The sequence below is a fragment of the Psychrobacter sp. 1176_08 genome (genome assembly GCF_052850615.1).
In genome coordinates this window covers 1-461,373 of record NZ_VXCU01000001.1, presented here as the reverse complement: position 1 = coordinate 461,373, position 461,373 = coordinate 1, and the positions used below count along the sequence as shown (strand labels likewise).

Annotated in this window: 358 protein-coding genes, 1 tRNA gene, 1 other RNA gene, 8 pseudogenes and 1 riboswitch (1 of these 369 only partly in view); of the genes and pseudogenes, 196 read left to right on the top strand and 172 right to left on the bottom strand. The window is 43.2% G+C overall.

What is annotated here, in order from left to right; translation table 11 throughout:
• Nucleotides 1-808: the 3' portion of a hypothetical protein gene (locus FW759_RS01840; RefSeq protein WP_131397842.1), read on the top strand. The gene continues 143 nt to the left of window position 1, outside the view; only the last 808 of its 951 coding nucleotides appear in the window; its start codon lies beyond the left edge, outside the window; the stop codon is at nucleotides 806-808.
• A gap of 97 nt (nucleotides 809-905) precedes the next feature.
• Here the strand turns inward: FW759_RS01840 and FW759_RS01835 are convergent, their stop codons facing one another.
• Entirely contained in the window at nucleotides 906-1,541 is a 636-nt protein-coding gene (locus FW759_RS01835) for a cob(I)yrinic acid a,c-diamide adenosyltransferase (protein WP_131397840.1), read from the bottom strand.
• A 272-nt stretch (nucleotides 1,542-1,813) separates the two neighbouring features.
• On the opposite strand from FW759_RS01835, the gene cysS reads away from it, so the two are divergent.
• The 5 genes from cysS (at nucleotide 1,814) to pdxH (ending at nucleotide 9,459) form a co-directional block, all read left to right on the top strand.
• Complete coding sequence (cysS, locus tag FW759_RS01830; RefSeq protein WP_446442124.1) at nucleotides 1,814-3,250, top strand: cysteine--tRNA ligase; 1,437 nt, start codon at nucleotides 1,814-1,816, stop codon at nucleotides 3,248-3,250.
• Nucleotides 3,251-3,392: 142 nt separating this feature from the next.
• Entirely contained in the window at nucleotides 3,393-5,402 is a 2,010-nt protein-coding gene (locus FW759_RS01825; RefSeq protein WP_446442000.1) for a mechanosensitive ion channel family protein, read from the top strand.
• Between the two features lie 309 nt (nucleotides 5,403-5,711).
• Nucleotides 5,712-7,184, top strand: a complete 1,473-nt coding sequence (gene guaB / locus FW759_RS01820; RefSeq protein WP_062844749.1) for an IMP dehydrogenase — start codon at nucleotides 5,712-5,714, stop codon at nucleotides 7,182-7,184.
• Between the two features lie 207 nt (nucleotides 7,185-7,391).
• Nucleotides 7,392-8,762 carry a phosphoglucosamine mutase gene (gene glmM, locus FW759_RS01815; RefSeq protein ID WP_131397836.1) on the top strand — a complete coding sequence of 457 codons (1,371 nt, stop codon included), beginning with the start codon at nucleotides 7,392-7,394 and terminating at the stop codon, nucleotides 8,760-8,762.
• A 43-nt stretch (nucleotides 8,763-8,805) separates the two neighbouring features.
• Nucleotides 8,806-9,459, top strand: coding sequence for a pyridoxamine 5'-phosphate oxidase (gene pdxH / locus FW759_RS01810; RefSeq protein ID WP_446442123.1), 654 nt, complete (start codon nucleotides 8,806-8,808; stop codon nucleotides 9,457-9,459).
• Nucleotides 9,460-9,551: 92 nt separating this feature from the next.
• Here the strand turns inward: pdxH and FW759_RS01805 are convergent, their stop codons facing one another.
• The 7 genes from FW759_RS01805 to FW759_RS01775 form a co-directional block, all read right to left on the bottom strand.
• A complete protein-coding gene (locus FW759_RS01805; protein ID WP_131397822.1) occupies nucleotides 9,552-10,844 on the bottom strand; it encodes an efflux RND transporter periplasmic adaptor subunit in 1,293 nt (430 codons plus the stop codon).
• 67 nt (nucleotides 10,845-10,911) lie between these two features.
• Nucleotides 10,912-12,600 (bottom strand): MFS transporter, encoded by a 1,689-nt coding sequence (locus FW759_RS01800; RefSeq protein WP_446441999.1) that lies wholly within the window; start codon nucleotides 12,598-12,600, stop codon nucleotides 10,912-10,914.
• 470 nt (nucleotides 12,601-13,070) lie between these two features.
• Entirely contained in the window at nucleotides 13,071-13,700 is a 630-nt protein-coding gene (locus FW759_RS01795) for a glutathione S-transferase N-terminal domain-containing protein (RefSeq protein WP_131397818.1), read from the bottom strand.
• A gap of 49 nt (nucleotides 13,701-13,749) precedes the next feature.
• The gene (locus FW759_RS01790) at nucleotides 13,750-14,427 is read right to left on the bottom strand and encodes a type 1 glutamine amidotransferase domain-containing protein (protein ID WP_131397816.1); all 678 of its coding nucleotides are present in this window, start codon (nucleotides 14,425-14,427) and stop codon (nucleotides 13,750-13,752) included.
• 258 nt (nucleotides 14,428-14,685) lie between these two features.
• Nucleotides 14,686-15,735 (bottom strand): zinc-binding dehydrogenase, encoded by a 1,050-nt coding sequence (locus FW759_RS01785; RefSeq protein WP_131397814.1) that lies wholly within the window; start codon nucleotides 15,733-15,735, stop codon nucleotides 14,686-14,688.
• A 120-nt stretch (nucleotides 15,736-15,855) separates the two neighbouring features.
• Nucleotides 15,856-17,067: an iron-containing alcohol dehydrogenase gene (locus tag FW759_RS01780; protein WP_131397812.1), complete on the bottom strand. Its 1,212-nt coding sequence runs from the start codon at nucleotides 17,065-17,067 to the stop codon at nucleotides 15,856-15,858.
• Nucleotides 17,068-17,266: 199 nt separating this feature from the next.
• A complete protein-coding gene (locus tag FW759_RS01775; protein WP_443505231.1) occupies nucleotides 17,267-17,878 on the bottom strand; it encodes a TetR/AcrR family transcriptional regulator in 612 nt (203 codons plus the stop codon).
• A 420-nt stretch (nucleotides 17,879-18,298) separates the two neighbouring features.
• On the opposite strand from FW759_RS01775, the gene FW759_RS01770 reads away from it, so the two are divergent.
• On the top strand, nucleotides 18,299-19,789 hold the full coding sequence (locus FW759_RS01770; RefSeq protein WP_446441998.1) for an aldehyde dehydrogenase family protein: 1,491 nt from the start codon (nucleotides 18,299-18,301) through the stop codon (nucleotides 19,787-19,789).
• Nucleotides 19,790-19,869: 80 nt separating this feature from the next.
• On the opposite strand, the gene FW759_RS01765 is transcribed toward FW759_RS01770, so the two are convergent.
• Entirely contained in the window at nucleotides 19,870-20,100 is a 231-nt protein-coding gene (locus tag FW759_RS01765) for a hypothetical protein (protein ID WP_062844739.1), read from the bottom strand.
• Between the two features lie 229 nt (nucleotides 20,101-20,329).
• On the opposite strand from FW759_RS01765, the gene FW759_RS01760 reads away from it, so the two are divergent.
• Nucleotides 20,330-21,673 (top strand): DASH family cryptochrome, encoded by a 1,344-nt coding sequence (locus FW759_RS01760; RefSeq protein ID WP_443505229.1) that lies wholly within the window; start codon nucleotides 20,330-20,332, stop codon nucleotides 21,671-21,673.
• A 103-nt stretch (nucleotides 21,674-21,776) separates the two neighbouring features.
• On the opposite strand, the gene FW759_RS01755 is transcribed toward FW759_RS01760, so the two are convergent.
• Nucleotides 21,777-22,523 carry a hypothetical protein gene (locus FW759_RS01755; protein WP_353669911.1) on the bottom strand — a complete coding sequence of 249 codons (747 nt, stop codon included), beginning with the start codon at nucleotides 22,521-22,523 and terminating at the stop codon, nucleotides 21,777-21,779.
• 149 nt (nucleotides 22,524-22,672) lie between these two features.
• Here FW759_RS01755 and FW759_RS01750 point away from each other — a divergent pair, with 149 nt between their 5' ends.
• Nucleotides 22,673-22,798 (top strand): hypothetical protein, encoded by a 126-nt coding sequence (locus FW759_RS01750; RefSeq protein ID WP_446441997.1) that lies wholly within the window; start codon nucleotides 22,673-22,675, stop codon nucleotides 22,796-22,798.
• Between the two features lie 2 nt (nucleotides 22,799-22,800).
• On the opposite strand, the gene FW759_RS01745 is transcribed toward FW759_RS01750, so the two are convergent.
• A complete protein-coding gene (locus FW759_RS01745) occupies nucleotides 22,801-23,358 on the bottom strand; it encodes a hypothetical protein (protein WP_446441996.1) in 558 nt (185 codons plus the stop codon).
• A 410-nt stretch (nucleotides 23,359-23,768) separates the two neighbouring features.
• On the opposite strand from FW759_RS01745, the gene FW759_RS01740 reads away from it, so the two are divergent.
• From FW759_RS01740 to mmsB, 8 genes are all read left to right on the top strand, one after another.
• Entirely contained in the window at nucleotides 23,769-24,983 is a 1,215-nt protein-coding gene (locus FW759_RS01740) for an MFS transporter (protein ID WP_095570639.1), read from the top strand.
• Nucleotides 24,984-25,219: 236 nt separating this feature from the next.
• Nucleotides 25,220-26,890 carry a fatty acid--CoA ligase gene (locus FW759_RS01735; RefSeq protein WP_095570499.1) on the top strand — a complete coding sequence of 557 codons (1,671 nt, stop codon included), beginning with the start codon at nucleotides 25,220-25,222 and terminating at the stop codon, nucleotides 26,888-26,890.
• A gap of 210 nt (nucleotides 26,891-27,100) precedes the next feature.
• The gene (locus tag FW759_RS01730; RefSeq protein WP_443505227.1) at nucleotides 27,101-29,137 is read left to right on the top strand and encodes a propionate--CoA ligase; all 2,037 of its coding nucleotides are present in this window, start codon (nucleotides 27,101-27,103) and stop codon (nucleotides 29,135-29,137) included.
• Between the two features lie 285 nt (nucleotides 29,138-29,422).
• Nucleotides 29,423-30,907 carry a CoA-acylating methylmalonate-semialdehyde dehydrogenase gene (locus FW759_RS01725; RefSeq protein WP_131397800.1) on the top strand — a complete coding sequence of 495 codons (1,485 nt, stop codon included), beginning with the start codon at nucleotides 29,423-29,425 and terminating at the stop codon, nucleotides 30,905-30,907.
• A gap of 161 nt (nucleotides 30,908-31,068) precedes the next feature.
• Nucleotides 31,069-32,229 (top strand): acyl-CoA dehydrogenase family protein, encoded by a 1,161-nt coding sequence (locus tag FW759_RS01720; protein WP_131397798.1) that lies wholly within the window; start codon nucleotides 31,069-31,071, stop codon nucleotides 32,227-32,229.
• 211 nt (nucleotides 32,230-32,440) lie between these two features.
• Entirely contained in the window at nucleotides 32,441-33,223 is a 783-nt protein-coding gene (locus FW759_RS01715; protein WP_353669907.1) for an enoyl-CoA hydratase, read from the top strand.
• 32 nt (nucleotides 33,224-33,255) lie between these two features.
• Nucleotides 33,256-34,521, top strand: coding sequence for an enoyl-CoA hydratase/isomerase family protein (locus tag FW759_RS01710; protein ID WP_446441995.1), 1,266 nt, complete (start codon nucleotides 33,256-33,258; stop codon nucleotides 34,519-34,521).
• A gap of 102 nt (nucleotides 34,522-34,623) precedes the next feature.
• Nucleotides 34,624-35,568: a 3-hydroxyisobutyrate dehydrogenase gene (gene mmsB / locus FW759_RS01705; protein ID WP_131397794.1), complete on the top strand. Its 945-nt coding sequence runs from the start codon at nucleotides 34,624-34,626 to the stop codon at nucleotides 35,566-35,568.
• A gap of 223 nt (nucleotides 35,569-35,791) precedes the next feature.
• On the opposite strand, the gene FW759_RS01700 is transcribed toward mmsB, so the two are convergent.
• Nucleotides 35,792-36,550, bottom strand: coding sequence for an IclR family transcriptional regulator (locus FW759_RS01700; RefSeq protein ID WP_062844729.1), 759 nt, complete (start codon nucleotides 36,548-36,550; stop codon nucleotides 35,792-35,794).
• A gap of 589 nt (nucleotides 36,551-37,139) precedes the next feature.
• Between FW759_RS01700 and FW759_RS01695 the strand changes: the two genes are divergently transcribed.
• The gene (locus FW759_RS01695; RefSeq protein WP_062844728.1) at nucleotides 37,140-38,054 is read left to right on the top strand and encodes a hypothetical protein; all 915 of its coding nucleotides are present in this window, start codon (nucleotides 37,140-37,142) and stop codon (nucleotides 38,052-38,054) included.
• A 102-nt stretch (nucleotides 38,055-38,156) separates the two neighbouring features.
• Here FW759_RS01695 and FW759_RS01690 read toward each other — a convergent pair whose 3' ends face one another.
• The 3 genes from FW759_RS01690 to FW759_RS01680 form a co-directional block, all read right to left on the bottom strand.
• Entirely contained in the window at nucleotides 38,157-38,930 is a 774-nt protein-coding gene (locus tag FW759_RS01690) for a 4'-phosphopantetheinyl transferase family protein (protein WP_446441994.1), read from the bottom strand.
• Between the two features lie 125 nt (nucleotides 38,931-39,055).
• Nucleotides 39,056-39,574 carry a peptidoglycan-associated lipoprotein Pal gene (gene pal / locus FW759_RS01685; protein WP_062844726.1) on the bottom strand — a complete coding sequence of 173 codons (519 nt, stop codon included), beginning with the start codon at nucleotides 39,572-39,574 and terminating at the stop codon, nucleotides 39,056-39,058.
• A 151-nt stretch (nucleotides 39,575-39,725) separates the two neighbouring features.
• The gene (locus tag FW759_RS01680; RefSeq protein WP_446441993.1) at nucleotides 39,726-40,343 is read right to left on the bottom strand and encodes a DUF6231 family protein; all 618 of its coding nucleotides are present in this window, start codon (nucleotides 40,341-40,343) and stop codon (nucleotides 39,726-39,728) included.
• Nucleotides 40,344-40,674: 331 nt separating this feature from the next.
• Between FW759_RS01680 and pepN the strand changes: the two genes are divergently transcribed.
• Nucleotides 40,675-43,317 (top strand): aminopeptidase N, encoded by a 2,643-nt coding sequence (gene pepN / locus FW759_RS01675; RefSeq protein ID WP_446441992.1) that lies wholly within the window; start codon nucleotides 40,675-40,677, stop codon nucleotides 43,315-43,317.
• Nucleotides 43,318-43,425: 108 nt separating this feature from the next.
• Here pepN and FW759_RS01670 read toward each other — a convergent pair whose 3' ends face one another.
• Nucleotides 43,426-44,508, bottom strand: coding sequence for a 3-deoxy-7-phosphoheptulonate synthase (locus FW759_RS01670; protein ID WP_446441991.1), 1,083 nt, complete (start codon nucleotides 44,506-44,508; stop codon nucleotides 43,426-43,428).
• Nucleotides 44,509-44,922: 414 nt separating this feature from the next.
• On the opposite strand from FW759_RS01670, the gene lpxB reads away from it, so the two are divergent.
• From lpxB to FW759_RS01655, 3 genes are all read left to right on the top strand, one after another.
• Nucleotides 44,923-46,230 (top strand): lipid-A-disaccharide synthase, encoded by a 1,308-nt coding sequence (gene lpxB, locus FW759_RS01665; RefSeq protein WP_446441990.1) that lies wholly within the window; start codon nucleotides 44,923-44,925, stop codon nucleotides 46,228-46,230.
• Between the two features lie 57 nt (nucleotides 46,231-46,287).
• Nucleotides 46,288-47,166, top strand: coding sequence for a ribonuclease HII (locus FW759_RS01660; RefSeq protein WP_446441989.1), 879 nt, complete (start codon nucleotides 46,288-46,290; stop codon nucleotides 47,164-47,166).
• A 142-nt stretch (nucleotides 47,167-47,308) separates the two neighbouring features.
• Nucleotides 47,309-48,505: a CAP domain-containing protein gene (locus FW759_RS01655; protein WP_446441988.1), complete on the top strand. Its 1,197-nt coding sequence runs from the start codon at nucleotides 47,309-47,311 to the stop codon at nucleotides 48,503-48,505.
• A gap of 34 nt (nucleotides 48,506-48,539) precedes the next feature.
• Here FW759_RS01655 and FW759_RS01650 read toward each other — a convergent pair whose 3' ends face one another.
• A complete protein-coding gene (locus tag FW759_RS01650; RefSeq protein WP_446442122.1) occupies nucleotides 48,540-49,136 on the bottom strand; it encodes a DUF924 family protein in 597 nt (198 codons plus the stop codon).
• A gap of 158 nt (nucleotides 49,137-49,294) precedes the next feature.
• Here FW759_RS01650 and FW759_RS01645 point away from each other — a divergent pair, with 158 nt between their 5' ends.
• Nucleotides 49,295-50,551 (top strand): carboxynorspermidine decarboxylase, encoded by a 1,257-nt coding sequence (locus FW759_RS01645; RefSeq protein ID WP_446441987.1) that lies wholly within the window; start codon nucleotides 49,295-49,297, stop codon nucleotides 50,549-50,551.
• A 233-nt stretch (nucleotides 50,552-50,784) separates the two neighbouring features.
• The gene (locus FW759_RS01640) at nucleotides 50,785-52,059 is read left to right on the top strand and encodes a saccharopine dehydrogenase C-terminal domain-containing protein (protein ID WP_131397776.1); all 1,275 of its coding nucleotides are present in this window, start codon (nucleotides 50,785-50,787) and stop codon (nucleotides 52,057-52,059) included.
• 125 nt (nucleotides 52,060-52,184) lie between these two features.
• Here FW759_RS01640 and htpX read toward each other — a convergent pair whose 3' ends face one another.
• A complete protein-coding gene (htpX, locus tag FW759_RS01635) occupies nucleotides 52,185-53,099 on the bottom strand; it encodes a protease HtpX (RefSeq protein WP_446441986.1) in 915 nt (304 codons plus the stop codon).
• Nucleotides 53,100-53,338: 239 nt separating this feature from the next.
• Here htpX and FW759_RS01630 point away from each other — a divergent pair, with 239 nt between their 5' ends.
• Entirely contained in the window at nucleotides 53,339-54,151 is an 813-nt protein-coding gene (locus FW759_RS01630; RefSeq protein WP_446441985.1) for a PhzF family phenazine biosynthesis protein, read from the top strand.
• A 6-nt stretch (nucleotides 54,152-54,157) separates the two neighbouring features.
• On the top strand, nucleotides 54,158-54,490 hold the full coding sequence (locus FW759_RS01625) for a YnfA family protein (protein ID WP_062844716.1): 333 nt from the start codon (nucleotides 54,158-54,160) through the stop codon (nucleotides 54,488-54,490).
• A 72-nt stretch (nucleotides 54,491-54,562) separates the two neighbouring features.
• Here the strand turns inward: FW759_RS01625 and FW759_RS01620 are convergent, their stop codons facing one another.
• A complete protein-coding gene (locus FW759_RS01620) occupies nucleotides 54,563-54,685 on the bottom strand; it encodes a hypothetical protein (protein WP_021815223.1) in 123 nt (40 codons plus the stop codon).
• 351 nt (nucleotides 54,686-55,036) lie between these two features.
• Here FW759_RS01620 and FW759_RS01615 point away from each other — a divergent pair, with 351 nt between their 5' ends.
• The 11 genes from FW759_RS01615 (at nucleotide 55,037) to radA (ending at nucleotide 65,957) form a co-directional block, all read left to right on the top strand.
• Nucleotides 55,037-55,639: a 6-pyruvoyl trahydropterin synthase family protein gene (locus FW759_RS01615; RefSeq protein WP_446441984.1), complete on the top strand. Its 603-nt coding sequence runs from the start codon at nucleotides 55,037-55,039 to the stop codon at nucleotides 55,637-55,639.
• Nucleotides 55,632-56,174: a tRNA (adenosine(37)-N6)-threonylcarbamoyltransferase complex ATPase subunit type 1 TsaE gene (gene tsaE / locus FW759_RS01610; protein ID WP_446441983.1), complete on the top strand. Its 543-nt coding sequence runs from the start codon at nucleotides 55,632-55,634 to the stop codon at nucleotides 56,172-56,174. The genes FW759_RS01615 and tsaE overlap by 8 nt, the downstream gene beginning before the upstream one ends.
• Before the next feature lie 70 nt (nucleotides 56,175-56,244).
• Nucleotides 56,245-58,026, top strand: a complete 1,782-nt coding sequence (mutL, locus tag FW759_RS01605; protein ID WP_446441982.1) for a DNA mismatch repair endonuclease MutL — start codon at nucleotides 56,245-56,247, stop codon at nucleotides 58,024-58,026.
• A gap of 155 nt (nucleotides 58,027-58,181) precedes the next feature.
• Nucleotides 58,182-59,357, top strand: a complete 1,176-nt coding sequence (miaA, locus tag FW759_RS01600; RefSeq protein ID WP_446441981.1) for a tRNA (adenosine(37)-N6)-dimethylallyltransferase MiaA — start codon at nucleotides 58,182-58,184, stop codon at nucleotides 59,355-59,357.
• A gap of 428 nt (nucleotides 59,358-59,785) precedes the next feature.
• On the top strand, nucleotides 59,786-60,313 hold the full coding sequence (gene hfq / locus FW759_RS01595) for an RNA chaperone Hfq (RefSeq protein WP_062844711.1): 528 nt from the start codon (nucleotides 59,786-59,788) through the stop codon (nucleotides 60,311-60,313).
• Between the two features lie 219 nt (nucleotides 60,314-60,532).
• A complete protein-coding gene (locus FW759_RS01590; RefSeq protein ID WP_353669888.1) occupies nucleotides 60,533-61,525 on the top strand; it encodes a KpsF/GutQ family sugar-phosphate isomerase in 993 nt (330 codons plus the stop codon).
• A gap of 39 nt (nucleotides 61,526-61,564) precedes the next feature.
• On the top strand, nucleotides 61,565-62,131 hold the full coding sequence (locus FW759_RS01585; RefSeq protein ID WP_446441980.1) for a KdsC family phosphatase: 567 nt from the start codon (nucleotides 61,565-61,567) through the stop codon (nucleotides 62,129-62,131).
• Nucleotides 62,128-62,712, top strand: a complete 585-nt coding sequence (gene lptC / locus FW759_RS01580) for an LPS export ABC transporter periplasmic protein LptC (RefSeq protein ID WP_446441979.1) — start codon at nucleotides 62,128-62,130, stop codon at nucleotides 62,710-62,712. Before FW759_RS01585 ends, lptC begins: the two co-directional genes overlap by 4 nt.
• A 190-nt stretch (nucleotides 62,713-62,902) precedes the next feature.
• Nucleotides 62,903-63,385 (top strand): lipopolysaccharide transport periplasmic protein LptA, encoded by a 483-nt coding sequence (lptA, locus tag FW759_RS01575; protein WP_446442121.1) that lies wholly within the window; start codon nucleotides 62,903-62,905, stop codon nucleotides 63,383-63,385.
• Between the two features lie 157 nt (nucleotides 63,386-63,542).
• Nucleotides 63,543-64,253 (top strand): LPS export ABC transporter ATP-binding protein, encoded by a 711-nt coding sequence (gene lptB / locus FW759_RS01570; protein ID WP_443505265.1) that lies wholly within the window; start codon nucleotides 63,543-63,545, stop codon nucleotides 64,251-64,253.
• Nucleotides 64,254-64,520: 267 nt separating this feature from the next.
• Nucleotides 64,521-65,957 (top strand): DNA repair protein RadA, encoded by a 1,437-nt coding sequence (radA, locus tag FW759_RS01565; RefSeq protein WP_353669885.1) that lies wholly within the window; start codon nucleotides 64,521-64,523, stop codon nucleotides 65,955-65,957.
• A gap of 289 nt (nucleotides 65,958-66,246) precedes the next feature.
• Here radA and FW759_RS01560 read toward each other — a convergent pair whose 3' ends face one another.
• On the bottom strand, nucleotides 66,247-66,861 hold the full coding sequence (locus FW759_RS01560; RefSeq protein WP_062844704.1) for a septal ring lytic transglycosylase RlpA family protein: 615 nt from the start codon (nucleotides 66,859-66,861) through the stop codon (nucleotides 66,247-66,249).
• Nucleotides 66,862-67,905: 1,044 nt separating this feature from the next.
• A complete protein-coding gene (gene rodA / locus FW759_RS01555; protein WP_062845930.1) occupies nucleotides 67,906-69,048 on the bottom strand; it encodes a rod shape-determining protein RodA in 1,143 nt (380 codons plus the stop codon).
• 258 nt (nucleotides 69,049-69,306) lie between these two features.
• On the opposite strand from rodA, the gene FW759_RS01550 reads away from it, so the two are divergent.
• Entirely contained in the window at nucleotides 69,307-70,266 is a 960-nt protein-coding gene (locus tag FW759_RS01550; protein ID WP_062844703.1) for a D-Ala-D-Ala carboxypeptidase family metallohydrolase, read from the top strand.
• Between the two features lie 231 nt (nucleotides 70,267-70,497).
• Entirely contained in the window at nucleotides 70,498-71,070 is a 573-nt protein-coding gene (locus FW759_RS01545; RefSeq protein ID WP_446441978.1) for a hypothetical protein, read from the top strand.
• 114 nt (nucleotides 71,071-71,184) lie between these two features.
• On the opposite strand, the gene FW759_RS01540 is transcribed toward FW759_RS01545, so the two are convergent.
• The 3 genes from FW759_RS01540 to FW759_RS01530 form a co-directional block, all read right to left on the bottom strand.
• Complete coding sequence (locus FW759_RS01540; protein ID WP_446441977.1) at nucleotides 71,185-72,756, bottom strand: M16 family metallopeptidase; 1,572 nt, start codon at nucleotides 72,754-72,756, stop codon at nucleotides 71,185-71,187.
• Between the two features lie 69 nt (nucleotides 72,757-72,825).
• Nucleotides 72,826-74,358: a M16 family metallopeptidase gene (locus FW759_RS01535; protein WP_446441976.1), complete on the bottom strand. Its 1,533-nt coding sequence runs from the start codon at nucleotides 74,356-74,358 to the stop codon at nucleotides 72,826-72,828.
• Between the two features lie 80 nt (nucleotides 74,359-74,438).
• Nucleotides 74,439-74,606: a hypothetical protein gene (locus FW759_RS01530; RefSeq protein ID WP_157769649.1), complete on the bottom strand. Its 168-nt coding sequence runs from the start codon at nucleotides 74,604-74,606 to the stop codon at nucleotides 74,439-74,441.
• 566 nt (nucleotides 74,607-75,172) lie between these two features.
• Here FW759_RS01530 and ftsY point away from each other — a divergent pair.
• Together ftsY and FW759_RS01520 are read left to right on the top strand one after the other, a co-directional pair.
• Nucleotides 75,173-76,348 (top strand): signal recognition particle-docking protein FtsY, encoded by a 1,176-nt coding sequence (gene ftsY, locus FW759_RS01525; RefSeq protein ID WP_446442120.1) that lies wholly within the window; start codon nucleotides 75,173-75,175, stop codon nucleotides 76,346-76,348.
• Between the two features lie 45 nt (nucleotides 76,349-76,393).
• Nucleotides 76,394-76,993 (top strand): methylated-DNA--[protein]-cysteine S-methyltransferase, encoded by a 600-nt coding sequence (locus tag FW759_RS01520; RefSeq protein WP_084387301.1) that lies wholly within the window; start codon nucleotides 76,394-76,396, stop codon nucleotides 76,991-76,993.
• A gap of 106 nt (nucleotides 76,994-77,099) precedes the next feature.
• Here FW759_RS01520 and FW759_RS01515 read toward each other — a convergent pair whose 3' ends face one another.
• Entirely contained in the window at nucleotides 77,100-77,849 is a 750-nt protein-coding gene (locus FW759_RS01515) for a YebC/PmpR family DNA-binding transcriptional regulator (protein ID WP_062844698.1), read from the bottom strand.
• A gap of 315 nt (nucleotides 77,850-78,164) precedes the next feature.
• Between FW759_RS01515 and FW759_RS01510 the strand changes: the two genes are divergently transcribed.
• Nucleotides 78,165-78,995, top strand: coding sequence for an ion transporter (locus FW759_RS01510; protein ID WP_062844697.1), 831 nt, complete (start codon nucleotides 78,165-78,167; stop codon nucleotides 78,993-78,995).
• Between the two features lie 46 nt (nucleotides 78,996-79,041).
• Here FW759_RS01510 and FW759_RS01505 read toward each other — a convergent pair whose 3' ends face one another.
• Both FW759_RS01505 and aroQ read right to left on the bottom strand, forming a co-directional pair.
• Nucleotides 79,042-80,343, bottom strand: coding sequence for an ABC1 kinase family protein (locus FW759_RS01505; protein WP_446441975.1), 1,302 nt, complete (start codon nucleotides 80,341-80,343; stop codon nucleotides 79,042-79,044).
• 124 nt (nucleotides 80,344-80,467) lie between these two features.
• A complete protein-coding gene (gene aroQ / locus FW759_RS01500) occupies nucleotides 80,468-81,034 on the bottom strand; it encodes a type II 3-dehydroquinate dehydratase (protein ID WP_446441974.1) in 567 nt (188 codons plus the stop codon).
• Nucleotides 81,035-81,471: 437 nt separating this feature from the next.
• Between aroQ and FW759_RS01495 the strand changes: the two genes are divergently transcribed.
• Together FW759_RS01495 and FW759_RS01490 are read left to right on the top strand one after the other, a co-directional pair.
• Entirely contained in the window at nucleotides 81,472-81,687 is a 216-nt protein-coding gene (locus FW759_RS01495; protein ID WP_062844694.1) for a cold-shock protein, read from the top strand.
• Between the two features lie 278 nt (nucleotides 81,688-81,965).
• Nucleotides 81,966-83,120, top strand: coding sequence for a DEAD/DEAH box helicase (locus tag FW759_RS01490; RefSeq protein WP_446441973.1), 1,155 nt, complete (start codon nucleotides 81,966-81,968; stop codon nucleotides 83,118-83,120).
• A 110-nt stretch (nucleotides 83,121-83,230) separates the two neighbouring features.
• On the opposite strand, the gene FW759_RS01485 is transcribed toward FW759_RS01490, so the two are convergent.
• The 7 genes and pseudogenes from FW759_RS01485 to FW759_RS01455 form a co-directional block, all read right to left on the bottom strand.
• Complete coding sequence (locus tag FW759_RS01485) at nucleotides 83,231-84,055, bottom strand: urease accessory protein UreH domain-containing protein (RefSeq protein ID WP_131397749.1); 825 nt, start codon at nucleotides 84,053-84,055, stop codon at nucleotides 83,231-83,233.
• Between the two features lie 97 nt (nucleotides 84,056-84,152).
• A complete protein-coding gene (ccoS, locus tag FW759_RS01480) occupies nucleotides 84,153-84,446 on the bottom strand; it encodes a cbb3-type cytochrome oxidase assembly protein CcoS (protein WP_446441972.1) in 294 nt (97 codons plus the stop codon).
• A 115-nt stretch (nucleotides 84,447-84,561) separates the two neighbouring features.
• Nucleotides 84,562-85,290 carry a YdcF family protein gene (locus FW759_RS01475; RefSeq protein WP_446441971.1) on the bottom strand — a complete coding sequence of 243 codons (729 nt, stop codon included), beginning with the start codon at nucleotides 85,288-85,290 and terminating at the stop codon, nucleotides 84,562-84,564.
• A 64-nt stretch (nucleotides 85,291-85,354) separates the two neighbouring features.
• On the bottom strand, nucleotides 85,355-86,392 hold the full coding sequence (gene murB, locus FW759_RS01470; protein WP_446442119.1) for a UDP-N-acetylmuramate dehydrogenase: 1,038 nt from the start codon (nucleotides 86,390-86,392) through the stop codon (nucleotides 85,355-85,357).
• Nucleotides 86,393-86,592: 200 nt separating this feature from the next.
• Complete coding sequence (locus FW759_RS01465) at nucleotides 86,593-87,090, bottom strand: low molecular weight protein-tyrosine-phosphatase (protein WP_062844690.1); 498 nt, start codon at nucleotides 87,088-87,090, stop codon at nucleotides 86,593-86,595.
• Between the two features lie 179 nt (nucleotides 87,091-87,269).
• On the bottom strand, nucleotides 87,270-87,692 hold the full coding sequence (locus FW759_RS01460; RefSeq protein WP_062844689.1) for an RNA-binding S4 domain-containing protein: 423 nt from the start codon (nucleotides 87,690-87,692) through the stop codon (nucleotides 87,270-87,272).
• A gap of 222 nt (nucleotides 87,693-87,914) precedes the next feature.
• Nucleotides 87,915-88,052: pseudogene (locus tag FW759_RS01455) on the bottom strand (excalibur calcium-binding domain-containing protein); the annotation flags it as partial.
• On the opposite strand from FW759_RS01455, the gene FW759_RS01450 reads away from it, so the two are divergent.
• Nucleotides 87,997-88,233, top strand: a complete 237-nt coding sequence (locus tag FW759_RS01450) for a hypothetical protein (RefSeq protein WP_062844688.1) — start codon at nucleotides 87,997-87,999, stop codon at nucleotides 88,231-88,233. The pseudogene FW759_RS01455 and the gene FW759_RS01450 sit on opposite strands and share 56 nt — an antisense overlap.
• A gap of 187 nt (nucleotides 88,234-88,420) precedes the next feature.
• Here the strand turns inward: FW759_RS01450 and ilvA are convergent, their stop codons facing one another.
• Nucleotides 88,421-89,974, bottom strand: a complete 1,554-nt coding sequence (gene ilvA / locus FW759_RS01445) for a threonine ammonia-lyase, biosynthetic (protein ID WP_062844687.1) — start codon at nucleotides 89,972-89,974, stop codon at nucleotides 88,421-88,423.
• Between the two features lie 229 nt (nucleotides 89,975-90,203).
• On the opposite strand from ilvA, the gene FW759_RS01440 reads away from it, so the two are divergent.
• The 5 genes from FW759_RS01440 (at nucleotide 90,204) to rpiA (ending at nucleotide 93,983) form a co-directional block, all read left to right on the top strand.
• Nucleotides 90,204-90,548, top strand: coding sequence for an ArsR/SmtB family transcription factor (locus tag FW759_RS01440; protein WP_228139832.1), 345 nt, complete (start codon nucleotides 90,204-90,206; stop codon nucleotides 90,546-90,548).
• A 55-nt stretch (nucleotides 90,549-90,603) separates the two neighbouring features.
• A complete protein-coding gene (gene arsC, locus FW759_RS01435) occupies nucleotides 90,604-91,011 on the top strand; it encodes an arsenate reductase (glutaredoxin) (protein ID WP_062845926.1) in 408 nt (135 codons plus the stop codon).
• The gene (gene arsH / locus FW759_RS01430; RefSeq protein ID WP_446441970.1) at nucleotides 90,998-91,789 is read left to right on the top strand and encodes an arsenical resistance protein ArsH; all 792 of its coding nucleotides are present in this window, start codon (nucleotides 90,998-91,000) and stop codon (nucleotides 91,787-91,789) included. The genes arsC and arsH overlap by 14 nt, the downstream gene beginning before the upstream one ends.
• 54 nt (nucleotides 91,790-91,843) lie before the next feature.
• Nucleotides 91,844-93,154 carry an arsenic transporter gene (locus FW759_RS01425; RefSeq protein ID WP_446441969.1) on the top strand — a complete coding sequence of 437 codons (1,311 nt, stop codon included), beginning with the start codon at nucleotides 91,844-91,846 and terminating at the stop codon, nucleotides 93,152-93,154.
• 169 nt (nucleotides 93,155-93,323) lie between these two features.
• Nucleotides 93,324-93,983 (top strand): ribose-5-phosphate isomerase RpiA, encoded by a 660-nt coding sequence (gene rpiA / locus FW759_RS01420; protein ID WP_446441968.1) that lies wholly within the window; start codon nucleotides 93,324-93,326, stop codon nucleotides 93,981-93,983.
• A gap of 119 nt (nucleotides 93,984-94,102) precedes the next feature.
• On the opposite strand, the gene argF is transcribed toward rpiA, so the two are convergent.
• The 3 genes from argF to dnaB all read right to left on the bottom strand — a co-directional run bounded on the left by argF (nucleotide 94,103) and on the right by dnaB (nucleotide 97,912).
• Nucleotides 94,103-95,023 (bottom strand): ornithine carbamoyltransferase, encoded by a 921-nt coding sequence (gene argF / locus FW759_RS01415; protein WP_062844683.1) that lies wholly within the window; start codon nucleotides 95,021-95,023, stop codon nucleotides 94,103-94,105.
• Between the two features lie 186 nt (nucleotides 95,024-95,209).
• Entirely contained in the window at nucleotides 95,210-96,319 is a 1,110-nt protein-coding gene (gene alr / locus FW759_RS01410) for an alanine racemase (protein ID WP_446441967.1), read from the bottom strand.
• 189 nt (nucleotides 96,320-96,508) lie between these two features.
• Nucleotides 96,509-97,912, bottom strand: coding sequence for a replicative DNA helicase (dnaB, locus tag FW759_RS01405; RefSeq protein WP_062844681.1), 1,404 nt, complete (start codon nucleotides 97,910-97,912; stop codon nucleotides 96,509-96,511).
• Nucleotides 97,913-98,197: 285 nt separating this feature from the next.
• Here dnaB and pdxA point away from each other — a divergent pair, with 285 nt between their 5' ends.
• Nucleotides 98,198-99,319, top strand: coding sequence for a 4-hydroxythreonine-4-phosphate dehydrogenase PdxA (pdxA, locus tag FW759_RS01400; RefSeq protein WP_446441966.1), 1,122 nt, complete (start codon nucleotides 98,198-98,200; stop codon nucleotides 99,317-99,319).
• 477 nt (nucleotides 99,320-99,796) lie between these two features.
• Here the strand turns inward: pdxA and FW759_RS01395 are convergent, their stop codons facing one another.
• The gene (locus FW759_RS01395) at nucleotides 99,797-100,678 is read right to left on the bottom strand and encodes a LysR substrate-binding domain-containing protein (protein WP_443529619.1); all 882 of its coding nucleotides are present in this window, start codon (nucleotides 100,676-100,678) and stop codon (nucleotides 99,797-99,799) included.
• Nucleotides 100,679-100,786: 108 nt separating this feature from the next.
• On the opposite strand from FW759_RS01395, the gene FW759_RS01390 reads away from it, so the two are divergent.
• Entirely contained in the window at nucleotides 100,787-101,884 is a 1,098-nt protein-coding gene (locus tag FW759_RS01390; protein ID WP_443529618.1) for an NADH:flavin oxidoreductase, read from the top strand.
• A gap of 263 nt (nucleotides 101,885-102,147) precedes the next feature.
• Here FW759_RS01390 and FW759_RS01385 read toward each other — a convergent pair whose 3' ends face one another.
• A complete protein-coding gene (locus tag FW759_RS01385; RefSeq protein ID WP_446441965.1) occupies nucleotides 102,148-102,996 on the bottom strand; it encodes an EamA family transporter in 849 nt (282 codons plus the stop codon).
• A 164-nt stretch (nucleotides 102,997-103,160) separates the two neighbouring features.
• Here FW759_RS01385 and FW759_RS01380 point away from each other — a divergent pair, with 164 nt between their 5' ends.
• Nucleotides 103,161-103,628: an Lrp/AsnC family transcriptional regulator gene (locus FW759_RS01380; protein WP_446441964.1), complete on the top strand. Its 468-nt coding sequence runs from the start codon at nucleotides 103,161-103,163 to the stop codon at nucleotides 103,626-103,628.
• 302 nt (nucleotides 103,629-103,930) lie between these two features.
• Here FW759_RS01380 and FW759_RS01375 read toward each other — a convergent pair whose 3' ends face one another.
• The 3 genes from FW759_RS01375 to FW759_RS01365 all read right to left on the bottom strand — a co-directional run bounded on the left by FW759_RS01375 (nucleotide 103,931) and on the right by FW759_RS01365 (nucleotide 106,796).
• Complete coding sequence (locus FW759_RS01375) at nucleotides 103,931-104,788, bottom strand: SMP-30/gluconolactonase/LRE family protein (RefSeq protein WP_446441963.1); 858 nt, start codon at nucleotides 104,786-104,788, stop codon at nucleotides 103,931-103,933.
• Nucleotides 104,789-104,913: 125 nt separating this feature from the next.
• Nucleotides 104,914-105,387, bottom strand: a complete 474-nt coding sequence (locus FW759_RS01370; protein ID WP_446441962.1) for a DMT family transporter — start codon at nucleotides 105,385-105,387, stop codon at nucleotides 104,914-104,916.
• Nucleotides 105,388-105,398: 11 nt separating this feature from the next.
• Nucleotides 105,399-106,796 (bottom strand): amidohydrolase family protein, encoded by a 1,398-nt coding sequence (locus FW759_RS01365; protein WP_062844674.1) that lies wholly within the window; start codon nucleotides 106,794-106,796, stop codon nucleotides 105,399-105,401.
• Between the two features lie 136 nt (nucleotides 106,797-106,932).
• Here FW759_RS01365 and FW759_RS01360 point away from each other — a divergent pair, with 136 nt between their 5' ends.
• Complete coding sequence (locus tag FW759_RS01360) at nucleotides 106,933-107,838, top strand: LysR substrate-binding domain-containing protein (RefSeq protein WP_446441961.1); 906 nt, start codon at nucleotides 106,933-106,935, stop codon at nucleotides 107,836-107,838.
• Nucleotides 107,839-108,092: 254 nt separating this feature from the next.
• Here the strand turns inward: FW759_RS01360 and FW759_RS01355 are convergent, their stop codons facing one another.
• Nucleotides 108,093-109,280 (bottom strand): MFS transporter, encoded by a 1,188-nt coding sequence (locus FW759_RS01355; RefSeq protein WP_446441960.1) that lies wholly within the window; start codon nucleotides 109,278-109,280, stop codon nucleotides 108,093-108,095.
• An 87-nt stretch (nucleotides 109,281-109,367) separates the two neighbouring features.
• Here FW759_RS01355 and FW759_RS01350 point away from each other — a divergent pair, with 87 nt between their 5' ends.
• The 3 genes from FW759_RS01350 to FW759_RS01340 all read left to right on the top strand — a co-directional run bounded on the left by FW759_RS01350 (nucleotide 109,368) and on the right by FW759_RS01340 (nucleotide 112,815).
• The gene (locus tag FW759_RS01350) at nucleotides 109,368-110,162 is read left to right on the top strand and encodes an AraC family transcriptional regulator (RefSeq protein WP_446441959.1); all 795 of its coding nucleotides are present in this window, start codon (nucleotides 109,368-109,370) and stop codon (nucleotides 110,160-110,162) included.
• Nucleotides 110,163-110,962: 800 nt separating this feature from the next.
• Complete coding sequence (rsmA, locus tag FW759_RS01345; protein ID WP_446441958.1) at nucleotides 110,963-111,826, top strand: 16S rRNA (adenine(1518)-N(6)/adenine(1519)-N(6))-dimethyltransferase RsmA; 864 nt, start codon at nucleotides 110,963-110,965, stop codon at nucleotides 111,824-111,826.
• Between the two features lie 128 nt (nucleotides 111,827-111,954).
• Entirely contained in the window at nucleotides 111,955-112,815 is an 861-nt protein-coding gene (locus tag FW759_RS01340; RefSeq protein WP_446441957.1) for a symmetrical bis(5'-nucleosyl)-tetraphosphatase, read from the top strand.
• Between the two features lie 51 nt (nucleotides 112,816-112,866).
• On the opposite strand, the gene FW759_RS01335 is transcribed toward FW759_RS01340, so the two are convergent.
• The 8 genes from FW759_RS01335 to FW759_RS01300 form a co-directional block, all read right to left on the bottom strand.
• Nucleotides 112,867-115,323: a site-specific recombinase gene (locus FW759_RS01335; protein ID WP_443527313.1), complete on the bottom strand. Its 2,457-nt coding sequence runs from the start codon at nucleotides 115,321-115,323 to the stop codon at nucleotides 112,867-112,869.
• A gap of 299 nt (nucleotides 115,324-115,622) precedes the next feature.
• Nucleotides 115,623-117,407 carry an acyl-CoA dehydrogenase C-terminal domain-containing protein gene (locus FW759_RS01330; RefSeq protein WP_095570554.1) on the bottom strand — a complete coding sequence of 595 codons (1,785 nt, stop codon included), beginning with the start codon at nucleotides 117,405-117,407 and terminating at the stop codon, nucleotides 115,623-115,625.
• Nucleotides 117,408-117,777: 370 nt separating this feature from the next.
• Entirely contained in the window at nucleotides 117,778-119,571 is a 1,794-nt protein-coding gene (locus FW759_RS01325; RefSeq protein WP_131397727.1) for an acyl-CoA dehydrogenase C-terminal domain-containing protein, read from the bottom strand.
• 397 nt (nucleotides 119,572-119,968) lie between these two features.
• Nucleotides 119,969-121,678, bottom strand: coding sequence for a putative bifunctional diguanylate cyclase/phosphodiesterase (locus FW759_RS01320; protein WP_443567105.1), 1,710 nt, complete (start codon nucleotides 121,676-121,678; stop codon nucleotides 119,969-119,971).
• Nucleotides 121,679-121,741: 63 nt separating this feature from the next.
• Complete coding sequence (locus tag FW759_RS01315) at nucleotides 121,742-122,614, bottom strand: 16S rRNA (uracil(1498)-N(3))-methyltransferase (protein WP_446441956.1); 873 nt, start codon at nucleotides 122,612-122,614, stop codon at nucleotides 121,742-121,744.
• A gap of 203 nt (nucleotides 122,615-122,817) precedes the next feature.
• Nucleotides 122,818-123,666: a methylenetetrahydrofolate reductase [NAD(P)H] gene (gene metF, locus FW759_RS01310; RefSeq protein ID WP_446441955.1), complete on the bottom strand. Its 849-nt coding sequence runs from the start codon at nucleotides 123,664-123,666 to the stop codon at nucleotides 122,818-122,820.
• A 23-nt stretch (nucleotides 123,667-123,689) separates the two neighbouring features.
• Nucleotides 123,690-125,114 carry an adenosylhomocysteinase gene (ahcY, locus tag FW759_RS01305; protein ID WP_353669855.1) on the bottom strand — a complete coding sequence of 475 codons (1,425 nt, stop codon included), beginning with the start codon at nucleotides 125,112-125,114 and terminating at the stop codon, nucleotides 123,690-123,692.
• Nucleotides 125,115-125,448: 334 nt separating this feature from the next.
• The gene (locus FW759_RS01300; RefSeq protein WP_446441954.1) at nucleotides 125,449-127,383 is read right to left on the bottom strand and encodes a TonB-dependent receptor plug domain-containing protein; all 1,935 of its coding nucleotides are present in this window, start codon (nucleotides 127,381-127,383) and stop codon (nucleotides 125,449-125,451) included.
• A 383-nt stretch (nucleotides 127,384-127,766) separates the two neighbouring features.
• Between FW759_RS01300 and FW759_RS01295 the strand changes: the two genes are divergently transcribed.
• On the top strand, nucleotides 127,767-129,743 hold the full coding sequence (locus FW759_RS01295) for a mechanosensitive ion channel family protein (RefSeq protein ID WP_446441953.1): 1,977 nt from the start codon (nucleotides 127,767-127,769) through the stop codon (nucleotides 129,741-129,743).
• 51 nt (nucleotides 129,744-129,794) lie between these two features.
• Here the strand turns inward: FW759_RS01295 and FW759_RS01290 are convergent, their stop codons facing one another.
• The 5 genes from FW759_RS01290 to FW759_RS01270 all read right to left on the bottom strand — a co-directional run bounded on the left by FW759_RS01290 (nucleotide 129,795) and on the right by FW759_RS01270 (nucleotide 134,197).
• Nucleotides 129,795-130,427 carry a DNA-3-methyladenine glycosylase family protein gene (locus tag FW759_RS01290; RefSeq protein WP_446441952.1) on the bottom strand — a complete coding sequence of 211 codons (633 nt, stop codon included), beginning with the start codon at nucleotides 130,425-130,427 and terminating at the stop codon, nucleotides 129,795-129,797.
• 147 nt (nucleotides 130,428-130,574) lie between these two features.
• Nucleotides 130,575-131,306: a Smr/MutS family protein gene (locus FW759_RS01285; RefSeq protein ID WP_062844660.1), complete on the bottom strand. Its 732-nt coding sequence runs from the start codon at nucleotides 131,304-131,306 to the stop codon at nucleotides 130,575-130,577.
• A gap of 149 nt (nucleotides 131,307-131,455) precedes the next feature.
• Complete coding sequence (gene trpC, locus FW759_RS01280) at nucleotides 131,456-132,316, bottom strand: indole-3-glycerol phosphate synthase TrpC (protein ID WP_446441951.1); 861 nt, start codon at nucleotides 132,314-132,316, stop codon at nucleotides 131,456-131,458.
• A 72-nt stretch (nucleotides 132,317-132,388) separates the two neighbouring features.
• Nucleotides 132,389-133,510: an anthranilate phosphoribosyltransferase gene (trpD, locus tag FW759_RS01275; protein WP_446441950.1), complete on the bottom strand. Its 1,122-nt coding sequence runs from the start codon at nucleotides 133,508-133,510 to the stop codon at nucleotides 132,389-132,391.
• Between the two features lie 63 nt (nucleotides 133,511-133,573).
• The gene (locus FW759_RS01270) at nucleotides 133,574-134,197 is read right to left on the bottom strand and encodes an anthranilate synthase component II (protein WP_353669849.1); all 624 of its coding nucleotides are present in this window, start codon (nucleotides 134,195-134,197) and stop codon (nucleotides 133,574-133,576) included.
• A gap of 859 nt (nucleotides 134,198-135,056) precedes the next feature.
• On the opposite strand from FW759_RS01270, the gene glnA reads away from it, so the two are divergent.
• Together glnA and FW759_RS01260 are read left to right on the top strand one after the other, a co-directional pair.
• Nucleotides 135,057-136,466 carry a type I glutamate--ammonia ligase gene (gene glnA, locus FW759_RS01265; RefSeq protein WP_062844656.1) on the top strand — a complete coding sequence of 470 codons (1,410 nt, stop codon included), beginning with the start codon at nucleotides 135,057-135,059 and terminating at the stop codon, nucleotides 136,464-136,466.
• A 353-nt stretch (nucleotides 136,467-136,819) separates the two neighbouring features.
• Complete coding sequence (locus tag FW759_RS01260; protein WP_095570566.1) at nucleotides 136,820-137,581, top strand: DUF4124 domain-containing protein; 762 nt, start codon at nucleotides 136,820-136,822, stop codon at nucleotides 137,579-137,581.
• A gap of 156 nt (nucleotides 137,582-137,737) precedes the next feature.
• On the opposite strand, the gene FW759_RS01255 is transcribed toward FW759_RS01260, so the two are convergent.
• Nucleotides 137,738-138,451, bottom strand: coding sequence for an SIMPL domain-containing protein (locus FW759_RS01255; RefSeq protein ID WP_446441949.1), 714 nt, complete (start codon nucleotides 138,449-138,451; stop codon nucleotides 137,738-137,740).
• A gap of 268 nt (nucleotides 138,452-138,719) precedes the next feature.
• On the opposite strand from FW759_RS01255, the gene ffs reads away from it, so the two are divergent.
• The 11 genes from ffs to FW759_RS01200 all read left to right on the top strand — a co-directional run bounded on the left by ffs (nucleotide 138,720) and on the right by FW759_RS01200 (nucleotide 153,347).
• An RNA gene (ffs, locus tag FW759_RS01250) (signal recognition particle sRNA small type) lies at nucleotides 138,720-138,816 on the top strand.
• Between the two features lie 194 nt (nucleotides 138,817-139,010).
• A complete protein-coding gene (locus FW759_RS01245; RefSeq protein ID WP_446441948.1) occupies nucleotides 139,011-139,607 on the top strand; it encodes a LemA family protein in 597 nt (198 codons plus the stop codon).
• Between the two features lie 39 nt (nucleotides 139,608-139,646).
• The gene (locus FW759_RS01240; RefSeq protein ID WP_446441947.1) at nucleotides 139,647-142,610 is read left to right on the top strand and encodes a M48 family metalloprotease; all 2,964 of its coding nucleotides are present in this window, start codon (nucleotides 139,647-139,649) and stop codon (nucleotides 142,608-142,610) included.
• Between the two features lie 111 nt (nucleotides 142,611-142,721).
• Nucleotides 142,722-143,618: a hypothetical protein gene (locus FW759_RS01235; protein WP_062844652.1), complete on the top strand. Its 897-nt coding sequence runs from the start codon at nucleotides 142,722-142,724 to the stop codon at nucleotides 143,616-143,618.
• 107 nt (nucleotides 143,619-143,725) lie between these two features.
• Nucleotides 143,726-144,859, top strand: coding sequence for a 3-phosphoserine/phosphohydroxythreonine transaminase (serC, locus tag FW759_RS01230; RefSeq protein WP_446442118.1), 1,134 nt, complete (start codon nucleotides 143,726-143,728; stop codon nucleotides 144,857-144,859).
• A 250-nt stretch (nucleotides 144,860-145,109) separates the two neighbouring features.
• Nucleotides 145,110-146,942: an extracellular solute-binding protein gene (locus FW759_RS01225; RefSeq protein ID WP_446442117.1), complete on the top strand. Its 1,833-nt coding sequence runs from the start codon at nucleotides 145,110-145,112 to the stop codon at nucleotides 146,940-146,942.
• A 109-nt stretch (nucleotides 146,943-147,051) separates the two neighbouring features.
• Nucleotides 147,052-147,831 carry a hydroxyacylglutathione hydrolase gene (gene gloB, locus FW759_RS01220; protein ID WP_062844651.1) on the top strand — a complete coding sequence of 260 codons (780 nt, stop codon included), beginning with the start codon at nucleotides 147,052-147,054 and terminating at the stop codon, nucleotides 147,829-147,831.
• Nucleotides 147,832-147,905: 74 nt separating this feature from the next.
• On the top strand, nucleotides 147,906-148,973 hold the full coding sequence (gene yejB, locus FW759_RS01215) for a microcin C ABC transporter permease YejB (protein ID WP_446441946.1): 1,068 nt from the start codon (nucleotides 147,906-147,908) through the stop codon (nucleotides 148,971-148,973).
• Nucleotides 148,973-150,046, top strand: a complete 1,074-nt coding sequence (locus FW759_RS01210) for an ABC transporter permease (RefSeq protein WP_446441945.1) — start codon at nucleotides 148,973-148,975, stop codon at nucleotides 150,044-150,046. Before yejB ends, FW759_RS01210 begins: the two co-directional genes overlap by 1 nt.
• Nucleotide 150,047: 1 nt before the next feature.
• A complete protein-coding gene (locus tag FW759_RS01205) occupies nucleotides 150,048-151,718 on the top strand; it encodes an ABC transporter ATP-binding protein (protein WP_446441944.1) in 1,671 nt (556 codons plus the stop codon).
• Nucleotides 151,719-152,042: 324 nt separating this feature from the next.
• Nucleotides 152,043-153,347, top strand: coding sequence for an iron-containing alcohol dehydrogenase (locus tag FW759_RS01200; RefSeq protein WP_446441943.1), 1,305 nt, complete (start codon nucleotides 152,043-152,045; stop codon nucleotides 153,345-153,347).
• Nucleotides 153,348-153,455: 108 nt separating this feature from the next.
• On the opposite strand, the gene folE is transcribed toward FW759_RS01200, so the two are convergent.
• Entirely contained in the window at nucleotides 153,456-154,052 is a 597-nt protein-coding gene (gene folE, locus FW759_RS01195; protein ID WP_179207247.1) for a GTP cyclohydrolase I FolE, read from the bottom strand.
• Between the two features lie 314 nt (nucleotides 154,053-154,366).
• Between folE and FW759_RS01190 the strand changes: the two genes are divergently transcribed.
• Both FW759_RS01190 and FW759_RS01185 read left to right on the top strand, forming a co-directional pair.
• Nucleotides 154,367-155,176: an enoyl-ACP reductase FabI gene (locus FW759_RS01190; RefSeq protein ID WP_062844645.1), complete on the top strand. Its 810-nt coding sequence runs from the start codon at nucleotides 154,367-154,369 to the stop codon at nucleotides 155,174-155,176.
• 117 nt (nucleotides 155,177-155,293) lie between these two features.
• The gene (locus FW759_RS01185; RefSeq protein WP_446441942.1) at nucleotides 155,294-155,977 is read left to right on the top strand and encodes a YoaK family protein; all 684 of its coding nucleotides are present in this window, start codon (nucleotides 155,294-155,296) and stop codon (nucleotides 155,975-155,977) included.
• Nucleotides 155,978-156,102: 125 nt separating this feature from the next.
• Here FW759_RS01185 and FW759_RS01180 read toward each other — a convergent pair whose 3' ends face one another.
• Nucleotides 156,103-156,267 (bottom strand): hypothetical protein, encoded by a 165-nt coding sequence (locus tag FW759_RS01180; RefSeq protein WP_179288405.1) that lies wholly within the window; start codon nucleotides 156,265-156,267, stop codon nucleotides 156,103-156,105.
• 384 nt (nucleotides 156,268-156,651) lie between these two features.
• Here FW759_RS01180 and FW759_RS01175 point away from each other — a divergent pair, with 384 nt between their 5' ends.
• The 5 genes from FW759_RS01175 to hrpA all read left to right on the top strand — a co-directional run bounded on the left by FW759_RS01175 (nucleotide 156,652) and on the right by hrpA (nucleotide 164,574).
• Nucleotides 156,652-158,073: an SLC13 family permease gene (locus tag FW759_RS01175; protein WP_062844644.1), complete on the top strand. Its 1,422-nt coding sequence runs from the start codon at nucleotides 156,652-156,654 to the stop codon at nucleotides 158,071-158,073.
• 134 nt (nucleotides 158,074-158,207) lie between these two features.
• Nucleotides 158,208-158,999, top strand: a complete 792-nt coding sequence (locus FW759_RS01170) for a metallophosphoesterase family protein (RefSeq protein ID WP_446442116.1) — start codon at nucleotides 158,208-158,210, stop codon at nucleotides 158,997-158,999.
• A gap of 87 nt (nucleotides 159,000-159,086) precedes the next feature.
• Entirely contained in the window at nucleotides 159,087-159,680 is a 594-nt protein-coding gene (locus tag FW759_RS01165) for a DUF1543 domain-containing protein (protein WP_446441941.1), read from the top strand.
• 1 nt (nucleotide 159,681) lies between these two features.
• Nucleotides 159,682-159,999 (top strand): hypothetical protein, encoded by a 318-nt coding sequence (locus FW759_RS01160; protein WP_446441940.1) that lies wholly within the window; start codon nucleotides 159,682-159,684, stop codon nucleotides 159,997-159,999.
• Nucleotides 160,000-160,365: 366 nt separating this feature from the next.
• The gene (gene hrpA / locus FW759_RS01155; RefSeq protein ID WP_446442115.1) at nucleotides 160,366-164,574 is read left to right on the top strand and encodes an ATP-dependent RNA helicase HrpA; all 4,209 of its coding nucleotides are present in this window, start codon (nucleotides 160,366-160,368) and stop codon (nucleotides 164,572-164,574) included.
• A 69-nt stretch (nucleotides 164,575-164,643) separates the two neighbouring features.
• Here the strand turns inward: hrpA and FW759_RS01150 are convergent, their stop codons facing one another.
• Together FW759_RS01150 and FW759_RS01145 are read right to left on the bottom strand one after the other, a co-directional pair.
• Nucleotides 164,644-164,973 (bottom strand): hypothetical protein, encoded by a 330-nt coding sequence (locus tag FW759_RS01150; protein ID WP_443571093.1) that lies wholly within the window; start codon nucleotides 164,971-164,973, stop codon nucleotides 164,644-164,646.
• A 365-nt stretch (nucleotides 164,974-165,338) separates the two neighbouring features.
• Entirely contained in the window at nucleotides 165,339-166,148 is an 810-nt protein-coding gene (locus tag FW759_RS01145) for a hypothetical protein (RefSeq protein WP_446441939.1), read from the bottom strand.
• A gap of 366 nt (nucleotides 166,149-166,514) precedes the next feature.
• Between FW759_RS01145 and FW759_RS01140 the strand changes: the two genes are divergently transcribed.
• Entirely contained in the window at nucleotides 166,515-166,916 is a 402-nt protein-coding gene (locus FW759_RS01140; protein WP_443568168.1) for a lysozyme inhibitor LprI family protein, read from the top strand.
• Nucleotides 166,917-167,107: 191 nt separating this feature from the next.
• On the opposite strand, the gene FW759_RS01135 is transcribed toward FW759_RS01140, so the two are convergent.
• Nucleotides 167,108-167,566 carry a DMT family transporter gene (locus FW759_RS01135; protein WP_062845914.1) on the bottom strand — a complete coding sequence of 153 codons (459 nt, stop codon included), beginning with the start codon at nucleotides 167,564-167,566 and terminating at the stop codon, nucleotides 167,108-167,110.
• A gap of 8 nt (nucleotides 167,567-167,574) precedes the next feature.
• Nucleotides 167,575-168,009 (bottom strand): DMT family transporter, encoded by a 435-nt coding sequence (locus FW759_RS01130; RefSeq protein WP_062844639.1) that lies wholly within the window; start codon nucleotides 168,007-168,009, stop codon nucleotides 167,575-167,577.
• Nucleotides 168,010-168,106: 97 nt separating this feature from the next.
• Between FW759_RS01130 and FW759_RS01125 the strand changes: the two genes are divergently transcribed.
• Nucleotides 168,107-169,042, top strand: a complete 936-nt coding sequence (locus tag FW759_RS01125; RefSeq protein WP_446441938.1) for a LysR substrate-binding domain-containing protein — start codon at nucleotides 168,107-168,109, stop codon at nucleotides 169,040-169,042.
• A gap of 56 nt (nucleotides 169,043-169,098) precedes the next feature.
• On the opposite strand, the gene FW759_RS01120 is transcribed toward FW759_RS01125, so the two are convergent.
• The gene (locus FW759_RS01120) at nucleotides 169,099-170,031 is read right to left on the bottom strand and encodes a DMT family transporter (protein ID WP_446441937.1); all 933 of its coding nucleotides are present in this window, start codon (nucleotides 170,029-170,031) and stop codon (nucleotides 169,099-169,101) included.
• 252 nt (nucleotides 170,032-170,283) lie between these two features.
• Between FW759_RS01120 and FW759_RS01115 the strand changes: the two genes are divergently transcribed.
• The gene (locus FW759_RS01115; protein ID WP_062844636.1) at nucleotides 170,284-170,967 is read left to right on the top strand and encodes a DUF421 domain-containing protein; all 684 of its coding nucleotides are present in this window, start codon (nucleotides 170,284-170,286) and stop codon (nucleotides 170,965-170,967) included.
• Between the two features lie 91 nt (nucleotides 170,968-171,058).
• Here FW759_RS01115 and creD read toward each other — a convergent pair whose 3' ends face one another.
• The 4 genes from creD to pnuC form a co-directional block, all read right to left on the bottom strand.
• On the bottom strand, nucleotides 171,059-172,624 hold the full coding sequence (creD, locus tag FW759_RS01110; protein ID WP_446441936.1) for a cell envelope integrity protein CreD: 1,566 nt from the start codon (nucleotides 172,622-172,624) through the stop codon (nucleotides 171,059-171,061).
• Nucleotides 172,625-172,762: 138 nt separating this feature from the next.
• Nucleotides 172,763-173,287, bottom strand: coding sequence for a TIGR00645 family protein (locus FW759_RS01105; protein WP_062844634.1), 525 nt, complete (start codon nucleotides 173,285-173,287; stop codon nucleotides 172,763-172,765).
• Between the two features lie 60 nt (nucleotides 173,288-173,347).
• A complete protein-coding gene (locus FW759_RS01100) occupies nucleotides 173,348-173,944 on the bottom strand; it encodes an AAA family ATPase (RefSeq protein ID WP_446441935.1) in 597 nt (198 codons plus the stop codon).
• Nucleotides 173,895-174,638 (bottom strand): nicotinamide riboside transporter PnuC, encoded by a 744-nt coding sequence (pnuC, locus tag FW759_RS01095; RefSeq protein WP_446441934.1) that lies wholly within the window; start codon nucleotides 174,636-174,638, stop codon nucleotides 173,895-173,897. The genes FW759_RS01100 and pnuC overlap by 50 nt, the downstream gene beginning before the upstream one ends.
• Nucleotides 174,639-174,938: 300 nt before the next feature.
• On the opposite strand from pnuC, the gene FW759_RS01090 reads away from it, so the two are divergent.
• From FW759_RS01090 to FW759_RS01065, 6 genes are all read left to right on the top strand, one after another.
• Nucleotides 174,939-176,084, top strand: a complete 1,146-nt coding sequence (locus FW759_RS01090) for a beta-ketoacyl-ACP synthase III (protein ID WP_062844631.1) — start codon at nucleotides 174,939-174,941, stop codon at nucleotides 176,082-176,084.
• A 263-nt stretch (nucleotides 176,085-176,347) separates the two neighbouring features.
• Entirely contained in the window at nucleotides 176,348-177,439 is a 1,092-nt protein-coding gene (gene prfA, locus FW759_RS01085) for a peptide chain release factor 1 (RefSeq protein ID WP_062844630.1), read from the top strand.
• A 118-nt stretch (nucleotides 177,440-177,557) separates the two neighbouring features.
• Nucleotides 177,558-177,947 carry a hypothetical protein gene (locus tag FW759_RS01080; RefSeq protein WP_095570589.1) on the top strand — a complete coding sequence of 130 codons (390 nt, stop codon included), beginning with the start codon at nucleotides 177,558-177,560 and terminating at the stop codon, nucleotides 177,945-177,947.
• A 51-nt stretch (nucleotides 177,948-177,998) separates the two neighbouring features.
• A complete protein-coding gene (gene lysS, locus FW759_RS01075) occupies nucleotides 177,999-179,531 on the top strand; it encodes a lysine--tRNA ligase (protein ID WP_131397566.1) in 1,533 nt (510 codons plus the stop codon).
• A gap of 162 nt (nucleotides 179,532-179,693) precedes the next feature.
• Nucleotides 179,694-181,547, top strand: coding sequence for a DNA polymerase III subunit gamma/tau (gene dnaX, locus FW759_RS01070; protein ID WP_446441933.1), 1,854 nt, complete (start codon nucleotides 179,694-179,696; stop codon nucleotides 181,545-181,547).
• Between the two features lie 234 nt (nucleotides 181,548-181,781).
• Entirely contained in the window at nucleotides 181,782-182,681 is a 900-nt protein-coding gene (locus FW759_RS01065; RefSeq protein WP_062844626.1) for a LysR family transcriptional regulator, read from the top strand.
• A 99-nt stretch (nucleotides 182,682-182,780) separates the two neighbouring features.
• Here the strand turns inward: FW759_RS01065 and FW759_RS01060 are convergent, their stop codons facing one another.
• Both FW759_RS01060 and FW759_RS01055 read right to left on the bottom strand, forming a co-directional pair.
• The gene (locus tag FW759_RS01060; RefSeq protein WP_446441932.1) at nucleotides 182,781-183,962 is read right to left on the bottom strand and encodes an acetylornithine transaminase; all 1,182 of its coding nucleotides are present in this window, start codon (nucleotides 183,960-183,962) and stop codon (nucleotides 182,781-182,783) included.
• A gap of 41 nt (nucleotides 183,963-184,003) precedes the next feature.
• Entirely contained in the window at nucleotides 184,004-184,195 is a 192-nt protein-coding gene (locus FW759_RS01055; protein WP_084387292.1) for a DNA gyrase inhibitor YacG, read from the bottom strand.
• A 197-nt stretch (nucleotides 184,196-184,392) separates the two neighbouring features.
• Between FW759_RS01055 and FW759_RS01050 the strand changes: the two genes are divergently transcribed.
• Nucleotides 184,393-185,070, top strand: coding sequence for an SAM-dependent methyltransferase (locus FW759_RS01050; RefSeq protein WP_446441931.1), 678 nt, complete (start codon nucleotides 184,393-184,395; stop codon nucleotides 185,068-185,070).
• A gap of 138 nt (nucleotides 185,071-185,208) precedes the next feature.
• Here FW759_RS01050 and FW759_RS01045 read toward each other — a convergent pair whose 3' ends face one another.
• Together FW759_RS01045 and purD are read right to left on the bottom strand one after the other, a co-directional pair.
• Entirely contained in the window at nucleotides 185,209-186,603 is a 1,395-nt protein-coding gene (locus FW759_RS01045; protein WP_446441930.1) for an ABC1 kinase family protein, read from the bottom strand.
• Between the two features lie 410 nt (nucleotides 186,604-187,013).
• A complete protein-coding gene (gene purD / locus FW759_RS01040) occupies nucleotides 187,014-188,336 on the bottom strand; it encodes a phosphoribosylamine--glycine ligase (protein WP_446442114.1) in 1,323 nt (440 codons plus the stop codon).
• A 476-nt stretch (nucleotides 188,337-188,812) separates the two neighbouring features.
• On the opposite strand from purD, the gene FW759_RS01035 reads away from it, so the two are divergent.
• Complete coding sequence (locus FW759_RS01035; protein ID WP_446441929.1) at nucleotides 188,813-193,648, top strand: NAD-glutamate dehydrogenase; 4,836 nt, start codon at nucleotides 188,813-188,815, stop codon at nucleotides 193,646-193,648.
• 91 nt (nucleotides 193,649-193,739) lie between these two features.
• Here FW759_RS01035 and FW759_RS01030 read toward each other — a convergent pair whose 3' ends face one another.
• The 3 genes from FW759_RS01030 to cysG form a co-directional block, all read right to left on the bottom strand.
• Entirely contained in the window at nucleotides 193,740-197,603 is a 3,864-nt protein-coding gene (locus FW759_RS01030; RefSeq protein ID WP_446441928.1) for an AAA family ATPase, read from the bottom strand.
• An 87-nt stretch (nucleotides 197,604-197,690) separates the two neighbouring features.
• Nucleotides 197,691-199,187, bottom strand: coding sequence for an exonuclease SbcCD subunit D C-terminal domain-containing protein (locus FW759_RS01025; RefSeq protein ID WP_443570376.1), 1,497 nt, complete (start codon nucleotides 199,185-199,187; stop codon nucleotides 197,691-197,693).
• 168 nt (nucleotides 199,188-199,355) lie between these two features.
• The gene (gene cysG / locus FW759_RS01020) at nucleotides 199,356-200,936 is read right to left on the bottom strand and encodes a siroheme synthase CysG (RefSeq protein ID WP_131397551.1); all 1,581 of its coding nucleotides are present in this window, start codon (nucleotides 200,934-200,936) and stop codon (nucleotides 199,356-199,358) included.
• A 284-nt stretch (nucleotides 200,937-201,220) separates the two neighbouring features.
• Between cysG and FW759_RS01015 the strand changes: the two genes are divergently transcribed.
• Nucleotides 201,221-201,961 (top strand): SDR family NAD(P)-dependent oxidoreductase, encoded by a 741-nt coding sequence (locus FW759_RS01015; RefSeq protein ID WP_062844619.1) that lies wholly within the window; start codon nucleotides 201,221-201,223, stop codon nucleotides 201,959-201,961.
• A gap of 133 nt (nucleotides 201,962-202,094) precedes the next feature.
• Here the strand turns inward: FW759_RS01015 and FW759_RS01010 are convergent, their stop codons facing one another.
• From FW759_RS01010 to FW759_RS01000, 3 genes are all read right to left on the bottom strand, one after another.
• Nucleotides 202,095-202,733, bottom strand: coding sequence for a phosphoadenosine phosphosulfate reductase domain-containing protein (locus FW759_RS01010; protein ID WP_446441927.1), 639 nt, complete (start codon nucleotides 202,731-202,733; stop codon nucleotides 202,095-202,097).
• A gap of 73 nt (nucleotides 202,734-202,806) precedes the next feature.
• Nucleotides 202,807-203,403 (bottom strand): DUF934 domain-containing protein, encoded by a 597-nt coding sequence (locus FW759_RS01005; RefSeq protein ID WP_131397547.1) that lies wholly within the window; start codon nucleotides 203,401-203,403, stop codon nucleotides 202,807-202,809.
• Complete coding sequence (locus FW759_RS01000; protein WP_446441926.1) at nucleotides 203,396-205,081, bottom strand: nitrite/sulfite reductase; 1,686 nt, start codon at nucleotides 205,079-205,081, stop codon at nucleotides 203,396-203,398. The genes FW759_RS01005 and FW759_RS01000 overlap by 8 nt, the downstream gene beginning before the upstream one ends.
• A 313-nt stretch (nucleotides 205,082-205,394) precedes the next feature.
• On the opposite strand from FW759_RS01000, the gene sat reads away from it, so the two are divergent.
• Nucleotides 205,395-206,633, top strand: coding sequence for a sulfate adenylyltransferase (sat, locus tag FW759_RS00995; protein ID WP_131397543.1), 1,239 nt, complete (start codon nucleotides 205,395-205,397; stop codon nucleotides 206,631-206,633).
• Here the strand turns inward: sat and FW759_RS00990 are convergent.
• Nucleotides 206,570-207,744, bottom strand: a pseudogene (locus FW759_RS00990) (RNA-guided endonuclease InsQ/TnpB family protein). The gene sat and the pseudogene FW759_RS00990 sit on opposite strands and share 64 nt — an antisense overlap.
• Nucleotides 207,745-207,951: 207 nt before the next feature.
• The gene (locus tag FW759_RS00985; RefSeq protein WP_443570379.1) at nucleotides 207,952-208,377 is read right to left on the bottom strand and encodes a hypothetical protein; all 426 of its coding nucleotides are present in this window, start codon (nucleotides 208,375-208,377) and stop codon (nucleotides 207,952-207,954) included.
• Between the two features lie 448 nt (nucleotides 208,378-208,825).
• On the opposite strand from FW759_RS00985, the gene FW759_RS00980 reads away from it, so the two are divergent.
• The 5 genes from FW759_RS00980 (at nucleotide 208,826) to FW759_RS00960 (ending at nucleotide 214,137) form a co-directional block, all read left to right on the top strand.
• Nucleotides 208,826-209,935: a sulfate ABC transporter substrate-binding protein gene (locus tag FW759_RS00980; RefSeq protein ID WP_443509005.1), complete on the top strand. Its 1,110-nt coding sequence runs from the start codon at nucleotides 208,826-208,828 to the stop codon at nucleotides 209,933-209,935.
• 313 nt (nucleotides 209,936-210,248) lie between these two features.
• A complete protein-coding gene (locus FW759_RS00975; protein ID WP_353671548.1) occupies nucleotides 210,249-211,289 on the top strand; it encodes a sulfate ABC transporter substrate-binding protein in 1,041 nt (346 codons plus the stop codon).
• A gap of 195 nt (nucleotides 211,290-211,484) precedes the next feature.
• Complete coding sequence (gene cysT, locus FW759_RS00970; protein WP_131397535.1) at nucleotides 211,485-212,366, top strand: sulfate ABC transporter permease subunit CysT; 882 nt, start codon at nucleotides 211,485-211,487, stop codon at nucleotides 212,364-212,366.
• Nucleotide 212,367: 1 nt separating this feature from the next.
• Nucleotides 212,368-213,300 (top strand): sulfate ABC transporter permease subunit CysW, encoded by a 933-nt coding sequence (gene cysW / locus FW759_RS00965; RefSeq protein WP_353669819.1) that lies wholly within the window; start codon nucleotides 212,368-212,370, stop codon nucleotides 213,298-213,300.
• Between the two features lie 114 nt (nucleotides 213,301-213,414).
• A complete protein-coding gene (locus tag FW759_RS00960) occupies nucleotides 213,415-214,137 on the top strand; it encodes a sulfate/molybdate ABC transporter ATP-binding protein (protein WP_084387291.1) in 723 nt (240 codons plus the stop codon).
• A 173-nt stretch (nucleotides 214,138-214,310) separates the two neighbouring features.
• On the opposite strand, the gene FW759_RS00955 is transcribed toward FW759_RS00960, so the two are convergent.
• Complete coding sequence (locus tag FW759_RS00955) at nucleotides 214,311-214,634, bottom strand: ArsR/SmtB family transcription factor (RefSeq protein WP_062844609.1); 324 nt, start codon at nucleotides 214,632-214,634, stop codon at nucleotides 214,311-214,313.
• A 393-nt stretch (nucleotides 214,635-215,027) separates the two neighbouring features.
• Here FW759_RS00955 and FW759_RS00950 point away from each other — a divergent pair, with 393 nt between their 5' ends.
• From FW759_RS00950 to bfr (FW759_RS00940), 3 genes are all read left to right on the top strand, one after another.
• Complete coding sequence (locus FW759_RS00950; RefSeq protein ID WP_062844608.1) at nucleotides 215,028-215,219, top strand: (2Fe-2S)-binding protein; 192 nt, start codon at nucleotides 215,028-215,030, stop codon at nucleotides 215,217-215,219.
• Nucleotides 215,220-215,619: 400 nt separating this feature from the next.
• Nucleotides 215,620-216,108 (top strand): bacterioferritin, encoded by a 489-nt coding sequence (bfr, locus tag FW759_RS00945; RefSeq protein WP_443568231.1) that lies wholly within the window; start codon nucleotides 215,620-215,622, stop codon nucleotides 216,106-216,108.
• Nucleotides 216,109-216,186: 78 nt separating this feature from the next.
• Nucleotides 216,187-216,669 carry a bacterioferritin gene (bfr, locus tag FW759_RS00940; protein ID WP_446441925.1) on the top strand — a complete coding sequence of 161 codons (483 nt, stop codon included), beginning with the start codon at nucleotides 216,187-216,189 and terminating at the stop codon, nucleotides 216,667-216,669.
• A 143-nt stretch (nucleotides 216,670-216,812) separates the two neighbouring features.
• On the opposite strand, the gene FW759_RS00935 is transcribed toward bfr (FW759_RS00940), so the two are convergent.
• The gene (locus FW759_RS00935; RefSeq protein WP_446441924.1) at nucleotides 216,813-218,189 is read right to left on the bottom strand and encodes a DHA2 family efflux MFS transporter permease subunit; all 1,377 of its coding nucleotides are present in this window, start codon (nucleotides 218,187-218,189) and stop codon (nucleotides 216,813-216,815) included.
• Nucleotides 218,190-218,467: 278 nt separating this feature from the next.
• Between FW759_RS00935 and yghU the strand changes: the two genes are divergently transcribed.
• The 5 genes from yghU to uvrA all read left to right on the top strand — a co-directional run bounded on the left by yghU (nucleotide 218,468) and on the right by uvrA (nucleotide 227,315).
• Nucleotides 218,468-219,322 carry a glutathione-dependent disulfide-bond oxidoreductase gene (yghU, locus tag FW759_RS00930; RefSeq protein ID WP_446441923.1) on the top strand — a complete coding sequence of 285 codons (855 nt, stop codon included), beginning with the start codon at nucleotides 218,468-218,470 and terminating at the stop codon, nucleotides 219,320-219,322.
• A gap of 364 nt (nucleotides 219,323-219,686) precedes the next feature.
• The gene (locus FW759_RS00925) at nucleotides 219,687-220,820 is read left to right on the top strand and encodes a DUF1176 domain-containing protein (protein ID WP_446441922.1); all 1,134 of its coding nucleotides are present in this window, start codon (nucleotides 219,687-219,689) and stop codon (nucleotides 220,818-220,820) included.
• Nucleotides 220,821-221,376: 556 nt separating this feature from the next.
• Nucleotides 221,377-223,047 (top strand): DEAD/DEAH box helicase, encoded by a 1,671-nt coding sequence (locus FW759_RS00920; protein WP_446441921.1) that lies wholly within the window; start codon nucleotides 221,377-221,379, stop codon nucleotides 223,045-223,047.
• Between the two features lie 218 nt (nucleotides 223,048-223,265).
• Entirely contained in the window at nucleotides 223,266-224,510 is a 1,245-nt protein-coding gene (locus FW759_RS00915; protein ID WP_095570652.1) for a DUF819 family protein, read from the top strand.
• A 240-nt stretch (nucleotides 224,511-224,750) separates the two neighbouring features.
• Nucleotides 224,751-227,315, top strand: a complete 2,565-nt coding sequence (gene uvrA, locus FW759_RS00910) for an excinuclease ABC subunit UvrA (RefSeq protein ID WP_446441920.1) — start codon at nucleotides 224,751-224,753, stop codon at nucleotides 227,313-227,315.
• A 39-nt stretch (nucleotides 227,316-227,354) separates the two neighbouring features.
• Here the strand turns inward: uvrA and FW759_RS00905 are convergent, their stop codons facing one another.
• The 3 genes from FW759_RS00905 to FW759_RS00895 are packed head-to-tail and all read right to left on the bottom strand — an operon-like array spanning nucleotide 227,355 to nucleotide 231,248.
• Nucleotides 227,355-228,095 carry a peptidase gene (locus FW759_RS00905; protein ID WP_095570610.1) on the bottom strand — a complete coding sequence of 247 codons (741 nt, stop codon included), beginning with the start codon at nucleotides 228,093-228,095 and terminating at the stop codon, nucleotides 227,355-227,357.
• Between the two features lie 36 nt (nucleotides 228,096-228,131).
• Entirely contained in the window at nucleotides 228,132-228,917 is a 786-nt protein-coding gene (locus FW759_RS00900; protein ID WP_062844599.1) for a transglutaminase family protein, read from the bottom strand.
• Between the two features lie 60 nt (nucleotides 228,918-228,977).
• Nucleotides 228,978-231,248, bottom strand: coding sequence for a circularly permuted type 2 ATP-grasp protein (locus tag FW759_RS00895; RefSeq protein ID WP_131397518.1), 2,271 nt, complete (start codon nucleotides 231,246-231,248; stop codon nucleotides 228,978-228,980).
• Nucleotides 231,249-231,476: 228 nt separating this feature from the next.
• Between FW759_RS00895 and FW759_RS00890 the strand changes: the two genes are divergently transcribed.
• Nucleotides 231,477-232,115, top strand: a complete 639-nt coding sequence (locus tag FW759_RS00890) for a GDSL-type esterase/lipase family protein (RefSeq protein ID WP_446441919.1) — start codon at nucleotides 231,477-231,479, stop codon at nucleotides 232,113-232,115.
• 124 nt (nucleotides 232,116-232,239) lie between these two features.
• Here FW759_RS00890 and FW759_RS00885 read toward each other — a convergent pair whose 3' ends face one another.
• Genes FW759_RS00885 through FW759_RS00870 form a run of 4 tightly spaced genes read right to left on the bottom strand, consistent with a single transcriptional unit; the run spans nucleotide 232,240 to nucleotide 246,965 of the window.
• A complete protein-coding gene (locus FW759_RS00885; RefSeq protein WP_446441918.1) occupies nucleotides 232,240-233,616 on the bottom strand; it encodes a reverse transcriptase family protein in 1,377 nt (458 codons plus the stop codon).
• 3 nt (nucleotides 233,617-233,619) lie between these two features.
• Nucleotides 233,620-235,773 carry a hypothetical protein gene (locus FW759_RS00880; protein WP_446441917.1) on the bottom strand — a complete coding sequence of 718 codons (2,154 nt, stop codon included), beginning with the start codon at nucleotides 235,771-235,773 and terminating at the stop codon, nucleotides 233,620-233,622.
• The gene (locus FW759_RS00875) at nucleotides 235,763-243,454 is read right to left on the bottom strand and encodes a HEAT repeat domain-containing protein (protein ID WP_446441916.1); all 7,692 of its coding nucleotides are present in this window, start codon (nucleotides 243,452-243,454) and stop codon (nucleotides 235,763-235,765) included. Before FW759_RS00875 ends, FW759_RS00880 begins: the two co-directional genes overlap by 11 nt.
• Nucleotides 243,455-243,500: 46 nt before the next feature.
• On the bottom strand, nucleotides 243,501-246,965 hold the full coding sequence (locus tag FW759_RS00870) for a BRCT domain-containing protein (protein ID WP_446441915.1): 3,465 nt from the start codon (nucleotides 246,963-246,965) through the stop codon (nucleotides 243,501-243,503).
• 692 nt (nucleotides 246,966-247,657) lie between these two features.
• Here FW759_RS00870 and rhuM point away from each other — a divergent pair.
• From rhuM to FW759_RS00855, 3 genes are all read left to right on the top strand, one after another.
• Nucleotides 247,658-248,650: a RhuM family protein gene (gene rhuM / locus FW759_RS00865; protein WP_446441914.1), complete on the top strand. Its 993-nt coding sequence runs from the start codon at nucleotides 247,658-247,660 to the stop codon at nucleotides 248,648-248,650.
• A 95-nt stretch (nucleotides 248,651-248,745) separates the two neighbouring features.
• The gene (locus FW759_RS00860) at nucleotides 248,746-250,797 is read left to right on the top strand and encodes an autotransporter domain-containing protein (protein WP_446441913.1); all 2,052 of its coding nucleotides are present in this window, start codon (nucleotides 248,746-248,748) and stop codon (nucleotides 250,795-250,797) included.
• 162 nt (nucleotides 250,798-250,959) lie between these two features.
• Nucleotides 250,960-251,715 carry a M90 family metallopeptidase gene (locus tag FW759_RS00855; protein ID WP_446441912.1) on the top strand — a complete coding sequence of 252 codons (756 nt, stop codon included), beginning with the start codon at nucleotides 250,960-250,962 and terminating at the stop codon, nucleotides 251,713-251,715.
• 117 nt (nucleotides 251,716-251,832) lie between these two features.
• On the opposite strand, the gene FW759_RS00850 is transcribed toward FW759_RS00855, so the two are convergent.
• On the bottom strand, nucleotides 251,833-252,495 hold the full coding sequence (locus tag FW759_RS00850; protein ID WP_446441911.1) for a hypothetical protein: 663 nt from the start codon (nucleotides 252,493-252,495) through the stop codon (nucleotides 251,833-251,835).
• Nucleotides 252,496-252,686: 191 nt separating this feature from the next.
• Between FW759_RS00850 and FW759_RS00845 the strand changes: the two genes are divergently transcribed.
• On the top strand, nucleotides 252,687-253,163 hold the full coding sequence (locus FW759_RS00845; protein ID WP_446441910.1) for a hypothetical protein: 477 nt from the start codon (nucleotides 252,687-252,689) through the stop codon (nucleotides 253,161-253,163).
• A 465-nt stretch (nucleotides 253,164-253,628) separates the two neighbouring features.
• Here FW759_RS00845 and FW759_RS00840 read toward each other — a convergent pair whose 3' ends face one another.
• Nucleotides 253,629-254,501: a LysR family transcriptional regulator gene (locus FW759_RS00840; RefSeq protein WP_446441909.1), complete on the bottom strand. Its 873-nt coding sequence runs from the start codon at nucleotides 254,499-254,501 to the stop codon at nucleotides 253,629-253,631.
• Nucleotides 254,502-254,663: 162 nt separating this feature from the next.
• Here FW759_RS00840 and FW759_RS00835 point away from each other — a divergent pair, with 162 nt between their 5' ends.
• Together FW759_RS00835 and purB are read left to right on the top strand one after the other, a co-directional pair.
• Nucleotides 254,664-255,962: an SLC13 family permease gene (locus FW759_RS00835; protein WP_446441908.1), complete on the top strand. Its 1,299-nt coding sequence runs from the start codon at nucleotides 254,664-254,666 to the stop codon at nucleotides 255,960-255,962.
• An 18-nt stretch (nucleotides 255,963-255,980) separates the two neighbouring features.
• The gene (purB, locus tag FW759_RS00830) at nucleotides 255,981-257,381 is read left to right on the top strand and encodes an adenylosuccinate lyase (protein WP_446441907.1); all 1,401 of its coding nucleotides are present in this window, start codon (nucleotides 255,981-255,983) and stop codon (nucleotides 257,379-257,381) included.
• Between the two features lie 1,491 nt (nucleotides 257,382-258,872).
• Here purB and FW759_RS00825 read toward each other — a convergent pair.
• From FW759_RS00825 to FW759_RS00815, 3 genes are all read right to left on the bottom strand, one after another.
• Entirely contained in the window at nucleotides 258,873-259,397 is a 525-nt protein-coding gene (locus FW759_RS00825) for a cyclophilin-like fold protein (protein ID WP_443570391.1), read from the bottom strand.
• Between the two features lie 22 nt (nucleotides 259,398-259,419).
• Nucleotides 259,420-260,601 (bottom strand): MFS transporter, encoded by a 1,182-nt coding sequence (locus FW759_RS00820; RefSeq protein WP_446441906.1) that lies wholly within the window; start codon nucleotides 260,599-260,601, stop codon nucleotides 259,420-259,422.
• Between the two features lie 109 nt (nucleotides 260,602-260,710).
• Nucleotides 260,711-261,829, bottom strand: a complete 1,119-nt coding sequence (locus FW759_RS00815; protein WP_446441905.1) for an alpha/beta hydrolase — start codon at nucleotides 261,827-261,829, stop codon at nucleotides 260,711-260,713.
• A gap of 195 nt (nucleotides 261,830-262,024) precedes the next feature.
• Between FW759_RS00815 and FW759_RS00810 the strand changes: the two genes are divergently transcribed.
• The 4 genes from FW759_RS00810 to FW759_RS00795 all read left to right on the top strand — a co-directional run bounded on the left by FW759_RS00810 (nucleotide 262,025) and on the right by FW759_RS00795 (nucleotide 265,545).
• A complete protein-coding gene (locus FW759_RS00810) occupies nucleotides 262,025-262,912 on the top strand; it encodes a LysR family transcriptional regulator (protein WP_443570394.1) in 888 nt (295 codons plus the stop codon).
• A gap of 218 nt (nucleotides 262,913-263,130) precedes the next feature.
• Nucleotides 263,131-263,583: a winged helix-turn-helix transcriptional regulator gene (locus FW759_RS00805; protein ID WP_095569471.1), complete on the top strand. Its 453-nt coding sequence runs from the start codon at nucleotides 263,131-263,133 to the stop codon at nucleotides 263,581-263,583.
• 444 nt (nucleotides 263,584-264,027) lie between these two features.
• Nucleotides 264,028-264,573, top strand: a complete 546-nt coding sequence (locus tag FW759_RS00800; protein ID WP_443570395.1) for a PaaI family thioesterase — start codon at nucleotides 264,028-264,030, stop codon at nucleotides 264,571-264,573.
• Nucleotides 264,574-264,654: 81 nt separating this feature from the next.
• Nucleotides 264,655-265,545: an alpha/beta fold hydrolase gene (locus tag FW759_RS00795; RefSeq protein ID WP_443570396.1), complete on the top strand. Its 891-nt coding sequence runs from the start codon at nucleotides 264,655-264,657 to the stop codon at nucleotides 265,543-265,545.
• A gap of 52 nt (nucleotides 265,546-265,597) precedes the next feature.
• Here FW759_RS00795 and FW759_RS00790 read toward each other — a convergent pair whose 3' ends face one another.
• Entirely contained in the window at nucleotides 265,598-266,509 is a 912-nt protein-coding gene (locus FW759_RS00790; protein WP_443570397.1) for a LysR family transcriptional regulator, read from the bottom strand.
• 201 nt (nucleotides 266,510-266,710) lie between these two features.
• Between FW759_RS00790 and FW759_RS00785 the strand changes: the two genes are divergently transcribed.
• The gene (locus FW759_RS00785; protein WP_446441904.1) at nucleotides 266,711-267,388 is read left to right on the top strand and encodes a glutathione S-transferase family protein; all 678 of its coding nucleotides are present in this window, start codon (nucleotides 266,711-266,713) and stop codon (nucleotides 267,386-267,388) included.
• Between the two features lie 77 nt (nucleotides 267,389-267,465).
• Nucleotides 267,466-268,593, top strand: a complete 1,128-nt coding sequence (locus tag FW759_RS00780; protein ID WP_446441903.1) for a zinc-binding dehydrogenase — start codon at nucleotides 267,466-267,468, stop codon at nucleotides 268,591-268,593.
• Nucleotides 268,594-268,687: 94 nt separating this feature from the next.
• Here the strand turns inward: FW759_RS00780 and FW759_RS00775 are convergent, their stop codons facing one another.
• On the bottom strand, nucleotides 268,688-269,194 hold the full coding sequence (locus FW759_RS00775) for a hypothetical protein (RefSeq protein WP_446441902.1): 507 nt from the start codon (nucleotides 269,192-269,194) through the stop codon (nucleotides 268,688-268,690).
• An 869-nt stretch (nucleotides 269,195-270,063) separates the two neighbouring features.
• Here FW759_RS00775 and FW759_RS00770 point away from each other — a divergent pair.
• On the top strand, nucleotides 270,064-271,341 hold the full coding sequence (locus FW759_RS00770; RefSeq protein ID WP_446441901.1) for a tyrosine-type recombinase/integrase: 1,278 nt from the start codon (nucleotides 270,064-270,066) through the stop codon (nucleotides 271,339-271,341).
• 58 nt (nucleotides 271,342-271,399) lie between these two features.
• Here the strand turns inward: FW759_RS00770 and FW759_RS00765 are convergent, their stop codons facing one another.
• Complete coding sequence (locus FW759_RS00765; protein ID WP_446441900.1) at nucleotides 271,400-272,800, bottom strand: aminotransferase-like domain-containing protein; 1,401 nt, start codon at nucleotides 272,798-272,800, stop codon at nucleotides 271,400-271,402.
• A 169-nt stretch (nucleotides 272,801-272,969) separates the two neighbouring features.
• On the opposite strand from FW759_RS00765, the gene FW759_RS00760 reads away from it, so the two are divergent.
• The 4 genes from FW759_RS00760 to FW759_RS00745 all read left to right on the top strand — a co-directional run bounded on the left by FW759_RS00760 (nucleotide 272,970) and on the right by FW759_RS00745 (nucleotide 277,285).
• Nucleotides 272,970-273,641, top strand: a complete 672-nt coding sequence (locus FW759_RS00760; RefSeq protein WP_446441899.1) for a LysE family translocator — start codon at nucleotides 272,970-272,972, stop codon at nucleotides 273,639-273,641.
• Between the two features lie 65 nt (nucleotides 273,642-273,706).
• Entirely contained in the window at nucleotides 273,707-274,678 is a 972-nt protein-coding gene (locus FW759_RS00755; RefSeq protein WP_446441898.1) for an EamA family transporter, read from the top strand.
• A gap of 137 nt (nucleotides 274,679-274,815) precedes the next feature.
• Nucleotides 274,816-275,760 (top strand): DMT family transporter, encoded by a 945-nt coding sequence (locus FW759_RS00750; RefSeq protein WP_446441897.1) that lies wholly within the window; start codon nucleotides 274,816-274,818, stop codon nucleotides 275,758-275,760.
• Between the two features lie 193 nt (nucleotides 275,761-275,953).
• Nucleotides 275,954-277,285 carry an NAD(P)/FAD-dependent oxidoreductase gene (locus FW759_RS00745; protein WP_446441896.1) on the top strand — a complete coding sequence of 444 codons (1,332 nt, stop codon included), beginning with the start codon at nucleotides 275,954-275,956 and terminating at the stop codon, nucleotides 277,283-277,285.
• Nucleotides 277,286-277,334: 49 nt separating this feature from the next.
• Here FW759_RS00745 and FW759_RS00740 read toward each other — a convergent pair whose 3' ends face one another.
• Nucleotides 277,335-278,330, bottom strand: a complete 996-nt coding sequence (locus tag FW759_RS00740) for a hypothetical protein (protein WP_446441895.1) — start codon at nucleotides 278,328-278,330, stop codon at nucleotides 277,335-277,337.
• A gap of 235 nt (nucleotides 278,331-278,565) precedes the next feature.
• Here FW759_RS00740 and FW759_RS00735 point away from each other — a divergent pair, with 235 nt between their 5' ends.
• The 9 genes from FW759_RS00735 (at nucleotide 278,566) to prpF (ending at nucleotide 289,124) form a co-directional block, all read left to right on the top strand.
• Nucleotides 278,566-279,588 carry a LysR family transcriptional regulator gene (locus FW759_RS00735; protein WP_446441894.1) on the top strand — a complete coding sequence of 341 codons (1,023 nt, stop codon included), beginning with the start codon at nucleotides 278,566-278,568 and terminating at the stop codon, nucleotides 279,586-279,588.
• A gap of 281 nt (nucleotides 279,589-279,869) precedes the next feature.
• Complete coding sequence (locus FW759_RS00730; RefSeq protein ID WP_443527409.1) at nucleotides 279,870-281,141, top strand: NRAMP family divalent metal transporter; 1,272 nt, start codon at nucleotides 279,870-279,872, stop codon at nucleotides 281,139-281,141.
• Nucleotides 281,142-281,485: 344 nt separating this feature from the next.
• Nucleotides 281,486-282,379, top strand: a complete 894-nt coding sequence (gene prpB / locus FW759_RS00725; RefSeq protein ID WP_062844563.1) for a methylisocitrate lyase — start codon at nucleotides 281,486-281,488, stop codon at nucleotides 282,377-282,379.
• A 62-nt stretch (nucleotides 282,380-282,441) separates the two neighbouring features.
• The gene (prpC, locus tag FW759_RS00720) at nucleotides 282,442-283,569 is read left to right on the top strand and encodes a bifunctional 2-methylcitrate synthase/citrate synthase (RefSeq protein WP_446441893.1); all 1,128 of its coding nucleotides are present in this window, start codon (nucleotides 282,442-282,444) and stop codon (nucleotides 283,567-283,569) included.
• 78 nt (nucleotides 283,570-283,647) lie between these two features.
• A complete protein-coding gene (locus tag FW759_RS00715) occupies nucleotides 283,648-284,262 on the top strand; it encodes a hypothetical protein (RefSeq protein WP_446441892.1) in 615 nt (204 codons plus the stop codon).
• 99 nt (nucleotides 284,263-284,361) lie between these two features.
• Nucleotides 284,362-286,995 (top strand): Fe/S-dependent 2-methylisocitrate dehydratase AcnD, encoded by a 2,634-nt coding sequence (gene acnD, locus FW759_RS00710; protein ID WP_446442113.1) that lies wholly within the window; start codon nucleotides 284,362-284,364, stop codon nucleotides 286,993-286,995.
• Nucleotides 286,996-287,176: 181 nt separating this feature from the next.
• Complete coding sequence (locus FW759_RS00705) at nucleotides 287,177-287,491, top strand: type II toxin-antitoxin system Phd/YefM family antitoxin (protein WP_062844561.1); 315 nt, start codon at nucleotides 287,177-287,179, stop codon at nucleotides 287,489-287,491.
• A gap of 38 nt (nucleotides 287,492-287,529) precedes the next feature.
• Nucleotides 287,530-287,790 carry a Txe/YoeB family addiction module toxin gene (locus FW759_RS00700; protein ID WP_446441891.1) on the top strand — a complete coding sequence of 87 codons (261 nt, stop codon included), beginning with the start codon at nucleotides 287,530-287,532 and terminating at the stop codon, nucleotides 287,788-287,790.
• Nucleotides 287,791-287,870: 80 nt separating this feature from the next.
• Entirely contained in the window at nucleotides 287,871-289,124 is a 1,254-nt protein-coding gene (gene prpF / locus FW759_RS00695; RefSeq protein ID WP_446441890.1) for a 2-methylaconitate cis-trans isomerase PrpF, read from the top strand.
• A gap of 6 nt (nucleotides 289,125-289,130) precedes the next feature.
• On the opposite strand, the gene FW759_RS00690 is transcribed toward prpF, so the two are convergent.
• Nucleotides 289,131-289,598 (bottom strand): DMT family transporter, encoded by a 468-nt coding sequence (locus FW759_RS00690; RefSeq protein WP_446441889.1) that lies wholly within the window; start codon nucleotides 289,596-289,598, stop codon nucleotides 289,131-289,133.
• Between the two features lie 238 nt (nucleotides 289,599-289,836).
• Here FW759_RS00690 and FW759_RS00685 point away from each other — a divergent pair, with 238 nt between their 5' ends.
• Both FW759_RS00685 and FW759_RS00680 read left to right on the top strand, forming a co-directional pair.
• On the top strand, nucleotides 289,837-291,564 hold the full coding sequence (locus FW759_RS00685; protein WP_446442112.1) for an ABC transporter ATP-binding protein: 1,728 nt from the start codon (nucleotides 289,837-289,839) through the stop codon (nucleotides 291,562-291,564).
• Between the two features lie 121 nt (nucleotides 291,565-291,685).
• Nucleotides 291,686-292,327: a GNAT family N-acetyltransferase gene (locus FW759_RS00680; protein ID WP_062844558.1), complete on the top strand. Its 642-nt coding sequence runs from the start codon at nucleotides 291,686-291,688 to the stop codon at nucleotides 292,325-292,327.
• A gap of 72 nt (nucleotides 292,328-292,399) precedes the next feature.
• Here the strand turns inward: FW759_RS00680 and FW759_RS00675 are convergent, their stop codons facing one another.
• Complete coding sequence (locus FW759_RS00675; RefSeq protein WP_446441888.1) at nucleotides 292,400-293,170, bottom strand: SDR family oxidoreductase; 771 nt, start codon at nucleotides 293,168-293,170, stop codon at nucleotides 292,400-292,402.
• Between the two features lie 207 nt (nucleotides 293,171-293,377).
• Between FW759_RS00675 and FW759_RS00670 the strand changes: the two genes are divergently transcribed.
• The 3 genes from FW759_RS00670 to FW759_RS00660 all read left to right on the top strand — a co-directional run bounded on the left by FW759_RS00670 (nucleotide 293,378) and on the right by FW759_RS00660 (nucleotide 297,673).
• Nucleotides 293,378-294,787: a DUF2868 domain-containing protein gene (locus FW759_RS00670; protein WP_446441887.1), complete on the top strand. Its 1,410-nt coding sequence runs from the start codon at nucleotides 293,378-293,380 to the stop codon at nucleotides 294,785-294,787.
• 134 nt (nucleotides 294,788-294,921) lie between these two features.
• Nucleotides 294,922-295,908, top strand: coding sequence for a sterol desaturase family protein (locus FW759_RS00665; protein ID WP_446441886.1), 987 nt, complete (start codon nucleotides 294,922-294,924; stop codon nucleotides 295,906-295,908).
• 103 nt (nucleotides 295,909-296,011) lie between these two features.
• Nucleotides 296,012-297,673, top strand: coding sequence for a DUF3482 domain-containing protein (locus FW759_RS00660; RefSeq protein WP_446441885.1), 1,662 nt, complete (start codon nucleotides 296,012-296,014; stop codon nucleotides 297,671-297,673).
• Here the strand turns inward: FW759_RS00660 and FW759_RS00655 are convergent.
• From FW759_RS00655 to FW759_RS00645, 3 genes are all read right to left on the bottom strand, one after another.
• Entirely contained in the window at nucleotides 297,654-298,685 is a 1,032-nt protein-coding gene (locus FW759_RS00655) for an ArsA family ATPase (RefSeq protein WP_446441884.1), read from the bottom strand. The genes FW759_RS00660 and FW759_RS00655 overlap by 20 nt on opposite strands.
• Nucleotides 298,686-298,729: 44 nt before the next feature.
• Nucleotides 298,730-299,023 (bottom strand): cory-CC-star protein, encoded by a 294-nt coding sequence (locus FW759_RS00650; protein ID WP_446441883.1) that lies wholly within the window; start codon nucleotides 299,021-299,023, stop codon nucleotides 298,730-298,732.
• A gap of 123 nt (nucleotides 299,024-299,146) precedes the next feature.
• Entirely contained in the window at nucleotides 299,147-300,826 is a 1,680-nt protein-coding gene (locus FW759_RS00645; RefSeq protein ID WP_446441882.1) for a carbon starvation CstA family protein, read from the bottom strand.
• Between the two features lie 301 nt (nucleotides 300,827-301,127).
• On the opposite strand from FW759_RS00645, the gene FW759_RS00640 reads away from it, so the two are divergent.
• Nucleotides 301,128-301,796, top strand: a complete 669-nt coding sequence (locus tag FW759_RS00640; protein ID WP_446441881.1) for a hypothetical protein — start codon at nucleotides 301,128-301,130, stop codon at nucleotides 301,794-301,796.
• 90 nt (nucleotides 301,797-301,886) lie between these two features.
• Complete coding sequence (locus tag FW759_RS00635; protein WP_062844549.1) at nucleotides 301,887-302,450, top strand: hypoxanthine-guanine phosphoribosyltransferase; 564 nt, start codon at nucleotides 301,887-301,889, stop codon at nucleotides 302,448-302,450.
• 78 nt (nucleotides 302,451-302,528) lie between these two features.
• On the opposite strand, the gene FW759_RS00630 is transcribed toward FW759_RS00635, so the two are convergent.
• From FW759_RS00630 to FW759_RS00615, 4 genes are all read right to left on the bottom strand, one after another.
• Nucleotides 302,529-303,047 (bottom strand): MepB family protein, encoded by a 519-nt coding sequence (locus tag FW759_RS00630; RefSeq protein ID WP_446441880.1) that lies wholly within the window; start codon nucleotides 303,045-303,047, stop codon nucleotides 302,529-302,531.
• 37 nt (nucleotides 303,048-303,084) lie between these two features.
• Entirely contained in the window at nucleotides 303,085-305,280 is a 2,196-nt protein-coding gene (gene recD / locus FW759_RS00625) for an exodeoxyribonuclease V subunit alpha (RefSeq protein WP_446441879.1), read from the bottom strand.
• A gap of 83 nt (nucleotides 305,281-305,363) precedes the next feature.
• Entirely contained in the window at nucleotides 305,364-309,809 is a 4,446-nt protein-coding gene (locus FW759_RS00620) for a UvrD-helicase domain-containing protein (RefSeq protein ID WP_446441878.1), read from the bottom strand.
• Nucleotides 309,810-309,898: 89 nt separating this feature from the next.
• A complete protein-coding gene (locus tag FW759_RS00615; protein WP_446441877.1) occupies nucleotides 309,899-314,455 on the bottom strand; it encodes an exodeoxyribonuclease V subunit gamma in 4,557 nt (1,518 codons plus the stop codon).
• Nucleotides 314,456-314,845: 390 nt separating this feature from the next.
• Between FW759_RS00615 and FW759_RS00610 the strand changes: the two genes are divergently transcribed.
• The 6 genes and pseudogenes from FW759_RS00610 to FW759_RS00585 form a co-directional block, all read left to right on the top strand.
• Complete coding sequence (locus tag FW759_RS00610; protein ID WP_446441876.1) at nucleotides 314,846-315,361, top strand: hypothetical protein; 516 nt, start codon at nucleotides 314,846-314,848, stop codon at nucleotides 315,359-315,361.
• A 66-nt stretch (nucleotides 315,362-315,427) separates the two neighbouring features.
• Nucleotides 315,428-316,243 (top strand): hypothetical protein, encoded by an 816-nt coding sequence (locus tag FW759_RS00605; RefSeq protein WP_446441875.1) that lies wholly within the window; start codon nucleotides 315,428-315,430, stop codon nucleotides 316,241-316,243.
• 70 nt (nucleotides 316,244-316,313) lie between these two features.
• A tRNA-Arg gene (locus tag FW759_RS00600) sits at nucleotides 316,314-316,389 on the top strand.
• 165 nt (nucleotides 316,390-316,554) lie between these two features.
• Nucleotides 316,555-316,764 carry an integrase arm-type DNA-binding domain-containing protein gene (locus FW759_RS00595; protein WP_446441874.1) on the top strand — a complete coding sequence of 70 codons (210 nt, stop codon included), beginning with the start codon at nucleotides 316,555-316,557 and terminating at the stop codon, nucleotides 316,762-316,764.
• 117 nt (nucleotides 316,765-316,881) lie between these two features.
• On the top strand, nucleotides 316,882-317,304 hold the full coding sequence (locus FW759_RS00590; RefSeq protein ID WP_446442111.1) for a tyrosine-type recombinase/integrase: 423 nt from the start codon (nucleotides 316,882-316,884) through the stop codon (nucleotides 317,302-317,304).
• Between the two features lie 24 nt (nucleotides 317,305-317,328).
• Nucleotides 317,329-317,766: pseudogene (locus FW759_RS00585) on the top strand (tyrosine-type recombinase/integrase); the annotation flags it as partial.
• A gap of 228 nt (nucleotides 317,767-317,994) precedes the next feature.
• Here FW759_RS00585 and FW759_RS00580 read toward each other — a convergent pair.
• Nucleotides 317,995-318,456, bottom strand: a complete 462-nt coding sequence (locus FW759_RS00580; RefSeq protein WP_446441873.1) for a GNAT family N-acetyltransferase — start codon at nucleotides 318,454-318,456, stop codon at nucleotides 317,995-317,997.
• 353 nt (nucleotides 318,457-318,809) lie between these two features.
• Here FW759_RS00580 and FW759_RS00575 point away from each other — a divergent pair, with 353 nt between their 5' ends.
• The 4 genes from FW759_RS00575 (at nucleotide 318,810) to FW759_RS00560 (ending at nucleotide 322,179) form a co-directional block, all read left to right on the top strand.
• Nucleotides 318,810-319,502, top strand: a complete 693-nt coding sequence (locus tag FW759_RS00575; protein WP_446441872.1) for a tetratricopeptide repeat protein — start codon at nucleotides 318,810-318,812, stop codon at nucleotides 319,500-319,502.
• Nucleotides 319,503-319,887: 385 nt separating this feature from the next.
• A complete protein-coding gene (locus FW759_RS00570) occupies nucleotides 319,888-320,271 on the top strand; it encodes a hypothetical protein (protein ID WP_446441871.1) in 384 nt (127 codons plus the stop codon).
• A 324-nt stretch (nucleotides 320,272-320,595) separates the two neighbouring features.
• Entirely contained in the window at nucleotides 320,596-320,901 is a 306-nt protein-coding gene (locus tag FW759_RS00565; RefSeq protein ID WP_446441870.1) for a helix-turn-helix domain-containing protein, read from the top strand.
• A gap of 18 nt (nucleotides 320,902-320,919) precedes the next feature.
• Nucleotides 320,920-322,179: a type II toxin-antitoxin system HipA family toxin gene (locus tag FW759_RS00560; protein WP_446441869.1), complete on the top strand. Its 1,260-nt coding sequence runs from the start codon at nucleotides 320,920-320,922 to the stop codon at nucleotides 322,177-322,179.
• Between the two features lie 448 nt (nucleotides 322,180-322,627).
• Here the strand turns inward: FW759_RS00560 and FW759_RS00555 are convergent, their stop codons facing one another.
• A complete protein-coding gene (locus tag FW759_RS00555; protein ID WP_446441868.1) occupies nucleotides 322,628-323,023 on the bottom strand; it encodes a hypothetical protein in 396 nt (131 codons plus the stop codon).
• 549 nt (nucleotides 323,024-323,572) lie between these two features.
• Here FW759_RS00555 and FW759_RS00550 point away from each other — a divergent pair.
• Nucleotides 323,573-324,352 carry a transglutaminase-like domain-containing protein gene (locus FW759_RS00550; protein WP_446441867.1) on the top strand — a complete coding sequence of 260 codons (780 nt, stop codon included), beginning with the start codon at nucleotides 323,573-323,575 and terminating at the stop codon, nucleotides 324,350-324,352.
• Between the two features lie 146 nt (nucleotides 324,353-324,498).
• Here the strand turns inward: FW759_RS00550 and lldD are convergent, their stop codons facing one another.
• The 3 genes from lldD to FW759_RS00535 all read right to left on the bottom strand — a co-directional run bounded on the left by lldD (nucleotide 324,499) and on the right by FW759_RS00535 (nucleotide 329,247).
• Entirely contained in the window at nucleotides 324,499-325,641 is a 1,143-nt protein-coding gene (lldD, locus tag FW759_RS00545) for an FMN-dependent L-lactate dehydrogenase LldD (protein WP_446441866.1), read from the bottom strand.
• 130 nt (nucleotides 325,642-325,771) lie between these two features.
• Nucleotides 325,772-327,544, bottom strand: a complete 1,773-nt coding sequence (gene dld, locus FW759_RS00540; protein ID WP_446441865.1) for a D-lactate dehydrogenase — start codon at nucleotides 327,542-327,544, stop codon at nucleotides 325,772-325,774.
• Nucleotides 327,541-329,247 (bottom strand): L-lactate permease, encoded by a 1,707-nt coding sequence (locus FW759_RS00535; RefSeq protein ID WP_446441864.1) that lies wholly within the window; start codon nucleotides 329,245-329,247, stop codon nucleotides 327,541-327,543. The genes dld and FW759_RS00535 overlap by 4 nt, the downstream gene beginning before the upstream one ends.
• Before the next feature lie 197 nt (nucleotides 329,248-329,444).
• Here FW759_RS00535 and FW759_RS00530 point away from each other — a divergent pair, with 197 nt between their 5' ends.
• Both FW759_RS00530 and FW759_RS00525 read left to right on the top strand, forming a co-directional pair.
• Nucleotides 329,445-330,350, top strand: coding sequence for a LysR family transcriptional regulator (locus tag FW759_RS00530; protein ID WP_062844539.1), 906 nt, complete (start codon nucleotides 329,445-329,447; stop codon nucleotides 330,348-330,350).
• A 155-nt stretch (nucleotides 330,351-330,505) separates the two neighbouring features.
• Nucleotides 330,506-331,912: an esterase-like activity of phytase family protein gene (locus FW759_RS00525; RefSeq protein ID WP_446441863.1), complete on the top strand. Its 1,407-nt coding sequence runs from the start codon at nucleotides 330,506-330,508 to the stop codon at nucleotides 331,910-331,912.
• A 797-nt stretch (nucleotides 331,913-332,709) separates the two neighbouring features.
• On the opposite strand, the gene FW759_RS00520 is transcribed toward FW759_RS00525, so the two are convergent.
• Nucleotides 332,710-333,279 (bottom strand): DMT family transporter, encoded by a 570-nt coding sequence (locus FW759_RS00520; protein WP_084387285.1) that lies wholly within the window; start codon nucleotides 333,277-333,279, stop codon nucleotides 332,710-332,712.
• Nucleotides 333,280-333,374: 95 nt separating this feature from the next.
• Here FW759_RS00520 and FW759_RS00515 point away from each other — a divergent pair, with 95 nt between their 5' ends.
• On the top strand, nucleotides 333,375-334,298 hold the full coding sequence (locus FW759_RS00515) for a LysR family transcriptional regulator (RefSeq protein WP_062844537.1): 924 nt from the start codon (nucleotides 333,375-333,377) through the stop codon (nucleotides 334,296-334,298).
• A 371-nt stretch (nucleotides 334,299-334,669) separates the two neighbouring features.
• Here the strand turns inward: FW759_RS00515 and FW759_RS00510 are convergent, their stop codons facing one another.
• Nucleotides 334,670-335,542: a LysR substrate-binding domain-containing protein gene (locus tag FW759_RS00510; RefSeq protein ID WP_446441862.1), complete on the bottom strand. Its 873-nt coding sequence runs from the start codon at nucleotides 335,540-335,542 to the stop codon at nucleotides 334,670-334,672.
• A 353-nt stretch (nucleotides 335,543-335,895) separates the two neighbouring features.
• Between FW759_RS00510 and FW759_RS00505 the strand changes: the two genes are divergently transcribed.
• The 5 genes and pseudogenes from FW759_RS00505 to FW759_RS00485 all read left to right on the top strand — a co-directional run bounded on the left by FW759_RS00505 (nucleotide 335,896) and on the right by FW759_RS00485 (nucleotide 340,142).
• Nucleotides 335,896-336,774, top strand: a complete 879-nt coding sequence (locus FW759_RS00505) for a DMT family transporter (protein WP_446441861.1) — start codon at nucleotides 335,896-335,898, stop codon at nucleotides 336,772-336,774.
• 154 nt (nucleotides 336,775-336,928) lie between these two features.
• A complete protein-coding gene (locus tag FW759_RS00500; RefSeq protein WP_062844534.1) occupies nucleotides 336,929-337,126 on the top strand; it encodes a hypothetical protein in 198 nt (65 codons plus the stop codon).
• Between the two features lie 602 nt (nucleotides 337,127-337,728).
• Nucleotides 337,729-338,733 (top strand): annotated as a pseudogene (locus FW759_RS00495) (TerC family protein).
• Nucleotides 338,734-338,879: 146 nt separating this feature from the next.
• A pseudogene (locus FW759_RS00490) lies at nucleotides 338,880-339,315 on the top strand (integrase core domain-containing protein); the annotation flags it as partial.
• Between the two features lie 197 nt (nucleotides 339,316-339,512).
• Complete coding sequence (locus tag FW759_RS00485) at nucleotides 339,513-340,142, top strand: DedA family protein (protein ID WP_443570423.1); 630 nt, start codon at nucleotides 339,513-339,515, stop codon at nucleotides 340,140-340,142.
• A 131-nt stretch (nucleotides 340,143-340,273) separates the two neighbouring features.
• On the opposite strand, the pseudogene FW759_RS00480 reads toward FW759_RS00485, so the two are convergent.
• A pseudogene (locus tag FW759_RS00480) lies at nucleotides 340,274-341,827 on the bottom strand (TerC family protein).
• A gap of 370 nt (nucleotides 341,828-342,197) precedes the next feature.
• Here FW759_RS00480 and FW759_RS00475 point away from each other — a divergent pair.
• Nucleotides 342,198-342,514, top strand: a pseudogene (locus FW759_RS00475) (hypothetical protein); the annotation flags it as partial.
• A 139-nt stretch (nucleotides 342,515-342,653) separates the two neighbouring features.
• Here FW759_RS00475 and FW759_RS00470 read toward each other — a convergent pair.
• From FW759_RS00470 to FW759_RS00450, 5 genes are all read right to left on the bottom strand, one after another.
• Nucleotides 342,654-343,130, bottom strand: a complete 477-nt coding sequence (locus tag FW759_RS00470; RefSeq protein WP_095568425.1) for an acyl-CoA thioesterase — start codon at nucleotides 343,128-343,130, stop codon at nucleotides 342,654-342,656.
• A 139-nt stretch (nucleotides 343,131-343,269) separates the two neighbouring features.
• Entirely contained in the window at nucleotides 343,270-344,994 is a 1,725-nt protein-coding gene (locus FW759_RS00465; RefSeq protein ID WP_446441860.1) for a long-chain-fatty-acid--CoA ligase, read from the bottom strand.
• Between the two features lie 65 nt (nucleotides 344,995-345,059).
• A complete protein-coding gene (locus FW759_RS00460) occupies nucleotides 345,060-346,262 on the bottom strand; it encodes a 3-oxoadipyl-CoA thiolase (RefSeq protein WP_446441859.1) in 1,203 nt (400 codons plus the stop codon).
• A gap of 136 nt (nucleotides 346,263-346,398) precedes the next feature.
• Nucleotides 346,399-347,994 carry a 3-hydroxyacyl-CoA dehydrogenase gene (locus tag FW759_RS00455; RefSeq protein WP_446441858.1) on the bottom strand — a complete coding sequence of 532 codons (1,596 nt, stop codon included), beginning with the start codon at nucleotides 347,992-347,994 and terminating at the stop codon, nucleotides 346,399-346,401.
• 75 nt (nucleotides 347,995-348,069) lie between these two features.
• Complete coding sequence (locus tag FW759_RS00450; protein ID WP_446441857.1) at nucleotides 348,070-348,846, bottom strand: enoyl-CoA hydratase; 777 nt, start codon at nucleotides 348,844-348,846, stop codon at nucleotides 348,070-348,072.
• A gap of 294 nt (nucleotides 348,847-349,140) precedes the next feature.
• Between FW759_RS00450 and FW759_RS00445 the strand changes: the two genes are divergently transcribed.
• The 4 genes from FW759_RS00445 (at nucleotide 349,141) to FW759_RS00430 (ending at nucleotide 354,267) form a co-directional block, all read left to right on the top strand.
• Nucleotides 349,141-350,295, top strand: coding sequence for an acyl-CoA dehydrogenase family protein (locus FW759_RS00445; protein ID WP_446441856.1), 1,155 nt, complete (start codon nucleotides 349,141-349,143; stop codon nucleotides 350,293-350,295).
• A gap of 150 nt (nucleotides 350,296-350,445) precedes the next feature.
• Nucleotides 350,446-351,711: an MFS transporter gene (locus FW759_RS00440; RefSeq protein WP_446441855.1), complete on the top strand. Its 1,266-nt coding sequence runs from the start codon at nucleotides 350,446-350,448 to the stop codon at nucleotides 351,709-351,711.
• Between the two features lie 145 nt (nucleotides 351,712-351,856).
• Complete coding sequence (locus tag FW759_RS00435; protein ID WP_446441854.1) at nucleotides 351,857-352,702, top strand: IclR family transcriptional regulator; 846 nt, start codon at nucleotides 351,857-351,859, stop codon at nucleotides 352,700-352,702.
• Between the two features lie 470 nt (nucleotides 352,703-353,172).
• Nucleotides 353,173-354,267 carry an NADH:flavin oxidoreductase/NADH oxidase gene (locus tag FW759_RS00430; protein ID WP_446441853.1) on the top strand — a complete coding sequence of 365 codons (1,095 nt, stop codon included), beginning with the start codon at nucleotides 353,173-353,175 and terminating at the stop codon, nucleotides 354,265-354,267.
• Nucleotides 354,268-354,511: 244 nt separating this feature from the next.
• Here the strand turns inward: FW759_RS00430 and FW759_RS00425 are convergent, their stop codons facing one another.
• On the bottom strand, nucleotides 354,512-355,105 hold the full coding sequence (locus FW759_RS00425; protein ID WP_446441852.1) for a hypothetical protein: 594 nt from the start codon (nucleotides 355,103-355,105) through the stop codon (nucleotides 354,512-354,514).
• 464 nt (nucleotides 355,106-355,569) lie between these two features.
• Between FW759_RS00425 and ppiC the strand changes: the two genes are divergently transcribed.
• From ppiC to FW759_RS00385, 8 genes are all read left to right on the top strand, one after another.
• On the top strand, nucleotides 355,570-355,848 hold the full coding sequence (gene ppiC, locus FW759_RS00420; protein WP_443508853.1) for a peptidylprolyl isomerase PpiC: 279 nt from the start codon (nucleotides 355,570-355,572) through the stop codon (nucleotides 355,846-355,848).
• 179 nt (nucleotides 355,849-356,027) lie between these two features.
• Complete coding sequence (gene pqqA / locus FW759_RS00415) at nucleotides 356,028-356,102, top strand: pyrroloquinoline quinone precursor peptide PqqA (RefSeq protein WP_075107140.1); 75 nt, start codon at nucleotides 356,028-356,030, stop codon at nucleotides 356,100-356,102.
• A gap of 79 nt (nucleotides 356,103-356,181) precedes the next feature.
• Nucleotides 356,182-357,093 carry a pyrroloquinoline quinone biosynthesis protein PqqB gene (pqqB, locus tag FW759_RS00410; RefSeq protein ID WP_446441851.1) on the top strand — a complete coding sequence of 304 codons (912 nt, stop codon included), beginning with the start codon at nucleotides 356,182-356,184 and terminating at the stop codon, nucleotides 357,091-357,093.
• Between the two features lie 30 nt (nucleotides 357,094-357,123).
• Complete coding sequence (gene pqqC, locus FW759_RS00405) at nucleotides 357,124-357,882, top strand: pyrroloquinoline-quinone synthase PqqC (RefSeq protein ID WP_446441850.1); 759 nt, start codon at nucleotides 357,124-357,126, stop codon at nucleotides 357,880-357,882.
• The gene (gene pqqD, locus FW759_RS00400; protein WP_095568439.1) at nucleotides 357,879-358,163 is read left to right on the top strand and encodes a pyrroloquinoline quinone biosynthesis peptide chaperone PqqD; all 285 of its coding nucleotides are present in this window, start codon (nucleotides 357,879-357,881) and stop codon (nucleotides 358,161-358,163) included. The genes pqqC and pqqD overlap by 4 nt, the downstream gene beginning before the upstream one ends.
• Nucleotides 358,160-359,356 (top strand): pyrroloquinoline quinone biosynthesis protein PqqE, encoded by a 1,197-nt coding sequence (gene pqqE / locus FW759_RS00395; RefSeq protein WP_446441849.1) that lies wholly within the window; start codon nucleotides 358,160-358,162, stop codon nucleotides 359,354-359,356. Before pqqD ends, pqqE begins: the two co-directional genes overlap by 4 nt.
• Nucleotides 359,357-359,358: 2 nt before the next feature.
• Complete coding sequence (locus FW759_RS00390; RefSeq protein ID WP_443504906.1) at nucleotides 359,359-360,408, top strand: dipeptidase; 1,050 nt, start codon at nucleotides 359,359-359,361, stop codon at nucleotides 360,406-360,408.
• A gap of 151 nt (nucleotides 360,409-360,559) precedes the next feature.
• Nucleotides 360,560-361,096 (top strand): ankyrin repeat domain-containing protein, encoded by a 537-nt coding sequence (locus FW759_RS00385; protein WP_446441848.1) that lies wholly within the window; start codon nucleotides 360,560-360,562, stop codon nucleotides 361,094-361,096.
• 128 nt (nucleotides 361,097-361,224) lie between these two features.
• Here FW759_RS00385 and FW759_RS00380 read toward each other — a convergent pair whose 3' ends face one another.
• The 10 genes from FW759_RS00380 to FW759_RS00335 all read right to left on the bottom strand — a co-directional run bounded on the left by FW759_RS00380 (nucleotide 361,225) and on the right by FW759_RS00335 (nucleotide 370,546).
• The gene (locus FW759_RS00380) at nucleotides 361,225-362,274 is read right to left on the bottom strand and encodes a zinc-binding alcohol dehydrogenase family protein (protein WP_446441847.1); all 1,050 of its coding nucleotides are present in this window, start codon (nucleotides 362,272-362,274) and stop codon (nucleotides 361,225-361,227) included.
• Nucleotides 362,275-362,365: 91 nt separating this feature from the next.
• Complete coding sequence (locus FW759_RS00375; RefSeq protein ID WP_443527450.1) at nucleotides 362,366-363,220, bottom strand: SDR family NAD(P)-dependent oxidoreductase; 855 nt, start codon at nucleotides 363,218-363,220, stop codon at nucleotides 362,366-362,368.
• A 253-nt stretch (nucleotides 363,221-363,473) separates the two neighbouring features.
• A complete protein-coding gene (locus FW759_RS00370; RefSeq protein WP_446441846.1) occupies nucleotides 363,474-363,893 on the bottom strand; it encodes an acetyl-CoA carboxylase biotin carboxyl carrier protein in 420 nt (139 codons plus the stop codon).
• A 21-nt stretch (nucleotides 363,894-363,914) separates the two neighbouring features.
• A complete protein-coding gene (locus FW759_RS00365; protein WP_062844514.1) occupies nucleotides 363,915-365,102 on the bottom strand; it encodes an NRAMP family divalent metal transporter in 1,188 nt (395 codons plus the stop codon).
• A 40-nt stretch (nucleotides 365,103-365,142) separates the two neighbouring features.
• The gene (gene pxpA / locus FW759_RS00360) at nucleotides 365,143-365,880 is read right to left on the bottom strand and encodes a 5-oxoprolinase subunit PxpA (protein WP_084387281.1); all 738 of its coding nucleotides are present in this window, start codon (nucleotides 365,878-365,880) and stop codon (nucleotides 365,143-365,145) included.
• A complete protein-coding gene (locus tag FW759_RS00355; protein WP_446441845.1) occupies nucleotides 365,870-366,793 on the bottom strand; it encodes a 5-oxoprolinase subunit C family protein in 924 nt (307 codons plus the stop codon). The genes pxpA and FW759_RS00355 overlap by 11 nt, the downstream gene beginning before the upstream one ends.
• Nucleotides 366,794-366,984: 191 nt before the next feature.
• A complete protein-coding gene (gene pxpB / locus FW759_RS00350) occupies nucleotides 366,985-367,638 on the bottom strand; it encodes a 5-oxoprolinase subunit PxpB (protein WP_446441844.1) in 654 nt (217 codons plus the stop codon).
• A 56-nt stretch (nucleotides 367,639-367,694) separates the two neighbouring features.
• Complete coding sequence (gene accC, locus FW759_RS00345) at nucleotides 367,695-369,044, bottom strand: acetyl-CoA carboxylase biotin carboxylase subunit (protein ID WP_446441843.1); 1,350 nt, start codon at nucleotides 369,042-369,044, stop codon at nucleotides 367,695-367,697.
• 72 nt (nucleotides 369,045-369,116) lie between these two features.
• Nucleotides 369,117-369,632: an acetyl-CoA carboxylase biotin carboxyl carrier protein gene (accB, locus tag FW759_RS00340; protein WP_446441842.1), complete on the bottom strand. Its 516-nt coding sequence runs from the start codon at nucleotides 369,630-369,632 to the stop codon at nucleotides 369,117-369,119.
• A gap of 122 nt (nucleotides 369,633-369,754) precedes the next feature.
• On the bottom strand, nucleotides 369,755-370,546 hold the full coding sequence (locus tag FW759_RS00335; RefSeq protein WP_446441841.1) for a putative hydro-lyase: 792 nt from the start codon (nucleotides 370,544-370,546) through the stop codon (nucleotides 369,755-369,757).
• A 515-nt stretch (nucleotides 370,547-371,061) separates the two neighbouring features.
• Here FW759_RS00335 and ppc point away from each other — a divergent pair.
• From ppc to FW759_RS00320, 3 genes are all read left to right on the top strand, one after another.
• Entirely contained in the window at nucleotides 371,062-373,848 is a 2,787-nt protein-coding gene (gene ppc / locus FW759_RS00330; protein WP_446441840.1) for a phosphoenolpyruvate carboxylase, read from the top strand.
• 323 nt (nucleotides 373,849-374,171) lie between these two features.
• The gene (gene modA / locus FW759_RS00325; protein WP_446441839.1) at nucleotides 374,172-375,017 is read left to right on the top strand and encodes a molybdate ABC transporter substrate-binding protein; all 846 of its coding nucleotides are present in this window, start codon (nucleotides 374,172-374,174) and stop codon (nucleotides 375,015-375,017) included.
• A 181-nt stretch (nucleotides 375,018-375,198) separates the two neighbouring features.
• Entirely contained in the window at nucleotides 375,199-375,477 is a 279-nt protein-coding gene (locus FW759_RS00320; RefSeq protein WP_084387388.1) for a DUF3817 domain-containing protein, read from the top strand.
• Between the two features lie 189 nt (nucleotides 375,478-375,666).
• Here the strand turns inward: FW759_RS00320 and FW759_RS00315 are convergent, their stop codons facing one another.
• Nucleotides 375,667-376,275, bottom strand: coding sequence for a manganese efflux pump MntP (locus FW759_RS00315; protein WP_443570444.1), 609 nt, complete (start codon nucleotides 376,273-376,275; stop codon nucleotides 375,667-375,669).
• Nucleotides 376,248-376,414, bottom strand: a riboswitch (yybP-ykoY riboswitch). Its footprint overlaps the gene before it by 28 nt.
• 162 nt (nucleotides 376,415-376,576) lie before the next feature.
• On the opposite strand from FW759_RS00315, the gene FW759_RS00310 reads away from it, so the two are divergent.
• The gene (locus tag FW759_RS00310) at nucleotides 376,577-377,437 is read left to right on the top strand and encodes a hypothetical protein (protein WP_443570445.1); all 861 of its coding nucleotides are present in this window, start codon (nucleotides 376,577-376,579) and stop codon (nucleotides 377,435-377,437) included.
• Between the two features lie 140 nt (nucleotides 377,438-377,577).
• Here the strand turns inward: FW759_RS00310 and ampC are convergent, their stop codons facing one another.
• Complete coding sequence (gene ampC / locus FW759_RS00305) at nucleotides 377,578-378,753, bottom strand: class C beta-lactamase (RefSeq protein ID WP_446441838.1); 1,176 nt, start codon at nucleotides 378,751-378,753, stop codon at nucleotides 377,578-377,580.
• A 354-nt stretch (nucleotides 378,754-379,107) separates the two neighbouring features.
• Between ampC and FW759_RS00300 the strand changes: the two genes are divergently transcribed.
• Nucleotides 379,108-380,103, top strand: a complete 996-nt coding sequence (locus FW759_RS00300; protein WP_446441837.1) for a phosphatase PAP2 family protein — start codon at nucleotides 379,108-379,110, stop codon at nucleotides 380,101-380,103.
• A gap of 364 nt (nucleotides 380,104-380,467) precedes the next feature.
• Here the strand turns inward: FW759_RS00300 and FW759_RS00295 are convergent, their stop codons facing one another.
• On the bottom strand, nucleotides 380,468-381,532 hold the full coding sequence (locus tag FW759_RS00295) for a 2,3-butanediol dehydrogenase (RefSeq protein ID WP_443570448.1): 1,065 nt from the start codon (nucleotides 381,530-381,532) through the stop codon (nucleotides 380,468-380,470).
• A gap of 428 nt (nucleotides 381,533-381,960) precedes the next feature.
• Here FW759_RS00295 and FW759_RS00290 point away from each other — a divergent pair, with 428 nt between their 5' ends.
• On the top strand, nucleotides 381,961-382,872 hold the full coding sequence (locus tag FW759_RS00290) for a homocysteine S-methyltransferase family protein (protein ID WP_446442110.1): 912 nt from the start codon (nucleotides 381,961-381,963) through the stop codon (nucleotides 382,870-382,872).
• Between the two features lie 10 nt (nucleotides 382,873-382,882).
• Complete coding sequence (locus FW759_RS00285) at nucleotides 382,883-384,208, top strand: basic amino acid/polyamine antiporter (protein ID WP_443567849.1); 1,326 nt, start codon at nucleotides 382,883-382,885, stop codon at nucleotides 384,206-384,208.
• Between the two features lie 147 nt (nucleotides 384,209-384,355).
• On the opposite strand, the gene FW759_RS00280 is transcribed toward FW759_RS00285, so the two are convergent.
• The gene (locus tag FW759_RS00280) at nucleotides 384,356-384,766 is read right to left on the bottom strand and encodes an Rrf2 family transcriptional regulator (protein WP_443567847.1); all 411 of its coding nucleotides are present in this window, start codon (nucleotides 384,764-384,766) and stop codon (nucleotides 384,356-384,358) included.
• A gap of 114 nt (nucleotides 384,767-384,880) precedes the next feature.
• Between FW759_RS00280 and FW759_RS00275 the strand changes: the two genes are divergently transcribed.
• A complete protein-coding gene (locus tag FW759_RS00275; protein WP_446441836.1) occupies nucleotides 384,881-385,780 on the top strand; it encodes an NAD(P)/FAD-dependent oxidoreductase in 900 nt (299 codons plus the stop codon).
• Nucleotides 385,781-385,909: 129 nt separating this feature from the next.
• Here the strand turns inward: FW759_RS00275 and FW759_RS00270 are convergent, their stop codons facing one another.
• The 7 genes from FW759_RS00270 to FW759_RS00240 all read right to left on the bottom strand — a co-directional run bounded on the left by FW759_RS00270 (nucleotide 385,910) and on the right by FW759_RS00240 (nucleotide 393,912).
• Nucleotides 385,910-387,364, bottom strand: a complete 1,455-nt coding sequence (locus FW759_RS00270) for an ABC transporter ATP-binding protein (protein ID WP_446441835.1) — start codon at nucleotides 387,362-387,364, stop codon at nucleotides 385,910-385,912.
• Nucleotides 387,361-388,164, bottom strand: coding sequence for an ABC transporter permease (locus FW759_RS00265; protein WP_443508828.1), 804 nt, complete (start codon nucleotides 388,162-388,164; stop codon nucleotides 387,361-387,363). Before FW759_RS00265 ends, FW759_RS00270 begins: the two co-directional genes overlap by 4 nt.
• 41 nt (nucleotides 388,165-388,205) lie before the next feature.
• Nucleotides 388,206-389,144 carry an ABC transporter permease gene (locus tag FW759_RS00260; RefSeq protein WP_062844498.1) on the bottom strand — a complete coding sequence of 313 codons (939 nt, stop codon included), beginning with the start codon at nucleotides 389,142-389,144 and terminating at the stop codon, nucleotides 388,206-388,208.
• A 52-nt stretch (nucleotides 389,145-389,196) separates the two neighbouring features.
• A complete protein-coding gene (locus FW759_RS00255) occupies nucleotides 389,197-390,765 on the bottom strand; it encodes an ABC transporter substrate-binding protein (protein ID WP_446441834.1) in 1,569 nt (522 codons plus the stop codon).
• Between the two features lie 221 nt (nucleotides 390,766-390,986).
• Complete coding sequence (locus tag FW759_RS00250; RefSeq protein ID WP_446441833.1) at nucleotides 390,987-391,316, bottom strand: hypothetical protein; 330 nt, start codon at nucleotides 391,314-391,316, stop codon at nucleotides 390,987-390,989.
• 178 nt (nucleotides 391,317-391,494) lie between these two features.
• Nucleotides 391,495-392,625: an NAD(P)-dependent alcohol dehydrogenase gene (locus tag FW759_RS00245; protein WP_446441832.1), complete on the bottom strand. Its 1,131-nt coding sequence runs from the start codon at nucleotides 392,623-392,625 to the stop codon at nucleotides 391,495-391,497.
• A gap of 393 nt (nucleotides 392,626-393,018) precedes the next feature.
• Entirely contained in the window at nucleotides 393,019-393,912 is an 894-nt protein-coding gene (locus FW759_RS00240; protein ID WP_446441831.1) for a LysR family transcriptional regulator, read from the bottom strand.
• A 145-nt stretch (nucleotides 393,913-394,057) separates the two neighbouring features.
• On the opposite strand from FW759_RS00240, the gene FW759_RS00235 reads away from it, so the two are divergent.
• Nucleotides 394,058-394,933: an MBL fold metallo-hydrolase gene (locus FW759_RS00235; RefSeq protein ID WP_446441830.1), complete on the top strand. Its 876-nt coding sequence runs from the start codon at nucleotides 394,058-394,060 to the stop codon at nucleotides 394,931-394,933.
• A gap of 168 nt (nucleotides 394,934-395,101) precedes the next feature.
• Nucleotides 395,102-395,731 carry a GNAT family N-acetyltransferase gene (locus tag FW759_RS00230; protein ID WP_446441829.1) on the top strand — a complete coding sequence of 210 codons (630 nt, stop codon included), beginning with the start codon at nucleotides 395,102-395,104 and terminating at the stop codon, nucleotides 395,729-395,731.
• A gap of 97 nt (nucleotides 395,732-395,828) precedes the next feature.
• Here the strand turns inward: FW759_RS00230 and FW759_RS00225 are convergent, their stop codons facing one another.
• Complete coding sequence (locus FW759_RS00225; protein ID WP_446441828.1) at nucleotides 395,829-398,195, bottom strand: FepA family TonB-dependent siderophore receptor; 2,367 nt, start codon at nucleotides 398,193-398,195, stop codon at nucleotides 395,829-395,831.
• A gap of 616 nt (nucleotides 398,196-398,811) precedes the next feature.
• Nucleotides 398,812-399,252: a DoxX family protein gene (locus FW759_RS00220; protein WP_062844490.1), complete on the bottom strand. Its 441-nt coding sequence runs from the start codon at nucleotides 399,250-399,252 to the stop codon at nucleotides 398,812-398,814.
• Nucleotides 399,253-399,416: 164 nt separating this feature from the next.
• On the opposite strand from FW759_RS00220, the gene FW759_RS00215 reads away from it, so the two are divergent.
• Nucleotides 399,417-400,334 carry a LysR substrate-binding domain-containing protein gene (locus FW759_RS00215; protein WP_446441827.1) on the top strand — a complete coding sequence of 306 codons (918 nt, stop codon included), beginning with the start codon at nucleotides 399,417-399,419 and terminating at the stop codon, nucleotides 400,332-400,334.
• Between the two features lie 133 nt (nucleotides 400,335-400,467).
• On the opposite strand, the gene FW759_RS00210 is transcribed toward FW759_RS00215, so the two are convergent.
• From FW759_RS00210 to FW759_RS00200, 3 genes are read right to left on the bottom strand one after another with little or no spacing between them, the layout of a single operon-like run.
• A complete protein-coding gene (locus FW759_RS00210) occupies nucleotides 400,468-401,919 on the bottom strand; it encodes an NAD-dependent succinate-semialdehyde dehydrogenase (RefSeq protein ID WP_446441826.1) in 1,452 nt (483 codons plus the stop codon).
• Between the two features lie 18 nt (nucleotides 401,920-401,937).
• Nucleotides 401,938-402,324: a carboxymuconolactone decarboxylase family protein gene (locus FW759_RS00205; RefSeq protein ID WP_062844487.1), complete on the bottom strand. Its 387-nt coding sequence runs from the start codon at nucleotides 402,322-402,324 to the stop codon at nucleotides 401,938-401,940.
• Between the two features lie 16 nt (nucleotides 402,325-402,340).
• Entirely contained in the window at nucleotides 402,341-402,994 is a 654-nt protein-coding gene (locus FW759_RS00200) for a GntR family transcriptional regulator (RefSeq protein ID WP_062844486.1), read from the bottom strand.
• 200 nt (nucleotides 402,995-403,194) lie between these two features.
• On the opposite strand from FW759_RS00200, the gene FW759_RS00195 reads away from it, so the two are divergent.
• The 6 genes from FW759_RS00195 to FW759_RS00170 all read left to right on the top strand — a co-directional run bounded on the left by FW759_RS00195 (nucleotide 403,195) and on the right by FW759_RS00170 (nucleotide 410,051).
• Complete coding sequence (locus tag FW759_RS00195) at nucleotides 403,195-403,797, top strand: amino acid synthesis family protein (protein ID WP_446441825.1); 603 nt, start codon at nucleotides 403,195-403,197, stop codon at nucleotides 403,795-403,797.
• A 13-nt stretch (nucleotides 403,798-403,810) separates the two neighbouring features.
• Entirely contained in the window at nucleotides 403,811-404,650 is an 840-nt protein-coding gene (locus tag FW759_RS00190; protein ID WP_446441824.1) for an alpha/beta fold hydrolase, read from the top strand.
• Between the two features lie 34 nt (nucleotides 404,651-404,684).
• On the top strand, nucleotides 404,685-405,596 hold the full coding sequence (locus FW759_RS00185; RefSeq protein ID WP_095568470.1) for a flavin reductase family protein: 912 nt from the start codon (nucleotides 404,685-404,687) through the stop codon (nucleotides 405,594-405,596).
• A 79-nt stretch (nucleotides 405,597-405,675) separates the two neighbouring features.
• Nucleotides 405,676-406,713: an LLM class flavin-dependent oxidoreductase gene (locus FW759_RS00180; protein WP_095568471.1), complete on the top strand. Its 1,038-nt coding sequence runs from the start codon at nucleotides 405,676-405,678 to the stop codon at nucleotides 406,711-406,713.
• A 64-nt stretch (nucleotides 406,714-406,777) separates the two neighbouring features.
• Nucleotides 406,778-408,265, top strand: a complete 1,488-nt coding sequence (locus FW759_RS00175) for an aldehyde dehydrogenase (protein WP_446441823.1) — start codon at nucleotides 406,778-406,780, stop codon at nucleotides 408,263-408,265.
• Between the two features lie 43 nt (nucleotides 408,266-408,308).
• Nucleotides 408,309-410,051: a BCCT family transporter gene (locus tag FW759_RS00170; protein WP_446441822.1), complete on the top strand. Its 1,743-nt coding sequence runs from the start codon at nucleotides 408,309-408,311 to the stop codon at nucleotides 410,049-410,051.
• Nucleotides 410,052-410,234: 183 nt separating this feature from the next.
• Here the strand turns inward: FW759_RS00170 and FW759_RS00165 are convergent, their stop codons facing one another.
• From FW759_RS00165 to FW759_RS00105, 13 genes are all read right to left on the bottom strand, one after another.
• Nucleotides 410,235-412,565 carry a TonB-dependent receptor gene (locus tag FW759_RS00165; RefSeq protein ID WP_446441821.1) on the bottom strand — a complete coding sequence of 777 codons (2,331 nt, stop codon included), beginning with the start codon at nucleotides 412,563-412,565 and terminating at the stop codon, nucleotides 410,235-410,237.
• 261 nt (nucleotides 412,566-412,826) lie between these two features.
• The gene (locus FW759_RS00160) at nucleotides 412,827-413,468 is read right to left on the bottom strand and encodes an RraA family protein (protein ID WP_446441820.1); all 642 of its coding nucleotides are present in this window, start codon (nucleotides 413,466-413,468) and stop codon (nucleotides 412,827-412,829) included.
• Nucleotides 413,449-415,701: an IucA/IucC family protein gene (locus FW759_RS00155; RefSeq protein ID WP_446441819.1), complete on the bottom strand. Its 2,253-nt coding sequence runs from the start codon at nucleotides 415,699-415,701 to the stop codon at nucleotides 413,449-413,451. Before FW759_RS00155 ends, FW759_RS00160 begins: the two co-directional genes overlap by 20 nt.
• Nucleotides 415,695-417,626, bottom strand: a complete 1,932-nt coding sequence (locus FW759_RS00150; protein WP_446441818.1) for an IucA/IucC family protein — start codon at nucleotides 417,624-417,626, stop codon at nucleotides 415,695-415,697. Before FW759_RS00150 ends, FW759_RS00155 begins: the two co-directional genes overlap by 7 nt.
• Before the next feature lie 181 nt (nucleotides 417,627-417,807).
• Nucleotides 417,808-419,241, bottom strand: a complete 1,434-nt coding sequence (locus tag FW759_RS00145; protein ID WP_446441817.1) for an MFS transporter — start codon at nucleotides 419,239-419,241, stop codon at nucleotides 417,808-417,810.
• 68 nt (nucleotides 419,242-419,309) lie between these two features.
• On the bottom strand, nucleotides 419,310-419,915 hold the full coding sequence (locus FW759_RS00140) for a GNAT family N-acetyltransferase (protein WP_446441816.1): 606 nt from the start codon (nucleotides 419,913-419,915) through the stop codon (nucleotides 419,310-419,312).
• 122 nt (nucleotides 419,916-420,037) lie between these two features.
• Entirely contained in the window at nucleotides 420,038-421,465 is a 1,428-nt protein-coding gene (locus FW759_RS00135) for a lysine N(6)-hydroxylase/L-ornithine N(5)-oxygenase family protein (protein WP_446441815.1), read from the bottom strand.
• A gap of 204 nt (nucleotides 421,466-421,669) precedes the next feature.
• Nucleotides 421,670-423,481, bottom strand: coding sequence for an IucA/IucC family protein (locus FW759_RS00130; protein ID WP_446441814.1), 1,812 nt, complete (start codon nucleotides 423,479-423,481; stop codon nucleotides 421,670-421,672).
• The gene (locus tag FW759_RS00125) at nucleotides 423,468-424,997 is read right to left on the bottom strand and encodes a pyridoxal phosphate-dependent decarboxylase family protein (RefSeq protein WP_446441813.1); all 1,530 of its coding nucleotides are present in this window, start codon (nucleotides 424,995-424,997) and stop codon (nucleotides 423,468-423,470) included. Before FW759_RS00125 ends, FW759_RS00130 begins: the two co-directional genes overlap by 14 nt.
• A 108-nt stretch (nucleotides 424,998-425,105) precedes the next feature.
• Nucleotides 425,106-426,455 (bottom strand): diaminobutyrate--2-oxoglutarate transaminase family protein, encoded by a 1,350-nt coding sequence (locus FW759_RS00120; RefSeq protein ID WP_062844470.1) that lies wholly within the window; start codon nucleotides 426,453-426,455, stop codon nucleotides 425,106-425,108.
• A 386-nt stretch (nucleotides 426,456-426,841) separates the two neighbouring features.
• A complete protein-coding gene (gene fhuB, locus FW759_RS00115; RefSeq protein ID WP_446441812.1) occupies nucleotides 426,842-429,067 on the bottom strand; it encodes a Fe(3+)-hydroxamate ABC transporter permease FhuB in 2,226 nt (741 codons plus the stop codon).
• Nucleotides 429,064-430,074, bottom strand: coding sequence for an ABC transporter substrate-binding protein (locus tag FW759_RS00110; protein WP_443508804.1), 1,011 nt, complete (start codon nucleotides 430,072-430,074; stop codon nucleotides 429,064-429,066). The genes fhuB and FW759_RS00110 overlap by 4 nt, the downstream gene beginning before the upstream one ends.
• Nucleotides 430,075-430,129: 55 nt before the next feature.
• Nucleotides 430,130-430,894 (bottom strand): ABC transporter ATP-binding protein, encoded by a 765-nt coding sequence (locus tag FW759_RS00105; protein WP_443531302.1) that lies wholly within the window; start codon nucleotides 430,892-430,894, stop codon nucleotides 430,130-430,132.
• Nucleotides 430,895-431,038: 144 nt separating this feature from the next.
• Between FW759_RS00105 and FW759_RS00100 the strand changes: the two genes are divergently transcribed.
• Entirely contained in the window at nucleotides 431,039-432,190 is a 1,152-nt protein-coding gene (locus FW759_RS00100; RefSeq protein WP_446441811.1) for a siderophore-interacting protein, read from the top strand.
• Nucleotides 432,191-432,249: 59 nt separating this feature from the next.
• On the opposite strand, the gene cobA is transcribed toward FW759_RS00100, so the two are convergent.
• The 5 genes from cobA to FW759_RS00075 all read right to left on the bottom strand — a co-directional run bounded on the left by cobA (nucleotide 432,250) and on the right by FW759_RS00075 (nucleotide 441,964).
• Nucleotides 432,250-433,125: a uroporphyrinogen-III C-methyltransferase gene (cobA, locus tag FW759_RS00095; protein WP_446441810.1), complete on the bottom strand. Its 876-nt coding sequence runs from the start codon at nucleotides 433,123-433,125 to the stop codon at nucleotides 432,250-432,252.
• 177 nt (nucleotides 433,126-433,302) lie between these two features.
• On the bottom strand, nucleotides 433,303-436,557 hold the full coding sequence (locus FW759_RS00090) for a molybdopterin-dependent oxidoreductase (RefSeq protein ID WP_446441809.1): 3,255 nt from the start codon (nucleotides 436,555-436,557) through the stop codon (nucleotides 433,303-433,305).
• Nucleotides 436,554-438,188 carry an NAD(P)/FAD-dependent oxidoreductase gene (locus FW759_RS00085; protein WP_446441808.1) on the bottom strand — a complete coding sequence of 545 codons (1,635 nt, stop codon included), beginning with the start codon at nucleotides 438,186-438,188 and terminating at the stop codon, nucleotides 436,554-436,556. Before FW759_RS00085 ends, FW759_RS00090 begins: the two co-directional genes overlap by 4 nt.
• 69 nt (nucleotides 438,189-438,257) lie before the next feature.
• The gene (locus FW759_RS00080) at nucleotides 438,258-440,306 is read right to left on the bottom strand and encodes a protein kinase domain-containing protein (RefSeq protein ID WP_446442109.1); all 2,049 of its coding nucleotides are present in this window, start codon (nucleotides 440,304-440,306) and stop codon (nucleotides 438,258-438,260) included.
• Between the two features lie 143 nt (nucleotides 440,307-440,449).
• A complete protein-coding gene (locus tag FW759_RS00075) occupies nucleotides 440,450-441,964 on the bottom strand; it encodes a NarK family nitrate/nitrite MFS transporter (RefSeq protein WP_446441807.1) in 1,515 nt (504 codons plus the stop codon).
• Between the two features lie 638 nt (nucleotides 441,965-442,602).
• Between FW759_RS00075 and nirB the strand changes: the two genes are divergently transcribed.
• Both nirB and nirD read left to right on the top strand, forming a co-directional pair.
• On the top strand, nucleotides 442,603-445,191 hold the full coding sequence (gene nirB / locus FW759_RS00070; protein ID WP_446442108.1) for a nitrite reductase large subunit NirB: 2,589 nt from the start codon (nucleotides 442,603-442,605) through the stop codon (nucleotides 445,189-445,191).
• A 106-nt stretch (nucleotides 445,192-445,297) separates the two neighbouring features.
• On the top strand, nucleotides 445,298-445,648 hold the full coding sequence (gene nirD, locus FW759_RS00065) for a nitrite reductase small subunit NirD (protein WP_446441806.1): 351 nt from the start codon (nucleotides 445,298-445,300) through the stop codon (nucleotides 445,646-445,648).
• A 111-nt stretch (nucleotides 445,649-445,759) separates the two neighbouring features.
• Here nirD and nhaC read toward each other — a convergent pair whose 3' ends face one another.
• From nhaC to hppD, 4 genes are all read right to left on the bottom strand, one after another.
• Nucleotides 445,760-447,166, bottom strand: coding sequence for a Na+/H+ antiporter NhaC (gene nhaC, locus FW759_RS00060; protein WP_443508796.1), 1,407 nt, complete (start codon nucleotides 447,164-447,166; stop codon nucleotides 445,760-445,762).
• A gap of 104 nt (nucleotides 447,167-447,270) precedes the next feature.
• Nucleotides 447,271-447,612 (bottom strand): 4a-hydroxytetrahydrobiopterin dehydratase, encoded by a 342-nt coding sequence (locus FW759_RS00055; protein WP_062844461.1) that lies wholly within the window; start codon nucleotides 447,610-447,612, stop codon nucleotides 447,271-447,273.
• A 137-nt stretch (nucleotides 447,613-447,749) separates the two neighbouring features.
• Nucleotides 447,750-448,685 (bottom strand): phenylalanine 4-monooxygenase, encoded by a 936-nt coding sequence (phhA, locus tag FW759_RS00050; protein ID WP_446441805.1) that lies wholly within the window; start codon nucleotides 448,683-448,685, stop codon nucleotides 447,750-447,752.
• Between the two features lie 173 nt (nucleotides 448,686-448,858).
• Nucleotides 448,859-449,959: a 4-hydroxyphenylpyruvate dioxygenase gene (gene hppD, locus FW759_RS00045; RefSeq protein WP_062844459.1), complete on the bottom strand. Its 1,101-nt coding sequence runs from the start codon at nucleotides 449,957-449,959 to the stop codon at nucleotides 448,859-448,861.
• 144 nt (nucleotides 449,960-450,103) lie between these two features.
• Between hppD and FW759_RS00040 the strand changes: the two genes are divergently transcribed.
• The 5 genes from FW759_RS00040 to FW759_RS00020 all read left to right on the top strand — a co-directional run bounded on the left by FW759_RS00040 (nucleotide 450,104) and on the right by FW759_RS00020 (nucleotide 455,957).
• Entirely contained in the window at nucleotides 450,104-451,033 is a 930-nt protein-coding gene (locus FW759_RS00040) for a LysR family transcriptional regulator (protein ID WP_062844458.1), read from the top strand.
• 164 nt (nucleotides 451,034-451,197) lie between these two features.
• Nucleotides 451,198-452,394, top strand: a complete 1,197-nt coding sequence (locus tag FW759_RS00035; protein WP_446441804.1) for an amino acid aminotransferase — start codon at nucleotides 451,198-451,200, stop codon at nucleotides 452,392-452,394.
• Nucleotides 452,395-452,774: 380 nt separating this feature from the next.
• Complete coding sequence (gene fahA / locus FW759_RS00030) at nucleotides 452,775-454,064, top strand: fumarylacetoacetase (protein ID WP_443527489.1); 1,290 nt, start codon at nucleotides 452,775-452,777, stop codon at nucleotides 454,062-454,064.
• A gap of 110 nt (nucleotides 454,065-454,174) precedes the next feature.
• Entirely contained in the window at nucleotides 454,175-454,750 is a 576-nt protein-coding gene (locus FW759_RS00025) for a VOC family protein (protein WP_446441803.1), read from the top strand.
• Nucleotides 454,751-454,904: 154 nt separating this feature from the next.
• Nucleotides 454,905-455,957: a TRAP transporter substrate-binding protein gene (locus FW759_RS00020; protein ID WP_446441802.1), complete on the top strand. Its 1,053-nt coding sequence runs from the start codon at nucleotides 454,905-454,907 to the stop codon at nucleotides 455,955-455,957.
• Between the two features lie 54 nt (nucleotides 455,958-456,011).
• On the opposite strand, the gene FW759_RS00015 is transcribed toward FW759_RS00020, so the two are convergent.
• Entirely contained in the window at nucleotides 456,012-456,890 is an 879-nt protein-coding gene (locus FW759_RS00015; protein WP_443566710.1) for an IclR family transcriptional regulator, read from the bottom strand.
• A gap of 186 nt (nucleotides 456,891-457,076) precedes the next feature.
• Here FW759_RS00015 and maiA point away from each other — a divergent pair, with 186 nt between their 5' ends.
• A complete protein-coding gene (maiA, locus tag FW759_RS00010; protein WP_446442107.1) occupies nucleotides 457,077-457,715 on the top strand; it encodes a maleylacetoacetate isomerase in 639 nt (212 codons plus the stop codon).
• 254 nt (nucleotides 457,716-457,969) lie between these two features.
• Here maiA and FW759_RS00005 read toward each other — a convergent pair.
• Nucleotides 457,970-461,373 (bottom strand): annotated as a pseudogene (locus tag FW759_RS00005) (YadA-like family protein); the annotation flags it as partial.

Genomic DNA, 461,373 nt, shown 5'->3' with positions numbered 1-461,373 from the left:
AATTGAAGAAAATACAGTTGCTAATGCCGTTAATTGTGATGATCCGATGGTACAAGATCGTCTTAAAGCCGCTTTAAAAAACACACTCAATCAACAAGCACAGACACTGGCTGCTAACTACGCAAACGACTCAGGAATTAGTCTGGACAATGGCGTCGTCACCAATAAAACCAATGGCATTATGATAGACGTACAAAATGCAGCTGTCATACAAGAAGCCAATAGTAATGGCATGACCACTTGTCAAGCAAGCGTTAGCATGACGCTGCCAAGCGAAGACTTATATCAAGCAAGTCAAGTGCAAGCGGCCAACAATCAGCCAAGCTTACAGTCACGTTTAGCGCAAAACAATATTCGTATTAATAATAATATGCTGGTTGATGATGCCTTTACCTATGTTGTTGGCACCCAAGGTGGCCAGGTGCGCACACGTATTGCTGGGCAACCAGCTTTGCTGACTGTAGTAGCCGATGTGATGGCAGGTTCTGTATACAAATCAGCGATGGACAATGAGCGTGCACAACGCGCCGCTGCTCAGAGAAATGACAGCAGTAACGATAACCAACCAGCGCCTGCTCGTCAGCCTAGACCAATAACGCCAGTGAAACCAACTCGTCCTGCTGAGCCTACTACGCCACCAACGGTCAATCGTCCAAGTAGCAGTCAAAACAATGCGACAGAAAATAGCGCAGCAACTGCACCGTCTTCTGAAACCAAAAACTCTACAACACCCGCTTCACCAAAATTAGTACCTAAAGATGAGAGTATCGATATGGTTATTATCGAAGACGAAAGTGCGACTTACTAATTCGTCAAATTGGCATTGCTATTAAATGTCGGTATCCATGAATTGATTTCAAAAAAAGCCCGCAAAATTTACATTGCGGGCTTTTTGTTTTATATCATTATTGCTCTTTAGCAAAGACTTGTAATACTTGATTGTCCCACAGTACTTCAGAAATTTGGTTAGGATCGGTGCAAAAGCGAGCAGCGACAAATAGCCAATCTGATAAACGGTTAATAAGGCTCACTGCTGTAGGACGAATCGCCTTTGGGCGTTGCTCCTGTAATGAAACCGCTTGACGCTCAGCACGGCGACAAACACAGCGTGCGATATGCAATTGACTGACCAAGATCGAACCCGTTGGCAAAATAAAATCTTTTAGTGGGGGCAGGCTTGTATTCATGGTATCAATTTGCTGCTCTAACCAGTCAATATGAGTGGCATTGATGCCTTCGTATTCTGGCATGGCAAGCTCACCGCCGATATTGAACAATAAATGCTGGATGATGACCAGTGCTTGCTCAAAGTCTACTGCTTGTTGTGGCGAGACATGGACAAGTAGCGGCTGACCTAATTCCTGATTGTTGGCTGGTTGAGCCAAGTGTGCGCGTATAAGACCAATGTGTGAATTGAGCTCATCGACATCACCCATGACATTGAATAAGTGGTCCGCTTTGCTAACGCGACTACCATCTGCCATGCCTGTACTGCCATCATCTCCCGTGCGTGTATATATTTTGCTTAAGCGATTACCCATGTTGATACCCTTAGTTGTTTTTATGGTCGAATAATATTAGTTGCGCGCTCATTGTAGTATTTTATGGCTGTTTTCGCTAAGATAATGGGTTAAGTTTTATATGACCAGCGTTTTCTGATACTAGAATACTTGCAGTATCATCTGTGTTTATTGATTCTACGTTTTACTCATGGCTTCGACCTGTCATATTTTACTTATATTGTTATCTTATTCTCTATACTTTTAATAAATAAAAAGGCTTTTCTCCTATGACCACACCACTTGCAGACGCTATGTCTCAGCTTGCAATCTACGACTCACTCACTGGGCGCAAGCAGTCATTTAAACCGCTTGTTGAAGGCAAGGTCGGCATGTATGTGTGCGGTATGACCGTCTATGATTATTGTCACATTGGTCACGCTCGGGTGATAGTTGGGTTTGATATGGCGGTACGCTGGCTTAAGCAATTGGGCTATGACGTTAATTATGTACGCAATATCACAGACATTGATGACAAGATCATTGCTCGTGCTGCCGAAAATGGTGAAGAGATTGGTGCATTGACCGAGCGATTTATCAAAGCGATGCATGAAGATGCCACTGCGCTTGGCTGTGAGAGACCTGATCTTGAACCACGTGCGACAGCGCATATCGATGAGATGCAACAAATGATTGAGACCCTTGTCACAGGTAACTACGCGTATGCAGGTGACAATGGTGATGTCTATTATGCCGTCGATAGTTTTGCTGATTATGGTAAATTATCGAAGCGTAATCTAGATGATATGCAGGCAGGCGCACGAGTCGATGTCGAAAACGATAAACGTAATCCCTTTGATTTTGTATTATGGAAAGCGGCAAAACCTGATGAACCGCAGTGGGCATCACCATGGGGACAAGGGCGTCCTGGCTGGCATATTGAGTGCTCGGCTATGTCAACCAAGTGCCTAGGTCATACCTTTGATATTCATGGCGGTGGCCATGACTTACAGTTCCCGCATCACGAAAACGAGATAGCCCAATCAGAAGCAGCAACTGGTTGTGAGTATGCGCGTAACTGGATGCACGTTGGTTTTATCAACGTCGATGGCGAAAAAATGTCTAAATCATTGGACAACTTTTTTACCATTCGGGATGTCATTGCCAAGTATTTGCCTGAAACGGTACGGTTTTTCTTACTATCGAGCCACTATCGTAGCCAAGTGAACTTTTCAGATAGCGCCTTAGATGAAGCTCATAATAGCCTAAGCAGGTTATATAATGCCCTAAAATTAGCAGAACAACAAAAACAACAGACATTGAACATTGACGACGCTTTGGTCAATAAGGCCTACAGTAGCGAGACTGGACAAAGCTTCATCAAAGCCATGAATGATGACTTCAATAGTTCTACAGCGATTAGTGTGTTATTTGGGCTGGCACGTGATATCAATAAGGCGATTAAGGCGGAAGACGTAGAGACGGCTTGGCAATTGGCTCAGCAGCTCAAAGCGCTGGCGCAAGTGCTAAACATTTTACAACAACCCGTGCAGCAGTTTTTGCAAGCCGTGGTAGGTGATACCACTGAAAACAGCTTAACAGATGCGATGATCGACGGTCTTATTGTTGAGCGTGCAGAGGCCAAGACCAACAAAAATTTTGCGCGTGCGGATGCCATACGTGAGCAATTAAAAGAGGCGGGTATTGAGCTTGAAGACAGCCGTGCTGGTACAACGTGGCGCCGTGCATAAGGTAAAAATTACAAAACATATCCAGTTATAGTAATAAAATGAGTCAGCTATATGCTGGCTTTTTTTAAACTGCATTAATTATTAATTTAGACGATACATTTTTTGCGTCCAAACCTTATATGAACTGATGGCTTTTAAAGATATGAATACTCTAAAGGACCGCTCTACAGCAGTCAATAATATGGCAGCTAAGGTTAATGATAGCCAGTTGAACGGTAATCAATACGTACGTAAATATGGCGAAGTACGGCGCTATCATGGCCTTCAGTTACTGCTGGTTTCTTTGTGCATGGTGATAAGCGCTATTTTTATGCCAGTTGTCTCTGCGCAGGCAGCAAGCAATGATGATACACAAAACAGTAGTGAGCAAAGCACAAGTGCGCCAGATACACTAACTGAGTATGCGTCGCAAAAGATTGATACGATTAAAAGTCATAAGATAAAACTTTCTGATGTTTCAGAAGAGATGTTTGATCCGACCGAGCGAAACGCTGTAGAGCAAGCAGGGACACTGCAAGGCGATGCTGGGCTCACGGGCGAATATAATGAGAGCTATTATGAATTAAATAAGCTCAATGCGGGATTACCGCCATTGTCTGTGCCACCGAACCTGACAACCCCGCTTGCAACCTTGGAGTTTTTTCAATCAGCGGTAATGAAGCAGCAATATGACTTGGCAGCTTACGCCCTTAATATGAATTTGATTGATGAGAAGGTTCAGCGCAGCCGTGCTATTGAGCTTGCAAAACGTCTTGATTTTTTGTTATCTGAAAAAAAGCTTTATGTCTTTGATGATTTGCCAGATCGGCCAGATCGGCCAGATGGTTTGATGGAGCCATTATTGGGTAACGAAAGTAGTGTAACGGGTATTGTTAGGCGTTCTATACAACTTGGCTATATTGATTATCGTGAACGCCGTGTTCCTATTTATTTACAGCGAGTACGAATAGAAGACAGTGCCCCTGTTTGGGTTTTTTCTGAGCAAACAGTGGGCAATATCGACAACCTTTATGAGCAGTATCACCCATCAGAGTTTGAACGCTATTTACCTGAATGGTTAAAACTCAAATTTTTCGGTATTGCTCTGTGGGAATTTATCGCGCTAACGACTTTTCTCTTACTTACGATGGGGCTTGGCTGGCTATTGAGTAAAGGCACAGAAAAGCTTATCAGTCGCTATATCGATGCCGAAAAGTACAGCATGTATGTAGGCAGTAGTAACGGTGTTGCTGATTTGGTCAGTAAATTGACGGTGCCTTTGACTTTTACCATCAGCTTTCTATTGGTTTTTACGTTAGTTTCAGGCGGCTTTCCTTATTTAGATGCGGTTGCCTCATCTATTCGTCCACTGATCTGGATCGTTTTGGTTTTTAGTGCCATGTGGCTGGGTATTCGTGTCATCAACTTCTTTGCCAATCGCTATCAAAGTATGCAGATTGAAAATCTAGGAGAAGAGCAGTTCGATAAAGTGCGACGTCGGCGCACCTATGTGTCAATCTTTCGCCGCGTGTTTATCTTTTTTATGATTCTCGGTAGCATTTGGATTGGACTCAGTGAGTTTACCAATATCGAGGGTCTTGGTAGGACATTGTTGACCTCAGCTGGTATTGCCAGTGTGGTCATCGGTATCGCAGCGCAACCAATATTGGGCAATATCATCGCAGGTGTGCAAGTGGCAGTGACACAGCCTGTAAGGATTGGTGATAGTGTAATTATAAAAGGTAACTTTAGTACGGTTGAAGACTTACGGTACACTTATGCTGTTCTAAAAACATGGGATGAACGACGATTGATCGTACCGATGCGTGAGTTGATTACTGAAATGGTAGAGAACTGGTCACATACGGAAGTACATCAGACCTGTCCTGTATTTTTATATATCGATTATGGAGCAGACATTGATGCCATTCGCCAACATTTTATATCCGTGACTAAAGAAAATGAGCTTTGGGACAATAAAACTGAACCTGAAGTGTTCGTCGTTGAGGTGACTGAAAAAACGATTCAACTGCGTGGCGCTGTGTCCGGAGTAGGGCCTATCGAGGCATGGACACTCGCTTGCGAAGTACGTGAAAAAATGCTTGGCTACTTACATGAACAGCAGCATCAGTACTTACCCACAGAGCGTTTTACTTTGGGCGAAAGTAATTAGTAATGAATCATAGCCGCTAGCAATGAAAAAAAGTGACTAATGGTGTGGAGTGGGCTCGTGATTAAACAAAGACGTGCTTCTCTAAAATAAGCTGACAAATAAGCATGCGCTCTGCCTGCTTATTTGTTATAATATGGCGTTATTTTTAAGGGATAAATGAGCCGTCAAGAATAAGACAGCGCTATATTTGCGTATACTTATGATTGATGAATCAATGGCAATTTTCGAGTGCGATAGTTAGCTGGTCTATTGTTGATTGTTTTAGTGCAAAAATCCCACCCATCAAAATAACCACCACTAGGGGTCTGTATGTTGCGAATTGTCGATGAAGCCTTAACCTTTGATGACGTTTTATTATTGCCAGCCTATTCTGAAGTCTTGCCAAAAACTGCCGATCTGTCTACTCGTTTGACCAAAAACATCACCTTGAATCTACCGCTAATCTCTGCGGCTATGGATACAGTGACTGAGTCTGAAATGGCCATCACGATGGCTCAATTAGGTGGTATGGGTATCTTGCACAAGAGCATGGATATCGTACAACAGGCTACTCAAGTACGCCGTGTCAAAAAATTTGAAGCAGGTACGGTCGTGGATCCAATCACCGTGCATCCAGAGATGACGATTGGTGAATTGCTACGTTTGACTCAAGATAATAATATCTCAGGCGTACCTGTGGTTGAAAAAGGCACAGACAATGTTGTGGGTATCGTAACTCATAGAGACTGGCGTTTTGAAACCAACTTATCAATGCCGGTCAGTCAGATCATGACGCCAAAAGACCAATTGGTGACTGTGCATGAAGGCGAAAGCAACGAGAACATCAAAAGATTGCTGCATGAGCATCGCATCGAAAAAGTTATCGTTATTGATGACAAGTTTCGTTTGCGTGGTTTGATTACCGTTAATGACTTTGCGAAAGCTGAAAACAATCCAAATGCTTGTAAAGATGAGAAAGGTCGTCTTCGAGTGGGTGCAGCGGTTGGGACAGGTGCAGACACGCAAGCACGCGTTGAAGCGCTGATTGGTGCTGATGTAGATATTATTGTTGTAGACACCGCGCACGGCCATTCAAAGGGCGTGATCGACAAGGTTTCTTGGATCAAGAAAAACTATCCAAACGTTCAAGTCATTGGTGGTAACATTGCAACAGGTGATGCAGCTAAGGCATTGCGTGATGCAGGCGCTGACGCTGTAAAAGTTGGTATCGGTCCAGGATCTATCTGTACCACTCGTATTATCGCTGGTATTGGTGTGCCGCAAATCTCAGCCATTGATAATGTCGCCAGTGCTTTGCAAGATAGCATTCCATTGATCGCTGATGGTGGTATTCGTTATTCTGGCGATATGGCAAAAGCCATTGCTGCTGGTGCGTCGTGCATCATGGTAGGTTCATTGATGGCAGGTACGGAAGAAGCCCCAGGTGAAGTAGAATTGTTCCAAGGTCGCTATTATAAAGCCTACCGCGGTATGGGTAGTCTTGGCGCGATGTCAGGATCAAATGGTTCATCAGACCGTTATTTCCAAGATGCCAAAGATGGCGTAGAGAAGCTTGTACCAGAAGGTATTGAAGGCCGTGTTCCTTATAAGGGACCAGTAGCTGGTATTGTCAACCAGTTGGTGGGTGGTTTGCGTTCTTCTATGGGCTACACAGGCTCTGCGACTATTGAAGACATGCGCAAAAATCCGCAGTTTATCAAGGTGACGTCAGCTGGTATGAAAGAGTCACATGTTCATGATGTTCAAATCACTAAAGAAGCACCAAACTACCGTGTGAATTAGACATCAACTTATAATCCTGTGTTATATTGACAATAGCGTTTTTGCAGGATTGTAGTGACTTTGATATACAAACGGCCAACAATGCTTTGTTATTGTTGGCCGTTTTTTTTGTAAAATACATAACGGATTACTATAACAATATCAGTGCCTGCGTATACGTTTGGCCTTTTACTTTTAGACTTAGTTTACAATTAGGGAACACACATAATGAGCTACTTTGGCACCGATGGTATTCGCGGCAAATTTGGTCAGTTACCGATTACGCCTGATTTTATTTTAAAATTGGGTTATGTTACGGGTCAAGTATTGATGGAAAACAATGATAATCCTGCCCGTAAACCGAGTGTGGTCATTGGTAAAGATACTCGCTTGTCAGGTTACGTTATTGAAGGGGCTCTACAAGCGGGTTTTAATGCCGCTGGTGTTGATGTCCATATGCTTGGCCCATTGCCAACACCTGCCATCGCACATTTGACCCGCAGTTTTAATGCGGATGCTGGCGTGGTTATTTCAGCCTCTCATAATCCGTACTATGATAACGGTATCAAGTTTTTTTCGGGTGATGGTAAAAAATTAACCGATGACATGCAAACTGCTATTAATGACAAATTAAAGGCAGTGATGAGTCAGTCAGAAGCTGGCGATGCCGTCATCATGCCAATTCTTGATCCTGCCAATCTCGGTAAGAACAACCGAATCAATGATGCCAAAGGTCGTTATATCGAATTTTGTAAAGGCAGTTTCCCTTATCAATACGATTTGAGCCATTTGACTATTGTAGTCGATTGTGCAAATGGCGCAGGTTATAGTGTGGCGCCAAGAGTCATGCGTGAGCTTGGTGCCAATGTGATTGCAATCAACAATGAGCCTGACGGTATCAATATCAATGATGACTGTGGTTCTACACATCCAGAAGGTCTGCAACAAGCAGTGCTGGATCACGAAGCAGATGTTGGTATTGCCTTAGATGGTGACGGCGATCGTATCGTAATGGTCGATGAAACTGGTCAACTAATTGATGGCGACGGTATTTTATACCTACTGGCTACCAAAGGTTCTACCAAAGCTAAAGGCGTGGTAGGGACACTCATGAGCAACATGGGGTTAGAGCTGGCACTCAAGGATGCTGGTATTGACTTTATGCGTGCAAAAGTAGGGGATCGCTACGTCATGCAGACGCTTGAAACCAATGGCTGGATATTGGGTGGAGAGCCCTCTGGACACATCCTATGCTTGGATAAGAGTCGCACAGGCGATGCCATCATCGCAGGCTTACAGGTGTTGGCTGTGATGCAAGCTCAAGGGCGCGCACTGAGTGATCTTATTGAAGGGTTCGAAGTACTGCCACAAAAACTGGTCAATGTACGTTTGGCTAAGATGCAAGACCCTTATGATCATGATGAGCTGGTTGTCGCCTTTGAAAAAGCACAGTCTACATTGGAAGGACGTGGTCGTCTCTTGATTCGCCAATCAGGTACAGAGCCAATGATACGCGTCATGGTCGAGTCGGATGACATCATAGAATGTGATGTCATGGCAAATGACTTAGCTGATCTTATCAAATCTGTATTAGAATAACCGCCCTTGAACGAATAAGACAAAACGAGGAATGACCATGAGCATGGACTTCACTGACCAACGCCTGTCATACGAAAAAGGCACACTGGATCAAACATCAATACCAGAGTCACCATTTGAGCTTTTACATGCTTGGATGAGTGAGGCCATAGAGCAAAGCGTTCAAGAACCCTATGCCATGAATTTGGCGACTTGCGGTGCAGACAATAAACCCAGCGTACGTATTGTATTGCTACGTGAGATCACAGCAACGGGTATTGTTTTTTATACCAATTACGAAAGTGCAAAAGGACAGGATATTGCAGAAAATCCCAATGCCGAAGCCCTGTTTTTTTGGCATGAGCTTGAGCGCCAAATTCGTATCAGTGGAAAAATTGCCAAAATTGATGCAAAAAAATCTGCAGCATATTTTCAAAAACGTCCCCATGACAGTCAAGTTGGGGCATGGGTAAGCCAACCGCAAAGTGGTGAAGTGGCTAACCGTGAGGTTATGGAAGAAAAATTTGCACAATTGCAGGCCGATTATCCAGAAAACCTGGCCGTACCTACGCCAGAGTTTTGGGGCGGTTATGAGATTACGGTTGAAAAAATCGAGTTTTGGCAAGGACGTGCTAACCGCATGCATGATCGCCTCGTTTATATGCAAGATAATAACGAGGGAGCCTCTACTTGGACAACGAAACGCTTATTGCCATAATGGTAAAGGCGGGTTGTTAAAAGTATTTGATAGATAGTTTAAAAGCCATTCTAAATCCACTAATCAAGGAATTTAGAATGGCTTTTTTTGTACTACTTTTTGACTTTGTGATCGGTGTCTATATCGACCGAAACTGACATGCCAGGACGTAAACGCGCAAGCTCTGGCTGACCCTTATCTAAGTCAATCCGTACAGGAATGCGCTGAGCAATTTTGATGTAGTTGCCAGTCGCAGGATTGGCAGCGCCAGCACTAAATTCACTACCAGTTGCTGGTGATATATTACTGACATGACCAGTGAACTCTGTTCCTCCAAGTGCGTCCACCCGAATGGTTGCAGGTTCACCTATCGCCATATTTGCCACTTGAGTTTCTTTGAAGTTTGCAATAATCCATACGCCTTCAGGTACGATATACATCAACTGTGTACCTGCGCTGACATACTGCCCTTCTTTAACACTCACTTGACTGAGCTGACCAGATTCTGGCGCCGTGATGATAGTATTGTCTAGATTAATCTGTGCTTGCTTTACACCAGCTTCAGCGCTTTTTATGTTCGCGTCCAGTGAGGAGCGGCTACCGCTGGTTTTATCACGGTTTTGACGAGCGGCTTGCAAATTGGCTTCCGCCTGTTGCACACTTGCCTGCGCCTGAGCGAGTTGGGCTTTGATATGAGCCACTTCCGCTTTTGAGACAGCACCAATAGCATCTAAACCTTGATAGCGATTCACGTCCTCACGCGCGCTTTCCACGTTGATTTTGGCACTGTATAGATCCGCTTCTCGTGCTTCGATTTGTGCTTGGCTACTTTGCGTATCTTGAGTATTACTAGAACGATTGGTGAGTGCTACCTCTGTATCGGCCTGTGCTTGATCAAGCTGTTGCTGAAAGGTACGATCGTCTATTTTTATGAGTAAATCACCTTCTTTTACAGTGGCAAAATCTTGTACAGCTACTTCGGTCACATAACCTGACACTTGCGGACTGATAATGGTCGTTTGACCTTTCACAAAGGCGTTGTTTGTCTGCTGTATTGTCGGTGTAAAAGGAGGTAATTTCCACGCATACAAAATCAAGGTCACACCAATAATAATTAGTAGTATCAATAACCCCAAATTTAAATACGATTTTTTCTTGGGCGACCAGCCAGTTGAGTCAGGAATAGGCTCTTTGGGTGGCATGGGAGGCTCATTACCAGTTGGCGTATCATCCACATCAGATTTGTCCTGACTGCTAGAGCTTGGAGTTGGTTCTTGGTTGTTCTGAATGGAGTCCGTCGCAGTTTGCGTTGTACTAGTATCGGATTCTGTCTGCGATTTCACTGCTGGAGCGCCATCTGACGTTTGAGCTTTTTGAGTCAGATCATTGGATTTTTCTTGGCTCATGACGCTCTCCTGATTTTATTAAACATAGGCTTACAAGTTTTTAGTGCTGTAGAGTGAATAGATTGGGTCATTTGTTTTCACGCATTTTGGCAATCACCGCCAGTTCTTTGGCCAGTGGGTTACGTTTATGATAGCGATAATAGAAATAATTTATCAATAGAATAATGGTAGTGATAGTAGCAATGCTTGCCATCAAAAAGAATAGGTCATTGTATGCCGCGACAGTCGCCTGTTTTTGTATACCTTGTAAGACTTGGCTCATGGCTGCTACGTTGACTTGAGTGGCATCTGTTATTTGACTCGATAAAGTACGACTGGCACCAGCGACTTGTCCCATCAAAGCCGGGTCGCCCAAATTAAGTGAGCCGACCATATCTGCATAATGCGCTTGCGTACGAATCGTTGTGAAGGCTTGAATAGCGGCAGCACCTGCAAGCCCGCCGACCGTTTGAGATATCCCAAAAATAACAGAAAAACTAATAATATAGGCAGGGCCACTAGCGATAGCGCGTAAAAACCCTTCAAAAACCAGCGGTCCCATGAAGTATATAGCCGCAAATGCAATCAAAGACTGACTAAGATAAAACATATAAGGCGCTGAATTAATAGACACACTTGTATCCATCCAGGACCCTATAGCAATTAATGCCACTGCAAAGATAACGGGACGGCGTAAATCCATCGCATCAGTGCTAAAAATACTAATGATTAATGCCAAGGCACTGGCGGATAGTATGACCGCATAAAACGTAATCAGCTGATCGTTACCATAACCAAGACTGGCAAGCAATCCTGCCGCGCCGACATTCTGCTCAGACAGCAAAATACGCATCACAGCACCAGTAATCATAAAAGCAATGATGTTGCGACTACGCATCCAGCGAACTTGCAACATAGGGTTTTTGCGATGCGTTTCAATCCACAGTGCTATGCTAATATTGACGGCGGCAATAATGAGTGAATAAATTAGCCAAGGCGTTGTCCACCACTGAATGCGGCCCTGTACTAAGAATACAGCCAACGCAGCAAGACCACTGGCAAAAAAAGCAAAGCTTAAAAAATCGAGTTTTTCGAAGACTTTTTCGGTATTACCAGGTGGCAATTCTAAAATATTAATTAACCCAAAACAGATCAATGCCAAACCAAATTGAAATAAGAATAAGTTTTCAAGCTGACCGTCGATAGCGAGATAGGGCGAGATAATTCGTGATAATGGGATACCAAATTGCACCAAGCCAAAACCCAATATCAAACCGCTGGTGCGTTTGACCGTAGGCATGCCTTGCAAACAATAGAATAAACCTAGGATGGTCATACCACTAGCGACCATACCACTTAACCCTCTAGCAATAATCTCTAGATAGTAAGCATCAATTTGAATGTTAATCGCATCCAAGAAGTGACTGTTGACGAACCACTGTAAGCTTGTGGCTGCTAATAGAAAAAACAGGGTGATTTTGCTAAAGAGCGACATGCCAAACTGCTGGCGAATTTTATATAACAAAACAGTGATACAAGCATTCGTCATATTATAACTGACAGATATCCAACCACCTTCGACCGGCGTTAGACCCATTTCCCCTTGGATTTGCGTCAAATTCGCCACCAATAAACCGTTCTGAAAGCTGGCAGTCAGACCAATAAAAATTCCGATAAGTAGATAGAATAATTTACGGCGTGCAGGATGGTCAGGATTGGCTGGAGAGCCAACCATCAATGGTTGTTCATGCGGCTTAAATTGATATTCAGTATTCATGAGCGTACGACGATGTTTGTAAGAGAGTAAATGACATGGGGCAGCGCCCAGACAAAAACTGTACCTATTGGATGGGTATTAATTGAGATACACGCTATAGTTAATCCTGAATAAAAAGAACACAGACATTACAGCGTGCTACAGGTATAAATTTTTCTTGCGTGCTGCTATTACAGAGACTGCGCAAAATTCATCCCAGTCGCACTGTATTTATTTTATAGTGGATCGACAATATTCAATATATAAGACAAAAATATAACTTAAAAATAGCGGGCAAGATTTTATCATAACTTCTATCAGGCGTTTGTCATATACACGTAACGCGCTATGCTGTTTTTAACTTATGTTCAAATATTACCGTACGCCCATTTATAGATAATGGACATACAGTTGAATCAAAAATAAGAACAGCTCTTTACAGAACTGTTCTTATGTCATAAAAAATTAAGTAATGGCGTTAAAACAGTCTGTTAGATCGACTCATCATAATTTGCTTCCAAACGCATGGTACGCTGATAGCTATCAAGGCTAGCCAGTTGTAAGGCATATTGTTTTATAGACGGGTAGTCTTCTAACATCTCGCGCTTGGCAAGCATAATCAAGTCAAAAGACAACATAAAGTCAGCCCCACTTAATCTATTGCCAACGATAAAGGCCTTATCAGCCACTTCATCATTCAAATAGCTTAGCAGTTTGTGTTTCTCTTCGGCAATATAATTATCCAAAAACTCATTATCGTTAATACCTGCCTTTTTGGTAAATAGTTCAAGTAATAACGGCAACATAAGCGAGCTTTCTGCAAAATGAATCCACTGCAAATAAGTCCCATAATCTGTACTATCTATAGAAGGACGCAAATGCTCTGGCGCAAATCGTTCAATTAATAGCTCAGTAATAGCCCCTGACTCAGTATAAAGTTGGCCATCCATTTCAATAACCGGAGACTTACCAAGTGGATGTACCGCTTTTAGACTCTCTGGTGCCAAATGGGTTTTAGCATCGCGTTGATGACTAATGACCGTATAAGACACGCCAAGTTCTTCTAGAAGCCATAGGATGCGTAACGAGCGTGATTGATTGAGATGATGTAAGCGAATCATGGTAGTGGCCTTTTTGTGTGGTTTATTATGTTCACCTTAGAGCTTTATATTAGCCCTTCAATTTGGCCATCAATCGCTTGGCTGTTTCTTCTGATGACGCTGGGTTTTGCCCTGTAATCAACAAGCCATCTTCGACAACAAATGATTCCCAATCCGCAGCTTTTTCATAGTGACCGCCATTGTCTTTTAAAGCATCTTCTACTAAGAAGGGTACGACATCTGTCAGACTAACGGCTTCTTCTTCTGAGTTAGAAAACCCAGTGACTGTTTTGCCTTTAACCAGATACTCACCATCAATCTTGACATTTTTTAGAGCAGCAGGAGAGTGGCAAACAAAAGCCACTGGCTTGTCTTGCGTCACAAACGTTTCAATCAAATTGATGGAGTTTTTATCGACGGCTAAATCCCATAATGGGCCATGACCGCCTGGATAAAAGACAGAATCAAAATCTTCTGCTTTCATATCAGCAAGTTTTTCAGTATTCGCAAGATGTTCTTGTGCTTTTGCGTCTTCTTTAAAACGTTTGGTATCTTTTGTCTGTGCATCCGCTGTATCGCTACTAGGATCAAGTGGTGGCTGACCACCTGCAGGAGAGGCTAGCGTTACGTTCACACCAGCGTCAATAAAAGCATAGTAAGGAGCGGCAAATTCTTCTAACCAAAAACCCGTTTTCTTACCTGTGTCACCCAGACGATCGTGTGAAGTTAGTACCATTAAAATGTTCATAAGTATCCTTAGTTATTATTGATGTTTGATCGAGGTTCATAGTTAACCAAGCACTAATTGCTATACTGTTTAAAGGTATAATGATTAGTACTTAGTTATTGAATGAATCGTTATCCAGTTACTTGTCTATTTGTCATTGCTTATCTATTTATCATTCATAGTATTCATGCAACGTAGACATTTTGCAGTAGCAATATGAGTAAACTATGTTGTTAAGTGGTTATTACTACTCATCTAATGTTAACTAATAAAAGAGTATTAGTTGACGTCAGCGACTTTAACCACTGTTTTGCCAAAGTTGTCACCGTTTAGCATGCGGACGAAAGCATCAGGTGCATGGTCTAAGCCTTCAGCGATATACTCTTTGGTTTTGACATCACCTGATTTTACCCATTTGCTCATGGTTTCTAAGAATTCAGGATAGTGATCTCCATATTCTTCAAAAATAATAAACCCTTTAATCGTTAAGCGACGACTCAGGATAAGTCCTGTCAACATGCTCAAACGATCTTTACCTTCAGGCAAGTCCGTCGCATTGTATTGAGCGACTAGACCACAGACTGGAATACGAGCATGAGCATTCAAGAGGGGCATTACGGCATCAAACACATGACCGCCGACATTTTCGTAGTAGATATCGATACCATCTGGACACGCCGCTTTTAGTTGCTCAGCAAAATCATCAGCTTTGTGGTCGATACAGATATCAAAACCAAGCTCATTAACTGCGAAATCACACTTTTCTTTACCGCCAGCGACACCCACTGTACGCGTGCCGTATTGTTTACCCACTTGCCCGACAGTAGCGCCAACTGGACCAGTTGCGGCTGCAACCACCAACGTTTCGCCTTTTTGTGGTTTACCGATATCAGTCAAACCCATATAACCCGTAAACCCTGGCATACCTAATACGCCCAAGCCATAAGAGGGGTTTTTCATATCTTTATCAAGCTTTAGGACACCTTCGCCATTGCTAACGCTATAATCTTGCCAGCCTGAGTTTGAGACCACCAAGTCACCGACAGCGAATTTATCTATATTAGATTCAACGACTTGGGCAACCGTTCCACCCATAATGACATCACCCACTGCTAAGGGATCTGCATAGCTTTTTGCATCGCTCATACGTCCACGCATATACGGATCTAATGATAAATAAACGGTGCGTAATAGCATCTCATTGTCGTTAGGCGAGGGAATATCGCTAGTCACTAAATCAAAGTTTTCAGCCTTCGGCTCACCTTGAGGGCGGCTGGCAAGTTTGATTTGACGATTTGTATTTTGGTTTTGTTGCTTATCAAAGCTCATTTTAATAATCCTTTTTTTATTTATAAATATTAGTGTTCGTTGTTAAAGGAGTAACTACTCAGTGCTGAGTAGTTACTTTAAAATCAAAAAGATATATTTTTATTATTATGGTATTTCTAATTAAGACGCTTTACTAGTAACCGCACGTTGCAAAATACGGCGTGAGACATCTAAGTCATTCTTGCCATGCTCACCCAGTTTTACCATTTTATGCGCTTCAAGCTGTTTAACGATTGGGTCGATTGCTTCTTCTGTTAAATCAACATCTTCTAAGCTGACTGGTAAACCAAGATCGCGGAAGAAGTTTTCGGTATAAACAATGGCCGTCTCAATGATAGTGTCATCATTTTGATCTGTATCGGTAATGTCCCATACGTTACGGGCATACTGAAGCAGCTTTTCTTTTTTGCTTTCTTTAAGCTCACGCATGACGGATGGCAGCACGATGGTCAAGGTACGAGCATGATCAATGCTATGCAATGAGGTCAGTTCGTGGCCAATCATATGGGTTGTCCAATCTTGTGGAACACCTGTACCGATGAGGCCGTTCAGTGCCATCGTAGCTGTCCACATGATGTTCTTACGAGTCTCTAGGTTATTTGGCTCTTGCTTCACCACCAAACCTTCTGCAATAAGAATTTTAAGTAAGCTCTCAGCAAATGCGTCTTGAACCTTAGCGTTCACTGGATACGTTAAGTATTGCTCCATTACATGAACAAAAGCATCAGCAACACCGTTCATGACTTGACGCTCAGGTAGAGTCAATGTCTTGATAGGGTCTAAAATCGAAAATTTAGGAAAGGCCAATGGATTGCCAAATGGCAGTTTTGCTTGGCGTTCACTATAGTTGATAACGCCACCTGAGTTCATTTCAGAGCCAGTCGCTGGTATCGTCAAAACCGCGCCCAGATCAATAGCAGAATCAAGATTTTTGCAATAGCTGATTAAGGCATCCCACGCTTGGTCACGTGAAACAGTGCCGTCTTCTTCAGTTAAAGAGGCAACCAAGGCAACAAACTTACTACCGTCAAGTACTGAACCGCCACCGACTGCCAAGATAAAGTCGATGTTATGCTCATTCACCATGTCTGCTGCTTTTAGTAGTGTCGTAAATTCTGGGTTGGCTTCGATACCACCAAACTCAAATATGTCACGTGACCCACTTGCTGCCAAAGCTTCTTTTACTTCATCCAGCGTACCAGTACGCTGCGCTGAACCACCACCATAAGTGATTAGTACACGTGCATCTGTAGGTACTAATTCTGATAACTGAGTGATTTGACCTTCACCAAAGACGATACGGACGGGATTGTAATATTGAAAGTTGTTCATAAAATTCCTAAACGTTATTAGATATTTATTAAATATAAATTGTATAAAGATGACGGTAGCTTATTTGCCAATCCGTTTATTGCATCTGCGGCCATTGTACATTAATTAGACCGGTCGTCTAGTAAATTTACAAAACTCTCTAATAATGCAAATCTTCTGCCAAAGGATATTTTTATAGACGTGGTCTAAAATGACAGAATCAACGGCCCATTTGTGTGGTCGTCATCTGCCAAACTTCTGCGAGTGGGGTGTTAGTCTGACTGGTTTTAGCAATTAGGCTGGCACCTAACCAAGCAAAATACCAGCGTTTGGCCATACTCTCAGCAGCCACATTATCAAAACGGGGGACTGAGTTATCAGCCCATCCAGCTTTGATCTGTTCGGCCAGCCAATTGATGATTTGTTGATAACCAGCATTTAGGGCGAGACGCATAGACTCAGACATGTCTGCTACCTCAGCACTGAGCTTAACGACCAAGCATTTTCCATGATCACAGCCGTTTTGCTGAGTGTCATACCAGTTCTGAAAATAGTTGTATAGCTTCTGCTGAGCGCTAACATCTTGATCTGCGATGGTATCTAAGCGCTCTTTATAATGCACAAAATAATTACTGATAATGGCTTCACCAAAAGTCTCCTTTGAGGCAAAGTAATGATAGAACGAGCCTTTAGGAATGCCTGCTGTGTCTAGTATCTGCTTGATACCAACAGCGGTAAATCCTTTTTTAGCAATAAGTTGATAGCCTATATCTAACAAATGGGTTTTGGTGTCTGGCGGGGTATTCGTCGAGTTAACAGACATAATAGTCATGTGCTCCTAAGATTAAATAAGTGGTATGAATGGATAAGTGTCATCAGTAAAAGTTAAACGAGGTTAAATAGGGCAGTACGCTTCACTTGTTTTTATCGAACGTTATGTTGTGAAGTTACGTTTTTTCAACAAGACTTAATGACCACATATGCTCATTCTTATTAAGTTTATGGTAGCATTAGACCAGTCGTCTAGCAAGTATATGTTTTAAAGAACGTTGCTAGATGTTACTCACTGTTATAAGTTTGCTGCGAGTGTAGAGCATTATTGATAAATGAGCACCCATAAATAAATAATCACTTATACACAAGAATAATGTGGCGCTGGAATGATGTATTGTAAACCTGTCGCCAACTATTTTTACTCCAGTAGATGTTACTCAATATGACAACCACAACTATAAAATACCTAGGATAAATTATGTCAACCGATACCAATAATACCCAACCTAATGTCTATCAAGATTTTCATTTGCAATATATCGCAGGCGAATGGCAAAGCGGACAAGACGATAGTGTCAACACCAATACCAATCCCTATAATGGCGACACGCTAGTAGAAATCCAGCAAGCGACAAGCGAGCAGCTTGATGAAGCCTATCAAGCAGCCACTCTGGCTCAAAAAGAGTGGGCGCAAACAACCCCAGCTGAGCGTTCTGCTGTTCTGTATAAAGTCGTCAGTATCTTTGATCAGCGCCAAGACGAGATCGTTGATTGGCTCATTAGAGAATCGGGTAGTACTCGTATTAAAGCCATGGTAGAGTTCAGTAGTGCACGAGCCATTACGCTTGAAGCAGCCAGTTTTCCAAGCCGTGTACATGGTGAGATTCGCCCTTCTAATACAGCAGGTAAAGAAAACTTTATTTATCGTGAGCCAATTGGGGTAGTGGCTGTGATTAGCCCGTGGAATTTCCCATTGCATCTGACACAGCGCTCTATCGCACCAGCGTTGGCCCTTGGTAATGCTGTGGTATTAAAGCCTGCAAGTGATACACCCATTACAGGCGGTTTATTATTGGCAAAAATATTTGAAGAGGCGGGTCTGCCTAAAGGGCTGCTGAATGTTGTGGTTGGCGCGGGTAGTGAAATTGGTGATGCTATTGTTACGCATGATATTCCAAGCTTTGTCTCATTCACAGGTTCTACCTCAGTCGGTAAACACATTGGCGAGCTTGCAAGCGGCGGCGACTATATCAAGCAAGTGGCGCTTGAGCTGGGTGGCAATAGTCCATTTGTTGTCCTAAAAGATGCCGATATTGAGCAAGCAGTCAAAGCTGCCGCTTTTGGTAAATTCTTGCATCAAGGTCAAATCTGTATCGCTATTAACCGTATTATCGTAGAAGACGACATTTATGACGAGTTTGTAGAGCGCTTTTTGGCTCATGTAAAGACACTGAATGTTGGCGATCCTAGCAAACAGAACACGGCAGTCGGTCCAATTATTAATGAAAAACAAGTCAAATCACTCACAGATAAAATTGCTAAAGCTCAAGAAGAGGGGGCTACGATGTTATTGAGTGGTGAGATTAAAGGTCAAGTGGTACCGCCACATATATTCACAGAAGTGACGCGCGAGATGGACTTGTCATGCAACGAAGTGTTTGGACCATTGGTCGGTATCATTCGTGCCAAAGATGAAGAGGATGCGTTGTCGATAGCCAATGACTCAATGTATGGCTTGTCTAGTGCCGTCTTTACTACAGACATGCAAAAAGGATTGCGTTTTGCCCGTGGTATCAGAGCAGGTATGACTCATATCAATGATATTTCAGTAAATGATGAAAGCAATGTACCATTTGGTGGTGAAAAGAACTCAGGTATTGGTCGCTTCAATGGTGAGTGGGTACTAGAAGAGTTTACTCGAACGCATTGGATATCAATGCAGCACAAACCACGTGATTATGCATTTTAATAACGGATGACTCTGCTAAGCATCAAGCCAGACACAAAAAAGACCGCCTTAGTAGCGGTCTTTTTTTATGGGGAAAATTATTACCTAGCATGGAAACCAAGCAAGCCCTCAATTTCTTCCATGCTCATTCGTCTAACCAGCGCTTGCTCCTCTACAGATAAGCGATTGGTATGCTCTTTAATCATTTTATAGAGACTACGAGCAATTTCGGAGGTTGAGGCATAATACATTTGCGGTTGCTCTTTTGTCAGTATGATCAAGAAGCGGTTGATAAGCTGACGTTTTTCGTCTGAGGCATTTTTTTCAGTCATACCATATTCTCCTAGGGGTTAACTATTTAAGCAGTCATGCTCATGAGAGTCAATGCACATAAGTGGTTTTTAAAATTCTGGGTCTTATCCAATTAATATTTTGAGCACACCGTATTCGAATATCAAACATGACATTGACAGTATATGATATTTTGAAGCTTTAAAAATACTGTTGAAAATGAAGGATTGTGATTTATTCATCATATCTAAATACTAAGAGGCTTAACACATGCCAAATCAGTCATTGACGTCAAATATTACGCTGGTTTTATTTCATAATGACCTGCGAGTTACAGACAATGCCACGTTATCAAAAGCGGCTCATCTGTCCAGTAACGGACAGTTATTGCTCGTTTATGCACCATCATTGACCGATACATTGGACAAAAAAGTTAGCCAGCAGGTTTATCACTATGACTCTATGGGTCAGGCGCGCCAGCGATTTTTGTCTGAGAGTTTGGCAGCTTTAGATGCGTCACTCATGCAACTTGGCAATAAATTGCTGTATTTGCAAAACAACGTGGCGACATCAGACACGTTTACCCAGTTGAATGAGCTTATTCAGCAGCAAAGTGTCACAGATATCTGTGTCAGTCAAACGGCAGATTATAACCAAAACCAAGTCTACAAATGCTTGCAGGAGCAAAACCCACAAGTATGCTGGCATGTACAAACCACTGCCACGTTGTTTGATAAATTGCCACTCGATGAGTTGCCCAAAAGCTTTACCGCCTTTCGCAAAAAAATTGAATCAAATTATGATTTATTGCAGGTAAAAGAAGATATTGTGACTTGTCCAACGCCCAAGTCCCTGTCGCCAATGCCTGAAAATTTGCGAGACAGCCATGGATACTTTTTTGCAGCACAAGCGTTCAATGAGCCATCACAGCAACCACCTGATTGGAAAGGTGGAGAGAAGAGCGGTTTAGAGCATCTAGATGCTTATTTTGATTCCGATGCGCCGAGTATTTACAAAACCACGCGAAATGCGCTTGATGACTGGACGCATTCCACCAAGCTTTCGGCATGGTTGGCCAATGGCTCACTGTCTGTAAACATGGTATTGAATCGTCTGCGTCGTTATGAGCGCGATACCATTGCGAATGAGTCTACTTATTGGATATGGTTTGAGCTGCTGTGGCGTGAGTATTTTTATTGGTATGCTATTGCCCATCAACAAAAGCTGTTTTGGTTTAAAGGCATTGCGCAACACTTACCACCGACCCAGTTTGATCACAAGCGTTTGGCGCAGTGGAGAAATGGAACCACGCAATATCCTATCGTCAATGCGTGTATGAATCAGCTAAAAAGTACAGGATACATCTCGAACCGCGGTAGACAGTTAGTGGCTAGCTGTTTGATTCATGAGCTGGGTTTAGACTGGCGTTACGGTGCGATTTACTTTGAACAACAGCTGATCGATTATGATGTCGCCAGCAATTGGGGTAATTGGCAGTACTTGGCTGGGGTTGGCGCTGATCCGAGAGGATGCAGGCAATTTAATCTCAACAAACAGACCCAGCAATATGATCCAAATGGCGAGTTTATTCGTAAATGGCAAGGTGAGGTGTAGTCAATTTACCATGCCATGAATACAAGACAGTATTTTATAAAAATAGGGCAACCATATTGGCAACCCTTTTATATATTTCTACACGTTCAAGACAGATTGCTAACTAAATATTTTCTAACTTTGGACGTGCTTTATTGATAGCCTTTAATAAAGATTTTTTAAACTCGCCCTTATGAAAGGTCACCAAATGTGAATGTGCGGCGCAAAAATGACGAACATCTTGCCACTCATGGGCCAAATTAGTCGCCCAATCGCAATACTGCTGACCAGCGTTTGGTTTGTCTTTTAACGCTTTTTTGGTCGTAGGATGCAGCATTAATTCAGGCAATATGGCCTCTAAGGCTTTGATCGGTGGGCTTATAAAAGTGTCATCGACATGTAAGCTTTTGCTGGCAGGATGGTAGGCCAACAAAGAGCCTGCATGAATCATCTCATTGGACGAGATATAATCAATACCTCTTACTATCGAGAACTCAAGCTCGGGGTAGCGCTGAGCCACTGCCTCACTTTCGACCAAATCTTCGGCCCATTGGACTTCAGGTACTTTTGTATGATGACGACTACTGCCATAGAAGATGGCTTGCGGAAAATCCTTTGCCATTTGTGCACAGTACACCGTATGAAAGGGATGTAAATTGAGCACCGCTTCCACTTTTTGACCGTTATCAGTCAGTGCCATGACCTTATCTCGAACGTCACCAGTGAGCGTATAACTGTCTAAAAAGATAAAGTGCCCTGATGCTAATTGAATAAGTGAGCATTGCGCGCCAATATTTAAGATACCACCAACGCGAAACGATCCACGTATATTCCAAAACCCTGCATCTAAATCGTATATTTTGTCTGACATTGTTGTTTCTTCTTAGGTAATGTTTGAAAAGAGTTGCTTAAAGTATGAGTAAGTCTCAATAGACAATAAATATCGTTCTTACCTTAAGTGTTATTTTATAATCTATCGTGATTGAAGCTCAGAACGAGCCGCGTTAATAGCAGACAGCAGTGCTGATTCAAATCTACCTTCGCCAAACTCCACCAGACCCGAGTGTGCACCGCAAAAGTATCGAGCGTCACGCCATGCGTGCGCAAGGTTCGTTGCCCAATCGCAATATTGCTCGCTTGCCGTAGCTTCATCGATTAGCGCTTGCTTGGTTGTGGGATGTAAACCCAAACTGAAACAATTTAGAAGGTGGAATCTCAAAGGTGTCATTAATATAGAGACTTTGGCTGGCGGGATGATAGACCAATAAAGAGCTTGCATGAACGTTTTCATTAGGCGAAATGTAATAGATGCCTTTAGGAAGTGAGAATTCAAGTTCGGTATAGCGTGTTGTCACAGTATCGCTTTCGACTAAATCCTCAGACCAGCTCACATCTGGTACTTGCTTATGATGACGACTACTGCCATAAAAGATGGCTTGCGGAAAGTCTTTAGCCATTTGCGCGCAGTAGATGGTATGAAACGGATGAACGTTTAACACCGCCTCAACATCTCGTCCATCGTTGGTCAGTGCCATGACTTGCTGTCGAACCTCACCCGTTAGCGTATAACTGTCCAAAAAAATAAATCTTCCTGAGGCCAGTTTTATCAGAGCAGATTGCACCCCGATGTCCATTATGCCGTTTTTAATAAAGGATCCTCGTATGCTCCAAAATCCTTGGCCTAAATCATAAATTTCATCGGTCATAAAACTGGTTCCTCAATACTGGGTTTCTCAAATTATTCATTATTGTCGTTATAAATATTATGGTTACGAAATTGTAGCTATGAACACTGCTGAGAGTGTTTAAGACTCTACGAGTATGATTTTTTAAAGACGCAATGTCTGTAATAAAAAAGATAGAAACAATGTAGATGTGTAAAAACAAAACGAACGATATACTGAACCTTGCGCTTATTATTCGCTATGATAGTCAAAATTAGCTGGACTTTGCCACTGTACGATTGCTACAAGTCTTACTCTTATTGTCTCATTTCTATTACCCACGTCTCTCTAGCCTTTGCTAAAAGGCGTCTAATACAGTCAGCCCTATTTTGAATAATCATATACAAAACCATGTGACAGATCACAGTCAGCCAAACCAAAAGATTGATGCGATGAATAAAAAAACACCTACCATACCTGCCAGTCAGCTACCATTTAATTCGCCCTCGTGGGTCTTAAAATTGACGATTGGTCTGATTGGGATGTTTGCTTTTTTACAAGTTTATTCTATTCAGGCTATTTTGCCGGTATTGATGATGGATTTGTCAGCAAGTGAAGTGCAGGCAGGAATGGTGGTCGGCGCAACCGTGCTAGCGATTGCTATTATGTCACCGTTTTTGGGTATGCTCTCTGATGCGGTAGGGCGCAAATCATTTATCGTCGGTGCGTTATTATTTTTAGCCATACCGACGGCTTTGATTGCGCAAAGTCCTAGTATCGGTTGGATGGGTATGTGGCGTTTTTTGCAAGGCTTGTCCGTACCAGGTATTACAGTTGTGACCATTGCTTATATTGGTGAGGAGTTTGAGGGACGGGCTCTGACAGAGTTGATGTCATTTTATGTGTCAGGATCAGTGCTTGGTGGCTTTATGGGCCGGTTTTTACTTGGGCACTTGCACGAGATGATCGGCTGGCGCTATGGCTATTATGTGATGGCTGGTATGACGCTGATAGGTGCCTTGTGGGTTATTAAGATGTTGCCATCGTCTCGTCGTTTTGTGGCCAATCCAAACTTTCGCTCAGCCATACAGACATTAGGCGAGCATGTGACCAATCGCTATGTTGTGACTGCCTGCTTGCTGGGTGCTTGTGTCTTATTTTCTCTTGTAGGGTGTTTTACTTTTATCAATCTGCATCTTGCCAAATCACCTTATGAGTTGAGCACGGGCGCGCTTGCCAACATCTTTGCGGTATATCTGATAGGCGTGATTATCACACCGTTGTCAACCAAGCTACTCAGGCGGTTTGGTTCAGCAAGGACAGTCAGAGTTGCTGTTCTGGTGTCGATGGCTGGCGTGTTGTTGACGCTTGTTACGCCTTTGTGGGGTATCATTATAGGGCTGGCTGTGATGTCGTCGGGGGTATTTATCACGCAGTCAGCGACTATTAGCTACATCGCTGTCAATGTCAAAAAGGGACGCTCATTAGCATCGGGCCTATATTATATGGGGTACTACGCGGGCGGAACGTTAGGTGCTTGGCTGGGCGGTCTGGTTTATGCACGAGGGCAGTGGTCACTCACGGTATGTCTGCTGCTGTTCGTGCAAGTGTTGGCATTGCTTATGGCAAGTTTTGGTATGATCAAAACCAAGTCACCTGCTCCTTAAATGCCTACCTTAATAGAAACTGGCCCGTTCTACATTGGCTTTGTGATACTTACTCAAGGTTGCTTTACATAACGCTGATTTTTTCTTATTATCGATAGAGATACGATTAATTTTATTGATAGTTCAAGCAGCTATTGTCAAAAAAGACTTGCTTTTTAAAACAATGATCGTTGTATTGCTGTTCGGATTTATACTTATAATAATTTATACATATGACCAACAAGGAAGTCAGATTTATGTCAAATATTTACCAGAGTGCACCGTCTGCCTATGATTATCCATTATTGGTAAAACAACTATTAAACCGCGCCAAAACGGTATCGCAAGAGCAAGAAATTATTTATGCAGACAAAAAGCGCTTTACTTATAAAGACTTGTTTAGTCGTATCAACCGTTTAGCCAATGTATTGGCTGGGCTGAATCTTGATGCAGGTGACGTAATCGCTGTCATGGATTGGGACAGTCACCGCTACCTTGAGTCCTACTTTGCTGTGCCTATGTCACAGTATATCTTGCAGACGGTTAACATACGTCTATCACCAGAAAAAGTCCTCTATACCATCAATCATGCTAAGCCCAAGGTATTGCTGCTCAATTCTGAGTTTGCACCATTAGTCAAAGATTATCAGTTCGAAAATTCTAGCATTGAGCATATTATTTGGTTAGATGATAATGGGGTAACGTTTGAAGGGGTTTTTGGCGGCAACCAAAATCGAGTTATAGGTGAGTATGAATCATTAATAGACGCCGCTGATAGTGATTTTGATTTTCCAGATTTTGATGAAAACACCATCGCAACCACCTTTTATACCTCAGGTACGACAGGAGATCCAAAAGGGGTGTTTTTTAGTCATCGTCAATTGGTATTGCATAGCTTAGCTGAAGCAGCAACGCTTGGTATGCTGCCCAACAAACAAGGTGTCAGCTATGGGGATGTTTACATGCCACTGACACCGATGTTTCATGTACATGCATGGGGCTTTCCATTTACAGCCACGATGGTTGGGCTAAAGCAAGTCTATCCGGGGCGTTATGCGCCTGATGCTCTAATGGACTTAATTATTAATGAAAAGGTAAGTATTACCCATTGCGTACCGACGATCTTACAGATGATACTCAAAGAAGCGCAGGATCGTAATGCCAGTTTTAATGGTCTTAAGATGATCATTGGTGGGTCAAGATTGACAGAAGGCTTGGCAAAAACTGCTATGGCACAAGGTATCGAGGTGTATACAGGCTACGGTATGTCAGAGACAGCGCCGCTCATTAGTTTGACAGAGTTCAGTTTAAATGAACCTGAGATGACAGAAGAAGAGGATATTGCTCGTCGCTGTATGACAGGTAAGCCTGTTTTGATGGTTGATGCTCAGGTATGGGGTGAGAACAACCAATCGGTAGGCGTGGGTAAGGACAACACTGGTGAGCTTGTATTACGTGCCCCTTGGCTGACTCAAAGCTATTTAAAAAATGAAGATGCAGGTAAAGAGCTGTGGGAAAATGGCTATATGCATACCCAAGACATCGCCTACATACGACCAGACGGTTATATGAGAATCACTGATCGTTTAAAAGATGTGATCAAATCAGGCGGTGAGTGGATTTCATCGCTTGAGATTGAAACGATTTTATCCCTTCATCCAGCGGTCGGTGATGTGTCTGTCATTGGGATTCCCGATAAGCAGTGGGGTGAGCGTCCATTGGCGTTAATTGTACTTAAGCCTGCGTGCCAAGATACCAGTGCTGAAGATATTAGAGCGATTGCTGAGAAAGCGGTTGAGCGTGGCATGATCCCTAAATACGGCGTACCAAATCAGTTCAAATTTGTGGATGAATTGCCAAAAACCTCAGTAGGCAAACATGACAAGAAGGTCATGCGTGAGATGTACACAAAACCCGTTGAAAAATAATGATCTTAAATTGTCTACTGCTCAGACGTTTGCTCTTATTAATATAGACTAAAGTACACGCTTAACAGTTGACCTTTACAAATTGCTCTGTTACATTTTAAACCGATACATATTGTATCGGTTTTTTATTTTGGCAAGGAAAGCCAGTTTTATATTATATTGTTATCTAATAAAATCGCATTACTATCGTTTATGCTAAGGACAGCCATTATGAGCGAGCACGCCACCAATCCAAATATTAATCATATTTCTCAAGCATCATCCACTACTATCTCAACCTTTACTGACATATATCAGGCCTCAATCAGTGATCGTGAGCAATTTTGGGCTAAGCAAGCAGAGCGCATTTATTGGCATAAAGAACCTGAGCAGATTTTGGATGATAGTAAGTTGCCCTTTGCCAAATGGTTTGTCGGTGGTGAAACCAATCTTTGTTATAACTGCGTGGATCGTCATCTGGAACAACGCGCAGAACAAGATGCCTTCATTTGGCTATCGTCAGAGATCAATCAAGAATTGATAGAAACCTTTCCAGGCGTTGTCAACGCCTTCAAAGACTTGGGCAATAATGTAGAGTTTTATACTGACTATACCAAGCGTCGCCTGACCTATAATGATTTGTATAAAGAAGTCAATTATTTCGCTGATGTGCTACAGCGTTATGGTATTGAGAAAGGCGATCGTGTCATCATTTACATGCCGATGATTTTGGAAGCCGCTTACGCCATGCTGGCGTGCGCTCGTATCGGTGCGGTGCATTCGGTCGTATTTGGGGGATTTGCCGCCCATAATTTGGCGATACGCATGAATGATGCTGACGCAAAAATGGTCATCACAGTAGATGCAGGCTTGCGCGGTGGTAAGGTCATCAATTATAAAAACTTGGTCAATCAAGGGGTTGAGCAAGCAACCAAAAAACCTGAGCATGTGCTAGTGGTAAATCGAGGCGTGTTGCCTTTTCAGCCGCAAGACATCGATGTGGATTATGCGACGGAACGTCGCTATAGTTGTGAGGCAAATGCAATAGTAGCACCTGTCTGGCTTGAGTCAAACACGCCATCGTATTTGCTGTACACCTCTGGCACCACGGGTACGCCCAAAGGTGTGCAGCGTGATACAGGCGGTCATGCCGTCGCACTCACTACCTCAATAGATTATATCTACGATGGCAAAGCGGGCGAAACCTTTTGGGCGATATCGGATATCGGCTGGGCGGTTGGACACTCTTATACGATATATGCACCATTGCTTGCGGGTATGACTAGTATTATGTATGAAGGCTTACCACATCGCCCAAACCCGGGTATTTGGTGGCGTATTGTCGAGGCCAACAAGGTCAATATTTTGTTTACTGCGCCCACAGGGGTGCGTATGCTCAAAAAACAAGATGAAACGTGGATGACTCGCTATGATGTATCAAGTGTCAAATCATTCTTTTTGGCAGGCGAGCCACTTGATGAATCTACCGCCAATTGGCTCAGCAAGCATTTGGGTGTCCCTATTTTAGACCATTACTGGCAGACAGAGTCGGGTTGGCCAATCTTGAGCAATACGCCCAAATTCGATGATAAGCAGCACAAACAAGGCTCACCTGGTTATCCAATGTATGGATATGATGCGCAAGTTATTAATGAAGAAACAGGGAAACCTTGCGCGGCGGGTGAAAAAGGCCTGTTAGCCATTAAAGCGCCTTTGCCACCAGGTTGTCTCACAACGGTATGGGGCAATGATGAGCGTTTTATCAGTAGCTATTTTGGCTTATTTGACGGCCAGCAATACTCTACCTCAGACTATGCGGTCACGGATGAAGATGGTTATTTCTATATTCTAGGACGTACTGATGATGTGATTAACGTAGCAGGTCACCGTATAGGCACGCAAGAAATTGAGGAAGCCATTAGTAGTCATCCTGAAATGGCAGAGTGCGCCGTCGTGGGCATCCAAGATCAATTGAAGGGTGAGTTGCCTATTGCGTTTTGTGTACTAAAAGATCACGAGCAAGTAGCAACCACTGAAAATCGGTTTCGCCTTGAGCAACAAGTGATCGGTGCGGTTATCAAGTCATTGGGCGGTATCGCGCGTCCAGCAGCAATTTATTTTCCGCAAGCCCTACCAAAGACCCGTTCTGGCAAAATATTACGCCGAGCTATTCGGGCATTAGCAGAAAACAAGGACACAGGAGACATGTCAACGCTTGATAATCCAGCAGCGATTGATGCCATCAAACAATCTATGAAAGAATACTAGCGCTCTCATTCAGACAAGATTTATGACAGAGTATGGATGTAAAATTACAGGCTCATGAAAAATCATGGGCTTTTTTATTGCTTATCTTCTCAAACAAGCTAAAAATTCAACAAAGCGCTTGACCCTAAAATTGTTTTATTGTTATAGTCAATAACGATACAAAATAAATCATTTTAAATTATAGCTATTAAAAATTATCTCTTTTAGCGCTCTTTATAGATATAAAGACACCATAAATATAGCGACACTGTCGCAGTAGTCACATAAACAAGATAAGGATATCTTATGCACCACGTTCAGCAACTCATTAATGGTCAATTTACACAGTCTACTACTGATGAATGGATTGATATTACCGACCCCGCCACTCAAGAAGTCATCGCAAAAGTGCCACAATCCACAGATGATGAAATCAATCAGGCCGTTGCCGCTGCTCAAACAGCCTTTCAAACTTGGCGTAAAACACCGATTACCTCCCGCGCTCGTATCTTCTTAAAATATCAATCACTGATTCGTGAGCATATGGATGAGCTTGCAGAGATTTTAACCGCAGAACAAGGGAAAACTATTGCTGATGCCCGTGGCGATGTATTTCGTGGCTTAGAAGTGGTCGAACACGCAGCAGGTATTGCCAATTTGCAGATTGGTGATTTCGTCGAAAATGTCGCCTCTGGCGTAGACACTTATAGCATTTGGCAGCCGCTTGGCGTATGTGCGGGGATTACACCCTTTAACTTTCCTGCCATGATTCCGCTATGGATGTTTCCAATGGCGATTGCGACAGGTAATACCTTTATCCTAAAACCCTCTGAACAAGATCCGATGGTCACCATGCGCCTGATTGAACTTGCTGTAGAAGCGGGCGTCCCTGAAGGTGTGTTGAATGTGGTTCACGGTGGTAAAGCGACGGTTGATGCTATTTGCGATCACCCAGATATCAAAGCGGTGTCTTTTGTGGGTTCTACCAGCGTTGGTAAACATGTCTATGAGCGCGCGAGTAAATCAGGTAAGCGTGCGCAGTGTATGATGGGTGCTAAAAACCACGGGGTAATTTTACCTGACGCTAATAAAGAACAAACGCTCAATCAATTGGCAGGTGCTGCCTTTGGTGCTGCTGGTCAACGCTGCATGGCGTTGTCAGTGGTCGTGCTGGTTGGCGCAGCAGGTGAGTGGATTGATGATATCAAAGCCAAAGCGGAAGCCTTGGTCGTATCGGCTGGCAAGAATGATAAAGATTTAGGGCCTCTGATTTCACCTGCTGCAAAAGCGCGTGTTGAGCATTTGATTGGTACTGGTGTCGAAGAAGGCGCTAGCTTAATTCTTGATGGTCGCGGCATTACCGTTGAAGGGTTTGAAAAAGGCAACTTTGTCGGACCGACTATTTTTGACAATGTCACAAGCGATATGCAAATTTATCAGCAAGAAATTTTTGGTCCTGTACTGTGTATCATGCGTGCTGCTAGTTTGGATGAGGCGATAGAGCTGCTCAATGCCAATCCGCATGGCAATGGTACGGCCATCTTTACCCAGTCAGGTGCCGCCGCGCACAAATTTCAGCAAGACATCATGGTCGGTCAAATTGGTATTAACTTACCGATTCCTGTGCCACTACCCATGTTCTCATTCTCAGGTTCACGTGCAAGTAAGCTTGGCGATCTTGGTCCTTATGGTAAGCAAGCCGTACAGTTCTATACTCAGACGAAAACGGTGACGGCGCGATGGTTTGATGACGAAGCGAGTCGCGGTGTTAATACGACTATTTCGATATAGTCATTCACTATCGCTGCGGTGTGTTCATTGTTCTGCTTGTGGTTTTGCAGTAGCATACTTTTATCGCCATACTGCGTTTTTAATGAAATAATAAAACAAGAAGACAATGACACACTTAGCCTCATTCACCATATTTGCTATACATGCACAAGGATGACCATATGGATTTTTCACTCACTGATGATCAGATTGCCTTTCGCCAAACTGCGAGACAGTTTGCTCAAAAAGAGCTTAAGCCAAACGCAGCAGAATGGGATCGTACATCACATTTTCCTATTGATGTTATCAAAAAGTCAGGTGAGCTTGGCTTTTTGGGACTGTATACCAATCCAGAGTACGATGGTTTGGGATTGCCACGACTGGATTCTGCCATGGTTTTTGAAGAACTGGCGTGGGGCGATACGGCAGTTGCGGCTTATATGAGTATTCATAATATGGCGAGCTGGATGATTGGTGAGTATGGCAATGACGCTTTATGTAAGAAATATCTTCCCAATATGGTCAGCGGTGAGTGGCTTGGTAGCTACTGCTTGACAGAACCGAATGCGGGTTCTGATGCCGCCTCACTCCGTACCAAAGCTGATAAGCAAGGCGATCACTATATTCTGAATGGAGAAAAAACCTTTATATCAGGCGCAGGATCGACCGATATATTGGTAGTCATGGCACGTACGGGCGGTGCAGGACCAAAAGGCGTGTCAGCATTTGTGGTCGAAGCCGATAGTGCTGGCATCGAATACGGCAAAAATGAGCATAAGATGGGCTGGAAAGCACAGCCAACACGAACGATCAGTTTTAAAGACGTCAAGGTGCCTGTAGAAAACTTAATAGGTGAGGAAGGTCAAGGCTTTCGTATTGCTATGAAAGGCTTGGATGGTGGACGTATTAATATTGGCATATGTGCGGTTGGTACGGCACAGTCCGCGTTAGAGACCGCAACCAATTATGTCCAAGAGCGTAGTCAATTTGGTAGTCCGATTGCCAGCTTACAGTCCGTACAATTTAAACTGGCAGATATGCTGACCCAAACGATTACGGCACGGCAGATGCTGTATTTAGCGGCGAACAAGGTTGATAATGAGGATTCGCAGGCCTCCGTATACTGTGCAATGGCAAAACGCTTATCGACCGATCTTTGTTTCGACGTCGCTAATGAAGCATTACAGTTACACGGTGGCTATGGCTATCTGAATGAATACCCACTAGAGCGCCATGTTCGAGACTTACGTGTCCATCAGATATTAGAAGGCACCAATGAAATCATGCGAGTCATTGTCTCGCGTCAGCTATTGCAGGACGATGCGCTGAGTCAATTACGCTAATACATTGGTATGGTTCTTTATCCATATAGTCAAGTTAATTTAAAAATGGTACAGCGAGATTAAAGGCTATTTTTTGCAGCCTCTGGAGACGAAGTGACAGCAAGCAAGAAAAATAGCCTTTAATCGAGCATGTGTCTCATGCTATATCAATTTTATTTAGGCTCTACTATAAAGTGCATGTAGTAAAACCATGTTAAAACAAGGATGTTTTATGACAGATTATACCAATCTCAAACTATCAATTGATCATCATACGGCGATTGTCACACTGAATAATCCGCCCGCCCACACGTGGACGATGGACAGCTTGCAAGCGCTCAAACAACTGATTGCTGACTTGAATGCAAAGGATGATGTCTATGCTTTGATCATTCATGGAGACGGCGAGAAGTTCTTTTCAGCAGGCGCGGATCTGAATAATTTTGCAGATGGAGACAAAGGTCATGCAATTAGCATGGCTATCGCTTTTGGCGAAGCTTTTGAAGCTTTATCCGCTTATCGTGGCGTGAGTATCGCTGTTATCAACGGCTATGCAATGGGCGGTGGTCTTGAGTGTGCACTTGCTTGTGATATTCGTATCGCAGAAGAACACGCACAGATGGCATTGCCAGAAACGAGCGTAGGCTTACTGCCTTGCGCGGGCGGTACACAAAATCTGCCTTGGCTTGTGGGTGAGGGCTGGGCAAAACGCATGATATTGTGCGGCGAGCGTGTCGATGCAAATACGGCTCTGCGAATTGGTTTGGTCGAGGAAATCACGGCCAAAGGCGAGGGTCTAACGGCAGCACAAGCATTGGCGCAAAAGGTTGCCAAACAGTCACCAGTTGCTGTCAGCTATTCTAAAACGCTTATCCAAGCGGCTAGAGACACACCGCCTGCACAGAACCTTATTCTTGAGCGTGAGGCCTTTGTTAAGTTGTTTGATACCAAAGATCAGCGCGAAGGTGTTCAAGCATTTTTGGAAAAGCGTAAACCAAATTGGCAAAATAAATAAATTAAATTTTCTAATTCTTGTAGGTGATTTTGATGGCAGCAGCGATGACAGCGATAGACGATGGTGATAATCAAAAAACGATAGAGCAGAACGCGTCTGTACTTTTCGAGACTGAGCTGACCGATTGCGGTCATCTGATCGGAATAATGACCTTAAACACGCCCAAATCTTTGAACGCTCTGAGCGTCGATATGTGCCAGTTGTTATCAGCACAATTAGAGCAGTGGCAAAATGAGGATCAGGTGGTTGCTTTGGTACTAAAAGGCTCAGGCGACAAAGCATTTTGTGCAGGCGGTGATATTCGTAAACTATACGATAGTATGTCTGCGAATGCGCCAATGCCCAACCCTTATGCCACAGAGTTTTTCAGTCATGAATATCGTCTCTATCGCCAGATGCATTTTTATTCAAAACCATTAATACTGTGGGGCGATGGGATTATCATGGGCGGCGGCATGGGGCTGATGGCAGGTTGCAGTCACCGCATCGTTACTGAACGTACGCGTTTTGCCATGCCTGAGGTAACTATTGGCTTGTTTCCTGATGCCTCTGGTAGCTGGTTTTTGCAACGCATGCCAGCCAAGACAGGGTTGTTTTTGGGGCTGACGGGTGCGATGTGCAATGGCAACGACGCTCTCTTCGCCAATCTTGCAGAGTATGCCGTCTCAAGCGACAATTATGATGCCATTATCCAGCGTTTAAAACAGAGCAATTGGCAGGCGGCGACTGAATCTAATGATACTAAGAGCCTTTATAACAATAGTGCTTATAGTATCGTCAGCCGTGCACTGGCCGCACAGTCCACTGCTGACCTACCTCCTAGTAAGTTGGCTGCATACTGGTATCCAATTCAGAAACTGATGAATAGTGGCGGTTTGGGCGATATTGATGCACTGTTACAAAGTGATGAAGCGCTTGCACAGCTAGGAGCAGACTTTTTTGAGGACAGTTGGACACAGCGAGCAGTAGCAACTTATCGTCATGGCTGTCCTACGACGACTGCACTGACGTATGTGTTGTATCATAAGGTTACCGACTTATCGATAGAGCAAGTTCTGTATCTAGAAACCAATGTGGCCGTGCATTGTGCTGCCAATCCAGACTTTAAGGAAGGCGTACGAGCATTACTGATTGACAAAGATCGCAATCCGCAGTGGTCACGTTCGTTGGCTGATTGTTTGAGTGAAGAAGGACAAGCATACATTCAGCAGCATCTCGTCAATCCTTATTCTAAAGGTGAACATCCTTTAGAGCATTGGCTGAGTGATCATGCTTTAGGCAATGAGCTTGTACGCTAAAGGTTGGAGCATCAGAATAATTACTAAGTATAAATAAGACTTAAAAACAGTAAATACCATATGTAGCAATGTCTGCATAAGCAATCATCAAGGAGCGATGAGATGGATATCAACGATACAAATGCGACCGATAAAGACGGCAATAAGCCAAAGATAGCCTTTATCGGATTGGGTAACATGGGCGCCCCCATGGCAGAGAATTTATTAAAAGCAGGCTATGCCTTGTCTGTCTACGATTTGTCGCAAGCTGCAACAGAGCGTCTACAGCAGGCAGGGGCAAGCGTTGCATCTAGTCCTATTGAAGCTGCGCGTAACGCCCAGGTCGTTATCAGTATGTTGCCTGCTGGCAAGCATGTTCATTCTGTTTATTTGGGTGAAAATGGCTCTAATGGATTACTGACAGCGTTACCTAAAGGCACGCTCGTGATCGATAGTAGTACGATAGCGGCTGCAGATGCCATAAAAGTCGCTGCGGCAGCAAGTCAGCTTGGTATCGACTTCTTAGATGCGCCCGTATCTGGTGGGACAGGCGGTGCAATTGCTGGTAGCTTAACTTTTATTGTTGGGGGTAGTGATGAAGCCTTTGCTAAAGCGGAACCAATACTAGCCGTCATGGGCAAAAACATTTTTCATGCAGGTGATCAAGGCGCAGGGCAAGTCGCAAAAATATGCAACAACATGCTGCTGGGGATTTTGATGGCGGGAACAGCAGAAGCCATTAATTTAGGGGTCAAGAATGGACTGGACCCCAAAGTATTATCAGATATTATGCTACAAAGCTCAGGTCGAAACTGGACATTGGAGGTCTATAATCCTTATCCTCAAGTGATGGAAAACGTGCCCTCTAGCAATGGCTATCAAGGCGGCTTTATGAGTAAATTAATGCAAAAAGACCTCAATCTTGCCATGCAAACCGCTCAGGATACCAATGTCGAAACGCCAATGGGCGCTAAAGCCGCAGAGCTTTATGAAGCACACACCGTAGAGAATGGCGATAAGGATTTTTCAAGTATCATGGGTCGTCATGACCACTCAGTACTGTTTTAATATATCAAACCGATACATTGAGGGACACGTGCGACTGATATATATTTTTCTTACTTGCTGCGAACACAGAGGTCACGAAAAATCCATCCCAGTCGCACGGTCTTGTTTTTAAAGTAAATCGACCGTATCTTTGATGGTTTATATAAAACGAATAAGCAAATAAAAAAGGGCCTGCATAGCTATATATAGTGCAGACCCTTTTTTATTTTATATGATTGATATGTTAGCTTTGCAGGTCATACACAAGGGCTTGAATATCCTGCGCAGCTTTTTGTAGACGTGGGACATGAACCAATAGTTCATCTAGTGATACACGTATGGTGGGCGCATGCAGGTATAACGAGGCCAGATAGCGTGACTTTTTATCTAATATAGGTACAGCCACTGCTACCATTTCAGAAATAAACTCTTCATTGTCTATCCCAATACCTGTTTCAGCAATACGATCAAGCTCAGCGTTCAATGCATCAATATCAGTAATAGTATTTTTAGTGAACTTATCGAGCGGCAGACCTTGGAGTATCTTATGGCGACTGGTAGCGGATAATTGGCTCAAGTAGAGCTTACCTGTTGCAGTACACCACATTGGCGATTTTGCGCCGACTGGTAAGTAAATTTGTAGTGGTAGGGTCGTCTGAGCACGGTTGGTATAAATCATATTCATATGATAAGGAACCCCAATGCCACAGGTTTCTTTTAGCTCATCAACCAGCTTTTGCAGAATCATTTGTCGTTCATTAAAGAATAGTCTTTGCTGCCAAAGCTCAACACTCAGATTACGTACGCGCTTTCCAGGGATAATACCGCCACCAATATCGACAGTCAAAAACCCTTCATCAACCAAGTTTTGGATCAGTCTATGAATGGTCGGCTTGGGAATATCTAACTCTTGCGATAGCTCAAGTGGAGACAAAGGTTTAGAAGCGTAAGATGCCGCTTCTATAATCTCTAGCACACGGGTAATTGACGATACTTTAGGCATATAGAGGGCTCAACAGTGGTAAAAAGAACAAACAAAGACCATTACAACCAGTCACAAAGCAAATAAACAGAGACAAATACTATGGGTTCCGTTCTCTTGATTTTTTCTTTCGATTCAGTGCAGTACTGAACGCATAGGACATTTCTTATCATTATATAGAAACATTGGTCTTACGTGGGCATCTGTCTCAAATTTATATAAAGGTAATAATAGATACGTGAACTCACAAAACACAACAAACTGTAGTATTAAGCTATATAACTGTTATTGAGTTAAATAATAAAGTAAGCGATGATAATGACATATTTTGTAATATCCTCACATGAACATTAAGCATCCAATGTTCATGTCTGGGTCATTTAGTTGGTTTGAGAGTATTGTGTAACAGAAAGTCGAAGTTTTACGGGTTAGTGTAGTAATTATTACAATATCTATGCAATCTTTACATAACGGTAAATAAAAAGCGCATCTGTAGGGGTGACTTTTTGAGCCAAAATTGTTTTAATCTGCTCAACAAAATGATCGATTTAAAAAAAGCTAAGTTGTCATTTTTTTTGGGCGAGTTATTCCACACTTTAGGAGAGTATTTATGAAACTTATTAAATTAACAGCAATTTCTGCTGCCGTTTTAGCGTCAACTGCTGCACTAGCAGCTGAACCTGTTATTGTTGTTGATAATAACGATGCAATGGCTTATGAAGCACAACCAGTTGCAGTAGCTTATGAAGCAGAGCCAGTTGCAGTAGCCTATGAAGCAGAACCTGCCCCTTCTTACGCTTATAATGCTGACGCTGGTGTACTAAGCAACACTACTGGTGCTGTATTAGGTGGTACTAAGACTTTGTTCCAAACTGCTATCAACCCAGCATCTGTAAGCGCTGAAGTTGGTACTTTAGGTTATGGTGCTAACGTTGCTTGGTCAATGAACGAAAAAACTGAATTGCAAGCTGGTTGGGCAGGTGGCGATGTTGCTGACCTATTCGGCGGTGATTTTGATGCTGACGATGTTAACTATGATGTTGATTCAGACTTCAGCAACCCATATTTAGGCGTTCAATATCGTCCTGCTGCTAACTGGTTTACAATGGGTGCTGGTATTATCATTCCTGACAACGACTTTGATGTACGTGCTAATCCTGAAGGTGCAGATGATGGATATTTTGAACTTAATAATATCCAATACAATGCTACCCAAACTGGTACATTAGAAGGTACTATCGAGCATCGTAACAAGCTAGCGCCTTATGCTACTATCGGTTTCCGCCCTAACATCACTAACAACTTCGGTGTGTTCGGTGAAATTGGTGCAGCATATATGGGTAAAACTAATGCTACTGTCCGTGCTGTTGATGAAACTAGTGTAGTTAACTTCACTGATAGAGATGGTACTCCATCTACTACTACTGCGGGTGAAGTTGCTAATATCGCTGAGCAAGAGCTTGAAGATAAAGATTGGTTAGAGTGGTTCCCAATTGTTAAAGTTGGTGCAACCTACCGTTTCTAATCTAATGACAGTTTAAATACTGTTATTAAAAAAGATTAAAGTAAAAAATGACCCTTTTGAGGGTCATTTTTTTTGTTTCAAGAAATCGTAAAAATAGGTTGTTTAGAATATAACGACTGTTTGTTGATTAGGTAAAATGGCAATACGATAATGAGGTGACTGACATTGAATGACCCGTGTAACAAGGGGTCCTTCTAAGTAACAGATCAAATCAGGGATTAAATAAGCATAGTCCATACCTAGTCCCTGTGCTAAGGTATATTGATGAATTTTGATAAAGCTTTCTTTTATTTGCCATAATAATTTGGCAATGTTGTCACGTTGAATAATGGGGAGTAGCTTTAAGGCAGCAAGCTCATCGGTTGAGTAAAAACGCTGTGCGACTCGCCATTTAACATTATTACTTTCTACATCAATACCTACAGGACGATGACGAGTAATAATGACGGCAACGTGACTTTTTAGCGTCTCATTGAGTGTTAGAGCATAGCGTTCACTAACGTTATTCTTGTTAGCGCTGCTTGTATGACTAAAGCATACATAATGGCCATGATTACTGAGGCGATAAGGAAAACCTGATTCGTCTAACGAATCGCTTATGTTGAGTTCATTGAGTAATTTTTTTAATAATAACCGAACGCCCTGCCGCTGTAGTTGGCGCTGCTTGTGAGCCAGTTCCCGTACTGATAGAGTCAGGGTTGCAGAGTGATACTGCCAATTTACTTCTGTAAAGTCATAGCGAGCTATATGAGATATAAAAGCAGCTGTTTGCCATATTTTTTCTTCTTGCTGCACTTTCAAGGTTTCGCTTACTTGCGCAGTAGCACACCAGGTTGTGGCGTCAAGCTGAGTATAATGCAGCTGGGTCAGACTCAAGGTTGATATCATTGGCAGGAATCGATTGATATAAGTTCGCTTAGTAAAACATAAAAAGCCCAGCAATATAATATCGTTGGGCTTTTTACTATCAAGCAGAGTGCACCTGATGAATTGTACCAGTATTAATAAGACAATTCAGCACGGCGGTTTTGCGCATAGGCTTCTTCAGTAGTACCAGTAGCAGCAGGACGCTCTTCGCCATAGCTGATAACGCGGACGTTATTTACAGCGACACCTTGAGCTGCTAAATAGTTACGAGCAGCTTGCGCACGGCGCTCGCCCAATGCGATGTTATATTCACGACTACCACGCTCATCGGTATGACCTGCGATAACAACACCAGCGTTCGGGTTTGAGCTTAGTAAGCTTGCATGCTGATTGAGGACGTTTGCAGCTTGTGAAGTAATTTCACTGCTATCAAAAGCAAAATAGACAACCGCTTGCAAATTTTCAGCACCCGTAACCACTGCACTAGAATTATCAACGATTACAGCACCATTATATCCTGCCTGTCCACCTGGAATGCCTAGTGGCGCAACGACAACTTCAGAGGTAGCGCGCTTGGTAGCACAACCTGTGGTCAATGCAACAGCACTTGATAATACAGCGAGGACAGCGATTTTAGAAAAACTGGTTGACATAATAAGCTCCTAAAAATTTAATTAATTTTGTTTTTTTAAACTGCTTACAATAAAACTCAGGCAATTGCTATCTAGCATATACTAAATGTTACATTATGTAAGTAGTATTACTGTAAATAACTCTTGAATTTACATATAGATATCGAGCGCATTACCAACGGTTCTTGTCCCAATTTTCAGGATTGGCCCAATAATCAGCATTGAGCCAATTTGGTAATTGTTTATAGTCATATAAGTTAAATTGCCACAAGGTAGCTGAATCTGATGATACAGATTTTGCCTTATTGATAACTTTATCTTCTGAAGGCTGCTCATTTAAGACATCAAACGGTGTGAAGCCATAAGCTTTTAGATCTACAGTATCATCTAGAGAAATTAAAACGTGAGCGGCATAAAGGTCGCGATAACGCATGAGTAGTGGAATATATTGTTGTAGTAGCTCTGATGATAATGTCGGTAGCCAAAAGCAGGCGAGTGTATAACGCTCAAGTAAGGGTTGATGAAAAAGCTTTGATAATGTGGATATCTGTAGTTTTTGCATGTCTGCTGTTGATGATCTGTGGCTTTGATTAACTACATAGCTATTTAGCTGCGGCCCAATCGCTAATTGCGCGTTCTTATCCTGTAGTACCCATAGCACTTCAGCGTTATCATTAGGTTGACTAGATGTTGCGCCTACTTCTGTGGTCAGTGATGGTAGCAAGGCATCAACATAATCTATGAGAAGTGGTAGAGTAATATTCGAGTGATTGGAGCTATGTTGTGTCATGTAATAAGCCATTTATTAAATGTTAAGTATCATTGTGCTTATTAAATCATTTTAATTGTCATTATCCAATGAATAGAGTAGGTTAATTATTTCGGTATATATATTCTCTTTTTGAAAGCGGTTCTGTATTAGCAAGATATTTAAAAAACAGTTACTTTAGAGTACGCTCTTGAAATTTAGGGTTTTAGGTCAATTTAACTATCAGATCATCGAAATTAAATCGTCTTTCATCTTTGACTTTATCTGATCTATTGCACGTATGATTCAATACACATCATCGTCAAATGCTACTATCCTTACTCATATATTATAAATAATAATAGGAACTCATATGTCTATTGCTGAAACTGATGCTCAAATCATCAATCCAAATATGCCTGATGTGCCGCCAACCGCTCCAAGCAAAATCAATTTAAAAGATTATAAAAAACCAAGCTTTGATGTAGAAACCGTCAATTTGGATATCAAATTGTTTGAGGAGTATGCGCAGGTAAATAGTACTTTGAAAATGCTGCGTCAAGCCGAAGGTGATCTGGTGTTATTTGGTGAAGAGCTTGAGTTACTAACGATTCAGATAAATGGTCACCAATTGGATGAAGGAGATTATCAGCAAGAAGCAGGGACGTTAACCATTGCTAATGCGCCTGATGAAGTGACATTGGATATTCAAGTACGCATCTGCCCACAAACCAATACAGCGCTTGAAGGACTGTATATGGCGGGTAGTGGTGACGATACTATGTTTGTCACTCAGTGTGAGCCTGAAGGCTTTCGCAAGATAACTTTTTATCCAGACCGTCCTGATGTGTTAGCCATATTTACAACGCGTCTTGAAGCAGACAAGCGCTATGCCACGTTACTGGCCAATGGCAATCTGGTCGAGGCAGGTGACGTGGTAGACGAGCCAAACCGTCATTACGCGATTTGGCATGATCCAACCAATAAACCAAGTTATTTGTTTGCCTGTGTGGTGGCTGATTTGGACGTGCTGACAGATTCTTACACCACAAGCGAAGGCCGTGAAGTCACGCTTGAGCTCTATGCAAAATCTGCTGATATTGATAAATGTGATGTCGGTATGCAGGCGCTAAAAGACGCTATGGAGTGGGATGAGGTCAATTATGGCCGAGCCTATGATTTGGATCGTTATATGATCGTCGCGGTTAGTCAGTTCAACATGGGTGCGATGGAAAACAAAGGTCTTAATATTTTCAACACCGCTTGCGTATTGTCTAGCCCTGAGACCACAACCGATGCGCGTAGCTTTAGCGTCAAAGCCATTATTGCTCATGAATATTTTCATAACTGGACCGGCAACCGCATCACTTGTCGCGATTGGTTCCAGTTATGTCTAAAAGAAGGCTTTACGGTCTACCGTGATCAATCTTTTTCAGCGGATCAGCAATCAAGTGCCGTCCAGCGAATTGATGATGTGGCTACCTTGCGTGCGCACCAGTTCAGCGAAGACGCAGGGCCACTGGCGCATCCTGTGCGTCCTGAGAGCTTCGTTGAGATCAATAACTTTTATACCACAACCGTTTATGAAAAAGGTGCAGAAATCGTGCGTATGATTGCCAATACATTGGGGCCAGATGACTTTCGTAAAGGCACAGATGAGTACTTCCGGCGCTATGATGGGCAGGCGGTGACGGTTGAGGACTTTTTGTCAGCGCTGAGTATCACTGACAATAAAATTGAAAACTTCATCGATTGGTATCGTCAGCCGGGCACGCCAGTTGTTTCGGGTCACCAAAGTTATGATAGTACCGCACAGACACTCACTATTACCTTGAGTCAACAGACCCGTCACGTCAGTGGCTTTGATGCACCAAAACCTCTGCCGATTCCAGTAGCGACGGCGCTGTTTGACAAAGACTCTGGCGGCATCGTTGCTGAGCGTATGCTGCTACTCGATCAAGCCACACAAACCTTTGTGTTTGAGAACATCACTAGCGAACCTGTGGTGTCTTTATTGCGCGACTTTAGTGCGCCTGTACAGCTCAATTATGATTATCAAGATGCAGATTTGGCATTTTTGCTCAAATATGAGACCAATGGGTTTAATCGCTGGCAAGTGACTCAAATGCTCGTCAATCGCATTTTACTGCAAGGACAAAGCTCAAAAAGCAGTCCTGATATATATCTGCAAGCATTGTCACAAGCATTGCCAGTACTAGCGTCTGACGATACGATGTTGGCTGCGCGTTTGCTTGATATCCCATCAGCACAAGAACTGGCTTCGGCAATTCAAAAAGATTACGATCCGGAGTTGGTGAAAGCGCAGCGTGAAAGCTTGTATCAACAAGTGGCAGATACGTTTAAAGACCAATGGTCAGCGCTCTATAAACAGCTACCTATAGATGCCTATGAAGACAGTGCTGAAGCGCGTGGTAAACGGGCTTTGCGTAATGTGATACTCGACATGGCTTTGACTGCTGATGTCAATGATGCCGCAGAGTGGGCTGAGCAGCAGTACAATCATGCCAGCTGTATGACAGAACGCTTTGGCGCTCTAAAAGCCATGGTCAATCATCAAGTGGCGAACGCTGACAATTATTTGCAAGATTTTTATCAGCGCTTTCAAGTAGATGATTTGGTCATCGACCTATGGTTCAGTGTGCAAGCGTCTGCCAATAATGTGAGCGTCGATGTAATTGAGTCATTGCTTATGCACGAAGACTTCGATTGGAATACGCCCAATCGTGTACGCTCAGTGGTGGGGGCATTTAGCGCTCAGCCTACGGTATTGTGGACGCAAGATGGTCTTGATATGTATACGGGTGTGATTAAAAAGCTGGATGATGCCAATCCTGTATTGGCATCACGCTTGTTACAAGTATTAGCCCGCTGGAATACATTGGTTGAGCCACGTCGTCAAATGGCTCATGATAGCTTATTGGACTTGCAAAAGAATGTGACGTCGAAGCATGTGATGGAAAGTTTAGACAGTGTGTTAAATGCTGCAAACAGCTAACTATTGACATATCCTTATGTTGAAGCAAGAAAAAGCCCGTTTGACAGTAGTATTGTCAAACGGGCTTTTTTAAGGTGATGAACATCGACTCACTGATGTGCACAGTGATTAGCGATTAGGCAATACGTCTTTTACCATGTCACGTAAGTTACGTAGTGACGTGACCGTACTTTCCCAATCTAGACAGCCATCAGTAATTGACTTACCGTATTCAAGCGCATCCAAATCAGCAGTCAGTTCTTGGCGACCACCTTTGAGATGACTCTCAATCATCATACCAATAATGGATTTGTTACCGTTTTGGATCTGCTCGGCGACGTTTTGGATGACCATTGGCTGTAGGTAAGGATCTTTGCCTGAGTTGGCATGGCTTGAGTCAATCATGATCTTGCCGTTCGTCTTACCTTTCGCTAGCTCATTTTCGACTTGAGCAACGGCAGTTTCATCATAGTTAGGCTTGCCGTTACCACCGCGCAGTACCACATGGGCGTAAGGGTTGCCTTTAGATTTGATAATACAGACCTTGCCATCAGATGATAAACCCAAGAAGCTATGACCAGCTTTTACGGCTTGCATGGCGTTGACGGCAACCGTCATACCGCCGTCAGTACCATTTTTGAAGCCGACAGGGCAAGATAGGCCAGAGCTCATTTCACGGTGCGTTTGACTCTCAGTCGTACGTGCGCCAATAGCAGACCAGCTAATCAAATCCTGCATGTACTGCGGGGTATTAGGATCTAAGGCTTCGGTCGCACACGGCAAGCCTTTTTCGTTTAAGTCAAGCAATAGCTTACGTGCAGTACGTAGGCCTTTTTCGATGTCAAAGCTGTCATTCATATCAGGGTCATTGATCATACCCTTCCAGCCGACAGTGGTACGTGGTTTTTCAAAATAAACGCGCATCACAACAAAGACGCTGTCTTCGATCTCTTTTGCCAATACGGCCAAACGATCGGCATATTCGTGAGCAGCTTTGATGTCGTGGATAGAGCAAGGGCCAATGACCACAAATAGGCGCTTATCTTTACCATCCAAGATGTTTTGAATGGTGTTACGCCCTTTTAGAACCGTGTCATACGCTTTTTCTGATAAAGGCAGTTCGGTCTTTAGTTCAGCGGGAGTAATCAAAGGAATAAATTTTTCAATATTCACGTCGTCAATATCTGCATTATGGGTAACTGATGTTGTCATGGTTATATATCATCTAGCTGATTTATAGGAATATTCATTATGCGGACAAAACACTTAGTTGACAAGGGTAGTCGAGCAGTTAATTAACTGATAACTGGAATGTGGAAACCAAAACTTAGTTATACTTACACTCACTTAGGCTTGTATTTGACGTCGCAAATGCATGTTTGGTATTTCATTTTTCTGTCTATTAATAAGTGTTGATAAATATTGGATGCTCAACGCTCAGTTTTTATGGGTGAGTTTCGCTATTTTTGCTATCGTCACGTATGATGGCGACTTACACAATGTGATTGAGATGCCCTAAATAATAAAGGTGCTTAGTGGCTTTAGTATTTTATCTCTGTTTTCTTGTGCTATATTTTATAATATTTCTTTTGTATCAATTGTATTTTTGAATATTGAGAGCTTGTCATGACAGATTTTGCGACGCCTAATACCTATACTGATCTAACAAATTCGACAGCGATAGATTCTCAGGTAGCTGAATTAAAAAAAGCGCCACTCATCATAGGCATCGTGGCAGGAGAGGTGTCAGGCGATAGCTTAGGAGCAGACTTTATGCAGCAAATGAACAATTTGCGTGATGATATTGTCTGGGTAGGCGTTGGTGGTAGTAAGATGCAAGCGCAGGGACTACAAAGTATTTTTCCATTGGAACGTCTGGCGGTGATGGGACTGGTGGAAGTCATGGCACAGTTGCCTGATTTGCTAAAAGCCCGCCGTGAGCTGCTGACCGCGTTTCAGGCGGCTGATATTGATTGGTTTATCGGTATTGATGCGCCAGACTTTAATCTTAGGGTCGCTAAAAAATTAAAGCCCAAAGGTATATTTTGTGTGCAGTATGTGAGCCCCTCTATTTGGGCATGGCGTGAGTCGCGTATTCATAACATCAAAGCAGCGACTGACTTGGTGCTGTGTTTGTTCCCCTTTGAGCTGCCCGTCTATGAGCGTCATAACCATCCAGCCATCTGTGTTGGTCATCCTCTGCTTCGTACCATGGATCGAACGTTGTTAGAGACGCCGATCAATCAGCGGCGTAGCGAGCTGGTTTGGCACAATGATGGTTTGCAGCAGTTTTTTATTGAGCGCTTTGATGATGTTAGTCAGCTTATTTGTGTGATGCCTGGTTCTAGGCGCAGTGAAATTACCGCTATTTTGCCATTGATGCTGGATGGTATTCAAAAGCTTTTATTGTTAGATCCTAAGCTGTGTTTTATTATTCCAACTGTCGATCAAAACCATCAATATATCGTACAAGATGTCATTGATCAGAGATCAGAGCAGCTGCGCTCTGCTATTGTGGTGGTGTATGATGACAGTCAGCCGACCTTTAGTCAGCAGGCAATGGCAGCGTCTGATATCGTCATGCTGGCCTCTGGAACAGCAACATTGGAGGCGATGCTGCTTGAGCGTCCTATGGTCGTGGTTTATCAATTAAATCAGATGACGTATCAAATTGCCAAGCGTTTGGTTAAAGTGCCTTATGTCGCATTGCCCAATATTTTGGCAGGTACAGCGATCGTTCCTGAGCTTATCCAAGAGCAGGCAAGTGGTGATAATATTTGCCGTACAGTCATGCGTCTTCTACAACCTCGCGCGTATGCTGAACAATCAAGCGATCTTTTAGCCACTAAGCAAGCGCTAGAGCAGCAAAGCAATCATGAGCCTGCCAATAGTGTGATTGAGCAATGGTTTATCAAAAATAACCAAAAACCCTGAATTGCTATCGCTCTTAATCCCCATTTATCCCATTAATAATATAGACAAAATAACACTATGAGTAACGAGCACGCTGTCGAGAATTCTGCCACACCATTTGACGTCATTATTGAACGGATTGATATTAAGGGTCAGTATATACAGCTGGCTGAACCTGTCCATTTATCCGGTCAACTCAACGTCTCTGAGCTACGTACTCAATATTCGATAAATTCAAAAGAAGATTTAGCACAGTTGGCGCTACAGATTGGCGTTGATGAGGCGGGACGCGGCCCACTCTTGGGCAGTGTCAATGTTGCGGCTGCGATATTACCTAGCGCTTGGTCAGGACTGATTGAGAATCAGCCCCTCAAAGATACGCCATTGTCGATACTGACAGACTCAAAACAATTGAGTGAAAAAAAGCGTGATGTGCTGTATCCGTTGGTACAGCAATACGCAATTGGGTATGTGGTTGCAGATGTACCAGCCGCCGTTATCGATCAGATTAATATCTTGCAAGCGACGATGCTTGGCATGCGTCTCTGTACGGAGTTATTATTAAAAATGGTCGCTCCGCACCTTATTATTGACAACGCTGATGGCGATTCGCAGTTAAGTGCTCATACGTACGTACAGGTATTATTCGATGGCAATCGATGTCCTGATTTAGACGAAGCCACACTTGATAAAATAGGTGTCAAAAAATCCGCTATCGATTGTCAGGCTTGGGTAAAAGGCGATGCGCGTCATACCAGTATTGCTGCAGCCAGTATATTGGCAAAAGTCAGTCGTGACAAAACCATGTATAAGCTTGATGCGAGACATCCAGAATACGGCATTGCCAAGCATAAAGGGTATCCAACAAAGACCCATATGGAAGCCATTGAAATGCACGGTATTTTACCGGCGCACAGGCGCAGTTTTGCACCAGTCAAAAAGATGCTTGAAAATTAAAAATAACACTCATTTATTAATAGCTTTAATTCAAATAGCCTAAGCAAGCTAATAGCATCATAGCGCTTAATAACATTCATATAGCTAATTTTAAGCTATATTAAATTCGTATATGGGCTACTACGTTATAGGATAAAAAGTGATGTCACACACCTCACATGAAAACGTTGCGACTATCCTGTTTTTAACGGTACTTTTGACGGCCTGTAATGGTGGCGGGGAAGATGCTGATAAGACTCCTGCACCGAGAGTCATTCCACCTATCGTCGAGCCAAGTGATACTTCTATAGACCAGTCAAATAATAATCTTGACGATCAGGCTGCCAATTCAATAGGGAACAATGATAACAATGCGGCGTTAATTGCCAACAATGCATTCAGCTTGGCGAGAACCAGTTGTGGTCTGAATGGTTTGTCTACTGATACGGCCTTAGAAAATATTGCCACCCAGCATGCCAATTATATCAAATACGTTTTTGCCAATAGCGCACCGACCATATTTAATGCGCATTACGAAAATGAGATTGCAGATATTGCAAACGTGACCAATACTAATAATCCGTTTTTTGGCGGGCTAGATCTGGGATCGCGATTATCAAATGCAGACTACGCCAATGCACGCTTTGATGCCGCCGAAAATATCGCACAATCGATATATTATAGTTCAGCAGGTAAGCTGTTTAGCTCAGAGGTCATGGCAAGCTCAATGGCCAAGTCATTGTTGGCTGCGCCGTATCATTTGCGGTCTCTTATGTTGCCAAGTTTATATTTGACTGGTACGGGTATGGTTACCTATAAGCCATATAATAAAGATGCTACCAATAACCAAGGTTACATATTGGTCAATAAGAGCGCTGCAACGCAAGCGACCAAAAATAAAACCGTCAGAGGCGTGTTTACTTATCCATGCCAAGGTGTCACTGATACCGTGACCGCGCTATATAATGAAACTCCCGACCCCGTCAAGCATACGGGTCGCGACTTACAAAAGGACCCAATTGGGCAGCCCATCTATATCAGTGTACCGTCAGCGCGCACGATTAACATCAGCAATGTGACATTCTATGATGTTCGGCGCAATATCAATGTACCGATTGAATTGCTAGATTATCGTCAAGATCCTTACAAAGATACAGCAAATGCACTGCCAGAAAATGAAGCGTTTATCCTACCTATTACCGACGATTTAAAAAGCTGCGAGGGTTTTAATAGTAAAAGTAAAAATTGTGGTTTGTATGGCAATAGTGAATATCGCGTGAGCTTTGATGTGTTGATAGATAGTGAAGCGATAGAACGTAAGAGCTTTGTTTTTAAGACGGGTGCCGTGAATGAAGCATAGACTGCACCCTTGCTATGGGTTTATGAATGTGAAATCAAAAAGAAGAGTTCGGCTGCTGCAAGAAGGCTTCTTCATCATCGCTTGACTCACGATCCAGCGTATCATTACGATGAGGATAACGACCAAATTGCTCAATGATGCCCTTATGACGATGTTCAAAATCCAAGGTTTCAGCATCGTTCAATTGTTCAAACAAAGGTAGATAGCGCTCATGAATCATCAAGGATTCAGAATGCATGAATGGCATAATCATAAATTTGCGCCAATCCACTGGTAACGTGTCAAAATGTGGTTGCTGAATGGCTTCTTGTGCCAAGACTACTGCCATACTATCTTGCGCAAAAGCACACGCCTGTCCGCGACACAGATTACGCGAGAATTGGTCTAAAACAATAATCTCTGCTAAGCGTCCAGCCAAGGCGGTAATGGAGCTGTTGCTATCCTTGGCAGCTTCTGCACTGCGCCACGTCACGCATTCACCTCGTTTCGCCGCCTGCCAAACCTTTCTAAACTTATCGTTTATTTGTTGGTCAAAATGATCGTTTTTTGCAAACCAATATGATTTGTTGTCCTTGTTAAACCAAAAATCTAAAACAGCTCGAGCATCAGCATCAAGGTACTCCAAATTCATGTTTTGTGGATCGAGTTGAGATAAATTGGCTTGGCTACTAGAAGTAGAATAGTCGGTTGATAGTGACATAAGATATTCTAATTATGATGAATTTAGTCTACTATAGCGCAAATATTTATATCTGTCATGACGCCAATAGCGCGATTAGGTAACCTATTATGAATTTAGAAAACTCAGTAAAACCGTCCGACGTATCACTACCACCAACGCCTTATTATTTGTTAGATGAAGCTGCAATCGTTGCCAATATGCAGATTATTGCTCGTCTGTGTGAACTGTCAGGTGCCAAAGCATTATTGGCGCTCAAATGCTTTGCAACATGGGGTGTGTTTGATGTGATGCAACCCTATTTGCATGGAACGACTTCCTCATCATTGAATGAAGTGCGGTTGGGTTACGAGACTTTTGGTAATAATACTGATGTTAATGGCAAAGATAAAAAAGAAACCCACGCCTATAGTGTGGCGTACAGCGCTGATGAAATCGACGAGGTATTGAGCTATGCTGATAAGATTATTTTTAACTCAATCTCACAGCTAACTGCGTTTAAAGATCGAGCCGCCGCAAAAAATATTCCTGTCGGGTTGCGGTTGAATCCTAAGACCAGCAATTCGTCATTTATTATTGCTGACCCAGCACGTCCTTTTAGCCGTCTTGGCGAGCATGATAAAGAAAAAATTACAGCAGTGCTTGGTGACATTACTGGTGTGATGATTCACAACAACTGTGAGAATGACAGCTTTGAGGCTTTTAGTGAGAGCTTGGCGGACATTGAGGCACGATTTGGAGATATCTTAGAGCAGCTAGAGTGGGTGAGTTTAGGCGGCGGTATTCATTTTATCGCGCCTGATTATCCGCTTGAAAAACTGGCTGAAAGATTAAAAGGTTTTAGCGAAACCTACGGTGTCCAGGTTTATCTTGAACCAGGTGAGGCAAGTATCCATGGCGCAGGTTCATTGGTCACGACTGTCTTAGATACCATGTACAATCACAAAAATCTCGCTGTCGTTGACTCTTCTATCGAAGCGCATATGCTGGATTTGTTGATCTATCGTGAGTCAGCGCCCGTTACAGCTATCAATGAAGCCACTATTCATGTCAATCCTGTCAAGTCTATTATCGATGATTCAACCATTCATGAGCCGTTGACAGCCAAGTCTGAGCAAACGACAGAAAATACGATTATTTATGGTCGTTCTTGTTTGGCGGGGGATATTTTTGGCGAGTATGAGCTATCAGACAATTTGGCAGTAGGGGATACTGTCACTTTTGGCAATGCCGCAGGTTACACCATGGTTAAGAAAAACTGGTTCAATGGTGTTAACATGCCAGCCATTGTGATTCGTCGTTTAGATGGGCGCATTGATGTGCAGCGTGAGTTTGATTATCAAGACTATAAAGCGAGTTTGTCTTAATTTTAAGTCTGCTGGTTTTTGATATATAAAACTATTGGTTATAACGATTAATTATTGCCGAAAAGCATGTAAAAATTGCTATAATCGCCACGGGCAAAAATAGCCATATTTGCCCGACGGGTGCGTGGGTTTTCCTCGGTCTTCCTTTTTAATTCACGCATATCATTCACTCGTTTCTGCTTTGCATAGCCACTATTAATGGTATCTACAGGAACACAAAGGAGGATTGTTCATTGAACACAAACCAATCAGTTAAGCCCAGCAAAAAAGACGTACTCATCATTGGAGCTGGCGGAGTCGCTCAAGTGGTTGCGCATAAATGTGCAATGCATAATGATGTATTGGGTGAGATCCATATTGCCTCGCGTACGGTAGATAAATGCATTGCAATCGCCCAAAGCGTGATAGATAAAAATAGCTTTAAAGCGCCTGCGGTACTGCACACCCACCAAGTCGATGCAATGGATACCCAAGCATTAATAGAGCTGATACAAGCCACAGGTGTACAGATTATCATTAATGTCGGATCAGCATTTGTCAATATGACGGTGCTTGAGGCTTGTATTGAAACAGGCGTGGCATATATTGATACTGCGATTCATGAAGACCCACGTAAGATTTGCGAGACGCCGCCATGGTATAACAATTATGAATGGCAACGTCGCGAGCGCTGTGCAGACAATAATGTCACCGCTATTTTAGGTGCAGGTTTTGATCCTGGAATGGTCAATGCGTATGCACGTCTTGGCTATGACATGATGGATGCAGGATCTGTTACTGATATCGACATCATTGATATCAATGCGGGTAGCCATGGCAAATATTTCGCGACAAACTTTGATCCAGAGATCAATTTCCGTGAATTTACTGGCACGGTCTACTCTTGGCAAGACAGCAAGTGGCAGTCTAACAAGATGTTTGAAGTGAAGCGTACTGATGATTTGCCAGTCGTTGGCGTGCAAAACAGCTATCTGAGTGGTCATGATGAAGTTCATTCACTGTCTGCCAACTTAGATGTACCAAACATTCGCTTTTGGATGGGCTTTGGTGAGCATTATATTAATGTATTCACTGTCCTGCAAAATCTAGGGCTATTGTCTGAGCAGCCAGTGATGACGGCCGAAGGACAAGAAGTCATTCCGTTAAAAGTGGTCAAGGCCGTACTGCCAGATCCAAGTTCACTTGCACCGAACTACACAGGCAAGACCTGTATTGGCGATAAGGTTAAAGGCAAGATTGATGGTGTTGATACCGAAGTATTTATCTATAATATCTCAGATCACAAAGACGCTTACAATGAAGTGGGTAGCCAAGGTATCTCTTATACCGCAGGCGTACCACCTGTCGCGGCCGCCATGTTGGTTGCAACTGGTGAGTGGGATGCAGGCAAAATGGTCAACGTTGAAGAGCTGGATGCCAAGCCATTTATCAATTTGTTGAATAAGATTGGCTTACCAACGCGTATTCAAGACAGTAATGGCGACAGAGCGCTTGAGTTTGATATTTAAATCTACTCTCAAAATAAGCGTTGTCATAAATCGCAAAAAGCCTATCTTTTATAGATAGGCTTTTTTTGTCAAATAGGATTGGGATATCGCACTCTAAAGAAGTAGTCAGCCCATCACGCTTCCTACTATGCTTGATTGGGATTGTACGCTCGCAACGCTTCAATACGATCATCAAGCGTCGGGTGTGAGCGGAAAAGGTTGGCAATACTAAAGCCTTGAGTCTGACCAGAAGAGATCGCAAACGCTTTCATGTTCTCAGGCATTTGATCTGGACGTTGTTCAGCCGGACGTAAGGCATTTAACGCACTGATCATTTTTTCACGGCTGGCGAGTTTAGCGCCCATTTGATCCGCACGGAATTCACGTAAACGCGAGAACCACATCACGATGGCAGATGCCAAGAAACCGAGCAAAATATCCATCACAATACTGGTGACAAAATAACCAATACCAGGCGCATCGCCTTCGTTTTTGAAAACAGTGCGGTCAACAAAGTTGCCAATGATACGAGCGAAGAACATGACAAAGGCGTTTACCACTCCCTGAATGAGTGCCAGTGTGACCATGTCACCGTTTGCCACATGACCAATCTCATGCGCCAATACCGCTTCTACTTCATCCGCTGTCATATTTTGCAATAGGCCAGACGAAACGGCAACCAATGCCTTGTTTTTATTCCAACCAGTTGCAAAGGCATTTGGCTGTGAGTTATTGAAAATTCCGACCTCAGGCATGCTAATATTCACAGCGCGTGCTTGTTTTGCCACGGTATCCACCAGCCACTGTTCTGTGGAGTTTTGCGGCGTATCAATCACAACCGTGCCCGTCGAGCGTTTTGCCATCCACTTTGAGATAAACAACGAAACCATCGAACCAATCATACCGTACAAGCCACACATAATAGCAAGACTGGTATAGTTAAGCCCGCCTGCTGCATGTACACCGCCAATACCAAAGACTCTGGATAAAATACCAAACACGATGCTAAATACGACAATCACGGCTAAGTTGGTTAATAAAAACAATCCAATACGCATCATTTCGCTAATTTCCTAATAAAAGTTTAAATGAAACTTTAGAATAAAACGCTTTAATAAGCGGTTATTTATATTTTGATGGTATGTAAATGGCGTTATTTCGGTAAATAACAATGGCATCATGGGTTTAAATTGGGCGATATTCTCAAAAATACACAGATCAGCAAACATTCATTAAAGATGCTAAAGTACGGCCGATATTGATTAATATAACGATACAAACAGTTGAAATGAGAACTAACATGCAATTAGAGATAAATATTATTGATGCTTTTACAGATACCGTGTTTAAAGGCAACTCTGCGGCAGTCATTATTACAGAGCATTGGTTATCCAATGATTTGATGCAGTCCATTGCTTTTGAGAATAATTTGTCTGAGACTGGGTTTATCGTCCCTGACGCTAACGGACTTCATCATATACGCTGGTTTTCACCATTTAAAGAGATTGCTTTTTGTGGGCATGGTACATTGGCATCTGCGTTTGTTCTATTTAAGAAAAACCCTACAGTAGAGACCATTCGGTTTTCAGCCAACGCGGTGGGCGTCTTTACGGTCATACAAACGGCTAATAATAAAATCCAGATGGATTTCCCTAATAGAATGCCTGAAAAGGTGAATGAAATACCTAATGGCTTACTAGAAGGTCTTTCTATCGCACCTACTGACGTTTATTGTAATGAAAAAGCCTATTTTGTGGTGTATAACGCTGAGTCTGACGTGCTAACTGTCGCTCGGGATAACGAGAAGTTAAAAGAGCTATTGCCATTGAATGTGGTGGTGACTTGTCAGGCTACTTCCAACGAATATAGTGATTTTGATTTTATCTCCAGATATTTTTGGTCAAACGATGGTGGCGGGGAAGATCCAGTAACAGGTTCAGTGCATACTGGGCTTGCTCCTCTGTGGGCGCAGCGTTTAGACAAAAATGAGCTGACTGCTTATCAGGCATCAAGTCGAGGTGGTGTGCTTGACTGTGTGGTTGCAGGGGAGAGAGTGCTGGTTTCTGGTAACGCCGTGCAATATCTGACAGGTTTTATTACGATTGAGGGATAACAGGTTTTGACGGAATTAAAAACAGTTGGGCTTTTTGCGCTTACTGCGCTTGCAGAAATTGTGGGGTGTTATCTACCCTATCTGTGGCTGCGAGAAGGTAAGTCGATGTGGCTTCTTATCCCTGCTGTGCTTAGTTTGGCGGCATTCGTATGGCTTTTAACATTGCATCCAACGGCAGTAGGGAGAGTGTATGCCGCTTATGGCGGTGTGTATGTCGTTATGGCAATCATTTGGCTATGGACGGTTGATGGTATTCGGCCAACCACGTGGGACATAGTAGGCTCTGCGGTTGCGCTGTGTGGGATGGCGATTATTATGTTCGCACCGCGTGGTACTTGATTTAAAAAATACTTGGTTTAAAAACGACTAATCGAACCATAGGGTTCAATTAGCGCTTTGAGACATATAATATTAGTGTTTACCTAAGATACTACCATTGTCATCTTTTTTTGCTTGTTTGGCCGCTTTTTTCTCTTTTGCAGTTAATAGAGGTTTCTTTTTAACGTTCTTTTTGCTGTCTTGACCTTTGCTCATCGTTTTTTCCTCTTGGAGTCGGGTAGGTTGTCTGGCAAGTAAGTGTCACTATACTTGAAGACAAACGCCACACGTGACGCAGACACTGCGTACTTGCTTGAGTATAGGCTTAAGATTGAGCAATAGATAGCCTTTGCACAATTCATCTACGTTTTCGCCTTTTTATGAGCCAGTCATTGTCTTATCTACCTATAGATTAATTGGCTTGTATTGATTCGTTCAATCAATACGAGTATTCATAAGTGCTTACTTACGGATACATGACGATTTGCTATAATGAGCAACAAGCCGATAACTAGAAGCGGCAAATTTCATTTAGCACGACGATGCTTACTGTTTTGGTTGATTATTATGCGTATCCGTAAACTCTTCAAATTTGAAAATGCTCATATTGTTCGCAATTGTAGTTCTGAGCGCTGCAAACACTCTATCCATGGTCATAGCTATCAGATCGAATTGATCTTAGAAGCTAAGCGCTTAGATCATGGACAAATGGTTTATGATTTTGGCTTATTAAAATCTTCGATTAAAGAGATTATTGACAGTTTTGACCATGCCATCTGCTTTTGGAGTAAAGACGATCCTGAGTATATCGCTGCCTGCAAAAAATTCAGTGCGCGCTGGATTAGTTTGCCAGTATCACCTTCCGCAGAGCAGTTTTCACGAGTCATTTTCTTTTGGGCGCAAGAGATTTTGCAACAAACTCAAATGCAAAATGGCGAGACAGATGTTAGCGTTTATTCAGTGATTGCTCACGAAACAGCGACAGGTTACGCGCAATGTTTTGCAGATGATGTCGCCAATGAACAAATGGGAAAACTCGTATTAGGTGACTTTGAATTTAGTGATCAAGTCCGCGCTGAATGGCACGACACCGATCTGTATGCCAAGCTGATTCGTGGTGAGAGCTTTGTGAATCCATCAGTGACCATGCAGGTTCAGCCCGATGCATAATTATAAAGCTCAAATTCATACCGACACAGATAGCAAAGATGTGCAGACGTTAATCTTATACTCTGAAGACGATACGCAGGCATTGGCTAAGCAATTGGCAGCGCTACCATTGACAGGGAGCGTTTGGCTGGCAGGTGATTTGGGGGCAGGCAAAACAACCTTGACGCGCTATTGGCTACAGGCTTTGGGTCACAAGGGCGCGGTAAAAAGTCCGACCTATACGTTGGTAGAGCCATACCGTATTGAGCAAGAAAACGGCATAACCAAACCTGTCTACCATGCTGATCTTTATCGTCTGCAAGACCCAGAAGAGCTGTCATTTATAGGGTTTGATGAATATCTTGACGAGCCGAATTCGCTGGTGATAATTGAATGGGCCAGTCGCGCGGATGGCTACTTACCAGTATCAGACTTATTCATCAACCTGACGCAAAGCGCAAATGGTCATGATGGTAAAGAAGCTCGTCAGGTTGAGTTGCGACTGTCCAAGACAGGACAAGCACAAGGTCTAGACTTATCAATACTTAATATTTAGGTTTTACCCCATGTATTTGCCAACATATAATCTTTCATCTTCAGCTGACTAAAATATATTATAGCTATTCATGACCAACAATCCTTCTGATACCCGTATTAAAAAACTATCGCCGCTGCTCATCAATCAATTGGCAGCTGGTGAGGTAGTGACGCGTCCTGCAGCCGTGGTCAAAGAGTTGCTTGAAAATGCCATCGATGCTGGTGCGACCCATATTGAGGTACATGTTACTCAAGGTGGTATGGGGATGATCGAAGTGGTGGATAATGGGGTTGGTATCCATCCTGATGATATGATCATGGCGATTACTCGTCATGCAACCAGCAAAGTGGCTGATGTGGCTAATCTGCACGGTATCATGACCTTAGGTTTCCGAGGAGAGGCGTTGGCCGCGACGGCGGCGGTTTCCCGTTTGACGCTGATTAGTAGTCATGATAATAGTGGTATCGGTCGTCAACTACAGGTCGCTGGGGTATTGGATGATATACCCAAACTATCGCCCGTTGTACACAATCGTGGTACGACGATTACGGTAAGAGACTTATACTTTAATGTGCCAGCACGCCGAGGCAATTTAAAATCAATGGCCATCGAGTTCGGTCATATTGAGACCGTTGTTCGCGACGTTGCATTGGCACGAGCGGATATTACTATCATTCTTTTTCACGATAAGAAAAAACGGCTGTCACTATCTGCAAGCGCTATATCTACAAATGCTATCGATAATGACAATAACCGTCTATCCGTGTCCCGTCTTGAGCAAGCCATTGGTCGTTCGTTAACGGATGATGCTATTGAAGTAGCAGTGGACTTATCGGGTTTAGTACAACAGTCGTCAGAATATAATGTCAGTCAAAATAGAAACCATGCGGCTATCACTGGTTGGTTATGGCCGATGCATGAAAAAAACGATGCATTACCAAAATTGATTTATGTGAATGGTCGACTGGTCAAAGAAGCAATAATTAGCAATCAGCTTCGACAAATCGCCCAAGAGGCACAGCTTGCAGGTATTGGCTACGCACTCTATTTTGACTTACCCACGGAATGGTTGAATATCAATGTGCATCCCTCCAAACAGCGAATTAGAATCAGCCCGTTAAATAATATTATGGCTCACTTGAGCCATGCGCTGCGCTCAAAGCTTGCAGCACATAAGGCGACCAGTAGCCTTCAACAAGACAACAGCCCGTCAAATGATGGCATTTTAAATACTGATTCTGTAAAGTCTGATTTGATCAATCAGCCATTTGAGAAAGCACTAGCTAATACGGCCTCAATCAATCCTGTTACCCAAGGCAGGCAAGTACAGTCGCCAAAAACTTCCTACCAGTTATCAGAGAATAATAAATACCCTAAGCATGTAGACTCTTTGATTGAAAAGCCTTTGATTCAAAAGACTGGTACGTCAAAGTTGTCTTCAACTGATACCGACACCATTACGATTTTGAGTCAATCTGCTGCTGATACAACCTCTTTACCCTATTGTCTAGATATTATTACCAGCATAAGTGACATAGCGCCTGAGTCTGTCATTGGTCAATATAGTCATAATAAGCCGCTACCTTGGTTACTATTTTATTATCAAAAGCAATGCATCTTGATTAGTTCGGAGGATTGGCGAGTAAAGATTGGCTTATTATTTGAATCTGCTGTATTAGATAGTCACGTATTTAAAAAAGGCGAAGGCTACGCCAGGGATGTCAATCAACAACTTGCAACCATAAGTGCTCAAATGACACAGCAGGACTTAGCCTTGTTTATAACAGATATTGAAACTTTATTAGTGAACAATGCCATCAAAGTGATTGACCGTAATCAACTGGTCACATTAATGCTCACCTCCATATAAGAGTCATTGTCAAACTGACTTTTCAATTGGATTGTGAGTAGCCCGATCATTTGCAATATATGGCTTTCAATTAGCTTTTGCCTAGACTGAGGGCGTACCTATTTCACTTCTCATATCAATTACTTACCATATAAACTACTAATAAAGGCAATTCTATGAGACAGTCGTCTGGCTTATCCAATGATCTCACGGATAACAGTGTGGTGTGCTTGATGGCACCAACAGCAAGTGGTAAAACTGCTTTGGCCTACGAGCTTTATGACACAGGGCGTTATGAGCTCATATCCGTGGATTCAGCGCTGATATATCGTGATATGAATATTGGAACAGCTAAACCAACGGCCGCTGAGCTTGCCCGTTATCCCCATCATCTGGTAGATATTGTTGACCCGATGCAAAGTTATAGTGTTGCTGAGTTTGTCGATGATGTTGCACAGTTGATTGATAACTGCCACCAGAATGGCAAGATACCTCTACTTGTAGGTGGTACCATGATGTACTACATGGCTCTGCTTGATGGCTTGTCTCCTGTGCCAGATAGCGATAATGACATTCGTACACGCGTGGAACAATGGCGACAAGATGAAGGCATTGGTGCACTATATGAGTACCTTGGTAAAGTGGATCCAGCGAGTCATAAGCGTCTCAATGCGACTGATACCCAGCGCATAACCCGTGCAGTCGAGGTTTATTTACAAACCAATATTCCAATCAGTGACTGGCAAGGTCAGCCCAAACAGGCATTGGCACAAAACCCAAATCAGCAATGGTACGCACTAGAGGTAATGCCAGATCGCCCATGGTTACACGAGCGCATCGAGCAGCGTTTAGATATTATGTGGAATGATGGGTTAGTAGCTGAGGTCATTGATTTGCTGCATAAATACCCTTTGACGCCCAATTTGCCTTCTATGCGCTGCGTGGGGTATCGGCAAGTTTTAGAGTATTTAGTACAGATTGAGCATCCAGTATTTGAGCAACCGCATTTGGACAAAGCATTGTTTTATGATGCGTTTAAAACGGATAAAGACACTACTCACAAGCAAACAAAGACGGATAATGCGCTGCAAACACTATCTCAAGCAAGTACCTCAGATGTACAGATTGAGGCACTTGCTTGTCAGCAAATGCAAAATAAGGCATTATATGCTACAAGACAGCTTGCAAAGCGTCAGTACACGTGGTTAAGAAAGGTAAGCCAGTTACCTGATGCTTCAGTAAATTCATCAATTAAAGTCAACCTAGTTGAAGATCAAAACGCTCTTATCAATCGAGGTATGAAGGTAGAGATGTTTACTACTATGGCGCAAGCGAAAGATTATTTACAGTGATGAACCATTTACTGCAATAAACAAGCGTATAAAAGTTAGACCATTTTTAAAATGTAGTTTATTAATCATATAGCTCAGTAAAAGTTGTTATAAACAAATAATACAGCAATGACAATTAGTTTCAAAATACACCTTTGATAACTGTTATAATTTAAATCAGTTGTAATAATAAGCTTGACATTGGTATTGTTCGTCTCTGATTAGTATATGTTTATATGGTTTTTTAATGAGATGAGTAGCTATTCCATTGCGCATCACATGAATATATTCACAGTAACTTAATATCAGTAAAACACGTTGAATGCTTATTTAGATACGTTTTAAAAAGAAAACTTAGTATTGTATCTACCTTTTGCCATTATAATGACAGTAACACTTAAAATAATTGGCACTTAAAATATAACTACATAATATTCAGGAGAGATTTCATGTCAAAAGGACAAACTTTACAAGATCCGTTCTTGAATTCGCTGCGCAAAGATCGCATTCCTGTTTCTATTTTTTTGGTTAATGGTATCAAGCTGCAAGGGCAGATTGAGTCTTTTGACCAGTACGTAGTATTGCTTAAGAATACTGTTAGTCAAATGGTATACAAACATGCGATTTCAACGGTTGTGCCAGCGCGTAATCCTCGTAGTGCAACTACAGGCGCTAGTAGCCAAGCTCAAGGTGTAGCACCAGCTGGCTATCAAGGTAGTGGTTTCGAGCGCAGTAATAACCCAGCCAACGCAGGCGGTTTTGAAGAACGTGGTTTTGCTGCCAATCGTAGCGGTTTCAATCGTGGTGGTTTTAGCCAAGGCCAAGATCGCGGTTTTGAACGTGGTAGTTTTGGTCAGAGTCAGGAACGTGGTTTTGAGCGTGGCGGCTTTGGTCAAGACCGTGGCTTTGAGAATTCAGTAGACAGTCCACGATTTGAAGACAAGCCAAATGACGGCTCTGATGAGAATAATGGATAGGTGTGTGCATGCATTATTAAAGATGCATTGTTGAGATATGTTTATTTGATCAAGACCTGCTTCTAATAGTGGGTTTTTTTTGTTTGAATGAATAGGTAGAAAATAACCGTTTGGCCTCATTTATGAAGATAACGGTCTTTGATTTCGTAGATTATTATTAATATGAGACATAGTATAGTAAAATACTATACTGATTCATTATAAAAATAGAGTGGATTCATGAGCAATACCCAAGTCGATTTGACCTATGAGCAATTTATAAGTACCGCTATAGAGGCGATTAATACCGAGATCTCTGCACTCTCATTGTTGACCGAGCAGATAGATGATAGGTTTGCGCAAGCTTGTGATATCATTTTGGCTTGTAAGGGCCGTGTGGTTGTTACGGGTATGGGTAAGTCAGGGCTGATTGGTCGAAAAATAGCAGCAACCTTTGCATCGACTGGTACGCCAGCTTTCTTTATGCATCCAGGCGAAGCAGGACATGGCGACTTGGGTATGCTAGTAAAGGGTGATGTATTGCTAGCCATTTCTAATTCTGGTGAGTCAGATGAAATTAAAATGCTATTGCCAGTTGTAAAGCGATTAGATATTCCGTTGATCAGTATTAGTCGTGACAAACGTGGGATGTTACCACATGCAGCCGATATTGTTTTAACGCTTGGTAAGTCGCAAGAGGCATGTCCATTGAACCTTGCGCCCACGTCAAGTACGACAGCGACGCTCGCGCTAGGAGATGCCTTGGCTGTTGCTTTGGTACACGCTCGCAATTTTACTTCAGAAGATTTTGCTTTATCGCATCCTGCAGGTGCATTAGGTCGTCAACTACTGACGCGAGTTGAAGATTTGATGCATACTAAATCTGAGGATTTGCCTCTCATCCATCAAGATGAACCATTACAAGAAGCTCTATTTACTATGTCTGCTGGTCGTTTGGGTATGACAGTAGTGACTGATGACAATGATAAGGTCGTTGGTGTATTCACAGATGGTGACTTACGTCGCGGCTTAGAAAAAGGTATTGATCTAAAGACGCCAATGCGTGAGTTGATGGTAAATAATCCACGCCATGTTAATAAGACCATGCGCGCATCCGATGCACTTAGTGTGATGAATGAAAGCGGTATTAGTCAGTTATTGATTATTGATGAAAAAAATTGCCTAGAAGCGATTATTACTGTACATGACTTGCTGCAAGCTGGTGTGAAGTGACGACTATATTAAAAAATGGCCTTTAATAAGAGATAACAAATGCAAGACTTAATCAAAAAAGCGGGACAAGTGAAGCTGTTAGTGATGGACGTCGACGGTATTTTGTCAAACGGTCAAATCATTTATGATGTCAATGGTATCGAGACCAAAGCATTCTCTGTTCAAGATGGCGTCGGTGTTAAGTCTTTAGCGCGTTATGGTATTTTGACAGCGATCATTACAGGTCGTAGTAGTGCTATGGTTGATAAGCGCGCTGCGGAAATGGGTGTCAATTATGTGGTGCAAGGCCGTGATGATAAGCTTATTGCGTTAAATGAGCTGTTGTCCACTATTGATCCTGCACTCTGCATCACCGCTGCCGACTGTGCTTATATGGGCGATGATTTGCCAGATATCAAAGCGATGCAAACCGTAGGATTTGCTGCCACAGTCCCGAATGCGCATGCAGAAGTCATTAATCGTAGCGATATGGTGACGACTCGTGCAGGTGGTACAGGTGCTGTACGAGAAATATGTGACTTGATTTTAAAAGGTCATGGTCACTATCAAGACTTTATCGCACACTATACGCTTGGTGAAGCAAAAACTCAGGATGACTTGTCGTGAATACTCGTGTTTTAATAATTCTTGCATTGATTGTGGCTGGTATTGCAGGCTGGTTTTTTCAGCAGCAAGGTGAAGTATCGCCGCCTGTCAGTATGGAAACGTCTGATGTTGATTATGAAGCAACAGAGATCAAGGCCGTGCAGACCAATGAGAAAGGCGAAACGGAATACGAGCTTACAGCTGAATCATTAACGCACAATCCACAGACCAATCTAGATGAGATGTCAGGTATCACTATGAACTGGGAGCCGTCGCCAGAGCAACGCTATCGTATTGAAGCGGGTAGTGCGGCAATCAGTCAGCAGACAGGCGATCTTAATTTATCGGGGGGGTTTACCTTAGTCAGTGAAGGCAACAAAGGTGGGTCTGAGATTGAACCGATAAAGGTAACTGGTAACACCCTTAAAGGGAACACCAAATCCGGAAAAGTATATAGTGAAGAGCCTGTTAAGATTGAACAAGGTATGAATCGATTTGAAGCATCAAGTATGACAGCAAATCTTGAAACAGGCGAGTATGAGTTTGGTCAAGTTGCTGTTGCTTTTACGCCTTCTGATCGCCAAGATAAAGCACTATTCTAATTTCAGCTGCGTTTATACTAAAAACTTATGACAAAACAGTAGTTCGCATGAAGTTTGCAAATCCTACTACCCCCTTATAAAACGAGTGATTTTTATGAAATCTAAATTTTTGCCTACTTTGCGCTCATCATTGATACGTTCTTATTCACCCACATATCGCTCGCGTCGATTGCAAGCGTTGCCAGTGGTTATGCTCTTAGCGCTACCGCTTTATAGTCATGCACTACCATCAGATGCCAATCAAGAAATCAAACTGTTGGCTGATAAAGCAACTTATAGTGAGCGTACAGGCGTTACGAGTTACTCTGGTAGTGTTATCATCACTCAGGGTACATTCAAGATGATGGCTGATAATATCACCGTCAATCTGTCTCAACAGCGCAGTATAAATTCTGCTGTAGCAACTGGACGTCCAGCGACAATGCAGCAAGTTGTCACGCAGGAGAAAGGCCTAGCAAAAGGTCAAGCCAATAAAATTGATTATAATGCGGTCACAGGTATCATTACATTGACAGGGAATGCAAAGCTGGTTCAAAACGGAGCAAGTTTTGCAGGTAACGTCATTCGCTATAGCCTAAAAGCTGGCGACGTTGAAGCGACTGCAGGCGGTAATCAGCGAGTAGAGCTTGTCTTCCCGCCAAGCGGCAATAACAGTCAAAGTGGTGTACGCTAATAAAAAACTGGGTAGTTAATCTATCGATACATAAACAAGTCCGTATGCCTCTAGCGGTGCTTGTATTTCGCCACAGTATGAGTAAGTTATGAGTGATAATAAAAATACAGATTCTTTGATAACTGATAGTAATGCAGCACCTGCTGCGCGATTAACCATGCAGAATTTGGGTAAACGCTATGGCAAACGTTGGGTGGTTAAAGACGTTTCTTTTTCTGTTGAGCAAGGTCAAGTCGTTGGGCTACTAGGCCCAAATGGCGCAGGTAAGACCACTAGCTTCTATATGGTAGTTGGTCTGGTGAATATGGATAAAGGACGTGTCACCTTAGGAAAAATGGACTTGTCTAAGTATGCGATGCATGAGCGTGCGCGCGCTGGTATTGGTTATTTGCCACAAGAAGCCTCTATTTTTCGTAAATTATCTATTGAAGACAACATTTTGGCTATTTTGCAAACTCGCAAAGAGTTAAATGTAAGTCAGCAGCGCCAAGAACTTGAAAAATTGATTGGTGAGTTCCATCTAGAGCATGTACGTAAATCGTTAGGTATGAGTGTTTCGGGTGGTGAGCGTCGTCGCTGCGAGATTGCGCGTGCTTTAGCTGCCAATCCAAAATTTATCTTATTAGATGAGCCTTTTGCAGGGGTTGATCCTATCTCTGTTGGTGATATCAAAGACGTTATTTTAACCCTAAAGAATCGGGGTATTGGTGTACTCATTACTGACCATAATGTCCGTGACACTTTGGCTATTTGTGAGAAGGCTTATATTGTGTCAGAAGGTGCGATTATTGCTGAAGGTACTTCTGATGAAGTGTTAGACAATGAGCTAGTGAAGTCGGTTTATTTGGGTAAAGATTTTCAAGTATAGTTGAATACATCAAAACATATCACAGCTTGTATCTACGTTTAATGCTGGTATCAAAATTTTAAAGTAAAATTTTGAGCCAGCGGTCATTAATCTTCTTTCTTATATTTAAATTTTTCTTATATCTTGTATTGCCTCTTCTATAAAACTAAGCCAGTTACTTCGACTATAGGCTTCCCTTAAAAACTATTCTTAAATAAACGCTCATTGAAGCGTCACGTTATTCTATTCATTACTCTCGATTGATCTTCTGAATAAGGCTGATCTGTTATGGCAAAAAGTAAAAGTAGTTATGTCTGTCAACATTGCGGAGCGCATTTTGGAAAGTGGGCTGGACAGTGCACTGACTGCGGTGAATGGAACAGTCTGGTTGAAGCGCCAAATGTCAGTATGCCACATCATAATAAAAATACGACTAAACCTAATGCTAGTCGTGCTACGCCTCGTGGCACTAGCGCGCCAGCTGGAAATTACTCTGGTACTCATAGTGCCGTCATGCCTCTCAACGCGGTCAGTGTCACGTTAGATACTCGCTTGCCAACAGGTATCAGCGAGTTTGATCGTGTGCTTGGTGGCGGTCTGGTTGCAGGTTCCGTCGTATTGATCGGGGGTGACCCTGGTATTGGTAAGTCAACAATCTTGTTACAGACAGCGACCAATATGGCGCGTGCCGATTCACTGGCAGGTAGTGCGTTATATGTCACTGGTGAAGAATCACTAGCGCAGGTTGCTATGCGGGCTAAGCGTTTAGATTTGCCTGCTGACAGATTACGAGTATTGGCTGAAACCAATGTTGAAACCATTTGCGCCGCACTGACACAAGAACAGCCTGCCATCGCTATTATTGACTCTATTCAGACTATCTATACTGACGCGATCAATTCAGCACCAGGAGGCGTCAGCCAAATTCGAGAGTCGGCTGCGATTTTGACGCGCTATGCTAAGCAAACTGGTACAGCGCTATTTTTAGTGGGTCATGTGACTAAAGAAGGTACGCTAGCAGGGCCACGCGTACTTGAGCATATGGTTGATACGGTATTGTATTTTGAAGGTCAGTCTGATTCACGCTTTCGAATGATTCGGGCGGTCAAAAACCGTTTTGGTGCAGTCAATGAGTTAGGTATCTTCGGTATGACTGACATGGGGCTCAAAGAAGTTGCCAATCCATCGGCAATATTTTTAAGCCGCTATGATAAACCTGTCGCAGGCTCTGTAGTTATGGTGAGTCGTGAAGGCACAAGACCGTTGCTGGTTGAGGTGCAGGCATTGGTCGATGATTCGCAAGGACAACCGAGACGTATGGCTCTAGGCTTAGATTTTCAGCGCTTGTCTATGCTATTGGCAGTCATGCACCGTCATGGCGGTATTCATACTAGCGGACAAGACGTATATGTCAACGTGGTTGGTGGGGTCAAAGTGATCGAGACAGGGTCAGATTTGGCGGTGTTGTTGGCTTGTGCTTCCAGTATCAAAGAGAGGGCATTGCCATCTTCGCTGGCGGTATTTGGTGAGGTGGGGTTATCTGGAGAGATTCGCCCAGTGCCCAACGGACAAGAGCGTTTAAAAGAAGCCATGAAACATGGCTTTAAACACGCAATTATTCCGAAGGCCAATGCACCTTCCAAGGATGCTCCACAATTTAAAGGTATTAATGTAATTGCTGTAGAGCGTCTGGATGATGCGATTGAAAGTGCCTTTGAGTTGTAAGCTCATCCATAGTGAGTTCAATATAAAAACGATATAGCGTGACAGGAATGCTTATCTTTAAACGAGAAGTTGTGTAGACTCTGTCTGCGAAGCCACAGAGAGCAAGAAAAGTTTATACCAGTTCAGCGTTGGCATACCCAGCATTACCATACCATGTATCTGTTTTATTTAGAGTCGACTATACTTATTTTTATGATAAGCATCAGTCATAAAAAGAGCGCCTAACTACCAAGGAAGTTAGGCGCTCTTTTTTTGCTCTGGTTTATAACCATGAACCTGAAACGATAAACTATGGACCTGAAACACGCTCGATAGCAACGTTACCAACACCTTTGCTCGTGATACCTAGACGTTTAGCAGCACCATAAGACAAATCCATTACACGGTTACCGTGAAATGGACCACGATCATTGACTTTTACCACGACGCTTTTACCATTTGTCTTATTGGTCACTTTAACGTAACAGTTAAGTGGCAATGAGCGATGAGCCGCTGTCAAAGCATTCATATCAAAGGTTTCGCCACTGGCTGTTTTACGACCATGGAATTTACGACCGTACCAAGACGCCAAGCCAGTTTGCTTAAATTTACTCACTGAGTTAGAAGCTACCGCGGTAAGACGTTCTAATACATCTTCATCATTACTGGCCAGCGTAGTATCGCTTGCTAATAGAGAGCTGTTGAGTGCTAGTGAAGTGGGTTGACGCGCTGATTTAACCAAACTTGATGCACCATCATGTTGACGGCTAAGCTCACCAAGTACACGATCAATGTGGGAGGCGTTATCTTGTGAAATCATCGCAAGAGAGGTTTTTGCTTCTACCGCATTTGCATTGGTAGCGACTGCAGAGCCAGCAAATAAAACAGCTGACATAGTAAGTAGACCAGATAAACGCTTGTTCATAGATACCTCTATAACTTATACATCAAAACCTAGCTCTAATCATTGTTAGATTGAGTGCACAAGTAATAGACCAATCTAATACTCACACAAGCTCTAAAGCCTTACCATCAATCCGCTGTTCATATAATCGTTGATGTCAAATTGCGGCTTTTATAGGTCTTAATATATGGTAATTTTCATTTCATTATAATAAGTGGATAACGGCAACATAACCGATAATACTTATAAAACGCTCAAATGATAGTTAGTAATACGGGTAAGCCCATAATTTACAATAAGAATCTGGGTGCTAATACCACTGTATGCCAAATTTACAAAATTTCTTTCTTTGCTAAATTAATATGTTTTTTTAAAAGGTATTACGTATTACTTTGTTATTAAAACGTTAATTAAGTAGTGTATTTGAAATTCATAAATCTATAAGCTGCTAACTATACGTAAGGGCTATAACCAAACTATAATTAAATGCAAAGTTTATTAGCAGCTCTGTACGGGTTATGTATCAAGCTGCAATAAAACGAGGTTAACGCAATTATTTGTAAAAAACAAGGATTAAGTTCTTTCGAACTTGAGTGTCAAACTGCCTAATTGTGAAGAAATGCTTATAAAGTACATAATAAAAGCACTAAATTCATAGTAAACAATGATAAATTTTTTGTAACTACTGCTATAAAATCAGAACGTCTGACTGTATTTAAGCTAGTTTAAGGATGTACATCACTACCAATATGACTAATTACATTTTTGGGTTAGTAAGATCAGCAACAGATGAATAGGGCGTTTATCTGCACAAAGCGATTACAACATCTCTTTGTTTAAACTAAGATAAGACGGGCGTTAGCAAGAAAGATAGAATAGGAGTGCCAGTTGAAAGGGTATAAATCGCCACGCCTACGTATCTAATAACGATTGAATAATTACTTTGCACTATATTGATTATAGCGAGGAGGCTTATGTGGTGGGTTTACTGACACATTTCAAGGGCGCAATAGGATGAAAGTGACAGCAAACCATTGATTCATATATAGTTTGGTAGTATTAAGGCTAGTTGCTTTTGTGAGTGTGAATAGACATCAGCAGTCCAAACCCAGCCATCAGGGTGACGATAGCTGTACCACCATAGCTAATGAAAGGTAAAGGTACACCCACGACAGGTAAAAGACCGCTGACCATCCCAACATTAACGAATACATAAACAAAGAAAGACATAGCAATAGCGCCTGCTAATAATCTGCTATAGACGTCAGGATGTGTAAATGCAATATACAAAGCGCGCATAAGCAAACAAGAATAAATAAACATCAAGAGCATGACGCCTAACAGACCAAACTCCTCGGAAAAAGCGGCGATGATAAAGTCAGTATGTCCTTCTGGTAAAAAGTGCAAATGAGATTGTGTGCCTTCCAAATAGCCTTTACCTGTCAGACCACCTGCGCCGATAGCTGTTTTTGACTGAATGATATTCCAGCCAGCTCCTTGTACATCGGCTTCTGGATTAAGTAGGGTCAATACACGTGTACGCTGATAGTCATGTAATAAAAAATTCCATGCAAAAGCAATAAAAGGTACAGCTAAGATGGCAGCGGCTGAAATCAATCGCCAAGATAACCCTGCTAAAAACAGTACAAATATGCCACTACCTGCTACTAGCAGCGACGTACCAAGATCAGGTTCTTTAGCAATCAGTAATACGGGAACAACGATTAAAGTTAAGGTAATCGCGATACTCGAAAAAGAAGGTGGCAGGTCACGTTTGGATAAAAACCAAGCACACATCATTGGCATACCCAGTTTCATAAATTCAGATGGTTGTACACTGCCAAATCCGGGTAAATTAATCCAGCGCTGGGCACCCATACGTACTTCGCCGATGATATCGACTAAAATTAACAGCACTAGGCCAAGCACATAAAAGATAGGCGTAAAGGTGCGATAGATACTGGGTGGTATCTGCGCCATGGTAAACATAACCGAAAAAGCCACTCCATAGCTGACCATTTGGCGTAGGACCATATTCACTTCTTGACCAGAAGCGCTGTATAAAATCGTCAGACCAATACAGCAAACCGTTAACAAGAGAAGGGTCAACCAAGGATCTATATGTATACGTTGCCATAGTGTCGGTGCATGACCTTGACCTAAGTGATGGCTTTGACGTGAAAAACGATACTGCAGGTTAGAAGACATAGGCAAAGAGTGACTAGCAATTGATGTAGGAGGAAGTTTTTGCTTAAAAAGAAGGCTTAAAATGTGACGATACTGTGTCTATTCTAATTGGATATCAACAATAAGGTAACGCGCAAGTACCAAAATCACGTAATTATAAAAACTGTGAGGATAAGTGTTAATTACGAATATCACCTCTATAATTAGAGACGATAGTTTAGCCTGCTTATCAAAAATTTGATAGTATCGATAAAACCTTTTTATTGGTAGTTTCTTGCAATGACCAACACAAAAAATTCTGCTTACAAACAGATTCAAAAACCGCTTGTTGTACTATTTATTTGTGCCAGTAGCCTCTCTGCTCATGCAGCTTTGTTGAGTGACAGCAGTGAGCGCCGTATTCAAATACGTCATGGTAATAGTGCCGATAATGGTAATGCTTATATCAGCTCTTCTACAAACGCTTCAAATCACAGTCCTGGTGTAACGATACTAAGTGGTGCAAATACTGGTGATAGTATGCAAGGATTAATTGCTCAAAAACAGCGTGATTTTACTCCCAATGCAAGCATATCGATTCAAGAGAATAAACAGGTGAATATCAATCGCCGTACGCCTGTATATAGCACCACTTATAACAAATACAGTACCGCAAATAATACTTACAACAGCACCAATAGTGACTCTAGCAATATAGGTTTTAATGCGTGGCTAAACAGCAATAGCTATCGTGCTCAGCAAGTCGCAGAGTACCAACGATATCTGACTACAAGAGTAGGGGCACGAAATGTACCACCTTTGTCTCAATTGCTTACTACAGCTCGTAGCTGGGACAAATGTGGTTATGAGCCTTATCAGTTACCCCCGCAAGAATTATGGGCAAATATAGTACCGACTTTGCGTTTGTATACTGAACTCAAAAACCAAGGCATTATTCCAGCCACCAGTGAGATACGCTCGGTATATCGTAGTCCTGGCTTAAATAATTGTGCAGGTGGTGCAGATAGTAGTAAGCACATGAATGGCAGCGCTATGGATATTTGGGTACCAGAGTACGAAGATAATTTGTGGCAACGCAGCACCATGCAAGATGGGTTGTGTCAGTTTTGGCAATACCAAGGAAAGGAGCATAATTTTGGTTTGGGATTGTATGCCACGGGTGCCATTCATTTAGATACAGATGGCTATCGCAAATGGGGCTTTAACCATGCTAGTAGTAGCTCTTCTTGCCGCTATTAACTGATCCGCTTTATAACCAATTCAATCATCAAATGAATGTTTTATTAAGCGATAGAAAGTATGTTGATAAAAATCGGTATGGAAAGTTAAATATCGTAAGTTTAAAAGGTAGACGGCTAAGTCATCATAAATTTTCTAACGCTCATAAATTGTGCTTTAATAGTAGGTTTTATTCACTTTATATTCTTTGATTTATAAAGTAAAAAACAGCACTTATTATGAGCAGGATTTATGAGAAAACGGTATTCAATAATACCCAAAGATGATGATTCTGGTAAACCAAAAAGGACTTTTCTACGACCAAACAATATAGCCGTGGCTGTGTTTGGTCTGATTTTTCTATTCTTGGTATTTGTGAGTGCTTGTAGTCCAGAGACTTCTCCTGAGGACCAATCGTTGACGGGAGATAAGTCTGCCAAGCTTGATAGAAAGGCACAAAATGCGGAAGAGGTTGAAGAGAGTATCAGAAACTCTTACGCCAGATTGGCTGCTGAACGTACCGATCTTTGTCCAAAACTGATACAAGAAGAAGTGGGCAGTCAGGTCATTGAACGTACTGAAGAAGTTATGATAGACAACTATTGCGATTATTTTTTGTATCCACGTAGCAGTCAGAGCATCTCAGTCAAAGTCAATAACAGTCAAATCGAAGCGCTATTGGTAGTACCTATGATGCATAATTTTGCCAATGGCGACTATAAAGTCGATTCTTATGACAAACATGTGATTCGGTTGGCATACAACGGGGCAACTTATAAACCTAAAAATCTTATGTATGATGTGGCGGTAACGGTTTCTGATTGATTGTTAGATTTTAGATTGGATTAAATATAAATATTAGTGGCATTTATAGTGAATAAGGGGCAATGCATAAAGCATTCCCCCTTATTTATATGTCTTTTGCAGCAGGTTTTGTGATTATGGTTTTTTAGCCTTTTTGTCCTTCCAAGGATCGTCTTGTCCAACGGTGACAATTAAGAAGTCTTCAGGCTTTAGTGTGTCGCGCATCGCTTGATTAACGCCGGCCAGCTTCACTTGATCAATACGATTGATATAATTACTTAAATAGTCACTGGGTAATTGATAAAAATTCATCATACCGAGCAAGTTATTGATGCCTGCATTGCTGGCAAAACCCATCGGAAAACTGTTTTTAAGATTGTCTGTTGTAAGACGCATCTCGCTATTGGTAATGCCTTTATCCAAAGTGTCATTGATGACCGCTAAGCTGGCATCAATAGCATCACGCGCTTTATCATTTCGGGTTGAAAAACCAATCTGATAAGGGCCTTTGGCCAACATCGGATTCATTGAGCCTGTGATTCCATAGGTATAACCAAGATTTTGCCTAACTTCAGTCATCAATCGCGCATTAAAACTGCTACCAGCCAGCACTTCATTACCCACAGCAAAATTGGTTTGTTGTTGCTGATCTTTCGGATTGGTTGCGCGTTTACTGCCCAATTGACCCATCAATATGGTGGTTTGAGTACTTGGAAACGGAATATGAATGTGTTTTGTTTGATTGAGCAGTTTTGGCTCAGGTAAGGTCGCTGCGGATTGACCAGCGGGTAATCCAGCAGTAATACCTTCTGCCAGTTTTTTCGCTTGTTCCAAGGTCAGATTACCTGTCATCGCAATAGAAGCATTGGCAGCAACCAAATAACGGTTTTTGAAGTCAATCAATTGTTGTCGGTCAATATTAGGCACAGTGTCTAAAGTGCCAGCTGATGGATGGGCATAAGGATGATCGCCATATAAGGCTTGGTTAAAAGCGTCACTTGCCAAACTGTTTGGGTCTTGCTTTTGCTGCTGCAAGCCGACCAAAAGTCGTGCTTTGTTGCGTGCTAATGTTTGATCGTCAAAATCAGGGTCATTGAGCATTTGGGTCATCAAATCGATGCCAGGTAATAAATGTTTATCATCAGATAAGCTACGCAGCGAGACGATAAACATATCCTTATAAGCACTACTATTTAGATTAATCCCCAACGTTTCACCTGCTCGGGTAAATTCATCTTCGTTGAGCTTTTTTGTGCCTTGTGTCAACATCGTCGCAGTCATATTGGCAATGCCAAAACCGTCCTTACGTATGCTGGCATCACGGGCGCTACCAGCGTTAAAACGCAAATCGATGTCGACAATTGGTAGGGTAGTTGTTTGTACAAAGAGTACGGGCACGCCAGCTTTCGTTTTAAACTGTTGAATCGTGGGTGCGGTAACCTTTAATGGCTTGGCATCGTCAATGCTCGTCAATGTTGATAAGGCAGCAATTGGCGCGTTGGTATCAACCAATGTAGCTGATCCACGAGGCTCTTCAACCCCCGCTGTGTCTGCTTGTGCGGTCACGGTCAACGTTGCAAGACCTAAGAGTACGCCAACGCTCAGACTGGACAACTTCTTGAGCGTAGACGTAGCTGCCGGTGTTGAGGAGTATGCGTTATTCAACGACTTTTTTCTGATTTGATATAAATCACTGGGTTGAGTCATGGTTTTCTTCTTATTAATGAAGCCTTTTTAGTGGGCTTTTTGATTGGATAAAGGAGTCATACGTTGTCACTATTTGTCTTTTTTAGCGGCGTTGTCAGTGGGCGGTATGATATGCATCACCGTTAAGTTATCCTTTACCAAATACTTTTTACTTGCTGTTTGGATATCAGCAATCGTTACTTTATCGAGTTTGGTTGGTAGTTCGGCAAGCAGTCTGTCATCAAGACCAATAGACTGTAGTGAACCAATCATACGTGCTTGACCCTCCATACTATCTTGAGCGTAGACAAGACCTGTTACTGTATTGGTTTTGGCACGACTGATTTCATCTGCATTGATGGGATCGGTCTTTAGTTTTTCTATTTCAGCGATAATGGCTTGTTGCGCTTGATCGAGACTGACACCTTCACGTGGTGTTGCCTGAATCAAAAATAGACCATCGCCGCGATCCAGTAAGTCGTAAGACGTACCTACTGTCGTCAAAAGGCCTTTCCCACGTATCAATCGACTCTCCAACCGTGCAGACAAACCGCCATCTAATACATCCTGAGCCAGTGACAGTGCGTAAGCTTGGTTTTCATTGCTGGCGCCTGCTGTTACTAGACTTGGTACGTTGTAACCCATCAGTAGCACTGGAACTTGTACGGCTTGCTCAGAATCAACTTGCTGATAACCACGAAAACCTTTTTGATTGACAGCAGGGCGGTTTGGCAGCTCGCTTGGAGACAACTCACCAAAGTAACGTTTGACTTGCGCCAATACCTCTGTTGGCTCCACGTCACCCACAATGACTAAGGTGGCATTGTTTGGGGCATACCATGTTTTGTACCAGTCTTTTACGTCTGAGAGCTTGATTGATTCCAGCTCATTCATAGGCCCAATGATAGACTCGCCTTTAGGACTGTTAGGTAAGGCTAGCAAACGGAAAGATTCGTAGGCTTTAGCCAATGGGTTATCATCGGTGCGCTGACGACGCTCTTCCATGACAACTTGATGCTCTTTAGCAAAAGCGTCATCATTAAACATTAAGTTTTTCATGCGATCTGCTTCAAGCTCTAACGCTAAAGGGAAGCGATTGGCAGGAAACAATTCGTAGTAGCCGGTATAGTCATAGCTGGTAAAGGCATTGTTGACGCCGCCGAATTTGGCAATCAAACGCTCATAATCATCACTTGAAACATTAGACGTGCCTTTAAACATCATATGTTCAAGCAAATGAGAAATACCGCCTTTATCAGCTGGCTCATCCGTTGAACCAACCCGATACCAAATCTGTGTCATAACCACTGGTGCGCGATGATCTTCTTTTACCACTATTTTTAGGCCATTTTCTAACTGATATTCATGTCGACCTGACGTATTCATGGTCAGCTCAGATGATATATCTGCTTGCGATTTTTTATCTTGAGCTGCTATGTTTTGACCTGAAGGGTTCTGGCTCAGGGTATTTTTATTTGAAACAGCTTGGGTGGCTTGATTGTTGTCAGTAGAAGATGAATTAGAGCCAATAGTAGTGGTTTGGCAAGCAGCAAGCGTAGCGGTTATGGCCAACGCACAGGCGATACGCAGCGAAAGAGTAGATAAAGGTAAAGACGATGACATGGTATGTTCTACTTATATAAAATGACAAGTTGTATAGGAAGGGATGGATGCACCACATCCAAATATAACCATAAGCGGTTTTATAATGATTTGTGTGCCCCAACCATTACGCTGGCAGTCGGTTTAAACTCTTGCGTGGTAGTACAACCTGAAACAGCTGATAGAGCAAATGTCGCGAATAATAAGGTGGCGCTAATGGCCGCTGTTTTTTTGCTTTGTTTTTTACAAAGAGTGGATAATGATGTCATAGGTAATTCCTATAAATTAAGTATAAAGTGACAAGAAAATGATGAAGTAAAGCTTGTTAGAGTAGGCGAAGTTCGGCTGACAACAGGTCGGATTTTTGTGTCCGAATCTTAAGCGAAACTTTCTCAAATCATCCGTTGGTCTTTTAAACTTGTAAATTTTGATGATAGTCTACGATGGTAAGGTCTGAGCACCACTCGAACTATGCTAAACTAGACTAAAAATTGTCTGTCATAAGGCAGTGCTTATGACGATATATAAATCTACTTAAAATAAACGAATAATTGATAGTGATAACTTTTAGGGCAAGCTTATGAACAATCCAAATAATAGCAATCGTGTGGTCATCAATCTTGACGGCAATCTTGATGACTTAGATGACGATGATATTACCTTACCCAGTCTGCCGACGCAATCTGTCCCCATTATTGATGAGACTGAAGATACCGTCGCAACCAAAACGCCCAATAATAAAAGCATACCAGAGCAACAAGTAAATGATACGAGCGATCAAGATATCGTCAATACGGATGAATCTAATAGTATCGCTTTGGGTACTCCCGTTGGTATGACAGAAGGACAGAATGCACCCTACAATACATTTGAAAGCTTTTCAGATACCAAGTCAAATACTCAAGAAACAAATGTAGCAGTAAACGCTAATGTTAATGCTATGCCTTCTATCCCAGCAATGCCGTTACAAGAGCAGTTAGGGGATACGCCAAGCGTTGCGCCTATGGACAACCCACCAAAAGCGCCAGAACTAGAAAACCCTGCTGTAGAATCACAAGAGACTCAAGAAAATAAAAAATCAGGCAGCTGGTTTAATCGTATGAAAACGGGGCTTAGTAAGTCACGTAAGAATTTGGCTGAAGGTATGGTCAGTATTCTTATCGGTGGTAAAGAGATCGATGATGAGCTTTTAGAAGAAGTTGAAGATCAGTTGTTGGTTGCCGATATTGGTGTCAATGCCACCAATCGCATTATCAAAAGCTTAACTGAGCAGACGGCCCGTGGCGATCTGATCTATGCCCATTCATTGTATAAAGCATTACAAAGTGAGTTGGTTGATATCTTAACCCCCAAAGTTGAGCCGCTCGTGATTGATACCAGCAAAAAACCATTTGTTATCTTGATGGTGGGGGTCAATGGGGTGGGGAAAACCACGACTATCGGCAAGCTTGCCAAGCGTTTACAAGGTGAAGGCAAATCAGTCATGCTGGCGGCAGGTGATACATTCCGCGCGGCGGCCACCGAGCAGCTACAGATTTGGGGTGAGCGCAACAACATCCCAGTTGTAGCGCAAGGTCATGGTTCTGATAGTGCTTCTGTTATCTTTGATGCCATGCAGTCTGCCAAAGCAAAGAATATCGATGTGCTAATCGCAGACACGGCAGGACGTCTGCAAAACAAAACGCATCTGATGGCTGAGCTGGAGAAAGTGGTACGAGTCATGCGTAAAGCGGATCCAAGCGCACCGCACGAAGGTATGATTGTTCTTGATGCTGGCACAGGTCAAAATGCAATTAACCAAGTTGAATTGTTTAATAAAGCGGTACCATTGACGGGTATTACCATCACCAAACTAGATGGTACGGCTAAAGGTGGGGTGGTCTTCAATATTGCTGAGACGACCGATGTACCTATTCGTTATATTGGAGTGGGCGAATCGATTGATGATTTACGTGCCTTTAGTCCAAAACAGTTCGTCGCCGCATTGTTTGAAACAGACGATAAAGAGTAATTAGCGAAACTGCCAGCAACCAAATAATAGGACAGGAGTCAGTATATGATCGTTACTAGCGTTGTATTAACCGATATCGTTCACAATAATAGCTCATCACCTAAGGCTGCTTTGTTGCTGGCAAGCCATGTCATCAACAATACGGCAAAGCTGATTTGGTGTAATTGGCTTGCGCTTGATGAGCACTGGCAAGATAAAATCAAACTCAAAGCTTTATCAAAGCATTATAAATTTGATGTCGATGAGGTGACATTTATCGCTGCTGATCAGTTAGAGTCCAATGACAAAGAACAAGAGGTATTGCTGGCAAGCATTGCTCAGATACAAAATTATATGCAAGGACAGCGTAGTGACTTTGACTTGCCAATTGATACCAGTGCGGGTACAGCATTTCAGCAGCGAGTTTGGGGTGCACTGCAAGAGATTGGATATGGCGAGACTATTAGTTATGCCACTCTTGCTCAGCGTGTAGATAATCCCAAAGGCTTTCGTGCAGTAGCGCAAGCCAATGGTAAAAATCCCTTCAGCGTGATTATTCCCTGTCATCGAGTCATCAGCAGTGATGGTAAACTTGGTGGTTATACAGGTGGACTGGATAAGAAAGAGTACTTATTAGCGCTAGAAGGAATTACCTGCAAAGTCTAGTTTGAGTTGAGTTATCACCAACAGCTATCAGTCGTAAAATACAAAGAGGCCGAACGTTTATGGCGTTTGGCCTCTTTTGTGAGTAACAACCAATGATTGAATAAACTTATTGCTCAAGCTGTGCCATTACATCAGCAGAGAAGTTAACGTTAGTATAAACTTCTTGCACATCATCAGCATCTTCTAACATATCGATCATTTTTAGGATTTTTTCGGCATCTTCCACATTGTCTATTTCAGCTGTGGTTGAGGGTGACATAGTCACTTCTGCATTGTCAGAGACAAGACCAGCAGCATTAAGCGCGTCTTGAACTTGACCAAAACTTTCCCATTCAGTGATGACCATCAATGTTTCGCCATCATTTTCGATATCGAGCGCGCCAGCCTCTAGTGCAACCAGCATGACGTCTTCTTCTAAGTTGGTATCATTAAAACTGATTTCACCACGTTTGGTAAATAGGTAAGCCACTGATCCTGATGTGCCCAAATTACCATCATTTTTTGTAAATGCATGACGTACTTCGCTAACGGTACGATTAAGATTGTCAGTCATAGTCTCAACCAATACTGCCACACCGCCAACCCCATAACCCTCATAGCTGACTTCTTCCATGTTTTCGTTATCACCGCCACCAGTACCACGATCGACAGCGCGATTGATGGTGTCTCGGGTCATATTGACTGACAATGCTTTTTCGATGACAGCACGCAAGCGTGGGTTCTTATCCGGATCAGGATCACCTTGCTTGGCAGCAGAAACAATTTCACGAATAATTTTGGTAAATATTTTACCTTTTACCGCATCCTGACGGGCTTTACGGTGTTTGATATTTGCCCATTTTGAATGGCCTGCCATATAACATCCTTAATTTTTGCGTATTATTTTTTATGCTTAAAAAACCGATTAATAACACTTATAAATACTCAAACGCGCGTTTCCTACTCGGAATATCCGTGTATTTAACGTAATAGAGCTACCTATGTGTTAACGATTTGTATGTTGTTAGAAGTGCTTTTTTGCTACACTGTGGCAACTTATAAACTATATTAACGGCGATAAGTCAGTAATATTATAAACCAGTTTCGTGTATTTTAACTAACTTGGCCTTATTCATCATATTTTAAGTCATTGCTTATTATCAAGCCATTGATTTTACGACGTACGGATTCTATGAAACAACCAACTGCTGAAGCCATCACACACTTACGTAACCGCATTCATATCATTATTGAAGGTACGGATACCCGCTTGGGCAAGCTTTTCGATATTGTGTTGCTCATTGCAATTTTGGCCAGTGTGGGCGTGGTCATGTTAGACAGTGTGTTGTTTGTACGTTTGCAATATGGGACGATATTTTTTTATGCAGAATGGTTTTTTACTATTTTGTTCACGATTGAATATATATTAAGGCTGTTTTCGGCACCCAATCGCTTTCGATACGTATTTAGTTTTTTTGGCGTTGTAGATTTACTGTCCATTTTACCCAGTTATTTGAGCCTTGTCTTTGGTGGCGTGCAGTATCTTATCGTCATACGTATTTTGCGTCTTTTACGCGTGTTTCGAGTCCTCAAACTCAAAGCTTATATGCAGCAAGCAGGTTTTTTGGCTTCAGCACTGAGAACCAGTCAGCAAAAGATAACGGTATTTTTCTTATCGCTTGTTCTCTTGGTGACTATTTATGGCTCTATCGTGTACGTGGTAGAAGGACCAGAAAACGGCTTTACAAGTATTCCAATCTCTATTTATTGGGCAGTTGTGACGTTAACCACAGTGGGATATGGTGATATTTCACCGAAAACGCCACTTGGTCAGGCCATTGCAACGATGGTCATGATTACAGGTTATGCTGTCATTGCGGTACCAACCGGTATCTTTACCTCAGAGTTGACGCGTAACATGCGTCCGCAGCTCGATCCAGTTACTTGTCCAAACTGTGGTAAGTTTGGGCATGCTATAGGGGCAGAGTTTTGTGATCGCTGTGGTCATGCATTACATGTCTAGATAGGGGCACTAGTATTCGTCTAACGTTTAGAGGCGCAATTATCGTTTATACGTCAATATACTCATCAACGAATGGCGATAGGTCAATCTTAACCCCTAGATTAACTAAGTTCCAATACTGTCCTGATATGGTGCGATCTAACATCATAGTGGTTGCAGAAGGTTGAAATTGTCCAAAGTATTTTAAAGAGGTACGCATTTGTGCAATGGCTTCGTGATGTATCTGACTGCTACCAAAATCAAAATCGCCCTCATGATAAGGCTTAATAGACAAAGGTTTTAGACCAATAGATAACCATTTTTCATAAAATTCTCCCGGTATGTTTTTATCATCATCACGGCGGATATCTAAGGCAATCAAGTCCTGCTCAAGTGCCGTTGCATCACCTTTGATGGCATGTTTGGCGAATCGACGAAACAGTTGAACTTCGCTATCACTATAGCTACGAATCCCACCAAAATCATAAGCCACGACGCTGCCATCTTCTCGAAAAGCAAAGTTACCTGGGTGTGGGTCACAATGCATACGATACAACCCAAATAGTTGCCCTGCGGTAAAGTGGAACAATCGCTCAGCTATCTTTTGTTTAATGTCGTTATTCCAAGTTGCAGCAATTGTCAGGGTTTCGCCCATCTCTTCAGTCAAAGTCAAAATGCGCTTGGATGAGTGACTGGTAATAACTTTAGGGATGATAAGTCCTTCATCATCTGCATGAAAAGCCCCAAACACTCGTAAATTATGGGCTTCTTTAATATAGTCCAACTCGTCATGCAAGCTTTGGCGAATTTCATTAAATAGTTGTTCTTGTAGCTGTTTGCTCATGTTGAGCACACCAGCGATTTTCAATGCCATACGGACTTGTTTTAGGTCGCTATCGCAGTTTTCATCCACATCAGGATACTGAACTTTTACCACCACTTTTTGTCCAGATGGCAAAATGGCTTTATGCACTTGTCCAATAGATGCGGCGGCAAAGGGCACTTCTTCAAATTCGCTGAACAGCTCTTTTATGGGTGCTTTTAGTTCCCGCTCTACTTGTACGCGTATTTGCGCATAAGGCATGGGCGGTGCATCTTTTTGCAGTTTTTCTAGTGCAGTAGCCACTTCCGGGGGGAACACATCTTTATATTGTGATGCAATTTGTCCCACCTTCATGACTGCGCCTTTCATTTCTCCCAAGGTTTCGGCTATCTGAATACCCACGTCTTGCATTAGCTCTGAGCGCGCTTGTAAGCGTTTTTCTTCGTCACTTGAGAGATGCTTAAATGAGTTTTTAGCTGCTTTACCGGCAATACTTGCTGTCATGCCAGCGAGTTTCATAAAGCGCTTTCCAGACGATTTTGCCATTCATATCACCATATAGTGGATTGTTTGCTCAGCCGTAATTCTAATACTTTAACCAGATGATTGCTGTTTAACTAATGTGCTGATAAAAAAGTTATCTAATGCAAGCTCTAATCTTTTACTGATATCAGTCGTTACGATTGAAGTTATGAGTATCTATATCGTTCATATCCACAGAGTAAAGATTATCAAGCCAATACGTTAATGCCATTTGATACCCCAAATGTCCCAAGCCGCAGATAACACCAACAGCGACATCGCTCAAATAAGAATGATGGCGAAAAGGCTCGCGCGCATGAACATTAGATAAATGTACTTCTATAAAGGGTTTTTGTGTGGCCAGCAGTGCATCGCGTAGCGCCACCGAGGTATGAGTAAAGGCGGCAGGATTAATAATCATCGCATCCACTTGCTCGGTTGCATTGGCCAGTAATCCATAATGCTGTATTTCATCAACCAGCTGGCCTTCATGATTTGATTGTATACAAATCAACTCAATACCGTACTCAGCAGCGCGAGCTATTAAACGTTTCTCAATGTCTACAAGCGTTGTATGACCATAAATCTCAGGCTCACGCTTACCCAGCAAATTCAAATTGACGCCATTAATCAGCAGCAATTTGTGGGTAAGGTGTTTAGTGATGTGTTGATCCGAGGTTTCTGTACTTGATGCAGATTGAGAAGGGGTTGTCATAATGTTCTCTATAACAGTTGCGCAGTGAGGGTAAATTATAATGCATTGTGAAATATATCGATGATAAAAAAGTAAAAAGAGGTAATTTAATAGTATGTCTCTTTATGATAGCAGCTTGCTCATAAGGTTATAAAAAAATTATGGCGTAAATAAAATAAAGAATAAAAAACAGATTAAAAGTCTTTATGTTGCTAAAAACCCGTGCTATGATATTTTTTACGCAATATTTATTGCAAGTTTGTTACTATCATTATGATGAGCTTTTGAAGAAGAGAGTTTTTGGTTATAAGAACAACTCTTTAAGACGACGGCTTTACGCAAATAATGATGGTAAAAGTAGTACTCTTAAGTTTTTGATTTTATAATCTTAGATCCCGTTTGTATGCAATGTTGCAAAGGAATTTGGGGCTAAGCGGACTTTTTTAGGAAGCAATATTATGTCAGCTCGTGAGCAAGGTATCGTTAAGTGGTTTAATGACTCAAAAGGCTTTGGTTTCATTCAACGTGACAGTGGAGAAGACATTTTTGTCCATTTCCGTGCGATTCAAGGTGATGGCTATCGTTCTTTGAAAGACGGTGAAAAGGTTGAGTTTAGCGTAGTTGAAGGCGATAAAGGCCTTCAAGCTGAAGAAGTCAGAAAAGTAGGAGAGTAATCTATTCAGTCATTACAGCGGTTTCGCTATATTGTCTGTATACACTACTGATATACTACTGAGTCAAGCCCAGCTTATCTTACCTGTGTTGAGTAAAATCAATGTACTCGGTAGAATAAGGTATTGGGTTTGACTTTTTTTATGCTCCTATGTTTGTCAATGATGTGCAGATCAAATGGCGTTTTCATCATTGTTTCTGTTGCAAAGTAAGACAACCGATTATTCAACACCTATTTATAATCAATAATAAGTAGCCATTCATTTAAAAGGATATTTTTTTGAGTAATTTTACGACCTTTACTGACTTGCCACTGTCAGCTGCAACGTTACGTGCCATCAATGACTTGGGGTTTACGGAATTGACCCCTATTCAGGCAAAAATACTGCCTCATACTTTGGCAAACCAAGATGCTATTGGGCAGGCACAGACGGGTACTGGTAAGACGGCAACGTTTTTATTGACTATCATGGAAGCACTACTTAAGCGTCCTTTTGGTAGCGATGAAGAACGCTACTTAGGAGAGCCACGTGCCGTGGTCATGGCACCCACTCGTGAACTTGCTCAGCAAATATTTGAAGATTGTCTTGCCTTGACTAAGTACACCTCACTTCATAGTGTGTGCATCATGGGTGGAACCAATTATGAAAATCAGCAGCATGAGCTTGATCGTCAATATGTTGATATTCTAGTAGCAACGCCTGGCCGTCTCATTGATCTTGCTAATAAGGGCATGGTTTTTTTAGATCGTGTGGAAGTGCTGGTATTAGATGAAGCCGATCGCATGCTTGACATGGGCTTTATCCCAGATATCAAACGCCTAGTAGGCCGAATGCCAGCTAATACGGATCGTCAAAGTTTATTATTTTCGGCGACTTTCAACCAAGACGTGATGAATTTAGCTTACCGCTGGTTACATGAACCCCAGTTTGTTGAGATTGAACCTGAGCACAAAACCAGTGAGTTGGTCGATCAGCATTTTTACTTATTAACGGAAGATCAAAAGCTAACAGCGTTGCAGCGCATTATTAATGATGCTACGGTAGAAAAAGTGATTATCTTTGCCAATCGCAAAGATCAAGTCAAACGTCTTTACCATAAACTGCGCCAAGCCCATAAAATTGTCATGTTATCGGGTGACGTCATTCAACAAAAACGTGAAAAATATCTACAGCGTTTTAAAGATGGTCATGCCTCAGTTTTAGTGGCGACGGACGTAGCAGGTCGCGGTATTCATGTCGATGATATCAGTCATGTGATCAATTATACTTTGCCTGACCAACCAGACGATTATGTGCATCGCATTGGACGTACTGGTCGCGCTGGACAAAAAGGCATTAGTATCAGCTTTGTGAGTGAAGATGATGCTTTTAATATACCAGCGTTAGAAGATCACTTAGAGACTAAGTTTGCGCTTGAGCAGTGGCAAGAGTAATTTTTATAAAATAACGGTACTCAATAAAAAAGTTCCTACTATCAGAAGCGAGAGTAGGAACTTTTTTATTATTCATAGAAAAAATTGGCGTTATAGACACTCTCTAAAAATCAATGAGCATGATGCATCGTCTCAGTGTCATCACTCATATCATGCATGCTATGATCTATCTCTGGGTTCATATCGTGATTCATTTGACTCATATCAGAATGGCTACTGTGATCCATAGTTGTATGGCTGCCACCGTGACTGTGTCCACCATGCATACTAGACATGACGATGGGCGTAAATACAACTGCTAAGCCAGATATCACTAGCACAGCACCATTGAGTTGTCTTAAACGGAAACGTCCAATTTTATCACGCAACCAGCCAACGGTTTCATGAGTGGCTACAAGCATCGGCACTGTTCCCAAACCGAAAACAAACATGAGTGCCGCACCACTTATAGGATTATGAGCAACCACAGCGATAAGTAATGCACCATATACCAAACCACAAGGTAAAAATCCCCAAAGCAGACCCGCAGTCAAAGCACGTGGAAAGGTGTTTAATGGGAATACTTTTTGACGAAGGGGGCTTAGGTACTGCCAAAAACGCATACCAAACCGTTCAAGTTTATTCAAAAACGGCGCACCAAGCATGGTGACGCCAACAAAGGCCAGTACTAAGCCCAATAAAATACGTGGCAGATTGTTACCAGTCATCAATGGCTCTAGCACAGTCGTACCAATCAAGCCTGCGATCAAACCTAAAAATGCATAACTGCCCAAACGCCCAATATGATAAGTGGCAACCAGCGCACGACGTTTGGCTGGGCTTGAATCTTTCATCGATAACCCGAATGCGGTTACAAGACCGCCGCACATACCTAGGCAATGCGGAGAGCCAAAAAACCCCATGAGTAACGCGGCAACAAGTAAAGCTGTGGTCATAGAGGGCATCTCCTAAAAAAGAAAACCTAATAATGTCTTTGAGAGTTAGTCAAAAAGTATGATAAGTAGCTCAATGAAAGAGGGGGACAGATTACAGTCAAAGTTTTGATATTTTTTCTTTATCAGCGTGATCGGCGAGTTCTGTACCGGTACTGTCTGATTCTGGGTTATTGATGTTCGTCACAGTCAGCTCGCTCTTCTGGGTAGTAGGCTCTACATGCGTATGAGCTTGCATGGTTTGCCTGCGCTCTTGGCGGTCGTCCAAGATGATACGTTGTGAGGCGTTGTCCAAATCTTCGAACTGATTTGACTTGACGGCATATCGTACGGCCCAAATAGCAACCACAAACAGCATGAGACTTAATGGAATTAGTAAAAATATACTGAGCATGGTAACTCTCTTAAATAGCGGTTTCCCTGATCATTATACACCCATTGTCAGTGTGGTGATGAATGTGAGGCAAATGAGTATTATAAAATATGCTTTTGTAGACCAACGTTTGCCACTATTCAGCCGTTGTCTTTTCAGCATCACCTCTTGGCGTTAGCAACTGTTGTGAAGTCACGTCTCTAGCCTGACGGCAATCTACCTGCGGTCGTATCACATCACGCAAATAGGCGGCAACTTCATAAACAGCACGTCTTGAATGGCTCAGGTTTTGTGCAGGTTTTATCCAATCACGATCGACAGGCAAAGGAGCACTAAGCGGCGTACTATTGATACCATTTAAAGCAAATTGTCTACGTGCGCGTGCCATATGGTAGCTATCGGTAATGAGATACACATGATGCAGAGGGATACGTTTGGCAGTAAAGCGCGCGTTTTCGCAAGTATTCATACTGGCATTTTCGCTAATCAGTCCATCGATGCCATGCTCAATAAGCCATTGACCGAGCCATGGTGCTTCAGCACCGCTCAACACAATCGGCAAAGGCAAGTCATGGTAGGCGCTGGCAGCCGTACGAGCACGATTGAGACTGTAGTTATTGAGGATGATTTGATTGTTATTATTATTGGTTAATCCTCCTCCCAATACTACGTAAGCAGTCGGTGGCGAAGTCATTGCCATGCCAGACACTTTAGGTAACGGTAGCAGAGTAAATAGATAAACAATCGTTTGAGAAAACAACGGTGTGAATAAACTGATAATCACTAAAATAACCGTCGTTGAACCAAGCACAAAAGTAATATTGATAATACGAAACAGCTTCATCATGCGTTCAGCTGAACGCAAATAATACCGCCACAGTCTTTTAGATAACGGTTGTTTAGATGACCGTCTTTTGGATCTTGACGATTTACGCCACATACTCATCATATCCAACTGAGCCATCCGTATTTACCCAAACTGGCTCACGTGATAATTGAATGGCAAATTTTTCAAAAATAACCGTGGCGATATATTTTTGAGAGGTTGCCACGTCATATTGGGTTGCTTGATAAGGCGTGTGATTAGTCAGTACTAAGGCTTGATGTTGATGAGTAACGATGGGTGCAATGCCGCCACCTTTTAATCCTGCTTGCTCAATCAGCCATCCTGCTGCAACTTTGACCATGTCATCAGGCATGGGGTAGCCAACGATAGCAGGGTAGGTGGTTTGTAATTGGGTGAATTGCTTTTGAGGTATGATAGGGTTTTGGAAAAAGCTACCGCAATTCGGTAGGTGTTTAGGGTCGGGCAGTTTTTGCTGACGGATATCTATGATAGCCTGCATCACATCTACAGGAGTCACTTGCGTACGGTCTTGCTGCTCAGCATAGCGCTGTGCAACTGTTTTTACATCTCCATAACTGGCTAAGACTTTGTTGACATCAGTATGCAATCTAAACCCAACGCAACTGATTAACCACATATTGGGTGCACGTTTAAAGATACTATCACGATAGCCGAACTCGCAATCAGCTGTGCTTAACTGATGCCATGTTTTGGTTGGTAAATGATAAGCGCGTACATACTCTAAGCAATCTTCTAGCTGAACACCATAAGCACCGATGTTCTGTACAGGAGCCGCTCCAGTAAGACCAGGTATCAGTGCAAGATTTTCCAGTCCATACCAGCCTTGGCTTACCGTATGTACCACCAAGTCATGCCAGTTTTCGCCCGCCATGACTTCAATGTCAACGTACTCATCGGTTTGCGCTACCAAAGTAATACCGCGCATTTTCGGCTGTAAGACGATTGCGTCTAGCTGCGCTGGCAATAAGACATTGCTGCCACCAGAAAGTACAAATAATGACTTCTGACTTATAATGTCTTTATAACTTGCCATAAAAACGTCAAGCTGCGATTCATCTGTTAATTCTACGACCGACCCAGCTGCACAAGCCAATGCCATTGTATTACTATGCGATAAATCCACCGATGACTCAGAAAGTAATCTGTTTGGAAAATCAATGTCTATGGTAGGCTGAGCGCTACTATCGAAATGTAAAGTTGAGGTCATAACAGAGCCTATGTGGCGAATAAATGGCAAACTATGCGGCACTTATTATAAAGGATACAAAACATAAAAGGCGCATAAATTAATACTCAAGCCTAGCAAGCTTTCCAACTCTCAATCCAAGCTTGAGCACTTGATTCAATACGTTCAATCACTTCTTCGAAGTCATCGTTATCGCCTTTATAAGGGTCTGGAACGTCGTCACCGCTATATGTAGGATCTTCTTCACTAAACAAGGCAAGCTTAGCCAAATCATCTTCTGAACCTTCCAAACGCTCTTTCATGGCTTGTAAATCAGCTAAGTTTTGCGCATCCATTGCCAAAATTAAATCAAAATTTCGAAAGTCATCATCACTTACTTGACGCGCGACCAATTTATTGATTTTATAACCGTGCGACTTTGCATGTCGTTGTGAGCGCTCGTCAGGTGCAGAGCCTACATGACCATCACTTGTGCCTGCTGAATCTACTTTAATCGATAAGCCAGCAATGGCTGCTTGCTGACGAAAAATCTCCTCAGCAGTGGGAGACCGGCAAATATTTCCTAAGCAAACCAACAGTACCGACGATGGCGTACAAGTTTTTAGCAGCATAATATGACCTTTCATAACAAAAAAAACATGCCATAAGAAACCCACGTAACGTATGTGGCCCTTATTAACATGCAATCGATTAAAAACAGCTATCAGCGTAACGTGTAATGCCTTGAATGGCAAGGGCAGAGGCTGAACAATAGGGTCATCTGATAGCGTGATGTAAGTTTTTGATGGTTTTAATCTTGCTTACTTTTAAACCGTTGAATGTCACGGCGCTCTTTTTTATTGGGTTTATTGTCGGGCCTGGCAAGGTTGGCAAGTTTGCGCTGCTCGGCATAATAAGCGCGGCGCGTTTCACTTTCCTCAGTCTCTGAGTATAAGACTTGAGCCGCATCGGCATTACCACGTTGGGCAGATAGCGCCTCAACGATGACGGTTTTTTCAGTCATCGCAGTGGCTGAACCTTGACGAATCGTTAATTCATCACCGACCGCAATCTCTTTACTGGTTTTCACCCGGCTACCACCATAGTGCACCCGTCCACTTTCGATGGCCTGTTTAGCAAGCGTACGCGTCCGATAAAAACGTGCTGCCCAAAGCCATTTATCAAGACGAATTCTAGCAAGTGCTTGATTTTTATCATCAATGTTGTTTTTCATAATAATTACTCTGTATTGATTTCTATCTCTATTTAAAACAAGACAATACTAATAATATTAGGGCGAATTTCGTATTTGCAAATGGATCTTGTCATTGAGCATAGTAAAGTTTGCATGATCATTGAAATAAAAAAAGACGTGGAAGAGGACCTTATTAAGACGATCTCTTCCTTCTGTATTCTGATAAAAAGGGTACGTTTTTAGTAGGTGCAATATGGAAAACTAGTTACACCATTGCTGCTCACAAGGCACACCGTCATGGTTACCATCCATTTTGGTATTGGGACAGTTATTACTAAAATAGGTGGCTTCTGCGCAAGAGGTCATCTGCGAGCAATGTTGTCTGCCATCACACGTAAAGCTTGGTGCAGCTGGTTTTGTACTTAATACTGGCTCTGCTATTGGGGCTGATGCTGTAGATGGGTTAGAATCAACGTACGTTGGTGGTATGTCGTTAAAATCGGTAGATGGAGAATTAGTGGCAGTTGGTATATCGATTACAGCATCAACTGTAGACCCACTTATGGATGTTTTAGGTTGAAGGGTCTTATAAGCTAAGAGCGCTAAAGTTAATAAAACTATGACCATTATTATGTTTTTCATAACTGCCCAATATCAATATGTCTAATATAAATGAGAGAGGGCTAAAAACTAGTACTCTCTATCAATTCATCAAAGTCAGTTCTTTAATCCATTAAAAAACTGACTTGCTAGATGATCGTTTGTACTTATTTCAAAAACAGCTGATATCCGATATTGTCATTTAGCATGGTACAGTCATAACCAATATCGAGTAGGGCATCTTGTAGTTGGCGCGAGTTGCTTTCAGTGGCTTGCAAGCCGACCAAAACGCGCCCTTCAGCAGCGCCATGATTGCGATAATGAAACAAGGTGATATTAAAGTCATCGCCCAATTTTTCTAAGAACGTCAGCAAAGCGCCCGGACGCTCTGGGAACTCTACTTTTAGCAGCTGTTCGTTTTCGATATGAGCATGACCACCAATCAAATGACGGATATGCGATTTGGCAATATCATCATCTGTTAAGTCATGAGCTTCATAGCCGTCAACTGCCAATTGATTACTAATGGTTTGTCGTTCTTTTTCGCCTTCTTTTAAGGCAATACCGACAAAGATTGCTGCTGGCTCCATAGAATCAGGTGATTTTTTGCTATTAGCACGGTAATTAAACTCAGTAATGTTGCGTCCATGTAGACTGCGGCAGAAGTTCAAGAAAGCACCCGTTTGTTCAGGAATGGCCACGCCAAAAATGGCTTCTTTTTTCTCGCCAATTTCGGTACGCTCAGCGATATAACGCAAACGATCGAAGTTCATATTGGCACCGCAGACGATGCCAACGCAGTTTTTGCCTTGTAGATTGTTCGCTTTGATATATTTTTTCATGCCAGCCACAGACAAGGCACCAGCAGGTTCGACAATGCTACGGTTTTCTTCAAAAATGTCTTTGACGGCGGCGCAAACTTCATCATTGGTACAAGTAACGACTTCAGGCTCGACCACAGGACCTGAGCGATCACTTTTTTGCATACGTACCACGTCAAAAGGTAGCTCGCCTATCTGCGCGACTGCCACACCATCTACAAACAATCCGACTTGCTCAAGTTTAACGCGCTCACCTGTTTCAAGTGCTGCCTTCAAGCAGGCAGATTGATCCGCTTCTACCGCAATGACTTTGACATGCGGCGCGACTTCCCCTAAGAACGCAGCAACCCCTGAGATTAGACCGCCACCGCCTACCGCTACAAAGACATAATCCATATTACGCCACTGCTGAGTCAGCTCTAAACCAATAGTGCCTTGTCCAGCAATGACCAGCTCATCGTCATAGGGCGGGATAAAAGTAAGACCTTCGCGCTCGGCACGCTCAATTGCGTAACGATTGGCTTGATCAAAACTATCGCCATGTAAATCGACATTACCGCCCAGTGCTTTCACCGCATCTACTTTGATATCTGGTGTGGTGGTTGGCATGACGATGATGTTATTAAGCGATAACTTGCGAGCAGAATAGGCGACCCCTTGCGCGTGGTTGCCAGCCGAGGCACAAATCACACCACGTGCTTTTTGCTCGTCGCTCAATTGGCTAATACGGTTATAAGCGCCGCGCAATTTGAAGGATTTTACGGGTTGCAAGTCTTCACGTTTGAAGCGAATATCGTTGGCAAAACGTTGAGTCAACTTGGGTGCCGCTTCAAGTGGTGTTTGAATAGCAACGTCATAGACGGTGGCTTGCAAAATGGCTCTTACCCAACGTGACAGCATAGTAATTCCTAAACAAAATGTAGATGAATATAAGAAGTATGAATGAATATAAAAAATGAAATAGATTAGCCTATGCTGATTTTGATTGTCTTGCAAGACACAATTGCATTTTTTGCTATGATTGACGGCTTTAAGAATGAACCAGTAAAAATGAGCGGCGCAACTTAATAAAATTCCGTGTTAGACACTTGACGTATTTCAATATGTCTGTATTATTGGACATATGGAAATGACTACTGCTATCGCCAGCTTTGCTGCGCTCTCTCAAGACACTCGTTTAAAAGCCTTTCGGTTACTTGTCAATCAAGAGCCGAGTGGCTTACCTGCGGGTGAAATAGCCCGTCAATTGGACGTGCCTCACAATACTATGTCAACGCACTTGTCTGTGCTGGCACGAGCTGGATGGGTCGTCTCAAAAAGACACAGCCGTCAAATAGTGTATCGTGCTTCTTTATCGCATATGGAAGCGGTCGTTCAGTTTTTATTGCAAGACTGCTGTGCAGGACATCCGGAATTGTGCGCATCGCTTGTCAGTAGCTTGAGTGGGTGCGAAGTGGTTAAAGCAGACCATTAAGATGATTACTGACATATATTTTGATAAATACACCCACAAACCAGATGAGGTTGCTATGAAGCCATTGATTTTTCATAATCCTAACTGCGGTACTTCACGTAATACCTTAGCTATTATCAAAGCCTCAGGTGAGGAGCCAGAAGTGGTGGAGTACCTAAAAACACCACCAACGCGTGACTACTTGGTTGAGCTTTTGGCAAAAATGAACCTTTCTCCGCGCGAGCTGCTACGTAGCAAGGAGCCAATCTGTAAGGAGCTGGGTTTAGATAATGCTAGTGTCTCTGATGATCAGTTGATTGATGCGATGATTGCTCATCCTATTTTAATCAATCGTCCTATTGTGGTTACGGATAAAGGCGCGGCATTGTGCCGCCCTTCAGAGCGAGTGTTTGGTCTATTGGACACGCCAGTGAGTAGTTTTACTAAAGAGGATGGAGAGGTTATTCATCATGGACAACCTTAATAACCAAGCAGAAAAAGCAAACCTTGGATCGGCTGACTTAGAGTCGATAGCGTTAGAGAGTATCAATTTTGACGAGTTGCCCAATATTGATCCAAATCACATACAACCGATTGATATTGAATCTTTGCTTGGTGCAAGTGATCCGCGTCATCCACCCAAGATATTAGTATTGTATGGGTCTTTACGCACACGCTCATTTTCTAAACTGGCAGCCGAAGAAGCCAGTCGTTTATTGCGTTGGTATGGCTGTGAGGTCAAAATGTTTGACCCATCAGGTTTACCATTGCCAGATGATGCAGATGCCGAGCATCCCAAGGTGCAAGAATTACGAGAGCTGGCACAGTGGTCAGAAGGCATGCTTTGGGTAAGTCCCGAACGTCACGGCAGTATGACCAGTATTATGAAAGCACAGATCGATTGGATACCATTATCACTTGGTGGCGTACGCCCGACCCAAGGAAAAACGCTGGCAGTGATGCAAGTGAGTGGTGGCAGTCAAAGCTTCAATACGGTCAATCAGCTACGGATTCTTGGTCGTTGGATGCGCATGATTACTATCCCTAATCAGTCTTCTATTCCCAAAGCTTTTTTAGAATTTAACAATGACAATCGCATGGACATGTCTCCTTTATATCTGCGTCTTGTGGATGTTTGCGAAGAATTGGTGAAGTTTACTTGGCTCACACGTGGGCGCTCAGCGTATCTAACGGATCGCTATTCAGAACGCGTAGAAAGTGCTGAGGAACTCTCACGCCGCGTGAATCAAAAATCAATTTAACCTCATTACTAAATTAACGGTTCTAAATTGAGTCTACTTAAATAAGGCTGTTCAATGCTTGCACTCATTATTTTTATTGTGACTTTGGTTTTGGTGATTTGGCAGCCTAAAGGGTTGGGCATTGGTTGGAGTGCATTAGGCGGGGCGTTGATTGCCTTGGCTTTTGGGGTGGTGCAATGGTCTGATGTGAGCGTGGTTTGGGATATTGTCTGGGATGCGACCTTTACCTTTGTAGCACTTATCATTATCTCGCTTATCTTAGATAAGGCAGGGTTTTTTGGTTGGGCAGCGCTACATGTGGCAAGATTGGGCAATGGGCAAGGGCGTTTGCTATTTCCAATGATTGTTATCTTGGGCGCGTTTATATCGGCATTTTTTGCCAATGACGGTGCAGCGTTACTCTTGACACCGATTGTTATCGCTATTCTACTACGTTTGAATTTTTCACCACCCTCTGCACTGGCTTTTATCATCGCGACGGGCTTTATTGCCGATACAGCAAGTCTGCCACTGGTGACGTCTAATTTGGTCAATATTGTCAGTGCCAATTATTTTGATATTGGTTTTGGGCGTTATGCAGCGGTTATGGTGCCCGTCAATATCGTCTCTGTGATAGCAACATTAGCAGTGTTGTGGATTGCATACTATCGCCATATTCCAACGCATTATTCAATTGCCAATCTGAGCAAGCCTGAATCCGCTATCGAAGATCCTTTAGTGTTCAAAGCCGCTTTCCCATTGCTGGCATTATTATTGATGGCTTATTTTGCAACTGAATCATTGGGATTACATATCTCACTCGTCACTGGCGCGGCGGCCTTACTCCTGATGGCAATTGCAAGTCGCTTTTGGCAAGGTGGTCGCGGGGCAGTTGTTTCCGTGCGTGATGTCGTGCGTAATGCACCTTGGCAAATTGTACTGTTTTCGATCGGCATGTATTTGGTTGTTTATGGCTTAGGAAATGCAGGACTCACCGATTATGGCGCTCAAATTTTAAGTTGGCTGGGGCAGCAGGGCGCAATTACAGCAACGTTAGGCACAGGATTTTTGTCTGCCATTGTGGCGTCTATTATGAATAATATGCCATCCACACTGGTTGGTGCATTGGCCATTGATAGCGCACAAGTACCGGCAGCGACTCGAGAGTTGATGATATATGCCAATGTGATTGGTAATGATTTGGGTCCAAAATTCACACCTATCGGTAGTCTGGCGACTTTATTATGGCTGCATGTATTGGCAGAAAAAGACTATAAGATTAGCTGGGGCCAATATATGAAAATTGGACTGCTTATCACGCCGCCTGTGTTATTAGCGACGTTACTGGCTTTAGTCTTTTGGTTGCCTTATTTGTCAAATGTTTAAACTCAATCCAAAAAAAATAGTATGAGTTAAAACTGTGGTTGGTTTAAAATTTAGAAAAAGGATTACGCTGACATTCAATAAAGTCATCGGTTATAATAGCCGCGCATTTTATCTCTTTTAGCCTTCTACTTCTTTTAAGACGATACGTTTATTTTACCAAGGATTTATGATGAGTGATCAGCAAGCACAAAAACAAGCCGCAGCCAAGGCTGCTCTAAGTTACATTGAAGACAATATGATACTTGGGGTAGGAACAGGTAGTACGGTCAACTGTTTGATTGAGCTGTTGCCGACGCTAAAGCTTGCCGGAGCTGTTGCAAGCTCGCAGGTGACGGAAGACAAATTACGTGCGCTTGGTATAGAAATCATAGATTTAAACTTTGCGGGTACGCTTGATGTTTATATTGATGGCGCTGATGAAGTCAATGAGCATCTGCAACTGATAAAGGGCGGCGGCGGTGCACTCACTCGCGAAAAAATCGTTGCGGCGGCTTCAAATAAGTTTGTATGCATGGTTGATGCGAGCAAAAGTGTCGAAACACTAGGCCGCGCGTTTCCGGTACCGATTGAAGTACTACCACAAGCACGCTCTTATGTGGCGCGCCAGTTGGCTAAATTGGGCGGTGAGCCAGTCTACCGTGAAGACTTTGTCACTGACTATGGCAATGTGATTCTTGATACGTATGATTTAGACGTCAGTGATCCAGTAGCGCTTGAAAAAGCGTTGAACAATATCGTTGGTGTCGTCTGTAACGGTATTTTTGCCGCCAATCAAGCAGATGTGCTACTCAAGGCAAGCAGTAACGGGGTTGAGACACTAATCCGTTAAACACTGCTCCGTTAATTGAGCGTTAACGCTTGGATAAACACAAAAAAGGCAGACCACTATCAAGGTGATCTGCCTTTTTTATATGCGTTATTTTATAAATGATTTGCGCAGAGGCTTTATTAAGACAGTTTGATTTTGTCTTTTAATAAAAATTCCATCAAGGCTTTTTGCGCATGTAAGCGGTTTTCTGCCTCGTCCCACACCACTGAACGAGGGTCATCAAGCATATCGTGAGAAATCTCTTCACCACGATGTGCAGGTAAGCAATGCATAAACACCACTTCAGGATCAGCTTTATCTAATAGTGAAGGCGTCACTTGATATGGTGCAAAACGGCGGGCACGGGTGTTTTGTTCAGATTCTTGTCCCATACTCGCCCATACATCGGTGACGATTAAGTGAGAATCTTTTGCCGCATCTTGTACGTTTTCGACCAAGCTCACACAATGAGAGAAGCGTTCCATCAGTTTTGGATCTGGCTCAAAGCCATAGGGCGCAGCCACTCGTAGCTCAAAGCCAAACTGATTGGCGGCTTGCATAAAGGACGAGCACATATTGTTGCCATCACCGACCCATGTCACGATTTTGTTTTCGATACTTCCGCGATGCTCATAGTAAGTCTGCATGTCAGCAAGCAACTGGCAAGGATGAAACTCATCAGTCAGTGCATTAATAATAGGCACACTAGAGTATTCAGCAAAGGTTTCGACCTTTTCGTGACCAAAGGTACGAATCATAATGATATCGACCATACTGGAGATGACACGGGCTGAATCTTCTAATGGCTCACCGCGCCCAAGTTGGGTATCGTTTGGCGATAAAAAGATAGCATTACCGCCAAATTGACCCATACCAGTCTCAAAAGATATGCGCGTGCGGGTAGAAGATTTTTCAAAAATCATACCAAGCGTACGTCCAACAAAGGGCTGATATATCTCGCCCGCATGTTGCATCTTACGCAGTTCGCTCGCGCGTTTGATCAGGGTTTCTAGTTCTTGTTTGGTTAAATCAGATAAGGTCAAAAAATGGCGCAAACTCATAGTAATCCTAGCAGTCGATCGCAGTCAGTGAAACGTTATCAGTCTTCAATAGCATCGCATTAGTGCATATGCTGGGGTGACAACAAACTTTTAGTATAGCGTAATTACTTCCAATGTAAATGTTCAATTTACGCTGAATGATAAGTCACTTAAGTAGACCATTCATTTGTCATTTCCTTGCGACCATTATACTTGTATGCGTCTTGGTCGCATTGTTACACGGCACAATAACTCATAGCTGATGGTGTCAGCATGTACGGCTACTTCATCAATGTGCGGCGCATCTCCCCACAGCAATACCTGACTATCTAACAGATGGGCGTCCTCTGGTACAGTGCTGACATCAATGACGATCATGTCCATGGCCACACGTCCAATCACAGCGCACCGGTAGCTTTGGTTATTTGTACTATCAATAACAGACACATAAGCATCGTCACTGACCACACGTGGATACCCATCTCCATAGCCCACGCTTACTAGCGCTGTTCTAGTATCTTGCTGTGCCACCCAGCGACTACCATAACCTATTGCATCATTGGCATTGACAGTTTGCAGCGCTATGATTTGAGCACTAAAACTCATAGCAGGTTGTAAGTCTAATTCTTGCGCGCTTTTATCAATGACGGGTGAGCTGCCATATAAGATGATACCCGGACGTACCCAATCATGATGATGCTCTGAAAAATTGACGGTACCAGCTGAGTTGCATAATGAGCCTTTAATATCAGCACTAATGCTCTCTCGTAAAGCATTTAGGACATCGGTAAAACGCTGTATTTGTAACGCATTTAGCGGATGGTCGCGGTTATCAGCATTGGCAAAATGCGTGGTCAATATCAGCTGGTATCCTGCTTCATGCAGACGCTTAGCTGCTGCCATAACCCCTTTGGCATTGAAACCTAAGCGGTTCATGCCAGTATTGTACTTGAGCCACACCACTCTGGTTGCGCTTTCAACTGGCGGGATATTGTCCAATGCCCATGTCAGTTGCGGTACATGATGAATCACGCAGCTGATGTCATGTTCAATCGCCTGCTGCCACTCATCGGCGGTAAACGACCCTTCTACCAAACCAATGGTTTTGTTCCAGCCCAATTGTCTCGCTTCTAACGCCTCGGTAAAGGTAGCAACGCCAATACCATCTGCTTGCGTTAACGCTGGTAGTACTGCTGCCACCCCGTGACCATAAGCGTTGGACTTGACCATCGCGAGAACTTTGGCATTTGGCGCCAGTTTTTTGACCTGATTGAGGTTGTGAGTAATGGCTTTTGGTTTGATGGTAATGGTACGCATAATCGCCTTCTTTATTAGCAAAATGTCGAAATAAGCAGAGCTATGGAATGATAGTAGGAAAGCATAAAGCCAGTGGCGCATCAATGAGGTTGATGCACCACTGGCTGTGTTTATAACTTATGTTTTACAGATGTTCTTGGCTACAATCAAACGAGAGTGTTGCCGCTGACTAGGTATATATTGAGTATATTATTCATCATTCTCAAAACTAACGCCTTGATAATATTCTGGCGTCAGATTGATGAAGCGTGTGAATTGCCCCTCAAAACCCAATCGCACGGTACCAATCGGGCCGTTACGCTGTTTACCAATGATGATTTCAGCCACCCCTTTGTGGTCGGAGTTCTCATTATAAACCTCATCACGATAGATGAACATAATCAAATCGGCATCCTGCTCAATCGCACCAGATTCTCGCAGATCCGACATGATAGGGCGTTTATTCGGACGGTTTTCTAGACTACGGTTAAGCTGAGATAGGGCGATAACGGGACATTCAAGCTCACGTGCTAGCGCTTTTAAACTACGAGAAATCTCAGAGATCTCGCCCACACGGTTGCCGTCTAGACTTGGTACTTTCATCAACTGTAGATAATCGACGACGATAGCGCCCAAACGTCCATCATGGTTTTTGGCGATACGTCGGCAGCGAGAGCGCATCTCAGATGGCGGCAGTGCCGTACTATCATCAATGTATAAATGCTTAGATTGCAAATGTTGAATGGCATTCATCATTTTTGCCCATTCATCCTCGTTCATTTGCCCAGAGCGCAGATGCGTCTGGTTAATCGCCCCCCATGAGGACAGCAAACGCATGACGATGGATTCGGCTGGCATTTCCATCGAAAATACCACGACCGGCAGATCTTCATTGAATAAAACACCTTCTGCTAAGTTCATGGCAAAAGTGGTTTTACCCATAGAAGGACGGGCAGCCACAATGATCAAATCACCTGCTTGCAAACCTTGTGTTTTGTTGTTCAACTCGACAAATGGCGTTTGTAGACCAATCATGCCATCAGGATTTGATTTTAGCTCTTGTATTTTATCAATAACGTTGGTCAGTACAGAGGTGATCCCAACAGGCCCACGCTGCTCAGCACGTTTGTTATGTTGCTCATTAATGCTAAATATCTTGCCCTCAACACTGTCTAAAATATCGCTGACGGTTTGATCTTTTGGGTTATAAGCAAGCGTTAGCATCTCATTGCCCGTAGTAATGAGCTGGCGTAGTGTTGATAGCTCACGTACGCGTTGAGCATAAGCGGTCAGGTTAAACAACGTCGCAGGACTTTGGCTCAAAATATCTGCCAAATAACTGTCACCGCCAGCACCTTTTAAGAGCTTCTGTGCTTCTAACCAGTCATGCACCATGACCGTATCATAAGGTTCATTGACGGCTGCAAGGTGAGCAATGGCATCGAAAATATACTGATGTCGCCCTGCATAAAAGTCATCTTTGGTGACGATATCGGCAATCTTGTCGTACGCCTCTTCAATACTCATCAAAGACGCAAGTAATGCCTTTTCGATATCGATATTATGTGGCGGTGTCTGATTGAGTAGTTCGTCGGTTTTTTCGGTGTCTGCCATGAGTGCCTAATGTGTTAAAAGTCGGTATAAAACAGGTTTGTGACTAGAATGGATCGATAATAGCGCACAACCCACAAGTTTGATTACTACAACAGAAGTATCAAAATGGAGTCTCAGCATGCCTGAGTAAATGCTACAATCAGAAGCGAAATTCTATCACATTATAAACATCTTGATGGTTCTGATGACAAAATTCTCTGGATTTGGTGTCGTCAAATAATGGCTCAAAGCAGTAAACATGACAATGATATTACGACTAAAAATACAATAAAATCGGTGACTTATATGAAAAAAAAACACAATGATAATCAGGAAAAACGACCGCTCTTGTTGACCACAGGTGAACCTGCTGGTATTGGTATGGATGTTGTGTTGCTACTGGCAGCTGAAAATAATTTGCAAGATTTTTTGCGTCCAATGTGGGTAACGGCTGATGCTACCGCCATGCAAACACGCGCAGATGAGCTTATTGCGGCTGGTGTATTCAAAAGCTGCCCATCTTGGCAAACCATAGATGCAAATATAGATGTTGATAGTTTAGACGCTGAATTTTTAACAAATCAGATCTCACAGCAAGCCGCTAATGCAGACAGTGCCTTTATTCTGCTAAATGTATCTTGTGCTGCACCCGTGTCTTCTGGGCAGATTGATATTAGTAACTCAGCGATGGTAGCAAAACAGTTAGAGATTGCCCATAAACTTGCGACAAATCAAACTGTGGCAGCAATTGTCACAGGACCATTACAAAAATCAGCGTTGATAGATGCGGGTATCAAACTGCCGGATGGCACGATGTTTAGCGGTCATACCGAGTTTTTTATGCAGCAAAGCGGCTGTGAAAAAGTGGTCATGATGCTGGCCAATCAAGCCATGAAAGTCGCGCTTGTGACTACCCATTTACCGCTCAAAGACATTCCTGCTGCTATCACTGCAGAAAACGTACGCCAAACGGTACAAATTGTCATCGATGACTTGCGTGAAAAATTTGGCTTGACGCAGCCACGCATTTTGGTTTGCGGTCTCAATCCACATGCAGGCGAGGGCGGTCATCTGGGGAGTGAGGAGATAGAGATTATCAATCCTGTGCTACGTGAGTTCATCAATGCTGGCGTAGATATATCAGAGGCAATGCCTGCTGATACCTTATTTACGTCCAGACACTTGGCAAACTGTGATGCAGTGATTGCTATGTATCATGATCAAGGATTGCCTGTACTCAAGTCGCATGGATTTGGCGATACGGTCAACTTAACCTTAGGTCTGCCTTATATCCGCACCTCGGTCGATCATGGCACGGCGCTTGATTTGGCAGGACGTGGCGGTGCGAGTGCCACCAGCTTATACCAAGCATTAATAATGGCAAATGAGATGGCAGACAGGTCACTTACTAATAGACCTTTTACATAAGTCGGTCGGTGCCTTAGCAAGGTTTGTTTCGCAGGATTAGACAATACTGGTATCAGCAATATCTATTTATAAATTATCAAACGTGACCTAGTATAGGTGGTTCCATTATAGCAGTCTGTTTTAAGTGGTCTGTTAATAGATTTTAAGGGCGAAATGTCTAGTTCCCTTGGGGTATACCTATGGCGAACCAGTCAGGCATTTTAACTGGTTCGGTTCCCTAGTTAGGACTTGAAATTTTTGCTATAAGTTAATGATTGCGAAGGCTTTGCTCACTGAAATAGTCAAATTGTACGAGGCGGTGTACCTGCCGTACATATTTTATTCATGACCGATGCGCTATACAGGCATCAAATTATTCATGTTGTATAAGGATTGTATGATTACTAACTCGATTAGACAGTAAGTAAAAAGTTCAGCTAATCATTCTAATCAAATTGGTACGTGCTCGTTCATCTTCTATGATTACAGTAAATGCTACTACATCTGACTCCACATCTCATGTTTAAGTGCCTCTAAAAAGACAGTAACCCTGACTGGTAAATACTTGGTTGTTGGAAAAACAGCCCAGACAGCCAGATTCTGCGGACTGACATCCTCAAGTTGTAATGATACCAGCTCTCCTGACCTTAACTCTTCACGAACATCCCACTCTGTTAGCTGTGCAAGCCCAGCGCCAGATTTACACAGCGTTCTAACACCTTCAACATGGCTACTACTAAAGCGACCATCAATAGTAACACTGGTTGGCTGGCCATCTGTCATAAAAGTCCATTGAAAAACACTCGTTAAGCGAAGGCAGCTGTGATTTGCAAGATCTGCCATACATTTTGGAGTACCACAGCGCTGTAAATATTCGGGAGAGGCACATAATACACGCTGATTATCGGATAACTTATGTGCGATAAGCCGTGAATCACGCAGTGGCGCGATGCGAATAGCCACATCAAAACCTAGTCCTACAATATCAGTGATGTTATCACTAAGATGCAGCTCAACATTCAAATCGGGATTGTCATCCAGCAGCGTAGAAAGCACTGGCATGATGGTTCGTCGCCCAAACCCTGAAGGTGACGTAATGCGAAGCTGACCTACTGCACCTTTTCTTTCTGGAGAAAATAGACTGAGTGCGCCACGTTCGGCTTCTGCCATCGCTTGAGCATACGGAAGAAACTCTTCACCTTCATCAGTCAGCGCCACTGCTCTCGTGGTGCGATGCAATAGACGTTTACCAAGCTCTTTCTCAAGAGAAGCCAAACGACGAGAAATCGTCATCGGTGTGGTATTTAGCCGTCTAGCAGTTTGAGTGAGGCTATGAGTCTGTGATGTCATCAGAAAAGCATTAATATCTTTTAAATTCATTTATAACGAAATCCGTTATACAGGCGTATCGTCTTAGCCTGTTTTTAAGCGGGTGTACACCCATTATAATCATTTTATAAACTAATAACTGAAAAAAGGATTCTTATTATGTCTGACTTACTTGCTTTTAAATCCGGTCGTATCAATCAGCTTGCCCTTGAAAATCGCCTGGTAGTTGCCCCAATGACGCGTATATCAGCTTCTAAGACTGGCGTGCCTGGTGAGAGGATGCAGCGTTATTACACGCGTTTTGCTAAAGGAGGCTTTGGCGCAGTGATTACTGAAGGTATTTATATTGACGATGAGTGGTCACAGACTTATGACTGTCAGGCTGGCCTTATCAATGATGAGCAAGTGCAAGGATGGCGTACGATCACTGAAAGCTTGCACATGAATGGAAGTAAAGTGATCGCTCAGATTCAACATTCTGGTGCACTTTCTCAAGGAAATATCTACCGTTCGCATACAGTCGCGCCTTCTGCCATTCAACCAAAAGGTAAGCAGCTAGAATTTTATCACGGTAAAGGTGATTACAATGTGCCATTAGAACTGTCAGAAGACAATATTCAGGACATTATCCGCAGTTTCGCAGTGGCGGCGTCACGCGCTGTCAATGAAGCTGGATTTGATGGCGTTGAGATTCATGGTGCCAACGGCTATCTACTTGACCAGTTCTTCACGGACTATACCAATCAACGCGGTGACCACTGGGGAGGTGATATTGCTTCACGCTTATCACTGATTCTTGAGGTCATTCATGCCGTACGTCAGTCTGTTGGACCAAGTGCTGTTGTGGGTATTCGAATTTCACAGGCAAAAGTGAATGACTTCCACCATAAATGGAAAGAAGGAAAAGAAGGCGCTGAAAAAGTATTTTCACTTTTGGCTATCTCAGGTGTGGATTATGTTCACATTACAGAGTACGAGGCTTGGCGACCGGCATTTGAAGATAGTCCGTACTCACTGGTAGAAATTGCTCGTAACGTAGCACCTAAACTGATTATTATAGCCAATGGCGGTACGGATGATGCGGAGAAGTCAGATAAGGTACTAAAACTAGGCGCAGATTATATCGCTATCGGCAAAAGCGCTCTTGCAAATCCTGACTGGCCTGAGAGAGTTAAAAGTGGCAAAACGCTACGTGAGTTTGATAGTGGTATTCTTGCACCCTTCGCTGATGTCAAAGAAAGCGAACTGGCTCAATAGAAAATAATAAGGCCCTGACGGGCCTTTCGATTTAATGAAATGGTTCTATTAGTGTATACGTTAGTTACATCATCCGCCTAAGCTTGATTAGAGGAGTTGAGTTAAAGCTGCGCGTAAGATATTGTAATGCCTTGAATTTAGAAGATCAGCATATCGTGAGTAGCTATACCGTACTATCCATGACTATAAAGACGTTGAGGAGTATGAGAGAGGTTAAAGTCAGACTTTTTGGACAGCACTTTCTTAACTGCTTTGGACGGAATCTACCCTTCAGGTAACTTTCTATAGGTCGGCTTAATTGATGTATACGCAGGTAAGGTTGCTCCAATACAAGCAATGCTAATGGCTAAAATCCCTGTCCATTGAATGGAACTTAACGCTTCACCTAGTATTATCCAACCAGCTATTGCACTAACCGCCGGCGACGCACTCATTAATATACCAAAGAGGCTTTTTGGCAGTCTTTTGAGCGCATACATATCTAGCAGAAACGGTAAAGCACTCGATAAAATCGCAATAATTAATCCTACGGCTAAAATTTCAGGCTTGAGCAGAGCTAGACCAGCCTGAGTAAAACCAATAGGGACAACAAATATAGAAGCGATACTTACCCCTATTGCTACTCCGTTGGCTCCTAAATTAGAAACTTTGCTGGCACAACTGATATAAATACCCCAGCTAATAGCCGCTAAAGCAGCATAGAAAACGCCCATCGCATTCAGGGTAAAACCAGACTGTCCGTATGGCAGCAGAAATACGCCGATTAAAGCAATTAGCACCCACATAACATCTGACTTGCGCTTTTTTGAAAGTAACGCCGCACCCAATGGACCAAGTACTTCTATCGATATCGCTATGCCAATGGGAATATAAAGAAAGGCACGGTAAATCAGAATGTTCATTATTCCAATCATTGCTCCATACATGACTATACTGGGCCAGTATGAACGTTCAACCTTCAATGACCAAGGTCGAAACATTAGGTAGAGAATCAGCGCGGTGATACCAATGCGTAATGCCGCAACACCTTCAGGGCCAACCGAAGGAAAAATAGTTTTGGCAAATGCTGCGCCAATCTGTAGAGATATTAGAGACACAAACGCTGCTGTCATGGACAATCTAGATATAGGTTGCATCGTACTGTGTAATCCTTATGAAAGTGCAAATCTTCTAAAAAGGTATTTTACAGTAAGAGCATTAACGAAATCGTTTGTTATCACTAGCATATTAGTAATATAATAGCCGTATCCGTCAATAAAATAAATAATGGTAGAGAATGAGTGCAAAGAAGCTAGATAAAATAGATAAAAAAATCCTAAAAGCGTTAGTTGAGGATGGTAGAAAATCTACCATCGAAGTGGCAGACCAAGTCGGGCTTTCTGCAACCGCTTGTGGTAGACGTATCCGTCAATTAGAAGATGATGGGTTTATCACTGGATATTCAGCAAATATTAGCCCTAAAGAATTGGGACTTAATATCTGTGTTCTTATTACCGTTAAGTTGAATAGACACACTCCTGACGGTCACGAACAATTCATTCATGAGATTGAAAATCATCCTGAAGTATCTGAGTTTTTATTGGTCGCTGGAAACTACGATTATTTGCTACGAGTGTGGGTTGAGGACACAGACGCACTAACTCTCTTTGTCGCAAACGTGCTCCAAGGGATACCATCTGTATTAGAGACATCCACGATGTTGGTTTTAAAACAAAGTGGCGATCTAGTAAATTTACCTTGGTAAGAGGATGTAGGGCAAAATGGAGATAATATCTAGTGAGTTATGTTGAAAAAATGGTATAAATTAACTTAGGACATTTTAAAAAAATCATCCATCGTGTCGGTCTTACGATCGTTAAGTCCTTACCTACCATTAGCAGTTCAATGCCTGTATAGCGCACCGAACATATCCTGATAAACTTTTTATTGAATAAACATACTATTTTGAGAATAGGTTTAGAGACTGAACTGCATTGGAATTGTCAAAGGCTTAACATATCGAGAGACTATAATAATCTCAAAATATTCGAAATGCTCGCGTTAATTTTACAATCGCCCTGCGAACTTGACTTCAGGAAGTCCTGTGTAAGCAAGTATTTCCGACTTCATTAGCGCACCATCACTATCTGTCGGTGTATCTAGGCCCACTTTAGCACTTGTGCAATAAAGCGTTTCATAACTGGGTCCTGCAAATACTGGACAGGTCATTTGAACACTGGATGACTCGATTATACGGTCAATTGTTCCATCTTGTGTATACCGAACGACTCTGCTACCGCCCCATTCTCCATTCCATAGAAATCCTTCTTCATCAATACAAGAACCATCTGGCGCACCCGGACCGTCGATTTTTGCGAATAAGCGCTGGTTCTGTAGAGAAGGGTAATCACAGCAAAAAATACATCCTTGCATTGAGTCCGCGTAGTACATGGTTGAGCCGTCCAGACTGAAACAGATACTATTGGCGATCGTCACTTCAGGAAGACCTAGTGTCTCTATCTCAAGCGTTACCGCATTGAGCCAGTGGAATCCGCCAACTGGCTGCACTGGGTCACCTGCATACATCGTGCTGAACACAAAGTTGCCCGCACGGTCGCAACGACCGTCATTGATGCGGGTACTAGTTACTCCAGGCGAGGCTGCAATTTTGGTAAAATGACCGTTGGTCAAGTTGTAGTATCCTAGACCAGAGGCCAGTCCCATTAGCAGTACATTTTTATCTGCTGTAAGGGCAAATGAGCCCAGTGGTTCAGATAGTGACCAGTGGCGAACATCACCGCTGATAGGGTCAAGAGCTCGCAACTGACAGCCTGGAATATCAGTCCAAAACAGCTGATTTGTCCTGTCACACCAGATAGGACACTCACCTAAAAGGCTGATAGTATCGTTTATAGGTTCAAACATAATCATTCCTTAAGTCTCATGGAATAAGATAAAAATATCGCATGCAAGATCATTGAAACTTGCATTCGTTTGATTAAAGACTACTATCGCAGCGTATAAGTAAGCGATGCGACTACTCGTAGCAGTTAGCTAGAGAAAAATGCTGATAATTTATCACCTAATAAAGCAACAGCTAGGCCTGCTAGCATCACTATCAAGCCACCCAGCTTGATGAGGGAGACTAGTCTCTCAGTAGCTCCCAGCAATCCGAAATGATCGATAAACAATGAGGAGATAATTTGTCCAGCAATAGCGAGCCCGAGCAGTGCTGATAAACCCACTTTGGGTGCCAGCACTACGTAACTGAGCAGTGCACCCGCCCCTAGCAGGCCACCGAGTAGACTCCACCAAGGCTGGGCAGGAATCGCTATTAGTGAAGCGACTATTCCGCCCCGCATTAAGGAATAAATACCAAGACACAGCGCACCAGCAGTAAAGGAGAACAACGCCGCTGCTACAGAATCACCTCCGACGCCTTTAGCCAGTTGGGCGTTCAGCGTGGTCTGCAAGGTAATCCCCAAACCCGCGCAGAGTGCCATGAGATAATATATTAAATTCATCTCGCGCTTCCTTACTGAGCTGATTCAAGCGGCAAAAACGCCTCAGCAAAGATGTCAGGCACGTAGCCTGCGGCAGCAAAAAGATGCTCACGAGACTCATCGATTGCCGCACGCAGACGCACATTATCCACGCCTAGCACTTTGCCACCACGTTTGACAATGCGTCCGCCAATCATGACCGTATCAATATTGCTACGGTCAGCTGCATGTACCACGGTGCTAAAGGCATTGCCTGATGGATAAAGATTCATGTCCTCAGCATTGATAAGGACAATGTCGGCCTGTTTTCCTGGTGTTAGGCTACCGATTTTATCCTGCAACCCTGCACAGACGGCACCGTCAATCGTGGCCGCTTTGAGTAGACTATTAGACTGTAACGTCAGTGGATGCTGTTCTGATCCGCAGCAATTCTTATGTTGCATGCCCGTGGCGCGCTGTGAATAAAAGGCGACTTTCATTTCCATAAACATATCGCCGCTATAGGATGTTTCATTATCCACGCTAAGCCCTGGGCTAATACCGTGGCGTAAGGCGGCCTGCATAGCAAACACGCCATCTTCGATACCGTAGTGCGCATCTGAACGTGGACATACATTCACTCGAACGCCAGCCTCACGTAAAATCTCCCAGCCAGAATCCGGAAGCGCCGTACAGTGGTTAAAGATATTATCAGGGCCCAGCAGTCCCTTTTGATGTAGTCCTTCGAGCTCATCTGCCATTTCTCCACCGAAAAACTCAGTGATAATCGGCACATTTAATCGACGAGCTTCAGCCCATAGTTCAGGTTCCAGCTGTGCCATGATCGCGAGCGAAATTAGGCTATTTTCTCCATCTTTAAAGTATTTCTCTTGAAGACGTTCAATATTACCCGGCCAATGGGCAGTGTCCCATTCTCCACTTACGGGCGCGCCAGTGGCATGGATGGAGCGAATACCTGAATCAAGTAGCGCTTCGATGGCAGCATCGGAATGTGCACCTGTACGGCTGTTGTGTGAGTTATCGATAACGGTAGTGATACCTGCATCGATGCAGCTCAGTACGGTCATTAAGTTGCCGATATACATGTCAGAGGGACGATAATATTTGGCAAAAGAAAAGTGCGTGGCATGGCTATAGTCTTCAAGCGTTTCGGCATGTGAATTGAGACGGCGCATTTGTCCTTCCCAAGAGTGGCGATGCGAATCGACCATGCCGGGCATGGCAATCATGCCAGATGCGTCAATAATATTGGCATCATCAGCCTCGATATTTTCATTGATCTGTATTATCGTGCTGCCTTCGATAAGAATATCGGCACTCACCAAATTACCGACATCATTATCCATACTAAGCACAGTAGCACCACGGATAAGCGTTCGAGTTGCCTCTGATTCGGTATTTTGTACGATATTGCGATTATAGTCAGTCATGTTAGGTTTACCTTTTTATCATGTTGTGAAGAGATGATACGCAGAGTGACACGTCTGAAAAAGAGGGTTAAACTGTTTTCATTATCCCGTAATCACGAACAATGCTGACCCATTATGTTGGCTCAAGGAAAAAAGTATGGATCGTATCCAAGCAATGCAGGTTTTTGTGCGTGTGGCAGAGGCGGGGAGTTTTATTCACGCAGCACAAACACTTTCCTTACCAGCGTCAACCGTCAGTAGCACGATCAAAAATCTTGAAAAACATTTACAGGTACGCTTGCTGAACAGAACCACGCGGCGAGTCAGTCTAACGCCAGAAGGCACGCAGTATCTGGCGCAATGTCAGGAGATACTCAAGTTGATTGAGTATACAGAGTCTAGTCTCACTGATTCAGTTAAGCGGCCGCAGGGTCGTCTGCGAGTGGATATGCCTGGAGGCATTGCACATTTTATCGTTATGCCAAATCTGAAAGATTTTTATAAGCGCTATCCAGATATTTATTTGATGATCGGCGTTAATGATCGGCAGGTTGATCTCGTTCAGGAAGGTGTAGACTGTGTCATTCGGACAGGGGAACTTACTGACTCAACGCTCGTTGCGCGTTCGCTTGGTCGGTTTCGCTGGGTAACATGTGCTTCTCCAGCGTATCTCAAAAAAAACGGTATTCCGCAGAGCTTAGAGGTATTGTCTCAGCATCGAGCTATCCATTATTTTTCAGGAAATATCAGACGAACGGGTGAGATGTACTTTGTCAAAGACAATGAAAAGGTATCAGTCCCAGTTAGTGGTACAGCCGCCGTCAATGAGACCGGACTCTACATCAAAATGTGTCTTGAAGGATTCGGGCTGGCGCAGGTTGCTGAAAACGTGGTAGCAGACCATTTAGCAGAAGGGAGACTGATTGAAGTATTGTCGGACTGGCAACCTGCGTCCGTGCCGGTTAGTTTACTCTATCCACATCAGCGTTTTCTATCACCAGCCGTTCGCGCTTTCGCTGACTGGATAACCGAGCTTGTCCGCGATGGCAACTCGGTAACCTAAGGTCAAATAGGAAGCATTACTTTTATAGCATTGCAGTAGCGGTGCAAAATACGTCTCTACAGCGGTGTCCACCATTATAATTATGAGTAAAAAGCTACAGTACTACTGCTATCAATTTTTTGTAGCCTCTGTCTGCGTAGGAACAGCAAGCAAGAAAAATTGATAGCAGCCGTGCGTAATGTGTCGATATTACTTTTTACTGACTGTAATAAGTAAAAGGTTGCCTCTCATTTATCTAAAAATGCGCGTTCAACTCAGCTATTAGTCGGTTCAAGATAAGCATTGCGCCCAGCCATCATGCCACTACAGGCACCCGCAATAGAAATCGCAGCGGTTATTAACAGTGGTACAGTCCAACCTCCGGTCCAATCGTGCAGCTGACCCAGTAGCAAAGGACCTGCTGCTGCCATTAGATAACCGACACACTGTGCCATTCCTGATAAAGCAGAGGCATCGTCGCCATTGGTTGTACGCAGACCCACAAACGTCAGACCGAGCATCATGCTAGCGCCAGAGCCAAAACCTAGGCACGCAGCCCACAACATAGCAAGGTCTGGTAAATAAATGAATCCGATCAGAGAGAGTGCAACCAACAAACTGACCGTGACGGCTGCTAATTTCTGATCTTTTAAGCGGCGAAGCGTGGCTGCCAGTATCAGCCCTGGAATGGCAGTAGCCAATTGTAACGTCCCATGCACTGATCCTGCTTGTGCAGCCGATATACCATTATCTATCAAAATAGTAGGCAAAAACCCTACAGCGACATAAAAAGGCATGGCATTTAGTCCCATAAACAGGGTGACCTGCCATGCTAAAGGTGACTTCCAAACGTTCACACTGGCCGATTGTTTGTGACTTGCCATCACCACTGGATTGTGTTTTTTCAGCTGTGGTATCCAAAGGATAAGGGCAAACAGCGGAGCTGCGATTAGCAAGTCTAAAGCAATAAGCCAATCCCAGATCTGCGCTAGGGGAGTAATTATGACAGATCCTAATGCGCCTGCTGCGCCCATCGTAATAGAATAAGCACCCGTCATAGAAGCAATGTTTGCTGAAAAATCACGCTTAATTAGGCCAGGCAATAGTACATTGCCAAAAGCAATCCCTGTACCTATTAGTACTGTACCTAGATACAGGGCACCAACACTTCCTGTAGAGCGCAGCAAAATGCCTAACGAAATAATGATTAGTGCCAAAAAAAGTGTGCGCTCTATTCCGAATCGACGGGCAAAAGAAGCGCTCAAGGGTGAAAATACAGCAAATGCAAGTAATGGCAATGAAGTCAGCAAACCCACAGAGGAGGAATTCAGACTGAAATCACTCTGAATGAGCGGCAGAACTGGTGCTATTGCGGTAAAAGCAACGCGCAGGTTTGCGGCTATAAAAAGAATTCCCACTACAAGTGCAATGGCATGCCACTTGTTTTTAATCTTATTGAACATATTCTCTAACTTACTTCAAAAAAAGAAGCACTTTAGAATATCTCATGTGTATATAATATAGATAACATGACAATTTATATCTATATTATGCCAAACACTAAAAAAACAGTATCATCACCAGAAGATTTTGATTCTGATATTTTTGAGCAGGCCGCAGTAGCTCTTCAACTTGCATCAGTAACGAATGATTCAGAAGTTCATAAACATCATCATCGCAAAGGACAGCTGATTCTATCAGTGCATGGTGCGGTCAGTTGTGAAGTACCCAATGCGCTTTGGTTAGTCCCACCTCAGCATGCGGTTTGGATCCCTAGTGGGACACCTCATAGCTGCCGTGTTACCCAAAATGCTCACACTTGTTTTTTATTTGTCGAGCCCAGTGCGGCGTCTATGCCTGAATACTGCTGCACAATTGCCATCACGCCACTCGTCCGAGAGTTGATACTGTATCTTGCTGAACAGGAACCTTCATATTCTTCTGAAAGCAAAACAGCGCGTCTGGTTACCGTGCTGCTCGAGCAGCTATCTGATGCACCGATCGAAGAGCTTCATTTGCCGATATCAGAGCATCCAAAAATTAGACATATCAGTGATACGCTTTTTGCAGACCCAAGCGACCGTACTACACTGAGACAATGGGCAGAGCAACTGGCAACGAGTGAACGAACACTGGCCAGATTGGTGAAAAACGATACAGGACTGAGCTTCGGACGCTGGCGTCAGCAGTTGCATCTGATGATTGCACTGAGCAAGCTGGCGGAAGGAGAGTCTGTGCAAAACGTAGCAGGCATGTTGGGATATGATTCTGTTAATGCATTTATCACGATGTTTAAAAAATCCTTGGGTAAATCGCCAACCCAATATTTTTCATCGCTACATTAACAATTACGTTATGATCGCTTAAATAATATTAGTTGTTAATAAAAATAAAGCATAGCCAAAGATTCAAGTTCTCACTAGGGCACCCAATTGAATTGACGGCTATTTGCGTTACCGTTAGGATTTTTCGAGTACGTAAAGCTTGATTATTCGTCTCATTTAGTATGAATGTCTAGATGGTTAGGCCATGGTAAATCACTTCTGCCGTACTCCCAGCTGCCTTGGTTACCATAGTAAACGAGGCATTTATTCTGAGGTAAAAACACAGCAAAGGTATTTTCCTCCTTGCGACTGACTAAAAACTCTAAACGAATATTGTTATCAAATATCATAGCTATGTCCAGAGTATTTACGACTGTAATGTCGATCAACCTCCCAAAACTAATTTGCTGCAGTAGGCTATCTGTCTCTTTATAGTTATCAAAGTCATTTTGGCCTTCAAGGATAATTTGATTGTCACTAAGAACTCTCCACAGTTTGTGGTAACAGCCAAAACTCCATTCACCATAGAAAGGGTCTACCATTTTAGGTTTATTGTGAAATATGCCGTATTTAGTTAAAATATGAGAAAAATCGAATATAGCTCTAAGTGCAGCCCATTGTTTCGATGACAGGCGTTATAGCAAATGGTTTAAAAACAAAAATCTGCTATGTCGGTTGCGCTAAATTGTGGATGGTTTATAGATAAAATGTCTCGAAAATACGCCCTAATTATGAGCTGTGGTATAATTCGACATTATAAAATAGCACCTTATTGCTACAGCGCTATTGCCCATTTATCCTTTATACATTAAGACTCTTTTATGTCCAACTCTACGTTCGATGCTCAATCTATTTCTAACAGCTTAAAAGCTGCCAAACACCAACCGCGTAAACGCTTTGGTCAAAACTTCTTGCATGATACCAGTGTCATTCGTCAAATTGTCGATAGTATTCGTCTAGAACGTGATGATAATTTGATCGAGATTGGACCCGGCATGGGCGCGCTGACTGAGCCACTGTTGGCAGAAGTGGATGGCATGACAGTGGTGGAACTGGATCGAGATTTGGCAGACAGCTTGCGTATTCGGATTGGTGCCAATAGTCATCCAAACTTTACCATTATCAAAGACAATGCGATGCATGTTGATTACCGTGAGCTATATAGTGAAGAGCGCGGTAAGCTTCGTGTGGTGGGTAATTTGCCTTACAATATTTCTACGCCGATCTTGTTTCATTTGCTGAGCTTCGCCGATGTGATTCAAGACATGCATTTTATGCTGCAAAAAGAAGTGGTTGAGCGTATCACGGCCGACGTTGGTAGCAAAACCTATGGTCGCTTGTCTGTCATCATGCAGTATCATTGCGATACCGATTATCTGCTGACCGTACCACGCGGCGCATTTAATCCGCCACCAAAAGTGACCAGTGCGGTTTTTCGATTGACGCCGCATATTGATAAGCCAGTCGTGGCAGAAGATGAGTATTATTTTGCCATTGTGGTACGTGAGACCTTTAACCATCGCCGCAAAACACTACGGGCAATTTTTAAAAATTCGACCTTACTGCCGACGCTGAGCGAAGAAGACTTTGCTGCTTGCGATATCAACCCACAAGCCCGTCCTGAGACCTTAAGCGTTAAAGACTTTGTGACGCTAAGCAATCGTGCAAAGCAGATAGAAGCGTAAATAGTCGTTAATAACGATAAGATGCTCCTCTTGTGAATTGTGTATTATTGCTAATCGCATCTGAGCTTAAGTTTATTGTGCTTAACTTTGACGCTCGTTTTTTATTATTTCTAAACCTGTGAGGTAGTATGAGTTTTCGACATCAGTATGTCATCGGTGACTTGCAAGGTTGCTATGCTGCCTATTGCCAATTACTTGAAACACTGGATTTTGATCCCAGTCAAGATAAGCTGTGGTTTGCTGGCGACTTGGTGGCACGCGGAGAGGACTCATTGAATACCTTGCGTGATGTTAAGGAATTATGTGAGCAAGGAGCCGCTGCAACGGTACTTGGCAATCACGATCTCAATTTGATTGCTGTGTGGCGTGGTGCGACCAAACTCAAGAAAAAAGATAAAACGGCACCGATTTTTGCGGCTGATGATTGTGATGAGCTACTTGAGTGGTTAAGACATCAGCCATTACTGGCTTATCCAGATGAGCAGACGGTATTGGTGCATGCTGGTATCCCACCCCACTGGAGTATTGAGGTTGCCGCTGGCTACGCAAAAGAGTTAGAGGCGCAGCTACAAGGCAGTTTAGAGCAGCTTGATGAATTGTTGCCCAACTTATATAGTAAAAAAGCGGATAACTGGGATTCAGGCATCACAGGTTTCACCAGAATGCGAGCCATTGCCAATTATTTTACCCGCATGCGCCTGTGCAAACAGGATGGGACGCTTGAGTTTGGCTTCTCAGGTACCTTGAGTGAACCTATGCCAGAAGATTTTTTACCGTGGTTTGAATGGCAGGTGCCGCGCTCGCGTAAGATACTGTTTGGTCACTGGGCAGCGTTGCAAGGTGAGGTTGATTTGCCTTATGCGCGAGCACTTGATGGTGGCTGCGTCTGGGGCAACTACCTATTGGCTTATAGACTGGGTGATGAAGAAGTCATAACGTCAAGTGCGCAGTGTGAAAACCATAACGGCTCATTCAAAATTAATGGCTAGATCTTTTTAAGAGCTAACCATCATTCTATGTAAACCACCAAAGCTACCCCTTTAACTGGGCAACTTTGGTGGTTTTTTAGGTTTTGGCAATGGCGTTTTGGCATCGCCTGTCGCCTTACTGTCAAGACTAGTCGGTTCTACCTCATCACCAGTCAGTTCAGGATTATTACTGTTAGAAGTGTTTAGCGTTTTGGTCGCCTGATCATACTGAATATCATCGGTATAAGGTGAGCTGTTCAATTCTTCATCTACCAAGCCGTCATCAAGATCGACGACTTTTGTGGGCGAGGTGTGCGGCTGTACAGCGTCGCCTTTGGGTTGATTGTCATAATGTATGTCTGTATTCGTCTGCGAACCTTGCGAGCTAGCTTGCTGAGACTTAGGAATGACTCTGACATCAGACAATCGTCGTACCACATAGTTACTAGGTATCGCCTTGCTACCTTTTTGTACGGCGGTACTATCATCAAATATCATATGACCTTGGCTATCAATACGCGCGTACTTCATCGGTTTGTCACGTGGCCAAAAAAAGTCAGAAGGATGACTGATAATGTGACCAAAAATGAGTTTTGTGAGGCGTCCCCATTCGAAGAAACGAACCTCTTTAGAGCGTAACGCAACAAACAGTGCCAGCGAAAAACTGACAATGAGGTTGACCATACCAATAAGCGCTACACCAAGTATCGATAATAGAATGACATTCCAGCTTACTTGATCAGCAGAAAGGTTGAATAGGCCATGTGCCAAGTTCGCTGAAGCAAATGCAATGTGGCGAATATCAATTGGTAAGCCAAATATAAAGCCAATAGTGGCGGTACTACCCAAAAATACCCCGAATAAGAAGTTGCCCATAATGGCGCCTAAGTTGGCTTCTACAAACCCACCTAAGCGTTTAAGCCATGGCTCGGGTAGTATGGCTTTAAGTAATCTGTGGCGCTGAATACGCGCACCTACATGGTTATAAACAGCCAAATTGTCATAATAACCAGCTATCAGACCAGCCAAAAATAAATACACGCCTGCAATAGCAGCATGAGGGAGCGCTAGTGAATGAAACGGGTCAAGGTCATGAAGGAGGTGTCCTGCTTTTTCGGACCCAATCATCGGCGCGCCTGTATATTGCAACCACGCAAAAGAGATGATGAGCGCGACGGGTATCGCTAGCATGACGTTACCCATAATTGCAATAAACTGAGTACGCAAAATATCGACGATTAACTCTGACAGTTTGGTCAATTGATGAGACTTCTTGCCAGAGCTTTCAGATATGGTAGAGGCAATGGCTGCTGCTGTCATCGCTGGCTGTTTGGTCGCCACCGTACCTCGAATGACATGGATAAATACGAAACCCAATCCATAAATCATACTATTAAGGAAGGCGCGACCCATGGGTGCAAGCGCCAACTGGTACGTGATGATTTTTAAGGTAGCCATAAACGCGATGACAAACCCGCCGATAGAGGCCTTTTTGAACATTTGGCGATAACCAGCTCTATCGGTACTGATATAGTGTTCACCAACGCGACTGGCATTTTCAGTGACTTTACGTGAGAGCAGTTTGGTATTGTTATCGATCAAATAGCCAATACTGTAGCGGCGATTGGAAGTCGTAATCAGGGTTTGAATCAGCTCAATCACTGCACGATCACGGTTTTGATGACTTTCTGTCAGTAGCGCCGTCAAGATGCGCATGCGTTGTAAGCTTTGATCCAATCGCAGCATCATATTAGTCAGGCGAATAGAGATGCCTGTCTTGTAGATGCGTTTTCGGACAGTGGCAACAATATCTTCACACTGCTCAACCATCACTAATAAAGGAGCAGGATCGACAGCCTGCTCAGGTGTAATATCCGTCAAGCTATCGAGTTCATGTGCTTGTCTATATTGGTTGACGAACAGCACCGCTTCTTGATTTTGAGCCACAAAAGATGCAGAGTAATTCAATATTTGCGGATAAGATTCCATCAAATCAGGATGTAAACCGATACCGCTGATTCGATAAGATAAGATAATAATCGCATTTAAAATGCTGTTTTTTGCCGTGGCAACTAAGTCTAAGTGCTTTTCTTCTACTCTGATTAATGAAACCAGCTCATCCCACTTTTCTTTCTCGATATTGGCAAGCCACTTCTCATCAGAGCGCTTATTGAACAAGTAACCGGCCAGTTCGACAACGGAGTCATCTTGAGGTAATAGCGGTAAAAATCGATGACCGATTAAACGACGTAAGCTGTTAAAAAACCCCTGATCTGACATAATGCCAGTATCAGTATAGAGTGAGATTTGACGGTATTGAATGATTAATTTTAAAACAAAACTTGATAACCCATCTCCATATTCTGGATGTTGACGAAGAATATCAATCAAAGACTGAATTTTTTCATTGGCTAACGCGGTTTCTTTTTCACTCACCCGCAGCTCATCTATTAAGCGTTTGAGTACCGCAGGATCGGGCACATCACTCAGGGCTGTAATCTGCTGTAAAATGCGTTTTAATTCTGACACGTCGCATCCTTTATTATGATTATTTCAGTAGTTTTTATAACGAAGTGTTGACCATTATATAATGTGTTGCAATGGCAAACATTGCTAAAAACTCGGTAATATTTACATTTGAACTGAACTATGTAATCTACGCGACACTTTTACTTGCGTTATTTTAATCATAACCATGCATCGATGGTTAATTATTTTGTTAGCAGTTATTTTTTCGTAACCAATCTAAAAATCCTTCTGACAAAAAAAAGGACAGTAGCGTCACTGTCCTTTTGATTAGGGTACTATAAATCGATGATAATAACTACTTAGCTAGCAGGAACATCGAAATAATCAAGATCAAAATTCATCATTGGATCACTACCAGCTTGCACCATTTTTGCATGCGCATCGATACGTGGCAAAATACGGCCAACGAAGTAATCAGCAAGTTTGGCTTTATTGGTATAAAAATCACCTTCTTTACCGTTGGCTGCCTCTACCATCAACGCAAACATGTACGAATAAGCAAGGTAACCAAAGGCATGCATATAATCAACTGCACAACCATTGATCTCGTTTTTACGTTCACCAATATTGCTAAGAACCGTTTTGGTTAGAGCTTCAATCGTATCTGCAGCCTCAAGTGTGGCTTGTTTAATACCGTGATCGGCTTGCATATTATTCACAAAATCACGAATTTCACCTAAGAAATGCATGACATATTTGCCGTTGTTTTTTGCCACTTTACGACCCAGCAAATCAAGTGCTTGGATACCGTTTGTGCCTTCATAAATCTGGGCAATGCGGGTATCACGAACGATTTGCTCCATACCCCATTCGCGTATATAGCCGTGCCCACCAAAGACTTGCTGGCAATCTACGGTGGCTTCAAGTGCTTTATCTGTTAAGAAGGCTTTAGCCACTGGTGTGAGTAGGGCAACGCGCGCAGCAGCAGCTTGAGCAGCTTCAGGGTCAGTACTAAATTTTTCTTCATCAAGGCTTTTGGCCACATACATCGCAAAACAACGTGATGCTTCGGTGTTGGCTTTAGCGTTTAATAGCATACGGCGGACGTCAGCATGATGAATAATCGCATCGGCTGGTTTTTCTGGGCTTTGTAGCTGAGTATCACTACGTCCTTGACCACGGTCATTGGCATATAAAGCTGCATTTTGATAAGCCAGTTCTGAGCCACCAAGACCTTGCAAGCCCATGGTGACACGTTCATAGTTCATCATAATGAACATTGATGACAGACCTGTGTTTTCTTCACCAACCATCCAGCCTTTAGCGTTGTCGAAGTTCATGACACACGTAGCAGAGGCTTTGATGCCCATTTTGTGCTCAATAGAACCGACGGCTAACGTATTGCGCGCGCCTAAGCTACCGTCTTCGTTTACCAAAAATTTTGGTACAACAAAAAGTGAGATGCCTTTTGAGCCTTCTGGCGCATTGGGTGTTTTTGCCAGTACCAAATGAATGATATTGTCAGTCAGATCGTGCTCACCGCCTGTGATAAAAATTTTGGTACCAGAAATATCGTAGCTACCATCATCGTTCGGGACGGCTTTGGTTTTGATGATACCTAGATCCGTACCTGCATGTGGTTCTGTCAAACACATAGTGCCAGACCATTCGCCACTGTACATTTTTTCTAGATAAGTCTGTTTTTGTTCTTCAGAAGCGGCTGCATTGAGACAAAGCGTGGCCCCAACTGTCAAGTTTGGATAAAGCGCAAACGATTGGTTGGCCGTAAATACCATCTCTTCGGTCAACATGGTGACCATTTTGGGGAAACCTTGACCGCCGTATTCAGCATTACCACTTAAACCAACCCAGCCTGATTCTGCATATTGCTTATAGGCTTCTTTAAATCCAGTAGGGGTGGTGACCACGCCATTACCTTCAAAAGTTGCGCCTTCTTCGTCGCCGCTACGATTGATAGGTAATAAAATGTTTTTTGACAGTTTTGCCATTTCTTCCAAAATCATATCGACCGTTTCCATGTCAACATGCGCTAAGTTTTCGTTGTTTTGCCAAAATTCTGGCGCTTTAAAGACGTCCTTTAACATAAAGCGCATGTCATTCAGAGGGGCATTATAAACAGCCATAAACATTCCTTTGGTTCAAATGAATAAAATTGGAGTCACTAAAGTTATCAACTGAGCTGATTATCAACTGTTTTCTTGAAGTAATCTTAGCGATTAACAATCAAAGTTTAGCAAATAAGCATGTAGGCGGGTGTATTTCTTCGTGAATTATGCGTGCACCAAAAGTTGGCAGTGGCTATTGTAGTAATAAAATATATTTTGATGAATAGAGTTACTCTCAGAAGTATTCTGCTTTTTCAAAAATAAAAATAACCAATAGAGTGAGAGACGCTAGAACTATTGCTGTTTTAAAGAGATGCCTAAAATAAATCGGCAACACACCGAAGTATGTTGCCAATAAAATATAGTATGAAAAGTATCTAACGCTTCATTAAAAAGCAAACTGATCCACGTCCATACTCATGTATGGCTCAACACCCGTACTGATACGCTGTACATGTGTTGTGGTGCGTGGCAATAACTTAGCGAAGTAGAACTGCGCTGTTTTAATCTTGGCATCATAAAATGCTTTTTCGCCAGTCCCATCTGCGATAGCCGTTTGAGCAACGAGTGCCATACGCGCCCATAGGTAAGCAAGAGTCACATAACCACTGAAGTACATATAGTCAACTGCAGCGCCGCCGACAGCGTCTGGGTTTTCAGTGGCTTGCATACTGATACGTGACGTTAGATCGCCCCATTCTTTGATATGCTTGGCAAGTGGACGAATGAATTGACCCATCTCATCATTGTCTTTGTTTTCTTGACAGAATTTTTGAATGATTTGTACAAAATTTGCGAGTAGCTTGCCTTGTGAGCCCAAGACTTTACGACCTAATAGATCCAGTGCTTGGATTTCAGTCGTACCTTCATACAGACAAGCGATGCGAGTATCACGGACGTTTTGTTCCATACCCCATTCACTGATAAACCCATGACCACCGTATACTTGCACGCCATGGTTTGCCGCTTCTAGTCCAGTTTCTGTTAAGAACGCTTTGGCAATGGGGGTTAATAATGACAACATTTGGTCAGCGAACTTAAGCGCATCGCCTTCGCCTTTTGCCACAGTATCAGCAAAGTGTGAGAGGTAATAAACCAATGCACGACCACCTTCTGCAAAGGCCTTTTCTGTCAATAGCATGTTGCGAACGGCAGGGTGAACGATGATAGGATCTGCTACTTTGTCTGGCGCTTTTGCACCTGAAAGTGAGCGCATCGCTAAGCGATCTTTTGCATAAGTCAGTGAACCTTGGAATGCATACTCTGCAGCCGTAAGACCTTGAACGGCTGTACCAATACGAGCAACGTTCATAAAGGTGAACATGCACTGTAAACCACGGTTTTCTGGTCCAATCAAATACCCCGTTGCGCCATCGAAATTCATGACACAAGTAGCAGAGGCTTTGATGCCCATTTTATGCTCAATAGAGCCACAAACCACGCTATTGTTTTCGCCTAAGCTGTTGTCTTCATTGACCATGACTTTGGGTACGATAAACAGTGAGATACCTTTTGTGCCGGCAGGTGCGCCTGGTAGACGAGCCAATACAATATGAATGATGTTGTCTGTTAAATCATGCTCACCTGCTGAAATAAAGATTTTTTGACCAGTGATGCTATAGGTACCATCTTCTTTAGGCTCAGCTTTGGTACGAATAATACCTAAGTCAGAACCTGCATGGGCTTCAGTCAAACACATGGTGCCTGACCATTCGCCAGTGACCATTTTTTCTAAATACGTTTGTTTTTGCTCGTCAGTACCATGGTGCTCGATGGTTTGAATAGCGCCATGCGATAGACCAGGGTACATAGAAAATGACCAGTTAGCGGTGCCAACCATCTCATTGATGACTGTAGATAATGAAAATGGCATGTTTTGACCACCAAATTCTTCTTCAGCAGACAAAGCTGGGAACCCAAGCTCACAAAACGCTTTATATGCTTCTTTAAAACCTTTTGGGGTAGTCACGACGCCATTGTTAAATTGACAACCTTCAGCATCACCGCTTTGGTTCAATGGTGACAGCTCGTTTTCAGCGAAGCTTGCCGCCATCTCAAATAAGCTGTCCATCAATTCACGATCAGCTTCTTGAAACGCGGGCAAGGTTTTGTAATGGCTTTCACTATCAAGTAGTTCATGCATAACGAATTGGATATCACGTAAGGGTGCTTTGTATTGCATAACTTCCTGTCCTTTTTAGAATATAACCGATACCAGTCAATAGTAGGTACATAACTGCACAATCAATTAGTACGCAGATGTTGCCCACTTCAATCTAGCGAGCCTAAATGAAAAATAGGCAGTAACGCTGATTGATGCAGTTATCAATTATTTACAGTATTTATCGAAGAGAATGGTAATTGTCAGAGTCGGCGTATGACTTGATTCAATCTAACAAATTCATCATAAAAGATAGGCTTTCATAGGCGATTATACAAGTTTGGTCACAGCACTGATAAGTCATGAACCTATCTTGCATCGATTGGGCAATCAACGGTAAGGGGGAAAATTATAGATGTATAAATGACTGAAATTATTAGAATTATTGAAAAATTATAAAGGAGATGGTGTGAATGGATTAAGAAGCGTATTGCTTAACCAGCATTTCAGTTGCCACGTTCGCCGCCACAGGTTTGCCAAACCAATAGCCTTGTCCTTGTTGACAACCCATGTCTAACAAAACATCACGCTGTTCTTCAGTCTCGATACCTTCGGCAATTACTTGCATGTCAAGGGCAGTAGCCAAGTCTAAGATGGCTTTTACAATCGCACGCTGGATATGATCAGTTGTGATATTAGAGATAAAGCTCTTATCAATTTTGATAAAATCAAATGGATATTCTTGAAGGTAGCTTAAAGAGGCGTAGCCCGTACCAAAGTCATCCAAGGCCAAAAAAACGCCCAGCTCTTTGAGCAAATTAAGTTTTTGTCTGATATTAGAGTGACGCTGAATCAAAGAGGATTCTGTGACTTCGATATGAAATTGATGAGAAGAAATGGCGTACTCTTTGAGCAAACGATTTACCATGTCAAAAAAATCAGGATGACTAAATTCGGCAGCATCAGCATTGACACAAATGTGCTGACAAAAGCCTTTTTGTCGCCAGATGGCGAGCTGTTTAGCAATTTGAATGGCCATCTGTGAGAACAGCTCAAACGACAGCCGATTATTGATAATGGCATTGATAAAATGGTGGGGTTTTAGCAGTCCACGCGTTGGATGCTGCCAACGTACAAGGGCTTCAAAACCTGTAATGATACCTGTTTTTAGTTCAAACTTTGGTTGATAATAAGGGATAAACTGACCTTCATTAAAAGCATCTCTTAGCTCTGCTTCTAGTCGTAAACTGTCATCAGTTGCCTCATTGATAGTTGCTTCATACCAGCAAATGTCATCACCACCTTGCTGTTTGACATAGTGCAACGCTTTTTCGGCTTTGGCCAGCAGCTCTTTTAAGTCGTCGCCGTTTTCAGGAAAATAACTGACTCCGACAGAAATATGACAGTAGATATTGGTATCAGTCGTAGTATTTCCGTTTAATGAAAAAGGGCGTTCACACATTTGCATTAAGCTGTCTAGCTGATGCCGTATCAAATTGGCGTCAGTACACTCAAACAATAAAGCAAAATCATCACCACCAAAGTGAGAAAAACAGTGTAAGTTGTCCAATTTAAGATCTTTGACACGACTGACAAAATCTTCAACCAGGGTGTTAATGTCATCGGGACCCAGTAAGCTGGCAAGGTTGCGATAGCGGTCGATGTTTAGACGGACAATGACCACTTCTTGATAGCTGTCTAACAATAGATCGCTGGTTTGACTCAAAAATACTTTGCGGTTTGGTAAGCCAGTAATCTGGTCATAATTGAGCAAATGTGCGACTTGTTTTCGGTCTTTAACGATTGAAGACATATCACGTACCATGCAAGCATAATACACTCTCTGCTCAATACAGATTTTACGATACGTCATATGACATTCAATGACCTGTCCGTAACGGTTTGGCATTGAGAAGTCATTTTCATAAAAACCATTGATATCTAATTGCTGGATAATGTCTTTTAAGACAACTCTTTCTTCTTCTGATAAAAATTCTGCTGCGTAAATACCCAGTGGCCGCCCTAGTATAAACGTCTCACTATAACCAATAATCATCTCATAGCTGGCATTAACGGCCAGATAACGCAAATCTGCATCTAAAATAAAAACAGCATCCTCTAGTTGCTCGCACAATGTGGCGAGTAGTTGCTGCTTGTCTGCGATAGAAATAGGCGTGAAATCAGTCATAATGGAACTCATAACGTCAAAGGTGAATCAGAAATGGATTTACATGTATGAGACGCTGGCATGTTAAAGACTTAAAGCATGCATCGTTGCAAGGGCAACGACTGGAGCTGTCTCAGTACGTAAAACTCTTGTACCAATTTGCCAAGGTTCAAAACCTTTTTCAAGAGCTTGCTTGCATTCATCATTACTAAGTCCACCCTCAGGACCAATCAATAGCTGAATATAAGACGCCTGTTGTTTCAAAATCTTAGGCAACGACTCAGGCATATCAGGTTGTCCTGCGGCAGGTACACTGAGCTGCATCCGCAAATCTGCTGAGTGTTGTAGCACTTGATAATAAGGATCTTGGCTGAGTGCAGCGACAATAGGGCTGACAGCCGACGCTAAATTCGAAGAATGGATAGATAGATTGCTCAGCCAATCCCCAATCGATAAAGGTGATATGACAAGGGGCGGACGATTGAGTCCACATTGCTCGCAAGCAGCAATCGCCACTTGTTGCCAATGCGCCAACTTTTTTTCTACTTGTGCTGGCTTGAGATTGACTTCGCCGTGATGGCTACTAAGTAGCTGAATGGCAGTAACACCAAGCTCAGTGGATTTTTGGATGGCGTAGTCCATTCTCTCACCACGACTCATGACTAAGCCGATTTGGGTCATGAGAGAGCTGCTTCGATCATCAGCCAAATGCGAAAGTAAGGTCGCAGTGGCGTGTTTTTTACTGATGGTCTGCAACTGCACCTGGTATTCACCACCAAAGCCATCAAATAGGATGCCTTGGTCGCCAACATTGGCTCTCAATACACGGCACCAGTGGTGAACAATACTGTCTGTTAATTCAATACTGGCACCTATAGATAAAGCATCCAGCCGAGAGTAGGGGGTGTCTTTATCGGTATTGATGTCATCACTAACGGCATAAAAAAAACGTCGCACAGTCACTTAGTCCTATATTTTAAATAATAGTATGCTCAAATATCTTAGCAGAATATCATTACAGAAGGTAAAGGTATTATTGTTGGTAGGTGATATCCTACATTTATTATTTTTTCTGTCGCCAATGGATAAAAATAACAACGGCAACAAAAAACTGGCGCTCCTAAGAGCGCCAGTCATTAAGGTATCAATATATTGCAAGCTTACGCAGTCAACCCCAAGGCTTCTACCAAGCGTTTATTTGGCTCAACTTTATTCATGCTATAAAAATGCATGGCTGGCACGCCTTCGCTAATCAAGCGCTCGCACAGACGGTAGACCACGTCAAAACCAAACTCACGGATGGCTTTACTGTCATCACCATAGTCAAATAACTGCTTTCGTACATAGCGAGGAATATCAGCGCCACAGCTATCAGCAAAGCGTATGAGGTTGCTAGAATTGGTGATTGGCATAATACCAGCGACCAAAGGCTGGTCAATGGTATTGATACCACGTTTTTCTAACGTATCGCGCAGATAAAGATAACTATCAGCATTATAAAAAAACTGCGTAATAGCTGCATTCGCGCCTGCTTGAAACTTATTTACTAAGTTGTCAACATCGAACTCAAAGCTTCGTGCTTGTGGATGCATTTCAGGATAAGCCGCCACTTCAATGCGAAAATGATCACCTGAATGCTCACGAATGAACTTCACTAAATCTAACGCAAACGGCAGCTCGCCCATACCAACTTGACCCGATGGCAAATCACCACGAAGTGCAACAAGGCGGTTGATACCTAAGCTTTTATAATGCTCAAGTAACTCAGCAATTTCGCTTTTATCGTCACCGATACACGACATATGCGGTGCAATATCAGTGTCACCGCGCATGCTTAGTGCTTGCACAATGTCTAAGGTGCGGCTACGAGTAGAGCCACCAGCACCATAGGTCACTGAAAAGTAAGTTGGTGACAATGTATTTAGCTCATCAAAAGTACTCAGTAATTTCTCACGTCCCTGATCAGTTTTGGCAGGGAAAAATTCAAATGAGAAAGCAGGCTTACTCATAGTCATGCTCCTCAGTACTTTGATTAGTATTTATAAGCGTCAGGTTTGAATGGACCTTCAACTGGTACACCTAAGTACTCAGCTTGTTTTTCAGTCAGCTTAGTCAGTGTACCATTGAAGCCTGCAACCATCGCTGCTGCTACTTCTTCGTCCAGCTTCTTTGGTAGTACTTTGACGTATAAGTTGTCAAAACGCTCATCAACTGGCAGCTCAGCGAATTTTTCTTCAAACAGATACATTTGTGCCAATACTTGGTTAGCAAATGAGCCGTCCATCACGCGTGATGGGTGACCGGTTGCATTACCTAAATTCACCAAACGACCTTCAGCAAGTAAAATTAGATAATCGTTTTCATCATCTGAGCGGAAGATTTGATGAACTTGCGGCTTGATCTCAACCCAGCGCCAGTTGTCACGCATAAATTGGGTGTCAATTTCGGTATCGAAGTGACCGATATTACAAACCACAGCACCAGGCTTCAATGCTGCTAGCATGTGTCTGTCGCAAACATGATAGTTACCAGTCGTCGTGACAATCATATCTGTATCTTCAAGCAGACGCTTATTGATGTTTTCTGCGCCGCCAGTATTGTCGCCATTGATGTATGGTGATAATACTTCAAAACCATCCATACAAGCCTGCATGGCACAGATAGGATCGACTTCTGACACACGTACGATCATGCCTTCTTGACGCAAGCTCTGAGTAGAACCTTTGCCCACATCGCCATAACCGATAACCAAAGCACGACGACCAGCAAGGAACATGTCGGTAGCGCGTTTGATGGCATCATTTAAGCTATGACGGCAGCCATATTTATTGTCATTTTTAGACTTTGTGACCGCGTCATTGACGTTGATAGCTGGTACTTTTAGCGTACCTTTATTCAACATATCAACCAAACGGTGAACACCAGTGGTGGTCTCTTCTGAGATACCATGGATGTTGTCAAGGAGCTCAGCATACTCATCATGAATCAGGGCGGTCAAATCGCCGCCATCATCCAAAATTAAGTTGGCATCCCAAAGCTGACCTGATGCTTCGCCGCCAACATGTACTTGCTGACGTAGGCACCACTCGTACTCTGCTTCTGTTTCGCCTTTCCAAGCATAGACAGAGATACCAGCTGCAGCAATGGCCGCCGCTGCGTGATCTTGAGTTGAGAAAATATTACATGAGGTCCAACGTACTTCAGCACCTAGCGCAACTAGCGTTTCGATAAGCACGGCAGTCTGAATCGTCATGTGGATACAGCCAGCGATTTTTGCGCCTTTGAGTGGCTGGTCTGCTTCGTAGCGACGACGCAGGCCCATTAGGGCAGGCATTTCGGCTTCAGCAAGCGTGATTTCACGGCGGCCGTAATCAGCTAAGCTAATGTCAGCGACTTTATAGTCAGTGAAAGAGGGATCGATCGTATGGGCAGATGGGGTGTTAGACACTGCGTCCATAATATGCTCCTATCAGTGGTTGATTTATGATAAAAAGAATAAAAACGCAGGTGCCGTTATTTGCGCTGTCGATGACCTAAAATAGATAACCAACAGTTAACCGAGCCTAACATAAGGGTTGAATAGCAAGTGCTTCGATATAAACACTGCCATCCATCATTATGGCGCAACACCTCTCGGAGGTCGTTATTGTAATAGATGAGGCCTAGCTTGTCACCTATTGGATAAGGTAAATGATAGGCAATAGTGGCATATGATTTTAATTATCATAAAAAAGGCCACCAATTGGTGACCTATTTATTCTTAGTGGTTTTGTGCGGTTAAGTGTTCAGGATTAGAACCAGTTATAGGTTAGTGAGGTAAAGTAGTTGATGCCATCCGTTGCATACTCTGTGCCGAACTGATTAGATAAAGTATAGTCTTCATCCGTTAAGTTATCGACACGTAAGTTAGCACGTAAGTTAGGTGCAAGATAAACACTACCACTTAAGTTCACCAGAGTGTAACTGTCTAGCTTAGTTTGATTGGCTACGTCTGAGAATCTATCATCCGTGTGCTTAGCTTCAAGGCGTACATTAAAGGTAGGCTGTTGATAGCCAATATATATTAAACCACTGTTCTGCGGGCGGTAAACAAGATTATTATTATAATTAGGGCTGCTGGCTGTTTTGTTTTTAGCATCTAAGTAGTCATATCCTAAACCAAATAAGAACGAGTCCATACGCCAGTCTGAAGTAAGGCTTATTCCCTTAATTTTTGCTTCACCTGTATTGGTATTTCCGCCAATTAAATCTTCGACATCTGTGTGATAGCCAGTAAGGCGTGAGATTTGATTTCCTTTATTGTACTCTACGAATACTTCAGTGTTTTTGCTGGTTTCAGGCTTTAAGTCGGGATTGCTATAGCCAGGGTAGTATAGGTCATTAAAAGTTGGTGCGCGAAAGCCTGTCGCATAGCTTGCGCCGATTCGCATACCGTCCAATGGACGCACAGCAGCGCCTACGTTATAAGTACTTTCATTACCATATTGAGAGTTATCATCAACGCGATAATTGGCTTGTAAATCATAATAAGTATCTGCTAATTGATAACCAACAAAAGCACTTTTAACGGTTCTATCGTCAGGGCGATAAGCAGTTTGAGCAGCAGAGCCGCTAGAAAAATCTAATACATCTGATGCATCTAGCTTTTGAGACAACCATTCAGCGCCGACAGTCACAGTTCCCGGTTGCGCATTAATCTGACTCTCTAAACGTGCTTGTTCTTGAGTGGTATCAAATTTACTGCCTTCTTGATAATTAATAGAATTATTATCGTGAGAGGTCAGTTTATCGATGCTCTGACCATAGCTAAGCTTCGTTATGGTCAGTGGCGTTTGATGTTGAATGAAAGCATTGGCACTACCATTCTTTTGATCCGAATAAGCATTTGGGAATAAAGTACCAGCAGAATCGATATCAGTTGTAGAATCAGAATATAATGCACTGAGTCCTGTGCTTAAAGAATCCGAAAGCTTATGCTGTAAGCCCAAACTGGCATTGGTAGATTCAAAACCATCATCATCAGCGTTGTAGTCAAAAGCATTACTATTAGCAATCGCGTTAAAACCATCCGTTTTATTACGGCTGACACCTAAGCTCAACGATGACGTATCGTTTTTAAGTTGCCCAGTTACACCAACTTGATAATGATTGTGACTACCATAACCAATAGTGGTAGAAACGTTAGATTGATCGACACGGCTACCCTTGGTAAAAATCTGAATAACACCGCCCATGGCATCAGAGCCATAAATGCTAGAACCTGAAGCACCGTATAAAATTTCAATACGGTCAATTTGGTCGGCCGACAATAGGTTTAATGAAGGTGTTCCTGTAGAAATAGAGCTATAGCGAATGCCATCGATTAGTACAAGGACTTGCTTACTGTCATAACCACGCATATAAAAATTGCTGATAGTCCCCATACCACCACTTTGAGAGATATTAATACCAGATTGACTTTTTAGCACGTCAACTACTGTCTGACCTTGATAGCGTTGCAACTCTTCGCTATCAATGACTCTAGTTTGGGCAATGATGTTGCTGGTTTTAGTAGGCGTACGCGTAGCAGTGACAACAATTTTATCAAGCTCGACTTTCGGTAGCTCATCATCGTTGATAACGTTTGCATCGTTGGGTGCTGCGGTGGCATTTATAGTAAGTACGCCAAGGGCACTTAAGATACATAACCGAAGATAGGCAGTAGAAGATGAGCGTGATAAAACCATTTTTAATTCCAAATTAATCAAATAAAGAAGTTACAAAAGTGAAAGTCAAGAAGGTAAAAATTACAAAAAGTAATAATTAGTTTACAGGCCGCCATTATCTACAAAACCACTTCATTTATAAACCACTTTAATCTAATATTTATTCACGCTAAGCTGAATAATTTTCAAGAGAGAGTTTTATCTGACGGTTTTGGCTTCTATTTTGTTAATTATTTAGAGGATTTTTCACATTTATGGATATAAGAAAAAGCGAATTATAGAGTAATCATATATAGAGTTATGTAAATGCGTAATCAAAAGCATTGCTGTTATAAATAATTGCTATCATAAGCAACCGTTTTATCCATTTTAGTTGTAGTGCCTATCAAGCTAAGAGGTTTGTTTTGTCTATTGAACGTAATTTGATTGTCAATACTGGGTTGTCTCTATCGTATCTGACCAAAAAAATATCCTTAGCGGTAAGTGTGTTTTTGCTTGCGATGGTGATGAGTTTATTATCGATTAGCACAGCCTTTGCTGCTGAGCCTAGCGCTCTTGGTATCAGTGGAAGTAGCAGTGAGGAGTCGTCGACGAGTACACCGCTACCAGACTCTTTTGGACGCGATACGCCACGACATGCGGTACAAGGGTTTATTAGTGCGCTGAGTGAGAATGATTATTTGCTGGCGAGTAATTATCTCAACTTGTCAAAGTCTGACAATCCAACCACGATTGTCAGACAATTTAAGCAGGCGTTAGATGCTGGCGGGCGTTTTCAGCCAGATTTACAGATTAATAATAATCCTGAAGGCAATTTAACTGACCAATTACCCCCGAGCCAAGAGAATGTCGGCGTCATCAGTGTTGGTGACAAAAGCGTTTCACTAATACTAGAGAGAGTGGTATCTAAAGAAGGTGAGCAGTATTGGCAGTTTTCGAGTGAGACTCTTAGCTCCATACCCGAAGTCATAGAAAATACTGAACCAACCTTGGTATCTCGTTATACCTTAGGGTCATTAGAAGGCAAAAAGCTTTTTGGTTATGAAATGGCTGATTTGGTTGCAGCTTTAACCATGATTGTCAGTAGTTTTGTGCTTACTTATATCCTGGTCTGGTTGTTATATCATCTATTGAGAATTGCGTATCCTCGCATACGTGGTGTACCTTTACCGCTACCTGACAAAGTGATCTTGCCAATGGCCGTGGTCACTATGGCGATGATATTGTCTGAGGTTATGGTTTACGCTGGCGTATCCGTTACGTTACGTGAGCCTATCAACCGCTTTACTCAGATTGCCTCTTGGCTTGCGCTGACTTGGTTGCTGCTTCGAGTTATCGATGCCATATTTACTCGAGCGGTGAATTTAAGTTATAAGAAAAACTATACTGAACGTGTCTCGATTTTGGGTTTACTGCGTAAAGTCGTCAAAGCGTTACTGCTGATATTCGCTGTTATCGTCATTTTTGGCAATTTAGGTTTTGATTTGACGACCGGTATTGCCGCATTAGGTGTGGGTGGTTTAGCGTTGGCACTTGGTGCACAAAAGACCATTGAAAACCTAGTTGGTAGTGTCGTTGTCGTAGCAGATTCACCCGTAAGAATAGGGGACTATTGTAAGTTTGGAACTTACGAAGGTACTGTCATTGACATTGGAATTCGATCATCGCGTGTGCGTACCTTGACACGTACGGTAGTTACTGTACCAAACGGCGACTTTTCATCAATGCAGATTGAAAATTTTACCTCACGTGATATGTTCCGCTTCTTTCATCAGCTATATATCAAGCGTACGGCCAATATCGATGTAGTCTTTAAAATGGTCAAAGAGCTAGATGAATATTTAAATGAGCATTATTTAACCAATCAAGAATGGAACCAGGTCAATATTTTAGAGTTACGACAAGACTGTTATGTCATTCAATTACAGGCTTACATTAATGCCAATGGAATTGGAGAGTTCTATGACAAGCAAAACGTTTTGTTTGTCGATCTGTTGACCCAAGTGGCCAAGTATAAAGTCGAGCATGCGCTACCAACACAGCAGCTTATTGTCAATCAAAATGAGTTTGATCCAACTTCAGAAGATGACGATATAGATGATGGTGAAGAGACAACTAATGGTAACAATATAAATGATAGCGAGGTCATTTCTACTGATGATAAGAGTGACCGTTACAACTTTGTATTGGATAAAGAGAGCGATGATACTCAAAGTAATGACAAAACTGATCAAAAAACGAAAAAATCGGAAGCTGGCAAACACAGCCATCCCTTTAGATCATTGAGAAATAAAAGCCGATTATTGAGGAAAAGCACCTTTAGACATGCCAACAAGCAAGAAAAAAGAAAATTGGGTTTTTCTATATGGAATCAGTTCTAAGCATATAGTTTGAGTAGACTTGCTAGTAATTCTGATAAAAGGATTTATGGTTTATAAGGGGATGGCGGTCTTGTTACGCAACAAGCCATAATATGACCATAGTAATAGGCTGGCTGCACTGCGATGGGGCGCCCAGTCTTGAGTCAGATTTGTTAATTGTTTCGGCGTTGGACGTTCAGACAGTTCTAGTATCTCCATTGCCGCAACTTTAATTGCCAAATCGTCTGCAGCAAGTATGTCTGCGCGTTTTAATGAAAATAGCAAGTACATCTCTGCGGTCCAGCGTCCAATGCCAGTCACAGCAGTCAATGTTTTGATGACTGATTCATCTGGCATCATCGCTAATGCCTTAAAATCAATATTATGTTCAACTAATGAGCGAACGTAGCGCGTTTTTTGTTTAGACAACCCTTGTATACGTAACGTCTCATCTGTGGCTTTATCAATTGCTTGCGGAGTCGTCAAACCTGCATCTATTAGTCGTTGCCAAATACTCGCTGCCGCTGCTACAGACAGCTGTTGACCTACCATGGCTCTCATCAGTTGCTCAAACCCACCAGCATTATGTCTTAGGCTTGGTGTACCAACTTGCCTGTAGACAGAGGCGAATTTTGGTTCAATAGCGATCAACGCTGCAATATGCTCATCTAGCGCTTGTGTATTTTCAATCGTATTTACGCTCATACTGCATGCTCCTTAACAACGAAAAAGATATCTGCATTAAGATAATATAAAACCTTGCTTAAAGGTAGGTGGTATATGATGCACGGTACTAGCGACATAAAAAAGACTGCTTATTTGCAGTCCTTTTTTATGTTTGAGTGCTATAACTTACTCGCCATCAACTTTGGGTTTTTTTAGCAATACCAATACCGCACCGTTACCACCATCTTTTGGCGGTGCTGAACAAAATGCCAATACTTCTGGCAATTGACGTAACCAACCATTGACACAAGTTTTTAGAATGGCTTCGCTACCTTTACCATGAACGATTTTTACCATGGTTTCATTGTTTTGCTTGGCTTGGCTCAATAATTGCGTCATTGCATCGCGTGCTTCTTCGATGGTGCAACCATGAATGTCGACCGCATCATACCAACGTAACTTGCCTTTTTTAAGCTGGTCAAAAATCTTGTTTTGCAAGGTTGGCTGCTTATAAGAAAGATATGCTTCACCTGCCACAGGGTTCAATAGTGCTTGCATGTCTGATAAGCCAGCGCCTAGATCGATTGTGTCACTGCCTTGCGCAGCCGCACGTTTCGACAAAGTTGCCGCATCAGGTTTGCGTGCTCTTGCCGTACTGGTAGGTGAGCGCACGTTTTTGTCTTCAAGTTGATTAACACCATGCATAGCTTGCATAAACAGCACTTTATCGTCATCGACATGCTCGCTGTCTAGCTGTTTTACGGTTTTTTTGACCTGCTTTTGGGTGAGTAATGACACAGGTTCGGTGGGCTTCTGATTTTCGCCTTCAGGAGCATTGGTATCACGCCCTTTACTCAATTGGCCTTTTAATTCTTTGAGCTGGTCTTGCATTTCTTTTGAAAATAGAGAGTTTGACATAAAAGTTAACGTATCGTTGATTGATGAATGAAGAGGCTCATACTACGTATGATAGCCAATACTGTGTAAAAATAATCGATTAGCTTTAATAAAGATTTAATCTTCTCAAAGCTTAAAATAGCTGATTCAGGTTACTTCTTACAGTCACTTTACCCGTCTGCTGCAACGCCCGCAAGTAAGGATTGTAACGCTTGGCCAGGGTGATCAGTTTTCATAAATTGCTCACCGATTAAAAAGTGCTGAATATCGTGATCTAGCATCAAGCGAATATCGTCACTGCTGTGAATGCCACTTTCTGTGACAATCAGCGGTTTTGGCGCTTTGTTATCAAGGTCTGTATTTAGCGCTTCAACCAACAAGTTTTTCAGATCAAGAGTGGTTTGTAGGCTGACATCAAAGGTATTTAAATCTCGGTTGTTAATACCATAAATATTATGCTGTGAGCGAGGTAATTGTAGGGCGCGTTCAAGTTCAGCTTGGGTGTGTACTTCTATCAGTACATCCATCCCCAGCTCAATACTCAATGCATGCAGCTCCCGTACTTGCGCGTCATCAAGGCATGCCATGATCAGCAAGATACAATCTGCTCCCATCAAGTAAGATTGGTAGATTTGATACGTATCAATCATAAAATCTTTACGTAATACCGGCAAGCTTGCAGCATTAGAGGCTTGGATGAGATAGGTATCATCACCTTGAAAGTAGTCACGATCCGTTAATACCGATAAGCAGCTGGCACCAGCGCGCTCGTACTGCTCTGCAAATAAAGCTGGTGTAAAATTGTGATTGATGATTCCTTTAGAAGGAGAGGCTTTTTTGATCTCAGCAATAATCCCAATGTCAGCAGCTCGTAGCGCGGCTGCAAAGCCTCGACGCGGCTTTGTCTCTGCTGCGACTTTCGCTTTTAAATCTTCAAGCGATAAGGCCTCACGGGCGGCTTTTACTTCTTCTACTTTGGTTGCGACAATACGCTGTAGTACGGTGGGAATATGTGTATGAGTTGTGGTCATGCTGGTATCCGAATAGTGTTAAATGTCAATAAAGAGTAAGGGCTAAGCTCACATACTGATAGCAATTCTTATTTAAGCTTTGGCTGCCAACTGCTGTGTATATGTGGCTAACGACTCAAGTTTAATCAGCGCATCACCATTTTGAATAATGCTTTGAGCTCGGCTAACGCCATTAGGATAGTTGCTGGCAAGACCGGCGGTATATATCGCTGCGCCAGCATTTAAGGCAATCATGTCACGGGCTTTTAGGACAGAGCGATCAGTGGTCTCTACTCCTGATAAAGCCGCACGAATCAGCTCAAGACTTTGTTTCGAAGAGTCAACATCGAGACCGATTAGCGTTTGTGATTCGATACCTGCATCTTCTGGCATCATCTCATAAACGCTCACTTCTCCATCTTTTAGCTCAGCGACAGTGGTAGAGGTGGCAAGGCTGATTTCATCTAGACCATCTTTCGCACCAACAACCATCACATGACGGGCGCCTAAGTTTTTCATGACTTTTGCAATGGGTTCACAAAGCTGAGCCGTGAAGACACCAATAACTAAGTTTGGCGTGCCAGCAGGGTTGGTCAATGGCCCCAAAATATTGAAAATCGTACGAGACTTTAATTCGCGACGTATTGGATTGGCATGGCGCATGGCGCTATGGTGATTGGGAGCAAACAAAAAACCAACGCCTTGGGTTTCGATACAGTCTTGGGTTTGCTCAGGCGTGAGGGTCAAACTAATACCAGCTTCCTCAAGTAGATCTGAGCTACCAGACTTGGTTGAAACACCGCGGTTACCATGTTTGGCAACTTGTGCGCCTGCCGCCGCCACCACAAAGGCCGATGCAGTGGAGACATTAAATAAGTTTGCACCATCGCCACCTGTACCTACGATATCTACCAGATAGTCACAGTTTTTTGGCGTGATGTTCGCTGCCAAATCACGCATGGCGCTGGCTGAGGCAGTGATCTCATCAATAGACTCTCCCTTCATGCGCAGACCCGTCAAAATCGCACCCATCATGGCATCGCTACATCTGCCTTGCATGATGATGAGCATCACTTGATACATCTCATCAAAAGTTAAGTCGATATGCTGAAATATTCTTGCTAATGCTGTGGTCAAAAGCTTATGAGTATCTTCATCAGACAGCTGCGCAATATCAGTCGGGCTAGTATTTTCTGTCGTTTTAGATGTATTCATTATTGTCTCTCTTACTATTTTTTATAAATGACTTTTATTATTAATACTGATTTTATTTAGTAATTAGCCAACTTGGGGCAAATCGTCTGCGGCTAATACTGCCAACTGATGGGTTTGCAAAAAGCGATTGAGCAGGTGATATCCTGATTCACTTAGGATAGACTCAGGATGGAACTGCACACCTTCGATAGCAAACGTTTTATGACGAATGCCCATGATTTCCTCAATACTGCCATCGCTGTTTTGTGTCCAAGCAGTCAGCTCTAGACAATCGGGCAGGCTGGTTTTGTCAATGACAAGGGAGTGGTAGCGAGTAGCCTGCGATGGATTTGGCAGTCCTGCAAAGATGCCTTTATTATTATGATAAATGGCTGATAAGCGTCCATGCATGACTTTACCAGCTTTAACGATCTGGGCACCAAAGGCTTGGCCAATCGCTTGGTGTCCTAAGCAAATCCCTAATATGGGTATGACGCCCTTAAAGGTTTCGATGATTTCTAAAGATATTCCCGCACGATCAGGGTCACAAGGGCCTGGGCCAATGACAATCACATCAGGTGCTAAAGCGCTCACTTGCTCGATAGTGATCTGATCGTTACGCCAAACGGTGATTTCCTGCTTTAATTCACCGAAGTACTGTACGATGTTGTACGTAAAGCTGTCGTAATTATCGATCATTAGAATCATTAGGTTTTCAACTTATAGGTAGAGACACATATTTATCTACAGAATCTTTATATTGTAGCGTCTTACCACAACCCGTACTTTACCAAAATAAGCAATACTGCTAAATCGGTTTGATAAGACGCGGTTATCTTACCACTATTTTGTTCTCTATCAAATGTGGCGTAAAGACGACTCACGATCCAGGTCATAAGCTCAAAGACATTTATTCTATGTATTTTAGGTTTGAATTGTCCAAGGCTAAAAGTTTAAATCATCATGTCGCACTAAAAACACACAAATCGCGTGATGATGGCGCTTATATATGCACCATAATTGTGCGTTAATCAGAAAGCCAGTGAGCAATTTGATATAGAAGGTGAGTAAGGACTTTTTTTAAAAAGTAAAAAAATATTTTTCAAGAATATAAATATTTGAAAAATATAGTAATAAATTTATTCTTACTCTGTTCTATTACTATCAGAAAAATATTGGCACAGCGTTTGCACCACTAATGTTATGGTGATTTATGGTTATGATGCCGCTGAAAAATGATGATTGACACGTGCCGCAAGAGTTCGGCATGATGGGTCACAGATTATTAGGATAAGATGAGAACTGATTTGGCAGGTTTTGAGAAAATTAGTAGTCTGATCATCACAATGCTCTAAATGAGTCTCTTGACTAATAATATTAATAGTGCTGATAATGACACGCATAATATTAAAGGCACCACGCTATTAAGCTGTTAAAAACACGATGTCACTTTTAATGCACACATAACCTTTATTCTTAAACCAGAAAAGTGCAGTAATGCTTTTAAACAACCAAATCTTTAAATAACTGAATCGCAATAATGTGATCTACACAACGGAGACTATTTATGTCAAACAAACTACTAGACCTTATCAAATCCTCTAATGCAAAATGGGTCGACTTCCGCTTTACTGATACACGTGGCAAAGAGCAACACATCAGTTTCCCAGCGCATAGCGTTGATGAAGAAGTCATGGAAGACGGTAAAATGTTTGACGGCTCATCTATTGCAGGCTGGAAAGGTATCGAGGCATCAGATATGATCTTGCGTCCTGATCCTGAGACTGCTTTTATTGACCCGTTCTTTGACGCTGTGACTGTAGTAGTAACTTGCGATATTATTGAACCATCAACACTGCAAGGTTATGATCGTGACCCACGCTCTATCGCGCGCCGTGCTGAAGAGTATTTGAAGTCTACTGGTATTGGCGACACTGCGTACTTTGGTCCTGAGCCTGAATTCTTTGTATTCGATGATGTAAAATGGTCAGTCGATATGTCAGGTGTAAGCCATAAGATTACCGCTGAAGAAGCCGCTTGGTCGACAGGCGAGACTTACGAGTGGGGCAACATGGCGCATCGTCCACGCGTAAAAGGCGGTTATTTCCCAGTACCACCAATCGACAGCTCACATGATATGCGTGCAGTAATGTGTGAACGTATTGAAGAAATTATTGGTGAAGGCAGCGTAGAAGTACACCATCATGAAGTGGCTTCTTGCCAGTCTGAGATTGGTGTTGCATTCAATACCATGGTTCGTAAAGCAGATGAAGTTCAGCAACTAAAATATGTTGTGCACAATGTAGCGCATCAGTTTGGTAAAACTGCAACCTTCATGCCTAAGCCAATCGTTGGTGATAATGGTTCAGGTATGCATGTGCATATGTCTATCTCAAAAGATGGCGTTAACACCTTCTCTGGTGATGAGTATGCAGGCCTTTCTGAAACAGCCTTGTACTTCATCGGCGGTGTAATCAAGCATGCTCGTGCCTTAAACGCAATTACCAATCCATCAACGAATAGCTATAAGCGTTTGGTGCCACATTACGAAGCGCCAATCAAACTGGCTTATTCAGCCTCTAACCGCTCAGCCTCTATCCGTATTCCGCATGTCAGCAGCCCTAAAGCGGTTCGTGTTGAAGCACGTTTTCCTGATCCAACAGCAAACCCATACTTAGCGTTTGCAGCGCTATTGATGGCTGGCCTTGACGGTATCCAGAACAAAATGCATCCAGGCGAAGCGGCTGATAAGAACTTGTATGACTTACCACCAGAAGAAGAAGCACAAATCCCAACGGTTGCTGAGAGCTTAGATGTAGCTCTACAAGCTTTGCGTGATGACCATGAGTTCTTGTTAAAAGGTGATGTATTCACAAAAGATATGCTAGAAGCATTTATTGCCTTGAAAGAAGAAGAGGTACAACGTCTTAATGTCACTGTGCACCCTGTTGAATTTGACATGTACTACAGCTGCTAATTTTTGGCTCAAAAGTAAAACCGACGTAATAAATAAAACCAGCTAAGTGAATCTTAGCTGGTTTTTTTATATTTTTAACCAACCATATATAGTTAGTGAAAAGTAATATCGATACATCACGCTTTGCTGATATTAATTTTTCTTGCTTGCCGTGCCTACGCAGCTCGATGCTGCAAAAATTGATATCAGTATTGCCGTAGCGTTTTTATAGTATTTTGACTGTATATTTTAAATCAATCATAGTATAAATGGACAAGAGCATTTTCTGTACATTTACTACTGATTTAACCGCAAAAGTACCGCATAATATCGGTCATGCTATTCATAACAAATATCAGTAAGGTGAACTGACCATGACTTTTTTAATAAAAAATACCGTTTTGAATAATAAATTGCCACAGATTTTATTATCCAGTTTGATGATTAGCGCCGCCAGTTTTTGTATGACCATGGCCACTGCTGCACCTATTTATAAGATTGTTGATGAAAATACAGGGCAAGTAACGTTTACTGACCGTCCGCAAAACCATGAGCAGCAAGCAGGCAAAAAAGTGACTGAGATGGCCATCACGACAGGGAGTGAGAGCAGTCGATCGAATAGTAATAATCCAAACGACAATAACACAAGTAGCAATAGTATGAGTAACGATGGCACAAGCAACAACGTTAAAAGTACTCAGCTGTCTGATACTCAGCAAGTCACTACTAAGCCGGAGGCACAAGTGAACTATCAGCTTGCCATCGCTGAACCGAGCGAAGAGCGTGCCTACCGTCGTCCAGCACAAAATATCAATGTGAATGTGCAAATCAAGCCAGCCCTACAAACAGGCGATATAGTCAGCATCTATTTTGACAATAAGGAAGTCGCTCAAGGCTTGAGTGCCTCGATTGCAACCGTCGATATTCTACCAGGTGCGCATAGTATAAAAGCGGTGGTAAAAAATCAGAAGGGTGGGATTCTCCAGCAAATAACGCGTACCGTCTACGTGATTCAAAACAATACAACATTACAAAATAATAAGAAAATTGCCAAACAGCTTCTGGCCTATCAAAACTTACCATGGCATCAAAAGGTTATGTTAAAAATGCGTCAAAAGGGAACCGCCAATCCTTAAGTTAACTGCAATTTATCTCATTTTTATCACTATTTTTAAAACGAGAACACGGTCTAGCTATATCCTGAATAAACTTAAAAAAGATAAGGCAAGCACTTTTGATAGCGCTTGCCTTTTTAGTATAAAAATCTTGGTTTACTTTAGATAAAGAGTGACTTATTTGGTCAACTCAATCGTACCATTGGCGGTCACAGAAATGGTGCTGTTACCAGACTCAAAGTTTTGTCTTGGTACAGCATCAGCAGATTCAGCTTTCATTGCCATCGCACTGTACATTGGACGTGGGTAGTTGCTACCTGTATTTAGATTGACATTGACCACGCGGTAACCGCGAGCATCCCATGCACGCGTTAGGTTTTTGGCCTGCTGTTGAAATGCGCGAGAGGCGTCAGTCATCAGTTTTTGCTCTAGAGCGTCTTTTTTAGTATCGGAAACCCCAAACGTTAAATTGTCCATGACTAGCGTTTCTTGCAAGTCTGCAATAAGTTGGCTCGTCGCTGCAAAGTCTGTGCTTTTCAAATCGATATTTGCTTGTCCTGTCCAGCCAATGATTTTGTCATTTTTGTCATAGCGAGGATAGGTACTTTGTTGACCTGTACTGACCGTAACACTAGGATAGCGTTTAGCGATTCTCATTGCGTTGTTGATGGTTGTATTGAGAGTGCTGGCTAGCGTCTTAGAATCGGTTGCTTGGGCTTTTTTGTATAAGCTCGCACGTACTTCATCATTTTGGACTTCTTCTTTTACTTCTGCTTGAAAAGTAAGCTGGTCATAACCAGTAGTTTCTGCATGCGCGCCGCCCATCATGGCAGTTAATAGAAGGGCTGTACCAGTAGTCAGTGCTGCTTGATTAAGTAAAGTTGTTTTCATAAATATCTCCTAAGTTAATATCAATATAAGTTTTAGTCACATAAAACTTATGTACCTATTGAAAGCTGTTCATTTTATTTGTTAGATGGCCATTTATTATATAGACCATGTGTGCCCAGCTTCCTGACTAAAATAACAAAATTTTAGAAGGCTGCTGTTAGAATTTTGTCACTTATGGTTACTATTTATTTTGGGTAATAGAACAAATAGTTTGGTAAAGGGGGTTGCAATGCTAAAAAATTCTTGTATAATTTGCGACTGGTGGCTCCATTGGTAGCCTCGCAACATTGTTCTATGAATCCCGCCAGGACCGGAAGGTAGCAACGGTAATAGTCACAATGTGTGCCGAGGATGTGCTGATGGAGTCGCTTTTTTTTGCCTAAAATTTGACTCCTGTGTCAAAAAATAGTTAGAAGTTCCTGTGTATTACGTTAAGCCCTTAATTATAAAGGGCTTTTTTTTGCAGAATTTTTGTCTAATTCCGAGATGATATCGATTAAGATGGGTTAAAATACAAGGTACTAACTTTTGTTAACCCTAAACGTTTCGGAATCTGACTATGAAGATGTTTGCTTGGTTGTTTATTGCCTTTGTTGTGTTGATAGTAGTGTTTGGGGTTGCGATCTTTAATAAATTGGTGCGTGCGCGCAATCAAGCAAAAAACGGTTTTGCTCAAATTGATGTTCAACTTAAACGCCGCCATGATTTGATCCCAAACTTGGTTGAGACAGCCAAACGTTATTTGACTCACGAACAAGAGACCCTTACTCGCGTCATTGCAGCGCGTAACCATGCCCAGAGTTTGCAAGCATCAAGCAAGCACCAGCCAGATTCGCTTGAGCACATGGCTTTGTTTGCCAAAGCAGAAGATATGTTGTCCAAAGCCTTGGGGCAGTTTTCTGCTGTAGTGGAAGCCTATCCTGAGCTAAAAGCTGACAGCATGATCAAAGAGCTGATGGATGAGTTGACCAATACTGAGAACCGTATTGGTTTTGCGCGTCAGCATTATAATGATAGTGTCATGTTTTATAATAATGACCGCGAGGTCTTCCCAAATAATCTAGTTAGCACAACCTTTGGGTTTCGTCCTTTGAGTCCATTGGTCTTCGAAGATAGAAAGACCATTGCTCAAGCACCAGTTGTAAATATGAGCTGATATCGAATGCATTCGGTTACTTTTAGGTCGGACAACTAGATGGATTTTTTTGGTGCCCAGCGAATACGTACTAAACGCAGCTTATTACTGTATGGGCTGTTTTTTATTATTGTGTTTGCTCATATGGCAGTAGCGCTTGCTGTTATGGTGCTACTGTTGACGCTATTTATGGATGGTATTTATCATTGGGTATTGGTGCTGGTCACGATATGGGTCTTAGGTACTTTTATTGGTGGTAGTTTTTTAGAGTATCGTCGTCTAAAAGCAGGTGGCCGCGCTATCGCTCAGAGAGTAGGGGCGGTGAGACTATTTATTGATCGTAGTCAAGATGAGTGGGAGCAAAGCCGCGGGATTGCTCATCAGCATATACCTATACAAAAAGTACGTTACAGCTCCCGTCATATAGCGGTACGAGATGAGCGCGATTTGCCATCTGTGTATCGTCGTTATTATGAGATTGCCCAGCAGTTAGCCATTGCTTCAGGTGTGCATATGCCTATCCTTTATGTACTGCCTCATGAACAAGGTATCAATGGTTTTGTCGCTGGTCGTCATCATCAGGATATGGTGCTTGTCGTGACGCAAGGGGCACTGGATAAGTTGTCTGATGAGGGGTTGTATGGACTCATTGGGCATGAATACGGTCATATACTACATGGGGATGCTGGGTTCAATCTAAAGTTAATGGTCGTGCTTGCAGGCTTACAGATATTATATGATTGGAGCGATCCTTTTGATAATACTGGTTATGGTTCTCGCAACAACCCAAGTGACTACTTTGAGAATGCAGGCAGTCGCCACATGCCTTTATCAAAAATGTCGCAAAGTACTGTGGACAGTCATGCAAGGCGTACTGAGGCGCAGACTGGCAACTTTAAGAACCATAGTGATTGGATTGCCTACTGGCAAACACAGTCACAAAGACAGCAATCACAAGCTAAAAAGCAGTCGAGGTGGTTACCCAATCGAGCGACTAGTGATTGGTCAACATCGCGCAGTGTGTGGACATTGTTATTACACACGTTTAGCTTCTCAAGTATGGCCAGTGCTCAGCTGATTAAACACAGTTTTAACCGTGAGCGTGAGCTACTGGCGGATGCAACCAGTGTGCAGCTGACGCGTTCACCTGACATTATAGAAACCTTAAAAGCCATTCACCAAGATGCAGTTGGCTCGCGTTTGACTGGCATCGGCAATCTCAATGGACTCAGTCATTTCTTCTTTGCCAGTAGCGGTGCAGACTTGGGCGATGTGTCATGGTTTGCGACTCATCCTAGTCTAGCCGAACGTATGACGGCGATCAATACCAGTGCTTACCACAGTTTTGCCATAAAAATTGCTAAAGAAAAACAGCTCAATCAGCAGAAAATAAAGCAAATATATGAACAGCGTCGATTGGGCAATTGGGAAACAACAGAAAAAAATAGTCTAAGCAGCAGCTATCAAGAAAAAACAACCTTTCGATCGCAAATATTGTCTAGTAATCAAAAAATCGAAACTTCAGCTGACGAACAATTGCTCCAAACCCCAAACAACACTAATGATAGTGGCTCAGTCATGCCTTTTGGTACTCTCATGGACAATGAGTCAGAACTTGAGTTCATCACAGAAACCGATATCATCGTCGATGGACGCTTGCAAGTAAGTACATTAGATACGGATAGCCAAAAGTTGCTAAAGCCTTGGCAAGCAAAATCGCATAGCGAATTGCCTAGTACAAAGCTGGTTATTAGTGAAGACGTAAGAAGAGCCGCGTTACCGCAATATATAATCGATCATAGTCATCATCCGCTGGGAGCGCAGGCACTGATTGAGGCGGCTATGTTGTGTCATCAGGGTCAGACGTTATCGACAGCGGTAAGCTATGACTTGACAGTGATTTGGCATAAATTACCTACGATACCTATTGCTACGGATAATAATGCTATAGAGGCGACGGTGAACGCTGCAAAAATATTACCGCATAAGATAGATAATGAGCTACTAGAAAAAATTGCCAGCCTTGATCGCCGCTTGGACAGTGCGCTGATCACATCATGTATAAAACAATTAAGCAACTACGATTTATCTAAAGCCGCCATTGACGCGCTACGATTAAAACACGAAAGCCAGCATGATGACTGTAGCTATCAGTATTATATGCAGCAAAAGAAATGTCGAACCATGCTTGAGCGTTATCAGCAGGGCATGTTAGCCTTAATCAAAAGACAACTTGTCACTGATTTGAGCGAGACATTTGCTCATCAGGTATTAAGCGATAAATCTGTTAGCGACACGCCTCAGCCAACGCGCACTTTTCCAGAAAACAATACTCCATCTATTCTATCCTTATGGCAAGCACTACATATGCAATTGTTATTGCCTGCCTTGTTTAATGTTTTAAACGATAAGCAGCCAGTGAGACAAGCGGCATGGCAACAAGAGTTGCAGGCGAGTAGAGGCAGTATTTTGACCCAGCTTGATCCTTCTGGTCAGATATTCGAGAATCTATGTATTGCTAGGCAGTCGATCTTGATATTATTGGCTTACCGCTTATCAAAAGATATCAAAGGTCAGATGATATCGGTATGGGATAGCTCGACTCTACATTTTAATCATGCCAGTGTGGCTCACTATATTGTGGATTTAAGACGTCATGCACGCTTGATTGATATTGAGCTAGCAACGGTCAGTGATGCCAATTTGCAGTGGCTGTTGTTGACAGCCCAAAGCTTAAATGGTGTACAATTATTGGCGTTGATACAGGCAGTGCCTATTTTTATAGCGCCTGTTAATGCGCGTTGGCAGTATTATAGTGACCAAGAGAAACCACAGAATGGTTATCAAATAGATTATAATGAGCATACTGATAGCACTGCTCATCCTTACGTCTACCATGATTATAGGCAGTGGCTAAGTACGTTGCATACGATGATGTTACACGATACGATAGTCAGCCAAGATGAGTACGACTGCTTGGTGTTATTATCAGAGCATTGGCTAGGCGTTCGACAGCTTTTTTGAGTGATATAGCGCATGATTGATACAATAAATGTTGAACTGCCAAAATGCTGCAAGTGTTAGATCTTCTTCGAAATAAAAACCCATTTAATATTAGCAGGATAGTAAAGACGCATGAGTGATACCCAAGACCCGCTAATTGTATTGCAACATCGTATGCAGCAGCGTCAGATTTTGGCAATGATGGGTATCAATCAATGGGTGCAATCAGGCTCAGATACTATCAATGTTGCCAATATTTCTGCACCTGTCATCGTTGATACAGTAGATCAGTCAGTATCTTCTCATACAGCCATTGAATCACTCAATGTTAAACAATCAAATATCGATGATGACGCAAATGACAATGTATCAGCTATGGATGCTGCAGAGAGCGCCGCTTTAAAGAATAGCGCTTTGAACAGTATGTCGATAAGCGATGCGCCTATTAACAGTGATTACTTTGATGATAATGACACAACGTTAAGCCCATCATCTGAACCAAATTCAGTTACGTATCGTTTTGACACGACGAACACTGATACCGTCACTCCCGATATAGTTAATCCTAATACAGCTGTCAAACCTCTTGTCGATAGGACAGAACGGCCAGCAGCCGCTTTTGATAAACAAGTCCAGTCAACTGACCGTTACTCTGACAATAGCCTCAAAGTCGCGCCATTTAATCTACAAGGTGGTCGCTATGGCAATTGGGTGGTTTTGGTTGATATTCAAGCACTGAATAAAGACACCCAAAAGCTATGGGGCAACATCACACAAGCGCTATCGATAACCTGCGAGACCACCTCATTTCCAATCTGTGAAGGTATGGACACAGCTGAGCTTGCCAATGCCAGTCTGGCAGGCTATGTCTTTAAAATAGGAAGAAGTGAGGACGTACAAGTGGCTGCATTGACTGTGCTACCTGACGGACTTGAGCATTCGAACCTGACTGCCGTGCCTACATTGGATGAAATGCTCGCTGATAGCGGTTTAAAACGTCAATTTTGGGAGCAGCTCTCTGATTCCTAATAAAAACATAAGCGCTTTTTTAAGGTAGTTTGATCATTACGTTTGAGTGCCAACCCACAACGATTAACCTTTTTATATCTAGGATGATAGCCATGTCTACAAACTCAATGCCTACGAATACAACAGCGACACCAGAAGCGGATGCTGCTCCTCATCGTGTACCTAATTTTTCTGCAGGTCCAGCCACAATGCCGACTGCAGTATTATCACGTGCCCAAAAAGAGCTGCTTGATTGGCAAGGTAGTGGCGTGTCAGTGATGGAAGTCAGTCATCGTAGCAAAGAGTACATTGAGATTACGGATAAGGCTGAAGCCAAACTGCGCTCATTGATGGACATTCCAGACAATTATAAGGTATTGTTTTTACAAGGTGGTGCCAGCTTACAGTTTTCAGCGATTCCCTTGAATTTACTAAATGGTAAGCGTGCCGACTATCTAACGACAGGAGCATGGTCAGGTAAAGCCATCAAAGAAGCCACACGTTATGCCAATCTTGGTCTTGGTGAGGTAAATCTTGTGGCAACGGGTACAGACAGCAATTTCACTGATGTGCCAGCTCAGAGTGATTGGAATCTTAGTGAAGATGCCGCTTATTTCCATTACTGTGCCAACGAAACCATTCACGGGTTACAGATATTTGAGCCACCGACAGTGGATGCGCCAATCATTGCTGATATGTCGTCTTGTATCTTGTCACAGCCGATTGATGTGTCTAAGTTTGGGATGATTTATGCGGGTGCGCAAAAGAATATTGGCCCTGCAGGATTGATCCTTGTGATTATCCGCGAAGATTTATTGGGGCAGGCAAGCGAGTGGTGCCCTATGCTGCTAAACTATGAACATCAGGCCGAAAAAGAATCCATGTCGAACACGCCAGCCACTTATTCTTGGTATTTGGCAGGATTGGTTTTCGATTGGCTAGAAGAGCAGGGCGGTGTCGCTGCTATTGGCAAAGTCAATCAACAAAAAGCAGATTTATTGTATAAAACCATCGACGACAGCAGCTTTTACAACAATCCAGTTGCCCCTCAATATCGCTCTATTATGAATGTGCCATTTACGTTGGCTGACAGCAGTCTCGATAAAGTGTTTTTGGAGGAGTCAAAGGCAGCAGGGCTACTTAATTTAAAAGGTCATCGTGATGTTGGCGGTATGCGTGCCAGCATTTACAATGCAGTGCCTCTAGAGTGGGTACAGCAATTGGTTGATTTCATGATAGCGTTTGAAAAAAAGTATGCTTAAGAATGTATAAGCCTTAAAACAAAAAAGACGCATCTCTTATGGATTGCGTCTTTTTTATTGAGTTTGCGCACATCTTTTAGAGAATTGGTGTCTTGGAGTCTACACTTAGCATGGCAAACCATTAGGTGAAAAAACCTAAGTTTGTTATGATGAATTTTTATGGTGCTGCTCTTTTTTACTCACTTTTAATAAGCTTTTAATTTTTCAATACATTCATTGGTATCGTTTGGAGGCTGGTGGTAACGCTATGATGACTAAAAATGCCCTGCTAAAAACCGCCATACTCACCATTGCGATGAGCTGGATACACATCAGTTTGGCTGCGCCAATTACCACCACCGCACTTGGGCACAATAGTCCGACTGAGTATATCAATGCGCCTTATATGCCTTATGCCAATCCGGATGCGCCAACAGGCGGTACGCTTTCATTGGATGCACGTGGTACTTTCAACAGTGCGAATAAATGGATGACCACTGGTGTGGCCATGATCGGTACGGATTATCTCTATGATACCTTAATGACTGGATCATTAAACGAAGCGTTTACCATGTATCCGCAGCTGGCAAACAAGGTAACCTATGACCCAGAAGACACCAGTTGGATTATTTATCATGTCAATCCTAAAGCGCGGTTTTGGGATGGCTCGCCTGTCACCAGTAGCGATGTCAAAGCGACTTTTGATGCATTATTAACCAAAGGGCCGATGTATATTCGAAGTTATTTGGGCGATATTCGCGATGTGCAAATTATTAATAAACAACAAGTGAAGTTTGTTTTTGCCTCAAGCGATAATAAAGAAATTCTACTCACAGTAGGACAGTTTCCTATATTTGCCAAGTCTTCTATCGATAAAGATTTTGAAAAAATAACGTTGACGCCATTAATGGGGAGTGGACCATACAAAATTGGGCGCATCGATGCAGGTCGAGCAGTCAGTTATGTGCGTGATCCTAACTACTGGGGACGAGATTTGATGGTCAATCGCGGTCGCTATAACTTTGACATGATTAAGTTTGTCTATTATCAGAGTGATGAGATCGCTTTTGAAGGGTTTAAGTCTGGTCAATATCGCTTTCGTCCTGAAAACAAAGCTTCCAACTGGGCGACAGGCTATAATTTTCCAGCAGTCGAGGCTGGCATGATTAAAAAAGAGACCATCAGCAGTGAAAATCCAGTCCCCATGCAAGCGCTGGTCATGAATATGCGTCAGCCAATTTTTCAAGACATTCGTGTGCGGCAAGCATTGAGTGCTGCGTATGATTTTGAGTGGATGAATAAGACGTTATTTCATGGTCAATATGAGCGTTTGCAAAGCTTCTTTCATGGTTCAGAGCTTGCTGCCACAGGCACACCATCGAGCGAAGAGATGAAAGTGCTCAGCCCATTATTATCTAAGCTTGAACCAATACAACGTCAGGCTGTATTAGCAAAGTGGCAGCTGCCAACCAGTAACGGTAGTGGTTTTAATCGTGAAGGGCTGCTGGCTGCGCGGCAATTGTTATTGGATGCTGGGTTTTACTATGAGGATATGAAGCTGTATCAACCAAGTGGTCAACCTGCCAAAATTGAGATCTTGATGACAGGCGAAACGATGGGGCGTGTATTGCTGCCTTACATTCGTAATTTGAAGCGTTTGGGCTTTGATGCGACGCTACGCCAAGTCGATGGCCCGCAGTACTATGAGCGTACGCGTCGTTTTGATTATGACATGATAGTTGACGTCTTCGCGCAAAGCTTGTCCCCTGGCGCAGAACAAGCTGGCTTTTGGGGTAGCGAGGCGGCTGACCAAGTAGGTAATAGTAATACAGCAGGTATCAAAAATGCAGTGATTGATACGGTTATTAAAAAACTTGGTAATGCTCATAACCGTGATGAGATTGTTCTTTATACGCATGTGCTTGATCGCCTATTAAGAGCAGGTCATTATATAGTGCCCTTATACGGCAAGTCTGGCACCAATGTCGCTTACTGGGATCAGTACCGTCATACTAAAAAGCTACCGACCAATGCGGTTGGTATTGATTACTGGTGGACGGACAAAGCTGCTGAAGCACGCGTCAACAATTACTTGAAGCAGTAAATCAGGGCTGAGCTTGAAAAGCATATCGCGTTTGACATTCAACGACTATACATAAGTGTTTGTATAAAAAAATATGAGCAATAATAATAACGACTGGTAAGGATTTAATATGAGTATCCGTATTCACCCTATTAAGGCTTTTAATGATAACTACATTTGGACCTTAATCAATGAAAACAATAAACAAGCGATCGTTATTGATCCGGGTCAAGCGGCACCTGTCATTGCTTATTTAGAAGAAAATGAGCTGGAGCTGACGTCAATTTGGACCACGCACCACCACCATGATCATATCGGCGGCGTCGCAGAGCTACAAGAGTCTTATCCTATGACTCACTTGGTTGCCCATACGGAGCACAATGTCGATGAAGACCAGACAATAAAAGATGGTAGCACGGTGAGCGCCTGGGGCTGTGCTGCTCAAGTATGGGAGGTGCCTGGTCATACCGCAAGCCACGTGGCCTATATTTTAGATATCGAAGGACGTCATTATTGCTTCTGCGGTGATACGTTATTTAGCGCTGGCTGTGGACGTGTTTTTACTGGTACGATTGAGCAATTGCATGACAGCTTTAAGCGTTTAGACAGCCTGTCAGATGAGACGCTACTATATCCAGCCCATGAGTATACTGCCAGCAACTTACGCTTTGGTTTGTCTATCGAGCCTACTAATGAGGCAATGGAGCAGGCACTGGTACAAACAGAAAATAAGACCGCTCAAGGGCTACCGAGTTTACCCGTCACATTAGAGCATGAGCGAGCGGTAAATGTGTTTTTGCGAGCACAAGAGCCGAATGTAATAGCAGGTGTGAAGTCTAAAATAGATATTGCTGATGAAAAATCTTTGACTGTATTTGCCGCCCTGCGTGAGCTTAAAAATAACTTTTAGTCGTCATACAGACTTGGTAAAAGCGAGCCACCCATTTTCTCTGTTATTGTATGTTTACTTTAGGAAGCCGCATTATGGGTCGTTATATCTTAAAAAGGTTACTGCTAATATTGCCGACGCTTTTTTTGATATTGCTGGCAAATTTTGTGATTGTGCAAGCAGCGCCTGGTGGCCCTGTAGAGCAACAACTGGCACTCATTGAGCAAAGCGGAAAAGATAGCGCTTTAAGAGGAAATATCGGTGCGGGTAGTTCAGGCAGCAACAGCACATATCAGGGCACTCGCGGCTTATCTGAAGACATGGTTGCGGCGATCAATGCACAGTATGGTTTTGACAAGTCCGCTCCTGAACGGTTTTGGCTTATGCTAAAAAACTATGCTCAGCTTGATTTTGGGGAGTCATTTTTTAAGGGACAATCTGTAACAGATCTTATTATAGAGAAGCTACCAGTCTCAATCTCGCTTGGGCTTTGGAGTACGCTGCTCATTTATATGATTGCCATTCCACTTGGTGTGTATAAAGCCATGCATCATGGTTCAGGTATTGACAAAATCACTGCTATGCTCCTCGCCATTGGTCATGCGGTTCCTGTGTTTGTATTTGCCGTTATACTCTTGGTGTTCTTTGCGGGCGGTAGTTACTGGAATATTTTTCCTCTCCAAGGGCTAACATCTGAGAATTTTGATCAATTGAGTACATTGGGTAAGATAAAAGATTATTTTTGGCATCTGGCGTTACCGCTTCTAGCAAGTACGGTCGGAGGTTTTGCAGGCTTAACTTATTTAACCAAGTTTAGCTTTTTAGAAGAATTGGGTAAGCAGTATGTGCTTACCGCTCGTGCCAAAGGCTTAAATGAGCGCCAAGTTCTCTATGGACATGTATTTCGTAATGCGATGTTGATTATTATTGCCGGTATTCCAGCCGCTATCGTTGGTATTTTCTTTGCAGGTAATTTTCTGATAGAGATTATTTTTAAACTTGATGGTTTAGGTTTGCTTGGTTTTGAAGCCATTCAGCAGCGTGATTATCCTGTGATATTTGGTACGCTGTTTATTTTTACGTTGGTGGGGCTGCTATTACAATTGATCAGTGATTTAAGCTACCATTTGATTGATCCTCGTATCGATTTTGAGGGGCGCTAATGTCAAGTCATCCGCCAACTTCAATAGCATCTTCTGTCATTACACAAAAGAAACGCCGTCTGAATCCTATCTGGCAAGCGCGTCTGAATCGCTTTCGCCGCAATCGTCTAGGAATGATATCGTTATTCGTTTTTTCACTGATATTTGTGATTTGTATGGCAGCCAATGTGATTGCCAATGACAAACCAGTATTGGTGCAATATCAAGGTGATTACTATTTCCCAATATTGAAAGCCTACCCTGAAACCACTTTTGGGGGCGTTTTTGAGACTGAAACCAACTATAAAGATCCGGCCGTACAAGCCCTGATTAATGATCAGGGTTACTATGTCATGCCGCCGATTCCCTTTGCGGATCAGACGCCAAATGTCGAGCTTGGGCTACCGTATCCAGCAGCGCCCAATAGTCAGAACTGGTTAGGTACGGATGACTTGGGGCGTGATGTACTGGCGCGGATACTTTATGGGCTGCGGGTTTCACTACTGTTTGGTTTGGCATTGACGCTTGCGGGCGCACTGATTGGTATTATCGTGGGAGCCATACAAGGGTATTACGGAGGCTGGGTAGATTTGGCGGGTCAGCGATTTATGGAAGTATGGGGCGGTATGCCTCAGCTTTTTATGATTGTTATCTTGGTCAGTTTGTTTAGCCCCAGTATCACAATGCTATTTGCCATGATGCTGTTGTTCGGTTGGATGGGCTTGGTTGGCTTGGTCAGGGCAGAGTTTTTGCGAGCGCGTAATTTCGATTATGTGCGTGCTGCCCGAAATCTTGGCGTGTCAGATAGCCAAATTATGCTAAGACATATTTTGCCAAATGCGCTGGCATCGAGCTTGTCGCAATTGCCATTTATCCTAACGGCCAATATTATTGCATTGACCGCGCTGGATTTCTTAGGATATGGGTTGCCACCTGGATCACCATCGCTCGGTGAGCTGATGGTACAAGGAAAAAACAACCTTGATGCGCCTTGGTTGGCATTTTCAGGCTTTTTTAGCTTAACTTTTATCTTATCATTGCTTATCTTCGTTGGCGAAGCGCTGCGTGATGCGTTTGATCCAAGGCGTTCTTAATATGACAACGACTACTGCAAAAAATAATAACGCTAAACAAAACCACAGCAATGAACAAAACCGGCTTGTGCTCATCGTAGACAAGCTCAGTATTGTCACGCCTACCAACGCAACGCTAGTCGATCAACTGTCTTATGAGCTCAGACAAGGACAAACCTTGGCAATCGTTGGTGAATCTGGCTCTGGTAAATCGATTGCCAGTCTTGCGTTATTAGGTTTATTGCCAGAAAATTTGACGATTCGTGGTGAAGTGCAGCTGGCAAGTTATTCAGGCATGGCTGCATTGCCGATAGCAAATAGCAGCGAGCGTAATGCCTCACTGCGTGCTATTCGTGGACAACGCATCGGCATGGTCTTTCAAGAGCCGATGACGGCATTAAATCCATTACATACCGTTGCCAAGCAAGTCGCTGAATCACTGCGATTAAGCGGTGTACCCAGAAAGTCATGGCGAGACCAAAGCATTGCTTTGTTAGATGATGTCAATATCACTGATCCTGCTGATAAACTCAAACGCTATCCACATGAGCTATCAGGCGGCCAGCGGCAACGCGTGATGATTGCCATGGCATTGGCCCAGCAGCCTGATATATTAATTGCTGATGAACCAACCACTGCGCTTGATGTTACATTGCAACATGAAATACTTGAGCTATTAGATGATCTTAAGCATCAGCATAATATGGCAATGGTGCTCATCAGTCACGATCTAAATCTGGTCAGACGTTATAGTGATGAGGTTATTGTCATGCGTCAAGGACAGACGATTGAGCAGGGGCTAACGGCCACTGTGTTTAATCAGCCTCAGGCAGAATATACGCGTACGCTTATCCAGCAAGATTTTGGGCAGGCATTGATGTTACGTACTAATGAGCAGAGCCAGCGTGCGACAGTATTGCAAGTCAATCATTTACAAGTACAGTTCCCAATCGAAAAAGGCTTGTTTGGCGGTACGAAACGCTGGTTTGATGCAGTCAAAGACGTAAATATGAGTCTAAAAAAAGGACAGGCGCTAGGTATTGTTGGTGAATCGGGCTCTGGGAAAACAACCATCGCCCTTGCACTCAGTCAGTTACTCAGTAATCAAGCACGTGTGAGCGGTCAAATACAGATTAATGGACAAGAGATTTCAACCTTGTCTAAAAAAGCGCTGCGCACCTTTCGCTCCCAGATTCAAATGGTGTTTCAAGATCCATTTGCCAGTATCAATCCTCGTATGACCGTATTGCAAATAGTCGAAGAAGGACTACTGGTCCAAGGGGTTGATAAAGCGGCTCGTCAGCAGGCGGTGATGGACAGTCTTGCCACTGTACATCTACCTGTAGAATTTGCGCAGCGGTATCCTCATGAGCTATCAGGGGGGCAGCGTCAGCGTGTGGCTTTGGCGCGAGCACTCATCATGAAGCCAAGCTTATTGATATTGGATGAACCCACGTCTGCGCTTGATAGTACAACGCAGGTGACCGTGGTCAAATTATTGCGAGAAATTCAGGAAAAATTGCATATCAGCTATGTGTTTATCAGTCATGATTTAAAGGTCGTACGTGCGTTATGTCAGCAGGTGATGGTATTAAAAGATGGTACATGCGTTGAGTCTGGCGATACCGAAAATATTTTTAATAAACCACAACACCCCTATGCAAAAAAGTTATTACAGGCAGGTATTATTTAGCCTAAGCAGAGTTTTTATCTTAATGAAAAATGTCTTAGTCAAGATGATCAGCAATGGTTGGTAAAATAGGATTGAAACATCTTTACAAATAATTTGCCTAAACCACGGATTCATAGTGAATTAGAATCTTACAAGATATCAGCACATAGCCGTTCATAATAATAGCGGCACACTCAAAATGGCGGTGGTACAATGAGTTGAAGCCGTTACTCGATTATATAGATGATTGCGCTAAAGTTATTGTTGGTTCAATCGAAAGCATAAATGGTTGATTAAACAATCGCCATTGCTATGGTTAAAATTATTAAAAAGGATTTTGTACCCATGAAAAAACAAAACAGTATGGCTAAGTTGGTAAGTATGAATGGGTTACAGCACGCTGGTTATTTGGCAGTTGCTAAGACTCGTGCCAAAGTATTAAAAGCGTTTTCTTACGTCATACCTATCAGAAGACCAATGTTATTTGTTGGCGAAACTTCTTGTGATGAGCTGTGCGATATGCTTATCAATGAAGGCAATACCCATGTCTTTATCGTCACTGATGCAGTGCTCAATAAACTGGGTGTGCCGGCGAGAGTCACTAATTATTTAGATAAACACAATATCAGTTATATAGTCTATGATGGTGTGACGCCAGACCCTACATTTAAGGTGGTTGAAGAAGGACTACGTCAATCATTAGAAGCCAAGTGTGACTCGATAATAGCTATTGGCGGTGGCTCGGTGATTGACGCGGCTAAGATGATTGCGATGGCACAAGGCAATGATTGCGCTCCTCAGAAGCTTATCGGTATTCTCAAAGCAAGAAAACCTGCGACCCCTCTATATTGCATCCCTACCACTGCGGGTACAGGCTCAGAGGCGACACTGGGCGCGGTAGTATCAGATGATGAGACTCATCAAAAAGCCCTATCTATTGACCCAAGAATGGTGCCATTAGCAGCTGCTATTGATCCTATCATTATGAAGGGCATGCCAGCACATATCACAGCAGATACTGGGATTGACGTGTTGACGCATGCATTAGAAGCGTGGATGAGCGTGAATGCGAGTGTGGAAACAGATTATTATGCCGCCTCTGCTGTCAAATCTGTGATGCACTATCTACCATTGGTTTATAAAGACGGTAGCGATTTAAAAGCCAGAGAAGAGATGGGAATAGCAGCACACTACGGTGGCATCGCATTTAACAAGGCTGGTCTTGGTTATGTACATGCCATTGCTCACCAGTTGGGCGCGCACTATAGTATTCCTCATGGTCGTGCTAACGCTATCGTGTTGCCTTATATACTTGATGTAAACCGTGATGCCAGCAAAAAGAGATTGGCGGCACTGGCCAAAAGAACCGGTATCGTTAAAGATAGTCATACGAATGATAGTAACCTAGCTGACTATCTTATCACTCAAGTACGTGATTTGATTCAAACCGTAGGGATCAATCCAACTGTCAAAGGGATGCAGGTCAGCGACTTTGATAAGATTGCTAAAGCGGCTGCTAAAGAGGTCAGTGATACCTATGCGGTTCCGACTTATATGTCGGCATCTGAGATAAAAGATATTTTAATGAAAATTAAGCAGGCGAGTGATGGGCTGGTGGATGATGAAAAGACAAGCGACAAAGTTGCTTAAGAGTAGGTAGGGATTAAAGGACATAGTATCGCTTAGATACTATGTCCTTTTTAGCAGAATAATGATTAGTTTGATTCGATTATTTTGGGCGAAATCAAACCCAGTCATTTAAAACGCTGGTTGACGTCTAGGTATCGCCGTCAAAAACTCCATTCGTGCTTGATTGTCATGAACAAATTCACCCAGCATCGAGGTGGTACGGGTAGTAGATTGTTGTTTGTTCACACCACGCATCATCATACACATATGCGAGGCATCCATCACAACAGCCACACCGCGACAACCTGTTACGTCCATAATGGTTTGCGCTATTTGATCGCTTAGGTTTTCTTGAACCTGAAGACGGCGGGCGAACATATCAACAATACGGGCAAATTTTGACAAACCCAATACCTGACCATTGGGCAAATAGCCTATATGCGCGATGCCATGAAAAGGCAACATGTGATGTTCGCATAAGGAATAGAATTCAATATTTTGTACCAATACTAACTCGCGGTTGCTCGATGGAAATAGGGCGTCATTGACAACTTCATCCAAGCTTTGATGATAGCCTTGTGTTAAGTGAGCAAAGGCTTTTGCGGCACGCATTGGCGTCTCTTCAAGACCCGGACGTTCTAAGTCCTCGCCAGTTGAGCCAATCAGTTGACGATATGATTCAACGCTTTCTTGGTAATCTGATGTTATAGTTGGGGTGTTACTCATAAGTTTGGCAGCCATCCAAAATGTGGGTGTAGCTTAACGCTAAATCCTATTATGTAAAGGATTTTTATAAAAATTGTGCAAGCTGGGGAGGGTTGTGATTATACTTGAAATCTGACTAACTTCATACTGCTGTGGTGGCAGTTAAATTTTTAATGAATATTTATCAGCTTCGTAAGTTATAATAGTTTACGAATGTACACTTAAAATATTTTATGTATAATGTAAAAGATTTTGCTTTCTTACACTGTAGCGAACTTACAGTTATATTAAAACACATTAATTAAACAACTTTTATCGACTAAAAAGGGAATACTATGTTGCTACAAGGCCAAAGATTTGTTGTGACCGGCATTGCAAGTAAACTGTCTATCGCTTGGGCTATCGCAGAAGCACTACATCGTGAAGGCGCGTCTCTTATCTTAACGTATCCAAACGACAAGATTAAAAAGCGTGTTGATATGGCAGCGGAACAATTCGAAGCAGACTTGGTATTAGAGTGTGATGTGGCATCAGATGATTCTATCGCTGCTTGCTTTGAACAAGTGAATGCGCATTGGGGCGATGGCATTGACGGTGTCGTTCATGCGATTGGTTTTGCACCCATGGATCAGCTAGACGGTGATTTTGTGAATGCGACCACTCGTGAGGGCAGTCATATTGCTCATGATATCTCAAGCTATAGCTTTGTTGCATTAGCCAAAGCAGCACGTGAGTTATTGGCAATGCGTCATGGTTCTATGTTGACGTTGACTTATGAAGGTAGTATCTCGGTGTTACCAAACTACAATGTCATGGGTATGGCAAAAGCCAGTCTTGAAGCCAGCGTTCGTTATCTTGCTACTTCTATGGGCGGCGAAGGTATTCGTGTAAATGCTATTTCAGCAGGTCCTATCCGTACGCTTGCTGCCAGCGGTATAAAGTCATTTCGTAAGATGCTCGATATCAGCGAAAAGATTGCACCATTACAACGCAATGTCACTCAGAATGAGGTAGGTAACGCTGCGCTATTTTTATTATCACCTTGGGCATCTGGGGTTACTGGTGAAATTATGTTTGTTGATGCAGGTTTTAATACTGTTGCCATCAGTGAACAATTGATGTTACTCGACGAGCCAAAACAATAACCATTTAAACCCCATTTGGTTATTGTAAATGTTTAACTTAATTTAATATAAAAGGCAACTGTGTTGCCTTTTTGGCCAAATGATAGATGGTTTGGCACTGATTTTTGGACAACAAATATGATAACTAAATTACCAAAATGGATAATGTGGGGTGGGGCGCTACTGGCATTGAGTGCAGGTTGCGTAAATACAATTGCATTAATGGGATTCACTACTTTGTCAGTCTCTCACGTGACTGGGAATGTAAGTTTATTTGCAACCGCTATTGCTTCTTTAGATATGCGCAGTATTTTGTTTATTGGTGCAACATTGCTGACTTTTTTAATAGGGGCGGTATTGAGCGGTGTGATCATTGGTCAAACGTCATTAAAGCTGGGAAAGCGCTACAGTCTTGCGCTTTGTATTGAAGCGGTATTATTGGTGCTTAGTTATTGGCTATATCAGCAGGAGAATAATATAGGGCAGCTAACGGCAGCCATGGCTTGCGGATTACAAAATGTGATGGTGGCAACCTATAGTGCATCTGCTATCAGAACTACGCATCTAACAGGTTTGACCTCAGATGTGGGTCATGCTATTGGTAACTGGATCGCTGGTCGATCTATAGATAAGCCAAAACTTACCTTTCAATTAATTATTTGGCAATGTTTTTGCGGTGGTAGTGTCTTAGGCGCACTTCTGTACAGCCAATTTCAATATAGAGCATTATTTTTGCCCATTACGATTGTATCAACAACAGCTGTCTTATATAGTGCTATGGTGCAAAAGTTACCAGAAAGAAGACAGCCAGTTAAAATATAAGAAGCGTATTTTTTCTTTAAAGGTACTCTTAATAATGCTTTTTAAAAGTGTACTATCAATTATAGAGCATTAAAACAATGTTTAATGCTCTAACTGCTTACTTGACCATTCTCTATTTACCTAAACTATTCTTTATCTTCTTGCTCATGATCTTCATGTTCGTGCATGCCTTGCATCATATCCAGCGCTGAATCATCCGTGCGTTGTTGATCTTTTTTGGCAAGGCCATCTTGATTAATATCTTTTGGCGCCATTTTGGTTGTCGAATCTGTTTTGTTAGCGTTTGGCATAAAATACTCCTAGTCATTTTTATTAGTGTTTTTGCTTAACCTTATGATTATGTGACATTGATTTTGGCTTGTATAGCGCTGAATGATGAATGTTTGAAGGCTTTATGTAATTTTGATACGTTAATCATCACAAATAAAAGTGTGAAGATAAAAAGTAGTCAGAAACAAAAATTAACACTAGTGAAATATAAAAGAGATATTTATAAAGCCAGATAGTGTGGACAATCGTACGAAATGTAATCAGAGCATATTCGACTACAAATAATTCTGATATTATGGCAACGCCCAAATAGTTACCGAGCTAATGCAACGACAGTTTATGACTGGCGCGTATTGTCGTAAGTCTCAATTTCACGACCACTCTGAATACAATAAGGACAATTCATGTCAGAGCAAAAACTAGATAGCCATCTTCCAAAAGATGGTAATGAGTATTTATTTACTGATACCTTTCCAAAGGGTACAGGCAAAGGATTGATAGTCGTTGCTATTGCAGCGATTGTTGCTATGATTATTTATAATGTACTGCCATTTGATATTAATGCCAACAAAGGCTTGGCGCTGTTATTCTTTATTGGTGCGCTTTGGCTAACGGAAGCACTACACGTTACGATTACTGCCTTGTTGGTCGTGGTGTTGGGTGCTTTGATTGGCATACCGGACTTTGATGCTGAGATTGGCTTACAGAGCTTTGCCAATCCGACTATTTATTTGTTCTTCGGAGGGTTTGCTTTAGCAGCAGCGCTACATGTGCAACAATTGGATAGAAAAATTGCGCTAAAGATTTTATCACTGTCTGGTGGCAAACTGAGTACCGCTGTATTTTTGATATTTGGTGTAACGGCGTTTCTGTCAATGTGGATATCGAATACCGCCACAGCAGCGATGATGCTGCCATTGGCACTCGGTATTTTGACGCAAGTTGACCGTGAAAAAGATCGTGGTACCTTCGTTTTCGTACTACTGGGTATTGCTTATTCAGCGAGTCTAGGTGGTTTGGGTACTATCGTTGGTTCACCGCCAAACGCGATTGCTGCAAAAGCACTCGATATTGCCTTTGTTGATTGGATGAAATTTGGTATTCCAATGATGTTGGTGCTATTGCCACTATTACTAGGTGCAATGTATTTATATCTAAAACCGAACCTGAATCGTACCATCACATTGAATGAAGACGAACCAATCGCTTGGAACAAACCTCGCATCGTGACTATCATCGTCTTTATTGTTACTGCGTTGAGTTGGATACTTTCCAAACAAATCGGAGCAGCCTTAGATATTACGGATACTGATGCGGTCGTTGCTTTATCAGCAGCCGTAGCAGTGGTCAGTCTCGGTCTGGTGTCATGGAAGCAAGTATCTGACAACACTGATTGGGGCGTTCTCATGTTGTTCGGTGGTGGTATCGCACTATCGACGATTTTGAAGGTTTCAGGCGCTTCGCTGGTGCTGGGTGAAACGGTGGCAAACGCACTGTCTTCTGCACCACTTATCGTGGTCATGATTGCCGTGTCGGCCTTTATTATCTTCTTGACAGAATTTGCCTCTAACACTGCATCGGCAGCACTACTAGTACCAGTATTTGCGGCTATTGCTGAGCAGATGGGCTTACCACATGAAGTCTTAGTATTGGTCATCGGTATTGGCGCCTCTTGTGCCTTTATGCTACCAGTTGCCACGCCTCCAAATGCTATCGTATTTGGTACTGGCCTGATAAAACAGACAGAAATGGTGCGTACAGGTGTTATTCTCAATATTATCGCGACCCTTGTTGTCGGTTTATGGGCATACTTCTTCTTAATATAGCCTAGCGATTTTCAACGCTGCAATAGTAATGAATAGAAACCCAATGTCTCCATGCTCATGGAAGATTGGGTTTTTTATTCACTTTTATTCTTAAAGGCCGTGTAAAATAATGCTTTGGAAAAAAGTTGGAAAAAGTGACTTATTTTAATAAGAATTTGAGCACAATTGCTGCCATTTCAGACATTCATAGCAATGTGTTTGCGCTTGAAGCAGTACTTGCTGATATTCAACACCGTAATGTCGATCAAATCGTCAATCTGGGTGATATCTTATACGGGCCTATTGCTCCTAAGGCGACATATGATTTACTAATGACGCATCAAAATAAGATCGTTACCATTCGTGGCAATCAAGACAGACAAATTTATGAGGCGACTGAAGCAGACATTGCTGACAATTTGACACTGGATTTTATTGTCAAAGATTTACCGAAAAAGGCGATTGAATGGATGCGCTCGTTACCATTTGACTGTCATTTAAATAAAGATATCTATCTGTGCCATGGGTCACCAACCGACGACATGATATATTTACTTGAAGATATCACCACAGGGACGCCAATGGTACGTGATGATGCAATTATTTTGTCATTGCTAAGTGACATTGAAAGCAAAATTATTGTCTGTGGTCATACCCATATCCCACGTACTGTCACATTGTCATCAGGGCAGCTTGTTATTAATACAGGTAGTGTAGGTTATCCAGCCTATGAAGATAATTTACCAATCGTTCATAAGATGCAAACTTATTCGCCTCACGCGAATTATGTACTGATCAAATGTGTTGAGACCGAGCAGAGAAAACATTGGCAGACCGAGCATATAAAGGTGGCTTATGACCACGAAGCAGCAGCAAGATTGGCTCTAAAAAATGGTCGTAAAGACTGGGCTTTTGCCTTAAAGACAGGGCGAGTATTATCAATATAATTAGATTGGTATATCGGTTGGTGTCAAACCATAAAACTATTAATAAAACATCATTCAAAAATTATTGTTTAACAAGGACTACACAACATGCTGACTCTCTATATGGTTCAACTAGGCGGTCGTCCCAAAGGGCGCTTGATTGAACAGCACGATATTTTCTTTGGCGTGGCAGGTCAGCTACCTGAGTTGATAACCGATATTAATAATCATTGGCCGGATGTAAAAAATAAATGGCATATTGACTCGTATCGTGCCATTACTAAAGTTGATAACTATACAATTAAATTGATTGAGACAAACGAGCAAGTAGAAAACAACTCTGATTTAAAGCTATTTTTTATAAACTTGGGCGGCTATCAGCAGGGGAGTTTTGAAGAGTTTCATTATAAACTACTTGTTGTAGCTGCCAGTCAAGCGGACGCAATTAAACAAGCGAAACAGAGTGAGTTTTATAAAACGTTTACCTTTAAAGATAAAAACTCATTCTTTGATGCTGCTTCGCATATTGATGATAAATTTGAGGTAGATATAGACGATATATATAACGTCGGTGATCTTGTTTCAAACATTCAGCTTTTGATTGAGCCTATCATTGAGATGGAGACGAGCAATATTGAAATTAAAGAAGATAAAGAATACGTAGGTTATTTAAGTATTAAGAATTTAAGGAAACTATCATAATATGTCTCTAGATATGTACTACAAAAGCGGTATGATCCGCAAAACGCGATGCCAAATTTCAGATGACATCTTACCCACGTTGTACCAGATCCATGTTAATGCTAACTTTCCACAATTGACGTGGTTAATTGACACTCTTTATGACAATCCGCAGATTCAACCTGAAACTGCTAAAGCTTTAGCGAATGAGATGGAGGCGCTAGAAAAATTAATACTTTCCCTACACCTGCCTTTTCCTAGGTTGCCCTTACAGCAAATACATACCTTTTTTATGGGCGCTGCTACTAATCAGCAGACAATTTATACTGTTAGTGATTAATTTTAGTATCCATACTCAATAAGTCACTCACTCATAAAGATAAGGCTCATAGGTTTGAAAAAATTGATCAAAGAATTTATTAAGTGGGTTATTGTCGGTATTTGTATTGGGATAGTACTTTTCATCGTTTTAGTGTCTATATAACGTTAGGGCAGCAAAAACACATAAGAAGCCTGGGTTAATATTGCAAAGGTATTTCTAGCTTTAACCAAACACTATGTTCAACTTGAATCACACCTAGAATACCCCCATAATCTAATCACTTCTACATAATAAATAGCCTAAGTAAATATGCCCAACACTCCAAAAAATACAACTTTAGACGCCTCTACTATAAATAATGATCAAGAAGAAAAAGAATTAGTAATGCCAAACAATGAAGATTCAACTATCGTAGATAGTAAGAAACCATCTCCAATCGTTGATAGCACTGATTTGCCAGTACTTGCCAAAGACAGCTACTATTTAAGCCGTCTAGAGCGAGAGTTGGCGCGTACGGCAGTGAACAGTAAAAAGTCCAAGAGTACGAATAACGATAAAACCGACGACGCTCTCTCTAAAAAACGTACCCAATATGACAAAATAAAAAGCCGCTCACAGCAAATGGTGCAGGCTCGTATAGACAGTATTCCTGATGATTTACCTAACAAGTTAAACCTCGATTTACCCGTTAGTCAACGGGCTGAAGATTTGGTACAAGCCATTATTGATAATCAAGTCATTATTGTGGCAGGTGAGACGGGTTCTGGTAAAACAACGCAGTTACCAAAACTTGCCATGCTGGCAGGTCGCGGTATTACAGGACAGATAGGGCACACACAGCCACGAAGATTGGCAGCCCGCAGTGTGGCAAACCGTATCGCTGAAGAATTGGGTGAGCAGTTAGGCAATACAGTCAGTTTTAAGATTCGCTTTAATGAGCAAGGCTCAGCCCAATCCGTCGTCAAGCTTATGACCGATGGTATTTTGCTTGCAGAATTGGGGCATGATCGCTTCTTAAGTAAATACGATACTATTATTATTGATGAAGCACATGAACGCAGTTTAAATATTGACTTCATTATGGGTTATCTCAAAAAGATGCTGCCCAAGCGCCCTGATTTAAAAGTCATTATCACGTCAGCAACGCTCGATACCAAACGTTTTAGTGAATATTTTAGTCACTACGATGCCAAGCTGAAGCGCCAAGTCCCTGCACCAATTTTTAATGTCGAAGGACGTAGTTTTCCAGTAGAGGTTCGTTATCGTCCGCTCACAGATGAGCCTGTTACTAGCTCTGACGATGACAGCTATGATGACTTTGAAGACAACCTGCCACGTGCTGTAGTAGCAGCGGTCGATGAGTGCTTTAGTGATGCTCAAAACAAAGGCCATGCCGATCAAGCTGATATTTTGATCTTTGCTGCCACTGAAGCTGAGATTCGTGAGTTACAAGAAGTGCTTGTACGACATGGGCCCAAACACACTGAAGTGCTGCCACTATTTGCGCGGCAAACTTATGAAGAGCAGCAGCGTATTTTTCAACCATCAGGTCGTGGTCGTCGTATCGTCATCGCCACTAACGTTGCCGAAACGGCATTGACGGTTCCCGGTATTCGTTATGTGATTGATTTGGGTTTCGCACGAATTTCGCGTTACTCGTATCGCTCGCGCGTGCAGCGTCTGCCGATTGAAGCGATTTCGCAAGCCGCTGCCAATCAGCGTAAAGGTCGCTGTGGTCGTGTTGCACCTGGTGTCTGTATCCGACTGTATAGTGAAGAAGATTTTAGTGGTCGTCCGGAGTTTACAGAGCCGGAGATTCTGCGAACCAACTTAGCATCTGTTATTTTACAGATGGCAAACCTGCGTCTGGGTAGCGTGGATGATTTTGCTTTTATCGAACCACCTGATAGTCGTCTAGTCACTGATGGTCATAAGCTACTTGATGAATTGGGTGCAATCACTGCCAAAAGTGAATCTGCTACCAATCAAACCAGTAAGCCAAAAGCCAAAAAAGGCATGGACCATCTCAATCTGACTCGTATCGGTCAGCAGATGGCACGTATGCCAATTGATCCAAGGCTAGCACGTATGTTAGTCGCTGGTTCTGATTTTGACTGTATTCGTGAGATGCTGATCGTGGTTGCCGCGCTCGCTGTACAAGATCCGCGCGAACGTCCTGCGAATAAACGCACGCAGGCTGATCAGAAGCATGCGGTTTTCCGTCAAGATGATTCTGATTTCTTGTTCTATTTGAGTCTATGGAAGGCTTTGTTTGAAAAAGATGAGGACGGCAATAAGCTGTCTGGTAATCAGCGTAAGCAATTTGCGAAGAAAAACTATCTTAGCTTCCCGCGTGTGCGCGAATGGCATCAGACGCATCGTCAATTGGTGCAAATGGTGACTGAGCTTAAGCTGACCGATGTGAGTGACGCAAAAACTGCGGATCAAAACAATGCTAAAAGCACATCAATTGAAGCTGTTACCAGTGATCCCACTGCGATTGAGGATGAAGAACTCAAAGCGGTCAAATACGCCAACTTGCACCGAGCGCTATTAACGGGCTTATTGTCCATTATCGCCCATAAAACTGAAAATCGCGGTGAGTATCTAGCGGCGCGTCAACAAAAAGCCAAAATTTTCCCAGCCAGTACTGTGTTTAAACAAGTACCACCTTGGGTTATGGCATTTGAGATGGTAGAAACCTCCCAAGTCTTTATGCGTACGGTCGCTAAAATCGAGCCTGAGTGGATTATCTCAGCGGCAGGCAACTTGTTAAAATATCACTACTTTGAGCCGCATTGGTCGAAAAAGACAGGGCGTGTCAAAGCATATGCGCAGATCAGTTTGTTTGGTCTCATTATTATCAGCAAGCAGTTGACTAATTATGAGCAAGTCAATCTGAGCGAGTCTCGAGAAATCTTTATTCGCGATGGTCTAGTAACCGGTAATTTGGGTCGCGCTGCCCCATTTTTGCAACACAATATGGATAAAATCGCAGATATCGAGCGCATTGAAGACAAGTTGCGCCGTCGTGATTTGTTGGTTGATGAAGAGTCGCTTTATCAGTTTTATGACAAAAAAATTCCAGCTCACATTGCCAGCCGTAAAGCTTTTGAAGACTGGCGTGCAGAGGTCGAAAAAACCGATAGCAAGCATCTGTTCTTCACGGATGACGACGTGCTAAATAGCCAAGCCCCAACGACGGGCGACTTTCCAGAAGTATGGAAATTGGGTGATTTAAAACTGCCACTGCGCTACGTCTTTGATCCAGCGAGCGATGACGATGGGGTCACCATTCGTGTGCCACTTGCGGCATTGCCACAGCTCGATGCTATTGAGCTACTGTGGGGTGTGCCTGGCTGGCGCTTTGAATTGGTATTGCAGTTATTGAAGTCATTACCAAAAGATATTCGCCGTCAAATTGTACCCATTCCGGATACGGCTGACAGTCTATTTGATGAGTTGCAGCCTACGGGTGGTCAAGGGCTGTTAAAGCAATTGTGCCAAGCGCTAAACCGTCGCGGCATCATGTCAGTAACGCCAGAGAGCTTCAATCCGTCGTCGATTGATCGTTATTTGCAGCCACAAATCAGTGTGGTCGATGATAAAAACCGTATCATCGAAAAGGGTCGCGATCTGCAAACGCTACAGATTCGTCATGCATCTGAGACCAGCCAAGCAGTAACCGAGCAGCAGGGCGTTCATACAGAGTTTCCGGAGCACTTTGCCTTTAGTAAGAATCATCACAGTGCAGGCGTGGTGATGAAGCAGTTTTCGGCATTGGTTGCTGATGAGGCAGGAGAAGCTGTATCCATTCATCAATATACGGACGTCAATGCAGCATTGCAGGCGCACCGCATTGGTGTTTTGACGTTAATTAAAGGTAAGCTTGGTGCAAAGAAAAAACAGCTAACCAGTCAAATAGATAAAATATTTAAACTGGCCTTTGCCCCGCTTGGCGACATGGAGAAGCTCAAAACCATCATTGTTGATGCTGCACTAGACGCCGCGCTCGAAGAACATTATGTACTATTTGATCACAGTACAGATATACCTGAAAGTGCCGATAGCATCGCTGTCGGTCTGAGTGAGGAGCTGCCGTTTACCTCCGAAGAGTATGAGAAAACGCTAGACGTGGTAACAAGTAACTTTTTATTGACGGGTCAAAGCGTGATAAAAACCCTAAAAAATGTCTATACCCGCTGGCAGCGTATCCGCCAAGGATTATTGATGCTGGATCGTGAGATATTTGGTGAGTCTATCGAAGATATTGAAGATCAGTTAGAAGATTTGCATTTGGCCGATTTTGTTTATCGAATGGATTATAGTCATTGGCAGCAATATCCGCGTTATCTTGAAGCCTTAGAGATTCGTCTTGAGCGACTCGAGCACAATCTGGATGCTGATTTGGATGGGGTTTATGCGTTGGATCTGCATATGGAGCGCTTGGCAGGACGTGCGGATAAAGAAGCTATCAGCGAATATCGCTGGATGGTGGAGGAGTATCGTATCCAGCTGTTTGCTCAGCCGATGAAAACCCGTGTAGCAGTATCGCCGAAGCGCTTGAGTAAAATGTGGGACAAGGTGGGTTAAAAGCAAAAAGTATTTCCAATGTTTATGCGGGATTAGCAATTGTTAATCCCGCCTTTTTATTTAAAAATGTTAATGCCTGATATGTTCTGTCATCACACCTATGCTATAGCATATAAATGCAATCACAGTTAGCGCCACGATGAATGGAGTAAATATCCAAATAATGATATTAAGCAACATAGAAAGTAATAAGCTGTCGAATAATACATTTTTTGATGTAAAAAAATCTGTCATCGCATCTATGGCGCGCTTAGCAATAGGAAATAGCAACGTGCTAAGCGCCAGCATATAAATATATTTGCTAAAGCTTGGGTCACTCATAACCACCATGAAGTAAAAAACTAAGAAAAAAGTGACACCTAATGCCCAGCATTTGAGAGTGTAGCTTAAATACATCATGGCGGTTCCTCCATAGTTCTTCTTATGAGCATGCATAAAGAAAAGAGTACCTCTATATATTCTAAATAATGAATATAATATATGTTTTATTATGAATTAACATATAGAGTCAATCTTTTTTGGATGGAGGATGGAAGATAGGAGATAGAAGGTAATAACGAGGCATATTGAAATAGCCTGTACCTGTTGTATTAGTGGGTTAAAAACATGTTGCATCGTTAATTGTACTTTTAATGCCAACAGGGTTTACCACTGTGATACCGATATACTTAAAAAGGACAATAAAAAATCCAGTGCTAGCGTTTTGAGTCAAACGCCTAACACTGGATTTATACACTCAAAATGTGCTTAAGGTAGGTTTCTAACTAGCTTTCTAATTGATCAATCATACCTTGGTATTTTTCTTTTTTCTCAACGATCTTCTGACGTTCTTCTTTGCTATTGGCATCTGACTGCTCAGAGTCTTCAGCTTTTTTATCGAATGCTTCCAATTCAGCATCTACACCATCTACAAGTTTATTCAGTAGCATAGCAACCGCTTTTTCAGAAACACCATATGTCATACCAGAAGCTTCAGACTTAAGATCATCTTTAAGTTTTGACGCCCATTGATAGATATTTGCGACAGTTGCACTGTACTTGTCGTCTTTATCTGATTTATCACTGTCTGATTTATTGTCTTCTGATGTGTCATCGTCTGATTTTTTGTCACTTGACTTTTTATCATCTGACTTACTTTTGTCCGACATGAAGTCATCTTTAAGCTTGGTAGCCCACTGATAAATATTAGCTATCGTTGTATTCTTATCATCTTCATTAGATGTGTCATCTTTGTTGGATGTGTCATCTTCGCTAGATTTACCATCTTCGCTAGATTTGTCATCTTCGCTAGATTTGTCATCTTTGCTAGATTTATCATCTTTGCTAGATTTATCGTCTTTGCTAGACTTATCATCTTTACTAGATTTGTCATCCTTATCAGACTTGCTGTCTTTGTTAGACGTATAATCTTTATCGAATAAATTATCTTTACTAGATTTATCGTCTTGATCAGAATGGTGGTCTTCTGAGATAACGTCGTCTCCTTTTAAAACCTCTACAGAGGTTACTGCATTGTTTGTAGGCGTATCTTCTGACTTATTCTCTACATTATTATTATGTGATTTGTTTGACATGATTTTTAGTCCTATTTATATTAATTATTGGAAGATTTGACACTTGATACTAAGCCAGTGAGTTTTTTTATTCAGTATATTAATGTAAATTTTTAGTATGAAATTTTACTTTTATTCCATAAACACTTATAAAACTGTTTCTCTAAACAACAGAATTGGCTTATAAGAAGCGTTATATCATAATTGCTAAAAACTCAGGATCCTATAATGTATAGGGGATAGCAGTAAATAATGATGGCCAATAATGCATTATAAGAGTGGCGTTTGACTCATGATAGGTGAATGACGTTTCTTAACAGGACTCAATAAAAACCCAACGTTCTCTATGCTAGTATTTTCTGATTATGAATAACAATGAGGTGCTACATGAAAAAAATAACGAGTAATTTGAGAAAGCTGTCTGGTTTAACGTTGTTATCTGTCGGTCTGTTTGCTACGGCGCAAGCATCAGCTGCTAGTGCCTGTGATAATGCCAATACTCAGGCAGATATCAATAAATGCACGGCAACTGAGTTATCAACGGAAGACAGGAAATTGAATAAATCCTATAGTGATTTACAACGTCTGTTAGACGCTAGTGAAAAAAAGCAATTAAAGACAGCGCAGCTTGCATGGATTAACTTTAGAGATAAAGCATGTAAGTTCTCAGCTCGTGGTTTTAGTGGCGGCAGTGCTTATCCAATGGCAAGCAATGGTTGCTTAGCAACTTATACGAAGCAGCGACGTGTACAGCTTGATGATGAAATTGCCAATATCAATAACAGATAATATAAACTAAAAAGGATGAACCGCAACGGCTCATCCTTTTTAGTTTGGCTATTGTCAGTATTAGCGCAAAAATCCAATAATCACAAGCAATCAATAAAAAATAATTAGAACATTATGACTCGATGTACCATGCTTTTTTTGGATTGACTATAACACCAACCATCTTATGATTAGCACTTAACAAAGGGTAACTAAGCAGCTTTAGGTTCAGACTTATTACTAGAATAAATAAAATAAAGTGCAATTGCCAAACAAACCAAAGCAGCAATTCGACTACCCGAGAGTGTGATTACTTCATTACCTAACCAACCAAAATTATCGATTAGCACGCTCATACTAAGCTGACCGAAAATGACAGCTACCGTTGCGACGGCAGTACCGATACGTTGTACTGCAACTACCATAATGACGATATAAGGCACACCGCAAAGCGCACCAAGTAACTGCCATTTGGGCACGTCCATTAACGTGACTGAGTGGTTTGGTTCAAAGAAGAAAATAAGTAAAGCAGTAACTAGCGCGCCCACAGAAAAGGTGAGAAATGCGCTTTTGAATACGCCAACATTACCACCCAGACGACCATTTAAAGCCGCTTGAACACTTAAGGCAGCCCCGCCAATTATTGCCAATACGATCATTAATATAAGCATCATCTATTTTACCCCTTAGCCATAAAGAACAGTGCAGCAATGATAAAAACCAAGGCTATGATCCTTTTATTGTCTATTTTTCTTTCTGTGGTTCCAAATAGTCCATAATGATCGATGATCAGACTTTTTGAGATTTGGCCAGCAAGTATGCCAATCATTGTCATTGCAACGCCGATGACTGGTGTGACGACGGTTAAGACCACCACGTAAATAGGACCTAAAATTCCGCCAACGAGTAACAAAGGGGGTTGCGAGAAAAATGAAGGGCTATTGCGTGGACTAAAAAATAACATAAGAAAAAAAGTCAATGCTGCACCAACACCGAAAATACTCAATGTCGCCCACAATTCACCAACTTGACCGCCTAAAGGGCCCAGTAATCCCGCTTCAACGGATAACCCCATGCCGCCTAACACAACGATAAGTATCAATAATATTTGCATGAAAAAAATCCTTAATAAGCAATGGCGGTATTCTACAGGAGCTTATATTCATGAAAAACGCTATAATGTGGAAATGACCTTTGCATAAGTTGCACAAATGAATAACGTCGACAATATCAGCATAAAGACTTTGCATTTCTATATCAGTGTCTATAACGCTCAGAGTTTTTCGGTGGTGGCTCGAAAAGAAGGGGTGTCTGCGTCTAAGGTCTCTCGTATTATCAAACAATTAGAAGATTCGTTGGGGCAACAGCTTTTTTATCGCAATACCCGTGCCGTCATTCCTACCGAAGCAGGACGCGTGTTTATGACCTACGCCCATGCTATGACAGAAAGTATGAGCATGGCACAAGAAGAGCTTCAGGATAGGACATTAGAACCAGGCGGCTTACTCAGAATCAATGCGCCAGTATTTTTTGGACAACGACACATCGCTCCTTGGTTGCCAAAATTTAGCGCTCACTATCCTAAAGTACAAATAGATCTGACGTTAACTGATGACTTTATCGATCCTCATCATTATCCAACGGACGTTATTTTTAGAATTGGGACATTAAACGATTCGACTTTTCATGCGCGGATTTTTGGTGAGCAAACATATCATCTGGCAGCCACTCCTGAGTACATAAACCAGTACGGAGAGCTGCAATCGCCAACAGATTTAATTCATCATAAGGGGTTGGTTTATAAAGGGTCGTCGGGGCCGAATCGCTGGCTTTTCAAGACCAAGGGTGAGGATTGGACTTCTTGTTTAGCACCTGCTTTACTCATGTCCAATAACGCAGAGTCCTTATTGGTAACCGCATTAAAAGGCATGGGGATCGTGCTTTTTCCTGACTGGCTGATTGGTGAGCATTTAAAGAGTGGTCAGTTGGTAAAGTTGTTGCCTGAATACACTGCTGCTGTGAAGACCACCACTCAGCACATTGCCGCTATTTATCCCAATACTCGTCATGTTTCTTTAAACGTGAGAACGTTAATCGATTACTTTGCAGAGGTCTACGGTGATCCCTTTTATTGGCAACTCAACTAATGATAAAAGTGAGTAAGTAAGCTAAAGACAAATCATGAATAGTGATATTGATGCCTTTAGCTTGATATTTTTGATGTCTTTTTACTTAAAGTAAATGTTAAAACGGCGCCTAAAATGACAGTGCTTGCTACCACGAATGGTAAGCTTAGCTGCTCAGATAAAAAGACCACACCCAGTATGGCTGCCAGTATCGGTACACATAATTGTACGATGGCTGCTTGTGTGTTTTTCAATAGTGGCATGGCTGTATACCAGATGCTATAGCCGATCCCAGATGCAATTGCGCCTGATGCGCCTGCCAGTAGTATTCCTTTGGTCGTGACATTGTTCAAATTGACAGTAGCGAGTCCCATATTGTCCAAGTAATACAGGCTTACCAATAATAGTATTGGAACCGCGATAAGGCTTCTGATGAAATTAAAACCAGTGGCTCGTAGTGGTGATACGCAAGTTTTGCCACGTATACTATATATACCCCAAGCGATACCACTGATCGTCATAAGTATGGCTGCCAATGGAGATGGTATTGCTGCTGACGGCAACATTAAATAAATAAATCCTGCTACTGCCACAATAAATGCTGTCCATTGCAATACGCTTAACTGCTCTTTTTTATAAATACCCCAACCAATCATGGTGAGCTGAACCGCTGAAAATAAAATCAGTGCGCCAGTACCTGTATCTAATTCTACATAAGCAATTGAAAAACATAACGCATAAATGACAAGGGTGAAACTGCTTAACCAGCTGCCTTTATCGCTTAACACGAGAAGTGTGCCATTAGAAGTGTCATTCATCTTACGCACTTGACGTTGTAAGTGAGAGGCGTGCAGTATCATAATGATACCCAAACAACCAGCAGCACTCACTAAACGAACGATAGTAAAGCTCCACGCATCTATATAGTCATCCGCTAACGCCATTCTACAAAACAAAGAATTCGCCGCAAATGCGATTAATGCAACAGTGGTATAAATCGTGGCTTTCAAAATAATTCCTACAATGATTAAGTTGTTTTTCTAATAAAATAGCGAGTAGAGGGCGTGGTCGCTCTGTCTTGTTTGAGCTGCGTTATTGATTGTCTCACGATCTATTTGATCTTGCGGTGCTTACTGCAAATAAGTCGCTTGAATGGTACAGGTGACTATTAAATTCATTGGCTCTATCAGTAAGTAGCTGATTGGAACTAATGACAATATTCAACTTAATGCATTAAAAAATGATAAATAGGAAAGAGATATATGGATTGGGCAAGTATTTTTATTCATGACACCACTTGGGTTTTTGCCATTGAGATTTTAATACGTGTCGTAGTGATGTTTACACTGATTATTTCGTTTTTACGATTTACAGGTAAGCGCGGTGTTCGTCAGCTCTCTATTTTTGAGTTGACCATTATTTTGTCACTTGGTTCTATTGCAGGTGATCCCATGTTTACTGAAGACTTGCCTATTATTCAAGCAGTACTGATTATGAGTACGGTTATCCTACTCTATCGCTTGTGTACTTGGGCAATGATGAAGTTTAATCCTGTTGAAAATTTTTTGGAAGGCAAATCACTTTATATTGTAGAAGATGGTGTGCTAGTACTTGATAAGATTAAGAAAGGCAAGATGTCACATGATGAGTTTTTTGCAGAAATGCGTCAGCAAGGCGTTGAGCATTTAGGGCAGGTGCGGACAGGACTGCTAGAGACAGACGGTAACTTTAGCATATTGCTATATCAGCCCGAAAAAACAAGGTATGGTATGCCGCTTTTTCCCAAAGAGTATCAAGCAGTCGAGCAAATAGAAGCAGGGACGTCTTATGCTTGTATGCATTGTGGTCATGTTGACCACATTACTGATGAAAACCAGCTGTGCGAGCGCTGTGAAAACAGTAGTAAAAACTGGGCCAAAGCTCTGAATTGCGAGATTGTTAGATAGTAACCTTATCGGGCAGTTCTAGGTGCGCTAATTGATTGACGCCAACGTAGAACTGCCCGATATGTCATTGTATTAGTATGTCCTCATTGTATTAGGCAATTTTATACCAATCGATTTTACGAGTCATTACCATCACGCAGGCAAGAATGGCAAAGCAAAAAACAGCACCCAATAGTAGATTCATATCTTCTGTGGTTAAGATGCCAAAAAACGCTGCATATAATCCTGCCAACGTCCCTGTAAATATTGCTGCTCGTTTTATACCACCTAAAACATAGTAGGTATACCAACCAATAAGCCCAACACAAGCACTAGCAGCAATGGCATAGGCTTTCCAAAATATGATTTGTTCTGCAAGTGGTAGTAGCAAGACATAAAAAACAAATAATGCGCAACCGACCAACAGATATTGGATAGGGTGAATACGGCTCGATTTGATCACTTCAAATAAGAAAAACGTGCCGAATGAGACGAGGATCAATAATAAGGCATATTTCATTGCTCGTTCTGTTTGTAAGTACACATCATTCGGCTCAGCAAAACTCACACCAAAGCTGTTTAAACTCACATCCCTAAAGCTATTAGGTACGGTGTCTGCGTCTGATATGGCAAGGTTTTCCTGCATTGTCATACTGGTACCAGGATTCATTGACGGGTAAGTACTATCAAACGTTGCCCGACTTGTAATAGTACATTGGCTATTAGCAATGCTGGCACACTGCGATAAATTTTGATTATTGGCAATAGTCAGGTACTGATTTCGCCAGCTGGCCTCAAAACCTTTGGAGGTCAGTTTTTTGGTATTTGGCAACGCTTTACCGATAAAATTTGGCGTCAGCCAGTTACTACGCATTGTCAGGCCAAAGTTCTGTCCAGTCGGCACAGTATTTAGGTTGCTTATACCCGCTAATGGAAGATCGACCATAATATCAATGATCTGATTACGCTTTTCTGTGACGCTTTTTTCTGAGCGAATCAAAACCTCTTGCGGAATAGCTACTTCCACGTAGGTTATATTTTTTATAATGGATATTTGCGGATAAGTCGCTTTGATTGGTTTTTTATCAATCGTCACTGTTGGCAAAGTAGCAAGGCCACGCAGATCTGATATGGGAATGATTAATTTTGCTTTATCCCAGTGAACCGTAGTTTTCTCTGGTTTTATTTTACTTTCAGTGTTATCAGTGCTGGTTTGATCTAATTCTTGATTGGCTACGCTTGTCGATTCGCTCAAGTTTGTGATGGCTTCATCAAAAGTATGATTTTGAAAAGTATAGTTTTGATCAAATGTCAGTGCCCCATTATAGCTGGTTGCATGATAAATACCGCGTTGGTAAGTATCCGTGCTAACGTCAAGATCTTGTGTCGCTTGGGTTTGATTAGCAAAAATGGTCTCGATCTTTGTATAAGAAGCCGCGCACTTACGATTCGTATCTGACGTTTCAGTCTGGCATTCGGGGGTGACCGTGGTAGGAATGGCAATGAATGGGGTAATGACTTCTTGCGGATTGACGTGCTGTTGCGCAATTTCTCTCACTACTGATTCTGCATAGGTTTGCCGCTCGTAAATAACGGAGCCAATCATACTAAGACCGATGGCAAAGATAAGGCAAAGCCCAGCGATAATAGCTAATTTGGTAAATAGTGTTTTTTGCATAAAAGCTCCTCATATGACTCTTTATTCCAAGACTGTCAATAAGGCAGTCGATAGGGTTAAAGAAATCATAGAGGGGCTATAAAGAAAAAAGATGTAAGAAGAGTGGAGAGTGTATGGAAAAATAAGCGCTAGTGTTTGCTAGTGCTTATTGGTATCGCCAACAATTTTGTCCATAATCGCAAACAGTAATCCGGACAAAACGAATGTCATATGAATAATGACTTTCCACATAAGCTTGTCTGCATCGCCTTCGCTCATACCACTTGTTATATCCATAAAAGATTTGAGAAGATCAATAGCAGAAATGGCGACAATAGCGCCGATGACTTTGAGCTTTAGCCCAGAAAAATCAACTTTTCCCATCCAACTAGGACGGTCATCGTGATCATTGGTATCGATTTTGGAGACAAAAATCTCATAACCGCTGAATATGATAATGAGTAATAAGCTTGCCACCAGTGAAATATCGACCAACACTAGTATGTCAACAATCACATTTGCTTCAGAAGCAACCAAAATATCTGCAAACATCCCCCAAAGCTTTTGGATGAATTTGATGAATAATAAAATAATTCCAAAAACTAAGCCTAAGTAAAAGGGTGCCAATATCCAGCGACTGTTAAAGATGGTTTTTTCTAAGTAACGTTCAATATTTTTTAGCATCGATATCTCTTAAGGTGCTTATAGATAAAATTACCAATTGTTTATGGGATAAAAAAACTTCTAATCATTGATTTCAGAAAGCCATGCTACCACTTGCCGAACTCGTTCCTCTCTATCGCCACCAATATGGCGATAGGGCTTTTGATGATGAATTAACTGATTTTCAAAAAACGTACTTATTTCTTCGCGCTGATACGGGCTATCCCGTAAGTCATCTGCTACCCACGGAACGTCCACGCTTGTGAGTAATATCAGATCATAATGATGTGCCAGTGCTGCTGTCGTTAACGCTTCAGGACAATCACCATAATACCAGTTGGAATAGACCATCAGTTCAAACAAACTGGTATCGCAAAATAAGTACCTAAGCTTGTCTGATGTGTACGCAGTTTGCTTGGCCAGTGTGTTTTCTAGTTTGATCTGACCTTGCGCAATAGGAAGCAAATCTTCCCATGTGCAAGTCAATTGCTCATCATTCCATTTTTTTTGTAGATAGGTGCGCATATACTCAGGTACCCACAGGCTACCAAAGTGCTCTGCCAAGTCACGGCATAACGTGGTCTTACCCGTACTTTCTGCCCCTAATATGGCAATGTTAATGACGGATTTAGGCGTATGCTGTGTGAGATTGCATGCGATAGCGGCGCTGCCATTCATAGTAAGCCCAGATTGCGATGAGAGTGAAAACCACGTATTGGAACGCAGTGAAAGTAAGCCCTTTATAGAAGTATAAAGGTATTGAGATAGCGTCGGCCACGATCCACAGTAACCAGTGCTCAATCTTGCGTCGTGCCATCAGCCACATCGCCATCAAAAACAGCGCAGTGGTGAGCATATCGGTATAATCGACCCACGTAAATAAATGCAAACCAAGCATGGCACCATCGAACCTAAAGCCATTATTAATGACAGGACGGAAGTAATAAACCAAAGCCACAAAAGCGATGGTAATAGTGGCTAATGCTGCCAATATAGGCACGTCTTTGATAGTTAAATGCTCGACTTGAATACTATGATTGGTATCAGTATTTTTTATTGACGCATCTTGTTGGCTCGTAGGATTGATGTGATCCTGCTTAGATTCTTTATTCTTTGTCCAATTTACCCAGCCATAAATACTCATGACGCTATAGTAAGCATTGATAAACATATCGCCAAACAACTGCCATTTCCATAACAAATAAACAAATATGGCTGTACTCACAAGACCAATAGGAAATACCAATATATTGGTTTTTCTGGCAAGTAGAACGCTTGCAATGCCGAATACAACAGCAATTAGCTCAAGCGCTATAAATACTGTAGAGTAGTCAGCATATTGACCAAATAACCAGCTTAAAAGTTCTACCATTAATCTTTCCAAAGATAAGTATCGAATGTCTTGAATCGTTTTTGATGCGGTTAAATTGCGATCAGCGTATAATCAAACGGCGCTGATTATATCGTAGCTATAATAAACTAAAAGTAATCTTTGCTTATTTTTCTCCACAACCAGATTATTTGTAACAAAGTATTAGAAATATAATAATATTCAGGCATAATAAGGGCACTGATTTTAAGTTTACATTTATTCACTGAAATCGAAAGACTGTGGTTTTTTTCACCTTTATACTTATACCAATCCCTAAAGTAGTAGACAAGGAAGCTTATCATGACGACTTGTATCACAGGCACGGGCCTGTATATTCCGCCGTATAGCATTAGCAATGAAGAGTTAGTAAATACATTTAACCAGTATGTTGATAATTATAATGCAAAGCATGCTGATGAGATAGCAGCAGAGACTGTTACAGCACTTCAGCATTCTTCAGCTGAGTTTATCGAAAAAGTATCTGGTATCAAATCGCGTTATGTGATGGAAAAAGAGGGTATTTTGAACCCTGAAATCATGGCACCAGTGATCGCTTATCGTAATTTAGGCGAAGAGTTGTCTGTGATGGCAGAAATGGGTGCGGCAGCCTTAAAAGACGCGCTTGCTGACGCTGGGTTAGAAGCGAATGACCTAGATGGTATCATCCTTGCTTGTTCGAGCTTTCAGCGCACTTATCCTGCTGTTGCCATCGAGATTCAAAATGAGATTGGTATGGTAGGCGGTTTCGCTTATGATATGAATGTGGCTTGTAGTGCTGCGACTTTTGGTCTCTCACAAGCACATGGTTCTATTGTCTCTGGTCTTGCCAAACGCGTCGCTGTGGTCAACGTTGAGATTACCTCAGCGCATTTGAACTGGCGTAACCGTGATAGCCACTTTATCTTTGGTGATGTTGCCACTGCTTCTATCGTTGAAGATTTGGATACACCGAAAGGGTATGAGATCCTTAACGCCAAGCTATTTACAGAATTCTCGACCAATATTACCAATGAATATGGTTTTATGGATCGATCAGAGTATTTGGCAGCGCAAACAGAGATGTATCCAGATATCAAAGATCCTGTAACGCCCAAGCTATTTTTGCAAAATGGTCGCAAAGTATTTCGTGAAGTCTGTCCAAAGGTTTCGGAGATTATTACTGAGCATTTAAAAGAAAACAACTTGCCAACGTCTGATGTTAAGATGATGTGGTTACATCAAGCCAATGCCAATATGCTTGATCTTATCCTGAGAACTGTGATGGGTAAAGAGGCAGACAAATCTATCGTGCCAAGCGTCATTGCTGAATTCGCCAACACCAGCTCAGCCAGTCCTATGGTTGTATTCCATCGCTATAAAGATGAATTGGCATCAGGTGATTTGGGCGTTATTTGCTCATTTGGCGCAGGTTATTCAATCGGTTCGGTATTGGTTCGTAAAGTTTAATCTGTCATTCTAAATGTTTTTCTTGATAAAAATAGCTAAGAGTGCTCTTAGCTATTTTTTTATGCCTACGTTTTTGGCTTGGTATTTTTATAAACTACAAGATCAAAAATAGCGTTAGTATTCCAGTTTTTATAAAGCCATATTGTCAATGTTACGGCAATATTGTCTAGAATAAGGCCAAGATTTCTGAGAGGTTTTAATTTACCCCAAAAAATTTGCTATAATCACGATCTTATTCCTCTCATCTAACTAAAAGTCCTTTTATGAAAGAATCCTTACGCCTGCGTTTAGACCAGATGGTAGACCGTTATGAAGAGGTCACCGCCTTATTATCAGATCCTAGCATCATCAGCGATAATAATAAGTTTCGTGAGCTATCTGTTGAGCATAGTGACTTGATGGATATCACTACTTTATGGCAAAACTATGTGCGTGCAGAAACCGATCAGGCTGACGCCGAGGCTATGCTAAAAGAAGCCTCAGATCCTGATATGAAAGAGATGATGCAAGAAGAGATCGATAGCGCACGTGAAACCATTATAGAAATGGAAGAAGCACTCAATCTGATGATGCTGCCGAAAGATCCCAATGATAAAGTGCCAGCATTCTTAGAGATTCGTGCTGGTACAGGTGGTGACGAAGCTGCTATTTTTTCTGGTGATTTGTTCCGTATGTACCAAAAATACGCACAGACGCAAGGTTGGACAGTAGAAGTATTGTCAGCCAATGAAGGCGAGCACGGTGGTTATAAAGAAATCATTACTCGTGTATCTGGCAATAGCGTTTATGGTCGTTTGAAGTTTGAGTCTGGCGCTCACCGTGTACAACGTGTACCAGAGACCGAAAGCCAAGGCCGCGTGCATACGTCAGCTTGTACCGTTGCGGTCATGCCAGAAGTTGAAATTGATGATACCGTTGATATCAATCCTGCTGATATTAAAATGGATACTTTTCGCTCAAGTGGCGCGGGTGGTCAGCACGTTAACACCACCGACTCAGCTGTACGTTTGACGCATATTCCTACCGGTACCGTGGTAGAGTGTCAACAGGAGCGTAGCCAGCACAAAAACCGTGCGCACGCGATGAAGATGCTGGTCTCTAAAATCCAGCAAGCCAAAGTTCAAGCGCAGGTCGATGTGGCGGATTCTATACGTCGTGATTTGGTCGGTAGTGGCGATCGCTCGGAGCGTATCCGTACCTATAATTTTCCACAAGGCCGTATGACGGATCATCGTATCAACTTGACCTTGTATAAGCTTGATTCGATTATGGAAGGCGATTTAGATGAAATTCTTGATGCTTTATTACGCGAGCATCAAGCGGACTTGATGGCCAGTATTGGTGGCGAGCAATAGCGTTTTATGGTCAGTTTATTTTACATAAATTTTTTAGTAGATTGCCCATAATAGTAAGCAACTATGCCAAACTTGATTTTCCTATAAACAGATCCATATTTTGAATGTGAGAAAAATTATGAATAATCGCTTAGCTTTATTTTTTATGGGTTTGTTTTCTTTATTGTTTATATCTGCTTGTCAGACACCAGCAATGACAGAAGAACAAAATAATGCCAATTCTGCATCCAAAAGCGTAGAGATGCTGGCAAAAGAATGCCTTGCAAAAGGCGGTGAGTACACCAAAGAAGGTCGCCTACAAGCATATCGCTGTGTACAGCAGTTTTCAGATGCAGGAAAATCTTGTAGCGACAGCTCTGAGTGTCAAGGCAAATGTACCAATTCGGATACTGCTATTGAGGCTGGCACGGCAAACGTAAAAGGAACATGTGCCGCCAATGATACCCCTTTTGGTTGCCGTCAAACCATTGAAGGGGGCGTTGCTAAAGGATTTTTGTGTGTAGATTAATCTTATAAATTTTTAAATATAAAAACTAACTTATCAAAATTTGAGAGTGTTATGTCAAAAGCCAATAATCAAAATCAAGACCAAACCCCAGTACAAGATACCAATGAGCTGATTGCACAGCTGCAAGCCAAGCTAGACGATATTAGCGCTTCAGGTAAACAGCCGTATCCGAATACATTTAAACGCACGGATTATGCACAAGATTTACAAACGGCTTTTGATGGTGTCTCAAAACAAGAAATCGAAGAAAAGGCTGCTAATGGCGAAAAAACACAAGTAAACGTAGCGGGTCGCGTCATGCTAAATCGTGGATCGTTTATTGTGATCCAAGACATGACGAGTCGTATTCAGCTGTACGTTGCACGTAAAGAGCTTGATGATGAAACACGTGCGAGTATCAAGTCGCTAGATTTGGGCGATATCATTGGGGTGTCAGGTTATATCGGCCGCTCAGGAAAAGGCGACCTGTATGTGCATATTGAAACGCTTGAGCTGTTGACTAAGTCATTGCGCCCGATGCCAAACAAATTTCACGGTTTAGCAGACGTAGAAGCCCGTTATCGCAATCGTCATCTTGATTTAATGACCAACGAGACAACTCGCGATACTTTTATGATTCGCAGCCAAGTCATCAGTGGCATCCGTAAGTTCATGCTGAATGAGCGATTCATGGAAGTAGAAACGCCAATGATGCATCCTATTCCAGGCGGTGCAGTGGCGCGTCCGTTCGTAACGCATCATAATGCTTTAGACATGCCACTTTACTTGCGTATCGCTCCTGAGCTGTACTTAAAACGTTTGGTTGTTGGTGGTTTTGAGAGAGTGTTTGAGATCAATCGTAGTTTCCGTAACGAGGGTGTATCTACTCGTCACAATCCTGAATTTACGATGATTGAGTTTTATCAGGCTTATGCTGACCACCATGACTTAATGGATTTGACGGAACGCTTATTTAATGAATTGGCAATAGACATCTTAGGTACGACTGAGATTACATATCAAGAAGAAGCTATCAGTCTAAAAGCACCTTTTGCGCGTCTTTCTATGCCAGACGCCATTGCAAAATACGCAGAAAATTTTGATACAGCACGCATGAGTGATCGTGAGTATCTTGCTGAATACACCTCAACGGTTTTGAAGCAGCAAGTAAAAGAAGGTTTTGGTGTAGGCAAATTGCAAACGATTATCTTTGAAGAAACGGCTGAGCATCAATTGCGTCAGCCGACTTTTATCACCCAGTACCCAGCAGAAACCTCGCCATTGGCACGCCGTAATGATGACAATCCTGAAATTACAGATCGTTTTGAGTTGTTTATCGGTGGCCGTGAATTGGCAAATGGCTTTAGTGAGCTTAATGATCCAGCTGATCAGGCAGAGCGTTTCCGCGGTCAGGTTGCTGAAAAAGACGCGGGTGATGACGAAGCTATGCATTTTGATGAAGAGTATATCGAAGCCTTGTCTTATGGTTTACCACCAACAGCAGGTGAAGGCATTGGTATTGATCGCTTGGTGATGTTACTGACAGATTCTGCCAGTATTCGCGATGTGATTTTATTCCCACATATGCGCCGCAAAGTTGATTAATAATAACTATCTTTCTTTTTAATCAAGATCGGTTATTGAACATCTGATAAGCCTTTATTGAATCAGTAAGAAGCCAGACGTATGCGCTGGCTTTTTGCTATAATGAGCATTCAAAAATACATTTAAAACAAGAACATTCACTACTTGGCACAATGGATCGCTATGTCGCAGCAATATCAAGTTTTAGCGCGCAAATACCGTCCCAAAAACTTTCATGAGTTGATTGGACAAACGCATGTATCGCAAGCATTGATCAATGCAATTGATTATAATCGTCTGCACCATGCCTACTTATTTACTGGTACACGTGGGGTGGGTAAGACGACGATTGCACGTATTTTGTCTAAATGCTTGAACTGTGATACTGGTATTACTAGTACACCTTGCGGTGTGTGTGATAATTGCGTGGCCATTGATCAAGGTCGTTTCATTGATCTTATTGAGATTGATGCCGCTTCTCGTACCAAAGTCGAAGACACTCGAGAACTATTAGACAATGTGCCTTACGCGCCAAGCCAAGGGCGTTACAAAGTTTATCTGATTGATGAAGTGCATATGCTATCGACGCATAGCTTTAATGCGTTACTGAAAACATTAGAAGAGCCGCCAGAGCATGTGAAATTTTTGCTCGCGACCACTGATCCACAAAAACTGCCAATTACGATTATCTCGCGCTGTTTGCAATTCGTGTTGCGTCCATTGCCGCAAACACTACTTAGCGAGCATCTGGCCAATATCCTTACCCAAGAGCATGTAAATTATACTCAACCGGCACTCTGGCAGCTAGCGAGTGCGGCGAAAGGGTCGGTACGTGATGCCTTATCATTGACAGATCAGGCCATTGCTTTTGGTCAAGGTGCGCTGGATGATGCTACTGTCAATGCGATGCTTGGTTTGATCGATGCCGCTGATTTGGTCAGTCTGATTACGGATATCTATAATCATGATAAGTCTGCTGTCGCCTCGCATATTGAACAGATGCGAGCACAGATGGTTGATGCTACTAGTATGTTTGATGGACTTGCAGAGTTACTCCATCAGTTGGCATTGACGCAGTTATTGCCTGAAGTTGCTCTCAACGTGAACGAAGCGCAGGCACAGGATATCACTGCGCTTGCACAACATATCAGCCCAGATGTGTTGCAACTTTATTACGAGATCGTCGTACAAGCTCGCGAAGGTGTCAAGCTTGCCAGTACACCGATGCAGGCGCTTGAAATGTGCATCTTACGTTTATTGGCTTTTCGTCCGCTACCAGTAGATGAAGTATTAAAAAATACTTACGACAATATTGACGCTGCACAAAAAACATCTGCAATAGAAAATAGCACATCTATGCAGCCTTCACAGTTGGCATCAGTACCACCCTTACAGCCTTATGATGTTGATTATCAAGAGGAAGATAACGATACCGTACAAGATATTATTTATGATGACAACGAGTGGTTAGCCAATAGCGCTGAACCTGAACCAATTGCTGAACCTGAACCAATTGCTGAGCCTGAACCAATTGCTGAGCCTGAACCAATTACTGAGCCTGAACCAATTACTGAGTCTCAAATAGTAACGCAGCCTGATGATCCTCGTACTTTGCTACGTTGTCCACCCCAAGAGTTAACAGGTGAGTGGACACCCGAAAAATGGGATTACTGGCTACAAACGGCTCGTGAAACTGAAATACTAGCTCAGGATGAGTTGGCTTTGGCTCGTCAAGGTGTAGTAACAGGGTTATGTAATGGTAAAGCAACTTTTTTGACGAGTGTTGATAGTAGACATTTACAAGCGACTTTCCAGCAGTTAGCGCAAAAATTACAACAACAATTCCCTCAATTAGAGATTGATTTACAAATTGATGGCACCATTATGCAGGCTGATGACAAAACGCCTGAACGGCGCCAACAAAAACGTTTGGTGCAAGCCAAAACAGTGGCAGAATCAAAGCTGCTCAATACGCCAGTTATGAAGTATTTAACTGAGCGTGGTGAAGGAAAAATGGGTAAAGTTCAGTTGTATTAAACAGTCTTAAAGCGTCCTATTAAAAAAATTTAAAAAGTATGTAAAGCTATTAGAAACAATTACTATATAAAATATCAAGGCGATGCTATTCTATCGCCTTGATATTTCTATTTTTATTGATTGTAAATAAAGCTGTTTAAATAAAAGTAGCGTATTTTATAACAGTAAGAAAAATTAAAATTCGTTATAATGGTTAAGTTATATTAAAAATTAAGATGCAGCTTAGGTGAGAATATGTTAGATAATTTACGCGGTATGGCTGTGTTCGCCAGTGTGGTTGGACATGGCTCTTTTAGTGGCTCAGCTCGTGAGCTTGGCATTACGACAAGTGCGGTCAGTCAACAGATCCGTTCATTAGAAAATGAGCTGGGTGTGATATTATTGCATCGCTCAACTCGTAAGCTGAGTTTAACAGAAGCGGGTGAGAGTTTTTATGAAGCGGCAAAAGACGTGGTCAGTGCGGCTGAACAAGGTAGAATTAAAGTCAATCAGTTGCGTGATGAGTTAGCGGGTAGTCTGCGTGTGGCAACCACGCCTGAACTTGGTGTTAATCATATTTTGCCTGCTCTATCTACGTGGATGGCTGCACATGATGATTTGAGCATCACATATCTGGCGGATAACCATTATATCGATATGATTGATGAGCGCATTGATATTGCCATTCGTATGAGTCCTACAATCAATGACTCTACATTGAGTAGTCATCCATTGACTGACGTGCGTCAAATGCTTGTTGCCTCTCCACAATATCTGCGTCAAAACACTAAGCTGCAAACCCCAAAAGACTTAGCTGATCATCAGCTGATTTGTATTGAAATCATGAAGGATGCCAATCAAATCGATCTGATTCAAACAGAGACTGGCAAAAAAACCCGTACAAAACTAAATTCACGCATTTATACCAATAACGTTTTCATGGCAACCACATTGGCCAAGGAAGGTCATGGCTTGGTTAGAATGATGGAGATGGATATTAAGAAGGAGCTAGAAAGTGGAGAGCTGGTCGAAGTTTTGACTGGTTATCAATTACCAAGCTTTGTACTCTATGCGGTTACCTTAAACCGTGATCAGCAACCTGCTAAAATCACTCGTTGTTTAGAAGTGTTAAAAAAGTATTTTCATGCAAATTAAATTGACATCAGAGTAAGAATTAACCACTCATAAATGTCATAAAAAATCCTATAGATATAAACTATCTATAGGATTTTTTATAATACAAACTGATGAGTTTTAAAAACTTGGCTTTAGCAGTTTAATCAAACGTTCAGCCACCTGTGTGCTCTCGTCACGATTCATATTGAGCGGCGGTAATAAACGTATAACATGACCACCAGTAACGTTAATAATCATTTTTTGCTCATCACGTGCACGATCCACTAGTTGGCTACAGTCCATATTGTCGGGCATCGAAATACCAATCATCATACCAGCACCGCGACTACTCACGCCATGTTGCCCCAATGCATCGACTACAGTCTCTCGAATGAATAGCCCCTCTTTGACAGCATTTTCCATAATGTCACTGTTTGCTAAGACTTCATAGACGCTATGTACAACGCGACTTGCCAGTGGCGTACCACCATAAGTAGACCCATGACTACCAGCACCAAACAACCCATTAGCACGGCCACGTACCATACAGGCACCAACTGGGAACCCATTACCTAAGCCTTTAGCCGTGGTTAATACATCGGGAAGCGCATTACTGTGTTGATAAGCAAAGTACTTGCCAGTACGTCCATTGCCTGTTTGAACCTCATCCAGCATAAATAACCAATTATGTGCCTCACACTCTGCTTGTAACTCTTCAAGATAAGCAAAACCATTGGCAGCTGTATTAAGACCACCTTCGCCTTGAATCGGCTCTACAAAGATGGCACAGATATCATCATGGTCTTGGGCTGCTTGTTTAATCGCATTAATGTCTCCAAATGGCACACGAATAAAGTCTTCATCTAGCGTATAAAAACCTTCACGTGCTTTTGGATTGGCTGTGGCTGACAATGACAATAGGGTACGACCGTGGAATGACTGCTCCATAACGATGACTTTAGGACGTTTAAAGCCTTGCTTGTGTGCATATAAACGAGCAAGTTTTAAGGCAGCTTCATTTGCTTCAGCGCCGCTGTTGGCAAAGAAGACGCTGTCCATTTGAGCAGCAGTACATAGGATCTCGCCTGCACGCTCCTGCCAATCGATGCCAAATAAGTTGCTAGTATGTACTAAGGTGGCAGCTTGTTGTTGGATAGCATCAGTCACCTGCGGATGGCAATGACCCAATCCGCATACAGCAATGCCCGTCAGTGCATCTAGATAAGGGGTATCATCTTTGGTATATAGCCAACTGCCTGAACCGCGAGTAAAGCTGATTGGTTGACGGTTATAAGTGGGCATCAGGTAAGTTGCAGGCATATAAAACATCCTTGAAGTAATAGAGTGATTAAAAAGACTGGTTATAATTCGTCAGAGAACGGCGTCGTTTCAGCGGGTAAAGTATAGTCTTCATTTGCCCAAGCGCCTAAGTCAATGAGCTTGCATCGACTACTACAAAACGGCTTATATTTATTGTCTTGCCATGCCGTCTGAGTGCCACAGCGTGGGCAAGGATAGGTCTTGGGTGAAGTATTGGGAGTAGAATCAGACATAATAAGAGAGAAGGTATCCTTGAGATTAATGGTGTGAGTGCAGCTATATAAAATAGGGCAACAAATATTGCCCATGCTGGTCTAAATCATATTGATAAATGGGCACACACCGTTGTTATATTACTATTCAGTTGGATTGGCTATATAATAGCATGCGACCGAATAATGGCAAAAGACAAATACTTTAAGGACAGTAGATGACTGATAATATCGAGCTTACGCATCACCAATTACGTGCATTTCAACCAGAAAAGCTCTCACCACCACGCAATTTTATCATTCCAAATATAGTCATAGAAAATAAAGACAATTTGCCCTTGCTGTTAGAGATTGGCGCAGGGAAGGGCAAGCATGCTTTGGGCTTTGTATCACAAAACCCTGATAAGCACTTGGTTGCGATTGAGCGCACACGCAACAAATTTGACGCCTTCGCTAAACTAACAGCATTGCAAAATGCCCCGAATCTAGATGCCATACATGCTGATGCGATTGCTTGGATTGTTCATGCCATCGCACCGAGTAGTGTAGCAAAAATCTTTATTCTCTATCCCAATCCTGAACAGCATAATCCCAATCAGCAGTGGCTGAACATGCCTTTTTTTGAGTTTTTATTGTCACGTTTACGAGATGATGGGGAAGTAGTGTTAGTGACCAATATCGAGTCATATATGGACAATGCTGCGCAACGAGCAACTGAGATTTGGCGCTTACCAAATAAGCGTTATCAAGTCCTCATAGACAGTCAACGCACGCATTTTGAAGTCAAGTATTTGGCAAGGGGTGAGACTTGTTGGGAGCTTAGCATGCGTAAGCCACAAGGTTATAAAACCAGATTTGATAATTGGCAAGCGGATTGTAGAGGCACTAAAAAATAGCCTAAGCAATAATATAATCAAGACTACGACAGCCAAAAATTTGAAATACATAGAAATATAAAATAGCCTAAGTAAAGATGAATAAAACAAAAAAAACCGCCACAAAAGAGGCGGTCCAAAATTCACTCTCAATTAAGATTATAAATAAGGTCTTACCAATTTATTAGAGTCAGTATAAGAATTTAACACTGTTAATAAAGTATAGGCGCCAATAAATTTCCGACTAATGAACATAAACTCTTTCGGAGGAAGATTAAATTCAAAAGATTGCATCGCACGCGTAGCAGCGGTTGATAGGCGAGAATGCAGCTTACTATTTGCCCAAATATAACGGCCTTTCTCATCTAAACGATCACTAGGAATATCAGGATTTGTTGCAGGATTACTAAAAGGTTCTGTCGCAAGCAAAAATAAAGAGGCAACATCAGAGCGTACCTTATTACTCATACTATCGAAAAAATTGTATCCCGTCATTGCTAGTACCATGGCATCATGATCATGATGATAACCAGCTTTTAATAATCCATGAGCAATGGTCAATAAATTCTCATCAAACTGACGAATAGCGCCAAAATCTAATAGCACTAATTTATCAGGCTCTCCTTCATTAGTACTGACCCGAACCAAATAGTTACCAAAATTTGGGTCTGTTTGCATCTCTCCCCAAACAAAAATTTCTTGCATCATAATTTCAATGGCAGCCTGACCAATAGCACTACGACGTTCATGCGACAATTGCTGCAAAACGTCAGATACAACTGAAACACCTGGCTCATAAGACATGCACAACAAGCGTTTTTTTGAGTATTCACGATTAATTTTCGGAACAACGTAGCGCGGATCATTGCTTAAACGATCGTAAAAACGCTCAGTCGTTACGGCTTCTGCTTCGTAATCCACTTCATGATGTAATAAGTCGCGTATTTCTTCAAACCAAGCATCTAGTGAGCGAGTCTGCGGGACGATATTGCTTACTTTTAACAGTCGTTTGAATAAAGCAAGATCTGAATTGATAGCATCTGCCACACCAGGATATTGAATTTTTAATACGACTTGCTCCCCTGTAGCAATGACAGTAGCGCGATGGACTTGGGCGAGGGAAGCAGTACCAATCGGTACAGGGTCAATATCAAGCTCATTTAATCTTTCACCCAACAAATCACGTAACGTAAGCTCAATCGTTGGCCATGACAATGTCGCTGTATCATCATTTAACGTTTGCAGAGCACGTGTAATCTCAGGCGGTAGAATATGCTCTCCATAAATGGCAAGCATTTGACCTATTTTAACAACAGAGCCTTTCAACTTACCCAGTTCAGCTGCCAAATAGTTCGCCTGCGTTTCCATAAATGCTTGGTTACGCGCTGTACGGGCTTCTTTATTTAAAAACATGCCAGACACACTATTACCCGCCCATCGACGACCAATATTTAAGGAAGTTTTGGCAATCGACATCCGACGCTCAAATCCTGAGGTTTTTAAGTTATCGATTGATTGTTTATTGCTAAAAGGTTTAGACGTATCATTTGACATAAATATAATCATTCATCCAGTTGCTATTGATGTGCGGGTTCGAAACCTACAATACAAGGGAGATGTGATGCACAGATACGAAATTGTATCATAGAAAGCCTGTGTATTTGATGAGCCTTGGTAAGGTGCTGACAGTTACTTTGTAAGCCATAGAGTATTTATAAACTTAAGTAAATAATTAAGAATTAATGGGAAGACTCAATAAAATATATCGTTAAATCTATATCGTACGATAGTATTTATCTCTCACAAAAAAGTAAGGCGGGAATGGTAAGTAGGTTAGATACATAGCAATATCAAAAAATAAGACCTAGCACTAAGCTAGGTCAAATACTACGAAAGAAAATGATTCAGACAACGACATTAAGCAAAAAAGAAGAGGTTCACTCGGTTTACTTGATCGTCAAATTTTAAGCATTTTCACGAGTAATGGCATGATGACCAATGTCACGACGATAGTGTGCACCATCAAAACTAATCGCACCTGTGACTGCCAGTGCAGCTTGTTGAGCATCAGAAATAGTATTAGCCAATGCGGTCACACATAGTACACGTCCGCCATTGGTTAACACTTCTTTCTTAGCAGCTGCTTCATCGCTATTAGAAAATGCAGTGCCAGCATGGAAGACTTTAACAGTATTGTCGTCTTCGGTGTTCAGTTCTGGCAAGCCAGCAATCACGTCACCCTTTGATGATGTTTCAGGATATCCTTTTGAGGCAACAACGATACCTAGGGCAGGGCGTGTATCCCATTTTGCTTCATTTGGTAATTGACCTTCTAATCCTTGTGCGACCAAATCTACCATCGAAGATTTCAGACGCATTAAGATTGGCTGTGTTTCTGGATCACCAAAACGGCAGTTAAATTCTATGACATAAGGATCGCCTGACTGATCAATCATGAGGCCAGCATACAAAAAACCAGTATAAGGATGACCTGCATCTTTCATCGCATCAACGACAGGTTGGATAACTTGTTTCATTACCTTATCGTGAACTTCTTGCGTTACAACTGGTGCAGGAGAATAAGCACCCATACCACCTGTGTTCGGCCCTGTATCTCCTTCAAAAGCACGTTTGTGATCTTGACTGGTTGCCATTGGCAAAATATTATCACCATCTATCATACAAATAAAGCTGGCTTCTTCACCTTGTAAAAACTGCTCAATAACCACGCGACTGCCAGCATCGCCAAATTTATTGTCTGCGAGCATATCGTCAATGGCTTCATGAGCTTGTTCAATCGTTTCTGCAACGATGACGCCTTTACCAGCCGCTAGTCCATCCGCTTTGATAACGATTGGTGCGCCTTGCTCATCGATATAAGCTTTGGCAGCGGTAGCATCGGTAAACCCTTGATAGGCCGCGGTAGGAATGTTGTTCTTTTCCATAAACTCTTTGGCAAAAGTTTTTGACCCTTCTAGCTGAGCACAATATGCCGTCGGTCCCCAAGCTTTGATACCTGCTTCACGGCAAGCATCGACGATGCCTGTGACCAAAGGTGCTTCTGGTCCAACGATGACCATATCAATGGCATTATTTTGGCAAAACTCTATAACGGCACTATGATCATTAGCGTCAGTAGATGCGAAGACAACGTTTTGGCATTTAAGTTCAAGCGCAGTACCCGCATTACCAGGTGCGACGTAGATATTTTCTACGTTCTCATCTTTGGCACACTGCCATGCTAGTGCGTGTTCACGACCACCTGAACCGATCACCAAAATATTCATCATACATCCTACCCTTAGCATCAAAGTTAATTTAGCATCAAAGTTAATAGTGAGTGAGTCACACACTCTTAAATACGCTGGTGTATTCTAACAAAAAACCCGCAACAATTACTATGAGTATCCACTTGCCAGCATGAATCATCGATAAGTCAATATCCTATCCCATGAGTAAATGTTATTGGAATGTTGCTGATTCATGAAATGATGTTGTACCCTTTAGCTAACGGCCTAGGTGCGTTAAACTTCACTAGATTAATAGTATTGAATCCGAACTGCCATATATTCTCAAAATATAAGAGTAAAAAGAGGAGAAAGACCAAAAAAATTAAGAAAAAATAGAATATGCTGCGGAAATGGATATACTACTGCGCTTCATAAAGAATAGTGCTTATATTCTTATGGTGATGGTAGTCAGTACAGATTAATAAATCAGATAAATAAATGCTAAACCAAACCTGTAAAAAAGGACGAAGGACATGCCAAACTCTCTCAGTATCGCAAAAGAGCGCATCAGCCAGATAAGCGATATTGCTACCAGTTATGTACAAAAAGACAAATCATTATTCGACCATTTTGTTCATAGTTATTATCAGCCGTTGCATCAAGAGGCAGCGAAGACTGTTAGTAATGCTGATTTGGCCGGGATGGCACTGCATCACTTTACGCTACTCAAAGCCTATGATGGCAGCAAGCCGCAACTGACTGTAATCAATCCAAAGGCAGAAGAGCAGCATTTTCATAGCTCACACACGGTTATCCAAATTGTGGCTTATGATAGACCTTTCTTAGTCGACACTATCCTAATGAGCCTTGAAGCAGAAGGCATCGATGTTCATCGTACGTACAATATTATTGTTAGCGTGCAGCGTGATGACGATGGACAAATCACTCACGTTGAAGGCGCGCATGAAAGTGCGACTTCTCATTTGTCTTTGATTCACTGTGAAATTGCTTATCAAGACAACAAAGATTTGGCCGCATTACAGCAAATGCTGTTGACCAAAATTGATACTTTGGATACTGTCGTCGGCGATTGGAAGCAAATGCGTTCGCAGCTGATGAATATCAAGGCTGAATTGGCCAACAAACCGTTGCCAGAAGTCTTTTATTCGCAGCAAGAGATACAAGCATTTTTAGATTGGATTTTGGACGATCATTTCATATTCTTAGGGTACCGTGAATACCGTTTAGAAGGTGGCCAAGCGATCGAAGTCAATTCAGAACCGAGTGACTTGGATTTGTTTGCAATCGGCAATAGCGGTCTTGGGTTATTACGCGGGGCTGAAGAAGACAAGTTGTCAGAAAGCTTTAGCCAACTGCCTAAAGTATTAAAGCAGCTACTGACGGAACCACGTGTCTTGATGTTGTCTAAATCAAGCCGTGTATCGCCTATACACCGTTCTGTATATATGGACTTTTTGGGTATCCATAAGTTTGATGACAATGGCAAGCTGGTCGGTGAATATCGCTTTGTGGGTTTATTGACGTCACAAGCCTATCAACTTACCGTACAGCAAATACCGCTATTACGTGAAAAAGCCAACAAAATCATGAAGATGGCAGAATTACCACGTGATGGACATGCACACCATAAACTGATGCACGTTATCAATACCTTGCCTCGTGATGACTTGTTTCAGGCTGGCGTTGAAGAGCTGTATCCGATTGTGTCTGGTATCAGTCAATTACAAGACAAAAAGAGTCTGCGCCTGTTCAGCCGCATCGATCATTATCAGCGCTTTGTCTCATGCTTGGTCTACATCCCACGTGATAAGTTCAACACTGAGCTGCGTATCAAAGTACAAAACGTCTTGAAAGAAGCTTACGGCGGCACATCATCGGGTTTTACCACTGAGTTCAATGAGTCTGCGCATGCCCGCGTTCATGTACACGTTCGTACCGTACCCGGTCAGGTAAATGACGTCAATACTGAAGTGCTTGAAGCCAAGCTATCTGCATTGATGCAATCATGGAGTGACAGCTATCAAAAAATGCTGCTTGATAATGTGGGCGAGCAGCAAGCCAACGCGTTGAACCGTCGCTTCTTAAACTACATACCAGCGGCTTATCAAGAGCGTTTTGATGCTCGTACTGCCGTTGAGGACACCAAACGCTTGGCAGGATTGACAGCAGAGCAGCCAATGATCTGGCATCTGTACCAATCAACGGGCGACGCAAGCAACCAGTTGCATCTAAAGCTGTATGGTCGTGAGCAACCTGTCATTTTGTCAAAAGTATTACCAATTCTTGAAAACTTCGGTGTGTCCGTCATTTCAGCACAGACTTATGAATTTGACTTACCAGAGCAGCCTATTTGGATGCAAGAATACGAGTTGACACTAGAGCACGTTGATACCGTCAACATGCAGGTGGTACGCGGTCAATTTGAAGACAGTCTCAAGCAGATTTGGGCAGGACAGGTCGAAAGCGATTCGTTTAACGAGTTGGTACTAATTACCAATCTTGATACTTATGATGTGGTCTTATTACGTGCCTTATCGCGTTACATGATGCAAGCACGCGCCCCATTCTCCAGTACTTATATTCAGCAAACGGTTGTCAAAAATAGCGACATTAGCGTGGCATTGAGCAATCTGTTTGATGCTCGTATGAATCCTAAGTATAGCAATGAGGCACGCGCAGAGAAAACCTCTCAAATTCAAGGAAAAATCAATGCAGCGCTTGCCGATGTCGATAGCTTAGATGAAGATCGCATTTTGCGTTGGTACTTAGACTTAATCAATGCGATGGTTCGTACCAACTTCTATCAAACAGATGCGGATGGTCAACGCAAAGATCGTCTGTCGTTTAAGTTCTTGGCAGCAGACATTCCAAACTTGCCTAAACCAAAGCCAATGTTTGAGATATTCGTTTACTCACCACGTGTTGAGGCGGTGCATTTACGCGGCGGAAAAGTGGCTCGCGGTGGTCTACGCTGGTCCGATCGTATGGAAGACTTCCGTACCGAAGTACTGGGTCTGGTCAAAGCACAGATGGTTAAAAACGCAGTCATTGTGCCTGTTGGCTCAAAAGGCGGCTTTATTGTCAAAACCAAAACCATGGCAGATGGCCGTGAAGCGTTTCAAGCTGAAGGTATTGCCTGCTATCAGACGTTTTTACGCGGTATGCTCGATATCACAGACAACATTGTCGATGGGCACATTGTCGCGCCAGCCAACACCGTGCGTCATGATGAAGATGACCCGTATCTGGTCGTTGCTGCGGATAAAGGGACAGCAACTTTCTCAGATATCGCTAATGCATTAGCTGCTGAATATAACTTCTGGCTTGATGATGCCTTTGCTTCTGGTGGTTCAGTAGGCTATGACCATAAAGCGATGGGTATCACTGCTCGCGGTGGTTGGGAGTCGGTCAAGCGCCACTTCCGTATGCGCGGTATGGACATTCAAAATCGTGATAACTTTACCGTCATTGGTATCGGTGATATGAGTGGAGACGTATTTGGTAATGGTATGCTATTGTCAACTCATACGAAGTTGGTGGCAGCATTTAACCACTTGCATATCTTTATTGATCCGAATCCAGACACAGCCGCTTCTTATGCAGAACGTGCTCGTCTGTTTGAGCTGCCACGCTCGTCGTGGGAAGATTATGAGCAATCATTAATCAGTCAGGGCGGTGGTATATTCTCACGTCAAGACAAAACCATCGTTATCAGTCCAGAGATGAAAGCTGTTTTTGACATCAGTGAGGACAGCCTAACGCCTAATGATTTGATCAGTGCATTACTACGAGCACCCGTTGACCTGATTTGGAACGGCGGTATCGGTACTTATGTTAAAAGCGCTAATGAAACGCATGCGGATGTTGGTGACCGTGCCAATGATGCGCTGCGTATCAATGGTAACGAGCTACGTGCTGCCATCGTTGGTGAAGGTGGCAACCTAGGTTTTACTCAGCAAGGACGTATCGAATACGCACAAACAGGTGGCCGCATTTATACCGATGCGATTGATAACTCAGGCGGTGTAAACTGCTCGGATCACGAAGTCAATATCAAAATCTTGCTCGGTAAAGTGGTTGAGCAAGGCGATATGACGTTGAAGCAACGTAATGAGCTGTTAGAAAGCATGACAGATACCGTGGCAGAGCTAGTATTGCGCCAAAATTACTTGCAGCCGCAAGCAATTGAGCTAAGTCAGCTTCAAGCATCAGCAAACTTAAGCGAACATCAACGCTTCATTCAGATGTTAGAGGGTGAAGGTCGTCTGGATCGAGCTATTGAGTATTTGCCATCGGATGAAGAAATTGCTAAGCGTCAAAAAGCAGATACTGGCCTAACCAATCCTGAGTTGGCGGTCATCATGGCTTATGGCAAAATGTGGGTTTATGACAACTTGTTATTGTCTGATTTGCCAGATGACCCGTACTTCATCAATGAGCTACGCAAGTACTTCCCTGATGAATTGGCAGAACGCTTCTTTGATGAGATGACGAAGCATCGCTTGCATCGTGAGATTATCAGTACTTATTTGACGAATAGTGTCGTCAACCGTTTGGGTATTGAAGCCTTGTTCCGTCTTTATGAGGAAACAGATCAGTCACTGGCCACCATTATTCGTGGTTATGCGATCACTCGTGATGTCTTTAATGTGTCTAAAGCATGGAAAACGCTTGAAGATCTAGACAATCAAGCGGATGCTAAATTGCTACTCACCCTTGAGCTGCGTCTGCGTGATGCGCTTGAACGCGGCGTGGTGTGGTTTATCAATGCCTTTGGTCAAGATTTGCAAGTCACAGACATGATTAGCCGCTTTAGCAATAGCGTGGAAAAACTCACCAAGTCAGGTGGCTTCATTGAGCAGCAATTTGCCCAGTATCTAGAAGAAGATACCACAAGCTTGATGCAGGATGATCTATCTAATAGCGATGCCACCTTGTTTGCCATGCTGCCATATCATGTTGATGCACTGGATGCCGCACTTTTGGCTGAACAATATGGTCGCCCTGTTGATGAGATTGCCACATTATACTTCGAAGCCTATCAAGTGTTGCAACTCGATTGGATGATGGGTAACATCGCTGATTTACCGCAGCAAGGTTATTGGGATCGCCGTGCCCGCCATGCACTAGTGAATGAGCTGACACGTAGCTTACGCTTACTGATGGATGCGGTATTGTCAAAACCAGATGCTAAGCAAGCATTTGGTGAGTGGCGCTCACGTCATTTAGACAGCTTAGCGTCTATAGAGTCAGAGATGAACAAGCTTGATAGTAATGAAGACAGCAAAGTCAGTCTATCGACGCTTTCTGTACTCATGAGCGAGATTAGTGGTTTAGTGAGCAAATAAAATAGTCGTTTCATAAAAAAACCACCGTTAGTGTTAACGGTGGTTTTTTATTGTCTGATGATTATCAGGTAGATATGATCGGTTTTAAATTTTAGTGGGCGACTCGCCGGCAACCTTGACCACTGATTTGACTAAAGCCGCCAGAGAGCTTTTCAACTTTAATCTGAGTTAAGATGCGATCTTTTAGTGCCTGCATATGAGAGATTACACCGATCAATTTGCCTTCTTGCTGTAAGCTGGTGAGGGTATCCAGTGCAATATCCAATGATTCCTCATCTAATGTGCCAAATCCTTCATCTAAAAATAGTGAGTCCACGCGGATATTTTGACTGGCCATTTGTGACAGTCCTAGCGCAAGTGCCAGACTGATAATGAACCCTTCGCCGCCTGACAGGTTTTTGGTGCTACGAATCTCACCACCTTGATAATTGTCGATGACGTTCAATTCAAGCGGGCTGTCATCATCGCGGATCAGCAGGTAACGATCACTCATTTTTTGTAGCTGAGTGTTGGCATGATTGACCATAAGATCAAAAGTGAGGCCTTGAGCAAAGGTACGATACTTTTTGCCATCGGATGAGCCAATCAATTTATGCAGTTGTTGCCAAACTTGCAACTTATCCTTTTGGGCATTGATGGCATCAATTTGTGCTTGCTGTGTGTTTTTCTTATCTTCGTTGTCTTTTAGACGCTGACTGATCGCACCAATAGACTCAATGCAGCTATTAAACTTCTCTTGGACTTGCGCTTGCTGCTGAGTAAGTGTCTCTCGATCGTCTGTTGTCAGCGGATTAGCTTGCTTATCTTCCAATGCTTTCTCGGTTTCTTTCAACAGAGACTGCGCTTGCTGGAGCGCATAATCAATACGTTCTTGCTGCTGCTTGAGCGTATTACGCTCACCAATTGGCAACCACGCATTCGTAAAATCCGTTTCATCCATAAAGTCAGAAGCAGCAAGTATCAACTTAAAGCTATCTTCTTGAGTGTTGAGCGTACTTCTCACCGTGGTTATTTGTTCAACCACATATCGCTGTTTCTCAAGTAATTGCTTAAGCGTGTACTCAGCATTGTCTAGTTGTCTTTGGGCAACGGACTGATCGGTTTTGGCTTGTTCTAACGCCTCGCGCAAACGCTGCTCTTCTGCATCAGGATCTTTGTTAGCGAATACATTTGCTCTGTTTGTTTGTAACTGCTCAAGCGCCTCTGTTTTTTCAATCACAAATTGAACCAACCTATCAAGCTCCTGTTGGTCTTTATCCAACTGGGTTTGTTTGGTATCGATCTGTATTTCTAGACGACCTAGTACTGTCGTCAGTGTTTGATGCTGCTCTTTATAGTTATTAAACTCATTTTTTACAGCCGTAAGCGCAGCGTGCTGCTGACGCAATGTATTGATATGCGTATGATAATCCGCCTCGTTTAGGATAACTTGGCTATCAATACTTTCCATCAGGGGGTGTAAAGTGGGCTGCGAGGCGCGTATCTGCGTGATTGCGTCTGACTGAAACGTGCCAGTGGCGTATCTCGATAATAGCTGCATGATGTCATTTTTAAGAGTGGTTAATTCAGAAAAATTATCGTGAATTTTTTTATCTATCGTATCCATACTCGCAGATTTTATTTTAATATCCGTCTCAATCTCATTAATATCCCTTGCCAGCTTATGCTGCTGTTGTACTAAAGCGCTAATGTCACCCCGTATAGTAGCAAGCTGCTCGCTACACGTTTCATAGTTGGACAGCGTGTCTTTAAGAGAGCTTCTACGTTCGGCAAGTTGATGCTGAGTGCTCTCTAACAACGGTAGTATATCTACCTGTGTCTCAAGTTGCTGCAATGGACGTATCGTTGCCGCGATAAATGGCGAGTAGTTTTTCTCCAGCACTAAACTCACTGACTGCTTGATATCAGCTGTTAGTTTTTGTGCTTGATCTAGTAGTCGATTTTTCTGATTTTGCTGCTGCTCAAACTGCTGTTGTTTGGTCGCCTGACTGATACGATGCGCAGATAAGGTATTTTCCAAGTCGGATATGATAGCATCTAGATCTGTTATATGTTGCTGAATCTGGTCCGCTTCAGTATCTGATACCAAATGCGGATGGCTTGCGCCATAAGGATGCTCAAGCGATCCGCACAGCGGGCAGGGATGACCGTCTTTTAGATCAGCAATGTGACTTTCTAAGGTGGCTACTTTTTGTAGTAGATACATCTGTGTTTGTTTGTCTTGCCGCTTGTCTTTAGTGGATTGGATAGTATGCGTTTTATCAGCAATGATATCAGCCAGCGCTACCAGATCGTCTTGTATTACTGGTAGCGCGGTGTCTATATCTTTGATCTGTGCGCTAATCTCATGCCACTTATCTGCTTTTAACTCTATTTGTTCAAGCTGACGATTAAGGCCATCAATCTGTTCTTGCTCTTGGCGTATATCAGACAATGATTGTACTTGGATCAAGGCGGTTTGCTGTTGTTGTAGCGCTTTGGTCTCAGCTTGCAGTGCTTTTTCTTTATTCGCTTGTTCCTCTTGTTGTTGATGCAAGGTTTTAAGACGGCTTTGATACTGGTCTATATTGCTTTTCTGACTAGTCTGGTTGATGATTAGATCAGCATTGTCTTGCAACAGTGCTCTTAAACTTGTGCAATAACTCTTAAAATTAGCAATATCGCCGTCGATGTCATTTAAATCATTTGCAGTATCAAGGTCGTGCTCGATACCTGCTAATTGAGTTTGATTGCGCGCTGCTTCTTTTTTATGATTATCTATCTCTTGACGCAAATGCTGAGTACTAATAGATAAGTCTTGTCGTCTTTGCTGAGTTTCTTCCAAAGTGCGCTTATTCTGCGCAATTTCTACATCAAGTCTGCGCACCTCTCTAATGTTAGGCGAGGCGACAGTCCATTCTTCATTAGCGGCTTGTAGATGAGCTTGTGCTGTCTCTAAGTTCGTAGTAGCCTGCTTTCGATTGTCTTCCTGCTGCGGTAATGTCTGATTTATTTTCTGCTGTTCATCTTGCAAGTGTTTTAGGCTATCACGATTGTGGGTCAGTTGACCAAATTGACTATCAATCTCCAACGCCTTATTAGCAGCGGTTAAGCGTTTAGCATTAGGAATAAAATCTTGCTGCGCTTGCTGAGCATCATCAAGATCATTTTGATAGACACTCAGCTTTTCTTTTGCCTCTGTAACACTATCTAGCCATTTAATTTTTTCGACCAAATCTTGAATGATTTGCTGCTGCGTACTTTGGGTACTTTGATGTGATTGTAATTCGGTTCTTAATTGAGCTTCTTCTTCAGTATCTAAAAGCGCCAAGCCATCTAAACCGTATTGCAGCTTACTCAATATCTCTTCTTCAGTGCGCTTTTTATTATGAACGTGTGCTGAAATGGTGGCATAAATATCAGTGCCCGTAATTTTCTCTAAAATGTCAGCACGTTCGTCGGCTTTGGCTTTCAAAAAAGCTGAAAAACTGCCTTGAGCGAGCAATATCGAGCGAGTGAATTGCTGAAAATCCATCCGAGTTAGCTCAATAATTTTGTTTTTGGTGTGCTTTAAAGTGCTCTCTAACAGCTCATCCTTTTTTGACGGATCATCAACGTGTATTTGAGCAATCTCATGAGTTGCGTCTTGCAGATTACCGTCCGCTTTATTATAAGCACGGCGCTGTCCCCAGCGACAGCGGTACTGCTCACCATTCAAATCAATCACGACCTCAGCGAAGCATTCCGCTGTTTGCCGTGTCATTACTTCATTGCTGCTTTTGCTGATACTGTTGATTCTTGGTGTTTCACCATATAATGCTAAACAGATGGCATCCAATATGGTGGTCTTGCCAGCGCCAGTCTGTCCTGTGATCGCAAAGATCCCTTCATTGGTAAAAGCGGTATCAGCGAAATCTATATGCCATTCGCCTTTTAAAGAGTTTAGGTTTTTGAGTCTGAGTTCAATGAGGCGCATGGATATATCTTATTATTAGTGATAGCAACAACTGCGAAAATTTAGAAAGATAAACAATAGAAGTGCGATAATGATTTACCATTTATATCACTCAGCCAACTTGTCCTCATGATGTAAGTGATAAAGTATCTGACCATAGGCATCGCGCAATGAGTCTTTTTGAGAATCAGCCACATCATTTATCGTCAAGCAGCGCTCAAACACTTCCATCTCATTTAGATCTTGTAGTGTCTCAGAGGTTTGCTGCTGATTAAGAATTTTATTATAAGTACGCGTGTTTTTAATTTTTAATACCTCACATGGCAAATCCTCTACCATCCCTTGTACCTGTTCACGTAAATCGCTGACAATCTCGTCACCTGTATAGACAATTTCTAACCAAATCGATTCTGTTAAGATCAGCGCTTTGATGGTATTGGCGATCATTGTTAAGTCACCAGATATTTGTGCCAGTTGTTGAAATGTTGGAACGGGTAGGGACGTGACTTGCATTTGATCTGAGTCATTATTAGGTTTGGATTTATGGTCGTGCTCTTGCTGGTTGTCAGTATCCTCTTGAATAGCTGTTGTTGCCATCTCATGATTAGCAGCTGGCGCGTCAAAGCCAAACAAGTCATCTATAAAACCAGCTTGTTCAGTTTTAACATTAGTATCTTTGCTGGCAAGCTGAGGAATGGCGTTTGGCCTTAAGCTATCATTATCAAAAGATTCAGTAGCACCAAACTGTATGAGTAAAACTTGCTTTTGCTGGCGAGCTTCACCAAACCCCATCGCAATAGGTGAGCCTGAGTAGCGAATACTTTCAAGACCACCAACGCGCTGCGGGACGTGTAAATGCCCAAGGGCGACATAGTCAAAACCCTCATCAAACATATCAGCGGAGATTTGGCCAAGTGAGCCAACATAGAGATCGCGCACGCCATCATCATCGGTTGTTTTGCCACCAGCAGCGAATAGATGACCTGTGGCAATGATAGGAATATGCCGTTGATGAATTTTTATTAATTCTGCCTGCTTTCCTTTCGCAATACTTGCTACTTCATTATAGTGGGCGCCAATACCTTTGATAACATTGGCATCTTTGCTATCTGCAGACTCGCCAGCGCTACTGCTACGCACATCACGATCACGCAAGTAGGGCACAGCTGCAATGATGCAATGAGGATTGTTATCATCATCACCTAAGACCAATACTTCGTCTTCTAAATCATCACAAGCCGTCCCAATCACATGAACATTCAAAAATTTGAGCACATTGCTTGGCGCATCCAAAAACGTTGGTGAGTCATGGTTGCCAGCGACGATAACCACATGCTGACAGCAGGATTTTGAAACCTTACCCAAAAACTCATAATAAAGCGCTTGGGCTTTATTGCTCGGAGTCATGGTATCGAAGATATCACCAGCAACGATCAAGATATCTACTTGCTGTGCGCTAATAGTGGCTTGTAACCAACTTAAAAATGCTTCAAATTCGCTATAACGCAATCGCCCATACAGCCGTCGCCCCAAATGCCAATCGGAGGTGTGCAAAATCTTTAGAGGTTTTGTGGCAGCATATTTGGGCGTGTCAGGTATGGACATAGTAGGGCTTATCATTAAACGTGCGAACATTGGATAGACAGGTTTTATTCTAGCAAGATTTGGGTAGATTTGCTCTGTTGCCTTATAGAAAAAAGCCCTACCAATTATTTGGCAGGGCTTTTGACGTTGTCAGTAGGCGTTTAATCTAGGACCTTAAATACTCTCTTGTCACTCAGCAAGATTGGCAACCATAGAAAGGGCATGTGCTTGCTGACTTGTAGATGACTTTTTGTCTTTATTCAGACTTGATATGCCTTCGCGTAACCAGTTATCCGCTGTGTCATCGCTGTTTTGATTGTACTGATTATACCAAGACAAATCATGATGTAAGCTGACCACATCGCCCATGATCAATAGGGCAGGCGTTGGTAATTGCGCGTGCGCTTGCTTGGCGACAATGGTGTCAAGTGTGCCTGTTAATACTTGCTGGTTGGGCATACTGGCATTGGATACAATAGCAATGGGTGTATCTTGGCTGCGACCGGCCTGCATCAAACCTTCAGTCAACCGTTCCAGCGAATGTAGACCCATGTAAAACACCACAGTCTCATCGGTATCCAAAAAGTTTTTAAAATTGCTATTGGGCGCGCCTGCCTTCAAAAAGCCTGTGACAAAGCGCACGGATTGCGAATGGTCACGATGGGTCAGCGGAATGCCCGCGTAGCTTGCTGCGGCATTAGCAGCTGTGATACCTGGTACAACTTGATAAGGCACACCATGAGCACGTAGGCTCTCAATCTCTTCGCCGCCACGTCCAAAGATAAAGGGATCACCACCTTTTAGACGTACCACGCGGCGACCTTGCTTGGCGCTATTGACCAATAACTCATTAATACCGAGCTGTGCCACTGCGTGATTGCTGCGTTTTTTACCCACAAATACTTTGTCCGCATCACGGCGGCACAAATCCAACACTTGCGGTGATACCAGTGCATCGTAGTAAACAATATCTGCTTGCTGCATCAAGCGCAGCGCTTTAAAGGTGAGCAGTTCTGGATCACCTGGGCCTGCGCCAACAATATAGACTTCGCCCACTGGGGTTTGAGCGTCTACTGAGTCATCTGATACGGCAGCTGCTACCGTCTGTTCTGTTGCCTTTTTCTCATCAAGTGCTTCTGCGGTACGGTCTAGGTCGGCTTTGAGTTGTGCGATGGCTTCATTTTCGTTGCCAGCAAACATCAGCTGGCTGACTTGACCTTCAAACGCACGCTCCCAAAACTGCCGCCGTCCAGTGAGCGTTGGTATTTTGGATTTTACCTCACTACGGAAATCACCTGCCAGCTTGGCCAATTTACCATAGCCTTGCGGAATTAGTGTCTCAAGGCGTGCCCGTAATAGCCGTGCCAATACGGGCGCTTTACCATTGGATGAAATCCCAATCACAATGGGGTTACGGTCAATAATCGCTGGAAAAATAAAATCACACAATGGCGGCGTATCGACCACATTGACCGGGATATTTAGCTCAGTCGCATCGGCGTGAATCTTATGGTTAAGCGTTTCATCGTCAGTCGCAGCAATGATCACGCGTGCACCTGACATATAGCGCTTATTATAATTCTCGTAGATAAATTCGTGTTTATCATCCGTTAGCAAGGCTTGTATCTCATGGCTGATATCAGGCGCAAGAATCGTAATGCACGCGCCAGCACGGCTCAGCAAGTCAGCTTTACGCAGTGCCACTTCGCCGCCGCCCACGATGAGCACTTTACGGCCTTCTAATTTGAAAAATAGCGGGAAGGTGTTCATAGCGTCACCATATATTGAGTTATTTATTATAAATAATAGAAAAGGTATGAGGGATGCCGCCATTATGAGGTATCACAGACACACTCTCACCTAGTGAATTGGCATTAGCATATTCGTTTTTGAGATAAAAAACGATATTTTTCTTGCCAATAGGAATAGATGAAATGACTTTCTCAAATCAATAAATTTTCTAACACACGCTAACATATTCCAAAATTAGGGTGTGCTAGCATGTCTTAGGATCTTCCATCGTATATCGATAATTAAAAAAGAGTAAGCATACTATGAAATTACAAGACAGAGTGGCGATTATATTTGGTGGCACTTCAGGATTGGGTGAAGCGACGGCTAAGGCATTTGCTAATGAAGGCGCTAAAGTAGTCGTCACAGGACGCGATGAGGAAGACGGTAATCGAATTGTTAAAGATATTAAAGACAGCAATCAAGACGCCATTTTTGTAAAGGCTGATGTGACGGAAAAGAGCGATATTCAAGCCGTTGTTGACAAAGCATTAACGACTTATGGTCAGATTGACATCTTATATAACGGTGCTGGTATTCATGATGCTTATGACAATGCTGTTGAGCTAGAAGAAGATTTTTACGATAAATTGATGGCGATTAATGTCAAAGCGCCTTATCTGGCTTCCAAAATGGTAATTCCGCATTTCATTAAGCAAGGCGGCGGCGCCATTATCAATGTCGGTTCGCAAGCGACACAAATGGCAGGCCCAGGCGGCTCAGCATATGTTACATCCAAGCATGCTATTTTAGGGTTTTCGAAACAGTTAGCTTTCGATTTTGGTAGTCAGGGCATCAAAGTTAATACATTGTCGCCAGGTTTTATAGAAACACCAATGACTGAAGGGATTGAGGATGAACGTCTAGCGCGTATTCCTGCTCAGCGTGCTGGTAAGCCTGAAGAGATTGCTGCACTTGCCGTATTTTTGGCATCTGATGATTCTAATTATATGCAAGGCGCTAACGTTTTGATGGATGGCGGTTGGGTGCTAGGTCGCAAATAGCTTTAGTCGTTGCCAACATAGTCGTCAACAGTATAACGAACGACTCTTACGTATATTCCCAACAATAAAAAAGCCCTCTCAAAATGAGAGGGCTTTTTTATTGTTGCGTAATGCTGTGAGTGGTTATCGAATATTATAACTGAGTATGCAGACCACACTCACGGCTTTCTTCTACTTTGGTTGGATCAAAATAATCAAACTCGTTTGGTAGGTTATGCTCATCAAGATAAACGTCTAGATCCGCATCGGTTTTCTCAAACAATGGCGCGACTTTTAACACGCCATCTTTTGATAAGCTAAGCACATCAAGACCTTGGCGGAATTCGGTCTGATCTTTACGAATGGCGTTGAACCACACGTCAGGCTTTAACTCATCCAAAGCACGGCGGAATGGCTCAAGTTTTACTTGGTCCGTAAACTCATCATGCTGTGGGTTATCGATTCCTGGGATACCGTTCATGGTTGCATCACGGTAAGCGGCTGTTTGCTTAGGAATATACGTGATGACGTTTAAGTTCAAATCACGGATAACTTTGTTGGCAAATTGATAGGTCGCATCAGTATTGTAACCTGAATCGACCCACAGTACAGTGATATTAGGACGCTGCTTAGCAACCAAATGTAAGATGGCTGATTCATAAGGGCGGAAGTTCGTTGTGATGATTGGGTTTTTTGCTTGCGTTAATGCCCATGCCACGATTTCTTCTGGTGATTTGCCTTGCAAGTCTTGGTTTGCTTGATCGATATCTAGATTTGGATGTAACTGACTCATGATACGTTCCTTAATGGTGGTTAATATAAAAGTGATTAATTAAAATTTAATAATAAAATTAGGTACCCGAGAACTAGCTGCCTGAAAACATCGGTAATGCAGCGGCATTGCGACCATCATAACTGCTGGAAAGTGCATTAAATGCTTGATTGATATCCGAGATAGATTGCATATCATGCTCATTCAGCACAAAGCTATCAACGCCAGTACGCAGCAGATAGGCAATTTGATCACGGCCAAACTGTCCTGCTATACGGATCTCCCCTTTGTAGCCGATTTGGCGTAGGGTTTGGGCGTAACTAAAACCACGTCCATCGGTGAAAGCAGGCACATGAATGACAATCAAATCTTGCTGTAATAAAAACTCTGACAAGCCAATTAGTAGATCCGTATCACTATTCGCGGTCACCCATACGCCAACACGACTGGCATGTTGGGTTACGAGGTCACTCACTTGCTCTAAGAGACCGCCAGCAAGTTTGCCTGCCGAATCCAGTAAATCAGAGAGGGGGAGTAAGACCTCAAGTTTTTCTTGTTTTTGTAGTAGCTCAAGTAATGATATATGAGACAGTGCGATACCATCTGGCAGCTCATTAGTGCTAAGCGCTAACCACGTATCGTTTTGACTGATATCAACACCTTCATGGTTTAACACATGATGATTACCCATAGACCTTCTCCTTAAAGGGCGCAATACCAACACGATCAACCAGATCGCCAAAACGTTCTACGTCTTGCTCATTGCTTACGCGCTGTTCTAGATAAACATCTAGAATTTTTTGTAGGGTAACCGCTACATCAGTTGCTGGCACAGCTTTGCCCAATATTTTACCGATTTTAGCGTCGTTACTGGAGTTGCCACCAAGGCTGATTTGATACCAGTGCTCACCTTTTTTATCAACACCCAAGATACCGATATCACCCGTATGGTGATGGGCACACGCATTCATACAGCCAGACATGTTGAGACGAATCTCACCCAAGTCATATAGGTAGTCAAGATCATCGAACTGTTTTTCGATTTGCTCAGCGATGTTGTGGGTCGTCGCATTGGCAAGCGAGCAATAATCCCAGCCTGGGCAGACGATCATATCTGTGAGTGTGTTGATATTGGCGCGAGCCAAATGCAAGGTAGATAACTGTTGCCATAACTCATACAGCTGATTGGCCTGTACATCAGCGAAGACCAAATTCTGCTGATACGTACCGCGGAGTTCACTAAAGCTATATTTATCAGCAAGATCGGCAAGGGCGTCCATTTGTGACTCGCTCACATCACCTGAAGGCACATAGCGACCATCGACCACCCCAGCTTTCAAAGAGATTACCACGGCACGATAACCCGCAACTTTATGCGCCACTGTATTTTGGTTGTACCAATTGGCAAAATCTTTATCAGCATCCAGCTGCTTTTGCAAATCAGACTGCACTTGTAGAGTATCAAAAGCCAGATAGTCAGGCTCAGTGAAAAAGCTGCTGGCAGTCGCAAAATTTTCCTCGGTCAACGTCAGCGGACCGTCTTTGGTATGCGCTTCCCACTCAGCATCGACCAATTTGGCAAAGGCAGGGCCGCCCATGCTTTCAACCAATATCTTGATACGAGCTTTGTACTTATTATCACGGCGACCATGTAAGTTATAAACGCGTAAAATTGCATCCAAATAACTGAGCAGGTGCTGGCGCGGTAAAAACTCATTGATCACTTTACCAATCACTGGTGTACGACCAAGCCCGCCGCCAACCAGCACTTCAAAACCAAGCTCACCGGCTTCATTGGTTTTTAAATGTAGTCCTACATCATGCACTTGCGTTGCTGCACGATCATTGGCAGTACCAACCACCGCAATCTTAAATTTACGCGGTAAAAACGCAAACTCAGGATGAAAGGTTGACCACTGGCGAATAATCTCACAATAAGGGCGCGGATCCGCAATCTCTTCTTGATGGATACCTGCATAAGGGTCAGTGGTGGTGTTACGAATACAGTTGCCCGACGTTTGAATCGCATGCATCTGTACTGAGGCCAGCTCTGCCAAAATATCTGGCACGTCTTCAAGTTTTGGCCAATTTAGCTGAATATTGGTACGGGTGGTGAAGTGCCCGTAGCCCTTATCATATTTACGCGTGATTTCTGCTAACTTGCGCAACTGATAAGAAGCAAAGAGCCCATAAGGAATGGCAATGCGCAACATCGGTGCATAACGCTGAATATAAAGGCCGTTTTGCAGGCGTAGTGGCAAAAACTGCTCTTCTGGCAGCTCACCTGCCAAAAAACGTTTGGTTTGGTCGCGAAACTGTTCAACTCGTTCGTCTACCAAAGTCTGGTCAGCGTAATTGTATTGATACATGACGTAATCTCAGTTTTTTTAATCTTAAAAGCAGCGATGAGGGGCGTTTTTTGTGGCTATGTGACTCGCCCAGCACTAATCGCAATATAAATAATTCAGCTTACCATCATATAAGCTTGCTTCTATAAACATAAATTCCTTTCAGACATATCCATATCCAAACACAGCATAAATTTTCATAAAGAAAGTTAGGTAGCCTATGCTTATCATATTTAACGTCTGATTATTGGCACCTGCTTCTCAGTTTTAGCTACTTCTTGCGTTATCTCTTATCTTTTTGACTACTTTTTTCATGTAAGGTTTTAATATTCCTATGACTCAGACCACATCAAAACTTGTTCCTCCTCACGGTAGCCCAGTACTTAAGCCATTATTGTTAAATGGCGATGCTCGCACCCAAGCACTGAAGCTTGCCAGCACACTACCAACAATCACTTTAAGCTCAAGAGAGCGTGGTGATTTGATTATGTTTGGTATTGGTGGCTTTACGCCATTGAATGGCTTTATGAATCAAGCTGATTGGAAAGGCGTGGTAGATGACATGCGCATGCAAAGTGGCGATAACGCTGGCTTGTTTTGGCCGATCCCCATCACTTTATCTGCGCCCAAAGAAACGGCAAACAGCTTAAACCAAGGCGATAAGGTGGCGTTGGTGGCGCAAGATGGCGAGATCATGGGTATTTTGACGGTAGAAGAAACCTATACGATTGATAAAGAATATGAGTGCCAAAAAGTATTTACCACCACAGACTCAGAGCATCCTGGGGTTCAACAAGTCTTGAACCAAGAAGCGGTCAATGTAGCAGGTAGCGTTGAGGTATTAAGTGAAGGTGAGTTCCCAACGCTATATCCAGAGATCTATAAAACACCCGCTGAGACTCGCGAAATTCTAGATGCCAAAGGCTGGAAAACAGTCGCTGCCTTCCAAACTCGCAATCCAATGCATCGCTCGCATGAGTACTTGGCCAAGATTGCTATCGAAATCTGTGATGGAGTGTTGATTCATTCCTTATTAGGCGCTCTAAAACCGGGTGACATCCCAGCAGAAGTACGCCAAGAAGCGATCAAAACCTTGATTGATAACTATTTCAGAAAAGATACCGTAATTCAAGCTGGTTATCCATTAGACATGCGCTATGCAGGACCACGTGAGGCACTATTGCATGCGGTGTTCCGTCAAAACTATGGCTGTAGCCATCTGATTGTTGGTCGTGACCATGCAGGCGTTGGTGATTACTATGGTGCTTTTGATGCGCAGACCATTTTTGAACAGGTTGGCAAAGACGACTTGATCACGCAGCCCCTAAAGATTGGTTGGACATTTTGGTGTAACGCTTGTAATGCCATGGCATCTGATAAAACGTGTCCGCATGATGCTTCTGAGCACGTCAAGGTTTCTGGTACCAAGCTGCGTAAAGCCCTATCAGAAGATGAAGATGTGCCAGAGAACTTTAGTCGTCCAGAAGTGTTAGAGATTTTGCGCAATTATTATGCTGGCATTGCGCGCGAGGAGCGTGCTGAAGTTAAGCTAACGGGCGCTTCTGCTGTTTGACTTCCTCCCCGCCCTCGAAGGACGGGGATTCCTACTAAAGACGGTCAAGCCCGACCGCGAGTATGTTTTTAGCGCCATTAACGTCGCGTTGATGGACAGTTTGACAAGAACTGCAAAACCATACTCTGACACCAAGCCCTGCTCTACCTCTCGGACTGTCTTGGCGTGAGCCGCAACACGAGCAGGTTTGGGTTGTGTACGCTTCATTGACTTCAATATAATGGCAACCTGCATTCTTGCATTTGTAATCCAGTTGCCGCTTAATTTCAAACCAACCAGCGTCATAGACGGATTTGGCGAGTTTGGTTGACGTGAATGATGTTGATTTTATCTTTCCAATAACGATTAGATTGTTGGCTTTAACAAGCTTTGATGTGAATTTATGAATCAGGTCTAATCTAGTATTTTTAATCTTGGCGTGGATCGCCTTTACTCGCTTTTTATGCTTAGCGCGTTGAGCAATCGCCAGTCTTTCAGCGTACTTATGAGTCAGCTTAGTGGTCAAAACATTACCATTACTGGTAACTGCTGACTCTTTACAGCCCAAATCAATACCAACTTGACCAGTACCACAAGCGGTTTTTGGAAATTCTTTAACGGTGACACAAGCATACCAATGACCGCTATTGTCTTGCACTAACTCGCAAGTATTGATGCTATAGAGCGAGAGGTTATAGCTGTCCCATAGGTCTATTGTGAGTTTTTTACCCTTAGCTAAGCTGAATTGCAGGGTGCTTTTCAGAGACTTTCTACCACTTTGGCGCGTACTAATATGCTTAATCGCGGTCTTTTTAAAAGGAATCCAGCCCAAACTTCTACGCTTGGCTTTCGGATTATTAGTACGCCAGTTGAGTTTGGCTTTTTTAAACTGTTTACGAGCCTTGGCATGGGTTTCGGTCACTGCTTGTAAGGTTTGGCTGTGCAGATTTAGGTATTCGCCACTGCCTTTAGTGTAAGTGGCTAAGTCATAGGCTGAAAAGAATTTGCCTGTGCGCTTAAGATGTTTAAAACTTAGCTCATTAACGTAATTCCAGACAAAGTTGACCGAACCAGCTAAGATATTTAGCTGACTCGCGTGTTTGTCTCTGATGCGTAATTTGAGCGTTTTCATGGAATAATTATGATCTCAATGGGTTTGGTTATCAAGGCAATCTCAATCCTAGATGACAACGGCTGACGCCTGATATCCACGCCCATCGATGTGACGTGGTTTTACGGCGCTGGATGATAAAGAAGGTTAAACGTTAAAGATTAAAAAAGGGAGTCAGATCATCGATCTGACTCCCTTTTTCTTGTTTGAAGTTTGCAATCAATGCGATTACATCAACTCTAACGGTGCTTTCAGTTTTTTATATTTGCCTGCCAATGAGCCACCGCCAGAACAAAAATATCTTAATGCGTCTGACTCTTGCCCATCAATGGTTAGGATGTTTTCTTTAAATTGAAAAAAGATCTGAGTGTCGTTGGCGTTGGTTTGAAAAATGATGCCATGTGCCTCGTCTTGACCCATCAATACGGCTTTACCATCAAACTGGCACGTGGGTTTTTTGAGATCGCTGCGCGCACGCACTTTAATATCAATCTGCTTATCACCTGCTGCCCGTACTATTACACCAACCCAATCATAACCTTGTGCACGGTCAGTATAGCCATCATCTGCATAGTCTCCTACCACCGCTTGCATGACAGGGTTGGGCACAGGGGCTTTGGGGTTCGTCACTTGGTTAGTGGTATTGCTGGTCATATTATGACAGCCACTTAGCGTCAACAAAACCGAAGTGGACAGGGAAGCAGCCACAAAAAAACGAGATGCATGGGAAAGATGAGTGGTCATAAGATGCCCTTAGAATCAAGTTGGAAAAACGGTAAGCAAACAAGGTGCTGGCAATAGCGCACTCAAAGCATGCACGTCATAGGAAATATTTAAAATCTTGACTACCATCTCATTCGATTGAAAATTCTCTTTACGCTTAACTGTTATGCATGGCCGAAAAATCTATCGTATGAGACACAATAATAACATTACTTATGCCAAGTTAATCACTCGATAAGCTGATTCGTCATTAAGCCTTTTTCAAACAAACTGCTAGCATATGATCATTATCCATAGAGCCGCACTTAAGTCGTTATCATCTTTATACCTGATAGCGGGATTCTAAAAAAATGGCACTAACATTTTATCGAGAATATTTATGCAATCAATAAGCAAAAAAACAATCAAATCTAACAACAAAGGCGTACAGGTGCAACTGCTTGGCATGAGTGGCGTACTAGCGATGACTTTATTGGTGGCGGGCTGCGGCTCTAACGACACGAGCGCAGCACAAGATGCGTCAAACACTGATGGTAGCTCAAAAAACGTTAGCCTATTGAATGTCTCTTATGATGTATCACGTGATTTTTATAAGGATTATAACGAACTTTTTAGCGAAAATTATCAAAAAGAGAATCCAGGTAGTAAGGTAAATATCAAACAGTCACATGGTGGTTCAAGTAAGCAGGCCCTGTCCGTTGCCAATGGTTTGCAAGCAGATGTGGTGACTTTTAACCAAGAAAGTGACATGAACTTGTTGGTTGAAAAAGGGTTGGTTGCTAGCGACTGGAAGCAGGCACTACCAAATAACGCCGTCCCTTACACCAGTACTATGGTACTGCTTGTGCGTAATGGCAACCCAAAAAATATCAAGGATTGGTCAGATTTAGCCCGTAACGATATTAAGGTCGTTATGCCAAATCCAAAGACCAGTGGTACCGCTCGCTATGCATTTTTAGGCGCTTATGGTTATGGTTTGCATCAATTCAAAGAAAGCCCAGAGACTCATGTAAAAACGGATGGTTTTATCAAAGACCTGTTGGCGAACGTGGTGACTTATGACAATGGCGCACGTGCAGCGACGACCAGCTTTACCCAGCGCGGGCTTGGTGATGTATTGATTACCACTGAGAATGAAGCCCACTTGGCAGCCAAAGATTTTGCTAAAGGACAAGTGGATATCGTTTACCCCAGTTATTCTGTACTGATCAATAACCCAGTAGCAGTGGTGACCGCTGTTACCGATAAAGCAGGTAAGACTGATGCTGCAAACACCTACCTAAAAGGTCTGTGGGAGACACCAGCTCAAGAGCTTATGGCACAGATGTATATGCGTCCTAGCAATGAGCAAGTCCTTGCAGCACACAAAGATACCTTACCTGCCATTACAACCTTTGAACCAGTGAGTGTCTTGGGGCCGTGGGAGCAAATTATGGACACATTCTTTGTGGACGGTGGGCGTTTTGATCAACTGGCACAAGTAAAGTAACCAGCAGCGGCAATATTATATTTGATTCATAGACTACCGAAAATACCAGATACTATGGTCATAGAGATAATGGTCGTAGAGGTGTTTTCGGTGGTTTTTTGGCGGCGTTGTTAAGGGTTCTAGTCAATCTCCTTATCGCACGAAAGCCAGTTTTGTGTTATTCCATTTTGGCAATAACATACGCATATTCATCATTAAACATAATAAGATGGCGCTGTTAGCATACGGGTATTATTTAACAGATACCTTTGAGGGATTTATGACATACGCCACGCGATATCAGCAGAAAAGCAAAGCATTGAACGTTTTAGGTATGGCAGGCGTTGCATTGACCTTAGGTCTTGCTGGCTGTAGTAATAATGAGCAGGCAGACACAACTGCAAGTACGGATGGGGCGACGACAGACAGTCAAACTATCGAGCTGTTAAACGTCTCTTATGATGTGGCCCGCGATTTTTATAAAGACTACAACCCGCTATTTGTTGAGCATTATAAAGCAGAAAATCCAAATGCTAATATCACCATTAATCAGTCACACGGTGGTTCGAGCAAGCAAGCGCTCTCTGTCGCCAATGGCTTGCAAGCAGATGTAGCGACCATGAACCAAGGCTCTGATATTGAGCTGCTTGAGAAAAAAGGGTTGGTTGAATCAGATTGGCAAAGCAAGTTCCCAGATAATGCTGTGCCATTCACCAGTACCATCGTGTTTTTGGTGCGTAAGGACAATCCAAAGGGCATTAACGATTGGCAGGATTTGACCAAAGAGGGCGTTGAGATTGTCATGGCCAACCCGAAAGTGACGGGCAATGGTCGCTATGCTTTCTTAGGTGCTTATGGTTATGGCCTGCATGCTTTTAATAACGATGAAACCGCTGCTAAGAACTATGTGAAAGACATGCTCAAAAATGTCAAAGTTTATGAGAATGGCGGACGTGCTGCTACGACCACGTTTGTTCAGCGCGGTATTGGTGATGTGTTGGTGACGTTTGAGAACGAAGCCAATCTTGCAGCCACTGATTTTGGAGCGGGTAAAGTGGACATCGTTTATCCAAAGTATTCTATTAAGTCAGAAAGCCCTGTAGCCGTTGTGAAGTCAGTAACGGACAAAAAAGGTACCACTGAGGCCGCAAAAGCTTATCTTGACTATCTATGGAGTGAGCCTGCTCAGCAGTTAGCAGCTGACCTTTACCTACGTCCTAGTGTCAAAAGCGTTCTTGATAAAAACAGTGACAAACTGCCACCTGTTGAAACGTTCCGCCCAAATGATGCGTTTGGCACATGGGATGACATCATGAGTACTTATTTCAGCGATGGCGGTGTCTTCGATCAATTGGCTATCAAAGCGCCAAAATAATTACCGCCTAACGGCAGCAGCGCGGTTTTGTCACGCAATGGGTATGAGTATTAAGTCATTAACAACCATAAAGGACATGGCGTTCTGCGCTATGTCCTTTATAACATAGACTCTATAAGACAGACGCACTAACCATAAACTCGATACAACATGGTCTTACGATAAGTACCATCAGATAGGCAATAGGACATCACTATGAGTGCAACATCTTCTTCTGCCAGTAAGCCGCTTAAAAAAGGTTGGCTGACACGTTTGCGTCAACGCAATGTGTTGCCAGGTTTTGGTTTAAGTATGGGCATTACTGTCTTTAGCTTATCGTTATTGGTGGTGTTACCCTTTGCCATGATGGCCTATACCACAACGCAAATGGGCTGGACTGGATTTTGGGAAACCATCAGTCAGCCGCAAGTCACTGCTGCTATTAAGCTGAGCTTATGGATGTCGTTTTTGGCCATGCTGACCAATATGGTATTTGGTACGTTGGTTGCTTGGGTGCTGGTACGTTATGAGTTTTGGGGTAAGTCACTGATCAATGCGTTGGTCGATCTGCCTTTTGCGTTGCCAACAGCAGTGACGGGGATTTCACTTGCCACGCTTTATGCCCCGAATGGGTTGATAGGGCAGTGGTTTGCAAAATTCGATATTCAGGTGGCTTTTACCCCGATAGGTATTTGGCTTGCATTGGTGGTGGTTAGTTTTCCCTTTATCGTCCGTGCTGTACAGCCTGTGCTTGCCGAGCTGTCGGTTGAGTTTGAAGAGGCCTCAGCGGTACTGGGTGCCAATCGCTTAACCACATTTCGAAAGGTTATCCTACCAGAGCTGTTGCCTGCCTTATTGATGGGCGCAGGGATGATGTTTGCACGTGCCACCGGTGAGTATGGTTCAGTTATCTTTATTGCGGGTAATATTCCGATGCAGTCTGAGATCTTGCCACTCATTATTATCAGTAAGCTTGAGCAGTTCGATGTTCAAGGTGCCTCGGCTGTTGCGCTGTTTATGCTACTGATCTCCTTTGTGATTTTATTGACAATCAACATCGTACAGTGGAAGCTGTCGCGCCGCGTAGGAGCCCGCTAACATGCAAATATCCAATAGCTACGACTACCAAAGCAATCCAGCCACCAAAGATACACCGTGGATACGTCGCACTTTTATCGTGATTGCTGTCTTATTTATGGTTGTTATGTTGGTCATACCGTTGTTGGCGGTATTTTATGAAGCCTTTAAGAGTGGTTGGCAGCTGTATATTGCCTCACTGGTTGATCCAGAAGCGTTGGAAGCCATCAAACTTACCCTCATTACTGCCGCTATTGTCTTACCGATCAATATGGTGATGGGTATCGCTATCGCTTGGTTGGTCACGCGTTATCAGTTCAAAGGTAAGCAGCTGGTCACCACGTTACTTGATTTGCCGTTCTCTGTCTCACCCGTTGTTGCCGGTTTGATGTTTGTATTGTTGTTTGGTCTAAACTCTACTCTTGGCGGCTGGCTTGAGAGTATGGGTTTCCAAGTTATTTATGCGGTTCCTGGTATTGTTTTGGCGACCTTGTTTGTGACGTTTCCCTTTGTAGCACGTGAGCTGATACCTCTGATGCAGACTCAAGGCGATAGTGAGGAGCAAGCCGCACTGACTCTAGGAGCTTCTGGTTGGCAGACTTTTTGGCATGTGACATTACCCAATATTAAGTGGGCGTTGCTATATGGTTTGATTCTGACCAATGCGCGCGCGATGGGTGAGTTTGGTGCTGTGAGCGTGGTATCAGGTCACATTCGTGGCGAAACCAATACGATGCCACTGTTGGTTGAGATTGCTTATAATGATTATAACTTTACCGCTGCGTTTGCTTTGTCGAGCTTACTTGCGGCCCTAGCGCTAATCACCTTACTGATTCAGCAGGTCATGACCAAGCTGCAAGAGCGTAAATTTGCTAAGTCTGAAAGGTTGGCAAGCGCACCCGAGCTACCAGCAAGTGCGAGTGCGACCATTCCTACCAGTCAAGATAAGCCGTAAAAATAAATGGTATTGAAGTCAGCAGTATGATTTAAACCACTGATAATTGAGACATTGGGTGTCGCCCAGATACACTGATACGATACGCCAAAAGAGACAATAAGAGATATTATTATGAGTATCGAGATTCGTAACGTTAATAAAAAGTTTGGTGATTTCGTAGCCTTAGACGATATCAACATTACCGTACCAACGGGTAAGCTAACCACGTTGCTTGGACCCTCAGGCTGTGGTAAAACCACGTTGCTGCGTATCATTGCAGGTTTGGAGTACGCGGACTCTGGACAAATACTGTTTGATGATTTGGATGTCACCAATACCCCTGTGCAAAAACGTCATATTGGTTTTATGTTTCAGCATTACGCATTGTTTCGTCATAAAAACATCGCTGATAATGTGGCGTTTGGATTGACATTATTGCCAAAAAATGAGCGACCTAACAAAGCTGAGATTAATAAGCGTGTCGCAGAACTGTTAGATTTGGTACAGTTGCCCCAAGTTGCCAATGCTTATCCGCACCAACTATCAGGCGGACAGCGTCAACGGATTGCGCTGGCACGGGCGCTTGCTGTCAAGCCAAAACTACTATTACTTGATGAGCCATTTGGCGCATTGGATGCCAAAGTACGTAAAGAGCTACGCACTTGGCTAAAAAATATTCATCATGAGCTAGGTATTACTAGTATTATGGTTACTCATGATCAAGAAGAAGCACGTGCCGTATCTGATGAGATTGTGGTTATGAACCAAGGACGTGTAGAGCAGGTGGGAACATCGGAAGAGTTGATACATCAGCCAGCCAATGCTTTCATCAGTGATTTCCTCGATCTCGTATAGAATGGTATTTTATATAACATTGAATCTTGTATAAAAACTGAGAGTACGCTATAGACTTATAGTGTTGGAACGATTAGCTTCTTAAAGGCAATAAAAAAGACCTATCTTAAATGGGTCTTTTTTATTGCCTTTAATCCGTGCTAAAAGCCAGTCTTGCTGTATACACCCTCTATCTAAGCAGGTTCTGACATATCAATGTCTTTGGTCAATATTTGCTTGTAGGTAATCTCTAGAATATGCTCACACCATTCGGGTAAATCATCAGCAACCTCATACCACATCCAAGTACCATCACGAACACAGCTCAAAATACCCAGTTTCTTTAGATGGTTCAAGTGACGAGATATGGTTGGCTGCGGCTGGTCCAATATGTCAACCAACTCACCCACACAACGTGCTTCTTTTCGGAATAATATTTGAAATATTTTTAAGCGCGTCGGATCAGATAAGACTTTAAACAACTCAATAGGTCGTATTGTAAAATTATTATCAGACATAGAATAGTTCCAATAAGGCTAGATTAATAGGCCTTCAATATAACAGCAGTTATCTACAAAATCGATTAAAAGATAAGCTAAATTACAGTTCGTCGTCAATTTACTACCTTTTATCTTGTTTAGTTACAGTAGTAACCATATTAATCTACATCAGTTAACTGACTGTAATAGAAGGCTATTTTTTTGCGCACTCAATTGTAAAATACTATTGCAAATGATAATAATTATCGTTATTATACTTAAATTGCTACGCAGAATTTTATTAGGTAGCAAATTGATAGGCAGTGAAGTGGGTGGGTGACTATCTATTGACCTATAAGATTTGTCATCAATGCCCAATATTTATAAGCAGTAAAGTAGTTACCGAATGATGGTATTCAGGAGAGCTGGTGTATGTACGTATGTATCTGTAATGACGTGAAAGAAAAACAAATCAAAGCTGCTATTGCTTCAGGTATTGATACTCTTGAAGGTCTAAAAGATACGCTTGACGTTGCAACCTGCTGTGGCTGCTGCGAGCCAATGGTAAATGATTACCTAGATGAACACCATGCGAAATTAGATATCCTAGCCTATGCTGTCTAAATATAGTGGATCTAAAAATTCTCTATTTTAAATATCTTAGATGTATTGTTATAAAACACAGTACATCTAATTTCATGTCTTTACCCTCAATATATAAAAGACACAGGGTAATTGGCAAATTTCTACAGTACTTTTCAAAAAAACAGCTATCCTTTTATTCATGTCTTTTCAACGTGATAAATGCCTGTTGCCTTTATAAACGCTAGCTAATTATGATTCTCAACTAGCATCTTATTCTTAGTTCATAATATTACATGTCATACAGCGCCTGTATGTTACTATTATTTAGATAAAGTAACAGAGCATATTATTGCATGTGATTTTTACTGACATTGCTACTATTATGTGATGAATTTTAGATATACGGTAATGTATAAATATACATAGAGGAGTATGGGTTATGATAGGTAGCCAAAAAGTCATAGATTATTTAAATTTTTTATTAGGTGGTGAGCTGGCTGCTCGTGACCAGTATTTTATACATTCAGAGATGTATGCTGAGTGGCATTACGGCAAACTGTATGACCGTATTCATCATGAGATGGAAGATGAGACCTTACACGCGCAAGCCATTATTCGCCGCATCTTGATGCTAAGTGGTACGCCGAAAATGACGGTGGATACCATTAACATTGGCGCTACTGTCCCTGAGATGCTACAACTGGATCTTGATTTAGAGTATCAAGTACAGAAGCATTTAAAAGACGGGATTGCGCTGTGTGAAGAAGAGAGAGATTACGTCACGCGTGAGATGCTCGTTGAGCAGTTAAAAGACACCGAAGAAGATCACGCTCATTGGCTGGAACAGCAGTTGCGTCTTATCGACATGATTGGTCTGCCAAATTACCTCCAAAGCCAAATGGCTGAAGTCACTCCCAATCTTATTTAATATTACGAAAGATATGAATCGTCATAAAAACTGACCCCTAGGGTCAGCTAAAACAATAAATAAGTAGGGAGAGATGTTATGAAAGGGGACAAAGAGGTCATTCGTGCTTTAAACAAAGTACTCGGGCAGTCATTGATTGCCATCAACCAGTATTTTTTGCATGCACGCATTGCCCGTCATTGGGGCTTAGAAGCGCTTAACGAAAATTTTTACAAACAATCTATCGCTGAGATGAAATGGTCAGATGATTTGATTGCACGTATTTTATTATTAGGTGGCTTACCCAATTTGCAAGATTACGGTAAGATGTTTATTGGCGAAGATGTGCCAGAGTTGATCGATTGCAATTTGCGTTTAGAAAAGCAGAAATTTGCTATCCTTACTGATGCCATCGAATTGTGTGAATCAAAAGCCGATTATGTTTCTCGTCAGTTATTGACCATTTTAAAAGATGGTAATGAGGAATATCAAGATTGGCTTGAGACTCAAGAAGACTTAATCAAAAGTATGGGTGTAGAACGATACATTCAATCACAAATCAATGATGATGACACGATCTAAGCGTTAAACCTATCATTGATTGGCGATCACGCCATATCAGATGCCAGCATGAGTTTTGGTTTATACCAACCCCATGCTGGCATTTTTATGTGTGACGTTTAACAAATCTATGGAAGCTAACACCGGTAGTCACGTTTTTACTGTCAATACAAACCACGGCCGTCTTCAGGTTTCAAGCGCATAAATACCATTGCAGAGAGAATCGTTAATACACCCATGACAAAAAATGTGGTTTGAAATGCTGTTAACGTATCCATCTGTATACGCTCACGTAATAGATTTAAAATGGCTGCACCAAAAGCAATACCAAAGCTAATGGCTAGCTGTTGATTAACGGCCATCAAGCTATTGCCGCTACTGGTCTGTGCGCCTTGGAGATCACCAATTGTAATGGTATTCATCGCGCTGAATTGTAAGGAGTTACAAGCGCCCATGATGGTCAAAATAGGAATAAACCAAAGCCACTGTGAGGCGTCATTAAACTGCGTTAAAACCAAGATAAGTGAGCCCATCACTGAGGTGTTGTAGATCAAAACTTTGCGGTAGCTGTAACGCTGAATGATCTTACTCACAAAGGGCTTGATACCGATTGCGCCTACAGCAATAGGAGCAAGGAGCCAGCCTGCCTTTGATGGAGAATATTCAAACACGACTTGCAGCAGTAATGGCAATAAAAAGGGCACCGCACTGATGCCAAGCCGTGTAAACAAGTTGCCGACAATACCTGTTCGAAAGGTACGAACATCGAACAAGGCCAATGGGAACAACGACGCAGATTGACGTTTGGCATGCCAAATATAAGCCCCTATCAATAGGCTTGCGCCAAGACTAAAGAGTAGACCATAAAGTCCATGTCCTGTTTGTGAGCCGAATTCTACAGCCAGTGTAAACCCGCAAGCCGCTGCCGCAAAGAGTAAAAACCCTGACCAGTCAAGACGTTTGGTATCTTCAAATAACGCAGGAACCAGTTTCTTCCCCATCAAAAAACCTGCTATCCCCATTGGTATATTGATCAAAAATATCCAATGCCAGCTGGCATATTGCACAATATAACCACCCAAAATTGGTCCTACCAAGGGCGCAACTAATGCCGGTATGACCGCAAAATTCATGACCGTTAATAGCTTATTACGTGGGTAAGATTTGACCAATATGAGACGAGCAACAGGCGTCATCATTGCGCCACCAATGGCTTGAATAACCCGAGAAGCAATCAAGAGATTCAGCGTTGGCGAGACGGCGCATAACAGTGAGCCAATACAAAATATAATGATTGCGGATAAAAATACGCGGCGGGTTCCATATTTGTCAGCCAAAAAACCACTAAGAGGGATAAATATGGCTAAGGTCAATGCATAACTGATCACTGCCCACTGCATTTTTAAAGGCGATTCGCCCAGTGCTTGCGCCATTTGTGGTAGTGAGGTGTTTAATATAGTGGCGTCTAATATTTGCATAAACAACGCTACTGCTAGTACATAAGGCAGATATTTATCTTGTGTTGGGGTGAGCGTTACCATGTAAATCTCATTAAATATTCTGTCATAAAACCAGACAAATAGTGTTTTTTACCACTTACCAATAAATGGTGAGTCAGCATGTAAGCCAAGTAGTATAAGAAAGACATACCGAGAATAAAAGTGACTCAAGGTAACGATTCGCAGTCAAGGCAGAAAAGTGCTAAAACAATGTACGATAACATTGCTTACAAGAGAGGACTTTAATATAAGGGCAAATTCTCGTTATAGTGGACATCCATTATAGAGATACATCAAAAAAAATAAACTGAGGATATGTTATGAGTCAGGACAACAATAATTCAAACCATCATGCCACTGAACAAACCAATACCTATGTACCGCCAAAGGTTTGGGTACAAGACAAAGAAAATGGTGGTAAATTCGCTAGTATCAATCGTCCGACAGCAGGCGCACGTTATGAAAAAGCGCTACCAGTAGGTGATGCGCCACTACAATTATATTCCTTGAATACCCCAAATGGAGTAAAGGCGAATATATTATTGGAGGAGCTGGCAGAGATTGGTGTGAAAGGCGCTGAATATGATGCTTATAAGATTGATATCTCTAAAGGCGATCAGTTCGGCTCAGGGTTTGTGGCCATCAATCCCAACTCAAAAATTCCAGCCTTAGTAGACCATTCTACTGATACAAATGGCGAACCTATCGCCATCTTTGAGTCAGGTGCCATCTTAATGTACTTGGCAGAAAAATTTGGTAAGTTCATTCCTGTATCCATAGGCAAAGCACGAGCGGATTGTCTGTCTTGGGTGATGTGGCAGATGGGTAGTGCACCTTTCTTAGGCGGTGGCTTTGGTCATTTCTATGCCTATGCACCTGAACCGTTAGAGTATCCAATCAATCGCTATACGATGGAAGTAAAGCGTCAGCTTGATGTGCTTGACACGCATCTAAAAGAAAATGAGTACCTGTGTGGCAATACTGAGGACGATTATAATATTGCGGATATGATTGTTTGGGCATGGTATGGTCAGCTGGTACTGGGTAAGCTTTATGAGGCAGCAGAATTCTTACAAGTAGATGACTATAAACATGTGAAGCGCTGGGCGCAAAAAATCGCTGAGCGTCCTGCGGTGAAACGTGCGGTTGATCTGGCATTAACGCCAATCGATTAAATAAATTAATAGCTCATTCAACACTGTATTGCCGCTAAGGCCGATAAGTACCCCGCTTATCGGCCTTAGTGCTATTTGATATATTATATTCACAGGTAAGTATATTATAATGACTATAATATTGTTTTCTTACGAAATACTACATTATCATAACAATCAGAAACACTGATAAGTTAAGATAGGTAAGCAATATTCTGACAGACAGATGTTTGTCGTCATTTTATGAGTAAAAACTGATGTGAGCTAAGACGATCAAGTGATTGTCTGTGCTACTTATTCATCGCTTAATTTTACCAAAAATTTTGGCACGGTCTTTTAAACAGATCAATCGATATATGCCAACAAATGCTTAAGGTCGTACTATATGACTTATTCTACAATCAAATCCAATCTAATAAAAAAGATGGCTTCATTGAGAATAAAAAACCACAGGCTTACTCCTGTGGTCGTTGCCATGAGCGCAGCTTTGCTTAGCAATGTCACCATGGCGCACGCAGGTGTCGAGTTTGCGAACCAAGATTGGCAAGTTGCCTGCGACAATACCATGACTTGCCGGCTTGCAGGCTATCAAGCTGAGAATAATAGTGAGCTGCCTGTTTCCGTGTTGCTTGTGCGCCGCGCAGGTGCGAATGCAACCGTAGAAGGTAAAGTGAAGCTTGGAGGCGCTAAAGAAAGCTCATCCAAAGCACTCATGCAGTTGGGTGATCGCCATCGTATCTCTTTGTTTATTAACGATAAAAACTATGGCGAAACCAAAACCTTTTCAGCCACGGCAGGTAACGCTGAGCTGACTGAAACGCAAGTAAGCGCACTTCTAGATGCGTTAACCAAATCCAGCAAAATCGAGTTGGTACTGCGTAATTCACGTTGGCAGCTTTCTGATAAAGGCGCTAGTGCCGTTATGCTAAAGGCGGACGAAGCCCAAGGTCGAGTAGGGACGTCAAACGCCTTTATTGATCGCGAAGGTGCGGCTAAGACCAATAGCAGCGTAATACCCCCAAAGGCTGTCCCAAAATTACGCTTTGTATTACCTAATTCCAAAGCGGTTTCTAATAATAATAAAAAATTTGGCATGCGCTCTTCTCAGCTAGCAACCATTATGAAAGGTACAATGAAAGAAGTAGATAGTGATTGCCCAAATCTGCCAGACAAGTCGCCATGGCGCATCAATCGTTTGAATGGTTCACAACTATTGGTGCAGCATGAATGTTGGAGAGGGGCTTACAATGTCGGTACAGGCGTGTGGGTAATGAATGACAGCAAGCCTTACAATCCGACATTAGTCACTACTAGTGCCACAGGCTACGACGAAGGCAAAATAACCTCAGTGCAGAGAGGTCGCGGTATTGGTGACTGCTTAGCCAAAAGCGAGTGGATATGGACGGGCAAATCATTTGAAAAAAGCTATGAAAGCACTACTGGGCTCTGTCGTTTGATTGCAGCTGGAGGTGCATGGGAGCTACCCACCTATGTGACTGAGGTTAGAACAGCTCAATAATAGTAGCCGATATACGTCTCAATAGGGTGTAGAAACCGCAATCCTGCGACTGCTTCTACACTAATCAAAAAAAACAGCTACAAATAGTTTTTTAATGTGATATACTGCGTCGCCACGTTAGCTTAGTCTATCGTGAATTATGAGATTGATAACATCGCCTGCGATTTTGGGTCTAGGATGACCATAAGTAATTGTTGCCGATGATTTTGTGTACTTAAATAACACTTTATATAAATAACAGTTATTTTTGACTCATATCTTATCTACTGACCCGTAAAGAGGGGTCAAATTGGTTGTTATATGCGATTATCTGCTTTGGACAAAGCATCAATAATACGTTTATATCAAGCAAGGATGAGACACTCGGCACTACCACCAAAATACGTCAGACAGCACAAACGCATTTATTATCGAGGCTTTATTGGCTTCGTTTCTTATTATCGACACTTTTATGTGCTGCGATGATACTTCAATAAAGGCTGCGTGGTGAACGGTTATCAGTGGTATGCATCAAGATTGCTGAATTTACAGCAACTTATACTTACCAAGGATTCTCATGACTGATATCTTATCTACAATCGCCGCTGAAAACGGCATCATCGAAAGCAACAACACTCCAGCAAATACTGATACTGATAATCAAGCGGCGACTACTGACGCTACTGAAGAAAATAAAGTTACCTTTACCGATCTTGGTATTGCCAAACCAATTCTTACGGCACTTGATCGTAGTGGTTACACCAACCCAACACCTATCCAAGCACAAGCCATTCCTTTTGCTCTAGAAGGTCGTGACCTATTGTTGTCAGCGCAAACAGGTAGTGGTAAGACTGCAGCATTCGTAATCCCAGTACTTGATCGTTTGAGCCGTGCAACCAGCTTTGACAAACTAACCAAAGCCCTTATCCTAACGCCAACGCGCGAACTTGCTCAGCAAGTACATGATAGTGTCCGTACTTACTCTAAAGACATGCGCGGTTTATTCTGTGTACCATTGGTTGGCGGCGCGCCATACAACGGTCAGATCACTGCTCTGAAAAAAGGCGTCCAAGTTATCGTTGCAACACCTGGTCGTTTACTTGATCATATCAATGCAGGCCGTGTTGACCTATCAAATCTAGAAGTATTGGTACTTGACGAAGCGGATCGCATGCTAGACATGGGTTTTGCTGATGACATCAGTGATATTCTTCGTGCAGCACCAGTTGATCGTCAGACGATCATGTGTTCAGCGACTTGGGATGGCCCAGTAGGTAAAATCGCAGCTAGCTTCACTAAAAACCCTGAGCGTGTATCTATCAAAGTAGAATCAGCGCACATCGAAGAAAAAGTGTACTACTGTGATGATTTTGATCACAAGAACCGCTTGCTTGACAAAATCGTTTGCCAGCAAGACATGGATCAAATCATTATCTTTGCTGCCACCAAACGTAGCACTGAAAAGCTAGCAAAACAGCTACAAGAAGCAGGTCATAAAGCCAGCTTCCTACATGGCGATTTGCCACAAAGCAAGCGTAACCGTATCGTTCAAGACTTGCGTAACGGTAAAGTCAAAATCCTAGTAGCGACTGACGTTGCTGCCCGTGGTTTAGACATACCAGCAATCTCGCACGTTATTAACTATGACTTGCCGCGTCAGACAGAAGATTACGTCCATCGTATCGGTCGTTGTGGCCGTGCTGGTCGTACTGGTATCGCAATCAGCCTATGTAGCATGGATGATCGTCCACAGCTAAACGCCATCAACCGTTATTTAGATCGCAAAATGGAAGTCTGTGTTATCGAAGGTATGGAGCCTAAGAAAACATACGTGCCTAGCGAAAACAAAGGTAATGGTCGTGGCCGTGGTCGCGGACGCTCTAACGGTGGTGGTCAAGGCCGTGGTCGTTCAGCGGGTGGCTATGCGGGTAAATCTAGTGGTGGCGGTCAAGGCCGTGGTCGCTCAAGCGACAGCGCAGCAACCAGTCAACGTGCCAGCAATGACAGCGGTTATCAAGGCAAACCACGTGATTCATCTGGTAAGCCAAATGAGCGTTCAGGTGGCAAGCCTTATCAAGGCAAGCGCACTGGTGGCCCAAGCCGCGGTGATAGCACTGGCGTTCCACGTGGTGAGCGTGCAGCAACAGGTCGCGGTCGTCCAAGTGGCAGCCAAGGTCGCCCAGCAGGTCGTTCTGACAGCCGTGGTCAAGGTCGTCCAAACGGCGGCAACCGTGGTAAAAACTCGTAATAATACGATTATTTATGGTTAACGAAGGCTTTTATAAAAGCGACTAAGTTAACGGTAAAGCTAATAAAAAAGCCAGATACTTGTTATCTGGCTTTTTTGTGTCTATTGGTTTGTGTGAGTCCAACCATTTTGAGTGGCAAGTACAAGATAGTGGCTTGCGCGTTTTTTTTGCCTTGTCTATACTGGCAGGCTTTTATCGTATGCTTTGGAGCTATTTGATGCCCGCTTTCTCAAGTTTAGCTATTGATAGTTTGCCGCTGGCGTTTGGCATCATTATGGCCATCATTGGTTTGGTTTTTTATACCCAAGGATTGCCCGGTAAGTTTTGGCGACGATTTTATGCGGTATTACCGGGTATTGTTTTGTGCTGCTTTATACCTGCAACCCTCAACAGTTTGGGCGTCTTTGCGGACGGTATTGGTTCGCAGATTTACGGTTTCACAGCAACCTATTTGTTGCCTGCAAGTTTATTATTAATGACCCTATCTATGGATGTGCCTAAGATATTGGGGTTGGGCTGGAAAGCTATTGCCATGTTCTTTGCGGCTAGTATTGCCATTATCATTAGTGGTCCTATTAGTTTAGGAATCGCCAAATGGGTATCGCCTGAAATGTTTGTCGATGATACCTTATGGCGCGGGTTTTCAGCCGTGGCTGGTAGTTGGATTGGAGGCGCCGCCAATCAGGCAGCAATGAAAGAATTGTTTGGTGTCAGCGACGATTTGTTTGGCATGATGATTTTGGTGGATGCAACCAATGCTTCATTGTGGTTGCTTGCAATTTTAGTAATGGCTAAACACAGCGAGAAAATAGACCGCTTTTTAAAAGCAGATACCAGCAGTATCGATAAAGTCATTACAGCCGTCGAAAGTTATGAGCGTGATCATGCGCGGCCTGCGACCTTAAATGATTTGATGGTGATGTTTGGGTTATGTTTTGCTATGGTAGGAGTGGCGCACTTTGCCGGCGGGCAAATTGCAGATTTTTTTGCGCCATACAAATGGGCAGTACAGTATAGCTTTGCCAGCTCGTTTTTTTGGATGGTGGTGATCATTACCTTGATCGGTGTTATTTTTTCCTTTACCAAAATTCGTCGTCTTGATCACGCTGGCGCGTCTAAAATCGGTACGGTATTTATCTTTGTGTTGATTGCCGCCATCGGAATGCAGATTAATCTGGAAGGTATTGTCTCTCAGTGGCGTCTCTTATTGATTGGCTTTTTATGGATGAGTATCCATGTTGCCATTATTTTTGTTGTCGCAAGACTCATTCGCGCGCCGTTTTTCTTTTTGGCGGTTGGCTCTAATGCCAATACAGGCGGTGCATCATCAGCGCCTATCGTGGCAACGGCATTTCATCCGTCGCTTGCACCTGTTGGGGTGTTCTTGGGTATTCTCGGTTATGCGGTGGGGACGTTTGGTGGTTATATTAGTACCCAATTGATGCGGCTTGTGGTGGGGTAATACTGACACCATCATGCTTACAACTAAAGTCTCTCTTTTACCAATTAAAAAAGCTGCATGAATGCAGCTTTTTTTTGTTATTCATGAATTGATAGATTAAGTTATCGTTTTGTCCATCTATGCTACTAATACGTAAGCTTCATCATGTCACCACCTAAGTACGTGTTAACATTTCTGCCAGTTGTACAAAAAATAGAACCTTCGGGAATAAACGACGACTCAATAGGAATGAATAGTATTATGGCAAGCCAAAAAGAATTAGAAAAAACAAATAAAACAAGTATCGTTAAAAACGCTCTATACAACCCCGACCAAGAAAACATTCAGGTAAGGGGTGCGCGCGTGCATAACCTAAAGAACGTCGATGTTGATTTACCTCGCAATGCACTGGTGGTCTTTACGGGTATATCAGGTTCAGGGAAGTCATCATTGGCGTTTGGGACGTTGTTTGCCGAGTCACAACGGCGCTATCTTGATTCGGTATCTCCTTATGCAAGACGACTGATTGATCAAGTCGATGAGCCAGATGTCGATAGCATCGAAGGATTGCCACCAGCTGTGGCACTACAACAGCAGCGCGGTACGCCCTCAGTACGCTCGTCCGTCGGTAGTGTAACCACTATATCCAACGGTTTGCGTATGCTGTATTCACGAGCAGGAGAGTATCCAGCCAACCAAGAGATGCTATATGCCGACGCGTTTTCTCCTAATACGCCAGACGGTGCTTGTCCGACTTGCTCAGGTATTGGTCGTGTGTTTGAAGTAACTGAAGCATTGTTGGTACCAGATAATACGAAGACCATCCGTGAGCGGGCGATTGCGGCATGGCCGCCAGCATGGCAAGGTCAAAATCTTAGCCGCATATTGACCACACTCGGCTATGATATCGATAAACCTTGGCACACACTGCCCAAAAAAACGCGCGACTGGATTTTGTTTACCGATGACACGCCAACCGTGCCCGTTTATCCTGAGTACAATATTGAGCAAACGCGCGAGGCGATTGAGAATGGGGAGAAGCCAAATTATATGGGCACCTTTGCCAGTGCCAAAAACTTTATTTTACATTCTTTTGCTACAACTCAAAGCCCGCGTACCAAAAAACGTGTCTCGCAGTTTATGCAAATCTCTGAGTGTCCAGAATGCCATGGCAAAAAACTCAAAAAAGAATCGCTGTCCGTCAAGTTTGCTGGATTGGATATCGGTGAGCTGTCACAGCTAACCTTAACTGAAATGGCCATTAAACTTGAGAAAACAGCGCGGACTAAAGTAGCTGATGACACACCACACCGCGAAAAAGTCATCGTTGCCCAGCGTATTGCTAACGACATCCTCTCTCGTGTTGAGGCACTGACCAGGCTTGGTTTGGGTTATCTATCGCTTGAGCGTACGACGCCAACATTATCTCCTGGTGAACTTCAGCGATTGCGACTGGCAACCCAGATTCGCTCGCAGCTTTTTGGCGTGGTTTATGTCCTTGATGAGCCGTCCGCAGGTCTTCATCCTGCCGATACGCAAGCGCTGCTCGGGGCACTGGATGAGCTCATCGCGTCTGGCAACTCTATGTTTGTCGTGGAGCATGACGTGAGTGTTATCAGACATGCCGATTGGATCGTCGATGTCGGACCAAAGGCTGGCATGCATGGCGGCGAGATTGTCTACAGTGGGCCTGTAGAGGGACTGCGTGATGTTGCACAGTCACATACGGGTCGATACCTTTTTGCTGATACAACCTCTAACGCTCAGTCTAAATCTGATACCAGAGAGCCGACAGCATGGCTTAAGCTTGCAAACATCGAGCGCAACAACATAATAGGTTTAGACGTTGCGTTTCCGCTTGGGGTAATGACGAGTGTCACTGGGGTCTCAGGCTCAGGAAAATCGAGCCTTGTCAGTCAAGCATTAGTCGAGCTCGTCAATGAGGCACTGGGACAAAAAACGGTTGCGGAGGCACCTATAGGGGAGGCAGATTTGCTTGAGCAAGAGCTTGAAGCGGTAACAGGTGGTGAAATCATATCTGGTATGGAGCATATCCGCCGTCTTATCAATATTAATCAAAAGGCGATCGGACGGACGCCGCGCTCGAATCTGGCAACCTATACTGGCTTATTTGATGATGTACGTAAGCTGTTTGCAGCGACCAAGCAAGCAAAAGCTAGTGGTTATGATGCTGGGCGTTTCTCCTTTAACACGACAAAAGGCCGCTGTCCAAATTGCGAAGGGTTGGGATTTGTCAGTGTTGAGCTGTTGTTCTTACCAAGCGTTTATGCACCTTGCCAAGTGTGTCATGGGCAGCGCTATGATAAAGAAACCTTAGCGGTCACGTATCGAGATAAGAACATTGCTGAGGTGCTGGACTTAACCGTAGAAGCGGCTCACGAGTTTTTTGTTGATGAGGTGCCTATTGTGCGGGCATTGGACGCGCTACTACAAGTTGGGCTTGGTTATTTGCGTTTGGGGCAGCCAGCGACGGAGCTATCAGGTGGGGAGGCACAGCGCATCAAGCTTGCTACTGAATTGCAACGTATACAGCGAGGCGATACCTTATACATATTAGATGAACCCACCACCGGTCTACATCCCGTTGATGTGTCCATGCTAATGACGCAGTTAAATGATCTCGTCGATGCTGGCAACACGGTCATCATGGTTGAGCATGATATGCAAGTGGCCAGCAATAGTGACTGGATTATTGATATCGGGCCAGGAGCAGGGGATGCGGGCGGGATAATTGTTGCTCAGGGCACGCCAAGGGATGTCGCCCAATCAGAAGACAGTCGCACCGCTCCGTTTTTATTGGTGTAATGACAAAGGTTTAGATTGGGTTTCATAGTATGGGATAACCTAGCCCCAATAGTTGTCTGGACATTCAGGCAATTCAATTAAGGTATTACGCAAGGCGGCTGACCACTGACGGCTAATGGTCTTGAAGTACTCATCGTCTTCTTCGATACGGCGGCCTTTTGGTAACATCAGACTGTCGTTTTCATAAATCACAAAATCAATGGGCATGCCGACGGACAAGTTGGAGTGTAGGGTGGAGTCAAAAGACAGCATCAACGCTTGAGCTGCATGATTGACATTGGTGTCATATCTGACTGAGCGATCAAGAATCGGCTTGCCATATTTGCTTTCCCCCAACTGAAAAAATGGCGTGTCTCTTGTGGCTCTAATACAGTTGCCCTCAGGGTAGATCATGTATAGCTCGGGCGGTTGCCCCTTGATTTGACCACCCAATAAAAATGAGCTGGTAAACGTGCGGCTATTGTTATCATTAGCCACTCTCTGCGCGTTTGCCATGATGTTACGCATGCATTCACCAACCATTTGCGCCCCATCAAACAGCGATGAGACAGTGTTGAGGCTACCTTCTGCACGTAAATTAATATCACTTTGCAGTTTATTAAACACAGCTTGCGACGTCGCCAAACTGCCAGCGGTTTGTAGCACCATAAAGCGCTCACCCTCAACGCCATATTGGTACAGTTTTCTAAAGGTTGAGATGTGATCAACCCCTGCATTGGTGCGAGTATCGCTGGCAAAAATCATCCCTTCTTTGAGACGAATGGCAGCACAATAAGTCATAACAAATCCTTGGTAAAAATGAGCGTAGAAAATAATTTATGATAATCTTGAAACCAGTACCTGACTGTAAAGATTTTCGTAACCACCGCCCATCCTTACACCGCGTACAGGTGCTGCATCTAAGTAGTCGCGGCCAATGGCGACGTACACATGAGAGCTTGGCTGGAACAACTGATTTGAGATATCAAATGTGTACCAGTAGCCATCTAGCCATACTTCTGCCCATGCATGACTGGCCATGTGGTTCTCGGTATTATCATAGAGATAGCCTGATACATAGCGCGCTGGAATCTGCTGATCTCGTAAGCACCCTAAAAAGATGTGGGTATGGTCTTGGCACACGCCGGCGCCAATTTCAAAAGCTTCAGCAGCCGTTGTGCCGACATGAGTGAGGTTTTTGATATAAGGCACTTTTGTGAGTAGCTCAGCGGCCATCGCCTTCAGACTGTCATGAGTCAGCGTTTTTAGATAAGGCGCTGCAAATGCCCGCATATTTTCTGAGCACGCTGTCAAAGGGCTTTGTACGGTAAATAACAGATAGGGAACATGGTCCATATCCTCTAATCGCTCTGTACTCGTGTTAATTTCGACAATACCGGACGCCTGCATTTGTAGATTGTTATGCGCCTCATTACGGCTGAGTGTCAGCCAGTCGTTGCCAAAGCCATCTTTTTGACTGGTGGCTACCTTGGGTAGCATGACGTTCCACTGATGAATGATTTGATGTGGCAGCTGCATGGGCGTCATGCGGATATATTGCACACTTCGATGTGCCAGCTCATCGTAATAATAGTTGGTTTGGTGACTGATTTGAAGTTTCATAGCATCTCCTATTGTTCTGATTGTTTCGCACTCAGGGTTTTGTTATTAAGTGATGCTGCGTTAGACCCCTTGCTGCAATATTGTGCTGCATTCTTTGCTCAAGAGCTGAAAGTCGCTAAGCTGTTGCGATTTAATCATCTGATTGGTTAGACGAATCAGCTCACGCCAGCGTGTATTTTCTGGTAGCTTATTGATCCAGTGCTTGAATTCAAGGCTGATATTGACTGAGTCCTCATTGAGAAATACCGTACGCTCCAGTTGTTCAAAATGCCGCCCCAATTGCCAAAAGCACGTGACGATAGGATGCTCTTGCGCCATCGCAGCATTACAGGCGTGTAGTTGTAGCGTCGCCGCTCGATACGTGCCCGCGCTAGACAATCTTTTAATCAGGTTATACAGCTCAGCGGTGTCTTTACCGATGACACCTTTGGCTTCTTGCACATTGGTCTCAATAGATTGAACAATATTGGGTATCTTGTCTTGTTCCAAGTCACTCAGCATCTGAGCTTTTATCGACTTTAATGGCTGGTTTGGATCAACGTTAAAACCCAAATGGTTAATCAGATGCTGCAACTGTGTTTTTTTAATATTGCCTTTCACCAACTGTTTGATGATGCTGTCATAATAGTACAATCGCTCACTGTAGCGACCGAGCCACACCAGATGATTGGCGGTAGATAGCAGCAATATCATTGGTGCATTGTCAGGATTTTCGTAGCCTGCCTCAAGCGGCTGCACAGGATCATGATAATGTGAGTGACTTGCGGTGATTGCTTCTATCGATTGTTTATCCAGTTGGTTGTCTGATTTTTTGACCATTTGCCTAGATGATGATGTCAAATTGCTGTCGTCGATAACCCACGTGTCTTTGATACCGCCGCCTTGTGACGAGTTGACTACCAAAGAGCCTTCAACCATGGCCACTCGCGTCAAACCACCAGGTACAATGTCCACTGAGCCATCACCATGGCTCAATATGAAGGGGCGCAAATCAATATGACGCGGTGCAATCCCGTCACTGACAGCTGTGGGATTGGTGGAAAGCGAGATCGTAGGCTGAGCAATAAATCCAGCTGGATTGTCTAAAAGACGCTGACGGTAATCACTGATTTCTTGCTTAGTAGAGGTGGGGCCAATAAGCATGCCATAACCACCCGAGCCTTGTGTCTCTTTGACAACCAGTTTATCTAAATTATCCAGCACGTATTTGAGTTCATCTGGTTTACGGCACTGGTATGTTTCGATATTAGGTAGGATAGGCTCTTCGCCCAAATAGAACTTAATCATATCTGGTACAAAAGGATACAAGCTTTTGTCATCGGCCACGCCAGTTCCGGGTGCATTGACGATGACCACATTGCCTGCACGGTAGGCACTCATCAGTCCTGACACTCCCAAAATAGAGTCTGAGCGAAACGCCAAAGGGTCAATATAAGGGTCATCAATGCGGCGATAAATGATATCGACCTGCACTTTACCGCGAATGCCCTGCATGTAGACTTTACTGTCTTCGACAATCAAATCGTAGCCATGTACTAAGGGTACGTTCATCTCGTGTGCCAAAAAAGCATGCTCATAATAAGCACTGTTAAAACGTCCTGGCGTTAAGATAGCTATCTGTGGGTCGTATTTACTGGTTGAGCTGGCAAGACAGGATTTGAGGCGCTGTGGATAGTCACTGACGCCCAAGATAGAGCTTTGTGAAAACTGATCAGATAATAGTGTCTCTGATATTTTTCGGCTCTCAAGCATATACGAGACGCCAGAAGGGGTGCGTAGGTTGTCCTCCAACACACAAAACCGACCCGACTCATCTCGAATAAGATCAATACCACTGATATGGGAGTAGATGGGCTTATCAAGCTCAATACCTATCATCCATGGCTCGTAACAACCACTGGCATAGACGTAGCTGGCAGGAACAATGCCAGCTTTCATAATGGCTTGGTCATGATAAATGTCATGCAAAAACGCATTGAGGGCGGTAATACGCTGCTTACATCCCGCTTCTATCTGACGCCACTCACTTGCCGCGATGATACGGGGAATAATATCAAATGGAATCATGCGCTCGATGTTTTTAGCATCACTATAGACCGTAAAGGTCACCCCTTTACGATAAAATATATCGGCAGCTTGCTCGTTGAGATGGTTCAAGGCATCAATGCTGGTATTGTCTAGCCAATTGCCGACAGAACTTGCTACCAGTCGGTATTGTCCTTTGCCGTTTTGGAGCTCATCAAAACTTTGCGGTTTTTTTAGTATGCTTTTTGGGGGTTTGTCCGCAGAGCTGGTGGTTTGACTCTGAAGCTGAGATGACTTTTGATTCATAAATACCTCACGTATCCTTGGTAAAGTTATACTTTATGATAAGTACACTGTTTGTGCTAAACAGCAGAGCACTTGTATGGTGCCCAACAGGTAGTCTATCTCCTAGATAAACTATACAACGGATACTGATCAACATACAACAAGCGTTAAATAATAGGTTTTAAGAAATCTCATCTTAATTCTGATAAATTTAACTCAATTGGTATAAAAAATAGGATTGGAGCAAGTATGGAGATACGTGGTAAGTTTTTGGCGCTGGTCAGTCTGGGATTTGCCGCTACTATCAATATAAGTGGCTGTAGCAGTAACCCTCAACAAAACACCTTGCCAGCAGACAGTACCGTTGTTGCGCTTGGGGATTCGCTAACTTATGGTTATGGCGCGGATCTGGAGATGGCTTACCCTATGGTGCTTTCTGAACTGACGACATGGACAGTCATCAATGCTGGAGTCAATGGTGATACGTCCGCAGATGTACTTGCTCGAGTAGAGGAAGTGGCCAAAAAAGCACCTGATTTAGTACTGCTGGGTGTGGGTGGTAATGATATATTACAACGTATTGAGCCCGAGACCACGCGAACTAATATTAATGCCACTATCGATACATTACAGTCTCAGGATATCGACGTCGTTCTCATTGCAGAGCCATACTTTAGCACCAGTGCATTGTTTGGTAAGGCAAGTGATAATCCGATATATAAAGAGATTGCTGACGCGAAAAAGATACCGTTATATCCAGACGGCTGGTCAGAAATATTGTCAGATGACACGCTAAAATCTGATCGCATTCACGCCAATGCAACAGGCTATCGACAATTTGCAGAAGGGCTGTACGAGTATTTAAAAGAGGAAGGTGTGGCACAATAATATGTTGACTACAATAGAGATAAGCAAAACCATTTTTTGGTTTTGCCTATCTCTAATAATGATTTTAATACCTTTAAGTGACTACGTCGGCTTTCGTATGGCTTTTCGCCTCGGACAGCTTACCTTAGTCTCGTAGCGCCTCAATTTTCTTCAAGTACCTTTGTCCCAATTCAGGCTCCGCAGAGGCAATCCAAGCGGCGTACCCTGATAAGGTTTCAAGTGTTTCGCCGTCACGTAAGAGGTGATCTGACGCTAGATTGTGCAGGGAGGCGCGCAGCATACGCTTGATTTTGCGCGGTACGCGTGGCACGCCCTCGCCATTGACCACCATGCCAGTGACAGTGTGCTGATTGCCCATACGAATAACACGTGTCTTATCATTGTTTAAGTTAAAACCTTCTTCACGCAAAACTTTATGCACAGAACCCAATAGCTGTCCAATGAGTTGATTATGATCAGCAGGCTGGACAGTGTTTTTGGTGCTATTGGAGTTGGCTGGCAAGCTAAACGTCAGATCATCGGCATAGCGGCTATAACGCAAACCCATCTTGTCCGCCAGTCCTGTTAGGCGTCGGTCAAGATTGACGCAAACGATATTGGTTAAAGCAGGGCTGGTCGGCGCGCCTTGAGGTAACGCTCTGTCACTAAGCGCCACGTAATAGGTTTTACCATTTTGTTGCACCATCTTCCTTGGCGATTCGGTACACAACAAAGCCAGCAAAGTGGCGATTTGCTCAGGATAACCTGCATGGCGAAACACACCTTTGACGCGGCGCCAGTGCACGCTCGGAAAGAAATCTTTCACATCCAGTTTGATCAGTAGGGTGCTATTAGTGTGTACCGCCGCATTGGTAATAATGGATTTGCCACGAACAAACCCGTGAGCGGCGCCATGCGTCATTAAATTATTTAGGATATTCTCCAAAATCCAGTGCTGGACGAATTTGAGTCGCGGAATGGGTGACCATATCTGCCGAGGTGTACCGTTACGCTTATTAATCGTAAAATGCGTATAAGGGATATTGGTTGCCACCTCTCTTTGATAACACAAACCTTTTAACTGTGGCACTGTCAGATTGACGGCGCTTGCCAATTGCGTATGCTTGCTGATGAGGGGCAGTTTGTTTTCAATAAGTCGATTGCTGGCATCTTTAGCATCCCATTTATCGATGCTGGTGTCATCTGACCAATAGATGTGGCGCCCCAGATAAACGATATGCTGTGCTTTGTAGGCTTGCCATGCCATTTTTTTGAGGGTTTTTTCTTCAGCGGCTTCTTTTTTAAGGGATTTTTTATAGCGTTCGCGCTCTTTTGGCGACATCGTATCTATGGGTTTGCGCTCAACCATAAACCCGTGCTGTAGCATTTGCTGCTGGATATATTGATAACGGCCACCCGCGTCTTCAATATCTTGCCACAGCTTTTGCCATTGACGCTCAGCAGGCGTCATTATTGAGGTCGGACTAATATAATCGGTTTGCTGATTGTTTGGTGTGGTCATGGGTTATACCCCTTTATTTTCGATGAAGCCTTGGGCTTCAAATCGGGCAATGTGTTGTAAAAAGGCGGCATGGGCTTGGGCAGGTTGATTAAATACAAACTGCTGACGTGTGCTGTCATCATCTATACTGTGTTCAATCAGTACTTTTTTATGATCGCACGTCACATGCACATAGCTGATCGTGTGTGCGCTATGGTTGTAAGCGACTGGCTTTGCCTGCGTATCACTTGATGGAAAACCTTGGGCGAGCGCCGATAAGTCCAGTACTTCATTGGTAGGTGATTGAGAAGCATGTTTGGTTGATACGTTATTGTTTTTAGATGCTTTTTGTTGCGGTTTGGGCACACGTTTGCTGAGGGTGCGCATGTCATGCCAGCTGTTCGTCTGTGTGTGGTCGTATTGATGATGGCTTAAGCGCAAAGCAATCAGGTGCGCGCAGACCCCTTGGCTCAGGCGATGCTGTAAATACTGCGGGCAGCTACACGCAGCGCGACTGACCAAACCCTCATCCCCCAGTTGTAGCTGGCTTTGATAAGTACGGCGATCTTCTTTGACATGAATATCGGCACTGATTGAGACGCCTTGTCCCACCACCGTTTGGACATTGAGGTTCTGTATGCCATCTTCTCGGCTAACGATGTCAAATGCCTGTTTTTCTGCCTCGTTATGATGTGCAAACTGAGCCATGTCGAGCGGCGTTTGTGTCAACGGACGATAGTAATAAGACTGGTTGGCCATATCATAACGAATCAAACCTTGCTGCGCACCCGACAGCAGCTGCTGCCGGACGTGACTGGCTGTAAGGTTATTTTCTGGCGTACTCAAACGCTCGCGCAAAGCGTCAATACGGCTTGGCTGCTCGACAAGCGCTTGCACCAAAGGTACTAAATCATCGTTATCACTGTTTGGTGTGTTTTGCTGCGGGCGCTTGGGCAATAATAAATCAAAATTGAGGGACTGCGACCAGTTGGCTTGGCTAAAGCCTGTCATGGCAAAGGTAAAATGAAAGCCTTTACCTGTGAGCGTCCAGTAGCTTGGCATCCCTTGTCCAAGCAGCGACACACTGACCGTATCGGTATGCGGTAATAAGCGCTTTAATAAACTTAAACGTCTGCGACCCCACAAGCGAATGAGCTTGGCTTTTTGTCCTTGATACAGGGTTTGCTGGCGGCTCACTTGACTGGTGACGGTAATATCAAATGGCTCTAAAATCATCACAGGCAGCTGCTGCGGTATGAGCTCAATCAATAAACCGCGGCGCTTACCTTTAATATCGGCATGCATGCGCAGCTCAAACAACACGTTGTATAACGCAATAGGATCAAGATCAATCCGTTCTTGTGCCAGTTGACCTGCTGACTGTACTTGCAATAATGCGCGTATCCAACTTTTGGGCACATTGATGCGTTTTTCGATGACTTCCTGTTTACTATCCTCATTGACCGCGCTATCCATTTCGGTCTCAGAATTATCTTTTGGCTCTGATACGTTTGAGCGCTCTAAACGTATCGCTTCTTGACCAATATCTAACGTGGTTATTTGATGATCACGGATTTGCTCAATGCCATCAAATAGGGCGCTACTGTAGTCAATGCTGGTAGTACCAAGCACGGGAGCAGATACTGTTTCAAACAAATCGTGCTGCAAAGTCAGTTGCGCATAGCAGCCTTCATCACGGCTGAACACCTCAAAACTGACGCCTGCTTGATGAACTTGAATGATAGGGTCGAGCAGACAAAAGGCCAAAGGGTCATTGTCAAACAGCCATGTAAAATAATCACGCTGCGCAGAAAATAGGTTCTTATGACGACTGGCGCGGCGCATTTGCATAAACACCGTATAGGCGGCACGGTCTTTTGGTACATAGCGGTAATCGCTACTGACCACGTCAAATAACGCCAGTAAGCTGTCCCGAAAAATCAGTGGGTCTTTGAGCTTGCCATGAAAGCTGACTGCATCACGCTCTAGCTGTGTGAACAATGCCACATGCTGGGTGTGGTCAGATTGCTGATCTGAGGATAAGCTCACATGGCTTGGCGCGGCATAATTGAGCTCCATCATCACGCCATTAGCGTGAGTCTCATCTTTGTCTGCTGGTGTTGCCTCTTGACTGATGACGGTTTGGTCAATTGAGTTGTCTATTTGTTTATTGGTCATGATAATGTCCTTCGCCCTGATTCTGTAGCTTGTCTGTCGCCTTTGTATGAATGCTTCTCATCGCTACTACAGTAGGCAGTTGCGGGCGTTTTTGCTGAGCGCGCGTCATAGCGCGTTGCCAGCGGCGCAAAACTTTGTAAGCCAGTTTTTGAATATCCATGTCATCATCAACAGGTGCTTTGCTTAAAGCATCCAGCCACGTGCCAATATTAGGATCGTGAAGATGCCCAAGTGCTTCGATGACGCGTATCCGTATTGACGTCTCAACATGGCTATCTTTTGCATAGTCATATAGCGCGGCGGCGTCTTTGGCCTTAATCGCTGCTAATAACGGCTGGCTTGAATCTGGCTGAGGCGTAGTGGTAGATGTCAGTTGAGCTTTAGCTGTTTGCGCCTCTTGCACAGTCAAGCGCTCAAGCAGGGTAGACAATAAGGCGTTGTTTTCTGCTGCCAGCGGTACTATTGGATTGTTGGCTATATTGACAAGGGTTGGTATTAGGTCAGCAAGCAGATGATCGTCGCTTGCCTGCCGTGCTAGCAGCCCTAACAAGGCTTGTTGCCAGTACGCGTTAACCGCCGTCGCCAGTGCAGCTACGCTGCTGATGGCAGGTGAGGTTAGCTGAGCGCTTAACCAGTCAAATAAAGCATTATCAGGGACGCCATAGCGACATGTGATCCACAATAAGTGAGTAATCGTGGTGGCTGTATGCTGCATTTGAGTCAACCATGTATCATGGTGTCTCATGACAGGCTGCGCTGTGACGATATCCAGTAGCGTTTGCCATCGATGCTGCGCGGTGATCAAGTACTGCTTGCAGTCTATCTGCATTTGCGTATCAAGATACTGACTAGGGTACTGCGTTATATAGCGCAAACCTATATGCTGTATCTGCGCATCAAAACTGTCGATCAAGCTGCAAAGCTGCCGCTGGCTCATGTTAGGTTTTGCCAATAGCGCATTTTGTAATATGGCAAATATCTGCGCGGGCAGCTTATTTATATGCTGAGTAATAAAGGGTGCCAGCATATCAATAGTGCTATGCGTCACGATGCGTTTTAGGCTAAGCGCTGCTAGCAAGGCAAAATCTTCATTTGGGTTTTGTATTGCCGCCCAGTCGTACGGATAGATATGATCAGTACGGTCGCCCCACAGGTTTTGCGCAGCCGTATAAGCGGTTTCTAGTATCGCTTCTTGATTGGTATATTGTCTGAGAATATCTAACAGCATCTCTTTATTCGCATCGCTATCATAATGCGATAATAAGGAGATGGCATGCTGCTGCGGTGCAAATAGGAATTGCTCATGTAACTGGCGCTGTATGTGTTTGCGGATTTGCGCCCAAGCATTGCTGGTGTTCAACCAGCGTAGCCCATTTAACCAATGAGTAATAGCCGGGTTATAGGGTTGTAATTCAGGGTCTGACAACTGCGCTGTCAATAAAGCAAAAATCTGCGCGCTGTATTCAAATGCGCCGCCCTGCGCGATATGTCCCAACGCTTCAGAGGCCACGTCTTGTAAGTAGTGCTCATCATCTTCTGCCAGTTTGATTAACTTATCATACGCCTTGTAGAGGGCATGCGTGTCTGTAGGTTGAGAATGAACCTGCATCATCTCACCAATAGCCAGCACACTACGGCGACGCATATCACCATCAGTATGGTAGTCAATACTAGCCATTAACGTGCTCAAACCCTCACTATTGCCGCAGAGCGCCAACCCTTCTGCTGCCAAAAACGGCACTGAAGCCTCTTTGTATGATAAAGCTTTTTTGAGTATGTTTTTTAGGACGTCTGCATGGTTTTTACGTTTCTTGGCACGGTAAGAGACGGCCTTGATCAGGTTTTGCATATACTTAGCAGGTAGCTGCTCATAAGACAGAGCCAAGGTTTTATCAATACGCGTGGCAATATCCTCCTCTTTACTCTGGTCTGCACCAATAACCGTATCTGACGTCCATACTAAAGGGACCCAAGCCAATGATCTTAGTAGCTGAGCGGCATGCCCATAGTCAGCATGGCGTAGGAGCAAGATAAATAAAGACAATAGCGCCTCAGGATCTCTGGGATACTGTTGTTGTAGCCAGCGCACGTCTTTATCCTCTCCCAAGTAGTCATGAATAGGCTGGTCGTAACCACTGATCATGACGAGTGTATCAAACAGCTGTTGCCGTTCTTGAGATGAATGAGCTGTTGGATGTTCGAACATTTTTTGCAGGCGGTCGCTTAAGGGAGTAGCCATGTGCGTATCGCGCAGTGCGGCAATAGATTTGTATAAGTCCGCGTTTGACAGCTTGAGAGTGGCGTTGTCTAGCAAGGATAATAGCTGCTCGCGGCTTTTTTGCGCCGCTGTTTCAACCATCTTTGTGTCCACCGCTTTATCAATATTATCAAGATGCGCTGCCGTTTGAATACGCTGGCAAGATTGCAATACTTGAGTAATGAGGGATAAAGCCTGCTCTTGCTCGTATTTGCTTGTACTGTCCATTAAAAAGACAAACAACTCATCTATCAGCTTAGTATGGTTAAATCCTGTATCGGCAAACTCTGTATCCGTAAACCATACGTCATCAAACTCGATAAGCTGCATAAAGGTTTGATAGCGTGCCTGCCAGTCGTGACAGTGACGTGCTTGTAATAAAAAGGTCAACTTGTCTTGGCGTAAGGCTTGCGCTTGGTCAGACTCGCCTGCTGTCTGAGAAGTGCGTGTTGTGATGTGACGCCATTCGCTCACCACTTGCCGTAACAGTGGTAGGCTCTCTGTATTCAGCGCCATGAGGCTGGCTGGTAAATGACCCATACGTTCTTTTAATAGTTGATAGGTCTCTTCTGCCAACAGATCATGATTGGTGAACAGTAAGTCTGTTAGTGGTTGATTGCCAGCGGCATTTATGTCCACTTTGCTATCGCTCGATACAGATGCAGTTTCAAGGCTGTTTATCAAGCAGTGCAAACCACGTTTGACCATATCGCGATACGGCGTATTCATGGCATATTCAGCCAGCTTTGATGCAGAAATAGGCAGCGTGGATAAGCAGTCCCACACCAGCTCACGCGTTTCAATGTGAGGGCGATGAAGCAGAGGCAACAGAGCACGGCTGACACTGTCCGACCAGTCGATAGCCTCGCCTTGATTGCTGGCAGCTGATGCTTTGGTTGATACCGTATCTGCACTTGGTACTAAAGCTGGTTTGGTCAGCCACATCAGCCCGCGAATCGCTTGCTCGGTGCTGCTGTTACTATGATCGTTTTCACGAATGACGCCAAGCCATGCGCCAAATGCAAGGGTTTGATACGTATCATCAATGTCAGCATTGCTCATACCTTGCTGACTAAGCTCGTCGGTATCAGCTGGGTAATGATGACGTTGAAGTAAAATCTCGATACTTTCGATGCTACGCTGCCATTCTTGTAGAGCGGCAAATACCTTGGCATCATCCTCATAAGATTGCTGCGAGAGCAGACGAGATAACTTACCCAAAACTGCCACCGCTTGAGCACGTATCAAAGGTGCCTTGTGCTGAGTTAAATATGCAAATTGCTGTAAGCCTGCAACATTGACCATACTGAGTATGTGGGCGCGTGCGTCAGTCGTGCTACGCGTGTTGGCACCGCTTGTCTCTGACGACATCGTCAGCATCTTTGGATGAGCTACCAAAATGGTATCAATCTTCTGCGACAAGTAGTCACTGAGATACTGCCAATTGGAGATCGAAGGTAGGTGAAAGCGTGCCAATACATGTGCATAAACAACCGCAGTCTCATTGTCGGCAAAGCTCAATGCCTCAATGAGGCGCTCGGGTCGAGTGAGTGGTGATACCAAAGCATTGAATATGAGCAATAATCTGGCGGCTGGCGCATACGTTTGATTATCAAATAACAGCCGTAGCTGCTGTGCTTGAGTAATACCCAAGCCTGAGCGCGCTTGTAGCCATTGAATAGGCCCAATAGAATCAACAAGATGGCGCAGGCTGTCGTTATGGCTTTTGCTAGAGGCATGAGTAGATGCGTTGCCAAAAAAATGCTGCCCGCGGCTGTCGCCCCAGACTGCCAAAGCCAAGCTGGCAGATTGACGGATGATTGGGCGCTCGTCTTGTTGCCATGTCGCCAGTATCTCGGTATCTTGAGGCGTAACAATGTACATAAGCTTGGGCGCAAGTGAGCTAAAATCGGCATCAGGATGGTGTAAGTAGCGCGCATACCAGTCTAAAGCGTGGTATTTATTAGGCTCTGAGAGCGTTGCTAACCCTATTAAGGCATCGGTGATTTGCTGATGCCACTGTTTGTAATCTTCATTGTCTTTTTTATGGCTGGCAGATATAGGCATCTCTTTATTCAGATACTGCGCAAACACGGCATAAGCGTTTGCTTCGTACTGCGTCTTTATTGGCTCAGGGTAATTGATGGACTGACTTGCTAGCAGTTTGGCGACGGTCAGTTGAATATCAGGGTAAGGACTGCTTAGTCCGGCAGTAAATAATGCTTCATGGTCGGTGTTGCCGTTGGTGGTCGAGTTGAGCGAAACTCCAATATCAGTCAAATTTAGCGCGACTGCTAATGCCTGCTGGCGCAAGTCCATACTGTCATTTGCCAACAAATTTATTAAGGCGGGCATTAACGCGCGCAGCTGCTGAGTGCTGGCTTTGGTTTGTAATTGGCTCAGCGCCAAACGTTTGATATCGAGATGAGGGCTGGCAAGCGCGTTCAACATGAGATCGGTAAATCCGAAGCGCTTGCTGTTTTTAAGCGCCGTATCAAAAGCTTGTTTACGAATATGGGCAAAGTTATCAGCAAGCAGCAAAATCAGCACCGCCTGGTACGTGTCTATACCGTCCGGTGCCGTACTTATTTTTGATGTGCTCTGTAATAAGAGTCGCTGCCATTCTTCTACTGCCACTTGATGCACATCTTCAAACAGGCTGCGTTGTAGCTGCTCAGTCATACTAATGATTGCCGTTTTGGTGTCACGTTCAAGCGTTTGATTGAGCAACACTTTTACCACTTCTAAGCGAATACTGGTAAAGGGGTTATTGAGCGCCTGCTCCAGTACTCTGCTCATATCTGCTGAGTCAGAAATTGCTTTTTTGTTATTTAGCACTTGTGTCAATAGTATCGCAAGCGCACGCTCATGAATGTCTTGATGCTTTGCGGCAAACCCAAACGCTACCCAAGATAAGTCATCGTCTAGCAGTTTTCCTAGAGCGCTCATGGCGACTTGGCGCACGCCAGCATCGGCATCATCAAGCAAGGTGGGTAAAATGCTTTTCCCATCGGCTAACTGTAGATGACCTAGGGCGGCCGCAACCCCTGCACGAATAAAGGCATCGTTATCATGATGCATAAACCGTATTAGAGTGCCAAATGCACGCGCATCCTCTAAGCAGGCAAGGGCGTAGGCGGCGCGAAAACTGATGTCTTCGTAGCGGTTGCTCAGATTTTGTAATAAAGGCTCAAGACAGGCACTACTGAGTATAGGACGTGATACTACCGTTGCCGTAGTCGCCGTTTTGGCGGTGTTTTTGCTTGCTTTTTGCGTGGATGTTTGCTCGACTTGGGTGGCAAAATCTTGCGTGTCTAATGTCAGGCTAACAGTAGCAGTAGTATCTTCTTGAGTGGTGCGCTCGGTCGCAGTTTTGGTTTGATGTTCAAGACGTGCGCCTATCGCGACATTTAATAGCTCATCATAATTGGACGTGTGCTTATCTACTTTTATATTGTCAAAGACCGTACCGCGCAGTAAGCGAAAGTCATCAAAATCAGTCAGTGTCCGTAGTAGCTGGGCGTCTTCTTTGGCAAGGGCTTGCTGCTTTAAGGTTTTGATAAGCTTGGGCTGCGCCAATAAAGCTGCATAAAAAGCGGTTTGTCTGACCTCAGCTTGATGGTGGCTTTGCAGCAACATGAGCTGGCGCGATACTTCTGGATTAGCCAATAAGCCGCGCTGATACAGTCGAATCAATCCTGCCTGAATGGTGTCAGAGTAGCGGCTATCCAACGCCATAAATGCCGCTTTTGGGCTGGCGTCTGGCAGCAAGTGTTCAAGCGATGCTAATGCTTGTCGGCGGACGCTCAGCATGGAGTGTGACAACGCTGCCTGCAAAATGGATACAACGCGAGACTGTTTGTCTGTATTCTGAGTGGCGATTGTTAGATAGCGCTGTAGCGTGGCACTAATAACGTCCTCATTCGTGGAACGTGCAAGCCCATCCTCTAAGTATGATGGTAATGCGTTGAGGTTTGTTGTAGCAGACGTCGCTAACCCATCAAATGCGGCAAGACGCACACGGCTGCCACGATTTGAATGGAGCTGCTCTTCAAGTATGGGTAAACGCGCATCAAGCGTTGTACCAGCTAGCCACTGTACCAACTGCAGAGCGCGACTGTTGCTCAAACCGTTGCTGCGATCTGCCAAGAGACGCCCAACCAGTTTTATCGTTTGATTACTCACTTGTGATTCAAGCAGCGCCATTCCCTCTAAAAATGCTGCTTCACTCTGATTACTACTGTCGGTCAATCGCTGCTGAAGCTGATGGTAGCCGTCTTCAATGACCATAGCAACCGCAAGCAACTTACTGTTTTGCGCCTCATCGATGGGCAAAAAACGAAGACTTTGATCCGACCCAACAGCCAGCAGCGCAGGTTTTTCTGCATAATTTGCGTACACCAGTTGCTGTGTTTTGCTAAGGTCGTCTTTACAGGTATTTGGTTGACCTTTATCAAATGCCCATGACTTCACACTGCTATCATCGGCGCTACTAAATAGGCGCGTGGCCGAGACACAAAGTGCAGTAATCATTTGATCATGCTGGCTTGATTTGGCTCTGTCTATCGCCTGTAGCTCACCTTGTACATGGGTGCGATAAAGGTGCTTGTCTGCGCCTGCTGAAAAAAAGTAATGACCAATAGGCTCAAAGCACAAAGCGCTCACACGGCCTTGATGCAGCAGTTTACGGCTGCTTTGTATCAGCTGACCACTACTATCGTCATCATTACTTAGCCATTGATAACTACTAACGTTACCAAGATCATCGCCTATTACCAGCCATTTACCGTCACTTGATGCGGCAAGGGAGGTGGCTTTTTGAGTCTTGCTATCCGCATAAGGTTGTACGACAACCTTTGTTGCGATTGATCTTGAAGCGTTATCATCAGTAAGCGTACAGATGACAATGTGATGGGGGTACAGTACGACGATTGCTTGATGCAGCGTAGTCATAGCAATCGCTTTTGGGTTGTTATTCTTCGATAAGGATTTATTAAAACCCTCAACGTTTATATCCGTGTCTGCGGTTTCAGTTTCAGTGCTATTGTGAGCTTCAATAATACTTGTGAATAACGACATATCACTGATTTTATGAATTTTTTCTCCTTGCCAGTCGGTCTGATACAAGTGGCCATCACAGCCAAGCAGCATAATAACGTCATCAGTTACCGTGGCAATGGCCTCCATTGCACAGAGTAATGGAGCGGCGGCTAAGCTTACTTGCTCACCCGTATTATCAAGTCGATATAAGGTAGCAGTGCTTTCATGCGCGCCTATCGGTTTTCGAGTGATAAACAAACTGCGACCCTGCGCAACTGACAACGCTACTGATTTTGTGGTTTTTTTTGTCGTATTGTCAGTATCAGGCTGTCTGCTAACCAAGCCTATAATTTGACCCCAGTAGGGCAATGTGGTTGTTTTCATGATCTAATCTCAGTTGAAATGGCGTCGTATGGTGTGATCATCTTTATTATTTGCTTGCTGCTGACTCATTTGAGCTGACAGCACTGGGCTGTAAATGCTCGGACAGCTGGGGGTAACGATGTAATAAGCGTGTGACTGCGACCAAACACGCATGACGCTCCATCTTGCCTGCAGAATGGGTAAAGGTGTATAAAAAAGGCATGATCAGCTTGGCAAAATCCTCGTCTGCCAATCCCACATCACGGAACGTCTCAATCAAGGCCAGCTTTGCTTGGCTGGCAGGTATGGGTTTGGGTGAGAGGATTTTCTCTTGGTCTGTTGCTGCTTGTGTCTTATCCATGCGCTGCGCGTGCTTTGAATGACGACCTTGCTCGTTTTTCTGCGGATTTGATCGCTCAGCGCTTTTAGAAGGACTTAATCGTCCTGGTGGCAACTCAAACAGCCCGCGCCTTAAAAGCATCAATAACTGATTCAAATCGGCAGGGGGATTGGTTGACCAGTCACTTGGCTCGGTATTTACTACGCTGTTATTTAGGGTATTTCCTGAGGTCTTATTGGTTTTATCATACTGGCTTGCTGGCTGCCATTGCGGTGAGACATGGCGCGCTTTGTACTGCTGCCAAAGCATGGTCACTGCGTCATAGCGTACTTCACGGTCAGCACTTTGACTCAATACATAAAGAGACTGCGGGTTTTGAAATTGGCGATGGCGCTGTAATAGTGCCATGCCAAGTTGTCGCGCCAGTCGTTTTTTACTGCCAATAAAGGCATTGAGCATGGATTCATTAAACTGCTCTACAGGCACATGGTAGGCGCGATTGCTTACAGAAGGTGCTGCCAGCAATGCCTGCTGTAATAACTGCGTGACCTCAAAATAAGGCGATTCTGCCATTATCAGCCACAGTGCAGGTGTTGGCGACCACTTGGCCAGCTCATACTGTGTAAGCAATAGCCCAAAGTTGCGGAGCGCTTGCTGACTGCTTTTCAATAAAGGTATGACACGCTCGGCACTGAAAAATAAAGCAGGAATGATGGCATCAGGATCGACAGGTCGGTCTGTTAATGCCATACAGATCTGCTCGTGGTGATGACTTAAATAGCTGATCGCAAGCTCACTGATAGGCGCGGTAGGATCATCAATCGCCATTGACCATAAGACCTCAGCACCTGCCATCGTATCGTCTTCGGAGGCGGCACGTGACTGTCCTGTCAACATCTGCAAAAATGCGGTTTCTGATATGATTTTAAGCGGTGCTCCTGCAGCGATCAATGCTTCTGCTTTGAGCTGTTTACTGCCTTTGCGACCATCGCCGTATAGAGGTGAGCCGTCATCACCAATGACTAAATAATCCAACTTATTATTCACGGCACTACTAATAGCACCATTTGCTGCTTTGACTAACTTTTCGGCATCGCCTCGGCTCATGCTTTGCATTTTGCCAGTGAATAAATAGCGCTGATTGTCCAAATCAACAGTGACTTCTGTCGGGTGAGTCGTATGAGCAGTATTTGTATCTTCAGGCGAACTTTCTTCTGAAGACATGTTTTGACTAGTCGCAAAATCTGCTGGCAGAAAACCTTTATTAATGCGCTCAATCGCAAATTCGCGGTACTCCGACTGCTCGCTGCGAGCGAGTGTCATTAGCCAGTCAAACCCCAGCTGAGTTGGGGCAAACCTACGAACGTCAGCCAACCAGCCGCGCACGGTATCTGCCAGATATTCATCAAAGGTTAATTCTTTTTGCCACTGTTTGACCGTATTGGTGTTTAAAGGACTATTTATCTCAGGCCCAGCATGATCAAGGCTATAACGCATAAGGTAGGGAGAAGTTTTTATCTGTACGATTTCACGACTGTTATGCCAATCAGGCTCATACGCGAGCGCATGCCAATAGGGCATCTCAATTTTACCTGCCGATAAAACATCTTCATCAATCCAATCAATGATTGTCTGCTGTGCCAATGGATGCAGCAATAGATACTGCCATACTTTGACATCTACCGCGCTCAGATCGAGGCGCTTGAGTTCTTGTAGCGCAAAATCCATGCACAGATCGCTGCTGTTGCTATTGTCACTATTTGTAGAAGTATCCAGTTGTACTGCCAGGCGGATGAAATAATCACTGCCAAGTTCTTGTGCGCTATATAGCTCAGGCAGTCTGCGTATTGCAAAACGCGTGCTATAAGGCTGGTCACTGATCAAGCGCTCAAAAAACCATTCAGCTGTTAAGTCACGGCGTGTGAAGTGCTTGCTGAGTTGTTCAGCTGCAATACGATGGTGATACGACGTATCTAACAGTTGACCCCAACCTGTCACCCCAATATCAGTGACGGGATTACGGCTTAAAATCATACTGATGGCAAAGCTGCGCACAGGCTCATGATCTGACAATGCCAGCATCATAAGCTCCGGCAGCGGTAATGCTTGGGCATAACTTTTGGCATAGCCGATGGCATACTGATAAGCGGCAGGGTAGTTCGAATGTAATAGTTTAAGGACGACTTCATGTAATCCAAGCGCTACAAATTTGGACTTCTCAAAGTGCGGGGATTGCTCAATCAGCCATACGATCATCTCATCGCGTGCCTGACTGTGTGCATAGCCTGCGGACAGGTATTGAATGGTTTTGTAGCTGACATCGCGTAGCTGGATTTTGAAGTCATGCTTTAAGCTGTCCGTCGCAAATTGCCGTATAGCTTCATTCTTTGCTGTTGCCAGCAATCTAATGAGCGGTTCAGCATCGCGTTGCCACGCTTCCTTAAACGCGCGACCTTTTGCATCAAACAATTTGCGCGGTGCATGAGCATGAAAGCGATTGACGCCATAATCAGCTGAATTATGAAAACAGATATGATTAAGCACCCAGCTATTGATTTGTGGCAACTGACCGACACTCATGGTCTCTTTATAGCTGGCAAGTACAAAAACCGCCGCCTCAATGTAGCCAACTGGCATTTGCTGACCAAGCCTGCGCAGGTAGCGCCACGCTCTAAGACTCATATAGGTTTTGGTAGCAAGACTGACCGAGTCTCTCATGCTTTGATCAAAACGATGTAAATCTATTTTGGCAGTGATAGGCGCAAAAACCTCATAATCTTGCTCATATTCTGCCACCTTATAAATATATTTTAGACCGCGCCAAACGCCGTAACTTAACGGCAACTCATCAATAGCTTGCTTTAGAATAGCTCTTGAATAGGCGCCTTTGTCTTCCCAAAGCGCGATTAAAACTAAGTAGATTTTGTAGCGATCAGGAAGAGGATATGTGCCTTCCTCCGACTCTAACGTGTTCATCATTGCCACGCGTTCTGCAAACTGTACCTCAGGGGGCTGCTCACGAAATGAGTAATGCCATATCTTATTTAAAAATCGCTCAAATGTTAGCTCGTCATCTGGTATCGGTGACTCAGGCAATGGATCAGGTTGCTTAGCAAGTAAACAGAGCTTTTCGACCAAGCTTGGATCTTGTACTTGCCAAGCGTGTTGAATTTGTTCGAACGACAGACTCATGATGGTTTGCCTTAATTATAATGTGACCAGCGAATGATATTTTGTAAGCATATAAAAGCCTATTTGAGAATAAATATCAAGAACTTTTGTTAATCAAAAAATGGGAACACGACATTAGATGACGCGTAGATAATTAGATAAATTTGTGCGACACTAGATGACGCATATGTATAAAAAACTGTCACTAATGAACAAAGATTGATTGACAGTTTGATTGAGGTTAAGGCAGAATAGGGACGTTGTGAGATTTAGCGTTTCGCCGTTTTCGGTGAAGGACGATGCTGCGTCGCCCACGAGTCAAGCCATTACATTTTACCCAAGGAAGACTGTTTCAGTCCTGCTAATACCTAGATAACACCTCTAGTGTCATTAGCTCGCTGGCGCAACCACGCAATCGTGGTTGAGCTAATGCACTAGAGGTGTTATCTAGGTGCAGTCCAGTGAGTCTTCCATGTACCAGGTTATGAGGTAGATTACACAACACCGAATGAAACATTGTTCTGATGCCATTCAAAAATATTAAACCCAAGTTGGTAATATATGCTGACTTGGGTTTTTTATTGCCTTCATTATTTCAAACGCACTTAAAAAACAGGCAGTATTGATATCGCATTGAGCACCCATTGCTCAGTAATTCATGTTATTAGTAATCATTGATTCATATATTTAATGTATGCGTAGAGGCCACCCAAATGAAAGCGATTGAAAATAATGATATCTCAACCATTGAGATATATGAGAGTGCGGATGGAAAAGCGCAGGTCAATGTGCGTTTTGAACAAGAGACGGTTTGGCTCTCACAGGCACAAATGGCAGCGCTATTTGGTCGCGATCAATCCGTGATTTCACGTCATATTACCAACGCGTTAAGTGACGAAGAAATCTCTGAAAAAAACAATATGCAAAAAATGCGGGTCGCAAATGCAGATCGTCCCGTGACTTTTTATGACTTAGATGTAGCAATTTCAGTAAGTTATCGCGTTAAATCCAAAAAAGGTATACAGTTTAGACGCTGGGCAACCCAGCGCTTGCATGAGTATTTGGTACAAGGGTATACGTTCAATCAACAGCGCTTTGATAAAAATTCTATCGAATTGCAGCAAGCATTAAACCTCATTAAAAAGACTGCCCAGAGTCCCGAGCTAAATACTGATGAAGGACGTGGCTTAATTGAGATTGTCAGTCGCTATACACAGACGTTTTTGTGGTTACAACGCTATGATGAAGGTCTATTAAATAATCCAGTAGGACAAAAAGGCGGCGTACTACCCAGTCCAACTGAAGCAATGGACGCGCTCAATAACTTAAAATCACAGCTAATCAATAGAGGTGAGGCAACGGAGTTGTTTGCTAAGCCTCGTGGTGATGGTTTAAGTAGTGTACTTGGTAATTTAGAGCAAACGGTGTTTGGCGAACCTGCTTATCCGACTATTGAGAGTAAAGCGGCGCATTTATTGTATTTTATGGTGAAAAACCATCCTTTTACTGATGGCAATAAACGCAGCGGAGCCTTCTTATTTGTAGATTTTTTACACCGTAACGGACGCTTACTCAATGATCAGGGTGAGATGGTGATCAATAACACAGGTCTTGCTGCTTTGACCTTATTGGTCGCTGAGTCTGACCCGAATCAAAAAGAGACCTTGATTAAGTTGATTATGAATATGTTGTCGCTGGAGGTTTGATTTTAAAAGATGCGTTGTTTCTTTTTCTTGTAAACCACATTTAATTGAGTTATTTTTTAGTGTCGATTACATTTCTTTAACCAAGGAGAAACAGTTTGCATAATAAATTATCACCGCTCACGATTTCAGTTGTCACTGCGCTGACACTACTTACAGGCTCACAAACATTTGCAGGAGCCCAATACGGTGATTATGGTAAAGAAACGGCGTTAACGCTTGCGCGCGACTATGCTGGTCGCTATACAGGATCTGAAAAGGAAGTTCAAGCTGCTAATTATATGCAGCAGCGTATGACCATCGATGGTAGTAACAATAAAGTCGATCGTCAGGCTTTTTATTTCGTCGCACCTCGCGGTTTATTTAGAGGTCAAACACTAACGAGTAATAACATTATCGTGACCCAAAAAGGTATTGTTGATACCAATAAAACACTATTTGTCGGCTCACATTATGATTCTGCAGTAGCCTATCCAAACTATGAAAATCTAGAGGCATTGGACGATAATGCTTCTGGGTCTGGCGTTTTGACTGAGTTGACCAATAACCTGACTGGTATTGATACAGAACATGATATTCAGTTTGTCGCATTTGGTGCAGAAGAGGGCGGCCTAAATGGTTCAAAGGCGTTTGTTGATCAGCTCACTGACACAGAAAAATCAACAGCATTAGGTATGATCAACTTAGACAGCCTGATTACAGGCGATAAGATGTATGCCAATGCAGGTCGCAATGCTTACGATAATAATGGTAACGAAGTAGCTGCCAATGTAGGGTTGCGTGAAAACGCACTTCGTATTGCAAAAGAGCTTGGTATCACACTCGACGTCAATCCGGCCATCATTGCACCTGGTGCGACAGAACCCTACGAGCCTTATGGCGTCGGCTGTTGTAGCGATCAGGAGTCTTTTGATAACGTGATGCCTGTAGTAGGATTTGAGGCAACCAACTGGGCCCTTGGACCTGATTATGATGGTTACACGCAAACAGAAAACCCGAATATCCCAGGTGGCTATACGTGGCACAATCCCGAATTAGATAATGAGGATGTGCTGACGGCGGCATTCGGAGAAGAGCGCATCGCACAAAGAATGCGTGACTATTCGCGTATCATTAGTAGATTGATTGTTGAGCAAACCAACGCTGACATCATTGCCGCAAACAAAAGCGCGCTGAATCTTCAAAATAAAATGGGCGCCGCTTTAAAGGACAGTGCCACCGATTCACACTCAGCGGCTCTTGAGCGTGCCAATGCCTTGGCTTTACCTGCCACTGATAACAATGACACCTTTGACGCTTCACGTACTCAGCTTTGGGTGGACGGTTCTCAAAGCTATGTCGATTCTGATAACCTACAAGAAGGCACTCGCGCCAATATTGGCGTATATGGCGAATACGTTGTGCAGCCTCGCTGGCGTGTTGGTGCAGGTCTCAAAGCGGCTAATCAGAATAATAAAACCATAGAAAACGGTATTAAAAAAGATACGAGCTATGGTATTCAAGCCTACTCGTTACTGGGCGGAAAAGACACCGCTTGGTGGAATACCACTTCTTTGAGCTTATCTAAACATGATTTAGATGTGAATAGAACCGTCAGACTAGATGGCAATAATGGTATCAACATTATTAATAATAGCGAACGCGGTAATGCTGATGCCGACGTATTTAGTGCTTACAATGAGCTTGGCTACAATTTTCTTATTAAGGAAAACATCGCGCATGGTGCTTTTTTAGGTTTAAATTATAGCGATGCCGATATAGACGGCTACACGAGTGGCAATGCCAACTCTCGCACAGCCCTTAAAGTTGACAGCACATCTAGTGAAGCATGGGACTCAGAGCTTGGTTACCAGCTGCAGTATGGTTTTGATTTGATGGGCACGCCTGCCAAACTTCAAAGCAAACTCGCTTACGTGCATGTTATCAAAGATGGTTTGGTGGACCGTTTATCGACAACCTCTTTCGCTGACGGGCAAAAAAGAGACATTAGTATCAACCAAGCAGACAAAGATGATGACTATGGACGTTTTGAGCTGAGTGTTAGCAATAAGGTGCATAACAATGTCTATGCTTATCTGAATGGCGATACCACCTTTGCACGTGATGATAAAGACAGCTCAGTGCAGTTAGGCTTACAATATCAATTTTAAAACGTAATATATGGACTCAAGTCTGCGCCGCTCAATAATTCATTTATGAGCGGCGTTTTTTATACATTTTAATATAGTAATTATAATAGTGTACTACTGGTTATCGCTATACTATGTGTAAAAAGGATGGCCTATATACTAAGAATAATAGGGATAAAGTGTATGTTCAACATCATAAAAGACTGGCGTGAGCAGCGTATACTGGATAGTAGTGAGTTTACTCATGAGGATTGGGCACGAGCAGCTGAGCGTATCGTGATATTAGATAGGTTAAACGAGGACGAGCTAAGCCGCTTGTTTGATTTGGCGACCCTGTTTTTGGCGGACAAATCCATTACTGGTGCGCAAGGCTTTGAGATCACAGATACGGTTAGACAGTCTATTGCTTTACAAGCTTGTCTACCTATCTTAAACCTCAGTCTCGAGTGGTACGATGGTTGGTCGTCAATCATTATTTATCAAGGTTCATATAAAAGCGACAGCACCACTGTCGATGAATTTGGCATTGTTCACGAGGGCAGTCAGCACCGTAGCGGTGAAGCATGGCAGCGGGGTCCTGTGGTTTTGTCATGGAAGGATGCCAAACACTCAGGTGAGCGCGATGGTCACAATGTCGTCATTCATGAGTTTGTCCATAAACTCGATATGATGAATGGTCGCGCCAATGGTTTTCCGCCGCTGCAACCTGATATGGATCCTACTCGGTGGACAGAAATCATGAGTCGTGATTTTGAAGATTTTCAGACCCACCGAAAATCAGGACTTGACCGTTATGGTGCAACCAATCCAGCAGAGTTTTTTGCGGTACTCAGTGAAGTGTTTTTTGAAACCCCCCAAAAGCTGGTGGACGCTTATCCTGATATTTACGACATTATGGTCAAGTTTTTTCGACAAGACACTCTTAAGGGAAATTCTTAAATATATCAAATATTGAATATATGGTATATTCTTCATAAGAAAAGGGCAGTACACCTTAATCAATGCGTTGCCCTTTTTTTATAAATAATTTGCTAAATCATATGGTTGTGATGAAAACTAAACAGTCCATTGATCGCTAATGATAGCGACCAAATATCGTTTCCCTTGATATTCATCAAACACCAGACGCAGCACTCGCCAATCCATACCCGCATATTCATCGCTGCCTTTGTGATAAAACTCAACCACATCTGAGTTTTGGTATATTTCTTTTAAGTTATTGATAGAGTTACCATTATTTTTTAGCTCATTGAGACTGATACTGGCATCATTAAACGTTGCGCCTTTCACCCAAGTATCCAAATACGTCGGCAATGGCATGATCAATAGGTCGCCCGTACCGTCTTTTTCACCCCAAGTAAACCGTATTTTTGACTGTTGCAAATATTGTGCATATTGCTCACGACTGAAAATTTTGTCCACTTCAGGGCGGACATAAGCATACATCGAAAAGCGAACGCCACGTGTCGGATGAATGTCATTGGTGATTCTAGCAAAGTCTTTGTTGGCAAGGGCGCGTTGTATACGTAAAGCTTGTTGTCTAAGGGTTTGTTGGCTCATATCTGAAGCAGCCGATGTTGACGAGTAGGCGTTTGATTGATTAGGCGCCGTCACATCAGATTCAATAGAATGGCATCCAGTTGCCAATAGTAAGAACGCCAAAAGGCCACCAGTAGCTAATTTAAAAGAATGGGTTTTAGAAGCACATGGCTTGATCATAAAATATCCTCACTGTGGTTGTTAGCGAAACAAGTATTATTATTAATATAAATAAGCAGCTCTCAAGTGAGCTAATAGATAGGGTTTTAGTATATCAACCTGAATAATACGATATTACAGCACAGTCATAATATGAGTATGATGTAATGAGAATGACACATCTTAGATGACCAAATCTTATAGAGAACGCCATGCAAACATATCATTCATTGTTGCCATTATTGACCATAGGGTTGTTTGCGACTAATCCTGTCGCTGCTAATGCAACGGAGTCATCTCGAGCGCTCGATGTCATGAAAGTTGCTACTGTTACTAAGATGTATCAGCAAGATGTTGATAACGAAGGTATGGATAATCCAGTCGTATTGGAGCAATATGCCAATCAAGATCTAAAATCAGCCATGCAGCTTGAGCGATCTTATTTTGACAAAAATCAGATGTCTTGCAATGTTGATTATGATGTGCTGTGGGATTCTCAAGATCCTGATTATACTCAAGACAAAAAGTTTTCGATGACTGATAAAGGACTGGTTCGAGTCAGCTTGGCGCAAGGTAGCGACATTTATTACGAATTATCATGTGATGAAGCTGAGTGCCGAGTGGCTGATGTAATCTTGGATGAAAGTGGAAAATCATTGCGACAGCATTTTATTGAAAATTGCCGTTAGAAAAATACTGGTAACTGATAAGATAAAAAATCTTATCTTAGTTATTATAGGATCAGAAAATTATGGATAAGAAGCACGGCATAAGTTCCTATATGTCTCACCCCTAGAACCGTTGGTTTGTTTTCGCATAATGTATATTATGTTAAACTAAGGCTACCGTACAATAAGTTCATGGGATTATGATTAACAGTAAGCTATTAGATAATTTGGTTGATAACTGCTTGACCAGAATATGTACTACCTATCAAATAAATGATGTAATCATCCCTAACGTAACTACTAACTGATATGTCTTGAAGGCTTAATACGCGAAATTATAATTGAGCTTAATGTATTAGTATTAGATCAAGTCGCTAATAACCTCTTTGCATCTATCTCATAAACCCCTTGTAGTAACTCTTTTATATATCTATACCACATTACATACCTAATCCAGTACCCTGATTAAACCATCAACAATCATCACTAAGACTTAAAAAACCTCAAAAAATCACGCACAGAATCCATTAAATATTTATCTTCCTTCCATACCAGACCTGCCCGATAGGCAATAGGTGATTTAAGCGGTCGAGTCACCAAATTGGAGGAATCCTTAATAAGCGGGTTGGAGTCATCAAGTACAAAGGAGATACCAGCACCGCATACGACTAAGTTAAGAATCGTCGCAATCTGATTAGCGGAGTGAATAATATTGGGCGTAATTGAATACTTGGCAAACTCTTGTAAAATTCTAGTACTGATAAATGTGCTAGGTTTATACATAATCAATTTTTCTTGCGCCAACCACTCAAAGGGAACTTCGCTCACCGCTTCAAATGGATGGCCTTTAGGAAGTAATAATAGCAACTCTCCCTCGGACACCACGACACTCTCTAGCCTATTTAATGAATTATCTAATACCACAAGTCCAAGATCTATATTGTCTTTAAACAACTCATCGATAATCTCATGAGTACCAAGATCCTGAACAACCAGTTCAACATCTGGATGCTGCTTAACATAATGAGTAAAAATGATCGGCAATATCCATGACCCCAAAAATGGAGGAATCCCCAATCTTAAGTGCTGTTTTTTATTTTGGCGAATATCTTTAACGAGCTGCTGCGCTTCTTTTACCTCTACCAAAATAGCCTGCGCTCGCTCTAAAAATAGCTGTCCTTGTAGCGTAAGTTTGATTCGATTATTGCTACGTTCAAACAAGGAAATGCCAAGCTCTTCTTCTAATTTTCGAACAGATACCGTGATAGAAGGCTGGGCAACATGATGCTCTTTTGCCGCTTTCGTAAAACTATTTAATCGACTAACCGCTTCAAAATACTCTAGTTGACGAATTTCCATGCTGCTATCTCTTCATGAATTCACTCCCAATGGGGAGATGTTTTTATTTTGGCTAGTATAAATCATAACTATAACCGAATAATCAGGCGCTATTGGCTGATTTATTTAGGTAAACGTATACTCAAGGAGGATTAATAATAACCATTTACAAGGAATGATAGCATGCCATTTAATGCATCAGTAACACTCATCTTGCTTTTCACTATCGTGATACTACTTATCACAAAACGATTTTCTTTGACGTTTATCGGTGTATTAATACCCATTATTTTATACCTTTCAGGCGTCATAGATAATGAAGCTGCATTTAGCAATCTCACTCATCCCATTTTGATTATGCTCATTTGCATCTTTATTCAGTCAAAAGCTATTTTCGAGGTGGGGCTGGCGTATCAAATTGGTGAGTCTTTCTCAACGTTCACGCGCAAGATAGGACAAAACAATGAGAAAATAACCATTATGCTGGTTATTGGATTTGGCGCTATCATGTCAACCGTACTTCCTAATATAGCTACAACAGCTGCACTCGTCCCCATCGTTATTGCAGTCAGCTCTTATAGTGGTATCAGTCGCAGCAAGCTTTTAATTACCTTAGCATTAGGAACAAGCATGGGCGGGACCATTACACTCATTGGCACGCCACCCAATTTTTTAGCCAAAGCGACATTAGATGCCGCTGGAATTAGCAGCTTTGGATTCTTTGACTTTGCTTGGATTGGCATACCGCTCACTTTGTTAGGCACGCTTTACTTATTAACCATAGGCTTTAAATCCCTTCCAGATCATTACGTAGAAGCAAAGCAGAGTTCTATTAAAAAGGAGCAAGAAAATAGTAGAAATGATAATAAAGCGACGAAGTTCAAACAGTGGACTGTTGCTTTAGTTTTTATTGCATTCGTCCTCTCAATTATTTTTGAAAAAGCTACAGGAATACCTAATCAATATATCGGTATTATCGGTGTCATGATCCTGGGCGGTTTGCGCATTCTTAATGAACGCCAGATATTCAATTCTATTGACTGGTCCACCACTATATTTATTGCTGGTATTTTAACGCTGGCGGCAGCATTGTCTAGCACTGGTTCGAACGATATCTTAGCTGGACTAGCGATAAGCCTAATTGGTGATACATCGAGTGCTTATGTCTTTACAGGGCTGCTATTTGCTATTTCTGCCATCCTTACACAATTTCTATCTAATACTGGAACCGCTGGTGTACTCATGCCAATTGGCTTATCAATTGCGCAGTCGATGGATGCAGACCCACGGGCAGTCGTAATGGCAATCGCATTGGGTTGTGCCGCGTCTTTTGCTACGCCAATTGCAACTCCCTCTAACATCATTGTCACAGGACCTGGACAATTAACTTTTATGGACTGGGTAAAGGTAGGCTCACCACTGGTCATTATTGGATTGGTACTCAGCTTAATTATCCTCCCTTTAGTCTTCCCGTTTTTCTGAATATAAATAGGTATCATCATGAACAATAATACTGCTGGCGTGAAAGGTCTTTTTGTTAATAAATATTGTACCGATACAATGAATGCTATCTTTAATGACAAATACTACATCCAAAAATTACTCGATGTGGAGGCAGCTTTAGCTCAGAGCCAGGCAGAGATAGGCATAATCCCTACTGATGCGGCCAAAATCATTATTAGCAAAGCAAACGTAGAATTGATAGATATGGAGCAATTATATGCGGCCTCTCAGCATACTCATCACCCTTTAATTCCCATTTTAAAGGTATTTACAGCTCTTTGTGGCGACGCTGGAAAATATGTTCACTGGGGCGTGACCACACAAGATATTCTAGACACAGCAACCGTCCTACAGGTTAGGGATGCTTTCCAAGCATTATTTGCTAAACTGATAACGTTGAATCAGGCGCTTTGCAATAATGCCCAATACCATAAAAAAACTCTAATGATGGGACGCACCAATGGACAGCAAGCCTTACCTATTACGTTGGGGTTCAAATTTGCGGTATGGGCAGCAGAAAGCCAGCGCCATATCGAGCGTTTGTTATCATGTAAGGAGCGTTTATTTGTTGGACAGTTTTCTGGCGCAGTTGGCACTCTAGCCTCATTAGAGGAACATGGTTTTGTCTTAAGAGAAAAAATATTCACTATTTTGGATCTCAAAGAAACTGCCATCACATGGAACACGTCACGCGATAATTTTGTTGAGCTGGCATCAGTGATTGGGATAATGGCGTCTACCTTGGGTAAAATAGGACAGGAAATATACGCACTACAAAAGCAAGAAATTGCTGAGCTAGAAGAATATGTTGCCCCGCATACGGCTGGCAGCTCAACCATGCCTCATAAGAAAAATCCATTTCTCTCCTTAGAAGTCGTCTCAGCTTATCGCATATTGAAAGGCGTCGTTGGCGAAGCATTTGAGTCTTTAGAAACGGAACATGAACGAGACCCAAGAAGTCTAAATATTGAGAGTGACTACTTACCCAAGCTTTTTCGACTGACCGATTACACATTAGAAAGCACTATTCATCTGGTAAACACTCTCGGTGTTAACGAGAGTAACATGGTAAAAAATCTAAACTTACTAAATGGTGTCGTACTGTCTGAAGCCGTCATGATGAAGCTGAGTGAGCATGTTGGTAAAGCAGAAGCCCATGAAATCATCTTTGATGCAGCCATGGAATCTCTTGACCAGCAACAACCTTTCAAAGACATGCTACTGAACAATAGTATTGTCAGTCAACATTTAAGTAAAGCTGACCTTGATAAACTAATCGAACCAACCAACTACCTTGGCCTTACAGAAGAGTTAATTGATTCTGTCATTAAGGAAAACCAAGCATTATGGCAATCAGCCCAGCTTGATCAGTACCTTAAATTTGATTCAAATGCTTGACTGACCAAGGTTCATGATTCATGTAAGGTTAGACATAATATATTATGAGAATACGTTCGAGGCGCTATACAGGCGTCGAACTACAGGATATGTGTGCAGTCTTTATCTTATATCAAATGTATATCGTTCTTTATCGTATGAAGCTGCATATGGCACTGCACTTCTAGAATAGGTCTTTTGGTTCTTATCAGTATAGTTAATAGATATTGAATCTTCATAACTTGTGTACTGAATAGCATAACTATAAGAAGAGTTAGGCGGCAAATCTCCTATCAAGTCTACTCTCTTGGAGCTTGTATATTTAACGCGTACATCAGAGATAGGATAAGGAGTTTCATTACTTATGATAATTTTGCCTTTATCCTTCTCGAAATATGAGCAGGATATTACAAGCATACTCATCAACCCTATTAAAATATTTTTATTAAAGATTATGCTTACCTCATTTTCACTAATGGACTAATAAAGGTATACCCCCAACGGAACCAGCTATTTTAGCCCTTAAACCTATTAATAGACCACTTAAAACAGACTGATATAATGGAACTACTTATAACAAACTGCTGAACTAGCTTATCTATTGCGTTACGGATCATAGAACTTTATTACAAAGCTAACTAATAGCTTGTACTAAAATTCCTAAAATAATTACGGGTTATTTTCTAAGCGATTGAATTTATTGAAATTAATATATGTAACATGTAAGAATAACGGACTCATTCGATTTAATATGTAATGTATATGGATGCTTTACATATTGTAGAATCTAAGACTTGAAAAGTATAGGAACTCTACGATCAATCATGTATAGAGTCTAAATCTTCTCATTGATGGTACAGTTCATTATATATTTGGCTCAATATAGCTTGTATACAAGAAAACTGAATGAAGTCCCTATAAATAGTAGGGTAAAAAGTTTTAGTCCATACCTTATTTACAGAATATCGACTATATCGAAGGTGCCGAATATCGTTAATATCTCTAACATGTAAAAATATCGGACTAACTATGAATATTCCCCATAGCACTGACTTGTCTCATCATGAGCTACCCTAATCATTAATTCAGCCTAATTGCGATGGGACTACTGCTCACTAATGTGACGATTTGTCCATTCGTAGTAGCTTGATGATTTTACTTTTAATACTAAAGCTTATAGGTGTCTCCGTTAAGAATCCCAACAGTTTAAATGAGGGTTGTTGTACTTAGGATATGTTACACATTAAGGTTCATGAACCATTTATTTTTCTCTGCACTATAGGGTATTGTTTTTACTACACAATTACCTCTTTTAACTCGTGAACTTAACTTTAGGTACGCATAAGTTAAATAGACGGTAATTGAAGGTTTGTTCTACGTGTCATTCTCAATAGCCATAACCGCTGCCTAGTAAACCAATCATATATCATGTGCTCCTTAGAGTTTCTCATGGGAATACGGAGCACTAACCTAGTGGACGTTTAAATTTTTGTTGTGGGACATTGATATTGATTAGCGTTCATCACGACTAAATTCAATTTGCACATTACCTTGTCCCAGTACATCAGCTAACTTATCAGGCTGGCTCACTCTACCAATACGCGTATAAGAATATGATGAAAGAAAACTCTTATAAAATACTACTAACGTTGATGAGCCATACAACATGACATCACCATTATGAATGGTATTTGCACTACTGGCATTCGTTGGCAGTGGATTTGGTAGCTGAGCGTGCTTCTCATTACTGTGCAAATCTTCCATATTTAACGTTAAGGGTAATTGTGCTGCAAAAGCATGCGCAGTCGCGTTGTCTTCAGCCATCACTTCAAAACGATTTCCATTAATTATTATCCACATATTCACCTGCTCCTTTTCTGATATTGTTTGTTTTGCATTATTGGGGCTTGTTTTTTGCGTCAAACTTTCATGCACAATGGACGAGTTTGATGTGGCATTTTGATCGTCAGCACAAGCACTCAATGCTGGCAAGATACCAACAGCCATCATAATGATCATGCGGTTGTTCATATTCATCTGTCAAACTCCCCTAAAGTAGTTACCGCGCGGTCAAACGCGATGTTAAGAACGCAGAAATCACTAAAACAACAGCGCTAAATATAAACGTTGCCTGAAAACCGCTATGATCCAATAAAATACCACCCAGTGTAGAACCCAAAGCAATGGCCAGCTGAACCACAGCGACCATCAAGCCGCCGCCTGCTTCAGCATCTTCTGGCAACGTCTGAGCAAGCCAGCGCCACCAACCAACAGGTAGCCCTGTCCCTAAAAGACCCCAAATTCCAAGTAATATGGCCACAACTATGGTCGATGTACCAAAAAATATCAGAGTCAATGCAATAATTGCCATTAAAATAGGACTCATAATTAGCGTCGTATAAAAACGACGATCCAAAAATATATTGATAATACACGTACCAATAAAGCCCATGACGCCAATACCAAGCAAAATCAGTGACAAGGTGGAAATATCAACTTGGGTAATGGTTTCTAGAAAAGGTCTAACGTAAGTATAAAGTGAGAATTGACCCATAAAAAACAAACTGACTGCCAACATACCAATCATGACGATAGGATTACGGAGCAACCCTAAAATAGTGGGATGTTTATCTGTTTGATCTGTGTCAATCTGCATGGAAGGTAAACTAATCCATTGCCAAATAAAGGTTACAATGGCAACAGGAACGAGACAGAAAAAAGCACCGCGCCAACCAATAATAGAGCCAAGATAACTGCCTAAAGGTGCTGCAATGACCATTGCTAATGCATTGCCACTGTTAAAAATAGCCATGGCGCGCGGTACATCTGAGGGAGGCACTAATCTCATGGCCATAGCTACCGACATTGACCAAAACCCGCCTATGACCACCCCAAGCAAAGCGCGGCCAATCATGTAAACCATATAGTTTTGCGCCAGTGCAACAATGACGCCTGACATGGCCATAATGGCGGTTAAAAGTAACAATAGTGTTTTACGATTCATATTGCCTGCTACACGAGAAATCGTCAAACTTGTGATAACCGCAAAAGCACCTGAAATAGCAATGCCTTGACCTACCATCCCCTCACTGATGCTGAGATCTACTGCAATCGGCGTGAGGAGACTCACAGGCATGAACTCTGATGCAATTAATGCAAAAACGCACAATGTCATGGCAAAAACCCCACTCCAATAGGCGGGCTGTTCTACATTTTTTTCTTTTTCTTTGGTGTTCAACATACACACTCTCGTTATTGTATTGAGAATCTATTAAAAAATGGGTTTGAAACTAAACGAAAAACCGGCCATCACGTAGCCGGTTGTTTTTATAACTCACTACCCTCTTTTTTTATTTCAAGTTTTTATTAAAAAAGTCTGTTAATTTATCAAAAGGGATTTTATCCATACGATCGTATAAATCGACATGGTTCGTATTTGGTAAAATGACCAACTCTTTTGGTTGTTTGGCTTTTTGATAAGCATCTTTACTAAAATAAAGCGAGTGGGCATCCTCGCCAGCAATGATTAAGATAGGACGCGGAGATATCTCGTCAATATAGCTCAGCAGTGGCATATTCATAAATGATAAAGGCGTCGTCGCCGTCCATGCGCCATTTGAGTTCACCGCATTTTTATGAAAACCCCGATCCGTGCGGTAGTAATCGAAAAACTCTTTTTGTACAGGGTTTGGATTGCTATCTAAAGCTTCGGGCAAAATACGATCTGCCGTGGTCACTTTGCCGTTATCGTCTACATAGAGGTCATGATTGGCTGTCGCAGGTTGTCCTTTCTCTGCGTCTACCCAGCGTTGTTGATTGAGATGTTTCAATACTGCTTGACGATCGCTCGCATCATATCGATCATCACCGTCACCTACCCCATGTCCCATCGCACGACTCATATCGTACATACTGGTCGTGGCGACTGCTTTGATTCGCGTATCCATCGCAGCGGCATTCAAACCCATACCGCCCCAACCACAGATACCAATAGCGCCAATACGATTTCTATCGACCTCAGGACGCAACCCTAAGTAATCTATCGCTGCACTAAAGTCTTCCGTATTGATATCTGGTGATGCTACATTTCTAGGCGTACCGCTGCTTTCACCCGTATACGAAGGATCAAAAGCAATAGCAACAAAGCCCTGTTCTGCCATCTTTTGCGCATATAAGCCTGATGATTGTTCTTTCACAGCGCCAAAAGGCCCGCCAACAGCCAATGCTGCTAGCTTTTTGCCGTTATAAGCTTTTGGTATATAAAGATCTGCGGCAAGCGTAATGCCATAACGGTTTTTGAATGTTACTTTTTGATGTGTGACGCTGTCACTTTTAGCAAAAGTTTTATCCCATTTTTGTACAAGTGGGACGGTAGATGTGGCTGCTTGTGCCATATGATTCGCCCCAAGGATAGTTGAGCTAACCAGTATTCCCAAGCTAAGCTTTTTGATCATTAATGGTAAGGCCATTGGTCTTCCTTTTTGATAGTAAATCATCACTTATCTGATGATTATTCATAACGTGTGAGTAGAAATAGCCGTGTTATAAACAAGACAAGATTGTTTATAATATATTCTCTAAAGTCATGAGATAATCTTATACTTCTACGATTCTAGTGATAATACCCATTTTTTAACTTTTATTTATTCACTCAGGTTATGAATATGCGACAACAAGAGAATTATAATGAGCTGCATGCTTTTTTATTGGTTGCTCAAGAGAGTAGTTTTACTAAGGCCGCTGTCAAACTTGGGATATCACAATCCGCACTGAGCCGCTCTATTAAGTTATTAGAGCAGCGCTTAGGTCTACAGTTATTCACAAGAACCACACGTAGCTTGTCTTTGACACATGCAGGCAAAGCATTGTTTGTGACCGCTGAGCAGAGTTTTAGTTTATTAGATGAGAAGTTAGATGGACTCAAGCATCTGCGCGAAACGCCTGCGGGTTTGGTACGCATTAGTGCTGGTCAGTATGCTATTGATAAAGTGCTATTACCAAAGCTGGCCAAATTCAAACAGCTATATCCTGATATTGAACTCGAGTTGATCAGCGATACTGCTTTGTCAGATATTATCAGCACACAATTTGATGCAGGGGTTCGCTTTGGTAGTTTGGTTACTGAAGGTATGATATCGGTGCGTATCGACTACGATGAGGAGATTGCTGTGGTCGGTTCACCAGACTATTTCCATGAGTTTGGCTTTCCCAAAACACCTGTAGAGTTGAACGAACACAACTGCTTGGGCTATCGATTTATGGGTGGCGGTATGTATCACTGGGATTTTATGATTGATGGTCAACCATATAAATTAAAGACGCAAGGACAATGGGTATTCTCGACTGATTATTCAGTGATTGATGCTGCAAAACGAGGACTGGGTATAGGTTATGTCCCTACCGATATGATTAAAGATGAGCTAAAAAACGGCAAGCTTATTCATATATTGAGAGAGTTCAGTCATACCTTTAGCGGCTTTCATTTATATTATCCGCATCACAATGTGTCACCTGCGCTACGAGCCGTTATTGATGCTTTGAAGCTCAAATAATATTTACTTAGGTAGCAAAGCATCAAAAATTTTCCTAAAAAAATAATTTATGAAGACATTTTCGCCTTCTAACCCTATTCAGTTTCGCGCAATATTTTGATGTCTTTTAATGGTGACTCACTAAAAAAACGGCGATACTCTCGACTGAAAGACGGTCTCTAAAGTTACGACCGTTTAAGGTATAATCATCTATAAATCAAAAATTAATGTTGATATTTATGGCCAAAGTGTCTTTAGATCGCCCCAGCCTTATTGCTTGCCCTATCGCTCACAACCTTTCGGTGTTTGGTGATCCTTGGTGCTTGCTGATCTTACGCGATGCTCATATGGGACTGACGCGATTTGATGAATTTCATAACAGTCTAGGCATTGCACCGTCGGTATTGACCAAACGTTTAATCACTCTAGTCGAGGAAGGTGTATTGACAAAACACCGCTACTCAAAACAGCCACCGCGCGAAGAGTATCTACTAACGGATGCAGGTCAAGATATACTACCGATACTATTCATGTTAAGGGAATGGGGTCTTACTCATAGGCCTTGTTCAGAATACGATCAGAGGGCTATTTTTGTAGATTCTGAGACAAGTGAAGAGATTCAACCTGTCGTCATTGACAAAGTGACTGGTGTTGAGATTGGTAAACGTGCCATCCAGAAAAAGTTTAAATAAGCTTTTTATATAGATTTTAAGAGTTAATATTTCTTGATGCTTTTTCAACCCTTATTTTGCACAATCAACTCTTTTTCATAAGCTACTGCCTGTGTTCGTGTTATTCAGCAAAAAAAATCTTGCTTAACTCGCCTTTAAATCATCCACACGTTTTGTTGCTTTAAAGAATTCTTTTAGCGATACATACTCACCAACAGCTACCATCCTCATGCATGCATATTGGCATAGATAGCCTAAAATTTTATGCTACCTGCCAGCACTTCTATTAGAAATAATGAAAGTACGATAATAAATATACATAGTAACTATCTTTTTAAGAGTTACTATCTTTTTAGTAGTAACTATATTATCTTATACTAATTCTCTGCCAAAAATCTGCTCGGCCTTTATAAGCTGCGCCCACCAAATAGAATGTATAAACAACCCATACACAAGGATTGTAAAATGGATGTTACAAAAAAAGATGTTAATAATACGCTGGCTAATTGGCAAGTTGATGATTCGCGTATACGCGCCACATTAGGCTCTGTAGGGATAACCTCGCCTAATCAACTAGCCAGCATGAGTGGTCAATCATTTTTTGATGCTATGTTTGCAGGAGAGTTGCCCTCACCACCGATTGGTGAAACGCTCGATTTTATTCCTATCCACATACAAGGCGGTAAAGCCATCTTTCAAGGTCGACCCAGTCAGCAACATTACAATCCATTAGGTAGCGTACATGGCGGTTGGTTTTGTACCATTCTTGACTCTGCTGTCGGCTGCGCTATTCATTCTACCTTGCCCGCCGGCAAAGGCTATACCACGCTCGAGATTAAAGTAAATATGATTCGAGCTTTGACCAAAGCCATTCCGCTAGTACGTGCTGAGGCTAATATTATCCATGTCGGGAGACAAACCGCAACGGCTGAAGGTCGTATCGTTGGGCCTGATGGCAAACTATATGCCCATGCCACCACAACCTGTTTGGTATTTGATATGCAGCCATGAGCATAATGATAAATTTTTACTTAATATGCTTTTGATAATTGATGAAAATTTTGATAGTTAACGAATAATAGGGGCAATACTATGCAAGCATTCGAACGAGCAATGACTCTAGATGATAAGAAAGCCCGCTATTATGACTTATCCGCTTTGGTTAATAATAATGAAAACGCCCTGTTATCTCCTGCACATTTTTATGGCGGTAATGGTTTTACTGCTGGTGTCTATCTGCCGCTATTAACCGAGCTCAGTGAGCAATTTACTATCAACAGTCTTGCCATGCGTGGTTATTGGTACGATCTACCATCCGTCAAGAAGCTCACTCGCGAGCAAGATGCTGATATATTGATTGATTTTTTAGAGAAGACACAGGATCAGCCTGTCGTAGGTATTGGCCATTCTCAAGGCGCCACTGCTACTGCTATTGCAGCTGCTAAGCGTCCAGAGCTATTTTCACAGCTATACTTAATAGAGCCCGTTACTTTTACCAAATCGCAGATGCTCATCATGAACTCAGCACCTGACGATTTAAAGATAACTCAAGAACCTTTTAAAAGCACACAAGCCAAGCAAGCACAGTGGGAAAGCGTTGAATCGTACTATAACTATCTACGGGCACATCGTGCCTTTAAGCGTATTGATGACAACAATCTCTATGTTTTTGCAAAAAATAGTCTCATCCAAAATGAGCAAGGACAATACAACTTGCTGTTTACCCCTGAGCAAGAGTTGGCAAGCTACTTCGATACCCCCTTTGTCAATGGCGCTTTAAAAGACCTTAATACTATTGGTTTGCCTTACACTATTATCGTTGGCAAACCTTCTATATTTATTAGTGATAAAGTTCGTAAAGTTTGGCAAAACCTTGTACCTAGCGAACGAATCATTGAGCTGTCGGATAATGGGCATCTGCTACCAATGGAAGCGCCTGAACAATGTGCAAACATCATTATGGAAGCGTTTAATGATAGTTAAGACATTTTTTATTAACGGTAAGGTGCAGAGGTCTATGGTATTGCTTTACTCCCTAGACCTCACCACCAACTTTTATCCTTTCTACCAAAAAATCGACCGCCGCCTTTACCTTGGGTACCAAATATCGCTGTTTTTGATACAGCAGATAAATCGCCATGTCCGCATGCTGAGTGACTGCCAGCTCATGCTCAAACGTCAGCTCTTGTAGCGCACCCGAATCAAGGTGGGATGCCAACGCCCAGCGCGTAGACATTAAAATACCGTCGCCCGCACAGGCTCTTTGTGCCAACCACGGCCCGTTGTTTGAGATCGCGACCACGGACCCTGAGACATCATGCCATTGCTCATCCACATAGCATAACCAAGGGGTTCGCCCTGATGGCGCTTTAAAATAAAGTCCCCGATGTTCCTTTAACGTCATGACATGGTCAGGTACGCCATATTTTTCCAGATAGCTGAGGGACGCCACTGGAATAAATTCATTATCCATGAGCCTTATTGCAAGCACCCGCTCGTTCGGTGCGTAGCCACCACGAATCGCAATATCGACATCATCACGTCCTAGTGTTGACAGCTCATCACTCAAACTGACATCGAGCACGATTTGCGGATACAATGCACTAAACTCATCGAGTAACGGCAGTAGTATTTTTTCACCAAAACCCACCATCGAGCTTATGCGTAGACGTCCGATCGGTGTGGTTTGATAACTGCGTACCGTTTCTTTGCTTTGCTCTAGCTGGTTCAATATGTGCTGCATATCATTATAATAAACCTGCCCTACCTCCGTCAGCTTCACGATTCGAGTGGAACGCTTTAGTAGTGTCGCGCCCAAACTCTTTTCTAAATCAGAAACTCGTCTTGATAATGAGGATGGCGGCACACCAAATACCTTCGCCGCTTTGCTAAAACTGCCTGTCTCGACCACTTTACTAAAATATCGTATCGCCCGTAGCTGATCCAAAACCTATCTCCATTCAATAAACAGTCAATTTTCCAACATATCTGTATCAATTATTACGTAATTTGACCTTATTATTGTCTTAAAGGCAATAGTGATTCGCGTTTTGCCCTATATATCACCTCATTAAAAACAGTAATAATAGGTGCAGCTTGAACATGACAACTAAAAACAATACTCACATCCATAATGGAATAATAATTTATGATTACTTTGCATGGTTTTCCCACAAGCAACTATTACAACATCGTCAAACATGCGCTGTTATACAAAGAAATACCTTTTCAAGAACATCTTATATTCACTGACAACGACAAGTTGTTGGCCGTTAGTCCTGTGGGTAAAGTGCCCGCTATCACAACAGATGAAGGCGTGACGCTATCAGAGTCGAGTGTTATTTGTGATTTTATCGAAGAGGCTTACCCTGACATCCCGTTATATCCTGAATCTGCTACTGAGCGCGCAATCGTGCGTCAAATTATGAAAATAGCAGAGCTGTATTTTGAATTACCGAGCCGCCGCCTCATTCCTTATGTGTTTTCAGGTACACAAGCTCCTGACACTCTCAAACAAGAAGTACGTCAAGTGCTCGCCCGCGGGATTCCTGCCTTAAACCAGTTGTGCCAGTTTTCACCTTGGATTGCAGGTAAAGCGCTTACGATGGCTGACATCTATATGCACTATGTAAACGTTGTCGTCATTGGTTGCGCCTCAACCCAACTTGACTGGGACGTGCTAGCAGAGATACCCGGTATGAAAGAATGGAACAAGACCATGAGTCAATCTGATATTGCCCAAAAAATAGAGGCCGATCGCATCGCCAATATGCCTGAGTTTATGACACATATAAAAGCTCAAATACAGGCAGCGCAGCCTAAATAATGGTTTTTAGCATAAAATAACACCCTTACGATAACAATAATGAGTGATGCCGCGCATCATTCAGAGGAGAAAACATTATGACCGATAAAAATAAGCAACTGGTATCTACCATCAGTGATGACAACAAGTTAACCCTGTCTTTAAAAGACATCGACATGCCGCAGCCCGGTGCTGATGAAATTGTCGTGCGCATGGAAGCCATGCCATTGAACCCCTCTGACTTTGGGGTGATGTTCAGCGCCGCTGACATGTCAACTGCCGTACAGTCAGGCACCAATGACAGCCCTGTAATTACTGCTGATGTGCCTGAGAAAGTCATGCCAGCACTCAAAACGCGGGTAAATAAAGACACGCCTGTCGGTAATGAAGGCGCCGGTACCGTCGTTGCAGCAGGCTCATCAGAAGCCGCGCAAGCACTCATGGGTAAAATGGTCGCTGTGATTGGCGGCGGTACGTACCGTCAATATCACTGTGTGAATGTGAGAAGCTGTATAGAGATGAAAGATGGCACCACAGCCACCGAGGCGGCATCATCTTTTGTCAATCCACTCACCTCACTGGCAATGGTCGAAACCATGCGCGCTGAAGGTCACAAAGCTATTATTCATGCGGCAGCGGCGTCTAGCCTCGGGCAAATGCTCAACCGAATTTGTATGGCTGATGGCATTGATCTGATCAATATCGTACGTAAAGAATCACAAGAAAAGCTACTGCGCGATATGGGCGCAAAATACGTGGTCAACTCAAGCAGTGAGACCTTTACCAATGACTTAACCGCAGCGATTATCGAAACAGGCGCAACGATTTCATTCGACCCTATTGGTGGCGGCAAGCTATCTAGCGATATTCTAAACTGTATGGAAGCGGCCATCACCCATGATGTGGAAGAATACAGCGTCTATGGCTCAGACACCTTTAAACAAGCCTATATTTATGGTGCCTTAGATCGTGGCCCAATCACCTTAAACCGTAACTTTGGTTTTGCGTGGGGCGTTAACGGATTCTTATTATTTAATGCACTTGGCAAACTAGGTAGTGAAACAGTCAAGTCGATGCGTAAGCGCGTGGCAGAAGAAATCACCACGACCTTTGCGAGCAGCTATACGCATGAAGTCACGCTAGAAGAAGCGCTGCAATTAAAATCAATCGCCGCTTATGGCAAACAAGCGACTGGTGAGAAGTACTTGATTAAGCCTCAAGGCTAATAGTTGTTTGAAGCATAATCTAGAAGTCACTTTGTAACAATAGAAAAGCAGATATCGATGATGTCTGCTTTTTTGTGCTTAATTGTTATAGGGCTTAATATACGTTCTTTGCTAACCATACTTTATGAGTCTTATTATGAGAAATCAGCCCATTACTTACAAGTCCTGTTAAACAGCCGAACCTTGAATGGCCTTCAACTAAATGCAATTTACAATCTAACTCAAGAAATATAGGTGGTCTTTTCCAAGTATGATTATGTTCCCAGTGCGCTACAGTTTGATCTGTATGACCAATTAGCTTCCAGTTTAAATCTGTCGAAACTCGATGAGACTTCTTACAACAGGTATCTACCCACTTTTGGAAGTAAGGAAAAATTGAAGCATGTGACATGTTTTCAAATGTGAGATTCACAATCTCCCAGTTTAGATTATAAATATCTAATTCAGCATATTGCTCTTGAAACTGAAAGTTACGTCCATGATCTTGATAAAATTGTTCTAAAACATCTACTGGTGTATTAGGCAAATTCAAGATCAGCTCATCAATATCTATACGTCCTACTTGGTCACCCGAAAGATTTATTAATTCTTTAAATTTCAAAATTTCCTCACAATGTAAATTTTGGAGCTTATGAATATTTTAACTTATTAAATTTATTTCTTATCTGTAATTGCATTAACACCTCAAATTGATAGTTTTCGAGAGTATAAAGGGGATTGATAATATACAGGACTAACTTTTTTGCAAAAGATATAAGATTTCGCATAGTTTTTCAGAAACAGGATAGTCTTTATACTAGATATAGTTATCAGTATTGAATCCCACAGGCTTGTATTATCGATTCAGTACAACCCTCGATCTATCTGACTATTTTTCTATACAGTAAAGAAAGTATACTGCTCGAAAATCTGTAAAAACTGACATAAGCTAACTCCGATTATAAAAAATTATTAGTTTATAAATTATCGTGTTGTCTCATAATTCCACTAAATAATTCTAAAGTAAACAATTGATTATAAGTAGTCTTGAATAATGCTTTATTTAACCATCTTATTTTTTGCACAGAACCCTACCATCACCCTGATAAGTCAATTATATGCGCGTACGCGAGCATACTTTTTATAAAAATATCTCTTAATCTATTGAATTATAAAGCGTTCAGACGATATTTAATCCAATTATCTGACCGTAAAAGTAACCACTACTCACTTTAACTCACTTATTTCTCTCAAGACCTCTCCTGATTAGCCCATTTTTCACTTAATATAGTTCTTTTTACCATTAATCATCCCCAAGTGAACCTTGGGAATGATTAATAGAAAAAACCTTTTATTTAAAAGGATTGTAAGATTGATATAATAAATACCAGTGTCCATAATGGTGTCCAGCAATCAGTGTTCAATAATGTCTTATGATATAACTGTTGCCTACGGTCACTTGTCCCTTTATAAAAACTACGGATAACTTTTATGGCTGTCGATAATGCAAATGATATTAATAAACTTGAATACCGAGATAAGGACTACTCGGTCAGCGTTTCAGGTGTCGCGGGTCTAAGTATCCGTGTCTATCCAAATGGCAAAAAAGAATACTACCTACGCTACGCTCATCCCCACATCACAGGCAAGCGGCCCAGAATGATGCTGGGTAAGGTCGAGGACATTAATCTATACGAGGTTAAGTATAAAGCGGAAACCATACTTAACATGGTCGCAAACGGCTCTGATCCCAAAGCCATACAGCAAAAAGAACAAGTCAATAAGTACACTCATCTAAAGAACGCCACTTTCGCTGAGATTGCACAAGCATGGCGCGCGCACAAAACAGCAGGTCGCCAACACAGCAAATCTAAAAAGCCTGCGTTTAGTGAATCGACGCTCAAATTTTGGGACTTATGTCTGGGCTATATGTGTCATGAGATTGGTGAGTTGAGAATGAACGATATCACCAGTGAGATGATACTCAGTGTGTGTGAGGCCATTCAAAACAACGACAATCAAGCCACCTTCGTTGGTGCAAGCACACGGCTGTATACCGAAAAAGTATTTTCTTTTGCCGTCGCGCGCGGATTATGCGATAGAAATGTGGCAATTGACACGCGTGGCGAGCTAGCACCAGCTGGCTCAGGTAATCACTTGCCAGCCATTACCAAACCCGATGAGTTTGCAACGCTTTTACAAGATATGGCCAATTTTAAAGGGGCAAGCAAGATCACCCTTGAGGCCATGAATCTACTACCCTATATATTTGTCCGTAGTATCGATTTGCGCTCTATGCGCTGGCAGGACATCGATTGGGAGAACAATATATGGGCATTCTCCCCTACTAAAGGTGAAGGTCGTGATGATATGGTCTCACATTTAGTGGTGCCATTGGCAACCCAAGTCATCGCACGTTTACGACACATTCAATCTATCAGCGGTCATAACGACTATGTCTTTGCGTCGACGCGCGCTTCAAACAATGCTTATATTAGTAAGGCTGCGCTCGTACAGGTTTTCCACCGCATGGGCTACAAAGACGTGCAATGCGCGCATGGGTTTCGGGCCTCCGCCAAAACCTTGCTCATGGAACAGCCTGATCTGCGTTACTCAGATATCGTCACAGAACTGCAGTTGGGCCATAGAATCAAAGATACTCATGGCGGCGCTTATAACAGACTCGATGAGATTGATACGAGGATACAGATGATGCAGGATTGGGCAGACTATATAGATACTCTGCGAAGCTATTCTGAACATATTTAAAAAGAAGTCAGTCCAAAAAAACTGACTTTAAACACCTGAACAAAATAGAGACTTATATTTAATTGTCTAAATACTTCCCCAACCATGCTAAAAATGCATCGCTAGTCGTCGATACGTTTAAGCGCAGATAGGTTGAGGCGCTGGCATCTGGATGAAACAATTGCCCGGGTGCCACCAGCCAGCCATCGCTATAGGCATCTAGTGCCAACTGGCTGGTATCTTGCTGTGTATCTACCCACACAAAAATGCCTGCCTGTGTATGCTCAGGATAGGCAAGTCCAATCTTTGGTAATGCTTTACGCATCCTCTCATGCGCATCATATAAGTGTTGATGGACTTTTTTAATCTGCCGACGGTACTCGCCGTGCGTCCATAGATGGTGAATGACACGCTCACCAAATTCTGGCGTATTCATATTACTCAAGGTTTTGATACGCAGCACGTCATCAATGAAATTATCTGGGCATACCAATAGGCCGACGCGCCAACCTGATGCCATCGACTTTGAAAATCCCGTCGCATAAAACACGCGCTCGAACTGATCAAGACTGGCATAACGCAAGACTTGACTGTCCGGTACAAACGCGGCGTATAAATCATCCTCAAAAATATACGCATCGTATTTATGGATAAGATTGAGCACTTGGTGCGCCCGAGCAGGATGTAGATTATAAGAGGTGGGATTGTGTAGCACGCTGTTGGTCAAATACAGCTTAGGATGATATGTCTCAAACAGCTTTTGCATCTGCTCAATGTTGGGGCCTTGATGGTCGCGCTCGACAGCGACAACATTGAGTCCTTGTTGCTGTAGGCAACTCGATAGCCAAAACCAGCCCGGCCCATCAACCACCACCGTGTCACCCACTTCGGTTAATAGCTGTACGATCATGGTGATGGCTTGCGATATGCCTGCGGTGGTAATGACATTGTCTGCATAGGTCTGCATACCAAGCACATTCAATTGCTGAACCAGCTGCTGACGCAGCGGCAGATAGCCTTGCACCTCGCCATAGTCGTAGATGAAGCTATCCGCTTGCTGAGTGACCTGCCGTATAGCCCATTCCATCTTGTCATTACGCACCCAGTCTCTGGGTAAGGTTCCCACCCCTGGTGATCGGTGATGCGGAATGTCACTAAACACCTGCTGTACCAGCCAGCGTGTGTCTATAACGGGGTACTTGGTACCAACTTTTTTATCACTATTAGGTTGAGCCAGTGTTGCTTGTACATTTACATAGTAGCCTGAACTTGGCTTAGCCACCAATACATTGGTCGCCACCAGTTGCTCATAGGCTTGCACCACCGTAAAGCTCGAGATACCCATTAATTTTGCTAATTTGCGCACCGATGGCACACGCTGATTGGGCAAGTAAATTTGCCAAGCAATACGCTGCTGTAGCCATTCAGCGACGGCAGCAGTCTTCGTCAAATTAGGATTGAGTTTGTAATTTTCGACCATAATGAGCGCACTTATCTTTGATTATAAAAATCTAAATATAAAAAACTGTCATGTTAAGTATGACTATACACTTTGTTCACCATCAGTGGAACTGTATCGGGTCTGTCATGGTCATCTAGACTATAGTTGATCTCTTCAATCACATTGAAGTTTTGAGGAGAATAGATAAATGGGCATAACGGCAGGCTTGGAAGGTAGCATCACCGCGTTGGCTATTTTCTTATTCATTAACTCCATCACACCCGGACCCAATAACTTAATGCTACTACATGGCAGTATCAAGTGCGGATTTTGGGCATGTCGCTGGCATATGCTCGGTATTACGACAGGCGTTGCTGTCATGCTTGGACTGAGCTATTGGGGTATGGCAACTTTGGTGGTTGGCTTTCCGGCGATTATGTTGACGATAAAAGCACTGGGTACGCTCTATCTGTTATGGCTTACTTATCATATGGCAAAAACGGACTTCACCGCGGTTGTCAATAAAGCACTGCAACATGAGCTGGCAAGTGAAACAAGTGGCGCAACCATCGCAAAAAACCGCGTGGGCGATTTACCACTAAGCTTTGGACAGGCATTACTATTTCAATGGCTTAATCCAAAAGCATGGACCATGACAATGGTGGCACCCAGTCTGGCCATGTTTCATACCAATAGCTCGTGGCTGGACAACCAGCTATTACTGATCATGTGTGCCATCATCAATATCTTGTCGATCAGCTGCTGGGCGGCAGGCGGGCACTGGCTGCGCAAACTGGTACATTTACCGCGTGTGATGCGGGTTATCCATACACTGATTGTATTTATGACGCTGTATTGTGCCGTCATGCTATGGCGCTAAAAAGCAAGCAAGGTGACGATTAAATCACAAACGAAAAACGCAAGATAATTACCTAGGATAATCATATGACCCCTATATACACTGCACTGGCTGTACTGGTTACCTTTATTTGGGGTGTAAATTTCACCTTTATTGCATGGGGGCTCGAGAGCTTCCCACCACTGATGCTCACTGCCCTACGTTTTTTCTTTACCGCGGTGCCGTTGGTGTTTTTTCTTAAACCCCCTACCTTTAACCGCACCTTACTGATTTATGCCATCGGTACCTTTGTGATTCAGTACGCCTTTATATTTACCGCCATGCATCTAGGCGCGTCGCCAGGGTTGACAGCACTGTTGCTGCAAATCCAGATTTTTATCACCGTGTTACTAGCGTACTTTATCCTAGGCGAAGCAGTCAGTCGCATGCAAATCATTGGTATGCTGGTCGGAGTATTGGGACTTAGCGTGATTGCACTTAATCTCGGCGGTGATATGCCTGTGGCTGGATTTGTCTGCATCTTGATTGCCGCAATGGGCTGGAGCTTTGGTAATATTGCCTCCAAGCAGGCCTCGGCACAGGCAACTCTAAGAGCAGCGCAGCAAAAAACAAGCGTGCCTGTTGTTTCCTCTGGGACTGTTTCTTCCAATACTAAAGAAAATAAGGCATCTGCTTTGTCTGCTCTCGCACTGGTGGCATGGAGCGGTCTTATCGCTTGCGTAATTTTGATCCCATGCTCTCTCCTGTTTGAGACCGATGCATGGCAACTGGCAACCTTTACCGAGGCGTCGATGAGATCGTGGCTGTCACTAGGGTTTATCATATACATCTCAACCCTAGTAGGCTTTGGACTGTGGTCGCATTTGCTCAGCAAGAACACCGCATCTAAGATGATGCCATTTGCGCTACTAATACCCATATTCGGTATGACAACGTCCGTAGTGCTCACAGAGGAAGTTGTGACATGGTGGAAGATACTGGCAATGATATTGATATTATCGGGGTTACTACTGGCAAATGTGAAATTAGGGCTAGGAAGAAGACTTGCTTATAAATAATACCAAGTATCTGACTTTCTTTAGCTTTGACTCTAAGGCGAAATGCTCTTGAGTATTGAGTTTATCGGGTCAGGATTGATATTAACTGAGCTTTTGATCGTCAATTTTTATTTAAGCGTCAGATCATGGAGATGCCAGTGCTAAATCAGCACCTTAGTAGAGCAAATATCGTTAGCATAAAGGGTGCTTTATTTGCCTTGGTAGCGGCAGCGCTCAATGCCACGATAGGCATATTCAGCGTGCTACTTATGAATACAGGGCTAAAAAGTAACGATGTTGCCTTTTTAAAAACGCTTGCTGCTTTTGTCTTGCTGTCTCTTATACTGAGAAAGACGCCGAGGCACGTTCAGTATCAACATCTCATCATGCCTGCACGTGTTACTCTTGATCATCATGCTAGCGATAAGCGTATCATGGCCGCCATTGCTGTTTGTGCCTTTTTTGGTATTTTTACGCTGTTTGTGTTTGAGACCCAAGCTTATCAGTATGGCAATCCCGCCAATGTTGTGGTGATTTTGATGGCAGCAGCAACCATATCAGCAACGCTATTTGGCGCACTACTCCTTAAAGAAAAACTATTACTTAATACTATTTTGGGCGTGTTATTAGCAATCGCTGGTATTTTTGTGATTTCTTGGACAAGCAGCGTTGATTTAACGTTGGTGTTTTTTGCAGCGCTGGCTGGTATTGGCTATGGGCTATTTTCGGTATTGATGCAACGCTTTGGCTTACAAGGCGGTATTTATTTGACCAAATACTTATTACTATTTGGCAGCCTATTGTTATTCATCCCCTTTATTATTACCTTTGAGCCTGTGCATATAGGATATAAATCCATTCTTGGGTTGCTAGGTTTGGCTATTTTTCCAACCATTTTAGGCTTTTACTGTACCACCAGTGCTTTAACGTATTTGCCTGCATCCAAGGTACAAGTGATTGAGTTATCAGAGCCATTGTTTGCGATGTTTTTTGTGTGGCTAATACTGCATGAGTCAGCAACGATGCGATTTTGGCTTGGCGCAGGCTTGGTCATACTCGGTATTTTGACCATCACGAATACGTTTAAAAAAACGCCACATTGAACTTTGCTCAATGATTTCTGCATTTAAGAAGAACTCTATCTGAATATAAATAGCCATATATTTGTGTCTAGCCAGCATAAGTTAAATACAAAACATTGGTATCAGTGCACGATTACATCAATACTTTATGATAGATTATCTCTTTATTATTTAACCAATAAAAATAACCTAGCGAATGATAGAGAACTTTTACATGCAACAGATCAAAAGATTGCCCGCCATAGATGGTCAGCTTGGCTGGTTTGAGTCCGTGTCTTTTACGCGACCCATGCCCGTACAACAAGCTGAAAAAGATGAACATTTTGATATCATCGTCGTTGGTGCAGGCTTTTCAGGTCTCGCCACAGCTGACCGATTGGCGCAGCTACGCCCAGAGGCGCGTATTGCCATTATTGATGCAATGGAAGTTGGTCAAGGTTCCTCCGGTCGTAATGCAGGATTTATCATTGATTTGCCTCACAATGTAGATCCAACAGAAACTGATACACTGGCAACAACACAAGTCCGTGATTTAAATAAGTTTGCGATTCAACGTCTAGATCTTATTCAAAAGCAGCAAGGTCTTGACGTATGCTGGCATCAGGCTGGCAAATATTTAGCCGCTCATGAAGAAAAGCATTTCTCTGGCCTGACTGATTTTATAGATACACTAGAGGCCATAGGAGAACCGTACGAGATATTAAGTGATGATGAGCTAGCGAAAAGATTGGGAACCCATTACTACAAGCGCGCCATTTATACGCCAGACAATATTTTAGTGAACCCAGCAGCGTTGGCCATTTCGGTAGCCAGCGCCCTACCTGACAATGTCACTTTGTTAGAAAACACCCCTGTACGCGAGATAGATTTTGCCAACAAAGTCATCCAAACTCCAAAAGCGCGCCTCAGTGCTGACATTATCGTACTAGCGACAAATGCTTTTACGGAACAATTTGGTGTATCCAATAATAGGATAACCCCAATATTTACTTATGCCAGTTTGACGCGCCCCTTGACCGATGAGGAAATGAGTCGGTGCAAAGGTTTTTCATTGAAAAATATAGAACCTTGGGGACTCACCTCTGCCCACCCTGCCGGCACCACAGTACGCCTGACTGATGATAAGCGAATTTTTATTCGTAATACATTGAACTATCAGCCCAATCTATCCAGCCCTCAAGCGGTAATTGATAAAGCAAAAGCCAAACACCGTAAATCGTATCTGGCACGTTTCCCGCAACTGCCCGAAGTTCCTTTTGAGTACACGTGGGGTGGTATGATTTGTGTGACGATGAACCATGAGCCTATTTTTAAAGAGCATACTGCTGGTGTGTATGTCATCGCTGCCATGAACGGCGTTGGCGTGGCAAAAGGCACTTACTTGGGTCACTATATGGCAGAATATATTTGCGGTAAAGACAGTCCAGAGCTGGATTTTATCTTAAAACATGCAACACCAAGCTGGATGCCGCCCGATCCGCTGCGTAGCGTTGGCGCGCACATGCGACTGTCCTTTGAAGAGCGTATGGCTAAGGGTGAGGTGTAGAGTCTGAATTTACGTGATAAACACTAAAATGGTTAAATGCGCAATCGCGCTAGTCATTGGACTCACGGTATAGCGTATTTTGAGACTCTTCTCTAAAGTCTTCATAAGTAATTTCGGCTTCCGCACCTAAGTCTTTAGTTTTAGTCTCTGTAGCCTCGTTATCACTAGATTCAGCAGGCAGTGCTTCGGCTGTTTTAGAGGTATCAGTTGCCTCTGGATTCTCACCAACCGCTGTGTCTTGAGTCTTAGCGACTGGTTGTTCGACAGGATTGGACGATGTTGGTGTCGTATTGACGGCTACCGCTGGCGAGTTATCTGGTGCTGCTTTGTCTGATTCACTAGCACTATTTATCTCTGTGCTATCGGGCGCCGCAGTCTGCATGGGCGTTGATAAAATTCCTGTATAAATAAGCGCTAGCACGATCATAACAATCAATAATGAGCCAAAGATCATACCGATAATAAGGGGTTTTTTGCTACTCGCCAGCCTATCTTGTGCTGGCGCTGCTTGAATGGCCGATGGTATGGATGGCTCTGGAATAACAGCCTGACTGTCATTGCGTGTATAAGCGCTGTCGTCAGTCTCAGCATACCCTGTTGGAGAAGCGTTTGTTAAAGAAGAATCTACGGCTTGACTGCTACTATCGGTATCATCATAAAAATCAAAAGTGAGTGCATCATCGTCTACCTCACTGCCAAACGCTTTATTTGCAATGTTTGCATTACTATTGGTCGGTATCTCTTGATCTGAAAAATCAAAAGTTGCATCGGTGGTGCTGGTGGCTTCAAATGGCTTTTTATCCTCTTGATTGGTAAATCGCTCAAACGTATGCGTGCTTAATGACTCATAAGCAAAAGACTGATCGGTATCATCTAACGGTCTTAAAGTTTTATTTTCACTATCATCGCCATCCTCATCACCCTGAACACGACTGATGAAGCGCTCATAAATATTATGATTGCTACGATTACGCGATTTTTTACCGACAATTTCAGCCAGTTTCTCTTCAAAACCCGTATCGATGTCGTTTTTTTCGTCGCTCATAGAATAATACCAAACCAGTTTATTCTACTGGCATTAAATGACTGCTAGAATGAAGTGATGATATTTCTTACCAAAATGTAACGTTGTCGTTAACGAACAATATAGTTGCTCCCCTCGTTATCTTCAAGCACAATTTATTTACTGGTGATAACATTTTTAAAATACGCTGCCCATCAAATCAAAAATCACGAAATCAAAGATATGAAAATAACGTCTGAATCAAAGAGTTGAGGCCATGGATTTAAAACAGCTTAATGCATTTATTGCCGTCGCAGATCTGCGTAGCTTTAGCGCGGCTGCGAGCCAAACAGGATTGTCACAGCCCAGTCTGAGTCGCCTGCTTAAACAGCTTGAGACGGACATGGGGGTGGAATTGATTGACCGCTACCATAGGCCATTAAATCTGACGGAAGCGGGCGCTTTTTTTTACGACAAAATCAGCACCGTTTTGACAGAGATTGATACGGTCACCAGTATGACCCAGCGCCTATCAGCACCCAGCAGTATCTTAAATATTGGCTTTGTTCCCTCTGTGCTGTACGGATTGCTCCCCGAAATCATCGCTGAACTAAAGCAGTCAAGCCCCGATATCGAGGTCACACTCAAAGATATCAGCTCGTATCAACAAATGGATGCGCTCAAATCGGGTGAAATAGACATCGGTTTTGGCCGCTTTGCCCACCAAGACCCTTGGATTCAGCAAATACTCCTGCGTCATGAACGTTATGTTGTCGCACTGCCCAAATCGCATCCTTTAGCACAGCTGCGTGAGCAGCGTTTGATAGATTTGGCCAACAACCGCTTAATCTTATATCACCAAACCCATCTGCCTATATCTACAGCGATCTCAAAATCAAAGTCAAAAAACACCAAACTGACCGCTCATGCAGCTATTAATACAAAAGATCGTTCAACCCGTGCACAGACATCTTTGAGTGAGCCTATCACCGAACCGTTGCTACATTTGTTTGCCCAATATGGCATTTCCCCCTTTACCACCACGACCGTGAGCGATTTACAAGTTGCTTTAGGACTGGTGGCGGCTGGTGAAGGAATTACGCTGGTACCTGCCAGCTTACAGACCGTGCGTACCGAGCAAATCAGCTATCAGCGTTTGGTGCATGAAAATGTTACCTCCCCTGTTTATTTGCATACTCTCAAAGATTTTGTGCATCCTAAGATTCCTGCTTTGCTGACTGCCATCTACCATGTCTATGAGCAACGCGGCATCACTTACCGACGTCAACAATTCACCTAGTAGCTCGCATAATTACGTAAATAGGCGCTTATCATTAAGCATTACTGTTTTTATTATGAATTTTATTAAGTTAAATTAACTATTTGAACCAGTTTATATCAATTTATGGATATAAATGAGGCAAATAAATATTATCTCGTATCATTATAGGTATGCTAAAGTCGCTACTAAACGTCTATTTTTTGTTTTTTTTCTTTCCGTTTTTTAACTCAGTGCTCTCGTTGCAGATCCCCTGTCATCTAGTGGTGATAGGGTTTTGCTTGATATAATTTGAGGTATTTATGACTACACAACAGATCAACACTGTTGATAGCGCTGCCAGCCAGGAAGGCTTTAGTTGGCGCATCTTCGGTCCAGGTATTTTGATGGCAACTGCCGCTATTGGTGGTTCTCATCTGATTTCATCAACACAAGCAGGTGCCCTATATGGTTGGCAGTTGGCCATTATGATCATTTTGGCCAACGTGTTTAAGTATCCGTTTTTTCGCTTTGCCACTGACTATGTCTATGATACGGGTGAGAGTCTGATTGCGGGCTATGCCAAACGCTCAAAGGTATACCTGTGGGTATATTTTATTCTCTCTATACTATCAGCCGTTATTAGTACGGGGGCGGTATCGCTGCTTGCTGCAGTGATCTTAGGGTTTATGCTACCGGCGTCTCTCGAGTTTTCTACCATCACCCTATCGATAATTATCGTGGCCGTCTCTTGGTTTTTTCTCATTGCTGGTCATTATAAATTACTCGATGGTGTCACCAAATGGATCATGATTGCCTTAACGGCAGCCACCGTTGCCGCCGTCGTTATTGCTGCTGGCAAACCCACAGTCATGGCTGCTGACTTTGTCGCCGCCTCGCCTTGGAACCTTGCAACCTTAGGATTTATTGTTGCACTCATGGGCTGGATGCCAGCGCCATTGGAGTTTGCCGCAATTACTTCTATGTGGACCTCAGCCAAAGTTAAAACCGATCATACGACTCATCGTCAAGGCTTACTGGATTTTAATGTTGGGTATTTAGTCTCAGCGATTCTGGCATTATTTTTCTTGGCGCTGGGTGTGTTTGTCCAGTATGGCTCAGGTCAAGAGATTGAGTTGGTTGGCGGCGCGTATATCAATCAGCTGATTAATATGTATACGGCAACCATTGGTGATTGGTCAAGACTGCTGGTCGCCTTTGTCGCCTTCATGTGTATGTTTGGCACAACCATCACCTGTGCAGATGGTTACGGTCGTGCCAATGCCGAATGCTGGCGTTTGATCAAAGGTGAGAATGAGATTAATAAAAAGCAAATCGCTTTTTGGACGACTTATGCCATCGGTGGCGGTCTGGTTATTATCACTTTTTTCACAGGTCAATTAGGCGCGATGCTTAAATTTGCCATGGTATCAGCGTTTATTTCTGCGCCTATCTTTGGTTGGTTAAACTACTCACTGGTCAAAAGCCATAAAAAGCTGTCGGCTGGCATGAATGCGTTGTCTATTGCAGGCTTAATATTCTTGGCAGGTTTTACGCTCTTATTCTTGGTCAATTTTGCTGGTGTATTTGGTTAAACAGTCTTTTAGATTTTATGATTAAAGCCCTTTTAGCCTTGCTATGAGGGCTTTTTTTGTACTCAAAATTGGCATAGCAATTTAAACATCTCTTTTCTAATTGTAATTAAATGTAAAAATCTAGCATTAGTAAAAAGCCTGGTTTTATGAATATGAATACTGATTTGCTTAAATAACTTATTTTTGGATAATGCTATTTAATAATTGAATAATATTAAATATATTAAAAATACTTTGAATTATTATTAACTAAAAATGATTAAATCAGACTTTGCCGACAGGAAAAATTGAGTATAATCGATAACAATAACGGATATATTCACTCTCCTTTTAAGGATCACGACATGACTTTAGCCTCCGCTGGCGCACGTTTTCGCAGTGCACTGAAACAAAAAAACGATAATCATCAACCGCTACAAATCACTGGTGCGATCAATGCCTACACCGCAATGATGGCAACCCAAGTCGGGCATCAAGCGTTATATCTTTCTGGTGCTGGTGTTGCCAATGCCTCGTTTGGTTTGCCTGATTTGGGCATGACCAGTCTTGATAATGTCTTAGAAGATGCTCGCCGTATCACCGATGCGGTTGATACACCCTTACTGGTCGATATCGATACAGGCTTTGGTGGCGCGTTCAACATTGCCCAAACCATCAGAAAAATGGAAAAAGCAGGTGTGGCAGCTGTCCATATCGAAGATCAAGTGGCGCAAAAGCGTTGTGGTCATCGCCCAAACAAAGAAATCGTGAGCATCTCAGAGATGGTTGATCGTTTAAAAGCCGCATTAGACGCCAAAACGGATCCTGATTTTGTGGTGATGGCACGTACGGATGCGCTGTCCGTTGAAGGCTTAGACGCTGCTGTTGAACGTGCCGTTGCTTTTCAAGAAGCGGGCGCCGACATGATATTCGCTGAAGCATTAACTGACATCGAGATGTACCGTAAGTTCACCGACGTACTCGACATTCCTGTACTTGCCAATATGACTGAATTTGGTCAGACCGATCTGTATACCACAGACCAGCTATATGGCGTGGGCGTCGATATGGTGCTATATCCGCTATCTGCTTTTCGTGCGATGAACAAAGCGGCACTCAATGTCTATCAGCATTTGTTAGATGACGGCACACAAAACAAAGTCGTTGACACCATGCAAACCCGTATGGAGCTTTATGATTTCCTAAACTATCACGAGTTTGAGCAGACCTTAGATAAGCTGTTTGCGGACAATAAATAATCATAAGAATCAGCATTTTTCACTTAATAATATAAAAAGCTACCCACAAAAGGAATGTAAACATGGCAGCACAAAAAGAACTCTCGGGCGCAGGACTTCGCGGACAAGTCGCTGGTAAGACGGCATTATCGACCGTTGGCAAATCGGGCTCTGGTCTGACCTATCGCGGTTATGACGTGTCCGAGCTGGCGAATAAATGTATTTTTGAAGAAGTGGCGTATTTACTACTTTATGGCAACTTACCTACTCAAAGTGAATTAGATGCTTATCAAACCAAGCTCAAAAGCCTGCGCGGTCTACCGCAAGCACTAAAAGACGTGCTTGAGCGTATTCCTGCCAGCGCGCATCCGATGGATGTATTGCGTACTGGTTGCTCTATGCTGGGTAACCTTGAGACCGAAACCGATTTTACACAGCAAAACGATAAGACCGATCGTATGTTAGCGCTATTTCCAGCCATCATTAATTACTGGTATCGCTTTAGCCATGACAATGTGCGTATCGAGACCGAAACAGACGATGACACCATTGGCGGTCATTTCTTACACCTACTAAAAGGTGAAAAGCCAAACGAGCTGCACACTAAGGTGATGAACGTCTCACTTATCTTGTACGCTGAGCATGAGTTTAATGCCTCGACCTTTACCGCTCGTGTGTGTGCCTCTACCTTATCTGACATCCATTCTTGTATCACTGGCGCGATTGGCTCGCTACGCGGTCATTTGCATGGCGGTGCGAATGAAGCGGCAATGGATATGATTGAGGGCTTTAGTTCAGCGGATGAAGCGGAAGCAGAGATGATGGCAATGCTGGCACGTAAAGACAAAATTATGGGCTTTGGTCATGCTATCTATAGCGAATCAGATCCGCGTAACGTCGTCATCAAACAATGGTCTGAAAAACTGGCCGCTGACGTGAATGATAACGTGTTATATCCAGTATCAGTACGCGTTGAAGACGTGATGTGGCGCGAGAAAAAACTGTTCGCCAATGCCGATTTTTTCCATGCCTCAGCCTATCACTTTATGGGCATTCCAACCAAGCTGTTCACACCAATATTTGTCTGTTCGCGCTTAACTGGCTGGGCGGCTCACGTGTTTGAGCAACGTGCCAACAACCGCATTATTCGCCCAAGTGCGGAATATATCGGTGAAGAGCTGCGTTCTGTACCAGATATGAGTGCGCGTTGATTTTTGTTGAGATAGAAACTATGTAGAGTGTACCGATTTGATGCACTCTATCATTACTTTTAAAACATTTGAAAAACTATGATATTCAACAGCACTTTCGATATTAAATCGGCATTAAAAAATGCACCCTTTTTACATACTTGGTGGTCTTTCGCTAAAGAAGGTAAAGATTCCAAGAGGACTTTTACAGACGAACTTGAAAGAGAGCTTTATATAGGTCACCCACTTTATGGGCTGGAAGTCGAAGTTCTTGCAAACGGTCAAGGGGACGATTATTTATTTAAAATAAAACAGTCAAACCAAGTCTGTGTTGTGCATCTAACTCGCAAACATGCTACTGAAATTCCCCCTTATCCTTTAACACAAATATATGAAAGCTTAGATGATTGGTATGAAGCAGATTACATACCTGATTTTTTTGAAATATTAGGCATTCCAAGCAATTTGAGCTTTTTTGAGCAAAATGTTATTGGTTACGCCATCGGTTTTATTACGAGCTTGGATTTTGAAAGCTACCTCTACACTTTAGACAGTAAAGAGTGTTTGTTGACAGACGATGAGTATCTCAGTTTTATTTCCTTAAATTTTGATAATAGGTTTGAAGTATTGATAGCTTTTAATAAGTGGTTTAGAAAAAATTTCAACGATGCCAGATATGATTTGTTAGAGATGAACAAAAGATTCAACAAGTAACTATAAACTGAATATCTATCTTATTTTTTAATAACAACATTCCTATTCCAACCAGCCAACCGCCAAAGGTGACTTATGGACAACGCCCTCGTACAACCCATGAACGATGAATTCAAAAAACCACTTCCTGATACAGACCTTTATTACTTTGACACCCGCGAAGCTGTTGAGCGTATAGAAGTTGGCGCGTATGACAAGCTGCCGTTCTGCTCAAAAGTATTGTGTGAAAACCTCGTACGCCGTTGCCCACCTGAGGATTTGACCGCTGCTTTGAAACAACACATCGAAGGCAAGCAAGACCTTGATTTTCCTTGGTACCCTGCCCGCGTAGTGTGTCATGATATCTTGGGTCAGACCGCGTTTGTTGATTTGGCGGGTCTACGTGATGCCATCGCTGAGCAAGGCGGTGATCCGTCCAAAGTAAACCCTATCGTACCCACTCAGCTGATCGTTGACCATTCATTGGCGGTTGAGCACGCAGGCTTTGAAGAAGATGCCTTTGAAAAAAACCGTGCGATTGAAGAGCGCCGTAACGACGACCGTTTCCACTTTATCAACTGGTGCCAGTATGCCTTTGACAATGTCAACGTCGTGCCACCGGGCAATGGCATCATGCATCAGATTAACCTAGAGAAGATGTCACCTGTCGTACAGGTCGTGCATAATAAAGCGGGTGAAGAAGTGGCGTTTGCCGATACCTTAGTCGGTACGGACAGCCACACGCCGATGGTTGATGCGCTAGGCGTTATCTCAATCGGTGTTGGCGGGCTTGAAGCCGAAAGTGTCATGCTAGGTAACCCATCCTATATGCGTCTGCCTGATTATGTCGGTGTCAAATTAACAGGCAAATTGCAAAAAGGCATTACTGGTACGGACTTGGTGCTTGCGATGACTGAGTTTTTGCGTGATGCAGGCGTGGTCTCTACCTATATCGAATTCTTCGGTGACGGCGCACGCCAACTGAGTGTCGGCGACCGTGCTTCTATCTCCAATATGACGCCTGAATATGGCGCAACGGCTGCCATGTTTTATATCGATGAGCAAACCATCGACTATCTACGCCTGACGGGTCGTTCTGAGGCGCAGATCAAATTGGTTGAGCAGTATGCCAAACAAACTGGCCTGTGGGCTGACGGTATGGAAAAGGCCGAATATGCCCGTGTGCTTGAGTTTGATTTGTCATCAGTCGTACGTAATATGGCAGGTCCTTCGCGTCCCCATGCACGTGTATCGACCACGGACTTGGTTGCTAAAGGTATCGCACATGGCGCTGACGAAAAATTGCCTGAACCAAAAAATGGTCTCATGCCAGATGGCGCGGTGATTATTGCTGCCATTACCAGCTGTACCAACACATCAAACCCACGCAACATGGTGGCAGCAGGCCTCGTCGCTCGTAATGCCAATGCTAAAGGCTTATTGCGTAAACCTTGGGTGAAGTCATCCTTAGCACCCGGCTCAAAAACCGTCAAAATGTACCTAGAAGAAGCAGGTCTGATGCCTGAGCTACAAGAAATCGGCTTTGATGTGGTTGGCTTTGCTTGTACGACGTGTAATGGTATGAGCGGCGCGCTCGACCCTGATATTGAACAAGAAATTATCGATCGTGATTTATTCACCACAGCAGTATTATCTGGCAATCGCAACTTTGACGGCCGTATCCATCCGTATGCCAAGCAAGCCTTTTTGGCATCGCCGCCGCTTGTTATCGCGTATGCCATCGCCGGTAACATCCGTTTTGATATCGAAAAAGACGTATTGGGTAAAGACCAAGACGGCAATGACGTCTATCTAAAAGACATCTGGTTCGATGATGATGAAGTTGACGCCATTGTCGCGGATGCCGTGAAGCCTGAGCAATTCAATGCGGTTTATATCCCCATGTTTGACGAAGCCAAAAAAGACACAGGCAAAGCCTTAAGTCCACTATATGACTGGCGTGATCAGACCACGTATATTCGCCGCCCACCGTATTGGGAAGGCAAAATGGCGAAGAAAAACAAACTGACAGGTCTGCGCCCACTCGCCGTACTGGGTGATAACATCACCACCGATCATATGTCCCCTTCCAATGCCATTTTGGGCGATTCTGCTGCTGGCGAGTATTTGGACACCATGGGCTTGCCTGCCGAGGACTATAACTCTTACGCTACCCATCGCGGCGATCATTTAACTGCTCAGCGCGCTACCTTTGCCAATCCTAAGCTGCTCAACGAGATGGTACGTGATGAGGATGGTAAAGTGATTCAAGGCTCGCTAGCCCGTGTTGAGCCAGAAGGTCAAGTCATGCGCATGTGGGAGGCGATTGAGACTTACATGAACCGTGAGCAGCCGCTTATCATCATCGCAGGTGATGGCTATGGTCAAGGTTCAAGCCGGGATTGGGCAGCAAAAGGCGTCCGTCTGGCTGGCGTAGAAGCCGTCGTCGCTGAGGACTTTGAGCGTATTCACCGTCAAAACTTAGTGGGTATGGGCGCGCTGCCGCTACAGTTCGAAAAAGGGACGACACGTGATACGTTACAGATCGATGGTACAGAAGTATTTGATGTCAAAGGTGACGTCTCTGCTGGCGGGCTGATGACACTGGTCATTCATCGTACCGATGGTAGTACCACTGAGACGCCTATTATCTGCCGCTTAGATACGGCTGATGAAGTCAAAATGTATAACGCGGGTGGCATGTTACAGCGCTTTGCCAAAGAGTTTATCGAAGGTACGCTAGATATTGCATAAGTCTCGTGTGCCCTGATTAGCCAAAGAGCCGATGTTATATAGTCTTATATGACATCGGCTTTTATTTACGACTTATACCTAAGTGTTAGGTATTAGCTAAATATTGAGTTTACTTAATTAATGGTGTAATATGTACTATATATTGTACAAGTTATACAGAATGTCATAAAAGGAGTAAGTCATGAGAGTCGTTAGTTTTTCAGAAGCCAGAAAGCATTTAAAGTCCGTCCTAGATACGGTAAACGATGATGCAAACGCCACCATTGTGACCCGCCGTGACGCTGATGATGCGGTTGTTATGTCACTTGATTATTACAATAGCCTGATGGAAACCGTTTATTTATTGAAATCTCCTGCCAATGCGGCGCATTTAGCGGAATCTATTGCCCAATACAAAGCTGGCAAGACTGTGACACGTGAGCTAATTGATACAGTAGAAGACAGTGATAAAAGTGATGACAATAAGCATACGGATAGCGATATTGAGAGTGCTTGAACTCAAAGGCTTTAATAATCAATCCAAAAGGTCTACTAATGAGTGAACAACTAGCATGGACAGATGCTGCGTGGAAGGATTATCTGTACTGGCAAACCCAAGACAAAAAAACACTCAAACGTATTAACAAACTCATCACTGAATGTAAGCGTAATCCGTTTGAAGGCATTGGCAAACCTGAACCTCTAAAAGAAAATCTATCTGGATTTTGGTCAAGACGTATCGATGACGCCAATCGATTGGTATATGCCATCGACGATAAGTATCTGATGATTATCTCTTGTCGCTATCATTATTAACGAGGGTTCTTAGTCGTTCATGTTTACTTGCTGATGGCACCATCCCCATTCTTATAACTATATAAAAAGGACTTAATACAGTGGCCCAAACCAATTCTAAATCAAAACCCGCTTTCGCCCCGCAACTCTCTATCCCCGCCACCTATATGCGCGGCGGTACCTCAAAAGGGACATTCTTTAAGTTGTCTGATTTACCTGAACGTTGCCAAGTCGCTGGCGAGGCGCGGGATAAGTTTTTGTTGCGCGTCGTTGGTAGCCCAGATCCTTATGGCAAGCAGATCGATGGTTTGGGTAATGGCAGCTCTAGCACCTCAAAAACAGTCATTTTATCGGCTTCTGATAAACCCGATCACGATGTGAATTATCTGTTCGGGCAAGTCAATATCGCCAAGCCCATGATTGACTGGGCGGGTAACTGTGGCAATTTAACCGCGGCCGTCGGTGCTTGCGCTATTAATATGGGGCTGATCGATGTCGATAAAGTAGCAAACAGCATTGCTGACAATGCAGAGAGTGGTATTTGTGAAGTAAGCATTTGGCAAGAAAACATCGGCAAAACCATTATTGCCCATGTGCCAGTCTATAAAGACGCAGCTGGCCAAGTACAGGTTCAAGAAACGGGCGACTTTGAATTGGACGGGGTGACCTTTCCAGCCGCTGAGATCAAAATCGAATTCATTGATCCGGTCGATTTCTCAAGCGACATGTTCCCGACAGGTAATTTGGTCGATGACTTTGATGTGTCAGGTTGTGGCCTAAAGACAGATAGCGTTAAAGCGACATTCATTAGCGCGGGCATTCCAACCATCTTTATAAACGCGGAAGACTTGGGATTTACCGGTAAAGAATTACAAGGCAATATCAATAGCGATGGTGACTTACTTGCCAAACTTGAGAAAATTCGTGCTAAAGGTGGGGTTGCGATGGGACTGTTTAAAGACGTCTCTGAAGCACAGTCCAGCCAACACATTCCTAAGATTGCTTGGGTGGGCGCAGCACAAAGCTATCGTGCGTCAAGTGGCAAATCGGTCGATGCAAGCGAGATTGATTTGGTGGTGCGAGCGATGAGTATGGGTCAATTGCATCATGCCATGATGGGCACAGCCGCCGTGGCGATTGCAGCTGCGGCCACCACGCAAGGGACGCTCGTCAATCAGGCAGCGGGTGCTGGCGAGTTGTCTGAGGTGCGCTTTGGTCACCCATCAGGAACCTTACTCGTCGGTGGTAAGACGGAACAAGTTGACGGTCGCTGGCAGGCTAAAAAGGTGTCGATGAGCCGCTCAGCACGCCGTATCATGGTGGGTGAAGTCTTTGTGCCAGCAGATGCGTTTTAGACTTAATTATTGACCTGCTGCTTTAGTCTCACCATATATCATGATCATGCCGCCGATAGTGATGAGTGCCAGACCTGTAATCTTGTAAACATCTATTGTTTTTACAGCCAAACCGAAAAGCCCCGTTTGGCTTAGGATGAGAGAAAAATACATTTGGCCAAGAAAAACCCAAAGCAGTGTATTACCAGCGCCTATTTTTGGGGCAGCAATGAACATGAATAAGATATAAAAACTGCCCAAAAATCCTGGTAACCACATCCACCACGTTGCATCCTGAATCGTGGGTGGCTTAATACCACCACTCATTAGATAGGATAATAAAAAGGAAGCGATTGCGCCGCCGACATACAAATAAAAAGTAGATTGTATTTGAGAGGCTTGCGTGCTTTCTCGAAACGCATTGACAATCGCCAGTTGTAGCGGAACAATGGCACCGCCCAATAGGCTAATCAGAACATAAGGAAGAATTTTCAAACAATCCTCGCTAAGATAAAAGAGATACACCTTTATGTGACATCAAACTTTATTTGAATAGCTTAACATAGCTATGATAAGCAACCTATCAAAACCAATGAGCTACGCATTTATGCCAACCCCTCCTCAAGCACGCCGTGTGCAATTAGATAAAAAGCCCCCCGCCGAGAAAAAAGAACGGCGAGCCTTACTGTGGGATATCCTCAAAAAACTGGCTGTCTTTGCCGCGCCTTATAAGATGCTTATCATCGCAACTTTGATATTGACGGTGCTTGGTTCGTTTACCGCGCAGGTCAATGCCTTTGTACTGCGTTATGCGGTCGATACCTTGACCGAAATCATTACCTTGTCTGACCCTTGGGCCGCTGGCGTGCGAATGCTGGGCATTATCAGCGCGGTGTTATTGACCAAAGAGATATTGTCGATATTCGTCTCGTTTGGTCAGCGCTTTTTTGGCGAAAAAATTCGTATCAATCTGTCGCGTGACTTGTCACAAAAAATCATCGAGCGTATTTTGACGTATCGCATGTCGTTCTATACCAGTAGCGAAAACGACAGCGGTAAGCTGCAAACCCGTATTGATTATGGGGTCAGTAGCCTGACCACTTTGGTACAGAACTTTTTTATTGATATGCTGCCGCTGTTTGCCAGCGCCATTGTCTCGCTGATCATTATGTTCTCGACCAATTTTTGGATCGGTTTGGTCGGCCTATTCATTATTCCCATTTACTTTTTTATCAGTCAAAAACAAGCAAAACGCCTACAAGGGTTTCGTCGGCAGATGCGCGGGTTTCGAGAAGCCAAAAGTGGTTTGGTGATCTCACTCATCAACTCGATCAGTGTGGTCAAGTCTTTTGTCCGTGAGTCCATAGAAGCTGAAAAGCATTTTAATATTCAAAAAGACATGACGGACAATCAGCTGCGTATCCGTAGTATTGGCTTTATTTACGATGCCATAAAGACCTTTATCGAACAAATTGGTGTAGTGGCTATTATTTTACTCACCTCTTATTTTGTTTTAAAAGGTGAGATGACCATTGGTATGATTTTGTTTCATGTCCTGCTGTTTCAAAATGTCGCGGCTCCGATTCGTCAGCTGCACCGGATTTATGATCAGATTAATAATGCATTGACCTATGCCGAAGGGTTTTTTGATATTTTGGAAGATGACGCGCAAGTTGAAAACGTCGATGGCGTAAAAAGTCGAGAACTAAAGGGTCATATCGAGCTGCAAAACGTCGATTTTACTTATCCAAATGGCACGCAAGCGTTGAAAAATGTCAGCTTTACCATCAAGCCCAATCGTATTACAGCTTTGGTTGGGTTGAGCGGTGCTGGTAAAAGCACCATTATTAGTCTGCTTGTGAAGTTCTATGAGCCAGATTCGGGTAAAATACTGTTAGATGGGCGCGATTTGGCTGAGTGTGATACTCATGAGCTGCGTCAAAATATTGGGCTGGTACTCCAAAGCAATCATATTTTTTCAGGTACGATCAGTGAAAATATTCGCTATGGTAATATTGAGGCGAGCGAGGAAGATATCATTGTAGCGGCTAAAAAAGCGTCTATTCATGAACAGATTGTCAAATTGCCAGAGGGTTATGAGAGTACGGCAAAATCTCTATCGGGCGGTCAACAGCAGCGTATCGCGCTGGCAAGAATGTTCCTAAAAGATCCGCCGATTGTGTTTTTGGATGAACCAACCGCCAGTCTTGATGCCATTGCCAGTCAACAAGTTAAAAAAAGCTTGGATTTGATCAAAAAAGACCGCACGGTAATTATGGTCTCGCACAACATCGCACAAATCATCGACGCCGACGATCTTGTGGTGATAGAAAACGGCCAAGTGGTAGAAACAGGCACACACGAAGCGCTGTATAGCAAGGGCGGTAAGTACTTTGAGATCTTTAGCGCCATGTCTGACAGCTTGAATTTGGACAAGATCAGCCAAACTATCCATGGTTGATAAGCACATATATCGTTATAATGCCATTTTGTTAGAAACCGCGCGGTATTTTGACGATATTTGCGCCCACGTTTCACCTCACTTTATATCTAATAACCGATTTGCCAAAAGCCAATTAATTATGACCTATGAATTCTCGATTAAAACCTTTGATGAGCTGACCTCAGTTGATCTGTACCATATTTTAAAAGCGCGCTCACAAGTGTTTGTGGTCGAACAAAACTGTGTCTATCAAGACATGGATGATACCGATTTTGATTGTCTGCATCTGATTGCCCATCAAAATCAAGCGTTGGCGGGGTATTGCCGTATCATTCCGCCTGAATTTAACAAGCTTAAATCCAACCTCAGCGCCAGCGTCGATGCTGCTGGTATAAAAACTGCGCACCCTCCTACCCCTATGCCTGCGATTGGTCGAGTGCTGGTATTGGCAGAGCAACGAGGAGAGGGTCTGGCACGCCAAATGATGATTCAAGCCATCGCTTGCTGCCGCAAAAAATATGGTAAAAAAACGCCCATTATTCTCTCTGCTCAAACCTATTTGCTCAGCTTTTATGAATCCTTAGGTTTTGTACCTGAAGGCGATACGTATCTTGAAGAAAATATTGAACACGTAAAAATGGTGCTGCGTGTTGCCAAAAAAACCAAAGTAAGAAAAGAGCGCGCACCAAGTGATTCGAATACCACGACCAAAGTGTTGAGCGGCTTGCTGTTTATTATGGCAGCGTTGTTTATTTTGGGTCTGCTGTATCTGATGATTTAAACTGCTGATTAGGCATACAACTCAATAGATCTGTATGCCACGCCTCTCATCTCATTTTCATGCATACTACCTTTACCAAGGTATGGACTCACCGGCCCAATCGACAAAACTTCCTGATTGCGTGGCGGTCATGCCATTTAGTACCTCTAATAAGCACTCGGCACTATAGGCTGGCGAGAACAAGTGTCCGTCAGCCACGTTTCCTTGAAAAGGCGCAGACAGCTGTGTGTTGACCGTACCCGGCTGCATGACAACGACGCACACATCTTTGAGTGATCTTGCCCACTCAATACTCAGGTTTTTCATGCCCATATTGAGCGCCGCCTTGCTCATCCGGTAGCTGTACCAACCGCCTAATTGATTGTCACTGATGCTGCCGACGCGGGCCGATATCGTTGCAAATACGGCTGGTTTGTCCGTAGTACGCTGAGCGTTGGCTAAGAAGGGCTTGAGATGTTTGGCAATCAGTAAACTTGCCAAGGCATTCACCTGCATATTTTGTACAAAAAACGCCGTCTCGATCTGCCGTAGCGCTTTTTCTGGTTGCTGCGCGTCCGTGTGTAATAGACCAGCACAATTCACCACCCAATCAATATGCGCGGTTTGCTGCTTGAGGACGTCAGCGGCTTGCTGGATACTTTGCTCGTCACAGATGTTCATGGGTATCCAGTACAGATTGTCTGCGGCAAAATCAGGGACGTTTCTATGATACGTTGCAAAAACGCGAGGCCCATCCGTTTCGCTGCTTTTTTCACTGTTGATGAGCTGCTCAACCATGGCTCTGCCAATGCCGCCCGTACCACCAATGATGAGATAGGTTTTGTCCGTCGTTGTATCTGTCATAACAATTCCTTTTTTTGATTATTTTTGTGATGCCTGTTCATGGCGTCTTATAAAACTGGTCATTCATATCGTCTTATCATGATCAATTTTGGCGCATTTTTATTGGATTTACCATGACAAAAAGGTATAAAACCGCAATTATATATAGGCTACAATATTCAAAAACTGCCTACCAAATAACCGCTTTTATACGGATGTTATCGACCTATGCTATCCCCCCAAGACCAATTGACTGAGCTGGTACGCACGCTTGAGACTGAGCAACACGTCTTTGCCACTGATCCGCTACTCATCACGGAAAAGCTAAAAAATGAAGACGGCAAGCCCCTCCAAAAGTTGCATCGCCGCGCCGCGCGTATTGATAGCAATGGTGCATTGGCACGGGTGCTCGGTAAGATTGACGGTCGTATCAAAGGTATCATGATTGTCATGAGCATCTTGTGGTGTGTTTCAGGCTTTTTAGGACTATTCACCTTATTACAGAGCAATGTGGTGAATTTCTTTTATGTGTTGGTCTGCTTGCTGGGTTTTCATACCCTGATGCTGGTCGGCTGGCTGGTAATGGCACTCATCAATCAAGGCAAACAATCCTCAAATTGGTTCGCCAATTTTGTGAGTCCCAGTTATCTTATACGCGGCAAGGATGATGTTACTATCGCCGCTGTTGATCTTTATGAGCGCCAATTGCATCACAGCGGTATGCGCTGGTATTTGGGCAAGTTCAGCCACCAGTTATGGCTCGCCACGTTAACCGGCATGCTTTTTGCGATTATATTTTTGCTGGTGGTACGTCAATATAGCTTTAGCTGGGAGTCCACCTTACTCTCTGATCAGGCGCTGATTACCTTAACGCGAGTGCTTGGCTGGTTGCCAAGTATGGTGGGATTTGAGGTTCCAGACAGTACCGCTATTGTCCAAAGCCGCTTGGTAACAGAGGCTATGCCGTTGTCTGTTGCGCGTCAATGGGCAAGTTTGCTTGTCGGTAGCTTGCTGATGTACGGTATCGTGCCGCGCGCGATTGCATGGTCATTTTGTGCGCTCATGTTCCGCCGCAAAAAAATGCGCTTGGATATCAAACTGCCCTATTATCAAAAGATTTTGAACTTTTGGCAGCGTCAGGTGGTGGATGCCGATGATTTTAAAGAAGCACCAGCGCCCATCGCGCCAACAGCAACGATCAGTGCGGGCAAAAAACTGGTTGCCTTGCTTGAATACCCATCAGATCAGGATGATTGGTGGCAATTGGGTTTGGATACTCATTTCAATGATAAATTTGAGGTCGAAAATTTTGGCATTATCGATGACCGTGATGATATGGCAAGGCTCACGTCTTATTTGGACAGGCATCCGGTACAGGTGTTATTGGGCATTCATGAAAGCGCGCTGCCCGACCGTGGTACCCTTCGCAAGCTCGATCAAATCGCCAGTCATGCGACAGAGGGGTTGATTGTACAATTACTAGGAAGTAGTCCTATTGGTGCTGACATATCCATATCACCAGACGATCCTAACAACGTGCGTTATCAGCAGTGGCAAACCGCCCTTTCTGCTCGAAAAATAGGCCTTGTCAATCCTGACAGTCACGTTGGTGGTACCGTTGTTGATCGTAACCTGTAGACAATTTTTTGATATCACCGATAAGAACTGACAGAACACCATTTTTATCCATGCTGATTCATAAGTTTAGTATCATACTGACATAACAAGGAATGTTTATAGTGCATTGACGATATAGTGGATAGGAGTCCAGCATGGCAGCAGATAACAATCTTATGACCCTAGGTCAGTACGGTCAGATATTGGATGACTATAAAAATACGTTGAACCAGCATATAGTGGCCATCTCTCCTGAATCTTGGCAGCCAATGTTGAGCAGTATTTTACCTGCGCACTGGCAAGAATGGTTACTGCCGCTCGCTGGCGGGCCCTTTTTTCTGCTGTTTTTAGCCGAGTGGTTTTATCAGTCCAAGCGTGGCAATGGCAAAAGCTTTAGCTGGCGCCGTGCGATGACCAATTTTAGTTTAGGCGGTTCTTACTTGGGTTTTGAGCTGATTATGCAAGCGCTCATCGTCTTACCTATTTGCTTGTGGTTATATCAATATCGCTTGTTTACTATTGAGGTGACCTTGCTGACCGCCATTCCGATATTCATCGCGGTTGAATTTAGCTATTACTGGTTTCACCGCGCTTCACATCGAGTCAATTGGTTTTGGTCAGCCCATGTCGTGCATCATTCTGATGACCATATGAACCTCTCTACCGCCATGCGCCAAAGCCTTTTGTATTCAGTCACCGGTTGGTGGGTATTCTTTGTACCGCTGATGATACTTGGCGTACATCCAGTATGGGTATTTTTCTTTTATGCGTTAGATCTGATTTACCAGTTTTTTATTCATACCGAAACAGTGGGCAAATTCCCAAAATGGGTTGAATATGTTTTTGACACGCCATCCAATCATCGCGCTCATCATGGTACCAATGGTGCGTACATTGATCAAAATTATGGTGGGGTACTCATTATTTTTGATCGATGGTTTGGGACGTATGTAGAGGAAGACGCGGTCAATAATCCGGTAAAATATGGTGCCGTTGGTGAAGACAGTCATGATCATATTATCGGCCTAATTTTTGGTGTGTTTTACCGGATGTGGCAACGGTTTTTTCGAGTCAAAGGCATTAAGAAAAAACTCAAAGTGCTGTTTTATCCGCCCAGTGCTGCCGCGTCTAAGACCCATTGACGATTGTGTATGAATACCGATACCGAACCTGATTTATTTACCATAAACAGCTACTATGTTTTTTATGCTTTTTGAACGTTACTCACTGATATAAGACGCTAGTATGAACCATGACAATAAACAAAATCGCGATGATAGCTATGACAATCGTGAGAATAATAAACCTGCGGGTCTCTTTGCCGACAAGGCTTATGAAACAGCGCCTATCATCAATGCTGAGTCAGCACCGCACCCACAAAACCCACAGAAATTAAGTGAAGAGCCTGACCCGAGTACTGTGCCTCTTAAGAAAACCATCGCGAGCGGTGAGTCACTAAAGCTGGCGGTCGTTGGTCACACCAACACAGGTAAAACCTCCATCCTGCGTACCCTATTACGAGACGTTTATTTTGGTGAAGTGAAAAATGAAGCGGCAACCACGCGGCATGTTGAGCGTGCCCAGCTAACCGACAGTCAAACCGGTGAAGTGCTGGTAACCTTATACGATACGCCTGGTTTAGAGGATGCCTCAGGGCTGATGGACTGGCTGGAAGAAAATACTGCCAGTCGCCGCGATGGTATCGAGCGCTTACAGCAGTTTTTGGCAGCAGATATCGCCCAAGCGTCAGATGATGGTGCGGCTTATGGTTACGACGCGCAAGGTTGTGATTATAGTCAAGAAGCCAAAGTGGTTCGGCAATTGCTGGCAAGTGATATGGCGATTTATGTCGTCGATGCCCGTGAGCCAGTGCTGGGTAAATACAAAGACGAGCTGGCGATTTTATCTTGGGCCGCCATTCCTGTTATGCCTGTATTTAACTTCACTGACAGCCAAGATGCCAATATTGATGACTGGCAAACCATGCTGGCAAGACGCAATCTGCACATCTCAACACGCTTTGATTCGGTGGCGTTTGAGTTTGAGGATGAAATGCGCTTATGGCAAAACCTCGCCACCATGCTCACTCACTCTGAGCGACTTGAGCAACTGATGGCGCGACGTGCTGAAAATTGGGCGCAACTGTATGATGAGGCCAATATTATCATTGCAGATTTTTTGTTGAATGTGGCCGCCTTTGTACGTGAGATTGGCGAAGATGACGATCCGATGCCTGTGTTGCAGCAAATGCAGGAAGCGGTGAGACAAAGCGAGCGTACCATGCAGCATAGCCTGCTCAATTTATACAAGTTTTATGACAATGCAGTAGCAGCGACCCCACTTGAATTGCAAGCGTATCAGCAAGATCCGTTTGATCCTGAACTTCTAAAAAGCTACGGCATTCGCACCACATCAGGTGCTGCTGCTGGTGCATTATTGGGATTGGGGATTGATGCTGCTGCATTGGGCACAACGCTAGGACTGGGCGCGGCAATCGGCGGTATCGCAGGCGGGTTATTGTCTAACACCAGCAGTATTGCCGACAAGATTACGGGCGTAAAACGCTTATACATCGATCCTGCAACACTGACATTGCTCGCCACGCGTGCGATAGACTTGCTCACTGCCCTACGCCATCGCGGACATGCCGCAACCGACGCGACACAGCTTTTATATAAAGGCGAGACAACCTTTGAGGCATCAGCTAACGATGATAGTACAGATGAAACAAGTCGCTCAATCACGCCATGGCCCACGCATAAATTGCCAAGTGAGTTAAAAAAAGCGCGTGGCAAACCGCAATGGTCCTCGCTTAGTAGTGGTAAATCAGAACAAGCACAGCTACTGCGATCAGATATGGCATGGTCATTGTCTGCAAAGTTACAATCTAATGAGCGCGCAAACTAGTGGTTAATAAGTTGCTCAAGGCGTCCGTACCGCGTACATCGGTTTGTTGTAGATAGATTGGATACAAGGGATATTTAGAAAAATTATTTTCGATATCTTGCATCAATTGCTGCTGACGATCAGCCCGATGACGCCAAAACGCATCAGATTGGGCTGGTGCTATGAGCTGATTGACGACGATTGCAGCTGGCGTGAGCTTACTCTCTTCCAGCTGTTCTATGGCTCGCGTGGTTTCAGCCAGTGGCAGCACATCAGCGGTCATAACCAGTACAATAGCGGTCTGCGTACGATCATGTAGCAGTACCCCTGCCTGTCGAAACAGCTGTTTGCGCTTTTCTAGCACAGAGACGGCTTGCTCCCAGCGGTCTTGTTTTTTTGGTGCAAATGGATTGGCAATCTCGTTTTTTTGCTGGAGGCTCTTTTGACCACTATTATCCAAATGTAGTGATACTGAGCGCAACTTGGATTGCCTGCGCTGCTGGGCAAGCAGTCCATCCGTCCACGCGCCCATCATCTCTGGTAATACCAGTAACCGCAGCGTATGTCCGGTCGGTGCTGTGTCAAAGATAATATGCTCATAATGTTCATCAGCTGCCGTGACCAAATGCTGACACATAGATTCAAGCATAGCCGCTTCTTGCGCGCCAGGTGCTGACTTTGACAAACGCAAATGTTCACGAATTTTTGGCATCATATCAGGATTGGCATAAGATTTTATCGTACGCTCAACTTGAGCGAAATGCGCGTCAACGATGACATCAGGATTGAGCTCAATGGCATCCAGATAAGGATTGATCGCAGTTTTTTCATTGGTTAATTGTACGTTCAGTACATCACCTAAACTGTGGGCAGGATCGGTTGAGACAATTAGTGTCTTTTGTTGTTGGCTGGCATAATAGCTGGCAAGTGCCGCAGCGGTGGTGGTTTTTCCCACACCGCCCTTTCCACCGATAAATATAATAGGCTTCGTTTTTAATTGTTCGACTAGAGTCGGTAGAGGTTGTAACGCCATACTCATTTCTCATTTTTATCAATTTACAACAGTTGTTGATGCAATTAACAGCAACCAACATGATCAAAAGGACATCTGTCCATACCCATGCGTGTATGCCATTCGTGGAAATTCTCTAAAAATAGTGGTTGCAGCTCCAAAGTATAAAAGCTGGCAGGATTATCAATCCCCAAACTCTCGGCAAACAGCAGCAGCATAAAAAAATCTTCTTCATCACGGACAGCGCGCGCCATCGTTTGGCGATAAGGGGCATGATAAAACTCATTGAGCCCAGCCACAAAGCGCTGCCACCATGGTTCTATATCTGCATAATCCTTTGGTGTATTTGTATTTTCCATAATTATCTGTTCTCTTGCATGTTTTTTACATTGACTTATCTTTAATCTATCATGCCTACACGATATAAAAAACGCCAGCAATTGCTGCTAGCGTTCTTTTGCTTCATTTACTATTTATAGAGTTTAGGTATCGCTTTTACCTTTGTGTATTGTCCATTCTTTGCGCAATACCGACAGACTCTCAAACGTCACCAAGATGGTTGCTATCAAAATAATGATATCCATAATGATGAGCAGCCAATTACCATCAGTGAAGAAAGTTTTGAGCTGAATGAGTAGTGCGAAGACCGTCATGACCAGTAAGAACGTCAATGGTGCCAAGGTATACCAGACAGGCTTGCCCTTACGTAATAAAATCACGGTGACAATCATTAGGGTCAATGCGGCCATTAATTGATTGGTTGTACCAAATAGTGGCCAAATAATCATACCGCCTGCACCATCGATACCACCTGCGCCAAACGCCAATAACAGACAGCTTCCGACTGCAAGTAACGTTGCGACAACCCCTTTGTTCAATGCTGGCAAGTTATAAAATTCTCCAAATTCTTGGAAAATATAACGCTGCAAACGTACCCCAGTGTCCATAGTAGTACCGGCAAATAGTGCTGCCATGACTGTCAGCATCGTTTGCGATAACACCAAGTCAATGCCAACCCCGGCATTTAGGATGGTAGCACCACCATCAATAAAGGCACCGATAGAACCATCGCCGAATTTTTGATAAACCGCTTGCCAATCAGCCAGTGTGGCAAAACCTGCCGTGGCAGCAAGTATGGCACCCAGCGCAAGCATACCCTCACCAAATGCACCAAAGTAACCAACGAACCGAGCATCTTCTTCTTTATCAATCTGCTTGGATGTAGTACCTGTTGCCACCAAGCCATGGAAGCCTGAAATAGCACCGCAGGCAATCGTCACAAACAATAATGGCATCAGTGACGGTGTCCCAACGGGTAATGCTGTGTTGATGGCTGGCGCGACAATGTCTGGCGTTGCAATAAAGATGGCTGCATATAATAAAATCAAACCAACAAATAACTGCAAGCCATTGATGTAATCGCGTGGTTGCAGCAGCATCCATACTGGCAATAAAGACGCAACTGCTGCATAACCAAATAGAATCAGAATCCATACGGCATTATCAGGCAAACCGAAAACAGTCTCAGGTAACACAATCGGGAACATTGGACCAAGATAAATAAGTCCGTATAGAGCCGTAACACCAATGATTGATACCCAAAGCAGATTCATCTTATAGCGATAGATGCACTGACCAATGATGAAGGCAACAACGAGTGCGCCCCACACAGGCAATACCGCTGAAGGCGTTTTTATCATCATATTAGCGATAGCAACACCAAATACGGCATTTACCATCAGTAGCAGTAAAAAAATGACAATCATCATCAAACTGCGCACACGTGTACCCATTACAGTACCAGCGATAGAACCAATCGATTGGCCTTTATTACGCATACTTGCCCAAATGGCTGACATATCGTGGACACCAGCCATAAAAATGGTGCCCAGTACTACCCAAATGATGGCTGGCACCCAGCCCCAGATCACAGCAATAGCAGGACCGATGATTGGTGCTGCCCCTGCTACTGAGGTAAAATGGTGACCCCATAATACGTATTTATTGGTGGGAACGTAATCTACGCCATCTTTCATCGTATGAGCTGGCGTGGGACGACTGTTGTCTAATGCCAAAATTTTAGTGGCGATAAACTTTGAATAAAACAAGTAGCCGCATAGCATAGCGGCAACGCCAAATAACAGTACAATAGCACTATTCATTTATCTCTCCCTAGATAAGTATTAGTTAGCCTTATAAGTTCAAGCTTTTTAAATTAGAATATAAAAAATATGCTAAATTAGTGTGCGGTGAATGGTTCGGCTCATCGGTTATTAGATAAATCGTAAAAATACCGCAATACTGGCTATATTCAACCAAGCCCTGCATTTTATAATTAAGGCACACAAGTAATTAGCATGTATTACGATGAGCCTTTGTTTGGTATTCTTTTTAAATAGTAACTGATTTGACCAAGAATGTAACGTTGGTAAGGCATTAAAAACAACAAATAAGGGAAGCATGATGGCATATTATTTTGGATTCGTACCTTCAGATAAATTAAAAGCATTAATCAGTGAGGCCGAACAAGTCGTTGCTTCAAATGAACAAGTAGATTACTACCCCTATCGTGATGCCCTTACTCATCAAACCGCGCGTGATTTGATTGACAATTTATTGGTAGGTTTGGTTGAGATTATTCCCAATCCTGAGCGTCAAGCTGCTATGCGCAAAATTGTCACTATGATTGAACGCTCAACCGATACCCTACTCAACATTTTACTGGGTAAAGAAAGCAATGAAGAAGTGATGCCAAGTTTTCACTTCTTAAGAGACAGAGCAACATTTATCGATAATGACGGCATAAAACGTGTGGGATTTAAGTTGTCTGATGTAGATGCCAAAACTGTTAATACAGGTTTCGCCGCTATCACACCTGAACACGTAGACGTGAAAGCATTTAAGACTGCGCTTGAAACGATGAATGAAGAAACGCTCACGCACTTTATCAGCCGTTATGCTGAGACTTTGAAACTGGGTATGATTAAGCGTAAGTCCGTGCCCGTTGCGAAAGCGGCTATTGATAAAGGTATGAACATGGCACTTAATAAACTTCTACCTGACTTACCAGATCGCTCTTTGAATCGTTTGGCAGACTACTACCGTCCTTTTATCATAGAAAAATCAGAATAACCGATAGGTCGTTTTTATTAGGACTGTAATGTTGGGCAAATTTACTAAAATTTGCTAAAATAGGCGGCACTTTTATCCAAGGCGCAAATCATGACCCAAATTAGTAATCAAGAAATAGAAAAAACCCTGCGTAATTCAGAGTGCCTTATTAGTAGTATCGAAGTTGCTGCTGCTTATGAGCGTCTTGCTGCTCAACTCAACCTACATTATGCGGGCTTAAACCCAATTGTAATGGTTGTAATGAATGGTGGACTTATCCCAGCTGGTCAATTATTGACTCATCTAACGTTCTACCATCGTATGCATTATATTCATGCATCGCGCTATCGCGACAACGAAGGCACTAGTGAACTCGATTGGAAATTCAAACCTGATGTCAGTATCGAAAACGAGCACGTATTGCTGATTGATGATATTTTTGATGAAGGTATTACTTTAAAAGCAGTCGTTGAAGAGCTGAGCAAAGAAAAACCTTTATCGATTGAATCTTGTGTCTTACTAAATAAAGAACACGATCGTAAAGTCGCAGATTTTGAGGTAGATTTTGTGGGTATCAATGTTGCAGACCGCTATGTTTATGGCTGTGGTATGGATTTTCATGGTTACTTGCGCCATTTGCCTGGCATCTATGCAATTAAAGAAGATAAAGTGTAACGCTTATATCTGAATTCTAAAAAAGCATCCAACTTGGATGCTTTTTTTGTTTTTTATCTTTGAGAGTGATTTATAAACTTACTTATACAGTGCTCTTATTTTTTCTATAGGCAATGCAGTTGTATCAGTGACTATGAAAAAATATTCTAACTGCCATTTTTGAGTCTTGATAGCCGTACTACTGGTTGGCGTATCCCAGCTAGGATATACTCTTATGCCCATTCTGCCATTTGTAGAATAAGTCTGAAAAATGTTATTTTTCAATAAAACGCTTTTTGGAAAAACGAACTGCCCAAATGTATAATTATCTTTGAATGTAGTGACTACCAGTAAATCTGGTGAACCATTATAATGAAAAGGTTGGTTGATACCTTTAGAATCTTTTTGCCAAAAAGTAACAAACTGCCCTATTTTTCTTGGTGTTTGTTTGGCCATTCTAAACCTAACAGTTTTAACATCTAATTTATTGAATAACTCAAATTTGCCAGCGGCATATTCTGAATTCTGCTTTTCTTCTTCAATTGAGGCTATAGTCCACTTATTAGCTTTATAAATTAGTTCATTGACATACTCTAGTGTCGTATGAAAGTTATTCATTTTAGGACCTACTTTTATCTTTGCACTTTAAAAAACCCTATTCAGTTTTAGAAAACTGTAATCCTAAACCAGTATGACGTTCAGTAGGTGTCTGAATTGCTTTTTCAAACGCGTATTTTGTACTATAGATGGTCACTTGTTTTTTAGCTCGTGTCACCGCTGTATAAATAAGCTCTTTGCTGAGCAGTCTGGCATGACTATTGTCAAAAGTAATAGCAACATGATCAAACTCAGATCCCTGTGACTTATGAATGGTCATCCCATATGCGGTCGCAATCACTTCTTCATTCAGTAGATTAACAGCGATACCTTGTGCTTTATTCTCAAAAAATACTTCTAATCGACTTCTCTCATCTCCTGTCTGCAAACAAAAACCAATATCGCCATTAAACAATCCTAACTCATAGTTATTTTGTAAAACCATAACAGGGCGACCATGGAACCATGTATTCTGACCCAGTGGTAGCTTTAGCTCTGTAAGGTGCCATTGTGTAAGGTAATTATTGATATAGTGATCACCCCATTCGCCATTATGACCCGCGCTCAAAACTCTAAATTGATTAAATACCTCTATCAGTTCTGTAACTGTAGTATTTACTGATTCTGGTATGGATTTTCTTATTGGATTTTTTAGTAGATTTTTAATCTTGGCTATGTAAGGATGGTAATTTTCTGTTATTTTTGAAATGATCTTATTTTTGCTTAGGCTATTTTTTATCTTATCGTCATTACTCTCATCTATTTGCAGGGTGTTTACGTATTGGAAGCTCAATGCGTCATCTTGTTTTAATAACTGCCAAATTTTTTGAGTGTCTACCTCTGCTTGATTGATTTGATGTGAAAGTTTACCAATACCTGATTCTGCGCTAAAACGGCGGCTTTCGAGTAGCTCAGCATGAATGGATTGTAATATTGGAATACGACACAAATCAGCCAGTACTGCGCCTGCATCCACCGCCGCCAACTGGTTGGCATCTCCTAGCAATATCAGTCTTGCACCCGGCTTTACGGCACTGACAAGATAATTGGCCAATTCAACACCAAGCATGGATGCTTCATCGACAATGATAATATCCTCACCCAGTGGATTGGTAGCATCATAACGTGGTCTACCCGTTCGACCGATTCCTAGCAAACGATGGATGGTTTTGGCCTCTTGTAATTGCATTTTCACTTCTGATGCATCTAGAGCCGCTTGCAAAGACTCTTGCATTCGCTGTGCTGCTTTACCTGTCGGCGCTGCGAGCGCCAAGCTTGCGCTATCAGTACTGAATTTAATGCTCTCTTGTTGTTCATCCCTACTCTCTGTGGCTTGTTGTAACGCAATCACTAGCTGGGCGACCGTATAGGTTTTTCCTGTACCTGGACCTCCAGTAATAATACTGAATGCGTTATTATTGGCCACATTGATGGCTTTTATTTGTTGCTCGTTCAGGTTTTTGGGTATGGATAACGCTAGAGGTGTTATGGGTTGTTCTAAAATAGTACTGATGTGTTTTGCTAAGTTGAACTCCGCTTGCCAAGAGCGATGCAGCCAAAAAGTGATGGATACTGCTGATGTTTTTTCATGCTCAATTTTTTTATAAATAATGGGTTTATTTTTGCTTAGGCTATTTTGTTTTGTGATGTCAGCGCCCACGTCTGCGAATAAAGTATGCTGAGTGACCAAGTCCATGAAAAAATCTAAATCTGTATTTTTTAGTAGTCGATATAAGCTGGCAATCGTAGTAAAGCGCTTGTTTAGCATCTTTTTTTCAGGATTACTTAGGGCAAGCTGCACCCAAAGCTGACTTTCCTTGGTAAATAAAGTATCTAGCAAGGTAAATAGTGATATTTCAGCTGTCGAATCCTCTTCCATTTGTGTACTGATTTGGGTGTCTATCAGGGCAAAGATTGGCGTTGCGAGCATTGCTAACAACGCTTTTTGCCACCCATATAGCGCAACGACTTCGTGATTGATCTGGCCTTGCAACGGTACTTCATCCTCAGCTTCCTCAATAGTTAGTACTGTGTGCCCCTCTTCTAAATGGGTCGCTAACATCACAAAAAAAGCAGTGAATAGCATACAGTCTTCTGTTTTATCGAATTGATTGCTATCAGTATTTGCTTTTGAATCTGTTGCACTATACGCTAAATGCGTTTGCTGACGGCGTAATAGAATGTAGTCACTGAGGTTACTGGCCCAGCTTTCTTGTACCCCAATCGTGGCCTTGCTATTATTGTTATTACTCATTGTCTATTTATCTCTATGTTGATCTGTTTAATCGGTATAACCTTTTTGATGGCTGACTTGTATAGCTAATTTGTATTTAGAACTCACGAATCAGGCATGCCAAACAATGTGTCTAATTCTTTAATAAAATCGATTGGAATATCCCAAGTCACTAGCCCATAGCTGTTATGGTGTGACGCGCTAGTATCAGACTCATCAGTATGAGGGAACGCATTATCGACCGCATCGGAATGTGAGCTGTATACGCCACGTAAAAATACATACTCCACAGGGCCCAGATATTTCTCTTCATTACCTGCATAGTCCTGAATTCTTATGGAAAGAAACCGATGCAATGCTACTTGATAAATGGCTGCTTGCAGCCAGTACCCTGCTTTGGACATGGCGTGCTTGAGCGTATTTTCATCATAACTGCTTAGGCTATTTCCTAAAAAGTTACTCTTATAATCCACTACGTAATACTTGCCTGCATGCTCGTACACTAGGTCAATTTCACCGCGCAGATAACGATATAAATGCATTTTATTTTGTGGAACCAGATTGACGTGTTTGTCTGTGTCATCAGGCAGATATTGTTGAAACAGCTTGTTGATATCCTGTGCTTTAAACCGCTCTGACAAACCCATATTAAACGACAATTCAGCAAACCGCTGATTGGCGCTAAGAGAACATAAGGGTTGATTGGATGCCAATAGCGGTGCTTGTATCACTTCTTCAATCCAATCAATCAATGCGTCATGCTTTGTCGTATCTATCGAGTCAGGTTCAATGAGGCCACCTGCTCCGCCCTCTTGGCCTTGTAGCTTGCGACTTTGCTGGTCGGCACTGCTATAAACCAGCGGCAACTGATAGCTACTAACGGCTCTATCAATCACCCCAGACCACTGCGGTTTATTGATGAAATCAATTTTTTCAAATATCTCATGCAAAAATGTACCCGCATTAGCGCCTTTCACAAAGGTAAAACGGATATCGTCCTCTAACTTAAGACCTAACTCGTCAGCTTTGTTAAGAGCCGCATTACTATCAAGTGATGGCTCAATCGAGTCGTTTGTCATATCAATATCTATCGCATCATCAATGCGCTCATCGACCACCGCCATTGCTTGTGTAGATTCATCCAATTGACGGGCCAATGCTGTAAAACTCGTCTTAGCCCAGCCATAAAAGTAGTTGGTTTTCATGATGTCTGAAAAAGCATCGTACTCAATAGTCTCTGTCATGGGTTTGGTCGTAGTAAGCTGAGCTGCATAATTCAAACTTGCTGAGTTAGCACTATTACCATTATGGAACTCATTGACTTTGTGACCCCTGATCATGCCTATCGTGCCTTTTAGCCTATCAGGCAATTCAAATTTTGCTTCTGGAGAAGCAAACCAATAAAACACAGGTTTTAAATCAAACCCTGTTTTATTACTAGGGTCTTGCAATACCACATAAAGCTGTTCGCTAGCGCGAGTAAATGCCACATAACCAAGCCTACGCAGCTCATCAAAACCTTCATTTGTCTCGATGTCAGTGTAGTAATTGTCGGTGGTGGCAGAGCCTTGTAGTGGTGAGAAGCGCCGCTGATTACCTATTAATTGGTTTTGTAGAGATTGCTGGACTAACGCGGATGGGGCTTGCTCGGCATTATATAAATACAATCCATAATTTTCTTTATTACCTGACTTTCTGCTGGCATCACCCATACCCAGTACATAGACAATAGGGAACTCAAGTCCTTTTGACTTATGAATGGTCATAAGCTGCACGCCAGACTCTGTCGGTAGTGGATACTGCTTGGCCCAATCACTATTGGGCGCGGCATCTATGTGCTGCCTAAACCAAGCCAATAATTCATGCTCGCCCATGCCTGTACCGTACTGCGCCAACACATCCATTAAATGGCGCAAATCCATGATATGCCGATCCCCATCAGCGTGGGCCGCCAAAGATTGCCAAACGCCTTGTGGCTGCACGGGGCTTTTGTCCAATAAGTAATGTAGCGCCGACAATATGCCAAAATGCTGCCAACGCTGCGCCCCTTCTTTTAGGTAGGTAATAAAGTCTTGATAGCTTTTTTTGTTCTCAGTCGTTGGCGTATTTTTTGAATGAGCACGTGTTGTACTATCGGCCTCAACCATACCTGACTCATGGTCTGTCATCATCGCTTTAACGTCTTTGATGCTTAGATCATAAAGATGACTGGTCAACACCCGATTGATCATGTCATGTCGATACGGATACAGCATGGCGCTAAGCAGTGCTGCCACGTCTTCCACCATGATAGTCTCAAAAATACTGACATCACTGGTGGTCAAAGTTGGCACGCCCAGCTTTACCAATTCGTCCTCAACCCGTTTTAAATCTTTTTTGGCACGTGCCAGCACGCCAATATCACTAGGCTGAATGGCCTTGCCTTTTAGTGTTTGGCCGCTACTGAGCAAAGTAGCAATATGACGCGCAGTGATTTCATGCTCATCGTATTCAAGCTCGACGTCTTTACCACTAGGCAAATGCAATACGCTCACTGGCTGAGCAGAGAGTACCTCAGTCACCAAATCGCTGTTTATCATGTCTTGATGACTAAACCAAGACAGCTGATTTTCAGGTCGTGATGCTTTGATATATTGGTAATAAATACCGCCACCCAGCTGCGACAATTTATTATTATCAGTTGTTTCGGTTGGCATACCAAACCAGCAGTTTAGTGCGTGAATCACACCAGCATTTGAGCGGCGATTGGTATCGAGTGTCCAACGACTGCTGGTACCAAACTGGGCTTTCATATAGTTGTAGTTGGCCACATCACCACCACGAAACCCATAAATAGCCTGTTTTGGGTCACCCACCAATAACAAAAACTCACGATTAGTTTTATTAGAACCTGACGGTTTGTCTTTTCCCTCTTGTGTTCGCTTGTTTTTTGGCAAGTAAATGCTTTCAATCATAATGGCTTGCTCACCATTAATGTCTTGCGACTCGTCAATTAACGCCACTGGATAATGATGACGAATGTAACGTGCCAGCTTATTTCCTTGTCGTCCTGTCAGTGCTTGGTTTAGACGTACCATTTGTAGACTGAACGTTGTTTCCCCTCGCTCTTCTAAAATCACTGGCAGCCTATCACGTACGGCAAGCACAATATGACGGTTGAGGTTGGCCAAAACAGTGTTTATGTATTCATCCAGCTTTTTACTTTGTTCAATGTATCGTTTGAAATCACGAACGACTTGCAACTCGTTAAATATTAAGTTCACTCTTTCGCCATCTTTTGGCTTATAGAATTGCTTACCTATATCGTCCGTTTTCTGAAAAGCTTCAACTAATTTACTGGTTTTCTTATTTTTATCAGATATAAACTTATAAGCAGCTGGACCAAACTCCTGCAAGTTTTGAACGATTTTTGACCAAAAATCTCGGTTATTGAGTAGCTGTCCTTTCGGAACTTCATAATATTCACCGTCAGGCTTAAAGAAAATATCAAGCTCATCGCTGTGCTCAAGAATAGTATTTATAAGCCGCTCGTAACCCTCAAACGAAAAATCACTTACCACAATCTCATCAATCGGCGCAGAAATAAAATTAAGCGAACGAGACACAAACTTTTTATGGTCGCTCACTGCTGTCAAATTGCCTTGCTGATCCATTAATGCATATAGCTTAGGCTGCTCATGATACAAACGGCTTTGAAACTGGCGCAGCTCATCATGAATGATGCTGTCGGTTACTTGCTCAATACTGCTGTCTTCAATAATCGCCATGCCTTGCTGATGACCCGTCTCGCTGCTGTATTCGGTCAACCATTTTTGCGCCAAACTATCCAGTGTGCCCACAAACAGCTTATCCAATGTCGTTAATACCAGCGCGGTACGGCGCAGCGCCTCAGCCATCGGATAGCTGTATACATGATCTAATAAATAACTCACTAAATGTAAGTTGATAGGATCTTGCATGATGTCATCTAAGCGCACGTATTTGGCTTGCTCTATCAACCAATTGTCACGCGCTTTTTTTGCCTGTGTGCGCTTCTCTTTAGCCGCCTGCTGATCTTGCTCAATATCTTGATTGAACGCATCAATGTCTGTCTGAGCGTTTGAATCGATACTTGTGTCATTATCTGCTGGTTTATTCTCATTACTGTCAGGCATTATCTGCAATATAGCGGGATATAACATAGTTATGTTATTAGCATCGGCACTTAAATTATTAACCCACTGCAATAATTGATAAAAATCTACCAAACGATCATGAATACGCTGACGCATCTCCGCCGCAGCAGCGCGCGTAAAGGTCGTGGCAATGATTTGCTCTGGTGCACGCCGTGCTTCAATCAGGAGACGCAGCACAATACCAGTTAGCGTCCACGTCTTGCCAGTCCCTGCTGAGGCTTCGATAAGATGCTTACCCGTTAACTCAACGGCCACTGCTGGTGTCACATCTGCTTTAGGCTCAGCCATCGCAGTCAAATCATCACATTCACTTGAATACTCATCAAATAAATGCGGTTGCGTAGAGATATCAGTTGTGTCACTAAAGTCTGTCATATAGGCGGATACTTTTCATTATTATCTACAAGGTCAAAATCTATGAGGTCAAAGAACTAAGTGAAAGAAACTAGGCGTTAGCCATCCTACTAATTATCTAGCCCGCTTAGTGCCGTAAACATCGGCTCATACAGTGGTTGCGCCAAGGTGGTCAACGCCCTTGATAGCGCTCTAAAAGCATCTTGATCACGCAATATGTATTGCCAAATGGCATGTTGCGCGCAAGTATCGTATACCGCGTCTGAATAATAACTGGGTCTTAACCAGTCGGAAAAATCTGATCGTTTTGGCCAATAGCGTTCAGTTGTACTCTCGCTTTCTTCAGCTTTTGCGCATTTACCAAGGTAACTGAGTGCATACTCCGGCAGTAACGTCATCGGTACTTGACCTGATAGATTGCCAAAAATCGCCCACTTAATCAGCTCAATGACAGCATCTTCATACACAATCGGGCTTAGTTTAAATGTCATCGAGTTTTTATAAGCATCCACTTGCGAGCTGGCTTTATTAAAACGCCAAATGCTGACGCCATCATTTAATACCACCTGCTGAGCGGTGGTGCGTCTGGCAACTTGCCAATACAAATGTAACAACCAAAACTTGAGTAAGTGTCTGGGACTCGCAGAGTTAGGTAAGATATTTAACCATTGCTTGGGTGATTGCTCAGCATAAGACAGACTTGATTGCTGATGAGCGTTTATATTACGGGTATCTGGCGACACTGATAACGGTGCTGATATTGGCACTAATATCGGTACTGAGCCTTTTATTTTAATAGAGGCAGGCAGCAATTTACGCCATGCTTCTGTTTTTACCTGACGGTCTGAGTCGCTGTCTGATTGATGATTGCTGGCATTTAAAACCGTTGCCACATCTCTGATTTCAATAGGTTTTTCTATCGTTGGGGTAAGCAGTTGCAAACCATTGCTATCTGAGCTATCTGATACCTCACTATAGCTACTATCCATGTCGATATCATCGAAACCATTAGCAATCAATTGCTCTTTGAACTCCATACATTGCTGTTGTAGCTTTTGCTTTTGGTTGGGTATGGTGGTTTGGCGAGCCACCCCTGCTGGTATCATTTTTTGATACATCATAGTGGCGTTGGCATTTTCAATAACTGCATTGCCATCACTTGAGGCGGTTGCATCGGCAACCAATGACTGAATCAAATGCTCTTTGATCTGATAAGTCGTCAGGTTATCCAAAAATAACGGCTCTTGGTGCGCCATCGCTGCTTCACCTTGCACCACATGGACCTTTTGAGTGCGTAAAAATGCTTTGGCAGGATGACGTACTTGATAGACCAATCCGCCTTCTATGTCTATCTCACCAATGTTAAATATGCTATCAAACACCGTTAAGTCAGGCGCTTTGGTTGTGTCATTGATATCAGGAGTACCATCTAGCGCCAACATATCAGCCAATGCAGACAATGTGTGATTGTCTATTTTTCCCAATTGACCCAAGCCTTGACCAAGCATCGTCGCGATTGCGCCGTATTGTGCGTTATTGGGTAAGCCAACCAGTGGCGCATGTTTGCTAGTGGTTCTACCGCTTAAGGTATCAAACACAGCTTGCCATAAGGGCGCGGGGGGAAATTGTTTTTTCTGTGCCAATTTGGTTTTACGCATGGCTTTATTTAATAAAGCATCTAGTTCATCAGACACTGTGACGGCGTTATTACTCTGAGCATCAACAGTGGACTGACTATCATTAACGGATACCTTGGTCTGTTTTTCCTGCTCAAAGAGAGCATTTTCCACGTCTGTCTCAAACAGACTGTGATGAAAAGGCAGTGCTGGATGCTCAGTTACCAGCCATTGTTTAATTAGCTTGGGTAAATAACGTTTAAGACTCTCAGTATTCGGATCAATATTTTCAGGCAAGGTTTCAAGCGAGTTTACCTGCCACTGTACCTCACCTTGTAAGAATTGTAGCAACTCACTGACGGGATTGGCTGGCAAGTGCTCATGCGTATCCGTCAGGCTTTGACCATTGTAGAATATCCAGCACGCGCTACGTGCACACAGCAACGCATCCAAAAATGCGCCATTGTCATCATCTTCGCTGACTCTATCACCGCGACGGGCATTGGTGGCTTTGATTAAATCATATCGGTTATCACGGTCACGCGCCGGAAACTCAGAGAGATCCATGTTAAGCATCACCACCAATTCAAAAGGCACATTTCTCAGGGCACCAAATCGACCAAAAGTAATCACACCCGTTGGCTCAGCACTGACTTGCTGACTTTCTAGCTCGTCTTCGATACTATCTAGCATAAAGCTCAGTTTTAATGGTAACTGCTCAACGCCTGCCAGCCTGTGTTCAACTTCTTTGTTGGCGCTATCACCGCTAGAGTACTGTCTATAATGACGGTTGGCGCGCAAACTTGATTTAAAGCCGTTCATGGCATTGTATATGGCGCGCATTGTACGAGTTTGATCGACATCGCCAAAGTAACGATGGATCACTTGCGTCTCGATCTGATCCAGCCAATCTTCCGCTTTCATTCTTTGGGTATGATCATCACGTCGTTCAACCAAACCTACATAAATACGGCTGAGCGCTTCAACAATCATCGCATCATCTAGGCTCACCTGTGGTAATGGCAAACTCATCTCAGGCATTGCAGTGCTTGCCCAGTCATCCTCATGCAAAGGATACAAACAATCACTCAAACTGGCCTCTGGCATCACTAATCCTAAGGCTAATCTGTCTAACGCTTGGGCAAAACTAAAGCGATAATCGTAGTCATTAACGTCTAAGGTTTGCTTGAGATGTTGCTCATCAAACCCGCGGATAAAACCCGCCTCTACCAATAAATCGCAACCACGGCTCATTTGTTCATGAGTCAGGCCAAAGCTTTCAAACAAAGGAGGCAACATTAGCCAGTCTAAGACCTCGGCTGCTTCAAAACGGGCGCTATGACTGCCTAATAATTTGTAAAACCCAATGATGGCTTCCCATAGCTGACGAATATCAGTATCGACCACCCCTGTTACTTTTGCAGGCAGGGTCAAACCATCTTGGCCTTTACCATTGACAAAAATAGAACCAATGAGTGCATGATGACGCTCAACATCAGGTAACAAAACCACAATATCGGATATATGGCGTTTTTTCTGATTAGGTTTAACAGGTTCATTGAGCCAGCGCCCAATCATGATACGCAGTACTTCAAGTTGACGTTGTAAATTGTGACACGAATGAATGCTTAGGCTATTATCTTGTGACGATATCGCCCAAAAACGCTCTTTTTCAAAGCGCTTATTTTCTAGCACTTCATCGTCGTACCAAGGCGTATCTGACGCTTCTTGCTCAAAACCTAACTCGATTTGTTGACTGACCGCTTCTGACACTTTTGCCGCTGTTGCTTGTTGTGTCGATTGCTCATCCAGCATTAACACATCGTTTTGCAAACGTCGCAATAAGCTTAGACTATTTTGCGCCCGCTGATAGGTATCATCATTATTATAGGTATTATCATCAACACCTTGACCAGTCTCATCACTAAACCACTCATCAAAATTGTCTTGCCACTCTACAAGCGCCTCTTGGTACTGCTCATTACCTGATAGGTTGGCAAGCATAGCAAAAGTATCGCGAGATTGTTTTCCCAAACGCGACAGCAAACTGTGACCATAATCACGCAAAAACACGCTTTCAGGATTAATGATCTGTTGACGCTGTAGCCATGACTTATCGACAATATCTGCCCAAAACAGCTTTGAGGGATTGTAGTGCAGTAATGTGATGTCCATGTATTGCGATAAGCGCTGCAAAAAATCAAGCTCAGTCTGAGGCAATTGCTGAATGGTAAAGATACGCAATACCTTGGGCAATTGACCCCGCTCATTTGCCTGATTGTGCTTCAAAGCTGACCAAAAATTGTCCTCAATGGTCACACGGTGCTGATGAACATCGGCAAACAACTGCGACCATAAGAATCGTTGCGCAACTTCCAGCTCCACATAATGTTCCACCAACCATTCAGGCGTACCGCGTGCATACTTATCAAAGCGCAATGACAACGCGTCTTTATCTGCTATCAGTGCATCTACGTTGAGTGGCTTGTTGTGTGACCATAATGCCAGCCAATCCTCACGATGGGTTAAGTAGCGGTTAAATACTCTGGCCAAATCACTTGCCAGCTGCCAAATACGCGCATCTTGTTGTGCTTTGTCTTGTTGTACAGCGTCTTGCTTCACGCTTTCTTGTGGCTCATCAATCAAAGACGCCAGTAATGGGTGAACGGGATGTGTCTCACTTTTGACAATCGACGCTTGATAGTAGGTGAGATATCCAAACAGTCGCCACTGCATGACTGTCGGCGATAATACAGCCACTTCAGGCACATTTAAAACGGCCGCCTCAGGATTATTTTCTAACAAATAGGCATTGTGACGCGTTAGAACGTCCTGCATCAGCGTCCACTGATACTGACCCCAAAACTTGGTACGCACCAACGTACTGATGCCAGCACGACTGGCAATCGTCTTATCCAACCAGTCACCCAATACCATTGAGGGTACAATGACAATAAAAGGCTCGAACACAGATTGGTTCTTTGACTGATATTGCACAAGCAATTGATCAACGAGTTTTTCGGTACGGTGCGACTGAATGATGGTAAACATAGCGGATAATCTGATTGGAGTAGTAGAATAATAAGATCGACGAACACAAATTAAAGCAAAAAAGACAAAAAAACCTAAGACCAAAGGCCTTGAGGGGACTAAAAATCAAGCAACAAACGGTACTCATCAATACATGTTTGGTAGTCGTTACCGTACTGCATTTCTGCTAGCATGATATTTACGAATACAAAATAATGGCAGCCTCAGTGTGCCATTGATGGTTATCGTTTACTAGTGTAGATGTCAGTATTATAATAACTTGCGACAGCGAGTGTCGTCTTATTATGCCATTCGTGGTTACTAAAAAAGAGAGTAAACTGATATCTGTTAAATTGATTTCCATGCATTACATAAACTTAACCTTTATTATTCACGGAATGAATTAATATTATGCTCTTACGCCCAATCGATGCTATTTTTGTACATCCAAAACAACGCGTATACGTGGTGTATTATCGTGGTGAGTTATGGCAACTACCACGTATGAAAATCGATGACAGATCATGGCAAAATAAGCGACTTTATACTGATGATAGCAGTGGGCTTTACCTCAGTACTCATCAAACCATTAATGACCCCGTATTATCACAGAAACTGCGAACGTTGAATTTGCCTGTAGCAGTGCATGGCAGCACGTTACCACGCTTTGAGGCATGGTGGGAGACCCATGGTTTTAAATGGCTTAAAGATAAGCTAATGAAGGGACAGTCGCCACTAGCAGGCCATCAAGCCTCTACAAAAGCGATTGACAACCACCCTACTTCCGCTTCAAACTATTCTCCCGCTGAGAGCCACAGTACGGCTCGTAACAGTGTTAATCAAGGTACAGCTCTTTCTCTAAAGAAAGACGTTTTTGCAGAGATGTTGGCAGAGTTGACAGAGGAAGTGCTGCACCAATCGCTTTAAACCAAACAATAGATTACGTGTCTTACGTAACCTTTGAATCACTCACAAACAGAAGATCGGTCATATATGAAAGACTACAAGCTACTGATAGCTGGACTAATTTTACTGTTGATACTCTGTACTGTTCTCTTTACTTGGTTATGGGTTAATAACCGCAAAAACACCAACCCATTACCTATCATAGCTGGTGAAAACGAACCTAAAGTGATCGCTGGAAACGATAGCGAAATGCCTACTTCCGATAGTACGTTACATATACAAGCAGAAAAAAGCTTACAGGTGGCTCTAGACGAGGTTATTGTCCGTTTTGAATCTCGTTATCCAAGCATAAAGGTTGAGACAAGCTATGTACCCTCTCGTACTCTGCTAACACTACCTGATAACTCTTCTAACAATGAAGAAAACTCAGATTTCATTGTCAGTACAGACATGATTATTTCAAACAGCAGCCTACCAAAAAAACGACTTGCACCATTACAAGCAGAGCTAAAAGCAGCTCAAGATAAAATCAATCAAAATGAAGCCGATACCAGTCAAACTGCTGAAAATAATAAAGACTCAATTAATGAAGATAATGCGGAAACGGAAACAGCTCAGACCACTCATACAGATACTCGCATACTGAATTCTTATAGCTATGCGCTCAAAGACGATCAGATGCTTGAAGGCGTTATTTTGACGGATAACACTGCCGCGATTAATTTTCGCAATTTTTTACTTTCTAGCGTGGGGCAAGATATATTAAAAAAACATGACTATAATAATATTGAAGGTTATAAAAACAGTGTCAATGATTTATTTAGTCCAACCACCTCATCAGAAAAACCATCAAACAGTACTTCAGTAGACGTCTCGGATGCCCTCAGCAATAGCGAGTCATAATAAATTGTCTCTATTTGGACTTTGCGGATTGCTTTTGTAACAACTTTTTCCTACAATGTCACTCCATAGTGCGCCTATAGCTCAACAGGATAGAGCAGTTGCCTCCTAAGCGACCGATCCGAGTTCGAGTCTTGGTGGGCGCACCATCAAATAGTATCTTAGCATAACAAAAACCCTCATAGTCTATATGCTGTGGGGGTTTTTTAATACTTATACTTACCGTATACTATCTTAACAAACCTTTCTATACCCTTATTTTGAGGGTATTCTAGAGGGTATCCGCTAATATCCTTAAACAGGATACCCTCATTATGGCAATACCTATCAAACCACTCACAGACTTCCAAATTAAGAATACCAAGTCGAAAGACAAGGCTTACAAGCTTGCTGACGGTGGTGGTCTGTACTTATATGTTACTAAACTAGGTGCCAAATCGTGGCGAATAAACTATATAAAACCAATTACTAAGAAGTATGCGACCATAACGCTTGGTCTTTATCCTGATATAACGCTGGCATAAGCATGTAGCCTTAGAGCTAACCTAAAAGCTGATTTAGCAGTAGGAGTTGATCCTTTTGCAAAGCGAAAGGCTGATGAACGTGAGCAACTTCTACAATCAAATAATACGTTTGCTGCAATTGGTGAAGAGTATATGAGCCGTAAGACTCATGTCGCCCCCTCTACTACTAAAAATAACTATAGACAGCTTGAACGGCTGAATACGCATCTTGGTAATATGCCTATAACAGACATCAAGTCAATGGATGTATTAGAAGCCTGTAGATCGGCTGAAGCACAAGGGCTTATTAAGACAGCGGTAGAGATGCGTACGATGGCAGGACAAGTATTTAGATGTGCTGTGCAAACTGAGCGCTGTGAGCGTGATATTACGCAAGATTTATTGGGTGCATTAAAGACACCAGTCGTACAGCATCATGCTACTATTTTAGATACTGATGAGCTTGGTAGATTACTTAATGATATTGATGATTATCAAGAGTCATTTGAAGTTAAAATCGCTATCAAGCTAATGCCTATATTGTTTGTAAGGGCTGGCTAGTTACGTTACGCTCTCTGGGATGACTTCGATCTTGATGTTGGTACCTGGACTTTTACGCCAAGAAAAGCACAGCGCAGAACGGGCTTATCTCTCATAGTCCCACTACCGACGCAAGCCATTGCTTTAATCCGTGAATTATACTTACATGCTCGTAGCAAACACCTATTCCCAGCCATTCATACGACTGTAGAACCAATGTCGGAAAACACCATGAACCAAGCTTTAAAGCGACTTGGCTACAGTGGATCAAAACAAACAGTACATGGGTTTCGAGCTACAGCAAGGACTTTGATTGTAGAGAAGCTAGGTTTTCCTGAAGCATTGGTTAAGCAACAGCTTGCTCATCGAGTAAGAGATATGCACGGCAGAGCCTACAATCGTACTGTGTTTCTACCTGAGCGTAAAGTGATGATGCAGGCATGGGCTGATTATTTAGATGAGTTGAAAGTAGCCACTGATTAATAGTCATTACTATAACAAAGAAAAAATAATTTATTATTTCATTTCTGAATTGAATTAATCTGTTATAAGTGGTTCCATTATAGCAGTCTGTTTTAAGTGGTCTGTTAATAGGTTTGAGGGGGCGAAGTAACTGGTTCCACTAGGGTATACCCTAAAATATTCGATTACTGCAGGCAAGAGGTTAAGTAAAAATGAGAAATTTTGCATTAGTGCAACTTTCAAATCTTGTTATGGATACCCTAGAGTGTCTGTTACATACATTCTCATTAACCCACCATCATCCTCTTGAACCATAGTTAGAAAGTCCCATCCACATTTTTCATAAAATATCTCATGATCAGTAATAAGATATAATTTCTTAAAATGCATTTTACTCATATCTTCTTTAGCAAAATCTAACAATTTCCTTGCAATACTCAGGTTCCTATAATCTTCTTCTACATATAAAGCACATAGATTTGGAGATAAATCTTTTCTTTCATGGAAATCATTTTCAATCACGCCAAATCCAGCAATAATACTATGGCTTTCATCTAAAGTTATATACCATTGAGGAATACTTTCTTTATGATCAATAGAGATTTGCATGCTCTCTTTATATATTTCAGTAGGGATACCCCATTTATCTGAAAACCAAACAGCAGCTCTTTCTAGGTATGCTGGAAAATTAGATAGTTTTAATATTTTCATAATTAACCTTAGTTCGGGGTAAGAAATTAAAGCAAAAAAAATCTAAATAGTCTCTTTTCATATAACCTGAATGAAGTCGAGCCGAGCCTTTATTAATGGAATATCTTACCAAAATTCTGCTTATTACTAGCGTCTTTAAAAGAATAAAGTATAAACCTTTACTGGGTTGCCAGTACTGAAACATATTTTGAATAGTTAGTAGCAAATTTACTCCGACTGTTCCTATAAAAGTACATTATGGTAAATGGGTTTTGACTAAGAAAATCACCGGCACAAGTGCTCGAAAATATTTCTGCTATCATGGCATTAACGCACAAATATATACCTAAAAGACAACCCATTAGAGATTCGCTATGACCCTCCTGAATACCTCGTTAATCAGTAAAATAACCTTATTTTTAGTCGCAGCTATGTTATCTGTGTCTGCAATGGCATTGGATTTAAGCCAAACTAAAGCATTAGCTAACCAAGGCGATGCTGAAGCTCAATATAATCTTGCAGTAATGTATGACGAAGGTCAGGATGATGCTAAAGCCATTGAGTGGTATAAAAAAGCTGCCAATCAAGGCAGTGCTAAGGCTCAATATAATCTTGCAGTGATGTATGACGATGGCGAAGGTGTTCGTGAAGATAATGCTAAAGCCATTGAGTGGTATACAAAAGCCGCTAATCAAGAATATGCGCCAGCTCAATATAATCTTGCAGTAATGTATGACGATGGCGAAGGTGTTCGTGAAGATAATGCTAAAGCCATTGAGTGGTATACAAAAGCCGCTAACCAAGAATATGCACCAGCTCAATATAATCTTGCAGTAATGTACGCCAATGGCGAAGGTACTCGCAAAAATAATACTCAAGCATTTAATTGGTATTTAAAAGCTGCTAACCAAAACAATGCTGAAGCTCAATTTAATCTTGCAATATTGTATGCTACTGGTGAGGGCGTGCGTCAAAACATGATTACAGCTAAGGAGTGGTATGGTAAATCTTGTGACAATGGAGTTCAAAGAGGCTGTAATAATTATCGAATATTAAGTCAAAAATAGAGTGCTGAGTACTAGGCTGTTATTGATGCTATTGTTAGATCAGCGCTTACGAAAAACGAAGCCCTGAGCGGTCTTATCCATGCCTTAATATATATATATGATACGGCGTAGGTATAAATTTTTAGAGTGATGTACGCCTTAAATGGTATGACTTTGAGAAGATATTGCTATTTGACGCGAAAGTACTGAAAGCGTAAACTCAAGTGCTTGCAGGCATTTAATCTAAATGGCAGTTACACAGAATCTGGGATGGGCTCTCTTACGCAGGGGACGAAATAACTAAAAATATTAATATTTATTCGTTAAGTTTCCGACAATCCCGGGACGGTTCAGTTCTTAAAATGCGGGTGTGACTCATACACCTAATCTGATATGCACCAACGCAATGGCAAACTTCCTTCTTCCTACGCTGAAAAGTCATAAGCTAGTACCCCTCCTCTATCATTTTCACCGAGATATAGCGCGTGCTCAAGCAAGAGATGCTCATGCTGCCATTGCCGATATTTACTTTGCTGAGCTGCTGCTTGGTAGTTTGATTGACTTGGCTAATAGTCAGGGTCATGAAATAAGTGATGTGAAGAGCTTATATGGATTTAGCCAGATGGCACGTGTACCCACGCATTTAAGTTTTGGCAAGCATAAAAGTGAGGCTATTGCAGATTTGGCTACCCATTCAGATGGGGCTGAATATCTGAAGTGGCTACTAAAACAAGATGCGGTTGACCCTTATTTAGCTGAAGCTTGCCAGCAAGCATTAGAGTCCGTATAAATACACTGATGTAGTCAGTTTTATAGTCGAGCTATGCTCAACATTCAAATCGATACTAGATTATAGTTTTTAAAATAGCATCAATATTTGCATATGCCATGGAACAATCTTACTCTGACAAACTGGAAAAGCTCTATATGCTATTATTTATATAGTGTAGAGGGCGGGGGTATGAAATTGAATTTTCTTAGGTGACGCTATTAATATCGGGGTTTGATTACAAATATTTTTTGCTAATTATTTATTTCAGAAAAATAAGCGTTCATATTTGAACGACTAAGTGCTAAAATGATGGTTTAACACTCTTATATGATTGATTAAATTATGAATGTAAGGTTTGATTTTTACACGCCAAGTGAGATTTCCGAGATTTTAGGTGAACGCTTAAAAACGCAGCGATTGGCATTAAACTTAACACAAGCCGCCTTAGCAGAGAAGGCATGTATTGGCGTCAGCACTGTGGCTCGCATTGAATCAGGTCAAGGCGGTACATTAGATAATATAATCAGGCTCGCTATGGGGCTTGGTATGGTCCATCACTTTGCTGAATTGTTTGATATGGCACCTACCAACATAGAAGATGTTATCGCTAAGAAAAATTCGCGCTTGCGTGCTTCAAATAAAAGCTGACATAAGGTAACCACTTCAGTGTATCAACCGATATCAATTGTCAATATTTACTACCAGGGATTCGGGGACAAACGTCTTATCGGTAAATTAACAATGGATGGACGACGCCCTACCTTTGGCTATGATGCAGCGTGGCTGGCTGATGGACTGGAGCTATCACCCATTGAGATGCCATTACGAGCAGCACCGTATTATGGTACTCATGCGTCGAGCCATTACTTATGCGGATTATTATCAGACAGCTTACCCGATGGTTGGGGAATGCTACTAATGGATAGGTTTTTTCGCAAATTTATGGACAGCTCTGCACAACAAGTGAGTGTTTTGGATCGTTTGGCTTATATTGGTGATTCTGCAATGGGCGCGCTTAGCTTTGAGCCTGAGCATGACTTATCTGACACTATTGATACAGGTAAGCTGACTTTAGCCAAACTGGCGGCTGCCAATCAATTGATTTTATCAGGTCAAGATAGTGATATATTAACTGAGCTTATCGTCATCGGTGGCTCACCACAAGGCGCAAGGCCAAAAGCACTTGTCCTATATGATGAAGCAACCGATTTTATTGCTACGGACTTAACAAGCGAACAGCCATCCGCAACGCCGTGGCTGATTAAGTTCCCTGCCCAATCTGAGCATAAAAGCGTTTGTCTATTAGAGTCACTTTATGCTGATATGGCTAAGCAAGCAGGCTTAAACATGCCTGCGCATCATTATTTTGATATCGGTGAACAACATGCTGCTTTTGGGGTTGAGCGTTTTGACCGCATGGGCAATCAACGCGTTCATACTCATACACTGGCGGGTTTGTTAGATATTGACTTTCGAATTCCTTCGATAGATTATTTGCAGTATTTGCGCTGCGTGCGTATGTTGACCCAATCACAAGTTGCTGTAGAAGAGGGTTTTAGACATGCTGTATTTAATGTCATCTTTAATAATAAAGACGATCATAGCAAAAACTTCTCTTTTATGATGGACAAGGCCGGCAGGTGGTCGTTATCGCCCGTCTATGATCTCGCCTATAACTCAGGTATGAATGGTTATCACCAAATGGATGTGGCTGGTGAAGCTCAATACCCTACACGATCTCACTTACTAAAATTGGCGAAGCAAGCTGATATTAAGCAAAACAAGGCACAAGCTATTCTTGATCAGGTAGCATCAGTTGCTGGAGATTTTTTGACTGTTATTAGGGACCACAACATCGAGAAAGAATTATCAAATCAGGTCACTCTTGATATAAAAGCCAATATCAATCGGATGGCAAATCAATAGACCTTGGGAAGTTGTTAAATTGGTTGTTAAAAATAAATACTTAACATCCTTAACCCCTAATAATAAAGGATTACGCTAAGTTAGTCGTTGCGTGGTGGGCGCACCATCAAATATAACGGTATGTATTGATAAACCCTTGTAAGCCAAGTGCTACAAGGGTTTTTTATTTTTTATTTACCGATAAACTACGTTAGCTCACGGTATCCACTGATTACAAACGATACTTTTTAAGGCATTCCTTACGGTATTGATCGAAACCTAAATTAGGATACCGTAAAGTGCCAAAAGTTAGCAAACCTCTCATTAATACATAGATCAAACAGGCCAAGGAGTCAGAGAAAACTTATAAGCCTTCTCTGACTCCTAAAAATAATTATAGACAGCTTAAACGGCTGAATACACTAGAAACTCTCTATCGGCGCATTATCAAAGCTATGACATATACAATCTATTGAGCACTTTCTGGTGGTGTTTGATTGAAACTCGTATTTTCTTCGTCTACCATTGTTGAGTCACCGATTACTGAGCCATCAGTCATTTCATCGGTTACGGTATTATCCGTCATCGTACCAGTACCTTCTGTACCAGTCGTAGTTGTGTCAGCTGGATCCATGGGGCTATCTGCATCTGCCATGCCCGTATCGTTCGTTGTTTCACCCATAGCAGTGTCTGTACCTACTTCAGTATCAGTCGGTCCTGTTTCAACAGATGAAGCTTCAGTAGTGTTCGTACTAGCTGGCTTCTCTTCCACTTCGTTACTGCAAGCACTAAGTCCCACAGCGCTGACCAATAACGCAATCCATAATTTACTTTGAAGTGAATGGTTAGAGGTAATTTTCTTCATTTTAATATCCTTAATAAGGTTAAGATAAATAGTAGCGCTAAGATAAAACATTGATTATGGTGTTAAATATTGCAACCTAACCGTCACTTTAAACGAATTCTCATATTAATATATATACCTACTAAGACGTTTTTGTTAACTTTTAATAGCTTTTAATAAATTATTAACAATAACGTTTTTGAAGGGTAAAATAGCTGGACCCCTTGGGGTATTCTTTTATAATACTGATTACTTGAAAGCATAAAACATGAGTTCAAAGTAAAATATTCCATTTCTAAATGCGGTGACTGAGTTACCTAAAAAAGCAGTGGCATGGGGTGAAAGATGTTGAAATGGGGACCCTTGTCACCCTTTGAGTTTAAAAAGCGGTATTATAATAATCTAAGCCTGTCAGGCATTTCTGACTGACTCAGGTGAACCAGTCTTTGATATAGTCGGATCAGTTCATTGACTTGATAGACCTGAGCGGCTTAGGATTCGCCTTACACCGATCAGAAACTCCCACGCGCTCGTTAGCCCGCCAGATCAATACCCTTAAGGAGCTCGAACATGATCCTGAAACTTAACGTCAAACTCCATTATCGGCTCCCCGCCCCAATGGACCTTTTGCTTCAAATCGAAGCTGCCGATCTTGCGGATCAACGGGTGCGTTCGGCCGAGATTTGGACATCAGACGTTGCGCATTTTTCACGGGTCGTCGCCGATGATGGCATAGGAGAGCGGACTTGGATCCGCGCCGACGGGGATTTTAGCTGCACTTACATCGCAGAAATTGCCGTTGACCGTCCTGCCTTGGATATATCGACACTGCCCCAAGTGCCCCTCCATCTTTTGCCCGGAGAGACAATAAAGCATTTGATGCCGTCTCGCTATTGCCCGTCAGACCAGTTCCAAGCCTTCGTGGACGCCGAGTTTGGCGATCTCGCTGGCGGCGCACGGATTACCGCAATGCGCGATTGGATCGAGTCAGCGTTTAGCTATGTGCCCGGATCGAGCCACGCTCAAACCACCGCGCTCGACAGTTTTGTTCAACGTCAGGGCGTATGCCGCGACTTCGCGCATGTTCTTGTAGCACTAGCGCGCGCGTCGTCGATACCAGCTAGGTTCGTGAGCGTTTATGCGCCCGATGTGACGCCACAGGACTTTCATGCCGTGGCCGAAGTCTATATCGGGGGGAGCTGGCACCTCATTGATCCCACTGGCATGGCAGATGCCGACACGATGGCCCGTATTGGTGTTGGATCCGACGCGTCTAGCGTCGCGTTCTTAACTGCGTTCGGATCTATGGAATTGGTCAACCAATCGGTATCCGTGACCAGACAAGTTTAGCCTCGTTTAATATAACGTTTAGATGAAATTACTTTATGACCTTTATTTAAGTGCGTATACAATTCGGAACTTTTATTCTGACCTGCACTGCTTTCTATAAATAATCGCTCATCATCACTTATACTTATAATTTTAACAGACTCAGTTTAATGATTCAGTTTTGCCAAACAGTCAGAATTAATATCAGCAATCGTTTTGGCGCCAGTTAAAGTCATCGCGACACGCATCTCTTTATCCATTAGCTCTAGCAAATTGCTTACCCCTGCACCGCCACCTGAAGCTAAAGCATATATAAATGCACGCCCTAGCATACAAACATCAGCCCCTAAAGCTAACATGCGCACAATGTCTAAGCCATTGCGTATGCCAGAGTCTGCTAAAATTTTAATCTCTCCTTTCACCGCATCGACAATAGGAGGTAGAGCACGCGCGCTTGATAAAACACCATCTAACTGTCGTCCACCATGATTAGACACGACTATGCCATCTGCCCCAAAACGCACCGCGTCTTTGGCATCTTCTGGGTCCAAAATACCTTTGATAACCATAGGCCCATCCCAGTATTCACGAATCCAATCCAAATCTTTCCAAGAGATAGAAGGGTCAAAATTATTACCCAACCAGCCTATATAGTCCTCTAGCCCTGTAGGCTTACCTAAATAAGTAGAAATATTACCTAAATCATGCGGACGGCCATTCAGTCCTACGTCCCACGCCCATTGTGGATGCGTCACAGACTGTAAGTAACGTCGCATAGCGGCATTTTTACCACTCATACCAGAGTGCGCATCGCGGTAGCGTGCCCCTGGTACTGGCATATCTACCGTAAAGACCAATGTCGAACACCCCGCAGCTTTTGCACGCTCCAGAGCATTTTTCATAAAGCCTCTATCCTTTAATACATAAAGCTGAAACCACATCGGACGGTTGATTTTAGGTGCCACTTCCTCAATCGGGCAAACAGAAACCGTCGACATTGTAAACGGAATACCTTTTTGATCGGCTGCCATAGCGGCCTGTACTTCTCCGCGGCGGGCATACATGCCTGTCAGACCGACGGGGGACAGGGCGACAGGCATAGACAGGGTTTCATTAAACAACTGCGTCTCTAAGCTCAGTTCTGACATATCATTGAGTACACGTTGCCTAAGGGCAATTTGTGATAAATCTTCAACATTACGTTTTAAGGTATATTCATCATAAGCACCGCCATCTATATAATGAAACAAAAATGGAGGCAGTCGGCGCTTGGCAGCGGCTCTGTAGTCATTTGCAGATGAAATAATCATACGTTTGCCCTTTTTATTCTGTCAGATAATTAGGTAATATTTTCGGACATCTACTTGTGCATAACTCAGTAATAATCGAGGGATACAACTGACTTATTTTTGAAGCAGCAAGCTCAGCCTCTACTCGCTACTACACACAGCACGAGCAGTTGCGTTTAGTTTTTGACATTTTACCAATGCCAGGATTAAACGTATTCGTTGGGTCTAGGCTTTTATAAAAGTTCTGTAAATCAGGTTCCGCTTCGTATAAATGTCCGACATTATGTTCAGCAGGATATTTTGCGCCGCGTTTATTCAACAGCTCTAACATCATTTTCTTGACCTTATGAGCATCACTACCCTTTTTCAAGATGTAGTCTTGATGAAACACATAACAAAAGAAATGGCCGTAATAGAGCTTTTTTTCTAGATGTTGTGCTATTTCTTCAGGTAGGGTTTCCAGCCAGTCTAATTCATTACGTGGGATGGCGATATCAAGCGCTAATATCTCACCTACCTCTTTTTCATGTATGACTTCATACCGTAATGCAGCGCCTGCTGCTGCAAAACGATTTAAAAAGGCGCTTTCTGATTCTTCTTTATTACATTCAAAATAAGTACCCGTTTCCGAAGTTTCAAAAAAAGATTTCAAGAAATCTTGTGCCTCTTTTATACCGTCATCACTCATTTTTACGATGAGATGATGCTCGTACTTATCCCGATATTCTATCATTCGCTTGGGCAAATGCTTTGGAAATATATTGCCAATAAATTGCATGACTTTATCAGTAAAATGTTTAGGCATCCACGGCCACTTATTCAACTTGGCGTCAATAGCGCCTTTGATAGAGAACAGTCTTGGCAATGCATTCGTACCTAGGTGCTTAATACTCAAGAAAGTGTCTTTGCCGTATTTAGCAGATACGTCAAATATATCACGGTGCATATACTCGCCAATTTCAGGAAGATTTTTAAAGCTTGATAATATCTGTCGTCGCAACTGTGCAAGCTCATCCACGCTATTACTGCCTATATAAAAGGTTTTCTCTCTTGCAGCGGTTGGATAGGTATCAAGGCGTACGGCAAATACAGCAAGCTTGCCTGCACAACCACTTGCTTCATACAGTCTTCGCTTGTCAGCATTAAAACGACTGGGCGTGCTTGCCTCAACATCTGTCACTCTGGCGATATACTCTTTATCCGATGCCAGCTTGCCAGTGTCAGGTAATTCTCTTTTATCAAAATTACCTGTTTGTAAGTTAGTGAGTATTTCTTCAGGGGTATTTCCTAACTCTACATCTAGGTGATTGACTAGTACCAGCTGACCGTGTTCGTTTATTTGGGCAAACAGCGCCAGCTCAGTATAAGCAGGGCCTCTTTTAACAAGAGCACCACCTGAGTTATTAGATATACCACCAATAATAGATGCACCCAATGTCGAGGAACCAATGACTGAATGCGGCGCTCTATTTACGGCATTCAGTTGGCTTTGCAACTGATGCAATGTAGCCCCAGGTAAGCTAATCACTTGCTCATTATCATTCACCAGATACAACTGGTTCATTGCAAGCGTATTGATAACAACAACTGGTCTATCATAGTCATTACCACTGGGTGTTGAGCCTTCAGTCAGGCCTGTTTTTGCTGCTTGCATAATAATGATGCAGTCGCCTTTAACGCACACTTCTAAGCTACGCCAAATATCTAATAACGTTTGCGGGAATAAAACCGCCAAGGCGTTGCCGCCACCAGAACGCCACCCCATTCTATAGTGCTCGTTTTTCTCTGGGTCTGCCTGTACATTACTGGCTCCTAATAAGCTGGTTAGTTTATCTAACACGTGCTCAGGACTGAGTAAGTCTTGAGAATCTCTATTGAATGAAGAAATATGACGCTCCTTGTATTGTAATTGCATGTCACTCATGAGGCCAAAGGCCCTTGAAAACCAAAAATATAAATGGCGGCCATGACGATTATTCCACAAAACAACACATAATATAGGGTGGGTAAAATAGTACGCCTAAGTGTGGCGCCCTCCATACCAAGCAAACCCACTGTTGCTGATGCAGCCACTACATTATGTATAGCAATCATATTACCAGCGGCTGCACCAACCGCTTGAGCTGCGATGATTAGAGAAGGTGAAATATGTAAGCTCATGGCAGCTTCATATTGGAACTGGCTGAACATCATATTAGATACGGTATTAGAGCCTGCAATAAAGGCACCTAAGGCACCAATGGTTGCACTTACTAAGGGAAAAGCATTACCAAACGTACCCGCAAACAGCTCAGCACTAGCGACTGGCATACTGGCTACATCTGTTAGATTGACGCCAGAGTTGATAAAGATTCTGACCATAGGAATGGTAAAAATTAGCACAAACCCTGCACTCAAGACAGTTTTACTGGATTCCCCAAAAGCATCGCTCAAGGCTTTGGTTGGCTTGTTGGTTTGCGCAAAAGCAGCAACCAATGCACTGATCAATAATAGTCCACCAGGCAAGTATAAGGGGCTAAAGCTGGCACTTATGTCAGCCTCACCTAAAATAGAGGTAAAGTCTAACGTCGCACTGGTGAGTAAGGTTTTAAACTCAACAAACACTCTTGAACAAACCAGCAGCAGCGCCACCAGCAAATAAGGAAACCATGCCATAACAGCGGACATTGTTTTATTTTCCAACGGGACAGTAATATCTTCCTTACTGATGACCAATTTACCCATCCACTCGCTTGGCCAGTTTTTTTGCGGTTCAAAGTCCCATATTGTTTTTGGTACCAAAAAACCTCTTTTTGCCGCGTTAATTACAATCGCAATACTGACTAATCCACCGATTAGGGCTGGAAATTCAGGTCCTAAAAAAACACCAGTTAATGTATAAGGAATCGTAAAGGCCAAACCCGCAAATATGGCAAATGGCCAAATCGCAAGACCTTCTTTCCAGCTTTTGTTTTTGCCAAAAAAGCGCGTGAGCATCATCACCATAAGCAGGGGCATAAATGTCCCAATCACACCATGAATCATAGCAACTTGGCTGGTGATTAATTGTAGAAAATCCTCCCACGCCAAGCCTTGTTGTGCCAGTTGCACACTAATGGCAGTTGTATCCAACCCTTTATTGACACCAATGACGATAGGGGTACCGACCGCACCAAACGATACGGGCGTACTTTGTATCATCATACCCATTAAAACAGCACCCAGTGCCGGAAAGCCAATAGCCATCATCAAAGGTGCGGCAATCGCGGCTGGTGTCCCAAAGCCAGATGCACCTTCAAGAAAAGTACCAAAACACCATGCAATAATAATCGCCTGCACGCGCCGATCAGGCGATACGTTTATGAACCCAGCACGAATTACGGCGATAGCGCCTGTATGTTTTAGCGTATTCAGTAAAAAAATAGCACCAAAGACGATCCATAATACCGATACGGTTATCACGCTCCCCTCAAGAATAGAGGAGAACACGCGGTTGAATGTCATATCCCAGATAAAAAGAGCAATAGCAGCGGTTACAGCCAGAACAATCGGCATCGTCCTTTTTGCTGACCATTGCAAGCCAATAAGCAGGATACCGCTCAGTACAATGGGTAATAATGCCAGCAGCCCATATATTGTTTGATTCAAAATCACAACTCCTTTGTATTGTGTGTGCTTCCTTGTACAAAATTCCTTAAGCGCTTATCGTTATGATTCAATCGCACTTAATATAGGACTAACACACTCTACTCTTTGCTAATGAAGAGATAAATGGCATCAAAAGACAATGTTATTTTCCTTTTTTGCTATAATATGAAACACATTACACCAGTTAGAGAACAGATATGGCTAAAGCTGACGATATAATTCTATTCGTTCTGGTCGTTGATGAAGGCTCATTTTCTAAGGTTGCTGAAAAACTGGCACTAACCAATTCTGTGGTCAGCAAACGTATTGCACGGCTGGAGGAAAACTTAAATGCACAGCTTTTGTACAGAACCACTCGAAAGCTCAGCCTAACCGATGCCGGAAGAACACTGTATAACAAAGCTAAAATAGCTAAATTTGCCTTTCAAGAAGCAGAAAACGCGGTAAACGGTTATGGTGATAATATGAAAGGCCATATACGTATTACTGTGCCTGTGGTGTCCGCTAATTTGATATTGAGCGCGTCAATTGCCGAATTTTGTAAAATCCATCCTGAAATATCGGTAGAATTACAAATTACCAATCGAATCGTTGATTTAATTGAAGAAGGCTATGATCTTGCGATAAGAACTGCCGAACTTGAAGACTCATCACTCATTGCAAGACGCCTTATAGATAGCCAATGGGTCATATGTGCGACATCAAACTACTTAAAGCAGCATGGCACTCCTCAAACGCCTGAACAATTACAAAACCATGAGTGCTTGATCTATAAGTTTGATAACACTTCTAACGACATATGGCCACTATATATAGACGGCACAGAACAACTACTCCCTGTACATGGTCGGTTTCATAGCAATCATCTTAGTGCCATTAAACAAGCCACTCTTAGCGATTTAGGCATTGCATTTTTACCACAAGCACTTGTTTATAATGAGCTTCAGCAAAATACGCTTACGCAGATTTTGCAACGTTTTACCCGAAAAAGAATGGGGATGTACGCTGTTTACCCTAAGGCAAAGCAACCAGATCAAAAATTAAAACTGCTCGTTGCCCATTTGCGAGAATCATTACATCAAAAACAGGCTTACTACTGTTAAGTAATAAGCCTATTTTTGATGTATATAAGATGAATGGAATCGAAAAGCTAATAAGAGGTTCTTATTATTCGCGCTATAGAGGTTACTTGTTTTATATATAGGGCGTGTCATCAACATTGAATATAATCACACATACCAACAGTGAGTTTCTTAATATGAGCAACAAGCATGAAAACAATTCTATGATGCCACCCAAAAAGATAATTCAAGGGGGCGCACTACCTCATAAGACCATACTGAGCTTACAAGGTAGTACAAACAACTCTGACAAAGTTGTTGAAGTGCGTAATGGAGGGTTTGGATCGGATTTAGCATCCCATCCTACTAATCCCAATCAGTTTTACGCTCTAACTGATAGAGGCCCTAATGCGGACTTTGAAGGCTCAGAAGGTGCAGGTAAGAAATTTTTAATAGCAGATTACACACCCCGTATTGGGCTTTTTGAGATCCAAAGTGATGGCACTATTATCAAAATAAAAGAAATCCTACTAAAAGATACCTCGAAAAACCCAATAAGTGGACTGCCAAATCCCAAGGCATTAGGGGGCACAAATGAAGTGCCCTATGATGTCAATGGTCAACTAATAACTTGTGATTCTACACGACCATTTGATGTAGTAATCAATCCAATTAAAACAGATGTATGGGGCCTTGACCCTGAAGGCTTAGTCGCTTTGATGGATGGTAGCTTTTGGGTTAGTGATGAATATGGTCCGCACATTGTGCATTTTAATGCTGAAGGTGTAGAGATTGAGCGAATCAACCCTTTTAATAATGATAAGCGTAATAATGTCATCGTGAACGGTAAAATCCTTCTACTACCCTATGAGCTGTGCAAACGTAATGCAAATAAAGGTATGGAGTCTTTGACCATTACTCCAGATCAAACAACTTTGGTTGCCATAATTGAAGCCTCTTTGAATAACCCTTCAGGGTCTGGTGCATCATGTGATCTCACCCGAATAGTGACCATTAACCTCAAAACAGGACAGATTTCTCAATACTTATATCGATTAAACAATGCACAGCAATTTACATCCGGTATTGTCGCCATAAATCATCATGAGTTTTATGTGATTGAACATGACAGGAAATTCCCATTACAGACTGGACATCCTCAAAAACATATTTACAAAATAGATGTCTCACAGGCTACTGATATTGAGAGCATTGTAAAAGCTAATGGTGATTCCAGCATAACCGATAACCCTTACCGCGAATTCGACTTAGTACAGGATGAGGATTTGGGATTACTTATTGATGGCAAAACCCTTGAACAGATTGTTGCCTCAAAAAATTTGGGATGGGAGCGTTTATTTGAGCTTGCAATTCTACCTATGAAAAAGCAGTTAGCCGTCGATGTAATGTCAGAGATTGATTATCCGCATGATAAGCTTGAAGGCATTTGGTTGAGAGAGGATGGGTCTATTGGACTCTTAAATGATGATGATTTTGGCATCACTGATGAAGATGAAAATATAGAACAAAAATATTTAGATATTAATAAAACAATCGAAGATACCAATAGGCTTTATATTATCGAACCTAAACAATGTGAATAGAAAATCGCTATATATAAGACCGATTTTAAAGTTAAAACGGTCGAAAAGATAGCCGCTAATTACGTTGGTCTCTCAGTGGCTAAAAATCAGCTTCCGGATGGTCTCAGCCGGGCTTACAAAGTATAGTAGACAAAAATAAATAGATTACCAAATTTTCAATTGATGACCGTAGATAACCAAATAATGTGTCTTTACGTGCATTGACTTCTTTTAGATTACTTGGCTCGCTACATAGCCATTAAACTGTAAGTTTTATGACTAATATTTACATTGTCTTGGTATTTTGTTGTCAGTCTTATATTTCATTCAAAGACTTAAATTTCCTTGATACTCTTGTGGTCCATCAATCGTACGCATCCATTTAACCGACATAATTTGCCAACGTGGATCCTCTGCTTTTAAAAGCTGATAAGTTCCTTTAAAGTGTTCAAAACCATACATTACATAAATCTTATTTTCGGACTGTGTGGTAATGGATTCATAAAGTTTTTTACTATAATCACGTGGTTTTTTTTCACAATGATATTTATTTACGGGCTATTTAATCCACGATTTAGATATGAGTATTTTATATATTGAAGTCGCTATAGACCTACTATCTCTTACGTGAGTTTTTTGCCACCTACATTGCTATACATTTAGAATATAGGTGGTCCTACCTCAATCTAAACTACAATCCAAATCCTTCTACACACTTACTAACTGGCTAATAGCTTTTTTCAAATTTCAAAAACAAGCTCGATAAGATCACTAAATAGCACTTAATCCCTATTGCTTACGCATTGAAACAGGCATCACTAACTTTCAAAATGAGACACAGGCTTAGCATTGCTTGTCGGCGTACTTTCTATGTCATTCAAATTGCCAGTCATGCTTGCTTTAACATCGCCTAGATTGGGAGATGAAGGAGTGAGCCACAGCACCATAATCATGCCTAGTAGAACGAAAGTAACACCTACTAAACGGCCAGCATTTATTTCTTTCATTGGTAAATTCATAAAACCGTATTGATCTAATATTAATGAAATAAGCATTTGCCCCGCTATCACGCACACGATAAAGCGAGTTGCTCCTAAACGAGGAACTAAAATTAATGCGGATGTAATATAAATGACGCCAGCTATACCACCAAGCCACACCCACATCGGTAATTGTCCCATTTGATTCAATATTGGCGCAGGGACACGCATAGCGAGAATGACAGGTATTGCTATAAGCACACTCACTAATAGCGACACTACTGTCGCCCAAAGAGGATGTCCAAGAGCACGGCCTAGCTCAGCATTACTTGCAGCTTGGAGAGGGACTAAAGCGCCGGCAACTAGGGCGATAATGGCAAAAAAGATGCCAGTCAGTGGGAAATTCATAAGTTTGCTCCAGATGTATTTAATTTTCTGGAATAATTATTTCATATTAAAAATTTGAATTGAAATTATTGTTTTTTTACTTCACTATTCGTCATATGAATAACTTAAGACGTATCGACCTTAATTTGCTCGTGACGTTGCACGCATTATTAATTGAAAAGCACGTATCACGAGCTGCTCTCCGGTTACATAAAAGTCAGCCGGCAGTTAGCCATGCGCTGGCTCATTTACGTACCATATTTGATGATCCTCTATTGGTTCGACGTTCGGGAAAGTTGGAACTGACTTCGCGAGCGAGCGAGTTAATTCTGCCCTTGACTGATGTCTTAGAGCAGCTTGGTGCGTTGATTGATACCCCAGAATTCAATCCTCTCAGTGCGAAGCGAGTATTTCGTCTGGCTATGTCTGACTATGGCGCGCGTGTATTTATGCCGAGTTTGGTGCGCTCATTAAGAATGCTTGCGCCTGGTATTGAGCTTGAGGTGAGTCAAGGAAGTCGAGAAGCGATGATGGCGGATGTGTTCGATGGTGAAACTGACATGGCTTTCGGTGTCTTTCCAGATAAAGTGCCAGAAGCGCTTCGTATGTACACCCTGTTTGTTGAGTCTTTTGCTTGTTTAGCAGACAAAAACACTTTGCCAAATAGTGGTACTCTCGACAAGAGTAGTTGGTTGGCTCGACCGCATATCCTCGTAGCCATGCAGTCAGGTGCCAACAATGAAATTGAACGTGCACTTAGTGGCACAGGATTAAGTCGTCATGTTGTAATGACTCTGCCGCACTGGGGAATTGCCAATCAATTAGTGGCCGGTACTGACCTGATCTTGACAGCGGCGCGGCGTAGCTTCGATATGACTGATAGCAACTCACAGGTTCAAATATTCGAACCGCCTTTTCCAATTGAATCATTCGATTTTAAATTGCTATGGCATCAACGCCGTGAGGGCGATGCCGCGCATAATTGGCTGAGGCAATTAATTATTAGTGTGCTTAATTCAGAGCTTAACGAAAAAAGTTAGCAGAAACGTTTAGAACAACAACTCAGTCCAACCACATATACCTATTATTAATGCTAGCCAACTAACCTTTAATATGTGTATAGCGCTTTTTGATCTATGCTGTCAAACCTGCAAATACCGACATTGATAGCTCAATGGCTCTATATCTTACTGAACCAATTTAATGAGCTAGTAATTGCTGAACTGATTCAATATAGATCGTTCCCTATACAAGCATCAAACTACTAATGTTAAATATAACTCTAATGGCTGCGAAGTCGGTAGCATGGTTAATTATCATTAAGCTGTTTGATTGAAATATCCCAAGTTGGTTCCTATAGGATAGTAAGCATAGCTCATAGTAATTTTAGTTTTAAGTAGGGCTAAGGAATTTAAATAGTTACTAAGTTTTCAATACACCAATTCCATACTGCATCCACATTCTTTCTCGATGCAGTCACTCGTTTTCGGACAAGATAATAATTTGGTTCTACGATTAGATCCGACTCACTCACTTGAATCAAGCGACCCGCCGATAAGTCCGCTTGTACAAAAGCCTGACAGGCAATCGCAACTCCCTGACCAGCCAAAGCAGCATCTAAAGCGAGCGCAGTTTGATTAAATACTGCACCCGGTAATTTACCTGTAATCCCAAAGAAACGTGGCCAATGATTGTGCGAGTCGTGCAGCAATGGCATATCACGCAAGTACTTAAGTAATATAGGAAGTGTTCTGTCACCGATAAGATGAGGGCTGGCAACTGGCACAAGTTTTTGTTTAAACAGTAGCCGCGTCTCAAACGATGTAAGGAATGGTGGATCAGTGAGACGCACAGCAATATCTACTTGATCACGATCAAAGTCTGCAATGGATTCGGTCGCTACCGTGCGCAAATCAATACCAGGCACTGCGGCCGTTAAGACAGATAGTTGAGGCAACAAGATTTTAGTTGCAAAAGCAGGTGTCACGCTAATAGTAACAGTTTCAGGCTCCTTAAGTAGTTGTACTGTTGCCTTATTTATAGTGTCAAGAGCCTGTGTGATTTCTGCAAAATATACGCTTCCTTTACTGGTAAGTGCAACGCCTCTGGGTAGCCTCTGAAATAAAGAAAAACCAATATATTCTTCTAATATACGAACTTGCTGAGCAACGGCCCCTTGTGTCACAAAAAGCTCATCAGCGGCTGCACGGAAACTTAGCTTGCGACCAGCAGCTTCAAATGCACGTAAGGCATTTAGCGGCGGCAGAGAACGATGGTTTGGCATAACACCCTTCCAAACAATAGATTATCTACAGTCTAACACCTTTTAATATCATGCAAGTTATTTACATTCACTGGCTATAATGAATAAATGATAGCTAATGAAGTAGAGAGTGACTGTAGAAAAACTCATTCCTTTTACAGCAGTAAATCAAACAGAGAGCCTACTTCAGCTCTTAAACTTCTTTAATCTGTCATAAAGCCATACTCTCATCTATAAGTTATATAAAGCATAGATTTCATTGGCTCTACGCTTATCAAGTAGATACCTATTGATGGGAGTTTGTTCTACCTCACAAGCGAGGCAAATCGCCGTCTAGCTACTTAGATGGCTTTCGAGTTTTTAAGGTGGCTTTTATGTTTAGAGTATATACAGCGCTCATTTTACTGGGTGTGATTTGGGGGTCAAATTTCATTTTTATGAAATGGGCTACAGACTTAATTTCGCCCGCTCAAACTGTATTTTTACGAGTACTATTTGGTTTTTTGCCGTTGGTACTAATCGCATGGCGTAGTAAGGTCATTACTCGTAAACAGTTGCCTCATATACCACACTTTATAGTGATGTCAGTACTCGCAACTTCTTTTTATTACTATGGGTTTGTTGCAGGCACTGCGCTATTACCCAGTAGTATTGCAGGATTATTGAGCGGTTCAATTCCCATTTTTACTTTTTTAGGTGCTGCGTTATTCTTGCCTGAAGAGCGACCAACTAAGCAAATGGCTCTAGGCGTTTTGTTAGGGTTTGCTGGTATTGCATTAAGCGCCCGACCTTGGCAAGGGGCAATGGGTGCTTCTCTCATAGGCGTATTATGGATGTTAGCAGGATCTCTGAGCGTCGGTGCATCATTTGTATATGCACGTCGTTTTTTATCTCCTTTGAAACTACCACCACTTGCGTTGGCAACTTGGCAGACGGGTATAGCCGTTATAACGCTGTCAGTACTGATTGATTTTGAGGGTATTACTAAGATAGCAACAAACACGAAGGCAATGTGGGGAACAGTACTTGGACTTGGCGTATTAGGAACAGGTGCAGCTTATCTCATCTATTATTTTATTATTGAAAAATTAGGTTCTGTGAAGGCTGCTGGTGCTACTTATATTGCGCCAATCGTTGCTGTTATTATTGGTATCATAATTGGAGAGGATATTACCAGTCTAGAGATCGTAGCTTTAGTATTGATTCTTGGTGGCGTTCTATTGATCCAAACTGGAAAAAGGGCTCCAGTTTAAGCTATATTTTTTAGGTATATCTAAGGCGAACCAATCAGGTGCTTTCACTGGTTCGGTTCGCTAGTGAGAGCTTGAACCTTTGGCTGTTACTACTCTTTTCATCCCTCAGAGTATTTTTGATACACTACCATAATTTTAATAGAGGGTTAAGCATATGACTAAACTACAAATGGTTACCTTAGGGATATGGTTACTGTCTATACCTTATTACTTTATTAGCCAGCGATTAACAGAGGATATGATCGCCCCTATCCGTATTGATCTATTGGCTATCTGTGCACTATTAGCAGCATTAACGTTAGCTACTTTGATTCAGTGGTTAATTAGGCAATATAAGTTACGGTCAACTTAGCATTACTTATAAAAAACCCGATGGTGGTCTAAAAAGTATGCTGATATGCTGGCGTTATCTATACCTAAATACTGCACAACTGAGGGACGCACTTGCTCGTTATTTAGAGTCTTACCTTCAATCTAAGAGGTTTTTAATAATCTCTAGAGTCACTGTATCTAACCGTGTCTCGACATTCAGATCAAATCCTAGCGTGAGCAGTTTTCCTAATAAACGTCCTTATAGTATTCGTACACAACTGACGAGTGGCAATAGTTTTTTGTCCGACCATTACCACTCAGTCCTGTTTGAATGCTCATGAATATAAATCATATGCTTCATATTTTCCTCAGAGATGTGCAGAGATAAAGCCATTAATCTCCTTATATTATGCGGAGATTAAGCAATAGAGACAATACATAAGATCAATGAAGTCAGTATATGTAGGATAAAATAATCCTAGGTATTTTCGTCGACCTACTTTGACATGTAGAGGTTAAGTTGAACGTTTGGGTCAATTTATATGACTGAAAGTAATATGTAAAAACAGTATTTTTAAGGTAATATTCTAATAAGAATCTGAATAGAATATTGACCCCAGTTGTCTATACTTAAGGAATATTGTGGAAACCATCGGCACACCTTGGCTATATGCCATTTTTTTTGCAATAGTCGCAGTCATGCTACTGACCGACTTTTTGGGCTTTAAGCATAAAGATCCGCTAGAGAATTCCGACGTAAACGCAGTACAAAATGAGCATCAACCTGTATCTATTAAATTGGCTGCGCTATGGAGTATTGCTTGAGTCAGTGTATCTGCTTTATTCGCAGGCGGATTATGGTGGTATCTAAATACAAATTTAGGCACGGCAGTTGCTAACCAAAAAACCTTGGAGTTTGTGACTGGTTATTTAATCGAAAAATCACTAGCGATTGATAACGTGTTTGTCTGGCTCATGATTTTTGGCGCGTTTGCTGTCCCACCTGCTTTGCAGCGTCGTATACTATTATATGGTGTAATAGGCGCTATTGTTTTACGCACTATTTTTATTCTTGCAGGCGCATGGCTAATTCAAGAGTTTTCATGGGTACTTTATATCTTTGGTGCGTTTTTGGTTTATACCGGTTATAAGTTTCTAAAAGGTGGTCACGACGAACCTGTCGACCTTGAAGAAATGAAGCTATTAAAATGGCTGCGTAGACATATGCGCATTACGCCCACGCTGCGAGGCGAAAAATTTTTAGTGCGTGAAAATGGTCTATTGTGGGCGACACCCATGTTGGTAGTGTTAATTTTAGTCGAAATCTCTGATGTTATTTTTGCGGTTGACTCTATTCCTGCCATTTTTGCCATTACCACCGACCCATTCATTGTATTGAGTGCTAATTTATTCGCTATTTTAGGTCTACGTGCTATGTTCTTCCTGTTAGCAGGCGCAGCAGCCACAATGCACTACTTACCATATGGGCTAGGCGTAATCATGACCTTTATTGGTATAAAAATGCTGCTACTTGATCTTTATCATGTTCCAATTGCCATCTCTTTAGGCTTTATTGCAGTAGTGCTCATTATTACTGGGTTGATGTCATGGCGTTATGCTAAAAATAATCCGCAGGCGCAGATATAAGCAAATATGGGACTAAACATATCTATCAAAACCTTGGTATGAAACGTGCACTGCAAGTTTCTGCAGGAACTGGTTTAACTGCGTCAAGCTCCTGTTTAATCTCCTTATCTAACACTAAAAACTTAGGTATAGTTGACTAATACACTTTGACGAATGGTCGTGCTTTTAGACTATTTAATATTATTGATGAGTACAACTGTGAAGCCTTAACCATTGGGATTGACTTCTCACTGCATGCTCAATCATACATAGGCTGAATCAGCTGATTGAAATTGAATACCGAGGTAAACCGGTTCAAGTAAGATGTGATAACAGACCTGAATACCTCAGTAATACACTCAAAGACTGAGTGATAGAACAAAGCATCCTGATCAATTATATTAAGGCTATCTACAACAAAATGCTTATGTTAAGCGCTATAAAAGAACGATACGCTATGATTGGTTAAACCAAGAGTTGTTTACGGATTTAGATCGAGTCCGTAAACAAACAAAGGATTGGTTGCATCATTACAATAACGCACGACTTAATATGCATAGTAGCAGCTCTACGCTGACACAGAAATTAAATCAGGCAGTTTAATTATATTTATTAGGTATCTTATAGTTGGAAGGATCGTAATTAGAGCAACAGATCCATGGATACATTCATTATTATAATATGGCAACGGCCATCGATAAAACGATGAATAGAAACTACTGTTACAAATTACCTTTGATTTGAACCCGTTCTATTCCATTACAATAATAAATAAGTCACCAATAGGATAAGGTAATTTAATGCATCAAATGAGTGAGTGGGTGCTGGCTATCATGGTAAAGTTTGGGTATCTCGGCATTATATTTGCTATGTTTGCCGAAAATGTTTTCCCGCCTATACCGTCTGAGCTTATTATGCCAGCAGCAGGTTTTGCGGCAGCTAGAGGTGATTTAAATATATTTCTAGTTATACTAACGGGTACGTTTGGCAGCGTTATTGGTGCCTTGCCTCTATACTATTTAGGAACTTTGTTTAATAAAGAACGCCTAATATTATTTACTGAAAAGTACGGTAAATACGTATTTATTAAGGCTGAGGATATTTTATCTTCCAATGCTTGGTTCGATAAACATGGTAAGAAAGCGGTCTTTTTTGGCCGTATGGTACCTGGTATTCGTTCACTGATTTCTATCCCTGCAGGAATGAATAAAATGTCGCTGATCTCTTTTTTAACATTAACGGCTTTAGGGTCTAGTATTTGGACGACAGCGTTGACTCTAGCAGGGTTTTATCTCGGTAAAAACTACGAAGTCATCGCGACCATGCTAGCACCATACTCTAAGCTTTTCTTACTGCTTGCCATAGCTATTATTATCGCTTGGCTTATCAAACGTCGAATTTCTGCTCAGCACAGTAATATTAATATTTAAGGAGCTTTCTTACATAAATAACTTAACTCCAAAAGTTGAACCGCCCAGAGATTGTCGAAGACTTCCTGTCCTTAAAGAATCAGACAAATTTGGGACGGTTTATAGTATAGCTATAGAAGCCATGAGTTTCATTAAGTGTCATCTCTCTCAATTTTTACTAGAAGAATTCTTGTAGACAAAGCTTCTAAAATTGTAAAAACATACCCATCACTGCTGACTTGCTCATTGACTTGACCAATACCGCCTAGCCTAAAATTGATATAGCCACCTAAGGTCAGCTGCTCGACTTCTTCTAATAAACTTGGCTCATTTAACTCAAGACGCAATTGATCTAGGCTAATAGTACCTTCAGCTATCCAATGATCATCTTGTTTAAAAAACTCTAACGTTTCATCTTCATCAGGAAACTCGCCAGCAATGGCTTCAAACAGATCTAAAGGCGTCACTAGTCCTGCGACTTGACCATACTCATCAACCACTATGGCCAAGTTACCCTTGGCATTTTTTAGCAAATTAATAAGACGCAAATTACCAATGCTATTAGAAACGAAAACAGGCTTTTGCTTAGTAAATAAAGGTTCTAAAGCCGAGTAAATATTGTCAGGCTGTTTGTTTAATACCGATAAGATATCTTTGGCTCGTACTACGCTCAATATCTTGTTTAACTGTCCTTAGCAAACAGGTAATAAACTGTGTGGTGTTGATAGTACTTTCTTATATATCTCGTCTATACTATCTTCTATATTAATCCAAGAGATATCTGAGCGTGGCGTCATGATGGTTTCAACATCTCGTTCGCCTAACGCGAGCACACCGCTGATCATATAACGCTCCTCTTCTTCAAAAGGAATGACTGGTATGGAGCTTTTGTCTTCCGTTAGCAGATCTTCATTATCGTTAGAAGTTTTACCACCCATCAGTTTTAGAATACTGTCTGCGGCTCTATCTCGTAGAGGAATAACGCTCTCATGCTTATTACGGTTACGTTGCATGAATTGATTAAAGGCTTCAATAACAATAGAAAAGCCAATAGCTGCATATAAATAGCCTTTTGGTATGTGAAAGCCTAATCCTTCAACGATCAAACTAAATCCAATCATAAGCAAAAAGCCCAAGCATAGGATAACGACAGTAGGATGCTTACCCACAAAATCAGTTAAAGCTTTGGCCGCTAAAATCATTACTGCCATGGCTACAATAACCGCAGCCATCATTACTTCTACATGCTTTACCATGCCGACCGCGGTTATCACTGCATCAAAGGAGAAGACGGCATCCAAGATAACGATTTGCGCAACAACAGCCGCAAAGCCTGCATATACTTTACTATTATTATTAGTATCAGGTTTGCCTTCTAATCGTTCATGCAGCTCAAATGTTGCTTTGAATAATAGAAAGAAACCACCGACAACCAAGATCAAGTCTCTGATTGATAAATTGAATGTACCATAACTAACCACAGGTTCAGTCAGTGTCACAAGCCATGACATGACAAACAGTAGCCCTAAGCGCATAACTAGCGCTAGACCAAGCCCTAGATTGCGAGCTTTACTACGTTGATGCGGGGGAAGTTTGTTAGCAAGAATGGCAATAAAAACTAGATTATCAATACCTAGGATAATCTCAAGACTAACTAACGCAAGAAAACCAAGCCATATCGAAGGATCGCTTAGAAGTTCTATCATTTAATTTGATACTCTTTATTGAAAGGGATTAAGAGAACAATACAGCTATTGCTAAAAAGTAACAGTGGTTTCAGTGATAATGCTGGTCTAAATCCAGAAGATAATTAGACAAACTACATTACAGATTTAAGCGTTACGGTTTATTAGTTCTTTTGCAAAAAATACCGACTTTATCCTGAATTCTGTGTAGCAGTCATTCATTTTATGCCAACATTTACAAAAAATCTAGATACGCCTACTTAATATCGATAACTACACCTTCCCACACACGCCTTTAGAATTCTTAACTAAAGCCGAAACTTTCTGCAAAACTGAGCTATGCTGAAAAAATGTAAAACCAAACTTGGTAAACTAAGCATATTAAGCGGAGTTTATCAAAGAGTTGGTTGGCTATGCTATCAATAAGCGAATGACCGCAAATCTAGTAGGCAAAGCATTGAACATGGCTGTCAAGAATAGAGGCCCAAGCCAAAGACTAATTGTGCACTCTGACAATCGAAGAATGAATTAGTATATCAACAAGACTATAAAATAAGGATTGTAGCGATCAACGATATTATTAGCTATATTAAGCTCTACTACAATCAAAAGAGTTTAGGCTATAAATCGCCAAGACAGGTAATGGAATCGCCTTTGATATTGACATCTCGACCAATATCGAAGGTAGTGATATCCGCGTGCGACTAACCAGTGGTCATAGTTTTTTATCCGACAATTGCCACTCGGTCTAGTTTGGCAGTGATTGAGTGGAGGTAAAACACTATAAAAATATAGTGCCCAAATACGAGTTAAATTTTGTAGTACGGTGAGGTTATGACAATGTCTATCAAATCATTTTAAAATTATCAAAAGCCATAATCGCCGTTTTTTTAGTCTCATCAATATTTTTCTTTTGCCCACTATCTTTATCAAGATATACCAATACTGACTCACCACTAGCGACGATAGTATTCGTAGCCGTACTATAATAAGTATATTCATGAATCAAGCTAGCATTGCCAATTTTTTTGACTCGAACGCCAATCCATAAGGTATCAGGATGAGTCACAGGTTTGAAATATTGACAGGACGATGCTGCCATGACAGAAAAAGTCTTTTCATTGAATAAATTCAATTGACTGTTATAGTAGATACGGGCATTTTGAGCGTAAGTGTAATAGACCACATTATTGACATGGCCAAAAGAATCCATATCGCCCCACTCTACTTGTTGAGAGTAAATCGCAGCGAAACCATGCATAGGGTGATGCTTGTCTTTATCAAGCGTTTCTTGTATTTCCGGTAATATACCTAAAGCCTTCATATTATTCCCGTCTCGTCATACCGATGAATGTACCTATCTATTTATAAATCTATGTAGAAACCAGCCTATGAATACACCTACTAAAATAAGCATTCAGCTTAAATAATGGTTGTATAATCCTTAAAAAGTATTCTTTGAATCAAATCAGTTTTTCTGCGCACATCATCCGCATTCTTTTCTTATCAAGCTTGCCCACACTAGTCTTTGGCATCTCTAATAAAAATTTGATTTCATTTGGTACGCCATACTTTGGTAGATATCCTTTTTCAACTGCTTGATGGCCTAATGCTAAAATATCAGCCGCTTTGGTATCCGCATAGTCAGGTTTTAAGACGACCAACGCTAACGGTCTCTCGCCCCACCTTTCATCGGGCACCCCAATCACCGCAACATCAGCGACACTTGGGTGAAAAGAGAAAATAGTTTCAACTTCAAGCGAGGATATCCATTCACCACCAGACTTAATCACATCTTTTAGCCGATCCGTAATGCTTAAAGTACCACTAGAAGAAATACTGGCAATATCTTGGGTATGCATCCAGCCGCCTTCCCATAGCTCATTTCCAGCATCTGAGTTTTTAAAATAGCTTTGGGTCAGCCAAGGCGCTCGAATAACCAACTCTCCTGTAGATTTACCATCCATGGGTTGAGGCTTACCATTTTCGTCCCATATCTCCATGGAGACGAGCATAATTGGTGAGCCAGAAAGACAACGATAGTTAAGCTGCTCTTTCATTTCCATCGAGTCAGTTTTATCATCAAATACCGCCCTGGATAGCACAGGACAGGATTCTGACATACCAAATCCAGACATAAACTCGATACCGCTTTCAATGGCCGCTTTGGCTAAGCCTTCATTTAACTTGGAGCCACCTAACAATAATTTGAGACCATCAAACTTACGTCCTCGTGCTGCCATCTCCTTTAATAACATCTGTAAGATTGCTGGAACGCCGTGTGAAAGTGTCACTTTATGCTGTTCAATTAAGTCTACCAGCCTTGGGGCGAGGTAGCGCCCTGGGTACACTTGTTTAAGTCCTATCATGGTTGCTCCATACGGCCAACACCAAGCGTGCACATGGAATAACGGTGTCATTGGCATGTAGACATCATTGTAGCGAGCGCCTTGGCCTTCAGCATTTAGTGCGGATGCTAGCGTACTTGCCAGCGTCTGTAATACGATTTGCCGATGGGTAAAAAAGACACCTTTTGGGTCGCCCGTAGTGCCACTGGTATAAAATGTCGTGGCAATGGTGTTTTCATCGAAATCTGGAAAATCAAACGCGTCACTGGTCGCAGCTAACAGGGCTTCATACTCACCTTCGATATAATCCGGCATGCTGGATCGCTCAGTTTGTGGCTCATATTCGCCATACTTTTTGTTATCGAGCTTTGTGTCATCAAGCTCTGTGTCATCGAGCCAAATAATTTTCTCGATAGAAGGTGCGTCATGACGGTAGTTTTTCGCCATTGGCTCAAATTCAGCATTTAACAACAACGCTTTCGGCTTGGCATGATTAATGGTATAGAGCACTTTGTCTTCAGCCAGACGTACATTGACCGTTTGCAAAATCATGCCAGACATGGGTACAGCAAAATAGGCTTCAAGGTAACGATGACTGTCCCAATCCATAACGGCAACCACATCACCTGCTTGTAAACCCATGTTTTTAAGCACGTTTGCCAAACGGTTAACGCGCTTGAAAAACTCAGCATACGTATAAGTAACCTTATCGGCGTAACTAATAGTTTGATTCGTAGAGGCAATCTTTGCACGATTGAGCAGTTGTTTAATGATTAAAGGAAAACCATAAGCGTCTTGGGCTTGCTGATAATCCTCATGTTGGTTAAGTATAGAAGTCATTATTGTCGTCCTTGATCATAAAATAATGTAGCGAGAATCATAGTAATAAAGATAGCGTAGAAGATTTACACCCGTTCTATCACCATAGCAAGCCCTTGCCCAATACCAATACATAAGCTGACTACTGCATACTTGCCACCAGTACGCTGTAGCTCACGCGCTGTGCTTAATGCAATTCTTGCCCCTGAGGCGCCAAGCGGATGTCCAACAGCAATTGCTCCGCCATTGGGGTTGACGCGCTTGTCATCAAAATCAATGTCTAAACCTTTGAGACAGCCCAGTACTTGTGAGGCAAATGCTTCGTTAATCTCAATGATTGCCATGTCATCAAGGGTTAAATCAGCACGCTTCAACGCCAGCTTAATGGCCTCAACAGGACCTACGCCCATAATATTTGGCTCAACCCCCATGGCACCAGATGAGAGAATCTTGGCGATAGGCTTGAAGCCTAACTTTTCTTCCGCCTGTTTTGAACCAATAATCAATGCAGCGGCACCATCATTGATACCTGATGCATTCCCTGCTGTAACGACACCTTCGTCATTTAAAGGTTTCAATTTTCGTAATGCTTCAACCGTAGAGCTGGCGCGCGGATGCTCATCTTCCACTATCGCTTTTTCAGAGAGCTTTTTGCCTTGTGATACCATAATTGGTGTTATTTCATCGTCGAAGAACCCAGCTTGTTTGGCGGCTTGGTATTTAGCTTGCGAAGCTGCTGCGAACTTATCCGCAGCTTCACGACTGATACCATATTTACGAGCAACATTATCGCCCGTTTGCGGCATACTATCGCTACCAAACTGTTTTTCGATTATAGGATTGGGGAAGCGACTGCCAATGGTGGTATCAAATACTTTACATTCACGACTAAAAGGCTGCTCGGTCTTAGCAAAGACGAAAGGTGCACGGGTCATGGATTCAACACCGCCCGCTAAAATGATATCTCCCTCATTGCAAGTAATACTGTGAGCAGCATCAATGACGGTTGATAATCCTGAAGCACATAGGCGATTGACCGTTTGACCCGGTGTTTTTACATCTAACCCTGCTAACAGCGCAGCATTACGAGCGATGTTGCGTGAGTCTTCACCGGCTTGGTTGGTATTACCGATCAATACTTCATCAAAGATATCGTTAGGCAATTGGTGCTTTTCCACCAAGTTCTTTATCACCGTGGCAATCAAGTCGTCAGGACGAGCCGTTGCTAATGCACCGCCATGCCGACCAAAAGGGCTTCTTAATCCATCATAAATATAGGCATCTAACATAACTGTTCCTTGTCGTATTTTTGATATTTGTCTTTTAAACCGTTGTCTTCTAAAGAAAGTATGGTTTTTAAAAAAGCTGTCTGCCTAAAATAAGCAGCCATAAAATGTATGGTTGAATAAAGTGACGCGTCTATTATTACGAATATTGGGTTTGCTGAGTAAACAGCGAGATGCCAAGAGTAGCGCGGCGCTGTAACCATGGACTTGGACGATAACGCGGATCACCCGTTAACGCATAGATACGCGTTAAAATAAGTAGTATTCGCTCAGCACCAAGCTCATCTCCCCATGAGATAGGGCCATACGGATAACCCAATCCAAGCTTAACCGCCTTATCAATATCTTCAGGAGACGCGATGCCCTGTAGTGCAATATCACACCCTAAATTAACCACCATCGCAATGACTCGCTGCGTCACAAAGCCCGTGCTTTCATTTATAAGCGTGGCACCAGCAGTAGACTGTATTAATTCTTTATTTTCATTGATAGTTTTGTCTGGACTCTTACCGAACAAAGCATAAGCTTGTGCCACAAACTTATCTTGGGTGACGATACTTGGCATCAAAGTACAATGCATTGACAAGTCAGTCAGCATATCGATGGCAACCGCTTGTTTGGGATTCACTTGATGGCGCATAGCAGCGTTGGTTGTGTCCTCGCCATACATGGCCAGTAATACTAGGCTGTCAGAATGTGGCTTGTCGTTATTATCAATATTGATATTGTTAGAATATAAATAATCAACCAGCTGCTGCCTATCCTCTACTAAATCTGCGCCAATCCAAACTGAGGTAATGGGTGCATCAGATACTGACACCTCAAACGATGGCTGTTGAGGTGTATTTGCTGTGACTTTTTGATCCTCTTCATACTGATAAAAGCCTTCACCAACTTTGCGACCGAGCTTTTTCCCTATTAGCATTTGACGCGTTAAAGGATGGGGACGATAACGTGCCTCAGAGTAAAATTGGTTATAAACAGATTCCATCACTGGATGCGATACGTCGATACCCGTAAGATCAAGTAGTTCGAACGGTCCCATCCGAAAACCAGCCCCTTCACGCAAAATGCGATCAATATTCTCAAAACTAGCAACCCCTTCCCCTAATATTTTTAAGGCCTCCGTGCCATAAGCGCGGCCACCATGATTGACGATAAAGCCTGGCGTGTCTTTTGCTACCACACCCAAATGTCCCATGTGTGTCGCTAATGCAGTCAATGTCTCGACGACGGATGGATGAGTAGAAAGCCCCGGAATTACTTCAACGATTTTCATTAATGGCACTGGATTAAAGAAGTGAAATCCAGCCACACGTTCTGGGTGCGCACAATCGGCGGCAATCGCGGTCACGGCTAATGAGGAAGTATTGGTTGCCAAAATTGTCTTGGTAGACACAATGCTTTCTAACTGTTTAAAAAGCTGTTGCTTGATTTCTAGGTTTTCAACAATGGCTTCAACAATGACATCTACTATAGATATTTTGGCTATATCGTCAATTACTATCAGATTTGCCAAAGTAGATTGAAGCTGCGCGTCAGTGAACTTACCTTTCGCCGTTAGTTTTTCGAGCATGGTTTGAAGAGATTGACGCCCTTGTGCAGCAGCGCCCGTTTTGGCATCGAACAAAAGCACCTGAATACCTGCTTGGGCAGCAATTTGGGCGATACCCATACCCATGACACCTGTGCCGATGATGGCCAATGATTTGATGTTTGTTGTATTGGCGGTCATAGTAGTCCTTTATATGATCTTGTTGAATAATTTTATTTTCAAAAACGAGTCTGCTTATCCTTAGCAAACCATACGCTACTGACCTTTATAATTGGCGTCGCGTTTTTCCAAAAAGGCCTTCACGCCCTCTTTTTGATCTTCGGTATCAAACAAAATCTGAAAGGCTTTACGCTCCAAAGCCAACGCAGCCTGTAGCGGCATATCGACCCCAAGATTGGCCACTTCTTTGATTTGCATCAACGCTATGGGCGAGTAACCTGCCAATTTTTCAGCAATCTCAATGGCACGCTTGATGGTGGTTTCATCGTCAACCACTTCAGAGACCAGTCCCATTTGATCCGCGGCCTCAGCGCTGATCATATCGCCTGTCAGTATCAGCTTCATGGCTTTATGCTTGCCAATCACGCGAAACAATCGCTGCGTGCCTCCAGCTCCTGGCATCAGCCCAATTTTGATTTCTGGTTGACCAAATTTAGCGGACTTGCCAGCCACAATGATGTCAGCATGCATAGCCAGCTCACAGCCACCGCCAAGCGCATAACCATTGACCGCAGCAATGATTGGCTTGCGACAGTTGGTAATCGCATCCCAATAACGCTCACTATGACGTAGATATACATCGACGGTTTTTGCCGTCAAAAAATCATTAACATCAGCACCAGCTGCGAATACCTTATCACCACCAGTCAACACAATGGCTTTAGTCTGTGGGTCGTCATTGAGTTGGATAAACATGTCCGCCAGTTTCTGACGCAATTCAGTATTCAACGCATTACGAACTTTGGGTCGATTGAGCGTTATCACGCAAACACCATTAGTTTGCTGCTCAGTCAAAATTATTTGCTCTTCCATGACATCATTCCTTTTAAACCTTTTTAAACAAATCCCTTTAAAATAATAAATACCGCATAGCGATATTTAATTCCAATATATACTGTTTATTTTGATTTGTGAAGCGATAAACACAGATATTGTTAGAATTGAACTATGGCTTTCATATATTCATGTATTAATAAATACCGCATTGCGGTTTTTTAAACCAAAATCATTGTAATTTAATAAACTATCTATTATGCTGTTTATTCGAATGAATCTTAACACCCTCATTAGGCAAGCTTAGCCATTGTTTCAACAAGGAAGAAACCCATGATTAGAGATAAGGAAGTACTCGACCATATCGTCCAAACCGTCCGTCAGTTCGTCACCGACCAACTGATACCAAAAGAAGATTGGGTAGCAGAAAACGATCGTCTGCCAGAAGATATCATCGAGCAAATGCGTGAATTGGGTTTGTTTGGACTGACTATTCCAGAAGCCTACGGTGGGCTTGGCCTAACAATGGAAGAGGAAGTCATTGTGGCTTTTGAGTTAGGGCGCACCTCACCTGCCTTTCGCTCATTAATAGGCACGAACAATGGTATTGGCTCGTCCGGTCTTGTAATTGACGGTACCGAAGAACAAAAACAAAAATATCTGCCAAAACTTGCCAGCGGTGAAATTATCGGCTCTTTTTGCTTGACTGAACCAGAGTCAGGCTCGGATGCTGCTTCCCTTCGAACCACCGCCATTAAAGATGATGACAACTATGTACTCAACGGCACCAAGCGCTATATAACCAATGCGCCTCAAGCGGGCGTGTTTACCGTGATGGCACGTACGGATCCGCAAAACAAAAGATCCGGCGGCATCTCAGCATTTATCGTTGAGAGTGATACGCCGGGTATCACACTTGGCAAAATTGATAAAAAAATGGGACAAAAAGGCGCGCACACTTGTGATGTGATCTTTGATAACTGCGTCGTTCCTGCCAGTGCATTGATCGGCGGTATTGAGGGTGTGGGTTTCAAAACGGCCATGAAGGTACTTGATAAAGGTCGCTTACATATTGCAGCTGCCAGTACAGGCGCTGCCATACGTATGTTAAATGACGCGCTACATTACGCGGTAGATCGCAAACAGTTTGGACAGCCCATTGCCAATTTTCAGCTCATTCAAGCGATGCTTGCTGATTCAAAGGCAGAGATTTATGCGGCCAAATCTATGGTGTTAGATGCAGCGCGTTTACGTGATGAAGGCAAAGATGTCATAACAGAGTCCTCATGCGCCAAGATGTTTGCTACCGAAATGTGTGGCCGCGTCGCGGATAGAGCCGTTCAGATTCATGGCGGCGCAGGCTATATCGCTGATTATGGTATTGAGCGTTTTTATCGTGATGTGCGTTTATACCGCTTATATGAAGGGACGACTCAGATTCAGCAAATCATCATTGCACGCAATATGATCAAAGAAGTGAGCGAGTAATGCGCACTTCTTTCAATGCCATTGGTTTGAGTATCAGCAGGCATTAACTTTATCAAAGCGTATTGAGGTATTTGCTAGGACGCAGATACCTCATTCATGTTAGTCACGTCACTATAGTGTTTTACTCTCACAACAATAAGGATATATATTGTGAAAAGTGCTGCTATAACTTCGGATCCAGACTTGGGTGCTGCACAAAAGCAACCTTGGAAACTGGCGTTCTTTTTTTGTTTTTTAGTCTTGTTATGTGACGGTGCCGATATTGGTATTCTCGCCTTTACTCTCTCAAGTTTGAAGCAAGAATTTGGATTGACCAATGTTCAAGCTGGCGCGCTTGGCAGTTGGTCATTATTTGGTATGGCCATCGGCGGGGTTTTTGGCGGCTGGGCCTGTGATCGTTTTGGGCGAGTACGGGTTATTGTGATTGCAACGGCAATGTTTTCTATCTTGTCTGGTTTTAGCGGATTTGTGCAGAGCTATGAGCAATTTGTGGGCTTACGATTTGTCGCCTGCTTGGGTCTTGGTAGTTTGTATATCGCAACCAATACCTTGATGTCTGAGATGGTGCCGACTAAACATCGAACGACCGTACTTGCTGCATTGATGACAGGTTTTACCTTGGGGTCGTTAGTAATCACAAGCATCTCCGCTTGGATTATTCCAAGTTATGGCTGGCGCACCTTATACCTCTTAACCTTTATTCCTATTCTTCTCTCAATCTCTATGTATTTTTTGATTCCTGAGCCGCAGTCTTGGAAAGCGGCGCGCGCGCTCAAACTCAGTGGCGCAAAAGACCCTCTGCAAAAACCTGCAAACCCTTATAAAGCCATCTTTGAAAATCCAAAGCATCGCTTGATGTTTATCTTATGGTCGATGAGCTCAGGATTACTACTCTTTGGTTATTTTGGGGTCAGTAACTGGCTACCTTCTTATTTAGAAACCGAGCTTGGCATAAAATTTAAAGAGATGGCGCTCTACATGGCGGGTACTTATTTGACCATGATGTTTGCTAAAGTCGTCGCAGGCCTTGTCGCTGATAAAATCGGTCGAAAAATCGTGTTTGCCTTTGGCACGATGGGCACCGCCTTATTTATTCCTATTTTGGTTTATATGCACACGCCAGAAAACATCGGCTGGCTGATGATTACCTTTGGTTTCTTATATGGTATTCCTTATGCCATCAATGCCACCTATTTAACCGAAAGCTTCCCCACCGCTATTCGCGGAACGGCAATTGGCGGGGCTTTTAATATTGGACGACTCGGTTCAGTGATTGCTCCTGTCGCCATTGGTTATATGGCCATGCACAACTCTATCGGCGCAGGCTTATTGCTCATGGCAGGTGCGTACTTCTTATGTGGCCTTATTCCCACCTTGTTTATCAAAGAACAGCAGTACGATCCACAAAAAGCCTAATAGTCATCCATGTATGTACCGCATAGCGAAATAGATTATAATACCTGTGTGAATATCTTAGTCGTGTCTTTAATATAATATTATTACCGCGTATTGTGCGTTTACTATCACATTTATATGAACTTAATTGAGATAAAAATACTATATGACCACTAAAAATCCTACAGACGAAGGCGCTAATAATACGACACATATTGAGTTGTTAGAGCCCATTGCAGAGATGAGAGATCAAAACGATAGACAGTTCATCACTGCTTTGGCTCGAGGACTTGAGCTACTGCGTTGTTTTACCCCGCAACGCCCTTTTTTAGGAAACCAAGAGTTAAGTCAATTAACAGGGCTACCTAAAGGAACCATCACGCGTCTCACTTATACCTTAGTCAAGTTGGGTTATTTAAAACAATCTCCAAATAGTAGCAAGTATCAACTTTCTGTAGGCGTGTTGGGGTTCGGCTATACCATGATGGCCAATATCTCTATCAATAATTTGGTCACCCCCTTTATGGAAGAGTTGGCAGACTATGCTAACAGTGCGGTGGCTATGGCCACTCGTGATCGCCTGACGATGGTGTATCTCAATGTCGTGCAAGGATCCAGCACCACGACCATGCGACGCAATGTGGGCTCATATTTACCGATTCATTTAAGCTCAATGGGAAGAGCCTGCCTAGCCAGCATGCCGCAAGCTGAGCAAGAATTCATACTGGATGCCATTCGTACGAAGCATAAAGACGATTGGTTAAAAATCAGACGCGGGCTGGATAAGGCTTTTAAAGATTATGACGATTACGGCTATTGTTTTTCTATCAGTGAATGGCAAAAAGACGTCAACGCAGTTGCCACAGCATTGATGCATCCGACCGAAGGCCTATTGACCTTTAACTGCGGCGCACCAAGCTTCGTTCTTAGTCGTGATAAATTAGAAGAAGACATCGCCCCTCGCCTGCTACATATGAAAAATAGCATTGAAGACAATCTGTACATTAGCTAATTTATAAGGTTGTCTTCGCCTTGTTCACCTATACTTTATTCATAGCAAATCGATAGTGGTTAACCGACAATCCACTTAAGTCAAATTGTGCCTCTATAGCTGTCCTATACCTTGCAAAAGCATTACAGCAAAAACCAAGTAGTGAAACATCATACGAAGACATACCTACTAACAATTTTTAAATGACTTAGGCATAACCGTAACAACCTGCCGTTAGATGTGCCCTATAAAAACAACAAGTCATCCCCATCAACTATTCAAGCAGTAATTACATATAGTCAGTTCTCAATGAAGTAGAACCATTAATAAGATGAGACTGGTATATATTCTTGTTGCATGCTGTTAATACAAAAACTGCGCAAAATCCGTCCCAGTTTTACGTCTCTTTTAAAGAGAATCGACCATAAATTATTTATATCGCTTTCGCATATTATTTTCCGTGCCTTTAGGTACGTTTTTAAGGATTCACCATGAGCCAACTTTTTTCGCCTTTGACACTTGGGCAACTCACATTAGACAACCGTATTATAATCGCCCCTATGTGCCAGTACTCCGCCAATGATGGCGCGGCAAGCGATTGGCATACGATTCATTTGGGCCAAATGAGTTTGAGCGGCGCAGGGCTACTTATTTTAGAAGCCACTGCCGTCAACCCACAAGGACGTATCAGCTATGCTGATTTGGGATTATGGGATGACAGGACGCAAGCTGCATTGGATAAAACACTCACCGCTATCAGACAGTACAGCCCTATGCCGATAGGCGTACAACTTGCGCATGCTGGGCGTAAAGCGTCAACCGAAAAACCTTGGGACGGCGGCGGTTCGATTGCCCCTGATAAGGTAAATGGCTGGCAAACGGTGGCACCGTCGGCGCTCGCATATGACGAAAATTCTACCGTGCCTACAGCAATGACTCAAAATGATATTGACGAATTAATAAGCGATTTTGTTAATGCAGCAAAACGCGCCGATGCGCTGGGTCTTGATTTGATTGAAATTCATGGTGCGCACGGTTATCTATTACATCAATTTTTGTCGCCGCTTTCTAACAAACGTGATGATCAATACGGCGGCAGTCTTGAGAACAGAATGCGCTTGTTACTTGACGTATTTACAGCGGTGCGCGCTGCGTTTTCAAGTGACAAGCCAGTGGGTGTGCGAGTGTCTGCAACCGATTGGGTCGAAGGCGGCTGGGACCTTACCCAAACGATCGAGCTGGCTAAAGCATTAGAAGCATTAGGCTGTGATTATATCCATGTGAGTACCGCAGGACTGAGCCCAGAGCAGCAAATCCCTGTGGAAGCGAGCTATCAAGTGCCTTTTGCCGCCGCGATAAAAGAAGCGGTCAATATACCCGTCATCGCAGTAGGCTTAATCACCGAAGCCGAGCAAGCGCAAAGCATCATCACCAAGCAGCAAGCGGATGCAGTTGCATTGGCACGAGGCATGCTTTATGACCCGCACTGGCCTTGGCACGCTGCTGCAAAGCTTGGCGCAAAAGTAAAGGCGCCTAAACAATATCTGCGCTCAAGCCCACATGGCAAGCCGTCTCCGATAGAGTAAGCATATAAGCAGTACTGGCTCAATTGGTTATGACCGATTGAGCCTTTTTGTTATAAATAGAGTCGTCCAGCTTAGAAGTGGTTAAAACGCTAGGTTATGCTGTTTTGTATAATTAGGAGAGAAGTAAAGCTTTATATCGTTTAAGTGTTGAGGGTCAGCTCAGGCACATGAGGAGAAGCTGGTAACGCATGCACTTGCAGCTAGTTTGGATCACAGCGGAAAACTAGTCCGAAACATGTGCTTATTAAGTTTTGTCTGAATTAGCAATAAAATGATCATAATATTTTCGCGCCTCATCTTCTGGCCCTAAAGCAACGTCAATAAGCATTTGAAGACTCCATACGGGGCCGGGAATTACCTGTTCTAAGTCTAGATCTTCGGGGTAAGCTTCTGGGTCTATTGCCATTTCTAAGTTTTCAAACCACCAAATTTCTATTTTTCTCAATAGGCCAATCATTTCTTCTAATACTTCGGCGACATCAAATTCTACACCTGACGAGGCAAACGTGAGCATCTCGTGAGCTAAGGTGTTGCGACACCTTTTGATATGCTCAAATTTATTTAAATCTTCATCATCAATAGCATCCATATCTTGTAACCATTTCAACGATGCGTAGAGTTGGCTTCTGTTTAGGCTAAGCACCTTTTCTTTATATTCAGAACTAACAATCATCCCATTTTCATCGAATCCATTTATAAAGAAACCTTCGATCTTTTCGATAATACTACTCTTGAGCATTTCGAAAGCCATCGAAAATATAGAGGCGGTAATGATATTTGTTTTAAGCGTCTCAGGATGAAGTACTCTCTCCCATGAGGCTTTAATTTTTTCATCCATACTTGATCTCGATAAAGAAATTTAACAGCTTATTCTTTCCCATTTTTGTTGCTTATAACATCCCAAAACGGCGTATATTACACAACCCAATAATTCCATCAACGATTACCTTTGTAAACAAGTAATTAAAATAGCTAAGAATCATGGCTCGTTATACTACGACTTCCGTATTATTTTTAGTTTTTACCGAGCTAGCAATAAAATATTGCTCATGCGCTTGATGATGCATTTTTTCAAGCTGCGCCATTATCGGCTGTTTCTAACCAAAAAATCTAACCTTTGGTTTCAGTCTAGACGACTATTCATACTGAGACTTTTTAATCTATTTAAAAGCTACTTTTCTATAGGTTAATTAGGGTTATATTCTCACTTACTATTTGTTAGCTTATCCAAGCGAGGTTAGCAACCAAGATAAGCCATGATATAATGCCTTGATAATCGATATTTTATGAAAGGTTTACACTATGGCTCGTACCGCTAGCGCATTACACATTTTAGTAAAACACAAAGAACAGGCTGATGACATCCTCGCCAAGCTCAAAAAAGGCGCTCAGTTCGATGTACTGGCTAAAAAACATTCCACCTGCCCATCAGGTAAACAAGGCGGCAACTTAGGGGAGTTTACAAAAGGTCAAATGGTACCGGCATTTGATAAAGTCTGCTTCAATAGTGAGCTGCTCACCCCGCACTTAGTGAAAACCAAATTTGGCTGGCATGTGGTCAAAGTACTTTATAGAACCTAAGCATTAGAGTCAGAGCTTTCACTACCGTCAGGCTTTGTTACCAAAACCCTCCAAACATAATTCTTAACAAATTGACATTGAGGGTCGGCTTATAATACCATTGATATATAGTTACTTTATAGATGGTTACTTTCATTCATCTCAACGATGATCCCATAATAACTTCTCGGAGACATCCCATGCAGTGGACTAAACCCGCTTTTCAAGACATTCGTATCGGTTTCGAAATCACTATGTATTTTGAAGCACGTTAAGATTTACTAGAAATCAGTACATTAAAAGCCCTAGATGATTAGGGCTTTTATTTTTTTAGAAATTTGGAAAAATTGATCTATGTATATTCATGTTTTAGGCTCAGCAGCTGGTGGCGGCTTTCCGCAATGGAATTGCAATTGCGATAACTGTCATGGCGTGCGTCAGGGCACGATTGAAGCACAAACGCGTACCCAATCGTCAATCGCCATATCAGAAAATGGCGTAGATTGGATACTATTCAACGCCTCACCTGATATTCGCCAGCAGTTATTTGACTTTAAGGCGGCTCAGCCAGCTCGTCACTTGAGAGACACAGGAATTACCGATGTGGTTTTGATGGACAGTCAACTTGACCATACCACAGGCCTGTTGACCCTACGTGAAGGCTGCCCCATTCGGATATGGTGTACAGACATGGTGCATCAAGACCTCAGCACAGGTTTTCCTCTTTTCAATATGCTAAAGCATTGGAACGGCGGCCTACAATACAATCAAATCGATCCAAAAAAGAGCTTTCAAATTGACGGCTACAGCAATTTAGAGCTAACCCCATTGGTTATCAAAAGTTCAGCACCTCCTTATTCTCCGCATCGCAATGATCCGCATGATGGCGACAATATTGCTTTGATTGTGAAAGATTTGAAAACACAAAAGCAGCTGTTCTATGCGCCAGGTTTGGGCAAAATTGACGATGAAGTCATGCAAATCATGAAAGCGTCTGATTGCGTGATGATTGATGGCACCTTATGGACTGATAATGAGATGCAAGAGTGCGGCGTCGGTACAAAAACCGGCCAAGACATGGGGCATTTGCATATCAGTGGCGAAGATGGCTCACTCCATTATTTAGACCAACTCACCAATTCACGCAAGATATTGATCCATATCAACAACACCAATCCAATACTGAACGAAAAGTCTGAACAGAAAGCCCAATTAAAGCAGCATGGGGTTGAAGTGGCTTTTGATGGCATGCAGATTGAGTTGTAAGGTGAAGACCGAAATATTAAGGTAAAAGCAATGCAAGAAGAAAAAACAGCACTTAGCACAGAAGCGTTTGAACAAGCGATTTTGGCAAAAGGTCAGTATTATCATATCTACCATCCCTTTCATATCATGATGCATGAAGGACAGGCGACGCAGCAGCAAATTCAAGCGTGGGTCGCCAATCGATTTTACTATCAAATCAATATTCCATTGAAAGACGCAGCTATTATGGCAAACTGCCCCGACCAGCGGGTGCGCCAAGAGTGGATTCAACGTATGATTGATCAAGATGGCGTGTATCCTGATGGCGGTGGCCGCGAAGCATGGCTCAGTCTGGCTGAAGCGGTTGGTCTGACGCGTGAGCAAGTTATTTCTGAAGAGTTGGTTTTACCGGGTGTGCGTTTTGCTGTTGACGCTTATGTGAATTTTGCGCGTCGCACCTCATGGCGAGAAGCCGCCAGTAGCTCACTGACTGAGCTGTTTGCTCCGCAAATTCACCAGTCTCGCTTAGAGTCTTGGCCCAAACATTATCCTTGGATCAAAGAAGAAGGCTATATCTACTTCCGCTCACGCTTGAGTCAAGCTCGCCGTGATGTTGAGCATGGTCTGACCATCACACTCGACTCATTCAAAACGGTTGAACAACAAGAGCGTATGCTTGAAATCTTACAGTTCAAGCTTGATATTTTATGGACGATTTTGGATGCGTTGAGCTTGGCTTATGTTCATAATCAAGCCCCTTACCAGAGCGTCACAACAGATAATGTCTGGCATAAAGGATTGTTCAAATGAGTATACCTGAGTTAGATCATTCTATCGTACCTGTATGGCGTCATGGCTATCGCTTTCAGTTTGAGCCAGCCCAAAATGCTTATGTGTTACTCTACCCTGAAGGTATGATCAAACTTAATGACAGCGCCAGCATCATTGGTCAGCATATTGATGGTGAAGCCTCCATTGCGGATATTATCCAAAAGGTAAAAGCCATGTTTGGTGATGTACCTGAAATCGAGCAAGACATCGTTGAGTATATGCTAGTGGCCCAGCGCGAACATTGGATCGATTTAGTATGACTGCGCCAGTAGGACTACCATTATGGCTGCTGACGGAGCTGACTTATCGCTGCCCATTACAGTGTCCATATTGCTCCAACCCCATTGATTATGCTCAGTATAAAGAAGAGCTGACGACTGGGGAGTGGTTTGATGTGTTTGATCAAGCGCGGCAAATGGGCGCGGTACAGCTTGGGTTTTCGGGTGGTGAGCCGCTGGTTCGCCAAGATTTGGAGGAGCTGGTCGCTTATGCACACAAACAAGGCTTTTATACCAACCTTATCACCTCAGGTATGGGACTCACTGAGGCCAGAATCGCGAGTCTAAAAGAAGCAGGCCTACAACATATTCAAATCAGTTTTCAGGCCAGTGATCCATCGGTAAACAATGCATTGGCGGGTTCAAAGCATGCCTTTGAACAAAAGTATGAGATGTCACGTTTGGTCAAGCAATATGACTATCCGATGGTGCTCAACTTTGTGATTCATCGCCAAAACATCGATCAGATCGATCAGATTATTGATCTATGCTTAGAGCTTGAAGCAGACACGGTCGAGCTGGCTATTTGCCAGTTTTATGGTTGGGCGTTTGAAAACATTGAAGGTTTACTTCCGACCAAAGAGCAAGTGGTCAGAGCCGAACGCATTACCAATGAATACCGCAAAAAAATTGAAGAACGTGGTATCAAATGTAAACTGATATTTGTGGTGCCTGATTACTACGAAGAACGCCCAAAACCTTGTATGGATGGTTGGGGCAAGATTTTTTTGACCGTCGCGCCTGATGGCACTGCCCTACCGTGTCATGCTGCCAGACAGCTACCCATGCAGTTTCCTAATGTCAGGCAGACACCATTAAAAGACATCTGGTATGACTCAGACAGCTTCAATCACTTTCGCGGTGATGAGTGGATGCCTGATATGTGCCAAAGCTGCCCTGATAAAGAACGTGATTATGGCGGTTGTCGTTGCCAAGCGTTTATGCTGACGGGCGATGCCAAAAACGCCGATCCAGTATGTGGTAAATCGCCTTATCACTATCTGATCGAAGAGGCGCGTGTCAACAGCGAGACGCCCGTACCTTTTGAGGAATTGCGCTTTCGCAACCCTAAAAACTCCAAGCGGTTAAGTGATAAACAAGTCAATGAAACACAAGCCAATAAAGTACAAGTAGGTCAAGAGCAATTGATTCCTACTCGTACCCTGATGGATTAAATATGAATGCCAAGCCTATCATCTTTGATGGCCATAACGATCTGTTAACTCGCCTGTGGCTAAGCTCGGCTGACGATCCGGTGCATGATTTTATTTATGGCACGCTACCGGGACATTTAGATTTAAAGCGTTGCCGACAAACAGGTTGGATGGGCGGATTATTCTCTATTTTCTTACCGCCCTATGCTTATGTAAAAAACAACCATCCCGATAAGTTATCCAATCCGTCAAACTCAGACTTCACTCCGCAAGAAATCGTTGATATTTGTTGCGCACAATTAGAACTTGCCCAGCAATTAGAGGCGCGATCAGACGGTCAGATTCGGATCTGTACATCTGTTGCACAAATCAGAACCTGCCAGCAGAATCAGCAATTGGCCATTGTTCTTCATCTTGAAGGTGCTGAGTTTTTGGCTATTGAGCCTGAGTTGCTGGATGTATTTTATGAAGCAGGACTCAGAAGTATCGGCCCACTGTGGAATAGAAAAAGCCCCTTTGGTGATGGCTTAAATGCGTCCTTTCCGCACTCTCCAGATACAGGATCTGGTCTCACCACTCAAGGCAAAGACCTTATTTTGGCGTGTCGTGATAAACACATGCTCATCGATGTGTCACACATGAATGAGCGTGCGTTTTGGGATACGCTAGAAATTATCGATCAACCCATTGTCGCAACCCACTCGAACGCCCATGCTTTGTGTGCGCAAGCAAGAAACCTAACCGATCGCCAGCTGACTGCCATTAAACAAAATGGCGGTCTAGTTGGAGTGAACTTCGATGTGGCATTTTTGCGTGCGGATGGGCAGCGCAATACGCATACCTCGCTTGATGTGATTGTCGATCATCTTGCTTATCTGATTGACCATCTAGGCGAAGATCATGTTGGCTTTGGCTCTGATTTCGATGGTTGTCTATTGCCTGATGAGTTGTCGGATATCAGTCAAATCTCCAAGCTGATTGAGCAGATGCAACAACGTCACTTCTCTGATGCGCTTATTGAAAAAATCACGTCAAAAAACTGGTTTGCTGTACTTGATAAGATATGGCAGTGATGGCTGACGTGTGTTCTTTGTAGAATATAACTATCATTATAGTTGTTTATATTTTCGATCTTTGAAGCTTCATAATTATCTTTACTGATAAAATTATTGCGCTCTAATATCACCTTGTCCTCAGAATTAAGATCTAAGTGAGTGTTGAACCATGGGTATAGATAAAAAAACAGAGTTGGAACTTCAGTTTTTAACAGGAATTTATGAAGCTAATTTTGAGTGTATTGAGAATCTGGTTGACTCTGGTGCAGGTAGTTTTAGTAGAGTAACCCCAGTAGAGAACTGGAATTGGTTACATACTGCTTTAATGGATTTCAATAAAGAAACGCCACCGCGTGAAAGCATTGAATACCTTATTGGGAAAGGTGTTGATGTCAATGCTCAGGACTGCTATTGCATGACGCCTCTACATTATGCAATGCGAAAAGAGAACGTGGGTGCTGCTATGGCTTTACTCGAAGCTGGCGCTAACCCAAATGCGGCGAATCTAAAAAATATTATTCCTTTAGCTTACATCAACGGACAGCCAGAGGAACTTGACTTGTTACAGTTGATGCTCGATAAAGGTGGTGACATTCATTTTTATAATGGTTACGAAATTATTTTAGAAGGTGTTAAGGAGCACAGCTTAAAGAATAAGAAACTCTTACCAGTAGTTGATATGATGCAAAAAAACGCCAACAAATAGAAAGTCAGACTCAAGGAATGGAACTGAAAAATCTATAGAGTGATGCATTTTATCGGATAGTTTATGCTATTTTTTGCACTACGCGCTATCTTGGTAGGCCACGTATCAAGCCTACCAAGATGTCGATTCTAAGCAGGCCAACCTTCTAATACAATCTTGCCATGTGCTTGTTGGTTTTCTAGCATTTGGTGTGCATGGCGTACATGCTCAGCCGTGATAGTGCCAAGATTATGAGCAACCGTGGTTTTGATATCGCCTGCATCAATTAATTTTGCCACGTCATTTAGTAAACGATGCTGTTCAAGCATATCTGGCGTATGGAACATTGAGCGCGTAAACATGAACTCCCAGTGTAAGCTTAAACACTTAGTTTTAAGCGCATTGGCATCCAATGATTTTGGATCATCAATCAGTCCCAATTTACCTTGTGGCTTTAAGCATTTGATGATTTCTTCATAATGCTCGTCAGTGTTATTTAGACTGATGACATAATCTACTTCATTAATGCCTGTCTGTTGTAGTTCATCAAATAAAGGGTTGCGGTGATTAATCACATGATCTGCGCCCAAATCCTTTAACCACTGTACGCTCTCATCTCTTGACGCGGTGCCAATAATCGTCGCAGACGTTCGTGTCTTTAATAACTGCGTTAATATGGAGCCGACTCCGCCTGCCGCACCAATGACCAATACTGAGACGTCATTTGCGCTCTCACCTGATGAGCTATCAGAAACCGGTATTTGTAAACGCTCAAATAACATCTCCCACGCGGTAATCGTCGTGAGTGGCAATGCCGCAGCTTCTGCAAAAGATAGCGATGATGGCATGTGCCCGACGATACGCTCATCAACCAGTTGATATTCAGCGTTGCTACCTGAACGGGTCAAATCACCCGCGTAATACACCTTATCTCCTACTGAGAACAAGCTGACCTCATCGCCGACAGCCGTCACGATACCCGCCGCGTCCCAGCCAATCACCGCATACTCACCGTCTAGTGCAGGACGTGACTGACGGATTTTATAATCGACGGGGTTTACAGATATCGCTTTGACCTCTACCAAAATATCATGGCCTGTAGCAGTCGGTTTCTCAAGGGTAATGTCTTGTAGTGCTTGTTCATTATCGATAGCGAAATTGTCTTTATAACCAATGGCTTTTACTGTCTGATTTTGCATTGTTTTTATTCCTAATAATAAATGGAGTAAATAGCGTCCTTGTTTGGGCGGTAATTAAAACACATGAGTCTTTGTATGAAATGAACTATGATTAATACAACGACTCCAAAACCTGCTCTGTATGCTTCTCAAGCTTTGCAATGGCTTCTTTATTCAAAGCATCGGCATGCGGTTTTCCAAACTCGCCTCTTACATCACCTTGTATGCCATCTTTGATATCGTTATCAAAGTATTTACCCGTATCGTCAGTGAATTCATTTGAGATCGCCAGTTCCGCTAATATATTTGCGCCTTTATCTGCTGATGACCAGTACTGACCATACGCTTCATCAACCATCTTTGTATTGAGAAGGGAACCTGGATTCACAGCAATTACATTGATATCATCGCTGGCAATCTTTTCAGCTAAGGCCATACTCCACATAGTGAGTGCCAGCTTACTTTGCGCATAGGCAGCTTTATCATCCAAGGTGGTTTGTCCTGCAAACGCTTCGTATGATATCGGTGTCTGAGCGGCTGAACTTAGATTGATGATGCGTGCTTTGTCAGACTGCTTGAGTAACGGTAATAGCGCATTGGTCAGCTCATAAGGTGCTAGATAATTGACCACAAAGCGTATGTCCAAATCATCTTTGGTCATTGCAGCTGATGTGGTATAAATTCCTGCATTGTTTATCAAGACATCCAGCTTTGGCAATTTTTCATTGACGTCTGCGGCCATCTTGAGCACAGCCGTTAAATCAGAGAAATCAGCGACAAATCCATCAATATGATCTACCGCGTCGCCTATTGCCACGGCTTTTACTTCTGCAATGACACCGGCCAGTTTGTCCGCATCACGGCCATGCAGGTACACTTGATGCCCCGCTTCTGCCAATTTTAAAGCAGCTAATTTGCCAATGCCATCCGTGCTACCAGTGATTAAAATAGTTTTATACATAGTCATAAACCGTCCTTATTATTTGAATTATGATTTCAGTTTTGGATACATGTTCTATTTTATCTATCGTCATAGCAGTTATTGTAATGGAAATGTTTTGATTCATACAGAAGTCACTTGTCAACTCTCTTTGCACCTCTTAATAATTGTACTTTTAGTCATTGCCCATAAAAATGACGGTACCAAGCCCATATAAAGACAAGATACCGTCAAGTAATAAATTAATAGACTTCTAATGAACCCTAAGTTAACCAGCAGTTTATTTGCTGCTTATCAATTTTAAAATAGGCTGACCATATTCGATGTTTTGTCCATTTTTAACTAAGATGGTGTCAACAATACCTGTTTTATCACTGATAATAGGAAGCAAACGAGTCAACTCCTCAATGAAGCAAATTGTTTGGCCTTTTTCGATACTATCTCCTTCATTTACCAGCTGGTCAGTTGTATCATCTTCACTTAAGTAAACTTTTCCCACATGAGTTGCACATACTTGTAATGGTTTACTGTCTTTCTGTTCAAGCTCTTGAGTCGTCAAAGCTTCTACCGGATTAGCACTGTTCTGTGAGTCTACATTATTGACCACTTTAATAGATTGCCCGTTATTCGCAATTGTTATTTCGTTCAACTGACTGCGCTCAACCAGCTTAACCACACGCGCTATTTGCTCTATATCCATCATAAATCCCTTAATTAATTATCAACTCATACCAAGATATTTAGCGATCGTCATCACGCTTAGAATACTCATGACAATGGCAATCAACCAACCAAATGCGGCAATCCAAATAGGATGCTTGTAGTTACCAACGATGTTTTTTCTATAAGCAGCGATAAGAATAATGACCATGGCAATAGGCAGTACCAAACCATTTAACGTACCGACCAATACCAGTACTTGGGCAGGCTTACCGATAGTGGCAAACACCAGCGTTGAGATGACGATAAAGCCAATAATAAAATAGCGTTTGTACGTTTCAATAAACGGATGAAAATTGGTCATAAAAGACACAGAAGTATAAGCAGCACCAATGACAGAAGTCACGGAGGCGGCCCAAATGACCATACCAAAAATCACCTTGCCTGCATTGCCTAATATATATTCAAAAGGTGACATGGCTGGGTTTGCCGGATTCAAGGTAAAACCTTGAGACACCACACCTAAAACGGCAAGAAACAAGAACACACGAATAACAGAAGCAATCAAAATACCAGACACTGAACTTCGCGTCACTGCACCCAGATTTTCCTCTCCACTCACGCCTGCTTCTAATAAGCGGTGTGCACCTGAAAACGTAATATAGCCGCCAACCGTACCGCCGACCAAAGTCACGATAGCCACTGCATCAATCTTGTCAGGCATGATGGTTTTAGTAACGGCTTCAGCCAATGGTGGGTCAGATTTGAACACCACATAAATGATCAATACAATAAGAATAAAGCCCATCAGCTGAGCAAATTTATCCATCATGGGACCAGCTTCTTTGCCTAAGAATATGGCTACTGCGACGACACCACTGATCAATGCCCCAGTGATTGGCGAGATATTGAACATAGACTGCATGCCAAGACCTGCACCGCCAATGTTACCAATGTTAAAAGCAAGCCCGCCTGCAATAATTAAAAATGCAAGCAAGTAACCGACGCCTGGGAATACTAAGTTGGCAATTTCCTGTGCCCGTTTTCTAGAGACAGCGACAATGCGCCAAACATTAAGCTGTACGCCAATATCCATGATAATAGATATTAGAATAACAAAACCAAAACTTGCCATCAGACTTTCGGTAAAGGTAGCCGTTTGGGTCAAAAACCCTGGTCCGACAGCTGATGTGGCCATCAAAAAGGCCGCGCCCAAAATGGCGGTATTATGTTTTTTTAAGGTACTCATGAACATCCTTGTGTTATACAAAATAAGTCGATTCAAATTACTATTGAGCGGATATCTTAATACCTTTGATCTCTAGTTGTTTTTTAATCTCTTGAGCAAATAAAATGGCATGTTCCCCATCACCATGTAAACAGATACTTTGCGCCTCTACTGGGATTTTTTTGCCGCTTACACTGGTAACAGTCCCCTCCGTAATCATCTGTAATACATGATTGATTGCTTCATTAGTATCAGTGATCAATGCATTGTCTTTACTACGGGAGACCAATGAGCCATCTTCCTCATAGTTGCGATCGGCGAACACTTCTGATATTGACACTAAACCATGATTTTTTGCTGATTTGACAAGATGACCACCCGACAAACCCATCACTTTTAAGTTTGGGTCGAAGCGTTTGATTTCACTCACCAAGATATCTGACAAAGCCTCATCAACCGCTGCTTGGTTATACAGCGCACCATGGGGTTTGACATACTCCAAAGGCACACCAACCAAATCACAGAGTGCTTTGGTTGCCCCCAGTTGATAGGATAACAAAGCACGGTAACTGGCTTCATTCAAGCTCTGATTGGTACGGCCAAAGTTTTCTCTATCGTTCAGTCCCGGATGCGCGCCTACTCTTACATTGTTTGCTTTAGCCAATTGCAAGGTCGCCAGCATCTCATCATAAGAACCCGCGTGAAGACCGCAGCAGACATTCGCCGAGCTGACGATGGTTAATAATTTATCATCTTGCCCGCAGCCTTCAGCGACATCGGCATTTAAATCAATTTTCATCAGCATATTCCTTAATTTGCTTAATATAGTGGTGTCTTTTTTGTTGCTCATGCAATGCTTGTTCTAAATCTACGAGCGTAAACTGACACGCTTTACCGAACCGAATTTGTGCCATCAGTCCTATGTCTGCATTGATGATGGTAGCAACTTTGGGATAGCCGCCTGTCGTCTGCCCATCTGCCATCAGAACAATAGGTTGCCCTTGCGGTGGTACTTGAATCATACCAATATCTACGCCGTGCGAACTCATCTCTACAGGCTCAGCAAATTCAAGCGCTGCTTTTCCGGCCAAGCGATAGCCCATACGATTGCTGTTAGTTTGCAGCTTCCACGCTTGTGTCTCAAACGCTTCTTGGGAAGCAGCGGTAAAACACTCATACTCGCTACTTTTTATGACTCTAATCATTTGAGTTGGTGTCAGGCGAGTCACGCCAATGACGGGTAAGTGTGAAGCGACTTTTACATTTAAAGTGTCATCGGCTTTAAGATACCTACCTTCAAATCCACCAAAACCCGCTTTGGTATTGGTACTGGTCGACTCTAAGACTGGTTCAATATCAAAGCCACCATGTACACATAGATAGGTATACATACCTTGTAGCGGACGTACCAGTTTGAGCGTTTGATTGGCTTTTGCATTGATACGCCAATAGCAAGGAATGCGTTTGTCATCTAAATATGCTTCATATAATGCGCCTGTTAAGCAAAAACTGACGTCTTCTTCAAATTCTATAGTCAAATTACCCAAAGCAATCTCAATCGCTGGCTCATTCAGCTTGTTTTTCATCAACGCGTTGCCAGCCTGCAAAGACCAGCTATCCATCGCTCCGTTTCTACCCACGCCCATGCTTCGGTAGCCCAATCGTCCCGAATCTTGGATACTAGCAAGGGCGCTTGCGGCTAAAATTTTCATTGATACCACCTATTTGTTTATATTTTTTATTCGTACTATCTTTATAGCTAGAGTCAGTCCAATATAAAAAAGGCATAGCGAGAATGGAACTAATTTTTTGTCACCTCTGTCGGCGTAGGCACAGCCAGTAAGGAAAATTTATTCCAGTAGAACCTGATGACTGTATTTGCCATTTCTATTTTGGATTAAATTTACTCATGAATATCAATCGCTGTAAACTTCAAGGTATCGCCTGCGTTAAGCAGCGTCGGAGAGTCTTGGGTCAAATCAAATAATGAGGTATCGGTTTGTCCCAATAGTTGCCAACCGCCTGGCGATTCAAAAGGATAAACCCCCGTTTGCTCGCCGCCTATACCGACTGAGCCTGCTGGTACTTGCGTACGGGGAATGGCGTGTCTTGGGAAATACAGCGATTCAGATAAGCCGCCAAGATAAGGAAATCCTGGCTGAAAACCAATGAAATACACGGTATAAGTCGCCTCCGTATGCAGATTGACAACGTCTTCAACTGAGAGGTTTAAATCATTCGCCATGGCAGCAAGATCAGGGCCGTACTTGCCACCGTAATGCACAGGGATTTCAACATGCTTGCCCTCTATGGTTTTTGAAGGCATGTCATTCAGTAGCTCAGATAACGCCTGTTCTACATTTCTGAGCTCAGTCAGAGCCAATGAAATCGTAAATATGCTGAGCGTATTCATGCCAATTACGACTTCTATGACTTCAGGCATTTTTTTTATAATGTCCGCTAATGCCCAGCATTGTCGTTGCTTATCTAGTGTCACTGGCTTTGGAAAGAACAAAGCCAGATTGGTTTCACTGCATAGTTGCCACTGTAGTTCCATTTGTACGCGCTCCATGATCTTTATTTCAACGTCAGCTTTAGCGCTCGTTTTTATTCTTAACTTATATTGTCTTGTATCCACTCAGCGAGATAGTGAATGCTCATTTGACCGTCACAAAATACCTTGTCTTCAAACAATCGTTGATGCAGATCAATATTGGTATCGATACCTGTGATTTGCGCCTCTGATAAGGCGGCTTGCATTTTTGTTATCGCCTGTTCTCTTGAATGGTCGTGTACGCATATTTTGGCGATCAAACTGTCATAAGAGGGCGGCACGGTATAGTTTGACTCGATATGACTGTCTACTCTAATCCCAAATCCTGCGGGCATATGACAATAGTCTATACGTCCTGCATTGGGCAAAAACGTGTTGGCATTTTCAGCATTGATACGGCACTCAAAAGCGTGTCCAGTGATTTTGATATCGCTTTGCTTGTGCGTAAGCGCCAATCCTGCCGCTACTCTTATTTGCTCTCGAACAATATCCACACCCGTTATCATTTCAGTAATGGTGTGCTCTACCTGAACTCGGGTGTTCATCTCAATAAAAAAGAATTCGCCATTTTCGTATAAAAATTCGAACGTACCTGCCCCTCTATACTGCATTTTTTGGCACGCCGTCGCACAAGCCTGCCCAATCTGCTGGCGCTGCTCGTCCGTAATGCCAGGTGCCGGCGCTTCTTCGATGACTTTTTGATGGCGACGTTGCATGGAGCAGTCGCGCTCACCTAAATAGATGGCATTACCATGCGTGTCAGACAGTACTTGGATTTCAATATGGCGAGGCGCTTGCAAGTATTTTTCAAGATAAACAATGGCACTACCAAAATTGGCTTTGGCTTCTGTTTGCGTCATAGCAATAGCAGACAGCAGATCGGATTCTTTTTCGACCACTCGCATACCGCGACCGCCACCACCGCTAGCTGCCTTGATGATTACTGGATAGCCGACGTCTTTGGCAATCTTGATGACTTGATCCGAGTCGGTAGGCAATGCACCCTCGGAGCCTGGTACACAGGGCACGCCAGCGATTGTCATTTGCTCTTTTGCAGCGACTTTATCACCCATTTTTCTAATATTATCTGCGGTTGGACCAATAAATATCAGCCCTGACTCTTCAATCAAAGCCGCAAAATCGGCATTTTCAGATAAAAAACCATAGCCTGGATGAATGGCTTGTGCACCTGTTATTTTGGCGGCAGAGACGATCGCTCTTTGATTGAGGTAGCTGTTTGTTGCATTGGCAGGGCCGATACATACTTTTTCGTCGGCTAATCGTACTGGCAGTGAGTCTTGGTCAGCTTCAGAATGAGCAATGACGGTTTGAATACCTAGCTGTTTGCAAGCTCGGATAATACGTAGAGCAATCTCGCCACGATTGGCAATTAAGATTTTTGAGAACATGTCTGTTTTCCTAAAAAGTATGATGTCAAATACAGTATTTATGCGGTGTTATGGACACGGTATTGCTTGACCTTAACTGTTTGGCGCTATCATAAATAAAGGCTGCTCATACTCTACGACATCACCTTCTTCTACCAAAATCTCTTGAAGCGTACCACTCGTTTCTGCTTTGACCTCATACATCATTTTCATGGCTTCAATGATGCATAGTGTCTGCCCCACCTCTATTGGATCACCGACTTTAAAAAAAGGCTCGGCTGTCGGTTCTGGGCGCAGATAAAAAGTGCCGAGCATTGGGGCGGTTACGTTATTCTCTGCGTTCTCAGTGGCTACTGTTTCGTCAGTTGTATCAGAGCTTATTGTTTCATTATTGGTAATGGTTTTCTGAGCAGATATGCTTGCTGTCTGCTGCTCTGATGTGGACACTTTACTAGTAGAATTGCGCGTGCTGCTGTTGTCATTGTGATTGTCATCGGCCTGACAAACGATAGAGATAAGCGTATCGCCATCAGTTATTTCTAAAGACTTTATGTCTGAGCCTTCTGCCAGTTTTATGAGCTTTTCTAAATCCGTGAAGTTAATATTCATACGATTGATTATTCCGTTAAAGTAAAAATGGGCAATTATTTTTTGAAATGACTGATTTAGTTTGAAGTAATTATTGATTAAGACGTTATATATAACGGTCTGTAGCGAATACCGTAAGCAAATTATAGAACTGCCAAATCCTCATCTTTGGGATCGCAGATAAACATATAGCCTGGCGCGTGCGTGATCATAAGCTCGGGCTTACTGGTCATGGCGATACTTTGCGGCGTGACACCGCACGCCCAAAATACAGGGACTTCACCTTCTTTTATTATCGATGGATCACCAAAGTCGGGAGAATGAATGTCTTTTATACCGATTAAGCTTGGATCGCCTATATGGATGGGTGCGCCATGCACTTGAGGAAACCGAGAAGTGGCTTGCACCGCCCTTGTGATCAGCTGATAAGGTATTGGACGCATGCTTACCACCATCTTTCCATGGAACTGACCTGCAGGCTCAGTGTCTATATTGGTGAGATACATCGGCACATTATGATTGTCTTCTATGTGCCTAATAGGAATGGAGGCGTTTAATAATGCAGACTCAAAAGAAAAGCTACACCCTAAAAGAAAACAAACCAGATCATCTCTCCAGTACTCTTTTAAGTCTAATACCTCGTCTACTAACTCACCATATTTATATATACGATATTTTGGCACTTCAGACTTTAAGTCTGCGCCTTTTGCCATGAGACGTGGCTCCGAGCTGCCAATATCTGTCACGTCTAGTACGGGACAAGATTTTGGATTTCTTTGGGCAAATAATAAAAAATCATATGCCAGACTTTTAGGAACGATGACGACATTTGCTTGAATGTGACCTGTACACATACCAGATGTGGGCTGGTCGATTTGGTTTTTTCCGATTAATCCTCTTACCTGCTCTGGAGTCATATTCGCTAAATCCAGCATGATGATAGCCTCTTCTTTTTTATCATTTTTATCAGACGAAAATCTTTTTAAATCAGATTAAGGTCTCTGACATGGCAGTGTTTTATGTCTTGATAAACGCATTATCGTTATTTGAAGTTAACAGAATGGTTTTTAGATTACAATGCGCCATCGACTCTTACTCTCTTTCATACAACCAAGCATATTTGATTCATGAAGTTTAAGTGTATGAATCTGCTCTAAATAATATTGAATAAAAAAGCTTAAGATTTTTTGCCATCGCTGTCAGTTGTATGGTAGGTCCATCAAAGAGTTCAATCATTATGATTAAATAACGTGCTCATGTGAGAGTATCTTGACGACACCTGATAAACGCTCTATTTTATAGGTGTCATGCTCCATTAAAATCAGTATCACGCTCCATTAAGATTGGCTTTATACAATACCTATCAGCATATATAACAACCACACTTTGAAAAAACTGCCGTTATAACAGTACGGCTATTTTGCTAACCAATTTGATAAAAGGGCTAAGGATGATTATAGATAACGACGTATTACGAGAACGCATCAGCTTACTGGCTTCGTTCCTCGGTGACGCGATTGCTCGCCAGACTGGAGAGCAAACCATCAATACCATTGAGACACTGCGAAAAGGATTTATCCAGCAGCGACGCGCACCTAATGACACCCATAAGCAGCAACTTATCGACTTTATCGCCTCTTTAGACAATCAAACATTAAAAAACGTCATCCGCAGTTTTTCTATTTATTTTTTCTTAGCCAATCTCAGTGAAGAAAACTACTTACGAGAGCAACGTCAGGCACTGCGGGCGCAATCTGAGCAAAGCTGGGAGGGGTCGTTTCGTCGCACTTTACTTGAGTGCCGTGAAAGAAATATTGAACCTGAGCAAATGCAGGAACTCATTGAGCAATTAACATTCATTCCTGTCTTTACCGCGCATCCTACTGAGGCACGCCGCCGCACGACGATGAATATATTGCAGAGTCTGTTTACCCATAGTGATGCGTTAAATAATTTTGCTGAAAACAGCTTCTCGTACGAGCAAGCCAAAGCGCAAACCGCGCAAACGATCGATCTACTCTGGTCGTCTGATGAGGTACGTACCCGTAAGCCATTGGTTTATGATGAGATAAATAACGGTCTGCATTATTTTAATGCCAGCTTATTTAATGCCATTCCCAAGGTTTATCACAATATGAAAGCCGCCATTGTCGATATCTATCCAGAATTAATCGACTACCCGTTACCTGCCTTTATGAGCTTTGGCTCTTGGATCGGTGGCGATAGAGATGGCAATCCGTTTGTGACGTTTGAGACCACAGAACTTGCCATTCTCATGCATGCCGATACCGTACTACGCCACTACCAAGTGCTGCTAAAGAAACTGCGCCGCCAGCTGATTCATAGCGACACAATCGTGACGGTTGCGCCCGAAGTCTATGACAAAATTAGCAGCTATGCCGAACTTGATCAGCGCGTGTTTGATTACAATCTTGATGATTATGGCAACGAGCCTTACCGCCGATTACTCTCTTTGATTCTGAACAAAGTCAAAGCCACCAATCAACTGATTCAAAGCAAAGGGGATGACAGCAACGCCAAAAAAGACGCTTATACCAACCCGCAAGAACTGCTAGAAGATCTGCGCATCATTCGTCAAAGCGTCAATACTCATGACACCGCACATGGCGAAGGCTTATTACTTGATATGATTCGTCTGGTCAAAACCTGTGGCTTCCATTTGGCAGCCCTCGATATTCGCCAAGAATCATCCTATCATGGTGAAGTCATTGCTGATATTTTTGCTAGCGCCTCGAACTTGCCCGACTATCACACGCTCACTGAAACAGAGCGTCAAGAATGGCTGACGCGCTTGCTTGAGAAACCTGGTACCCCGTTAATTTATACAGATAACTTGACGGATAAAACCCGCGAACAATTGGCCTTGATGAACTCTGTGGCGACATTGCGCAAGCTAGTAGGACAAGACACCTTTGGCAGCTATGTGATTTCGATGACCAACAATGCCAGCCAAATACTAGAAGTGCTGCTGCTCATGCGCTTTGCAGGCTTATGCAGAGTTGATGCCGAGGGGCAGTTATCCGCTGATTTACCAGTCGCGCCTTTGTTTGAGACAATTGAAGATCTTAAAAACATCGATCAGATTTTACCTGCTGTTTTAGACAACCCTCTGTATCGAGGGTTACTGAAGCATTCAGATAACACGCAAGAAATCATGCTGGGATATTCAGACTCCTCAAAAGATGGCGGCATCATTACCTCGGCATGGCAGCTTTATAGTGCACAACAAACCATTGATCGTATTGCCAAAACATATGGCATCAAAACGCGATTGTTCCATGGGCGCGGCGGCTCTGTCAGTCGCGGCGGTGGCTCAACACACAATGCCATTGCCGCTCAGCCAGCTGGTACGCTGCATGGTCAAATCAAAGTAACGGAGCAAGGCGAAGTGCTTTATGCCAAATACGCCAACACCGATACTGCGGTGTTTGAGCTGACCATGGGCATCACAGGCACGCTAAAAGCCTGCTCGTCAAGGTTTGTGGTACAACCCGCTGAGCTGCCCAATTATGAATCGCTTTTTGCGCGGTTGGCAGATGCAGGCGAGCAGCGTTATCGCAAGCTTACCGACCATACAGAAGGGTTTTATCAATTTTACTCACAGGTTACCCCAGTACAAGAGATCTCTTTATTAAACATTGGCTCACGTCCCTCGCATCGCAAAAAAGGCGTACCAAGCAAAACCACTTTACGAGCGATACCTTGGGTATTCGGTTGGTCATTAGCCCGCTTTACGTTGCCTGCTTGGTATGGGGTCGGTAGTGCGCTGCATAGTGTGAAAGCAGATGAAGACTTGATGAAAGAGATGAACGCTCATTGGCCGTTTTTTAGCGTGTTTATCAGCAATATCGAGATGGCATTTACCAAGTCTGAGATGAGTATCGCGCAAGCTTACAGCCAATTGTGCGACGATGAGGCCTTGCGTGATAAGATTATGCAAGCAGTCATCGAGGAGCACGAGCTGACTTATTCGGGCTTGAATTCTTTACTTGAGCAAAAGTCTTTATTATCAAATCAGCACAATCTTGCCGCTTCCCTGCAATGGCGAAATGCGTATTTAGATCCCATTAATTATATACAGATTGAGCTGTTAAAACGTGCCAGACAAAAAGGCGATGAGCAAAGCCATGAAAGTAACAAGAGCAATATTGACGTTGAAGACCCATTAATCCGCAGCATCAATGCACTAGCAGCAGGTTTACGCAATACAGGTTAATGGCTATAACGCCTTACAGATTAAGGCATCAAAAAACCCTTGTAGCCTAGTGCTGACAAGGGTTTATTTATTATTGCATGTTGAAAACAAGCTATCAAGCCTTTGGTATATAAATCAAGTAGTGACAACGGTTTTCTACCGTATCATATATTAGCTTTACTTTTTCTCAATAAACAGTGCTCAGCAAACATCTTATTAGGCAGAAGACTTGTATGAAATATGACTGGCACAGTTGAGAATTTGAGGAGATACTGCTATAAAGCCTATTTATCTTATTGAAACAGTAAAAGCTGAATAATAAGAGTAAATACCAAGGTTCAATAATGATCAAACCCCTAGTTGTCACAACAGCCTGTGTAGCATTCATACTAACGGCATGCACCAAAGAACAAAACACCAATTCTGTAGTATCGGATACCAATAATGCTATCGAACAGCAAGAGACAATCCGCATTGCAGCGGCAGCCAATCTGTCAGATGTATTGCCCGAGATCATTGCAGGATATAAAGCCGACAAAAACCTGACCAATCAGGAGATTGAAGTTACCTACGCTTCTTCAGGTAAGCTATATACTCAGATTACCTCTGGCGCCCCTTATGATATATTTTTGGCAGCAAACCAAGCGTTTCCTGCTAAAATTGTCAAAGAAAAATCGAATAGCGCGTTGTCTAGTGACAAGGCTATGTCACAACCCTTCACTTATACCCAAGGTCAGCTGGCACTTTATAGCGTTAATAAGTCTTTAGATGGGTTTGATCCGACAAGCCTAAACGACTTACTGACGACTAGAGCAAACACAAAAGTCACTATTGCCAATCCAGCACTTGCACCTTATGGCGAATCGGCAAAATCTTATTTGCAATCGCAAAACCTCTACGACACGCTCACTGAACAAAAACGCCTTATCCAAGCTGAAAATATTGGGCAGGCATTTCAGTACGCTCATACAGGCAGTGTCGATTATGGGTTTGTTGCCCAGTCACAGCTGACCGCAATCAAGGCCACGCCCGACCAGTTCTATACCTTAGCAGCCGATTCTTACCCACCTATTCTGCAAGACGGTATAGTTATCAGTGATTCATCTATAGCGATCGATTTCTCAAATTATTTACGCTCAAGTGCTGGACAGAAGTACTTTTCTAACGCAGGATATCTCGCTATAGAATAGCAAAGCTCAATACTAAAAAACGGCATGACATAAAGTCGCCGTCATATCGCTTTTAGTCGTCGTCTTACTTTCTGTTATTTATTAATAGTCACAAAAGGAAAATACCGTGTTGCCCTCTCAGTCAATCGTTGAACCCATACCCCACCTCAATAAGGCACAAAACCTTGCTTTAAAAAGCCTTATGATTATGGGCTATCTAGAAGGGACTTCTTTTTTATTACTGCTAGGCATCGCCATGCCTTTGAAATACATGATGGACATTCCAGAGGCTGTGACATATGTCGGTATGGCACACGGTATGTTATTTGTGGCTTATATCGTTGTACTAATTGCGACTGCAATGAGAATAAAAATGCCTATTTGGGCCATACCTGCAGGCGTTATTGGCTCGTTCTTGCCATTTGGACCATTTATATTTGACTACGTACTCAAAAAGCACTTAAAGCAAGCCCGAGTTTAACGCTCGCTCTATTACGAATGATGCCATGATACACACTGGCATCATCCGTAGTGATTGCGCACTTACCTTCAACACTTTAAATGCCTCTGTCTCTGTACGCTACTGATGCCGAGCACGCAAAAAATGATACTAGCCTCTTTGTATTGTACAATTTTTCAAGTGCACGGATTTTAAATAAATGTCGCGACCTTAAAGATGGCTTATCAGTATCCATGCCCCGATGACAACCAACATGACACCGCCAAATGCTTCGGCTTTATGACCAATCAGTGAACCAAGCGCACGACCTAGCATCACACCTAATGTGACCATGATGGCAGTCGCCAAACCGATCAAACCCGCTGCCAAGAAAATATTGACTTCTATGAATGCCAAGCTGACACCAATGGCCATTGCATCAATACTAGTGCCAAAGGCTGTGAGCGCCAGTTTAAAAAAAGAATGCTGTGTTGGTGCTTCTTGTTCTTCATCACTAGGTTTCAGTCCTGCATACAACATATGCAATCCCAAACCTGCCAGAATGACGAAAGCTACCCAATGATCCCACGCCTCAATAAAAGACGCATCTATAAAAGTAGTAGCAGAACGACCAATCAACCAGCCAATAATAGGCGTGACAGCTTCAATGGAGCCAAAAATAAGGCCCATTCTCAAAGCTTCGGTAAAACGTGGGTTTTTGAGACTTGCTCCTTTACTAATTGCCACAGAAAAGGCATCAGTAGACATAGAAAAAGCAAGTAAAAGAAGAGCGATAGGATTCATTTTGATTTTCTCGGTCGAGTATAGAGTCCACGACATACCCACACTCTCGACCTGCAGTGTGTATATATCGATGGTCTCGCCAACCGAGAGGTGTTCACACCATGGCATGTGGCCAAGTATGTTGATGTGAACGCTTTCGTAGGACGAAAGCAGGCTACTCCCCAAAGAGTGGTTAGGTTAACATTAATATGTTATAAGTCAATAATAAATTGCCAGATAGAACGGCAAATCTGCGTATGTTGTTTTGTATTAATAGGATTGATATCGCAACAATATGCTATTACGCTATTATGCTATTTAGGTAAGCGATATGAAGTTTGTCTTTAGGAGTATGACCATGTTTGATTCTCATAACCGACTATTATCCAAAAAAGTGACGTCACTATTATTCTCAGCTTGCCTTGTGGGCAGCGTACAACTGCTTACAGGCTGCGAGTCACAATCCTCACCTGCTGATGATAGCGAAGCCCAAGCTGATGAAAACACAACATCAGCGCAAACGGATACGCCAGTCCTTGTTGCTGAGAGTAATGATGAAACTGTCGCAGAACAAGAGCCGATTGGTGCTGAAACAAGTCCTGCCGATGACCAAGTGGTAAGTCCATCTGGCTATCAAAAGCTGGGCTTTGGACAAGTCGTGACCCCTGCGCTTTTGGTAGACTTAGGATTGACCAAACAAGAGAGTGACAACGAGCAGTGCTATTATGTGAGCGATTCAAAACAATACTATATGGATCAAGCTTACGGCAAACGCGCCTCTGTCCTATATCAAGTAATAGATGGCAAAGTAGCGCTGATTACGATTCGAGATCCCAAAACACCGTTCTATACGGGCGTACATGTCGGTGATACGGCAACATCGGTCATGAGTGCTCATGATGACAGTCTCACCTATGCCGTTGATAAATACGCGGTTGAAGGTGATTATTACAATTTGACTGCGAACGTCAACTTTGTTGTAACCAATAACAACGATGTGGGCGCACTTTTAAAGCAAGAAGATATCAAGCTGAACGATGCAAATGATACCTTGCCTATTCAAATTGAGTATCATATTAAGGGTGGTCAGAAGCTCAGTAATAACATCATTAGTGAGACTGAGTGGACGGTAGACAATAAGCGTGCGTTAAAAGGTGAGGTAGAGAGTATCGATATCGGTATTCCAGAGGCCATTTATTTGGTCGAGGGCTGTTCTTAATTACTTTTAAGCGTTTCGGACATAAACGACAAAGAACCCAGATAAACACCGGATTCTTTGTCTGCTGCTATGATGTTTTAGAATCACTGCTTCTTGGCATCATGGTTATGCCTTATCAATCATATCAATGACTCATCCTATCATTGACCAATGACACTTTCTAAAATCGTATACGCTGCTTTGACTCGTTCTGTATTCGGATAGTTCTTGTTGGCTAAAATGACGATGCCTGTTTTTTTCGCAGGTACATATGCAATATAAGCGCCAAATCCATTTGTCGATCCTGTTTTATTGACCCATACATCATCGCGTACAGGCGCTGGTGGCTCATTCACTTGGATGGGCTGAGGTTTTAAAATAGTGTCTGTTGAATTGCCTTCCAAAAGCGTTGCCAATGTGGTCGGTAGAGGATACATCTCCCACGCAAGCCCTTGTGTGAACGAGCTGTTACGATAGTAACCCTTTTTGTTGTTATCTAGTGCTTGCTGTATCTGATTGTCCAGAGGCAGTAGCCCCATATTCATAGCCAGATAACGTGTCATATCGGCACTGGTCGATTTGATACCGTACGCTTCTGCATCCAGCATACCGGGATTGACCCTGATTGGCTCATCTGACTTATTATAGCCAAACGCGTAATTGCCCATCTTATCAGCAGGCACATTCACAAAAGTATTGCTCATACTTAGTGAAGGCAATACTTTGTTTTCCATTAGTTCAGTGTAGTCCGTGTCCATACTCAGCGCAGCTATATACCCAAACAATCCGATACTGGCATTAGAATACAAACGGGTGGAATTGACAGGAAACTCAGGTTGCCAAGACTTGTAGTATCGCATTAGTGTTTTATGGTCTTCGATACTCTCAGGTACTTGTAACGGTAACCCACCGGCACTATAGGTTCCTAAATTGATGAGTTTTGTGTTGCCAATCGCGCTGTTTTTTAGGTAAGGAATATATTTGTCTGCCGTGTCATTTAGCGCCAATGTACCGTTTAACTCAGCATAATTGGCAAGTGTAGCAGTAAAGGTTTTACTCACCGAACCCAACTCAAAGATAGTGTCCTCTGATACAGGCTTATTGCGCTGTGTATCGGCCAACCCATAGTTATAAAAGTGTGATTTGCCATCAATGATTACGCCAAACGCCATGCCTGGGATATTATGCGACATCATCAACTGTTTGGCTTGCTCATCAACCTTACTCTTTAAACACGCATCAGAGCATGCTGCTTGAGCCGTTTCAGAGATGAATAATGTTGCAGCCAGCAGACTAAATCCTAGACTGGTTAGAGGTTTTTGAGATGATATTTTCATTGGATATTTACCGACACTCTCTATGAATAACAAAAGGAAAATGAGAGTTAAAGGTAGCAGCTTTGACACTCATTTATCACCCTATTTTTTGCAATTTATATTTTTAAACAAGTATCTGCTTAGCGCTAATGCAAAAATAGTAATGAATGGCCTCAAACTTTCAAATAACGACACACTGTAAAGAAAATCAGACAGCAATGCGTATATGGTTTGCTACAGTATCAGCCGATAATTTGGACTGGGTGCTAGGAATGTGCCTTGAGCGCCGATCACCGCATTCAACCGTCATAATAAGCACAATGATAAGCACATGATTTAGTGCTCTATCAGCCCCAATAAAGGAATAGGCTATCCATGATTGCTCTTATTGAACAATACCCTCAGCTAATCAGCTTGGGTATTGTGCTTATTTTAACGATGGCATTGTTATGGCTGATACAGCATCTCATGATTCGCTATGGTAAGCGCCTATTAGGATTCATATCGCGCAGTGAGCTTTGGTTGCGCAGACATATCGTGCGCCTGCCATTGATGGTACGTCTACAGGACAAATACCCAGCAACGTCTGGATTTATCGCAGAGCGCTTTGCCCGTGGTCACTTTTCGGGCTTGATACTCACCGTTTTGACACTTTTAAATATATATATTTTGGCGCTGTTTGCAGGCTTGGTCGAAGATATCGTGGAGGCGGACTCTATTGTGACCACCGATCTGTTTGTGTCGCAGCATATGAGCGTGCTACAAGACTCAAGCATCGTGCCTGCATTTATTTTTGTCACGAGCTTAGGCTCTACGCCAATCACTTGCTTAATCATCCTACTGACCGCAATCCTCTGCACGGCGATACGCCAGCCTTATATTTTGGTCGGTCTGCTAATCTCAACCACTGGCAGTACCACTTTTACGTTTTTGAGCAAGATGGCTTTTCAGCGGTCGCGACCGATCGATATTTTGCTGATGGAACATACCTACTCTTTTCCCAGCGGTCATGCGACCATCAGTATTGCGCTGTATGGGTTTTTGGCTTATATGGCGATTCGCTTTAGCACTCACTTCGTCCGCCAAGTGCGAATATTATCGCTCACTATTTTATTGTGTTTGCTTATTGGACTGAGCCGAATTGTATTAAATGAGCATTATCTCAGCGATATCATGGGTGGATTTTTGGTAGGGACATTATGGTTGACGATTGCCATTAGTATGACAGAGTGGCTGACCGCCCGAGGTAAAATCAACTGGCGCATCATATGGTCAGCACCGCAGCGATATACGGTATGGTTCAGTTTTGTTGCTGTGCTTGTCGCTACATTTATTTATGCCAATATGTATCAGTTTCCGCTGCTTGGGTAGTGGTAGGGACTAAGATGATTAAAGCTTATCATCTAATAATTTTATTAAAAATGATCACAACCGATATCTACATATAGCAATTAACAGATTTAACCATAGGCACTAAGTATAGGTACTAAGCATCATAATATTTTGGCTCATTTAATCTCAACACAGCAAGCACTTGAGCCAATACATCAAAGATGCGCGTATCAGTCGACTGCGCGATATTAAAGCGTATAGTATGCTCAATACTTTCCTACTAAGTAATCCTGTCACATTCAGTAAAAACACCACAAAAAAAGCGCCATCCGAATAGATGGCGCTTTTTGGTTTTCTTCCCTGATTCTAATCTAATAAACCAGTTTTGAACATAATATATCGGTTATAGATTTGGATTCACGATGATTTTTACCGCAGACTCATTGTTGTGAATCAGTGTTTCAAAGCCTTCTGAAATCAAATCATCCAGCTTGATGCGCTGAGTAATAAATGGCTCAAGATCAACCAAACCATCTTCGACCAGCTTGATGGTGTCTTTGTGGTTGTTCACATAGCCGATGGTGCCGCGAATATCTAGCTCTTTCATCACTACGCTATGGACGTTGATGGAGGCTGGATGACTCCAAATAGAGACAATCACTACCACGCCAGCAGGTTTGGTCAGCTCAACCAATGAGTCGAGCACCGCGTTGACACTGGTACATTCAAACGCCACGTCCGCGCCGCGATTGTCCGTGATTTTCATCACCTCTTCTTTTAAATCGACTTCGGTAGGGTCTAAGATATAATCGGCAACCCCACTTTCGCGGGCTTTGTCTTTACGCTTGGCGCTCAGCTCAGTCAAGATGACGATCAAACCTTTGGCTTTTAATACCGAAGCCAATAACAGACCAATGGGGCCACCGCCGCCGACCAGTGCCACATCACCCGCCTGCGCACCACTACGGACAAAGGCATGATAGCCGACAGATAATGGCTCAATAAGAGCTGCTTGGTCCAAGGGAATATCATTTGAGATAGGATGTACCCAGCGACGTTTGACCGCGATTTTTTCAGACAAGCCGCCGCCGCGTCCACCCAAACCAATAAAATTCATGTTTTTTGATAAATGATAGTTCTCTCCTTCGGCGGTAGAAACATCATCAGCAATGATATATGGCTCAACTACCACATGTTGCCCAACTTCAATATCATCAACGCCCTCACCGACTTCATATACTACTCCTGAGAACTCGTGCCCCATTGTGATGGGCGCAGACTCTCCCGAGATAGGATGCGGATGACCACACGGCGGAATAAAGATAGGGCCTTCCATAAACTCATGCAAATCCGTGCCGCAAATACCGCACCATGCCACGTCGATACCCACAGTACCCGCCTCAACGGTAGGTTCTGGGATATCTTCGATACGGATGTCACCTTTGTCATAAAAACGTGCCGCTTTCATATCATACTCCTTTGATGAGTGTACACAACGAGGGTTGATCGATAACGTAATGCCCAGATGAAAGTTGGGCTGTTAACTCTACAACTATACGCCGTTGCTGGTCAAAAGTAACGCTAATAAAGACGCTTGGCCCTACTACTAATATCAGTCACTATCTGCTGTTACATGGCTGTGTTGAATCATCTACTAACCATTTGTAATGTATAAAACAATCATGAGCAATCCGAGAGAGACGGTAAAAGATAAATCACTGTCAAAACAATCAAACAGTAAAGGTGATAAGTTTTCAATGTTGCCAAACTTTTGGTTGCATATCTTCTTTATTACGCCTAGTATTTCGCCCCTGAAATAATTCTACTTCTCAAAATAGAGCCTTAGTAAAGACTTCTATTTACAACAAATAAGGACTTATTATGTCAACCAATTCAATCACAATTCTTGACGGTGGTATGGGGCGAGAATTGGCAAAACGCGGTGCACCATTCCGTCAACCAGAATGGTCAGCGCTCGCTATGATAGAAGCACCCGACGTCGTCCGTGATGTACACCGTGCATTTATCCAAAGTGGCGCCGGAGTCATCACCACCAATAGCTATGCGCTCGTACCGTTTCATATTGGCGATGAACGTTTTGCCAATCAAGCTCAGGATCTGGCCACCTCAGCAGGCGAGATGGCGCGTGCGGCAGTCGAACTTGAAGGCACAGACACTAAGGTAGCTGGCTCTATCCCCCCACTATTCGGCTCATACCGTGCCGACTTGTTTGATGCGGAGCACGTAGAAGATATCGCAACCCCGCTTATCAAAGGTCTGGCTCCTCATGTAGACTTTTGGCTGGCCGAAACCCAAAGCTTGATTGCTGAAGCGGTGGCTATTCGAGAGTTACTCACCACGTTAGATACAAACAATAAGCCACTTTGGGTGTCATTTACGCTGGAGGACAGTGAGCATCTTGATGTACCACGCTTGCGCTCAGGCGAAACGGTAGAAGAAGCCGTCGCCACTCTAGCGGATCTCAATGTAGAAGCGATCTTGTTTAACTGCTGTCAGCCAGAAGTAATCGACCAAGCACTTGATGTGGCGCAAAGCATTTTGCAGGACAAAGGTGCTCCGCAGATTAAACTTGGTGCTTATGCCAATGCCTTCCCGCCGCAGCCAAAAGATGCCACTGCCAACGATGGCCTAGATGAAGTACGTGATGACTTAACGCCACCCGCCTATCTGGCATGGGCACAAAAATGGCAAACCCAAGGCGCATCACTGATTGGCGGCTGCTGCGGTATTGGCCCTGAGCATATTCAGGAATTAAGTCAGCATTTCACAGATACTTCGACAAAATAGAGATAGCACCATGCAAAATGGACAAAAAATTGGGTTAACCATGCTCACTGCCATCGTGTTCAGCTCGATGGTTGGTGCCGGCATTTTTAGCTTGCCACAAAACATGGCGGAAGTCGCCGGTGTAGATGCCATCATCACTGCGTGGCTCATCACAGGCGTGGGTATTTTGTTCCTCGCAGGCTGCTTTTTACATTTATCACGTCTCAAGCCTGAGCTGGACGGCGGCATCTATACCTATGCCAAAACAGGGTTTGGTGATTTGGCCGGCTTCTTCTCAGCATGGGGTTATTGGCTGTGCGCTACCATTGGCGTGGTGGGTTATCTGGTGGTGGCTTTTGCCGCATTGGGTAGCTTTGTAGATACACCCGATAGTATTGTGTTCGGTGAAGGCAATACACTATGGGCGCTTATAGGTGAATCTGCCATATTATGGCTGGTACACTATTTGGTATTGCGCGGTGTCAAGCAAGCGGCATTTATTAACCTGCTGGCAACCTTAGCCAAAAGCTTGCCACTCATTGCCTTTATTGTGTTTGCCTACTATGCTTTTGATATGCAAACTTTCACGGCTGACCGCGCAGGCGAGACTTTGAATGTACCTTTTATGGAGCAGGTCAAAGGGACGATGCTCATTACCCTTTGGGTGTTTACAGGTATAGAAGGTGCGATTGTCTTATCACAGCGCGCAAAGAAGCGCTCTGATATCGGTCGCGCCACCTATATCGGCGTGATTTTTGCTTTAGTGTTGTATATTGCTATCACCTTGCTCTCGCTTGGGGTAATGAGCCGCATGGATGTGGCGGCTCTAAGCAATCCTTCGATGGCTGGCATCATGGCACAGATGACGGGCAGTGTGGGTAAATGGGTCATTAGTATTGGACTCATTGTCTCGGTACTGGCGTCTTATTTGAGCTGGATTCTCTACTCAGCTGAAGTGCCATTTACCGCAGCGAAGTACAATGCGTTTCCGCGTATCTTTACTAAGCAAAACGAGCAAGGCACACCCACTGCCTCACTGATGCTCACCAGTTTGACCGTTCAATTTTGCTTATTGATGATTTTTTGGACGGGCGAAGGGTATAACACCTTGGTGATTATCTCCACCTCTATGATTCTTATCCCTTATTTTTTGGTAGGGGCGTATTTGGTCAAAGTCTCGTTTGCCCAGTCAGAGCGCTGGAGTATCAAGGCCATCGGTCTTGGGGCAAGTGTCTATGGTGTTTGGCTGATTTATGCAGCAGGCGTTGAAAATCTACTGTTGTCCCTGCTGCTATATATACCTGGTTTGGCGATTTTTTATTATAGCCGCTATCAAGCAAAGCGCACGCTGAATTAATTAAGCTCATTATTCGTTAACATGTCCTTAATAAAAAGTCCGAAAATCATCATTTTTGGACTTTTTTTATGCGCGGCTGATGGTAGTTGAATAGTTGCTTAAACTTGAGGCAACCTTGTAACTCCTTTCTTTCAGTTAACTATACCGCTATCTAAACGCTTCTTCTAGCACGCTCAAATGAATATCGCCAAAGCGCTTCAACATTAAGCTCTCAGCTTCGTCCATGACTTCTTTTAGCGCATTATTTACGGCAATCTCTATCGGGCAGTTAGTATGTTCATCCGTCAAACCAACCGTAAAAATGGAACTGTCGCCAAACGCTTCATGAATATCTAACAGCGTAATGCTGCCCAAAGGCTTGGCAAGCGTCCAGCCGCCATTATGGCCTTTGGTTGAGGCAACATAGTCCTGATCGCGCAGCAACGCCAGCATACGCCTGACTACCACAGGGTTGGTTGATAACATCTCCGCTATCGTCTCTGAGGTGACCGGTTTATCAGCGTCATTGAGATGTACCAGTACATGTAAAGCGCGGGAGAGTCGACTGTCTTTTCTCATGTGACATCCTAAATAATAAACATCAACTATATCATGAAACTTTTACTATTACATGATTGCCATTATTTAATTTTCATGTAACAATAAAAGTTCTTTAACTATAACGAGTTTAATATGAAAACAGATGTGATTATTGTGGGTGGCAGTTTTGCGGGTCTGTCTGCAGCCATGCAACTGGTTCGTGGTCGACGCCATGTGGTGCTAATAGATGCCAACTCACCACGCAATCGCTTTGCAAAAACCTCTCATGGAGTCTTTGGTTTGGATGGCAAAACCCCTGCCCAGATTCGCTCAACAGCATTGTCTCAATTAAGCGCTTATCCAACATTCCATATTGTAGAAGAGATGGCTATCAAGGTTGCTAAAATACCAGATGGGTTTTGTGTCACACTAAAAAATGGCGAGACATACAGCGCAAAAAAACTGATTTTAACAACAGGCATTACATACCAGCTTCCTGATATTCCTGGTGTGAAAGAACATTGGGGCAAGAGTGTCATTCACTGTCCCTATTGTCACGGTTATGAGTTGAAAGATCGATCTCTTGGCGTATTGGCGACGAGCGAGATGGCGTTTCATCAAGCGGCTATGATTCCTGATTGGGGCTTAACCACGCTTTTTACACAAGGACAGTTCAAGCCTAAGGGCGAGGTACTCGATCACCTCATCCGTCGCGGCGTTGCTATAGAAGAAAGCCCCATTACTCATGTGGTTGGAGATGGCGAGCACATTCAGCATGTTTTGCTGGAGGATGGTCGCACAAACCCCATCAAAGGATTATATGTTGCGCCCAGAGCGATAATAACGTCACCACTGATCGAAATGCTAAATCTTGAAACCGTAGACACGGCAATGGGTACGATGGTCACCGTCAATGATTTTAAAGAAAGCTCAGTAAAAGGCGTCTTCGTCGCTGGTGATTTATCCAACGCCATGCAAAGCGGAACCCTAGCTGTTATGTCAGGCACAATGGCTGGTGTCGGAGCGCATCGTTCACTGATTTTTAATAAATAACATTTACTTGAGAAGTTGCTTGTTTGGCTTTACGTTTAACGAATTTTGCTATCCAGCTTTTTTAAGATGCTAATAAATAAAAAAGTCCAAAAACAATGGTTTTTGGACTTTTTTATGCGTTTTTGGACATTATAATGGTTTAGCAAAATTCTCCAAATCGATCACTTGATGGCAGTAATGGCGCATAATATGGTGGTCATGACTGACCATCACCAGCGTGCACTGCTGCGCTTGACACTGCGCCACCAGCAGATCAAGCGTTTCTTTTTGAGTGATGGGATCGAGTCTAGAGGTGACCTCATCAGCAAATAGCAAGACAGGGTTGAAAAGTAGTGCGCGCAAAATAGCTACCCGTTGCAACTCCCCACCCGAGACATTAAGCGCGTTGCGAGTAAGGATCTGTTTATCAAGCTTTAATTGTTCTAATAAGTAGGGCACACGAGTGCCATCTAAACGATGTTTTTTGATGACATCATTTAGCAAGGTTTGTAGTGGCACGTGCGAGGCAAAAGCGGCAGGTGGGTCTTGATATAGCTTGAGTACCTGATGGCGTTTAGGAATGGTTTGCCACGTAATGGCACCGCTGGCAGGTTTGAGCAGACCACAGAGCGCATCCCCTAGTGAGCTTTTACCAATGCCGCTGCCGCCAATAACACCTAAAATCTCAGATTGTTTTAGACTAAAATTTAACCCTTCAAATAAAACGCGCTTACCGCGAGCCAAACTCAAGTCTTGGACACTCAGCAAGGGCTGCTCTTGAACGGTCGTCTTGTCTTTACGATCCCAGTTATGCGGCGCGGCGGCGATTAGCTGTTTGGCGTAGTCGGATATTGGATGATTGAGCACTTGCTCGCCACTGCCTTGCTCCAGCAATTTTCCTTTTTTCATGACCATCATACGATCGTTGGCACCATGACTTAAGGATCTTGCCACATCAATGTCATGAGTAATCGTTAATAATGTTCCTCCATCTTTAGCGACATTTTTCAGTAGCATGATGACTGCTTGTTTATTGGCTTCATCCAAGCCTTTAGTAGGTTCATCGGCGATGACGATATAGGCACCGCCCGAGGTGGCAATCGCAAAAGAGGCGCGCTGAGCCATACCGCCTGATAGCTCATGTGGGTAATAATCTGCAGATGCTGTCAATCCTAAATGCTCAATTTTTTCTTTTGCCGATTGTTTGCTATGCGTATTGTCTTTTTTCGCCACAAAATACAGGCTTTCCCACACTTGATCGAGCACGGTCATGGTGGGGTTTAAAGAACGGCTTGGCTCTTGTGGCAGCATCGCCATACGCCGTCCCCAATATGCACGTAACTGCGCTTTGTCTAATGACTGATTTTCGATCAAAATATCACCTTGAGCGACCAACCCCTCAGGCAACGCACCCATAATGGCCTGTGCCAACAAGCTTTTCCCCGACCCTGTCTCGCCCAAGATCGTGACGTTTTGACCTTGATGCAACGTCAAACTGATCGGCTCAACCAAGCTCAGACCTGATTTAGTAAACACCGCTACGTTATTGGTTTTTACCAAGACTTTTTTTGTTGATGCGTCTTGTATTGATGATGGTTCTATCATTTTGTTTTTCCTGAAAGTAATTGTAGGCTTAAGACCAAAACGAAGACGGCAATAATAGGCTGCAAAAATACAAAAGGCGCTTGATAGTAATAAGGAAACAGCTCCGTCATCATCAGTCCAAGCTCAGCGGTGGGCGGACGCAAACCAACGTTAATAAAGCCTAATGTGGCAAGTGCCAACACGGCATTACCAGCAGCAAACGCACTAAGTGTGGCGACAACGGGCAATAGCTTGGGTAAAAAATGACGCTTAAAGCAGTAGAAAAAATCCATCCCCATTAAGCGCGACGCTTCAATCTCGCGACTACTGGCAATCGTCTGCGTCATGGCGCGCACCATGCGAAAAAACTCCACCCACAATACCAGCGAGATACCCAGATATAAGGACCAAAAGCTATTGGGCGCGATAGCAGCGAACAACAATACAAATAGTAATCCCGGTAGCGCCATTACGATGTCGCATAAAAACCGGCAAACAAAGTCAATCCAGCCGCCAAAATAGCCACTGAGCACCCCAAGTAATAACCCGAAAAACAACGCAAAACCTACTGATAATACAATGAGCGAAAACGACAAGCGAATAGCCGATGCCACGCGTGCCAGCATGTCGCGTCCAAAATGGTCCGTGCCAAACCAATGGCTGACGCTTGAGGATTGCAGCATACCGCTCAAATCTTGAATATTGGCATCTATGGGATAATAAATTGGCTGCAAAAACGCAAAGATCAACAATAATAGCAATAAAAAACCACCAAACTTTTGGCCCAATAGCAGGGTATTGAATCGATTAAAAATAGTCATAAAATAAAAATTCCTTTTGTCAGGTAAGTTTGTGATAACACCTAGCGTGCCAAGTCAATGCGTGGATCGAGCAGACCGCTCAATAAATCCACTACCATGTTGAGCACCACAAACATACCGCCCATGATCAGCGCTGTGCCCTGTATCATGGGTACATCACGCGCGACAATCGCGTGTACCAAAGCATGACCACTGCCCGGCCATGCAAACAAACTCTCCACAATCACCACCCCTTCTACCAAATACACCAGCTGCACTGAGTGATAGGCCAAAATCGGAATCGCCACATTGCGCAGACCATGACGACAAAACGCCGTCCATTTACTCAAACCCTTAAGCTTGGCAAAATCATAATACTCAGACGTTTGTACTTGTACCATGGCATGACGACTGACGCGGATAGAAACCGCTGCCAGTCCAATCGCTAAGGTCAACGCAGGCAGAATATAATGTTGCGGCGTGCCATATCCTGCCGCTGGTAGCCATTTTATCTGCACCGCGAGTAACGTAATGAGCGCAATACCAATGATAAATACTGGTACAGAACGCAGCATGGTACTGATCACCAAAGTAAACCGATCAAACAAGCCATTGGGTTTTTGCGCGGCAAGCAGCCCCAAAGGCGGTCCGATTAGTAGCGATAGCACCAGCGCAACTAACGCCAGTGCCAGCGTATGCCCGAACTGGTGCGAGATCTCAGCCCATATAGCCTCGCCACTGACCAAGGAGTGCCCAAGATTGAGCTGCACCAAATCAAGCAGCCAATCGGTATAGCTTTGCCACCACGGCTGATCCAGACCCAGCTCTGCACGCACAATCGCAGCAGCAGCGGCATCGGTTTGATCATAACCATAGCGACTAGCCGCGATACGGTAAGCCATATCACCGGGTAAACTACGGGTCAAAATAAAAGTCAACGTACCAACTGACCAAATGACAAACACCAGTTGTAACAAACGCTGCAAAATATACTTAAACATAATTATGAGTCACCATTTTTGAATGTATAAAACGAGTTACGGCAACCTCAAATTACCAAGACAGCTTGTTTAAATAAAAATTCCGCTCCAAACCATCAATCTCTAACCCCTTCAATGACTTATGGGCCGCAGCGTTTTGTTGGTAATACACCACAGGCACAACAGGCCGCTCATCAAAGATAATCTGTGAGACGCGCTTCTTGGTCGCTACATCATTACCTTTGGTTGTCTCAAGCGTCAATAAATCCTTGCTCAATGCAGCATTTTTCCAATTCATGACACCCCAATCGCTACCGTTTGGATCAAAGTCTTCTATGAGCGAGCCGACAGGATCAGGGGTCATGCCGTAGTTACGGGCATATAGTCCCATCTCTAGCGTGCCGTCTTGATGGCCAGCAGAAATGTCTGAAAAATTGCCCACAGACACGTCCACATCCACCCCGATTTTTTTCCACTGCGCTTGTAAGGCGGTCGCAATAATTGGTAGCTCTGGACGATCTGAAAACGTGCGTAAGGTAAATTTAAAGGGCTTGCCGTTTTTTTGTAGCATCCCGTTACTATCCACAGTAAAACCTGCATCTAACAAACGTTGTTTGATGGCTTCTGGATCAGGCGTTTGGGTGGGGGTTTTGATTTGCCAGTCTTTAAAAATCGGCGGCAATATTTGCGCGGCGGCGGCATTTTCTGCATGCATCACAGAGCGAGCGAGACCCTGTCTGTCGATGGCATCACTAAGCGCTTGGCGAACGGCAACATCACGAAATAAAGGATTGTCCGCATTGACTTTGTATTCGATAGTACGAGCCAGCGACTTTGACTGAACTTGTAGATTTGGGTCTTGTTGCAAGCGTGTCAGGCTCGCCGAATCTAGCGTAAATACGAGGTAGTTGGGTTTGCTCTGCGCCAGTAGCGTGCGCGTTTCGCTACGACTATTGGCAAGGTAAGTAATGTCCTGAATCTTGGCTTTTTCGCCCCAATAATCAGCAAAGGCTTTTTGCTCGATTTTTTGTGGTGGCTCAAATTTGGTAACGTAATAGGGTCCTGTACCCAATAGCTTTGTAACTTCGTTATTTTCATCAAACGATACGCTTGCCAAAATAATACTGGTGGCATGCGCCAAGTAAGCGGGAAAAGACATGAGCGGCTTGTCTAAAGTGATCTCAACCGTTTTGCTGTCAATGGCTTTGATGTTTGAGATTGCAGCCGATTCCAAAGCGGTGGGTTTAGTGAGTGCCACTTGCAAACTTTTGACCACATCATCCGCTGTCAATGGTGAGCCGTCATGAAATACGACGTCATCACGCAGCATAAACGTCCATACATCGCCCTTATCATTAGACGACCAGCTTTGTGCCAGCATGGGCTGCAACTCTGCGTTTTGTTTGGCGTCCACCAACGTCTCGGCAATTTGCAGACGCTGAAAGATAAAACCAGACTTGCTTGGGTCCATGGCAGTCAACTCCCACGGGGTGACCACGATTAAGTCCTGTTGAGCATCGCCATTGCCTTGCGGCGTAGACATTGATGCCGATGAATTTGTCGCCGTGCTCGCCCCAGCGATGAAATACCATGCCATTCCTGCCAATGCGACCAAAACCGCAATTAAGCCAACTTTTCTCATAAACTATTCCGTTATAGTATAACATTTCAAAAAAATCGTTATGTTATAACGAAAGTATCAAAAGGTAAACAGTGCTATTGAAAATAGTTCTTATTTATTTTGAACAGCTGTGTAGCATTCAACCCTATTATCATTAGCCATAAACAAAAAATAGGCCTCTACCTTTTGGTAGAAGCCTATGATGTATTACCCTAAACAAAAATAATTTTAATGATTATCAATCAGTTAATATTGACCACATAGCTCTGCTTATCATATTTGCCTGCGTAGGGAACGGCGGTTACCGAACGCGTACGCTGCTCGTGGTCGGTATAGTGGATACTGACAGAGTCTTCAGAATCGGTATAGTGAATTTTATACGTATAGGACGTGTGTGCAGGTAGATTACCTAGCGCATCTACTCGTTTGGCACTGGTGTATTTGGCCTTAACATCAGATAACAGATAATCGCTGTCGTTATTGATGATAATGATTCCCTTCTCTTGCGAATGGATGGTATACGCGGTCAAAAGCAAGGCTAAGACCCCCAACATCACGCCATATTTAAGCATCTTATTTTCTCAGTATTTTGTTATTACTGTTTATCAGACTTTTCTGAAGTTACGGACGATTCGACTGACAAAACCCTCTCTATCATCAAAAATTAAGGCATGGCATCATCAGCAGTGAAAATACTAATAATGCCATGCCTGACGAGATATCGCTTATAATTTTATAAGCAGACAACCTTTATGCGTTGTCCGCGATACGGATAATGGGTTTTAAAGTAGTACCCTCAGCACTGTCTTTTGCCGCTTGATTAATATCTTCAAAGTCATAGTATTTAACCAATTTGTCAAAGGCAAAGCGCCCTTGTAAATAAAGCTCGACCAGCTGAGGAATAAAGATTTTGGTCGTAGAGTCGCCTTCCACGATACCTTGTATGGATTTACCGCCAAGCAGCAAATCATTGATATCAAAACCCGCATCCGTACCCAAGGCAGGTGCGCCAACCACACCAATAGTCCCAAGCGTGCCAAGCGAATCAATACCTTGACGTAAAACATCTGGAATGCCCGTTGACTCCAAGGCAAACAATGCACCGCCACCTGTAATATCACGTACCTTTTCGACCACATCTTCTTCTTTACTATTAATGACGTGCGTTGCGCCAAGCTCTTTGGCAAGCTCAAGTCGTGATGGCACCACATCCACTGCAATGATAGTGGTCGCGCCAGCTACTTGGGCTGCAAGTACGGCTGACAGTCCCACAGCGCCTGCACCAAAGGTCACAAAGCTCGTGCCCGGTCGTACTTTTAGCGAGTTAATTACCGCGCCTGCCCCTGTCTGGATACCGCACCCTAACGGACCAAGCAGCTCAATCGGTGCATCTTTTGACACTTTAATGGTATTGCTCTCTAAACTGAGCGCATAGGTCGCAAATGAAGACTGGGCAAAGAAATGATCGTTGAGCGGGTTGCCATCCGCATCTTGAATCGCGTTATTACCTTCCATGTCACTGCCACCAAAATTACGTGGATAAAACTCCTTACAATACGCCTCATGACCTGAATGGCACGAACTGCATTTTGAACAATAGCCATAGGACAATACGACGTGGTCGCCCACTGCTATATCTTTGACCAGTGGCCCGACCTTTTCAACAATACCTGCGCCTTCATGACCCAATACCAAAGGTAATGGCACAGGATAATCTTGGTCACGGACGATCATGTCGGTATGGCACATGCCTGTGGCGACGACTTTTACCAACACCTCGTCCGCTTTGGGTGCGCGGATCTTAGCCTGCTCTAAGACGAAATCACTGCCTTTTTCACGGGTAACGGCGGCGGTAATATCGGTATATTCTGTGGTACTCATAGCTTATTTCCTTTTTTATAATATGTATTGAAGTCTAGCGCTGATAAGCATTGCATTTATAAGCTTGTTTTGAGAATGAAATGCTTGCTAATAGCGCATTTTTTATTCTGGGATATTGTATTTTTAGGCAGTTATAACGTTTAGAAAATAGACTCTTTTAAAACGACTGCTTTACAGCGAGTACTTTAAAGTAAGTCTTTCTAAAATATACGTGAGCGTCGCAGCCAGTGTCAACATCGATACTGGCGCTGTATCCGTTTTGATACAATTAGATGCAAGATGTTGTTGTGACAGTATTTTTCATTTATTTATTTGTAAATTGAACGCTTATTTTTACATCAAAAAATACAGCATAAAGTTTTAAGTGCTTAAAGTTTATAGAGAAGTCAGACATTACCAATGAGGCGAGCGTTTAATCGCTTCTATAAGAAAATCAATAAACTGCCTTTGTAAAGGCGTCACCTGTTTCCGATTGGCATAGACCACATACACGCCCAGCGTTTTGGGCTGCCATTCAGGCAGTAGTTCAATCAGTTGACCGGACTCAATCAACGGCTTGACCGTACTGGATGGCTGCAAACTGATACCGTGACCGCGCAGCGTGGCCGCGAGCAATACCTCGGAGATATTGGCGCTGATATTGCCTGAGATATGGACAGATTCGGGGCCATTTGGGCCATCAAAAACCCATGCTGAGCGCCCAAAATAAGCAAACGACAAACAGTTATGATGCATAAGTGACTGTGCATCGATCGGTTTACCACGCTTTTGTAGATACTCTGGCGCAGCGCAGACAATAGAGCGACACTCGCCAATACGTCTGGCGACCACGTTTGGTTCCAAGTCATTGGTAATCCGAATGGCCAAGTCAATGCGCGCATCAATCAAATTGACTGAGTCGTCCGTCGCAAGAATATCAACCGCTGTCTGCGGCCAATGCGATACAAAGCTACCAACCACATCCATCAGCAGACTATCAATCAGCGAGTAGCTGGCAGTAATCCGCAACTGACCTTTTAGCACCAGCGCGTTTTGGTTGCGTATACCATCCAAAGTATTCGTCAATCCGAGTAGCTGATGCGCCACTTCCAGCGTCTCCTCACCTGCTGCCGTCAAGCTCAAACGTCGAGTGGTGCGATGCAATAAACGCACATCCATCCAACTCTCAAGCTCTGTCAAATATCGCGTTACTTTGGCTCTAGACATGTCTAAATTGTCTGCCGCTCGGCTCAAGCTGCCTTGCTCCACGATCGTCACAAATACCTGTAGGGCGGTCAGTCTGTCCATTGTTTTGTCCTTATTTGCGCGAAATATGAAACAGTTAATATCGAATTATAAGGTATTTCAACGAAATATAATCAAATAGAATAGATACCAGTAATTAATACCGCACATCACGTGACCCATTTACTCAAAAAAAAACAGGTATCTTATGAACAAAATTATCGCCACTGCTGCTACCGTAAGCGCGCTACTGTTTGCCACGCAAGCAAACGCTGCCAACCTAACACTACAAGAATATAAGCCCGATCAAAACGCTGTATTCCCCGTAACGTCAGTACTGGCCAGCGGTGAAAAGGACGCTATCTTATTCAATGCGCAGTTTAGTGTCAGTGACGGTAAAGCCTTGGTAGATATGATCAAAAAAAGCAATAAAGATCTTAAAATGATCTACATTACCGCAGGCGACCCAGATTATTACTTTGGTCTACAGCCATTAATCAAAGCCTTCCCCAGTGTCAAAGTTGTCTCTAGTCCCTCAATTGTGAAACACATCGAAGCCACTAAGGAAGCAAAATTAGCACATTGGGGCCCTATTCTAGGTAAACATGCACCCACAAAGATTACCGTGCCACAAGTGCTTAATCAGTCAACGTTAACCCTAGAAGGTCATGAGATCGACATTAAAGAAATAAACACTCCGCAAGCCTACATGTGGGTACCAGAGTCCAAAACCGTCTTTGGTGGCGTATCTGTGACCTCAGGCATGCATGTCTGGACAGCGGATACTCAAACAACCGAGGCTCGTAGTGCTTGGGTAGAATCGCTGGAGCATATGAAGCTGCTTAAGCCAAACATAGTCATTCCGGGACATTATATGGGCACGCCGCTCCAACAAGACTACGCCGTCGACTTTACCATCAGCTATCTAAAAACCTTTGAGCAAGCACTTGCTGCTACAAAAAACCAAGATGGTAAACAATCAGAAAAAGTGATCGATATTATGACATCAGCTTATCCTGCGTTATCGGGTGAGAGTGATTTAGAATTGAGCAGTCAGGTGAATACTGGCGAGATGGAATGGTAGTTCTGTACTAAATACAATTATCTCATTCAGTCTATTTTAGACTTTGTACAGTTGCGTCAAGTTGACGCAACTGTCTCGTTGTTTGCCTATCGAACTTGATGTTAGAGAAGAGAACTGACGTATGAACGCCTAGTGTTAGTACACATAATTAAAAAAAGAGAGCGACTTATGACAACCATACAATATCGCGATGCTGAGCCTGAAGACTTTACCGTCATTGTTGACTTGTTTGTCAGCAACATGAATCTTAGTGTGTTTACCACTGCCACAGACGATGAGGCGCTGCGGCAACTGGCCACTATTTTTATGGCAAAAGACATTCACCGTGCCACCTTTATGCAAGTTGCACGATGCAATGATACACTCTGCGGTGTCATCATTGGTGTCGCCAAGAACGACATTTATAGAGCGTTAGCGTTTGATAATAAGCCACTGATTGCTCAAGCAAAAGAGACGCTACGACTATCAGTACAAGGACGACAGGTATTGAGTGATCTACAAGTAAAAGACGAGATTAGCGCGCGACGACGTGACATAGATTTTGATAGTGAGTTACAGTTTTTTTGTGTAGATGCAAATTACCGCCGTCATCGTATCGGTGCTACATTGATTCAAACGTTTGAGGATTATCTTATCGCGAAAGGCGCAGCCGCTTATTCACTGCATACCGATAGCTTGTGTACCTATCAGTACTATGACAATAATGGCTACCAACGTGTTGATCAGTACCCCAGCCTTCTAAATTTGCAGATTGAGCATTATACGTATGTCAAAAGCTATCTTAATAGCTTTATATAGCAAAGAATCTATCTAAAAAGCACAATCAAAAAAGGTCTGAGCATATACTCAAACCTTTTATCTTCGCAAAAAACCTATTTATCAAAGTGAATCAGTATTAAAAATCAACGCTGACATCAAAGATGTAGTAACGACCGGGTTCATTGAACGTACGCGCACCAGCATTGGTCGTCGTGCCTTCTCGTTTGACTTGTCTATCAAATAAGTTTTTGACACCAGCGCCAATGGTGATAGCGTCCGTCAGATTATAGCGGGTACTCACATTAGCAAGAGCATAAGGTTCACGGTCAAGTTTTGCAGTACCAAGCTCATCACCAGTCGTCACAGAGATATTAGGTGCCTCGATGGTTCCGTAATAGCTGACGCCAAAATCTGTATTCCAGCGCGGGGTAATATCCCAATCGACGCTTGTGTTCGCTGTGAATTTAGGAATTAATGATAGCGGCTCGCCCGTATCTTTACGCTCTGAGCGAATGTTTCCTGTTAAGTTGGTTGACCATGTGACGGTATCTGTAACAGGTACTTTTACAAATCCTTCGAGACCTTCAATGACTGCATCGCCTTGGTTTTCCCACTGAAATACAGAGCGGTTTGCGGCAATACCATCAGCCACGACACCTATTACACCCACACGATCTACACCCGCACCGATACGATTGTCATAGGCGTTATGATAGTAAGTTAATCCTGCATTGAGCCCATCATTGTCTTTATAAGTAAAGGTCAACTCTTTGTTCCAAGAAGTTTCATGCTCTAGGTCAGAGTTACCCAAGACGTAACAGCCTCGTTGATCGAGCGGTACATTAGATGGACAGCCATTACCACCCGTATAGTAGATATAGTTCGGATCAAGCTGATAAAGTGAGGGCGCTTTAAATGCGCGACTAACACCTGCTTTTACCGACCAGTTCGGACTGAAATTCCAAGTGGTATTAATACTGGGTGACCAGTTACTACCAGCTTGATCATGATAGTCAAAACGGATGCCAGGTGTGATATACCAATCAGGATTAAGTTGATAATTGTCTTCTAAATAAGCACCTACTAGATACGAATCTGTCTTTGAATCACGCTTAGAAGGATCAGTTTCTGTATCACCAAACTCAAACCCCTCATCAAACGTTAATGTAGAAACCACTGGATTGTCCAGTTTTTCACCACGGAATTCTGCACCCGCGGTCAATGTATGACGGTCAAAGTAGATATCCCACTCTGATTTTGCATTTAGCGTGTCATAAGTTGCTTCTGTCCAAGTGTACTCTTCTCCTTCACCAGGAACTGAAATTTGGCCTTCATTACGACCTGCGTTGCCTTCGTTAAGGCGCTCATTGACGGTACGCGTATATTCTAAGTAACTATTACTACTGCTATTGTCATATTCACCACGATGAGTGAATGCAGCGCCATAACGCTCCATTTTGTTGGTTTCTTGACCAGCTAATGCATTGACCAAGTCATCGTTTATTGTTTGAAATTGTGAGTCGCCCGCCCAGCGATTACTTTGATTACTGTAATTAACCTCAACACCAACGGTATTCATCGCATCCATGGCGTATTCAAAAAGCTGGCGAGCGTCTATATTTTCGACCCCTTCACGACCTGCCGCAACAGAGGCTTCTGGACCACCACGCCCATCAACAATGACTGCATCTTTTGCATTAATATAAGGATCGTCTCCTTCACTCTCATGATAGCCAAGCGTGGTACGGAAGGACAGCTTATCCGTCAACGGGCCTGCCATATTGATGTTAGTCCGCCAATCGTCGCCTTCAAAATCACTGTCTGGCAACTCATAATGCCCTGACACCGAAAATTCTTTTTTGGTCGGCGCCTTTGTGATGATATTTACCACACCGCCCATACTACCAGAACCATAGCGAGCCGCTGCAGGTCCACGCAATACTTCGATACGTTCAATGGCGCTTGGTGGCACCCATTGTGAATCGCCACGAGTATCTTGTTCACTGCCACGACCAGGACGCACGGCATTACGAGAAGTGACTGGCCGACCATCGATCAAAATAAGCGTGTTATTCGGGCCCATACCGCGCAAATCAATCTGACGTTGATTACCACGCTGGCCTGACGTAGACGAGCCTGACAGATTCACACCTGGCATTTTACGCACGATTTCTGAGATGTCATTAGAGATCGATGCTTTTTCGATGGCTTCTTCACTAATGATAGACAGACCTGGCGCTTGCACCAACTCGTCCCTAGCCGCTAAGACGACAATGGTATCTAACTCAGTGCTTGGCATCTCTTGCTGTTCAGCAATATCTTGTACCACTGTGTTTTGTGCAGAGGTTTGCTGCGCTGTCAGCGCATTATTTTCTGCCGCAACTGCTGTCGTGCTAAGAATGGAGGCAACAGCCATACTTAACAGCGCTTGGTTGGTGCCAAAACGTGGTAATTTTTTTGTATGAACAGGTTTTTTATAAGAAGGTGTTGATAACATCGGCATAAATAACAATCCTGAAAGTACTTGTTTCTATCAATACCTTTCAGCGTCATCCATCAAGGAAAGCTCAGCAATAGCACGCACACATTATGCAAAAATAAATAATGTCAGGCTAAAGTGCGCTTATATTTTGACTAAAATAATAAAAATTTTGATCAAAAAAATAAAAACTGTCTTTCTCTGACTGCAACTGATAGACACTAAACGGTCAACATATTGATACAGGTCACATTTTAAAACAGAAAAACCGAACAGCAGTTAACTGTTCAGCAATAAACAATGCACACTTTAGCAACATTGTAAGGATAATACAAACAATAATGATAATTATTATTATTTACAAATTATAGTAAGATATTTTAATATAATTATCATGCAGTTATGGAGATGGCTAAAATAACCATCTTAGAATGAGGAAGGTTAATTGTGGTAGAAGTATGAGTATTTTTGTAAAGGATAAAATCAGAAAAGTGATTTATCTAGATAATATCATGCTCTAAAAACACGCGGCGCAAGACGACTACGACTAATCTGTGCAGACGCGTGCAAAGGCTGATTGGGTACATAAGATTAATTTTTGACTGAATCATCGTGATTGAGTATAACAATGACAGACGTTTTATTTTTTTGCCAACTGATTGTCAAGACTTAGATAGCCGCCGCCTTGTATCGCCAAAGAAACCAATACAACCAATAACGTCAGCGCATACTCATAACCGTTATTACTTGCGAATAAACCATTACCAATATGTACCGAAAAAATAGCGACGATCATCGTAAATGCGGCAACCACTGCTGCTGGTCGGGTCAATAATCCCAATACCAATGCTAAACCACCAAAAAATTCAGCGCTGCCAGCCAATATGGCCATCAAATAACCTGGCTCAATACCAATACTGCTCATCCATCCAGCAGTACCTGCCAACCCATTACCACCAAACCAGCCAAATAACTTTTGCGCACCATGTGCTGCTAGAATGAGACCAACTGGCACACGCAGTACTAGCGCGGCTATGCCAGCCTCTGATAGGAAGATTTTGTTTAAGGTTGAATTTGTCATTTGTGGTTACTCTATAAAATGTATGTGGAGACGTCTGTTTGTCTCGATAAGGCAATACACTTTACTATCAACAAAGCAAAAGAGTAAGATAACTAATAGCAAATAACTAACAACAGAATGTTGATAATGATATCTTCATGAATGTCTCAAGGAAACCATCAGTAATGGACAGGATCGATGCCATGCGAGCGTTTGTGTCAGTCGTCACTGAAGGCAGTTTCAGTAATGCCGCAACCGCGATGCAACTGTCGCCGCAGTTAGTGAGCAAATATGTATCAAAGCTAGAAGAACGTCTTGAGATACGATTACTCAATCGCACTACGCGTAAAGTCAGTCTAACAGAGGCTGGTAGGCATTATTTTCAGCATGCACAGCAAATATTATTAAGTATCGATGACATGGAGTCCAAACTGGGCGGGTTTCAACAAAAACCCAAAGGGACACTAAGAATCAGCGCGCCTGTATCATTTGCATTAAAACACATGGCGCAACTCATCACAGATTTTCAGGCCCTCTACCCTTCAGTCAATGTCGATTTACAGCTGACGGATCGTAAGGTAGATATTGTTGAAGAAGGCTTTGATGTGACACTTCGTATTGGACAGCTCAAAAGCTCTTCATTGATTGCCAAGCAAGTAGCGCCTATTCGAGTCATCTTATGTGCCTCGCCTGACTATCTTAAAAAATACGGCGTGCCTCGCAATCCTGAAGATCTGAAGAACCATCGTTATTTACATTACAGCTATATGGAAAGAAGCAATAAAGAAGATATTTATCAATGGCTTAGTATAGAGAGCAGTCAGCGTGATGGTGGTTTGAGCAGTAATAACGGAGATTTGCTGGTCAATGCGGCGATAGCAGGTGCGGGTTTGGCGCTGCAACCCACTTTTATTGCAAGCGAAGCCATTGTAGAAGGCAAGCTGGTGATATTGCTACCTGAATATGAGCCCGAAACGTTAGGCTTGTATGCGGTGTATGCGCACAGAAAACTGCTGCCACATAAGATACGATGCTTTATTGATTTTATCGAAGGGTATTACGGTTCACCGCCCTACTGGGATAAACCGATACCCGAAAAATAATAAACTTATCTTTAATCCACTATAAAATAAATACAGCGTGGCTGAAATATATTTTACGTAGCCTCTGTCAGTGAAAGCACAGTAAGCAAGAAAAATTTATCTCAGTCGCACGTTATGATATTTTTCATTTATCTCAGTTGATATCTAAGCAGATATATTTGGTTTCAACATATTCTTCAATACCATATTTTGACCCTTCACGCCCCATACCAGATTCTTTAACCCCGCCAAACGGTGCCAACTCTGTTGTCAGCATACCTGTGTTGACGCCGACCATACCGACTTCAAGCGCTTCAGCGATACGCCACACACGGCCAATGTCTCGACTATAAAAATAACCCGCCAAGCCATATTCAGTACGATTGGCTAAGGCAACTGCCTCTTCGTCTGTGTCAAATTTGAAAATCGGCGCGATTGGCGCAAAGATTTCTTCATTGGCAATCCGCATGTCATTGTTGACGTTGGTCAGAATGGTTGGATTAAAGAAATTTTTATCCGCATCGACTCGTTGACCACCGCACAGTACCGTCGCGCCTTTGTTTTTCGCATCTTTAACCAACGCTTCGGTATTATCAGCAGCGGCTTTTGAAATTAGCGGGCCTTGTGTTACACCTGACTCTAAGCCATTGCCCACTTTTATGGCGCGTACTTGTTCTGCCAGTTTTTGTGAAAACGCTTCATATACGCCCGCTTGCACAAATAAGCGATTGGCGCATACGCACGTTTGCCCACTGTTGCGATATTTACTCATCATCGCACCAGTAACGGCAGCGTCTATGTCTGCATCGTCAAAAACAATGAAAGGCGCATTGCCACCCAGCTCCATCGACATTTTTTTGACCGTATCCGCACACTGTTTCATCAAGATTTTGCCCACGCGCGTTGAACCGGTGAAGCTGATTTTTTTGACCATCGGGTTGGTGGTCATCTCTTCCCCAATCGCAATCGGATCGCCTGTCACCACGCTATATATACCGTCAGGAATACCCGCTTGCTGTGCCAAATACGCCATTGCCAATGCTGAGTATGGTGTCTCCATTGCAGGTTTGACAATCATTGGACAACCCGCTGCTAAGGCAGGCCCTGCTTTACGGCTGATCATTGAGTGCGGAAAATTCCACGGAGTGATGGCTGCGGTAACCCCAACAGGTTGTTTGATGACGATCAGACGCTTATCTGCCATGTGGCCAGGAATCACATCACCATAAACCCGTTTCGCTTCTTCGGCAAACCATTCTAGATAATCCAGTCCGCTTTGAATCTCTCCTTTGGCTTCGCCGATTGGCTTGCCTTGCTCATGGGTCATCAGCAATGCCAAATCTTCGATGTTTTCGGCAATCAGCGTGTGCCAACGACGCAAAACAATACTGCGCTCTTTACCCGTTTTTTTTGCCCATGTTGATTGTGCAGTGTCCGCAGCTTCAATCGCACGACGAGTTTCATTAGCTCCCATCATTGGTACCGTACCAATGACCTCTCCTGTCGCTGGATTCAGTACTTCATGGGTTTGCTTATTATCAGCATCACACCACACCCCATTGATAAAAGCTTGTTGTCTAAACAACGCATCGTTTTTTAATTGCATCTCTCTCTCCAGCAGGTTTCAGGATTCTAATAATCCGCGTGTGGTCAATACTTGACGGGCAATACGAAAGCACTCTACGCCTTGTGGTACACCGCAATAGATTGCGATGGCATGAATTGTGGCGCGAATTTCTTCCACAGAACAGCCATTAGTAATGGCGCCATTTAGATGCAGCTCCCACTCATGCATTTTGCCGAGTGCCGCAATCATGGTTAGGTTCATCAGTGAACGGGTTTTGGCGTCGATGGCCTCATCACCCCAACCAAAACCCCAGCACCATTCTGTCATGGCTTCTTGAAATGGACGGTTAAAATCATCGGCTGCCTGTAGGTTTTTTTCTACATATTCAGCACCTAACGTGGCTTTACGCTTGGTAAGACCAAGTTCAAATCGTGTTTTATCCATGACTCTTCCCTATTATTTATTGTTGGTTGAGATGCAAACCCATACGGCAGGCTTCATCGATATGTTTGCGGCAGGCTTTGACAGCAGCTTTACTGTCACCTTTGGCAATATTGTTGACGATTTCTTGTAGATTGTTTGGGCCTTTAACAGAACGCTCTTTGGTCGACAAGGTCATAAAGCGCAAACGACCGATACGACCATTCAACCGCTCTGTCAACTCCCACGCAACTGTCATGCCAGCCGTCACAAAAAGACGCTCGTAAAAGGCATAAGAATGCGCGAGTGCTTCGACCACATCCCCTGCATGCAAGTTGTCTCGAATTTGAATCAACCCTTCTTGCAATAATTCCACTAACTCAGGGCTGGCTTGCTCAGCACAATGACGAACCGCTTCACTCTCGAGCATGGCACGCAAATGATAGATTTGGCGAATCTCATCGCTCTCGAGCACAGCCACTGAAGAGCCACCTGCAGAAAAAGTCACCAAATGCTCGCTCTCTAAGTGCCTTATACACTCTCGTACCACGGTGCGACTGACGCCCAACTGCTCGCAAATAGTACGCTCTACCAATCGTTGACCTGGTGCCAGCTGTCCAATCATGATAGCCAAACGCAATTGCTCTAACGCTGTGTCTTTCAAGGTCTTTGGTTTTTCTACTTTTTCTAACATAAGGTCTCTGCTCTCTTAGATGTAAAAAAGAAGTATAGCGAGTATGGCGCAAAAAAGCAGTAAGCTTGTACCTCGTATCATGGTATACCATAATATTTTTTTTCAAAAAAAGCTAGTAATTTATTTAATACCGTATTATGGTATACCAATATTGTTAGAAACCATTTATTACTAGAGATTATTATTGAAGGGAAGTCATCATGCAAAAACCAGAAATCAGAAAGATTGTCACTTTTGAAGAAGAGACCTTGATTGAAGGCTACAAGTCAGCCGACACACCTCTACGCATGTTTGCGGTTGCAGCTGTTGTGACCAACCCATGGGCTGGTCGTTATGCTGAAGATTTGCAACCTGAAATCAAAGCGTTCGCACCTGTCTTAGGTAAGCTACTGACTGACAAAATCATTGCCTTAGCAGGTGGTGCTGACAAGATTGAAGCTTATGGCAAAGCCGCTGTAGTGGGTTTAAATGGCGAAATCGAACACGCATCAGGTCTGATTCATACCCTACATTTTGGTAATTTTTATCGTGAAGCCTTGTCTGCCAATACGTATTTAGCCTTTACCAATACACGCGGCACAGCCAGCACTCCTATCATGGTTCCACTGATGGACAAAGATGATGCTGGTCGCCGCTCTCATTATTTGACGATTCAATTTGCTATTCCTGATGCGCCTCGCGACGATGAAGTGGTGATTGTGTTAGGCGGTGCCACTGGTGGTCGTCCCCATCATCGCATTGGTGATCGTTACCAAGATTTAAAAGATCTCGGTCATGATTTGAATAATCCAGCCGCCGTTTAAGGAGCATCTACTGATGAAATGGTCACGCGAAATCTCTAACGGAATTGCTTATTACTCTAGTGGTAATCAAGACAGTAATCATGAAAACGACAAAACCACTCCCATCGTTTTTGTTCATGGCGTGGGTTTGCGAGCAGAAAGCTGGTATCAGCAGGTATCAGCCTTTAACGACCGTTATCGTTGCTATGTGATCGATATGCCAGGACATGGGGAAAGCGATTTATTGCCCAATCCCACGCTTACGTTAGAAGACTTTGCCGCGGCTCTAAACAACTTTATCCAAAACGTGGTTGGAGAGCCTGCCATTATCATTGGACACTCTTTAGGCGCAATGACTGCATTACAAACGGCGGTCAGTTACCCAAAAATCGTTAGAGGCGTTGCCGCGTTCAATGCCATCTATAATCGTCCTGACAATGCGGCGCAAGATGTACAAACTCGCGCTGAATCACTACTTAATGATCTTGATCAAAATGTGACTGATAAGCCAATTGCCAGATGGTTCGATGGTAATCCGCAATATGATAACGAGGCAGAGCTGTGCCGATCATGGCTAAACAATGGTAACCGTTTGGGGTACGCGCAAGCTTATCAAATGTTTGCACACTTACGCGGTATTCCAGCAGCAGAGCTCAAAACCATCACTGTTCCTGCATTATTGCTGACAGGGGAAATGGACATCAATTCTAGCGCTAAGATGTCACTCACGATGGCTGATATCTTGCCAAACGCCAATGCTGTTATTGTTCCAGAAGCGCGCCATATGACACAAATGACACACGCCAATGCCGTTAATAGTGCCTTGGAAAGGTTTTTTGCCCAGTGCGACTCGCACCATACGGCCAATGTGTAATCTAAAATATGCCTAATTTGAAAAAGAGGTTCTCATGAAACAACTTGATCCTAAAATGCTACGCAACGCCTTCGGCAGTTATATGACTGGGGTGACCGTGATTACAGCGGTGAGTAAAGATGGTACGCCTGTCGGTTTTACAGCCAACTCTTTTACCTCGGTATCGCTTGATCCGCCATTACTGCTGGTTTGCCCAGCAAAATCTTTATCTACCTTTGAGGTATTTGCTAACTGTGAAAGCTTTGTTGTCAACATTTTAAGTGAAGACCAACAGGCCGTGTCGAACATATTTGCCAGCTCTAAAGAAGACCGTTTTAGTCAGATTGAGTGGCACAAAGATGAGCAAGGCAACCCTGTTATTGATGGTGCGCTCACGCACTTTTCTTGTAAAACTGAACGTAACCTCGACGCAGGTGACCACAATCTGTTGGTAGGTGAAGTACTGAATTTCTCTAACCGTGAAGGCCATGGTTTGGGTTATGCATCAGGCGGTTATTTTAGTTTGGCATTAGAACGCGAAGCGGCAGACATCAGTACCCAAGAAAAACACGTCTGTGTTGGCGTCATTATCGAGCATAACGGTAAAGTGATTATCAACAAAAGCGAAGGTAAAGCCGTCTTACCCAATACGACAACCGATGACAATACCAACGCGGTCAGCGCCATCAAACAGTTTTTGACAGATAACGGTATAGATGCGCAACTGGGCGCTGTGTTTTCAATCTATGAGAATACCAAAACCAATACCAACTATATCTTTTACCGCGCCATTGCAAATTCGCCAGAGACTAAAGGGCTTGGTGAATACGTGGCAATCAATGATATTGAAAAACAAGATTTTGCGACCTCAGCCATGAATTCGATGATGACTCGCTACGCCGCAGAGAGCGAAAACGGTCTTTATGGTGTCTATGTCGGCCAAGAAGAGCAAGGTCGCGTCCACTAAATTTTATACATAAACGACACTTAAACAAACATGACCTGTAAATACAGTCAGTAAAAACAAATAGCAAAGGATATGCCTTATGAAATTCTCACTATTCCTACACATGGAACGCCTCGACGAATCACAATCTTATGAACAGCTCCATAATGATTTTATTGAGCTGGCAAAAATGGCCGACCAAGGCGGAATGCACGCTATCTGGACAGGCGAACACCATGGTATGGATTTTACCATCGCCCCTAACCCATTCTTAAATCTAATCGATCTATCTCATCACACCAAAAACGTGCGCTTAGGTACGGGTACAGTGATTGCACCCTTTTGGCATCCGATCAAACTGGCTGGCGAAGCTGCCATGACAGACATTATCACAGGCGGCAGATTGGATTTGGGTATCGCGCGCGGTGCTTATAATTTTGAATATGAGCGCTTGATGCCGGGTATGGATGCCATGGAAGCTGGCGGACGCATGCGAGAGCTTGTCCCTGCCGTCCAAAAATTGTGGAAAGGCGACTACGCTCATGATGGCAAATACACCCAATTCCCCTCTACCACCTCAGCGCCAAAACCGGTACAAAGTGGCGGCGTGCCTATGTGGATTGCAGCTCGTGACCCTCATAGCCATAACTTTGCAGTAGAAAACGGCTGCAATGTGCAAGTCACCCCGCTGTGGCAAGGTATGACAGAAATTCAAAACCTTATGACTGCGTTTAAGAATGCCAAAGCCGAACATGGCGAAGGCAAAAACCCAAAAATCATGCTACTACAGCACGCTTATGTGGGTAGTAATGCCGATGATGTGGCAACAGCAGCAAAATCTATCAGCCGCTTTTACTGCTATTTTGGTGCATGGTTCAAAAACGAACGTCCCATTCGTCAAGGATTACTTGAGCCATTGAGCGAAGAAGAAATGGCAGCAATCGATATGTATGCGCCTGAAAAAATGTTAGAAAACATGCCAATAGGAACGCCTGAGCAAGTCATTGAAAAGCTTAAAGTCTATGAAGAATTGGGCTATGACGAATTTGCATTCTGGATTGACTCTAGCATGACCTTTGAGCAAAAACGTGACTCGTTACGCCGTTTTATTGATGATGTCATGCCTGCGTTTGCATAAATATTTTGAGTCTCTTACTCTAGTGCGAGCTAAACAGACAACCTAAAAAATTTGGAGAATCACCATGACCAAACCTCATTACCAGCTTTATATCAACGGTGAGTGGTGCGAAGGCAGTAACAACCAACGCTTGGACAGCTATAATCCTGCGACTGGCGAAGCATGGGCAACGTTTGCTTGTGCCAGTCCTGAAGATGTTGAGCGCGCGGTCAGCGGCGCAAAAGCCGCCCTTAACAATCCTGAATGGGCAAAAATGACCGCCACTCAGCGTGGCAAGTTATTGTACCGCTTAGCTGAACTGATCGAAGAAAACGCTGAGAGACTTGGTGAGATCGAGACGACAGACAGCGGAAAACTGGCTCACGAAACGGTCGCTCAAACCCGCTATGTCAGTGACTATTACCGTTATTACGCGGGTCTTACTGATAAAGTTGAAGGCGCGACGTTACCGATTGATAAGCCTGACATGCATGTCTTCACCACTCGTGAACCCATCGGTGTGGTCGCCGCTGTCGTACCGTGGAATGCCCAGATGTTCTTAACATCGACTAAGCTTGGCCCAGCACTAGCAGCGGGCTGTACCATTATTTTAAAAGCATCAGAAGTCGCGCCTTGTCCGATGTTTGCGTTTGCTGAATTGATTGAGCAAGCAGGCTTCCCAAAAGGGGTGGTCTCTGTCATCACAGGGGATGCCGAAAACTGCGCGATTCCGCTGACCAGTCATCCTGATGTCGATAAAATTGCCTTTACAGGTGGGCCTGAAGCGGCGCGTCACGTGGTCAGAAACTCTGCCAATAGTTTTGCGGTCACAAGCTTAGAGCTTGGCGGCAAGTCTCCTATCATTGTCTTCGAAGATGCGGATTTGGAGAGTGCTGCTAACGGCTTGATCGCTGGCAACTTTGGCGCTTCTGGACAGTCTTGTGTGGCAGGCTCTCGCGGCTTCGTTCATCGCTCTATCTTGCCTGAAATCATCAAACGCGTAGAAGAAAAAGCCAAAGGTATTGTCATTGGCAATCCGCTAAATCCCGAGACACACGTTGGGCCTTTATGTACCAAAGCACAGGTTGAGCGTATCAAAGATACATTAGCAAAATCAGTCGCACAAGGCGCAACCATTCGCTTTGGTGGTCAAGCTCCTGAAGATGCGGATTTGGCAAACGGCAACTATTTTTGTCCGACACTTGTAGAATGTCCGAATACGGACATCGAAACGCAAACCATTGAGATGTTCGGTCCTGTTATGTCATTGGTCGCATTTGATACCGAAGAAGAAGCCATTGCAATGGCGAATAACAGTGTTTATGGCTTGGGTTCAGGTGTGTTTACACAAAACTTGGCGCGCGCCCATCGTGTCTCTAAACAAATCCACTCTGGGGTTTGTTGGATTAATACATACCGTGCTATCTCTCCAACCGCACCGTTTGGTGGTTACAATCAATCAGGTTATGGACGAGAAGCTGGTAGCGAGTCTGTACTGCAATACACACGCACAAAAACGACATGGATTAATATCTCGGCGGAGCCGATGGCTAATCCTTTTATCATGAGATAACCAACTGGTGTAGTCAGCTACATTAAGTTTTAAGGAAAAAACTATGGCTATCCGTCCTCCTTTAGAAGAGTTAAACATAAAAACCCATGACAAAGGTTTTTATAAAGGTTTCAATCGCTTTGTCACCGTGACCTCGAAGATTTTCGTAACGCTGGTGGTGATTTGGATTTTAAGTGACATCGAGCGTTCTGGTGCTATGCTCGATGCCATGAAAAATTGGTCGTATGCCAATCTAAATGGCTACTACACCTATTCTATCGCCTTTTATATTTTAGTCTGTCTGACGGTTATTTTATGGCCGTCATTCGGCCGTATTAAGCTTGGCTCTGACCCTAATGGAAAACCAGAATTTTCAAATTTTTCTTGGTTCTCGATGATATTTGGTGCAGGTATTGGTATTGGTGTTTTGACCTATAGTGCGGCAGAACCCCTTTGGCATTTGATGAATAACCCTGACATCATTATGTCAAAAGAGATAATTTTGTCATCAATGAGCAGCAATGGTATCGCACTGCCGCAAGGCGCTGATGTCTTTGCCTTTTATCAAGATCAGGTCGCGGCTAACGCATTGGCTCCTATTGATAATCTCGTCATACCCAAAAGCGATGAAGCATTAGACACCGCCTTTCGTTATGCGTTTTTTCACTGGGGTATCGGTGCTTGGGCGACGTATTGTTTAGTTGGTATCTGTTTGGCATTTTTTGCTTATACACGCGGTTTGCCGCTCACCATGCGTTCGGCACTTGCGCCTTTATTTGGCAAGCATTTAGAAGGACCACTTGGCAATATCATCGATGTGGCTGCCGTCATTGCGACTATCTTTGGCGTGGCGCAAACCATCGGTATTGGACTCAGCTCTTTTGCCTCAGGCTTGTATAGTATTACTGGTATCTCGTGGCTAGTCGCGGATGCAGTCAATCCTGAACCAACCACAGGCGCATTATTGATGTCGTTGCTTGTGGTCATGTGTCTTTCTATGATGTCAGCCCTATCAGGTGTTGGACGCGGCGTTAAATGGCTCAGTAACATCAACATGGCATTGTCATTTTTACTCCTCGCTTTCTTCTTGATTTTTGGCGCAACGATGTTTGCGTTAGAGATGCTAGGCAAAGGTATTTTTAGCTATGTGATACATCTTCCCGCGATGGCAGTAACAGTTTGGGACCCTAATACCGAACTGGGCGCTTGGCAAACCAGCTGGTCTATTTTTTACTGGGCATGGTGGATTGCGTTTGCACCCTTTGTTGGTCTGTTCTTGGCACGTATTTCTAAAAACCGTACAATTCGCGAGTTTGGTTTGATTGGGATTGTTGCACCAAGTTTGACGTTGTTTGTTTGGTTCTCTTTGATTGGTGGTACTGGCATTGATTTAGAATTAAGCGGTATTGCAAATGGTAAGATTTTTGATTCAGGATTGACCGCTCAGCTGTTCGAAATTATAGGTTTCATGCTCAACCCAGCGATGGCAGGCGTCTTATCATCGATGGTGGTGGTGCTGCTATTGACGTATTTGGTCACGTCAGCCGATTCTGCATTACTGGTAATTAATACCCTCAATGCTGCGGGTGAAGTCCAAGTCGAGAATGGCTCAAAACATATCATCGTTTGGAGCATTGCGGTTACTGCTGTGGTTGGCGCGTTGATTCTGGCGGGCGGATTAGACGCTATTACCTCAGCCATGATTGTGGCAGCAATTCCCTTCTCGTTTATCATTATTTTAATGGCAATCAGTCTATTAAAAGCATTAATTTTGGACATTGCACGAGCAAGAGAGCGTAAACTGTAATAATTATATGCTGGCTAATCTTGCTTGATAATGGAGCATGCTCACTTTAACCTTGCTGCGTTGGTTTTTAAGTGAATCGATTATCCTAAAAAGCCCTACTATTTAAAAGAGTAAATAGTAGGGCTTATTTATGTCATCTATATTTTCAACACTTTAATAATCGATATCAGCATAGTCGATATTTTAATAATCAACCGTATAACTCAAACCATAAGTCGTGCCTGTTGCAGGCAGACGATTTAAATCACCAAACGTGGTTTGATGATAGACCGTTTGATAGTCTTTATTGAGTACGTTATAAACCCCATAACCCACTCGGCCCACTGGCATTTTTACTTGACCCAATACATCTAACGTCATGTATCCTGTGACTGGCTGCGCACTAGCATCAGGGTCATTTTGTTGATCTTTGAACGCTCTATCATCGCCGCCAATAGCCAGTGCTTGTAGACGAATATTGCTGCCTTCATCAAAGTTGTATTGCGCAAATGCAGTACCTTTGAGCGGTGTCAAGCGCACCGCGTCTAGCTCTAACCAATCGCCGTCTTTCTTATACTGACCACGCGTGTAAGCCACGCTGCCACCTACTTGCCAGTTATCGCTGATATCTTGAGTGAGTGAACCCTCGACGCCATAGACGCGCTCATCGGTATCCACCACTTCTACCGTATAGTCATTGGTAAAGCGCACGGTTTTATCTGAAGTATTATAAAAACCCGTTACTCTTGCTGACGTGTCACCACGCTTGCCTTGCCACCCTAAATCGTAATTATTGATCGCGATAGGCTGCACGTTGTCTGAGTTGACCACAAACCCTGCGCGTACGTCACGTAAAGCGCGCTGTATGTCAGCTGTGGTAAATCCTTGTGAGAAGTTGGCAAATATTTGATCGTTCGGTGTCAGTTGATAACTGCTGCCAAGATTAAATAAGGTTTTGTCATGATCCGTCTTACCCTTTGCGACGTCACCTGCTTGGTAGTCAGTACTAGAGCCGTTAAAGTACTCTTCTAGTAATTGCTCATAAAAGGGGGTAAAGGTATCTGTCTTTGATTTAAGCTTTTGATAACGGACACCTGCGCTTGCATGCCATTTGTCAGTGATGTCTATGTCAGAGTTGACAAATGCACCAATTTTATCGATGGTCGTGTCTGGTCCGCCATTATAAGTCATACCATTTGCCTTTGAGACCAGACCATTACTGTCCTCGAACTGAGTGTAGTCTTGCCCATGGTAGGTTTGTTCACTGTTCTCACGCTCAAAATCCGCGCCATAGCTCAACAGCACTGGCTTGTCAGCAAGCTCCGTCTCAGTTTGCATGGCAGCGCGCAGACCCATCACTTCGATATCGGCTTCTGATTGCATTACGTAGGTTGCATCGGCTGCCAGCTCTTTCGCTCTGTCTTTGTCGACGCCGCTTTCTAGCAATACTTCACGGGCTTGTTTTCTGCCGTCTTTGGCCGAAGGATAAAAACGTCCCTGTTCATCGCGGTAGTAACCCGTAACGCTTAAGTTGGAACCAAAAACATCGTCATTGTTATAGTTCAGATTCACGGATGTTTTGGTTGTATAAGGCTGTTTTTCGATACGAGCACCATCGATCGCTTTTAATGATGGCGGCGTACCAAGTAATAATACTCCTAACTCTTTACCATAATCTGGGCCATAGTCAGTATCTTGCTCATCGTTATAGTAAGTCACCGCAAGATTTACGCTTTGGCTGTCATCAATGTCCATTCCTAAGTTGGCATTGACACTCAATGATTCGGTATCTTGTTGGTCGGTTTGATTGACATCTGGGCTGATACGATCACCGTGGCTATCAAATTTACCACCTTTGCTGGCGTAATCTACATCCAAACGGCCATAAACACGCTCGCCGCCATAACCCAAGCTCTGCCCCACGTGATAACCGAGGGAGTCGGATTCAAATTCACGACTACCGTCGATACCCAATCGAGTTTGACCTGTAAAACCAGCACCTGCTGCGGATTTTGTCACGAGATTGATCAGACCACCTGCCGCGCCAGACCCATAAATACTTGTCGCACCAGACAGTACTTCTACCCGCTCAAGCTGAGCAGGATCAATACTGTTTAGCTCTCGTGATAAGCTACGTGACCCTGATAACGGTACACCATTAAGCAAATACTGTACCGGACGACCACGCATGGTCGTACCATAGTTACTGGTTGAACCACTACTAGCACCCAAGCTTGGAATCAGCTGAGCCAATATATCGCCTGTGGTACGGTTGCCTGTAGCCTGTGCTTGAATATCTTCTTCACCAATCACTTGCGTGACCGCTGGCATCTCACTAATTTTTTGTGCCAGTGCCGTGCCCGTTTTAGCGCGCGCAGTTACCGTAATGGTATCCAATGTCGTGCTTGGCACATCACTGATAGCCGCATTTTCCACTGCGTCTGCCGTAGAAGCATCGACATCAGTTTGTGCATATAACTGCTGACTGATACATAGCGTAAGAAGAGAGAGAGCAACTTGATGATGACTTTTCATTGTTATTTCGCTTATGATCTGGATAAGTGGAGACAGGTTAACGTATGTTTAGCTTATAATACTAAGTGTACTGGGTTTGTGACTGTCGCATTGTAAATGATAATGATTCACATTTCTACACTTGTTTACAAACCTATCGATTGGTTGCGCTCTATCAGAGCCACTATTTCGGCAGCTAAGTGATTGACATACGTTTATGTATAAACACATAATCCACTTAACCAATTGATTTATCATTCATTCATCTAAAAAATAGTATGGCTATTGTCTGAACAAGTGGTCCAGTTGATTGTTTTGATAGGCTTCGAAAAATAGCTGGAATTTTGTCTCATCTTGCTGATGCTTGTCTTGGCAATCAGGTAATAATTGCTGTGCAACCTCCGGCGACAGTACAAACATCCCATCATTGTCCATGATAGCGATGTTGCCTGAGCGGATAACCGTACTTTGCTCGCCAAAACGATAGCGGATATCAGCTCCCAGCATGCCTTTTGTGTCATTACTTTTGAAGGTAGTGACCGCACTCACGCCTTGAGCAAAAACAGGAAAACCCAGTTGCTGGATTTGTAACGAATCGGTTGCCCGTCCAATAACAACGACGCCTGCAAGCTTTTCATAAATAGCAGCGCAAGTACGCAGCGCACCCCAACAAGCTTTGTTGCCTAATACTTGGGCATCAATACATAAGACGTCGTTAGGCTGCGCTTGAATCAGGGCTTGATTGATGACCTCTGTGTTATCGGAGTTCAAAACCACTGTCACTATTTTGCCAACTACCGTGTGCGTACAAGGATATAAAGCTTTGATATCTGGTAAGTATCCTCTCTCATTTAGATGTCCAATCGTCGAGGTGGCGATGTCTTTGTAGCTCTCTACTAGCGTCTCAATATCGATGTGATCCATTAATTTTTGCCCCATTATGCTTTTGTATTGAATCCACCATAAGGTTTGCTTCAATATTTTTTGCCCTAAAAAAAGGATTGATGGTTCTGCTCTCCCCTGCAGGCATACTGCCATGGGGATCGTCACCACGCTCAATGACTGGTAACAGTAAGGTTTTATGCGGATAGTATGGATTGGTCAGTAGCTGCTCACGGACAAACTGCGCTTGATCGGTATCAAAATCGATACTTGCCAGCGCATTGTCGAGACTGCTCATTGCCTCAAGCCACAGCCCCTTTTCACTAAGCTCATAATGTTCAGACAGGGCTTCAATAATGGCGCGGATATTGACCAATATACCCAATGACTGTAAATAAAATATCAATGCTTGCGGGCTGTCTCGGTACAATCGGTTTTTAAAATTGGGCAGGCTTAAATACTCAGGGTCTGCGATCTGATGACGCTCAAGCCACGGCAGGTAAATGCGTAACGAATCATGGTCGCGCAGTAATATACTGTTAAAACGATGGTGTTTGCTGACCATCACAACGTTCTGCCCATGCATCTCGGGTGCAAGTCCCAAACGTAAGCAGCGCAGCATCGTACTCAAAAACACATTACACAAGTTTTTGAAGCACTCGATAGCGGCAGATTTTATGAATTCTGCGTTTATGGAGGCTGATTGATCAGACGCTGACTGATGACCTGAATACTTCGCTTGAATCATCTCATCAAAGAGATGATGACTGACGCCATCTTTGTAGACCAACATACCTAAGCTTGCCATAGGCATCAGGCGAACTTGATCCTCGCACAGATCGGCAGGCAAACTTCTGAGCATTGCCCCCAGATGCGTGGGTTTTTCTTGATAGAAATACGGGTTGGTCGAGCGTTTGTCTTGTAGATGCATCGGTGACATATAACCCCACCAAATACGCTCATCCCAAAGCCTCAGCGTCGCTGCCAATGCTTTGTCTACCTGTCTTGCCCGCATCAAAATGGCTTGGTTTTTTTCACCATTAATCAGTTTTAGAGCTGGCAAATACCGTTTGGAGTTTAAGGCATACACACCGATCGGTAGCTTGATACTGTGAGGTGTATCCGCACTCAATAACATACTGCGCATTGAAGCACTGGCATAAGTCACTGCGGCATCAAACGTGAGTTTGACAATCGTGCCATCTGCCAGATCGTTGGCATAGCTCTCCGTATTGTTATTCATGGCATCATTGCCAACAGAATCGGTAGCGAAAGCACCTTCACTTAATTGAGTCAGTTGCCAAGGATGCACAGGTAGTGCCACATGCGTATCGCTTAAATGACGCTCTGCCATCTCCTTTGCCAGTCTTTTCTGCTGCCCTTTGTCTAATAAATAGGCCGCTGGATTTTGCTGGTCAATGTCCTCTACCTGCTCCGCCACCATAAGATGGGTTTTGGCAACCGCTACCCATGCCAACGCGATAGGCTGATTAAATTCTGCCATGTAACACTCATACTCTGTGGCCATAAAACCCAGTTTGCCCTTTGCTAATGGATGAAAAGGTCGATCCATCAATGAACCCCTTTGCTCAGCGGCAATTAAGGTTTGATACCAATGTGGTTGACCATAAACTGTCGTGGTAATGCTGGCACGAGCAGATTGGTTCTTAGCAATGATCGCTGCCTGTAAGCTCTCTTTTAGCTTTAGTATTCCGCTCTCACTTAAAGAGGCGCGATCCATCGCAAACAGTAAAATATCCACCAGCGTCTCTACGGTTTCTACTGGCTTTAGTGGTTGAAACGAATTGTCATTAGAGTTGTCGCTATTGTGGTTAGAGGGATTGAAATGAGACGTATTTTTTTGGCGGTATAAAACGGGCAAGCACGATTTATGCAATCGCCACGGCGCCGTATATCCCGGCTCTACTGGTAATAGTAAGCGGTCATCTTTGCTTGTCTGAATCACCAATAACGAATTAACCTCAGCAAAAAACGTTTGATAAGCACTTGGTAATGACGTCAAATGCGGTTGCAACTTTTGACTTGCGAGATAATTTGTTGTCGTTGTTACCTCAATCAAAGGCGCTTTTATCCACTCCTCAAGCAAGACACACTCGATCAGATATGTGATTAATGCACTTTGTATTCTTGCCGCATCTGGTTTTATAGCTGGATGATCAGTCTGAACCGGAAATAAAGTTGGCAAGATTGGCATTGTCTTTATCTTGGCTGTTTTCTCAGTAATTAAACCGCTACTTAAATGAGTACTTAACATGATGCGTGTGCTCGGCTTTTGGCTAATGGGTTGTTGATATATTTGATTGGAAATACCTGATCACCGAACAAGCGACGCTTCGCCAAAGATTCAATACGCGTTTGCGGAGCGAAGACATCAAACAACTCAAACCTTGCCTCATGCTCTGGGTGACAAGATTGGTACTCTGTGACGCAGTCAGCCACCTGTTGCCAAAATTCGGTCTCAGAATAGTGATAATGGGTTTGCATAAAAATAGCAATGTCCGCAAATGCCACAAAAAATAAGCAAGCAACCGTCATGTCTCGAATGCCATCAGTATCCTCTGTTTCAATAAATGAGCCGCGATTCAATGCCGCGTGGACAGCTGGCAGGCTATGAAAATTGGGAATTAAGTCTTGTCGAGCCAGATGTTTTGGGGAATAGCGCACCCCATCATGCAAGTCTTTTAGTAGGACTTTTACAGGAAAACCTGCTTCGTGTACCAGCACGATGTTTTGCGCATGACACTCAAGGGCAACGCCATGACCAAACAAGAGATGCAGTATCGGAGCCACCGTCACCTTGATAAGCTGGGCCGTCCAAGCCTCAATGCCGTACTTTTTAATCCAAGGATCAATAAGTATAGAGCCGTCCATGTTGACATAGCTGACCCCATTTAAAGGAAAGGCCGTTTGATTGCTCGATAAATACCGGCTCACGTTTTCACGCCAAATTGCGCCCAGTCCACCATAGATATGAGGGTGCTGATAGCCACGCTGCTGTAGCACCTCATGATCTAGACTGACACCCACTGTCTCACCCAAAAAGGCAATAGATAGCGCCTGAGCTGTCGCATCCTCTGCCATCAACTGATTCAACCATTTGGTCACGATCGCCGCGTTCATCACCGTGTGCTTGGCTAAAATACGAGTACTTGAGGTATTCATCAAATGCATACTGAGCTTGAGGTAAGCCTTGTCGTCTTGCAACATAGACAAGGAGCGGATCGACTGCTGGGCACGATATTGGTTACCCGTACTACCCAAATAGATGACGTCTTGTGTCTTAATGAGGGGTTGTAGCGCTAAAATTAAGGTGTTTTGCCATTGCCAAGGATGCGCTGGTATCAAACCATAAGCATTGGCTTTAACATCAGTATTGGCATTGGCGACAATGGCTTCATTTTCACTTTGCTCACTCGTGGTCGTAAGGATATGGTTTAGCTTATCATGTAACGCGGCAAACTTATCCATATCCACATAGTCTTTAATCCACTCATCGACATCTATATTGGCAGCGGTATTACTGACCAACAAATCCTTTTTGACCGCCAACCAAACCACCTCGATATTTTGAGCAAATTCTGGCCCATAGTCATAATTGTCTTGTAAATCAAAACCGATACGCGACTTAAAACAAGGATGATAGGGATGTCCGGCCATCAAATAGCCTTCGAGTTGCTCGTATGTCAGCCTATCAATAGCCGCTGGCATGTTTGGTACTGATAAATGAGGTGACAGTCGCTGTGCTTGGGTTTCATTAATTAAAGTGTGACGCAGCTCTTTGATAAAACTGTCTTTTAACGTCGCCGCTTCTATCTTTAATAAGATATCGTTAACGACATTCTCAAGCGTGGCATCGTGACTCTTACCATCAATGACGCGCTGTACGTTGTGATCATTAAATCGAATGATGTCAAAACTATAATGGATATAACCTTGAGCTTGATAACGGATATGATTATCGGTCTTGATAGTAAAGTTTAGAAGCGCAGCGTCATCGCTCGATGCTGCATTCTCATAATCAAACTCAATAATATTTTCATACAGCAGAGCTTGTAGTAGTTGTTTAATAACCCGCTGCTCTACGCACTGCATGGCTTTGTGATCGATTGGCGCTTGCCACGGCGCAGTCACGTCAGTTTTTTGGTTATGGTTTTTTTGGTCTATTTGATGATTTTTCATAATTAAATATCCTTTCCTAAAACTGAAAACAAACGGTTAAGTAAAGTCAATATGACTAACAACTATTAAAGCGAATGATAATTATTTACATTTTTTATTTAAAAAAATGCCTCAATTCGGTTGGTTTGACACATTCACCACATAGGTTCTATAAAGCGTTCGATAACTCACTGATTTTAATTCAGACCGCTTTTGGTAATCGACGCGCCGAAAAAATGGTCAAAAATAGAATTACAGCCAAAATAACAAAAATCTCTTGAATGGCCGTATCAACGCTTTGCCTATTACCTGCCGCTAACAACTGTGCACCGCGTCCTGCGACGTAAACCGTCACCAATGTTATAAAAATAGTAGAGACGATTCGGCGACTGATGTTGTTGAGCGCGGCACCTTCTGTCACCATCTCTTTGGCTAAGCTACTAAAACCGACCGTGGTGGTGGGCAGATAGGCCATTCCCACACCCACCCCTTGTACACTCATAATCACTATCAATAACCAAAGCGTCGGCTGATACAAGCACCATGCCAGCAGTAGCATGGACGACGCACTAAGTGCGATGCCCAAAATTCCTATGTCTCTAGCGCCATACTTATCCACGCGCTTGCCAGCAAAATGCGTGGTGATACTAGACATCAGCGTCGCGGTCATCAAAATCACGCCAGTCCACAAGGCACTCTTACCCATAACCTCCTGAACTAAAATCGGCAATAACAACAAACCCACCATCAGGCCCAAGGTTTGCGTCACGCTGATAATCGTACTGTGCAAATACACGGTGTTGCTAAACAAGCGTACGTTTAATAACGGCTGAATCTGACGGCGCTCATACGCCCACCAAACCATAAAAGATATCAGGAATATGGCAGCAAGCAGACTGGTCTCAATCATGCTCGCAAGGCTGGTATGAAAATCTGTTTTGAGCGTGCTCAGCCATGTCATCAAAGCCAGCAGCCAAACCAACAAGCTGACAAACCCTTTCACATCAAAAGTCTTATCAACCTTGGGCGAGCCGATATTTGGTAAAAATCGCCACACCATCAGAGTGACCGCTGCACTTAGCGGCAGCGTCACCGCAAACAATGTCCACCATGTAAATTGCTCAACCAAGTAAGCGCCAACTAACGGACCAAATGCCAGTGACATCATAATAATGATGCCCCACAGCGCCATCACTCTACCGTGTCTATGCTGCGGATATATCTGGTAGAGCATGCCGATAGATATCGGAATCGTCAGACCACCACTCAGCCCTTGTATAGCACGCGCTATGATTACCATCGTCATGGAGGGCGCGCACATCCCAATCACTGAACCCAGCATAAACCCGATGATTGCGGTCAAATAAACTGGCCTAAACGCAAACTTTTTATGCAAGTAACCACTGAGCATTAGACCCACGCTCATAGACAGCACATAAGCATTCAGCACCCAGCCGCCCATCACAATATCGACATCGAACACCGACATAAAAACAGGAATAGCAGGATTGAGGGCGCTATTGCTAAAGCTGATAACCGTGCCGCCAAGCAACAAGGTCAAAAGCACCTGTCGACGCGGCTTGCCTGTCAACTTCTCACTGCTTAATTTTTCACTGCTATCAAGAGATGCCACCATTTATATCATTGACCTGTGATGACATGACGAGTACAACGCGTTTACTCCAGCAATCACAAAAAATCGAATCATAAAGCAGCCGCACCATAAAATTTGAGATAGCCACTCGATTCAAAAAACTCATCACGATTACAAAAGTAAAGCGATGCCTTTTTTTCAGGCATATCGATCAATCGTTGTAACTGATAGGCAAAACCATTAGCAACCCATTTATAGGCTTCCACCTTACTATCAGGTTCGCCCACTATTTTTTTGGCGTCGGTATGCTCGAAAATGAACTTACTGAGCATCATTACTATTGGCTTGAGATACCCTTTACCAACGACGGCAGTATCACCCAATAGCAGATGCCAGCCCATGTCACTTTCTTCGGCTTTATAATAGTGAGACAAGCGATCGCGAGCCGCTTCATAGATCTCTACATAGCCGATCGGCACATCCTCACAAAGTACGATGTAGAGACGCTGATGGTCATCGGCCAGCATTTTTTCAAAATGTACTTGCAGCTGCGGCATAGGCAGATGTAGCTGCCATTGCTCTACCACATGCTCAGCGTGCATCCATTGATAGAGCATTGGCATGTCTTCAGGATATTTGACCGCTCGTAGTCTAAACGTTTTCTCATAAGCCTCTGCGGCATAGGTATCTGGCAGATTCTGTGTGATGGTCGGCATAAATAGCTCCTTATTTTGTGTGATTTAGAGGTGAAATTTCTCTCAGTAGAGACGTACACTTTTTAAAATAAATCGACGATACTGCTCATTGATATAATGACACTGACATTAAGACGACGACATTAGACCGACGCGCCAAATTGTTGGAATACTTCTAACGCATCAGTGTCATATACGGTCTTACCTATCAATTGATTGATGATTTGCCCAGCTCGATAGGCGCCCAATCCCAAGTCAGGTGTGCCCACGCCATGAGTGTGAATTTCTTGGTTTTGCACAAAGACTTTACCGCTATTATTATCATGATTTTGATACACCAATGCGTAATGCCGATCAATCTTTGGTTGTCCAAACTCATCATACTCAATGGCATACAGCAATGAATTTAGGCAGGCAGGTAGCGCATGACGATAACCCGTGCCAGCGATGAGACAGTCGTAATCCGCCGTAAATGTCTGCTTCTGCTCACACTGTTCAAATGTTATCTTTAAGGTGTCATCCGATAAAGTATCATCAAGGGTTGCCTCAACCACTGCACAATTAGACAACAGTGTCGTGTGTGGTGATTGATTGCCAATGCTGCGCTCATAAAGCTTATGATAAATATCGCGTATGGTGTCAAACCCCATGCCTTTGTAGAGCAAGTCCTGCTTGGGCGCGACTTCTGCTTTGGTCGCGTCATCCAACTGATAAAAATAATCGGTATAAGCGGGACTAAAATGCTCTAACCCCAATGGCGAGTATTCCATCGGAAAAAAGCCAGATGAGCGGGTTACCCAGTCCAATTGGAACTTTGGTTCATCGTTGCTATCAAGTTGTTGATCAAACAATTCACGATATACCTCAGCCGATGACTGACCGGATCCTAAGATCACGATTTTGGTTAATCTATCGTCTGTCTTATGACTATTGCTTTGGCTATTGTCCTGACCACCTTGTACTTTAATCGCTTCAAAATCGAAATTATTGGCAAAGTGCGCAGTGTGCATACAGCGCTCAGGGACTTGCTGAGCAAGCTTTTGCAACGCAGATGGCAGGACTGGCTGCGTACCCGTGCCTATGACTAGGTTTTTGGCATAATACGTTTTTTGCTTGCCTTGCTCCTGAACTGTCACGACAAATCCATTGTGCGTGTCAGTATTGGCATTGGTGGCGCTATCGTCATCGTTAAAGCAAGCACTGTTGTCATTGAACGCCACATCCACTACTTGTGCATCGAACGCTAAACTCTCCAGCTGCCCTGCTACCCATTGGCAGTAATGATTGTATTCTTTGCGATAAATCTTAAAGTCCTCTAAAAAATAAAACTTGAGCAATCGATGCTGCGTATGCAAATAGTTTAAAAATGAATGGGGACTGGTCGGGTCTATCAATGTCACCAAATCTGCCATAAAGGGCACTTGTAGCGTGGTGTGCGGTAAGATCATACCTTTGTGCCAATTAAACCCCGCCTTTTGCTCAAAGAATTTGGCATTGACGTCTGTTTTGTCAAGCAATGCCGCTAGACTAAGATTAAATGGCCCCAAACCGATACCAAGAATATCTAACACGTTGATTCCTTATTGCTTTATAGCACTTATTCACATATTGATTTATATCGAGCTATCGTCAGGTCACTATAAAAGCCTGTCAGCAGAACTGGCATAAAGGTTCCAAAACCTCTGTCATCGTCGATGCAGCAAGTAAGGAAATGGTTATCAGTTCTGCAGGATAATGACTTGTACCTGTTTCATTGAATATTGACCATACTTACCCTAAGCGCTCATAGGATTGGGAATATCAACATAGATAGACTGGGTTTCAACAGGCGCCGTCAGCTCATCCAGCGCATGAAGTCTGGTGAGCAAATTGCCTTTGAACGGCAAAGTCGGACTACGCAGCAATAGATCGATTAAAGAGCGGTGCGGATACTGACTGCCTAGCGTCTCTAAGCACTCTCGAAACGTTGCCAACAAAGCGGCTTCACTGACAAGCTGGGTGCGAGCTATCGCGGTAATAAGACCAAAGATCGTATTACCCACTAAATAATAAGCAATACGCGAGTCAGCAAAATCTTCTGGAATAACACACTCTGCTTCACTGATGAGCTCAGGATACGCATCGATAAGCGGCTTGGCATATTCAGCAATATAGCCAAAGCTTTGATTGTCCCTGGCCCAAAACTTCACAGGATAACCATCTTTTAACTCTATCAGACTGTTTTGTTGATGCACCTCAAACGCAAGCCCATGCTTGTAGTACATATGGATGAGCGGTACAAAACCGACTTTTAGATAAATATCAAACCATTCGGTCGCAATCTCGTCCAACCGCTTACCGGTACGCTCATGGATAGACTGGAATAAAGTGGCAAAGCGATTGGTGAGACGAGTGGGATGATCTTGACTCAAACTTGCAAGATTGGTGACTTGCATAGACTGGGTAAAAGGATTATCACGCAAGATACAAATGGTTTCATCGATAATTTTGCCGTCTATAGACAACGCAATCCAAGCAGGATCATTTAATACCGCAATCGTGGGATATTCAGCGCCCAACTGCTCACCGTAGTCGCTACGCCATATTCGACAAGCATGCATACCGCGCTTACACTCTTTTGGCAAATTGATACGCACCGAATTGGTAATCGCTACCGACAGCGACAGTTTGAACATCCAAGGTGCCTCAAATGCTGCGAGCGTACGTACCGAGGTTGTCGGATACAAATGCCACCCAAGTGCGCCCAAATCAAAGAGCTGACCTTTTTCAGTTAACACCTGATACCATGCTTGTTGCTGCAAAAACGTCGCTTGCCAAGGATGCAATGGCAATAGCTTATGGGTGGGATACTTGGCAATAAGCTGTCGTTGATAATCGCCCATATCCGCGAGCAGCTTGGTCTTTAGCTCAGCGGTAATACTATCGCCATCGACGAACTCTTCGACAATAAAATTAGGATGCACCAGCCAATAGTTCAGCTGTGTTTTACTATTGGTTTCGGGGGCATACTTTGCCCATTCAGCACCATAAAAACCTGCGCGTCCTTTGGGCGTTGGATGCATGGCATGTCCATAAATCAGACTTTGCTCAGTTTGAATAAAATCTTGTGTGTCATCGACAATGTCATCCATCTTATCACTGCGATGCTCTAAAATAATTTGCAATCCTTCGTAACTCTCAAGCCAGCGTTTGAGCACGCCATTACCGTCCAGTTTTACGTCATCTTTGTGCTGATGCACGATGTCTTCGATAATAAAAGACGCAAGGCTCATAGCAGAAGGCTTTAGCCATTGGGGTTCTGACTGCGTATCATTTGTCGAAGGTGTTTTTAACGAAGCTGCATTGAATACAGAAGGTGTATCCGCAAAACGGTGCTGACCCAATTGGCTGACTCTATCCACGGGCACCGCCATAATGGTGTCATGCGGGGCAAGGTTTAATACCAAAAGAGGCTTATCTTGTGAGATTTGTTTGTATTGCCCATCCTGCTGCTCTACGGGTACGATCTTGCCGCGACCTGTCTCATAACTGTAGGCGTTCACTAAGTTTTGTAGTGTCAAACGATCAAGCGTTTTATGGTGCATCATAGTGTTGTCCCTCATAATTTTGGAGTCGATCAAAACCAGTGATAGTCATCTGTTCTATAATATTGTCGATGTCACAGGCTTGCGTATTAGGATTTAAAATAGTGAATTTTAGGCAAAGGCACTGCTCAAACTGCGTGGTGGCCACGTTGGCAATATTATTAATTAACAAGTCCTGCGCAATTTGGCGATTTAATTGCGACAGCTGCTTGTCTGACAATGCGGTATTTTTTGGCTTAAAATAAAATAAGACACTGCTAATAATCGGCTGATGCACCAACACAAAATCTGCATGGTTTTCAATCAGCTTTGCCGCTTGTCTCGCTGTCCTAAGACAGTTGTCAATCAAAACGCCATAATCCTTTGTCCCCAAAAAATCAAGCGCCATCCAAAGCTTTAAAGCGTCAAATCGACGCGTGGTTTGAAGAGAATAAGTAACCAGATTTGGGATATTGTCTTTTTCATCATCGGGAGAATTGAGATACTCGCTATGATGACGGATGCTCTCAAAGTCTTGTTGATTTTTTAATAAAAAGGCACCGCAGCTGATCGGTAAAAAGAAATGCTTGTGAAAATCCAATGTAATGGAATCCGCTGCTTGGATACCCTCAATAAGGTGTCGATAACGCTGAGATAGAAGTAACGCCCCGCCCCATGCTGCATCTATATGTAGCCATATTTTTTGGTCACGACATATATTGGCAATGTCTATTAAAGGATCAATCGCGCCCAAATCTGTGGTGCCAGCCGTAGCGATCACTGCCATCACATTATCCGCGCCTGTCTCCTCTATTTTTTGCTGTAGATGAGACATAAGCATCGCGCCACTCACATCACTCTTTACCTTTTCAACGCACCGAACGCCAAGCCCTAATAATGCTGCATTTTTTTCGATAGAAAAGTGCGCTTGATCTGAGCAAAGAATGATGCCACGCGGCTGACCCAGCATGCCCTCTTTATGTACATCAACCCCTTTAGCGGTATAGAATTTATTGCGTGCCAACAGCAGTCCCATTAGATTGCTTTGGGTACCACCACTGGTAAACACGCCACCTGCCTTGTGTCTCGCTTGGTTATCAACCGGAGCGTCTGTTTGGGTGTGTATTTGAACATCATCATTGGTTTCAAATTGGCACAGCTGACACAACCACTCAACCAAATCTTTTTCGATATAAGTGGCGGCAGGGCTTTGATTCCAAGAATCCATGCTTTGATTGGTTGCGGCAATAATCATCTCAGCAATTTGGCCAACCACCAAGGTCGGCGGGTGCAAATGCGCTAGGCAATGACGGTGTGCTGTAGACACACAGTTGGGCAAAAATTTGTCTTGTATGTCCGCCAGTATGGCCTCGATATCTCGTCCTTGTGACTGGATATTGATTGAGGTCGCCGCTTGTACTTGCTGCGGTGTGCCGCCTGAATACACATTATTGTCATTGAGCCATTCTTTAATAATGGCGCCCGTTTTGTGCATCTGCGTGAGGTATTGCTCACTGGTTTGCTCGTTTAATAAATGCAAAGTATCCTCACCAGTTTATCTTGCGTCTCTATTAAAATGAGAGAGGCGATGGTTGTTATACGTTTTTCTCGAAACAGTCATACAGGTATGACGATGTGCCACTAAGCGCTATTGGTTTTCTTGTAGCGCCCGCTCAAGCTTATCTAATACTTGGTGTAGCTCGTCTTTGGTCACGTTAAGCGGTGGTAAGAGACGCAGCACAGTACCGCCGCGTCCTCCTTTTTCGATGACCAAACCGTGTCTAAAACATGCCTGTTGAATGCTCGCCGCCGCTGCACTATCGGCAGGATAACTACCATCGCTTTGTCTGGGAAGATCTGGATCTATAATCTCCATGCCGATCATCAGACCTCGACCTCTGACATGACCAATTCTAGGATAGCGTTTTTGTAAGCCGTTTAGCTCTGCCATAAACCAAGCGCCCATCTCAGCCACATAAGACGCCATATCATGGTCTTTTAGATACTCAAGGGTCGCAAGTCCTGTTGCCATCGCTAGCTGATTGCCACGAAAGGTGCCAGAGTGGTTGCCCGCTTGCCAAGCATCGTATTGTTTTTTGATACCAAGTACTGCCAGTGGCAAACCACCACCAATGGCCTTTGACATGACAATCATATCGGGATCAATGCCTGCATATTGATACGCAAACCAGCGTCCTGTACGGCAAAACCCTGTTTGCACCTCATCGATAATCAATAAGATATCCAGTTCTTTGGTCACCCGTCGCACCTGCTTGAGCCACTCAATCGGTGCTGGATTGACCCCGCCTTCACCCTGAATCACTTCTAAAATAACGGCCGCGGGTTTGACCACGCCGCTCTCTACATCTTTTAAAAAGTTTTCAAAATAAGATATATGAGCGCTAACGCTTTGCTCAGAAGACAAACCAAAAGCGCAGCGATACGCGTTGGGGTATGGTAAAAATTGTACCGGGCTCATCAGGCCTTCGATGCCTTGCTTAGGTGCCAAATTACCAGTGACAGCGAGCGCGCCATGCGTCATCCCATGATAGCCACCGCTAAAGCTGACAATGCCTGAGCGACCAGTGACTTGTTTTGCCAATTTAAGCGCTGCTTCTACAGCATCAGCGCCCGTCGGTCCACAGAACTGTAAGCAATACTCGTCTTTCTCGGTCGCTAAGAGCGTGTACATGAATTCGCTAAATTTGTCTTTTAATGGCGTGGTAATGTCTAAGGTGTGCATTGGTAGATTGCTGTCCAACAGCTGTTTGATACTCTCAGTGACCACAGGATGATTGTGTCCAAGTGCCAGCGTCCCTGCTCCTGATAGACAATCTATGTATTTATTGCCTTCCACATCAGTAATCCAAGCGCCTGTGGCTGATTGGATCGCAAAAGGCAATTTGCGAGGATAACTGCGCACCTTCGATTCGAACTGAGCTTGGCGATGTAAATAGCGTTTGTTATTGTTTTTTTCTTTTAAAAAAGACGTAGACATAGCATCGAACCTTATTCGTTTTATGCACTAAAACTCGACTACAAGTTTTACTGTTTGCAGACTGCTTATGGACATCATTGAACACACAGTTATTGATGTGGTCGTTACAAAGACAGTCGGCATCATTTAAAAAACGTAGTGTAAATCCACTACAACCTCAATAAAAATAGTAAATGATAATAAAAGTGATAATCATTATCATTTGTGAGACGTATTATTGATGACCTTTACTCTGCTGTCAACCCACTTTATTCATTTTTAAATGATTGGCTTGAGAATTTATACAAAATGAAGCTGTATTAATGCTTACTAGAACGCGAACAAAAATATTCATGAGCATAAACCCATGAATATGAATTATTCGCCTGTCTCTTTAATATCAGAAGCTATCGACTGACAGCAATTGGTACTTTCCGAATCAGCCATAAGAAATAAGCACCGCCAATAATGGCAGCAACCGTGCCAGCAGGCAGCTCATATGGAAAGATGACATAACGCCCTATCCAATCTGCCAATACCATCACCCCTGCACCCAATAATGCTGCCAAAGGCAATTGACGCTCAAGTTTCACCGCGCCAAGAGAGGTCGCCAAATGTGGCACCATTAACCCGATAAAACTTAGTGGCCCTACTGCCAGCGTACTGACCGTACTTAGCGCTGCCACCAATGCCAGTAATGCTATCGTCACTGGTGTCACCGCCACTCCTAGCGTGCGAGCAACGCCTGAACCTAAACCCAGCACACGTAACGGCTTGATGAGTAATAGGCTTAAGACAAATAAGACAAGCGCAATACCAATGAGATACCAGACAGTACTCGGTTGAGCGCTATAAGTCGTTCCTGATAACCAGCTGAGCATCGCCTGCAGACGCGGGTCACCAGAGAGTTTGACCATGTGCATCACCCCATCCATCATGGCGGCAATGCCGATACCGACCAAGAGCAGATACCCTGAGCTTACTCGACGTGCCAGCCAAATAATCAGTAGCAGCACGGCTATCGCACCAGATAATCCTGAAATCAGCAAGGTACCTGAGCCAGCAGATAATCCCAAACTGGGTAAGACTAAAAATCCTAAAATAACGCCAAGCGCGGCTCCGGAGCTGACCCCCAATACTTCTGGACTTGCCATCGGATTGCGCGTGAGTGTTTGCAATAAGACGCCTGCAACAGCCAGCATCAGACCTGTTGCTGCCGCACTCAAGCTGCGAGGCAGCCTGTACTGCTGAGTAATTGCCCACTCTGTACTCAGTCCCCAACCACTTAAATCTTGTATAAACAAACATGCCAGTACAATCATTACCATCACACCAACGCCCCATCGCCAAAGCACAACAGGCGTATGAGTGCCTGTCAGCATGGGGGTCACCGTCTCTATTCGCTCATGGCGCTGGCGTAAAATCAACCAAATAATGAGCGGTGCTCCCAGTATTCCTGTCATTGCGCCAGCTGGGATTTGCATACCTAGGATTGGTTCAAGCAATAAAGCCAGATTGCTGGTGAGCCACAATAGCAGCGCGCCTAAGCAAAAAGCCGCGACCAAACGTTTGCTAATTGATGACACTCCCAATGCATTGACCAGACTGGCAGCACCAAGACCAATGAACCCAATCAGACCCACCTCACTGACCACTAACGCGGTCACAATAGCCACGATAAGCACCACGATGGTACGTATGCCGTTAATAGGCACACCCAAACGCTTGGCTTGCATGTCGTCTAAACTCATTAGGGTTAACGGTTTTAATAAAGGCAAGCACAGAACTGTCATCACAATTGCAGTAATCGCAAACATCACACTAGTATGCCAGCTGTTTTGCGCCAAAAATCCTGCCGCCCATGACAGCATGCCATTGCTACGTTCAGCGAAAAACAGCACCAATACATTGGCAACGGCCGCGAGTAAAATATTCACCACCAAGCCTGCCAATATTAATATCAAAGGGTTAAAGCGACTGGGCGCTGATAAAGCAAAAACCAGCCCCATACTGATGATGGCGCCAACAAAGGCCACATAAATCCCGCCATAAATCGCCAAGCTTGGTAAAAAAAGCGTGACGATCAACATTGCCAATTGTGCGCCAACGCCCACACCCAAGGTGGTATCTGAAGCAAGTGGGTTTTTGACCAATTGCTGGAGCAAGATACTAACCACGCCAAGTAACCCGCCTGCCAATAGCGCCACAATACTGGTCGCCACTATATGTAGCTGCGTTGCCATACTGGCGATATCCAACTGCGAGCTTGGAAGAAACAACTCGCTTATAGGACGCGTCCACTCCTGAGCAATCAATGCCCAACCACTCCATATGCACAAACTTATCAGCATAATGAGCATAAGCCAAAATCGCCACGAAGCATTAGACGCCAGAACGTTTTTTTGTCGTGGTAGATTCGGTGGTGGGCTATCAGGTTGCCCACGCTGATTTGGCCGTTTGTTAGAGTGTGTTTTAGACAGTGTGGTAGATAAAGCCGCTGATGACTGTACTGGCTGAGAAGTAGGAAGTGATGTCATAGAATTGGTATTACTTATAGTATTATCAGTATTGGTGTAATCAGCATTATGATGATCAGTAGTACGGTGCGGATGATTGGTAATATTGACGGTCATGATGCGTCCCCGCCTTTTAATTCAACTTCCGACAAGTTATTTGCCAAACTTACTAACGATGACATCCCCCCATAAATCCATACAGGCGGTAACTCACCCACACAGCGATTATTGCCATAACCTAAACGCTGCCAAATTAAACTGTCCTTAATCTCGGCTTTTGTGATGGGACTTAAAGGGTCTATGATCAACAAACAAACGTCTTCGTCTAACTGTGCTAAATCGCCCATGCGTATGGGAACAAACCCCCATGAGTTACCTTCACCCAGCACCATAAGCTCTTTTTTCATCTGCGTGATTGCTGGTTGAAATAGGCTATTTGCGACATACATGCGCATGTTGTTGGCATCAGATAACTGTACCACCGCAAACTTTTTGACTTTTGGATAACGCTGTTGGAGACGTGCGCCAGCGATGCTTATATCGCTTTGGCTTTTGGCAATATAATCTTCCGCAAGCTTAGGCTCCTCAATCAGTTTGCCCAGCTGCCGAGTTGGCTCGGCATAATCAGCCCAAGTCGCACTCTTCCCTTTGGCAGCAAACATCACCGCCTCGGCTGGAACGTCACCATAAAGATTGCGAGCATGCTCATAAAAAAAGTTATCCACTACCATATCGACGGGTAACTGGGCAATCAGTTCAGCATTGGGCTGATAACGGATACCGACATCGACTGTTGAGGTTGGCAGTTCTGGTGTGCCAACCCATCTATCCCACACTCTGACATCGCCTGTCGCAATTGGTGGATAACCCATGGCGGTCAACGTTGCTGCATTGCCCCAATCGGGAGAAGCAATATTGATTTTAACGTTCTCAGGCTTGTCTGTTTGGGCACCTTTTTGTCCCATCGTTGGTTGCTGACAGGCAGTAAGCGCGAGCGTTAGTGTCAATAATGAGAGGATAGTTATAGGAAGCGAGGTTGCTTTAGTGCCAGCTGAGAGCCGTTTTGTGATTAAAGGTGTTACGATGGATCTAGGAAATTTAACGTTGGTCAGGACAGAGAACATAACAGTCTATCTTTTTAGGCAAATATGAATGGGGTAAATAAAGCGGACTCAGATATTACGCGACGGCAACAGGATGTCCTGTGATAGGGTGACTCAGCAGCTGCATATCCACATTGAAGATACTGCGCAGTATGTCCGGCTGCATGGTGCTTTTGATAGTGCCATTGTGACAAATACGACCATTTTTTAGGGCAATAACACGATCAGCATATTGCGCTGCCAAATTGATGTCATGCACGATAATGATCACACTCAAGCCTTGCTCATCGACCAAGCGACGAATGAGCTGAATCACTTCGAGCTGATAATGCATATCCAGAGCCGCTAATGGCTCATCGAGCAACAGATATCGCGTGTCTTGCGCCAAACACATCGCAAGCCATACTCGCGCGCGCTCGCCACCTGACAGTGTGGTCGTCGTCCGCTCAGCAAACGCCTCTACTTGGGTAGTACGCATCGCTTGTTCGACCTTGTCTTTGTCAACCTGACTGGGTTTTTGTAACCATTTTTGATGCGGATAGCGCCCGAGCATAACCAGCTCACGTACCGTAAATCCAGCTGCATCTGGTAGTTGCTGAGGCAGATAAGCCATTTGCTGAGCGAGCTCCTTATTACTGTAATCAGCGATATGACGCTCGTCTAGGCTGATACTGCCTCCATTGACGCTCATCTCACCTGCCAACGCTTTAATCAATGTGGATTTGCCTGAACCATTGTGTCCAACTAAGGCAATCAATTCATTGCTATTTAATTCACAACTTATGTTGTCTAGCAAAGTATTGCCTTGTCGGCTGATGGTTAGTTGGTTTACATGTAGCATATAGATACTCATTATCGATTAAAGTCGTTATGGTCATATTAGAAAGTCAATAAAAAGTGATTTTACTCGTAAATGATAATAAAAACAATTATCATTAACCAATATACTTTCTTTTTTCATTTACTATTGTTCGTGAGTATCCCTATGACCCATTCCTTACCTTCTCTTAATCATGCTGGCTACGACCAAACAAACCTATATACACCCTTGAAATTTCCTGAGATTGCTAATGCCATCACTCATATCAATGAGGAACATTATGATGAGTTAATTGGATTTTTGACGGCTTTTACTACTTTGTCTTCAGAAGATATAGGCGAGTCAACTGTACAACTGGTTGATATCTATGCCGAGGTCATCGTTTTACAAATACGACCGACAGACGCAAAAAGAACGTCCATTCAGAGCTCTGACCAGACGTTTTTTATTCCCTTTACAGCACCCATCACTCAGTTCAGCGACTTAAATACGCAATATATTTTGCTCAAACAAAAAGCGGATAAAAAGCTTGGCAAAAAAACCATCAAGCTGACCACTCAGACTTTTGTCGTACAAGACAGCTATAAGGTCAGTCAAAACATGCTTCGCCTTGAGTTAACAGGGCCTAATATCAATACTTCTCCCAACAACGCTATTCCCGTTGATGAAGCAGGCTATGCTTATTTGTTTGATTTGGCTCATAACTTCACCAGCGCAAAAAGGGATAACACCACTCTGACACGCGCTCATTGCTATTATACTTTGCGAAAAGCGTGGCAAGCTTCGGATGGCGTACGCGCATGGGTCGATGTATTTTTGCATGGTAATACGCCAGGCGGTGACTGGGCACGCTCGTTACAAGCGGGCGATACGGTCTTGAGTAAGCGAGAGTTTCCTGAAAAAACGGCTCACTTACAAGACGGTCAGGCCTTGCTGATCGCTGATGAAACCTCAATGCCTACCGTTGCCCGATTGTTAGAGCTTTGGGAAAACCCGATACCGCCTTTGGTTGTTTGTGTCACTCAAGATGCCGCTGATCAAGCGTACTTTGATGAGATAAAAATGATGACGAGCCAGACAGACATCCAATTTACGCTGCTGCCTGTCATAACAGGGAAAGTCAATTCAGGTAAAGCGTTGGCTATTTTGATTGACGATATACTGGGCAAATATTTGACCACGCATCCATTGCAGATTGAAAAGGTTTGGGGCGCTTTAGAGGCTAGCACAGCCAAAGCACTTCGAGGACTCATTCAACAAAGGCTGGAATTAGAGCGCACCGATTCAGTCATTAAGGTCTATTGGCGTCATGATTGATGACTGATTATCAAAGTCTGGTGGTAGAAATATGCGTGTGAAAATATCTTGCCACCTTCTTATACACAGCTGACCTCCAAAGTTTGATTAAGTGCGGCAAGGTTATATTGGGCAAACTCTTGATGCAAATTGACCACCTCGCCCATGATCAGCAATGCTGGTGTGGGCAGATTGGCAACCGCTTGCTGTTCGGCAATATCTTCTAATGTGCCGATGAGCACTTGCTGCGTGGGTAGACTTGCATGACTGATGATGGCAAAGGGCGTCGCACTGTCGCGGCCTGCTTCCATCAATCCTTTGGTCATCTCAGCCAAACGATGCAGCCCCATATAAAGCACCACCGTCTGAGTGCTATCGAGCAATTCGCTATAGTCGTCATTGGGTGCGCCCAGTTTTTTGCAAGCAGTCACAAACTGCACCGACTGAGCATGATCGCGATGGGTCAGCGGAATACCCGCGCGATTGGCCGCCGCACTGGCAGCCGTGATACCCGGAATGGATTCAAAACAGATACCATGACGAACCACTTCTTGAATCTCTTCACCGCCCCGTCCAAAAATAAAAGGATCGCCGCCTTTTAATCTGACCACGGTTTTATTGGCAAGCGCATGTTTGACCAAAAGCTCGTTGATACCCTCTTGTGGTAGCGCATGATTGGCACGGCGCTTACCGACGAATATTTTTTCGGCTGTCACCGCACACATATCCAAAATATCTTCAGAGACCAGACTGTCATACAGTACTACATCGGCGCGCTGCATCACTCTCAATGCTTTGAGGGTCAATAACTCAGGGTCACCAGAACCTGCACCCACCAGATATACCACACCCTTGTCATGAGTCAACTGAGTATTTTCTAATCTGTTCTCTACATTATTTTGACCAGTCGAGTCATAAGCTGCACTGATGTGAGTAAAGTCAGGTAAATGGGTCATGATGGTCGCTCCTGAGGACAGTATGGATACGCTAAAACAAAGTGATAAAAATCATGTGATAAAAGTAGCTTGATTCAGATAACGTGATAACAATAAAGCAGCTCGGTAAACAGCGATTTCCACTCAGTCAGTTTGAATCGCACATAAGACACTGCAAGCGACATGCCATCTGCTTTATTAAGCCTGTGCCAATTGCGCATACTCTGCAATCAACTCGTTAATCTGACCCACACAAGAGCCACAATTGGTACCTGCTCGGCACTGCTTCCCAACAGCGGCCGCACTGATACAGCCTTGCTGCGTAATCGTTTCAATAATGGTATTTTTGCCAACTGACATGCACGAACAAACCAGCGTTCCAGGATCGACATAGCCACTGGCAGGACGTCCAGCCAATAGCCATTTATAACGTTGATTGACAGGGATTTGGCTGGCATCGGCAAAGCAGCTATCAAGCCAATGTATGCTGGGTAAGTATTTGAGCATTGGTGCAAGATAAACCGCCATGATGAGCGGCTCATGAGATTCCTGATAGCTTGTCTCGATTTGGTCTACCGCTGTCAGATCATGAAGCGATTGGGTCATGATTAGGCGCAATTGATCTTGCTTTTTATTGATGATATGCGCTGTATTGATGGTATGCGGCTGTGATAGCAGGGGTTTGGAAGACTGCAATGATTCTGCCATTTGCTGCCAAAAGTTAGGGGCACTCAGTATCTGACTCACATCAATGCTTGGGCAAGCAAAATTGATCAATACGCTGTTTGCTTGACGACTGAGATTCCAAGTAATCGCGGTACAGCGGCTTTCTGAATCAGACTTATTTACCATGTCTTGGTTTTTTTTAAGCCCTGTCTTTTGCAGCGTTTTTGCCTCAAAATCATCCAAAATCTTACGCAATTGCCCTATAACAGCGTCTTGCCAATCCGGATGCACCAAAATCTTGCCAAATGTCTGCATTGGCACTGCGCTGATACTAATTGCGGAGTTTTTAAGCTCAGGCTGCCCTGAGTGTGGATCGACAATCGTTGGAATAAGCGTGCCCACACGAGCAAAGGTAGCAAACGCGTTGCTCCAATGCATGGGCATAAAGGCATCACCCACTCGCATCGCATCGCTGATCGCCACTTGTACCAGCACAGGACTGGCCCCTTCATCAGCTGACATGCCTGCTTCATCTTGACGCTGGAGTTGTACAAAATCATCGCTCATCAAACCAAGTTGGCTGGCATCATCAGGGTGTATGGTCAGCATGGGCACCGATTGATGCTGATTCAGCTGCGATGCTAGCCCCGTACGAGTCATCGTGTGCCATTGATCGCGCAACCTACCAGTAATAAGACGCAAATCAAGGCTTGGCGCACTCTGCCTGAACGATGTATCTCTATCTTGACGTTTGTTCCTTTGCTTTTGTCGGTGCCGATTGGGCACACTGGCATCAGCAGCAAGCACAATGGCGATGAGCTGTGCCTTCGTACAAGACACGGTAGCGCTGGCAGCATCATTCATTGGCCTAGCTGACCATGCACGCTTGGTATCAATCATGGGTATACGCGTGCCGCCCCACTGAAATGGGGGCATTGCGTCATAATCTTCATTGCTAAGTGCAGCTGGCATGTGCCTACAGTGAATTGCCTGCCCGCCACTCTCAACCTCTGCCATAAAAACAGACAAGTCTTTAGCGAGATTAAGATAACGAGGCTGGTTTTTGGTGGACAGGGTTTGATTCTTATCATTACCATAAGCTGTCAAAGCCACATGCTCATTGAATATCTCGCTAGGATGCCGATAATCAAACCCTGAAAATCCCATACGTTTGGCGACCTGCGACAATATCCACCAATCAGGCTTTGCCACTCCGGTTGCAGGCACCAAAGCGCGCTGGCGCGAGATACGTCGCTCAGAATTGGTCACTGTTCCTGATTTCTCGCCCCAACCTTGTGCAGGGAGCACCATATCAGCACATTTTACCGTATCACTGTCCACGGAACAGTCAGACACAATCACCAAATCGCATTTTGCCAGTGCTTGGCGAAACCTATCCGCTTCTGGCAAGCTCACGACAGGATTGGTGGCCATAATCCAGATGGCTTTAATGCGTCCATCCAATATTGCGTCTGCAGCCTCGCAAGCCTTGATGCCGACATTTGCGGCAATCGACTGAGGTGATGCCCAAAAATCCACCACCAGCTGACGATGATCGATGTTGTCTAAGTCCAAGTGCGCTGCCAACAAATTGGCCAGCGCACCCACTTCTCGCCCGCCCATCGCATTGGGCTGACCAGTCAGTGACAACGGACTTGCCCCGATTTTACCCACACGCCCTGTCAATAAGTGGGTATTGATAATGGCATTGACCTTGTCCGTACCACTTTTGGATTGATTCACCCCCATGCTAAACGCTGTCACTGTTTTGTCATTGGCAGCGACCCACTCATAAAACTGACGAATGCGAGCGCTTGATACTTGGCAAGCACTTGCCACCTTGTCGATTGTCCACTCTCTGGCCGCAGTCAAAGCCTCCTCAGCGCCCGTGCTTTGACTGGTATATGTCTTATCTTGGCAGCCTTGTTGTTCTAGGTAATGCAACAAGCCATTATATAAATGCGTATCAGTGCCAGCCGCAATGGGCAAATGCAAATTGGCAAACTCACAAGAGTCGGTACGGCGCGGGTCAATCACCACCAGTTTTTTGTTTGGATTCAATTTTTTGGCAGTCAAAAAACGCCCAAATAGAATGGGATGACACCATGCCATGTTTGAGCCAACCAATACCAATAGCTCACAGGCTTCCAAATCCTCATAATTACCCGGTACCAGATCGGCACCAAACGCACGCTTATGCCCTGCTACCGCTGATGACATACATAGCCGAGAATTGGAATCAATATTATTATTACCAATAAAACCTTTGATAAATTTATTGGCAACGTAATAATCTTCCGTCAATAGCTGGCCTGAGACATAAAACATAATACTGTCTCGCCCGTATTTTGCGATGGTGTCACTCAAACGCTCAGCAATATCACCCAATATCGTGTTCCAATCGGTATGCTCAATCAGCGGCTGCGTATCAGGCGATTTTGTCACAGTAGCGTCTGCGGATATCTCTGGCGGCATCCTATGATGCTGCCACATGGATGCTGACTTGTTTTGATAATAAGGCTGCGTCAATCGGCGCTCAGTGCCTAGCGTTTGCGCAAGGGCGCTACCTTTTGAGCACAATTTGCCGAAGTTGGCAGGATGCTTAGGATCTCCTTTGACGCTGATTGCGCCTACCTCATCAATCTGAGCAAGCACGCCGCAGCCGACTCCGCAATAAGGGCAAGTGGTGCGAATGGTTTTGGTTGCGCCATTCGCCGTGTCTAGTAATGGTAATTGGTTCACATCTTTGTCAGCGCTTATGGTATGAGTGGCAATCGTTTGAGTCATGACGCCTCCTCCATTAATTCAGTCACCTCTACCTCATCGCTTAAGCGATCAGTGGTGGTATCACTCATGGCCTGTGCGTCTAAATCACAATAAGCACTGCCAAATATTAAGTCGTCTTTGATAAGCGATATATCGACACTGTCCGTGATGAGTTGGCTATAAAAGCTGCCATCATGGACATCACCATAGAGTACGGCGCCGATGACTTTATTGTCCTTTACATAAAGGCAGTGATAATGGTTTAAGGCAGGCTGACGGTAAACAAGCGTTTCAATGCTCTCAGCCTCCGTGTCGCTAAAGGCGATTTGACCGGCCGAAAATACTGCCACGCCAGATATTTTTAACTTTAATGATAAGGGTTTGCTGATAAAGGGTTGCCAGTGCGCTTGTAAGGATGTGGCATCACCTGCTCTGGTAGCACTTGATATCACCGCTTCTTTTAATACCGTAACGAGCGTATCGACTTGCTGATTGACAGGCGCAACCATCCCAAACAACTCCCCATCCAGCTCGACACATTCGCCAATCGCATACACATGAGGACAGCTGGTGTGCATACAATCGTCCACCACAATACCGTGACCCACATTCAGCCCGCTGGCTGTGGCTAAAGACGTATTGGGCATGACACCGACTGCCATAACGATAAAATCTGCTGGCAAGGTACGGCCATCCTTTAAAACCAAACCGCACACCTCATTCTTATCATTGATGGCAATGGCTTCTGTATGGGCAGACAGCTCTAGGCTCACCCCTCGATGACCCAGCTCGTCTTGTAAAAGCTGAGCGGCAGGCAAGTCCAGCTGTCGATTGAGCACATAATCACCTGTATGCACGACGGTCATGCTCGCACCTTGTGCAGCCATTGCACAAGCAGCTTCCAAGCCTAGTACGCCGCCACCGATCACAAGCCCTGTTTTGTTTTGATGCGCATAGTTGGTCAATGCGGTGACGTCGGCCACCTCTCGAAACACATGGACGCCTTTTGCCGTATGATTGGGAAATGGGAGGATTCGAGCAATGGATCCAGTCGCAATGACCAATTTGGCATAATGGCGGACTTGCCCATTATCAAGCCTAATATACTGCTGCTCTGTATTGATGGTATCCACGCTCAAACCAGCCAGCACCGTAATACCTAATGCCTCATAATCCGCTTTGTCATATAAATAGGTGTCCTCAAATGCCGTCTCTCCTGATAAGACAGGCGACAACATAATTCGGTTGTAACCCACCTGCGGCTCTTTGCTAATCAGCGTAATGGGCAATGGCACATAAGCGTCTGTCATCTGCATGCCGCTTAAGTGAGCATTTTTTTCTTGTATGCTTTGCTGCTGCGCCCTCGCAAGTTCAATGGCAAATCGACTACCCGCCATACCCGCACCAATGATAATGACACCTGCACTGTTATTTTTATCATGACCCTGTTTGGTTTTATGACCTTGCGTACTATTTGCATTATCCGTATCAGACTTATGCGTACTGGGTTTATAAGCGCTGGATTGATGAGTATCAGATTGACTCATACCACGTATATCAGCAGGATTGATTGCAGCAAGAGAGACTGACCTTTTAGTCGATTCTGTATCAGCAACAAGATTGGCGGCAGTTTTTGATGTATGGAGCAACATAAAGCGAAGTTCCTTAGCAGCATAACGCAGCAGTAAACAGGAGGTGGTATGTCATTGAAAATAGGCACGCTATGACAAATATGCCCACAACAATAAAACAATGATGACAGTCTGTACGAAGCAAATGCCATGCCATACCAACAAAGGATTGCTTTTGATGAGCGGCTCAGAATCACGGCTGCGCGTGCTATTGTCTGGGTTGAAGTCCTGCAAAAACTCACCAATCGCTTGATAACGCACCTTCGTATTGGGATGCAGCGCTCGTATCAGCGCTTGTTGGCTCGTGGCTGGGACATTGTGTTGTCGGAGCAGCTTTGTTGGCATGACCAAAGCTTGCTGCGGGTTCATTAATTCTTGTGAACCAAATGGCAGCTGCCCTGTCAACAGCTCATAACCTATCACCGCGATTGAGAATAAATCAGAATAAACCCCTTTTGGTGCATTGGTGTAATACTCTGGTGCAGCATAGTGCAGATCGCCATTGGGTGGTCGCGTACTGTCTTTTAAGATTGACGAGCTTGCAGAACCAAAGTCGATTAATTTTATGGCACCTGATTTTGTTAGCAGCACGTTTTCAGGCTTGATGTCTTGATGCAATAGATAATTTCGGTGCATCACTCGAGCAGCCATACCGACTTTTGTAAGCAAGTCATAGGTCTGCCAGACATCGCATGGCGCATGACGATCGATAAAATCTCGTAAACTCTCGCCTTCTATATACTCAGTTAGGTGATACAAATAAGTGGTACTGGCAGGCACGGGATAATAACGCAGCAGCCCTGATACATTTAGCCCAGAGCCAATTCCGTGTGCATTGGCCTTGTTTGACTCCGTTATTGGCAAGTGATTTGGGTCGGATTGATTGTAAGCAGACTCGCCAGCTCGGCGGTGTTTTGACAGACTCAGACCAATTTTGCGCTCTTGTAAAAAATCACGTAAATAATGCCCGTCTTCGATCGTGTCGAGACTAGGCGACTTTAGTACAAAGTCATGATCACTCTCATCTTTTACCCAATAGACCTGACTGCGAGCCGTGCGTGCAATGATACTCATGACGGTAAAACCATCAATGCTGTCTCCTATATCTAACACTGGCGGCAGCTGATAGCGATGACTGTCATGAATCACGGCATCAGGATTTATAGGTGTATCCAATTTTTCTACATGGTTATCTATGTCAGCACGGTTTTTTATGCACTTAGACAAGGTCGGCATCACGTTCATACTCAGCATCATCATACTCAAATTATCATGACTGCCCTCTGCAAAAGCCTGCTCGCAAACCGTCTGACTGACACAAAAATCCGCTGGTGAACCAGATGTCTTAGATAACGTCTGACCCATCTGTGTCGCCGCTGTACACAGCTCAAACGCCAACTCGACCTCGTCGATATGCTCATAAACACCATCAGTCATGATGGCCAAGCACTCGTTTTGATGCAGTGTAAATACCGATTGTTGCAAGTCCAGCTGTCCATCTGCGCCAATAGCAGCCGACAGCGCGCCTTTGTCTTGACCACGATGAATCCGGTGGTCGTCACTCAAAACCGTCAGACTGTCTGGTCCAACTCGATAAATACGTGAGTCGCCTGTATGAAACAAATGAATACGATCGCCAATACACAACAATCCTGATAACGTCGATAATAACGGCGGTACTCGCTGGTAGGTTTGCGGAAAATACAGCATATCATTGGCTTTGTTCACCGCCATTTTGATGATGCCAGCCACTTGATCATCATCAAAATCTACTGACATCGTTTGCGCTGGGTGCTGTCTCTCAGGCGATACAGACGCCAGCTTTGATAACGCTAATGTGATTTTTTCTGCCACCGTATTGACGACCAGCTGGCTTGCCTGCTTTGGAAACTGGCAAGCGCTGACCCCATCTGCCATGATTACCAAGAGTGGCGCTTTCGACAATGAAGATGGCAACATCGTCGGTTGTGTGGATAGACTTTGCTCACTCAATGCCAGCGGCGACAAACGAGGTATCAGACAAGTGGTGATCAGCAAACTGTCTTGGTTTTCGGCTTTACGACCTTTTGTGGTAAAAAAATCCAGCCACCACAAGGCCATATCTTTTCTAGGAGGACTGAGCTCACCACCCGTACTCATAGCAGCACTTGCCTCCGTAGTTGCCTGCTTTGCGCTTATGTGAGCACGGTGTTGATGACTTTGGTGATTGGCGTTTGGCTTGGCTTTTAGCATCGTATTCAATGTCATTCCTATTTATTTTTCTTGTCTTAGCTATAACTGACTTAGCTGTGACTGACTTGGATCTCGGCAAACGTCCCATCGGGCATCTCTTCAATGATGACCCCTTCCGGCTCTTTGAGTAAAAACAGCGCAAAAAACCCAACCACAGCCGTTGCAGCAATCACGAAGAAAAACACTTGATAAGACACCAAACTGAGAATCGTGAGATACACTACAGAGCCGACGTTGCCGTACGCGCCCGTCATGCCAGCGAACTGCCCTGTCATACTGCGCTTAATCAATGGAATCACTGCAAACACGGCGCCTTCGCCTGCCTGCACAAAAAACGAGCAAAACATGGTAATTAATAGTGCAAGCGCCAGTGGCCACGTTGAGTCTAGAATGCCCATCAACAGATACCCAACCGCCAATCCTGCTGTCAGAATTAATAGGGTGATTTTTCGACCGAATTTATCACTGAGCCAACCACCACCTGGGCGCGACATCAGGTTCATAAAGGCATAACTTGATGCCAGCACACCTGCCATCACAACCGATAGATTGAAGGTTTCTTGATAAAATAAAGGCAACATGGAGACAACCGCCAGCTCTGAGCCAAAAGTCGCAAAGTACAGAATATTGAGAATACCAACCTGCTTAAAATCATAACGATGCGCCTCTGGTACAGGCGTGGTAAAAACCTCTTTATTAAAGCGATAACTGCTGATGAACTCATAGACATACAGTACCGCAAGGCCAATATAGATAAGCGTGACGCTAGATTGGCTAAGCAAACTGACACCAGCAGGCGATAGCTTCCAGGCCAATAATGCCAAGGCCAAATACATCGGCAATTTAAACGCCATCATGAGCCAAAAATCACCTGCTGAGGTCACCATCATCGCACCTGACTTTTTGGGCTTAAAGTAGGTCGCGCCTTTAGGGGTGTTGCGTGCCATTTTATAAAAAACCACACTATAAAGCGCCATCACCACACCCGACATGGCCGTGGCATAACGCCAGCCTTCATCGCCGCCCACAACCGCAGCTGCCACGATTGCTACCGTTGGTAATAGCAGCGCCGCAGCTGCTGAGCCAAAGTTACCCCAACCACCATAAATACCTTCAGCCGTACCAAGCTCATTGGGCGGGAACCAGTCACTCATCAAACGAATACCCACCACAAAACCTGCACCAACAAAGCCCAATAAGAAACGAGACAGCGCCAAGGTGTTGTAATCTTGCGCAAACGCAAAGGTAAAACAGGGTATGGCACCGATAGCCAAAATCGCTGTATAAACAACACGCGGGCCGAAACGATCTGTCAACATACCAATAATGACACGGGCTGGAATGGTCAATGCTACGTTTAGTATCAATAGCGTTTTGACTTGATCAATCGTGAGATTCAATGTCTCACCAATCGCGGACAAAAATGGTGCATGGTTAAACCATACAAAAAAGGTCAGAAAAAACGCCATCCAACCTAAGTGAAGGATTTTATTTTTACCTGCGAAAGACAACACGTTGAGCTTATCTTTAGTAGTAGCAACGGGGTTCGATGATGGCGATGACATAGGCGGCAGCTTCCTTAAATGGTGAAGTTCTCGGTTATTACAAAGCGTCAATTTCTCATAAAATAATTCATGAGACAGTTGAAGCGGTGCAATGGCTATGCCAGTTACGCCATAAAGCTGCTTCCAAAAAATGAGTTTAGGTACTCAATCAGTGCTACAACGCCTTTTTATCAAGGTGTGAGCAGTAGTAACAACGTTGGATGAATGTTTAGATATTGATGACTAACTGCTTATAAAAGCAAACATCGTTATCTATTGAATAAGCAACCGCTAAGTCTAAATTGGTGCATTAATTTGTCTATTTTGGTGCAATAACCTGATAACTGACTCTTCAAACAGGACAGAAAATTCACCTTCCTATCATGAGTCTAAACATTGATACCCACGTCCCTTTTGTTTCGGCTGAATCTTTGAAAACCATTAAGACGCTTGAGGTTGACGCTTATATGTCAGCCAGCGCTTGTAAGTACACTCTTCAAAAACAAACCAATATAAAACTGCTTGGCACAATTATTGAATGCTCTGTATCAGTAGGCATCTAAATGTCATTTATCAGCGATATAGAGGACAGACGCATGAGCAGCACTACAATGGGCAAAAACGGCACGATTGAAAAAAACGCAGTCATAAAAAATGCGATGTTAGAAAAAAAAGGCAATTTGATTGTCATTGGTAATGGCATGGTCGGTCACCATTTTGTTGAAAGAGCCATTGAGCAAGGCTTGCATGAACAATTTGAGATTCATGTCTTTGCAGAAGAAGACCGCCCTGCTTATGACCGCGTGTATTTATCCAGTTATTTTGAACATAAAGACGCTAGCAAGCTGAACTTAGTGGATCTGAGTACTTATGAGTCATCGCAGATACAGCTGCATCTAAACCAGCAGATTGTGACTATTGATTCCGCCAATCAATCTATTACCACAGCAAGTGGCGAGCAGATTGAGTACAGTGAGCTGGTACTGGCAACGGGTTCTTATCCTTTTGTGCCTCCCATTACAGGGCGCGAGCATCCACACTGTCATGTGTATCGTACGATTGCAGATTTGGATGAGATTTTAACAATTGCTGAACTACCCAAAGTCAAAAAAGGCGTGGTGGTCGGTGGTGGTCTGCTGGGGCTAGAAGCAGCAAAAGCATTGGTTACGCTAGGTCTGGAGACTTATGTGGTCGAGTTTGCCCCGCAACTAATGGGCGTGCAGCTTGATGCTGCGGGCGGTGAGATTCTAAAGCGTAAAATCGAGGCGCTGGGCGTCACAGTCCTAACAGGTAAGAACACCCAAGAGATTATTTCTCATACAGATAGCGCCTCCGACGCTGATGATACAGACGATGACGCCCGTTATCTCACCATGCAGTTTGCCGATGGCACCACGCTGGACACCGATATGATCGTGTTTAGCGCAGGGATTAGACCACAGGATGCCATCATCAAAAATAATCCTGAGTGTGGTATTGTCATGGGTGCGCGTGGTGGCATTTGGATCGATGAGCACTGTCGCACCAATGCCGATCATGTTTATGCCATTGGCGAATGCGCGGTATGGGACAATCAGATATTTGGCCTTGTGGCACCCGGTTATAGCATGGCCAGTATTTGTGCCGCGCAAATTGCAGGTCATAATGAGCAAACCTTTACAGGCGCTGATATGAGCACCAAGTTAAAACTGATGGGTGTCGATGTCGGCAGTATTGGTGATGCTCATGGCACGACTGAAGGCGGCCTGAGCTATCTGTATCAAAACCCCGCTGAAGGCATTTATAAAAAACTGGTTACTACTGCTGATAATAAACGCTTGCTTGGTGCGGTGTTGGTTGGTGATACCGAAGATTATAACAATTTATTGCAACTCTACTTAAACGACATTGACCTGCCAGCCCATCCTGAAAGCTTGATCCTACCCAACGTCGAAAAACCTATGATGGGCATCGACAATTTGCCCGATACTGCCATGATTTGCTCTTGTTACAACGTGACAAAGGGCTCAATTTGCTCAGCGGTCGAAAACGGTGCGTACTCAATAGCAGATGTAAAAGCGGTGACGAAAGCAGGTACGGGCTGCGGTGGTTGTGCACCCATGGTAAAAGACACCGTGAGCTATCAGCTAAAAACGCTTGGGTTTGAAGTCAAAAATGATTTATGCGAGCACTTTACATATTCTCGTCAGGAATTATACAGCTTAATTCGCGTACACGGCATCAAGACATTCGATGAGCTGCTAACCGAGCATGGTCGCGGTCATGGTTGTGAGATTTGTAAACCGACTGTCGCCTCTATCTTGGCATCGTGCTGGAATGACTATGTGCTCAAACCTGAGCTGACACCGCTACAGGACAGCAACGATTACTATTTGGGCAACATCCAAAAAGACGGCACCTACTCAGTCGTGCCGCGCGTACCGGGTGGCGAGATTACAGCCGACAAACTCATCGTGCTGGGGCAAGTCGCAAAAGAGTTCAATCTCTACACCAAAATCACGGGCGGACAGCGTGTGGATTTATTTGGTGCTCGTATGGAACAGCTGCCAGATATTTGGACACAGTTAGTAGAGGCAGGATTTGAGACTGGTCATGCGTATGGCAAATCGCTACGTACGGTCAAGTCTTGTGTGGGTAATGACTGGTGCCGATATGGGGTCGACGACAGTATGGGTCTGGCTTTGAGATTGGAGGATCGCTACAAGGGCGTGCGATCACCGCACAAAATCAAAATGGGTGTTTCAGGCTGTATGAGAGAATGTGCCGAAGCGCAAAGTAAAGACTTTGGCATGATTGCGACTGAAAACGGCTGGAACTTATTTATCGGTGGTAATGGCGGTATTACCCCGCGCCATGCAGAGCTATTTGCAACTGGTATCGATACCGAAACCTTGGTCAGATATATCGACCGTATCATTATGTTTTATATCAAAACAGCCGACAAGCTCCAGCGCACCTCAAAATGGCGCGAAAGTCTAGAAGGTGGGCTTGAGTACTTACAAGCAGTTATCATTGAAGACAGCTTAGGCATCGCCAAGGAGCTTGAAGCACAAATGGAACTTCTTATCCAAAATTATGTCTGCGAATGGGCTGAGACGATCAATGACACCGAAAAACTCAAACGCTTCCGTCATTTTGTGAACAGTGAACAAGGTGATGACAACGTTGTGTTTGTGACCGAACGCGAGCAAATCCGGCCTGCCACTGATTCTGAGAAGTCCGCCATTAGAGTGGTTGAGTTGGCATAATCATACTTTAACAGCTGCACTTTTATAATGGTCATGTGCAGCACGTTTAAGAGCACATCAGTGTCACTCATGATATGAAGGGTTCACCCTTTAAGGATAACACGCTATGAAACAGTACAATATTTGCCCTCTTAACGACATTCTCCCTGAAACAGGCGTGTGCGCATTGATAGACGGCAAGCAAATTGCGATCTTTCGTACCAAAAAAAACGACCTTTTCGCCATTGATAATTATGACCCCTTTAGCCAAGCCAATGTACTGTCTCGCGGTTTGATTGGCGGCACGACGATTGTCAATGAGGCTGGTATGGATGAAGAAGTGCTTTATGTCGCCTCGCCGATTTATAAGCAGCGTTTTAATCTTGCCACGGGACAGTGCTTAGATAATGTGGACGTGACATTAGCTGCCTATCAAGTAACGTTAAACAAAGACACTGTCATGCTAGAAGGTGTTTAAAGAAAAGCGTTTAAAAAAGGCATTCAAAAAAAATTAGGGCGCACCTTTATTTGAGATGCGCCCTAATTTTTATAACTTTTATTATCAAGACATTATTGGTTTAAAAACCTCTCACACTGCTTTGACTGGCTCATGACGTTTTACGCGGCTAATAGTAATACCCGTAAAGCCAAATAGTATCGTCAACAGTAGCGACAGATAACAGAAAAACGCATAAGGCAAGTAATCAAGCACAGGCACTTCTAACGCTTGACTGATAAAGACACCGCAGACACTCCAAGGCACCAAAGGATTGATAACCGTGCCTGCATCCTCAATCGTACGAGACAAGTTTTTGGGATGCAAATTTAAGCGCTCGAACGTGGGACGAAAGGCTGTACCAGACAGCAAGATACTCAGATATTGCTCGCCGATCAGCACGTTAATACTCAAAGCCGACATGGCAGCCGCAAATATGGCGCGTCCAGACGTGGTCAAAGTGTCTTTAATACCAGATAGCAAGGCAGGCAAAATACCCAATGCCGTCAGCAGTCCACCAAGGCTCAATGCCAATATCACAATCGCTTGCGTAAAGAACATGCTTTGTACACCGCCGCGTGACAGCATACCACCTACTTCACCCAGCTCTAATGACTCAGCAGGCGCATAACCTGCAAATAAATACCCACCCAACTGACCAAAGCTTGGTGAGCTATGCAAATAAGTAATGATTAAAGCGACTGCGATGGTACAAATGATGGTATAGATCGCATTGACGCGAAAAATAGCCAGCCCAACCAGTACCACAAAAGGCAGCACTGCATACCAATGTACCAAGCCACTCTCTATCAGTTGGCCTTGCAATATGGTCACTTCGCTAAGATCAGAGCCTGCCGTCTGTCCTGAGAAAAACCAAAAAAGGAGAACTGTCAATATCCACGCAGGTACAGTGGTATACATCATATTACGAATGTGTTCAAACAAATCAATACCCACAACCGATGAGGCGATGGTACAAGTGTCTGATAAAGGCGACATCTTATCACCAAAGAATGCGCCCGATACCACTGCGCCCGCTGCAATCGCCACATTGGCGTCAAAGGCATTACTCATACCAATAAAAGCCACACCCAACGTCGCCGCTGTCGTCAAACTACTACCCAAGGCAATACCAATAATAGAAGTCAAGACAAAAGCAGAAATATAATAGTACTCAGGTGATATCAGCTGAAAACCAAAATACATCAGCGTTGGAATGGCACCTGACATCATCAAGGCGGCGACCATCAAACCAATAAAGAAGAATAAATATATCGCACCAATGCCCCGCATGACCCCTGATGCCATTTGCATTTGCATGTCATCAAAGCTCAAGCCTTTATACAAACCGATAGCCAACAAAAAACAAATAGCGAGTATCAATGATAAATGTGGCACCCAGCCGAAACCAATCATGGTCACGCCCATGATGGCAATGACAATGGCAGAAATCATAAATGCCAGTTGCGGTGAAATTTGGGTTAATATTTTTGGCGGCATCACACATCCTTAAAGCGCCAGTGCAATCTGGCGTTAGGTTGAATTTAAATATGGAATTTAAGTGGGGCAAGTTTAATGAGTTTGCTTGGCGATTGCCAATCGGATTACGAATCCAATAAGCGATCGGTCTTAGCCGCCATAACAAAATCGTTGTGATGCAAGCCTTTGATGCTATGCGACCACCATGTCACAGTTGCTTTACCCCACTCTACTAAGATACCTGGATGATGCCCTTCTGCCTCGGCGATGTCTGCAAGTTGATTGGCGAACGCCATTGCTTTGACAAAATTTTTGAATTTATACTGGCGCTGTAATTGTTTGATGCCATCCACTTCGATCAATGACCAATCAGGAATTTGTTGTAATAGCTCGTTTGCTTCAGCCGCGTCCACTGTCGGTGCGCCGATACGGCAGGCTTCACAGCTGGCTTGTGATAATGCAGTCATCATAATATCCTTTTATGTTAGAAAGTATTTTTATATTAGAGAGTCTTTTTAATTGATGTACATCCATGTTGATGTGGTGCGACCACCATTCAAACATTTAATCCTAAAATAGTACTGATAGGGTCTTTAGATAGACATTAACGGGTTTTTATCTGATAACTTGGCTCAAACAGTCCCAATGACATGGCCTTTTTAACCATGCCCATGATGTCACTGTCAACGATATCAAAGAGTGTATCCAAATCATCAATAACATAGTAAATCGGCTGAATCTGATCGATACGATACGGTGTACGTAACACATCCAACAAGTCAAAGGCTCGGCACTCTGGGCTGGACGGTGACGAGTTTTGCGAGTGATTTTGCAACTGACCACTAAGCGCGTAGATCGTCTCAGACGGTGAGCTGAGAATGCCGCCGCCGTAGATTCTGCGATCCTCACGGCTACGCCCAACCAAACCAAACTCAATGGTGAACCAATAAAGCCGTGCCAAAAACCACCTTTCTTCTTTAGTGGCTTCAAGACCCAACTTGCCATAAGTTTCATTAAAAGTTGCAAACGCAGGATGTGTCAGCAATGGGCAATGTCCGACGATTTCATGAAAAATGTCAGGCTCTTCGATATAATCCATGTCTTCAAATCGACGGATAAAGGTCGCCACAGGAAAGGACTTATTGGCGAGCAGTTTAAAAAATTTGCCGAAGCTGATTAACGCAGGCACAGCCGCCGTCTGCCAGCCTGTGGTGGCTTGCAATACCTCATCAATGTCACTGAGCTGCGGAATGTGCGTGGCAGGTAGGTTGAGTTTTTTCAAACCCTCTATATAGGCTAAACAGGCTCGGTTGGGTATCTCACTGGCTTGACGTTCGAGCAGCGCTTGCCACATCGCATTTTCATGGTCGCCATATTGAATATGACCGTGGCTATCTGGTTGATGCGAGACGTAAGGTTGTTTCTTATTCGTGGCATCCTCTTGACCAAAACCGCCAGTGCTCAGGGGTGCTGAGGTTGAGCCGTTAGCAGCGACATTGGCAGTCTTGATGTGAGAAGTTGTCTGTTGGAGGCGTTCCATGCCGATATTCCTTTTATTGCAAGGGGTATATTGCTTTTGCATCAATGGCCTTATCATCACTGCCGTACTTGTGACGATTGGACTGATGCGGACAAGACAAACTCCTTTTGCCTTGCCCGTTTGTTGTTTTACTTGTCTTTTACTATGGTACTCACGATGGTCGCGTGCGAGCTTTACGGCGTTTCCGTCTCTTGCTGACCGATAGCACCGCGACGTAGCTGGTCGCGCTCTATTGACTCAAACAAGGCTTTAAAGTTACCTTCGCCAAAGCCTTCTGCGTAATCGCCTTTACGTTGAATAAATTCAAAGAATACTGGGCTACCCAAGATGGTTTCAGAGAAAATCTGTAATAATAGACGCGGCGTACCATCTTCTGTCGTACCGTCCAATAAGATGCCACGAGTTTGTAATGCGTCGACATCTTCGCCATGGTTTGGCAAACGCTCGTTAAGCATCTCATAATAAGCAGCCGTTGGCGCGGTCATGAGTGGGATGCCAGCCGCTTTGAGCATATCGATACTGGCAAGTAAGTCATCACTAGCCAATGCAATGTGCTGAATCCCTTCGCCATTGAAGTGCATCAAATACTCTTCGATCTGTCCGCCGCCTTGCTTAGATTCTTCATTCAGTGGAATACGAATTTTGCCGTCAGGGGCGGTCATGGCTTTACTGGTCAGCCCTGTATATTCACCCGTGATATCAAAATAGCGAATTTCACGGAAGTTAAAAATACGCTCATAGAAGTTTGCCCAATACGCCATACGACCTCGGTAGACGTTGTGCGTCAGGTGGTCGATGACTTTAAAGCCATAGCCGACAGGGTTTCTGTCTACATTTGGCAAAAACTCAAAATCGACATCATAGATTGACTCGCCATCTTTGAAACGATCAATCAGATAGATGAGTGAGCCGCCGATGCCTTTGATGGCTGGCAGTCGTAGTTCCATCACCCCAGTTGGGACGTTTACTGGCTGTGCGCCCATCTCAATGGCACGCTCGTAAGCCTTTTTGGAATCCTGAACACGAAAACCCATGCTACAAGCGCCTGCGCCATGTTCTTCGACAAAATAGCTGGCCGGGCTTAATGGCTCACGATTGATAATGAGGTTGATGTCACCTTGGCGGTATAAAGCCACGTCCTTAGATCTGTGGTTGGCAACATGGCTGAACCCAAGCTGTTCAAACAAAGTAGCGACCGCTTCAGGTTGAGGTGAGGCGAATTCGACAAAATCAAACCCTTGTAGCCCCATTGGATTGTCAAATAAATCTGCCATTGTAATCATCCTTAATTTCAATTGGTGGTAAAAACACGATAAAACGATTGGTCATCAATCTTTTTGGTTGACGTTGTATTTATATTAGATTAGCTTTATTTATAAGACTAATTGTTTTTTATGATTTATTTATCAGGTTTACTTATGAATATCAGCCTTCGCCAATTGACCGCGTTTATCAAAGTCGCTGACTATGGCAGTTTTACGCGTGCCAGCGACCAAATGCATTTGACCCAATCTGCCGTTAGCGGTTTGATCAAAGAACTAGAATCAAGTCTCGGTATTGTGTTGTTTGACCGCACCACACGCCAGCTGTCTTTATCCGCAGTAGGACGGCATTTACTGCCTCAAGCTCGGCGTGTTTTGAATGAGATGCAATTGTTTGAGAATGAAGCCAGTAGCTTAACCAGCCTTGCTCAAGGGCAAGTGCGACTGGCCGTCTCACAGTTTGCAGCGTCTTCCATGCCTGCGGTGATTGCTCAATTTGCCAAAAAACATCCGGAGATTAGCGTGTCGTTATTGGATTGCTCTGCTGAAAACTTACTCAGACATGTGCAAGACATCGAGGTAGACTTGGGTGTCGGTACTGAGCTTGAGTTTATGAAGGCTGACGATGATATCAGTGCTGATTTGTTATACCAGCTACCATTTTGTGTGGTCACGCCTGATAATCACGCATTGGCACAAAAATCCGAAATCACGTGGCAGGATTTGTTGGATATTCCGCTCATTACCCTACAAGGCCCCTTTATCGAGCAAGTAACGGCGGAGTTAGATGAGCGCATCTCTAGTCATATCCAGCAAGCACGTTATAAGGTCAATTTTATGTCCACTGCGCTTGAGATGACGCGTCAAGGATTCGGTATTACGTTGTGTTTGCCTTACATGCCTGAGGTCATTGACTGGGTTAGCGCCAACGGTTTACAGATGAGACCACTGACCCAGCCCATCAAAATGCGTCAATTTTTTATCTATCAGCGTTCTTCACGCGCCCTCTCGCCCGCCACTATCGCGTTCAAAATATTTTTACAAACCTACTTTTCTAGTCACTTTGATGATCTACAGCATATTTAAATACTGACTGATAAAACGCGTCTGGCGCTGAAATAGCCAAAAACCCAACCCATTTGGGCAATTATTTTGGGAATTATCCAAGATATCTGAATCTCATATTGAGTTAGCCGTCGATTTGCTCTATGATTTTTGGCGGTTCGATTTACATTTTATAAGGAAGCAACATGTTTGAACGTGTCGACTACTACGCTGGTGATCCAATTTTAGGGCTCATGGAAAAATTCTTGGAAGACAGCAATCCAAACAAGGTCAACTTGGGGATTGGTATTTACTATGATGAAGATGGCGTATTGCCTGTACTCGATTGTGTAAAAACTGCCGAGCAGCGTATCGCAGATCCCATCTCGCCTCGTCCGTATCTACCAATGGCAGGTTTGCCAGGACATCGCAAAGGCTGCCAAGAGCTGCTGTTTGGTAAAGACGCAAAAGTCTTACAAGATGGATTGGTTGCGACCATCGCCACGATTGGTGGTTCTGGGGCATTAAAAGTCGGCGCAGAGTTTATCAATGAATGGTTCCCACATGCCAAGTGCTATGTCAGCGATCCAACGTGGGCCAACCACATTGCTATCTTTGAAGGCTCAGATGTTGAAGTCGGTAAATATCCGTACTATGACAAAGCCAGCAATAGCGTCAAGTTTGATGAGATGATCGCCTTTTTTAACACCTTGAATAAAGACGATGTGGTGTTATTACATCCTTGCTGCCACAACCCAACGGGTATGGATTTGACTCGTGAGCAATGGGACACTGTGCTAGACGTGGTTCAAGAGCGCGGCTTGATTCCATTCATGGATATCGCCTATCAAGGCTTTGGCGACGACATGGACAGCGATGCTTATGCCATTCGTAAAGCGGTCGATATGGGTCTGCCATTGTTTGTGAGCAACTCATTCTCTAAAAACCTATCGCTCTATGGCGAGCGTGTTGGCGGCTTATCTGTTGTGTGCCCAACCGTGGACGAAGCCGAGCGCGTATTTGGTCAGCTCAACGCTTTCGTACGCCGTATCTACTCAAGCCCGCCATCACATGGCGGACGTGTCGTCGATATCGTCATGAATGACGAAGCGCTACATGACCAGTGGGTTGGTGAAGTTTATGCGATGCGTGATCGTATCAAAGCCATGCGCCTCAAACTCAAATCTGTCTTAGAAAGCAAAGTTCCGAATCGTAACTTTGATTATATTACGCGTCAAAATGGTATGTTTAGCTTTACAGGTTTGACGCCTGAGCAAGTCGAGCGCTTACAAAGCGAGTTCGGTATTTATATGATTTCTAATTCACGTATGTGCGTGGCTGGCTTGAACACCAGCAATATCGACTATGTGGCCAATGCTATGGCTGACGTTTTAAAAGACTGATCCCATCAAATTAAGGCATATGATTTGATATAACATCAAATATCATAAGTAACACTGTCATGAAAAAAAGGTTGAGCAATGGCTCAGCCTTTTTTTCGTCCAAAATTTATGTAAATCGTCGTCAGTACGCTATAAAAAAGCAAAGTGCTACTAAGATAAATTTTGCGAAGCCTCTGTCTGCGCAGGCATAGCAAGCGAGAAAAATTTGTCTTAGTAGCACGTAATAATATGTTTACCTAGGTTATTTAGCATTGGCTGTATTCATACAATAGGTGCTCGCTATATAAAAAACCTTGCAATCTATCTTTCTATAAATTACATTATTCGTAAGCAATTAATTATAACGTAATTTATCATTTATTTTTCGCAAGGAGCATCTTATGTCAACGGTTGACTCAACCCTCACCTCATTTATCGACATCGCAAGCGATTCAGATTTCTCAATTCATAATCTGCCTTATGGCATTTTTAGCAACACTGCTGATGGCAAGCGCCGTGCTGGTGTGGCGATTGGTGAGCAAGTCTTGGATCTCGCTGTCATCGAAGCCGCAGGGCTACTGAGCTTGGATGGTGGTCCCTACTTTGATAAACCAACGCTAAATGCCTTTATTGACTCCGGTCGAGACAACTGGACACAAGCGCGCAAAACCATTCAAATGCTGCTATCTAGTGACAATGATGCCTTACGTGACAATCAAGATTTACAGAAAAAGGCGCTGTTCCAGCAAGCAGACGTCACCATGCACCTGCCGGTACAAGTACCCGGTTTCACCGATTTTTACTCTTCAAAAGAACACGCCACCAACGTCGGCACGATGTTCCGTGACCCAAGTAATGCGCTATTGCCTAACTGGACTGAGATGCCGGTTGGCTATAATGGACGCGCCAGCACCGTGGTCGTGAGTGGCACTGATATTGTCCGTCCATCGGGTCAGCTCAAACCAAATGCCGATGACCGTCCTATTTTTTCTGCCTGTAAGCGTCTAGATTTTGAGCTTGAGACCGCTTTTGTGGTCGGCAAAGGCAATGACATTGGTCAGCCCATCGCAGTAGATGAGGCGTTTGATCACATCTTTGGCATGGTCTTGCTCAACGATTGGTCTGCCCGTGACATCCAAAAATGGGAATATGTGCCTTTAGGCCCCTTTAATGCCAAAACCTTTGCCTCTGAAGTTTCTCCTTGGATTGTGACCATGGACGCGCTCGCGCCGTTTAAAACGGCTTGCCCGACTCAAGAACCAAAGCCACTTGCCTATCTCGACGAAAAAGCAACTGATAATAGCTTTGATATCAATTTATCAGTAGAGCTACTGCCTGAAGACAGCGATAGCGCCACCATGGTTTGTGAAACCAATTTTAAATACATGTACTGGTCTATGGCGCAGCAGCTTACCCACCACACCATCACTGGCTGTAAGGTAGAAGTTGGCGACATGATGGGCTCAGGCACTATTTCAGGCCCAACGCCCGATTCTTATGGCTCGATGCTAGAGATTGCTTGGAATGCGACAAAGCCTGTCACGCTAACAGGTGGCGCGACTCGCAGCTTCATTGAAGATGGCGATACCGTCATTATGAAAGGCTATAGCGAAAAAGACGGCATCCGTGTCGGCTTTGGTGAGGTACGCGGTAAAGTACTGCCCGCCATTCAGTTTGACTTTGACAAATAATCTTTCACAAATCGCATTAGCATCACCAGCGTAAAACGGGTGTGAAGGCAAGTAAATGGCACTGTTAGATACCAAAGACTTGCCAAACGCCTTATCAAAAGGAATTTGATATGAGCTTTAAAATCGAAAAAATTCATCACGTGGCTTATCGCTGCAAAGATGCCAAAGAAACCGTTGAATGGTACCAAAAACATCTCAATATGGACTTTATCTTGGCATTTGCTGAAGATCATGTGCCATCGACCAAAGCCTTTGACCCTTATATGCATGTCTTTTTGGACGCAGGTAATGGCAATGTGTTGGCGTTTTTTGAAGTCCCTAATCAACCAGAAATGGGCTTTGATCCCAACACCCCAAACTGGGTGCAGCATCTAGCGCTCAAGGTCAAAGACCGTGATGAGTTGCTACGAGCCAAAGAGCATCTAGAAAAGACGGGCATTGATGTGATTGGGGTAACCAACCACGGTATATTCCATTCTATTTATTTCTTTGATCCAAACGGTCATCGCTTGGAGCTGACCTATGATGATCCAACCTCGTACGACAAGGTTTCTATGATTACTGAAGCCATCAAACACGATATGCTAGAAGAATGGTCACGTACCAAGCGCGCACCAACGCATACTCAATTTTTGCATAGTGACGAGCTTAGCGAAGCAAAAGAGGTCGCACCTGCTGGTGAATAAATACAACCGTTGTCCCGCTTACTGTTTTCTTTAACTTAGATTGTTAAAAAAACAGTAAGCTTTTTAATATTAGAACTTTATTCAGACAATCTAACCTGTTGGCGATGACTATTGTCCCTTGATGATTACCGCCCCATCATGAAAGGATTCTATGATGAAAACAAAAACGCACTTAGGAATACTGCTAACTACTTGCATTGCAGTGACTGGCTGTAGCAATAATAATGAGGCAGTTAAGGCTTCGACAGATACAGTCGACGTGACCACTCTCAGATTTTCCCACTTTATGACAGCCAATGACAATATAAATACTGAGGCGCTAGAGCCATGGGCAAAAAAAATCGAAGCCGACTCAAATGGACGTATCAAGGTTGAGATTTATCCTTCTGCCACGCTGAGCAAACCAGGGGCTACGTATGACGCCACGGCCAAAGGCATCGTTGACATCGGTATGCAAGCCCAAGGCTACACCGCAGGACGATTCCCTTTAACCCAAATTGCCGAGCTTCCCGGTATCACCAATAGCGCCCAGCAGCAAAGCTGTATCCTCCATAAGCTTTATGATGAAGGCGTCATTGCAGACGAGTATAAAGACACGCATCTGCTTGCCCTTATCGGAACAGGTCAAGGCGCACTGCATACGGTGGACAAGCCCATACGTACACCTGCTGATATGAAAGGCCTACGGATTCGACAGCCATCTGCCGTAGCCAGTCACATCATTGAAGCGACTGGGGCTGCGCCTGTTGGCATGCCTGCAAGCGACACCTATACTGCCCTTCAGCGCGGCGTCATTGATGGTCTCAGCTTTACGTGGCAACCCATTCAAGCGTTCCGTTTGGATGAGCTCATCAATACTCATACCAACATCCCTTTTTATAACTCCACTTTTGTTATCAGCATGAACAAAGACAAATATGATCGTCTACCAGAGGATCTCAAAAAAGTCATTGATGATAATTCAGGTGCGGCACTGGCAGCTAATGTCTCCAAAGTCTTTGATGTGAGTAACGATAAAGCGATGGCCGCTGCCAAAGAAAAAGGCGATATGATGATTGATATTCCTGATCCGCTCAATGATCTCAATTGGAAAGAACCATTGATGGAAGGCTCACAAAAATATCTAGATGAAGTAAATGCCACAGGGTTAGACGCTGATGCTGTATACGAAAAGATCAAAGCAACCAGTAAGACCTGTGCGGTTTAACTCAGATGATTACGCAGGTACTGTTATAACTAATATGGTTACGACTCAAGCATCCTACGCGATTTGATACCGCTGCGCGATGGCTAGGATTTGCTCAACCACATTATGCTTCTTACTCATTGGTAGCTGCTCTGTGGTTCCGATAATCGTAATGGCATATTCTAATGATAGGTTTTCTGGCGGGCGCTGATCATTATTGTCATTGTAAATATATGGTGTGGCAAAAGTATTTGTTGGTTGCGGCAATATAACAGGTATCGTGATGGCGTTGATACCCATCAGCATATCACCAGTGACCGTCGCATAACCTTGCGTACGAATCTTGGTTTGTAGTTGCGTAAAATGTTGCCATTGTGCGGCTAGCTCCATTTTGTCTTTTGTCTGCCATTCCGCCATGACCAATGGTTCGATCATAGCATCAGGTTGGTAACTGGCAAACAACTGACCTGTCGCTGATGTCGTCAGCGGCATGCGCGAGCCAATACGAGTAATGATACTGATGGGGCTATCTGGCTCGACAGAGTGAATGATGATAGGGCCCTCATTGAACCACTTGGCGATTTGTACTGCGCAGTTTAAAGTATCTTTGATCTCATTGGCGATATGTGTCAGCCGCTCTAAGATATTGCTTTGGTTGTATCCCGTGTGGCCAAGTGCTGCTAAGGCATTGACCCTATCGCCAAGCCCATAACGACCATCACTGAGCTTTCGAGCGTAGTTTTTACGAATAAGACTTACCAGATAGCGATGGCATTTTGCGGGATGCATTTGCATCACTTGGGCGATGTCTTTTAGCATCATAGGTTCGTTATACTCGATCAATACATCCAAGATGGATAGCCCAATTTCAAGGGATTGGACGCCATTTTGATTTTTATTGGTGGCAAGATTATTTGTCAGATTGCTATCTACAAGGTTGTCAGATGCTGGCATGCTTTGCTCGATAAATGATGTTTTTAATGAATGATTGGTAAGGTTGCGTATTAGCCAAATAAAAATACGACTCAATAACTTTTTATTTAACAATATTCTCTTTTTCTGTACGGAATAAGCGCGGTCTCAGTAATTATAACCGCTTATCCCATTGATAACATACCACAATAAAAGGAATGAATGATGATGACACTTTATGGTTATTTTCGCAGCAGCACGTCTTATCGTACACGTATCGCCATGAACTTAAAGGGGCTGGATTATGACTATATCGCAGTCAATCTGGCACAAGACGAACAACTAGAGGCCTCCTTTCAATCTATCAATCCTCAAGGGTTGGTCCCTGTCTTACAAGCTGATGATTTACTCCTGTATCAAAGCCCCGCTATCTTAGAGTGGTTAGAAGACATCTATCCTGACACCCCGTTATTGCCTAAGGATGCGGCTGGTCGTATGCAGGTACGGGCGCTGAGTGCCATAATTGGTTGTGATATTCATCCTCTGAATAATCGCCGTATTTTACAGTATCTACGTAATGAGTTATCAGTAGATGAAGAGGTGGTGTTGGCATGGTGCAGTCGCTGGATGAAAGAAGGGTTTGACGCGTTAGAAAAACGCCTAGCCAATGACAAAACTCGCGGAAAATTCTGTTACGGTAACCATCCTACCTTTGCAGATTGCTATTTGATTCCGCAGGTTTCTTCTGCTCGACGTTTCAAGGTAGATCTAAGTGCTTACCCTAATATTGTCGAAATTGATACGCATTGCCGTACGCTAAAAGCGTTTGCAGATGCTGACCCTATGGTTCAGCCTGATGCGCCATGAGTCGCAATAACTTTATTAAAGCAGTATCTATCTGATGCCAATAGTAAATAAGTGTCTACTGACTAAAACCTTATATTTTTTTATGGTACTCGAACGAAAAATTAACTTTACGCATAAAAAAGCAAGACACTGGTTGTCTTGCTTTTTTGTTTTGCTCATTAGCCTAATACTTGGTCTGGCTTTTTCCATTAATCGAAGTGGAAGCCTGCACCAATCGAAGCGCCAGCATTACCTTGTGTATCTGCGGTACCATTTATCTTCATGACCCAACGACCATCATTGGACAGTTTGGAGAAACCAATAGCAACAGCGCTTTCTCCATTATAAGTACCAATACCGCCTCCAATCATCGATTTACCAGGGAGATAGGCTTGTGGTAGTGAAGACATTGCCATGGCTGCTGAAATACCAGCGTTGGCATCGTCTTCGACCTCATTGATCTTATATCCTAACTGATTCATGTTGTCACCAAGTTGTCTACTAACCGCATCTAATTGACCGAAGTTAACAGCGTCTCTAGGTGTCATACCATCAGCAACATTGGTAATTTTGTTGCTAGCAGCATCGATACCACTTGCCGTCATACTAGGTCCGTTAGCAATGGTAACGCCATTGTTATTCACCGTGGTATTGCCAGTTTTGACACTATCTACGGTGATGTTACTGTTGAGATCGAACTTGATAGCACTACCTTGTGCTGTGGTAGTGATGTTATTACCGCCAGTGAACTTCAGAACACTGCCATCACCTACAGGTTTGTTAATATTAGCACCACTATCTGCACCAAAGTTAAGTCCTGCATCAAGTCTATCTGTATTGGCCTTGATGTTGGTGGTATTGGTTGTGATGTTCCTGGTGTTCGTTGCGATATTGGTTGTATTAGTGGCGATATTGGTTGTATTGGCTTGCACATTTTCGTTGATTTCAATTGTGCCTTGTCTAATAGAAGCAATCGCACCATCAATACTGCCTTTACCCGTTCCACCAATATTACTATTAGTAAAAGTACCGTTTTCAGCGTTGTAAACCGTGTTGCCACCGATGATACTGCTGATACCACTGCCTTGAGCATAGAGCTGGCTACCATTGATAGCGTCCTGACTCGTTGCCGTTACTTCACCGTTTTTGACATTGGTGATTTTGTTATCAGCGGCATCAATACCACTTTTAGTGATACTTGGACCACCTGCAATCGTGAGACCATTGCTATTGACTGTTGTATCACCAGCTGTGACACTAACCACATTGATGTCTGGGTTTAAATCAAAGCTGATATCATTAGCACCAGCCGCCGCGGCTACGCCTGAGCTAGCGCCATTACTGGCTAAGGTTCTAGACACTTTGATGTTGCCGTCTCTACTGTTAAGATCAACAGCAGTGCCTTGTTTTACCTGAGTCGCAGCATCGCCTTGAGCTCTGATACCCCAACCTTGATCCAAGACAGTAGTAACTTCTTTTAATTGCTCGACGTTTACAGCATCAGTATTTAGTACACCTTTGCCAACATTGCGGATCGTGTTGCCACCATTATCGAGACCAAAGCTGCTTAATGCAACCGTTCTACCTGAGCCATTATCAACAAAGGTGAAACCATTATTATTCATGATGCTATTGCCTATTTGAATACTACCCTCTTCTCCTAGATCCAACTGATTGTTAAGTTTCACTTGGACACCAGTCGCAGAAGCAACAGTAGTGATATTGCTGTCTCCTGTCACATTGATAGTATCGCCTAATGCGAATTGCTGATCATTGTCACTATTACCATCACCAATCTTGATGCCTTTAGCTACTTCATTATTGGTGACTGTGAGTTGTGCGAAGTTGACAGCATCACTTGGTGCAATACCTTCACCGACCTTGATAATTCTATTATTGCCATTATCAAGACCTTCATTGCTTAGCGTCACGGTTTGGTTGGGTCCATCTGTGATGGTGACGCCTGCGTTGTTGAGCACGGTGTTTTCCATTCTGACACTACCTGCTCTGCCAAGCACCACATCTTCAGCCAATCTCACGTTTAGTCTGCCGTCTTCATCAGCCACGACACCGATGTTGTTGTCTGTTAAGGTTGTCGCACCTCCTTGAATCGTTAATGTTTGACCTAACTTACGGTTGACGATCACTGCGGTATCGTCTCCAGTAAAGTCGAGCCCCAAATCAACGGTACTGTTGGTTGCCTTCAACTGTCTGACGTTGACCCCATCGGTATCATCCGCACCATCGGCCACATTGGTGATACGATTGCCCCCATTGTTAAGACCGCTTTGGCTCAGTCTGACACTGCTACCACCAAGGAAGCGGACGCCTTCTGTGTTGAGCAGGCTATTTCCTGTGGTGACGGTGGTGAAAGACACATCTGGTGCGGTGGCGACTTTGATACCACCACCCTCAGCGGTCAAGACGATGTTGTTGCCTGTGAGGAAGTTGGCACTATTGTCGGTGCGGTTCAGGGTTTTGACATCCACACCATCGATCTGAGTGACCACACTTTGCATAGCACTGTCCGCTTTGACTAAGCTTGCTTTACTGGCGTCGCTTAAGTCGACTGCGTAGTCCGTCATGTTAGTCGCCCCATCTTTGGCACCTTGCGTGACGGTGACGGCTGATGAGCCAGCTGAGGCAGTGGTGCCATCGGCATTGACGGTGTAGACGTCTTGTCCTGTGATGCTGTCGGTTGAGAAGTCAACACTTGCGACATTGGTGCCGCTCAGTACTTTGGTACGTGCAGCCGCTGAGGAGCTGTTGAGCTGACTGACATTGACGGCGTCTTTTGCTTGTACGCCATTAGCAACGTTGACCACTTTTTTATTACCGGCATTGATACCCGCAGTCGTCACGCTTGGACCACCGAGAATGTTAAGGCCGTTACCAGATAAAGTAGTAGTAGAGAATGGATTAGATACAGCAACACCCAAACTGCTCACTGTCGTGTTGATTAATGCGTTACCCGTTCTAACACCTAAACCATCAACGGTGGTATTAAGGAGTGCATTGCCTGTTGTAAGACCAGAACGATCAAGTGTCGTCGTACTACCAAGACCGAAAGGAGAAGCTGAACCCATTTTGACACTACCGTTGTTGCCAAGATCAAGGTTGTTGTTGAGTTGCACTTCTACTTTACCGTTGTTCACTCGCGTGTCGATGTTATTGTTAGAGCCAACCACTTCAACCGCTTGTCCTAGTGGTTTTTGCACTGTATTACCATCGGCAGCTTTTAGGCCAAAGCCTAAATTGGTTACGCCAGTAATCGCTGTGTTTACATCACCAATATTGGCAGCGTTAGACACCGTTGTACCGCCGCTTGCTACGCCTTGGATCTGTTGGTTGTTGGCGTTAATCCCTGTTGCGGTGAATGATGGACCACCTGTAATGCTTAAACCATTGGTGTTGAGTATGCTATTACCTGTGGTGACGCTATCTAGCCCCGTCAAATCTTTTGCCAATTTGATGGTTAAGGTGTCAGTACCGTCAGCAACCACACCGATATTGTTACCGCTGGTTAGTTTTGTGGCGTCAGTCTCGCCACCTTTAATATTCAGCGTTTCGCCTTGATTCCGTATAATCGTTCCACCAGTATCACCAGCAAACTTTAGTCCAATACCGTTATTACCGTTATTACCGTTATTACCGTTATTACCGTTATTACCGTTATTAC

What these genes read in the sequence shown, in the direction of transcription:
- FW759_RS01835 (WP_131397840.1), bottom strand. Translation starts at nt 1,541, where the DNA reads ATGGGTAATCGCTTAAGCAAAATATATACACGCACGGGAGATGATGGC.
- cysS (WP_446442124.1), top strand. Translation starts at nt 1,814, where the DNA reads ATGTCTCAGCTTGCAATCTACGACTCACTCACTGGGCGCAAGCAGTCA.
- FW759_RS01825 (WP_446442000.1), top strand. Translation starts at nt 3,393, where the DNA reads ATGAATACTCTAAAGGACCGCTCTACAGCAGTCAATAATATGGCAGCT.
- guaB (WP_062844749.1), top strand. Translation starts at nt 5,712, where the DNA reads ATGTTGCGAATTGTCGATGAAGCCTTAACCTTTGATGACGTTTTATTA.
- glmM (WP_131397836.1), top strand. Translation starts at nt 7,392, where the DNA reads ATGAGCTACTTTGGCACCGATGGTATTCGCGGCAAATTTGGTCAGTTA.
- pdxH (WP_446442123.1), top strand. Translation starts at nt 8,806, where the DNA reads ATGGACTTCACTGACCAACGCCTGTCATACGAAAAAGGCACACTGGAT.
- FW759_RS01805 (WP_131397822.1), bottom strand. Translation starts at nt 10,844, where the DNA reads ATGAGCCAAGAAAAATCCAATGATCTGACTCAAAAAGCTCAAACGTCA.
- FW759_RS01800 (WP_446441999.1), bottom strand. Translation starts at nt 12,600, where the DNA reads ATGAATACTGAATATCAATTTAAGCCGCATGAACAACCATTGATGGTT.
- FW759_RS01795 (WP_131397818.1), bottom strand. Translation starts at nt 13,700, where the DNA reads ATGATTCGCTTACATCATCTCAATCAATCACGCTCGTTACGCATCCTA.
- FW759_RS01790 (WP_131397816.1), bottom strand. Translation starts at nt 14,427, where the DNA reads ATGAACATTTTAATGGTACTAACTTCACACGATCGTCTGGGTGACACA.
- FW759_RS01785 (WP_131397814.1), bottom strand. Translation starts at nt 15,735, where the DNA reads ATGAGCTTTGATAAGCAACAAAACCAAAATACAAATCGTCAAATCAAA.
- FW759_RS01780 (WP_131397812.1), bottom strand. Translation starts at nt 17,067, where the DNA reads ATGAACAACTTTCAATATTACAATCCCGTCCGTATCGTCTTTGGTGAA.
- FW759_RS01775 (WP_443505231.1), bottom strand. Translation starts at nt 17,878, where the DNA reads ATGACTATTATGTCTGTTAACTCGACGAATACCCCGCCAGACACCAAA.
- FW759_RS01770 (WP_446441998.1), top strand. Translation starts at nt 18,299, where the DNA reads ATGTCAACCGATACCAATAATACCCAACCTAATGTCTATCAAGATTTT.
- FW759_RS01765 (WP_062844739.1), bottom strand. Translation starts at nt 20,100, where the DNA reads ATGACTGAAAAAAATGCCTCAGACGAAAAACGTCAGCTTATCAACCGC.
- FW759_RS01760 (WP_443505229.1), top strand. Translation starts at nt 20,330, where the DNA reads ATGCCAAATCAGTCATTGACGTCAAATATTACGCTGGTTTTATTTCAT.
- FW759_RS01755 (WP_353669911.1), bottom strand. Translation starts at nt 22,523, where the DNA reads ATGTCAGACAAAATATACGATTTAGATGCAGGGTTTTGGAATATACGT.
- FW759_RS01745 (WP_446441996.1), bottom strand. Translation starts at nt 23,358, where the DNA reads ATGACCGATGAAATTTATGATTTAGGCCAAGGATTTTGGAGCATACGA.
- FW759_RS01740 (WP_095570639.1), top strand. Translation starts at nt 23,769, where the DNA reads ATGAATAAAAAAACACCTACCATACCTGCCAGTCAGCTACCATTTAAT.
- FW759_RS01735 (WP_095570499.1), top strand. Translation starts at nt 25,220, where the DNA reads ATGTCAAATATTTACCAGAGTGCACCGTCTGCCTATGATTATCCATTA.
- FW759_RS01730 (WP_443505227.1), top strand. Translation starts at nt 27,101, where the DNA reads ATGAGCGAGCACGCCACCAATCCAAATATTAATCATATTTCTCAAGCA.
- FW759_RS01725 (WP_131397800.1), top strand. Translation starts at nt 29,423, where the DNA reads ATGCACCACGTTCAGCAACTCATTAATGGTCAATTTACACAGTCTACT.
- FW759_RS01720 (WP_131397798.1), top strand. Translation starts at nt 31,069, where the DNA reads ATGGATTTTTCACTCACTGATGATCAGATTGCCTTTCGCCAAACTGCG.
- FW759_RS01715 (WP_353669907.1), top strand. Translation starts at nt 32,441, where the DNA reads ATGACAGATTATACCAATCTCAAACTATCAATTGATCATCATACGGCG.
- FW759_RS01710 (WP_446441995.1), top strand. Translation starts at nt 33,256, where the DNA reads ATGGCAGCAGCGATGACAGCGATAGACGATGGTGATAATCAAAAAACG.
- mmsB (WP_131397794.1), top strand. Translation starts at nt 34,624, where the DNA reads ATGGATATCAACGATACAAATGCGACCGATAAAGACGGCAATAAGCCA.
- FW759_RS01700 (WP_062844729.1), bottom strand. Translation starts at nt 36,550, where the DNA reads ATGCCTAAAGTATCGTCAATTACCCGTGTGCTAGAGATTATAGAAGCG.
- FW759_RS01695 (WP_062844728.1), top strand. Translation starts at nt 37,140, where the DNA reads ATGAAACTTATTAAATTAACAGCAATTTCTGCTGCCGTTTTAGCGTCA.
- pal (WP_062844726.1), bottom strand. Translation starts at nt 39,574, where the DNA reads ATGTCAACCAGTTTTTCTAAAATCGCTGTCCTCGCTGTATTATCAAGT.
- FW759_RS01680 (WP_446441993.1), bottom strand. Translation starts at nt 40,343, where the DNA reads ATGACACAACATAGCTCCAATCACTCGAATATTACTCTACCACTTCTC.
- pepN (WP_446441992.1), top strand. Translation starts at nt 40,675, where the DNA reads ATGTCTATTGCTGAAACTGATGCTCAAATCATCAATCCAAATATGCCT.
- FW759_RS01670 (WP_446441991.1), bottom strand. Translation starts at nt 44,508, where the DNA reads ATGACAACATCAGTTACCCATAATGCAGATATTGACGACGTGAATATT.
- lpxB (WP_446441990.1), top strand. Translation starts at nt 44,923, where the DNA reads ATGACAGATTTTGCGACGCCTAATACCTATACTGATCTAACAAATTCG.
- FW759_RS01660 (WP_446441989.1), top strand. Translation starts at nt 46,288, where the DNA reads ATGAGTAACGAGCACGCTGTCGAGAATTCTGCCACACCATTTGACGTC.
- FW759_RS01655 (WP_446441988.1), top strand. Translation starts at nt 47,309, where the DNA reads ATGTCACACACCTCACATGAAAACGTTGCGACTATCCTGTTTTTAACG.
- FW759_RS01650 (WP_446442122.1), bottom strand. Translation starts at nt 49,136, where the DNA reads ATGAATTTGGAGTACCTTGATGCTGATGCTCGAGCTGTTTTAGATTTT.
- FW759_RS01645 (WP_446441987.1), top strand. Translation starts at nt 49,295, where the DNA reads ATGAATTTAGAAAACTCAGTAAAACCGTCCGACGTATCACTACCACCA.
- htpX (WP_446441986.1), bottom strand. Translation starts at nt 53,099, where the DNA reads ATGATGCGTATTGGATTGTTTTTATTAACCAACTTAGCCGTGATTGTC.
- FW759_RS01630 (WP_446441985.1), top strand. Translation starts at nt 53,339, where the DNA reads ATGCAATTAGAGATAAATATTATTGATGCTTTTACAGATACCGTGTTT.
- FW759_RS01620 (WP_021815223.1), bottom strand. Translation starts at nt 54,685, where the DNA reads ATGAGCAAAGGTCAAGACAGCAAAAAGAACGTTAAAAAGAAACCTCTA.
- FW759_RS01615 (WP_446441984.1), top strand. Translation starts at nt 55,037, where the DNA reads ATGCGTATCCGTAAACTCTTCAAATTTGAAAATGCTCATATTGTTCGC.
- tsaE (WP_446441983.1), top strand. Translation starts at nt 55,632, where the DNA reads ATGCATAATTATAAAGCTCAAATTCATACCGACACAGATAGCAAAGAT.
- mutL (WP_446441982.1), top strand. Translation starts at nt 56,245, where the DNA reads ATGACCAACAATCCTTCTGATACCCGTATTAAAAAACTATCGCCGCTG.
- miaA (WP_446441981.1), top strand. Translation starts at nt 58,182, where the DNA reads ATGAGACAGTCGTCTGGCTTATCCAATGATCTCACGGATAACAGTGTG.
- hfq (WP_062844711.1), top strand. Translation starts at nt 59,786, where the DNA reads ATGTCAAAAGGACAAACTTTACAAGATCCGTTCTTGAATTCGCTGCGC.
- FW759_RS01590 (WP_353669888.1), top strand. Translation starts at nt 60,533, where the DNA reads ATGAGCAATACCCAAGTCGATTTGACCTATGAGCAATTTATAAGTACC.
- FW759_RS01585 (WP_446441980.1), top strand. Translation starts at nt 61,565, where the DNA reads ATGCAAGACTTAATCAAAAAAGCGGGACAAGTGAAGCTGTTAGTGATG.
- lptA (WP_446442121.1), top strand. Translation starts at nt 62,903, where the DNA reads ATGCTCTTAGCGCTACCGCTTTATAGTCATGCACTACCATCAGATGCC.
- lptB (WP_443505265.1), top strand. Translation starts at nt 63,543, where the DNA reads ATGCAGAATTTGGGTAAACGCTATGGCAAACGTTGGGTGGTTAAAGAC.
- radA (WP_353669885.1), top strand. Translation starts at nt 64,521, where the DNA reads ATGGCAAAAAGTAAAAGTAGTTATGTCTGTCAACATTGCGGAGCGCAT.
- FW759_RS01560 (WP_062844704.1), bottom strand. Translation starts at nt 66,861, where the DNA reads ATGAACAAGCGTTTATCTGGTCTACTTACTATGTCAGCTGTTTTATTT.
- rodA (WP_062845930.1), bottom strand. Translation starts at nt 69,048, where the DNA reads ATGTCTTCTAACCTGCAGTATCGTTTTTCACGTCAAAGCCATCACTTA.
- FW759_RS01550 (WP_062844703.1), top strand. Translation starts at nt 69,307, where the DNA reads ATGACCAACACAAAAAATTCTGCTTACAAACAGATTCAAAAACCGCTT.
- FW759_RS01545 (WP_446441978.1), top strand. Translation starts at nt 70,498, where the DNA reads ATGAGAAAACGGTATTCAATAATACCCAAAGATGATGATTCTGGTAAA.
- FW759_RS01540 (WP_446441977.1), bottom strand. Translation starts at nt 72,756, where the DNA reads ATGACTCAACCCAGTGATTTATATCAAATCAGAAAAAAGTCGTTGAAT.
- FW759_RS01535 (WP_446441976.1), bottom strand. Translation starts at nt 74,358, where the DNA reads ATGTCATCGTCTTTACCTTTATCTACTCTTTCGCTGCGTATCGCCTGT.
- FW759_RS01530 (WP_157769649.1), bottom strand. Translation starts at nt 74,606, where the DNA reads ATGACATCATTATCCACTCTTTGTAAAAAACAAAGCAAAAAAACAGCG.
- ftsY (WP_446442120.1), top strand. Translation starts at nt 75,173, where the DNA reads ATGACAGAAGGACAGAATGCACCCTACAATACATTTGAAAGCTTTTCA.
- FW759_RS01520 (WP_084387301.1), top strand. Translation starts at nt 76,394, where the DNA reads ATGATCGTTACTAGCGTTGTATTAACCGATATCGTTCACAATAATAGC.
- FW759_RS01515 (WP_062844698.1), bottom strand. Translation starts at nt 77,849, where the DNA reads ATGGCAGGCCATTCAAAATGGGCAAATATCAAACACCGTAAAGCCCGT.
- FW759_RS01510 (WP_062844697.1), top strand. Translation starts at nt 78,165, where the DNA reads ATGAAACAACCAACTGCTGAAGCCATCACACACTTACGTAACCGCATT.
- FW759_RS01505 (WP_446441975.1), bottom strand. Translation starts at nt 80,343, where the DNA reads ATGGCAAAATCGTCTGGAAAGCGCTTTATGAAACTCGCTGGCATGACA.
- aroQ (WP_446441974.1), bottom strand. Translation starts at nt 81,034, where the DNA reads ATGACAACCCCTTCTCAATCTGCATCAAGTACAGAAACCTCGGATCAA.
- FW759_RS01495 (WP_062844694.1), top strand. Translation starts at nt 81,472, where the DNA reads ATGTCAGCTCGTGAGCAAGGTATCGTTAAGTGGTTTAATGACTCAAAA.
- FW759_RS01485 (WP_131397749.1), bottom strand. Translation starts at nt 84,055, where the DNA reads ATGACCACAGCTTTACTTGTTGCCGCGTTACTCATGGGGTTTTTTGGC.
- ccoS (WP_446441972.1), bottom strand. Translation starts at nt 84,446, where the DNA reads ATGCTCAGTATATTTTTACTAATTCCATTAAGTCTCATGCTGTTTGTG.
- murB (WP_446442119.1), bottom strand. Translation starts at nt 86,392, where the DNA reads ATGGCATTGGCTTGTGCAGCTGGGTCGGTCGTAGAATTAACAGATGAA.
- FW759_RS01465 (WP_062844690.1), bottom strand. Translation starts at nt 87,090, where the DNA reads ATGCTGCTAAAAACTTGTACGCCATCGTCGGTACTGTTGGTTTGCTTA.
- FW759_RS01460 (WP_062844689.1), bottom strand. Translation starts at nt 87,692, where the DNA reads ATGAAAAACAACATTGATGATAAAAATCAAGCACTTGCTAGAATTCGT.
- ilvA (WP_062844687.1), bottom strand. Translation starts at nt 89,974, where the DNA reads ATGCTGTCACGTTGGGTAAGAGCCATTTTGCAAGCCACCGTCTATGAC.
- FW759_RS01440 (WP_228139832.1), top strand. Translation starts at nt 90,204, where the DNA reads ATGACTACTGCTATCGCCAGCTTTGCTGCGCTCTCTCAAGACACTCGT.
- arsC (WP_062845926.1), top strand. Translation starts at nt 90,604, where the DNA reads ATGAAGCCATTGATTTTTCATAATCCTAACTGCGGTACTTCACGTAAT.
- arsH (WP_446441970.1), top strand. Translation starts at nt 90,998, where the DNA reads ATGGACAACCTTAATAACCAAGCAGAAAAAGCAAACCTTGGATCGGCT.
- FW759_RS01425 (WP_446441969.1), top strand. Translation starts at nt 91,844, where the DNA reads ATGCTTGCACTCATTATTTTTATTGTGACTTTGGTTTTGGTGATTTGG.
- rpiA (WP_446441968.1), top strand. Translation starts at nt 93,324, where the DNA reads ATGAGTGATCAGCAAGCACAAAAACAAGCCGCAGCCAAGGCTGCTCTA.
- argF (WP_062844683.1), bottom strand. Translation starts at nt 95,023, where the DNA reads ATGAGTTTGCGCCATTTTTTGACCTTATCTGATTTAACCAAACAAGAA.
- alr (WP_446441967.1), bottom strand. Translation starts at nt 96,319, where the DNA reads ATGCGTACCATTACCATCAAACCAAAAGCCATTACTCACAACCTCAAT.
- dnaB (WP_062844681.1), bottom strand. Translation starts at nt 97,912, where the DNA reads ATGGCAGACACCGAAAAAACCGACGAACTACTCAATCAGACACCGCCA.
- pdxA (WP_446441966.1), top strand. Translation starts at nt 98,198, where the DNA reads ATGAAAAAAAAACACAATGATAATCAGGAAAAACGACCGCTCTTGTTG.
- FW759_RS01395 (WP_443529619.1), bottom strand. Translation starts at nt 100,678, where the DNA reads ATGAATTTAAAAGATATTAATGCTTTTCTGATGACATCACAGACTCAT.
- FW759_RS01390 (WP_443529618.1), top strand. Translation starts at nt 100,787, where the DNA reads ATGTCTGACTTACTTGCTTTTAAATCCGGTCGTATCAATCAGCTTGCC.
- FW759_RS01385 (WP_446441965.1), bottom strand. Translation starts at nt 102,996, where the DNA reads ATGACAGCAGCGTTTGTGTCTCTAATATCTCTACAGATTGGCGCAGCA.
- FW759_RS01380 (WP_446441964.1), top strand. Translation starts at nt 103,161, where the DNA reads ATGAGTGCAAAGAAGCTAGATAAAATAGATAAAAAAATCCTAAAAGCG.
- FW759_RS01375 (WP_446441963.1), bottom strand. Translation starts at nt 104,788, where the DNA reads ATGTTTGAACCTATAAACGATACTATCAGCCTTTTAGGTGAGTGTCCT.
- FW759_RS01370 (WP_446441962.1), bottom strand. Translation starts at nt 105,387, where the DNA reads ATGAATTTAATATATTATCTCATGGCACTCTGCGCGGGTTTGGGGATT.
- FW759_RS01365 (WP_062844674.1), bottom strand. Translation starts at nt 106,796, where the DNA reads ATGACTGACTATAATCGCAATATCGTACAAAATACCGAATCAGAGGCA.
- FW759_RS01360 (WP_446441961.1), top strand. Translation starts at nt 106,933, where the DNA reads ATGGATCGTATCCAAGCAATGCAGGTTTTTGTGCGTGTGGCAGAGGCG.
- FW759_RS01355 (WP_446441960.1), bottom strand. Translation starts at nt 109,280, where the DNA reads ATGTTCAATAAGATTAAAAACAAGTGGCATGCCATTGCACTTGTAGTG.
- FW759_RS01350 (WP_446441959.1), top strand. Translation starts at nt 109,368, where the DNA reads ATGCCAAACACTAAAAAAACAGTATCATCACCAGAAGATTTTGATTCT.
- rsmA (WP_446441958.1), top strand. Translation starts at nt 110,963, where the DNA reads ATGTCCAACTCTACGTTCGATGCTCAATCTATTTCTAACAGCTTAAAA.
- FW759_RS01340 (WP_446441957.1), top strand. Translation starts at nt 111,955, where the DNA reads ATGAGTTTTCGACATCAGTATGTCATCGGTGACTTGCAAGGTTGCTAT.
- FW759_RS01330 (WP_095570554.1), bottom strand. Translation starts at nt 117,407, where the DNA reads ATGGCTGTTTATAATGCCCCTCTGAATGACATGCGCTTTATGTTAAAG.
- FW759_RS01325 (WP_131397727.1), bottom strand. Translation starts at nt 119,571, where the DNA reads ATGCAATACAAAGCACCCTTACGTGATATCCAATTCGTTATGCATGAA.
- FW759_RS01320 (WP_443567105.1), bottom strand. Translation starts at nt 121,678, where the DNA reads ATGACTGATTTCACGCCTATTTCTATCGCAGACAAGCAGCAACTACTC.
- metF (WP_446441955.1), bottom strand. Translation starts at nt 123,666, where the DNA reads ATGAGTAAGCCTGCTTTCTCATTTGAATTTTTCCCTGCCAAAACTGAT.
- ahcY (WP_353669855.1), bottom strand. Translation starts at nt 125,114, where the DNA reads ATGGACGCAGTGTCTAACACCCCATCTGCCCATACGATCGATCCCTCT.
- FW759_RS01300 (WP_446441954.1), bottom strand. Translation starts at nt 127,383, where the DNA reads ATGGTTTTATCACGCTCATCTTCTACTGCCTATCTTCGGTTATGTATC.
- FW759_RS01290 (WP_446441952.1), bottom strand. Translation starts at nt 130,427, where the DNA reads ATGAGCGTAAATACGATTGAAAATACACAAGCGCTAGATGAGCATATT.
- FW759_RS01285 (WP_062844660.1), bottom strand. Translation starts at nt 131,306, where the DNA reads ATGTCAAACTCTCTATTTTCAAAAGAAATGCAAGACCAGCTCAAAGAA.
- trpC (WP_446441951.1), bottom strand. Translation starts at nt 132,316, where the DNA reads ATGACCACAACTCATACACATATTCCCACCGTACTACAGCGTATTGTC.
- trpD (WP_446441950.1), bottom strand. Translation starts at nt 133,510, where the DNA reads ATGAATACATCTAAAACGACAGAAAATACTAGCCCGACTGATATTGCG.
- FW759_RS01270 (WP_353669849.1), bottom strand. Translation starts at nt 134,197, where the DNA reads ATGATTCTAATGATCGATAATTACGACAGCTTTACGTACAACATCGTA.
- glnA (WP_062844656.1), top strand. Translation starts at nt 135,057, where the DNA reads ATGTCAAACAAACTACTAGACCTTATCAAATCCTCTAATGCAAAATGG.
- FW759_RS01260 (WP_095570566.1), top strand. Translation starts at nt 136,820, where the DNA reads ATGACTTTTTTAATAAAAAATACCGTTTTGAATAATAAATTGCCACAG.
- FW759_RS01255 (WP_446441949.1), bottom strand. Translation starts at nt 138,451, where the DNA reads ATGAAAACAACTTTACTTAATCAAGCAGCACTGACTACTGGTACAGCC.
- FW759_RS01245 (WP_446441948.1), top strand. Translation starts at nt 139,011, where the DNA reads ATGAAGATGTTTGCTTGGTTGTTTATTGCCTTTGTTGTGTTGATAGTA.
- FW759_RS01240 (WP_446441947.1), top strand. Translation starts at nt 139,647, where the DNA reads ATGGATTTTTTTGGTGCCCAGCGAATACGTACTAAACGCAGCTTATTA.
- FW759_RS01235 (WP_062844652.1), top strand. Translation starts at nt 142,722, where the DNA reads ATGAGTGATACCCAAGACCCGCTAATTGTATTGCAACATCGTATGCAG.
- serC (WP_446442118.1), top strand. Translation starts at nt 143,726, where the DNA reads ATGCCTACGAATACAACAGCGACACCAGAAGCGGATGCTGCTCCTCAT.
- FW759_RS01225 (WP_446442117.1), top strand. Translation starts at nt 145,110, where the DNA reads ATGACTAAAAATGCCCTGCTAAAAACCGCCATACTCACCATTGCGATG.
- gloB (WP_062844651.1), top strand. Translation starts at nt 147,052, where the DNA reads ATGAGTATCCGTATTCACCCTATTAAGGCTTTTAATGATAACTACATT.
- yejB (WP_446441946.1), top strand. Translation starts at nt 147,906, where the DNA reads ATGGGTCGTTATATCTTAAAAAGGTTACTGCTAATATTGCCGACGCTT.
- FW759_RS01210 (WP_446441945.1), top strand. Translation starts at nt 148,973, where the DNA reads ATGTCAAGTCATCCGCCAACTTCAATAGCATCTTCTGTCATTACACAA.
- FW759_RS01205 (WP_446441944.1), top strand. Translation starts at nt 150,048, where the DNA reads ATGACAACGACTACTGCAAAAAATAATAACGCTAAACAAAACCACAGC.
- FW759_RS01200 (WP_446441943.1), top strand. Translation starts at nt 152,043, where the DNA reads ATGAAAAAACAAAACAGTATGGCTAAGTTGGTAAGTATGAATGGGTTA.
- folE (WP_179207247.1), bottom strand. Translation starts at nt 154,052, where the DNA reads ATGAGTAACACCCCAACTATAACATCAGATTACCAAGAAAGCGTTGAA.
- FW759_RS01190 (WP_062844645.1), top strand. Translation starts at nt 154,367, where the DNA reads ATGTTGCTACAAGGCCAAAGATTTGTTGTGACCGGCATTGCAAGTAAA.
- FW759_RS01185 (WP_446441942.1), top strand. Translation starts at nt 155,294, where the DNA reads ATGATAACTAAATTACCAAAATGGATAATGTGGGGTGGGGCGCTACTG.
- FW759_RS01180 (WP_179288405.1), bottom strand. Translation starts at nt 156,267, where the DNA reads ATGCCAAACGCTAACAAAACAGATTCGACAACCAAAATGGCGCCAAAA.
- FW759_RS01175 (WP_062844644.1), top strand. Translation starts at nt 156,652, where the DNA reads ATGTCAGAGCAAAAACTAGATAGCCATCTTCCAAAAGATGGTAATGAG.
- FW759_RS01165 (WP_446441941.1), top strand. Translation starts at nt 159,087, where the DNA reads ATGCTGACTCTCTATATGGTTCAACTAGGCGGTCGTCCCAAAGGGCGC.
- FW759_RS01160 (WP_446441940.1), top strand. Translation starts at nt 159,682, where the DNA reads ATGTCTCTAGATATGTACTACAAAAGCGGTATGATCCGCAAAACGCGA.
- hrpA (WP_446442115.1), top strand. Translation starts at nt 160,366, where the DNA reads ATGCCAAACAATGAAGATTCAACTATCGTAGATAGTAAGAAACCATCT.
- FW759_RS01150 (WP_443571093.1), bottom strand. Translation starts at nt 164,973, where the DNA reads ATGATGTATTTAAGCTACACTCTCAAATGCTGGGCATTAGGTGTCACT.
- FW759_RS01145 (WP_446441939.1), bottom strand. Translation starts at nt 166,148, where the DNA reads ATGTCAAACAAATCACATAATAATAATGTAGAGAATAAGTCAGAAGAT.
- FW759_RS01140 (WP_443568168.1), top strand. Translation starts at nt 166,515, where the DNA reads ATGAAAAAAATAACGAGTAATTTGAGAAAGCTGTCTGGTTTAACGTTG.
- FW759_RS01135 (WP_062845914.1), bottom strand. Translation starts at nt 167,566, where the DNA reads ATGCTTATATTAATGATCGTATTGGCAATAATTGGCGGGGCTGCCTTA.
- FW759_RS01130 (WP_062844639.1), bottom strand. Translation starts at nt 168,009, where the DNA reads ATGCAAATATTATTGATACTTATCGTTGTGTTAGGCGGCATGGGGTTA.
- FW759_RS01125 (WP_446441938.1), top strand. Translation starts at nt 168,107, where the DNA reads ATGAATAACGTCGACAATATCAGCATAAAGACTTTGCATTTCTATATC.
- FW759_RS01115 (WP_062844636.1), top strand. Translation starts at nt 170,284, where the DNA reads ATGGATTGGGCAAGTATTTTTATTCATGACACCACTTGGGTTTTTGCC.
- creD (WP_446441936.1), bottom strand. Translation starts at nt 172,624, where the DNA reads ATGCAAAAAACACTATTTACCAAATTAGCTATTATCGCTGGGCTTTGC.
- FW759_RS01105 (WP_062844634.1), bottom strand. Translation starts at nt 173,287, where the DNA reads ATGCTAAAAAATATTGAACGTTACTTAGAAAAAACCATCTTTAACAGT.
- FW759_RS01100 (WP_446441935.1), bottom strand. Translation starts at nt 173,944, where the DNA reads ATGAATGGCAGCGCCGCTATCGCATGCAATCTCACACAGCATACGCCT.
- pnuC (WP_446441934.1), bottom strand. Translation starts at nt 174,638, where the DNA reads ATGGTAGAACTTTTAAGCTGGTTATTTGGTCAATATGCTGACTACTCT.
- FW759_RS01090 (WP_062844631.1), top strand. Translation starts at nt 174,939, where the DNA reads ATGACGACTTGTATCACAGGCACGGGCCTGTATATTCCGCCGTATAGC.
- prfA (WP_062844630.1), top strand. Translation starts at nt 176,348, where the DNA reads ATGAAAGAATCCTTACGCCTGCGTTTAGACCAGATGGTAGACCGTTAT.
- FW759_RS01080 (WP_095570589.1), top strand. Translation starts at nt 177,558, where the DNA reads ATGAATAATCGCTTAGCTTTATTTTTTATGGGTTTGTTTTCTTTATTG.
- lysS (WP_131397566.1), top strand. Translation starts at nt 177,999, where the DNA reads ATGTCAAAAGCCAATAATCAAAATCAAGACCAAACCCCAGTACAAGAT.
- dnaX (WP_446441933.1), top strand. Translation starts at nt 179,694, where the DNA reads ATGTCGCAGCAATATCAAGTTTTAGCGCGCAAATACCGTCCCAAAAAC.
- FW759_RS01065 (WP_062844626.1), top strand. Translation starts at nt 181,782, where the DNA reads ATGTTAGATAATTTACGCGGTATGGCTGTGTTCGCCAGTGTGGTTGGA.
- FW759_RS01060 (WP_446441932.1), bottom strand. Translation starts at nt 183,962, where the DNA reads ATGCCTGCAACTTACCTGATGCCCACTTATAACCGTCAACCAATCAGC.
- FW759_RS01055 (WP_084387292.1), bottom strand. Translation starts at nt 184,195, where the DNA reads ATGTCTGATTCTACTCCCAATACTTCACCCAAGACCTATCCTTGCCCA.
- FW759_RS01050 (WP_446441931.1), top strand. Translation starts at nt 184,393, where the DNA reads ATGACTGATAATATCGAGCTTACGCATCACCAATTACGTGCATTTCAA.
- FW759_RS01045 (WP_446441930.1), bottom strand. Translation starts at nt 186,603, where the DNA reads ATGTCAAATGATACGTCTAAACCTTTTAGCAATAAACAATCAATCGAT.
- purD (WP_446442114.1), bottom strand. Translation starts at nt 188,336, where the DNA reads ATGAATATTTTGGTGATCGGTTCAGGTGGTCGTGAACACGCACTAGCA.
- FW759_RS01035 (WP_446441929.1), top strand. Translation starts at nt 188,813, where the DNA reads ATGCCAAACTCTCTCAGTATCGCAAAAGAGCGCATCAGCCAGATAAGC.
- FW759_RS01030 (WP_446441928.1), bottom strand. Translation starts at nt 197,603, where the DNA reads ATGCGCCTCATTGAACTCAGACTCAAAAACCTAAACTCTTTAAAAGGC.
- FW759_RS01025 (WP_443570376.1), bottom strand. Translation starts at nt 199,187, where the DNA reads ATGTCCATACCTGACACGCCCAAATATGCTGCCACAAAACCTCTAAAG.
- cysG (WP_131397551.1), bottom strand. Translation starts at nt 200,936, where the DNA reads ATGAACACCTTCCCGCTATTTTTCAAATTAGAAGGCCGTAAAGTGCTC.
- FW759_RS01015 (WP_062844619.1), top strand. Translation starts at nt 201,221, where the DNA reads ATGAAATTACAAGACAGAGTGGCGATTATATTTGGTGGCACTTCAGGA.
- FW759_RS01010 (WP_446441927.1), bottom strand. Translation starts at nt 202,733, where the DNA reads ATGAGTCAGTTACATCCAAATCTAGATATCGATCAAGCAAACCAAGAC.
- FW759_RS01005 (WP_131397547.1), bottom strand. Translation starts at nt 203,403, where the DNA reads ATGGGTAATCATCATGTGTTAAACCATGAAGGTGTTGATATCAGTCAA.
- FW759_RS01000 (WP_446441926.1), bottom strand. Translation starts at nt 205,081, where the DNA reads ATGTATCAATACAATTACGCTGACCAGACTTTGGTAGACGAACGAGTT.
- sat (WP_131397543.1), top strand. Translation starts at nt 205,395, where the DNA reads ATGACTCAGACCACATCAAAACTTGTTCCTCCTCACGGTAGCCCAGTA.
- FW759_RS00985 (WP_443570379.1), bottom strand. Translation starts at nt 208,377, where the DNA reads ATGACCAGCAATACCACTAACCAAGTGACGAACCCCAAAGCCCCTGTG.
- FW759_RS00980 (WP_443509005.1), top strand. Translation starts at nt 208,826, where the DNA reads ATGCAATCAATAAGCAAAAAAACAATCAAATCTAACAACAAAGGCGTA.
- FW759_RS00975 (WP_353671548.1), top strand. Translation starts at nt 210,249, where the DNA reads ATGGCAGGCGTTGCATTGACCTTAGGTCTTGCTGGCTGTAGTAATAAT.
- cysT (WP_131397535.1), top strand. Translation starts at nt 211,485, where the DNA reads ATGAGTGCAACATCTTCTTCTGCCAGTAAGCCGCTTAAAAAAGGTTGG.
- cysW (WP_353669819.1), top strand. Translation starts at nt 212,368, where the DNA reads ATGCAAATATCCAATAGCTACGACTACCAAAGCAATCCAGCCACCAAA.
- FW759_RS00960 (WP_084387291.1), top strand. Translation starts at nt 213,415, where the DNA reads ATGAGTATCGAGATTCGTAACGTTAATAAAAAGTTTGGTGATTTCGTA.
- FW759_RS00955 (WP_062844609.1), bottom strand. Translation starts at nt 214,634, where the DNA reads ATGTCTGATAATAATTTTACAATACGACCTATTGAGTTGTTTAAAGTC.
- FW759_RS00950 (WP_062844608.1), top strand. Translation starts at nt 215,028, where the DNA reads ATGTACGTATGTATCTGTAATGACGTGAAAGAAAAACAAATCAAAGCT.
- bfr (WP_443568231.1), top strand. Translation starts at nt 215,620, where the DNA reads ATGATAGGTAGCCAAAAAGTCATAGATTATTTAAATTTTTTATTAGGT.
- bfr (WP_446441925.1), top strand. Translation starts at nt 216,187, where the DNA reads ATGAAAGGGGACAAAGAGGTCATTCGTGCTTTAAACAAAGTACTCGGG.
- FW759_RS00935 (WP_446441924.1), bottom strand. Translation starts at nt 218,189, where the DNA reads ATGGTAACGCTCACCCCAACACAAGATAAATATCTGCCTTATGTACTA.
- yghU (WP_446441923.1), top strand. Translation starts at nt 218,468, where the DNA reads ATGAGTCAGGACAACAATAATTCAAACCATCATGCCACTGAACAAACC.
- FW759_RS00925 (WP_446441922.1), top strand. Translation starts at nt 219,687, where the DNA reads ATGACTTATTCTACAATCAAATCCAATCTAATAAAAAAGATGGCTTCA.
- FW759_RS00920 (WP_446441921.1), top strand. Translation starts at nt 221,377, where the DNA reads ATGACTGATATCTTATCTACAATCGCCGCTGAAAACGGCATCATCGAA.
- FW759_RS00915 (WP_095570652.1), top strand. Translation starts at nt 223,266, where the DNA reads ATGCCCGCTTTCTCAAGTTTAGCTATTGATAGTTTGCCGCTGGCGTTT.
- uvrA (WP_446441920.1), top strand. Translation starts at nt 224,751, where the DNA reads ATGGCAAGCCAAAAAGAATTAGAAAAAACAAATAAAACAAGTATCGTT.
- FW759_RS00905 (WP_095570610.1), bottom strand. Translation starts at nt 228,095, where the DNA reads ATGACTTATTGTGCTGCCATTCGTCTCAAAGAAGGGATGATTTTTGCC.
- FW759_RS00900 (WP_062844599.1), bottom strand. Translation starts at nt 228,917, where the DNA reads ATGAAACTTCAAATCAGTCACCAAACCAACTATTATTACGATGAGCTG.
- FW759_RS00895 (WP_131397518.1), bottom strand. Translation starts at nt 231,248, where the DNA reads ATGAATCAAAAGTCATCTCAGCTTCAGAGTCAAACCACCAGCTCTGCG.
- FW759_RS00890 (WP_446441919.1), top strand. Translation starts at nt 231,477, where the DNA reads ATGGAGATACGTGGTAAGTTTTTGGCGCTGGTCAGTCTGGGATTTGCC.
- FW759_RS00885 (WP_446441918.1), bottom strand. Translation starts at nt 233,616, where the DNA reads ATGACCACACCAAACAATCAGCAAACCGATTATATTAGTCCGACCTCA.
- FW759_RS00880 (WP_446441917.1), bottom strand. Translation starts at nt 235,773, where the DNA reads ATGACCAATAAACAAATAGACAACTCAATTGACCAAACCGTCATCAGT.
- FW759_RS00875 (WP_446441916.1), bottom strand. Translation starts at nt 243,454, where the DNA reads ATGAAAACAACCACATTGCCCTACTGGGGTCAAATTATAGGCTTGGTT.
- FW759_RS00870 (WP_446441915.1), bottom strand. Translation starts at nt 246,965, where the DNA reads ATGAGTCTGTCGTTCGAACAAATTCAACACGCTTGGCAAGTACAAGAT.
- rhuM (WP_446441914.1), top strand. Translation starts at nt 247,658, where the DNA reads ATGAAAGCGATTGAAAATAATGATATCTCAACCATTGAGATATATGAG.
- FW759_RS00855 (WP_446441912.1), top strand. Translation starts at nt 250,960, where the DNA reads ATGTTCAACATCATAAAAGACTGGCGTGAGCAGCGTATACTGGATAGT.
- FW759_RS00850 (WP_446441911.1), bottom strand. Translation starts at nt 252,495, where the DNA reads ATGATCAAGCCATGTGCTTCTAAAACCCATTCTTTTAAATTAGCTACT.
- FW759_RS00845 (WP_446441910.1), top strand. Translation starts at nt 252,687, where the DNA reads ATGCAAACATATCATTCATTGTTGCCATTATTGACCATAGGGTTGTTT.
- FW759_RS00840 (WP_446441909.1), bottom strand. Translation starts at nt 254,501, where the DNA reads ATGGAAATTCGTCAACTAGAGTATTTTGAAGCGGTTAGTCGATTAAAT.
- FW759_RS00835 (WP_446441908.1), top strand. Translation starts at nt 254,664, where the DNA reads ATGCCATTTAATGCATCAGTAACACTCATCTTGCTTTTCACTATCGTG.
- purB (WP_446441907.1), top strand. Translation starts at nt 255,981, where the DNA reads ATGAACAATAATACTGCTGGCGTGAAAGGTCTTTTTGTTAATAAATAT.
- FW759_RS00825 (WP_443570391.1), bottom strand. Translation starts at nt 259,397, where the DNA reads ATGAATATGAACAACCGCATGATCATTATGATGGCTGTTGGTATCTTG.
- FW759_RS00820 (WP_446441906.1), bottom strand. Translation starts at nt 260,601, where the DNA reads ATGTTGAACACCAAAGAAAAAGAAAAAAATGTAGAACAGCCCGCCTAT.
- FW759_RS00815 (WP_446441905.1), bottom strand. Translation starts at nt 261,829, where the DNA reads ATGGCCTTACCATTAATGATCAAAAAGCTTAGCTTGGGAATACTGGTT.
- FW759_RS00810 (WP_443570394.1), top strand. Translation starts at nt 262,025, where the DNA reads ATGCGACAACAAGAGAATTATAATGAGCTGCATGCTTTTTTATTGGTT.
- FW759_RS00805 (WP_095569471.1), top strand. Translation starts at nt 263,131, where the DNA reads ATGGCCAAAGTGTCTTTAGATCGCCCCAGCCTTATTGCTTGCCCTATC.
- FW759_RS00800 (WP_443570395.1), top strand. Translation starts at nt 264,028, where the DNA reads ATGGATGTTACAAAAAAAGATGTTAATAATACGCTGGCTAATTGGCAA.
- FW759_RS00795 (WP_443570396.1), top strand. Translation starts at nt 264,655, where the DNA reads ATGCAAGCATTCGAACGAGCAATGACTCTAGATGATAAGAAAGCCCGC.
- FW759_RS00785 (WP_446441904.1), top strand. Translation starts at nt 266,711, where the DNA reads ATGATTACTTTGCATGGTTTTCCCACAAGCAACTATTACAACATCGTC.
- FW759_RS00780 (WP_446441903.1), top strand. Translation starts at nt 267,466, where the DNA reads ATGACCGATAAAAATAAGCAACTGGTATCTACCATCAGTGATGACAAC.
- FW759_RS00770 (WP_446441901.1), top strand. Translation starts at nt 270,064, where the DNA reads ATGGCTGTCGATAATGCAAATGATATTAATAAACTTGAATACCGAGAT.
- FW759_RS00765 (WP_446441900.1), bottom strand. Translation starts at nt 272,800, where the DNA reads ATGGTCGAAAATTACAAACTCAATCCTAATTTGACGAAGACTGCTGCC.
- FW759_RS00760 (WP_446441899.1), top strand. Translation starts at nt 272,970, where the DNA reads ATGGGCATAACGGCAGGCTTGGAAGGTAGCATCACCGCGTTGGCTATT.
- FW759_RS00755 (WP_446441898.1), top strand. Translation starts at nt 273,707, where the DNA reads ATGACCCCTATATACACTGCACTGGCTGTACTGGTTACCTTTATTTGG.
- FW759_RS00745 (WP_446441896.1), top strand. Translation starts at nt 275,954, where the DNA reads ATGCAACAGATCAAAAGATTGCCCGCCATAGATGGTCAGCTTGGCTGG.
- FW759_RS00740 (WP_446441895.1), bottom strand. Translation starts at nt 278,330, where the DNA reads ATGAGCGACGAAAAAAACGACATCGATACGGGTTTTGAAGAGAAACTG.
- FW759_RS00735 (WP_446441894.1), top strand. Translation starts at nt 278,566, where the DNA reads ATGGATTTAAAACAGCTTAATGCATTTATTGCCGTCGCAGATCTGCGT.
- FW759_RS00730 (WP_443527409.1), top strand. Translation starts at nt 279,870, where the DNA reads ATGACTACACAACAGATCAACACTGTTGATAGCGCTGCCAGCCAGGAA.
- prpB (WP_062844563.1), top strand. Translation starts at nt 281,486, where the DNA reads ATGACTTTAGCCTCCGCTGGCGCACGTTTTCGCAGTGCACTGAAACAA.
- prpC (WP_446441893.1), top strand. Translation starts at nt 282,442, where the DNA reads ATGGCAGCACAAAAAGAACTCTCGGGCGCAGGACTTCGCGGACAAGTC.
- FW759_RS00715 (WP_446441892.1), top strand. Translation starts at nt 283,648, where the DNA reads ATGATATTCAACAGCACTTTCGATATTAAATCGGCATTAAAAAATGCA.
- acnD (WP_446442113.1), top strand. Translation starts at nt 284,362, where the DNA reads ATGAACGATGAATTCAAAAAACCACTTCCTGATACAGACCTTTATTAC.
- FW759_RS00705 (WP_062844561.1), top strand. Translation starts at nt 287,177, where the DNA reads ATGAGAGTCGTTAGTTTTTCAGAAGCCAGAAAGCATTTAAAGTCCGTC.
- FW759_RS00700 (WP_446441891.1), top strand. Translation starts at nt 287,530, where the DNA reads ATGAGTGAACAACTAGCATGGACAGATGCTGCGTGGAAGGATTATCTG.
- FW759_RS00685 (WP_446442112.1), top strand. Translation starts at nt 289,837, where the DNA reads ATGCTTATCATCGCAACTTTGATATTGACGGTGCTTGGTTCGTTTACC.
- FW759_RS00680 (WP_062844558.1), top strand. Translation starts at nt 291,686, where the DNA reads ATGACCTATGAATTCTCGATTAAAACCTTTGATGAGCTGACCTCAGTT.
- FW759_RS00675 (WP_446441888.1), bottom strand. Translation starts at nt 293,170, where the DNA reads ATGACAGATACAACGACGGACAAAACCTATCTCATCATTGGTGGTACG.
- FW759_RS00670 (WP_446441887.1), top strand. Translation starts at nt 293,378, where the DNA reads ATGCTATCCCCCCAAGACCAATTGACTGAGCTGGTACGCACGCTTGAG.
- FW759_RS00665 (WP_446441886.1), top strand. Translation starts at nt 294,922, where the DNA reads ATGGCAGCAGATAACAATCTTATGACCCTAGGTCAGTACGGTCAGATA.
- FW759_RS00660 (WP_446441885.1), top strand. Translation starts at nt 296,012, where the DNA reads ATGAACCATGACAATAAACAAAATCGCGATGATAGCTATGACAATCGT.
- FW759_RS00655 (WP_446441884.1), bottom strand. Translation starts at nt 298,685, where the DNA reads ATGGCGTTACAACCTCTACCGACTCTAGTCGAACAATTAAAAACGAAG.
- FW759_RS00650 (WP_446441883.1), bottom strand. Translation starts at nt 299,023, where the DNA reads ATGGAAAATACAAATACACCAAAGGATTATGCAGATATAGAACCATGG.
- FW759_RS00645 (WP_446441882.1), bottom strand. Translation starts at nt 300,826, where the DNA reads ATGAATAGTGCTATTGTACTGTTATTTGGCGTTGCCGCTATGCTATGC.
- FW759_RS00640 (WP_446441881.1), top strand. Translation starts at nt 301,128, where the DNA reads ATGGCATATTATTTTGGATTCGTACCTTCAGATAAATTAAAAGCATTA.
- FW759_RS00635 (WP_062844549.1), top strand. Translation starts at nt 301,887, where the DNA reads ATGACCCAAATTAGTAATCAAGAAATAGAAAAAACCCTGCGTAATTCA.
- FW759_RS00630 (WP_446441880.1), bottom strand. Translation starts at nt 303,047, where the DNA reads ATGAATAACTTTCATACGACACTAGAGTATGTCAATGAACTAATTTAT.
- recD (WP_446441879.1), bottom strand. Translation starts at nt 305,280, where the DNA reads ATGAGTAATAACAATAATAGCAAGGCCACGATTGGGGTACAAGAAAGC.
- FW759_RS00620 (WP_446441878.1), bottom strand. Translation starts at nt 309,809, where the DNA reads ATGACAGACTTTAGTGACACAACTGATATCTCTACGCAACCGCATTTA.
- FW759_RS00615 (WP_446441877.1), bottom strand. Translation starts at nt 314,455, where the DNA reads ATGTTTACCATCATTCAGTCGCACCGTACCGAAAAACTCGTTGATCAA.
- FW759_RS00610 (WP_446441876.1), top strand. Translation starts at nt 314,846, where the DNA reads ATGCTCTTACGCCCAATCGATGCTATTTTTGTACATCCAAAACAACGC.
- FW759_RS00605 (WP_446441875.1), top strand. Translation starts at nt 315,428, where the DNA reads ATGAAAGACTACAAGCTACTGATAGCTGGACTAATTTTACTGTTGATA.
- FW759_RS00595 (WP_446441874.1), top strand. Translation starts at nt 316,555, where the DNA reads ATGGCAATACCTATCAAACCACTCACAGACTTCCAAATTAAGAATACC.
- FW759_RS00580 (WP_446441873.1), bottom strand. Translation starts at nt 318,456, where the DNA reads ATGAAAATATTAAAACTATCTAATTTTCCAGCATACCTAGAAAGAGCT.
- FW759_RS00575 (WP_446441872.1), top strand. Translation starts at nt 318,810, where the DNA reads ATGACCCTCCTGAATACCTCGTTAATCAGTAAAATAACCTTATTTTTA.
- FW759_RS00570 (WP_446441871.1), top strand. Translation starts at nt 319,888, where the DNA reads ATGGCAAACTTCCTTCTTCCTACGCTGAAAAGTCATAAGCTAGTACCC.
- FW759_RS00565 (WP_446441870.1), top strand. Translation starts at nt 320,596, where the DNA reads ATGAATGTAAGGTTTGATTTTTACACGCCAAGTGAGATTTCCGAGATT.
- FW759_RS00555 (WP_446441868.1), bottom strand. Translation starts at nt 323,023, where the DNA reads ATGAAGAAAATTACCTCTAACCATTCACTTCAAAGTAAATTATGGATT.
- FW759_RS00550 (WP_446441867.1), top strand. Translation starts at nt 323,573, where the DNA reads ATGATCCTGAAACTTAACGTCAAACTCCATTATCGGCTCCCCGCCCCA.
- lldD (WP_446441866.1), bottom strand. Translation starts at nt 325,641, where the DNA reads ATGATTATTTCATCTGCAAATGACTACAGAGCCGCTGCCAAGCGCCGA.
- dld (WP_446441865.1), bottom strand. Translation starts at nt 327,544, where the DNA reads ATGAGTGACATGCAATTACAATACAAGGAGCGTCATATTTCTTCATTC.
- FW759_RS00530 (WP_062844539.1), top strand. Translation starts at nt 329,445, where the DNA reads ATGGCTAAAGCTGACGATATAATTCTATTCGTTCTGGTCGTTGATGAA.
- FW759_RS00525 (WP_446441863.1), top strand. Translation starts at nt 330,506, where the DNA reads ATGAGCAACAAGCATGAAAACAATTCTATGATGCCACCCAAAAAGATA.
- FW759_RS00520 (WP_084387285.1), bottom strand. Translation starts at nt 333,279, where the DNA reads ATGAATTTCCCACTGACTGGCATCTTTTTTGCCATTATCGCCCTAGTT.
- FW759_RS00515 (WP_062844537.1), top strand. Translation starts at nt 333,375, where the DNA reads ATGAATAACTTAAGACGTATCGACCTTAATTTGCTCGTGACGTTGCAC.
- FW759_RS00510 (WP_446441862.1), bottom strand. Translation starts at nt 335,542, where the DNA reads ATGCCAAACCATCGTTCTCTGCCGCCGCTAAATGCCTTACGTGCATTT.
- FW759_RS00505 (WP_446441861.1), top strand. Translation starts at nt 335,896, where the DNA reads ATGTTTAGAGTATATACAGCGCTCATTTTACTGGGTGTGATTTGGGGG.
- FW759_RS00500 (WP_062844534.1), top strand. Translation starts at nt 336,929, where the DNA reads ATGACTAAACTACAAATGGTTACCTTAGGGATATGGTTACTGTCTATA.
- FW759_RS00485 (WP_443570423.1), top strand. Translation starts at nt 339,513, where the DNA reads ATGCATCAAATGAGTGAGTGGGTGCTGGCTATCATGGTAAAGTTTGGG.
- FW759_RS00470 (WP_095568425.1), bottom strand. Translation starts at nt 343,130, where the DNA reads ATGAAGGCTTTAGGTATATTACCGGAAATACAAGAAACGCTTGATAAA.
- FW759_RS00465 (WP_446441860.1), bottom strand. Translation starts at nt 344,994, where the DNA reads ATGACTTCTATACTTAACCAACATGAGGATTATCAGCAAGCCCAAGAC.
- FW759_RS00460 (WP_446441859.1), bottom strand. Translation starts at nt 346,262, where the DNA reads ATGTTAGATGCCTATATTTATGATGGATTAAGAAGCCCTTTTGGTCGG.
- FW759_RS00455 (WP_446441858.1), bottom strand. Translation starts at nt 347,994, where the DNA reads ATGACCGCCAATACAACAAACATCAAATCATTGGCCATCATCGGCACA.
- FW759_RS00450 (WP_446441857.1), bottom strand. Translation starts at nt 348,846, where the DNA reads ATGGAAGAGCAAATAATTTTGACTGAGCAGCAAACTAATGGTGTTTGC.
- FW759_RS00445 (WP_446441856.1), top strand. Translation starts at nt 349,141, where the DNA reads ATGATTAGAGATAAGGAAGTACTCGACCATATCGTCCAAACCGTCCGT.
- FW759_RS00435 (WP_446441854.1), top strand. Translation starts at nt 351,857, where the DNA reads ATGACCACTAAAAATCCTACAGACGAAGGCGCTAATAATACGACACAT.
- FW759_RS00430 (WP_446441853.1), top strand. Translation starts at nt 353,173, where the DNA reads ATGAGCCAACTTTTTTCGCCTTTGACACTTGGGCAACTCACATTAGAC.
- FW759_RS00425 (WP_446441852.1), bottom strand. Translation starts at nt 355,105, where the DNA reads ATGGATGAAAAAATTAAAGCCTCATGGGAGAGAGTACTTCATCCTGAG.
- ppiC (WP_443508853.1), top strand. Translation starts at nt 355,570, where the DNA reads ATGGCTCGTACCGCTAGCGCATTACACATTTTAGTAAAACACAAAGAA.
- pqqB (WP_446441851.1), top strand. Translation starts at nt 356,182, where the DNA reads ATGTATATTCATGTTTTAGGCTCAGCAGCTGGTGGCGGCTTTCCGCAA.
- pqqC (WP_446441850.1), top strand. Translation starts at nt 357,124, where the DNA reads ATGCAAGAAGAAAAAACAGCACTTAGCACAGAAGCGTTTGAACAAGCG.
- pqqD (WP_095568439.1), top strand. Translation starts at nt 357,879, where the DNA reads ATGAGTATACCTGAGTTAGATCATTCTATCGTACCTGTATGGCGTCAT.
- pqqE (WP_446441849.1), top strand. Translation starts at nt 358,160, where the DNA reads ATGACTGCGCCAGTAGGACTACCATTATGGCTGCTGACGGAGCTGACT.
- FW759_RS00390 (WP_443504906.1), top strand. Translation starts at nt 359,359, where the DNA reads ATGAATGCCAAGCCTATCATCTTTGATGGCCATAACGATCTGTTAACT.
- FW759_RS00385 (WP_446441848.1), top strand. Translation starts at nt 360,560, where the DNA reads ATGGGTATAGATAAAAAAACAGAGTTGGAACTTCAGTTTTTAACAGGA.
- FW759_RS00380 (WP_446441847.1), bottom strand. Translation starts at nt 362,274, where the DNA reads ATGCAAAATCAGACAGTAAAAGCCATTGGTTATAAAGACAATTTCGCT.
- FW759_RS00375 (WP_443527450.1), bottom strand. Translation starts at nt 363,220, where the DNA reads ATGACTATGTATAAAACTATTTTAATCACTGGTAGCACGGATGGCATT.
- FW759_RS00370 (WP_446441846.1), bottom strand. Translation starts at nt 363,893, where the DNA reads ATGGATATAGAGCAAATAGCGCGTGTGGTTAAGCTGGTTGAGCGCAGT.
- FW759_RS00365 (WP_062844514.1), bottom strand. Translation starts at nt 365,102, where the DNA reads ATGAGTACCTTAAAAAAACATAATACCGCCATTTTGGGCGCGGCCTTT.
- pxpA (WP_084387281.1), bottom strand. Translation starts at nt 365,880, where the DNA reads ATGAAAATTGATTTAAATGCCGATGTCGCTGAAGGCTGCGGGCAAGAT.
- FW759_RS00355 (WP_446441845.1), bottom strand. Translation starts at nt 366,793, where the DNA reads ATGAAAATTTTAGCCGCAAGCGCCCTTGCTAGTATCCAAGATTCGGGA.
- pxpB (WP_446441844.1), bottom strand. Translation starts at nt 367,638, where the DNA reads ATGGAACTACAGTGGCAACTATGCAGTGAAACCAATCTGGCTTTGTTC.
- accC (WP_446441843.1), bottom strand. Translation starts at nt 369,044, where the DNA reads ATGTTCTCAAAAATCTTAATTGCCAATCGTGGCGAGATTGCTCTACGT.
- accB (WP_446441842.1), bottom strand. Translation starts at nt 369,632, where the DNA reads ATGAATATTAACTTCACGGATTTAGAAAAGCTCATAAAACTGGCAGAA.
- FW759_RS00335 (WP_446441841.1), bottom strand. Translation starts at nt 370,546, where the DNA reads ATGCTGGATTTAGCGAATATGACTCCAGAGCAGGTAAGAGGATTAATC.
- ppc (WP_446441840.1), top strand. Translation starts at nt 371,062, where the DNA reads ATGATTATAGATAACGACGTATTACGAGAACGCATCAGCTTACTGGCT.
- modA (WP_446441839.1), top strand. Translation starts at nt 374,172, where the DNA reads ATGATCAAACCCCTAGTTGTCACAACAGCCTGTGTAGCATTCATACTA.
- FW759_RS00320 (WP_084387388.1), top strand. Translation starts at nt 375,199, where the DNA reads ATGATTATGGGCTATCTAGAAGGGACTTCTTTTTTATTACTGCTAGGC.
- FW759_RS00315 (WP_443570444.1), bottom strand. Translation starts at nt 376,275, where the DNA reads ATGTCGTGGACTCTATACTCGACCGAGAAAATCAAAATGAATCCTATC.
- FW759_RS00310 (WP_443570445.1), top strand. Translation starts at nt 376,577, where the DNA reads ATGTTTGATTCTCATAACCGACTATTATCCAAAAAAGTGACGTCACTA.
- ampC (WP_446441838.1), bottom strand. Translation starts at nt 378,753, where the DNA reads ATGAAAATATCATCTCAAAAACCTCTAACCAGTCTAGGATTTAGTCTG.
- FW759_RS00300 (WP_446441837.1), top strand. Translation starts at nt 379,108, where the DNA reads ATGATTGCTCTTATTGAACAATACCCTCAGCTAATCAGCTTGGGTATT.
- FW759_RS00295 (WP_443570448.1), bottom strand. Translation starts at nt 381,532, where the DNA reads ATGAAAGCGGCACGTTTTTATGACAAAGGTGACATCCGTATCGAAGAT.
- FW759_RS00285 (WP_443567849.1), top strand. Translation starts at nt 382,883, where the DNA reads ATGCAAAATGGACAAAAAATTGGGTTAACCATGCTCACTGCCATCGTG.
- FW759_RS00280 (WP_443567847.1), bottom strand. Translation starts at nt 384,766, where the DNA reads ATGAGAAAAGACAGTCGACTCTCCCGCGCTTTACATGTACTGGTACAT.
- FW759_RS00275 (WP_446441836.1), top strand. Translation starts at nt 384,881, where the DNA reads ATGAAAACAGATGTGATTATTGTGGGTGGCAGTTTTGCGGGTCTGTCT.
- FW759_RS00270 (WP_446441835.1), bottom strand. Translation starts at nt 387,364, where the DNA reads ATGATAGAACCATCATCAATACAAGACGCATCAACAAAAAAAGTCTTG.
- FW759_RS00265 (WP_443508828.1), bottom strand. Translation starts at nt 388,164, where the DNA reads ATGACTATTTTTAATCGATTCAATACCCTGCTATTGGGCCAAAAGTTT.
- FW759_RS00260 (WP_062844498.1), bottom strand. Translation starts at nt 389,144, where the DNA reads ATGTTTAAGTATATTTTGCAGCGTTTGTTACAACTGGTGTTTGTCATT.
- FW759_RS00255 (WP_446441834.1), bottom strand. Translation starts at nt 390,765, where the DNA reads ATGAGAAAAGTTGGCTTAATTGCGGTTTTGGTCGCATTGGCAGGAATG.
- FW759_RS00250 (WP_446441833.1), bottom strand. Translation starts at nt 391,316, where the DNA reads ATGCTTAAATATGGCGTGATGTTGGGGGTCTTAGCCTTGCTTTTGACC.
- FW759_RS00245 (WP_446441832.1), bottom strand. Translation starts at nt 392,625, where the DNA reads ATGAGTACCACAGAATATACCGATATTACCGCCGCCGTTACCCGTGAA.
- FW759_RS00240 (WP_446441831.1), bottom strand. Translation starts at nt 393,912, where the DNA reads ATGGACAGACTGACCGCCCTACAGGTATTTGTGACGATCGTGGAGCAA.
- FW759_RS00235 (WP_446441830.1), top strand. Translation starts at nt 394,058, where the DNA reads ATGAACAAAATTATCGCCACTGCTGCTACCGTAAGCGCGCTACTGTTT.
- FW759_RS00230 (WP_446441829.1), top strand. Translation starts at nt 395,102, where the DNA reads ATGACAACCATACAATATCGCGATGCTGAGCCTGAAGACTTTACCGTC.
- FW759_RS00225 (WP_446441828.1), bottom strand. Translation starts at nt 398,195, where the DNA reads ATGCCGATGTTATCAACACCTTCTTATAAAAAACCTGTTCATACAAAA.
- FW759_RS00220 (WP_062844490.1), bottom strand. Translation starts at nt 399,252, where the DNA reads ATGACAAATTCAACCTTAAACAAAATCTTCCTATCAGAGGCTGGCATA.
- FW759_RS00215 (WP_446441827.1), top strand. Translation starts at nt 399,417, where the DNA reads ATGGACAGGATCGATGCCATGCGAGCGTTTGTGTCAGTCGTCACTGAA.
- FW759_RS00210 (WP_446441826.1), bottom strand. Translation starts at nt 401,919, where the DNA reads ATGCAATTAAAAAACGATGCGTTGTTTAGACAACAAGCTTTTATCAAT.
- FW759_RS00205 (WP_062844487.1), bottom strand. Translation starts at nt 402,324, where the DNA reads ATGGATAAAACACGATTTGAACTTGGTCTTACCAAGCGTAAAGCCACG.
- FW759_RS00200 (WP_062844486.1), bottom strand. Translation starts at nt 402,994, where the DNA reads ATGTTAGAAAAAGTAGAAAAACCAAAGACCTTGAAAGACACAGCGTTA.
- FW759_RS00195 (WP_446441825.1), top strand. Translation starts at nt 403,195, where the DNA reads ATGCAAAAACCAGAAATCAGAAAGATTGTCACTTTTGAAGAAGAGACC.
- FW759_RS00190 (WP_446441824.1), top strand. Translation starts at nt 403,811, where the DNA reads ATGAAATGGTCACGCGAAATCTCTAACGGAATTGCTTATTACTCTAGT.
- FW759_RS00185 (WP_095568470.1), top strand. Translation starts at nt 404,685, where the DNA reads ATGAAACAACTTGATCCTAAAATGCTACGCAACGCCTTCGGCAGTTAT.
- FW759_RS00180 (WP_095568471.1), top strand. Translation starts at nt 405,676, where the DNA reads ATGAAATTCTCACTATTCCTACACATGGAACGCCTCGACGAATCACAA.
- FW759_RS00175 (WP_446441823.1), top strand. Translation starts at nt 406,778, where the DNA reads ATGACCAAACCTCATTACCAGCTTTATATCAACGGTGAGTGGTGCGAA.
- FW759_RS00170 (WP_446441822.1), top strand. Translation starts at nt 408,309, where the DNA reads ATGGCTATCCGTCCTCCTTTAGAAGAGTTAAACATAAAAACCCATGAC.
- FW759_RS00165 (WP_446441821.1), bottom strand. Translation starts at nt 412,565, where the DNA reads ATGAAAAGTCATCATCAAGTTGCTCTCTCTCTTCTTACGCTATGTATC.
- FW759_RS00160 (WP_446441820.1), bottom strand. Translation starts at nt 413,468, where the DNA reads ATGGATCACATCGATATTGAGACGCTAGTAGAGAGCTACAAAGACATC.
- FW759_RS00155 (WP_446441819.1), bottom strand. Translation starts at nt 415,701, where the DNA reads ATGTTAAGTACTCATTTAAGTAGCGGTTTAATTACTGAGAAAACAGCC.
- FW759_RS00150 (WP_446441818.1), bottom strand. Translation starts at nt 417,626, where the DNA reads ATGAAAAATCATCAAATAGACCAAAAAAACCATAACCAAAAAACTGAC.
- FW759_RS00145 (WP_446441817.1), bottom strand. Translation starts at nt 419,241, where the DNA reads ATGGTGGCATCTCTTGATAGCAGTGAAAAATTAAGCAGTGAGAAGTTG.
- FW759_RS00140 (WP_446441816.1), bottom strand. Translation starts at nt 419,915, where the DNA reads ATGCCGACCATCACACAGAATCTGCCAGATACCTATGCCGCAGAGGCT.
- FW759_RS00130 (WP_446441814.1), bottom strand. Translation starts at nt 423,481, where the DNA reads ATGATGCACCATAAAACGCTTGATCGTTTGACACTACAAAACTTAGTG.
- FW759_RS00120 (WP_062844470.1), bottom strand. Translation starts at nt 426,455, where the DNA reads ATGTCTACGTCTTTTTTAAAAGAAAAAAACAATAACAAACGCTATTTA.
- fhuB (WP_446441812.1), bottom strand. Translation starts at nt 429,067, where the DNA reads ATGACCGTCAATATTACCAATCATCCGCACCGTACTACTGATCATCAT.
- FW759_RS00110 (WP_443508804.1), bottom strand. Translation starts at nt 430,074, where the DNA reads ATGTTCTCTGTCCTGACCAACGTTAAATTTCCTAGATCCATCGTAACA.
- FW759_RS00105 (WP_443531302.1), bottom strand. Translation starts at nt 430,894, where the DNA reads ATGCTACATGTAAACCAACTAACCATCAGCCGACAAGGCAATACTTTG.
- FW759_RS00100 (WP_446441811.1), top strand. Translation starts at nt 431,039, where the DNA reads ATGACCCATTCCTTACCTTCTCTTAATCATGCTGGCTACGACCAAACA.
- cobA (WP_446441810.1), bottom strand. Translation starts at nt 433,125, where the DNA reads ATGACCCATTTACCTGACTTTACTCACATCAGTGCAGCTTATGACTCG.
- FW759_RS00090 (WP_446441809.1), bottom strand. Translation starts at nt 436,557, where the DNA reads ATGACTCAAACGATTGCCACTCATACCATAAGCGCTGACAAAGATGTG.
- FW759_RS00085 (WP_446441808.1), bottom strand. Translation starts at nt 438,188, where the DNA reads ATGTTGCTCCATACATCAAAAACTGCCGCCAATCTTGTTGCTGATACA.
- FW759_RS00080 (WP_446442109.1), bottom strand. Translation starts at nt 440,306, where the DNA reads ATGAGTACGGGTGGTGAGCTCAGTCCTCCTAGAAAAGATATGGCCTTG.
- FW759_RS00075 (WP_446441807.1), bottom strand. Translation starts at nt 441,964, where the DNA reads ATGTCATCGCCATCATCGAACCCCGTTGCTACTACTAAAGATAAGCTC.
- nirB (WP_446442108.1), top strand. Translation starts at nt 442,603, where the DNA reads ATGTTAGAAAAAAAAGGCAATTTGATTGTCATTGGTAATGGCATGGTC.
- nirD (WP_446441806.1), top strand. Translation starts at nt 445,298, where the DNA reads ATGAAACAGTACAATATTTGCCCTCTTAACGACATTCTCCCTGAAACA.
- nhaC (WP_443508796.1), bottom strand. Translation starts at nt 447,166, where the DNA reads ATGCCGCCAAAAATATTAACCCAAATTTCACCGCAACTGGCATTTATG.
- FW759_RS00055 (WP_062844461.1), bottom strand. Translation starts at nt 447,612, where the DNA reads ATGACTGCATTATCACAAGCCAGCTGTGAAGCCTGCCGTATCGGCGCA.
- phhA (WP_446441805.1), bottom strand. Translation starts at nt 448,685, where the DNA reads ATGGAACGCCTCCAACAGACAACTTCTCACATCAAGACTGCCAATGTC.
- hppD (WP_062844459.1), bottom strand. Translation starts at nt 449,959, where the DNA reads ATGGCAGATTTATTTGACAATCCAATGGGGCTACAAGGGTTTGATTTT.
- FW759_RS00040 (WP_062844458.1), top strand. Translation starts at nt 450,104, where the DNA reads ATGAATATCAGCCTTCGCCAATTGACCGCGTTTATCAAAGTCGCTGAC.
- FW759_RS00035 (WP_446441804.1), top strand. Translation starts at nt 451,198, where the DNA reads ATGTTTGAACGTGTCGACTACTACGCTGGTGATCCAATTTTAGGGCTC.
- fahA (WP_443527489.1), top strand. Translation starts at nt 452,775, where the DNA reads ATGTCAACGGTTGACTCAACCCTCACCTCATTTATCGACATCGCAAGC.
- FW759_RS00025 (WP_446441803.1), top strand. Translation starts at nt 454,175, where the DNA reads ATGAGCTTTAAAATCGAAAAAATTCATCACGTGGCTTATCGCTGCAAA.
- FW759_RS00020 (WP_446441802.1), top strand. Translation starts at nt 454,905, where the DNA reads ATGAAAACAAAAACGCACTTAGGAATACTGCTAACTACTTGCATTGCA.
- FW759_RS00015 (WP_443566710.1), bottom strand. Translation starts at nt 456,890, where the DNA reads ATGCCAGCATCTGACAACCTTGTAGATAGCAATCTGACAAATAATCTT.
- maiA (WP_446442107.1), top strand. Translation starts at nt 457,077, where the DNA reads ATGACACTTTATGGTTATTTTCGCAGCAGCACGTCTTATCGTACACGT.